Origin of the sequence: Halorussus salinus, from assembly GCF_004765815.2 — an archaeon.
GTDB lineage: Archaea > Halobacteriota > Halobacteria > Halobacteriales > Haladaptataceae > Halorussus > Halorussus salinus.
On record NZ_ML974127.1, the window covers coordinates 648,181 to 1,090,156 of the forward strand.

The following is a 441,976-nucleotide window of genomic DNA, read 5'->3' on the forward strand; positions in this document are numbered from 1 at the left end:
CGGTTGGGGAGGGTGTGGCCCGCGGTCCGGTTGCGGTGCGGTAGACTCCTTTGCTCAAGCCTGAAGCTAGCTTTCCTCTGTTACTTTCGGTTACGAGACCGGTCGAATACTCCCGACAGAGACTACTACTCTCGATAGAAGCGGAAAACCGACAGAAAACCGAAGAACGAGCGATTTTCAGTACGACTTCGCGAAGTACGCCGTCTCGCAGGCCTCGTCGCCGCAGACGCCACACTCGTCGCCGATCGGCTCCTCGTCGCGGTCCATCGGGAGCATCACGATTTCGGCGGCGATCTCCTCTTTGATGACCTGCTCGCAGGCTTGGTCGCCACACCACGGCGTCTTGACGTAGCCGCCGTGCTGGCCGATGGTCCCGAGGATTTGGGAGGTCTCGTAGGCCTCGCGCACGTTCTCCTCCAGATTCTCCTTGGCGGCGTCGTAGAGCTTCGCGTACACTTGGTCGAAGTGACTCCGGATGGTCTCGCCGACGTTCTCGCGGTCCTCCACGGTGTCCTCGCCGTCGGGTCGGTGGACGACGGTCAACTCGTCGTCTTCGACCTCGTTGGGACCGATTTCGACGCGGACGGGGACGCCCTTCAGCTCCCACTCGTTGAACTTGAAGCCGGGATTACGCTCGTCGCGGTCGTCCAACTCGACGCGCACGTCGGCGTCTTCGAGGTCGTCGGCGACCTCCTCGGCGTAGTCGAGTACCTCCTCGCGGTTGTCTTCGTTCCAGATGGGGACGATGACGACCTGCTCGGGCGCGATTTCGGGCGGGCAGACGAACCCTTGGTCGTCGGAGTGGGTCATGATGAGCGCGCCGAGCGCGCGCCACGAGAGGCCCCACGAGGTCGTGTGGGCGACCGCTTCCTCTTCCTCCTCGTCGGTGTAGGTCAGGTCGTAGGCCTCCGCGAAGCCCTGCCCGAGATAGTGGGAGGTACCGCCTTGGACGGACTTGCCGTCGGGCATCAGCGCCTCGACGGTCGTCGTGGTGTCCGCGCCGGGGAACTTGTCGTGGGGCGGCTTGCGGCCGCGCATGACCGGGATGGCCAGCACGTCCTCGTAGAGGTTCTCGTACTGGTCGAGGCGGGTCATCGTCTCGTCCCACGCCTCGTCCTCGCTCTCGTGGGCGGTGTGGCCCTCCTGCCAGAGGAACTCCTTGGTCCGGAAGAACGGCTTGGTCTCGGTGGCCTCCCACCGGATGACGCTACACCACTGGTTCAGGCGCAGGGGCAGGTCGCGGTGGCTCCGCACCCAGTCGCTCATGAACGGCGTGATGATGGACTCGCTGGTGGGTCGGAAGGCGAGGCGCTCTTCCAGTTCGTCGTGGCCGCCGTGCGTGACCCACGCGACCTCGGGGTCGAACCCTTCCACGATGTCACTCTCGCGTTCGAGGAAGCTCTCGGGGATGAGCGCGGGGAAGTAGGCGTTCTGCGCGCCGGTCTGCTTGAACTTCTCGTCCAAGTGGTCCTGAACGCCCTCCCAGAGGGCGTAGCCGCGAGGACGGGTGACGATGAACCCGCCCATCGGCGCGTAGTCGGCGAGTTCGGCCTTCGTGACGACTTCCGCGTACCAGTCTCCGGGATTGTACTCTTTCCGCTCGGTGATGCCGAGTTCTTGCTCGTCGTCGCTCATTGACTACTGGTTTCTTCGATGTGGTCTTAAAGGCGATGAAGCTGTGGGAACAGTTCGAGGGGCGGAAAATCCGGCCGGAGACGAGAGTACTCCGCGGACAGGAACTACTCGCCGCACGCCGGACGGGTAGGCGAACGGCGAGGAGACCGCGAGCGACGGCGACGCTCAGAAGTCGCGGGGCAACGAGTCCCCGAGGAGTCGCCGGGCGTTCTTGTCGAAGACCTTCCGCATGGCGTCCTCGGGCACGTCGAGGGTCAGAATCTCCATGACGGCGACGTTAGGGTGGGAACTCGGGGCACCGCTCCCGAACAGCACGCGGTCGGGATGTTCCATCATCGCCCGTTCCAAGAGGTCCCGATACCGGACGTAGCTCGTGTCGAGATAGCAGTCGTCGTGGTGTTCGAGGAGGTCCACCGCCTCGGCCATCAGGTCCCGGTCGAGCGGGTGGCCGCCGAAGTGAGCCAAGACGACCGGCAACGACCGCGAGAGGAGGGCCTCCTCGGCCGCGGCGGGCGCGAACCCCTCGCCGCCGTGGACGAGAACGGGGAGGCCGACCTCCTCTAACTGGTCTAGGGTCTCGTCGTCGGGCAGGCCGTCCTCGGCGGGGTTCAGCTTGAACCCGTGGAAGCGGTCGTCGTAGGCGTACTGCTCTACGTCCTCCGGCGAGGTGTGGTGGTCCTTCCGACGCGCCGTGAGGTTGCGCAACCGCGACGAGGCCCGGTCGGCGGGGTCGCGCGGGCCGTTGATGCGAGCGAACGCGAGGAACGGTCGGTCCACGCTCCGCCGGGCGACGGCGTTGTTCGCGCTGACGTAACTGCCGCCGTCGCGCGCGCCGGGGAACACCACCGACCGGACGACGCCCGCTTGATGCATCTCTCGTTCTAACCTGTCGGGACTGATGGCCCGCCCGCGGGTCTGGACGCCCCCGGCGTCTGCGTCGAGGCGCGCGTGTACGTCCACCACCCGGAAGCGATGCTCCAACTCCAGCATCGTATCGGGGTTCGGAATTACCCTATTTTTTACTGTCGGTTGGGTGCGTCGCGGACCGAAAGAACAGAAAGCGGTCGGGAGACTATCCGCGGAACGCTCGGGAACTCACTCCAGATCGAAGCGGTCGAGAGTCATCACTTTGTGCCACGCGTCCACGAAGTCCTGCACGAACTTCTCCTCGGCGTCGTCGGCCGCGTAAACGTCTGCGAGGGCGCGGAGTCGGGAGTGGGACCCGAAGATGAGGTCCACGCGCGAGGCCTTCCACTCGACATCGCCCGTCTCGCGGTCGCGGACCTCGAAGACTTCACTGTCTTCCGAGACCGGTTCCCACTCGTAGCTCATGTCCAGCACGTTCGCGAAGAAGTCGTTGGTCAGCGTCTCCGACTCGTCGGTGAAGACGCCGAGGTCGGACTGCTGGTAGTTCGCGCCCAGCGTCCGCATGCCGCCGAGGAGAACCGTCATCTCGGGCGGGGTCAGGTCCAGCAGGTCCGCCTTGTCCACCAGCAGTTCCTCCGCCGGTTCGTCGACGCCGCTCTCGACGTAGTTGCGGAAGCCGTCCGCCTTCGGCTTGAGCGCCTCGAAGGACTCGATGTCGGTCTGCTCGTCGGAGGCGTCCACGCGACCCGGCTCGAAGGGAACCGTCACGTCGTACCCGGCGTCTGCCGCCGCCTGCTCGACGGCCGCGTTGCCGCCCAGCACGATGAGGTCCGCGAGCGAGACCCGCGTGTCGTCGGATTGGGAGTCGTTGAACTCCGCCTGAATCCCTTCGAGGGTCTCCAGCACGGTCTCCAGCTCTGCTGGCTCGTTCACTTCCCAGCTCTTCTGGGGTTCGAGTCGGATGCGGGCACCGTTCACGCCACCGCGCTTGTCGCTGTCGCGGTACGTCGAGGCCGCCGCCCACGCGGTCTTGACCAACTGGGAGACCGAGAGGTCCGAGTCGAGAATCTCCTCTTTGAGGTCGGCGGCGTCGTCCTCGCCAATGAGGTCGTAGTCGGCGTCGGGGAGCGGGTCCTGCCACAGCATCTCCTCGTCGGGGACTTCCGGGCCGACGAGTCGCTCGGGCGGTCCCATGTCGCGGTGAGTCAGCTTGTACCACGCCTTGGCGAAGTTGATGCCGAACTCCATCGGGTTGTCTTGGAAGCGTTCGAGAATCTCCCGGTAGTCCGGGTCGCGCTTCAGCGCAACGTCCGTCGTGAGCATCATCGGCGTCACGGTGTCGTCGTCGTGGGCCGCCTGCGCGGAGTCGCGAAGCTCCTCGTCCACCGGGAGCCACTGCCACGCGCCGCCGGGGCCTTTCTGGGCCGCCCACTCGTAGTCCAGCAGGTTGTCGATGTAGCCCGAGTCCCACTGGGTCGGGGCCTGCGTCCACGGTCCCTCGATACCGCTGGTGATGGTGTCGCCACCTTTGCCCGAACCGTAGTCGCTCTCCCAGCCGAGGCCCTGCTGCTCGATGGGCGCGGCTTCCGGCTCCGGACCGACGTGTTCGTCGGGGTCGGCGGCACCGTGGACCTTGCCGAACGTGTGTCCGCCAGCGATGAGCGCGACGGTCTCCTCGTCGTTCATCGCCATCCGGCCGAACGACTCGCGGATGTTCTCCGCCGACGCCTCGGGGTCGGGATTCCCGTCCGGGCCTTCCGGGTTCACGTAGATGAGGCCCATGACGGTGGCACCGAGACCCTCTTGGAGTTCGCCGTCCTCGAAGCGCTCGGACGCTTCCATCTCGCTCTCGGGACCCCACCAGACGGCCTCGTCGGGCTTGTAGGCGTCCTCGCGGCCGCCGCCGAAGCCGAACGTCTTGCCGCCCATCGACTCGATGGCGACGTTCCCGGCGAGAATCATCAGGTCGGCCCACGAGAGTTTCCGGCCGTACTTCTGCTTGACCGGCCAGAGCAGTCGGCGAGCCTTGTCGAGGTTCGCGTTGTCCGGCCAACTGTTGAGCGGCGGGAGGCGCTGGGCACCCTCGGATGCGCCGCCCCGGCCGTCGCTGGTGCGGTAGGTACCGGCGCTGTGCCACGCCATTCGGATAAAGAGCGGCCCGTAGTGGCCGTAGTCGGCTGGCCACCAGTCTTGGGAGGTCGTCATGACCTCCTCGATGTCGTCTTTCACCGCTTCGAGGTCGAGTTTCTCGAACTCCTCGGCGTAGTCGAACTCCTCGCCCATCGGACCCACTTGCTGGGCGTTCTGGTCGAGTACGTCCAAATCCAACTGATTCGGCCACCAGTCGTGGTTAGACCTTTGCATCGTCCGACGGTTACCACTTTCGCATATTAAGATTTTCTACTTCGATAACGAAGTCTTCGCTACGACCAAAGTATTCTTCGGAATTGATGAACCACCTTTGGGCAGTGGACTCGTGTGGGGTGTTCGGCACGTCCGACGAGACAGGTCCCCGATTTCGGTTTCGAGGGAACAAAGGGGTTTGACTTCGGCCCGTGGTCGTGAGGGTGAAACGTCACTCGCTCTCGGGCGGTCGCGTTAACTTTGGTGCGAATTGTACCAGACGGCGAAGGCTTACAACTACGATTTAGCGGTTCTGGCGACCAGTTCCCCGTGGTATGCAAAACGATTAGGGACACCGCGACGATATGTACGCGGGGCGGAACCTGATGTCAGAAAACGGGGAAAACGGGAGCGACGCGGGCGACGACCGGGACGAGGAGAGCGAGCGCGACGACCGGCGAGACCACGGGGACTCGTCGGCGGACCGACCGGCCGAGAGGGTGACGCTCTCGCTCGACGCGACGCTCGAACTCCTCGCTAACCACGACCGGCGGGCCGTCCTCTCGTATCTGCGCGAGGGGTCCGACCGGACTGCGACGGTCGACGAACTCACCGACTATCTCGTCGAGCGACGCACGGTCCGGACCGGCGAGCGACCGGCCCGAAGTCACGTCCGCTCGACGCTCCACCACATCCACGTCCCGAAACTCGTGGACGCGGGCGTGGTCGATTACGACCCTCGCACCGAGGAGGTCCGATATTGGGGAAGCGAGCGACTCGAAACGTGGCACGACCGTATCGAACGCGACGAGGAGTGACCGGCCGCGACGCGGCGCTGGCGGGCTACTCGGGGACGTTTCTCGCGAGCGCGTCGGCCGACTGGTTCGCGCTGGCCGACGGTAGCGACTCGCTATCGAGTTCCTGCTGGGCGGCGACCGTGAGAAGCGGTTCGAGCGTGTTGACGCCGTCGGCGAGCGACACCGCCTCGTCGGTGCCCGAGTACTCGACTACCTCGGCCTCCGAGAGTTTCGGGAGGTGCGTGTGAACCAGCGAAGCCATCGCGCGCTGTCGGTCCTCGGCGAGACCGACGGCGGTGACGGTGTCCCCGAGTTCGCGGACCGACGCCGGGCCTCCTCGTCGGAGGGCGTAGACGACGTGTCGTCGGTACGCGCTACGAAGGAGTTCGCACGAGCGGTCGATTCGCTCGCTGACAGTTGTCCTGTCCTGTTGTGCCATCGAGCTACGTTTCTCCCATGACGGACTTAAAGCGCGGATTCGTTCCCGTACCGTTTTGCGTCTTCGTTCGCGCTGTTGCAACCGTTTCAGGCGGTTGCTGGCGAACCCCACGGTTAACCATCCCGGCGTCGTAACGCCGCTATGACTCTCATTGCGGACTTCTATCTGGAGACGCCGGTTCTCCGACCGGCGTTGGAAGCCGCTCCGGAGATGGACGTTACTATCGAACAACAGACCTCCAGAGCGTTCAAGCCGTTCGCGCTGGCGTTCTGGGCGTCGAACGGCGACTTCGAGGCGTTCGACGCCGGACTCGCCGACGACCCGACTATCGGTGACGTGACCCTCCTCGCGGAGATGGAAGACCAGCGACTCTATCAGGTCGAGTTGACCGACGAGGGCGACGAGCAGATGACCTACCACTCGTGGGCCGACCAAGGCGGCGTGTTCGTCTCGTCGGAGCGAGCGGGCGACGGGTGGCGCTCGCGCATCCGGTTTCCCGACCGCGACAGCCTCCGGAACTACGCGGACTTCTGCGAGGAACACGGACTGACCTTCGAACTCCGGCAGTTGTACGACGCGGGCGAACCGGACGACGACTCGTTCGGCCTGACCGACCGCCAGTACGAGACGCTCCGAACCGCGACCGAGATGGGGTACTTCGACGTGCCGCGGGCGGTCGAGTTGGAGGACCTCGCCGACCGACTGGGCGTCTCCCGACAGGCGGTCTCCGAACGACTCCGGCGAGCGACCGAGACGCTGGTCCGGGCGACCATCTTCCGCCAAGGAGCGGTGCGCGACCGCGACGAGTAGTTCGCGGTGCGCTCGCCGCGACGGACGAGTCACGGCGCGTCGGCGAGGCGTCGGCGACGAGGCTCCGGCAACGAGTTACTGCTCGGGCTCCTCGACGGCCTCGTCGGGCGTCTCCTGCTCCCGCCAGTCGTACAGTTCGACCGCGCGGTCGGCGCGCGCCGAGAGTCCCGAGGGGTTTCTGGCGTTACTCCGGTCGCGAAGCCGCGACCAGAGGCCGTCTTTGCACCCGACCGCGATGCTCGCCGTCACGCGCTTGCCGCTCCCTATCCACCCCGAGGGCGTCTGGTCGCCCCGAATCACGTCGGCCGCGTTCGACGCGGCGTCGGCGGTGGCGTCCCGGAGCGTCCGCCCGAGGACGCCCGGCCGCGGGCCGTAGTTCTTCACGAGTCGGTACGCCAGTGCGCGGTACTTCCACCCCCAGTCGCGGTCCTCGTCGTCGTCCTCGTCGCCGTCGTCGTGGATGACGCAGACCGACGACGACCACTCCACGTCGTAGTCGTTGGCCGCGAGTCGGTGCGCGCAGTCGCGCGCCCCGCCGGTGACGAGGTACTCGTCGAAGCCGTCCACCGCGTCGATGGTCTCGCGGGTGAACGCGACGTTGCCGCCGTCGAAGTAGGTCACGTCCCGGCCGTCGATGGTCCGGGACTCCTCGGACTCGGTGGTCACGCCCGCCCGGACCGAGCGGTGGACCGGTCCCGTCACCGCGTCGGTGTCGGGGTCGGCGAGCGCCTCGCGGACGCCCTCTGTCCACGAGGGTTCGACCGCGTTGTCCTGTCCGACCAGCGCGACGGCGTCGCCGCTGGCCGCGGAGAGTCCGGCGTTGCGCGCGACGTTGAGTTTCCGGTCCGAGACCTCGACCAGTACGTCCACGTCACCGCGCTCTCGTATCATCCCGGTGGTCCCGTCGGCCGAAGGGCCGTTGACGACGACGACCTCGGCGTCGGGAGCGTGGGCCGCGAGCGCGTCGAGACACGACGCGAGTCGCTCGCGGCCGTTGAGCGTCGGAACCACCACGGATAGCTCCATACCCCCGAATCTCCCGCCCGAGGGTTAAAAACGGTTCGGCCTCTGGCAGCGACCTGTCGAAGAGAGAATAGCTCTGCGGAGGCCGTCCGGGACCTACTCGACGCGGGTGTTCCAGTAGGAGACCGACGCGAAGTAGTCGCCGACCGGCGACTCCCCGATGGACGTGTCGAGGTCCCGAATCGGTCCCGCGATTGCGCCGGGAATCTTCCGGTAGAAGCCGTAGGGCAGAATCCAGTCGTGTTCGGCGTCCACGAGATGGAGGTCGGCCTCGTCCAGCAGTTTGTCCACGTCATCCCGCGAGTAGAGGTGCGACCCCATCGGGAGCAACCAGTTGTAGACGCTCCGGGTACTCCGGGCGTTGAACGTGTCGAAGACGACTCGCTCCTTGGCGACCCGACGCATCTCCGACAGGAAGGTCGCGGGCGTGTCCGCCAGATGGAAGAAACGCATGGCGAACACGGTGTCGAAGTGGTCGTCGGGGAACGGGAGTCGCCCGGCGTCTCCTCGCATGAATTCGAGGTGGTCGGCGACTCCGGCGTCCTGTGCCTTCTGTCGGCCCTGTTGGAGCATCGCGGCCGAGATGTCCAACCCGACGATGTCGGCCCCGCGCTCGGCCAACATGACGGTGAATCTGCCGGTACCGCAGGCTATCTCCAAGACCTTCTGGTCGTCCAGCGGGCCGATGGCGTCGAGGACGGCCTGTTTCTCCCGGCGGTCGATGAGGCGTCCACCACGGGAGAATCGCTTGTCTTCGTACTCCTCGGCGACTTCGTCGGCCTGATACCACTCCGCTCCTTTCACGATTCTCCTTTCGATATAGTCCACGGGGGGACTAAAACGGTATTGGAACCGTCTCGTCGGCGACCACTTCGCGCGGCGAGACGACCCGACTCCTCGCCCGACCGGACGAACTTCTTTGGTCCTCGGGACCGTACCACACGCGACGGAGCGTACGACGATGACCACCTGCAAGGGATGCGGACGCCACCTCGACGCGGCGGACCTCGTTCGCCACGAGCGAGGCCGGTTCGTGGTCGTCCACTGTCCGGACTGCAAGTGCTTGCTCGGGCGATACAACCGTCACGGCGACGACCCGCGGACGGACCGATTGGGAGAGTAGCGCCCCCGGCCGTCACGTTCCGGCGGTCCGCCTACTCGCCGCTCGTGACCACGCGGTCGGGTCGAATCCGGATTATCACTCGCGGGCCGGACTCCTCGCCGTGATGGGGGTACTCCTCGGCGTCCATGTAGCGTCGCGCGAGTTCGTCGATGTGTTCGACCGCGCCCTCCTCGGTGACTTCGACCGCTTCGCCGCGGACCGAGACGTAGCGGTACGGGTTATCGGGGTCCATCACGCAGAGTCCCACCTTGGGGTCGCGCTCGACGTTCTTCTCTTTCTGACGACCGCGGGCAGTGTTGACCAGCAGGTGGTCGTCGTCTCGGTCTATCCAGACCGGCGTCACCTGCGGCGTGCCTTCCGGCATCAGGGTGGCGAAGTTGGCGAACGTCTCGCGCTCGAACAGGTCGTGGAACGACTCGGGAATCGACTCCATACCGAACCAGACGAGTTCGGACGACGTAATAATTGCCGACCCGGCAGGCGCGGAAAATAATTTAAGGTGACATAATATGTCCTTAAGGAGTTTAGAGTGTACTGATAAACATATAGCCAACATTTACCCGTCTCTTCCGGAGTGAGGTTAGGTATGAGTACGACCACGGACGAGTCACCCGTCGCCGAGCAGTTATCAGACGACTTCCGCGAACGCCTGCGCGAACTCCCCCCGAGCGCCAAGTTGGTCGCCAAGGTACTGGAGACTGATGCACCCCTCTCGCAGGGCCAACTCGCCGAGGAGTCCCTGCTTCCGGACCGGACGGTCCGCTACGCCCTGAACCGTCTCGAAGACGAGGACCTCGTGGATTCGCGCTACAGTTTCCAAGACGCCCGCAAGCAGGTCTACTTCCTCGACCGCTGACCTGACCCGGCCCGAGTACACGTACCTACACTTTTCTGCCCGGCGGACTTCGCTCGTGACATGCACGTCCAGCAGGTCTCGGTCCCGACCGAGACGCTCGCGCCGACGGGCGCGACCAACGCCTACCTCCTCGGCGACGACGAGGCGATTCTGGTAGACCCCGCGAACCGCACCGCCGACCTCGACGCCGCGGTCGAGTCGGTCTCGGTCGGGCATCTCCTCGTCACGCACGCTCACCCCGACCACGTGGGCGCGGTCGCCCACTACGCGGAGTCATGCGACGCGACCGTCTGGGCACGCGCAGGACGCAAGGACCGCTTCGAGCGCGCTACCGGAATCGCGCCGGACCGGACGTTCCGCGATGGGACCCGAATCGGCGACGCAACCGTCGTGGAGACGCCGGGCCACGCGCCCGACCACGTCGCACTCGCAACTCCCGACGGTGCGATGCTGACCGGCGACCTCGTGGTCTCGGCCGGGAGCGTCGTCGTCGGCGCGGACGAGGGCGACGTGCGAGCCTACCTCTCCTCGCTTCGGCGACTCTACGCGAAGAATCCCGACAAGCTCTACCCCGGCCACGGGCCAGTCATCGAGAATCCACGAGACCAAATCGAGCGGCTGATTCGCCATCGACTCGACCGCGAGGCCGATGTCCTCGCCGCAGTCCGCGACGGGGCGACCGCGCTGGACGAAATTCTGGACGCCGCCTACGATAAGGACCTCTCGGGCGTCCGGGACCTCGCGCGAAGCACGACCGCCGCGCACCTCGAAAAGCTGGCCGTCGAGGGGAAAGTCGAGTGGGACGGCGAACGAGCGACACCGACGGCCGCCGAGTAACGGCGGCGAGTAGCGGCGGCGACCGGACAGCGGTAGCTCGGTGACACGTTCCACCGGCAGACGCTCGACCGACTAACCGACAGCGCGAACGCTCGCCGCCGCAAACCGCCGGTTTGGGTGGACTGAAAGGGGCCGGTCACGCGAGCGAAGCGAGTGTGACCTCGGAAGTCGCAGCCCGCGCAGCGCAGCGAGCAGGACCGTCTTCCGGTGCCCGCTCGCGTTCATCTCGGCCGTCTGGCCGACCCCTATCCGAGACGAGCCGAGTGAAGCGAGGCGAGTCGCGGATATGTCGGCCAGTGACCGCGAGCGGGCGGGGGCTTTCGGGGAGTTCTCGGTGGTCAGTTTCGTCAAACCGACGGATCTCTCACGCTGGACTTCATCGACGCAACGAACACTCTTTTCCCCACAAACGCCAACCCACACCTGTGCAGAGTCTCGAAGCGGAACTCGAAAACGCCCAAGCCCTCGATACCGACGACCTCGCGGACGCCATCGAGACAATCGGCTTCGAGTGTACGCGGTGTGGCGCGTGTTGTAAAGCCGAGGCTGACGACCCCCACACCGCGACCGTCTTCCCCGACGAAGTGCGGGACCTCCAAGACGCCACGGAGTACGACTGGCGCGACGTGGCCCGGCCGATGCCGTACGGTCTCGACGGCGACGAAGACCGGGACGGTATCACGGGCGAGACCTTCGAGTGGGCGCTCCAGACCGATTCTTGTGGCGACTGCACTTTCTACGAGGAGGCCGACGACGGCACCGGAGCCTGCTCTGTCCACGGCGACCGGCCGCTCATCTGCGAGACCTACCCGTTCTCGGTCGCGCTCGGCGGGACGAGTCAGCCGATGGGCGAAGCCGTGGACGAGGAGGGCGTCGTCCGCGCCCACGAGTGCGAGGGACTGGGTAGAGATATCTCTCGGGATGAGGCCGAGGACCTCGCGGCGGCGCTCAAGGAGCGCGCGGTCCGGGAACTACGGGAGGCCATCGCGGTCCGCGACGAGTACGCGCCCGCCGACCCCGACGAGGGCGTCGTGGTCCACGACTCGGAGGGCGCGAAGCGCCCGGACGGGTCGGTCTACGACGAGTAGTCGCCGCGAGCGCGGTCGCACGCAGGACTACACGGACGACCAGTGGAAGCGCCACCGGGGGTCGGACCGTCACCACGGGAGGTCGGACCGTCACCGCGGGAGATCGGACTGTCGCCACCGAGAGTCGAACCACCGCGGGCGGGCCGGGATTCGTTCGACGTATCGACACGCGAACGGTTCGTCACGGACTGGTATTTCAACCTTCGCGTGAGTCGGCGGGCGCGCCCGACCGCTCGATTAGAACCGCTATCGCTGGCTGTTTCTGCCAGTCGAGGAGGGCACAGCAGTCGCTGTCGGGTTCGCGGACAGCAAAGAATGGTCGGTTTCAGAAGTCCTCTTCGATGATCTCGCCGACCGCGAAGTTGGACTTGACTTCCGTAATCTCGACCTTGACGCGCTCGCCGATTTCGGCGTCGGGGACGATGATGACGTAGCCCCGCTCGACGCGAGCGATGCCGTCGCCCTGCTTGCCGATGTCCTCGACTTCGACGTAGCGTACCTCGCCCTCCTCGACGGGGGGTTGGGGTTCGGACGGTGCGCCGCTGCTCTTGGACTCCGATTGAGACTTCGACTCGGACTGCTGAGACGAGTCCGAATCGTCGGAGATGAGCGCGACCCGGTAGGTTTCGCCCGGTTCGACCGACCCGGTTTCGATTTCTCGGCGCGGTACTTCGACGACGTACTTGTCGTCCTCGATAGTCACGTCAGCACTGAACAGACACAGGAGTTTGTCAGAGATCTCCAAGGTTATATTGCCTCCGTTCGAACCCAAGTAGTCAGCGCGTAAAGAATTTTACTCAACGACCTTTTGCTGCGCTCGGCTCGCGCGAACGCAGTGGCGTTCGCGCGGCCTCGCTGGCAAAAGGTCGATCAAAATCCGTCGTCACCCCCTCAGAAGCGCCTGCGGCGCTTCTTCGAGGGCTCCTCGGACCGCTCGCTCGGTCACTTCGTTCCCTCGCTCGCGGCGGATTGCGGTGTGCGCCCGAATCGCTGGTGCGCTCGCTGTGGACCGCGACTGCACCGCAATAGCCCTCAGTCCGCGCCTTCCGGTCGCTCCGCCGTGGTGAACGCCGTCAGGTCCACGCTCACGTCGGCGTCGAGGTCGGCGGGCGAGTCGTAGGGTCGATTCACGATGACGTTTCCGGCGCGTTGCTTGCCGAGGCCCGGAATCGCGGTGAGTTCGTCCATCGTCGCGCTGTTGAGGTCGAGCGGGTGGACGACGCCCGTCACCGAGCGATAGCCGTGGTCCACGACCGCCACGTCCACCGTCCGGCCGAGTTCGCGCTCGCCCGGAATCCCGACGAGGAGTGGATACGTTCCGAGCTGTCGCCCGAACGTCCGGCCGTCCTCGTGGTATTCGAGGTGGACATCGGGCAGGAGCGTCCCCGCCGGGGCGAGTCGCTGGAGCATCGGGTTGTCTATCTCCTCGCGGACCTCGGTCTTGTATTGCTTGAACAGCTTCTTGTGGTCCTTGGCGATGTCCGCGCCCACGTCGCTCATCTCCGTGCCGTCGAAGGCCATGACCTGCCGGATATTGACTCGGCGGAGCATCAGCCCCTCGTCGTAGACGCGTTCGAGGAACCGTTTGTTGTGGTCGAAGGTCTCCTCGCGCTCGCCCTTCAGCCCGTGGAGGAGGTTGATACCCGGCAGGAGCTTCGGCAGGCGATTCGCGGCAGAGTTTCCATGCGTGGGGGCGTCGGCGGGGTCTTCGCCCGGCCGCCACCCGGCCTCCTCGTTGACGATTTTGACGGCCTCGAAGCACTCCTCGGCGGTGACGTTGAGATTGTTCTCGTCTTGGACTCTGGGGTCGGCCGATTCGAGACCGAACGCCGCGGTGTCGCCCGGCGTGTTGTGTTCGGCGATGACGCGGATGCCCTCCCGCGCCAACTCGGGCCATTCGACCACCGTGATGGGGTTCATGTTGTCGAGGTGGAGCGTGTCGAGGTCGGGCGCGACCTCCCGAATCCCGCCGTAGAGGTTCCGGAGCGCGTCGGGGTTGGGCTTCTCGCCGTCGCCGCCGTAGGCGAGGATGTCGGCCTGTCGGCCGAGTCGGAAGTGTCGCGCGCCGCGGTCGTAGAGCGTCTGGACTTCGCTGACGACGGAGGGCGGTCGCCGGAACGAGGGGTTGCCGTACAGCGGTTCCGTGCAGAACGAACACCGGTAGGGACACCCTCTGCTCGTCTCCATCTCGCAGATAAGGTAGTCGGGGTGATTGGGGTGTTGTTCGATGACGAACGCGCCGTCGGCGGCCCACCGGTCGATTTCGGCGTTGTCGCGCATCCGGTTGTTGAACCCCTCTAGTCCGCTTTCCAGCAGGTCGTAGGCCGCGGCCTCCACGTCGCCTTTCGCCACGAAGTCGAAGTCCAAGTCGTCGCGCTCGGTCTCGGTCGCGCCCGCGTTCTCGTCGCCGACGCCGAACTTGACGGGGCCGCCCATCAGGCTGGTCCCCTGCGCGGTCCACGCCATCTTGCGCACTTCGTCGGGTTCCGCGGGGGTTCCGCCGACGTACTTACCGGGCACCGTCATCCCGCCGATGTAGACGAACAGGTCGGCCTCCTCCACGTCGCGCCACTTGCCGGAGTCGTCGCGCAACTCGTCGATGGTGTGGTACGTGACGTTCTCTTTGGGCACGCCAGCATCCACGATGGCCCCGGCGGTGTACCGCGGATACGTCGAGATATAGGGCGGTACGCCGAAGTGGGCCGGTTCGTCGACGTACCCATCCACGAGGGTCACGTCGAGGTCCGCGAAGTCGGTCATGAAACAGGGTTGCTTCTCGACGGGTAAAACGGTGACTACACGGGTCGAAACTGCTCGGTCCCGCGCGGAACGAGTCCGTACTCGTCAGTGCAGATACGGGTACGACCGAAACGCGCCGAGGAGGGCGCGTCGGTCTTCGACCGCCGAGAGGTCGGCGACGTAGACGGTCGGGTACGGAAGCCCGCGTTTGACCCGGAGCGTGTCCTCCTCGACGGTCACGTCGCGGAGCCGTCGCCACGGAATAGCAGTCCCTCCTCGATTCCCGGTCTGGCGAATCAGCAGATGATCGTCGAGTGCGACCAGTTCGCGGTCGGTCGTTCCGGTGAAGGCGTTTCCGATAGTTATCCCGAGCAACGTTCCGACGAACGAACCCACGGAGAACGAATCGCCCATCACGAGGCCGAGAACCGAGAGGACCGCGGCGGAACTCACGACGCCGAGTCCGAACTCCCATCGCCGAGGCTCGACCGCGGTGACGCTCGCTCGGACGCGCTGGCGTTCTAGTAGCAGTTCTCCTCGATGCGAGGTACCGAGCGTGACCACGACGGCAGTCCCGACGATGAAGACGAGGAGCCGAAGCGATTTGCCGTCGTCGGGCGTCGCCCCGCCGAACAGCGTCGGAGCGGCGACGCCTGCGACTGCGAGGAGACCGACGACGCCGACGAGCCAGTAGGCGCGTGCCTCGACTGCGCGGTCGAGCGCGTCGGGGACCTGTTCGAGCGCGACCCAGACGAGACCGGAGACGAGCGCGCCGAGACCGATACCTAAAACTGGGTCCGTCGGCCACGGCGCTGGCGTCGCCAGAAAGCCAGCGAGACCGACGAGGAGGCCGACCGAGAGGGGGAAGTGCCGACGTTCGGGGCGGCGGAGTTGCACGTTCGACTATCGTGTCACTTCCCACATCAGAGTTGGCATCTCGACGCGACTCTCGGCTTCCGGGGTCGAACGGGACGCGACGAGGCTTCTTCGCGGCGTCTGCGCGGCGCGAGGCGGTGGGTAGGACGCGTTCGTTTCGCCGATAGCTCCCGCGGAAAACACTTCGATAGAGGCCTCCGCGATTCGCTCGTCCGCGGGAAATCCGTGTCCGAAGACCGTTCTCCTCGCGGCGCGTCCGCCTCGAACTGACTGCACCGACGATTCGGGTCCGCTTGCGCGGCAGTTGACACGACGGCCCCGAATCCGGCGACGAGGCCCGACAGAGAATCGCCGAAGCCCTCGTGCTTATGGTCGCCGGGCCGTAAGATTTCAGTATGCCCGCGACGCTCGAAGTGAAGTGTACGAACGACGACTGCGAGATGGACATGTTCGAGATGCATTACACCTACGACATGCCCGACGACGTGGGAGTCTCGGACTTCCAGTGTCCGTACTGCGGCGGAACTGACTGCCTCGACGCTATCGAGCTATGACTCTGCGAGACATCGGCCGGTCGGTCGGAAACGCGGTCCTCCAGCGCGTCGGCCGGGCCGCGAGCAAAGTGCAGGAGTCCAAGCCCCTCCCCGTGGACCTACTGGAGAGCGACGACGCCTACCTCGTGGTGTTCGACGCGCCGGGCGCGACCGGAAGCGACGTGCAGGTCCGGTACGCCGACGGCGCGGTCCACGTCCGCATCGACCGCTTCCGGGACTTCTACGACGGGTTCGAGATGGTGTTCCCCGGCCGGGGCCTCTCGCTCGACGGGACGGCCGACCTGCCCGCCGACGCCGTGGTGGACGCCGAGGAGGCGACCGCCACCCTGACCGAGAGCGGGACGCTCCGCGTTCGAGTCCCCAAACGCACCGAGGAGAAGGGAGAGTCAGATAGCGTATCCGCAGAAGCGTAGGGCGATTCGCTGGCCACTCTTTCTTCCGTCTTGTCCCGTTTCGAGGTTCAACCATCAGTACTGTTACGGAAGTGCGAGGAGAAAGCCTCGCCGTTCAAGGAGGGATGAATCCGACAGACGATGACACAACCTACCGACGATAGCACGGCCTGATATTCCAACAAATACTTAATCCCCTTCGGGGAATGCTCGCGCTTTGGGGCGGGGAGGATGTCAACCCATAAGCAGACGCCGTTTATCCGCCGAGCGACCGCTTGAAAATACTAAACGGGTTTAGCTACCAATGGTGGATCTGAGAGCTGAATTCACTCTGTTCCACTCAGTTTATTGCTTGATACGACAGGGTGTCAATTATTACTGACAACCGAACTGCGTGACGCTGCACGGGGGGATGTAATCCGTGATGGAAATTCCGAACATTAGTTCACCTCCAATGCATGCGAAGAATCCGATTGTACTTATATTTTGCTAGTATTAATATTACATTTTCTACAATAGGTTAGAAATAGACTCGTTGTACCAGAGTAGATCTACTCGACCGACATCCCTTCCGCGATGTCGAACTCCTCGTCGCCGTCGAACCGGGTCGGGTCGAACTCCGGCAGGGGGTTCTCCCCCAGAACCGCCTCGGCGGCCGCCTCGCCGAGCGCCGGAGCGCGCATGAACCCGTGGCCCTGCCACCCGGCCGCGACGTGGAGGCCCTCGCGCAACTCGCCGAGGAGTGGGTCGCGGTCGGGCGTCGCCACGCAGAGTCCGGCCCACGCCTCGCGGACCGCGCCGAACTCCCCGAGGCGACGGCCGAGTCGCTCGCAGGTCATCTCGCAGAACTCGCGGTCGGCCTCGCGCGTCCAGTCGTCGGGGTCGCTCTCTACCTCCTCGGTGCCGTCGCCCGCCAGCAGACCCTCCGGGTGCGGTCGGAGGTAGTAGCCCGCGGTGGCGTCGTAGCACATCGGGAGGTCCTCGCGTCGCCCGGCGTCGAACCCGGCGGTCAGCGCCTGCACGCGGTAGGGCTTGAGCGGGACCGGAATCCCGGCGACCGCGAGGAGTCGCTTGGTGTGGGCACCCGCGGCGACCAGTATCGCGTCGAAGGACTCGGATTCGTCCGAGTCGCCGGTAGCCTCCTCGTCCTCGCCAGCCCTCCCGACGCGCTCGACTGCGAGGGCGTCGGCGTCGAGTCGGACCTCGGTGTCGGTCCGAATCTCCGCGCCAGCGTCTTCGGCCTTCCGAGCGAGGAGGGCGGCGTAGCTCGCGGGGTCGGTGTGGCCCGCGTTCTCCGCGACGGCGGCGACGCCAACGTCCGACCAGTCCACCGCGGGGAACCGCTCGCGGAGGTCCTCGGGGTCTGCGAGTGCGACGTTCCGCCCGGCGTCCTGCATTCGGGGCACCTGCTCGCGGATGGCTTCCGCGCGGCGCTCGTCGCCCTCGTGGGCGAACCAGACGTAGGGCGTCTCGCGGAACTCGAAGTCGCCCTCGCCCGAGAACTCGCGGAACCGCTCGATTGCCCGGTCGCCGACGCGGGCGTCCTCCGGCGCGGCGAAGGCGTCGTAGAGGACACCCGCGGCCCGGCCCGTGCTTCCGCCCGCGATATCGTCTTTCTCGTAGACGACGACCTCCTCGTCCCGCCGCGCGAGGTCGTAGGCCGCAGTGACGCCGACCGCGCCGCCGCCGACGATTGCGACCTTCATCTACTTGTGCCCCCGCGGCCAGAGGTCGGCGAGGTCTTCTCCGGCCAGCCACTCCACGAGCGCGGCGAGGTCGTCGCTCGCGTGGGCCAGCAGTTTCTCGCCGACCTCCCGGCTCCCGTTGGTCGGTTCGCCGACCGCACCGCTCTCGGAGAAGTCGAGGGTGTCGAAGCCGATTTCGGCCCCGTGGACCGACTTGCCCCACGAGTCGCCGCCCTCGTCCTCGGCGGTCTGGAGGGCCTCCTCGCGCACGAACTCGTCGGCGATGGCGAGCATCATGCTGGTCTCCACCGCGTCGGCGTGGCCCAGCGAGGTGTCGAGTTCCTCCTCGATGAGCGCGTCGAGGTTCGACCACCAGTTCCACGGCGCGGCGAAGGCGATTTCGTCGTCGCGCAAGTTGCGGGCCGCGCGCCGGAGCGCGTCGGCGTTCCCGCCGTGACCGTTGACGAGGACCGCCTTCTCGACGCCGTGAGAGGCCGCGCTCGCCACGATGTCGGCGACGTAACTCTCGAAGACTTCGGGGTCGGTCCAGAGCGTCCCGTCGAACTGGCGGTGGTGGGCGCTGACGCCGACCGGAACCGGCGGGAGGAGAACGGTCTCGGGGTGGTTGGCCACGGTCTCGGCGACCGCGCGGGCCGACAGCAGGTCGGTGCCCAGCGGGAGCGCGGGACCGTGCTGTTCGACGCTCCCGGTCGGGAGGACCGCGACCGAGGCCTCCTCGAAGGCGTCGGCCGCCGTGGTCGTCGTGTGTTCGTAGAGATAGGTTCGGCTCACGGTCGGGAGAACGGACAGCGGGCACTTAGAGATATGGCACCCGGAAAGCGCCGAAATCGGGTGGCGATGGCCGCCCCGACTGAACTTCCGTCTGGGTGGACTGAAAGGGGCCGCCCGCTCGCGTGCTTTGTAGTCGTCTCAGCACGGCCACTATGTCGGGCGCGCAGTTCTGCGCGCCCGACATATCCTGCTGAGCGACCGCGAGCGGGCGGGGGCTTTCTACCTCTTCTTCTCGACGTTCCTGCAGATGACTACCACGAACGACTCGGCTACTCTCGGGCGACGACTTCGTTCCGGAGTGTACCGACGCCCTCGTAGGTAATCTCGACCTCGTCGCCGGGTTCGACCAGTCCCGGATTCGCGGGACTGCCGAACGCGATTACGTCGCCGGGCCGGAGCGTGAACCGCTCGGAGAGGTAGGCGACGATTTCGTACGGGTCGAACAGCATCAGTTCGGTGTTGGCCTCTTGGCGGCGCTCGCCGGACACGTCGGTCCACATGTCGAGGTCGGTCGGGTCCACGTCGGTCTCGACCCACGGGCCGAGCGGTCCGGAGGCGTCGAAGGCCTTTCGCGCGGTCCGACCCTGCTGGTCGAGGGCGTCAACGTCGTTCATGACCGTGTAGCCCCGGACGACCTCGGGGACCTCCTCGGGTTCGACGTTCCGGCATCGCTCGCCGACGACGGCGGCCAACTCGCCCGCGTAGGTCAGTTCGTCGGTGAACTCGGGGTAGGGAATCGGTTGCTCGTGGGCCAGCAGGGAGGCTGGCGGTTTGATAAAGAAGTCCGGTTCGTCGGGACGCTCGTACTCCATCTGGTCCAGCGTCTCGGCGTAGTTGCGGCCGACGCAGTAGAGCGCCGAGGGGTCGGCGGGCGGGAGGAGTCGCCCGTCGCGCCCGACCTCGTAGGTGCCGTCGTCGGCGCGGATGACTCCATCGTCGTAGCGGCCGGAGACCGGTCCCTCCGGCGTCAGCAGGCGTGCGAGTCGCATACTCGTCGTTCGGAACTCGGCGGGAAAGAAATATCGACTCCGGCAGGGTGGTTATCGAATCGAGGCTAGCTCACGAACTCGTCGAGTCCGCGAGCGGGGTAGCCCACCACGAGGTCGGCACCGGCCTCCTTCAGGTCGGCGACGCGCTCGCCGACTTTCGCTGGCGACCCGACCAGCGCGTAGTCCCGCGTCGCGGCCGTCAGGACCTCGCGCGCTCGGTCGGTCGCCGTCGCGTCCGTGGGTGCCTCCTCGGGGAGCGCGCTCGCCACGGGACCGCGCCGTGCGGCGTACCCGCCCACCGCGTCCAGCACCGCGTCGTCGTCGTCGGTGAGGACGGTCGGCGCGTACACCGCGAGTTCGCCGTCGAACCCGGCGGCTCGAAGGGCGCGCAGGTCGCGCTCGGTACTGCGCGAGAGGAGTTCGAACTGGGTCGCGCCGGTGGCCAGCGCGAGGCGCTCGACGCCCTCGGTGCCGACCCACGCCGCGGGGTCGCGCTCGACCGCGGCGCGCAGGCGGGGCGCGACCGCCTTCCGGCGCTCGGCCTCCGAGAGGTAGGCGGCGTGACCGGCCACGGCGACACGTTGGACCTCCTCGGGAATCCGGTCGTACCCCGAATCGTCGCCGAGGGGGTCGAATCCCTCGGCGCGGACGGGCGTGGTCAGTCGAACTTCTTTCTCCGTCGCGAGTCCTGCCAGCGTCTCTGCGTCGGGCAGGTGTTCGCGCCCCTCGTAGTCGATAGCCACGGTCTCGAAGGGTAACTCGGCCGCCCGCGACACGTCGCACTCGGCGGGCTTGAGCGCGGCGGCGTCCAATTCGGTCTCGGCGATAGTCTCGCCAGTAGTTAGCATGCGCGAACACCTCCAGTAACAGTCGCTCGTCGTCGTACGGTTCTACTGCTCGTGCGGAACGCGATCCATCGTCTGTGCGACCATGTAGCCACTGGTACCCGCGGGAGGGTCAAAAGCGTATCGGCGCGGTCGAAACTTACCATCGAGTCGAAGTCACTCGATTTACTCGCTCGAAGGCGCTCGATTTGGCGAACCGAGTGCGCTCGACTCGACAACCGACTCCGGCGCGTGCGGGCGCGGCGCTCGTGCGCCGCGCCTTCCCGCGCGAGGGATGAGTAGCACAGCGTAGCGAGCAACGCAATCGGGTGGGGAGGGCGTGGTCTGCGGTTGCGGTGCTGTGCGGTGGCAATGCTGTGCGGTGGCAATGCTGTGCGGCGGCAGTGCTGTGCGGCGGCGCAACTCCTGTTTGTCGGCAGTAGCTAGCTTCTCGCCGCGATGAAACTTCCTCGAAGAACCTCGGGCAATCCAATCTACGAAAAGACAACTCCATCGTTGCGAAAGGCACACGTACACTTTCTAAAGCCGCCAAAACACGTCCAAGGACACCCTCAATCTTGTCGAACGTCGGCGTCGGGGTCCACGACTCTATCGACCCGCTCGGGCGCGCGCCAGTCGGTCGTCAACTCCAACAACTGCACCAAAATTCGGGCCGTCGCGCCCCAGACCGTGTACCCATCGACGTGGAAGAAGTGGACGATGGCCTCGCCGTACTGGGGATGCTCGCGCCGTTCGACCTCGTAGTTGTCGGGGTCGAGCAAGCCCGCGACCGGAAGCACCGCGATTTCGGCCACCTCGCGCTCGTCGGGGACGTACTCGCGGTCCGGCACGCGGGCGACGTAGGGCGTGACGGCGTACCGACTCGTCGTCCGGATGTCGTCGAGGAGACCCACCACGTCCGCCTCGTCGGCGCGGAGACCGATTTCCTCCTCGGCCTCCCGAAGTGCGGTGGCCCGGAGGTCGGCGTCGCTCGGTTCCCGGCCGCCGCCGGGGAAGCTCATCTGGCCCGCGTGTTCCCCGAGGTGGTCGGCCCGCTTGGTGAACAGCAGGTAGTAGTCGTCGCCGCGGGTCACGACCGGCGCTAAGACGGCCGCGTCGTGTTCCTCGTCGGCGACGGTCTGTGGCACGTGGTCGGCCACGCGACCCAACTCCATACCCTGAACGTCGTACCCCGTGGCCTTAATTCGTCCGTCCGCGGACGGACCAGCGGTGGACTGTTCAGTGCTACCACGCCTTGATGGCACCGCTCGCGGCGCTACTCGAACGCCCGGTCCAACCGCTCGCGCACGTCGTCGGCCTCCACCGGTGCCCACGCTTCGAGGTCGTAGCTCACGTCGAGGAGTTCCCGCGCTCGCTCGGCGTCGCCCGCGGCGGCGACGGTCCGGGCCTCCTCGTAGAGTCGGTCGGCGACGGTCTCGCCTAACTCCTCGCGGTCCAACTCGCGGTCGGGCACGTCGAGGATGTGGGGCAGGTCCTCGCCGTTCTCCGGGACCGTGGGGAACGCCGCTGGACCGGCGACGAGAATCGAGTCGGGGGCTTCGGAACCACCGCCGGGGGCGTCGTCGCCCGCGTACTCGGCTTCCGCGAGATAGTAGTCTTCGACCGCGCGCTCGATTTCGACCGCGACCGCCTCGCGTTCGACCTCGTCGCCCTGCTTGAACGCGAGTTCGACCAGCGCCTGTTCGAGTTCGTCGCGGGCGAGGCCGCCGAACAGGTCTACCACCCCGGCGAGTTCGTCTTTGGTGTCGGCCATTCGTTGTCGGGTAGGGTTCTCGCGGGGGCTTAGTTGTTCGGGAACGGCAAGCGAGGAGTCGGCTACTGGCTCGGGTCGGTCGGACCAGCACCGGACCGCGACTGCGACGCGAACCGTCGCCGACTCCTATCGGACCGCACCGTACCGCGACCGCTCGGCACCGCAAACCGCACCGAATCGTGACCGCTCGGCACCGCAAACCGCACCGAACCGTGACCGCTCGGCACCGCAGACCGCACCGCGCCCCGAACCTCCCCGCTTGCGCGCTCGGTCGCGCAGAACCGCGAGCGCGACCGAGCGCACGGCGCGTCCGTATTGAACAGTCGGATAGCTCACGCGAAGGTTGAAATACGAGGCCGGGACGAACCTCGTCCGGACGCTTCGCGCGGTTACACCGAGGGAGGTGGCGAGTTAGTCACCAGCGTCGATGACACTGTAACCGCCAGTCCGACTAATCCGAAAGGACAGCGCAAATCAGAATCCGACAGTCAGCGCCCTACGCGAAGTACGCGGCCAACCGCTCGGCGGCCTCCTCGACCCGCGGACTCACCAGCGCGAACCGGAGCCAATCGTCGCGCGATTCGCCGAACGCCTCGCCGGGCATACCCGCGACGCCCGCCTCGTCCACCAGTCGCTCGACGTTCTCCAGCGTGCCGGGGAACTCGGGGAACCGCGCCATCACGTAGAACGCGCCGTCGGGCGTCGAGTAGTCAGCGCCCGCCGCGTCCAGCGCGTCGGTGAAGGTAGCGACTCGCTCGCGCAGTAGCTCGCGGTTGGCCTCGTAGTACGCCGGGTCGGTGTTCCGGAGCGCGTGGAGAACCGCGTACTGGCCGGGCCGCGTCGTGGCGACGTTGGTCAGCATGTGGCGGGTCTTGGCCACGTCCACCAGCGACTCGGGGAAGACCGCGTACCCGACCCGGAACCCGGTGATGGCGAACGTCTTCGAGTAGGAGTTCGTCACGATTCGGTGGTCTGAATCGAACGACAGCGCCGAGGAGAACTCCCCCGAGAAGTCGAAGTGGTCGTACACCTCGTCGCTGACGAGGAGGGCGTCGAACTCCTCGGCGATAGCGACCAGTTCGCGCATGGTCTCCTCGTCGTAGACCGCTCCCGTGGGGTTGTTCGGCGTGTTGACCACGATTCCGGCGGTCTCGTCGCTGGCGGCCTCGCGCACGTCCGCGGGGTCCAGCGACCCGTCGTCGTCGGTGGCGACGTACCGCGCGCTCGCGCCGAGCATCGTCGTCTTCCCCGGATAGTACGGATACACGGGGTCGGTCAGGACGAACTCCGACCCGCGCTCGCGCTCCAGCGCGCGGGCCATCGCGAGGTAGTTGGCCTCGCCGCCGCCGTTGGTCACGACGACCTGTGATTCGTGGACGTTCCGGCGCTCGGCGATCTCCTCGCGGAGCGCGGCAAGTCCCTCGCTGGGCGGGTACTGGAAGTCCGCGCCGCCCAAATCGGCGTACTCGTGGAGGCCTTCGCTGACGGCGTCGGGCGACCCCCAGTCGGGGTTGCCGCTCACCATGTCCACCACGTCCCGGTCGGCGTCGGCCGCGTACTGCATCACGTGGAAGAACAACGGCGTATCGTAGTCCATACGCCGACACTCGGACGCCGCGTAGGTCTTTCTTTCGACCGGCACGTCTCGACAACCCCCGAAATTAACTTCGGCGAGAGGGTAGCTTCGAGACGTGACTCACGCAGACCCGGACGCGGTCCGCGACTACTACGAACGCATCGACGCCGAGGAGTACGAGGCGGTGTTCGCGCTGTTCGCCGACGACGTGACCTACGAGCGAACCGGCCAGCGACTCGACGGCATGGCCGAGTTCCGCGAGTTCTACCTCGACGACCGGCCGCTCGAAGACGGCGACCACGAGATTCACCGGGTCGTCGCGGACGGCGATACGGTCGCGGTCCGCGGGCGGTTCACCGGCACGCAGGACGGCGAGGAAGTAGCCTTCGGCTTCGCGGATTTCCACCGCTTCGACGACGAGGGCGACATCGCGGAGCGGTGGACCTACACCGACCGCGACGAGGTGTAGCGGCCGCTACGGCCGACGACACGTCCGAGAAGAATCGAACCTCGCGCATCGAACCTCGCGCGGGGTCGGAGTCCGAATCAGCGCGCCTGCGCTCGGTCTATCCACGTCCCGATGCGCTTGTCGGAGAGGCCCGTCTCGTCGGCGAGTTGTCCCGCGTCGGCCTTCGCCAGTTCGGTCACGTCGGCGACCCCCGCCTCGCGGAGTCGTTCGGCGTAGGCCGGGCCGATGCCCTTGACTTCTTCGAGCGGTTCGCCCTCGCCGACCGGTTCGTCGGCGGCTTGGTCGGGGTCGGGTTCCGCGCCGTCGGTCTCCTCGGGCGTCGGTTCGGGTTCGTCGCCAGCGGTCTGTTCCGGCTCGGCCGCGTCGGTCGAGGGACCGACCGCTTCGGCGGGTTCGGCCGCGTCGTCGCGGCCGGTCTCGACGCTCTCGCTTCCTTCGGGTGCCGTCGTCACGTCTTCGGTCGAGATGCCCGCTTCGGCGTCCTCCTCGTCTGCCCCGGTCTCCTCGGCGTCCTCTCCGGTCTCCTCGGGCGTCGGTTCGGGTTCGTCGTCAGCGGTCTCGGTTCCGGTAGCCGCTTCCGTCCTGTCAGTCACCTCGGTCTCGGCGGAGTCGGTTTCGGCAGCATCGGTTTCGTCGGGTTCGGCCTCCTCGATGTCCGGGGCGTCGGCAGACTCGGTTCCGTCGGCGGTCTCGGTCGCGTCGGTGGACTCCTCCGCGCCGGTATCGACGCCTTTGACGGCGCTCTCGGCTTCTACGTTTGGTTCGGCCGACTCGTCGGGTTCGCGCTCGATGGTCACCCCGGACTCCGTCCGGCGCACCTGCGAGCGGTCGTCCTCGAGTCCAAGCAACGACTTCAGCTTAGTGAGCAGTCCCATTTGCGCGACAGTAGACGGCCGCGCCACTTAAAGCCGTGCCCGAAGCGCCTCGTTCATCGCGCTCACGGGTGCGTCTCGGCCGGTCCACAACTCGAACGCCTCGACGCCCTGATACAACAGCATCCACGCGCCGTCGATGGTGGTCGCGCCGCGCTCGCGGGCCTCGCGCAGGAGGCGGGTGTCGAGCGGCCGGTACACCGCGTCCAGTACCGCGAGGTCGCCGTGGAGCGTCTCGGCCGGGACCGGCGACCGGTCCTCCTCCATGCCGACGCTGGTCGCGTTGACCAGCACGTCGGCCTCGGGGACGCGAGTTTCGAGCGAGTCGAGACCGCCAGCGGTCGCCTCCTCGGAGTCGTCGCGGGTCGCATCCTTGCGGGCCGCATCCTTGCGAGTCGCGTCCTTGCGTGTCGGGCCGTCGAGGTCCGCGACGAGTCGCTGGGCGCGCTCGACCGTCCGGTTCGCGACGTGGACGCTCGCACCAGCGTCCGCGAGCGCGAAGACCGCCGCGCGGGCCGCGCCGCCAGCGCCGACGACGACCGCGTTCTGGTTCGCGAGCGTCACGTCGTGGTGCGCGAACGACCGACGGACGCCCGCTACGTCGGTGTTGTGGCCGGTCGGTGGGGCTGTTGTTTCGTCGTCTCCTCGGTCCTCGCCACCGGTCCCGAAGTCGATGGTGTTGACCGCGCCGATGCGAGTCGCGAGGTCGTCGGGTTCGACGTGGGCCAGCGCGTCCTGTTTGAACGGGATGGTGACGTTCAGGCCCGCGACGCCGAGGGTCTGTGCCCCCTCGATTGCCGCGCCGAGGTCGTCCAGTGCGGGTTCGAAGGTGACGTACCGAGCGTCCATCCCGAGGGCGTCGTAGGCCGCCTCGTGCATCGGCGGCGACAGCGAGTGGCCGACGGGGTTGCCGAGGAGTCCGAACACGTTCATGTCGGGGGCGAAGTCGGCGACCGGGTTAACTACTGGGTTCCGAAGCGGTGCTTGCTACCAGTTCTCAGTGGCAATAATTGTCCAAATATTTATCCCGCCACTCGGATTTGCCAGCAATAGAGAACAGATGATACCGCTTCAAATGTCGGCTGAACTATTGCTCTCGGTAGACACGCTGTATCTGCTCGGCGGCATCCTCCTGCTGTATCTGGGCGCGGAGTTGCTCGTAGACAGCGCCTCGTCGCTCGCGGTCGGCTACGGCATCGCGCCCGCGACGGTCGGCGTCACCGTCGTCGCGTTCTCGACGACCGCGCCCGAACTGTTCGTGAGTCTCGTCGGCGGCATCGGGATTTCCAGCGACATCGGACTGGGCAACATCATCGGGTCGAACATCGCTAACCTCGGGTTGGTCCTCGGAACGTCGGCGCTCGTCCAACCGCTGTCGGTCGATTCGAAGCTACTCTGGCGACACGGCCCGTTCATGCTCGCGGCCGCGGTGCTGCTCGTCGTGTTGGGGAGCGACGGGACGCTCGGCCAGTTCGACGGCGCGGGAATGCTCGCCTTGCTGGCGGTGTTCACGGGGTACATGATATACCAGTCCCGGTCGGCCGACGACGAGGTCGTCCCCGACGAGATGCAGGTCGAATCCGAGTCGGGGTCGGTCAGCGCCCGCCAACTCGCGTTGCTGGCTGGCGCTGGGTTGTGTCTGCTCGGCGGTTCCATCGGTCTCGTGCAGGGCGGCACCGGACTCCTCCGGTCGTTCGGCTTCGACGACCTCTTCATCGGCATCACCATCATCGCGTTCGGCACGTCGCTGCCCGAGTTGGCGACCTCGCTGGTGAGTTCGTTCCGCGACGAGGCGGAGTTCTCCATCGGCAACGTCGTCGGGTCGAACATTTACAACGTCCTCGCCGTCATCGGCCTCCTCGCCATCGTCCACCCCTTCTCGGTGAAAGCCACCGTCCAGACGTTCCACTTCCCGGTGATGCTGGCGTTCACCGTTGGCGCGATGGCGCTGATGGCCATCGGGCGAACCGTCTCGCGTCCGGGCGGTATCGCACTCGTCGGAGCCTACGGCGGGTTCGTCTACCTCCTGTTGCCGTGAGGCTCCCGTCCCGCCGACCCGTGGAATAACGCAAGACCTACTTTCCGGGGTAGGCTAACCTCGGACAGAATGTTGAGTCGTTTACGTCATCCTCTCGCCGCAGTCGGTACGACGACGGCGCTCACGCTCCCGTGGGTCTACGTCTGGGCGACGGGTGGCACAGGCGGACTGAGCCACCTCCAGACGGTCGCCATCACCGGGGTGGCGGTACTGGGTGCCTCCTTCATGCTCGCGTGGGCCGCCGAGACGGCCGAGAAGGACGTGCCGCGCGCGTTCGCACTGGCCGTGCTGGCGGTCCTCGCGGTCGCTCCGGAGTACGCGGTGGACGCGCTCTACGCGTGGACCGCCGGAGCGAACGCCGGTACCGAGAGCGGCATGCAAGCCGCGAACCTCGCGGTCGCGAACATGACCGGCGCGAACCGCATCCTCATCGGACTGGGGTGGTCGGGCATCGCGTTGTTCACGGTGTACCGAGCCGGTAGCTCGGCGGACCCCGCAGTGGTCGAGAAGTCCGGATTCCTGAAGAACAAGATTCAGATCGACCGCGACCTCGCCACCGAAATCGCGTTCCTGCTCGCCGCGACCGCCTTCGCGTTCTTCGTGCCGATAGGCGGCGGTATCGGCATGGTGGACACGGTTGTTCTCGTCGGCCTGTACGCCCTCTACATCGGCATCGTCATCCGCGGCGAGGTTGACGAACACGACGAGCAGGTGGGGGTCCCGGCGTACTTCCAAAGCTACTCCAAGCTCCCGCGAATCGCCACCGTCCTCGGCTTGTTTGCGTACTCCGGCGGGATGATTTACACCGCCGTCCACCCGTTCGCGCACGGACTGGAGGAGTTAGGACTCCAACTCGGCATCCCGCCGTTCTTCATGATTCAGTGGCTCGCGCCACTGGCCTCCGAGTCGCCCGAACTCATCGTGGTCGCGTACCTCGTCAACAAGGCGCGCTCGACCGCCGGGTTCAACGCGCTCATCTCCTCGAAGCTCAACCAGTGGACGCTCCTCATCGGGACGCTCGCGGTGGTCTACAGCATCGCCGCCGGGTCCATCGGTGCGCTCCCCTTCGACGAGAAACAGCAGGCCGAAATCTGGATCACCGCGGCCCAGAGCTTCTTCGCGCTCGGCGTGCTGGCGAACTTCGAGATCAGCGTCCGGGAGGCCGTCGTCCTCCTCGTGCTGTTCGTCTCGCAGGTCGCCGCCGAGTTCTGGATCATCCAGACGATGGCCGACGCGCAGGCTCACGAACTCAGCATGCTCATCCTCTACGCCTACACCGCCGTCTACGTGGTCCTCGGCGTGGGCCTGTTCGTCGCCCGGCGCGACGAACTCCGGGGTATCTACGACCGCACCGCCGCGAACGCTCGCAACGCCCTCCCCGGCGGGTCCGAGCAGGTCGAACACGCCGACTGAGACCGTCGCTCGTCTCCGACGGCTCTCTTTCTCTCCCCGTCGTCTCCGACGACGCAACCCGACGCGCTTTTCTTCCGCTCCTCCCGTAGTTCCGGGCGTGATTGCCATCGTCGTCAGCAGAGCCGACTCGGCCTCCGAACACATCGGCGACCACCTGCTGGACCTCGCGGACTGGGAGACCCGCGAGGAGGGCACGCGTCCGGACGCCGAGGGCGGCGGGACCTACTATCGAAACGACGACTTTGAGCTTCGGGAGTTCGACGCGCTCCACCTCGACATCGAGGCGGCCGCCGACCCGTTCGAGGACCCCGACCTGCTGGTGTTCGCGTCCAAGCACTCCGGGGACACCGGGCCGCTCCTCACCGCTCACTTCACGGGGAACTTCGGCCCGGCGGAGTACGGCGGGGTCGCGGGCGGTCTCGCGGAGGCGTGTCCGAACGCCCACGCGAAGCTCCTCGATGCGTTCGAGGAGTACGCCCCTGACCAGTACGAGGTCGGGATGGAGTGTACCCACCACGGTCCCTCGGAGGTCGGCGTCCCCTCGCTGTTCGCGGAGTTGGGAAGCGACGACGAGCAGTGGAACGACCCCGAGGGTGCCCGCGCAGTCGCGCGGGGCATCCTCGATTTGGCGGACGTTTCCCCCCACCGCGAGCGCCAGTTGGTCGGCTTCGGCGGCGGCCACTACGTCCCGCGGTTCGAGCGCATCGAGCGCGAGACAGACTGGGCGGTCGGGCACATCGCGGCCGACTGGGTGCTGGACGCGATGGGGTCGCCCGAGCAGAACCGCGAGGTGCTTCGGCGGGCCTTCGAGGAGAGCCGGGCCGAGCGCGCGGTCGTGGAGGGCGAGTATCCCGACCTGAAGTCGGTCCTCGCGGAGTCGGGCTACGAGGTCGTGGGCGAGACGTGGGTCCGGGAGACGACCGGCGTCGCCCTCGAACTGGTCGAGCGCGCGGAGTCGGACCTCTCGGGAATCGCGGAGGGACTGCGGTTCGGCGACGCCGCGACGACCGTCGAGGGCGACGCCGACTACGAGGTCGTGGACCTGCCGACGGGACTCCTCGGGGAAGCCCAAGGCATCGACGCCGACGAGACCCGCGAGGCGGTCGCCGCGAATCTGCTGGCGTTCGAGACCGAACAGAGCGGGACGCGCGCGGCGGGGCGCGCCGCGGTCCGCGCGCCAGACGACCGCGACGAGCTAATCGACGGGCTGGCCGACCTGCTTCGCCGGAAGTACGAGTCGGTCGCCCGCGAGGAGGGCGCGGTCGTCGCCCGCGAGACCACCTTCGACCCGGAGAAGGCCCGCACCTTGGGCGTCCCCGAGGGACCGGCGTTCGGGAAGCTCTCGTCGGGCCAGTCGGTCACGGTCCGGGGTGACGAAATCGACCCCGAGACGGTCCAGTCCGAACGCGTTCGGCGGTTCGAGTTGTAAGTTTTGTCCGTCGGACGGAGATATGTCACCGAATGTCAGACATTCGTCCGACAAAGAGGGGAAAGATAATTACGCTCCGTTCTCAAGGCAAGTTCAGAATGGACTCGTTAGTCGAAGACGCCATCGAGGAAGCCGAGGGAGGACAGCAGGACTCCCGACAGGCCAGTTCGGGGGCTGGGGCACAGACGCAGGCCGCGAATGCGTCGGGGACGATGACAGACGAAGAGCTGAAGGATGTCCTGCAAGACCTCCAGACCGACATCACGGTCGTCGGCTGTGGCGGTGCCGGTGGCAACACGGTCAACCGCATGGCCGAGGAGGGCATCCACGGCGCGAAGCTCGTGGCGGCCAACACGGACGTACAGCACCTCGTGGAGATAGAGGCCGACACCAAGATTCTGATGGGCGAGCAGAAGACCCAAGGCCGGGGCGCTGGCTCGCTCCCGCAGGTCGGCGAGGAGGCCGCCCTCGAAAGTCAGGAGGAGATATACGACGCCATCCAAGGCTCGGACATGGTGTTCGTCACCGCCGGACTGGGCGGCGGGACGGGGACCGGGTCCGCGCCGGTCGTCGCCAAGGCCGCCCGCGAGTCGGGCGCGCTGACCATCTCCATCGTGACCACGCCGTTCACCGCCGAGGGAGAGGTCCGCCGGACCAACGCCGAGGCCGGACTCGAACGCCTGCGCGACGTGAGCGATACCGTCATCGTCGTGCCGAACGACCGCCTGCTCGACTCCGTGGGCAAACTTCCCGTCCGCCAAGCGTTCAAGGTCGCCGACGAGGTGCTGATGCGCTCGGTCAAGGGCATCACGGAACTCATCACCAAGCCCGGACTCGTCAACCTCGACTTCGCCGACGTTCGGACCGTCATGGAGAAAGGCGGCGTGGCGATGATCGGTCTCGGCGAGAGCGATTCCGACGCCAAAGCCCAAGATTCGGTCAAGTCCGCGATGCGCTCGCCGCTACTGGACGTGGACATCTCGGGCGCGAACTCCGCGCTCGTCAACGTCACGGGCGGCAACGACATGTCCATCGAGGAGGCCGAGGGCGTCGTGGAAGAAATCTACGACCGCATCGACCCCGACGCGCGCATCATCTGGGGGACCTCCATCGACGAGGAGTTGGAAGGCGAGATGCGGACGATGATAGTCGTCACGGGCGTCGAGTCGCCCCAAATCTACGGCCGCAACGAGGCCCAGCAGGCCAAGGCCAACAAGCGACTCCAAGACATCGACTACGTCGAGTAACGAGTCGCGCGACTTCGGGAGTTTGAGGGCCGCCCTGCCCCGTTCTCTCCTCGTTCGCAGTCTCCGGAGCGACTGCTGTGGCGATGGTCGGGGCTTCTCTTCTGCAGTGTACTCGACGCGAGCGAGGACCAACAGGTCTCGATGATTTACAAATAAGCACTGGTAACTGTTAAGTAATATAAAGACTTACACAATTATAGATGGCTTTAGATAGGATTGATATAGAAGACAAATTTGAGGCGCATGGAATTAAAGCAACCATAGCTGGTGGCTTTGTCACTGTGGGCGTATTCACGTCTGCATATCTTCTCCCATTTTCATTTGCTAATACAATCTCAATAATTTCGGGTGGATTCACACTTATAACTGGAGTTCCTAGCATATACTTGACTTATAGAACTAAGAAGTATGAAAGCGATAATGAAAAGTTTGGAGAGGTTGCGAAAGCGGTTGAACAAGAGCGTGAAGCACGCAAAGAACAAGACGAAGTAAAAGACGATCTCCAGAAGTATCAGCGAATTTTACGTATTCTCGAAAACCGCGATGTAGACTTGACGGATCTTATTGACAATCAAACTGAATCAAGCCAAATTGCACTACTTGTATTTCGGGATCAAGACGCGCCAGAGGGGCATGATTACTTCGAAGTTGAAGACGAGGATGACAAGAATAAATTCATTCGAAAGCGTATGATGGAGGAGTACGGTGGAGAAACCATCTCTTCATTTACGTGGATGTTGCCGCCGAGTGTCGTCACTGAAGAAGGGCTTGAAAATGCGAACCGTGACGAACTGAAGCAATGGTTCCATCAGAACGTCTACAATCACTACAACGACGAGGAGTTCCAAGCGAACGTTCTCTTAATGGGTTTGATGGACGTAAGTTCTATCTTTTCAATCACAAAAGAGGAGACAAAACTTGGAAAGTTCGCCGAGAACCTCATTGAATATGACGACGAGTTCACGGAAGAGGACTTTTACGAAGCTTTGGCTGAAGAGCGCGTAAACATGCTAGAAGAGGTGAAATCTGGCCGACTAGTATTCTTCCTTCCTGATAGTCTGAACAAAGACACTGTGGATAAAATTCGAGACCGAAGCGAGGTTGTCAAGTCAGAGCTGACCGAGGGTGGACTACGAGAAATAGCTGACGAAGATAGCGTTGAAGCGCTAAGTGAAGGTTTCAACAAGCTCGGTATTCCGCGACCGGAGAAACTTGCTAGCGAAATCGTTGAGGATGCCCAGATGTGGGAAGCAAAAATTAACGAGGTTTGAGATCTGCGTTTTATGAGGGCTAATAAATACAGCCAGTAATTTACAATCATCCTACTGTGATTGGACCTCCGACATCGAGCCAAGAGCAATAAATAGAAAAAGGACGCTCTCTAAGGGTCGATAACATGGACGTAAAGCTCGATCTCTCGTCGTACGTGCGAGTTCTCAAACTCGCCAGCACGCCATCGTGGGAGGAGTTCTCGAAGATTTCGAAGATCGCGGGTGCGGGAATCATCTTGGTGGGACTCCTCGGCTTTATCATCTTCGCGATCATGAGTTTCCTCCCAGCGTAGGTGATTTAGAATGGCAATGTACGCAGTCAAGACGACCGCGAGTCAGGAGCGCACCGTGGCGGACATGATTATCAACCGCGAGGAGCCAGAGATTCACGCCGCGCTCGCGCCCGACTCGCTGACGAGCTACGTGATGGTCGAGGCCGACAACGACGCGGTCATCAGCCGCGTCCTCGAGGAGATTCCCCACGCTCGGAGCATGGTGCCCGGCGCGAGCGACATCTCCGAGGTCGAACACTTCCTCTCGCCGACCCCCGACGTGGAGGGCATCGCCGAGGGCGACATCGTGGAACTCATCGCCGGGCCGTTCAAGGGCGAGAAAGCGCAGGTCCAGCGCATCGACGAGGGCAAGGACCAAGTGACGGTCGAACTGTACGAAGCGACGGTCCCGATTCCGGTGACCGTGCGGGGTGACCAAATTCGAGTCTTGGACTCCGAAGAGCGATAAATCACTAAACTGCACGAAGGGCGCGCCGTCTGGAGCGGTCGTCCGCGGTCGCTACTCGCTGTTCTCAGTCAACGATAGCAAGGACGTACGTCGCTATCCCCCCAAGCGCCACCGAAGCCGACCATCGCGGCCAGTGTGTATATCGCCACTCCGGTGAGACCGCTCTGTTCGATGCCGAAGTGAAACAGTAGCAGGAGATGTGTCGATATTACGCCAGCACCACCGGCCAGCGGTGACAGAATTTTCGGTCGAAGTGGACGGTTCCAACTGGACCAACTCGTCAGCTTTCCGGCTTCCATTACGCTCGGTTTTAGACTACCGACACAAATGGACTGTGAGTCGTCGGAATTACCGGGGCGTGGGACGGTATCTCAGGCTTCGACCGCCAGCCCCGCCTCGCGGAGCGCGTCCTCCGAGGAGAGACCGTCGTGGACCACGCTCGTCACGGCGCGGGTAATCGCCTCGGGGTCGTCGTGCTGGAAGATGGACCGGCCCATCGAGACCCCCGCCGCGCCCGCGTCCATCGCGCCGCGAACCGCTTCGAGGGTCGCGCGGTCGCCCTCCGGTTCGCCCCCGGCGATGACGACCGGGAGCCGGGTCGATTCGACCACGCGCTCGAAGCTCTCGGCGTCGCCGCTGTAGGCCGTCTTCACCACGTCACAGCCGACCTCCTCGGCGAGGCGGACCGCGTGACCCAGACTCTCGGCGTCGTGTTCGTCCACGCCCGGCCCGCGGGCGTAGGCCATCGCCAGCACCGGCATCCCGAGTCGGGCGGCCTCCTCGGTGAGTTCCGCGAGTTCCTCCAGCTGCTCGCGCTCGTACTCGCTCCCGACGTTGATGTGGAACGACACCGCGTCCGCGCCCGCCCGGACCGCCTCCTCGACGGAGCCGGTCAGGCGCTTGTCGTCGTTGTCCGGGCCGATAGAAGTAGAGGCGTTGAGGTGGACGACGTACCCCGCGCCGTTCTTGTTGTCGTGGACCCGCGGCGCGATGCCTTTCTGGGTCAACACCGCGTCTGCACCCCCGCGAGTCACCGCGTCGATGGTCGATTCGATGTCCACGAGACCGTTCACCGCACCCAGTGTGATGCCGTGGTCCATCGGGATGATTACGTGCGTCCCGTCTGTGCCGATGCGTTCGAGTCGTGCCGCAGTTCCGACGTTCATAGTGTGTGAATATGTGGCAAAGAACGGTTATTTGCTTTCCGGTTCCGGTACTTCTGTCGCGCCGTCGAGCGCGCCCCGCTTGAGTTCGCGGGCCTTGGCTTCGAGGAGGTCGGCGGTCTCCTCCTGCTCGGCAACGATGTCCACGAACGCGCTCCCGACGATGATGCCGTCAGCGCCGCCAGCGACGATTTCGCGGGCGTGGTCGCGCTCGCTGATGCCGAACCCGACCGCCTTCGGCAGGTCGGTCTCGGCGAGTCGGTCGAGGCTCCCGTGGGTGTCGTCGCTCACGTCCGAGCGCGCGCCCGTCGTGCCCAGTCGGCCCTGCACGTAGACGAACCCGCTCGCGCGGTCGAGCATGCGCCCGAGTCGCTCGTCGGTCGTCGTCGGCGCGACGATGAAGATTAAATCGAGACCGTGGGCCTCGCAAGCCTCCTTCAGCGGGTCGCTCTCGTCCACCGGCAGGTCCGGCACGATGATGCCCGAGATGCCCGCCTCGGCGGCGGCCTCGACGAAGGGTTCGGGACCTTCGCTCGCGGTTTCACCGCTCGCATTCGAGGCGCTTTGCGCCTCGCTCCCCTCGTACTGGTAGATGAGGTTGTAGTACGTCATGCAGACCAGCGGCACGTCCACCTCGTCGCGCAACTCCGCCACGAGGTCGAAGTACCGGTCGGGCGTCATCCCGGCGTCCAAGGCGCGGCGGATGGCCTGCTGGATGGTCGGTCCCTCCGCGATGGGTTCCGAGAAAGGGAGTCCGAGTTCCACCACGTCGGTCCCGCCCCGGACCAGCGCCCGGACGTACTCCTTCGTACTCTCGGCGTCCGGGTCGCCCGCCGCGACGTAGGAGACCAGCGCCGGTTCGTCGGCGAAGGCGTCGCGGATTTCACTCCCCATGCTCGAACACCTCCATCGAGGGCGCGGCGTCCAAGTCGCGCTTGTCGCTCTCCTCGATTACCGTGTCGAGGTCCTTGTCGCCCCGGCCCGAGACGTTGACGACCACGAGGTCGCCCAACTCGTCGCGCGTGTCGCCGAGCGCCGCCTCTTCGAGGTACGCCAGCGCGTGGCTGGATTCGAGCGCGGGGATGATGCCCTCGGTCTTCGACAGTCTGTGGAACGCTTCGAGCGCGGCGTCGTCGCCGACGTTGACCGGCGTGACTCGCCCCTCGTCGGCGAGGTAGGCCAGTTCCGGGCCGACGCCCGAGTAGTCGAGTCCCGCGCTCACGCTGTGGGATTCGAGAATCTGACCGTCCGGATTCTGGAGGAGTTTCGTTCTGGCTCCGTGCAACACGCCGTCCTCGCCGGTCGAGAGCGACGCCGAGTGGGGTGCCAGCCCGTTCTCCTCGTCGATGGTGAGGGCGGAGCCACCGGCCTCGACGGCCACGAGGTCCACGCTCTCGTCGCCGACGAACTCGTGGAACGTGCCCATCGTGTTCGACCCGCCGCCGGCGCAGGCGACCACGCTGTCGGGGAGCCGTCCCGCCTTCTCCCGAATCTGCTCGCGGGCCTCCTCGGAGATGACCGACTGGAAGTCCCGGACCATCCGCGGGAAGGGGTGAGGACCCACGATGGAACCGATGACGTAGTGGGTGTCCTCGACGTTGGTCGCCCAGTCGCGCATCGTCTCGTTGATGGCCTCCTTGAGCGTGCCCGACCCGATGTCCACGGGGTTGACCGCGGCGTCGTGGAGGCGCATCCGGAAGACGTTCGGGCGCTGGCGGTTGATGTCGGTCCGGCCCATGTAAATCTCACAATCCACGTCGAGGTACGCGCAGGCCATCGCGGTCGCGGTGCCGTGCTGGCCCGCGCCGGTCTCGGCGACGATGCGCTCTTTGCCCATGTACTTCGCCAGCAGAACTTGGCCGAGCGCGTTGTTCAGCTTGTGCGCACCGCCGTGGAGCAGGTCCTCGCGCTTGAGGTACACCTCGCGGTCGTACCGCTCGCTCAGGCGGTCCGCGCGCTGGAGCGGCGTGGGCCGCCCGCCGAAGTCCCGCAGGCGCTCGCGGAACTCGTCCATGAACCCCTCCTCGTTGTCGAGGACGTATCGCTCGTAGGCGTCTGTCAACTCCTCGATGGCGGGCATCAACGCCTCGGGGACGTACTGACCGCCGTACTCGCCGAACTTGGATTCGCTACTCATGTCTGTGTCTCCTCGGTCGCTGTGTTCTCGGTCCGCGTCTCCTCGGTCGCTCTCTCCTCGGCCGCCGCCCGCGTCAGTTCGCGCGTGTTCTCGGTCACGTTTCCGTCCATAATCGCGCTCCCGACCAGCAGGCCGTCCGCGCCCGCTTCGACCATCCGGCGGGCGTCGTCGGGCGTGGCGATACCGCTCTCGGCGACCAGCGTCACGTCGTCGGGCGCTTGGGGCGCGACGCTCTCGAAGGTTTCGAGGTCCACCTCCAGTCGGGCCAAATCGCGGTTGTTGACGCCGACGATTTCGGCCCCGGCGTCGATGGCCGCCCGCAGTTCCTCCTCGTCGTGGACCTCCACGAGCGGCTGAAAGCCGCGTTCCTTCGCGGCCGCCACGAGGTCCGAGAGGTCGTCGCCGACGAACCGAGCGATGAGCAAGAGTACGTCGGCCTCGACCGTATCGAGTTGGGCCTCGCGCACGAGGAAATCCTTCCGGAGGACCGGCACGTCCACCGCCTCGCGGATGCGCCGCAGGTTCTCGGGCGACCCGCCGAAGTGGTCGGGTTCCGTGAGGACCGAGAGGGCGGCCGCGCCGCCTTCGACCATCTCCTCGGCGAGCGCCACGGGGTCTTCGTCGCGGGTGCCCTCCGTGGTCGGACTCGTCGGCTTCACCTCTGCGATGACTGGCGCGCGCCCGTCGGTCTCGGCGTCGGCCAGCGCCGCGGGGAGCGACCGCGCGTCCACCGAGACCGGCCCCCGCTCGGGGTCGCCGCGGGCCTCGGCAGACCGAAGGATGGCGGCGACTGCGGGCGCGAGTTCGTCGCTATCGTTCATCGTTGTACACCAACGGACGGAATTGTACATAAGACTTGCGCTGGGGTCGCGGTCCGCCCACGGAATCTTCAAGTCCGGACCGCCCGAACCGAGGGGCATGGACGACATTGGCGACGCGGTCGGAGACGACGGCGTCACCGGCATCTTCGCTCGCGAGTCGTCGTATCTCGACCGCTACGTCCAACTCGGCGTAGCGAGCGGTCGGGTCCTCAGCGTCTCGTTCCCCGACACTCCCGACGAGGAGGCCCGCGAGGACCACGACCTCCTCGACCGCATCTTCGACTACCTCGACGGCATCGAGGACGAGGAGTTCTCGGACGTGGATATCGCGCTCACGGTTCCGACCGACCAGCGCCGCGTGTTGGAGCGCGTCCGCGAGATTCCCTACGGCGACCAGATAAACGTCGAGACGCTAGCCCGGATGACCAGCGGCATCGACCACACCGACGACGAGGACCTGAACCTCGTCCGGACCGCGCTGGACGAGAACCCGGCCCCGCTCCTGATTCCGGACCACCGCGTCCGGGACGGACCGAGCGCCGCCCCGGCCCCCGTCGAGCAGAAGCTGCGCTCGCTCGAAGGGCTGTGAGTTCGCGGTCGGTCCGACCGCCTCCCCTCGGCCGATAACAGAACCACTAAACGCGCGCCGTAAGTAGCGAGAGGCATGGAGCGCGAGCCGCAGAACTTCGGGCGCGTCCTCTCGTCGATGTGTACCGTGCCCCACCCCGACGCCCGCGAGGCCGCCGAGCGGTTCCTCGCGGACAACCCCGGCGACCCGACGACGTATCCAGCCGTCGCCGAACTGGAGCGCGAGGCCGTCGGTCTCCTCGGCGAGATGACCGGTTTGGACGACCCGCAGGGCTACGTCGCCAGCGGCGGGACCGAGGCCAACTTACAGGCGGTCCGGGCGGCCCGCAATCTCTCGGACTGCGACGACCCGAACATCGTCGCGCCTGAGAGCGCCCACTTCAGCTTCCAGAAGGCCGCCGACGTGTTGGACGTGGAGTTGCGACTCGCACCCACCGACGACGACCGGCGCGCGGACCTCGGGGCGGTCCGGCGACTCGCCGACGACGAGACCGCGCTGATAGCCGGGGTGGCCGGAACCACCGAGTACGGTCGCGTGGACCCGATTCCGGACCTCGGCGCGGTCGCCCGCGAGGTGGGCGCGCTCTTCCACGTGGACGCCGCGTGGGGCGGGTTCGTCCTCCCGTTCACCGACCACGAGTGGGACTTCGCGGACGCGCCGGTCGATACGATGGCCATCGACCCCCACAAGATGGGGCGCGCGCCGGTCCCCGCGGGCGGCTTTCTCGCCCGCGAGGAGAAGACCCTCGACGCGCTCGCCGTGGACACGCCGTATCTCGAATCGACCTCGCAGGCGACCCTGACCGGCACCCGAAGCGGCGCTGGCGTTGCGGGCGCGCGGGCCGCGATGGACGCTCTCTGGCGCGAGGGCTACCGCGAGAACTACGAGCGCGGGCAGGCCAACGCCGAGTGGGTCGCCGCCGAACTCGAATCGCGGGGCTACGAGGTGGTCGAACCCGTCCTCCCGCTGGTCGCGGCCGATATTCCGCGCGAGGAGATTTCGGCGCTCCAATCGACTGGGTGGCGGGTCTCGCCCACCGCGACCGGCGAGTTGCGAATCGTCTGTATGCCCCACGTCACCCGCGAGATGCTGACGGAGTTCCTCGCGGACCTCGATTCGGTCTGAGCGACCCATCACTTTTCAGTTTCGTCGGTGTCGTTGGAACACCGATGCGCTCGTCTGACTCCGTCGCCGCCGAGTCTCGGTCGTCCGAGCCGCGCTCCTCCGACCCGCCGACGCCCGACCCGCCGGACCCGCCGGAGGGCTACCGGGAACCGGTCGCGTTCTCCTACCCGTCGCTGTGGCTATCTGTCGGGTCGCTCGTCCTGTTCGTCGCCGCGTTCGTCAGCTTCGGGCGACTGATGAGTGCGCTCCGGGCCGACAGCGCGCTGGAGTTCACGGTGGGTCCGGCCGGAATCGCCGTCGTCGCGCTCCTGTCGGTCGGCACTATCGTCGTCCACGAACTCGTTCACGGGGCAGTCTATCGTCTGCTCGGCTATCGAGTCCGGTACGGACTCGCGCTGAACATGGGCGCGGCCTACGCCGCCGCCTTCGGGCAGTTCCAGACGCGCCGGGACAACGTGGTCGTCGCGCTCGCGCCGCTGGTCGTCTTTACCGTCGTCCTGACGCCCCTGCTGGCCGGACCGTTGGTGGTCGCGCTCGGGGCGTTCCTCGTCCTCGTGGTGAACACCTCGGGCGCTATCGGCGACCTCTACCTCTCGTGGCGACTCCTCCGGATGCCCGAGGGTACCCTGCTCTACGACCTAAGCGCGCGCCACTCCTACATTTACTACCCGGAAAACGGAGATGTGGAGTTCTGACGCCGGAGTCTCTTGGGTCAGGACTCGGCGGCCCCGGCGTCGGTTTCGGAGTCGGCGTCGGTACCGGACCCTGCGTCGGTACCGGAGTCCCGCTCGGCGTCGGAACTCGACCGGGCGTCGCGCTCCGACTCGCCGCCGACGCGTTCGACTGCCGCGCCGAGGGCGTTGCGCTTGACGCTCCGAAGTCCCTTCTCGGCGGCCTGCCGCGACGAGTAGCCCTGTCCGGAGTCGGCGATGGTGTTACCGTTGTCGTGGACGAGTCGCCAGCGCCACTTGCCGTCCTTGCCCTCGTAGACCTCGAAGGCGGCTTTTGCGGGCGCTTCGAGTGCTTCGACGGTCGAGCCGTCGAGTTGGCGCATCTCGACCCGGCCGCCGGTCCGCTCGCGGACGACCCGCGCGGCGGCCTCCTTCGTCCGCGAGACGAGCGAGGGCGCGACGGTCTCGACCGCCTCGAACGCGTCGATGGCGTCGCCGACGAGCGACGACGAGAACTCGCGGGCCAGCAGGCACTCGCCGTCACGGTAGAGCGAAATCGAGAGGCCCTGCCACTCGACGCCGCCCGTCTCGGGAGGGTCCGGCGCGGCGACGGCGGCTCCGTCTTCGGTCCACGTCCCGTCGCGTCGGTAGTCGAGACCGACGCTCGCGGCCGTGAGGTCGCCGTCACCGTCGTCGCGCCGGTAGGAGAGCCGAGCGCGCAGTCGCGGGTGTGCGACGAGGAGATACTCGTGGTCGAACATGGCCACCCGTAGCGGTCCGACGCGCTTGAGTCTGTTTGCCGCGGTCGGTCCGAACCTGTCGATTCCCTCACGGAAATTCCGGAGAAACGAAGACAAAAAGCTCATAATCGTGCTACGCTCGTATCCACCTGTGTTCGGCATCCTCGCCCCTGCACTCCTCGACGGCGTCGGGCTCGGCTCGTTCGAGTGGTTAGAACACGTCGTCGAGACCACGACGGGGTGGGCGGGGCTGGCCATCATCTTCGTCTACTCGTTTCTCATCGCGTTCGCGCTCCCCGGCGTGAGCGAGGTGGTGCTGGCCGCGCCGCTGGACCTCGGACTCACGCAGGCCGGGCGACTCGCGCTCATCATCCTCGTCAGCGGCGTCGGCAAGGCCGCCGGGAGCATCCTCGCGTTCCACATCGGCCAAGAGGCCAAGGAGTCCGGTCCCATCATCAGCTTTCTCCGTCGGTCACGCTTCGACGTTATCGAGTGGTCCGAGAACAAGACGGTCCAACTCGCCCAGAAGTGGGGCTACCTCGGGATGGCGCTGGCGCTCTCCGTGCCCTTCTTCCCCGACACCATCTCCATCTACGCCTTCGCGGTCCTCGAAGAGGACTATCTGAAGTTCGCGCTGGCGACGTTCGCCGGGAGCGTGGGTCGGCTCCTCGTGACGCTTCTCCTCTACGGCTCGACGGTCGCGGCGTTCTGAGAAGAGCTGATTTTCCGCTGACCAGCGTTTTCTACCGAACCACCGAGGACGCGCTCGGCCGACCAGACCGCGGTTTGGGTGGACTGAAAGGGGCCGGTCGCTGGCGTTTGCGTGGTCGCCTCAGCGACCTCTCTCCGGAGTGAACGCAGTGAACGGAGGAGATGTCGCTGAGCGACCGCCAGCGACCGGGGGCTTTCGAGGCTACGTTCACGCTGAGTCTCGTTATCGGTTCACGACAGACTTCGACGCGTATCGAGCGAAGGTTTACGGGCAGTCCGGCCCGAACCGGTGGTATGCAGCGCATCGAGGTGAGCGGCCGTGGCGGATAGCTTGCGGGTCGTACAGGGATTGGTCGTCCTCGTCGGCGTCGCCGTGACCGTGGCGCTCGGGTGGGTCCTGTTCGTGGAGGTGCCGGAGGGGAACCTCGCCAGACTCCTCGGTGTCGTGCTGGCCGTGCTGGCGGGGGTCGTCGGGGCGCGAGGAGCCGGGAGTCTCGCCTCGCGGTGGGCCGCCAGCTACGACGTGGCGGAGGTCGCCGTCGAGGGACCCATCACGCGCGACGGCGGCGGCGGTTCGATTCCGCCGCGACCCGGCGGCACGCCCGCCGACGACATCGTCGAGCAGATAGAGAGCGCAGACGAGGACTCCTCGGCGCGGGCGCTCCTCTTGCGCCTGAACACGCCGGGCGGCGAGGTCGTTCCGAGCGACGACATCCGACTCGCGGCCGAGCGCTTCGACGGGCCGACGGTCGCCTACGCGACGGACGTGTGCGCCAGCGGCGGCTACTGGATAGCCAGCGGCTGTGACGCAATCTACGCCCGCGAGGGGAGCATCGTCGGCTCTATCGGCGTCATCGGCTCGCGGGTCAACGCCAAGGGGATGGCCGACAAGCTCGGACTGGAGTACGAGCGCCTCGCGGCGGGCAAGTACAAGGACGCGGGCCAGTCGCTCAAGGAGATGTCCGAGGAGGAACGCGAGTACCTCCAAGGCATCATCGACGGCTACTACGACGAGTTCGTCGAGCGCGTGACCGACGGCCGAGACCTGAGCGACGAGCAGGTCCGGGACACCGAGGCCAGAGTCTATCTGGGCGACGACGCCGCGTCCATCGGACTGGTGGACGAACTCGCCACGAAGAAGCAAATCGAGGACCGCCTCGCCGACGACCTGAACGTCGAGGAGGTCACGGTCGAGGAGTTCACCCCCGAGCGCAACCTGATGGAGCGCCTGCGCGGCGGCTCCCAAGCGGTCGCCTACGCCTTCGGCGCGGGCGTCGCCAGCGCCCTCGGCGGCGACGACCGGGGCGACGTGGACGGCTTCGAGTTCCGACTGCGGTAGGTCGCCGCGAGGGCTTAGAAACCTCTATCGTTTTTACGCACTGTTATAGATTGCTACGAGAAACATTTACATTTCTGGAGTGGCGCGTGCGGGCGCGTCGCCGCGGGCGACGCGCCCATCCGCGCGAGGGACGAGTAGCGCAGTGAAACGAGCAACGCAGTCGGTTGGGGAGGACGTGGTCCGGTGCTGTGCGGTTGCCGTGCGGTTGCGGTATGATTGGCGTCGGCTACAGTGCGGTTCGCGGTGTGGATGCGGTTGCGGTTCGCGGTGTGGATGCGGTTGCGGTTCGCAGTGTGGATGCGGTTGCGGTTCGCAGTGTGGATGCGGTTGCGGTTCGCGGTGTGGATACGGTTGCGGTTCGCGGTGGGGTCGAGATGACAGCCCGCTGTACGGTCTCATCTGCGTCAGCAGTAGCGAACTCGCTTCGACCCCTCGCTCATCCGGCAGAAGCGCCACTGACGCCGTTAAAAACCAGTAACCGACATGAAGACAGCAACCTCTCACGAACTCCGAAAATCGGAGAAAGCGAAAACCTGCGAACCCGACCCGACGCGAACTTACCTCACTTGAACCGGAACGTCTCCAGATTCTTCGGCGCGAACGTCCGCATGTTGTACTCGTGGTACAGCGACGACGAGAGGTCCTGCGTGGAGGACTCGTCGCCGTGGACGCACAGCACCTTCTCGGGGCGCGGATTCATCGTCTTCACGAAGTTCATCAGGCCCTGCCGGTCGGCGTGGCCGGAGAAGCCGTCCACCGTCTCCACGTCGAGTTCGAGCGTGAGGGTGCCGTTGCGGCCGCCGCCGCGGTTCATCGGAATCTCGTCCCAGCCGTTCTGGATGCGTCGGCCCAGCGTCCCCTGTGCCTGATAGCCGACGAACGTCATCGTGTTGTCGGGGTCGCCGCCGAGGTGTTCGAGCCACGACATGATGGGGCCGCCCGTGACCATCCCGGAGGTCGAGAGGATGATACACTGGTCGCCGTCGGCCACGTCTTGGCGTTCCTCCTCGCCGCCGTCGATGTGGTTGAACTCGTCGGCGAGGAAGGGGTTCTCGTCCTCGTGGAAGATACGGTCCCGCAAATCGTCGCGCAGGTACTCGGGGTAGGTCGTGTGGATGGCCGTCGCCTCCCAAATCATGCCGTCGAGGTGGACCGGCATCTCGGGGATGTCGCCGTTGCGCATGGCCTCCTCGATGACGAGCATCATCTCTTGGGAGCGACCGACCGCGAACGCGGGGATGACGACCTTCCCGCCCTTCTCGTAGGTGTCGTTGATGACTTCCTTGAGTCGGCGCTCGGAGTCCTCTTGGTCGGTCTGGTAGTCGTTGCGACCGCCGTAGGTCGATTCCAACACGAGCGTTTCGACTCGCGGGAAGTCGTTGACCGCACCGTTGAACAGGCGCGTGTCGTCGTAGTGGATGTCGCCCGAGAACGCGACGTTGTAGAGGCCGTCGCCGATGTGGAAGTGCGAGACGGCGCTCCCGAGGATGTGGCCCGCGTTGTGGAGCGTGAGCTTCACGTCGGGCGCGATGTCGGTCACGTCGCCGTATTCGAGGGGGATGGTGTGCTTGATAGCCTCCCGGACCATCTCCGAATCGTAAGGCGGCGTGCGGCCTTCCTTGGCGGCCACGTCGAGGTAGTCCAACTGCAGCAAGCCCATCAGGTCACGGGTCGGTTCGGTCGTGTAGATGGGACCGTCGTAGCCGTACTTGAACAGGAGCGGAATCAGCGCCGAGTGGTCGAGGTGGGCGTGGGTCAGCACCACCGCGTCGATGGTGTTGGCCCCGGCACCCAGTGCCTCCTCGACTTGGAGGTAGGGCACTTCGTCCTCCGCGCCGGGCTTGTCGCCGCAGTCGATGAGGACGCGGGTCTCGGGCGTCGAGAGGATGAACGAAGCCCGGCCGACCTCGCGGCAACAGCCGAGCGTCGTGATGCGGACGTACTCGTCGTTGGACATCTCCTCGCGGTGAATCTGGCGACCCACCTTTTCGAGGATGTCGCGGCGCTCGTCGCGCTCCTGTTTCAGGAAGTTCCGGACGTTCGAGACCGTCGAGGACTCGATGGGCGGCGTCCGGACGACTTCGGGCGTCCAGCCGACTTCTTGGGTTATCTCGCGCAGGGTCGAGCCGTGCTTGCCGATGACCATGCCGGGCTTCTCGGCCTCGATGACGACCTCGCCCGTGTCGGCGTGGAAGTCGAGGTCGGTGACTCCGGCCTCCTCGGGGATGACCTCCATCACCTTGTCGCGGGCGTCTTGGGGCCGCGACAACACGTCGGGGTCAGGGCGGACGGTGATGCGCTTGCGAAGTTGGCTGGCCAACTGCCGGATGAGGTCGCCGTTCCGGGCGAACTTCTTGGGGTCGCGGGTGTACACGACCAGTTCCGGGCCTTCGTACTTCACGTCGGACACCGAGATGTCGCTCGGTAGCTCGCTCGTAATCTCTGCTCGCAGGTCCTCTAGCTGCTGGTCTACTTTACTCATAGTGAAAAAGTGGTTCCGTCTGTCCGTACTGTCACTCCGCTCGTCGTCCGACCGACCGGTCGGGTGTCGCCGCCGATGGGTCGCGGGTCACTCCCGGTCGGCCGCGCGTCGCTCCCGACCGGTCGCACGACACCGCGTGCTAACTGCTCGCAGTCGCACGTCGGGCCGGTCGATATGCCGTCAGGACAACGATGCAGAGTACAGCACAGCATAGATTTCGTTCTCCGCGGGATGGGAAACTCGCGCGTCGGCGAGTCGTCCACGTCCCCGGACTACCGGGGAAGACCGGACGCTCACTCGGGGACGCAGGAAAACCCGCTTACGCGGCATTAGTTGCCGATGTTATAAAAGCCTTCTCAATGCGGGCAACGCCGCGGTTCGCGCAGGGCGTGCAAGGCCGCCGAGTGAGCGTCCGATGGTCGTCCGAATCGCCGCACCGAACGCCCGCATCCAAGTATCCAAGTCGGCGGGAGTCGTTCACTCTGTCATGCGACTGACTCCCGAGCGCGTCGCCGACGAGTACGAGTGGGTCCGCGGCCGGGCCGACGTAGTGGTTCCCGTGGTCAACGAGGTCCGCGCGGGCCTCGGCGACCTGTTCGAGACCGACGTAGACGACGTGACCGCCGACGCCTACCGCGAGGAGGTCGCCGTCGTCTTCGCGGACGGCGACCGCGCGGTCAACGTCGCCGCGCTGGTCGCGCTCCTCCGGGACCTCGACGTGGCGCACGATTATCCGGGGTTCGTCGTGGACGAGATTCTGGGCCGGGAACTCGCCGGGACTATCGCCGGGACCCAGCCGCTCCGCCTGCTGGGCGAGGCGACGTTCCACTACGCCGACGTGAGCGTCCACGCCGACGAGGAGGGCGAGGCGCGAAGCGCCTCGGGAGAACGAGCGGGTGACGCCCGCGAGGTCGCGGGCGCGGACGACTTGGACGCCGCCTTGGCGGCCGGGTTCCAGACGCGACTGCCGGGGTGGGACTGGCAGGACGGCGAGAGTCCCTTCGCCGTGACCGACGAGCCTTAGCCCTCCTCGGATACCTCGTCGCCTTCCCACCCCTCGACGTAGACGTTCGCTTCCGGCACGCCCCGTTCGTCCAGATAGTCCTGCGTATCCACGACCATCTGGGGGACGCCACAGACGTAACAGTCCCGACCGTCCAAGTCGTCCAGCGCGTCGGCGAGGTGGTCCTGCACGTGACCCTCGCGGCCCGACCACTCGTCGTCGGCTTCCGAGAGGACGTAGGTCACGTCGAAGTCGGGATTGTCGGCCGCCATCTGGTCCAGCGTCTCGCGGTAGATGATATGCTCCTCGTCCTTCTCGCCGAAGAAAAAGTGGGCGTGACCGGTCCCCTCGCGGACGTACTGCTTGGCCATCGCTATCATCGGCGTGATGCCCGTGCCCGTCGAGACGAACGCCACGTCCGAGTCCAAGTCCCGGAGATAGAGATTTCCGCCTAGCTCCTCGATTTCGATGGTGTCGCCCGGCGTTCGCTCGTGCATCCACGTCGAGGCCGTGCCGTCGGGGTACCGCTTGATGGCGAGCGTGATTCTCTCGCTTCCGGGCATCGCCGTGGCCGTGTAGGGGCGGACGACCTCGCCATCTTCGTCGGCGGACGTGTCGTCTTCGTCGCCGGATTCGTCGTCGGCCGCCGGACTCTCGGACCGGTCGAAGTGGACGTGGGTGTGCTGGCCGGGGTCGAACTCGAAGGTGTAGCCGTCGGCTTCGAGGAGGAACTGCTTGACCGTCGGCGTCATCTGGTGGACTGACGTGACCGTGACCTCGTGTGTGTCGGTCATCGTGGAATCGGCGATGCTACGACGGACGCCCGGATAACTCGGGTGGCCGACAACCCCATCGCGAGCTACTCCAGAACGCCGCTGTCCCGGAGTCGCTGTCGGCCGAGTTTCCGAACGTCCACGGCTCCGGCCCGGACCGACTCGACGGAGACGAAGCGGGCGTCGGCGGCGTCGGACCCGGCCGCCACCTCGCCCTCGGTCGAAGCGCGGTCGATGCGGTAGTTTATCGACCGGTAGGTCGCCCGCGGCCCCGCCGAGAGGACCGTCCCGACGAGGGCCAGCGCCTCGGAGTCTGCGACCAGTCCGGTCTCCTCGCGGAGTTCGCGGGCGGCCGCCTCGCGGGCGGGTTCGTCGTACTCGGGGTGTCCCGCAGGGAGGTCCCAGCGACCGGCGTCCCGGCCACCGTCGCGCTGGATGAGTAACACACGGTCCTCGTCCCGGACGGTCACGCTAGTCGTCGGCACCGACTGGTGCCACCACGTCTGCTCGCAGGACGAACAGTGGTTCCGTTCCCTGCCTTCGAATTCGACAGTCGTGAGTTCCGCGCCGCAGTCCGGGCAGTAGTCGGCCGAGATGGCTATCATCGTCCGGGCGGTCGTACCGGACGCCCTTGAGTTGCCGGTGTTCCGACAGTTCTATCTCGGCCGCGTTCGACCGGGCGACCATGCAGTCCGCGACGCTCTGTTACCTCCTTCGGCCCGACGAGCGCGAGGTCTTGCTCATCCGCAAGAAGCGCGGTCTCGGCGAAGGCAAGTTCGTCGGCCCCGGCGGGAAAGTCGAGGAGGGCGAGACGCCCCGCGAGTGCGTCGTCCGCGAGGTCGAAGAGGAGATTCGCGTGACGCCCAACGACCCCGAGAAGGTCGGCGAGTTCCGGTTCGTCTTCGGCGATGAACCACGGATGTTCGTCCACGTCTTCCGCGCCGAGGAGTTCGCTGGCGAACCGGAATCGACTCCGGAGGCCGACCCGGCGTGGTTCGACTACGAGGCGGTGCCCTACGACGAGATGTGGGAGGACGACCGCCACTGGATGCCTCACCTGTTCGACGGCGAGACCTTCGCCGGGGAGTTCGTCTTCGACTCGGACGGCGACGAACTGCGCGAGTGGACGGTCGAGACCGGCGTGCGCGAGGTGGAGTGACCGAACGCGGCCCCGGACGCCGGGAAAAATTTATATAGAAGTTCAAACATCTTTCGAACGGGGGAATCACCATGAGCGAATCACAACCCGGACAGCGGCGCATGGGCGGCCGACCGATGTTCGTCCTCGCGGAGGACACCGAGCGGACGCAGGGCCGAGACGCCCAGCAGTCGAACATCTCCGCCGGAAAGGCGGTCAGCGAGGCGGTACGCACCACGCTCGGACCGCGCGGGATGGACAAGATGCTGGTCACGGACACCGGCGACGTGACCATCACGAACGACGGCGCGACCATCCTGAACACGATGGACATCGAACACCCCGCGGCCCAGATGATAGTCGAGGTCGCGGAGGCCCAAGAGGACGAGGTCGGCGACGGCACGACCACGGCCGCGGTCCTCGCGGGCGAACTCCTCTCGAAGGCCGAGAGCCTGCTGGACGACGACGTGCATCCGACGACCATCGTGGAGGGCTACGCCGAGGCCCGCGACATCGCGCTCGACGCCATCGACGGTCTCGTGCTGGACGAGGAGCTAACCGACGACCTTCTGAAGCAGGTCGCCGAGTCGAGCATGACCGGCAAGGGGACCGGCGACGTGACCACCGAGAAACTGGCCGAGGAGGTCGTTCGCGCGGTCCGCCACGCCGAGGGCGACGAGGGCGTGGTTCGGGACAACGTTCGGGTCCACACCCAGACCGGCGGGTCGTCGTCGGCCACCGAACTCGTGGAGGGCGTCATCAGCGAGGCGGAACCGGTCCACGCCAACATGCTCCGCGTGGTCGAAGACGCCACCATCGCGGTCGTAGACGAGCAGTTCGGCGTCCGCGAGGCGAACATCGACGCCGAGTACTCCGTCGAGAGCGTGGACCAACTCACCGCCGCGATGGACGCCGAGGACCGCGAACTGCGGGAGTACGCCGACGCGCTCGCGGACGCTGGCGTCGATGTCGTCTTCTCGACGGACTCCATCGACGACCGCCCCGCGGCGTACCTCGCGGACGCGGGCCTTCTCGCGTTCGAGAACGTGGCCGACGACGAGGCCCGCGCTATCGCGTCGGCGACCGGCGCGAGTCGGACGAGCAAGGTCGAAGACATCGAGGAGGCCGACCTCGGACGCGCCGAGACGGTCCGCGTTCGCACCTTCGCAGGCGAGGACCTCGCGTTCGTGGAAGGCGGCGCGGCCGCGCAAGCGGTCACGATGCTCGTCCGCGGCGGCACCGAACACGTCGTGGACGAACTCGAACGCGCCCTCTCGGACGCGCTGGACGTGGTGACCGCGGCGCTGGACTCCGGCGGCGTGGTCGCGGGCGCTGGCGCGACCGAAATCGTCGTCGCCGACCGCGTGCGCGAGGAGGCCGCCAGCATCGAGGGCCGCAAGCAACTCGCGGTCGAGGCGTTCGCCGACGCGGTGGACGTTCTCCCGCGCACCCTCGCGGAGAACACCGGCATGGACCCAATCGACGGACTGGTGGACCTGCGGGCCGAGAACGACGAGCGCGAGGGCCGCGCGGGCATCATCGCCACGGGCCAGCACGGCGAAATCGGCGACCCCGTGGAGTCGGGCGTCCTCGACCCCGCCGCGGTCAAGCGCGAGGCGTTCGAGTCGGCGACCGAGGCCGCGACGATGATAGCGCGCATCGACGACGTTATCGCGGCGGAGTAACCGAATCCGTACTCGACTCTCTAGACATTCTTTCGTCGCAGTCGGTTTCGACCGAAATATATTTATCACTATCTAAACGGCTTAGTCGATATAGTCGTGAAGGATTTCGTCGCCGATGACGTGGCGTTCTCGCGTTCCATCGCTCTTGACGCGAGTACCGTCGATTCCGTCACGGTTACCGTTGCGGTTCCAGCGACTCGTACCGAGGAGTGGGACGTTCTCGACTCGCTCTACGACGCGGGAAAGTCCGATTTTCGGCCGTTTCTCCACAAAGCGAACGACATCCAGTACGGCTCTAACTACGGGTTCTTCGAGACGGTCCTTCGAAACGCTCCGACGCCAATTTTAGCCACGACACATCTCGGCAGAGACGGTTCTAGCCCGGAGCGCGTCGAAGCAGTTCAGTCGGCGCTCCTCGTCTCGGACCTCGCCCACTCGGAATCGCTCGTCCTCGTTGACGGCGGTGAAACAAAGGCCGAGGCGTTCACCAGAGCTATCGACGGTATCGTTTCCGACGTTCCGCCGACGACTCATTGCGTCAGTGCCGAGCAGTACTTCCCAACTGCCTTACTCGCGGACATTTGCGCGAGTCATCTCGCACACCAGATTGCAGACGCCAGTGACTCTACCACCATCACTCCCGCCGCTCCCGAATCGAAGACCGAATACGCGGACAGATGGGGTAAAGCGTACAGTTCGCTCATCGACGCACGAGAGAAGTACGAACGGACACCGGTCTCGGCGAAGCGCGGCCGAACGGTCCGCGAGCGAATCCGGTGTTGGTACGAAGGCCACGTCGCAGTCGGAAACGGGGATTATCCGATGACCGACTCGTTGACTCCGGTGATGAACTCGGCAGAAGAACGGGGATTCTCCCAGCTAGCCGACCAGTTTTCTGAGATATGAACGGTGTCAGTTCCTGCGCCCACGTCCATCGTCTACGTTCTCGGACTTGCGTCCTCGGACTTCCGGGTCATGGTCACACAGGCTCCACGCCGACACCATGCGCTCATTTCCGGATACGTCGTCCGGCTATAAATACTTTAGGTGGAATCGACTATCCCTCACCCTCGCTTTCGCCGCGTTTGCGCCACGGACTCGACGGACCGTCGCCCCTCTGTCTCGCGCTCGCCGGACTTCTCGCCGCGGCGCTTCGACCGCGACCGGGCGTAGAGCGCCAGACCGACCGCCCCGAGACCCGCGAGCGCGAGACCGGTCAGGCTCCGGCGCTGGGAGGCTTCGGTGTACGCGCTCGTCTCCGAGACGTGCCGGTCGATGCCGCCACGCTCTTCGAGGTCCCCGGTCGATTCGTCGAGGTTGTTCGGCGCGTCCCGCCGAGGAGCCTCGTCGTCTTTCTGCATCGGCACGAACAGTTTCTCCATCACGGTGTCGAGGACCCCGGCGGCGTAGTGGCCGAGCGCGGCCATGCCCTTGGCTCCGCCGCCGACATACACGTCGCGCTGGGGGTTCTCCGCGGCGTCGAGGATGGCCCGCGCCACCGTCTCGGGCGCGTAGACCGGCGGCGGGAGCGTGGCCGCCTCGTCCATGTGGTTCTTCGCGTGGTCGGGGTACGGCGTGTCGATGGACGCGGGTTTGACGAGCGTGACCGAGACGGGCGCGCCGTCCTGCTCCAGTTCCATCCGGAGCGCGTCGGTGAACCCCTCGACGGCGTGTTTGCTCGCCGAGTAACTGCCCTGAAGCGGGATGGCGCGGTCCGAGGCGACGCTCCCGACGTTGATTATCGCGCCGCCGCGGTCCTTCAGGAGGTTCGTCGCTTCGAGCGACCCGTAGAGGAGTCCCCAGACGTTCGTGTCGAACTGGTCGCGCATGTCCTCGACCGGCGTCTCCTCCAGTTTGCCGTAGAGGAACGCTCCGGCGACGTTGACCCACGTGTCGAACCCGCCGTAGGCGTCGCGGGCGGTCGCCGCTATCTCCCGCACGTCGTCGCGGTCGCGCACGTCGGCGACGACGTAGGTCGCCTCGCCGCCCGAGTGGCGTATCTCGTCGGTCAACTCGCGCAGGGCCTCCTCGCTCCGGGCCGCGACGACCACCCGCGCGCCGCGGTCGGCGGCCATCCGCGCGGTGGTCAGGCCGATACCCGACGACGCGCCGGTGACGACGACCACCTGCTTTTCGAGCGGTTTCAGGTCGGCGCTCATCGCGGGGCCTCCTCGACGCTCGCGCGTGCGTTCGGGACTGCGCGAGTGGAACCTGCGCGAGTAGAACCGTTCGGATGTCGCTGTACTGTCGTACTGTCGGCGATTTTGACCCGAGTCATGTTGGAAACTCCGACCCCGTGTCGGGGTTCCCTACGAGCGTCAGCACGTCCTTAGTCTCGGTGGCAGACGAGTCAGACCGTCTCGGACGAACGAGCGCCGCGGGTCAGCGCAACTCCGCGCCGTCGGGACAGACCTCCGTCCGGTGCTGTAGGACGCCCTCGACGCCGACCGCGAACACCGTCTCGCCCACCATCGCCATGCTGGCGGCCCCGCCCGCGGCCTCGACTTCCTCGACCGCGCGGCGGACCTCCTCGGTCGGCAGGTCGATGGCCTCGGCGAACGCCCACGAGTCGCGGGTCAGTCTGGCCAGCGAGGGGTCGTCGGGGAGCGCGTCGAGCGTGGCCGACCCCTCGCGGGCGACTCGTCTCATCAGGTCGTCGTCGGCCAGCGCCTCGTCGGTGGCGATGGGTCCGAACGACGAGTACTCGATGGGCGTCTCGCGCTCGAATTTGCGGGGGTCGCCGCCGTCGCCGACGACCAACCCGCCGCGGTTCTGGACGAACACGTCGCCGAGACCGGTCCCGGCCTCGACCTCCGCGCGGTGGGCGAGTTCGACTACCTCTTCGCGGGAGAGTGCGAGGTCGAACTCCCCGTTCGCGGCGATGACCGCGGCGAGGGTCGCGGCACCGCTCGCGCCGAACCCGCTCCCGATGGGAACTTCGGCGGTCAGGTCGGCGCGCGCTGGCACGTCCAACTCGCGGAGCGCGATTTCGACCGGTTCGAAGGCGGTCGGCTCGCCGCCGACCGTGACCACGGGGGCTCCTCGGGCGGCGCTCTCGTCTTCTGCTCGCTGTACGTCCGCGACCACGCCGTCGGCGATGGCGACGCTCGCGCCCTTCGACTGGTCTGCGGTCTCTGCGGGCGCGAAGACGGCGGTGACGCTTCCGGGGGCGAACGCTCGCATACCGGGAAATTGGGCGCGAGTCCCATTTGAACCCTCGGGACGCGGCGACCGGGCGACAACCGAGCGACGACCGGGCGATAACCCAGCGACGACCGGGCGACAACCGAGCGACGACCGGGCGACAACCGAGCGGCGACCGGCCGACGACCGTTTACCGCTCGGGCAGGTAGGTGTCCGGCGTGACCGAGCGCATGCACGCGGTCGCCATCGAGGAGTTCGGCGACCCGACGGTGTTCGAGGACCGCGAGTTCGACCGACCCGACCCCGACGCCGAGGAGGTGCTGGTCCACGTCGAGGCGTCGAGCGTCAACCCCGTCGAGTACAAGATTCGGCGGGGCGACCTGCCGCCGTTCGCGCCCGACTTCCCCGCAATCGTGGGCTGTGACGCGGCGGGCGTCGTCGAGAGCGTCGGCGACGACGTGACGGCCTTCGAGGAGGGCGACGAGGTGTACGGCATGGTCGGCGGCGTCACCGGCGCGCAGGGAGCCTACGCCGAGTACGTTCCCGCTCACGCCGACCTCCTCGCGCCGGTCCCCGAGTCGCTGTCGTTCGCCGAGGCCGCCGCGCTCCCCGTGGTCGCGCTCACCGCGTGGGAGATGCTGGTGGACAAGGCCGACGCGGGCGAGGACGACTCGACGCTCGTCTACGGCGGGGCGGGCGGCGTCGGCCACGTCGGCGTCCAACTGGCCGACTGGCTCGGCGCGGACGTGTCCGCGACCGGTTCGACCGAGCGCAAGCGCGAGTTGGCCGCCGACCTCGGCGCGTCCGCGACCATCGACTACACCGCGACCGACCCCGACGAGTACGTCGCCGAACACACCGACGGCGAGGGGTTCGACGTGGTGTTCGACCCGGTGGGCGACGACCACCTCCAGACCGCCTTCGAGGCGGTCGCGCCGTTCGAGCGCGTCGTCACCACCGAGTCGAGTTCGACGCAGGACCTCTCGGCGATGCACCAGCAGGCGCTCTCGCTCGGCGTCGTCCTCTCGATTCTGCCGGTCCTCCGCGGGACGGGGCGCGAACGCGTCGGCGACCGTCTCCGGCGAATCAACGAGGTCGTGGCCGACGGCGGTCTGGAACCCGTCTTGGACGACGAGCAGTTCGCGCTGACCGCCGAGGGCGTCGCCGACGCCCACCGGTACGCCGAGGAGGGCGACCACGTCGGCAAGATTTCGCTGGTTCGGGAGGCGTAGGTCCCCGACCACGGAGTCGTTCGGCGGGCCGTTCAGTCCGCGTCGATGGCACCCTCCATCGACCCCATCGTCTCGGTGGTCCGGAGGACGTACGGCATCAGGACGCCCTGCACGACGATGCTGAGGACGGCTACCCCGAACACCATCGCGCCGAGTTTGTCGTGGTACGGTAGCGCGTCCGGGACGGAGAGAAAGAGGGCTATCGGGATGACCGTGTGCATCCCGCCCCAGACGAGGACGTGCTGGTAGTCCAGCGGAATCTTCCCGGTACTCGTTCGGTTGACCAGTTTGATGACCGGGTAGACGGAGACGGCCCGGACGAGGAACACCAACAGCGTGGCGACGAGGATGAGCGGCGTGAAGTTGAGCAGGTGGTCTACCGGCACCCGGATACCGACCAGCACGAAGAGGACGGTGGTGGCGAGGAACGCCGCGGTCCGCCAGATTTCTTCGATGAACTCCACGCTCTCGGGGCGAATCACCTTCGCCTTCCCGTAGGTTCCGATCAACAACCCTGCCGAGACGACCGCGAGGACGCCGCTCAAGTGGAGTACCTCCTCGGCGAGGAGGTAGCTCCCGTACGGGAGGATGACGAGGAACAGCAGTTGGGCCATCTCCTCGACGGTGTACCGTAGGACGAGGAGGACGAGACCTCCGGTCACGGCACCGACGACGAGGCCGCCGAGGCTCACCCACGTTATCTGGACGGCGAGGTCGAAGAGTTCCGGGAGAGTGACGAGACCTTCTATCGGCTGGTCGGTCTGGACCTGCTCCCAGACCAGCGCGAGGAGCGTCGAGAACGTCACGATGGCGAACCCCTCGCTCAGGTGGCTCTCGGTCTCGGCGAGGACGCCGAGTCGCGCCGGGGCCTCCGTGTCCCGGAAGATAGCCAGCACGGCGACCGGGTCGATGGGGTAGACGATGACGGCGAACAGCAACGCGATGACGATGGGAACGCCGAACGCGTAGCTCCCTAACAGTCCGAGGAGTAACACGGCGAACGGGAGTCCGAGGACGACCATCAGAATCGCCTCGGGAAGCGTGTCGGCGAAGTGTCCGCGCTTCGTCTCCTCGGCACCCTGAAAGATGATGGTCGGCAACAGCACCTTCATCACGAGGTCCGACGAGAGGTCGAGGCTGACCTGTAACTGGGAGACCGAGATGGCGAATCCGACGACCACGAGGACGACCGTAAACGGGATGCGCACGCGCCGCGCCAAGGTTCGGACGACGGCGGCGATACCCAACACCAGCATGAGTTCGGCGACCAAGACGACGAGTTCGCTCATGGACCGGTCTCCATCCGAGTGTCGGACGCTCTCGGTTCGGCGCTCGGAGACGGGGATTCGGCCCCCGGAGACGCCGGTCCGTACCGGTCGGTCGGCGGGACCGGCGTCCGGCGCTTCGGGACTCCTCGGGGAGGCGTCGGGAAACGAGTCGGGACCATTACCACGGTTTCGGTCCAGAAGCGGAAAAGGCTGCTAGCCGCTGTACTCGAAGCGGCGCGACCCCGGCCCGTCGCGGAGTCGGGAACCGACACCGACTCCGGAATCGACGCCGGGTTCGACACCCTCTCGGCCGAGTAGCAACTTTTGTATCCGCACCCCCAGAATCCGGGAGCAATGACCGCGTTCTTCGACCGACTCACCGACCGCATCGCCGACATCGACAGCATCGTTTCGGTCGGTCTCGACCCCGACACCGACCGCCTGCCCGACGACGTTCGGGACGCCGACCTGCCGCGGTGGGAGTTCAACCGCCGCATCATCGACGCGACCCACGAACACGCCGCCGTGTTCAAGCCCAACGCGGCGTTCTACGAGGACCCCGACGGCTGGCGCGCCTTGGAGAAGACGGTCGAACACGCCCGCGAGAAGGGGGTTCCGGTCCTGCTCGACGCCAAGCGCGCCGACATCGGCAACACCTCCCGGCAGTACGCCGAGGCGCTGGACTCGGTGGACGCCATCACCCTCAACCCCTTCCTCGGGCGGGACTCGCTCGCCCCGTTCCTCGACCGCGAGGAGTCCGGATGTTTCCTCCTCTGTCGGACCTCGAACCCCGGCGGCGCGGACCTACAGGAGTTGGAACTCGCCGACGGCGACCTCGTGTACGAGCGCGTCGCGGACCTCGCCAGCGAGTGGAGCGCGGCGGGCAACCGGAACGTCGGGTTGGTCGTCGGCGCGACGACGCCCGACGAACTCCGGCGCGTCCGCGAGCGCGTCCCGGACTTACCCTTCCTCGTCCCCGGCGTCGGCGCGCAGGGCGGCGACGCCGAGGCCGCCGCGACGTACGCCACCGCGACGAACGGCGCGGGACTGGTCAACTCGACCCGCGGCATCATCTTCGCCGGAGAGGAGTCCGACCAATCCTACGCCGACGCGGCCGAGGAGGCCGCCCGCGACCTGAAAGAGCGCCTGAATCGGTACCGCTGACTCACTCGGACCGACACGGTCGCTTCGCTTCCGTCCAGTACCGACACGCCTAATCGCGGCCGGTCCCAACCGCCGAGCGTGACTACCGACTCGACGATTTCGAGCCGACCCATCTTCGCCGCCGTCTCGGTTATCGTCGTCCTCGTGGCGGGCGGTATCGGCGCTATCGTCGGCGCGTCCGGCCAGAAGCGCGAGGTGGCGATGGACCTGCTGGGCGTGGTGTCGTTCCAGATGACGCCGGTCGTGATGGCCGCGTTCGGGATGGCAGTGACCGCGAGCGTGCTGGCGCTCCTGTTCGGACTGGTCAGCGTCGCTTCCCGGTACGACGACGAGAGTGGCGAGCGCGCCTGAGTTCCCACGGACAGTGGCGAACGTCACCGCGGCGAAACGTCCTTGTCACTCCCCTCCGAGGAGTTCCGCATGCCCGAAACTCGTGTCGAAGAGCTGACTACCGAAGCGGAGTGGACCGCCGCGCTCCCGATTCTGCGTCAACTCTGGACCGACGCCGACGAGGCGTTCGTTCGGTCGTGGGCCGACGAGGACGACTATCGGCTGTTCGGCTTACTGGCCGACGAGGTGCTGGTCGCGGTCGCGGGCGTCTCGATTCAGCGCGTCCTCCACCACGCTCGCCACGCGTGGATTCACGACTTCGTGGTGGACGAGACCCACCGCGGCGAAGGACACGGCGCGGCGCTCCTCGATTTCGTGGAGTCGTGGGCCGAGGACCGAGACTGCGAGTACGTCGCGCTCGCGGTCAGGGGAGGCAACGACGACGCGCTCGACTTCTACGAAGCCGAAGGGATGGACCGGTGGGGCCACGTCGTCGAGACCGGGCTCTGAGGCGGTTCGGTTCGTCGCTCGGCGTTTCCCCTCCGAGAGGGTGCGAAAACTTATAGACGGCTAAAAGATTCAAACGTCTCCTTCCGTTAGACGGGCCGAATGGCTACTGGCGAATCCGAAATCAGGGGCGACGCCGAGGGCGGGGACCTCGGTCTCACCGGGGCGATTTCGATGGCATTGGGTGGGATGATAGGTGGCGGTATCTACGCGGTGCTGGGGGTGGTCGTGAAGGTCACCGGGGCGCTCGCGTGGCTGTCGTTCGTGCTTGCCGGACTGGTCGCGCTCTGTGCCGGGTACTCGTACATCAAACTGAACCAACTGAGCCAGCCCGAGGGCGCGTCGCCGACGTATCTCGAATGGTTCGCCGACAGTTCGACGCTCGCGGGGATGGCTGGCTGGACGCTGTTGTTCGGTTACGTCGGGTCGATGGCGATGTACGCCTACGCGTTCGGGAGCTACGCCGTGGACATGCTCCCGATGGAGCAGGTGTTTGGCCTCCCGTTACGGGCGTTGCTCTCGCTCGCCATCATCGGCGTGTTCGTCGGCCTGAATCTGGTCGGCGTCGAGGAGTCCGGCTGGGTCGAAATCGTGCTGGTGGTACTCAAAATCGCGGTCCTCGTGGGTTTCGTCGCGTTCGGCCTCTGGTTCGCGTTCGCCAACGGCGGCGAGACCGCGACCGGCGGCGGCGTCGAACTCGGCCTCGGCGGACTCGGATTCGAGCCGATTATGGCGGCCGCGATGTCGTTCGTCGCGTTCCAAGGCTGGCAACTGCTGATGTACTCTCAGGGGACGATCAAGGACCACAGCGACACGAACCCGACCGCTATCTACATCTCGATTCCGACCGCGGTGGCCATCTACATCGGGGTCGCAATCGTCACGACCAGCATCGTCGGCGTCGCACTGGTCTCCCAGCGCCCCGAGGTCGCACTGGCAACCGCTGCAAGCGAGTTCGGCGGGTCGATGGGCCACTTCGTCATCGCGCTCTCGGCGCTGTTCTCGACCGCGAGCGCCATCAACGCGACGCTGTTCACCAGCGCGCAGTTCTCCGACCGACTCATCGAGAACGAACTGCTTCCCCAGCAACTCGACCCCAAGTCGCCCGACGAGTTCGAGGAGGGCGACCACCTGCCCAAGCGAATCATCGTTCTCCTCGGCCTGCTGACCGCGGCGTTCACCGTGGTCGGTAGTCTGGAGGGCATCACGTCGTTCGCGTCGCTGACGTTCATCGTCGTGTTCGGCGCGATGAGCTACCTCGCGCTGGGACAGCGCGACCACGAGGACGTGTCGGCGATTCCGCCCGCCGTCGGACTGGTCGGGACGGTCGCCTTCCTGCCGATGATGCTCTGGCACCTCTGGAGCGCCCAGCGGGGCGTCTTCTACACGGTCGCGGCCATCACGGTCGTCGCCGTCGTCGTGGAGTTAGCTTACTTCGAGATAGATTCGCTCGGCGGGAAGACCGACGACGAGACCTCGGTTCGGAGCGACTGACTGGTCTTTTTTACTCGACTCGCACCTCGTTGCCGACGGCAACGCCGAAGGCGTCGTCACCGCGGCCGCGGTTGACCGCCAACTCGACGTTGCCGTGACTCCCGACCGTGACGAGTCGGTCGCCAGCGGGCAGTTGTGCGTAGGCTCGCGCGACCGGTGCCGACTCGCCGTTCACCGACACCGACTCGCGGTCGCCCAGCAGCTCGCCGGGGAGGTTGGTGACGGCGTTGCCAAAGTCGTCCACGACCAGCACCTCGCCGACCGCGATGCCGTCGCCGACCGCGGCCCCGTCCTCGATGTCCGGGTCGGGGAACCGGAGGTCCTCGTACTCGCCGACGGGCACCACGTCCTCGCGCTCGTGGAACCGTTCGACGCCCTCCTCGTGAATCTCGGCGGCGGCGGGCGCGAACACGTCGCGGCCGTGGAACGTGGAACTCGCGGGGTCCAGATACTCGACCTCGAAGACCTCGATTTCGGTCGCGTCGGTGCGGTCGGCCAACTCGCGGGCCGCCGGGAGGAGAACCCCGTTGTCCGGTCCGACGAGCGCGTGGTCGCCCGCTCGAATCGCCAGCGCGGCGCGTTCGGTGCCGACGCCGGGGTCCACGACGGCGAGGTGGACCGCCGAGGGGAAGTAGGGCAAGACCTCTCGAAGCCAGAACGCGGCGGTTCGCACGTCTTGTCGCGGGAAGTCGTGGGCTACGTCCACCAGTCGCGCGTCGGTTCGCTGTAGCATTACGCCCTTCATCGCGGCGGGGTAGGGCGTGCCGAAGTCGGATGCGAGCGTTATCATGGTCTGTCGTTCGGTCGCGTCGGTCTAAAATCATCAGTCTCCGAATCGTCGGGTGGGGCCTCCGGGTCGAACGTTCGGACCGTCTGGGTCGAACGCCCGAACCGTCTCCGGGTCGAACGCTCGGACGGTCCGGCAGTCGGCGCGTGCTGGCGCGGTCCCCGTGACCGCGCCGACACGCGCGAGGGATGAGTAGCGCAGGGAGAAACGACCGGAGGGAGTGCCGACCGAGCAACGCAATCGGTTGGGGAGGAGGTGGCCCGCGGTCGCGGTGCGGCGCGGTGCCGTGCGGCGCGGTGCCGTGCAGTGGACTCCTCTGCTCAAGCCTGAAGCTAGCTCCTTGACGCCCGGCTACCAGCACCGAAACGACCGGCTACCAGCACCGAAACGCCCGGCTACCAGCACCGAAACGCCCGGCTACCAGCACCGAAACGACCGGCTACAGAAAGCACTCTCAACCGACCAGCCACAGAAATCCCACCCGAACTGCTCGGCGAACTACGAGACTCGTCACTTTCCGTTGCTGTCCGAGTCGCTCACGCGCTGAATCCGGTCCAGACCGCCGGTCTCCTCGACGACCTCGACCACGGCGTCCGGAACCAGCGACTCCCAGTCGTCGCCCGCTATCATCCGGTCCCGAACTTCGGTACCCTCCAAGACGTGACGGTCGTACATCGGCGACTGGCGCACCTCGACCCCGGCCTCCTCGAACAGGCGGATAACCAGCGGGTTGTTCGAGTACGCCACGTCGAAGTCCGGACTCATGCTCTGGACGTGGCTGACCCACACCGAGTTGCGGTCCAAGTCCTCGATGGGAACCGCGTAGGTCACGAGGTCCGAGTCCACGAGCGACTTCGTTATCATCATGATGCGCTCGCCCGCCGTGAAGGGGTCGTGTCGAGTGTGGGAGTCGCCCGCACTCCCGATGCCGAGGACGAGTTCGTCTACCTCCTCGGCGATGCGCTGGACCACGTTGTGGTGGCCGTTGTGGTAGGGTTGGAACCGACCGATGTAGAACCCGCGAGTCATACAATAGCGTTCCACGGTGAGGTTTTATAAGCGTGGCGAGTCGCCGCGCTCGGAGGAAAGCCGGTTTTCAGCCGCTGTCGCGGTGAGTTCGACGTAACCGCCTCCGGCGAATCGAGGGAGAAAGTATATCAATTCTCCAGCCCTGCATTCAGACACGTACAGGACAGTTCTATGAGCAAGGACACCGATAACGAGGCTCCGCCGCAGGAGCAAACGTCCGAGCAGGGGGGCTCGGCGTTCGAAGACCTCGGCAGCGATGTCGAACCCGACATCGCGGACGACGAAGCCGTCGAGGAGGACCTGCTGGGCGGGCTTGACATCGAGACCACCGAAGAGATAGACATTCCCGACCGACTGGTGGATCAGGTCATCGGTCAGGACCACGCCCGTGACGTGGTCCAGAAGGCGGCGAAACAGCGCCGCCACGTGATGATGATCGGCACGCCCGGCACGGGGAAGTCGATGCTGGCGAAGGCGATGAGCGAACTCCTCCCCAAGGAGGACTTGCAGGACGTGCTCGTCTACCACAACCCCGACGACGGCAACGAACCCAAGGTTCGGACCGTCCCGGCGGGGAAAGGCGAGCAGATTATCGAGGCCCACAAGGAGGAGGCCCGCAAGCGCAACCAGATGCGCTCGTTCTTGATGTGGGTCATCATCGCCATCGTGGTGGGGTACGCGCTCCTCATCGCCACGCGACCGCTGCTCGGCATCCTCGCGGCGGGCGTCATCTACCTCGCGTTCCGCTACGGGTCGCGGGGCAACGACGCGATGATTCCGAACCTGCTGGTCAACCACGCCGACCAGACCACCGCGCCCTTCGAGGACGCGACCGGTGCCCACGCCGGTGCGCTGCTGGGCGACGTTCGCCACGACCCCTTCCAGTCCGGCGGGATGGAGACCCCGAGCCACGACCGCGTGGAGCCGGGTGCCATCCACAAGGCCAACAAGGGCGTGCTGTTCGTGGACGAGATCAACACTCTCGACATCCGCAGTCAGCAGAAGCTGATGACCGCGATTCAGGAGGGCGAGTTCTCCATCACGGGCCAGTCCGAGCGCTCCTCGGGCGCGATGGTCCAGACTGAACCCGTCCCCTGTGACTTCATCATGATTGCCGCGGGGAACATGGACGCGATGGAGAACATGCACCCCGCGCTCCGGAGCCGTATCAAGGGGTACGGCTACGAGGTGTACATGGACGACACCATCGACGACACCCCGGAGATGCGCCGGAAGTACACTCGGTTCATCGCCCAAGAGGTCGAGAAGGACGGCCGACTCCCGCACTTCGACGAGGAGGCCGTCGAGGAGGTCATCCTCGAAGCCCAGCGCCGGTCGGGCCGTAAGGACCACCTCACGCTCAAACTGCGCGACCTCGGCGGTCTCGTCCGCGTGGCGGGCGACATCGCTCGCGCCGCGAACAAGGACCAGACCGAGCGCGAGGACGTGCTGCAGGCCAAGCGCCGCAGTCGCTCCATCGAGCAACAGGTCGCCGACGACTACATCGAGCGCCGGAAGGACTACGAACTCACCGTCAATCAGGGCGAGGTCGTCGGCCGCGTCAACGGACTCGCGGTCATGGGCGAGGACTCCGGTATCGTCCTCCCCGTGATGGCCGAAGTGACGCCCTCGCAGGGTCCCGGCGAAGTCATCGCCACGGGGCAACTCAAGGAGATGGCTCAGGAGGCGGTCCAGAACGTCTCGGCCATCATCAAGAAGTTCAGCGACGAGGACATCACCGAGAAGGACGTTCACATCCAGTTCGTCCAAGCTGGCCAACAGGGCGTGGACGGCGACTCGGCGTCCATCACGGTCGCCACGGCCGTCATCTCCGCGTTAGAGGACATCCCGGTCGGACAGGACCTCGCGATGACTGGTTCGCTGTCGGTCCGGGGCGACGTGCTGCCGGTCGGCGGCGTCACGCACAAAATCGAGGCCGCCGCGAAGGCGGGTCTCGACCGCGTCATCATCCCGGCGGCCAACGAGGACGACGTGATGATCGAAGAGGAGTACGAGGAGCAGATCGAGATCATCCCCGTCTCCCACATCAGCGAAGTGCTGGAAGTCGCGCTCGAAGGCGAGGCCGAAAAGGACAGCCTCGTGGACCGCCTGAAGAACATCACCGGGTCGGCTCTCGAACGGCAGGTCGGCCGTCAGGGCACCGGCAGTCCGAGTCCGCAGTAACGGTCTCGACGTTTTCTTCGTATTTTCGCGCCGAGAGCGCGAGCCACGGCACTCCTCGGCCGTCGCCCGCGACGCCGCTCGTCGGTCACCCGCGGCGTGTGTGGCCAGTTCTCACTCGTCGGGAGCGATAGACATCTCTTTTAGGCGACCAGTCGTAGCGTGAAACATGGGACTCAAAAAGAGCCTCCTCAGCGGTATCGTCGCGTTCGTACTCGCCACTCTCGTCGTCCGCGCGGGCGGCGGAAACGGAACGAAGTTCGGCCTGCTGACCGGCGGGTCCGTCGCGGTGACGACGTGGCTGTCCGGGCGGGACGACGGCACCGAAATCGAGTTCGAAGACGAAGTCGCCGCCGAGTAGCGCCGCCCACTCCTGTGCGGGCGACCGCCCGAGTTCGCAACCCCGTTTTTTCTTCGAGACCGCTCGTCGGTCGGCGTCAGACCTGCCACATCGGCGACCGGGTGGCACCGAACAGTCTGCGATGGAGTTGCTGGACGAACCGATGGAGCATCGTGAACACGAGCATGATGACGAAGACGCCAGCGGCGAAGTAGACGGTCCGGGCCGCGCCGTCGAGGCCGAGTTGCGAACTGCCCCAGAAGATGGCACCGCCGGTGGCGATGACCGTCGGGGCGCAGACGGCCACGCAGACGACGGCGTAGATGGCTAACGCGGCGAACTCTCGGGCGTAGCGGACGGACTGGTCTCGCAGACGACGGGCGGCCGTCGCGGTCTCCTCGACGAGTGACATTTCAGCGGTAATTCCAGTACGATTGATATAATTGTTTGCGTATCGTTAGCAGTCACACCGACGTTCGGCGGTTCGCCGGACGACCGGAGTGGCACACGAAATCCAATAGCAGGCATTCGACCGACTGCACCCTCCACCCAGCGCGCCGCTTTACCTACCGCACCACTCTACCGATTGCATCGCGCCAGCGACCACGCCGCTCTACCGGCCGCATCGCAAACCGGAGCAGGGGGCGGAGAAAATAAAATTATGTTTATAAAATATCTTTCTACGTCTAAGAGACAGCTAAAGCCACTTCCGTTCGAGAACCGACGCGATTTTTCCGCCCCGCTTCCAACGGCCGAGCATGGACAAGTTGGGCGACCTCGTGACCCGCGAGCGGCGGAGCGACGACACCGCCCTCGTCGCGCCGCGCGAGAACCGGCGCTACGACTACCACCGGTTCTGCACGACTGCGTGGAAGACCGGCAACTTCTGGCGGCGACGAGGAGTCCACGCCGACGCCACCGTCGCGGTCGCAGACGACCCCGAACCAGAGGTCGTCTTCTCGTTTCTCGGGGCGGCGCTACTGGGCGCGCGGACGCGGTTTGGCGTCTCGGACGCTCTCGACGCTCGCGTCGTCGCCGCGCCGTCCGAGGAGGTCGGCGACTACGAGGTCGCGCCGGGGTGCCAGCGCGTGGGCTACGGCGGCCCGCCCGACGACCCCGCCGTCGCGCACTTCGAGCGCGACGTGTGGAGCGAGAACCCGGCGTTCCCGGAGACGCCGGTCGAGAGCGAGGCGGTCGCGCTCGTCGCCGGGGACGAGGCGTTCTCCCACGCGGACCTCCTCGGGGCGGCCCGAGCGGTGGCCGACGACTGGGACCTCGAACCCGGCGACGAGGTGGCGGTCCGGGCACCGCTCGCGCGCCCCGGCGCGGTCGTCGCGGGCGTGGTCGCGCCCTTGCTGGCGGGCGGAGCCGTTCTCCTCCCCGACGGCGACGCGACGGGTGATTTCGCGGTCGCGGACGGCGACGCGCCCGAGGAGACCGTCGTTCGACCCGAGGCAGTCGTCTGACCGACCGGCGTCCGGGGGGACTAACTGTCCCGGCGAGAACGAGACGGTATGAGCGACGACCCGCTGGCGGTGACGCCGAGGCTCGGACTCGGGACGATGGGTATCGAGGAGGCCGACCGCATCGCGTCGGCGATAGACATCGGCTACCGCCACCTCGACACCGCCCAGATATACGACAACGAGGCGGTCGTCGGCCGAGGTATCGAGCGCGCGTCGGTCGAGCGCGGGGACCTCTCGCTGGCGACGAAGGTGTGGGCCGACAGCCTCGCGCCCGAGGAGGTGGCGGCCAGCACGCGCGAGAGCCTCGACAGGCTCGGGGTCGGTTACGTCGATTTGCTCTACGTCCACCGACCCATCGACGCCTACGACTCCGACGAGACCCTGCCAGCGTTTGACCGCCTGCGCGACGAGGGCCGGGTCCGCGCCGTGGGCGTGAGCAACTTCGACGCCGAGCAGGTGGCCGAGGCCCGCGAGATTCTGGACGCCCCGCTCGCGGCGAATCAGGTCGAGATGCACCCTCTCTACCAGCAGGACGACCTGCTGGCCGACGCCCAGAAAAACGACTATACGCTGGTCGCCTACTCGCCGCTCGCGCAGGGCGAGGTGTTCGACGTACCCGAGATACGCTCTGTCGCCGAGAAACACGACGTGACGCCCGCGCAGGTCAGTCTCGCGTGGCTCGCCGGAAAAGACGAGGTCGTTCCGATTCCCCGGTCGGCCAGCGACGCCCACCTCCGAGAGAACCTCGCGGCGCTCGACCTTGAACTCGATTCGGACGACGTGGCCGCCATCGAGTCGATAGACCGCGAGGAGAAGCTGTTCGAGTGAGCTAACAGAAAACTTACTACTCCGTGCCCGCGACCGTACCGGATGACCGACTCGACGTTCTGGAAGGGACTCGCGCTCTGGTTCGCTGGCTTCGCGGCGCTCGCCCTCCTCGGCGGCGCGGTCTTGGGCGTCGTATTCCTCGGCATCGGGCAGGCTCCGCCGCCGCCGATGGACGACCTTCGCGTCTCGAACGGCGACGACCAGAATCACACGGTCCGAATCGAGATTGTTCCCGTGAACGTCTCCGCGACGGGCGAGTCGCCGGATACCTTCACCGAGTCGATAGCGTCGCTCGAACCGGGCGAGTCGGTCGCGTTCGAGGAGGCCACCGCGGCGGGCGAGGAGTACCGACTCGTCGTCGCCGTGGACGACCGCGACCCCGAATCGTTCGCGGTCACGGGGACCGACGACTACTGCACGACCGAGATACGTGTCGAAGCGAACGCGACGGTCGAGGTCGTCACGTCCTGCGCCTGAGGGCGAGAGAAAACGATTTTACCGGGGCCGCGCGTCCGTCGGACCATGCCCGGCGTCACTTTTGCGCGCGGCGAGCGCGTCAGCCTCCACACCGTCGAACGCGACGACGCGGCGTTCTACCAGCGCGGCCGCAACCACCCAGATGTCCGCGGTCCCCTCGGGTTGGCCGACCCGACGAACCTCGCGCAGTCCGAGGAGACCGTCGAGGACTGGGTGGAGCGGGACGACAGCGCCAACCTGTTGGTCTGTCTGCCGCCGGAGGACCCCGACGCCGACCCGACTCCCATCGGCACCGTGAACGCGTGGGAACTCGACCGACCTCGTGGGAAAGTCTCTTACTGGCTCCTGCCGGAGTACCACGGCGAGGGGTACGCGACCGAGGCGATGACGCTCTTTCTCGACCACCTCTTCGACGCGCGGTCGGTCCGGGGGGTCCAAGCCCACGTCTTCGCTCACAACGACTCCTCGCGGGCCTTACTCGACCGCCTCGGCTTCGCGCTCGAAGGGACGCTCCGGCAGAACAACTTCGTGGAAGGCGCGTACCGCGACGAACACGTCTACGGACTGCTCCGCGACGAGTGGGTCGGAGCGGAGTGAGTCGGCGCTACTCCGCGTCCGCCAGTTCGTCCAGCGCCTCGGGGTTCTCGATGGAGGACATGTCGCCCAACTCCTCGCCGGTGTAGGTCGCCTCGATGGCCCGCCGGATGATTTTCCCGCTCTGAGTCTTGGGGAACTCGGAGACGAACAGCACCTCGCGGGGCTTGAACGGCTTGCCGAGTTCTTGGCCGACCTGTTCGCGCAACTCCTCGCGGAGCGCGTCGCCGACCTCGAAGCCGTCTTCGAGGATGACGTAGGCGACCACGGCCTGTCCGGTGGTGTCGTCGGGGACGCCCACCGCGGCGGCCTGATTCACGGCGTCGTGGTCGATGAGCGCACCCTCGACCTCGGCGGGACCGACCTTCCGGCCCGCCACGTTGATGGCGTCGTCCGCCCGGCCGTGGAGGAACCAGAAGCCCTCCTCGTCCTTCTGCGCCCAGTCGCCGTGGTCCCACAGCGGCGGGTCTTCGAAGGACGACCAGTACTCGTTCAGGTAGCGCTCGTCGCCCGACCAGAGGCTCTTGGTCATCGAGGGACAGGAGTCTCTGGCGACGAGGAAACCCCGCTCGTGAGTGTCGGCGATGGACTCGCCCTGCGAATCCACGATGTCGATGTCCATGCCGAGTCCCGGCCCGCCGAGCGTGCAGGGCTTGAGCGACTGGATGGGCATCGGCATCAGGAAACAGCCCATGATTTCGGTGCCGCCGGAGATGTTGATGATGGGCGCTTCGCTCCCGCCGACCTTCTCGTAGAACCACATCCACGACTCGGGGTCCCACGGTTCGCCGGTCGAACCCAGCAGGCGGAGCGTCGAGAGGTCGTGTTTCTCGACGTACTCGTCGCCGTACTTCCGCAAGGCCCGAATCGCGGTCGGCGAGATGCCGAACGTCGAGATACCGTGGCGGTCTATCATCTCCCAGAAGCGGTCGGGTTCGGGGTGGTCGGGCGCGCCCTCGTACATGAAGACGGTGCCGCCGAGGGCGTGGTTGCCGATGAGCGTCCACGGTCCCATCATCCACCCGATGTCGCTCACCCAGAAGAAGCGGTCGCTGGGCTTGTGGTCGAAGCCGAAGTAAATCTCCTTGGCGGCCTGCATCAGCGCGCCAGCGTGGGTGTGGACGATGCCCTTCGGCTTGCCAGTCGTGCCCGACGAGTACAGGAGCATCGACTCGTCGTTCGAGTCCATCGACGCGGTGTCGTACTCGTCCGATTGGGTCTCGACGGCTTCCTCCCACGAATCGTCGCGACTCCGCCACTTCAGGGACTTCTCGTCGCTGGTGATGTAGCCCAGTCGCTCGTAGACGATGGTGTGTTCGACGTGGCCCGCTTGGTCGATGGCCTCGTCGGCGGTGTCCTTGAGGAACACCTCGTCTCCTCGGCGGTAGAAGCCGTCGGCGGTGAACAGCACCTTACACTCGGGGTCCTCGATGCGGGTCGCGGTCGCGTCCACGCCGAACCCGGAGAAGATGGGCACGACGATGGCTCCGACCTTGAGCGCGCCGTAGAGAATCGAGACGACCTCCGGGACCATCGGCATGTAGAGCCCCACCGAGTCGCCCGCTTCGACGCCGCGCTCTTCGAGCGCGTTGGCGACCTTGTTCGACTGGCGAGCGAGTTCGTGGTAGGTGATCTCCCGGACTTCGCCGTCTTCGCCTTCCCAGATGGTGGCGACCTTGTTGCGATTCTCGCTGTCGGGCCGAGCGTGGCGGTCCACGACGTTGTGGGCGATGTTCAACTCGCCGCCCTCGTACCACTCCGAGAACTGGGGTCCTTTGCTGTCGTCCCGAACGGTGTCGTACTCCTCGTAGAAGTCGATACCGAGGTACTCGACCAGTTCGTCCCAGAACCACTCGACGCCCGATTCGCCGACCCCTTCCACCTCCGAGGTCGTCCGTTCTATCAACTCGTCGTAGTCGTCGATGCCGTACTCCTGCATGAACTGGTAGACGTTGGTCGATTCCACGAACTCGTCGCTGGGTTCGTGGACGACCTCGTCTACGTCTTCGAGCGTATCCATCCTCGTAAACCTCCGTACGGCAAACGTTGCGGGGACCTCCCAAGTAACTTGCTCAACGACCGCTCGCGGTGGTCGCTACTCCCGCCGAGGGAGGAACCGGTCAAGCGCGGCCGCGACCTCCTCGGGGTCTTCGACCTCGGTGGCGTCCCGGCGAACGTCGCGCAGGCCCCACGCCGACCACCCCGCCCGCCGAACCACGATTGCGTCGTCGGTCACGTCGTAACTCTCGAAGTTCGACCACGGAACCAGATGCTTGTGAACCGGACTCCCCGAGACGAGTCCGGCCGAGGAGACCCGAATCTCGCGTGCGGTCGTGCTTCCGTAGAACCCCGCCGTCATCGGCGCGACGAGCTGGAACACCAACTGGAGCAGGTCGGACTGGAGCAGTATCCCCGCGACGAGACAGACGACGCTCACTGCGAGGAGACCACCGGCGACCCACTTCGCGCGCCGTCGGTCTCGGGCCGGGGCGCGGGCGCTGAACTCGACCGTCGGCGGCGCGTCCGCCAGCAGCGCCTTCGCGTGGCGGTTGTGCGAGGCCGCGACGAGACCGATGGACGCGAATAACCCCGCCACCGCACCGACGAGCGCGACGCCAGCGGCCGAACCGAGCGGTGCCTCGACTCCAGCGAGGTCCGCGACGAATAGACCGACCAAGTTGGCGAACGGGAGCGCAATCGCGGCCCAAATCCACCGCGTCCCGCCGAGGCGGACCGCCAGCGACTCCCGGCGACCGACCCGGCCGAGGACCCCCGAGACGAGCGTCAGACTTCCCAACAGGGCGAAAAACAGCACACCGGGGTCGGTCGTCCAAACCAGCGCGACGCCGATTGCGACCGCCGGGGCCGCGACCGTCGCCGCGTAGAGTCCGACGACGAACCCGTAGAAGTCGTCCGTGTCGTCGGACGAAACGGCGTGCGATGGCTCGGTCATCGTCGTTCGTCTGTCACGTCTCCGCCTCGTCGCAAAAACCTTCCGTCAGGCCCACTCGATTCCCAGTCCCTCGTGGACGACGAACTCCAAGGCGTTGACGAGGTAGTGGGCGACGACCACGACCAGCAGGCTCCCCGACAGCACGAACGCGGCGGCCAGCGCGAACCCCAGCAGGCCGGTCACGACGACGCCGCCGGGTCCCTGCGCGCCGTGGCCGATGGCGAACGCGACGGTCGAGAAGAGCGCGAGAATCCACGGCGAGACGCCGAACCCGGCGGCGAACGCGCCGACCAGCGCCGCCCTGAACAGTAGCTCCTCGAACCCCGCGATGACGGGGAGGACGACCCCCAACAGGACGACCCACCCGCGGAGCGTGTCGGGGGCGAGCGCCTCGCGCAGGCCCTCGGAGTACTCGACGCCCGTCGCGTCGAGGAGAACCGACGAAAGCTCGTTGGCGACGTAGAGCGCGACGCCGACGACGATGCCGAGACCGACCGCTGGCAGGCCGACGCTCCACGGGTCGCCGACTTCGACGCCGAGCGCGACCGGCGGCACGTCGGCCAACCACGCCGCGCCGAGGATGGCCACGCCGAACAGCCCTTGACTCAGCGCGACGTTCGTCAGTAGCGCGCCCGTCGAGAACTCGAAGTCGGCCCGCGCTCGCCGGGCGTCTACCTCCGACTCGTTTTCGCCCCACGGCGAGTCGGCGTCGCGCTCCTCGTCGTGCCACGGATTCTGGTCGGCGTCCTCCTCGCCGAGAGCGTCGCGGGCGCGGCGCTCGGCCCTCGTCGGGCCGGTGTCGCGGTGGTCCTCGATTCGGGCCGCGCCGGTCGCCGGGACCGCCGATTGGGTCGATTGCGCCGACCGCGGGTCGGAACCGGCGTCCGTCTCGTCCGGGACGGCCTCGTCGGAGGCGGCCCCGTCAGAGGCGGCCTCGTCCGATTTCGACGCCGTGCCCTCCTCGCCCTCGAACATCGCTTGGGAGGCCCGCGCGAGCATGACGAGCAGTCCGAGGACGAGCATCGTGACCGCGGCGAACGACGGGTACTGCGGCGCTGGCGGCATCGCTGTCGAGTACGTACCCCGTGGTCAAAAACGTCGGCCTCCGAGGGCGTGGGTCGCCGTCTCCACCCGCAGTTGGGTGGCTTACGGCGACTCGGCCGCGAACGTCTCGACCAGTTCGTCGGTGAACGCCGCGAGGTCGTCGGGCTTGCGACTCGTCACCAGTCCGTCGTCAGCGACGACCTCCTCGTCCACCCACTCGCCGCCCGCGTTGCGCACGTCGGTTCGGAGGCTCGGGTAGGAGGTCAGCGTCCGCTCGACGGCGTCGGCTTCGACCAGCACCCACGGCCCGTGACAGATGCTAGCGATGGGCTTGTCGTCCGCGAGGAGGTCCCCGACGAGTTCCACCGCCTCGTCGTTCGCGCGGAGGGTGTCCGCGCCCACGGTTCCGCCGGGAATCACGAGCGCGTCGTAGTCGTCGGCCGAGACATCCGCGAACGTCGCGTCTACCTCGTGGGACTCGGACCATTCGAGGTCGTCGTCCACCGTCTTCGCCTCGCCGGAGTCGCTACTGAGGACCTCGACGCTGGCCCCCGCGTCGGCGACGGCCTGCTTCGATTCGGCGAACTCGATTTCCTCTGTGCCTTCCGGTGCCACGAACACGCCGACGGTCAGTCCGTCGAGCGGTCGCTGGTCGGTCTCGCTCATTCGAATCGAAATCGGGGACCGATGCGGAAAAGGCAAGGGGCCGCGTCGTCGGCGCGAGGACGACGGGAGAGCGGTCGGTCAGAACGAGTTCTTGATCTTCTCGAAGAAGCCTTCGTCTACGCTGACCTCCTCGCCGCCAGCCTCGGCGAACTGTTCGAGAGCGTCTTTCTGTTCGTCGTTCAGGCTCTCGGGCGTGACGACCTGCACCTGCACGTAGAGGTCGCCCTGTCCGCGCCGCCGGAGACGGGGCATCCCCTTGTCCTTCAGGCGGAACGTCTCGCCGCTCTGGGTGCCCGCGGGCACGTCCATCTCGACGGTGCCGTCGAGGGTCGGAATCTCCACCGTGTCGCCGAACGTCGCCTGCGGGAACGAGATGGGTTCCTGCCGACGGAGGTCGTCGCCGTCGCGCTCGAAGTCCGGGTGGTCCTCGACTTCGACCTCGATGAGGAGGTCGCCGTTGGGGCCGCCGTTGGGACCCGGCGCGCCCTCGCGCTCCATCTGGAGGCTCTGGCCCGACTGGATGCCAGCGGGGACCTCGACCGACAGCGTGGCCTCCTTGCGGACCGTGCCGTCGCCCCCGCAGGTCGAACACGTCTCCGCGTAGATTTTCCCCTCGCCGCCACACTGGCGACAGGTCTGGGTCTGCTGGACGCGGCCGAGCGGGGTCTGTTGGACCTGCGTGACCTGCCCGCGACCGTTGCACTCCTCGCAGGTGTGGCTGTCGGTGCCCGGCGGGTGGCCCTCGCCGTCGCAGTCGTCACACCGCTCGGGGCGACGGACGCTGACCTGCTTCTGGACGCCCTCGAAGGCGTCTTCGAGGTCGATTGTCAGGCGCGTCCGGAGGTCTTGGCCCTTCTGTGCGCGGTTGGACCGGCCGCCGCCCGACCCGCCGCCGAAGAACTGCTCGAAGATGTCGCCCATGCCACCACCCATTCCGCCTTGGCCGCCCATGCCGCCGCCGAAGGGACCGCCGCCCATCCCGCCGCGACCGCCGCCCGACCCGCCGGGTCCGCCGTCGAACCCGCCGCGCTTCTCGGCCTGCTCGAACCGCTCGTGGCCCATCTGGTCGTAGGCTTGGCGCTTCTCGTCGTCGGTCAGTACCTCCTTGGCCTTCTGGAGCTTCTTGAACTTCTCCTCGGCGTTCGGGTCGTCGCTCACGTCGGGGTGGTAGTCGGTCGCCTTGTCGCGGTAGGCCGCCTTTATCTCGTCCTCGTCGGCGTCCCGACTCACGCCGAGTATGTCGTAGAAGTCCTCGCTCATTCGTTGTGCCTTCGTAATCGGTTCTGCCACTTGAAGGGACCGGGTTCCTACGAACTCGACGCGAACGAGCGAATCACGCGAGTGTCGCGTGTCGGACCTCGTGTCCGTCTCGTCCGTCGTATGAATCTCGGTTTGAATGAATAAAATTTATCAAATTGAGAGGGAAAACACACAACCGGCGATAGACAATGAATGTCAAACGACTCGCTATCACGCTCGTACTCGCACTGTGCCTCGTCACTGCGGGAACCGGTTCGGTCTCGGCCGCCGACGCGGGAACGAATCACTGCCTACCGGTTGAAGACACTTCAGTCATCCACTCGGACGTGGAGCCGGATTGCTGTCTGATTCCCCCATGCCCTACGTCCGGTGACTCGACCGCGAGCGCGTCCGGCGTATAGCTCCACCTAACTGTCGAACGATTTCTTCGGGACGCGGTGACTCGTCCGATGTGACGCCGCCGTCCGATTCCGACGAATCGAGCCCGTCGGTACTCGACAACCGACCGCACGACTGTAAAAATAGCAGACTGTTCAGACGCGATTACTTGTCTTCGTCGTCGTCCACGTCCTCGAAGTCGGCGTCCACGTACTCGTCGTCGTCGCCAGCGTCTGCGCCGCCGGGTCCGGCCTGCCCGCCCATGCCGCCGGGACCCGCCGCACCGCCGGGACCCGCCGCACCGCCGGGACCTGCGCCGCCCGGTCCCGCGCCCGCGCCGCCAGCACCGGCTTGGGCCTGCTGCTGGTACATCTGCTTGCCGATTTCCTGTAGCTCGTCGCTCAGGCTCTCGGTCGCGTCTTCGAGGTCTTCCTTCGTGGCGTCCTCGTCTTGGAGGACCTCGCGGACGTTCTCGATTTCGTCCTCGATGTCGGCCTTCAGGTCGTCGTCCACATTCTCCTCGTTCTCCTCGAGGAGCGTCTCGGCGCGCTGGATGGAACTCTCGGCCTCGTTGCGGGCCTCGATGCGCTCGCGGCGCTGTTGGTCCTCCTCTTGGTGCTTCTCGGCCTCCTCCTGCATCTCCTCGATCTGCTCGTCGGAGAGGCCAGCGCCGCCCTCGATGGTGATCTCCTCGGAGTTACCCGAGCCTTGGTCCTCGGCGGAGACGTTGACGATGCCGTTCTCGTCGATGTTGAACCCGACCTCGATCTGGGGCGTTCCGGCCGGGGCGGGCGGGATGCCCGTCAGCTGGAACTCGCCCAGCAGTTCGTTCTCCTCGGCGATTTCGCGCTCGCCTTGGAAGACTCGGACCTGCACGGAGGTCTGGTTGTCCGCGGCCGTGGTGAAGACCTTGGACTCCTCGGTCGGGATGGTGGTGTTCTTGTCGATGAGTCGCTCGAAGAGACCGCCCTTGACCTCGATACCGAGCGAGAGGGGCGTCACGTCGAGCAGGACGATGTCGTCCACGTCGCCGCTGAGGACGCCGCCCTGAATCGCCGCGCCCAGCGAGACCGCCTCGTCGGGGTTGACGTTCTTCTTCGGCTCTTGGCCGGTCATCTCCTCGACCTGCTCTTGGACTTGGGGCATCCGCGTCGAACCGCCGACGAGGATGACCTCGTCGATGTCCGACTCGTCGTAGCCCGCGTCTTCGAGCGCCTGCTCGGTCGGTCCGACCGTGCGCTCGATGAGGTCGGAGGTGAGACTCTCGAACTTCGCGCGAGTGATGCTCTCTTCGAGGTGGACCGGCCCCTCGTCGGTCGCGGTGATGAAGGGCAGGTTCACGTCGGTCTCCTTGCGCGAGGAGAGTTCGATCTTGGCCTCCTCGGCCGCGTCCTTCAGGCGCTGGAGGGCCTGTCGGTCCTCGCGGAGGTCGATGTTGTGGCTGTTCTGGAACTCGTCGGCCAGATAGTCGATGATGGCCTCGTCCCAGTCGTCGCCGCCGAGGTCGTTGTCGCCGTTCGTGGCGACGACCTCGTAGACGCCGCCGCCCAAGTCGAGGATGGACACGTCGAAGGTGCCGCCACCGAGGTCGTAGACGAGGACCGTCTGGTCGGACTCGTCGTCCAGTCCGTACGCCATCGACGCGGCGGTCGGCTCGTTGACGATGCGCTCGACCTCGAACCCGGCGATTTCACCGGCGTCCTTGGTCGCTTGGCGCTGTTTGTCGTTGAAGTAAGCGGGGACCGTGATGACCGCCTTCTCCACGTCGTCGCCGAGGTACTCCTCGGCGTCGCGCTTGATTTTCTGGAGAATCATCGCCGAAATCTGCTCGGGCGTGTACTCCTCGCCGTCGATTTCGACGGTGTAGTCCTCCTCGCCCATGTGGCGCTTGATGGACTGAATCGTGCGCTCGGGGTTCTGAACCGCCTGATTCTTGGCGGGTTTCCCGACGAGTCGTTCGCCGTCGTCGAAGGCGACGACCGAGGGCGTGGTTCGCTCGCCCTCGCTGTTGACGATGATCTCCGGGTCGCCGCCCTCCATGACCGCGAACGCGCTGTTCGTGGTGCCGAGGTCGATGCCCAGAATCTTGTTGCTCGCCATCTTGTTCGATACGTTGCGGGTTCTTCCGTTTAAGCCTTGCTAGTCTGGCTGTACGGGGTCGTCGCTCTATCCCGTCCCCCTCTTGCGGTTTTTGAATCTCACTGTGCCCGTGAATGACATACTTATATATCGGACCGCAATTCTACTCGTCGGCGAACGCGGTATTCGAAGAACGAAGTGATTCGAAGACCGGCTCCGCGCGGGTCGATTACTCGTCGTCGCTGACCGTCACCTGCGCGGCCCGCAGGACCTTCTCGCCCATCTCGTAGCCCGGTTGGTACACGTCGGCGACGGTGCCCTCCGGCTGGTCGCTCTCGACCTGCATCATCACTTCGTGGCGCTGTGGGTCGGTCTCGGTGCCGGGTTCGGGCGCTATCTCTTCGACCTCCTCGTCTTCGAACACGCGGTCGAGTTCCTTCAGCGTCATCTCGACGCCCTCCTTCAGGCTCTCGACGTTCTCGTGGTCGTCCTCGGCGGCGCGTTTCAGGTTGTCGCGCACGTCCAGCAGGTTCTCCACGAGGTCCTCGGTCGCCCGGTCTTTCATCTGCTCTTGGCGCTTCTTCGCGCGCTTCTTGTAGTTCTGGAAGTCCGCGCGGTTGCGCTTGAGCTTGGATTCGAGGTCGTCGGCGCGCTCCTCGGCGTCCTTCCTCTCGGCTTCGAGTTGCGCGAGATGGCCTTCGAGGTCGGTGGCGAGTTCGGCGTCTCGGGCGGCGACCTCCTCGACGAGTTCGGTACTCTCCGGCCCGAGGAGGTCCGCCTCGGCCTGCTCGTCGGCCTCGGCCTCGTCGGCGTCGGCGCTCTCGGTGGCGTCGGTCTCGTCGGCCTGCTCGCGCACCTGCTCGGTGGTCTCCTCGTCGGTCATACGGGATACAAACGGTTGGGCGCGTTTAAGGATTCAGAAACCGGGCCGGGGTACCGACTTCGCGGGACGAGACGCGCATCTCAGGTCTCTATCACGCCCCTGCGCTCGAACGCCGCCCGGACCTCTTCGCTGATGTCCAACTCTTCCAGTTCCTCGGCCACGTCTATCTCCGCGAACATCTCCTCGCCCTTCGGCGTCTTCTTCAGGTTGTTCACGTGGTAGAGGTACGAGAGTCGTAACAGCCAGATGGCCTGCTCCACGTCGTCGTCGTCCTCCACGTAGCGCGTCGTCCACCCCGATTCGGGGACGACGTGATGCTCCTCGGTCTCGCCCTCCTCGACGAGGGTCTCGCGCAGACGCTTGGTGAACGGCACGTCCACGATGCCCCACCGGTGGACGTGGCCGACTTCCCGCGGCCCGAGGGTGAACTCCCGGCCCTCGAACCGGTGTTCGTTGGTGTTGACGTGGGGCCACGCGGCGACCTCCTCGATGATTCGGTCCACGAGTCGCGCCGCCTGACGCTTGTCTCGGTCCCCCATAGTCTCGCTCGAAGTAACGCCGTCTGGCAACTTAATCTACCCGCCCATCTATCGTAGAACGTATGCGAACGGTCTCGCGGAGTGTCGCCGCGGTTCGATACCGGTTTCGACCGCCGACCGACGGCGCGTCGCTTATGTCGCGTCGGAACCGAGAGTCAGCCAATCGTGGCCGACGCGACGCTCACCTTCGAGGAGGGAACCATCCGAATCGAGGCCGACCCCGACCTCGACCTCCCCCACGCCGAGACCGACGCCCGGTCGAAGACTTCGAGAGCGCCGGGGTTCCGGTACGCCGCGCTCCGCGACGTGCTGGACCGGCGCGGCGTCGCCTACGACGATTCGGTCCTCGACGCCCCCGACCTGCCCGACGTGGCCTCGACCTACGAACTCCGGGCGTACCAGCGCGACGCGCTCGCGGCGTGGCAGGACGCCGACCGACGCGGAGTCCTCGAACTCCCGACCGGGAGCGGGAAGACCGTCATCGGGCTGAAAGCAATCGAAGACCTCCAGACCGCGACGCTCGTCGTCGTGCCGACCATCGACCTGCTGGAGCAGTGGCGCAGCGAGTTAGAATCGGAGTTCGGCGTCCCGGTCGGCCAGTTGGGCGGCGGCGAGCAGACCGTCGAACCGCTGACGGTCTCGACCTACGACTCGGCGTACCTCCGGGCCGACGAGTTGGGCGACCGGTTCGGCCTCGCAATCTTCGACGAGGTTCACCACCTCGGCGGCGAGGGGTACCGGGACATCGCGCGACTGCTGGCCGCGCCCGCCCGGATGGGCCTGACCGCGACGTTCGAGCGCCCGGACGGCGCACACGAGGTCGTCGCCGAGTTGGTCGGCGAGCGCGTCTACGCCATCGACCCCGACGAACTCGCGGGCGACCACCTCGCGCCCTACGACATCAAGCGCCTCGAAGTCGAGTTGACTCCCGAGGAGCGCCAGCGGTACGACGAGGCCAACGAGGTGTTCACGAACTATCTCGCAACCTCGAACATCCGGATGCAGAGCGGGAGCGACTATCAGGAGTTGGTCAAGCGGTCCGGGTCGGACCCCCGAGCGCGCGAGGCCCTGCTGGCCAAACAGCGCGCCCGCGAGGTGATGATGAACAGCGAGGGGAAAGTCCAAGCTCTCGAAGAAATCTTCGCTGACCACCGCGACGACCGCGTCATCGTCTTCACTGCGCACAACGACCTCGTGTACCGCCTCTCGGAGCGGTTTCTCCTGCCCGCCATCACCCACCAGACCGGCGCGGCCGAGCGCCGCGAGATTCTGAGCCGGTTCCGCGAGGGCGACTACTCGCGGGTCGTCACCTCGAACGTGTTAGACGAGGGCGTAGACGTGCCCGACGCGAACGTGGCCGTCCTCCTCTCGGGGAGCGGAAGCGAACGCGAGTTCACCCAGCGCCTCGGCCGCATCCTCCGACCGAACGACGACGGCCGACCGGCACTCCTCTACGAGGTCGTCAGCGCCGAGACCGCCGAGGAGCGCGTCGCCGAACGGCGGAGATGAGTGTTACGAGTCGAAGGTCCGGATGTCCGAGTTGATGGAGCCTTCGCGGAGGAACTGGTCGTAGGTGAACACGAACTCGACGGTGACGGTCTCCGATTCGCCAGCGCCGAGCGTCACCTCGACCTTCTCGCGGGTCGCGTCCGTGGCGACGCTCCCGTCGTCTGCGGTCTCGTTGCCCGAGGCGGATTCGGCCGCGGTGACGGTCAGGTAGAGGGTCCCGGTCCCCTCCGCGTCGCCTCGATTCTCGACCGTGGCGTCCACGACCAGCGCGCCCTCCTCGCCCTCGCGGAACTCGGTGTTCGTCACCGTCAAGTCGGGACTCGGTCCGTCGTCACCGCCCGCGCATCCCGCCAGCGAGGAGAGACCGCCGGTCGCACCGACGAGCGCGCAGTGCCGTAGCGTCTCGCGCCTTCGCATAGCCGGGAGTCCCAGTCCAACGGAATGAGTCTTCTGTTGTCCGACCGTTTTTGTACGCCCCGGCCCTCTCTCCCGGTATGCTGACCAAGGACCTGCTTCGCGTCTCCAGAGCGGGCGGGGGCTACCATCCCCAATTCGCCGGGCGAGAACACCGGCCGCTGGCCGCGCGGGTCCTCGGCACGTTTCAGGGCCACGTCGGCGAGGAGCGGAGCGCCCTCGATTCCGCGCTCGCGGACCTCGAAGGCGAGGCCGACCACTTCAAGCTGGTCCGGGGGTTCGCCAAACTCCTCGACCGCGAGGCCGTCTTCGAGACCCGCGCCGCGGTGCCGCCCGAGCGCGCCCGCAGAGCCGCCTTCGAGGCCGCCGAGGAGGTCGGCGTCGTCTCCGAAGCCGAGCGCGGCGACGCCCTTCGGCGCGCTGGCGACCGCCTCGCGGCGTCTCCCGACCCCCAACAAATCGCCGACTCGCTGTACGCCGACTTGGACGAGCGGCAACTCCTCGCTAACTTCGACGCGCGTTGGGACCCCGACCAACTGCTTGCGCAGTACAACCTCTCGCTGGCCCAGACCGCGCTGTTCGACGCGACCGAGTTGCGAGTCCGCACGTCGGACCCGAAGGCGCTCGTCTCGGCGGTCAAGCGCCTGCGACTGATGTACGAGATTCGGAAGGGGGAGGGCGAGCGGGACCGCGACCGGGAGACGCCACTCTCGGACCGCGAGGTCGTCGTCACCGGTCCGGACGCCCTCTTCCGCTCGACGCGGCGCTACGGGACGAGGTTCGCGCGACTCCTCCGGACCGTCGCCAAGGCCGACTCGTGGACCCTCTCGGCGACCATCGACGACAAGGGCACCGAGCGCACGCTCTCGCTGTCGGACGCCGACCCGGTTCGCGTGCCGGGCGTCGAACCGGTCGCGGACGTGAGCTTCGACAGCGGCGTCGAGGCCGACTTCGCCGCGCGATTCGAGTCGCTGGACTCGGACTGGGACCTCACCAGAGAGCCGGAACCGCTCGAAACCGGCGCGCGGGTGATGATTCCGGACTTCGCGTTCGATTATCGACACGCCGACTTCCGGGTCTTCTTCGAGATTATGGGGTTCTGGACGCCCGAGTACGTCGAGAAGAAGCTGAGTCAGCTCGAAACAGTCGAGGAGGTCGAGCTACTGGTCGCGGTGGACGAGAGTCTTGGCGTCGGCGAGGAGATAGCCGCCCGCGACCACCGCGCGATACCCTACTCCGGGACGATTCGGCTCAAGGACGTGCGCGACGCGCTCCGGCGCTACGAAGACCAGTTGGTCGCCGAGAGCGTTGCCGACCTGCCCGACGAACTCGCCCCGGCGGCCGACGCGATTTCGCTCGAAGCCCTCGCCGACGAGCGCGGCGTCAGCGAGGAGGCAGTCGAGGAGAAGACGTTCCCGGACCACGAGCGCGTCGGGCGGACGCTCGTCCGGCCCGCACTCCTCGATTCGCTCGGCGCCGACATCGAGGCCGGGATGGCGTTCTCGGAGGCCGAGGAGTTGCTGGCCGAGCAGGGAATCGAGGACGCGAGCGCGCTCCTCTCCGAACTTGGCTTCGCCGTCGAGTGGGAGGGACTGAGCGGCGGGACGCTCAGAGAAAAGGAAAGCGCATAGCGGACCAGTCGAATCGAGTGGCGGCGGCCGCGGAACCCGATTCAGAGGTCGCGCTGACGACCCTTCGGCACCAGACTCTTGAGTTCGCCGTGGACGAACAGGCCGACGCCGAGGGGTTCGCGCTCGCCAGCGAGGTCGTGGGTGGCGACCAGATACCCCCAGTCGCCGTCCCAGTCTAGCTCTTGGTCCTCGCCGCGGACGAACCGCCGGGCCTCCTCGCGGGTGAGTTCGACCACGTTCTTGGTCGCCTCGCGGCCGAATCGCTGGACCGCGTTGGTCGTCGGCTTCCAGTGTTCTTGCCGGGTGCGGAGGAACTTCATCCCGAGGGCTTCGATGCGAATCGGCGACGAGACCTCGCCGTGGAGAATCCAAATCTTGCCCTTGCCCTTCTCCCAGAAACTGTACTCCTCGAAGGTCTCGGGCCGGATGGCGAACCGCTGGTCCCACCAGTCCAGCACCTCCTCGCGGGTCGCACGCCCCTCGACCTCGCGGTCGTCGGCCGTCGCGGGCAGGCGGTCGAACTGCTGGCCGTCGTTGGTCGGCGCGTCGCCGGTCGGTCCGCCGTTGGATTGCTCGGTCATCCCGTCACCTCCAGTTTCGCGCAGAAGAACCCGCCGGTGTCGTTGTGGTGGGGGTAGAACCGCTTCGCCTTCCGGACGCTCTCGTCGTAGCTCTCGTCCTCGAACTCGGTGACGCCGGGCCGCGAGTCCAGCGGGAAGTCGAACTCCACGAGTCGGCAGTCCTCCGCGTCGAGCGCGTAGTCGAGGACCGCCTCGTTCTCCTCGGGCGCGAACGTGCAGGTCGAGTAGACGACGGTGCCGCCCTCCTTGGTCGCCTGAATCGCGCGAGTGAGGATGCCCTTCTGGACTCCGGCGACGCTCCGGACGTGGTTTAGCGACCAGTCGTCCAGCGTGGTCGGGTTCTTCCGGATGGTTCCCTCACACGAGCAGGGCACGTCCACGAGCGCCTTGTCGAACGAATCGAAGTCGAACGGTTTGAGCGAGAAGTTCCGCGAGTCGGTGTTCGTGACTGCGGTGTTGGTCACGCCCAGACGCTCGGTGTTGAACCGCAACGCCGAGAGTCGCCCGAGGTTGTTGTCGTTGGCGACGACCAGTCCCTCGTCGTCCATCAACGCGGCGAGTTGGGTCGTCTTACTCCCCGGCGCGGCGCAGGCATCCCAGACGCGCTCGCCGGGTTCCGGCGCGAGAACTTCCGCGGGAATCGCCGAGACCTCCTCTTGGCCGTGAATCCAGCCGTGGTACGACGCCCACGTGCTTCCGGGGTTGTCGGTGTCCAACTCCAGCACGGCGTCGGACCACTCGCGGCCGGTCCAGCCGACGCCCTCGTCGTCCAACGCCGCCCTCGCTCGCTCCGGCGTGGCCTTGATGGTGTTGACCCTGACCACCGAGGGGAGCGGGCGCTGGCACGCGTCGAGGAAAGCGTCGAACTCCTCGACCAACGGTTCGTAACGCTCCAGTTTCTCCATTGCCAGCCGATTGGCGCGAACGGCGTTTGTGGGTTTCGGAAAGAACTGTGGGACTCGCGCGGCCGTAGCCGTTACCCGTCTTTCCCTCGTCATCCGTCGTATGGCAAACGCGAACGCGCCCGACGATGTGGACTGGGACGACGCCGCGCGCATGGAACTCGAACCCGACGCAATACACGAGAGCGACAGCGGGTACTACTTCGACTGCCCGGAGTGTGGCTCCCCGGCGACCGTCGAGAACATCATCGAGGAGGGCCGGTGCAACGGCTATCTGAACGAGCAGGTCGAGGGCATCGACTTCGACGTGGAGAACATCTCCTGTTCGGCCCGCCTCCAACTCGAACTGGCCTACACCTCGGACCCCGAGTCCGAGGCGTAGCACGGACTGCTCGATTTCCGAGAGATAGCCCGCTAGACACGACGACGCGGGAGATTAGCAACTATTTTGAATGCGAATCGTCTCGGGTTGGCCATGAACTCTCCGGGTGACCGACGCGGGATGGCGCGACAGGTGGCTCGCGGGGTCGGACTCCTCGCCGTCGTCGTAGGAATGCTGACCGTCGGGACGCTCGGTCCCGAGGCGTTCACGCTCGAAGCCGTCGCCGCCGCGGCGGAAAAGCTCGTGGACGCGAGTCGGTCGGCGTCGCCAGCGCCCTTCGTCGCGGCCGGACTGTTCGTCGTCGGGGTCCTCGTCGCGGTCCGCGTCGAGTACGGTCCCTTCGGAACCATCGAGGCCGCACAGCGACGGTCAGCAACCTGTCGTATCTGCGAGCATCGCATCGGTGGGTCACGGACCAAATGCCCGTACTGTAACACAGCAGACCCCGTCGAGTCCGACGCCACCGAATCGCAATAAGCAACGGCGATTTCCGCGATACAGTAACGCGAATCGAACAGTGGCGGAAGCTACACTTGCCCGGACCTTTATGCGGTCACTGCCACATTGCCTTCACATGGCATCCGTCACTGTCGTCGCCGAGGACGTGTCGCTCGACGAACCGACGCTGGTCGAGGGGCTACCGGGCGTCGGACTGGTCGGCAAGATAGCGACCGACCACCTCGTGGAGACGTTCGACATGACCTACTACGCCAGCATCGACTGCGACGGTCTCCCCCAAATCTCGGTCTACGAGGAGTCCGGCCGCGACCTCCGGCCGCCGGTCCGGCTCTACGCCGACGAGGAGCGGGACCTCGTGGCCCTCCAGAGCGACGTGCCGGTGTCGGCCTCGGCCTCCTCGGACTTCGCCTCGTGCATCAGCGACTGGCTCGAAGACCACGACGCGACGGCCATCTACATGAGTGGACTCCCGAACCAGAAGGAGGCCGACGAGATTCCGTCGCTCTACGGCGTCGCGAGCGGCGACGCGGGCGACCGACTGGACGAGCAGGACATCGACCTGCCGACCGAGCGCGGCGCGGTCAGCGGTCCCACGGGCGCGCTCCTCCACGAGGCGGGGGCGCGCGACCTCGACGCGCTCGGTCTCATCGTGGAGAGCGACCCCCAGTTCCCCGACCCGGAGGCCGCCCGCATCCTCGTCGAACACGGTATCGCACCGCTGACGGGCATCGACGTGGGCACCGACGACCTCGTGGACCGCGCCGAGGAGATAAGCGAGCAGAAAGAGCAACTCGCCCAGCGCATGCAGGAGGCCGAGACCGACGAGAGTTCCCAAGCCCAGCCGCTCAGGATGTTCCAATGAAACTTTTACTGCGCTCGTAGATTCGCCTCCGGCGAATCTCCTCGCTGGTAAAACTTTCATGAAAAACACGGCGTCACCCTCTCAGTCTCCCCTCGCTTCGCTCGGTGAGGCTTCGAGGGATTCCTTGGTCCGCTCGCTTCGCTCGCGGTCGGACTGCTGGTGTCAAACCGCACCGCAGGGTACGGTCTCCTTCCAGTCGCTCGCTGTAACGTGCGAAAAGCGGACTCGCTACTCCGGATTGGCCTGTTCTCGTAGCTCCTCGACGTGAGCCTCGATTCGGCTGAGGGCGGCGTCGGCGTCCATGTAGCCCTTGTCGTACTCGTCGTACACCGTGTCTGCTTCGCTCAGGAACTCGGAAACTGCGTCTTCGAGGTCGCTCATACCACGTCGAACGCGGGGCATCGAGAAAGGTGTGATGAAATCGTGCGAGTTCGACGGTCGATGTACCCACCGACACCCGCACGAGCGAAGCGAGCGGCGGAACGACTGCCGTGTTTTTGGTCGAGCTTTTGCAAGGGAGGGAATTCGCCGCAGGCGAATTGCCGACCGCTGGAAAAGGTCGTCTTTAGTATTTCGGGTCCGCGCCGGTCGTCTCGTAGATGTCCTCCATCAGCGAGTCGCGCTTCTGTTGCCACGTTTCCAGACCCTGCGGGCGACTCGGGTACTTCTCGTAGTGGTCGATGAGGTCGTCGGCGAGGTTCTTCGTCTCGTAGAGGTCGTAGACGAGGTCCCAGTGGCCGAACGACTTGATGGCCATCTGAATCTTGAGCCACCAGCCGATGTTGGCCGACCCCGAGTAGAGGGCTTCCGCGAGTTTCGTGGCGGGGAGCGCGCCCAGCAGGCCCATCAGGTCGTCTACGTCCACCGCGGTCGAGAAGATGTTGTACACGTCGAGTCCGGCGTAGCGCGCGCCGAAGTGGTCCATCACGTGTTGGTTGTACTCCCAGAGGTTCGCCTCGCTCACGTCGCCCTCCTCGATGGCGTCCATCGCGGCCTCGGCGGCGTACTTGCCCGCGTAGGCCGCGCCAGCGATGCCGCCGCCCGTGGTCGGGTTGACGTGGCCCGCCGCGTCGCCGACCGCCATGAAGCCCGGCGCAGTCGCCGAGTCGTAGGGGCGGCGCGTCGGGAGCGCCGCGCCGAGTTTGTCCTCCACCGTCGCGTTCTGGAACTCCGGCCGGTTCTGGAGGTCCTTGCGCAGGTCGTCCACGAGGTGCATCGGCTCCTCGGTCATCTGGAAGCCCAGTCCCGCGTTGATTTCGGTGTCGGTCCGCGGGAAGTACCAGAGGTAGCCCGCCGCGCGCTCGGTCGGCTTGAACACCAAGGCGTCGTCCCACGGCACCGGCTCCTCGACCTCCACGATTTCGCGGTACGCCGAACAGAACTGCGAGTAGGTGACGTTCGTGTCGAACGTCGGGTCTTCGAGGTCGGCCTTGTCCTGCAGAATCGACAGCGACCCCGCGGCGTCGATGACGATGTCGGCGTCGTACCGCTGGATGTCGCCCTTCTTCTTGCCGCGGACGCCGGTGACACGACCGTCCTCGCGCTGAGTTACGTCCTTGACCACGGTGTCGTAGTGGAACTCGACGCCCGCGCGCTCTGCTCCCTCGATGATGCGGCGGCCGTACTCCCAGCGGTCGATGACCGCCAACTCGCCGGGCACCGGGATTTCGAGGACCGTGTTCTCTTGGGGAATCTCGAACCGGCCGTGGTCTACGTCCGTATTCGTAAAGGATGGCTCCAACTGGGACTTCGGGATGGCCTCGGGGAAGGCGTCTGCACCCTTCAGGGCGTCGCCGCAGGCGATGTGACCAGCTTCCTCCTCGTCCTTGCGCTCGACGATGACGACATCGTAGCCTTCGCGTGCCGCGGTCGCGGCGGCGTAGCAACCCGCCGTCCCCGCTCCGACGACGACGATGTCGCACTCGTGGGTAGTCATGCCTTCGGCTACGTGACGGAGGGGGCAAAACTCTTTATGAGCGAATCGACGTTCTGTCGCTTCGACGCCGACACTCCCGGTAATCTACGGGGCGCGACCCGGCGATAAAGAGTAAAGTAACGGAGTTTCGTACCACGAAGTATGACCGAGTACACCGTCGAGTTCGTCGGCACGGGCGAGAGTATCGAAGTCTCGGACAAAGAGACCATCCTCAGCAAGTGCATCGAGGAGGGTATCGCCCAAGAGTACTCCTGTCGCGTGGGGATGTGTCTGGCCTGCTCGGCGGAAATTCTGGAGGGCGACGTGACCCAGCCCGCGGCCCGCGGCCTCACCGACGAGGAGGCCGAGGACTACGCGCTGACGTGCATGGCGCGCCCCGACAGCGACCTGAAGTTGGACCGCGGGAAGTACCCGCCGAGCATCGAGGCCGACGCGGAGGCGCTGGAGAGCGAACCTGCCGCGGCCGACGACGACTGATTATCGGTCCGTACGAGTCAAAGAAGTAGGAGACGGGCTATTTTCCGATAATCGTAGAGAGAAGGTCACGGAAGCTCTGGGAGTCGGTCATCTCGGAGATGTCTTCTTCGGTGACCGTGTACAGTTCACGCTTCTCTTGCTCGCTGTATTCGACAGTTGTGCATCCGTCAGCGTCGTCGGAGCCGGATTCGAGTTTGGGCATAGATTGGTCACCTCAGCTTACTACGTCACCAACGGCACCGGCGTATTTCATAGTAAGCCTTCGTGCTGGTTCTTCATCAAGTTTTGTCTCACTTATATTTTCGGGACTGTCAATACTTAAGACACCGATTAGTCGCCTCGAAGAATCCAACGCTTCATATTTCATGTCTCAAACAGTACGTTGGTAAAATAGTACCGAAATTCCATACGTGTGACGATACGAGAACGTCCAAGTCCCCCAACTGCCCCCGGCTACGCCCGATTCTTCTCGAACCAGTCGGCGGCGTAGTCCACCGCGGCCCGCTGAGAGACGAGTTTCGCGTCCGCGGGGCCGACCGCGCCTTCCGTCACCGCTTCGGGGTGGGCCTCCTCGAAGTCCGACCCTGCCTCCGCGAAGTCGTCGGCGTCGTACGAGAGGTGTTCGAGCGTGATTCGCTCCGGCTCGCCGTCGTCGCCGACGACGGTCGTCTCGTGGGTCGAGATTTCTTGGTCGCGGTCCGCGCGATGCTCCGCGAGGTGGAACGAGGTGTTGGTGTCGAATTGGGTCCCGAGCATCAGAATCGCCCCGTCGCGGTCGTAGACTTCCGCGAGCGGCGACTTCTCGCCCAGTCCGTTCCGGTAGGCGTGGTCGGCGACGACCTCCTCGGCGTCGGCACCCCACGCCGCGAAGGAGTAGGTCGGGTGGCGACTCCGGTGGACCTCGGGGTAGGACCGAAAACACTCCGGAATCGCGCCAACGTTCCACGTCGGCGTCACGTCGGGGCGGTAGGGCGGGCGCTCGGTTCGAATGGTCTCCTCCCAGTCGTCGGGGACTGCCGGGTTCTGCCAGCCCTCCGGGTCGCTGTACTGGGTCGAGTGGGTCGGCATCACGAGCGTCCCTCCGGGCGTGACCGCCTCCATCAGCGCGTCCACGACCGCGGGTTCGCCGCCCGTGACCCAGCCGAGCGAGGAGAGCGACGAGTGGACCAGCAGGGTGTCGCCCGCCTCGACGCCGAGGTCGGCGAGGTCGCTGGCGATTCTATCGGGCGTTACGGGTTCGTCGGTGCGTTCGATGCGTTCGTCCATGTTTGAGAGGCAAGGGGTCGCTTCGCAGTCGTTCACTCCGAGCAACCGGTCCCGCCGGTAAAACCTTTGTCGGGGTGTGAGCCGTGGTTTCACGACTCTCGGAGCGGACCGGCGGACAGACGGACCGGCAGACCGGCGAACCAGCGGACAGACGGACCGACAGACCGGAGGACCGACAGACCGGCGGACCGGCGGAGGCGCTTCAGGGCGGACGTTCCATCGAGAATCGCTCGTCGGTCGTCGCGTAGAGACTGCCCGAGAGTCGGCCCACGGCGTCCAACTTCTCCACGTCCAACTTCGCGTCGGTCGTCACGTCGTCGTCCAGATGGACCCACTCGACCTCGCCGAGGACCATCGTGGAGTCGCCCACGTCAACCATGTCGTAGCGCGAACACTCGAAGGCGACCGGGGATTCGGCGACGCGCGGCGGCGCGACGAGGTGCGAGTCGGCGCGGGTCACGTCGGCGTGGTCGAACTCGCTCTCGCCCGCGGGCAGGGTCGCGCTGGTCTCGTTCATCGCTTCGGCGACCGACTCGGTGACGACGTTGACGACGAACTCGCCGGTCTCGCGGATGTTTCGGGGCGTGTCTTTCAGGCCGCCGGGCGCGCCGTCGTCGTCCACCGGCGCGAACATCACGACCGGCGGGTCCACCGCGACCACGTTGAAGAAACTGTAGGGCGCGAGGTTGTCCACTCCCTCGGGGCCGGTCGTGCTGACCCACGCGATTGGCCGGGGCACGACCGCGCCCGCGAGGGTCCGGTACAGCGAGGACTCCTCGTCGGGGTCGATTTCCATACCGAGAGATGGGAGTTCGGCGTGGAATGGTTTGCGCTTCCGGCGAGCGACGGGTCTCCTCGGAGTGCGCTCGGCGGCGCGACTCACCGACGAACGCTCCGAGACTCAAGCCACGGGCGAACGCCCTGTTATCAAACCCACTAGCACGCTCGGCCACGCAGACCGCTCGTTTGGGTGGACTGAAAGGGGCCGCCCGGTCGCGGGTCGGAGACCCGTGGTCGCCTCTGTGGGCCACTATCCACGACGAGTCGAGCGAAGCGAAGACGAGTCGGGGATATCCCGCAGAGCGACCGCGACCGGGCGGGGGCTTTCGAAATCGTCGTCGCCCACTCTCGCCAGTCGTTCCGACGGGACTTTCGACGTTCCAACTCGAACGTCTCAATCCATCGCCGCGACCGCGCAGTTGTTCGGCTCGAGTTCCACCTCGAAGGCCGTCTCGTCGTCCAGCGATTCGCGGCCGAGATTCGCCGGGATGATCTCGCCGTAGTTGGCAGGCCGAGGAGGGAGCGACTCCAGAACCCGGTCCACGAACACCCCTTTCTCGTCGGGAATTCGGAGTCGGTCGGCCACCGCGTCGAGTCGCGCGGCGAAGGTGTCGTTCTCGCCGGGGTTCGGCACGGCATCGGGCGTCCGGTGGCCGGGCGCGACCAGCGTCTCATCGGGGAGCGCGAGGAGGTCTTCGGTCAGCGTGTCGTACAGCGTCCCGGCGAGGTCGCGCGCGCCCTCGTCGCCGCGTTCGAGGTCCGGGCGGCCGAAGCTGTCGGTGAAGAGCGCGTCGCCCGAGAAGAGAATACTATCGCTTGGAGAGTCGCCACCAAGTCGGAGCGCGGTCAACTCGGTCGTGTGCCCCGGCGCGTGGAGCGCGGTCAGGGTCGCGTCGCCGACGCGAATCTCGTCGCCGTCTTCGACGAGCCTCGCGTCGAGGGCGTCCGCGAGGCCGCGCTCCCGTGCGCCCGCGGGCAGGACTGCTTGCGCGCCCTCCTCGTCGGCGAGTCGGCGGACGCCCGACACGTGGTCGGCGTGGACGTGCGTGTCGATGGCGTAGCGGAGTTCGGCACCGAACTCCTCGGCGTCGGCGACGTACCGGTCGGCGAACGCACGCAGAGGGTCGATGACCGCGGCCTCGTGGCCGGAGACGACCAGATAGGCCAGACAGCCGCTTGCGGGCCGGTCGTACTGGAGGACGGTCGCGTCGGTCTCCTCGGAAGGGAGTTCGCGCGCCACGTACACCCGCGCCCAGCCCTCCATGCCGGAGTCGAGGTTTCGCGCGTCGACGCCCTCCTCGCGGAGGAGTTCGGCGACCGTCGCGCTGACCTCCCCGCGGGGACAGACCGCCACGACCGGCTCGCGGAGGTCGAGGTCCGCGACGAACTCGCCGACCTCGCCGCGGGCCTTCGCCGCCGCGAACTCGGCGTACGTGACTTGGGTCGCCTCGACGTTCTCGCCGGTGATGCGCCACGCCTCGACCTCGTCGCGGTTGCGCACGTCGAGGAGGTGGACCGCCTCGCCGCGCCGGATTCGGTCGTGTAACTCGTCGGGCGACAGCGACGGGGCATCCACGTCCTCGGCAGATTGGTCGGTGGCGTCGGTGGATTGCTCGTCGTCGGTCGAACGGTTCTCTTCGGTCATGGGAGATGCTACGACCTGCGGAGAAAAAACGATGCGTGGCGTTGCCTCCGAAGACCACCCGGCGCGCGGGAACGACGAGCGAAGCGAGTGAGTGGCTCGCGCGAGGGACGAGCGAGCGACGCGAGCAAGGAGGTTGGGGAGGACGAGGTGCCGTGCGGGCGGGGCGGGAAACTCCCCGTTCGCGCCGATAGTGCGGTTCGCGGCCGCGGTGCGGTCCACGGCCCGGTGCCATGCGGCGGACTCCTCGTTGTCGGCTCCAGTGCGGTCTGCCGTCGCAGTCTCGGCGATGTCGGCACTTGCGTCTTCACAACCCGGAGAGTCACCTCCCCAACGCCACCGCTCGCCAGCGACCGCAGTATCTCCTCGGCGACACAAAAATGAAAATAGCCCCAAAACCATCTACACATTGCTCAAAGAAATACGAAGACGCTCGAATCTCGGCCCCGACCGAGTCCCCACGAACCTTCAAGCGCGCCGACGCCGAACACGGAGGCATGGACGCCGACGCATTCCCGGACGCGGTTCGAGACGCCAAAGCAACCGAACTCGACCGCCTCGGCTCCCAGCAGGCGCTCGTCGCGCTCACGGACGCCGACCTCGGCGTCGAACAGGTCCTCCGGGCCGCCGCCCAGAGCGAACACACCGCCAGCGAGACGTTCACGGCGTGGGCCGAGTCCGCCGCGGAAGCGAGCGAAGCCGCCGACGCCGACGCGACCGACGCCGCCGAGGAGTTCGCCGCGCTGGCCGACGACGAGCGCGACCACTACGACCGCGTGGTGGCGCAACTCGACGGCGAGTTCACCCCCGCCGACGCGGTGGACCCGATGCACGAGTACCTGCGGGGTCTCGACGCCACCGTCGAGCGCGCGGCGGGACTGGTCGGCCGGTCGCTCGCCAGCGACCGCACCCAGTTGCAGGTCGTGAACTTCTTCGTCAACGAGGCCGACGAGCGCCGGGCCGACCTCTTTCGGGACCTGCGCTCGGACACGCAGGCGGGCGTCGAGACCGGTACCGACCTGCTGGCGGCCCACTGTCAGCGCGACGACGACTGGGAGCGCGCCCGCGAAGTCGCCGCGGAGACCGTCCAAATCGCCTACGACGACTACGCCGAGACGTTACAGGGGATGGGACTGGACCCGAAGCCCATCTGCTGAGCGTTCTGCTGGCGTCCGACCACCGGCACCGCAATCTTTCGAGAGGCGTACCAGATTACCTTTAGCCCGCCGACGGTAAGGGCCGACCATGAATCGGCGCGACTACCTACGGACTGCGACAGCGGTGGGAATCGCGGGGGCCGCGGGATGTACGGGGATGCTCGACTCCGACGCGAACCCGAACGTGACGTTGGGCAAACCCGACCGGGACGCCGACATCACGAGCGAGGACCTGCCGTACCCGGCATGGGGCCAGAAAGTCCCGGCCGTCTCCCTCCCGGCACCGCTGGACGACCGGACCGTAGACCTCCGGAGCGTCGGGAAACCGAGCCTGCTGACCTTCTTCTACAGCCACTGCCAGACCGTCTGTCCGGTCCTCGTCTCGGCGATGCGGAACGTCCAGACTCACTCGCTGAACGAGGAGTACGCCGACGACGTTGCCTTCTTCCCGACGACGTTCGACCCGGCGCGCGACGACGCCGAGCGGTTCCGAGCCTACGCCGACAAGATGAACGTCGATACCGACGCCGGAAACTGGCACTTCCTGCGCCCCGAGTCGAAAGACCGCGCGAAGTCGGTCGTCCAAGAGGAGTTCGGCGTGCGCTTCGACCGCACGGAACCGGACGACATGGACAGGTACATGTTCGCCCACAGCGCGCTCACGTTCCTCGTGAACGCCGACGGCTACGTCGAACGCGCCTATCGCTCGAAGTCACCGAATGCCGACACGATTATCTCGGACCTCGAAGAAGTCAGAGCATGAACCGACGCCGCGCCCTCGTCGCACTCGGCGGTCTCGGCCTGACCGGGACGAGCGCGTGGGTCCTCCAAAGCGACGTGGGCGAGAGCGACGACGCGCTCCCGATGCGCGTCGAGACGCTGGACGCGCCGGGGTCGTCCGCCGGAGGAGTCCGTGTCCCGCCCGAGAACGCCGTCACCGTCCTCGACCTGTTCGCCACGTGGTGTGCGCCATGCGAGAAGCAGATGGACGCGCTCACCGCGGTCCGCGAGAGCTACGGCGACGAGGTGGCGATGCTCTCGGTCACGAACGAACGCCTCGGCGGGTCGCTAACGAAGGGGGACCTCCGCGAGTGGTGGCGCGACCACGACGGCGCGTGGACGCTCGGTCTCGACCCGGCCAGCGACCTGATGACCGCGCTCGGCGCGGGGTCCATTCCCCACCTCGCAATCTTCGACGCCTCGGGGGAGGTCCGCTGGCAGGAGGGCGGTCTCACCGACGAGGAGACCCTCCGAACCGAAATCGACCGCGCGCTCCGAGAGGCGTGACCGGCCCGGTGATTCAGGTATGACGGCCACCGAGTTCGCCGGGGCGCTCGCGTTCGCGGCCAGCACGGGCGTCACGACGTTCTTCGCGCCCTGCGCGTTCCCGCTCCTGCCGGGCTACGTCGGCTACTACGTCGAGCGCGGCGACGACTCGTCGGGGGTCGCCTCCGCGCTGGCGGCCGCCGGGGGCGCGCTGGTCGCGCTCGGAGCCGTCGCCCTCCTCGCGTTCGCGCTCGGGCAGACGCTCACGTCCGTCCTGCCGTTTTTCGAACCGCTAGTCGGCGTCGGGTTGGTCGCGTTCGGCGCGCTGGCGCTGACCGGCCGCGCGCCCGACCTCCGGGTCGCGCTCCCCGAGCGCCCCCAGTCGGTCGTCGGCTTCGGCGTCTTCGGCGGAGTGTACGCCGTCGCAGCCGCGGGGTGTGTCGCACCGTTACTCCTCGGCGTCGTCACCCAAGCCCTCGCGTTCTCGCCCGCCCGAGGAGTCGCCGTCGTCGGCGTCTACGCCGCCGGGGTCGCGGCCCCGCTCGTCGGCGTCACCCTGCTGGCCAGCGCGGGCGTCGAGACGTGGCGGGACCTTGGCCACTACGCCGGGTCGCTGGAGCGGGCGGCCGCGGTCGTGATGATTCTGGCGGGCCTCGGACAGCTCTACCTCTCGGTCGTGGTGCTGGACGTTCTCTGAATCCGTGCAGTGAATCGAGGTCTGTCGGGTGCGCCATCCGATTCTAATTTTTCCGGCGCGTGCGAGCGTCTGCGCGAACGGTGCGCGGCGGGAACGCGCCGCGCCCATCCGCGCGAGGGACGAACGACCGAGTAAAACGAGGGAGTGAGGAAGTTAGGGGGTTCGAGGCTCGCGCTCGGCCCAATACTCTACCGACGGACGCTCAATCGGCCAACCGAACCGTTTGGGTGGACTGAAAGGGGCCGCCCGCTCGCGTTCATCTTGGTCGTCTGAGCAGGCTACTATTCGATGCGCCGAACGTCAGTGAGGCGCGAGAATATCCTGCTCAGCGACCGCGAGCGGGCGGGGGCTTTCTACGACTTCTCTGCGGTATTTCAGTCGGCCACTCCATTCATCACAGAAACGTCGAGTCCTAGCCGGTTCCCGCAAACCTAACCGTCTCGACCACCTACGGACGAGTAATGACGACGAACAGTGCGACCCTCGGCGGCGGGTGTTTCTGGTGTACCGAAGCGGCGTTCAAGGAACTCGACGGCGTGACCGCGGTCACGTCGGGCTACGCTGGCGGACACGTCGCAGACCCGACCTACGAGGAGGTCTGTTCGGGCGACACCGGCCACGCCGAGGTCGTGCGGGTCGAGTTCGACCCCGAGGTGCTGAGCTACGAGGACGTGCTGAAGGTCTTCTTCACGGTCCACGACCCGACGCAACTCAACCGGCAAGGACCCGACGTGGGCACCCAGTATCGGTCGGCCATATTCTACCACGACGACGACCAGCGCGAGGTCGCCGAGCGGTTCATCGACGAGTTGGAGGCCGAAGGGGCCTACGACGAGGACGACATCGTGACCGAGGTCGAACCCCTCGATACCTTCTACGAAGCCGAGGAGTACCACCAAGACTACTACGAGAAGAACCCCAACGACCAGTACTGCTCGATTCAGGCCGAACCGAAGGTTCAGAAGGTCCGCGAGAAGTTCGCCGACAAACTCAAACAGTAGGTCCGTCGTCGCCTCGCGCGGAGAGTTACGACCCCGCGCTCACCGGACCGAGGAGACCGGCTATCTCGGCGTCGGCACCATCGTAACGTCCGTGTCGGGTCGCAACGAGATGGAGGGCTTGAACTCGATTTTCTCCAGCGTCGTCTCCAACTCCCAGTTCCGGAGCATCGTGGCCAGAATCGCCTTCACCTCGAACTTCGCGAACCGCGAGGCGATACAGCGGCGCGGGCCGCCGCCGAACGGGAAGTAGGCGAACCCCGGCAGGCGCTCCTCGAACTCGTCGGTCCAGCGTTCGGGGCGGTAGCTCAACGGGTCGTCGTAGAACGTCGAGTCGCGGTGGATGGCCCACTGCTGACACGAGACGGTCGTGCCCTCGGGGATGGCGTAGCCCGCGAGCGTCGTGTCGGCTTTGGTCTCTCGGAGCATCGAGTAGACCGGCGGATAGAGCCGTAGCGACTCGGTGAGCGCCTTGTCGAGGTACGTGAGTCGCGGTATGTCGGCGAACGTGGGCGCGTCGCCGTCCAGCACGTCGTCCAGTTCGGCGTGGACCTTCTCCATCGCGTAGGGGTTCTTGGCGAGCAACTGGAGGGTGTAGGTCGCCGACAGCGTGGTGTTCTCGTGGGCCGCCAGCAGGAGCGTGAACACCTCGTCGCGTATCTGCTGGCGCGAGAGCGGGTCGTCCTTGTCCAGCAGGAGGTCGATGACCGTCTGTTGGTCCGAGTCGCTGGCCTTCGCCTCGTCGATGATGGTGTAGGCCGTCTCGTCTATCAGCGCGAGCGCCTCCCGGTACTCGCGCTTGCCGGGCATGGGCATCCACTCAGGGACTTCGACCGGCCGCCAGAGTCGCCGCGCCACGTAGTCCCGGACCGTCTCCATCGCGGCGGGGATGTCGCCGTCCAGCGGTCGCACGTCGAAGTCGAACAGCACCTTCCCGGCGATTTCGAGGGTGGTGTACATCAGGTCCTCGTAGACGCTTCGCTCCTCGCCGGAGGTCCAGCGGTCCATCCGGCGCTGAGTGTAGTCGGTCATCACCTGACAGTGGCGACTCAGCGTCTCGGGGTCGAACGCGGGTTCGAGGGTCTCGCGCTGGGACTGCCAGAAGTCGCCCTCCGCGAGCAACACGCCGTTCCCGCAGATGGGTCCCATCAGGTCGTCGAACTGCTGGCCCTTGACGTACTCGTCGTCGTTGTTGACCAACACGTCCTTGACGTACTCGGGGGAACTCACCGTCACGAAATCGTTGCCGCCGAGGGTGAAGTACGCGACCGGGCCATACTCGTCGGCGGTCTCGGTGTAAAACTGGAGCGGGTCCTCGAAGAACTCTTTCAGACTTCCGACGAGCGGCAGTTCGTCTGGTCCGGGGGGTTTCGTTGCTACTTCGACATCGTTCGCTGTGGTTTCGGCCATGGGTTGTCTCCTCGTACGTGAGAACCGTCGCGAGTACGTCCCCGGACCGACCGCCGTCGAGTCACCGTCGGGGATTCATACCGGACGACTGTTATATTACTGTAAATTTATTTCTAGATTTAAGTAATTTTGGTATCTACCGAACTTCACGAGGAGAACCGTAATCGAATCGGAAGCGACTCTCTTTTCCGCGGACGGCGGCCGAGAGACGAGGAGCCCCGACGTTCGACGCGGCAAGTCGGTCGTCGCTCGACGGGAGGGCGAGCCTGACAGACGTTATGTATATCAAAACTATTAATTAACCCTATATCAATACTCTGTTCGTGAGTGAATTAATGGCGGGAAAACAGAATAATAAAGTTTCCCGCACCCCTTTGGGCGTCGTCAAAAAGATAGTCGTTCTCGGCCGACCGCGGACGTGGTTCTTCTCGTACTTCGCGTGTCTGGCGGGACTCGCGATGGGGAGTCAGACGCCCTCGCTGTTCGTCACGGTCGTCGCCCTCGCGCTGTTCTCGGTCACGACCGCCGCGACGAACCAACTCAACGCCTACACCGACAGGGACGAGGACGAAGCCAACCTCCCCGGCAGGGTGTCGATGGTCGATTACGTCGGCCCGACCCGACTGCGGAACGTCGCGCTCGGCAGTTTCATGGCCGTCGTCTTCGTCGCTTTCTGGGTCGATATCGTGTTCGGCGTCGTCATGACTGTCGCCGCGCTCGACTGCATCTTCTACTCGATGCCGCCCCTGCGACTCAAGGCGCGACCGCTCGCGAGTCTCGTGGCGTTCTCCGGCGCGTTCGGCTTCCCGCTCGTGGCCGGATACCTGCTGACCTCACCGACCGTCTCGCTCCCGCCCATCGTGGCGATAATGACTTTCTGGTTCTTCACCTACGGCGCGGTCAAGAACCTCCCCGACTACCACGGCGACAAGGAGGCGGGCCTCCGGACCCCGGCGACGATATTCGACACGCGACGCGACGCCGTGGTCTTCGCCGCCGCGTTGCTCCTGACTCCGTTCCCGCTCATCGTCGGTGCCGCCTTGAGCGGTCTCATCGCGACGAAGTACCTCCTGTTGCTCGTGTTCCTGCTGTTCTTGGTCTACCTGCTGAAGAAGACCTTCGACAGCGACACGGCGAAGGAACTGGAAATCGCTCACACCGACGGGTTCTTCTACGCCGTCTCGGTGTCCGCGGTGTTCTTCCTGCTCCAAACCCAGTCGGTTCGGGCGCTCGCGCTCGCCGCTGCGCCGTTCGCCCTCCTCGGCGTCATCGAGAAGGCCGAGTTCGACTCCCGGTAGACCTGAGACGGCGACGCTCGTCCAACTATCGGCGAGCCGACGCCCGAAATCAATCCACAGGTGTTATACCCTTTCTCTCATAGACGTTCGTCATGGGAACAATTACGACCGGTCGCCCGTTGGACGAGAACGGCGACTTCCGCGACGGTCCGGCGCTCGAACTCGACCCGGACGGACCCGCGGCCGAGATGCTGGCGGACTCGCCGTACCCGCTCGCGTCCGGCCCGGCCGCCGACACGTGGTCCGCGATAACGCAACTCCCCGAGCGCGACGGCTCGTCGGAGCCCGCGATGGTCGTGTGGCTCGGCCCCGACGCGACCGAACTGCCGCCACACGTCCACCGTCACGACTCGGAGTACTTCCGCGCGCTGACCGGGGAAGTGACCTTCGTCGTGGACGACGAACCCCACCGACTCGGCCGCGGCGAGGAGATAACCGTCGAACCCGGCCAAAAGCACTACTTCCGGAACGACACGGACGAACACGTCGCGTTCTACGCCGAGGTGCCGTGGACCAAGACCATCGAGACCCAGATGACCACCTTCGGGATGGACCACGAGGGGAAGTTCGGGAGCGACGGGTCGTTCGGCGACCCCGACGCGATACAGGGACTCCTGCTGTCGGAGTACATCAGCGACGGGACGCGAATCACCGCGGCACCGTTCGCGGTCCAGCGGCTCATGTGGGCGACGGTCGGCCGCGTCGCCAAGCTGATGGGCCGGGAGGCGACCGACGACAAGTACATGCGAGACGAGTTCTGGGAGCGTCACGTCGAGCAACCGGAGCTGTAGGGACGTGAGTCTGTCAACCGTAGCGCGATACGACGATGGTCGGCTCGCTCGGACTGACGACGAGGTCGTCGTCGTCGGGGCGAGCATGGCCGGACTCCTCGCCGGGCGCGTCCTCGCCGACTACGCACGGGAGGTCACGATTCTGGACAAGGACCCGCTTCCCGACGAGTCGGTCGCGCGCCGAGGAGTCCGGCAGGCCGAACACGTCCACGTCATGCTGGAGGCCGGACGCGCCACGCTCGAAGACCTCTTTCCGGGGTTCAGCGAGGAGTTGCTCTCGGCGGGCGGTCTCGTCGTGGACGGCGCGAGGGACGTGCGCCAGCATCAGGAAGGCGACTTCCTCGCCGACGGGCGGTCGCGGTTTCCGCTGTACTGTGCGAGTCGGCCGCTGTTCGAGCGGGTCGTCCGTCGCCGGGTCGCCGAGCGACCGAACGTCACGCTCCGGCCCAACTGCACGTTCACCGGCTATCGCCACGACGAGGAGGCCCGGCGGGTCACCGGCGCGACGGTCGCGGACGAGGGCGGGGAGACGACCGCGCTCGACGCCGACCTCGTGGTGGACGCCACCGGTCGGACCTCCCGGACGCCCGACTGGCTCGCGGCCAACGGGTACGAGTCGCCCGCGGCCGAGGAGGTGACCGTCGATTTGGCTTACAGCACGGTCGCCGTCGAGCGTCCGCCGGACGACCGCCGGGCGTTGCTCGTCTCGCCGTCGCCGCCCGTCACCCGCGGCGGAACCGCGGTTCCGGTCGAGGACGACCGCTGGATAGTGACGCTGTTCGGACTCCACGGCGACCACCCGCCCGCCGACCCCGGGGGCGTCGAAACGTTCGCCGAAGGACTCCCGACGCCGGAACTGGCCGCCCTGCTGGCCGACCACGAGTGGGTCTCCGACGAGGTCCACCAGTATCCGTTCCCCGCGAGCGTCCGGCGTCGCTACGACGAGGTGGGCGCGTTTCCCGACGGTCTCGTCGTGTTGGGCGACGCGATAGCGAGCTTCAACCCCATCTACGGGCAGGGGATGTCGGTGGCCGCCCTCGAAGCGGTGCAACTGCACCACGCGCTCGCGGAGGGCGGACGGGCCGACCTCGCACCGCGATTCTTCGAGAAGGCCGACGCCGTGGTCGATTCCGCGTGGAAAATCGCCGCCGGAGCGGACTTCGACTTCCCGCAGACCGAGGGCCCCGAACCCGCCGGAGCCGGGCTACTCAATCGCTACGTCTCGCGGTTGGTCCGGACCGCCCACGACGACCCGAAGGTGGCCGAGCGGTTCGGCCGCGTCATCCGCTTGGAGCGGTCGCCGACGGCGCTGGTGGCCCCGGACGTTCTCCTCCGGGTCCTCGCTCCCGCGTCGGTCAGGCGGTTCTTCTGAGCGGGACTCATCTCTCTCGAACTTCGTCGTTCTCCTCGAATCCGCACTCGTTACTCTAGAATCGAGTGTAAATCTATGCCGTACCGGCAGAGTTATAATAAATCGTTCGTGATGGATTGGTGATACAGTCGCATGTCCGACCTCCTCCCGTTTCTCCTCGACCCGCCGCCCGAGTCGATAGCCGAGTACTACACCTACGCCGCGGAGTACGTCGTCGGCGTGACCGACGGTATGGGCTTCGACCACGACGGCATCGAATCGACGGTCGAACGCGGTGCCGACGCCCTCGCGTCGGAGACTCGGGAGGTCGAACCCGCGACAGCCCGGTCCATCGCGTCGGTCCTGCTGGACGACGCGGCGTGGTACACCGCCTACGCCGAGTGGCGACCGCTCCCGACTCAACTGGCGTTCAAGTTCCGGTTCTTTCCGCTGATTCGCGCGCTCCGCGACGTGGCCGAACCGTACGCCCGCCGCGTCGGGTCGGTCTCGCACCCGCCGTTCAGTCGGCCCGCGGACGTGACCGTCGCCGGGCGACCGGTTTCGAACTTCATCGACGACGCCGAGCGACAGTTCCTCCTCGGGGCCGCCATCCTACAGACCGAGTGGTACGTCGACGCCGCGACCCACCACGGCGTCTCGGTTCCGGACGGTCTCCTCGAACGCTCGACCGAGGAGTTCGCCGCCTACTTCGCGGGCAAGCGAGACTCCTTCTCGCCGCAAGTGCGCAAATTCCAGTCCGAACTGTTCCGCGAGAGCGTCCGGTGGGTCACCCGGTTCGAGCGACGCTTCGGCCGGGCGTCGTTGCTGGACGCGGAGGGAATCAGCGACACGGCCAAGCAGAACATCGACCTGATGGAGACGTTCTTGGAATCGGAACTGCGCGCACAGTGAGTGAGGCTCGGCTGTCGGAAGCGACGGAGGTGAACCCGGTGCGCGTCCGGATCGTGGCCCAGTATGCTAGGGGAATCGTATTACTTCCCTCATTCTCTATATGGTTTCATCGGTTGATTCTACCATGAGTACGGAGAGAAACAGCAATTCGTCCCGGTCACTGACCCGCATCTTAGCCGAGGAGATCGCGGACCAGAGCGACTACGACCTCGGCAACTCCGAGTTCTGCCTCTACGACGAGACCGACGCCGAAGCGTTAGAGACCTTCGTGGAGAACACCGATGGCCCCCTGAGAACCGAAATCCGACTCTTCGAGATGACCGTCACCATCAGAAAGACCCGTGACGGAGCGACCACGGTGTCAATCGAACCGGTAGACGAACCGACGGCCTGCGACTGAAGCGACCGGAAGCGGGCGACCGACGGCGTAGTTCCTGACCGGGTAGAGGTCTCCGAGTGTCTACTTCCCGTTAATTCGGACCGTTCGGAAAACGAGTGGGCGCTACAGGATTTGAACCCGTGGCAGCTTGGTCCGAAGCCAAGTACTCTGTCCAGACTGAGCTAAGCGCCCTCATCCAATCGTAATGCCTCGCTTGTTTTAAACACAGTGGTTTCGACCGGCCGTGGGCTGGCGTACCGAACTCAGTCGGTGACGACGCCGTCCCAGTCGATGCGGTCGATGACGCAACCGTCGCAGTCGGGGCAGGTCTGACGGTCGAGCGAGAACGTCGCGCCGCAGTTCTTGCACTCGTAGCTCTCGTCGGAATCGGTCTGGCAGACCACGCGTGCAAGTTTCTCGGCGAGACTCATGCTGCTACGACCACCTGTTTCTACGAACTGCGTTAAGACAGTTTTCATTTGTCGCGCCGAGAACAGCCAATAGAGTGGCTGAAATAGTATTTTACGGGGCGCTCTAGAGTGCTGTGAAACGGGTGTTGAGTGATGCTACGGCGGCAGTGTCAGCGCGAGGTGGGTCGTGACCGCCTCGTCGGCGCTCGGCCGGGACCCGTCCGCGCGGCGTTCGGCACAGTCGGAATCGAGGCGTTCGCCGTCTCTCGCGAGCGCGGCGAGGTTGCGCCGGACCAGCGCGGCGTCGGACTCGGCGAGGCCATCGAATAGGCCGGGACCGAGCGCGCGCCGGAGGTCGTCGCCAGCGAACCGGTCCCCGCGCTCGCCGTCGCTCGCCTCCGCGTCGGCGCGCAGTCGAATCCATGTCCGGACCGTCGCGGTCAGATATCGGCGAGCGAGTCGTTCGGGGTCGGGCGCGCCGGGAATCGTCGCGAGGTAGGCCGCCGCGTTCGAGTCCGCGACGGCGACGTTCTCGCCGACCCACTCGCGGACCGCCACGGTGGACGCGTCCGGGTCGAGGGCGTCGGCCGCACGCTCGCAGAGTTCCCGCTCCTCGTCGGCGACGCGGTGGAAGGCGTCGCCGACGACCACGGTGTCCGCGCCCGCGGCGAGCATCTCCTCGGCGCGCTCCCGCGAGTCGATGCCGCCGCCGTACCAGAGCCGCGACCACGTCAGTCCGTCCGCGATGGCGTCGAGGGTCCGGACGGCTTCGTCCCCGCCGTACGTCCCCGAGTATTCGAGGTAGACGAGTTCGCTTTCGAGGTGGCGCTCGGCCGCCATCGAACGCTGTTTGGCCTCCCGAGGAGCCAGCAGGTCCGCCTCGCCCACGTTGGCCTCGCGGGCGGCGGCGCTGTCTGGGTTCTGGATGACGTAGGCCTCGAACACCGCGTCCGCGAGGAGCCACGACGTGGCGAAGTCCGCAAGCGCGTCCGCGACGAATCCGGGGCACCACGGCAGTTTCTCGTCCAGCATCTCGGGGACCATCTCGTCGCGCATGTACTCGGCACCCTCGCCCAACTGGCCGACCAGCGACTCCGAGTCGCCGTTCAGTACCTCGGGGATGGCCAGCATGTCGGCCTGCTCGCGGGTCCGAGGCGTGACGTGGCGCGGGCCGCTCGGTTCGTGGAACACCGGGACCGAGGAGGGCGCGAGCAACTCGAAGGTCTCCTCGGTGTTGGTCGCGGTCACGTCGGCCGACCCGCCGACCGACACCGCGCTGGTGTGGCGGAGATAGAGGGGATAGAGGAGTGGCAGTTTCTTGTCGTCCTCGGGGTCTACCTTGGTGACGTGGGTCCAGTCGCCGGGGACCGGGTTGGTATCGACCGGCAGGGCGGTCCGGGCGGCCAGCGAGGCCCCGCGGCCGAGGCGGCCGAGCAGTCGCGCGGTGCCGTCGAGACTCGTCATACAGGCTACGACCCGGCGAGAACGTGATAAATAGCTCGCTTCCGCGAGCGGGGCGGAGACTCCTCGGCGTTTCCCGCCGACCGGGATAACACAACCCTGAAATACCGCGGCGGGCGACTCTCGTCCACATGGGTAGCGTTCGGTCCCGAATCCCGGCGACTGCGCGGGCGCTCGTTGGCCACCTCGCGGAGTCGCGGGACCCGCGGGTCGCGACGATGGTGTTGCTCCGGAACGAGGTCGACTCCGAGATAGCGTCGATGACCGAACGCCTGTTTCTGAGCGTCGAGCGCGACCTCCAGCGGGCGCGCGAGGAGGGCGAGCTAGAGCCCACTCGCGGCGCGGCCGACGAGCAAGCCCGGTTCGACTACGACACGCGGCTCGTGTTGCCCGCGATGTTGACGCTCGGTCGGATTCACGTCGAGGCGGGCGACGTGCCGCTGGCCCGCCTCGGCCGGGACGTGGACCACGAACTCGTCGCTCGCGGGCGCGAGACGACTCGAAACGTGGTGCGTGCGCTGTTGGACGGGGACATGCGCGACGCCATCAACGACGACGAGTACGAGGACTTCGAGACGAACCTCCGGCCGCGCGAGCGCGTCGCCGAGTTGGCCCAATCGAGCCTGCAATCGGGCGTCGAGGAGTGGTTCGCCCGCGACGAGACCCCCGAGGAGGTCCGGGCGGCCTACGAGCGGGCGGTCGCCCTCTCCGAGCGCCACCAAGACGAAGACGAGGCGTTCCGCGAGTTGCTCGACCGGTTCAACGATTCGCCCCCGAACTCCGACGAGCGCGCGGCCGCCGCCGAGGCCATCCGCGACGAGTACAAGTTCGCCGAGAGCGACGGTGCGGACCTCTTCGAGGCGGCGACCGACCTGCCGTACTTCGCGACCCAGTACGCCCGCGTCGGCGTCCTCTACGAGGACATGCTCAACATGTACGAGGCCGACCTCGGGATGTCGCTGGGCGAGGGGTTCAAGCGCGCCATCGTGTTGATGGTCGTCGGCGCGCAGGTCGGACTGGACGACACCGACGACTACCCCGAAGACAAGGGGAGCCAACTCACGCCAGTCACTGCCGAGTTGAACCTCGCCGACAGTCGGGCGGCGGGCAGAGAGCGCGTCCGGAAGATTACGAACGCCTACCTCGACCGGGCCGACGACTGCGCCGACGACGGCGACCACCTCACGCGAATCGCCATCGAGTACATCCGCCAGCAGTCGCTCGACCGCATCGAACGGTTGTAACTGTGGTCTCTCCGGGGGCGTGGTTACACGGGAGAGACAGTAATCAAAAAGAATATAAGCGGGAGAGAATATTTTACTGCCAGACGACGCCGGGGACGGGACTGGCCGCGGCCCCGTCCCGGTCGCGACTCTACCCGAGAAACTGCCATGTACGGATTGGGAGAGGTCTGTCCGGGGGTCGAGGTCGAACCGGGGACGAACCTCCTGGTGGCCGGGCCGCCGATGACGGGCAAACGAACTCTCGCTCTGGAGATTCTCGCGCACGGCAACCGTCGCGGGGACGGAACCATCGTCGTCACGACGAAAGACGGCGGCGAGGACGTGCGTGAGGACCTCCGTGAGAGACTCGGCCGCGACGAAAACGCACCAATCGGTATCGTGGACTGTGTCTCCAAGCAACAAGGCATGAACCCCGCCCAGAGCGAAGACATCGCCTACGCCTCCTCACCCAAGGACATGACCGGTATCGGGATTCAGCTCTCGGAGTTCTTGCAGGGCTTCTACAAGGACCGCAACGTCCAGCGCAACCGCATCCTCCTCCACTCGCTCTCGACGCTGTTGATGTACTCGAACCTCCAGACCGTGTTCCGGTTCCTCCACGTGTTCACGGGCCGAGTCCAGAGTGCCGACGCGCTGGGCATCTTCGTCATCGACTCGACGGCCCACGACCAGCAGACGATGAGTACGCTCCAGCAGTTGTTCGACGGCCAAATCGAGGTCCGCGAGGGCGAGGACAACCGGTCGGAACTCCGGGTGAAGGGCGTCGGCGAGAACACCGACTGGCGGCCGGTGCCGGAGTTCTGAAGCCCGCGGTCCGGTGGGTCTCGACGTTCCCCTACCTCAACCCTTTTGCACGCAGGCGGCGTCACGTCAGGTATGCCCGTAGAGAGCGACGCCGAACTGCGCGAAATCCTCGGGATGACCCGCGTCGCAGTGGTCGGGTGCTCCTCGACGCCCGGTAAGGACGCCCACGAGATTCCGAAGTACCTACTGGAAAACGGTTACGAGGTGATTCCGGTCAACCCGACCGCCGACGAGATATTCGGGCGGACGGCCTACGACTCGCTCGCCGAGGTCGAGGAGAACGTCGAAATCGTGGACGTGTTCCGGCCCAGCGACGAGGTGGCGGGCATCGTGGACGAGGCGCTGGCCCGCGACGACGTGGCGGTCGTCTGGACGCAACTGAACGTCGCCGACAGCGAGGCCGCCGCGCGGGCCGAGGAGGCCGGACTGCGCGTCGTACAGGACAAGTGCATCAAGGTCGAACACCAGCGGCTGGTGTCCTGAAGAGCGGTCTGCGCGCTCGCGGTGTTACCGGAACCGTCGGACCAGTCGCAGGAACAGCGACACGGCGGTCCCGAGACCGGGCACGCGCGACGAGAGCGCCGCGGCCCCGACGAGCAGGAGGCCGCTCTTCTTGCGACCGCGGGCGAACGCCATCGCGGCGTCCACCAGCGTCGAGACGATGCTGAGCGTGTTCATCGAGTTGGAGTTGAAGTTCGCCATCGGAGGCAAACGTACGACCTCCAGACGTAAATAGACCCCCTGCCGGTCCGCGCTCGGAGCGACGACTCGCCGCTACGGAGGCGTTTTGTCCGTGCGGCGCGTATCGCTCGCAATGAGTTCCCCGGACACCTCCACCGTCTTTCTGGACTTGGACGAGACCATCTGCGAGCATCCCCGCTCGACCGCCGACCGACTCGCCGACGCGTTCGACGCGGCGGGCGTCGAACCGTTCTTCGACGTGCCGGACTTCCGGCGGTGGCTGGCGCGAGTGACGGCCGACTCCACGGTCGAACTCCGCGAGGAGTGCTTCACCGGCATCGCCGACGAACAGGGCCGCGATCCTGCGGACGCGCTCGCGGTCGCCCGCGCCTACGAGGACCCGGACCCGACCGCCGTCGAGTTCCTGCCCGGCGCGGAGTCGGCGCTGGACGCGCTCGCGGCGAGCCACGACCTCGCGCTCGTGACCAACGGCGACCGGGAGACCCAGCGGGCGAAACTCGACGCGCTCGGCATCGCCGACCGCTTCGCCGCGCGGACGTACGCGGGTTCGACGGGCGTGGTCAAGCCCGACCCCGAGCCGTTCCACCGGACGCTCTCGGCGCTCGACATCGAGGCGAGCGAGGCGGTCCACATCGGCAACTCCCTGCGGTCGGACGTGGCGGGCGCGCAGGCTGCCGGGCTGGCGGCGGTGTGGCTCGCGCGAGTCGAGGAGGACGGCGACCACGTGCCGGAGTACCGCATCGACTCGATGCACGACCTGCGGACTCCTCCGTGGACGAATTGACGCCCTAGTGGAATATCGGTAAATCTTATACCTCTAGGCGTGACAAGAACGTTCAACGGATGTCCGACGATATCTCGCTAGCACCACTCCGAATCTCCCCGGCGCCGTACGCTCCGGGGAACTCGGGTGAGATTCGAAGTAAACACTCGTACAGTCGCCTCAGTCTTCCCGACAGACTCGAACTCCACTCCCGACTCGTGGACAAACACGGAATCGAAGAAGTACAACGGCTACTGGACCTGCTCGAATGCTGGAAGCAAACGAGCAAACCGCGAAAGGAGACCCAAGACTACGAACGGTTAGTACGCGAAACGCTCGCTCACCCGGTCAAAATTAGGACACTCCCGGAGCAACGAGACCGGAGTGAAACACCCTCAACTCCGATGAAGACCCTATACGGGAAGTACCACGAGCTGAGTCGGGAGTTCTTCGAGCAACAGGACAAGACGACGGTTCGAGTTCACCGCGCCGTCCGAAAGGGTGCAGTCGCCGAACTCTTCGCTCAAGCACTCGACGACCCCGAACGTGACGAGTTCTTCTTCAAAACGACGGTGGTATCTAACCACAGCACGGTCAAGCAAATCGGTGCGGATTATTCGGACGGCGTGGTTCTCCGGTGGGACGCGACGCTCGGCGAGATCGCAACTGCGGTCGATTTTCTCCGTCCGGGCAACGTCCCGAGCGAAGCGGAACTCCACCTCCTCGGCGGAACGAGAACACTCCCCGCTTCCAGCGTTCTCCACACGGGGACTGAGAGCCAGTTCGAAGTCCCGTTGACCGAGACGACGGATCGAATAGGGTCGCCTTCGCAGATGGAACTGGTTGACCATCGAGACGTGGCGAACGCTCTCAAACACATGGTCGAAAGAGAGACGCGCGTCGCGACCGAGGCGGGGTCTCGACGCTTGCGGTCGTGGTGGACGACCGCCGAGCATTCGGGGGCGTTCGACGGGGCTGCGAGCGAACGAGTCGAAAAGATGGTCTCGTACGCGAGCGCGGTCGACCCCGACGCGTACTGGGTGTAGAAGTATTTTTATGGGCAGGTCACAAAGAGATACATAATGACTCACTCCGACCTCGGTGACGAGGAGCCCTCTCGCAACGACCGAGAGTGGCCGGGATGTCTACTCCCGCCAGCGGACGTTCCCGAGGACGCCCCTGTCGTTGACCTCACCGACGAAGCCAACGCCAAGTGGCTCGACGAGCCGGGGCCGTCCTCGACGCCCTTTACCGAGTTGTCCGGAGACGAACTCGACGAATTCGACGAGTTGCTCGAAGAACGCCTCGAAGACATCGAGTGACGCTGGCGACTTCTGCTATCCTTCCCACTCCTCGAACGACCGATAGATGCCCTTCGAGAGGTAGCGCTCGCTGGAGTCGGGGAACACCGTCACTACTGAATCGTGTGGCGCGTCGAGTTCGCCGTCGCGGATGCGCTCGGCGACGTGGCGGGCGGCCGCGCTGGCCGCGCCCGCGCTCGACGCGACGAGGTGGCCTTCCTCCTCGGCGAGACGCTTGAGTTCCTCGTGGGCGCGCCGGTCGGGGACCTGTAGCACCTCGTCCACGAGGTCCGGGTCGAACAGTTCGTTGGTCGCGGGGTCGTGCGTGCCGATGCCCTCGATTTTGTACTCGGCTTCTTCGACCTCCTCGCCCTTCGTCTCCGAGTAGAGCGACCCCTCGGGTTCGACCGCGGTGACGTGGGTGTCGGGGTCCCGTTCGAGCGCGTACTCCGCGATGCCCATCAGCGTGCCCGCGGTGCCACAGCCAGCGACGACCGCGCCGACCTCGCCGTCCAGCGCCTCGAAGATTTCCGGCCCGGTGGTCTCGTAGTGGGCCTCGACGTTGAGGGGGTTCGAGAACTGCTGTGGGACCACGGCGTTCTCCATCTCGTCGGCGAGTTGGTGTGCGCGGTCGATGGCTCCGCCCATGCCCTCCTCGGTCGGGGTGTTGATGACCTCCGCGCCGAGCGCGTCCATCAGTTGCTGTTTCTCGACGCTGAACCGCTCGGGCACGACGAAGACGGCGTTCACGTCGAGTTGCCCCGCCGCGATGGCGAACCCGATGCCGGTGTTCCCGGCGGTCGGTTCGATGACGGTGCCGCCGGGTTCCAACTCGCCCCGGTCGAGCATCTGTTCGACCATGTACTTCCCGATGCGGTCCTTGATGCTCGCGCCGGGGTTGAACGACTCGACTTTGGCGTACACCGGCACTTCCTCGGGCGACGCCTGCACCCGGACGAGCGGCGTCTCGCCGACCGTCTCCAAGACGGAATCGAGCGGCGTCTCGTAGGTCGTCATTGGGTAGGCAAAAGTTGGGAAGGCGGTTAACCTTTTTTGTGTGGCCGTCGCGCCGCTCGCGAAATCCCCGCACTCGTCTCTCGGACGGCAGTTCCGGCGGCTACGCCTCGGCGGCCTGCTCGTCGTCGGACGCGACCGGTTCGGACTCGATGTCGTCCACGTCGATGCCTCGCTCCTCGGCGAGGGCTTCCAGCAGGGCGCGCTGGTGGGCGTTCTCCCGCTCCAGCCGCTCGACGCGCTCGCTGGTCGAATCCAGTTTCTCGCGCATCTCGGCGACCTGCTCGCGGAGTTCGTTGAGTTTGCTGTACAGCTTCTCGGCGGTGTCGGCGAGCTTCTGGACCTTCTTGGCCGTGCTTCCGAATCCCATGCCGTACAGTCGTATCGCCTGATACGTGACTTTTCCGACTCGACCGCTGGCCTTTTGCTCCCGCCACGAAAAGCGTCGGGCATGTCGCAGGAACGGTTGCCCGAGACGCCAGCGCCGACCGTCGGCGTCGTCGCCGCGCTCGCGGTTCTTGCCGCCGTCGTCGCACCGTACTTCCTCATCGACGCCACCGCGGCCGGGGTCTACTACAGCCAACCGACGTTCGTGCCGGTCCACCTCGTCGTCGGCCTGTTCGCCACCGTCTCCATCGTCGTCTTCGCGGCGGGACGCAACGGCCGGACCGACCCGCCGACCGCGGCGGGCGCGGCGGTCGTCCTCGGCGGATTCATGGCCCTCCTCGTCCTCTGGTGGGCTATCGCGGTCGGCGGTCTCGTCGGCAGTCTCACGACGAACGCGACGTTCGACTACCACCGCTGGCTCCTGTTCGCCGCGACGCTCGCGGTCGCGGCCAGCGCCGGATGGTTCGCCCGCGAAGTGCTGTAGCGAGCGGAACCATCCCGATAGGTCGCTTTTCGGCAGTAGCGACCGGTTACTCCGCCACAGGCCGACTGTGAATAGTTGTCAGCCGACGCATAACAAAGCCCCGAGAGACGGTATCCTGCCGCGTGTCCGAGAACGACGCCGGTATCGACGCGTCTCCCGACGGCGGACGAATCGACGCGGCCGGGGGCGGGAGACTTCCCGACGCCCCGACCGAGGAGACCGACGGTCTCGGGGACCTCGCCGACGACCCGGAGGCCCGCGAGAAGTGGATGCTCCGGGACGACGAGTTTCTCCTCGACGAGGACCGCGAGTACGTCCTCCGCGACGAGGGCCGGTCGTGGTGGGGCTACGTCTCGCCGCTCCTGTTCGGCGCGGTCCTCGCCGTGATGGTCGGCGACGTGATCACGACCGGCGTCGGACTGGCGATGGGACTGGACGAGGCCAACCCGGTCGCCGCCGCGGTCATCGCCGAGGCGGGGCTGGGTGGGTTGGTCCTACTGAAGACTGCGGCCGCGATGGTCCTCCTGTTGCTGCCCGGCATCACCAGCGACGCCCGCCAGACGTTCCGGGCCGGGAGCGCGGTCTACCTCCTCGTGGGGCTGGCGGTCGTCGCGGGGAACGCGTGGGCGCTCCTCGCCGCTACGTGATTCGGTCGGGTTCTCGGCCAGAAATAGTCGGCTCCTCGGCCAGAGGTAATCAGTTTCTCGGTCAGGAGTAGTCACCCGTCGTCGTGGAGCGATACCCCGCAGTCGAGCGATTAGCGAAAGGCCCTTAAGTCCGTACCTGCTTACTTCGAGATGGACTAGGTCGGGCAGTTAGGCCCTGCTCGTCACCCGCACTATGGCCTTTAGCGGGGACCGAACCCCGGAGGCGTCCGGTCAGACCGTGCCGGGCCCCGGAAGCCGACTTCGAAGCCTCGTCCTGCGGGGACAGCGGTCTCCGGCGGGCACTCGCAGGAGTGCCGCAGTCGGAGTTAGCCGATGGTAATCCGTCAGGCGCGGAAGCGAGCAGCGGGCCATTGGACATCTGTCGCTCGTAGGGTTGCGGGGTGGAGGACGCGACCGGGATTCCCCGGCACGGAACGCCGGGCAAATCCGGGCGTCCAACCATTCATACGCGACAACCTTTTACTGCACTCAGTCCTTTGGAAGCCGAAGGCTTCCGAACTCCTTCGCTGGCAAAAGGTTGATCAAAAACACCGTCAGAGGCAAGCTCTGACGAGCCGTCGATCACTTCGTTCCCGGCGACACGGCGTCACCGCCTCAGAAGCGCCTGCGGCGCTTCTTCGACGGCTCCTTGGTCCGCTCGCTTCGCTCGCGGTGCAGATGTACTCTACAGCACCGCCGTCGCTTGTACTCCACAGCACCCAGTCGAGTGATAATTTAGAATCGAGTCGGTATCAGTCGTCCGCGGCCTCGACCGTCCCCTCGACGTTCGTCAGTTCGAGACCACCTTCGAGGGTCCGGTTCGGGTACGGGATGTCGATGCCCTCGGCGTCGAATCGCTCTTTCACGCCGGTTACGTACTCGCCGCGGGTCTTCACGTAGTCGCCCCGCGAGGGGTTCGAAATCCAGATGCGGGACTGAAGCCCGACCGAGGAGTCCCCGAGTTCGGTCAGTCGGACCGACGGGGCGGGGTCGTCCATGATGTCGGGGTGGGCCTCGGCCTCCTCGACGATGATTTCGGTCGCCTCGTCGATGTCGTCGTCGTAGCCGATGCCGAACAGGAACTTGAGGCGGAGTCGGTCGCCCTCGACGGGGTTCTTGATGACGCCGTCGGTCAGTTGGGAGTTGGGTACAGTGAGCAGTTCGTTGTCGAACGTTCGGACTCGCGTCACGCGCAGGCCGATGTCTTCCACGACGCCCGAGTAACTGCCGCCGTCCCACTCCACCCAGTCGCCGATTTTGAAGGGTTTGTCCGTGTAGATGAACACGCCAGCGACGAAGTTGGCGATAACGTCCTGCATCGCGAACCCGATGGCGAGGGTGGCCGCCGCGGCGATGGTCGCCAGCGAGGTCAGGAAGTTGCCGTAGTCGGCGGCCCCGAACGCGACCGAGATGGCGACGAACACGACGGCGAACTTCGTGATTTTGAGCAGCGGTTTCTTGGCGTGGCTGTCGAGGTTCCGCCGGTCGAGGAATCTGCTGACTATCGGGATGACCGTCAGCCGACCGACGACGTAGATAGCGACGAACGCGACGACGAAGTATATCGCTTGCGTGATTGCCGTCGCGTATCCCGTGTCGATAACGCGGTCGAGAAACGGAAGCGGATCGACCATCAGTGCAACACCGCGGTGTTCCCCCGCGTCTCCACGAGGTCGGCGTCCACGCGCTCGGCCAACTCCTCGGCGAGTTCGTCGGTCGTGGTGCCGCCGCGGGCCGCCCGGAGGAACTTGACTTTCACGAGCTTTCGGTCACGGAGTTGGTCGCCGAGTTCGTCGGTCACGGAGTCGATTCCGGCCTTGCCGACCCAGACGGTCACGTCGAGGTCGTGGGCCTCTTTGCGTAGGTCTTCGTCTGTCATACCTCCGACTGAGGAGCGAACGGTGATAAAAGGCTTGCACCGGCCCGGTCGGCGGACTTTTCGGATGGTTGGGGTTCGATGCCCGTCCGCGAGGTGAGGTTCAGTTCCCGTTCGAGAGCTGTGCGCGCACCACCGCCGTCACCTCGTCGCTCGACAGGTCCCCGAGTCGGGAGTCCTCGCCGAGCGTCTCCATGATGGTCTCGGGTTGCTCGTTGAAGGTGAACTCGATGAACATCCCCGAGGAGGGACCGTGGCTCTTGCGCTCGGACTCCACGATGGAGTAGGTCGTCAGTTCTTTCATCTTGTTGACGTAGGTCTCTTGGTGGTACTGGTCGGCGTCGAGGGCGTCCGTGAGAAAGCGGTAGACCTGATAGCCGGTCGTACTCCGGGCGGAGCTGTTCCCGGCCTCGTCGGCGACCGCGGCCGTGGCGTAGAGACAGAGTTTCTTCTGGGTGCTGATGCCTCGCGTCACTTCGAGGACGCGGTTGCGTTCCACCTTGTCCTGCGCTTTCCGGACGTGCTGTTCGCCCACCCGGTCGGCACCCTCGCGCTCGGCGAGGTCGCCCGCGACGCGCATCAGGTCGATTGCCTTCCGGGCGTCGCCGTGGTTCTGGGCGGCGAACGCCGCCGCGAGCGGAATCACGTCGTCCTGCAACACGTCGTCGTGGAAGGCGTCTTCCCGGTGGCGGAGGATGGCGCGCAACTGGTTGGCGTCGTAGTCGTCGAAGTGAACGTCCTCGGGCGTGAACGAACTCAGCGCGCGACTGCCGACCGATTCGAGCATCTTCGTGTCGTTCGTGATGGCGGCGATGGAGACCTGCGCGGTGATGTCGTTGCTCGACCCCGCCCGCGAGAGTTGATAGAGGAGTCGCGAGAACGCTGGCTGGTCCTTGTCGCGTCGCCCGACGAGCATGTCGAGTTCGTCGAGGACGAAGACCACGGTGTCGTAGTTCTCGTTGACGAGTCGGTAGAGTTCCCGCCACTTCTCCTTGGTCGAGACGCCGTGCTGTGGCACTTCGACCGAGACGCCCGCCTCGTCGGCGACCTTCATCGCGAGTTCGTAGACGGCCGACCCGAGCGTCCCGATGTCTTGGCAGTTCATCTCGATGACGCCGAACCGAATCCCGCGGCTGTCACAGAGACGACCGATGTTCTCGCAGACCGCGTTGATGATGAGCGACTTCCCGGTTCCCGAAGGGCCGTAGAGAAAGAGGTTCGGCGGGCGGTTGTCGCCGATGGCGACCCGGAGCATCTTCGTGACCTGCGTCAACTGCTCGTCGCGGCCGACGATGCGCTCCTCTTCGACCACCTCGTTGGGGTTGAGTAGCGACCGATTCCGGATGAGCGACTGCTGTTCGTCGAAGTCGAGTAGCATCTCCTCGATGGACTTCGACTCGTCTTCGGGCGTGACCGGGTCGTCGGGTTCGAGCGTTTCCCCCGGTTCCGTCAGCGTTTCCTGCTCGCCCGTGGCCTCCGACTCGACCAACGTTTCTCGGTCTGCCGCCGTCCTCGACTCGCCCTCGTCTCCGGATTCGGCGGTTCCGTTCGACTCGACCGCATCTCCTCGATTGCCGGAGTTCTCGGGGGCGTCGGCGTCTATCACCGCGGCCTGCGAGTCCGTAGAGCGCGAACCGTCGTCGTCGCGAAGAGAAGCGTCCTCCTCGTCAGCATCTGCAACCGAGGCGTCGGAATCCATGCCTCGGGCGTCTCGTTCCTCCCATTAAACGTTGCCGTTATCGATGTGTATTCGCTCCGTAGGTTCCACTACGATACCGGATTTGGAAGTATCGGTGCTACAGTCGCGACGGTTCGGGGAGTGCCGACGAAGTGTTCGGAAGTGTGCCGACGAGATGACGGCGGAAGCCCGACGACAGAGACACACCTCTATCGAAGTGTTCTGGGCGGAGACGAGGGAGGGTGGGTGGTCGGGTTATCGGCGATGTCGCATCCGGGGCGGCATCATCGAGAATTACACCCGTTTCCCGCGCTCGGGAGGTCTGTATAGTCGTGCGTACTCCTCTCTAGAGAGAACTCCCACCCACCTCTATCGAAGTGTTCGATGTGTTTCCTACGACTGTCCTCCTAGCTGAGATTGAAAGAAGAGATAGAGGAACGGGAAGCGGAGGCAACGAAAGCCGAGGAGTAGACGCGGGAAGACAGAAAGGCGAGATAGAGAGACGAAAAGAGGGCACAGAGGGACAGGAAAACGAGATAGAGCGAAAGAAAAGAAACGGAAAGACGAGAAGACGGACGGAGGAGCAGGAGGACGAGAAGACGGACGAAGTAACGGGCGAACGCGAGGTCGAACACGAACTGACTGACGACACCGGACTCCTGCGAGGATTAGACAACTCCTCCGATAACGAAACAGCTCCTCCGACAATGAAACAGCTTCTCCGACAATGAAACAGCTTCTCCGACAATGAAACAGCTTCTCCTACTAACGAAACAGTTTCTCCAACATCAAAACAGCCCCTCCGACGACGAGACAGTTCCTCCAACACCGAAACACCTCTTCCGACGATACACTTCGATAGAGGTGTCTCTCCCTCCACCTTCTCGTCCCGCCACACTTCGATAGACGTGTCCGCCCGCCCGAACCCGCCGAACCCCACCTACCGAAATTCCGATAGAACACTTCGATAGAGGTGTGACACTCCGTCACTTCCGATACCGACAACAAATCGATAGAGGTGTCTCCTCGGTTCGAGTCGCCGGAATAGAGGCATCGTCGGAACGCGAGGGTCACCGAAATGGAGAAGCCAGCGAAACGGAGAAGCCAGCAAAACGGAGAAGCCAGCAAAACGGAGAAATCAGCGAACGCGGCGGAGTCGACGGAACGCGAACACCGGTCCGGCGCTCACTCGTAGGGGTACCGCGCTTGCTCGCCGCAGTCGCAGGTGACGACGACGTGACCGTCTTGCAATCTGACACGGGCGTTCTTTCCCGGTCGAAGGTAGGTGTCGCAGGCGTCGCAGGTAAAGCGTTTGAACTCCTTCGGGAGCGGGATTCTGTTGCGCTCGGCCAGCCTGCGCGCGAGACGGACGTACTCTCTGGCGCGGTCGTCGTGACACTCCGCGGCGGCGTCGCGGGCGAGCGAGGCGAGACGCTCGATGCGCTCTTCGGCTATCGTCATGAAGTATGGGAATGGGGGGTGGGGGTTTCCGGGGCGAGACAGGACAAGGATAGAAGGTTCCTGTGTTGCCCCAAAGGGGTGATTCTCGGTACAGATAATATAGTTTTTGGTTTCGGACGGCTGGAACCGACTGCGTATTGACGTATCGACCCATTCGCCGCCGAGACGCGGTCGCGTTTCGATAGGGAGGTCGCCGCGTTCCGGTGTAGTAGTTACCACATTTCGGTAGGGCAGTCGTCGTGTTCCGGTGGAGTAGTCGCCGTGTTCCGGTAGGGTTTTGTCGCGGCCGACGCATCGCTCGGACAGTGACACGGCTGTACGGCCCCGAAAACGACGCTTTCGAAGCGAGGAGCGACCGACGAGAAAGAAACGGCCGACGGGAAAGAAACGGCCAAGGAGACGGAAATGGCCGACGAGAGACGAGCGACTGCCGAGGAGTTCCGCCACGACGATGAAGGTGAGCCACTACTTCGAGTGGGAGGAGTACATCACGGGCGGGCACGCCCAGTCGGTGGACAACCAGCGCACGATTATGGACCGCGCTGGCATCGAGTACACCCCGAAACCGACCCTCGACGCCGACCTCCTCCACCTCAACAACATGGGGCCGAAGTCGCTGTACTACGCAAAACAGGCCCAGCGCGCCGACGTGCCGGTCCTCGTCCACACCCACCAGACCGCCGAGGACTTCGAGGAGAGCTTCGCGTTCTCGAACCTCCTCGCCAAGCCGATGAAGCCCTACCTTCGCTACGCCTACTCGCTGGCCGACCACCTCGTCTGTCCCTCCGACCACAACCGCCGGGTCATCGAGGAGTACGCCGACGCGCCCAAGACCGTCGTCAGCAACGGGTTCGACCCCGAGAAGGTCGCGGGGTACGACGACGAGTCGCTCCGCGAAACGTACCTCGACCGCTACGACCTCGACCCGCCCGTCGTTTTCAACGTCGGTCACGTCATCAAGCGCAAGGGACTCGAAGCGTTCGTGGAGACCGCCCGCGAGATGCCCGACCTCGATTTCGTCTGGTTCGGCTACCTCAACCCCGCCGGTGGAGAACTCGACCGATTCCTCAAGAGCAGAGACACCAAGCGACTCGTCGAGAGCGCGCCCGACAACTGCCAGTTCACGGGTTACGTCGAAGACATCGAAGGCGCGTTCGCGGCCGGAGACGTGTTCTTCTGGCCGAGCAAGAACGAGAACGAGGGCATCGCCCTGCTGGAAGCGATGTCCTGTGGCAAGCCGCTGGTCATCCGCGACATCCCGACGTACGACTGGCTCGAAGACGGCACTCACTGCCTGAAAGCCAGCGACGAGTCGGCCGACGCCGCGACGGCCGCCGCCGAGTTCGCGGACGAACTCGACCGCCTCCGCGACTCCGACCTGCGCGAGGAGCTAGGAGCCAGCGCCGCCGACAAGAGCGAGGAGTTCGAACTCGACGCCGTCGGCGAGGACCTCGTGTCGCTGTACCAACGGTTGGCGTGACGCCCCGCTTTCGACCGCTCACCCCGGACGCTCGTCCGTGAGCGAACTTCAAAAGGACTTAACTACCGGTTGCCAAAGGGGCCAACAATGGAACGGGTCGCCGCGTTCACCGACACCTACCTGCCGACGGTCAACGGCGTGACGTACACCATCGCGTCGTGGCGCGAGCGGTGGGAACGGGCGGGCGGTCGGATGGACGTGGTCTACCCCAACGCCGACGGCCACCGGCCGAACGACGGCGAACATCCCGTCGGGAGTCTTCCGCTCCCCTTCTACGACGGGTTCCACGTCGGCACGCCGAAGGTGCCGAAAGCCGTCCGAGACGCCGAGGTCGTCCACGCGCACACGCCGTTCAACATCGGCGTCGGCGGTCTGCGCCTCGCCCGGAAGAAGGACGTGCCACTCGTCGCCTCGTATCACACTCCCACCAGCGAGTACGCAGAATACGTCTCCCCGACCGACTCCATCGCGTCGCTGGTCGGCCGGGTCTCCGAGGCCTACGAGCGATGGTTCTACGGCCGAGCGGACGCGGTGCTGGCACCCTCCGAGGCGACCCGCGACCACCTGAAGTCGGCGGTCGGCGTGGACACGCCGGTCGAAGTCGTGCCCAACGGCATCGACACCGAGCGGTTCCGGCCCGTCGAGACCGACGAGTTCCTCGCGCGCCACGACCTCCGAGGAGAACGCCCGCTGATAGGCTACACCGGACGCCACGGGTACGAGAAGCGCCTCTCGGAACTCGTCGCGGCCGCGGCCGACATGGACGTGACGGTCGTCTTCGGCGGCGACGGACCGGCCCGCGAGGACTTAGAGGAACAGGCCGAAAGTCTCGGCGCTGACGCCCGATTTCTCGGCTTTCTCGACCGCGAGGAGATGCCCGCGTTTTACTCGGCGCTCGACGCCTTCGCGTTCCCGAGTCCGGTCGAGACGCAGGGGTTGGTCGCGCTGGAGGCCAACGCCTGCGGGACCCCCGTCGTGGGCGCGAACGCGGGCGCGCTGGCCGACACCATCGACCACGGCGAGACCGGGTATCACTACGAGAGCGGCAACATCGACGACTTCCGCGACGCAGTTCACCGGACGCTGGCCGACCGCGACGACCTCCGGGAGCGGTGTCTCGCCCGGCGCGACGAGGTGAGCGTCGAACACGCCGTCGAGAAGTTGCACGACGTGTACGACCGGATGCGATGATAGCACGGCCGCATCCGGTGAAACCCCGTTCTCAGCGTTGAGACACACCGCTTTTTATAAGTTCCACGAGTGCTAGTTAGAAGCGTGACTATTTCGGACGCCGCCCTCAGCGCGGGATTCGACGCGCTTCCGGGTCAAGCCGCGGTACTGAACCGGTCGGGTCGAATCCTCGCCACTAATCGAGCGTGGCGCGAGTTCGCGGCGGCGGGTAGCGGCGACGCCGACCACATCGGCGTGAACTACTTGCGGGTCTGTGACGAGAGCGACGACGAGCAGGCGGCCCGGACCGGCGTGGCCATCCGGTCGCTGGTCGAGGAGGACCGCGGGAAAGTCTCCGTCGAGTACCCCTGTCACACGCCCGACCGGGAGCGGTGGTTCACGATGCGGGCGCTCCGATTCGCCCACGAGGGCGAGACGTACGTACTGGTCCACCACCACGAGATTACCGAGCGAAAGCGGGCGGAGTTGGACCTCCGCGCGCAGAACGACCGACTCGAAACGGTCGCGGGCGTCCTCAGCCACGACCTCCGCAACCCCCTGAACGTGGCGCTGGGACGCACCGAACTCCTCGACGCCGAGCGCGATACCGACGCCGGGACCGATGCCGACGCCGACGGCGAAAGTGCCGACGAGTCCGACCACCTCGCGGCGCTGACTCGCTCGCTCGAACGCATGGAAGCCATCGTGGAGAACGCGCTGGTGCTGGCGGCCGACGAGGAGGTCACCGACACCCGGCGGGTCGAACTGGACGAGCAGGCCGACGAGGCGTGGCGACAGGTCGAGACCGGCGACGCCACGCTCGTCGTCGCCGAATCGGTCGCGTTCCGGGCCGACCCGGACCTACTGGCCCACGTCTTCGAGAACCTGTTCCGGAACGCGGTCGAACACGGTGCGACCACGGTGACGGTCGGCGGAGACGAGGGCGTCGGCACGGGCGACGGGAACCAGAACGGTAGCACGGGCGAGAGCGGCGACGAGACTACCGGTGTGCCGGGCTTCTACGTCGCCGACGACGGGCCGGGTATCCCGCCGGAAGCCCGCGACCGAGTGTTCGACGCGAACTACTCGACGGCCGCAGACGGGACGGGTCTCGGTCTGGCCATCGTCCGGCAGGTCGTCGAAGCCCACGGCTGGTCGGTCGGCGTCACCGAAAGTGCCGCTGGCGATGTCGGCGTCGCCGAGAGCGCCGCTGGCGGGGTCGGTGGCTCCCGAGAAGTGAAATCGGACGGCGGCCCGGAGGTCCGTGACGACGGCACGGGAATCCCGGACGAAGCGTCCGGGGCGAATCACGGCGCGCGCTTCGAGATATCGTTTTAGCTTTAATCGAGGGCGCTAAGCCCCGTTCCTCAGCGAGCGAAGCGAGCAGGGAGGGGATACAGCGCCCACACGGTTCGCATACACGTTCTCCGCCACGCTTACTATCCCTGCGGTCAAACGAGGTAGTACGATGCTCGCCACGTCTCCGACGGTGTTCAAGCGCGACAACAAGCGCGCACCGTCGATTGTGGCCGAGTGTCCATCTGGTAGGAGTGGGACACTCCAAACCGCCTGTAAAGGGAAGTCGCCTGCGGAGTCTGGAACCGCTGTGTCCACGTCGGATACAAGTGCCGACGCAGAAACAGGAAACCCCACCCTCAACAAGCGAGGGGCGAGTAGCCCCGAGCGCGGTAGGGTGGGGTAGTTCACGTTCGACGCGTTCTCCTCAGCGTTCGACGCGTCTTACAGTTCGACGCGTTCCACGAGGTTGTTGTCGCCGTCGCGGATGTTGACCGCGACGATGCGGATGTCGTCTTCCAATCCGGAATCCCGGAGCTTCGCCTTCAGCAGATTGTCTATCTGATAGACGCCCGCGGCGTTCAGCATCTCTATCTCCACGAGGACCGGCACGGTGTCGCCCTGTCGGAGCGAGACGCGCTGGATGGCCTGACTCGACACGGTGTCGATTCCCCGGCCGCCCTTCTCGTAGGGCATCCGCGAACGGCCCTCCTCCATGTCGAGGGCGTCGGCGACCCGGACGACGCCCGCCTCGGTCGTCAGGGGGTCTTCTTCGGTGTGGTGACAGAGGATGGCGTGGAGGACTTCGCCCTTGACCCGGACGACCTCCTCGGTGCCGTAGAAGTCGAACTGCGGGAGAATGCGGTCGAGGACATCCGCGGCGAGGGGAATAGACCAGTAGGCGTGTTCGTCGCGGTGGACGACGTGGCCGATGTCGTGGATGGTCGCCGCCAGCGCGACGATGACGCTCTCGTCGGCTTCGTCTAAGCCCTGTTGGGACGCGCCGTTGAACTCGACGCCGCCCTTCTTGAGAAGGTTATACAGGCCGAGCGCGCGGTTCCGAACGATGGAGATGTGCTTGCTCCCGTGGTCGTTGTACCCCTTCCGGACGACGGGATTGACGTTCTGGGCGTCGAGGTACGTCTGAATCTCGGGGTCGTTCTGCACGAACTCCAGCACCTCGTTGAGACGTTCGTCGGGGAAGGCGTGGTCGGCGTCGGGGTCGTAGGTACGACTCTCGTCGTCTGACTGCTCGGTCTCAGGTTCGCTCATACCGGATAGTCGTTCTCTAGGGGAAAAAGGTCCCGGCCCGAGGGTTTCCGTCGCCACTATCCGGTCGGGTCGCCTCCGAGAAAAGCACCGACGAGAGCGGTTCGCCTTACTCGGCCGCCGCCTCCGCGGCGTTCGCGGCGTCGGCGACTTCGTCGTAGTCGGGTTCGACGCCGGGGTCGTCGCTGACCCACTCGTAGACGACCTCGCCGTCGCCGTCTATCACGAAGACGGCGCGCTTGGCGACGCCGTAGTACCCCATGTCGGCGAAGTCCATCTCGACGCCGTAGTCGTCGATTATCTCCTTGTTGGAGTCGCTAACGAGGCCGAAACTCAGGTCCTGCTGGTCGCGGAACTCGTTGAGCGAGAACGGCGCGTCCACGCTGACGCCGTAGACGGTCGCCTCCTCGAAGTCGTCGAGGTTCTCCTCGAAGGTGGCCATCTCGGTAGTGCAGACCCCGGTGAACGCGCCGGGGAAGAACGCGAGGATGACGGGCGCGTCGTCCAAGTTCTCCGAGAGGGTGAACTCCTCTACGTCGCCGTTTGCGAGCGGTGCAGTGAAATCCGGTGCGGCGTCTCCGACTTCGACCATGTGCGTCCGAGTTTTGGTGGGTCGGCGAAAAGACAGTTCCGAATCCCGCATCGGCTGTCGAACGCGCCGCCACCTGTCAGGGCCGGGTCTGGTCGGTCGGCTCCGAGTCGGACCCCGGTCGCTCGTCGGTCGCTGCTCTCCGCCGAAATCCAACCTAAAATCCCATTTATCGGGCGCTACGGACGTGTTCGCCCGGTTCTCGGCGTCGCGCAACGAGCAAAAAGCCTATAGTTCAGAATCGGTTACCCTCAGGTAGAGATGGTACAGATGATTCCACTGTTCGGACCCGTGCCCGGCGGGATGGAGATGATGGTCATCCTCCTCATCGCCGTCCTGCTGTTCGGCGCGAACAAGATTCCGAAGCTCGCCCGCTCGACCGGTGAAGCGATGGGCGAATTCAAGAAAGGGCGTCAAGAAGTCGAAGAAGAGCTCCAAGAGATGCAGGAAGGCACTACCGAGTCGCTGAACACCGACAGCGAACCGGTGACCGAGACCGACACCAGCACCAACACCAACACCGGCAGCGACGCTGGTAGCGAATAAGTCTCCTCTTTTGCGGGGCGTGTGGCCTAGTGGATTAGGGCAGGAGGTTCCTAACCTTCTGACCGCGGGTTCGAATCCCGTCACGCCCGCTCGACTTCACTTCGTTCAGTCTCGCGGGCGTGACGACCCTCGCAAACAAACCGCGTTTGCTCGGTCCCGTCACGCCCGCTCTCGTGTCGAGCAACGCGAGACCGAGAAGGAAGCCGTACGGGTTCGAACCCTGCAAGTCGCAGTCCGCGCAGGGAGCGAAGCGACCGAACAGAACCGTCTTGCTCCGGTTCGAATCCCGTCACGCCCGCTCGGCTTCACTTCGTTCAGCCTCGCGGGCGTGACGACCCTCGCAAACAAACCGCGTTTGCTCGGTCCCGTCACGCCCGCTCTCGTGTCGAGTGACACGGGACCGAGAACGAAGCACCCGGTTCGAACCTTACGAGTCGCACGCCCGGAACGTCTTGCTCTGGTTCTTCCTCGTCACGCTCGCTCTCGTGACGACCGACGCCCTGCGCGCCCGTACTGTCTGGTATCGAGCGCCCGCGGACCACGACACCACGTCTCAGCGCTAGTTATCGAACCCCTCCTCGCTGGCGGGTCGTATGAATATACGGACCAGCGTTACACCGACGACCGCGCTACGAAGTAGTGATGACCGTGACTCTCCAACCGAAAGAGGTGGTATCGTGATCTGGCAAGACCTCGTCTTCCTCGCCGGGAGCGTCTTCTCCATCGTCTTCCTCGCGCCGACGCTCACCGACCACACCGCGCGCGTCCCGCTCGGCACGAGTCTGCCGTCGGCCGCGCTCGGCGTCGTCTACGGCGCGAGTTTCTACAGCATGGGCATGGCGTTCTCGGCGTCCGGGTCGTTTCTGACCGGCCTCCTCTGGGCGGGCATCGCCGTGTTGCGCTCGCCGTCGGTGACGACCGGCCTCCGCGACCGCATCTCGGCGCTCGAGTCGTCGCGCTCGGAGTGACTCCTCGGCGGACGGGTCTCCTCGTCGCTCTCACGTACTTCGTCGCTCGAAAAATCGACTGTTATCTCTCCGTCCTTCGAAACGCGTCGAATCGTCGCCGACTACAGGAACGCGAACTGCGTGTCGCGTCGACGGACTCGACCGCGCTTCACGTCGGAGGCTGTGCGTCCAGTTCGAGTCTGAGATACTACGAACATCGTAATTCCTCAAACTGGCCGGGCGAATATTAATCTACTCGGATAATCACACACATACACATACGAGAGGAGTTCTCACCTATCGAACACACGAGAACGCCGCTCTCGTGGCGTCGTCACCGTGCAGTCTAGCGGTCTTCGAATCGGTTGGCCGTCGAGCCCCGAACTGCCGGTCGTGAACGTTCGACAGGCCTGCCAGTTCGTACCAAAACCCGTAGTCAGAATCTCGGCACGGAATGAGACCGGAACACCTGTCGCCGTGTTCGTTGGTGACGACTTCGCCGTCCTGCACGTCCACGTTGACGACAGTACGGCGACTCCTCCTGTCCGAGCGCCGCTGGCGCTCGCTTGCAAAACGTCGATGAAAAAACGGTTCGGTTCGCCAGTCGCCGCTATCCGTCGCCGTGTTCGTCGGTGATGACGACTTCGCCGTCCTGCACGTCCACGTTGATGAGCGTCTTCACGTCGTAGTCGGTGTCGTCCAGTTCGTTCGGTCCTTCCTTTTTGATGACCGCGACCACGTCGGCTACGTCCGCGCCGATGTGTTCGAGCGCCTCCGTGATGGCCTTCATCGTGCCGCCGGTACTGAGAACGTCGTCCAGCAACAGTACGCGGTCGCCCTCGTGGACGTTGTTGACGTACATCTCGTTCTCGCTGTAGCCGGTCTGCTGGGAGAGCGCGACCTCGCCGTCCAGTCCGTACTCGCGCTTGCGGATGACGACCAGCGGGATGTCGGTCATCAGCGAGACCGCGGTCGAGATGTGGATGCCCATCGCCGCGGGCGTGACGATCTTGTCTACGTCTTCCAGTTCGGCCTTGCGGATGATCTGGATGACGATTTCACGGAGGAGTCCCGGTTCGAGGACCGGAATCCCGTCGCTGATGGGGTGGACGAAGTAGTGATAGCCGTCTTTCTCGATGATCGGCGCGTCGAGCAGAGACTGCTTCAGCTTATCCATGTCGGGGGTACTCGACACGGCAATAAAAGGTGACGGTATCTCTCGGCGCTGTGCGGATGATTCTCGATGTACTGTAAGCGTATTTGATATCGTGAGCGTGTTTGAATGCGGAGCCGTTCCTTCCCGACCCCGATTTGAGAACTGTTAAGTCCGGTCCGAAGTCACTCTCGGGTGTGCAACCGACACCGGACCCGGCAGCGTCGGCGGTCCTCGCCGTCGTGTTCCTGCCGTTCGTAGCCGCGGCGTTCGTGCCGCTCGTCTACCGCGCGCTGGGCGAGCGCACCGCGTACTACGCGGCCGCGGTCGCGCTGGCCTGCTTCGGACTCGTGGCCAGCCAGTACGGCACCCACGGCACCGTGAGCTTCCCGTGGATACCCTCGCTCGGGGTCTCGGTGAGCTTCTACGTCGATGGCCTCTCGCTACTGATCGGCTTTCTGGCCAGCGGCGTCGGCGTGCTCATCCTGACCTACTCGGGCGGGTACATGCACGGCGAACCGGGCCAGCCCAAGTACTACGCGGCGCTGCTCGCGTTCATGGGGTCGATGCTCGGCGTGGCGTTCGCCGCCGACCTCATCGCACTGTTCGTGTTCTGGGAACTGACCAGCCTGTCGTCGTTCATCCTCATCGGTCACTACCAGCGCCAGAAGAGTTCGCAGTACGCCGCCCGCAAGTCGATGCTCATCACCGTCTCGGGCGGTCTGTTCATGCTCGTTGGCTTCCTGTTGCTCCACGCGGTCACGGGCGAGTTCAGCATCGTCTACATGCTGGAGAACCCCGAGTTCGTACAGGAGCAACTTCGGGCAGAAGGACTGTTCTTACCCGTCCTCGGTCTCGTCGGGGTCGGCGCGGCCGCCAAGTCCGCGCAGGTCCCGCTCCACATCTGGTTGCCGAACGCGATGGAGGCACCCACGCCGGTCTCGGCGTTCCTCCACTCGGCGACGATGGTCAAGGCGGGCGTCTACCTGCTGGGGCGCTTCCGCCCCGTGCTGGTCAGCCACGAGTGGGAACTCGCGTTCGCCATCTTGGGCCTGACGACGATGACCGTCGCCGCAATCTTGGCGGTCGGCGCGACAGATATCAAGGAACTGCTGGCGTACTCGACGGCCAGCCACCTCGGTCTCATCGTGGCCGGGTTCGGTTTCGTCTCGGAGTTGGGCGGCGAGACCGGCGCGTTCCACATCATCAACCACGCGACGTTCAAGGCCGCGCTGTTCCTCGTCGCCGGTATCGTCGCTCACGAGGCCGGAACGCGGAAGATAGACAACTTGGGCGGGCTGAAAGACGACCTGCCCATCACCGCCGGAATCGCGGTCGTCGCGTCGCTCGGGATGGCAGGGGTGCCGCCGTTCAACGGCTTCTACTCCAAGGAATTGCTGTTCGAGGCGGCGTGGGAGGCCGCGCACGCGGCCGGAGGAGGACTCGCCTACCTCTACCCCGCGGTCGCGGTCTTCGGGAGCGTCTTCACGTTCCTCTACTCCATCAAGTTCCTGATGCTGTTCTTCGGCGAGAAGCCCACGGGCCTCCACAAGGTCCACTCGCCGCCGAAGGCGATGCTCGCGCCGCCGCTCCTGCTCGGGGTGCTGGCGGGACTGGTCAGTATCGGCGGTCTCCTCGGCACGTTCGATATTCACTTCGCGCCGTTCGACGACTTCGTGACCGAAGTCTGGGCCGCCACTGTCCCGCCGGGAGCGGACCTCCACGGCGGGTTCAGCTACTACATCCCGGACCACGTTACCCCCGCACTGGCGATGAGCGCCGTGACCATCGCCCTCGGTGCGGCGGCCTACCCGTTCTACGACCGGCTCCATCGCGGTGTGAACGCGATTACGGACGTGAACTTCCTCCGCGCGAACTGGTACTACGACTCGACGGTCTTCGGCGTGAACGACTTCAGCGACACGACCGCCGCGACCGTCCAGAACGGTCTCCTCCGGACGTACGCGACGTGGGCAATGGCCTCGGTCGCGGCGCTCGCGCTCGCCGGATACGTCGCCTCGGGGGTCGCGCTCCCCGACTTCTCCGGGTTCGCCGTCACGATACCCCTCGCGCTCGTGTTGGGGGTCGCCATCGTCGGCGCGGTCGCGGTGTCCATCGCGCCCTCTCACATCTCGGGCGTGCTGACCCTCTCGATTCTCGGGTTCATGGTCGCGGTGTTCTACGTCCTCGCGTCGGCCCCGGACCTCGCGCTGACTCAGTTGGTCGTCGAGACGCTGCTGCTGGTCATCTTCCTGCTGGTGTTGGACAAGCTTCCGGCGTTCTACGGGAACGCGGGCCGCGGCAAGATGATTCGCGACGGCGTGCTGTCGGCGGTGGTCGGGGCGACGGTGTTCGTCACCGTGCTGGTCTCGACGGCCGCGACGCCCGACGCCCCTCTCGCGGACTACTTCAGAGACCCCGCGTTGACGGTTGACCAAGCGGGCGGTCACAACATCGTCAACGTCATCCTCGTGGACTTCCGGGCGTTCGACACGATGGGCGAAATCGCGGTGGTCGCGATGGCCGCCCTCTCGGTGCTGACGCTGGTCGCCATGCGCGAACGAGGTGAGACCCAATGAGTACAGTCATCGCACGAACGGTCACGCGCACAGTCGTACCGATAATCCTCGTGACCGCCGTCGCCCTGCTGTTGCAGGGTCACAACCTCCCCGGTGGCGGCTTCATCGGCGGAGTCCTGACCGTGACGGCGTTCGCGCTGATATACATCATCTACGGACTCGACTACCTCGAAGAGGAGCTACTCCACCAGAACCGCGAGACCATCATCGAGTCCCTCCAGCACGGCATCGTGGAGAACTACCAGATAGCCTTCGGCGTCGGACTCGCGGTCGCCGCGGTCTCGGGACTGGTACCGCTCCTGTTCGGCGGGAACTTCCTGTTGCAGGACCACTGGTACACTCCCGCGCTTCCCGTCTACGGGGAACTACACGTCGCGAGTGCCCTCGCCTTCGACCTCGGCGTCTACTTCGTCGTGGTCGGGTCGCTCCTCACTATCCTCGCGGTGGTGGGAAGCGAATGACGCAGTTCGTCCTCGCGGGCGTGCTGGGCGTCCTGTTCGCACTGGGAACCTTCCTCGTCCTGCGCCGCGACGTGGTGCGGGTCGTCTGGGGCGTCACCATCATCAGCCAGTCGGCGAACGTCTACCTCGTCACGATGGGCGGCCTCTCGGGGAGCGTCCCCATCCTCGGTGGTCACGGCGGCGGCCACGGCGCGGGCGTCACCGACCCGCTGGTGCAGGCGCTCGTGTTGACCGCCATCGTCATCGGCTTCGGGACGACTGCGTTCGCGCTCGTGTTGACCTACAGAGTCTACGAAGAACACGGAACCATCGACCTGCTGGAACTGGGTGATAAAGCATGAGCGGACAGTTCGTCATCGCGCCGCTGTTGGTCGCGCTCGTCACCGCGATAGCGACCCTGCTGACTCGTCGGTTCAATCGAGTGCAGACGACGCTGAGTCTCCTCGGCGGGGTGGGCTACCTCGGGGCGGTCGCGTGGCTGGTCTCGAAAGTGGACCCGCTCGGCGCGACGAACGTCTTCAGCTACCAGCTGTCGGGCTGGCAGGCACCGTTCGGCATCACGCTGGTCGCCGACTCGCTGTCGGCGTTCATGCTGGCGTTCTCGGCGGTCATCGCGCTCGCCGCGCTGGTGTTCTCGTCGGCCTACGTCGATACGTTCGGCCAGCGCGTCTCGTACCACCCCCTCTATCACTTCATGATGGTCGGGGTCACGGGGTCGTTCCTCACGGGCGACATCTTCAACCTCTTCGTCTGGTTCGAGGTGATGCTCATGTCGAGCTACGTCCTCGTGGTGTTCTACAGCGGTCCGGAACACACTCGCGCGGCGCTCCAGTACGTCGTATTGAATCTCGTCGGGAGCGCGGTCATGCTGTTGGCAATCGGTGGGCTGTACTCGACCACCGGGACGCTCAACATGGCCGACCTCTCCCGGCGCGTGGCGAATCCCGCCGCGTACGGCGACTTCGCCGTCGCCCCGGTCCTCGGTCTCTCGGCGCTGTTGTTCGCGGTGTTCGCGCTGAAGGCCGGACTCGCGCCGTTCCAGTTCTGGGTGCCCGCGGCGTACCGGGCGGCCCCGGCACCGGTGTCGGCGATGCTCGCAGGCGTCGTCAAGAAGGTCGGCGTCTACGCCATCATTCGCGTCTACTTCACCGTGTTCGGCGCGGCCGCGCTCGGCGGCCTCTCGTTCCCCGGTCTCTCGGTCCCCGACGGCGGGAGCGCACTGCTCGCGTTCTACGGGCCGATTCTGTTCGTGATGGCCGCGGCGAGCATTATCGTCGGCGGTCTCGGCGCGGTCGGCCGCGACGACATCGACGGCCTGCTGGCGTACTCCTCGATCGGACAGGTCGGGTTCATCGTCCTGCCGCTGGCCATCGCCGCGACGACGACCGACGAGTCGATTCGCGTGCTGGGTGTCTCGGCCGCGCTGGTCTACGCACTGAACCACGGCTTCGCCAAGGGCCTGCTGTTCATGGCCAGCGGCGCGGTGTACGACGCGGTCGGCACCGAGGAGTTCCCGGACCTCGGCGGTCTCTCCGAGACCGCGCCGTGGCTCTCGGGCGGCTTTTTCGTCGGTGCGCTCGCGCTCATCGGCATCCCGCCGCTGTCGGGCTTCTTCGGGAAGCTCCTCGTCTTCGACGCGGCGGGGCAGGCCAGTTCGACGGCGGGACTCGCGGTCGCGCTGTTCGGCGCGATACTCACTATCGCGTACTTCTCGCGGGCGTGGAACCGCGGCTTCTGGGGCGAGCCATCACTGCTCGTCCAGCACGGCGAGACGAGGTTCACGCTAGTCGCCGTCGTGGTCGCGATGGCCCTCGCTATCGCCCTCCTCGGCGTCGGCTTCGACGTGGTGATGCGGGCCGCCGAGGCTGGCGCGGAGGCCGCGCTCGACCGGCAGGAGTACGTCGAGACCGTCCTCGGAGGCGGTAGCGGTGCCGAAGCCGCTGGCGGTGGCGGAGGTGGTCACTCGTGAGACCCCGCAAGTGGCCGGTCGTCGGCGTCCTACTGGCGGTGCTGTGGCTGTTCGTCCGCGGCGTGGCGCTCGACCCGGCCTCGATTCTGGGCGAGTTCCTCATCGGTCTCGCCTTCGGTCTCCCGGTGGCGTTCGCCTTCCGGCGGTTCTACACCGAGCGGACCGAACTCGGCCGCAACCTCCGGGCGCTTCCCTACGCGGGCGTCTACGTCGCGCTGTTCCTCAAGGAACTGCTGACCGCGAACATCGACGTGGCCTACCGCGTCCTCGCGCCCAGCATGCCTCTCGAACCCGGCGTGGTGGTCGTGCCGCTCCGCGTCGAGACCGACGCCGCCATCACGACGATTGCCAACTCCATCACGCTGACACCCGGAACGCTCACCATGGATTACGACGAGGAGACCAACGCGCTGTACGTCCACGGCATCACCGGTCGGAACCGAGAGGCGGTCGTCGAACCCATCCGCGCGTGGGAGGACTACGCGCTGGTCATCTTCGACGAGGAGCGAAAGCCCGGCGACCCCGTGCCGGAGGTCCCCGGTGCGCCCCGCGTCGGCGAGCGCGCCGACGGCGGGCCGGACGTGACCGAGGGAGGTGAGGCCGATGGCGAGTGAAGCGTCGCTCCTCGAACCGGTCGTGAACGCGACCCTGATACTCGCGGCCGCGCTCACCCTGCTCGCTGGCTACCGGGTCATCAAGGGGCCGACGGTGCCCGACCGAGTGGTCGCGCTCGACACCATCGCCACGAACGTCGTCGCCATCGCGGCGCTGTTCGCGCTCGTGACCGGGGAAGGCCTGTTCGTCACGGTGAGCCTCGTCCTCGCCATCATCGGGTTCATCAGCACCATCGCAGTCAGCCAGTACGTCGTCGAAGGAGACATCATCGAATAATGAACACGATTCACCAACTCGTCGTCGCGGCGCTCGTCGTCGTCGGGGGCTTCTTCCTGCTGGTCGGCACGGTCGGCCTGATTCGGTTCCCCGACGTGTACAACCGGATGCACGCCAGCAGTAAGGCGGCCACGCTCGGGGCCTCCTCGATACTGCTGGCGGGGTTCGTCTACTACGGTCCGCAGGGCGCGGGCCTGACCTCGCTGGTCGGCATCGTCTTCCTGTTCCTGACCGCGCCGACCGGCGCGCACCTCATCTCGCGGTCGGCCCAGAAGATGGGCGTGCCGTTCTTCGGTGACGAGGCGCGCTGGCCGCGGGAAGAGGCGGAAGAGTCGCGCTCGGACTGACTTGGACGTAGGTTTCTTCGTCATCGGTGTGGCGGTGTAAGAGCTGTCTTTTGATTTTTCGTTGATTCCGGCGGTCCATCTCGTGGTCGCAGGACTAAGAGACGGTAGACGAAAACGAGCGACTGCCGACGCCAATCGTACCGCACCGCAACCGCACGGTACCCAGTCCTCCCCGACCGATTGCGCGGTCGGCGCGTCACAGGGCACCGTCGGACGCGGTTCGTCCGACGAGCAGTCGTTCGCATCCGCTCACGACAACCGCGCCAGCGCGCGCCGGGCGACGAGAGAGCAGTTCAGCGCGCGCTGACGTTCGAGACTCGACCGCGCTACAGCTCGTCGGCCAACTGCTCGGCGACCTGCCACCCCAACTCGCCTTTCGTCCCCTCGTACTTGCGCGTGCTGTTCTCGCGGACGAACAGCGTCCGGGTCAGGTCGTCGCCCATCACGCTGGCGTCGTTGGCGACGACGAACGAGAGGGCCGCCCGGCGGAGCGTCTCGCGGGCCTGCGCGACCATCTCCTCGTCGTCGCCGGAGGTTTCGGCCTTGAACCCGACGACGGGGAGGTCTCCGGCCTCGCGCACGCGGTCGATGAGCTTCGTGGTCGGCGTCAGTTCGAGCGTGAGGTCCCGTCCGGACCGAATCTTCTCGTCGGCGGCCTCGACGGTGTAGTCCGAGATGGCCGCGGCCGAGACCACGGCGTCGGCGGCCCCGCCCTCCACGCGGTCGAGGACTTTGTCGGTCATCTCCGCGGCCGTCTCGACCTCGGCGACTTCGGCGTAGGGCACGTCCGGGCCGTCGTGGACCAGCGTCACGTCCGCGCCGAGCGCGTAGCACGCCCGCGCGACCGCACGGCCGGTCTTGCCCGAGGAGCGATTCGAGAGGAGACGAACCGGGTCGATGGGTTCGCTGGTCGCGCCGCTCGTGACGACGACGTTCGCGCCCGCGAACCCGTCGGGCGAACAGGCCCGCGCCACGTCGAGCGCGATGGCCTCCTCGGTGGCTATCTTGGCCTTGCCCTCCTCGATTCGAGGCTCGACGAACTCGACGCCCCACGACTCCACGCGGTCGATGGCGTCCAGCACGCCCGGATGGTCGTACATCGGTTCGTGCATCGCCGGCGCGACGACGACCGGCACGTCCGCGCCGAGCGCGGTCGTCGCGCAGGTGGTCACGGGCGAGTCGTCTATCGCGCCCGCCATCTTCCCGACCGTGTTGGCGGTCGCAGGCGCGACGAGGAGTACGTCGGCCCACCCGTCCCGACCGCACAGTTCGACGTGTTCGACCTGTCCGGTAATCTCGGTGACGACCGAGCGGTCCGTGGCGAACTCGACCGCCCACGGGTGGACGATACCCTGCGCGCTGTCGGTCATCACCGCGCGGACCGACGCGCCGCGACGACGGAGTTCGTGGGCCAACTCGACTACCTTGACCGCCGCGATGCTACCGGTCACCCCGAGCGCGACGTTGACTCCCGCGAGCATTACCTGACGTTCGGTCCCTGATAGGTTAAAGCAGTACGGGTTCTCCTCGCGGGGGCGTCGCGGCCGGTTTCGGAGCCTATATTAAAAGATATAGAGATTACATTGAAACAGTTGCAACGGTCGGAACGCACGCGTCGAAACCGACGGGACCGACGCCCCCGTTAATGTACCCTTGGGACCACGACTTTCTCGTATGACGGAGCAACCCGGAACCGAACCCAACGACGTAAGTGCGGCTTTCGACCTCCTCCGCGACGCCCGACGCCGGGGAGTCATCTACACGGTAAAGCGCAACGGCCGAACCAGCGTCTCCGAACTCGCCCGGCGAATCGCGGCGTGGCAGTCGGCCGACGGCGACGACGCGCCCGACCGTACGTCCGTCGAAACGTCGCTCGTCCACGCCCACCTGCCGAAACTGGCCGCCGCGGGCGTCGTGGAGTACGACCGCGAGGCGGGCACCGTCGAACTTGACGGCGCGACGCGGGACCTCGACCCGCTGCTGGAGCGGACCCGTGACCGCGAACCGACGCTGGTGCGGGCCGCCCGGACGACCAACCTCGAACGCGCCCTCGAAACCTGAGTTGCGGTCGGTCCGTCACGGCGGGTCTCCTCGTCGGGAAGTCGGGTCATCGCGGCGAACAGCCCGATGGCTATCGGCCGTCGGGAAGCAGGAAGTGAGAAGAACTGCGTCGGGGTCTACGCCGCCGCCTCGTCCACTAGCACGTCGTCGTACTCGCCAGCGTCCACCTTCTGCTTGAACTCGCGGGCGTCGTCGCCCTCGATGGTGACGCCGAGCGAGGCGCAGGTACCGACGATTTCCTTCGCGGCGTTCTTGGTGTCGTAGGCGAGCAGGTCCGGGGACTTCTGCTCGGCTATCTTCCGAACTTGGTCGATGGAGAGGTCCGCGACGAAGTCTTCTTGGGGTTCGCCGCTACCGGTGTCGAACCCGGCTTCGTCTTTGATGAGCGCCGCCGTCGGCGGGACGCCCACTTCGATTTCGAAGCCGCCGTCGTCCTCGACCGTGATCGTCACGGGGACTTCGGTGCCGTCGAATGCCTCCGTCTGGTCGTTGATCTCGTTGACGACCTCCTGTACGTTGACCGGCGTCGGTCCGAGTTCGGGACCGAGAGGCGGACCGGGGTCCGCCTGCCCGCCGGGGACGAGTACTTCTATCGTCTCAGCCATACCTAAACGAACACTCCGGAGCGGTTTTAAGACTTGCTAAGTCAGTCGTGGGCGGGTCGGCGGTGCGGGACCGCGAATCGCCACGCCGAGCGAGGAGGTCAGCGCCCGGACGCGGGGACCGCGAGTCGGTCCGTAGGCGACGACTGTGAAGAAAGAAAGGGTTTTTCGGCGCGCGCGGCCGACTCACTCCTAATGGGACTGGAGGAAGAAATCGAGAACCTCCGCGAGGAGATCGCCGAGACGCCGTACAACAAGTCTACGGAGAGCCACATCGGACGGCTGAAGGCCAAACTCGCGGAGAAGAAAGAGAAACTCGAAAACCAGTCCTCCGCCGGTGGCGGCGAAGGATACCACGTCGAGAAGCACGGCGACGCGACCGTCGCGTTCGTCGGATTCCCGAGCGTCGGCAAGTCCACCCTGCTCAACTCGCTGACGGCGGCCGAGAGCGAGACGGGCGACTACGAGTTCACGACGCTCGACGTGAACCCCGGCATGCTCCAGTACAACGGCGCGAACATCCAACTGCTCGACGTGCCGGGTCTCATCGAGGGCGCGGCCCACGGACGCGGGGGCGGCCAAGAGGTACTGTCCGTCGTGCGCGCGGCCGACCTCGTCGTCTTCGTCCTCTCGGTGTTCGAAATCGACCAGTACGAACGCCTGCGGAAGGAACTCTACGAGAACAAAATTCGACTCGACCAAGAGCCGCCGAGCGTCAAGATAGCCAAGAAGGGCAAGGGCGGCATTCGGGTCACGTCGAGCGTCGAGTTGGACCTCTCGGAGGACGTGGTGAAAGAGGTTCTCCGGGAGTACGGCTACGTCAACGCCGACGTGACCATCCGCGAGCAACTGGACGTGGACCGTCTCGTGGACGGCGTGATGGACAACCGCGAGTACATCCCCTCCATCGTGACCGTCAACAAGGTGGACCTCATCGAACCCGACTACATCGACACCGTCAACGAGGACCTGCGCGAGTACGGTATCGACCCCGACGAGGCCATCTTCATCTCCGCCGAGGAGGAGAAGGGACTGGACTCGCTCAAAGACACTATCTGGCGGGAACTCGGGCTAATGAGAATCTACATGGACAAGCCCGGCCGCGGCGTGGACAAAGAAGAACCGCTGGTCCTGAAAAAGGGCTCGACCGTCGGCGACGCCGCCCGGAAGATCGGCGGGAACATGGACGAGCGGTTCCGGTTCGCCCGCGTCAGCGGCCCGAGCGCCAAGCACGACGAGCAACAGGTCGGCAAGGAACACGAACTCGCCGACGAAGACATCCTCCGACTCGTCGTCAGGAAGTGATGGAAGACCGCGACTGGCGGCGACCGCTGACGCTCCTCGCGCTCGCCGCTCTCCCGTGGACCGTTCTCACGTCCGGCGATTTGGTTTTCGCGTGGGGACTGGTCACGACCGACCCGATTCACCTCACGACACTTTCCGACTACCTGCTGGTCTACACCCGCGGTCTTCCGAATCGACTGCTCGCGTGGCCCGTCGCCGTCCTGCTCTACGCGCTGGCGGTCGGCAACGCGACGCTCGGAACGGTCGCCCCCGAGTTGGAGGACCGACGCGTGACGGGGGGTCTCCTCGGGCTGGCGGGCGTCAGCGACCTCTGGTTCGCGCTCGGCCTGCGGACGCCGGGCCTGCTGGCGGTGCCGGTCGGGACCGTCATGCTGTGGACCGCGGCGTGGTGGTTCCACTGGCCGGACCTGCGGACCGCGCTGTGGCGATAATCCGGGTTCCTTCGTGCGTGCGCGGGTCTCCTCTCTTTCTATTTCTTCCGCGAGCGGTACCCTTTTGCGCCGGACCCACCACGTTCGAACCGTCATGAACGCCACGCTCGACCATGTGATGATGCGCGTCGAAGACTTAGAGGAGACCCTCGACTGGTACGGAACCCACCTCGACTACGAGGAGAAGGGCCGCTGGGAGGCCGACACGTTCACCAACGTCTACCTCGGTCCCGAGGAGGTCCACGACGAGGGGGCACTCCTCGAAATCACGTACAACCACGACGACCGGAGCTACGAGATGGGCGACGGCTGGGGACACATCGCCGTGCGCGTAGACGACGTGTACGACGCCTACGAGGGTCTGATAGACGAGGGCGTCGAGGACTACCGCGACCCCGACTCCTGTGGCGGTTCGTACGCGTTCGTCAAAGACCCCGACGGCCACGAGATCGAAATCGTCGAGCGCGACCACGGCGCGCGCTGGAGCCTCGACCACACCATGATTCGCGTCGAGGACGCCGACGAGGCGCTGGGCTGGTACACCCGAAAGCTGGAGTACGAACACACCGGCCGCTGGGAATCGGACACCTTCGCCAACTACTTCATGAAGCCCGCAGGCGCGGCCGACGAGGCGATGGCGGTCGAACTCACGTACAACTACGACGGGCGCACGTACGACCTCGGCGACGCGTGGGGCCACCTCGCTGTTCGCGCCGACGACTTGCAGGACGACTGGGCGACGCTGATGGAGCGCGACGCGGAGGACTACCGCGACCCCGAGTCCTGCGACAACCGCTACGCCTTCACCAAGGACCAAGACGGCCACGAAATCGAAGTCATCGAGCGCGACGAGTAATCGACCCGTTAGTCGCCGCGGACTGGTCGTCACGTGACCTGCTGATGACTAATTTTCCTCCGAGTAAAAATCCGGACGTGCGTCGCGCTATCTCCTCCGAGCGCGGGAAACGGGCGATTTCTTTATAAGGAACTCTCAGGGTGTCCGAGTAATCTCGCGTTGCTGAACCGCCTAGAATGGCCGCTCGCGGCCGTGAGAAGGTTTGACGGACCATGGGCCAGACCACAAAGCACTTATAACCGGCGCTTAACTTTTCATGCGTACCCCTACCCATGGTGGCAGTAGCGAGTACAGGTTGCCCACGCCCGGTGCGGTGTCGGGTTCCCCCGACGGGCAGCGGAAAGATGCTGTCGCCGACCGAATAACCAACCCAAACCAAACATGACAACGACAAACGACAAACTCCGCAGCGTACTTCTGGCTGCGATGCTGGTCACGTCGGTCTTCGCCGGCACGGCCGCGTTCGCAGGTACAGTCGCTGCAAATCACGATACGTCTGGTACTCAGGACATCTCGAGCACGGATGTCGTCTTCCAGGGCCAGACCGCGGCTGCGACCGGCTACGCTAACGATGCAAGTGTAACGCTCTACGACGACGACGGAAACTACGAAGACCAGTACAGTGCTGACGGCTCTGGTCACGTCACCTTCGCTACGAATGGTCTGGAAGGCCAGTACACGCTCGGCGGTACCAACAGCTCGAGCAGCAACGTGTACGACTTCCAGGTCGTTCAACAGACGGTTGCGCTGAACAAGTCGAACGTCTCCGTCTCGACTAACGTTGACGGCGTTCACTTCAACATTGACGACAGCAACCGTGCTGGTGACTTCGACTTCACGGTGAACTCGACAGACAGCGACTTCAACAACCAGACGTTCAACGCTGGTGAAAGTGACTCCTTCAACGTGAGTACTGTCGACCTCGGTGCTGGCAACTACACGCTCACCATGGCGGTTAACGACACCACGACTACTGAGGAAATCCAGCTTACGGTCACCGAAGCTGCAGACCTTGACGCGACGTTCGACCAGAACGTGTTCGGCCAGCAGCGCGGTGACGTCGCTAATATCACCGTCGACCTGACGAGTACGTCGGTCGCCGACGTCTTCGTCGGTTCCTCTGAGGTCAACTACCTGCAGAAAATCGACATTCAGGACAAGAACGACGACGGTAAGGTCCACATCCACTTCAACAGCTACTACACGAACGAGTCTGGCTACGAGTACGTCACGGCGGAAGGAGATGACACTGCCAACATCGACGACAGTTTCGGCGGCCAGACTAACGTTGAGAACGCTCCCGTCGCGTCGGGTAACTACCCCCTGAACGTCACGGAGAACAACAACAAAGACAACGAACTTGACGTCGCTACACTCAACCTCGGCCAGCGTTCGACCGACGCTGCCCAGTCTTGGGTCGCTCCGAGTAACTCCCTCAGTGGGAACAACCTCAACCCGAGCGATGTCACCGACGTTGTCTCCCAGAGTAACACGGTTGCTTCGGGCGACTACGCGGTCGTGCAGGTCAAGGCCTCCGGACTCTACGGTTCATTCAACGACTCGAACACGAACTGGAACCGCAGCGGTCTCGATCTCACGATCCAGCAGGAGGACGCTGGCGTCAACGCCAACCCGATTAGCTTCAACGCATCTAACGAGAGCGTGCGGACGGTTGTTGACAGCCAGAACAACACGTTCTTCGCTCTCGTCCCGACCAACCAGATTGACTACGACGATACTCGGGGCGACACCGAGTCGCTCCCGACCGGCGAGTGGAATGCTACGTTCACCGTTGAGGAACCGTTCGCCGTCGCTAGCGACACCGAGCAAGTCTCTACGACGTTCACCGTCGAAGAGAAGTCGGTTACGCTGAACGAGGGCAACGACATCACCGTCGGCCAGCGCATGACCAACGTCTCCGGTCAGAGCAACCTCGCGCCCGGTACGACGCTGACCGTCGAGGCTCGCTCCAGCGGCCAGTTCCTCAAGACCACGCAGGTCGAAGTCGGCTCCGAAGGGATGTTCACTGCGTCCTTCGACTTCAGTGATGTCTCGAACGGGACCGAGTTCTCGGTCGCGACTCGGAACAACTTCCCCGGCAGCAGTGACGAAATCAGCGGCGTCGTGAACGTCAACGCGGTCGACGAGACCGAGACCACGGAAGGTACCTCGACGACCACGACGACGACCACGACGACGACCACGACCACGACCGAGGAGACCACCACCGAGGAGACCACCACCGAGGAGACCACCACCGAGGCAGGTACCACGGAGACCACCACTGACGGTGGCGACGGTGGCATCCCCGGCTTCGGTGTTAGCGTGGCCCTCGTCGCGCTCGTCGCTGCCGCGCTGCTGGCTCTCCGCCGCAGCAACTAAGCGTAGCTAACTAACCACCGGAGTTCCCGGTTTCGCGGTTTCCATTTTTTCGCGCACTCGACCCGGTAGCGACGGCGCTGTCCGGCGACGAAACGCGTCGTTTCCGTACCCGTAAGCCGACCGTACTTCGAGACGGCTGGAGCCGTCAACTCTTTATTCGGGGACCGCTTTGACACGCTTAACAGTGACTTCTGCGTTGACAGACGGACTCGCGTGGCTCGCAGTCGGGTTGTTCGCCGCGGCGGCCGCGCTCGACTGGTACGACGACGGCCACGGACGTGGCCGGGCGCGCTATCTCGGGTCGGCCGCGTGGGTCGTCTTCGGCGTCTTCTGGCTCGCGCTGTTCCCGCACTTCGCGTTCGAGCAGAAGAGCTTCATCGAGGGCGCGCTCAGTCTCGCGGCGCTTCCCGCCTGTCTCTACGCGGCGTACTTGCTGGTGCAGGGCCGAGAGACGCTGTTCTTGCTCTCGCGGGCCGTCGCGTTCATGGGGCTCATCTACATGCCGTTCACGATGATTCCGCCCGCGAAGACGTGGCTCATCGAGACCGTCGCGTGGCAGGGCGGCTTCGTGATGGAGCAGTTGGGCTACGAGTTCCAGATTGTCCAGCACGGCAGAGGTCTCGACGGGACGTACCGATTCGACAACCCCGTCCACGGCGTGTTCACCGTCAACGTCCTGCTGGCGTGTACCGGCATCGGGAGCATGGCCATCTTCGGTGGTCTCATCGCCGCGGTGCGGGCGCCGCTCCGTCGGAAACTCAAGGGCTTCGCCATCGCCATCCCCGTCATCTGGGCGTTGAACCTCGTCCGCGTCGTGTTCATCACGCTCGCGTTCAGCCAGCAGTGGCTCCAGATATTCGTTGATCCGACAGTCGCGCTGCTAGGATACGAGAATCCCAACATGGTGTCGTACTTCATCTCCGACCGCGTACTCGCCCAGAGCCTCTCGGTGGTCGCGCTGGTCGGAATCGCGTGGGCGGTCGCCCGCGAGGTGCCGGAACTACTGACCGTCGGCGAGGACGTACTCTACATCGTCACCGGCGACGAGTACGACCTCCACGAGGCGGTCGGCACCGAGCGTACGCTGGCTACCGACGGCAAAGGCCAGTAGAAAGACCGAAGTGCGTTTCTCGGTAACTTCGACTTATTCTACCTCGAGGAGGTCCGCCGGAGCGTCCGCGAGTTCGCGGAGCGCGTCGGCCTCGATGTGATGGAGGTCGCCCGGAACGACGAGGAGGTGGAGCGGGTCGCCGAAGTCCCGCGTAGCGAGCGCGGAGAGTCGGCCCGCGGTCACGAGCGGATCCGGACTCCCGGCGCGCGCGACCACGACCGCGAGCAGGTCGGGGTACTCGTCGGCGAGTACGTCCGCGGCGTGGTCGGCGGTCATGTACTCGTCGTTGCGCGCCTTGATGTCGAGGTAGACCAGCGTGTGCAGGCCGCGCTCGCGGTTCTCGTCGATGGCGTCGGTGACGCTCGCCGGGACGCCGTCCGCGCCGTGGGCGTACTCGAAGGGGAGCGTCGTCGCCTTGCCGAACCGGTAGTTTTGGAGACCAGTGAGTCCGCTAGCGGCCGACTCGGCGGTCGGCGCGTGGACGACGCGGGTGTCGATACCGCGCTCCGTGGCCCGGAGTCGCAAATCGACGTGCGTGGTCGAAATCATTGTGTCGCCCGCCGTGAGGAAGACCACGTCGCCCTCCTCGGCCGCACGGAGGATGGCCTCGGGGTCCTGCTCGACGCCCGCGCGGTCCCGAACCTCGATGTCGGTGTCGTGGTACGCTTCGAGGTCCTCGACGGTCGCTCCGAGGAGCTTGCTGGTGTAGAACTCGGCGAAGACGCGGTCGGCGTCGCGGACGGCCTCGCGGCCCTCGACGGTTATCGAGCGCTCGTCGTAGAGACCGAGTCCGACGAATGTGAGCATACCTGCCTATAGGCGGCCGCTGTGGCTATAGCCTTTCGAGTGTAGCTGGCGGCGCTCACGAAAAAGAACGGCGTCGGGAGTCAGTACTGCTGAAGGCTCCCGCCCTGCTGGCCGAACTGCTGGGGCTGGCTCTGCTGACCGAACTGCTGTTGGCCCTGCTGGCCGTGTTGCTGGGACTGCTGGCCCTGTTGTTGCTGCTGGCGCTGCTGGGCGAGCTGCTGGACCGTGTTCAGACTCTGGTCGAGCGTCTGGACCGACTCGCGGACCTGCTGGACTGCCTCCTGCACTTCCGGCTGCTGGGCGTACTGCTGGAGTTCCTGCACGTTCTGCTGGAACGTCTGCTTGACCGCCTCGCCGATGGGTCGGGCGTACGGCGACTGGCGGATGACGAGCTTCTTCTCCAAGTGCGCGATGTCCTGCAGGTCGTCGAAGGCGCGCACGGCTTGGGGCATCTGGTGCTGTGAGACCTTGGTCTTCGCCCATTCGGAGACCGACTCGATTCGGTCGAGCGTCTCGATGGTCTGCTGGACATCCTGCGGGACGCTCCGGTCGAACTGTTGGCCGATCTTCTGGCCGAGCTGGGAGATCTGTCCCATCTGGCCTTGCTGGCCGATTTGGGACTGCTGGCTCGTCTGCGGTTGCTGACTTCGCTGGCTCTGCTGGCCGAACCGCTGTTGGCCGAGCTGGGACTGTTCTTGCTGTTCTCGCTGGGGCTGTTGGTAGAGTTCTGCCATTTTGGGTCACCGACTCCGCCCGTCGCGGAGCCACATCCGGCTACGACGATTTCCGTATTCAATGACGACGCTCGTTCACCATCGTTCTGATTCTCTTTCCGATGATTTCTGTCTGCATCTGTCGAGAGGACCGTACTGTCCGGCGAATCGTGTTCTGTCGTTCAGAACTGTTTACCCCGAGAAGACGGGGGCTGTACGGTGAGTAATGCTATCACGGCGTGTGGTGCGCGCGGCCGAAAAATACCCATTTCCGGACGGTAATCGGGGATATCCGTGCCGCGGAGCGACGGTCGGTCCCTGTAGTTCGGACGGTCCTCGAAGCGTCACGCTTACCGGCCCCTGCGAGAACCGATAGGCATGGAAGTGCCGTGCGTCCGCGTCGAGCGTGATCGAGGCGAGGAGACCCGCCGCCGGTTGGCCGACGCGGGACTCCTCGCCGCCGAGTTCGAAATCGAAGTCGAAGACGGCTACCTCTATCTCCCGGTGACCGACGCCGAGGCGGTCCCCGAGGACGTGACGGTCGTCTCGCGCGCGGTCGGCGAGCGCGACACGCCCGACACCCCGGCGGACCTGCTGGGTTTCGAACCCACGTACGAGCGACTCGGCGACATCGTGATTCTCGACGAGGAGGACCCCGAGACCGCCCGCGAAATCGCCGAGGCCGTGATGGACTCGGACATCCCGGCGAGGACGGTGGTCAACCGCGCCTCGAAGGTGAAAGGCGAGTTGCGCGTCCGCGACTGGGAGGTGTTGGTCGGCGAGGGAACCGAGACCGTCCACCGGGAGTACGGCTGTGAGTACCTGCTGGACGTGGCCGAGGTGTACTTCTCGCCGCGACTCGCCACCGAACGCCACCGCGTCGCCGAGCAGGTGGAGTCGGGCGAGCATGCTTTCGACATGTTCGCCGGAGTCGGACCGTTCGTCGTCCCGTTCGCCGAGCGCGGCGCGGAAGTCGTCGGGGTTGACCTGAACGAGAAGGCCGTCGAGTACCTCCGGGAGAACGCTCGCCGGAACGACGTGGCCGAGCGCGTCACCGCGATTCAGGGAGACGTGAGGGAAGTCGCGCCCGACTACGAGGACTGGGCCGACCGCGTGGTGATGAACCTGCCCCACAGCGCCGATGAGTTCCTCGACGCGGCGGTCGAACTCGCGGGCGACGACTGCCTGCTTCACTACTACGACATCCAGCACGAGGAGGACCCCTTCGGCCCCGGCGAGGAGGCCATTCGCGCGGCGGCCGAACCGGAGTACGAGATCGAAGTCGAGACGCGCCACGTCGTCAGGTCGTACGCGCCCCACGAACTCAACGTCTGTCTCGACGTGCGACTGACTCGCTAACGGCGGGCGATTTCGGAAGTCTTAAGCACATTCTGGTGTCTACATTGGAGTGCGTACCGAAGCGCGCCGGTGTAGCTCAGACTGGCTAGAGCGATTCCTTCGTAAGGAATAGGCCGAGGGTTCAAATCCCTCCACCGGCTCTTTCTGCCGAACGAAGTGAGGCTGAAGAGCCTTCTGTGGCGGATTTGAACTAGACCGGTCGCAGTCCACGCAGGGAGCGAAGCGACCGAGTAGAACCGTCCGGGCGTCGTTCACAATCCCTCCACCGGCTTCCTTTTCGGCGAACTACACGACGAGTACTGAATCTCCTCACCCGGTTCGCGCCGAACGTTTTTATCGACGGTCCGAGAGGAGCGAGTATGCGAGTGTTCGTCTCCGCAGACATGGAGGGCGTCACGGGCGTCGCGGCCGCCGAGGACGTAGTTCGCGGCGAACCCGAGTACGACCGCGGCACGGAACTGCTCCACGGCGACGTGAACGCCGCGATAGAGGGGGCGGTCGCTGGCGGCGCGACCGAGATTCTGGTCAACGACTCGCACTCCTCTATGCGGAATCTGGACCGCGAGCGACTGGACGGCCGAGCGACGCTGATCCGCGGCAACACCAAGCCCCGGTCGATGATGCAGGGACTCGGGGACCACGACTGCGCGCTCTTGGTCGGCTACCACGCGAAGGCCGGGACGCCCGAGGCGGTTCTGAACCACACCTTCTTCGGCCACGAACTCCTCCGGCTTCGGGTCGGCGACGACGAGACCGGGGAACTCGGCTGGAACGCGCGACTCGCGGCCGCGGAGGGCGTGCCCGTCGGACTCGTCACCGGTGACGACGCGACGGTCGCCGAAGCCCGCGACGAACTCGGCGACGCGCCCGAGACCGTCGCCGTGAAGGAGGGTATCGACCGATTCACCGCGGCGTGTCGCCCGGCGAGCGAGACGGCCGACGAGATTCGGTCGGCGGCCCGGCGTGCGGTCGAACGCGCGGCGGAGGACGCGCTCGGGACCGCCGCGCTCGACGTGTCGTCGCCGACGCGAATCGAGGCCGACTGGGCGACGACCAACCTCGCGGCGCGCGCCGCGGGGTCCCCGAGCGTCGAGCGCGCGGGCGGGCGGACCACCGCCGTCGAGGCCGACTCGTACCCCGAGGCGTACGAGGAGACCGTCGCGATGCTCCGGGCGGGCGGCGCGGGCCGCGACGAGTTCTACGGTTAGGACTCGACGCTGACGCCCACGTCGGAGAACTCCGAAACGTCCTCGCGCTCCACGCCGTCGAACTCCAGCGCGAACTCCGGACCGAACGCCGACGCCGGGGTCTGGTAACCCGGTTCGACCTCGCCGGAGACGACGCGCCGGGCCGCTTCGACTGCGGTCTGAGCGGTCAGGTCGTAGGTGTCTGGCGTCCGCATTCTGGCCGCGAACCGGTTTCCGTCGTCGTCCTCGACCTCGCCCCAGACGCGGGCGGAACTCTGAGCGCGCTCCTCGGCGGTCGGTCCGGAGACGGTCGCGTCGATGATAGCCTTCAGGAGGCGCTGGACCGGTTTCGAGCCGAATATCGGAGCTAACGGCTCGGTCTTGGCCATCACGTCCGCGGCGAACTCCGGGACGGTGGCGTAGGTCTCGATGTTCTCGATACCGGTGGTGTAGTACGCCGACGACACGTCGCCCCACGGAATCGTCACCGCGCTCTTCGGTCCTTGCCCGAAGTCGAGGAGCCGCCGCTTCCACGCCGCGGGGACCGTCCGAATCTCGCCGTCCTGCCGGACCGCGCCCGGTCGGGTCAACCCCTCCACGATGGACTTGGCGGTGCCCGGCGAGAACGTCCCCATCCCGTCGATGGCGAGCGTGAGACTCGTCGCAGACGGGAGTTCGGTGGCGAGGTAGCCCGCGAGGCAGTCGGTCGGCACCACGTCGAACCCGACTGCCGGGAGGAGGGTCACGTCGGCCTCCTCGGCGTCGCGGTCGCGCTCGGCGAGTTGCTCCAGCACGTCGATTTCGCCCGTGATGTCGAGGTAGTCGGTCCCCGCCCGCAGACACGCCGAGGAGAGCGGGTCGGCGGTCTGCGAGAACGGTCCGGCGCAGTTCAGCACCGCCTCGAAGTCGGCGAGGGTTCGCTCTATCACTTCGGGGTGTTGGAGACTGAACACCCGATGGTCCAGTCCGAGGTCGGTGGCCTGCCGCTCGACCTTCTCGGCGGTTCGGCCCGCGAGGACCGGCGTCATCCCCTCGTCCACCGCGGTCTGGGCGACGAGCGCGCCGGTGTAGCCGTACGACCCGTAGATGAGTAGTTCGTCGGTCACGTTCGGAGTTGGACGGTGAGGCGTAAAACTCGCGGGGCCGACGCGCGCAAGAGACAGTTCTATCGTCGGTAGAAAAACGAGAATATTTGTCTAGAAAATATCCTCCTTGACAAACGCCGCGCTCCCGACGAGGAGTCGGGGTCGGTACCCGTCCTCAGTCGTCGCCCTCGGCCGCGTTCGCCTCGTCGGCGTCGTCCGCGGTGGCCGCCGCCGAGTCGTCGGTGTCCACGTCCCCGCTCGCGGACTCGTCGTCCGCGTCACTTTGGCTCTCGGCGGCGTCTTCCGCGTCGGTCTCCTCGACGGCGTCGGCCGCGTCGGTCGAGTCGGTCACGTCCCGCTGGTCCACGTCCCCGGTGTCCGTGTCGCGCTGGACCTCCGGAGCGGTGTCGGTCTCCTCGATGTCGGCGTCGGTAGTGTCCACGACCTCCTCGCCCGTGGCGTGGTCGGCGTCGCGTTCGCCCGGTTCGACGGCTTCGCCAACGTCAGGCGACGAGGAGGCGACCGCCGAGAGGTCGGACTCGCCGGGTCCGGTAGCCGTATCGGCTCCGCCGGACTCGTCGGTCCGGCGCTGTGCGAGTGCGACGCCGACCCAGAACAGGCCAGCGACCGCCTGCACGACGCCGCGCTTGCGCTCGCCATTCAGGAACGCCCGTCCGGCGGCGACCAGCGAGACGACGCCCGAAGCGGCCGCGAGGTTGCCCGACTCTGCCTGTCGGGCCAGCCTCGGTCCGGCCTCGTCGGCGAGCGACCCGAGGAGGCCTGCGAATCCGTTGCTACCCGCGTCTCTCGTCTCGGTGGTGGCGTCGGAAGAACTCACGTCCGAGTCGAAGGGAGCGACCCGGATAGGCGTGGTGGCGGGTCGTCGTAGAGATTATCGTAGAACTTCGGAGATTCATCGACCAGAATGAGGGTGCTGTCGCTCGGTTACGCTGGGATTCGTCACGAGAAACGATGACTTGCGACGACAATCCCTCTCAGTTTATCTTCTCCCCACAGCTCTTGCACTGGACCTGCTTCTTGCCGGTCGGCGAGCGCGACACCCGCAACGCTCCGCCGGTGTTGCACTCCGGGCAGACGCTGTTGCCCGTCTCGGCGGCCTGCTGGCGGGCCATCCACGCGACCGTGCGTTCGAGTTGCGCCACTCGGTCGGTCAGTGCCGCGACAGTGGCCCGTAGCTCCTCGACGGTGGCGTCGCTTCCGGCGGACTCCTCTGTCGGGGGTTCGTCGGTCGTGGACGGTTCGTCGGTCGAAGCGGCGTCGTCTGTCGTGTGGGAGTCTGAGTTCGTCATGGAAATCGTCGAGTTCCGGTATCGAGAGGCTTGTTAACACGAAACATTTTCCAACGATAAAAAAGGTCCGCCGACTTCGGTCGGTCACGGAGTTTCCCAACGCCAAGAATTAACTCGGGCGAATCCTTAGACAGGATGCTGCGGGGCCGCTGCTGTTCGGCCGGACTCTGCACAACACAGGAGACAGAATGGTCACCGACCGACAACTCCGACGAAGTAAGACGATTCAGCAGCGAACCGGCAGAACCTTCCACTTCGCGACGCGGCTACTACCGAAGCGAATTCGTCAGCCGACCTACGTCCTCTACGCGTTCTTCCGTGTGGCCGACGAGGTCGTGGACGGCGCGACGGACCTGCCCCCCGACGAACAACGCGAGCGACTCGAACGACTCCGGGCGGAGGCGCTGGGCCGGAAAGAGACCGACGACGACGTTCTCGCCGCCTTCCAAGAAGTCAGCGACGAGCGCGGGATTCCCGACGAGGAGATAGACATCTTCATCGACGCGATGCTCTCGGACATCGAGAAGCGTCGCTGGGAGTCCTACGACGAGCTGGAGGAGTACATGCGCGGGTCGGCCGCCGCGGTCGGTGTGATGATGAACGCCGTAATCGGCGTCGAGGAACCCGAACGAGCGAAACCGCACGCGGTCGCGCTCGGCGAGGCGTTCCAGTTGACGAACTTCCTGCGCGACGTGCGCGAGGACATCGAAGACCACGACCGCATCTACCTGCCCGGCGACACCCGCGAGCGACACGGCGTCACGGAGGCCGACGTTCGGCGTTGCAACCCGACCGACGGCTTCCGGGCCGCGATGGCCGACGAGTTGCGGCGCGCCGAGCGAAAGTACCGCGAGGGCGTCGCGGGCATCGAGTACTTGCCCGAGGACTGCCAGTTCGCGGTGCTGTACGCCGCGGTCCTCTACGCCGAGCATCACCGCCTCATCCGGGCGCTGGACTACGACGTGTTCTCGTCGCCGCCCGAGGTCGGGGCGTTCCGCGCGGCGTGGCTCTGGGCCAAGACGCGGTGGCACTGGCAGAAGTCCAAGGACCCGGTAACGGTGTTCCGGGCGGTCAGCGCCATCCCGGAGGCCGAGAGCGGCCACGCGAACCACCAACACGACTGGACACCGCAGGCCGACTGACTCGGCCGAGGCGTCCCGTTTTCCGACAGAAAGAGACTGCGTAGCGCGCGCTCAGTCGTGCCGGAAACACCGTCAGAGGCAAGCTCTGAAGAGCCTCACCTCGCTTCGCTCGGTGAGACACCGGAAGACAAACCGCGTCTTCCGAACTGTAGACGACTCCTTCGCTTCGCTCAGTCGTGTCTAAAGCACCGTCAGAGGCAAGCTCTGACGAGCTTCAGACGACTCCTTCCCCGACGGTCAGTCGTGTCTGAAGCACCGCTGGCCGGTGAACACCATCGCCATGCCGTGTTCGTCGGCGGCCTCGATTACGTCGTCGTCGTTGACCGACCCGCCGGGCTGAATCACGGCCTCGATGCCCGCCTCGGCGGCCGCCTCGATGGCGTCCGGGAACGGGAAGAAGGCGTCGGAGGCCATCACGGCACCCTCGGCGGACTTGCCCTCGGCGTCCTTCTCGGCTTTCATCTTGGCTATCTCGACGGCGTCCACGCGCGAGACCTGCCCCGCGCCGACGCCGACCGTCTCGGTCCCGTCGGCGAACAGGATGGCGTTGGACTTGACGTGCTTGATGGTCTGCCACGCGAACAGCAGCGAGTCGAGTTGGTCGTCGGTCGGTTCGCGCTCGGTGACGACCTCCAACTCGTCGCGGGTCGGCGCTTGCAGGTCGCGCTCTTGGACGAGTCGGCCCCCGACCAAATCCTTCTCGGTGGTCGTCTCCGAGATGTCCGCGAAGTCCTCCTCGTCGCCGACATCGAGTACGCGTAGATTGTCCTTCTCGCGGAGGGTATCGAGGGCCGCGTCGGTGTAGCCCGGCGCGACGACGACCTCCTTGAACGAGTCGATTACCTGCTCGGCCGTGGCTTCGTCGCACTCGCGGTTCAGCGCGACGATGCCGCCGAACGCGCTCTTGGCGTCGGTCGAGAGGGCGTCGGCGTAGGCGTCCGCGAGCGTGTCGGCCGTGGCACAGCCCGCGGGGTTGGTGTGCTTGATGACCGCGGCGGCGGGCCGGTCGAACTCCTTGACCAGATTCAGCGCGGCGTCGGCGTCGTTGTAGTTGTTGTAGCCCATCCCCTTCGCGCCCTCGTTGCGTTGGGGCGCGTCCACGACGCTGGCCTCGTCGCAGGTCGCGTCGCCGTAGAGCGCGGCGTCCTGATGGGGGTTCTCGCCGTACCGGAGGTCGGCCGCGCGGTCGGCGGATTCGAGCTTCCGGGCCGGGAACTGGGCGTCTTCGTCGCCCTCGACGCGGACCTCGCCCTCCTCGGCGTCCACGTCGAGGAGACCCTCGGCGAACCACTTCACCGCTCGGGGGTAGGCCTTGAACTCGCCCTCGTAGAGGACGCGCTCTTTCAGGTCCTCCTCGTCGTCGCCCGCGTAGACCGGGACCGGCTCTTGGGTGACGATGGGTCCGGCGTCTACTTCGCTCTCCACGACCGCGCCCTCGTCGTCGGTGGCATCGGTGACGACGTGGACCGTGCAACCGGTGGCCTTCACGTTCGCGTCGAGGACCTGCCCGTGAGCGTCCATGCCGGGGAACGACGGGAGGAGCGAGGGGTGAACGTTCAGCGTCGTCGGCATCTCGTCCAAGAACGCGTCCGAGAGGATGCGCATGTAGCCGTCGAGGCACACGAGGTCGAAATCGTGGGGGTCGAGCGCGGCGACGACGCGCTCCTCGTGGTCGCGTCTGCTCTCGCCCTCCTCGCGGGCGACGACTTCGGTCGGAATCCCGCGCTCCTCGGCGTCGTCCAGCACGGGCGCGTCCGGGTCGTTGGTCAGGACGACGCCCAAGTCCGCGCCGCCGGGAGTACGGTCGGCGATGTGGAGCAGGTTTCGGCCGCGATTGCTGGCGAGTCCAGCGATTCGAGTCATGTTCGGACAACTACCTGCCTCGGCAAAAGGAGTTGCGGTCGAAGGCGGGGTAATAATGCACAGACATGGGTAGATATCTAGCATCTGCGCTTTATATCCGTGTATTCGACCACAAACTTGTATATTCTATGTCGTAGTACATCGGCTTCGGGGCCGTATCACTATTATTAGAAAAATTTAGAAAAATTAATCTGATTAGGGCAAGATTATTTCGCGGAGGTGAAACGCATGAGATTAATCAAGGCAGTCCCGTGTGCTGGCACTTGGGAGCCGCTGCTCTGCAGGCTGTAGAAACACAGCGACGCGGGTTCTCACGTCGGCGACCCACAACAGGATTGGGCGGACGAACGACTGGAAAATCGGTACACCGACATTCTTTTAGCGTTCGCTCGGCCACCTCTCGGCATGAACTCGCTCTACGCCGTATCGCCGCTGGACGGCCGGTACGCCGGTCGGACCGAGGCTTTGCGCGAGTACGCTAGCGAGGCCGCGCTGATGCGTGCCCGCGTGCAAGTCGAAGTCGAGTACCTCATCGCGCTGGCGGACCTCGACGCGACGCCGCTCGAAATCCGCGACGACCACCGCGAGTACCTCCGGGTCCTCTACGAGGAGTTCGACGAATCGGACGCCGAACTCGTCAAGCAGATAGAGACCGAGGGGTACGGCGACTACGCGGCGACCAACCACGACGTGAAGGCCGTCGAGTACTTCGTCCGCGAGCGCGTCGGCGACCCGGAGCTGTCCCACGTTATCCCGTGGATTCACTTCGCGCTGACCAGCGAGGACGTGAACAACCTCGCCCACCGACTGCTGGTGAAGGGCGCGGTCGAGAACGTCCTCCTGCCGAAACTCCAGTTGGTTCGGGGCCTCCTCGCGGACCTCGCCCGCGAACACCGGGACGTGCCGATGCTCGCGCGCACCCACGGCCAGCCCGCGACTCCGACCACCTTCGGCAAGGAGATGGCGGTCTTCGCCTCGCGGCTCGGCCGGGCCATCGGTCGCGTGAAGGACGCCCGCGACGGGCTACAGGGCAAACTGGCTGGCGCGTCGGGCACTTACGCGGCCCACGTCGCGGCCTACCCCGACGTGGACTGGCCCGCGTTCGCCCGCGAGTTCGTGGACGGATTGGGACTCGAACAGGCTCCGCTGACCACGCAGGTCAACCCCTGCGACGACCTCGCGGAACTGTTCGACGCCCTGCGAGGAGCGAACAACGTCCTGCTCGACCTCGACCGCGACGCGTGGCGCTACGTCAGCGACCGGTATCTCGGACAGGAGGCGACCGAGGGCGAGACCGGCTCCTCGACCATGCCCCACAAGGTCAACCCCATCGACTTCGAGAACAGCGAGGGCAACCTCTCGAAGGCCAACGCGGACCTCGTGTTTCTGGGCGACTACGTGACCTCCTCGCGGCTCCAGCGGGACCTCTCGGACTCCACCGTCAAGCGGAACATCGGCGCGGCGTTCGCCTACTGCCTGCTGGGCTACGTCAAGCTACAGGCCGGACTCCGCAAGGTCGTGCCCAACGAGGAGGTCATGCGCGACGACCTCGAAGCGACTCCCGAAATCATCGGCGAGGCGGTCCAGACTATCCTCCGGCGCGAGGGCCACTCCGACGCCTACGAGCGCGTCAAGGACCTCACCCGCGGCCGCCGGGTCACCTTGGAGGACTTCCACGACCTCTTCGAGGAGCTAGACGTGGACGAGGACACCCGCGAGGAGTTGCTGGGCCTGACGCCCGCGGGGTACACGGGCGTCGCCAGCGGGATGGTCGCGTCGCTGAACGACGAGTAACGGGCGCAAAACTAATTTATACGAGCCGACACATCGGCGGGGTATGAGCGATACCCTCCACTTCGGGCTGTTCTTCGCGGGCATCTTCCTGTTGACCGCCGCGATGGTCGTCGGCGTCGGCGCGTTCGAGTACGAGGTCGCGTCGCTCGGCACGACCGACGCGATCCCGGAGGACACCGAATCGCTGGTCGCCTACGACGACCTCTCGGTGCGCGACCAGCGGACCGTCGAGCGCGCCATCGCGGGCGAGCAAATCGTCGTCAGAGACCCGAACGAACTGCCGGGACCGCGCAAGACGAAGGGAAAGTTGGCGGTCGAGCGCGGCGGCGAGACGTACCTTCTTACCCGCCGCGTGTTCTTCAACTGGCGGACCGAGTTCGGCGCGAGCGCGGTGGCGATGGCGCTCGCGGGGCTGGCCGCCGTCAGCGAAGGGGTCCGGCGACACCACTTCCCTCACCGGACCGTCGCGTGGACGCGGCGGTGAGCGTGGCGACCGATGGTTGCGCCCCGTGAGGTCGCTCAGTAGTTGACCTTGACGTGGAAGGTGTGCTTGAGCGCGTGGGAGTCGGGAGTCCAGCCGCCCTCGTAGAAGGTACCCTTCGAGATGAGGTCCATCAACTGGTACTGGCCGCTTCCGGTGGCCTCTTGGTCTATCCAGCAGGAGCTACCGGGCTTCATGCCGTTGGTGTACTGGCGGGCGTCGCTGGTGTTGAACTCCTCGTTCCACGTCGCGTAGTTGCCGCTCGGACTCGACTCGTCCGTGGTCGTGACCGCGGGTTGGGTGTAGCTCCAGCCGAGGTTCACGCCGCTCGTACCGACCGAGACGTTGATGCTCTGGCTCCCGTCGTGGGTGCCGAGCGGGTCGTACTCGTTGAGGTCGGCGCTGCCCATGTCGTTTTTGCTCCAGTCGTGTTTCGGTTCGCCCACGTCGTTCTCCCAGCCCGACCCGTACTTCTGCGTGCCGGGTTCCATCACGAAGAAGTGCTTGACGGCGTAGGCGTCCTGCGTCGGGTCGCCGTCGCTGTCCAACTGCTTCAAATCGAGATTGTTCGTGACACAGCCGTAGGGGTCCGAGCAGAAGTCGGCCTCGTCGTGGAGGACGTTGCTCCACGACTTGCTCTGGGTCGTAGCTTCGTCGGTCGTCGCGGCCGACGTGCGGTCGAAGGCCGTCGCGCGCTCGGCGGCCTTCCCGTGGAGTCTCGCGGCCGAACCGGCGTCGCCCGCGATACCGGTGTACTGGCGGGGCACGCCGTTCGCGTCTATCTTGTACGAATACGCGACGATGGTTCCGTCTTCGGGGTCGGGGTCCGAGACCACGGGCGTCACGTCGAGGTCCCCGCCGCGGGCGTTGTACTCCGCGCGGGCCGACCGGCGAATCTCGGCGATGCGGTCGGCCGAGATGCCGTTCGAGAAGTCGGCCTCGGCGACGTGGGCGTCGCTCTCGGGCGGGCCGCGGGCGGCCGCGCCGCTCGCGGTGACTGCCGCGCCGCTCAGCGCGACGCCGGTCGCGCGTAGGAACGTTCGACGGTCGGTGCGGTTCGAGTGAGAGGAGTCGTCTGTCATGCGACGAAATAAATTCCACACCGACTAAACTTATAATTAACTACTAGCGTTGTTGTTAGATTAAGTCGCGCGACGAGCAGTCAGGGGAGGAGAAAACCCAACACGTCGAGGAGCGTCTGTCTCGCGCGTTCGCTCGACAACCGAACTGCGACCGCCGTGACGACGAACGTGACGAGACCGGACGCCAGCGACGACGCGACCCGCGAGGAGGTCGGTTCGGTCAGATACCACGTCGCCGCCGTCGCGGCGGCGAACCCCGTCAGAAACAGCCACTCTCGGCTCGTGTAGCCGACTATTTGGCTCTCGTTTGTCACGTTTCCCCGTCGCGCCCGACTGGGCGTAAACCTTCTCACGTCGTCGCTCGCCGCCCGTCGCTCTACCGACGGCTACGACAGGAGCGCCGCCAGCGTCTCCTCGATGGCCTCGCCCGCGCGCTCGACTTCGGCGACCCGGACGTACTCCCGAGGAGCGTGGGCGACCGCGCCCTCGTCGTCGGCGAGCGAACCCGGTCCAAACACGACCGTCGGCGCGAGGTCCGCGAAGTACGACGCTTCGGTCGCGGCACCGAACGGCCGGACCGTCCCGCCGCTGGCCTCCCGGAGCGTCCGCGCCACCTCGGCGTCGGCGGGCGTCTCGAACGCCGCCAGAAACGGCGTGTCGCGCTCGGCCAGCGCCACCTCGACGGACACCCCGTCCGGCGCCTGCGCCCGGAGGTGGGTTTCCAGCGCCGACCGGAACCCCTCGGCGGTCTCGGGCGGGATACTCCGGCGGTCCACGACGAACGAACACTCGGCGGGCACCTGATTCGTGGCGGTGCCGCCCTCGATTGTCGTCGGCGTCAGCGTCGAGTCGCCGAGCGCGTCGCTCGCGTCCGGGCGGTCCTCGCGGTCGTCGAAGGAGTCGAGCGCCGAGAGCAGATCGCCCGCGGCGCGGACCGCGTTGACGCCCGACTCGGGTTCCGCGGCGTGGGCGTTCGCGCCCCGGACCGTGACCGTCGCCTGAAATCGACCCTTGGCGGCGTTGCACACGTCCAGTTCCGTGGGTTCGCCGACGATGACGGCGTCGGGTTCCGGGTCGAAGTTCAGGGCGGCCGCGCCGGTCGAGGCGGTCTCCTCGTCGGGCGTGACCGCCAACGTCACCCGCCCGCGCTCGACCTCGACGCGCAAGAACGCCGCGACCATCGCCGCGAGCGGTCCCTTCGCGTCGCAGGACCCCCGCCCGCGAATCGTCTCGTCGTCTCGGGAGTACTCGATGTGAGGCGGTACGGTGTCGATGTGGGTGTTCAGGACGACGTGTGGTCCTTCTCGCCCCGAATCGCGGACTGCGAGCGTGTTCCCGGCGTCGTCCACCGAGACATCCACCTCGGGGTCGGTTTCGGAGTCCGGGTCAGCGTCGCCGTCGGAATCGGTATCGGGGTCGGGGTCGCTCCCCGCGGATTCGAGGGTCTCGACCAGTAGGTTTCGCATCTCGGCTACGTCCTCGTGTGAGGGTGTCTGTACTGCCGCTTCGAGGAAGTCGATTGGGTCGAATGTCATGAATCGGGTCGCGTGCTGTCAGGCGTCGGTGGCGCGCCACGGTTCGGGCGTCGAGGAGACCTCTCCCTCGAACTCCCGTTCGACCGGGCCGGTGAGACTGGCGCGCTCGCCGTGGAAGGTGACGCCGAGGCGACCGCCCGGCGGGAAGACCTCGACCGACTCCGCGTCGGCCGCGACGAGTCCGAGTCGTCGCGCGACCGTCGCGATTGCGACCGCGCCGGTGCCGCAGGCGCGGGTCTCGCCCTCGACGCCGCGCTCGTAGGTGCGCTGGTCGAACCCGCCGTCGTCTCGCGGGGACGCGATGTTGACGTTCGCGCCCTCGGGGAAGGCGTCGGCGTGGCGAATCGCCGGTGCGAGTTCGTCGAGGTCAACGTCGTCTACGTCCTCGACGAACGCGACGGCGTGGGGAACGCCGGTGTTCACCGCGGTCACCTCGACGCCTTCGACGGTCTCCTGTACGAGCGGTTCGTCGCGGTCGGCGTCGAGCGGCACCTCGTCGGGCGCGAACGACGGCTCGCCCATCTCGATAGTCACTTCGTCGTCCGAAATCTCGGCCCGGCGGGTCCCGGCCTGCGTGTCGAGCATCACGGTGTCGGCACCGGTCCGCTCGGCGGCCCACTTCGCGGCACAGCGCGCGCCGTTGCCGCACATCGCCGCGGTCGAACCGTCCGGTTGGACCAGCGTCATCACTGCTCGGGGCGGCGAGAATTTGGGTTCGAGCGCCAGAAACAGGGTTCCGTCGGCTCCGACGGCGGGGGCGTTTCCGGTCCGCTCGGCGGACGGACCGCCGTCGGCCCCCTCGCCCTGCTCGGCGGCCACGCCGCCGTCTGTGACGCACACGCCGTCGCGTCGGTCGCACACTTCGCGGGCGAACGCGCCCCGGTCTGGGACGTACTCGTCCGCGTCTACTACTACGAAATCGTTGCCGGTGCCGTGAAACTTCTCGAATTCGATGCTCATCTGTCTCCCTCGGGTTCGACCGCCGTCACGTCCGCAATCGTTTCGCGTCGCCGCGCCAGTCGGGCGTCGTCGCCGTCGAGGACGACCGACGCCGGGCGGGGACGGGAGTTGTACTGACTCGCCATCTCGTAGCCGTAGGCTCCAGCGTTGCCGACCGCCAGCAGGTCGCCGCGCTCGGGGTCCGGGAGCCAATGGTCGCCCAGCGAGTCGCCGCTCTCGCAGACCGGTCCGGCGACCGTCACCTCGCGCGCGGGACGCTCGCTCGCGTCGAGCGCGAGGTTCCGAATCTCGTGGTGGGCGTCGTATATCGCGGGGCGCGCGAGGGTCGTCATCCCCGCGCCGACCCCGACCACGACGCCCGACGGCGTCTCCTTGACCGTGTTGGTCGTGGTCAGCAGGACGCCCGCGTCCGCGACGAGATAGCGGCCGGGTTCGACCGCCAGCGTCGCCCCGGTCTCGCCGAGCGCCTCGCGGGTCGCTTCGGCGACCGCTCGCAGGTCGAGGGGGTCCTCGTCGGGCGAGTAGGGCACGCCGAAGCCACCGCCCACGTCCACGAAGTCGAGGTCGAGACCGCGCTCCTCGATGTCGCGGGCCAACTCGCCCATCCGACCCACGAGGTCCCGATGGGCCGAGAGGTCCTCGCCCGAGATGCCGCTTCCCGCGTGGGCGTGGATGCCGACGACATCGAACTCGGCGGCCGCCGATTCCGCGATATTCGCCGCGCGCTCGTATGGCACCCCGAACTTCGCGTCCCCGCCGGTCGTCACCTTCTCGTGGTGGCCCGCGCCGACGCCGGGATTGACTCGGAGGCAGACCCGGCCGTCGTACCCGCGGTCGGCGAGTCGGTGGAAAGTGTCCTCGGCCCCGACCGTAATCGTCACGCCGGGATGCTCCTCGGCGAGTCGGACCGCCACGTCGAGGTCCCTCGCGGGCGGGTTGACCGCGGTGTAGTGGACGCGCGACCCGTCTACTCCGGCGTCGAGCGCCCGCGCCAACTCGCCCGCCGAGGCGCACTCGATGCCAGCGCCCTCGTCGGCGAGGGCTTGCAGGACCGGCCGGGCGGTGTTGGCCTTCGCGGCGTAGTAGATATGGGCGTCGGGGAACTCCTCGGCCATCCGGCGGTAGTTCTCGCGGGCGCGGTCCACATCGAAGACGTAGAGGGGCGTCTCGTACTCGTCGGCCAGCGCCCGCAGGCGCTGGGCGGACCAGTCGGCGAGGCGTCGTACGGGCGGGTTTCCGGCGGTCGGCTCGCTCTCTCCGCTGGTCGGCCCGCTCTCTCCGCTCATTCTCGCAGTGCCTCCTCGCGCTCGACGGCCTCCATCGTGGTCTCTTCCACGTCCATCGCCACGACCGCGGGCTTGTAGGCCCCGCCGTCGAACAGGTCGTGGTCGCCGACCGACGACTCCACGAACCGAGTGAACGCTCTGCGCTCGGGCGGCAGGTGGCCGTAGACGACTTCCTCCTCGACCAAATCGTAGACCGGAATCCGAGGAGTGAGAAGTGTATTCTCCGCGACCACCGAGTTCTCGCCGACGACGAACCCCGACGTGACCCGACAGCCAGCGCCGAGCGACGCGCCGTCTTCGACCACGACCGGCGCGTCTTCGACCGGTTCCAACACGCCGCCGACGAGCGTGTTCGCGCCCAGCTTCACGTCCGCGCCGATTTGGGCACAGGACCCCACGGTGTCACACGAGTCCACCAAGGTCCCGTCGCCGACGTACGCGCCGATATTCACGAAACTCGGACTCATCAGGATGGCGTCGCTCCCGACGTAGGCCCCGCGCCGGAGGACGGTCCCGTCGGGCGTGTTTCGGGTTCCCCTCTCGGGCAGGTCGTCGGTCTCGCGCAGGGGCAACACGTCGTGGTAGGTCACGTCGCCGTACTCCCGTCCCGCAATCTCGCGCAGGCCGAAGTTGAGCAGGATGCCGCGCTTGACCCACTCGTTCGATTGCCAGTCGCCGTCGCCGTCGGGTTCGGCGGCCCGGACCTCGCCTGTTTCGAGCGCGGTCAGGAACGCGTCGAGGAGGTCCAACTCCTCGCGCCCCGCCGCGTCGGCGGTGAGGTCGCCCTCGTCGTAGCGATGCCACAGGTCGTCGATGTCGGATTCTACACTCATCGGTCGTCTCCTCGGTCGGTTGCTTCTCGGTCGGTCGCGCCGTCGTCCCCGCCCTCTACTACGTCCGCGAAGTCGTACCAGCCCGGTTCGCGGCCAGCCAGCCAGACCGCCGCGTCCAAGGCTCCTTCGGCGAAGACGCCGCGGTCCTCGGCGCGGTGGGTGAGTCGAAGCTCCTCGTGGTTGTTCGCCAGCAGGACCTCGTGTTCGCCCGTGATGGTCCCCGCACGGCGCGCGTGAACGCCGATTTCGCCCGCCTCGCGCGGGGCCTCGCCCTCGCGGCCGTGGACGCGCTCGCCCGACTCTCCGTCCGCCGGACCGCTTGCTTCCCGCGCGTCTTCGATGGTCTCCAGAATCGCGTTGGCGGTCCCGCTCGGGGCGTCGCGCTTCCGGTTGTGGTGGGTCTCGGTCACTTCCGCGTCGTAACCCGGCAGGTCGGCCACCGCCGACTCGACCGCCGAGAGGAGAGCGTGGACGCCTCGCCCGAAGTTCGCGGCCTTCAGGACGGGGGCGTACTCCGCGAGTTCGCGGAGGGCCTGCTCGCCGTCGTCGCCGAATCCGGTGGTGCCGACGACGCTGGCGACTCCCGCTTCCGTGGCGACCGCGACGTAGTTCTGACTGCTCGCCGGGCCGGTGAAGTCCACGAGAACGTCGGGGTCGCGGTCGGCCAGCAGGCGGTCGAACTCGCGGGCCGGTTCGACGGGGACGCCCTCGACCGACGCGTCTTCGTCGGGGTCGCGGTTGACCGCGAACGCGACCGACACCTCCTCGCGGTCCCCGGCCGCGTCGAGGACCGCCCGCCCCATCTCGCCGGTCGCGCCCGTGACTGCAACTGACACGCTCATTGGTGTACCTCAGTCGGTTCGCCCTCTAACTCTCCGAGGATACCCGCAAGTTCTGCGCGGTTCTGCTCGGAGAGCCGATTCAGCGGCGAGCGGAGCCGCGCCGGGCCGTAGTCCCGAATCGCCATCGCCTCCTTGACCGGAATCGGGTTCGTCTCCGAGAAGAGCGCGCGGACGAGCGGGGCCAACTCCTCGTGGACCTCGCGGGCCGCGGCGAACTCGTCCGAGCGCGCGGCCTCGACCAGTTCGACGGTGCGCTCCGGTTCGACGTTCGCCGCGACGCTGATGGTGCCGGTCGCGCCCAGCGAGAGCATCGGCAGGGTGAGGAAGTCGTCGCCCGAGAGGACGGCGAACTCCTCGTCGCGGGTCCGCTCGATTACCTCGCCGATTCGGTTCAGGTCGCCGCTGGCGGCCTTGTAGCCCACGACGTTCTCGTGTTCCGCGAGCGAGACCGCCGTCTCGACGGCGACGTTTCGCCCGGTGCGCGACGGGACGTTGTAGACGATTTGGGGTACGTCCACCTCGTCGGCGACGGTCCGGTAGTGGCGTTCCATCCCCTCGGGTTCGGGCTTGTTGTAGTACGGCGAGATGAGGAGCAAGGCGTCGGCCCCGGCGTCGGCCGAGCGCCGGGAGAGTTCGAGGGCCTCGTGCGTGGAGTTACTGCCCGAGCCTGCGATTACCGGCACGTCCACCGCGTCGGTCACGGCGTCCACGACCTCGACGTGTTCGTCGTGGGTCAGGGTCGCGCTCTCGCCGGTCGAACCGACCGCCAGCAGGCCCTCGACCCCCGCATCCGCGAGGCGTCGGGCGTCCGTTCGGAGCTGTTCGAAGTCGATACTGTCGTCGGAATCGAAGGGGGTCGTCATCGCCGGGTAGACCCCGCTGAGAGGTTCGTCGGTGCGTGTCATGTGGTTCGGGACTGATTGGTTCGCTGGTAACTGGTCGGTGGGTGATGCAGAACGAAGGTGGCCCGCGACGGGTCGCCACGCCGCCGAGGACCTAGCAATAACCGCGTTTTGTGCGTTTCAGCCCCGAAAAACCGACCGACCCACCGCTGGCCGAACGGCCGCGGGCGACAGCGGTGGCGTCGTGGTGCATGTGCGTGTCACTCATCCCCGGCGACTTAACTGTTGTGCCGAGCGCGATACCTGCCACTCATCAGCCAGCCGTTATTTACGCCGAGCGGTGATTTCTACCATGGCCGATTGGGAACTCGTCGCACGCTCCGGCGGCCGCTACTCCGTGGTCTACGGCGGCGGCACCGCCCTCCTCGTCGCGCTGACCGGACGGTCGATGCTCCAACTACTAGCGTTGGTGTCCGGTCTCCTGCTGTTGCTGTTCGTCGCGGGCGGCCTGCTGGTCTTCGACTTCGCCGCGATGGTCGTCGGGAGCATGGTCTGACTCGCTCCCGGAGTTGCCCGCAGCGACGACACGTCAACTCGAATCGGCGTCGTCGGCCACGGACGATTCGGCGAGCGCATCCCCCGCACGCAGGCGAGGGACTAAGCCCCGGTAGGAGGGACGCAAAAGACCCGCTATCGGAACGACGACTTCGTCCGTTATTCCCTCTTCGAGGTGCGAGCGAAAGTCCGCGGACACCGCGTCGTATCCGTCTCGTTTCCACTTGTCGAGAATCGACTCGAACTCCGACTCGTCGCCCTCCACGATTGCGAGGAACTGACACTCGATGGTTCCGGTCGGCTCGTCGGACTCCGCTATCTGGGCCTCGGGGACGTTGCTCTCGTACAGTCGCACTTCGAGTTCGAAGGGCGTCACGAACGCTCCGATTTCGGCTTCGTACCGCGGATTACTCCCGTGGGAGATGCCGAATTTCGTTCGTGCGGGCCGGGTCTGGCCCGGTGAGATTTCCGAGAGAAAGAGGTCCAAGTCCGTGATGTGGTACTCGGTCGGCCTCATCTATCCTCTGCTGTTCAGTCGGGTTCGGTTCTCCGCGACCGACTCGTCTCGCCGCCGCGTCAACACTCTGTCCGAAACCCAACTGGTTTCCGTTCGAGGAGTATCGGTGTCGAACTTCTTCGTATCGAGGACCGCCCGCTCTTTCTCCAACAGGAGGTCGGCCAAGCTTCGAATTTCGGCCTTCCCCACCGCCTCCTCGACGAGATGCGCCGCCGTCGCCTCCCGCGTTCGCTCGGGAAGGTCGAACGGCGACACGTCTTCGTCCGCCCGGAGTCGCTCTTGGACGCCTTCGCGAATCGCTTCGACGTTTCGCCCGCGTCGGACGACGAGGCCCGCTAACTCGTCCAACAACTGTTCGTCGTAGAGCGCGAATCGCTTGTCCACGTCGAGGATGTCGTTGTCGAGCGCTTCGAGATAGTCGTACACCGCTTGCCGGAGCTTCCGTCTCGTGTCGGCTTCGAGCGACTGGTCGTCGCTGTCGATTTCCGAGGAGGGCCGGTTTCGGTTCCGCGCGTACTGCACCCACTCTTCGTCCTCGTCGCTGAGGTCAACCCGAATAGAGAAATTCTTGTCGGACATGAGTGGGTCTCTTGTGGTTATATTCCTCTGCCACAGTCTTATAGGTTTTGTTCAAATCTTGTTCTCCCCGAACTTCGCCGCTACGCCGTCTCTCCAGTCGTTCGGGAGGTCGCTCGTTCGTCCGACGACGTAGTTCACGACCTCCTCGATTGCCTCCGCGAACTCGTACTCGTCCGCGACCAGCGTCCCGTACCAGTCCGCGATTCGGGAGTAGCCGGGGTCGTTCGTGATGCGCTCGCCGTCGGCCGCCAAGTGCCGTATCGCATCGACGTAACAGCGGTGTTCCGCTCTCGTGAACGACGCTTTGTGAGCGAAAAAATCGAACAGCGGCGTTCGGTTTCCGTCCGCGAGGACGTAGATATCGTCGTACGATGCGGACCCGATTTCGTCGCCGAAGACGCGATATTCGGCGTCGCGCTCCGTCGGATTCCCGCCTTCGCGGTACTTGGCGAGGTGGTCGGCGGCGACGGCGACGGCGGTACGCGAGAGGCGGACTCGAAACACGAGCGGACTGTAGTACGACGTGAACGCCTCGGAAGCCGTGAAGTTCTTCAGCACGCTCGCGGGTACCTCGTAGGTCGGTTTCGATTCGGCTCGGAGCGTTCGAGCGATCAGGTGTGGCGCGTGACGGGAGAGTCCGCGGTAGACGGTCACTTCCGGTCCCTCCGTCCGGTCGAGAAACGCCTGCGTGACACAGTAGAGGTCCCTGGCGACCGCTCGGTGGTCGGGGTCCGTTCGGTAGGTCGGTGGGTCCTCGCCCCGAACGTCGCACTCGACGCCGAACGTCTGCTTGAAGAGGAGTTCGTGGCGCTGTGGATACCCGTACTTCGGGTGCGACGAGACCTTCCACCGGTAGTGTGGGTCGAGGACCGCACAGACGTTCTCGGCCCCGTGAACGTCGCCGAGTGCGCCGAGGAGACGACACTCTTGGTCGAACGACAGCGCTCGGTACTCTACCCGTTCGCCGACCTCCGCACAGAATTCCGAACGGTACGACAGAGGCTCCAAGTCGGTGAAGTCGAGACCGTATTCGGCCTCGTAGTCCGTCCGACTCGGACAGTCGAAGCGGGAAGCGAGACCGTCACCGCCGGAGTCGTCTTCTGTGTCTGGCACGGTTCTCTGCGTTCGTCCGTGACTACCTACTCGGCCTATTTATATTACGGTGTCCGCCGGGTGACTTTAGACCGTCCCCGCCCTCGGTAAACGCGGTTTCGGCGGGGTCGTGTTCTCGACGGCGAGTCTCCGAGAGTGGGTTTTATCTTTCCGACGGCCGAAACGAGGATTAATGCTCGTTCTGGGAGACGCCCACGCCGACGACCCCGACAACCGGCGCGCGCTGTTCGCCGCGTATCGGGAGGCCGACGCCGACGTTGCGTTGCAGTTGGGCGACCTACTCTACTACGACCTGCCGATTCCGACCTACTTCATCGCCGGTAACAACGAAGACTTCGACGTTATCGACGCGCTCAGACACGGCCGCGTCGAGAGTTCCGACGTGACGAACGCCCGCCTGTTGGGCGACGAAGCCGTCGAAGTCGAGGGCCTGCGCGTGGCTGGCCTGTCGGGCAACTACGCGCCGACCCAGTACGAACGCCCCCGGCCGAACCTGCAAGGCGAGCGCAGGCGGCACTTCGTCCGCGGGGACGTGGAGACCGTCAAGCGAATCGAAGACGTGGACGTTCTCCTCACCCACGAAGCGCCCCACGGCCTGCCGGTCGCCGAGGAGTACGAGGTCGGCTGTCAGTACATCGACGAACTCCTCGAAGCGGTCCAACCGCGGCTCTGTCTGGTCGGCCACCACCACCAGCACGCCGAGACGACCTACGGCGACACCCGCGTCGTCAGCGTTGCGTCGGTAGACCAGCGGTACTACGAACTCGACCCCGAGACGTTGGAACTCACGTCGCATCCGACGCCGCCGTCCTGAGGCGGCGAAAGAGTCGGGCCCGGACGACCAGCCACAGCCCTTACCACCGCTCGCGTCGATACTCCGGGAATGCTCGTCCTCGGAGACGCCCACGCCGACGACCCCGACAACCGCCGCGCCCTGCTGGCGGCCTACGACGAGAGCGACGCCGCGGTCGCGCTCCAAACCGGCGACCTGCTCTACTATGACCTGCCCGTTCCGACCTACTTTATCGCTGGCAACAACGAGGAGTTCGACGTTATCGACGCGCTCCGTCGCGGCGAGACGGTCGCGGGGCCGACGGTCCGGAACGCGACGCTCCTCGCCAGTTCGGTCGCCGAGGTCGAGGGCCTGCGCGTGGCTGGCCTGTCGGGCAACTACGCGCCGACCAAGTACGACGAGCCCCGCGCGGACCTCTCGGGCGAGCGCCGCCGTCACTTCGTCCGCGAGGAGGTCGAGCGCCTGAAGCGGGTCGAGGACGTGGACGTGCTGGTCACTCACGAGGCTCCTCGCGGCCTGATTTACTACGGCTACGACGCCGGATGCGAGCGAATCGACGAACTGTTGGACGCGCTCGACCCCGACCTCTGTCTGGTCGGCCACCACGAGCGCCACGCCGAAGCGACCTACGACGAGACGCGGGTCGTGAGCCTCGCGCCCGCGTGGAAACGATACTACTACCTGAACCCCGAGACGCTGGAACTCTCGGACCGAGCGACCCCGGTCGAGTGAGCGATTCGGGGCGCACGCCACCGATTCGACCGCGAACGACCGCCCACCAGCCAACCACATTTATACCGTAGGGGGTACCAAACATGCGCTATGACGGAAATTCACCCGCACCAGCGGGTCGCCGTTCTCGCGGACGCTCAAAACCTCTATCATACTGCCCAGAGCGTCTACAGTCGGAACATCGACTACTCCGCGCTGTTAGAGAAGTCGGTGCAGGACCGCGAACTGACGCGGGCTATCGCCTACGTGATTCAGGCCGATAGCCCGGACGAGGAGCGATTCTTCGAGGCGCTGGGCGACATCGGCTTCGAGACGAAAATAAAGGAACTCAAGACGTTCGGCGACGGGTCGAAGAAGGCCGACTGGGACGTGGGAATGAGCTTAGACGCGGTGACGCTGGCCAACCACGTCGATACGGTCATCCTCTGTACCGGCGACGGCGACTTCTCGCGGCTCTGTTCGCACCTCCGCCACGAGGGCGTCCGGACCGAGGTCACGAGTTTCGCTGAGTCCACGTCCGAGGAGCTAACCGAGGCCGCGGACGCCTTTATCGACATGTCCGAGCGGCCAGACACCTTCCTGCTGTGAAATCGTCGTAGAAATCCTGCCGCGCCTCGGTCGAGTTTCGACTGCGCTCAGACCGGGCGACCGTCTTCGTCGGCGGTGCCGCTGAGGAGCGCCCCCGCCGCCATGACGAGGACCGCGACCGACGACAGGAGGTAGGTCGTGAACGTCTGGGTGGTCGCGATGGCGAAGACGAGCGCGCCAGCCACGACGACGAGTGCGAGACCGAGGTTTGCTTTCATGGTAATCGCCGCTAGACGCTCCAAGAATATAAATCAAACCGTAGCCGCCGATAATTAGGATAATAAATCGTTAAATTGACTCTCGGTATCGAGTCACACGGCACCGAGAGACGTGATTCCGTCGCCCCCGAGAACGAAGCCTTTTCGCCGCGGCACGCCAACTCGCGGCCGATGAGTACGACTCAGACCGACGACCTCTCGAAACTCCGGACGACCGCGGACTACCAGTTCGGGGCGGGCGTCGGCGCGGCGCTGTTCCCCGAGGACGAGGACCTCGAAGTCAAACGCTCGTCGTCGGGGCGGCCACAGCAGGTCGTCGCCGACTCGGGACGACTCGTGACCTACGGCACCGACGGCCGGTTCACCCTCGGACTGGAAGGCGGTCGCCGGGTCGCGGCCGCCCTCGACGCTCCGGCGGGCCGGGTCGTCGTCGGCGACGAGAGCGAACCGTTCGTCCGCGAGGGCAAGAACGTCTTCGCGAAGTTCGTCGCCGCGGTCGGTTCCGAGATTCGTCCCGGCGACGAGGTGGCAATCGTCCACGAGGACGGCCCGATTCTGGGAGTCGGTCGCGCCGAACTTTCCGCTGACGCGATGACCGACTTCGACACCGGGATGGCCGTGATGGTCCGCGAGGGCGCGGACGAGTAGCCGAGCGCGCTGGCGGTACTGCCGGTCTCCCCACTGCCCCTGCCATCGACCACGCTCGCGTCACTACCGACGCCACCGACCGCGCTCGCGTTACCGTCCCCGTCACCGACTCCAATTCCGGTCGCCAGCCACGCCTCCTCGTGGACGTTTCCGAGCGAGTCGCGGTAGGTCGCCGTCCCCGAGACGAGGTAGGTGCCGGGCGGGGTCGCGTCGTCGGCCCCCATCGGCACCGTGACCCTCTCGGTCTCGCCGGGTTCGAGCGCCGAGAAGTAGAATCCGACCCGCGCCCGGCGGTCGAGTCGCGTCCCGAGGTACACCGAGCCGTTGTCCGCCGAGAGCGTCAGGCCGACCTCGGTGGCGGTCTCGGTGCCCGCGTTCGTCACCGCGAACGCGACCTCCTCGCTCTCGCCCGGCGCGAGCGACTGGTCGCCGGGCGTCTCGATTCGGAGTCGGGGCGTGGGCCGGACGACCAGCGAGGCGTTCAGCACGTCGGTTCTGGTCCGGAGCGTCGCGGTCTGATTTCCCTCTGCGGTGGCGGCGTACGAGTACGTCACCTCGAAGGGAATCCGGTACGTACCGGGCGCGAGTTGCCCGACCGCGACCCGGAACTCGACGGGGTCCGAGACCCCCGACGGCACCGTCCCCACCGGAACCCGGCCGGTCCGGAAGGCGAGTTCGTCTGCGAGACGGTCGGGGAACCGCTCGGTTCGGGGTCGAACCGAGACGTTGTAGGCCGTCGTCACGCGGGCCTCCTCGCGAGGAGCGCCGCCGCGAACCACGCGGGCGTCGTTGACCAACACCGCCGAGAGCGTCGCCGTCTCGCCGGGCGAGACGCTGTCGTTCGGGACGACGAGGAGGAAGTTCGGCCGCCCGACGACCGTCCCCTCCTGCGCGGGCCGTCCGTCTCGCAGGCCCGCAGACGGGACCGTCGCGAGACCGGCGACGAGACAGACCGCGAGCGCGAGCGCGACCCAAACTCGGGACATACACCCCGTCTCGGCGTCTGCGACCAGAAAGCTGTCGGCGAGTCCTCCTCGGACCTCGATTCCGACTGGCCGACCCGACCGACCCGACCTGCGTCGGTGCCGGTCCGCCAACCTTATTTCTCCACGCTCCGACGAGTCGAGTATGTTTGGAGGAGGAGGCGGCGGCGGTGGACTCGACCCGCGCAAGATGCAACAGATGATGAAGCAGATGGGTATCGACGTGGACGAACTCGACGCCGAGGAGGTCGTCATCACGAAGAGCGACGGCGAACAACTCGTCTTCGACAACCCGGAGATTACCGTGATGGACGCCCGCGGTCAGGAGACCTATCAGGTCGTCGGCGAACCCGAGACCCGCGACGCGAGCAACGCGAGCGCGGTCGAGTCGGGCGACGCCGACGCGGGCGGCGACGCCGGGAGCGCGATTCCCGACGACGACATCGAAATCGTCGCCATGCGGACCGGCGCGAGCGAGGACGAGGCTCGTGAGGCCCTCGAAGCGACCGACGGCGACCTCGCGGCCGCAGTCGAGCGCCTAGAGTGACGGTCCTGCTGGTTCACGGCGACCGGGAGTACCTCCGGGAACCGGGCGAGGAGCTACAGACCGACCTCGGGGTCCTCGACGTACCCGACGACGTGGAACCCGGCCAGACGCTGGAGACCCACCTCGGCGAACCGTTCGAGGTCCGGCGGTTGCGCGGTCCCGATTTGTTCAACCACTTCGAGCGCACCGGCGCGCCGATGATGCCCCGCGACGTGGGACTCATCGTCGGTCACACCGGCGTCGCCGCGGGTGACCGCGTGCTGGACGCCGGGACCGGAACGGGCGTCCTCTCGGCGTACCTCGGCCGAATGGGTGCGGACGTGACCACCTACGAGCGCGACTCCGACTTCGCCGACGTGGCGCGCGAGAACATGAAACTGGCCGACGTGGCCGACTCCGTGGAGGTCCGTACCGGCGACCTGACCGCGGAGCTAGCTGGCACGGGCGACCAATCGACCGACGCGAGCGACGGGTCGGACTCTCCCGCGGCCGATTCGGACCTCGGCGAGTTCGACGTGCTGACCCTCGACACCGAGGACGCGCCCGAGGTCGTCGCTCGCGCGCCCGACCTGCTGGCCCGCGGGGGCTACGTCGCGGTCTACTCGCCGTTCGTGGAGGCGACCCGCGAGGTCGTGGAGGCGGCCCGCGAGGTCGGACTCGCCGACGTGGAGACGTTCGAGACCATCCAGCGCCGGATGGACTTCGACGACCGGGGGTCGCGGCCTTCCACCGCTGGCGTCGGGCACACGGGGTATCTGACCTTCGCGCGGCGGCCGTAACGGAATCGGAACCCGCCCGACGCCCCGTGTTCGGCCGGTTCACACACCACCTATTCTCTCGTAGGCCGGGCCTCGGTCCGCGAAGTCGGGCCATAACAAAGCCGACGGTCGCCCTCCTTGGAGACGACACTCCGCATGTCCGAGACACTATCAGCCGCGCTCCTCGTTCGCGGTCCAGACGTTCCCGCGTGGCAGGCCCGCGCCGTCGAGTCGATGCTCGCCCGGACCGACGCCGAGGTCTCGCTCGTCGTCCGGTGTACCGAAGCGACCGGCGGGAAGGCGGGCGGTCTGAGCCACTACCTCGACCGCTTCCGGGAGTACCCGCTCTGGACGCCGGTCGGCGCGGCGGTCCGACTCGGCGACCCGCCCGCCTACCAGCGACCGCGCGACGTGGCGGCTATCGAGGGACTCGGCGACCCGGAGACGCTGGCGGTCGAACCCCGACCGGCCCCGGACTTCGGCAACGTCCTGCCCGACCGCGCGGTCGAAGCGGTCGGCGAGACGGACGTGGCGATTCGCTTCGGATTCGGCATCCTGAAAGGCGACGTGCTGGACGCGCCCGAACACGGCGTCCTGAGCTTTCACCACGGCGACCTCCGGGAGTACCGCGGGATGCCCTGTGGCTTCTGGGAGTTTCTCCACGACGAGGAGACCGGCGGCGTGACGCTCCAACGACTCACCGAGACGTTGGACGGCGGGGAGGTCGTCGCCTACGAACCGGTGGACCTCGCCGACGCCCGAACGTGGTCGGCGGTCCGCGAGCGCCTGTTCGCGGTCTCCGACGACGTGCTGGTGGAGGGCGTCCGGAACGTCGCGTCGGGCGTCGAACCGGAGTCGCCCGATGAGTTGGGCGACCTCTACTCGCTTCCGGAGGGCGGCGACGTGCTGAAGTACGTCTTCAAGGAAGGGACGGGGCGAGTCCGGCGGGTCGTGGGGTAGTCTCCTCGAATCGCCGACGAACCGCGAGCCAGCGAGCCGGAGGCTCGCGCACCAGCTAATTCTCTCGTACCAGTAGTTCTACCGCGAGTGAGGGAGCGAAGCGACCGAGCGAGCGGCCCTTTTTTGATCCACATTTTTTCGAGGAGGGGTGCCCGCAGGACGCGACCACAGGTCGCGTCCGAGGACACCCGACGAAGAAAAAAGGTGGTCGTTAGTTGTCGTCTTCCCGCCACTTGTGTTCGCACTCGGTACAGATGAAGAAGCGCGTCTCGCTCTCGTCGGCCGCGCGAATCTGTTGCATGTACCAGCGCGCGCGGTCGTTGCCACACTCCGGGCAGTGGGCGTCCGTGGTCGGGAGCGCGCTCTCCTCGTCGCCCTTGCTGGTCTCGATGAGTTCGGTGGCCTCCTGATCTTCGGTCACGACGTAGTTGGCGTCGGGGTCTTTCGGCGTCTTGTTGCCACAGCTCCCACAGACCCACAGCTCGTCCTCTGCCTTCATCATCGAACCGCACTCGTCACAGAACTCCATTGTTGTCACGCCGTAGCCGACCCGGCAAGTTAAGCGACCGGTTTTGGCTTACCCCTCGCCCTCCGACTGGTACGGTTCGCCCACCGCCTCCCGCGGCAGGGCGTTGTTGATCTCCGACTGAAGCTCCTCGTTCGAGTCGAACTCGTTGGCCGGAACGTCGGCGATCAGTTCCCCCAAGTTACGCTCCCCGTCGGCGAGCAGCAGCGTCACGTCCTCGAACTCGCTGGCCGCGGTCTCCCGCGTAGCTGGATACGACAGTTCGCCGAGGACCGACTCGACGCGGCTGAGTTTGACCTCCCGTGCCATGGTCCGGGCTACGACGAGTCGGCCCTTAGGTGTTGTCGGCGATTTCCGTCGCCGCGGAGCAGAGAAAATTTGTTCCGTGCGCCCGAACTGCCCGGCATGACCGAAGTCGTCGTCGCTGGCGGAGGACTGGCCGGACTGGTCGCGGCGCGTCACTTGGCCGACGCGGGCGCGGACGTGCGACTCTACGAGCGCCACCGCGAGTTGGGCGGGCGGGTCCGGAGCCTGCGTCGCGACGGGTTCGTCTTCGACCGCGGGTTTCAGGTGCTGTTCACCGCCTACCCGGCGGTCCGCCGGGAGTTGGACCTCGATTCGCTCGACCTGCGCTACTTCAAGCCCGGTGCCGTAATCGCCCGGCCCGGCGAGCGCGCGACGCTCTCGGACCCCTTCCGGGACGTGGACGCCGCGCTGGAGTCGGCGCTCAACCGCGACGTGACGTGGCGAGACAAGCTGAAGGTCCTTGGACTCCGACGGGAACTCGCCGACAAGCCCGACCGCGAGATTTTCGACGGCCGCGACGCTTCGACCCGCGAGTACCTCCGCGAACGGGGCTTCTCCGAGCAATTCCTCGACAACTTCGCCGGGCCGTTCTACGGCGGCATCACGCTCGACCGGAGTCTGGAGACCTCGAAGAAGGTCTTCGAGTTCACGTTCAAGATGCTCACGGTCGGGCGCATCGCGGTCCCCGCCCGCGGGATGGCCGCGATAAGCGAGCGACTGGCCGAGGCCGCCCGCGAGGAGGGCGTCGAGGTCGTGACCGACGAGACCGTGACCGACCTCCGCGCGAACGGCCGCGACCCGCAACTCGAACTCGGCCGGGACTCGACCACCGCCGACGCCGTGGTGGTCGCCACCGACCCGAAGGAAGCCCGCGAGCTGACCGGCGTCGAGTCGATTCCGACCGACGCGAAGGGCTGTGTCACGCAGTACTACGCCTTCGACGGCCCGGAACTCGACGTGGGTAAGCGACTCCTGCTCAACGCCGAATCCAACGCGCCGAACCAAATCGCCCAACTCTCGTCGGTCGCCCCCGAGTACGCGCCGGACGACCGCAACCTCCTGAGCGCGACGTTCCTCGGCGTCCCCGACGACCCGGACGAGGAGCTAGCCGCCCAGACGGCCCGGACGCTCGACGCGTGGTACCCCGAGCGGCGCGTCGAGTTGGAACCCCTGCACACGAGTCGCGTGGAGTTCGCGCAGTTCGCCCAACCGCCGGGGGTCCACCGGCGTCTGCCCGACGTGGACGCGCCGGAGGGGCCGGTCTACCTCGCGGGCGAGTTCACCGAGGCGTCGTCGCTGAACGCCGCGATGATGAGCGGGCGGAAGGCCGCGAAGACGGTGGCGAGCGACTTCGATTTGGACTCGTGAAACCCGAAGCTACTCCCGGACTCTCGGAACTCGAATCGGACTCCTCCACCCCGGCGCGTGCGGCGCGGCGCTCTCGTGCGCCGCGCCCGTCCGCGCGAGGTCTGCACGAGCGGACGTGAGTGCAGGCTCGGGAGACGCGGTTTGTCTCCCGGTGGCCGAGGACCGCAACGCAGTGAGGACCGCAGGCGGTTGGGGAGGACGAGGAGCGGTGCCGTGCGGTTGCGGTAGACTCCTTGGCGTCGGTAATAGTTCGCTTCTCTCGACAGCGGTCGTCCGTCTCGCAAGTAGCGTCAATACCAACTCGCGTCTCCGTCGCATTCACTGTCTCGCAGACAGCGAAACCCACGGAAGTAACTACTTCACCGATTCAAAGCATCCGTCGAAACTCGCCTAGCGGCGGGAACGACAGCACTTCTTCGCCATCCGAATCCCACACGACCGGCCGAAACGCGTCCGCGTCCCGAACCAGTGGCGACTGGAAGTCCCGCGCCGACATCCCGTTGACCGCGACGCCGGGCGCGAGGCGGTTGAAGGCGGGCACCATCACCACGTCGCCGCCCCGGTAGGCCTCCGGCCCGTACAGCAGACAGGGGTGGCGCGTCCCCTCGATTTCGATGGCCGGGTGGTCGTGGCCGACGACGTACCGGTCGGCCCTCTCGTCGGGCGCGGCGTGGCCGTGGACGACGAGGGTGTCGCCGACGCGGTACTCCTCGGGTGTCGGCACGGACGCCCAGTCGCACGCCGCGCTCGCGGGCGACTCCTCGAGGAGACCGTCGAGCATCGAATCGTGGTTCCCGCGGACGACGACCAGCTCTGCGCCCGCGTCGGCGACGGTCCCGCCGAGCGCGGCCACCGTCTCGGCGACGCCCTCGGGAATCCGGTCGAAGGCGTGGAGGAGGTCGCCCGCGACCACGACCTCGGCGGGCGAGAAGTCGGTCAGCAGGGCGGCCAGCCGGTCGGTCAGGTCGGCGCGCTCGCCCAGCGGGAGTTCGACGGCCGAGGAGGCGTCCCGGCCGACGTGGAGGTCGGCGACCACGAGGGTCTCCTCGGCGGGGAGGTAGACCGCCCGGTCGCGGAACTGCGCGTCCATCGGCGCGGTGTAGGTGGCCGGGTGTCTTCGTGGTTGCGATTGCGACGCTTCGGTGTCGTATTTTCCCGGTCACTGAATCCGTCGAGACGGGCAGTCGGCTCCCGTCGAGGTCCCTATACCGTTCTTAGAGAACGAGAAAAATGTGCTATAAGATTATAGATACGGCTCGAAGGAGCCTAGAGGTGGCCCGCGTCACGGTCGAGGAACGCCTCTCGCGTGCGGACGGCAACGCCCGCGACGCCGTCGCAGTCCCGCAGGTGGTGGTCGTCCGAGACCACGCCGTCCGCGGCGGCCGCGACCGCGCATTCGAGGACGGCATCGTCGTCGGGGTCGGCCGCGGCGTCGATTTCGACCGCGGGTTCGACCACGTGGGCGAACGCGACGACTCGCTCGACCGTCTCGGCGCGCCGGTCGGCCGGGTGCGGCAGGCGGTCGTCGGCGAGGACCGCGGCGAACTCCCGGCAGAGTGACGGCGAGAGGGCGGCCTCCACCGCTCCGTCCTCGGCGAGCGCGACGCAATCGGGGGACTCCTCGGGGAAGGCGAGTTCCGCCACGAGGACGTTCGTGTCGAAGACGACGGTCGGCCGGTTCACGCCGAGGAGTCCGGCCCGACCGACGAAAAGCGTCCCGAACCGCGTTCGGTCCCCACCGAACCGGCCCCCATCACCGACCGCTCGAAACCGCCAACCGCCGGGGATTTATGTCCGTCGTCCCGAAATACGGCAGTATGGCCGACGTTTTGGAGAACAAACGCGCCGCGACGCGGTTTCGCATCCTCACCGAGATCGCCGAGCGCCAACCCGCGGTGAGTCAGGGCGAAATCGCGGACGCGGTCGGGGTGACGAGTCAGGCCGTCAGCGAGTACATCCGGGCGCTGGTCGAAGAGGAGTTAGTCGAGAAGGAGGGCCGGTCGCGCTACACCGTCACCAAGGAGGGCGTCGATTGGCTGTTGCAGGAGGCCGCCGACGTGCGCCGGTACGCCGACCACGTCACCGACGACGTGTTGGGGAGCGTCCAAGAGGAGGCCGCCATCGCCACCGACGACGTGACCGAGGGCGAACCCGTCACGCTCTCGCTCCGGGCGGGACTCCTCCACGCGACGCCCGGCGAGGAGGGACCGGCGACCGGCGTCGCCACCACCGACGCCGAGGCGGGCGCGGACGTGGGCGTCACCGGGTTCGAGGGCATCATCGACTTCGACCCCGGCACGGTGACGGTGTATCAGGTGCCGCCGGTCCGGTCGGGCGGCGCGTCGGCCACCGACACCCCAACGCTCGCCGACGCCTGCGAGGCGGCCGACCTCGTGGCCGCGACGGGCGTCGAGGCCGTGGTGGCGCTCCGGCGGGCCGACTGCGACCCCGCGACGACGTTCGCCGCGGGCGAGGTCGCCGCCGAGGCCGCGGGTCGGGGTCTCGACGTGGTGGTCGTCGCCACCGCCGACATCGTGGGCCGAGTCACCGACGCGCTCCGCGACGGCAACGTCACCTACGAGGTCTCGGAACTCGGCTAATTACGGAGTCGAAAAAGTACGGTTCTCCTCGTCGCTCGATTTCAGTCCTCGTTTTCGTCTTCGTTCTCGTTGAAGTCTCCCTTGAAGACCGTCTGTCCTTCGAAGCTAGGTTTCTCTTCGTCTTCGGTGTGGTCGGTCATAGCGTCTAGCAATATCTTCGGCGTCATATAAATTCGGTTCACGCACCTTGCTCGTCGTCGGGATTCTCGTTCTCGCACTCGGTCTGATTTTTTGCGTCGTCTCGATTCGTCGCTTCGTTCTTCTCGGGTTCTTCACTATCAGTCCCGAACCGTGCCGTCCAATCCCTGAGCCAGCCGAAAAATCGGTCCTGTGGGCTCGTTTCGCAGTACCATCGCTTCGACTGTCCCGGCAGTCCGCTAATCCTTGCAACGACTAAGAACAGCCCGAATACTCCGAGATTCGTATACCATGGCAGTGATGCACGATAGATTTCGACCGCACCGACGAAGAAGTAACAAATTGCCATCACCGTCGTAAGAAGCGTCGTCGTAAACAGGAGCGCATTCTGGACGTTTGACCGGTAGTTAGCTGCAATCCACCTGCTGTACTCTTCGGCCAACCCTTCTTCGACAAGATGGTACTCGTACCGTTCGTTCAAGATACTCTCCGTAACATCGTCCGCATTTACGCCGATTTCTTCACTGGTAGACGTGTACGTGACGGCAGATAGAACCGTCCCAGTGAACAAAAGGACTACTCCGAACTTCGTAAACGGGTTGAGAATGGCCGTGGTAGGAGTTTCGTTCGCTTGCACCGCGATAGAGATACCACTCACGGTAATTCCGGCGAGGACCACGTTCGCCCGGAATATCTGCATCGCTTTCTCGTCAATGTCCGAGAGCGTCGCCGATTGTTTGTCTATCGTCTCTCTTGCCTCTTCGCGAGCCAATTTCGCCCTCCGTATCCGGTCCTCATCGGGCATACGCCGTTGTTCCCATACACGACTTAATAGTCATTCGATACTAATATAGACTATTCAGGTGATTGATACAGTAGACGTATCTCGCTTTACGTCTGCTACTACAGAAAACTCCGATTGTAAGTCACCTGCCTAACTCACGCGATTCTTCGCCGCGGTGTACGCCTCCCGGACCTGCTGGAACTCCTCGCGGTCGCCGCCGTGGTCGGGGTGGACCTCCTTAACTTTCCGCCGGTAGGCGCGCTTGACCTCCGACAGCGACGCGCCGTGGGGCACGCCCAAGATGGCGAACGCGGCCTCGGTGGGGTCCACGCGCTCCTCGTCGTCGTCGTCGGAGATGTCCGGCGTCTCGAACGGCAGGCGGTCGCCCAGATGCATGCCGGGCATCTCGTGTTCCACGAGGACGGCGTAGGTCGGCGACCGCTCGATGCGGAAGTACGCCCGCGCGTCGAAGGTGATGGCCACGTCGCGTTTCGGCAGGTAGAACGCGACGTGCTGGCCCTCCACGAAGTGGTCCTCGGCGAACTCCTCGCCGATGGCCGAGAGGTACTGGCGGATTTCGACGCGGCGGCGACCTTCGCCCGCGGTGTAGGTCGCGTTCGAGGGCTGGTGCGGGTAGAGGCGCGACCCCGCGACGAAGATGACGCCGATGAGGACGCCGACCCCGACCGACAGCCAGAGACCGACGACCAGCCATTCGGGCAACACGCGAGGGCGTACGGGCCGTATCGTAAAGAATCTCTCGCAACCCCCTCTCGCGTATTTCGCTTCGAAATGATGCCAACATTAATGTCCGTCCACTTAGATTGACCGAACGGTATGTCAGGTCGGTGCCGATATTCGAACAAATGACAGTACAGGACCAGACTCCCGACCGCGAGGACGAACTCGACCCCGGCGAGATTCACAACGTCCTCCGGAACGACCGACGCCGACGCGCCCTACAGCGATTGCGAGAGTCCGATGGGCCGATTTCGGTGGACGAACTCGCCGAACACATCGCCTCCGCCGAGACCGGCGAGTCGCCGCCGCCCCGCGATGTCCGAAAGAGCGTCTACGTCTCGCTCCACCAGACCCACCTGCCGAAACTCGACGACCTCGACATCATCGACTACGACCAGCGCGACCAGCAACTCGAACTCCGCGACCGGGCCGAGGAGGTCGAAGTGTACATGGAGGTCGTCTCCGAGGACGACATCTCGTGGTCCACGTACTATCTCGGCGTGAGTTTGCTGGGTCTCCTCACGCTCGTCGCGGTCCGGTTCGACCTGCTTTTCGTCTCGTCGTTCGGCGTCGGGTTCTGGGCGTGGTACTTCCTCGCCCTGTTCGCGGTCTCGGCGGCGTATCACGCCTACTCCGAGCGAAACCGACAGCTGTTCGGGTCCTGAAAACTGTCTCGCGGCGAGGAGTAGCGCCGTTCAGCCGATGTACCGCAGGTTCTCGTCGGTCGGCATGTTCGACTGCTGGTTTTCCATCTCTTGGATCTTGTTGGCCACGTCCTCCATGTCGTCGGCGCGCTCCTCCAGCGAGTCGAAGTCGACCTCGAAGTCGAGGAGTTCTTCCAGCACTTCGAGGACCGCGCGTGCGCTCTTGGGGTCCACGAGGTAGCCGCTGGTCTCGCCCATCAGGCAGGTCGCCCGGAAGCCCCGGCGCTCGCCCAGTCCCAGTAGCAGTCCGCTCGTGCCGACGATGCCGCCCGCGGGTTCGTCCTCGCGGAACTCGACATCGACCGCTTCGAGTTCTTCGACGAACTCCTCGTCGGTGGCCGCGCCCAACACGTCGTACTCGTCCATGAGTTCGCCCGTGGGGACGCCGCCGAGCGCGTAGACCGTCTCGACGCCGAACTCCTCGGCTACGTCCAGAAAGGCGTCGGTCAGTCGGTAGTGGCCGGTGTTGTCGCTGGCTTGGTGCTTGCCGGTCAACACCAGCAGGTCCCGGTCGTCGAGTTCGACCGCGTGAATCTTCGCGCAGGCCAGACCGGTCGTCCCGTCGTCTTCGACGCTGACCTGCGGCGGGAAGTGTTCCGAGTAGACCCGTCGCACCAACTCGCTTTCTTTCTCCTCGAGGAGGTGTTCGGCCGCCAGCTTTCCGACGTGGCCGACGCCCGGCAGGCCCTCGACCAGCACCGGGTCCTGTAGGTCGGGGTCGGCGACTACCTCGATGTCGAGTTCGTCCATGTGGTGTTACTCGCGGGCGCGCCGCTTAAGTGCCCGTCGGTACTCTCCGTGCGGGTCCTCGGGGTTGAACGGCGCGGGCGCGCTGTTGACGGCCTCGGCTCCGCACTCGGGACACGTCGCAGAAAGGGAGTACACCGGCCGCGAGTGTTCGTCGCGCCACGCCGAGCAGACGAGGATGTCGGATTTCATCCGGCTACTGCTCTTCTTCGGTCTGGCGCTCGCGGTGGAACGACCCGGTGCCGCCGACCGACTCGATGGCCTTCTCCGCGCGGGCCGCGCTTTCCTTGAGTTGGTCTTCGGCGGTCTTGTAGTTGGGCGCTTTCACTCGGATGCGGTACTCGGGCGCACCGACGTAGGTCACTTCGAGGTCGATCTCGTCGGGGATGTCGCCGTTCCCCTCGGCGGCCTGAAGCGCCTCCTTGATGTCGTCCACGCCGCCGCTCGACGCGCTTTCGAGGTCCACGTACCCCGTGACCGTGACGTAGGGCACCGAGACGTTCTCGCGGGCGGTGTCCACGATTTGGGTGACCTCGTCGTCGGTGAGGTCGGTGTCGGTGAGCGCCTCGGGACCGTGAATCGCGGCCTGCTCGAAGCCGCCGTAGAGGCCGCCGAACTCCGCGAGGAGTTCGTTGGCGACGTGCGAGTACTTCTCGTCGCCCATATCTTCGCCGAAGGCCAGTTCCATCCAGTTGCCAGCCTTCTGCTCGTTTTTCCACTCCTGAATCTTCTCGGACCGTTGGTGGTCGTTAACGTCTTTGAGCGAGAGGTCGATCTGCTGTGCGCCCGTGTCCACGTCCAGCACCTTGCAGACGACCGTCTGGCCCTCGTTGACGTGGTCGCGGATGTTCTTTATCCATCCGCTCGCGACTTCGCTGACGTGGATGAGACCGCGCTTGTCCTCGTACTCCGAGAGGTCTACGAAGACGCCGAAGTCCTCTATCTCGTCTATCTTGCCGACGACGAGTTCGCCGGTGTCGGGCCAGCCGCTGTATTTCATTGAGCTTCCACTGTCTCGTCGGAGTCGGTCCGACTACTCGCGGAGCGACGCTCCACGGTCTCGATTACTTCGCCTTCGAACTCGGCGTCGCCGCCGGTCGGCCGGGCGAGGGTCGCGCCGCAGACGGCGCAGGCGGCCTCGGTCGCGGCCTTGCCGAAGACGACCTGTTCGTTGTCGCAGTCGGGACACTGAACCTTGTAGAAGTTTCCTGCCATGATTTACTCCTGGAACTCCAGTCGTCCGGCGCGCCATCCCTCGCGGAGGTGGGCCTTGCCACACTCGCTGCAGCGGTACTTGAGGTCGGTCTTCTTGGTCGGCTTGTCGCCACCGGGGACCTTCGAGAAGCGACCGCGGTTCCCGATACCTTTCGAACCCTCGCGCTGCTTGCGCTGGTCCCACTTCATGCCGGTCGAGCGACCGGTTCGTACCTTTTCGACTTCGTGTTCTTCGTGTGCCTTACAGTGCGGGCAGTACGTATTGAACCGTCGTGGCATCTGCATAGATATCTACCTTGCCGTCCAGTAGGGCCACGGGGCTTAAAACCCGTTTGGTTCACGACCGACCCCGAGAGGGCGCGACTCCGAGGAGGCCCGTTCCGCGACGGTCCCTCCTCGACCGGTGCCGGGTCGGTCTCGTCGCCGACTTTTACTTTCGCCCCGCGTGGCACGATTTTAAGTTCGTTCCGTGTGAACTGTTGTGTAACGACCGTCGCAAGGCGGGTGCGTAGTGGTGTGACGACGCCCTCGACGGTCGCCGGAGGATACGATGTTAGGCGCTCACTCGAATCGGTTCGACCGATACGGAATGGACGGGCAGGGGGACGCGACGAGAGCGACGGTGCCGACGGGAACCACGGTACCGACGCGGGCACCGACGGCACCGGCGAGAACGCTGGCACCGCCGCAAACGACATCACGCGTCCGAGGAGGTCTCCGATGACCGACATCGCGCGACTGCTGGCGTCGGTCCCGGCGAGCGCGCCGGTCCAGCGCGTCCGCGACTACCACCTCACCGACCGGGCCGCGAGTCCCCGGCCGCGGGACTTCCTGACCGCGGTCAGGCGGACCGACGGCGAGGTCTGTCTCCGCTGGACCGACGCCGCCGGAGAGCGGTTCGTTCGGTGGGTCGGTCCCGACTGGGAGTGTGCCACGTTCGACCGTCACCGCGGTCGAAAGCGAGTCGAGACCTGCGAGGAGGGCCGCGTGGTGGCCCTCCTCGGCGAGACGCGCCCGGAACTCGTGGCGGCCGACGAGGTTCCCGGCGCGTTCGCGGCGTCGGCGGGGACGGACGCCCCGCCCGAAACGACCGGTGTCGGCGACACGACTCCCGATGTCGGCGAAACCGTCTTCGGCGTCGGTGGCTCCCCGTCGTCGCCGAGCGCCGTCGCCACCGACGGCGGGTCGGAACCGAGCGACGACGGGCGAACCGTCACCGCCGAGCGCGTGCGCGTCGAGCGGCGGACCGACCTGTCGGCCGACCCGGACGTGAACCGACGCGAGGCGGACGCGCTCGCGGCCGCGCTTCCGGCCGGGCCGCGCGAGGTCGTCTTCCGACTCCCGCCGGTGCTGGCCGAGGAGACCGTCCTCGAACCGGTCGCCGGGAGCGACCGGGTGTTCGTCGCCGAACTCGTGGCCGAGCGCGAGACCGACCGGGCCTACTACGTCCGGCAGGAGCGCCGGGCGTGCCGCGTCTCGAAGGCCGCGACGACGATTTACGAACTCGCCGACGGGGCCGTATCGGACCCAGACCGACCGGAGGCGGTCGAGTCCGCATAATGGTCCAGCATCGCTTCGAGTGCGTCCACTGCGGGCATCGGGTCCGCGGGACCGGCGAGGACTGCGAGGCCGCACGGCAGGACGCCCGCGAACGGGGTGCGGTTCACGTCAGCGAGGCCCACGCCGACCGACTCGCTCGGGACCCCGACTGGCCAGACGACCTCTCGCCAGACGACCTGTTGACCGGCGAAGCGGCCTACGGGTCGCTCCGGGGCTTCCTCGGTCCGGCCGACGACCTCCTCGTCTGCGACGACTGTGGCTACTACTTCGGCCACGAGTCCGCCGACGAGGACCGCTCGCCGGTCGGACGGAAGGGACTGGTCTGTAAGACTTGCTACGAGCGTCGCGTCCGCAATCACGACGACTCGGTGTCCGAAGCAATCGACGACTTCTTCCGGTGAATCTCTCTCACCGACATTTCCACCCTCTCGATTTCATTTATAAATTTATTACTATAAAAGTAATAATTAAGTAAACTCGGTTCGAGGATTGATTCGATGACGGTGAATCGACGCACCTTCCTCAAGCGTAGCGCCGTAGCAACGACCGGGGCCGCCGCCCTCGTCGGCTCCTCGGGTTCCGCCGCGGCCTACGACGTGCCGCTCGTCTCGACGCGCGACCACTACAGCGGCACGTCGCTGGTCTCTGGCGAAACCCAGTACAGCTACGACACCAACGGTCTCGTCCCCGGCGTGGACACCGGTTGTGTCGGCGACCTGACCGTGTTCATCCACGGGTGGGACAAGAAGAGTAGCGAGTCCGACGCCGAACAAGCGGCCCGCGACAAAATCCAGCTCGCTCGTGACGAACTCACCGCGGCCGGATACGGCGGCCAAGTCGTCGGCTACACGTGGGACAACGACGTTGGCGGCGGCGTGGACTTCGGCTGGGGCGAGGCCCAGACCGTCGCCCAGAAGAACGGCGTCAAACTCGCGCAGTTCCTCGTGGACTACAAGTACCAGTGTCCGAACTCGACAGTCCGACTCGTCAGTCACTCGCTCGGTGCCCAAGTCCTACTGAGTTCGCTCCGGTCGCTGAACGGTTCGTGGTTCACGGACAACGGCTACGAAGTGTACTCGACGCATCTGCTCGGCGCGGCGCAGGACAACGAAGCGCCGACGCAGGAGTCCATCGACACCTACAACGCCATCCGCGACGTGGTCACTGGCGCGTTCAACTACCACAGCCACGAGGACGACGTTCTCCAGTGGGTCTACAACACCATCGAGTTCGACCAAGCCCTCGGCGAAACGGGCTACGAGGAGGGCAACACGCCCGCGCCGAACTACACCGAGTTCGACGGCACCTCGCAGGTCGGCGACGACCACTCGGGCTACCTGACGAACCTCTCGGATGAGGTCGTCTACCACATGGAGAACGTCAGTTCGTACGTCTGAGTCGGTCTCGCGGCTCCCGCTTTTTTGCAATCGCGCGACGAGGAGACTCCCGAACTCGCCGCCGAGGCCGTCCCGAAGCGCTTAAACGCGCTCCTTCCGAATCGCCGAGCATGAAGCGACTCATCATCCACGGGAACCCCGGCATCCGGAAGAACGCCATCATCGACTACGATGGCGAGGAGGTCGTCTGCTTTTCGGTCAGTCGGCAGGGCGACTGGCACGGCCCGGACGAACCCCAACTGTGGTGCGTCATCGGCACCGAAGACGAACGGGAGGACTTCGCGAAGCGCAACTACGTGCCCCACTGGCTCGACACCGAGTCCGTGGACGCCGACGCCATCGACATCGTCAAGCGCGCCGACGAACTCGCCGTGTCGTAATCCTTCGGTTCGGAGTTCGCGTTTTCAGCCTTCTATGATTTCCGCGGAATCGTCTCGCGGTCGGTAGTCCAGTTTTCGCATCGTCTCGGTCAGCGAGAGGTAGCGGTCGTCGTTCCACGAGATAGCGTGGGCGACGACGGGTGACTCCGGCAGGTCGGCGTCTACCGCGCGCTGGATGACCTCCCGGCAGTCGCCGGGACTCAGCCACATTGCGCGAGCGAACCGCCGGGCCGCGTCGCTCTCGTCGGCCGTCTGTGTCTCGCGCAGTTCCTCCTCGTCCATCAGCCAGCCGATTCGCAGGTTCACGACCTCGATACCGTGACGGTCGGCGTAGAAATCCCCGAGGGCTTCGGCCGCGACCTTGCTGACGCCGTAGTAGGAGTCGGGTCGAGTCGGGTCGTCGGGGCGGACGGCACGGGCCTCCTCGCGCATCGACTCCGGTTCGGCCGGGTCGGCGACGTTGTGCATCTGGACCGCGTGGTTCGAGGAGGCGAAGACCACTCGGTCGAGGTCGTTCCGGCGGGCGGCCTCGTAGGCGTTGTGCGTCCCGCCGATGTTGGATTCGAAGACACCGTCCCAGTCGGCGTCGGGCGAGGCGTTGCCCGCGAGGTGGACCAGCGCGTCCTGTCCGTCGAGCGCGTCGGCGAACGCCTCGCGGTCGGTCACGTCGAGGGTCGGTCCCTCCAACTCGTCGTGGTCGCGGTGGGTGATGGGCGTCACCTCGTGGCCACAGAGCGCCAGCAACGCCTCGCGGCCGACGGTACCGGCGGCTCCCGTGATGGCGACGTTCATGTCGGGGGTACCACGGGCGACCGGAAATAGGTACTTGCACCGGTCGCCCGCGTCGGTCGTCTGCGGGCGCGACGGTCGGCCGTTGACGGGCGGGGCGGTCAGTCGTCGGCGGGCGTAGCGACGTGTTCGGGCGCGGGTTCCATCGTGAACATCGCGGCGAACACGACCGCGGAGACGACGATGAACGCCGCGGCGGTCCAGAACGCGACGAGGACCGAGGTCGCGTCCCAGATAGCTCCGACCATCACCGGGCCGCCGACCTGTCCGACCTTCCACGCGATGGAGCGCAACGAGAGGCTCGACCCCACCGCGTCGAAGTGTTCGCCCTCCTCGACGAACAGCGCCATGCTGGCGGGAAGCCGGAGGCTGTCCGCGATACCGAGAATCGCGTACGCCGCGAACAGGACGAAAAAGGCCCCCGGCAGGGCGAGCGACCCCCCGAACGCCGAGAGCGTCATCGACGGGACGTAGCCCTCGGCGTACTTCGCCAGCGGGATGAGCGCGGTGCCGACCGCGTAGGTCAGCGCGCCCACGAGGATGAACCGATACTTCTCGCCGACACGGTCGGTCAGGTCGCCGACCTTCCCCTGCGTGAGCGACTTGGTGAGCTTGCCGCCCGCCATGATGCCCCCGATGACGAAGGCGTTGATGCCGAACTCGGTCCGCGCGAAGATGGGTAGGAAGATGATGACCGCCATCTTCCCGACGCTGAACGCGCCCCGGAAGAACACGAGCGCCTTGATGGCCCGGCGCTCCATCAGGTCCCGGATGGTCTCGTAGCCGCTGGCCTCCTCGGGGTCGGCCCGGCCGCCGGGGTTGTCCCGGAGGAACGCGAAGACGGCGAAGAACGCGCCGATGGTGATGACCGACAGAATCGCGTAGGTGACTTTGAAGTCGTAGAGAAACAGGAGGAGTCCCCCGAACACGTCGCCGAGCAGACTGGAGAACGCGCCGACTTGATTGTACGTGCCTATCCACAATCCGCGCGACTCGTCGGGGCTGATTTCGCCGACGACGGTGGTCCCGGTCAGCCAGAGGATGCTCGCGGAAAAGCCCTGCACGATTCGCAGGAGGATGACGTGTTCGACGTTGGCGACGAACGCGAACCCGACGAACACGACGACGTTGAGCGCCAAGCCCGCCAAGAGGAACTTTTTGGAGTCGCGCAGGTCCACGTAGCGACCGAGCGGCAGGACGATGAGCAGTTGGACCGCGGCGAACGCCGTACCGAACAGTCCCTCGACGCTGGCGGAGGTCCCGAACATGTCGGCGTACAGCGCCAGCGCGATGAGAATCGTGGAGTAGGCCTGACTTCGGGCGAACGCGGTGCTGGCGAGCGCCACGAACTCGCGGTTCCCGAAGAGGCGGAGCGACCCGCCGCTCGACTCGGACACTGTTACGATTCGAAATAGCTGGACCCGCCGTAATAAGTTCACGGCTCCCGGAAAGACACGAGGGTTCGAGGCGCTCGCTACTCGTTCAAATCGCCCGACAGCGCGATGTTCGACTGCGCTCGGTGAACGTTTGCCTTTCCCCGTCGCTATTCGTCCGTAACGTCACAAAAAACAAAACGCGATTCCCGAAACCGGAGTCCTCAGTCGTCGAGGTCTTCGACCGCGTCGGCGATGCGCTGGAGCTGTCGGGTCGCGTCCCGAACCTCGTCGCGGAGCTGTCGGACCTCGCGGACGAGTTCCTCGTTGCCGCCCGATTCGCTCTCGCCGGGTCGGCCGCCGGGGCCAGCGCCGCCCGGTCCGGCACCGCCGCCGGGGCCGCCGCCCATCATGCCGCTCATCATCTGCGCGAACGGGTTGCCGCCGCCGCCGGGACCGCCGCCCATGCCGCCGGGGCCGCCGCCCATCATCTCTTCCATCTTCTCGCGTCGCTCGTCGTCGCCTTCGCCCTCGCCCTCCTCGGCGCGCTTCTCTCGAATCTCCTCGACGCGCTCGCGGAAGGACTTCTCCTCTCCGTCCTCGCCCTCGGATTCGGTTTCGTCAGGTGCGTTCTCGTTGGATTCGTCGTCTGCCATGACTCGGGATTCGGGGTGGAAGTGGAAAAACGTGGTGTCTCGGGAAGGCGATGACTTCCGGTCGCCGCACCCGACTTCGGAGAGCGACCGACGAGCGTCTGACGCAACGTTTACTTGTTCGCGTGCGATGACCCGTCCATGACAAGCCTCGCGGAGGCCTACGAGGAGAACGTCGGCGAGGTCGGGAACGTCCGACTCCTCTACCTCGGGGTGGGGCTGTTCGCCGCCGGGGCCTTGCTCGTCGTTCTCGGCATCCTCCTCGCCACGACGAGTCTCCACACGGCCCTCGGTCTCGACACGTTCGGTGCCCGAGAAGTCGCGGGCGTCCTCGCGGGACTCGGCGTCCCGGCGGTGTTCGTCGGTATCTTCAGCGTCCTACCCGCAAGCCAGCGCGTCCGAGCGGCGGCCGCAATCGGCGCGGGCGTCTCGATGCTGGGCGTCGCGCTGTTCACCTACGCCTACCCGAGACACTGGGCGGGCTACAACCGACAGTTGACGCTCCCGGTCGTCGCCGTCTACTTCTTCGGCGTGCTGGTCACGTTCGGCTGTCTGTTCGTCGCCGTGGTCAACTTCAAGACGCGCAACGACCCCGGCGGCACCGTCACGCTCGAAGTCGCCCACGAGGGCGAGGTCCGGACCGTCGAGGTCCAGAAGGGCGAACTCGACGAGTTCGAGGACATCGAGAACCTGAACGCGTTCCAGACGGAACTGGCCTCATCGGCCGCTGGCGACCCGGAGAACGACCCCGACCCCGTCTCCGCCGACCCGAGCGAGACGGGACTGGGCGGCGTCGCGTTCATGGGCGACACGCCCGACGGCGAGACCCCGACCCAGACCAACCAGCCGAGCGGTCGGTCGGCCAGCGGGCAATCTACGAGCGGCGGGTCGGTGGGCGGCGGACCGGGTCGCGGCGCGCGCCCGACCAGCGACGGCGGCACCGCCGCGAACGACATCCGGTCGCCGCTGGACGACGCCGACGCGCCGAGTCGGTCGCAGGGCACCACCGACGCCTACTGCGGCAACTGCCAGTACTTCCAGTACGTCCGGACTAACGAGGGGATGAAACCTCACTGCGGCTTCTACGGCCGCGAGATGGACGACATGGACGCCTGCGACGAGTGGCGACCCAACAGCAATTAGAGTTCTCGAAGTGTCTCCTCGACGGACTCCCAGTGGCTCCCCTTCCAGAAGTGTTTTCCGCAGTTCGGACACCGCCAGACATCGACTTCTGACGCGCCCGGCGCGTACTCAGGCGTCGATTCCGCCTCGCCTACGGCGACTAACTCCCCGTTGCACTCCGCACAGCGCGACGGTTCCGTGAGGTCGAGCGCGAACCCGGCCGCGGCTAGTTCCCGCAACTGGTCGGCCACCGGCTTCGCGGTGAGCAGGAGTCCGTCGCTCCGGTCGGCCAGTTGGGCGTCGCGGGTCACGAGCAGGCGGGCCTCCTCGCGGGCCAGTTCGGCCAACTCGTCGTCGGCCTCGATGCCGCGGTCCAGCGCGTAGGCCGCGTCGTAGCCGCACATCCGGAGGTAGGTCGCCAGTTTGCCGAGCATCACGTCGAGGAGAAGAGGCGCGTCGGCGGGACTGCGCTTCGGCGTGGCGTCGTCGGCCATCGGGTCAGTGCAGGAACTCGCGCACGCCCTCGGCGTTGCGCGCGTTCAGCACGTCGTCGGTCTCGGTCCACCCGCGTCGAGCGGTGTGGACGCCGTACCGGACGTTCGCGTACTCGGGCGGGGAGTGAGCGTCGGTGTCGATGGCGATAGTCGCGCCCTCCTCGACGGCCTGCTTGACCGCGCTCCCCCACAAATCGAGGCGGTGTGGGTTGCTGTTGATTTCGAGCGCGGTGTCGTTCTCGGCGGCGACGCGGGCCACTGTGTCCACGTCTAGTTCGAGACCGGGGCGTTGGTGTATCATCCGGCCGCTCGGATGGCCGATGATATCGACGCTCGGGTGTTCGGCGGCCGCGACGAGGCGGTCGGTCCCGTCGCCCTCCAGTTTGCTGTGGGGGGAGGCGACCACGCAGTCGAGGTCCGCCAGCAGGTCGTCGGCGACGCTGATTTCGCCGTCGGCGGCGATGTTGGCCTCGACGCCCGCGAAGACGGTCACGGGGAGGTCCTCGGCGATGGCTCGAATCTCGGCCAGTTGCTCGCGCAACTCCTCGTCGTCCAGTCCGACGCCGCCGACCATCCCCGGTCCGGTCGCGTGGTCCGAGACGCAGATGTAGTCGTGACCGAACTCGGCGGCGGCCTCGGCCATCTCCGCAATCGTGAACCCGCCGTCGGACCAGTGGGTGTGGAGGTGGAGGTCGCCACGAATCTCGCCGTCTTCCACGAGGTCCGGCAGGGCGTCGGCGGCCGCGGCGTCGATTTCGCCTCGGTCCTCGCGCATCTCCGGTTCGACGTAGGGCAGGCCGAGCGCGTCGTACATGCCCTCCTCGGTCTCGCCCGCGACGCGCTCGCCGACGCGCTGGCCCGCGTCCGGGTCGTCTACCCCGCTCACGTCGAAGACGCCGTACTCGTTGACCTTGAACTCGCGCTCGATGGCGTAGTTGCGCAGGCGGATGTTGTGTTCCTTGCTCCCGGTGAAGTACTGGAGCGCGCTCCCGAACTCGTCGGGGACGACGACGCGCAAATCGACGCGCTGGCCGTCCGAGCGTACGCTGGCCTTGTCGGTCCCGGCCTCGATTACCTCGTCGGCGTTCTCCCAGTCGGTGAACGCGTCGATGACAGCCTCCCGGTCGTCGCTTCCGACCAGCACGTCGATGTCGCCGATGGTCGGCTTCCAGCGTCGTAGCGACCCGGCGAGTTCGCACCGGCCCGCCTCCGGAATCGCCTCGAAGAAGTCGAGGGCGGCCTCGCCGACCGGTCGGGCGTCGCCCAGCAGTTCCCGGCCTTGAGACTGGCGGGCGAACTCGATGCCCTCCAAGATGTTCTGCTCGGTCTTCTCGCCGAACCCCGACACGTCTCGAATCTCCTCCTCGCGGGCGGCGCGTTCGAGGTCGTCCAAGTCCCGCACGTCGAGCGCCCGGTAGAGGTCCCCGACCGTCTTCGGGCCGACGCCCTCGACGCTGGTGAGTTCGGCCATCTCGACGGGCATCTCGGCGCGCTTCTCCTCCAGTTGCTCGAAGGTGCCGGTCTCGACGGCCTCCACGACCTTCTCGGAGATGGACTCGCCCACGTCCTGAATCCGCTGGACCGCCTCGGGTCCCTCGGCGGCCAATTCTTCGATATCCTCCGGGGAGTCGCGGATGCTCTCGGCAGCCCGCTCGTACACCTTCGGCTTGTAATCGACGCCTTGGGCGGCCAGCAGGTCGGCGTACGCTTCGAGTAAGTCGGCGATTTCGGCGTTTCGTGACATAGCTCTATAATCGTCCGCGACTGCTGGCGTCTTCCCGGCCGAGCGCCTGCTTGAGGAACGACACCCACCGCTTCTGGTCGGCGGCCTCTTGGGCCTCGCTCTCGCGTTCGAGGTCGGTCGGCCCGAGGCTTTCGAGGGCGTTGAGCGCCCGGTCGATGCCGACGACGGCGGCCACGAGGTCCTCGCCTTCGTCGTAGGTGATGTCGCCCTCCTCCAGTCGCTGCCTGCGCTGGAGGCGTTCCCGGCGGAGGTTCTTCTTGGCCTCGTCAACCCGGTCGCGCTCGCCCGCGGGAATCGTGTCGCGGCGCTTTATCTCGAAGACGAACTCCCGGAGATTTAGCTCCTCGCCCTGCACGTCGATGGTCTCGGGAATCGTCGCGCCGACCGTCGCGCCCTCGCGCTCGACGCGCTCCAGCAGTTGCTTGCGCTCGTACTCCTTCACGGCTACTCCTCGGGTCGCCACCGACAAAAATTCGCCGGGAATCGCGGGTCGAACGTCCCGCGACGCGCCGGACCGGCCGACGCGGGTCGCCTCGAACGCCACTCGATGACGCGCCGTCACAGATACGGGCGACGACTGCCGGGGGATGCACTCGGGAAATAATCGCGGGGTGGCGCTATGATTCGATTCAAAGCATAGGTAGGTGCAGTGTTTACGGGGGTGCATGAAGAAGCCCGGAGAGGTGTTCGCGGACGCGAGCGTCTACGACCCCGGTATCGAGGCCATCGTCCCGCGATACGACGAACTCCACGACACCATCCTCAACGCACCGCCACACGACCGCGACGAACCCGTCAGCGTCCTCGAACTCGGCGCTGGGACCGGCGAACTCACGAGTAAACTCCTCACGCGGTTCCCCGAGAGCGAGGTGCTGGTCGTGGACCACAGCGACCAGATGCTCGCGCAGGCCGAGCGCAAACTGGAGACGTTCGGCGACCGGGTGGCTCTCGAATCGGGAGCCTTCCCCGACGACTACCCGCAGGCCGAGGAGCGATACGATCTCGTGGTCTCCTCGCTCGCGGTCCACCACTTGGACGAGGAGGGCAAACGCGACCTCTTCGACGCCATCTACGACTCGCTCGCGCCCGGCGGGTGGTTCGTCAACGGCGACGTGGTGCGGTTCGACGCGCCCCACCTCGAAACCCTCTCGGAGGAGATGATACAGAACTGGGTCCGCTCGAAAGGCTGGGAGGAGTCCGAGTTCATGGACGAGTGGGAGGCCAGCGACGACTACGACGACCCCTCGACGCTGACCGACCAGTTGGTCTGGCTCCGCGAATCCGGTTTCGAGTCGGTCACGTCAATCTGGCAGTACTACAACTTCGCGGTGTACGGCGGCGGAAAACCTTCTTAATCACTAAATTATTATAAAATAATATATTTGTATAAGGGATTAAGAAAAATACATATTTAACGAGGTTGTCTAACCAAATATGAGGAGAAGACAAATCCTCAAGAAAAGTGGTGTCGGAATTGCAACTGCTATTGTGGGTTCGTCCACTGTGTCAGCAAGAGATGAATCCCCACCCGGAATGGAAGAAACCGGAATAAAGAAGCCCGTAAAAAACTCTTACACAAAGGGAAAATCGAACAAGCACACAACCTCTTGGAGAAACACAACGTCCCGAACTCACGAAAAAAGACGGTCTCATTTCACGCACAGAAGAAAAACGAGTCCTCTGGGGATGTGTCCACAGAAAAGATCTACCTTGACCCGGATGAAAGTTCCTCCGAGATGAGCCAAACTATCTCGAAGGTCAATGATACGGACGATTACTACTCGTTCCTCTATCTGAATTTGGACGTCGCGGGTAATGCAAATCTTGATGGACCCGGTCCCGACGATGGCCTTTCAATCTCGTATAGTGACGTCGCATATCGAACTCTTCCTGATACAGTTGGTTCCTCTCAATACGTCACTACTGGGGACTCCGACACCAACCAGTACGGAGCAAAAGGTCGGTTCAATGATGATACGTTGGGAAGCCGCAACGAGGCGTGGCTTGAGCTTGAGATGGATACTCGGAGTGGTTACAGCGGTGAGACTACCGTGTACGGCGATTACATCCACAATTGGAATCCGGGCGACATCCCTCAGAACCTTGGAGCAACCTACACTCTTAAAGGAGCGGGAACACTCGCAATCTCTGTTACAGGAACGGTCAATAAGTATCGTGCTGAGAGTTATGTATACCAAACTGTGTAATTCGGTCTACTGAGTATTCCTTTTTTAGATTTTGTACTCCACGCTAGATTGCACCGCTGAAGACCCAAATCCCTTTCAGGTCCCGCCCCAAAGACTCCCCCAATGGCGCAGTGCGACGAGTGTGGCGAACACGAGAACATGCCGTACAAGTGCCGACGCTGTGGCGGCACCTACTGTTCGTCCCATCGACTGCCGGAGAGTCACGACTGTCCGGGGCTGAACCAGTGGGACGACCCGGAGGGCGTGTTCGACAGCGGGTTCGACGACAGCGTGAACGACCGCGGTGGGTCCGGAAGCATCTCCGACCGCATCGGCGTGAACACGGGACCGGGCGGCCCGCTGGGCTACTTCCGGAACAACATGACGTTCGTGTTCCTCGGACTGATGTGGGTCACATTCGCTTTACAGTGGCTCGTCTTGCTCACCGCTCCGGGTCTTCACGACACGTTGTTCGTCCTTCAGTCTAATCACATTCCACGAGTCTGGACGTGGCTAACTTCCGTGTTCAGCCATAGTCCAGTCAACTTCTTCCACATTGCCTTCAACTCCATCGTGCTGTACTTCTTCGGCCCGGTGGTCGAGCGCCGCATCGGGACCAAGAAGTTCGTCGCGCTGTTCCTCGTCGCCGGGATGGCGGCGGGACTCGCGCAGGTCGGCGTCTCGGCCATCATGTCGCCGGGCGTCGTGAGCGGCGTGGTCGGCGCGAGCGGTGCCATCGCCGCAATCTTGGGCGTGCTGACCGTCCTGAACCCGAACCTGACCATCTACCTCTACTTCATCCTCCCGATGCCGCTGTGGCTGGCGACGATGCTGTTCGTCGGCTACTCGGTGTTCGTCTCCGCGACCGGCGGCATCGGCGCTGGCGGCGTCGCCCAACTGGCCCACCTCGCGGGCGTCGGCATCGGACTGGCCTACGGCGCGAAACTCAAACGCGAGGGCGAGCGCGCCCCGCAGGAACTCCAACTCGGCGGTGGCGGCGGACCGGGCGGTCCCGGCAGGGGGCCGGGCGGTCCGGGCGGACGATTCTAAACCCTCGCGCTCCTCTCTTCTCTCATGACGCCAGTTCGTCCCGAGTTCACGCCGGACTCCTCGCTCTCGCGCGCCGAGATGGAACAGCTTCAGCGCGACCTCGCCGCGGAGGCCGTCTTCGAAGACGACCTCGGCTTCGACCCGATCGCGATTTCCGCGACCGCGAGCGATTCGACCCAGACGACCCTCGGCGGCTCGGTATCTGAAAACGAGAGCGCCGCGCCCGTCGTCGCGGGCGTGGACCAAGCGTTCGCCGCCGACGGCCAGCAAGCCGTCAGCGCCATCGTCGTCTCGCGGGGCGGCGAGGTTATCGAGCGCGTCCACGCGGTCGAACCGACCGAGATACCCTACATCCCCGGCCTGCTCTCGTTCCGCGAGGGCGGAGCCATCCTCTCGGCGTTCGAGGAGCTAACCGCCGACCCGGACCTCGCGGTCGTGGACGGGAGCGGGCGCATCCACTTCCGGCAGGCCGGAATCGCCACCCACATCGGGGTCATGCTCGATTTGCCCGCAATCGGGGTCGCCAAGAACCTCCTGTGCGGGACTCCTCGGGAATCGCTGGACGGCTACCTGCGGGAAGGCGAGCGCGTCGCCATCGAGGCCGACGACGGCGTGACCGCGCCCGCGGGGACCGTCATCGGCCACGCCTACCAGTCCCGCCAGTACGACACCCCCGAGAAGCGCCACGTCAACCCCCTCTACGTGAGTCCGGGCCACCGCGTGAGCGCCGCCACCGCGACCGACATCGTGGGTCTCCTCTGTGCGGGCTACAAACTCCCGGAGCCGACCCGCCTCGCCGACCAGTTCGCCGACGAGGTGAAGGCGGAGGTCAGCGATTGAGGCCGCGACGCTCGACTCGCTGTCCCGGTCGTGGTAAAACGTAACACTCTCGAAGCCGTCACGACGCCGCGAAGCGGCGAAATTTAACTGTTTGCGCCGCGACAGTGGAAGCGTGACCGAAACCGTTCTCATCACTGGTTGCTCGTCGGGTATCGGGCGCGAGACGGCCCACGCCTTCCTCGAAGACGGGTGGGAAGTGTACGCGACCGCCCGGAACCCCGCCGACGTGGAGGCGCTCGGCGAGGCCGGGGCCAACATCGCCTCGCTCGACGTGACCGACGAAGACGACGTGGAGCGCGTGGTCGAGCGCATGATAGACGAGGAGGGCCGCGTGGACTGCCTCGTGAACAACGCGGGGTACGCCCAACTCGGCCCGGTCGAAGACGTGCCCGTCGAGAGCGTCGAAGACCAGTTCGAAGTGAACGTCTACGGCCCGCACCGACTCGCCCGCGAGGTCCTGCCCCACATGCGCGAGCGACAGACCGGCACCATCGTCAACGTCTCCAGCGTCGCGGGGCGACTCGCCACGCCCGGCATGGGCATCTACAACGGCTCGAAGTTCGCCGTCGAGGGTATCAGCGACGCGCTCCGGCCCGAGGTCTCCGAGTACGGCATCGACGTGGTGCTGGTCGAACCCGGCCCAGTTGACACCGCGTTCGTGGAGCGCGCGAGCGACGAGATAGACGGACTGGAGCGGTCGGGCGCTTACGAGACGCTCTACTCGATTCTGGACGACACCGAAGCCATCGGCGGCGGCGGTCCCGGCGCAGTCGCGCCCCGCGAGGTCGCCGAGACAATTCTCGACGCCGCGAACCTGACCGACCCCGCCGACCGCTACCCCGTCGGCCAAGTGGCGAAGATAGCGATGCTCGGACGGTTCGTGCCCGCGAAGTTGCGCGACAAGTTCTACCGACTCGCGTTCTCGCTGGTGTCGAAAGTGAACTGAGGCGACCGACGACGCGGCTCTACTCGGAACTACTCCGAAAACAGTTCTTTCGCCTGCCGGTAGATGGGCGACCCGAGCCAATCCCTATCGGTAGCGATTTGCTCCAGTTTCCGAGTGGCCTCCTCCCGAGTGTAGACCTCTCGCTTGACGAGTGCTTTTAGCACGAGAGGCGAAATAGCGACGGTTCCGGGAACGAGCGGCTTCAGTTCGGGCAACGCTCGAAAGTCGTCGGTGACGAGAAAGTCCGCGTCTTCCTTCCGAGCGAGCGTGACGCAGGTCCCTTCACCGGCGTCGATTCGGGAGGTCTCGAACTCCGGACTCGAAACCGTACGCACCGTCAACGCTTCTCGCCGAGCGAGTACGGTTTCGGCGGCCTCGCCGGACGGGTCGTCGTAGTCGGCCGTCTCTTTCAGTTCCTCCACGACGACTTCGGTGGTGAATACGTCGAACTCGCCGAGAACGACAGCGAGCGCGTCCGCCGTGGCGAGCGAAACCAACGCGCTCGTATCTGCGACGATCATCTACAGGTCGGCGAGTTCGTCGGCGAGTTCGTCACCGCGGTCGAGGAGGTCCTTGGACGCGCTGACGGCTTCGGCGTCCTGACGCCCGACGAACTCGACTAACGTGTCGAAGCTAATCTGGTCGTCGAGGTAGAGGTTGACGACGGCTTCCTTGAACTTCTCGTCGTCTTCGACCTCTCGAAGGTACTCTCCGAGCGCCTCTTTGACGATCTCGGTCCGGTTCTTGTGGGTGATTTCGGCGGCCACGTCCGCCTTTTCGAGCAAGTCGTCGGGAAGTCGGAAGTTGACGCGAGTCGTCCCCATCGGTCGATTCCTCTGTGTACACGTCGTGTGTACAGAGAGTTAAACTTTTTCAGCGCCCCGCTACTCCAGACAGTTCGCCACGAGCGCCAGCATGCGCTCGCCGCGTACCTCGTCGGCCAGCAGAGGCACGCGCTTCACGTCGTGACCGCGGAAGACCTCCTGTGCTTCCGCCAATGCACCCTGTTGTACGTCCCACCGCCGCTGGCAGAACTCGCAGGTGTCGAGGTTCGGCGAGACGAAGGCGTCGGTGTCGGTGCCTCCACCGCCCGCCACGTCGGTCAGGTCCTCCATCACCTTGTTGACGACGACGGTCCCGACCGGGACGCCGAACTCCGAGAGCTGACCGAGGAGCCGTTTGGACTCGAAGACACTCATCTCCTCGGGGACCATCACGACTCGGAAGTCGGTCTGGCTCGGGTCGCGCAGGGTCGCGCGCAGTCGCTCGATGCGCTCGCTCAGTTCTTCGAGGTCGTCGAGTCCCTGCTCGGGGTCGGCCTCCTCGCCGCCGAACATCCCCTTCATCCCCTCCATCATGCCCTCGAACTTCTGTTTGAGTTGCATGATGCGCCCGACCACCGTGTCCATCAGTTCGGGCAGTTCGAGGAGCCGAAGGGTGTGGCCGGTCGGCGCGGTGTCCACGACCACGCGGTCGAACCGCGGGTCGTCCATGAACTCCAAGAGCTTCTGCATCGCGGCGGTCTCGTCCGCGCCGGGCATCGGCCCGCCGAGCATCGCGTCCATCGGGTTGTCGCCGCCGAGGAGGTCGCCGAGACCGCCCATCGGCCCGGACTGGTCGCCGCTCGTCGGTCCGGACTGGCCGTTCGTCGGTCCCGCGTTCGGCCCGCCGACGCCCGCGTCGGCCTCCTCGCCACCCGCTCCGCCCGCAGCCCCGCCGAGCATCGTCTCGCCCGCCTCCATCGCGGCCTCGGGGTCTATCTCCGCGGCGTAGAGGGGCACGTCCTCCCGGATGCGCTCTGGGTCGGCCGGAATCTCGGTCTCGAAGGTGTCCGACAGCGAGTGGGCGGGGTCGGTCGAGACCACCAGCGTCGCGGTGCCGTCGCGGGCGCTCGCCAGCCCCGTCGCGGCCGCCATCGTGGTCTTACCGACGCCGCCTTTCCCCCCGTAGAGGACGTACTCGGGCGCGTCCACGCCCTCCGGCAGGTCGGCCTCGTCGATGCGTTCGACCGGCTCCACGTCGAGTTCGCTCATTGCCGAGGGGTAGTCAGTCGGGACTTGTGTACTCGTCGGTCCCGAGCGTCGTGAGAATTGAACTGTGGCGACTCCTTGTCGAGGAGCAACGGCGAAGTCGAACGAAAGGGAGCGACTACCGACAGCACGGCAAGCGCCGACAGCACGACGAACAGCACTATCGCCGATGCCTATCAGACCGCCACTGCATAGCACCGTCCCGCACAGCCCTGTCCCGCACCGTCCCGCACAGCCCTGTCCCGCACCGTCCCGCACAGCCCTGTCCCGCACCGTCCCGCACAGCCCTGTCCCGCACCGTCCCGCACAGCCCTGTCCCGCACCGTCCCGCACAGCCCTGTCCCGCACCGTCCCGCACAGCCCTGTCCCGCACCGTCCCGCACAGCCCTGTCCCGCACCGTCCCGCACAGCCCTGTCCCGCACCGTCCCGCACAGCCCTGTCCCGCACCGTCCCGCACAGCCCTGTCCCGCACCGCCCCGCACCGCAGACCGCGCCCCGTGCCTCCCCGCTTCCGCACTCGGCCGCGCAGAACCGCGAGCGCGGCCGAGCGCGCGGCGCATCCCGTGGTCCGTGAAGATTCGCTCGCTCCGTGGTCCGTGAAGACTACTCGCCCCGGAGGTCGGCCACGTCGCGCCGGGAGGCCGCCAGCACCTCGTCGGGAGCCAGTTCCACCTCGCGCCACGCCGGGAGTCGTCGGTCGTCGCCCGGCGGCGCGACCGCCTCGGCGTAGCGGTCCACCTGCTCGCGCTCCTCGGCCCGGTCGTAGTCGAGGCCGTTGAACCCCGCGTCGGCGGCGTACTGGTCGAGGAACTCCTCGGCGGTCTCCCGGTAACGTTCCGGTAGCGTGTCGTAGTCGGGCGCGACGCCGTGGGACTCGACCGCCCGGAGGAGCGCGGTCCCGACGTGGCGGCTCATGTCCGAGAGTCCGGTCGGTCCCGACACCGCCCGGTGGTCGTGTTCGTAGCGCCCGAGGTCTACCTGCGCGGTCTCCTCGAACCCGGCGTGGCCGAACGCCTCGCCCAAGGTACCGACCTCCAGCCCCCAGTGGCGTTCGACCCGGAGCGAGGTCACGAGGTCGTCGGTCGCGGCGAACTCCCCGGCCAGCGCGTACCGGAACGCCCCGAGGTAGTCGAGTATCGCCGCGTCGGGGGTAGCGTCCGCCAGCGCCCGTACCAGCGGCGCGTAGAAGAGCCGACAGAGCCGCCCGTAGAGCTTCCCGTTCTCGACGCGGGCGTAGTAGCCCTTCGCGAACTCGTAGCCCGACGCGAGCGGGTAGAGCAGTCGCGCCACGTCCGCGGCCTCGTAGGTCTTGGCGTCGGCGTCGTGGACCACCACGAACTCCCGGCGCGCGGCGGCGACCCCCAGCGCCAGCCACACGTCCCGCCCCTTCCCGGCCTCGCCGTCGAGGCCCCGGTCGGCCAGCAGGTCGGTCACGCCCGGTCCGTTACACCAGACGACCGACAACGGCAGGTCGAAGCCGTCGAGCCAGTCCAAGAACGGCCCGACCTTCTCGGGGGGCGCGCGGAGGGGCACGACGACTTCGCCGGGGGCGACCGCCTCCAACTCCGAGAGGACGCGCTCGGCGGCGAGTCCGGCGTACTCGCGCTCGGTCATCGGCACGACCACCGCGGCGCGGTCGGTCGGCGCGTCCGGCACGTGTCCCGTCAGGTCGTGGAGGGTAGCGACTCGCTCCTGTCCGTACTCCATCGGCCGGGGGTTAGGACGGAGGGGTTGAAAACCCCCGGAAACGCACGCGGCGTGCCGTCGCCGACCCCCGAATATATAATTCGGCCTACTAGTAGCGAAAATATGATGCGCTCGGGGCGGGTCCAGTCGGTCATGGATTCCGAATCACCGTCTGCTCTCACCGACGGCCTCAGAACCAACGTCGGCGACGGTTTGCGGACCGTCGCCGTCGGGCGGGTTCCCGAAGAGGAGTACGACGTGACGTACATGCGGTCGGACATAGACGACCTGTACACCGACGAGATGCGGGAGAACATTCTCGAAGAGATCGTTCTCGAACACATCGCGGAGGCGCGAAAAGAGGGACTGTTCCCGCCGCTCGGGGCGCTGGAGTACACGATTCGGGTCTTCGAGGAGGGAATCAACCTCGTGGGGTGGACCGACGAGACGGCCGTGTTCGTCGGTCTCGACGCCGACCCGGAACTGATCGCCCCGGCGGTCGCCGCCTGTCGCCGCGAACTCTAATCTCCTCGCGCCACGCTCGGGTCCCGACCACCGGCCGGGAGCGAGTCGGTCGCGTAGAGGACGACCAGCACTGCCAGCACCACGACCAACACGCCGCCGAACGTCCGGAAGATGGTGTCGTAGGCGAACCCCGCGTCCACCAGCGTCCCGACGGCGACGCTCCCGGTCGCCTGCACTATCATCATCGACCCGCTGTACAGCGAGTAGGCGCTCGCGCGGTTCTCGTCGGGGAGCGAGTCGAGCAGGTAGGTGTCGAGCGCGGGAAAGAGGCTGTGGATGACGTAGCCCAGTATCGCCGTGACGACCGCGAGTGCGACCAGTCCCTGCACGACGGTCAGCGCGAACAGGCAGGCGACGAACGCGGCCAGAATCGACAGCATCAGGGGCACGTGGGGCAGTCGGTCGGCGAGTCGTCCCGTGAGCCAGAAGGCGGGCACGCCAGCCGCGAACACGACCGTCAGGAGGGTGTTGGCGGTTGCCGGGTCCACGGCCTTCGTCGCCGTGACGTACTTGATGTAGAAGTTGAACAACCCCTGCCAGACGAATCCGGTCAACCCGAGGATGGCGACGCCGCTGACGATGATGGGCCACTGCTTGCGCGCCGCGTCCAACAGCGCCCGGTCCTCGGACCCCGCGTCGGGCAGGTCGGTCCGCTTGGCGGTCCAGTAGAACACCGCGGTCGCGGTCGCCGCGACGAGGGCGACGACGACGAATACGCCGCGCCACGGCGCGAACGGGACGGTCCCGAACGCCCCGCGCCAGAGGCTCGCGGTCAGGACCGCGCCGACGAACAGCGGCGCGGCGACCGCGGCGAGTTGGCTCGCGGTACCGTGAATCCCGAGCGTCCGGCCGACTCGCTCGGGGTAGAGTTCCGAGATGAGCGGGTTCGCGGCGATGAAGTACGCGCCGCTGGCGACGCCCATCAGGAACGCGCCGACGCCGAGGACGACCACCGAGTTCGCGAACGCGATGAACGTCGCCGCGCCGGTCAGGACCGCTCCGGCCCCGAGGACGACCTTGTGGCGCTCGACGCGGGTCAGCAGGTAGCCGGTCGGGATTCGAGGAGTCGCGCTCCCCAACCACGCCAGCGTCGCTATCAGCCCCGCCGTCGAGGCCGAGAGCGCGAACGCCGCCGACAGCGGTTCCAACAGCGGCGCGAACACCACCCGACCGAGGTTGACGAGAAACACCATCGAACACATCGACAGGAAGACCCGACCACGTGACACACACGAGGCTACTTCGAGGGCACAGTCAAACCTTCCGAATCCGGCGCGTCGGCCCCCAAACTTTTGATTCTTCTCGTCGTAGCTGTCGGGCCATGAAATCAATTCGTCGCGGGCTCTGGGACGGCGAAGTCGGCAAGGACGCCCGCGGCCGGTTCTCGTGTCGCATCTGCCGCGAGTCGCTGACGCCCTCCGAGTCGGCGGTGGCGGGTGAACCGTCGGTGTCGAGTGAATCGGCCGTGTCCGGCGATTCGCCGGACGCGGCCGACGCCGTGGACGCCGGTGAGTCGCCGGAAACCGACGGGGAAATCCGGTCCTGCCCGGAGTGCGGTCGGGCGTGGCGAGCGACCGCGCCGCGCTGGCGGACGACCGGCGGGTAGGCGACGACGGGCCGCCGGCTCACTCGAACACCGCGTCGAAGGCGTCCGCGCCGAGCGGGTCGAACCGACCCGCCTCGACGTTCTCCTCGACGTGTTCCGGGCGGCTCATCCCCACGAGCGAGGAGGTCACGCCGGGCGCGCTCCGGGCGAAGTTGATGGCGCGCTGGACCGTCGTGTCGCCCGCCAGTCGCTCGCTCACGTCGTCGGGAATCTCGCTGGCCAACTCGCCCTGCGCGATGCTGGCGCTGGTGAAGACGTTCAGGCCCGCCTCGTGGGCGAACCAGAGCGCGCTCTGCGGTCCCTCGGGGCCTTCCTGCGCTTCGACGGTGAACGCATCGGCCATGAAGACGTTGAATGGCAACTGAATCGCGCGGAGGTGGGTCGCGGTGTTCTCGGCGGCCTTGGCGGCCTTCCGGGCGCGCGAGACGATTTCGGGGAGCGAGAGGTACTGGTCGTCGGCTTCGGGAACGCGGAAGGCGTTCCACGTCGCCACGCCGTACTTCGAGATGTCGCCCTCGGCGGCGCGCTCTTCGAGGCGCGTGAAGGTGGCTTCGAGTTGGTCGTACACTTCTTCGCGCGAGTTCGCGTGGAGTTGCGTCTCGGGGTTGTGGACGTAGTAGAGGTCGATTTCGTCCACGCCGAGGTTGTCGAGCGACCGGTCTAGCTGGTCGTCGATGAAGTCGGGCGCGATGCAGTGACTTCCGCGGGCTAACTCCTCGCGCTCGATTAGCCCGGAGTCCACGAACTCGCGCTTGACGTACTCGCCGGGGTTCTCCGGGCGGGTCTCCTCGAAGGGGACGAACCCGCCCTTCGTGGCGACGAAGACGGCTTCGCGGTCAACGTCGGCCTCCTCGATTGCTTGCCCGACCGCGCGCTCGCTCCGCTGGCACCGGTAGTTGATGGCCGTGTCCACGACGTTGACGCCGCTTTCCAGCGCAGTGGCGATAGCGTCGCGGTACCGCGAATCCACTGCGTCGGTCGGGTCGCGGAGGTACGTCCCGACTCCGAGCGACGAGATGGCGAGACCATCGAACAGCCGGAAGTAGGTCCGGCCGAAGTCGTCGCCGTGCTGAAGTTTGTACTCGTAGGTGCCGTCGTCGGTGGCCATGTCCGGACGTAGCGGTTCCGTCGGGATAAGAACGGAGGGTTCAAACCCGGAAACCGAACGAGTTCGGCCAGATTTTAGGTGTGCCAAAAACAGAACGTTTTTCTAATTTAGGCGGACCTAAATTCTAGCATGGCGACGAACCGACGCGACCTGTTGAAAGCGGGAAGCGCACTGCTCGCAGGCGTCTCGCTGGCTGGCTGTGGGGGACGGCTCGAAGAAGGTACTAGCACGACGACCTCTCGGGTGACCGTGACGACCGACGCCGAGGAGACGACCACGACCGGCGGTGACCCGCCGAGTGCCGCCGAACTCGCGGTCGCGGCCGAGTGGAACGTCTACCGGGCGATGGCCCACGACGCGCTCGCGCTCGGTCTCGCCGGAGAGTTCGACGCCGCGGCCACCGTCGCGGGCGACACCTTCGAGAAGTTCGAGAAAGCCTCCGGCGAGTGGGGTGCCCACGAAGCCCTCGAATCGACCGGCAAGGAGTACTACGAGGAGTTCGAGGAAGCCCTCGGCCAACTCCGGGAGCGCGCCGGGGGCGAGAACGTCGAGGAGATGCGCGTCGAGACGGGTCTCGTCTCCGAACACCTCTCGGCGGCCCAGACGGCGCGGGCGGGAACGGCGAACGCCCACGCGCTGGACCTGCTGGCGCTCGGGTCGCGGGCCTCGACCGCCGCCGCGCTCGCGGGTGCCGAGAAGTTCGACGCGGCCGCGACGGTGGCCGGTGACGCCTACGCGGCCTTCGAGGAGGCCGACGCCCACGCTGCGCTCGAAGAGGCCGACGGGGAGAGCTACGACGCCTTCGAGACGGCGCTCGAAGACGCGCAGAAAGCGGCGAAGAACGGAAGGCCGAAGCGAGTCCGCGAGCAGGCCAGCGCCGCGCTCGACGCCGCGGCGACCGGAGCCTACGCCGTGGCCGACGGCGAGGAGGCGGCCGGTGCGGGCTACATCGCGGCGATGCAGGCCCGCGGCTACGACGCCGGGGCGCTCTCGTCGCTTGGCGGTCCCTCGACGGACTTCGCCCACGCCGCCGCCCTGAACGTCTACCGGGCGCGAGCCTACGACGCGGCGTGGCTGACCGCCCGCGGGCGGTCCGACCGCGCGAAGGCGGTCGCGCAGGACACCTTCGCGCACTTCGAGGGCGCGAAGTCCCACGAAGCACTCGAGGAGGCCGACGGCGAGGCCTACAAGGGCTTCGAGGCCGGGCTGAAGGACCTCGCCAGCGCGGCCGGGAACGGCGACGCGGAGGCCGCCCGGAAGGCCGCCGATGCCGTCGAAAGGCACCTCCGCGCGGGCATCTCGGCGCTCGCCACCCCGACCGAGGCCGCGATGCTACAGGCCGCCTTCTTCCGCGCGCGGTTCGGCGACGCCCGCGAACTGTACGCGCTCGGCGACGGCGCGGCCGCCGCGAGCGTCGCGCAGGGTCTCTTCGAGCGGTTCGAGAAGGACCACCTCGGTTTCCACGAGGCGCTGGAGAGCGCGAGCGAAGACCTCTACGAGGGCTTCGAACACGAACACCTTCAGAAAGGGTTGATTCCGGCCTTCGAGAGCGGGAACGACGAGGAGGTCGAAACCCACTTCGCTGGCGTGAACGACGCGCTGTTCGAGTTCGAGACGAAGGTTGGTTCGACCGCGCGGGTCAGCGCGGCCGAGAGCGGACTGATGAGCGCCCGCGTGTTCGACGCCGCGGCGCTCTCGGCGCTCGGGCGGTCGAGTCGCGCCCGGTCGGTCGTCCAGTCGGCCTTCCAGCACTTCGAGGAGGGCGCGGGCGGCTTCCACGAAGCACTCGAAGGGGCCGACCGCGAGCTGTACGAGTCCTTCGAGAGCAGACTGAACGCGGTCGGCGGTGCGGCCAGCGGGTCGGGCGACGCCTACGCGAGAGCCAAGGAGTTCGACGCCGACGCGGTGGCCGGAATCTACGCGGTCGTCGCAAACGCGGGCGGGGACTTCGGCGGCGCGGCCGCGAGCGTCGCGCGGGACGCCTTCGCCGGGTTCGAGGAGGCGAGAGTTCACGAGATGCTGGAGGAGGCCGACCGGGAGACCTACGAGAGCTTCGAGAGCAAGCTGAACGAACTCGTCGGCGCGCTGGACGACGGAACCGGCGTCTCGGGCGCGCTCGGAGCGTTCGCCCGCGCGTCGGTCCGCGCGGAGTTCGCCGTGGCCGGAGCGCCCGAGAAGGCCCCGGTCGGCGAGGGCGGCGGGGAGTCCGGGGGCGAGTCCGAGAAGCAACTCGAAGGCGGTCCGAACGTCGTGACGGGCGTGCCTGACGACGCCGACCACGTGGTGGACATGACGGCCGTCGCGTTCGAGCCAGCCGAACTGACCGTGAAGAAGGGCGACACGGTGGCCTTCGAACACGTCGGCGGCGAACCCCACTCCGTCACGGCCGACGACGAGAAGATACCCGACGGCGCGGACTACTGGGCGTCCGGCGGCTTCGACTCCCAAGAGAAGGCCGTGAAGGGCTGGGAGAGTGGGAGAGGCGCGGTCCAGTCCGGCCAGTCGTACGTCCACACCTTCGAGACGAAGGGGACTCACGAGTACTACTGCATCCCCCACGAGGCCGCGGGGATGGTCGGCACAATCGTCGTAGAGTAGCACGCAGAACGGGACTCGCAGAACAGACCCCACAGAACGGAACTCGCGGCATGGAACTGCGGGCTACACGTCGCCGTTGAGCGCGGCGAACACGTCGTCGGCGAGTTCGGCTTGGGACCACATCGCGGCCTCCCCGCCGTTGGCGTAGACCGCGCCGTCTACCGGGACCTGTCCGCCGCCCATGCGAGCGTGGCCGCCCGCGCTCGCGCCGGGAACGTCGTCGGCGACGGTTTCGAGCGCCTTCCCCATGTGGACCCGGTCGTCGCGCGACCGGCCGGAGACGTGGACCGTCTCGTCGCGCCGCCCGTAGACGACCACCGCGGTCACGCCCTCCAACTGGAGGAGTTCGTCGGCGGCCTGCGGGATGGCATCGACGTTGTTCACTCGGCCCACGTCGCTGACCGCGAACGACCCGCGAACGTCGCGCTGGGAGATGGCGCGGGACTTGACTTCCAGCACCTCGGCGCTGACCTGCGGGTTGGCGATGCGGTCCAGCAGGTCCTCGTCCACTCCCTCGTAGAGGTACGCCGCGGCCTCGAACTCCGCGCCGGTACAGCCGTTGGTGAGGTGCTTGGTGTCGCTCTGGACGCCGTAGAGCAGGCCCGTCGAGATTTCCGGGGGAACCGTCATGCCGTCCACGTCGCCGGGGTCGTCGTCGGGAGCGACCGGCGTCCCGCCCACGTCTTCGAGGTATTCGGCGACGATTGTCGCGCAGGCCCCGTAGTCGGTGCGCTGGTCGGTGAACCGCTCGCCGGTCCCGTTTCCGGGGTGGTGGTCAACGACCGCGTAGGGTTCGAGTCGCTCGGCCTCCTCGAAGCCCCGCGGCGTGTTGTGGTCCACCAAGACGACCTCCTCGCAGGCCAGTTCCCGCACGTGGTCTATCTGCTCGAAGTCGAGGTCGAGGACGGTCCGGAACGCGCGGTTCTGCTGGTGGCGAATCTGGCCTGCGAACTGGAGACTCGCGTCGGTGCCGACCTCGCTGGCCAAGTGCGCGACCCCGATGGCGCAGGCCATCGCGTCCGGGTCCGGATTGGGGTGCATCAGGATTGCAACCTCGTCGCGCTTGGCCAGCGCGCGCTTGAGCTTGGCACCCATCGGCCGCCGAATCCAGCGGACGACCAGCCACAGCGACGCGACCAACGCTATCGCTCCGAGCGCGGCGGCCCCCGCGAGTTCGGGCGAACTCAGGCCGTACGTCTCGGCGGCCCGTACGACTTCCCGAACCCGGAGTTCCGGGACGACCGGCAGTTGCATGGCTCGCACTGACAACCCCGACGAACAAGAAATTTTCCCGAGATGTAGAAATTTGAGAGGTCTACACCGATTGGTTCCGGTACGCGTCGATTTCGGCCCGGTAACCCTCCCGATAGGTCGGGTAGCTGAACTCGTAGCCGAGGTCCCGCAACTTCGCGTTGTCGCATCGCTTGCTGGTCAGAATCCGGCGCTCGACGCGCTCGGAGAGGTCGTCGTCGGCCAGTCGCTCGTCGGTGGTCTGCTTTGGCGGGGCGGGTTCGCCGCACTCGTCGGCGAGCCAGTCGGCCAACTCCCACTTCGAGACCGGTTCGTCGTCCACGACCAGCACGACTTCGCCGCGGGCGCGGTCCTCATCCAAGAGGAACCGGACCGCGCCCGCGGCGTCGTCGCGGTGAATCATGTTCAGATACCCCTCCGTGACCGGTCCCTCCAGATACCGCTCCAGTCGGGTCCGGCCCGGCCCGTAGATTCCGGCGAGGCGCGCGACGGTGCCGTCGATGCCGCGGTCCGCGCTCGCTTCGAGGGCCACGCGCTCGGCCTCGGCCAACACTTCGGTCTTGTCGGTCTGGGGGTCCAGCGGAGTCTCCTCGTCCACCCAGTCGCCGCCGTGGTCGCCGTAGACGCCCGTGCTGGACGTGTAGACCAGTCGTTCCGGCGGGTCGTCTCGCTCGCCGAACTCTTCGATAGCGGTGTGTAACCCCTCCACGTACACCTCGCGGGCGGCCGCCGCGTCGCGCCCGCCGGAACTCGCCGCGAAGACGAGGGCGTCGGCGTCGGGCACCGCGGCCAGCGAATCGGCGTCGGTCACGTCGGCCTGCACCGCCTCGAAGCCCGCGTCTTCGATTTCGGCGAGGCCCTCCTCGGAGCGCCGGACGCCCACCGCGCGGTGGCCCGCGGCGGTCAGTTGGCGACCGAGTTCGAGACCGACGTAGCCGCATCCGAGTATCGCTACGTTCATGATTTTGCGTAGGGGTGTGGCCGGGATAACTCCCGCGACGATAGCTGGAGGCATAATTTCATTTGTGAACCGCGCCTATAGAGCTTCTTTAGAACGCTTTGTACTATCTCGGGCACTGACCGGTGGACCTTCCGACTCGGCGCGCGCTGGCGCGGCTTCATGCCGCGCCATCGGCGCGCGAGGGATGAGTAGCGCAGGTCGGAGCGAAGCGGAGACGAGCAACGCAATCGGGTGGGGAGGACGTGGCCGTTTCTGTGCGGGTGCAGTGCCGTGCGGTCGCGGTAGACTCCTTTGCTCAAGTCTGAAACTAGCTTTTCATCTTCGGATGCACCGTTTCGAGCGTCGAGACCGACCCAACCACCGGCAAAACTGAACTCCGAACGAAAATCTATCGCTGACGACTCGCGATGAAGTGGTGGAGCGTCGCGTACTCCGCGAGCGTCATCGGCGAGCGCCCCTCGACCTTCTGGTGAACCTGCTTGCCGTCCATCTCGGCGTCAATTTCGGCCGCGATGGTGTCCACGTCGAGGACCGCCGTCGTCATCCCCATCAGCAGGGTGTCCCGAATTTCCGCGACGATGGCGTCGGCCGGAGGAGCCTCGTCGGCTAGCGCCGAAATGGCGGCCGCGTCCTCCAAGGTCAGTTCGTCGGCGACGCCGGACTCCTCGTCGGCCAGCGCCTCGACGGTGGCGCGGTCCACGCCCGTCTCGTCGGCGACCGATTCGACGCCGTGGGTCTCGACGATGGCCGCGAGGTCGGCGACGTACTCCTCGCGGAGGGTTTCGGGCGACGTGGCATCGGGCTCCTCGATGTCGTCGTAAATCATGGTCGAAGCGAGGAGCCCCGTGGTGAAAGGAGTTTCACTTCGATAGACGTGTGTTTCGGGGCGGTCGTTCGTCCGGGAAGTGGTTCGACTTTCGTCCGATTCCACCACCACCGACTCTCCTCGGAGTGCCACCCTGCGGCACCGCGACCGCACGGCACTGCACCGCAGACTATCGCCGACCCCTATCAGACCGCACCGCGACCGCACGCCACCGCACCGCGTCCTCCCCAACCGCCTGCGTTGCTCGTCTCCGCTTCGCTCCGACGTGCGCTACTCGGCCCTCGCGCGCTGATGGCGCGACCCGCGAGGGGTCGCGCCAGCGCGCGCCGGGTCCTCGGTGTCGTTGGCACGGCCCAGTCGTCGGTGTCGTTGGCGCGGTCCGGTCGTCGGCGAGATTTCGCGTCCCGAATCGAAACTGAGAGCCTCGCGCCGCGACTCACGACCACCCCGGCGAGGTCTCGTCGCGGTTTCCGTCCCGGTCGCCGACGCCCGGCGGACCCGGCGGCACGACCACGACGACGACCGTCTCGGTCTCGAAGGCGACCGGCGTCGTGCGCCCGAGGAGTTCCCGCTCCCCGTCGCCGTCCCAGTCCACCCTCACTTGTCCGGCCTCCCGCACGTAGACCGCCGACTCGCCGGGCGGCCCCTGCGGCGCGGCGACCGCGAAGCGGGCGTACTTCCCGCGCACGTCCACCGACCAGACGTTGAGCGTCGCGTACCAGTAGCCCGGCACGGGTGCGACGGGCAACCCGGCGGGGACCGCACCCAAGACCTCGCCGAACCACCGCTCGCTGGCGAGTTCAGTCGCATTGGCGAGACCGGTCGTCACCGCCTGCTTGAGCGCGGTCTGGGCGACCTGTCGGGTCACGCTCGCGGTCTCGTTCACCGTCTCGCGGGGTATCTCCGCCACCGACCCGCGGGCCGACTCGACCGCCAACTCCGCCCGGAGGCGCACCCAGTCGCGTCGGTCGGGCCGTCCGAGCGCGGGTCGCTCGCGGACCAGCGCCGCCGCGATGGCCCGCCCCGCCGACCCGTTCGCCACCGCGAGCGCCCGCCCGGCAGTGGTGTTCCACCGCGCCAGTCCCGACCGGACCGCGGCCCGGCGCTCGCGCTCGGTCAGGTCGAACCGCGACAGGGCCATCCCGGCGACCACCTCACGGCGAAGGTCTCGCATCGACGCCGCGAGCGCCCCCCGAAGCGCGTCGCGTCGCCGGACGAGGCTTCGATTCGTCTCGTCGGCCACCGACTCGTTCCCCGTCTCCGCGACCGTCCGATTCGCGGCCCGGAGCGCCAGCGCGGCGGTCCGGAGGTCGGTCTCGCCCGCCCCGCCGTCGCCGACCACCGCCGCCGCGACCGACTCCGCGGCGTCGCCGTACGGCACCGCGAAGACGTTCTCGTTCCGCGCCGCGAGGGGATGGGTCTCGCCCTCGGCCGGAATCGCGGCGACCTCCTCGTGGTCGAGACCCGCCAGCGTGAGATAGGGCGGCGCGCCAGCGACGCTCAGATTCAGCGACCGCCCCGGCCCGTCGGCGGGGAGCGGTCGCGGCGGCGGGGACTCGGGCGTCGTCCGAGCGCGCAGAATCTTCCGGGCGCGGTCGAGCGACACGCCAGCGTCGCCGAGCGCACCCGAAAGCCCCTGCCGCGTTTGCGACTCCCGCTCCGCCCGCGCGTCCAACCGCCCGAGGAGTCTCCCGAGATACGCCGCCCGTGCCGCGACCCGCGCCCGGTCGGCCACGCCGTCGTAGCGGGCGGGAGCGTCGAGGAGGTCCGCCCGCTGACTCCGGACTGCGCGAGCGAGGTCGGCGGTCGGCGGCTCCCCGCCGACGGCCCGGTTCCGAGCGACCGTCACCGAGAGGTTCCGGACGCGCTCGCGCAGGGCGGCGAGGTCCCGGTAGACCCACCGCCGGAGACCCGTCGCCCGTCGCCCGACGACCGACTCGGGCCGCGTGTCCAGCGTTCCATCGACCGCCCGCCGCGCCAACGCGTCGAACCCGCCCCGCGTCTCGACCACCGCGTCGGTCGCCCGCCGGGCCAGACTCCGGAAGTTCGGCCCGTCGAGCGCGCCGCCGCGCTCGTGGACGCCCGAGACGGGGCGCGACGGCGCAACCTCGCTGTTCACCCGGTGGCTTCCCGCCACGCCGACGCGCACGACGAACTCGTCGGTCCAACGTTGGACGGTCCGGCGCGTGTCGGCGGCGGTCCCGCGAGTCGTCTCGTTCCCGCGTCTCGTCTCGTTTCGGTCGCGCTCGCGGACCCACTCGGCGACCAGCGCGTGTGTCCGGACGACCCGGCGCGGCTCACTGTCGAGGAGGTGGTACTCCTCGGGCGTGCCGAGCGAGAGGTCGTTCCCGGCCGCGTCGCCCGCCGACCGCTCGACTGCCGTCTCCGTCCGGACCTCAGTACTGCGGAGCGTCCAGTTCGCGCCCGGCGACTCCGGCGCGGGGCGGGTTTCGCTCCTGCCCTCACTCTCGCGGACCGCGGCGACGAGACGTGCCTCCGCGGCGTACGCCGACCGCAGGACGCCAGCGAGGTCGGTCCCGTTCGCGCCGGTCACGAGCGCCGCGAACGCGCGGTCCGCGGTCCGGTTCACGCCGACCCGGAACGTCTTCCGACCGGCGCGCGACCGCTCGCTCAGATTCCTGCTCGTCGCGCCGCCGGGCATCGGATTGCGCTTCTGGTAGTCCTTCGCGGCGGCGAGGAGTTGGTCGGTTCGGGCCGACCCTCTCCGGGCGTTCGCCGCGGTGAGCAGGTCGGTCGCGCCAACGCGGGCGGTCGCCCACGCGACCGCCCGGCGCGCTCGCGGGTCGCTCCGGCCGAACGCCGCCCGCTGTTCGCGCAGGAGCGCGCCGTTCGCGGCGAGTTCGACGTGGCGGTTCGCCAGCACGTTCTCGACGGGCGCGCCGCCGTACTGGGCGTAGCCCCGCGCCCACGTTATCGCGTAGAGTCGCGCGGTGAGTCGCTGGCCGAGACCGGGCGCGAGCGGGCCGCGATTCAGCCGCGACTCGAAACGTTCGGTGCGCTCGTGGAGCGCCAGCGCGGGCGTCGCCACGACCAACTCGGGCGCGAGTCGCTCGCGTGCGACGACGCGACCTCCTCGCGTCGCAGTGACCGAGACGTTCCGGATGCGGACGCGCAACCCGGCGTTCTCGGCGCTCCGGGATTCGTTCTCTCCGCCCGCCGGTTCGATTTCGACGCGGCGCTTGGCCGCCCGGAGGTCCGAGGCGTTGCGTATCGGCGGGAGCGAGACCGCGGCCCGGACTCGCCCGGCGTCGCCACCGCCGGTCCGGACCGAGACCTCGCCCAGCGCCTCGCGCGCCGCCAGATAGATTCGGATTCGGAGCGCGTCGCGGAACGGCGTCGAGGAGTTCAGCGCGCGGCCCGCCGTGGAGTTCGCCGGGAGCGTCACCGGGGCGCTCGCGGCCTCCCGTCCGGCCTCGGCGACCGCGCCGCGGAGCGCGCTGTTCGTCGCGGCCGTCGCGCGCTCGACCGCCACCCCGACCGAATCGTCGGTCCGAGGAGCCGGACCACCCGCCAGCGAGGCGCTGAGGGCCGCGCTCCCGACCAGCAGGAGGACGCCGACGAGCGCGAAGGGGACCCGGCCGCGCCGGTCCTCGGCCAGTCTCACCGCGACCACGTCCTGACCGAGACGGTGACGCCCCGGACCGCGAACGCGGCCGCGGACACGTCGGCGTCCGGGGGCGGCGCAGGACCGGCGGCGACGCGGGCGGGGCGGTCGGTCGGAGTGGAACTCGATGCGAACGCCGGGCGCGCGACGACTCGCGCCCGGATATCGGCTCGGCGGAGCGTTCGACCGACTCGGGTCGTGACCGCCCGGAGGAAGGCAGTCGCGTTTCGACTCGCTTTCGCCCTGACCGCACTCGCTAACAGTCCGGCGAGTGTGTCGTGAACCGTCCGATTTCGATGCTTGGCGGCGCTCGCGGCGGACCGCTCGGCAGACGCCGGGGGCGAGAACGAGGAGGGCGAGCGATAGGTCACGCTCGCGGTACTCGTCGCCAGCAGGGCGGCGGTCCGGTCGGCCTCCTCGGGCGCGACCGCACGTTCGGGTCTTTTCTCCCCCGCTGGCGTCCCGGCCAGCGTCACCGCGCTCGCCGAGACCAACAGCAGGCAGAGCGACACGTCCAGCACCGTGCTGATTGCTCTCACGACCACACCTCCGCGCGGAGGCGGCCGGGCCGGACGCTCCCCGGCGCGACGCGGACGCTCACGGCGCGGCGGGCCGCGTCGGCGCTCGGCGGCGGGGTCGGCCCGGCCTGCCACGACTCGTCGGCCGTCCGGAGGGTCAGATTGACTCGGTATCCCGCCGGACCGGCGCGCAGTCCCGCGGCGAGCGACTGGGGGTCCGCGACGCCGGTCTCGGAAATCGCGCGCGCCGCTCGCTCGACGGCTGGGTCCGCGAGGTTCCGGTCGGGCGTCGGAATCACGTCCCCGAGGAGACCGGCGTACGCCGACAGCGCGACGCCGACCGCGAAGACGGCCGCGAGCGCCGCGAGGGGTTCGACCTGCGCGCGCTCCGGGTGGGGGAAGTCGCTATCCGACCAGCGTGACATCGACGCCCTCCCACGAGACCCGCCGGACGGTCAACTGCTCGCGCGAGCGCCACGTCGGCGTCCGGTCGCGCGCGGCAGCCCCGGCGCGCCGGAACTCGGCGGGAGCGGAGAACGCGTTCTCGGGCGGCGTCCCCTGCAACACGTCCCAGAGCGCGGTGTCGCGCCGGACCGGCGTCACCGGCCCGTAGGCGAACGTCGCGTGGCCAGTCGCGCCGTCGTCCCGGAGCCAGAGGCGGTAGGGACCGACGCGGGTCTCCTCGGCCGCGAGCGGGTGGACCCCGGTCGTCTCGTGGGCGCTCGCCGCGACGGAATCGACGGTGGCGGCGGCGCTCGGGGCGTCCGGCGGCGGTGCCCGCGGGAGCGTCGCCGCGAGACCGACCGCGGTGGTGCTGGCCAGCGCGAGGCCGACCCAGAGATACCACGTCTCGACTGGTGCGTCGAACATGGGCCGGGTTCGTCCCGTCTTCGGGTTTAAAGTCGAGGGTGTACGCGACGCGCCGTCGGAACGACTCGCGCAACCGGAGCGAATTAGGCCCGGCCGGACGACTCACCCCGTATGTCCACCAGCGATTCGGACCGGTACGACGCCATCGTCGTCGGCGTCGGCGGGATGGGAAGCGCCGCGGCGTACCACCTCGCCGACCGCGGGCGGGACGTTCTGGGTTTAGAACGCTACGACGTACCCCACACGCGGGGCTCCTCGCACGGCTACACCCGAATCATCCGACTGGCGTACTATGAGCATCCCTCCTACGTCCCCCTGCTCCGCTCGGCCTACGACGAGTGGGCCGCCCTCGGCGACGAGCGCGGCGAGGAGATCGTCCACGAGACCGGTTCGGTCGCGGTCGGGCCGCCGGACAGCGAGATTTTCGAGGGCGCGCGCCGGGCCTGCCGGGAACACGACCTCGACCACGACGTGCTGTCGGGAGCCGAACTGAACGACCGCTTTCCCGGCTACGACGTGCCCGAGGAGTTCCGCGCGGTGTTCCAACCGCAGGGCGGGTTCGTCGTCCCCGAGGAGTGCATCGTCGCGCACGTCGAGGGCGCGCAGGCCCGCGGAGCCGAAATCCGCGCTCGGACGGCGGTCCGCGACTGGCGCGCGCTCGACGACGGCGGCGTCGAAGTCGAAGCGGCGTCGGCGCTCGACGGCGCGGGCGAGACGACCGACGACGCGACCGCGACCGGCGACACCACAACCGGCGACACCACGACCTACGAAGCCGACTCGCTCGTCTTCGCGGCGGGCGCGTGGACCGGCAAACTCCTGCCCGAACTCGCGCCCGTGCTGGAACCCGAGCGGCAGGTCTTGGGCTGGTTCCAACCCGACGACCCCGACCGATTCGCGCCGGAGTCGTTCCCCGTCTTCTCGATGCGGTGTGACGAGGGGTACTTCTACGGCTTCCCGATTCACGGCGTGCCGGGCGTCAAGGTCGGGAAGTACAACCACCGGCGCGAGACGGTGGACCCCGACGAGATGCACCGCGAACCGACCGCGAGAGACGAGGAGCTTCTGCGCGAGTACGTCGAGGGCTACTTCGCGGACGCCGCGGGACCGACCATGCGCCTCTCGACGTGCCTGTTCACGAACACGCCGGACGAGCGATTCGTCGTGGACACCCACCCCGACCATCCGCAGGTCGCGGTCGCCGCGGGATTCTCGGGCCACGGGTTCAAGTTTTCGAGCGTGATGGGGTCCGTTCTCGCGGATTTGGCAACCGACGGCGAGACCGACCACCCCATCGACCAGTTCGCCATCGACCGCTTCGACCAGTTGACTCTCGGGTAACGTTCGTCACGACGGCGGGTTCTCCTCGGTGAGATACCGTGACTGTCGGTGGCCGAGAGCGAACTGTTGCCGACGCCACGGAGTCACCGCGACCGCACAGCACCGGACCGCCCCGCACCGCGCCCCGAACCTCCCCACGTGCGTCCCCGCTCGCGCAGAACTGCGAGCGCGAGCGGGGACGCGGCGTCTCACCGAGCGTGGCGAGGTGAGGCTCGGAAGACGCGGTTTGTCTTCCGGCGCATCCCGTGGTCTGTGGCGGCAGAGCGGTCCCGTGGACTGGTCGGTCGAGCGCGGTCCCGTAGACCGGTCGGTCGAGCACCACCTGTCGTTCGCCCGAACTCACGCCGCGAACCCCGCGCCGACGAAGCCGACGAGGAGCGACCCGACCGCACACAGGAGCGCCAGTCCGACCCGGTAGCCCACGAGACCGCGGTCGAAGCCCCGCTCCAGTCCGGTCGCCAGCGCGGTCAGCACGGCCGCCATCAGCAGGACGTAGGTCGAGACGGCGACGCCGAGCGCCGCGGTCGGGAGTGGCTCGCCGAGCGTTCCCGTTCCCGCTCCCGCGGCCATCCCGTCGGCGAGCGCGATTGTAGCCCCGCCGACCAGCGGGCCGAAGATTGCGGCAGTGTTCCGGAGCGTCCCGGTCACGCTGGCGAGTTCCCGGCGGGCCTCGCGCTCGACGCGCTGGAGGTCCTCGACGTGGTCTGCCATCGCCACGATTGCCCGCCCGGCGGGTCGGCCCTCCCGCGCCGCGATGGCTAATAGGGAGGCGACGCTCCGGGATTGGGAACTCGGCACGTCGGCGAGCGCGCCGTACTCGCCGAGGAACGCCTCGCGGACGCCGACACGGAGTCGTCGCTGAATCCCTGCGGCGTCGGCCAGCATCTCGCCGGTCCGACCGGCGACCTCCGGCGCGGCCTCGGCGATTGCGGTCTCGACGGCCGCGCCGTCTCGGACCCGCCTGCCGACCAGATAGAGCGCGTCGGTCAGGTTCGCCTCCGCGGCGCGGGCGTCAGCCCGGACCTCCTCGACCGGCCGGAACCACCAGACCAGCGCGGTCCCCAGTCCCGTGCCCCCCATCGCGGGCCAGCGCGTCCAACCGGGAAGCGGCGTGAGGGTGACGAGCGCGAGGAGTCCCGCGCCGACCGCGACTCCCGCGCCGACCGCGGGCCAGCGCCGGTCGGGCACGTCGGGGTGGTCCCGCGACACGTCGGGCGGCGGGAACGCGGCCGGTCGCCGGACCGCGAGCCACCCACCGGCCGCGACCAGCGCGGCGGGCAACAGGAGGTCGTAGACGACCACCAAGACGGGAATCGAGAGCGGGACCCCGGCCACGCGCGCCGCGGGCAGGACCGCGACCAGCGCGAGCGGGAGGAGAACGCCGAACGCGTACAGCGCGGTGGTCGGTCCCCGGACCTCCTCGGCGAAGGCGGCCATCCGGTCGTGAGTCCCGTCGAGAATCGCGGTCATCGCGCGGTCCAGCGCGGTCTCTCGCTCTCCGGCGGGCGCGTCCGCGGCCGACTCCACGAGGAGGACCGCCCGCCGGAGCGGCGGGTTCCAGTCGGCCCACGCCGCGCCGAACGCCGCGAGTCCGGAGCGTGGCGTCCCCTCGGCCCGCCGAACGTGGTCCGCGAGCGCCGCGGCGAGTCGGCCCTCCCCGCGGGCGGCGAACTCGGCCGCGCGCTCGCTCGCGGGTTCGACGCGGGTTCGCAGGACTGCCCGCGCGACGAGCGCGGGGGCGGTCCCGAGCGCGGCGGTTCGGCTGGCGGTCGCCAACGCGACGGGACCGCGACGGGAGAGAGAGACGACGCCGAGCGCGAGTGCGAGTGTGAGTGCGAGTGCGAGCGCCACGACCGAACTCCCGAGCGTACTCGAACCGAGCGGCGCGAATGCGGCGAGTGCGGCGACGACCGTCCCGACCAGCGCGACGAGCGCGGCGGCACCGTTACCCGCCCGGCGGACCGTCTCGGCGTCAACTCCGGCGTCGAGGTAGGCCAGCGCGCGCGGGAGGTCGGCGGTCTCGTCGTCGCCGTCGGTGCCGGTCCCGCCGACTTCGACCGGCCACGGCCAGCACCGCGCGAGGAGTTCTAGCGAGTCGGCGATGCGCTCGGCGCGGGTCACGACGCCCTCCGGTCGGCGTAGGCCGAGACGACTTCCGCCGGGGCGGTCCGATCGCGGCGCGCGAGGTCCGCGAGCAGGGACTCGCGGTCGGCGAGTGCGTCGCGCGCGTCGGCGTACGATTCGTCGGGTGCCGCGAGCGCGGCGACCAGCGCGCTGTTGCCCCGGTCGATGCGGCCGGTCGGGGCGAGTCGGTCCGAGTCGATAGCGTAGAGGGCGTCGAATCGGTCGCCGTCGTCGCCGCCGACCTCCTCGATTGCTTTCACGCGGCGGCGCTTGCCTCCCGGCGTCGAGACGGCTTCGAGCGTCACCACGAGGTCGGTCGTGGCGAACGACGAGGCCGGAACGTCGAGGTCCGAGACGACCCGCTCGCGGACGCCCGCGCCGCCGTCGCCGTGGATGGTGCCCAGCACGGCGTCGCCGTTCGCGCCGACGCGCATGGCCTCGTAGAGGACGGCGGCCTCCTCGCCCCGGACCTCGCCGACGACGAGCGCGCCCTCGCCGAGGCGGAGCGCGGTTCGGAGGGCTTCCGGGGGCGCGAGTCCCGGTCCGTCGTCGGTGTCGGTGCGGAGGGGTTGGATATCGCGGCCGCCGCGCTGGAGCGCCGCCACGGGGAGTTCGGGCGTGTCCTCGATGACGACAGTTCTGGTGGACGCGGGGAGTTCCCAGCAGAGCGCGCCCAGCAGGGTCGTCTTGCCCGCGCCGCGGGGTCCGGCGACGAGTCCGGCCGCGGCGCGCTCGGCCGAGAGCGAGAGGAGGGCCGCGGCGTCGGCCGGGAGCGTGTCGTTGGCCACGAGCGCCGGGAGGGTCCACGGCGTCGCGTCGTGAGCGCGGAAGGCGAACCCCGGCCCGTCGCTCACGGGGTCGGTGACGCCAGCGACGCGGACCGTGCCGCGGTCGGGGGCGGTCGCGTCCCCGCCGACCGCGGCGCTCCCGTCGAGGTCCGCAGTCGCGTCCAGCGTCGGCGCGGCCCGCGAGAACGCCCGACCGCTCTCGCGGCGGAACCGGGAGGCGAGTGTTCGTGCGCCCTCCTCGGTGAGTCGGACGTTGGTCCGCATGCGCTCGCCGCCGACCGTGACACGGAGCGGGTTTCGGCCGACCGGCGCGGTGGCGAACACGTCCGAGACCGCGGGGTCGGCGAAGAAGTCGGCGAGGACGCCGTAACCGCGGGTGTGCTTGGCGAGCGCGGCCGCGATGGCTTCGACCGGTTGGTCGGCGTCGGCGACTCGCCTGACCGCTCTGGCGGGTGCGCGCTCGCTGGCGGTTGCTCCGAGGCCAGACTGGGCGACTGCGCCCTCCGCGAGGAGGCCGTAGGCCTCGGCCAACGCGTCGAGCGCGCCCGCGTCGAAGCCGTGTTCGACCGGTTCGAGGTGGTAGGTCCGGAGCGCGCGCTCGTCGGCGTAGATGCGGACCGTCGCGCCGGTGGCGAGGTCGCGGGTCTCCGCGAGGGTCGCGTCGGGCGGCGGGTCGGCGGCGACGCGCGCTTTGGCGATTGGCGGGCCGACGAAGGGACGGAGCGCGTGAGCGTACTCGTCGCCGTGGTGGGCGTTTTCGTCGGCGTGGTGCGCGGACTCCTCGGCGCGGCGGGCGCACTCCGCGAGTCCGGTCTCGGCCGCGATGTCGCTCACGGGTCCGGCGCGGCCGAGCGCGGCCCGCGCGGCGGCCAACGGGTCGGTCTCGGTGCGCTCGGCGAGGGTCTCGTCGTAGAACGCGACGCGCTCGGCGAACCGCCCGGCCGCCACGAGGAGCCCGGCCGATTCGGCCTCGTAGGCGCGTTCGAGGCGGTCGGTCCGGGTCACGACCGACTCGGCCTCGCGGTCGGCCACGGCGTCGATGGCGGTTCGGCGGCAGGCCGGTTCGGCCGCGAGGTCGCCGCCGCCGGGGCAGTCGCTGGCGTCGAGTAAGAGGCGGGTCTCCTCGAAGCGAGGGACGCAGGCACAGTCCGGGTCCTCGTCGCGGAAGCGCGGGAGCGGGTTTCGCATGGGCCGGGGTCGTCCCCTCCTCGGATTTAAACTCTCGGCGTCGGACGACTCGGATTTTCGAGGCGGTGAGTCGTCGCCCGGTCGTCACTCGGTAGACTGTTGGTCACTGTTGGTACTCGGTGGACTGTTTTACTCGGCGCGCGCTGGCGCGGCCTCGTGCCGCGCCATCAGCGCGCGAGGGACGCGGCCGCGATGCGGCCGCGAGGTTGGGGAGGTGAGAGGCTACTGCTGTGCAGGGCGGTTGTGGTGCTGGCGGTTGCGGTACTGGCGGTTGCGGTACTGGCGGTTGCGGTACTGGCGGTTGCGGTACTGGCGGTTGCGGTGCTGGTGGTTTGATAAGCTCAAGCCTGAAGCTAGTTGCCCTGCTACCGGCGACCTTCGTCTCGTAGCTTCGAACTATCTTAATCTACTCTAAAGAATTACAAATATTGCTGAGGAAATCCTATATGCATCTCTACTCGCGCTCGGCCGAGACGACCACCGTCAGTCGCCCGTCCACCCGACGCAACCGGAGCGTCACCGCGTACGTCTCGCCGCCGCGGAGGACCAGCGCCGCGGCGTCCGACTCGGCAACCGCGCCGTCCCGAACCACGCGCAGGTCGGTTCCGACCCGCCGGACCCGCCGCGGCCCGCCCGCGATGCTGAACGCGAGTACGTCGCGCTCCGGAGAGTCCTCGACTTTCTCACCGCTCGCTACGCCACCGATTGCGAGGAGGACTGCGGCCGCAGTCGGCGACCGAGGAGGGAGCGAGACCGTGACCGTCCGGCGCGCGCCCGGCGACTCCTCGGCGGCGAGCGCCGTCGCGGCCGCGGCCAGCCGGTCCGCGTCGCGCTCGGCGAGGAGTTCGGCCCGAGACACCCGCGCGCGGTCGATTGCGGGCGTCGCGGCCGCGACCAGCGCCACCGCGACCGCGACCGCGAGGAGCAGGCGGAGCGTCACAGCAGGCCCGCGAGTCGGGCACGGAGGCCGCCCGCGTCGTCGGTCTCGGTGGCGTCGGTCTCCTCGTCGGGTCGAGCGTCGGACCCGACCCCGTCTCGCCCGCCAGCGCGCTGGCGGTCCCGGCCGCGGTCGCGGCGCGAGCGAGCGTGGTCGTCGCGTCGCGTGGCCGCCCCGTCGCGTCCCTCCTCGTCGTGCCCGTCGTGTCGCTCTCTCTCACCTCTGTCGCGTCGCTCTCTCTCACCTCCGTCGCGCCGCTCCAGACCGCCTCCGTCGAGCGTCGCTTCCAGCGACTCGGCTTTCGCCAGCGCGGCGTCAGCCCGTCGTTCGACCGACTGATTCACCGTGCGGACGTTGCCGACGTAGCCCCGGAGGGCTTGGGTCGCGGCGTCGAGTTCGTCGAGGCGCTGTTCGGTCGCGTCGAGTCGCGCCGCGAGGCGTTCGACCTCGCGTGTCAACTCCGCGGCATCGCGGAGGTCGGTTAGGTCGCTGTCGTCGTCGGTCAGCGCGCGCTCCACGGCGCTGAGTCGCCGGTCGAGTGCGTCGGCGTCGGACATGGGACGTGCTGGTCGCGCCTTCCGATTTAAAGGTACGTACCGCTCGCTGTGTGAGAAAATACTTCTCTGGGGCTTAATTAATAAAATTTTTATATGGGTGGTGTGTCACGACGTATCACGTGGTGTGTTTCAACGAACCCCACGCTAAACCCAAGCAATCCAAAGATGAACGGAAAAACGTTCGGACTCCTCGTCGGTATCGCTGCGCTCAGCCTCGTCGCCGTCGGTTCGGCGGCTGCGCTCTCGTCAGGTAACTGTGGCATGGACGCCTGTTACGACAACGACGCACTGTCGGAATCGTCTCCGACAGCCGACTCGATAACGACGGCACCGGAGTACATCATGTGTGACGGCGTCGGTTGCTACGATGTCGATTCGATAACGACGACACCGGAGTACATCATGTGTGGCGGCGTCGGCTGCTACGACGTCGACTGACCCTCGAATCGAGCGAACGCCGTCGGTCGATACCTTCGCGGTTTCGACGCCGACTTCGGCGTGGACCGCAAACGTTTCCGTGAGTTCCAGCAGTTCTTCGCCTTCTGTCGAGTTCCCGAGACAGTGACGCCGGAAGGTTGATTAGTCGTCAATTCGACTCACCGCGCATGAAAGTCGTCCTGATTGGTGTCGGACAGGCCGGGGGGAAACTCACCCAACGACTGGCCCAGTACGACCAGAAAATGGGTTTCGGTGCGGTACAGGGAGCGCTCGCGGTCAACTCCGCGAAGACGGACCTCCGAGAGTTGGACCTCGACACGGTTCTCGTGGGACAGGACCGTGTGAAGGGCCACGGCGTCGGCGGTGACAACGAGTTGGGTGCCGAGGTCATGCAGAGCGACGCGACGGAAGTGATGGACGCCTTGGACGGCCGCATCACCGCCCAAGCCGAGGCCATCTTCGTCGTCGCGGGACTCGGCGGCGGCACGGGGTCGGGCGGCGCGCCCGTCCTCGCGCGCGAACTCAACCGCATCTACCAGATTCCGGTGTACGGACTAGGCGTCCTCCCCGGCCGCGGCGAGGGCGCGATGTATCAGGCCAACGCCGGGCGCTCGCTCAAGACGCTCGTCCGGGAAGCCGACGCGACCCTCCTCATCGACAACGACGCGTGGCACACCTCCGGCGAGAGCGTCGGCGAGGCCTTCGACAAGATAAACCAGAACATCGCCCAGCGGGTCGGCCTGCTGTTCGCCTCGGGCGAGGCGGTCGAAGGCGTCGGCGAGAGCGTCGTGGACTCAAGCGAGGTCATCAACACCCTCCGTTCGGGCGGCATCGCGACACTCGGGTTCGCCAGCGCGGAGGCCGCCGAGGAGGCCGAGGAGAACATCAACACCGTGACCTCCATGACCCGGAAGGCCCTCCTGAGCAACCTCAGCCTCCCGAACGCCATCGAAGCCGACTCGGGGCTACTGGTCGTCGCCGGGCAACCGGACGCGATTCCCCGCAAGGGCGTCGAGCGCGCCCGGAAGTGGCTCGAAGAGGAGACCGGCAGTCTCCAAGTCCGGGGCGGGGACTTCCCGCTCGACAGCGGCCGACTCGCCGCGCTGGTCCTGCTGGGCGGGGTCGAACGCTCCGAGCGCATCGAGGAGTTCCTCGAACGCGCCAAGGAGGCGAGCAAGCAGGCCGACGAACCCGACGAGGACGCCGCCGAGATGTTCCACAACGACGAGTTAGAGGACCTAATATAAGTCGCTCCGTGAACGTCCCGGTACACGGCAATTTGGCTAGGAGTTCGGATCTCCAGTAGGATTACATCTTTGTTACGCTGTTGACGACCGATTTGCTGGTGTGGAAGAAGAGAGCTAGCGAGCATCTAACTGTCGGTTTTAGTTAGGTTTTTGACGTATTGTTAATACTCTGTCTATCTCGCCGACTAGTGTCAATAGGACAGATACAGTTTGTGCCGTAGTAGTAATCAAAAAATTTAATTTTGTAGTAATCTAACTAAAGATTGCGATGCAAAACCTCCAGACGCGACGTTCGATCCTCCGAAAAGGTGCGAAAGCAACTGTAGCCGCAGTTGGTGCCGCTGGTCTCACCGGCAACGCTGCGGCGGCCGGTGACTACGGTATCAGTATCACCCACGAGTCCGGTAGCGGAAGCGGCTATTACGAGGTCCGAGTCCCTCTCGGCGGCGACAGTGAAGTGAATGGGAGTAGCAACATCGAGAGTGACGACACCGTGACCATCGACGACGCGAGCAACGAGGCCGTCATCACGGGAAGCGTCAGCAGTACTGATACTGGTGACTACTGGTCGACCAAGAACACCGGCGAGCCCTACGTCGAAGACTCGTCGAACTGCTCGATCACCATCGCCTAACGAAGTAGACATCACGCGGGGAGAATCGGTCGCTCTCCCCACCCCGGAATCGAATCGGTACCAAGTCTCTCTCGAAGACCTTTTTTAGCTCCACGCGAGGACGACGGCAGTCGTAACTTGTCTTCTATCGACAGCCGTTGTTGGCTCGGATGCAGCCGTCACTGCCGCGCCGAGGAGCGGCCGCAAGCGGCCATTAAATATGTGTTCGACTCCCGAAATAGCAGGCGAGTCGAAGCCGCTCAGACCAGACTCTTCCCGTCGAACTCGCCCGCGTCGTACTCCATCTCCATCAGGTCGAGGATGGTCGGCGCGATGTCGTAGAGGTCCACGTCCCGAATCGTCGCGTCGGGGTCGTCCACGAACAGCGAGGCGTTGTCGAAGCTGTGCATCCCGTTGCGGGGGCCGTGCCCGAACACGTCGTCGTGGCCCTTGAACCCGGCCTTGAGGTCGAAGCCGTGGTTCGGGATGGCCACGAGGTCGGGCGCGATGTCCTCGTGGTCGCCGTGGAAGACCTCCTCTTTCTCGACCACGCGGTCACAGACCTTCCGCCCGTTGGGGCCTTCGAGGTTTTCGAGGGCTTCCTTGAGTTGGTCGCGCTTGGCCTCGTACTCGCTCTCGGGGACGCTCCCGCGGGGTTCGCGCCCTTCGAGGTTGATGTAGAATCGGCCGGGGATGAGCGAGTAGGCTTCCGCGTCCTCGCTGATGTCGTTCAGGTCCTCGTGGTCGTCGTCCTCGAAGGAGAGCCAGCCCTCGTCGGCGAGCCACTGGTTGAAGTGGACCTCGTAGTCCAGCGAGGTGAACCCGTGGTCCGAGGCGACCATCATGGTCACGTCGTCCGGGAGGTTCTGGCGAATCTCGCCGAGGTAGCGGTCCACCTTCCGGTAGAAGTCGAGGAACTCGTCTTTGTACTCCATGTCCTCCTCGTAGTGCTTGTAGAGGAAGTGGTTCACCCGGTCGGTCGTCATGAAGACGCCGAAGAAGAGGTCCCAGTCGTCCTGCTTGATGTAGTGTTTGAACGCCTCGTAGCGCGCGTCGAGCGTCTTGTGGGCGTCCTCGATGAAGTCGGACTTGTCCTCGTCGTGTCCGAGCTTCGGGTTCGCGTCGAGTTTGTAGTCGGTGGACTGGAGGTAGTCGCGCAGTTCGTCGGGATAGGCGGCCTTGTCGATGCCGGGCGAGAGGAAGCCCGAGACCATCCGCTGGACGTTGCGCTGGGGCGGGAAGGTGACGGGGACGTTCATCACCGTGGCGTCCCGGCCAGCGTCGTGAACCCGGTCCCAGATGCGGGTCGCCTGCACGTCCCGACCCATCGGGACGTAGGTGTCGTAGGAGCCGACCTCGCGGTCTTGGAAGCCGTAGACGCCCGTCTTGCCGGGGTTGACGCCGGTCGTGAGGGAAGGCCAGCAGGCCGAGGACTCGGGGGGCACGATGCTGTCGATCTCGCCCGACGACCCCTCGTCGGCGAGGGCCGCCAGATGCTCGAACTCGTCGAAGTGGTCTTCGAGGAAACTGTACGGAACGCCGTCGATACCGAAGAACGCCACGCGGGGCTTGTCGTCGCCACGAAGCTTGTCGAAGAGACCCATGTACCCCGATAGAACGAGGAGACACATGAAAATTCTTTTCGTAGGCACCGCCTTCGACGTGAAAGATGATGAAGGATTCGGGTCAGGAACTCTCGAACGCCTCGAACAGCGCCTTCCGGGTGCTGGCGTCGATGAGCATGTCCAGCGTCTCCTCGTGGTCGTCGTCCACCTGCGCGAACAGGCCGAGGGGAACCCGCGCGGTCGCGGCGTCGGTGTTCCCACCGGTCGTCTCGCTGGTGCCGAACGCCGAGTCGAGGATGTCGAAGGCGTTGGTCCGCACGTCCTCCGCGCGACAGGAGACGACGATGGTCTCCTCGTGGATGCCGAAGACGGCGGCCGTCGAGACGCCTTCGAGTCGGAGCATCGTGTCGGCGGCCTCCTCGAGCGCCGAGACGGAGGGGACCGTCCCGACGTTGGTCACCGCGAAACTCGCCCGGCGCTCGCGGTTGGCGATGGCGTCGCTGATAACGTCGAAGGTGTCGCCGCTCATGCCCGGCGACCGGAGGTCCTCGATGCGGCCGAGGTCGGCGTAGGCGTGGAGGAACCCGGCGGCCTCGTAGTCGTGCTGGCCGTTCGCGCGCCGGAACTCGCGGGTCCCGGCTCGGACGCCGTGGAGCAGGGCAGTGGCGACCCGCTGGTCTGGCACGACCGTCTCGGCCTCCAACAGCCGCGTGACCGTGGTCGCGGTCGCACCGTCGTCGGTCGGGGTCACGGTGACGATGTTCTCCTCGGCGGTCGGGCGGTGGCGGACCACCGCGACGACCGGCGGGTTGTTCGAGAGTCGCGGGACGCCACCGCCGCCGCCGACCGCGATGGCGGCGTCCGTCTCGGTTAGTTCGTCGGCCTTGTCGCCGATGACCGACAGTTCGAGGTCGAAGATGTTACAGAACGTCTTGCTGTCCTCGCCGGTGACTGGTCCCTCGGCGAACAGGTGGGCGGTGACGCCCCACTCCGTGCAGAGCGTCTGGAGACCCATCGCGGCCGCGAGCGCGTCGATACTCGGGCCTTCCGGAACCACGAGCGCGACGCGGTTCTGGCCCGCGACCGTCTGCTTCAGCGTATCGACCGGTTCCGCGTCGTCCTCGCGCCGCCAGCCGGTGACCGACTGGGCGGCGTAGAACACTGCGCCGCCAGAGACGAGGAGCGTCGCGGCTACTGCGACCATCTCTACGCCACCGAGAGCGGACCCGAGAGCCATCGACTGTGGTTGTTCAGCCCACACTCAAATAACTTCGGGCAGGTATCTCGTAGCTGAGACTGTCAGAAACCGGAAACGGCCGAAAAAGGAGTGACCGGGCAGTCAGGCGAAGTGTTCCTCGTAGAGGTCCATCGCGTGTTCGATGGCGTCTTTCGCCGACTCCTTGTCCTCCCAGCCGAGGGTCTCGGTCTCTTTGCCTGCTTCGAGATTCTTGTAGGTCTCGAAGAACTCCGAGATTTCGTCTTTCTGCTGGTCGGTGAGGTCGTCAACGTCTTGGACGTTGTCGTAGCGCGGGTCCTCGGAGGGGACGGCGATGACCTTGTCGTCCTGCTCGCCGTCGTCGTCCATCTTCATCAGTGCGACCGGACGGGCCTCGATGACGCAACCGGGGAACGTCTGGTCTTCCACGAGGACCAGCACGTCGAAGGGGTCCTCGTCGTCGTAGTAGGATTGGGGGATGAAGCCGTAGTCGCTCGGGTAGTGGACGTTGCTGTGGAGGACGCGGTCGAGGACGACGCCGGGGATGTCCTTGTCGTACTCGTACTTGTTTCGCTCGCCTTTGAGACACTCCACGACCGCGTAGATCTCCTCGGGCGGGTTCGGTCCGGTCTCCAAGTCTTCCCAGAGATTAGCCATGTTGCAGTCCGGAAATCCGTCCGAAGTCCGGAAAATCCTTTCGGCATCGGGCCACCGGAATCCCCGGAAAGAAGAGGAAAATTCTGTGACAACTACCGGCAATTTTCGGAGGCTACTTCAATTTACGTAACAACTGGTGGTACAACTGCTGGATACGTCGTGGAAACTCCGACCAAGTGAGGAAGGATTAAATACCATCGTGACAAATCGCAGGGTGTCAGAGTCTATGTCAGAGGCACAGACACTCACAGAGACGAGTACAGCACGCAACCTTACCGCCTTCCAGAAGAATATCCTGACCATCCTCTCCGAGGAGCCGATGTACGGACTCGCTATCAAGCGCGAGTTGGAAGACTACTACGGTGAGGAAGTCAACCACGGCCGCCTATACCCCAACCTCGACACGCTGGTCGAGAAGGGCTACGTGGAGAAGAGCGAACTCGACAAGCGGACCAACCAGTACGAGCTGACCGACGAGGGCCTCGCGGTCGTCGTCGACCTGCTCGAGTGGACGCTCTCGAAGTTCGTCACCGACGACGAGCGCGGCGACCAGATTCGGGACCTCGTCGCGGACAACGAGTAGCGACCCCGTCCCCCGAGGGACTACTCGTCGGCGACCTCGAAGACGAGGTCGATGGATTTCTCGACCGACGCGCGCTGTTTTTCGCTCGGCCACGCGTTCCGCGGGAAGTACTCCGAGACGAACTCCTCGACCTCTCCGGCAGTCGCCGACTCGACCGGCCGCGCGTAGTGGTTGCCCATGAAATCGGCGAACGCCGCGGCGTTGTCGCCGTGAACGTCGCCGTGGGCCTCCCGGACGCGCGCGGCGACCTCGCGGTTGTGTTGCTCGACGGACTCCCACTCGTCGGGGTCGCCCGGCCCGGACAGCGCCACCTCGACCGCACGGCCGGTGTCTTCGATGCGCTCTGTCCGAATCACGCCGTCTTCGACCCACTCGTCGGGGTGCAGAACGAGCGTCGCGCCGGTGTCCTCGTCGCGGACGCGCGCCCGAAACTCGTGGTCGTCGAGGAGTTCGCTTCGCTCCTCGCGGTAGGCCTCGGCCTCGGCGTCGTCCACCGCGTCGCGCGCGAGATGCGTCAAGCGTTCGGCGCGCTCGATAGTCTCTCGGGGCAGTTCGTCCGCGGCCGATTCGTCGTCTGCGGTCGATTCGCCGCCCGCGGCCGGTTCGCCGTCGTTCTCGGTGTCGTCAGAAGGGTGAGTCTCAGGCATCGTCGAGGGCCTCGTTGGCCAGTTTGTCGGCGCGCTCGTTTATCTCTCTCGGGACGTGGCTCAACTCCCAGTCGTCGAACGCGGTCAGTAGTTCCCTGACCGTCACGCGTCGCTCGCGCAACTCGGGGTCGTTGGTGTTCCACGCGCCCGTGACCTGCTTGACTATGAGTTCCGAGTCGCCTTTCACCTCGACGGTGTCGAAGCCGTAGTCGCGGGCCGCTTCGAGGACCGCAATTAGCGCCTCGTACTCGGCTTGGTTGTTCGTCGCGCGGCCGATTGTCTCGCTCCCCTCGGCGACGATGCCGTCGCTGGTGACGACGACCCATCCCACGGACGCGGGTCCCGGATTCCCCCTGCTCGCGCCGTCGAAGTAGAGGTAGGCGTGGCCGCCCTCCTCGCGCAGAATCGCTTCGATGTCCTGCGGATTCGCGCCCTGCACGACGACCTTCCCCTCGTAGGCGACCGCGTTGGCGTCGCCGTGCGCCGCGCGCCACTCCTCGTGGTCGGAGTTGCCCGCCGACATCTTCACACCTGCTTCGACCAGTTTCTCGCGAGCGGCGTCCACGTCGCACTCGATGACGGGCATGCTCGTTGGTCCACGATTCCCGCATAAACGCTTTCCGATGGCGATTCGTCGGGTCGGTCTCATCCATCGGCCGGATTCGGAACGAAGGGCGCGCGTGACCGATTCTGACCCCTGAGAAACGAGCCATTACCGGGCGAGGATTTAAGTGTATCGACACTACTACTATAAAAGTGCGATGACACGGTCCACTCGCCAGCGGGAGCGCCAAGCCGAGGCGGAGCAAACGGAGGACGAGTCAGAGGGTGTACGGGAATGTCCCGAATGTAGCTCTGATAACCTCGTGAAGAGTTCCGACAGGGCGGAACTCGTGTGTGACGACTGCGGCCTCGTCGTCGAGGAGGAGCAGATCGACCCCGGTCCTGAGTGGCGCGCGTTCAACCATCAGGAACGCCAAGAGAAATCGCGCGTCGGTGCCCCGACCACCCAGACGATGCACGACAAGGGCCTGACGACGACTATCGACTGGAAGGACAAGGACGCCTACGGCCGGTCGATCTCCTCGAAGAAACGTAGCCAGATGCACCGCCTGCGCAAGTGGCAGGAGCGCATCCGCACGAAGGACGCGGGTGAGCGCAACCTACAGTTCGCACTCTCGGAAATCGACCGCATGGCCTCGGCGCTCGGCGTCCCGCGGTCGGTCCGGGAGGTGGCGAGCGTGATCTATCGACGCGCGCTGAAGGAGGACCTCATCCGGGGGCGTTCCATCGAGGGCGTCGCCACCTCCGCGCTCTACGCCGCCTGTCGAAAGGAGGGCATCCCGCGAAGCCTCGAAGAAATCTCGGAAGTATCGCGCGTCGAACGAAAGGAGATCGGTCGAACCTACCGCTACATCTCCCAAGAACTCGGCTTGGAGATGAAACCGGTGGACCCGAAGAAGTACGTCCCGCGGTTCTGTTCTGAACTCGAACTCAGCGAGGAGGTCCAGACCAAGGCCAACGAAATCATCGAGACGACGGCCGAGGAGGGCCTCCTCTCGGGTAAGTCGCCCACGGGCTACGCCGCCGCGGCCATCTACGCCGCCTCGCTGCTCTGCAACGAGAAGAAGACCCAGCGCGAAGTGGCCGACGTGGCACAGGTGACTGAAGTCACCATCCGCAACCGGTATCAGGAACAGATCGAGGCGATGGGTATCCACAGCTAACGTCTCGGCGTTTGACCGACTCCTCGTGGTTTCGGCGACTGGTGGTGTGCGCTACCAACCGCCTCGACGTTTTCTTCGATAATATTTCTGAATGGTAACAGTAGCTGTAGAGTGTTTAGGAGTGGTTGTAGTCTTAGAAGTGGTTGTAGTCTTAGAAGTGGTTGTAGTCGGGTTAGTTGAAGAAGCGAGCTACGGTCGAAATCGAGCAGAACCGCGACCGTACCCCGCGACCGCGCGGCCCCGCGACCGCACGGCACCGCAACCGCACTACAGACCGCGCCCCGAACCTCCCCGCGTGCGTCCGCGCTCGCGCAGAACTGCGCAAGCGCGAACGCGGCGCATCCTGTCGGACGGTCCACCGGGCGCCCGCTCCCCGGAGATTAAAATACGGGAACGTGACCAACTCCGGCCATGACCTGAGAGTCGCCGCGGGGCGGCCGAGCGAAATCGGCGGTGCGACCGCTCCGCGCCGGACAGCACCACCTGTAAGCCACAGCGCCAGACGACGGTCTGCCGTCGAGCGAGTAAGGTTCAAAGCGTTCGGGTTCCAAGGAGCGACGAATGCGTCTCGACGAGTACATCGAGGGACTCGCCCCGGACGAGGCCGACCGCAAGCGCCGACTCGCCGAGGAGAAGTCCTACGAGATTCTCGACTACGTGGAACAGGTCGAGGACCGCTTCTCCGAGGTGACGCAGGGCGACTCGCTGTTCGGAAGTACCTCGCCCTCGGTGTTCGTCGGCCGGTCGAACTACCCCAACGTCTCGACCGGCATCCTCTCGCCGGTCGGCGAGGAGGAACGCGCGGCCGACTTCGCCACGAGTAGCCAATGGTACGAGCAGGGTCTCGACATCGACAACGTCCTCCAGTATCGGACCGGCCTGCTGAACTCCAACCACGCCGCGGACGTGAACCAAGTGGACGACGTGTGGGACGGGTTCGTCGGCACCCAACGCGAGGTCGCCATCGCCGACCGACCGGTAGACGTGGAGATCGGTCTCTCGAACTCGCTGGAACTGGACTTGGACGTGGACGACGTGACCACGCCGACCGGCCCCTCGGCGCGCGCCACGTCCGCCGACCTCGCGGAGAACCCCCACGTCCCGCGACCGGTGAAGAAGACGCTCGAAGACGACGACTGGCAGGCGCAGGGCGCGATGACGTACCTCTACTGCAGGGGCTTCGATGTCTACGACATCAACGACATCCTCTCGGCGGGCGCGCTCGGCCGCGGCCAGAACCGGCGACTCGTCCCGACACGGTGGTCCATCACCGCGGTCGACGACACCATCGGCCAGTATCTCCGAGGTCAGATTCGGGACCGGCAGAGCATCGACCGGACGCAGGTCTGGGTCAACGAGTACATGGGTAACCGCTACTGGGCGATTCTGACGCCCGGCCAGTGGGAGTACGAACTCGTGGAGATGAAGACGCCCGGCAGCATCTGGAACCAAGACCCGACCGGCGAGACGTGGATGGGGAGCGCCCACGAGGGGTACGAGGGCCGAACCGGCTACGTGGAGGAAACCGCCGGGGCGTACTACGCCTCCCGGCTCGCGGTCCTCGAACATCTCGAATCCATCGGGCGACAGGCCAAGTGTCTCGTCCTCCGGGAAGTCTCGGACGACTACTGGGCACCGGTCGGCGTCTGGCAGATTCGCGAGAGCGTCCGCAACGCCTTCGAGGGCGAGTTCGGCGAGGCCGAGACGTTCCACGGCGCGGTCCGAGAAATCGCGCCCCAGCTTCCGGTCTCGCTCGCGGCCCTCCGGCGCAAGTCCCACATGCTCTCGGGGTTGCAGGCGAACCTCGCTGACTTCTCCTGACCCGCGAGCGAAGATTTATGCCGTCGGTCGAACAACTCTTCGGCCATGTTGCCCCTCCAAGTCGGCTTTCCCGGCGGGATGGAGATTATCGTCATCTTCATCATCGCGATTTTGCTGTTCGGCGTCCCGATACTCCTCGTCGCGGGAGGACTCTATCTCTATCGCCAGTCACAATCGGACCGACCTGCGACCGAGGAGATAGCGTCGCTCCGGCACGAGGTCGAACGACTCCGCGAGGAGATAGACCAGTTGGACGACGACAAGAAGTAGGCCGGACGCCCACTCGTAGTTAGGCGGTGTCGAGATTCGCCCACGCTTCGTCTACGAACTCGCCGGTGTCGGAGACGATATCCTCCCACTCGTCGTCGTCGGGAGCCATCCCGGCGAGTCGCGCGACCTTCATGATGCTGACGTGGTAGACGGTCTGGCGACCGGGGTCTTCCTGCCAGACCACGACGTTACACGGGAACAGCGCGCCGATTCGGTTGTCGCTGGCGTCGAGCGCCCGGTCGGCCATGTTCGGGTTGCACGCGCCCAGCACGTAGTAGTGGTCGCGGTCCGCACCGATTTTCTCGTTCAACATGTCGGAGGCCGAGAACTCGGTGGCGACGCCGAATCCGGCGTCCGTGAACGCCTCGCGGACGTGTTCGACCGCCTCGTCGTGGTCCATTTCGAGCGTCGCGCGCTTCTCGCCGATGTCCTCGCCGTCGAGTGCCGTGGGGTCGATTGGAAGAGTCATGCAAGACTCTCTTGGTCGCCGAGCGTGAAAAGTGCGACCATCGCGGCTATCGACGATCGAGAGACGAGCGCGTCGGGACGCCGAGTCAGAGCGGAATCGGGAGCCACCGGAGCCACCGAACGACGCGCTCGGGAGCTAACAGCGGCGGATGGAGGACGAGCCAGTCCAGCAGGCCCAGCCCGAGGCCGTGGGCGACGACCGACGGGAGGATGGAGTTGCTCTTGTAATCGACCGCGCCGAACAGCACGTCGGTCGGTCCCGACAGCGCGAGTTCGATGGGCGGCTTGTAGAGGTGGTGAAACGCGTACACCACCGGACTGATGAAGACGCTCTTGAAGCCAATCTCCCGCACGCCGACACAGAGCAGGCCCCGGTAGTACGTCTCGGCGGCCAGCGCGACGAGAAACTGCATCGCCGCGTGGGGGAGGAACTGCGCGAGCGCGGGACTCGTCTCCCACATCGGGTAGTAGGCCCGAATCGTCGGGAGCGACGACCCGACGACGTAGAACGGGAGGACGAACAGCGAGAGCAGGACAGTGTTGCGAATCACGGTGCGGTCCACGCGATACCCGAGGTGACGGCCGTGTCGGACCGCCAGCCCGAGCGGGGCGAGAATGTAGACGACGGTGTCCCGGACGAGTCGCTCGTGCAGTCCGCCCACGTCCCAACTCATCCAGACGACGGTCAGCACTGCACCGGCCGCCAGCGCGCGCTGGACCCAACTCAGCCGGGCGACGCCCCGGCGGACCGACCGAGCGACCGACACGCTACTCGCTCGCGGTCGGGACCGGGCCCGTCCCGGTCTCGGCGCGGATTACTTCGAGGAACTCTTGGCGGCTCTGGAAGTAGGTCTCGTCTACGGCGTCGAGCAGTTCCGACAGCTCGCGCGGGCCGTCGGGCGTCCGGACGGTCGCGCCCTCCTCTTTCCGGAGGATTTCGCTCTTCTGGACCGGCCAGTGGAGTCGAGAAGCGACGCGGACGAGCGGCGCACCCTCGACGGGTTCACCCTCGCCGAGTTCGACGGCGGGCTCTGAGTCTTCCTCGTTGTCGTCAGCCATACGCCGAGATTCGAATCCCTCGGGATTAGAGTTTTCGGAACGACCTTTCGTGCTTTCGCGTGGCTCGCGGCGACGGTCGATATCACCGGGCGGAATAGCGCGCTACTCGCGGATGTCGACGTACCCGTCGCTGTAGACGGTAACTTCGTAGTCGAGAAGAGTGAATACGACGTGACCACTGCCGCGGGGCATCCCGTTGTGGCGGTCACTGAAGAGGTTGTCGAGCGCGTCGGGGTCTATCTGGTCGTACAGCGGCGTCCCGAGTTCGGCGGGTTCGCGGTCGGCGGCCTCCGCGACGGCGTCGATGACCGCGGCGCTCAAGGGTTGGTCGCGGTCGTAGGTCGCGCGTTCGGTTATTTCGTGGGCGTCGTTAGGGTTCTCGATAGCGTTCTCACTCATATGTGGTAGTCCTCCGTTCGGCAGACGCTACTCCACTTTGCTGCTGCATCACATAAAAAATCTCCGCAACAAATTTGAAAAAGTTGTTTCGGTGTCAATACTACTCGGTCGCTCTCAGGGTCGCTCGGCCGAAATCGTACGGATTGCTCCCGCCAGTACGTCGATACCGACCGGGAGCGACGCCTCGTCCACGTCGAAGGTCGCGGTGTGGTGGCCGCCGGGGTGGTCGGTGCCGACGCCGACGTAGGCCGCCTTCCCGCCGTTCTGCTGGACGGCCCGCATCAGGTAGGTCGCGTCCTCGCTCCCGCCCAACTCGTCGCGGTGGACCACGTTCTCGACGCCGGAGGTCTCGCCCGCTACGTCGCCGACGATGGAGACCAACTCCTCGTCGCTCTCGGCGCTCGGGGCCTCGCCGTTGGTCGTGATATCGACCTCGCAACCGTGCATCTCGGCCGCGGACTCGATGACGCGCTCGGCGCGCTCTTTCGTGTAATCTTTGAGTTCGGTCGTCTCGCCCCGGACCTCGCCCTCCACGAAGGCCTCCTCGGGGATAATGTTAGTCGCGGTCCCGCCGCCGACCTTGCCCGCGTTGACTCTGGTCGCGCCCTCGTCGTGGCGTGGGATGGCGTAGAGGTTCTGGACCGCGGCCGCCATCGCCTGCACGGCGTTCTCGCCCTCGTTTGGCTCCCCGCCAGCGTGGGCCGGTTCCCCGGAAAACTCGGCGCGGAAGTGGCTCACCGCGAGGAACCCGTCGAGGCCCGCGACGACTTCCCCGGTCGGGTGGTCGAGACCGATGTGGGCCGCCAGCAGGTAATCAACGTCTTCGAGATGGTCGCTCTCGGCCATCGACTTACCGCCCGCTATCATCTCCTCGCCGGGTTGGAAGAAGACCTTGAGCGTCCCCTCGAAATCGCTGTCCTCGACAGCCTCGATGACGCCCAAGCCGATGGTCGCGTGGGCGTCGTGGCCGCAGGCGTGCATCGCGCCCTCGTGTTCCGACCGGAAGCCCTCCGCGGCGGGTTCGTGGTCGTCGTCCTCGGACTCGGCGCGCAGGAGGCCGTCGATGTCCACGCGGAGGCCGACGGTCGGTGCCTCCTCGGGGTTCTCGCCCTGCTCGATTACTGCTACCGCACCCGTGTAGCCGCCCTCCAGTTGCCGGAGGACCTCCTCGTCCGCGCCCGCCTCGCGGGCCTGCTCGTACCACTCGGCCAGTTCCTCGTCGTCCGGGACGGCCATGCGGGCTTCCTCGGCGATGGCGTCCGGGCCGACGTGAAGTTCGTCCACGCCGATACGTTCAAGTTCTTCGACGATTCTGGCGGTCGTGTAAAACTCGCGCCACGCGGGTTCGGGGTGGCGGTGGAGGTCGCGTCGAATCTCGACCAGTCGGTCGCGCTCGGCCTGTTGGCTCATGTGGGTTCGGAGGGGTCCGGGCGGCTTAAGTGCTGGAGGCCCGGCAAGCCGTGACGGGAATCGTCCCGCGGTAGCCGCCCGCTTCGCCCGAAAATCGACCGAAGGCTGACAGAAACCGACTGTCGAAGGGGGTGGCTTCTTGTACCCGGCATGAATAGACCCCCGAGAGAGTATGGCTGACAGGGAAGACGACTCACCAGAAGAGACAGTCGCAGAGGAACTGGCAGACGCCAGACAGGCCCGGACCGGGCCGCGAATCGAGTTCTACGGCGGCCCCGCGGCCAGCGCCATCCCCATCGCGCTGTTCATCGCGTGGGCCATCTTCCAGAGCGGACTCCTCCGAATCGGCGACACGCAGGGCCTCGTCGCCGGGATGTTGGTCTCGCTCATCGTGGGCATGTTCTTCGCTAAGGGAGACTGGAAGACGTACGCAAACACCATCTTCGAAGGGATGACCCAACGAGTCGCCGCGACGGCCATCGTCGCGTGGCTCTGGGCGGGCATGTTCGCCGACACGATTCAGGCGGGCGAGTTCGTCAGCGGCCTCGTCTGGGCGGCGGACGTACTGTCGGTCGGGGCGGCGCTGTTCCCGGCTATCACGTTCGTCCTCGCGGCCCTGCTGGCGACCGGCATCGGCACGGGCTACGGGACGGTCATCGCGTTCACCGGCCTGTTCTTCCCGGCGGGCGTGCTGGTCGGCGCGAACCCGACCCTGCTGTTCGGCGCGATTCTCTCGGGTGCGGTGTTCGGCGACAACCTCGCGCCGGTCTCGGACACGACCATCGTGAGCGCGGTTACGCAGGACGCCGACATCGGCGGCGTCGTCGCCTCGCGGTTCAAGTACGCCATCGTCGCGGCGGTGCTGGCGTTCGTCGCCTACCTCGTCGGCGGGTCGGTGATGCCCGGCGCGGACGTGGCGAGGAGCGCCGACATCCTCGGCGGCCAGACCGAGGCGCTCGGTCTCGTCCACCTCGCGTCCATCGGCGTCGTCATCGCCACGGCCGTGAGCGGTCGGCACATCGTGGAAGCGATTTCGTGGGGTCTCATCGTCGCGTTCGTCGCGAACGTCGTCTTCGACCTCGCGTCGGTCTCGGAGATGTTGCTGTTCACCGCACCGGACAGCACTGCGCTGGCCGAATCGCTGGCGTTCCTGCCGTTCGTCGCCGTCGCTCCGGCGGGGTCGGACGCCGTCGGCGTCTCGGGGACCATCTACTCGGGCGCGGTCGGGTTCTTCCCACTCATCGTCCTGACCCTGCTCATCGTGGCGGGAGCGCGCATCATGATTCAGGGCGGCGGGTTCGAGGCCATCCAGAACTGGTTGCTCACCAACATCGCGACCAACGTCCGGCGCGCCGAGACCACGATGGTCCTCGGTACCGCGTCGGTCAACGCGATGATAACCATCAACACCGCCGCCGAAATCGCCATCGCGCCGTACATCGCTCGCATCGGCGAACGGTTCAACGTCAACGGCTACCGGCGCGCGAACATTCTGGACGCCAACACCTCCGCACTCGGCTACATCTTCCCGTGGGCGGGCGGCGTCCTCGTGGGCTTCACCGAGATGCAGGGACTCGTCGGCGCGAACGGCTTCGACTGGTTCACCCAGTCGCTGGTGGTCAACCCCGCGGAAGTCTGGCCGTTCGTGTTCCACGGCTGGTTCCTGTTCGGCGTGTTCATTATCTCCGCCCTGACCGGGTTCGGCCTCGAATACACGAGTGACCGCGAGTCCGAGGAGGTGGCTCGCGTATGAGCCTCCGCGAGAAGTACTTCGCTGGCTTGGGCTTCCGGACGAACAAACCCAGCTTCGAACCGGGCGAGGAGATTTCGGTGTTCGTGACCTGCTACCACGGAACCACGCCGGTCGCACGGGTCGGCGACAGCGTCCTCCGCATCGAGGGCGCGCCCGACGACGCGCTCGACACCCGCGTCAGACTCCGGGTCGAGGAGTTCGACGACAACGACCACGACGGCACGGCGACGTATCTGGAGACCGTCGGCGAGTCGTCGTTCTGAGCCTCCTCGGTCGCTCGGCTTCGAGGCCAGAGTTTTCGTTTTTTGGAGACACGAAGTAGTACTCGCGCAATCTATACCGGGCAGTCTCCACATTCTCCTCGGCGCGTGCGGAGCGACCGCTCGTGGGTCGCTCCGAGCGCGCGAGGGATGACCGAACGAGTTCCCGGAGGGGACGAGTGACGGAATCGGTTGGGGAGGCGTGAGGCCTGCAGTTGCGGTGCCGTGCGGGACGGTTGCGGTGTAGTGCAGTTCGCGGTCGCGATACGATGCACTCGCGCCCGAAGCCGACGCCTCGTCGTCACTTCGTCAGAGGGAGAACGCACTACAGAAAGCGCGTCCGCAGAACTCCCAGAGAATCAGGCCATCTGCTCTATCTGTTCGAGTTCGACCTCGACGTGGACGCCGTCGGGGAAGTCGAACTCGGTGACCTGCCGGGCCAGTTTGTTGTGGCCCACGATCTCCATCTCGCGGGTGTACACCGTGTAGTCCCACGACCGGAACTGGCGATGCTCCTCGCCCGCGGCCGTCTTGTACTGCGGGACGCTGAGCCGTTCGGGCGGCGCGGAGTGAGGCCCGCGGAGTTCCGCACCCTTTCGTTCCGCTGTCGAGCGAATCTCGTCTACGATTCGGTCCAGAGCGGGGCGATTGCCGCTCTGAAGTCGGAGTTTAGTTACGAAGGTCATGGCTGGGGGTTCGGTGTCGATGTTGTTCAGCATCGAGGTACGTAAAACGTCTGTTCTTCGGGCGCTCCGCGAGAGCCGCGACCCGAGCGACTACTGCGTGACTATTCACCCTCCGGCTCCTCGGCGGTATCCGACGACCTAGCATCGCTCCGGGCGATTCTGATGGTTCGTCACCCGAATCGCTCGAATCGCTCCACGGGCGCGTCGGTCTGACGGCCATTCTCCGACATTCTCTTAACCGACGGCCGTTTATACTCCGGTAAATGACGGTTGAAGCTACGAGCGCGGGTGCGATCCTCTACCGGGATACCCGCGGTCGCCGGGAATACCTCCTCCTCAAGTCCCGTCCGGGCGACTGGGAGTTCCCCAAAGGCGGCGTGGAGGGGGACGAAGAGCTACAGCAAACAGCCATCCGCGAAGTGAAAGAGGAGGCCGGAATCAAGGACTTCCGGCTCCTCGACGGCTTCCGAGACGATTACGATTACGTCTTCGAGGCCAACGGCAACACCATCCACAAGACGGTCCACCTGTTCGTCGCCAAGTCCTACGAGGCGAGCGCGGAGCTGTCCCACGAACACCGCGACCACCAGTGGCGCGACTACGAACAGGCCATCAACACCATCACGCAGGACGGACCGCGGGACATCCTCGAAGACGCCCACGAGTTCCTGAACGAGAAAGAGGAGAACGGCGACGTGTAGGCCGCCCGTCGCGTCTTCTCTCGAACTCCTCGGGTTGACCGACCAGCGCCGCGAGCGTGACCGAACGACTTAGGCCGACCCGCTCCGAACGCCGACCGTGACCGACGCGGACGCCGACCCCGAGTTCGTCTTCGAGTTGCGGACCTGCCGGTGGGCCGAGCGCGAGTGGCCGCCCGCGAGTACCGAGTCTCCCTCCACGCCCGCCATCGTCGCGCGGCAACTCGGCACCAAGCGCAGGCGCTGGGACACCCTCGTCGTGGAGGTGGACCCCGAGGAGTTCCGCCAGCGAGCCAACTTCGGGCGCGAGCGCCTCGACTCGGACTTGCTCGACGTGGTACCCCACGCCCCGGCCGACTGGGAGTACTACCGCGACGCGCTCCCGGACCCCGGCTACCCGTGGCGCTACGTCCGCGAGACCATCCACCGCGCCGACGACCGCGGGATTCTCGACGTGCGAAAGCGGTCCAATCGCATCGAGATTCGCCGCAAGTGGGCCTACCCCGACTGGGTGGAGCGTATCGTCGCCGTCGAGAACAAGCCCGACTTGGATGCCAGCGCGGCCCGCGACCTCGCCGCGCAGATGGAGTACGACGTGGCGCTGTCGCTGGCCGACGAGGTGTGGGTCGCCACGCGCGAGACCGGCCAGCGCGTCGAACCTGCCCTGCTGGAGCGTCTGCCCGTCGAGGTTGGCATCCTGACACTAAATGCGGACTCGCGTGACGCCAGTGTCGAGTGGTTCCCCCGGAGCCTCGACGCCGATGCACCGGGAACCCTGATTCGGGAACGCGGCGAGGAGACCGCCTACGGAAGCGCGGCCTCGCGGTTCGACTACGCCGACCCCGAGTGGAAAGCCCGGAAGCGCCTCGAAATCGCCGAGCGCGCCTACGAGAAAGGGTGGCGCTCGTTCGCCGAGACGATGCGCCCGGACTGTCGGCACTTCCGGTTGCGCCGCGAGGGCCGGACGCTCCTGCCGTACTGCCCGGCGAAAAACTGCCACCAGACGAGTTCGGAGTGTTCCGGCTCTTGCCCCCAATTTTCGCCGGAGCCGCCCCAGTGGCGGACGAAGAACTGGCCAATCGAGGGCGGGCCGGGGAAGGGGATTCGGCGAATTCTGGAGGCCAGACGCGAGCGCAACCGGCCCGGTTGATCGGACACCGAACCTCGACCCGACTACTCCGAGACCGACACCTCGACCGAATCGCGCTCGACGGCCAGCTTGAACGTCGGCACGGTCCGGTAGACGACTTCCACGACGCCCTTGCGCCGCAGGGCCTGCAGGGCGCTCCGGACCTCCTCGGCCTCGGGGTCCACGCCGAACTCCGCGCGCACTTTCTGGAGGACCGAGACCACGCTCTCCGAGTCGTCGTCCGGTCCGGCGACGACCGCGAACACCTGCTGTTGGAGTCGCGGGACTCGAATCGCCGAGGGGACGCCGCTCCCCTCGTCGTCCACGACGCCGGGTTCCACGTCCACCAGTTCCGCGGCCTCCTCGGTCGCCCGAATCAGGCTGTTGTCGTCGCGGTAGTAGTAGTCCTTGAGTTCGTTTTCGAGGTACTGGTGAACCTCGCTCCCGCTTTCGAGACCCCAACGCTCCTGCAGTTCCGCGTTCTTGGTCGGCTGTAGCTCCACGAGGTCGGCGAGTCGCTCGCGGGCCTCCTCAGAGAGAGTCATTGTGCGGCGCTACGGCGCGACGATATTTCCACTTTCCGGAAGGAAGAAAGGGCGACGACGGAGCGAGTGCGAGTGGGGAAGGGGCAACGATGGAGCTAGTTTGAGTGGAGAAAGGCAAGACGAGCTAGCTTCAGGCTTGAGCCAATCATACGGCACCGCAACTGCACCACCCCGCATCAGCCTCACACCTCCCCAACCTCGCGGTCGCTTCGCTCCCGCGTCCCTCGCGCGGATGGGCGCGGCGCGCGACTGCACGCCACGCCCCCACGCGCCGGGGTGATTGGCCAGTCTGTCCGCGCGCACTTGGCGAGGTCGCCGCGAGAACCACCGCGTCGATGTCCGGTCTCGGAAGGATTATTCCCGAGGCGGCCGTCCTGCCGATTATGTCCGACTGGGAGACCATCAGCCTCGACTACGACGAGAACGTGGCGACCCTGACCGTGGACCGACCCGACCGACTCAACGCGCTGAACGTCGATACCCTCGAAGCTATCGAGGAGGCCCTCGCCGAGGCCGAGTCGGAGGGCGTCGGCGCGCTCGTCCTCACGGGCGCGGGCGACGACGCCTTCGTCGCTGGCGCGGACATCGGCTACATGCAGGACCTCTCGACGCCCGAGGCCCAAGCCTACGCCGAGTTGGGCCACCGCGTCGCCGACAAAATCGAGCAGTTCCCTGCCCCCGTCATCGCAGCAATCAACGGCTACGCGTTCGGCGGGGGCTGTGAACTCGCGTTGGCCTGCGACCTCCGCGTCGCGGCCGAGAGCGCCCTCCTCGGCCAGACCGAAATCGACCTTGGCATCATCCCCGGGTGGGGTGGAACCCAACGGCTCCCTCGTCTCGTCGGCGACGAGATGGCTCGCCGTCTCATCTTCTTCGGCGAGCGCATCGACGCCCAAGACGCCCACGAACACGGTCTGGTCGGCGACCTCGTGGCCAGCGACGAACTCGATTCTCACGTTCACGAACTCGCGGCCGACCTCGCGGCCAAGCCGACCTACGCGCTCACCGCCGCGAAGGAGGCGCTGAATCAGTCCCACGAGACCGACCAAGCCGCGGGCCTGCGCTACGAGCGCCGCCTCTGGAGCGGCCTGTTCGGCACCCACGACCAGCGCGAGGGGATGGAGGCGTTCTTGGAGGACCGGGAACCGGACTTCGAGTAGCTTACTACCAGCGAACTCGAAATGAATTTATGTGGAAACGGATTATTTCATTCTAATGTCTGATAACGGAGGTATGTGTGGGTTTGAGCCAGATTTAAGTCAATTGTCTCACCCACCGGGAGATTACTGCTGTTGCAGACCAGTCCCAGACGGATTTAGCCGATGTGTTTGGCACGAAAACAAAGAAAATAAAGATGCTAGTAAACTCCAGAAATATCGAGCAGATGGTCCCGAAGTATTGGATGAAATTATACTCCGAGGAGCAACCATCGGCAAAGGACTGGAGTTCGAAGGTTGTCGAATTTATGCTTCCGATTTAACGGGAGCAAGTCTAAAAGGTACAAATCTCCGAGATTCTGATTTAAGATATTCTAATCTCTCAAACGCAAATCTACGAAATGCGGACGTATCTGAGTCCAACTTACAGGAAGTGAACTTGTCAGACACATCTCTTGGGGGAACAGATTTCGAAGGTTCTCATATGTCCGCAACGGATCTTACTGGTTCGACTGCTTTAAAAACTGATTTTTCTAACACCCACTTCGCAGGTGCGGTGTTGGATAAAGTCGAATACCGAGTTACGGATTTTACTAACTCTCACATGACAGGCGTAAGTTTTGAAGATGCAGAGTTCCATAAACCGATATTTTCCGAAGCAAAACTTCAAAGCACCAATCTGTCCGACGTTCGATTAGGAGCCTCCAATTTCACAAATGCTAGTTTAAAAGATGCAAACCTATCAGGTTGCTTCCTGAAGAGTACAACGATGAACGGTACTACACTTACTGGAGCAAATTTGTCGGATGCTAACTGTGAAGAGGGCAATTTCAAAAATGCCGAGCTTCAGAACTCAAGGCTGGAAGAAACAAATCTCTCTGAAGCAAATCTTAACGGTGCAAACCTTGAAGGAGCTTTTTTACTTCGAACAGATTTACGAGGTGCAGAGCTTACTAATACGAAAATATTCGAATCTGTTTTCGAGAATATAATCACTGATAGCAAAACTAAGTTTGGTGAGTATGTACCGTATGAAGAAGAAGGTGAATATAATAAAGCTGTCCGAGTCTATAGAAGATTATCCGACTTAAAGAAAGAAAATGGAGACGTGAAAAACTCCCAACGGTACTATATCCGTCATAAAGAGTCCCGGCGAAAGTTGGCGAAAAAGAAATTCGCTGAAACCTCATTTCTCAAATCAGTATCACAGGATTGGGGAATACATTGGACCAAATTGCTTTTATCTTCTATTCAAAAAATCGGGTCTCGATGGGTTATGAAGCACGGGGAAAGTCCGTGGAGAGTTATCGGGACTTCACTCACAATCATCGTTCTTTGTAGCTTTATATACCCATTTATTGGCGGAATACGTCCTGCGATTTCTTCTGCTGATCCACATTATCTGCCAATAGACATACCGTTTGTAGACATTCCGGAAGGTCTACAAAACGCATCGGTATATGCCTATTTCAGCTTAGTCACCTTTACGACTCTCGGATACGGCGATTTGCAACCTGCTGGCTTTGTAAGCCGGACACTCGCAGGTCTTGAGGCGTTCGTCGGTGGTCTCCTGATGGCACTTCTAGTGTTCGTTTTGGGCCGTAGGACAACTTGGTAACGACCATCTTGTAAAAAATGGCATTCGAGCCACTTAATCCTGAGCCGCCGGAGTAATAATTCCTTCCGCGTCGGAAACCGTCTCCTCGACCTGCGTGTAGACCAGCACTAGCCCCAGCGCCGCCAACACGCCGCCGAACGCGAAGGGCCAGACGAACCCGAAGGTCACGAGGAATCCGGAGGCCAGCGGCCCGATGGCGGTCCCGAGACCGAACGCCATCGTCAGAATCGAGAGCTTCGTCCCCGACTCGCCCTCCTTGGCCAAGTCGCCCGCCAGCGCGAGCGAGGGCGCGAACACCATCGCCACCGCGACGCCCTGCACGAACCGCGCGGCGACCATCCCGGCGGGCGTCGTCACGAACCCCTGCGCGGCCAGCGAAGGCACCAGCACGACGAACCCCGCGACGAGGAAGGGCCGTCGCCCGTAGGTGTCGCTGGCCCGCCCGATGGGCACCTGAAAGACGACGTTGGCGATGACGACCGCGGCGAACTCCAGTCCGAAGAGGACCGACCCCTGTCGCAGTCGCTCGGAGAGTTGCGGTTCCAAGGTCGCGAAGAGACCGATGCCGATGGCCATGAACAGCGTGGCGAGGCCGAGCGTGAACACGGGGTCCAAACCGCCCGCGTCCGAGTCGCTGACCGACACCGCGAGGTCGTCGCCAGCGCGGGCCTTCGTGGCCTCGGGGTCCGAGACGAACAGCGCGACCAGCGCGAAACTCGTCGCCGCGCCGAGGAGGGCCACCCCGAACGCCGCGGTGAACCCCGAGATAGTTCCCGCGGGCGTCGCGTACGGACCCAACTCTATCAGGAACCCGGCGACCAGCGGACCGAACCCGAACCCTATCAGCCGGAAGGTGTTGAACACGCCGAAGTTGCCGCCGCGGGTCGCGTCGGTCGCCAACTCGTTGACCAGCGCGACGGTCGCCGGGATGGCCAGCGCCGCGCCGACCCCCTGCAACATCCGGAGCGCCAGCACCGCGGCGTAGCTCTCGGCGAAGACGTAGGCACCGCTGGCGACGCCGAGGAGGGCGAGTCCCGCGAGGATGAACGCCTTGCGCTTGCCGGTCCGGTCGGAGAGTCGCCCGGTGAACGGTTGGCCGAAGCTGTTGAGGAAGCCGAACAGCGAGAGCGCGACGCCGATGAGGACCGACTGGGCGACCGCGACGCCCAGAATCTCGGTGCCGCCCGCCGCACCCGCCGCGCCTGCCCCGCCAGCGGCGTCGAGGACGACATCGTCCAGAAACTGCGGGAGGACGACGATGAGAAAGGAGTTGCCCACCGCGTCTATCATCCGAGCGAACGCGAGGGTCAACACTCGCCGGTCGGTGCCGAGCAGTGCCATTCGTCGGACCGACGGCTCCTGCGGGCAATAGGGTTGTGGTGTCGGGTGGCACTGTCGCGGGTCGAGCGCGACCGACCGCCACGGTTTCGGTCGCGGCGGTCGTGGGTAGATTTATCACGCCCGACGACGCATCGGTCCCGATACCCTCGACTACCGAGGATGTCCACCTCCGACCACCGGCACCGCGCTCCAACTATCGACACCACGTTCCAACTACCGGTACCACCCGCCGACCACCGACACCTACTACCGGCCCGCGACCACCGAGACTAGTGACGGATACAACATGCGAAAATTAGAAACTACAGACCGGGGGCGAGTGCGACCGAGATGACGGGACTCGTCTTCTGGGCGCTGGTCGTCCTCGCCACGCTGACGGGCCTGTTCACGGCGTGGGCGCTCGGCGCGAACAGCAACTCCCCGCCGTTCGCTCCGGCCATCGGTGCGAACGCCATCTCCACGATGCGCGCGGCGTTCCTCATCGGAATTTTGGCCGCGCTCGGCGCGCTCACGCAGGGCGGGAGCATCTCGGACACCGTGGGCGCGGGCCTCATCGACGGCGTGGCCATCACCTCGCTGGCGGCGACCGCGGGCCTGCTCACCGCGACGGCGTTCATGGCCTTCGGCGTCTACAGCGGCTATCCGGTCCCGGCGGCGTTCGCCACGACGGGAGCGATGGTCGGCGTGGGCCTGTCGCTGGGCGGTTCGCCCGCGTTCGACACCTACCGGCGAATCGCGACGTTCTGGGCGCTCGTCCCGCCAGTCTCGGGCGGACTGGCGTACCTGACCGCCACGGTCCTCCGGCGCGACGACATCCCCGAGACGGTCAGCGTCCCGCTGTTAGCCGGGGTGGTCGGCGGCATCGTGGCGAACGTCGAGTTGAGCGTCATCCCCTCGCCACCGGGCGAACAGCAGGGCTCTATCGCGGGGTTCGTCGCACAACTCGTCGGGTCGCCGGAGGTCGCGGGCCTCGACTTCGCGGCCGCGCTCGCCACGCTCGCGGTCGCGGCCGCGAGTTTCCTGTTCATTCGTCGCCGGACGCAGGTCTCCGTCGATAAGGGCGTCAAGACGTTTCTGGTCGTCCTCGGGAGCGTCGTCGCGTTCTCCAGCGGCGGGTCGCAGGTCGGGTTGGCGACCGGGCCGCTCGAAAATCTCTACCGGGCGGAACTCGGTCTGCCGGGCATCCTCCTGCTGGCTATCGGCGCGACCGGCATCCTCGCCGGCGCGTGGATGGGCGCGCCGCGACTCCTGCAAGCGACCTCGCGGGAGTACGCCCAACTGGGCATCCGGCGCTCCATCGCCGCGCTGGTGCCGGGGTTCATCATCGCACAGGCCGCCATCGCGCTCGGCATCCCCATCTCGTTCAACAACATCATCATCTCGGGCGTCATCGGCGGCGGACTGGCGGGCGGGTCCGCGGGCGTCTCGCGCCGGAAAATCGGGGTGACGCTCGCGTTCTGGGTCATCACGCTGGTCTCGTCGGTCGCGGTCGGCTACGGCGTCTACTGGGCGTTCGCGCAGGTGCTGGGCGGTGCGGTGTAGTCCGACGGGCAGTCGTCGGCAGGGACCGTTCAGCGCGTCGCGGGGGAAACGATACGTCGCTGGCGGTCGAACCGTCGCGCGTGCAGCGAAGCGTCATCCACGCGCTCGAACCGACCGAACTCGGCGACAACGCGGAAGTCCGGAACCTCTCGGCCGCGCTCGCCGCCACCGACCTCGCAGTAAATCACTACCGAATCCCGCCCGGCGAGGAGTTCCCGAGCGGCCTCCATGCTCACGGCGACCAAGAGGAGGTCTTCGTCGTCCTCGACGGCGCGGCGACCTTCCAGCGACTCGGCTCCGAGAGAGACGAAGCCGCCGAAATCGCGGTCGAGGAGGGCGAGGTCGTCCGCTTCGCGCCCGGCGAGTACCAGTCGGGGCGCAACGCGGGCGACGGACTCCTCGCGGTCCTCGCGCTCGGGGCACCGCCCGACAGCGGGGACGTGCGGATCCCGCTCGATTGCCCCGAGTGCGGCCACGGCTACCTCTCGCCAGACGTTAGCGAAGCGGGCGACGCAGGCGTGACCCTCGACTGCCCGGCCTGCGGCGCGGCGAACGTCCCGCAGGGGTGTCCCGACTGCGGCGCGGAGATGCGGGTCGCGCTCGGCGAAGGGGTCGAAACGGTCGTTCGTTGTCCGGACTGCGGTGGCGCGGCCGAGAGTCCGTTCGAGTCGTAGTCGCCCGCAGAAATCTTCTACAGACTGCTCGCCTCCGCGACTCCCGAGACGCTCGACGCGATGGAACTGCCACCGGTGAGAGACGACTATCGGACGACGGTCACCGTCACTGGTGCCTCGGTGACGACCGTCGTCGCCACCGTCCCGAGGAGTCGCCGGGCGAGTTCGTGGCGCTCGCCGCCGTGGCCGCCCATGACGACGTGGTCCACGTCGTGGGTCTCGGCGTACTCGATGATGGTCTCGGCGGGGTCGCCCGTCTCGACCGCCGTCTCGACGCTCCGGTCCGCCTCGGCGGCGCGCTCCTCGGCGCGGGCCACGAGGTCGTCGGCGCGCTCGCGCGCGCTCGCTCGGCGCTGTTCGCCGGGTTCGAGGACGCCGCTCTCGCTCATCGAGGAGTCCAGCGGCGTCACGACGTTCAGGACCGTGACCCGGCAGTCGAACGTGTCGAGCGCGTGGACCAGCGCGTCGTCGGCGAGCGGCGACCCGTCCAGCGGCACGAGGACGTGTTCGGGAGTCATGCCGGTCGTTTCGGTCCGCGGCGGTAAGTATCCGTGGCCCGATAGAGCAATGTCTACGCTCACTATAGATAACTCTAGCTTTCTTAAAGGTAATAGAAGATTTCTCGAACGCGGCTCGCCCTCGCGTCGCGCGCTACTCGATTTCGGCGAGTTGCTCCCGGACGAACGACCGGTAGGCGCGTTCGACCGCCGCCGGGTCGTCGCAGGCCTCCCAGTCGAGCGCGACCGACATCCACCGCGACCGCTGGACCAGCAGGTAGTAGGGGTAGTTCTTGTTCACGATTTCGTCGGGGTCGATGCCGCGCTTGCGGGCGTAGCTCCGCCGGAGGAGGGCACAGAGTTCCGTCGCCCGGTCGTCGGTCGGCAACTGGACGCGAATCGTCGCGTCCTCCGCGAACGCGAGGTCCAATCGGTAGTCCCCGACGTAGGGGTCGCCGAAGTCAAGCACCGTCCGGACACCGAGGTCGCCGTCGGCGTCCGACCCGAGGAGAAGGTTGTCGAGGTGGAAGTCCCGATGGAGGACCGACGGCCGCTCCGGGGCCGCGATGGCGTCGGCCGCGCCCTCGAAGGCCGCGGCGATGTCGGGCACGAGGTCGGCGAACCGTCCGGGGTCGTCGCCACACTGCACCTGCTCGACCAGCGAGACGGGGTGGTCGGCCAGCGACGCGAACACTTCTCCCCACAAGTCGCCGCCGTCGGTCGTGAACTCGGGCGTCGCTCCCTCATCGGGGCCGGTCATCCGGAGCGGGCCGCACTCCTCGGCGTCGATTCGGGACTCGACCGAGGCGTCCGCCCCGGAGAGTCGGAACTCGTGGAGTCGCGCGAGGTGGCGACCGACCGCCGCCACCAACTGCTCTCGTTCGCTCCACGACAGGCCGTCGAGGTCCCGAATCTGGCGGCCCTCGCAGTGTTCGAGGAGGAAGTGAAAGACGCCGAGCGGACCGCCGTCCTCGACTATCGCCAGCACGTCCGGAACCGGGAGCGCCGTCTCGTCGGCGAGCGTCTGCAGGAGGTACGGCTCCGGCCGGAGTTCCGCCGCGCTGTTGAACGTCGCCGCCTTGAGGACGGCCTCCTCGTCGTCGGCGAAGCGGACTCGATAGATGGCGTTGATGCCTTTCGAAATCGGCGTCACGTCGGCGACGGCGCGGCCGCTGGCGTCCCGCGCGGCCCGAGCGACCGCGTCAGGTCCGGGTTCGTCCAACCGCTCGTCTCGTACCATACTCGTCCATGCGAGACCGACGCCAAGTTATTTTCGACAAGCTGTCACGAGTGGCGTGCAGGGCCTCGAAACGCGAACCGGCTACCGCGAAGGGGCAGGGATTTGTCTCTCGACCCCGAACGCCCCGACATGGAGACCACCGACGCGTTCGTCGGCCTGACGTGTGTCGATTGCGAGGAGACCTTCGACGCCGAGGAGGCCACCCACCGCTGTCCCGACTGCGGTGGAATCTTGGACCCGGACTACGACTACGACGAAATCGACCTGTCGCGCGAGGACCTCGAATCCCGGCGCTTCGATTCGATGTGGCGCTACGAGGAGCTACTGCCGTTCCCGCGGGAGGCCGCCATCTCGATGGACGAGGGCGCAACTCAGCTCGTAGAGTGTCCGGACCTCGCCGACGAGATGGGGGTCGGGCGCGTCCTGCTGAAGGACGAGGGCCGGAACCCGACCGGGACGTTCAAGGACCGCGGCCAGACCGCCGCGATTACGGCGGCCGCTCAGCACGGCGCGACCGACGTGGCGCTCAACTCGGCGGGCAACGCCGGACAGGCCGCCGCGGCCTACGCCGCCCGCGCGGACCTCGACTCGCACGTCTTCCTGCCCTCGCGGTCCGGATTCACCAACAAGGCGATGGTCAACGTCCACGGCGGCGACCTGACCGTCGTGGAGGGGCGCATCGGCGACGCTGGCGAGGCCTACGCCGACGCGATGGAGCAACACGACGACTGGTACTCGGTCAAGACGTTCGTCACGCCCTACCGCCACGAGGGCAAGAAGACGATGCTCTACGAGACCGTCGAGCAGAACGACTGGGAGGTGCCCGACGCCGTGGTCTACCCGACCGGCGGCGGCGTCGGGTTGGTCGGGATGCACAAGGCCGCCAAGGAACTGCGCGACTTGGGCCTCACCGACGAGATTCCGTCGATGTACGCGGCCCAGTCGTCCGGCTGTGCGCCCGTCGTGGAAGCGTTCGACGAGGGCAAAGGCGTTCACGAGGTCTGGGAGACCCCCGACACCATCTGTGGCGGCATCGAGATTCCCGACCCCGGTGCGAGTCCCCTCATCTTGGACGCGCTCCGCGAGAGCGACGGCGGCGCGGTGGCGACCAGCGACGAGGAGATACTCGACAGCGCCGTCGCCGTCGCCCAGAAGGAGGGCTTGGAGATGGGCGCGACCTGCGCGGCGGCCGCCAGCGGGGCGTGGGAACTCGCGCGCCGCGACGAGTTCGGCGAGGACGACACCGTGGTCCTGCTCAACACCGGCGCGGGCAACAAGGACGACGACGTACTCCGCAGTCACCTGATGAGCAAGGGAATTTAGCTACTGTTCGACGCTTACGGGCTCCTCGGCGATTATCCACGCGTCGGGCGACTCTTTCGACCGCAGTTCGAGGCTCCCCTCGTGGAAGTGAGCGGTAATCCGCTCGCTCGTCTCGGACTCGGACATCGTATCGTCCGCTACGCCGGACCGCGACATTACTATTCGGCGTCTACGCGGGAGTACAAGCCGTCTAAGTCGGGATATCGCCAGTCTTCGCACCGATAGCCGCGGGCTACGCACCGATACGCCTCGACTACTCCGGCGAAAGCGCGACCGGACGAAGGGTGCCGGAGTCGGCGGAATGTCGGAGTCGGCGGTACGCGCAGGGGTCTCGTCGCCGAGCGTATCCCTCGTCGGTAAGTCGGCGTCGGGAGAGGCCGGGAGAATCGGGGGACCGACAATCAGTAGAAGTACACTTCGAACTCGTCGCCGCAACTGCTACAGTCCACCGTCGTCCCCGTGAGTCGGTCGGCGTCCCGGAACTGCGGGTCCGACTCGCCGCCGTCGGTGACGAGTTCGACGGACCTGTCCTCGCAGTTCGGGCACCCGATACTCGTTGCTGCTTGCGACATACTTCGGCCCACGGAAGCCGGTCGGTTAGTTATAGAGTTGCTAAACGACCCGTGGAACCGGCGTCTGCCGCGGGCTACCGCCGACTAGCCTCGGTGTACGCTCGGCCCGAAATCGGTTGTCGGCACCTATCGACCGATACAGGGTCCCTACTCGACGGCGACGCTCGTCCGGTCGGGGGCCGGACCGGGGTGAGACAAATATAAGTTTTAGACGACTCTAATCGGGGGTACGTGATGCTGAGCGACGTGATGGAAGACTATCTCAAAGCGATCTACGCCCTCCAGCAGGACGAGGAGGGTCCCGTCGCCACGTCGGCCATCGCCGAGTATCTGGACGTGACGCCCCCGACCGTGACCAGCATGGTCGAGAAACTCGAAGACCGCGGACTGGTCGAGCGCGAGAAGTACAAGGGGGTCGAACTCTCCGCGGAGGGCGAGACCGTCGCGCTCGAAGTCCTGCGCCACCATCGACTCCTCGAATCCTACCTGACCGAACACCTCGACTACTCGTGGAGCGAGGTCCACGACGAGGCCGACACGCTCGAACACCACATCAGCGAGGAGTTCGAGAAGCGCGTCGCCGAGGTGCTGGGCGACCCCGAGGTGGACCCCCACGGCGACCCGATTCCGAGCGCGGACCTCACGCCGCCCGAAGCCGACGACACCGCGCCGCTCTCGGAGTACGGTCCCGGCGACAGGCTGGTCGTCGCGCGCGTCAGCGACCGCGACGAGGAGGAACTGCGCTACCTCGCGGAGGCGGGCATCGCGCCCGAGACCCTCCTCGAAGTCGTGGACGTGGCTCCCTTCGGGATGGTGACGGTCCGGTTCGACGGCGACGGCGACCGCGAGCAGAGCCTCCCGGAGAACGTCGCTCGCTCTATCCGGGTCCGGCCCGCGGACGACGACAACCCCGCGAACGGCGACAGCCCCGCGGACGACGGGACCGGAGACGCCGACGGGACCGAGAACGGCGACGAAGCCGGAAACGGCGGCGACGACGAGATAGAGGCCTGACGGCGACCCGCCGAACCGGTCCGGCGGAGAGACAGCTTTTTCTCGTCCGGGCTATCAGTTCCGACGAATGCTGAACGTCGTCGTCTCGGCGCTCGCGGGCGTCGCGTTGGGCCTCTCGCTGGCGGCCCCGCCGGGGCCGATGAACGCCATCATCGCCGAGGAGAGCGTCCTCCGCGGCTGGGGGTCGGGCTTCCGCGCGGGCCTCGGCGCGCTGTCGGCCGACGCCTGCTTCTTCGTGCTGGCCCTGTTGGGCGTCGTCACCGTGGTCCGGGACGTGCCGGTCGTCCAGCAGGCGCTCTTTGGCTTCGGCGGCCTGCTGATGCTGTACTTCGCCTACGGGACCGCGACTGACGCTAACGCCGCGTTCGGCGGCGACGCGGGGAGCGACGGAGACGACCGGACTGCGACCGACGAGGAGACCGAGACCGCGACCGACGGGGCCGGACCGAAGGAGAGCGAGGACAGCAAGGGGTTCCGGAAGGCGTTCGTGCTGGCGCTGACCAACCCCTACCAGATTCTCTGGTGGCTGACCGCGGGCGTCGGATTGCTCGACCCCGGCACGTTCGCGCTGGACTGGCTCGGCGGCCTGACCGTCTCGACGGGGAGTCCGGTCATCGTCGTCGGCTTCTTCGGCGGCATCGCGCTCTGGATTACCGGCTTCCCGGCCGCGCTGGTCACGGTCGGGCGGCGCGTGGACGCCTTCGCGCCCGTCGTCGCCTACCTGAGTGCCGTCGTGCTGGCGGTGGCCGGACTCTCGTTCCTCTCGAAAGCGACCGGGATTCTGGCGTAGGCGATAGCTCCGACTCCTTCGCGTCCGGCCCGGAGGCGCGACGGGAAGCGATTGACGAGACGCGACTGACGAGACGCGACTGACGAGACACGACTACCGAGACGTAACCGACGAGAGCGCCAGCACCGACTCCTTGAACCGCGAAAACAGCCGCCTCGGAGTCCGTCCGCCAGCTATGGCCGTCGTTGTGTCCGGCGGTCCGACGACTCCTCGTGGTCCATCTCGGGGACCTCGCCTTCGAGCCACTCGCGGAACCACTTGACGCGCTTGAGTCGCTTGTGGGCGATGCCCTCGGCGGTGTCGGTCTGGACGCGACTGGCGGCGTCCTTGCCTCGCTCCATCACCCTATCGACCATCTCGGCGGCGTCCATGTGCGTGCGGGCCTCGTAGCCCATCCGCAGGAGCATCAGCGCGGTGCCGTTCGCGCCCACCTTGTCCAGCAGGTCGGCCTCGATGAGACACTGGGTCTCTTTGGGCAGGTCGGTCAGGTCGCCCTGATAGGAGTGGTTCTCGACGGCCTTGCAGACCTCCTCGATGAACGATTCGGGGAAGTCACCGTGAGTTTCGAGGTACTTCCGGGCGATGCGCGCGCCCTCCTCGGCGTGGACCTCTTGGTCGGCGTCGAGCTTGGCGATGTCGTGGAACAGCGCGGCGACGCGCGCCACGTCCACGTTCGCGCCCTCCTGCTCGGCGATGGTGCCCGCGAGGTCCACCACGTTGAGGATGTGGTTGAACCGGTACTCCGCGGAGTGCCACGGGTACCACCGCATCCGACCGCCGCCCTCCTCGTTCTCGACGCTGGCGGCCAGATACTCGTAGACGAAGTCCTCCATCTCCTCGAACTCGGCCTCGGTGACGGGCGACTCCTTAATTTCGACTCCCACAGAACCACCTCGATTTGCAGATGTCCGTACTCATTCTTACTCGTATAAACGAATGATTGACTCTTTAGACTTACGACGAAGACACCGGGACCGCTCGGACGGTTTCTCCGCGTTCGTCCGGAGCGCGCGAGGTTCGAATCGGGGGCCGGAACGCCGACTGTCGGCAGACACCTGACATCCCGACGGACTTTCGCTCGAAAGCGGGCGACGACGACCGACAGCGCCCGCCGTTCTACGCCGCCAGCACGAACTCGATGCGCTCGGTCTCCTCGCCCTTCGACTCGCGGTTCGTTATCTCGACGCGCCCGACCTCGCCGAGGCTATCGACGTGCGTGCCGCCGCAGGGACAGTAGTCGAACCCTTCCACCTCGACGACCCGGAGCGGGTCCACGTGGTCGGGGATGAGATTCAGGAGCGCGCGCCCCTCGTCGGTTCGGTCTTCGACCTCGTCGCGCGGTCGCTCGGCTTTCGTCACCGCGAGGTCCCGCTCGATGGCCTCGTTCGACAGGCGCTCGATACGGGCGATGTCCTCGTCGGAGAACTCCGCAGGCTCGAAGTCGATGCGCGAGCGGTCGGCGTGAATCTGGTTGCCCGCCGTTTCCGCGCCGTACTCGTCCAGAACGACGCGCGAGACGACGTGCTGGGCGGTGTGCATCCGGCGGTGGGCCTCGCGGCGCTCGGCGTCGATGGACCCCTCGACGGTCTCGCCGACCTCGGGGCGCGCGCCCTCGAACTCCTCGACGTAGTGGCGCACGTCGCCGTGATTCTTCCGGACGTTCGTCACCCTCGCCGACCCGCCGTCCCACGAGAGGTCGCCGCGGTCGGCCGGTTGGCCGCCGCCCTCCGGGTAGAAGTACGTTCCGTCGAGGACGAGGTAGTCGTCGCCGACCTCGCTGACGGTCTCCTCGAACTCGGTCACGTCGTCGGCGTCGGGAAGGTAGCGTTGCTCGGTCACACCCGGCCCAAGGCGGTCCAGCGGCTTAACCGATTGGCTGGCGCGCCGATTGGCCAGTCACACCGGTTGGCCGGACGCGCTCCTCGTCGTCGGCTCCTCGCCCCATCGTTCGGCGCTGTCAGTTCGACCCGGCGCGGTCAATTCGACCCGGCGCGGTCAGTTCAGCCATCCGGCGACTCGCCGTCGGAGTCTCACGAACACCGGCGTTCGCCGCGAGTCGCCGTCGCCGCGATTCCGTCGCCGAGGAGCGCGGCGACCACTCGATTGATGCTTCCCGGACTGGTCGTCGGCCGACCTGCGACTCGCGCCGTCGGTCGCCGACTCGCCGCCGTGCGCGGGCCGGGCCCGTTCGCGCGTCCGGAAGAGGTCGCGGGTCGCGAGCGCGAACAGCGACCCACAGAGGAGCGTCCAATCCACGACCGCCAGTCGCCGAGCGCGACGGACGGCGACGTAGCCGACGCCGACGGCGAGTACCGAAGCCAGTGCCAGCCACGTCAGTTGCATCGCTCTCGGTCGTCGGGACGGACTGGCTGTCGGTCGGTGTGAAGGGAGACCATCGTCGGCAACGTCGGCCCGGAGCGATTTTGTTATACGTCGTCTGCGTAAATTCAGGATGACTATCGTTTCGGCCTCGAAGCGACCGCCGAGCGGTAACGACTCTTTATCGCCGAGTAAGCGCGGTCATCCGACGCTCGCGGCGAGCGTGACGACCCCGACGAGGAGACAGACCACCCCGACCCGGCGCTTGTGAGCGGCGAACTCCTCGGTCGGTTCCGGCGGGGCGTTCAGCAGGTCCGACTGGACCCGGAGGACGGTCCGGGGAAACAGGTAGTCGGCGACGCCCCACGCGACCAACAGGACGCCGAGGGCGAGTCTCACGGGGCGCATGGAGTGTCACTAGTCAACGTGGAACAGGAAATAGGTTACTGCGAATACGACGCATCTCCTCTCGTGGCGGTGACGGTGTAGAGACGTTTCTCAGCGATCTCTCGACTGTTCCCGAACCAAGGTGAATACGCTACCGGGCCGTCTAGTATTTGCTACTTCACACTTATAACTCCGATAAAGTCGGAAATCAGTTATGGTTACTGGGAGTAAGTTACTTATTGCCGATGTGTGAACGGTAGCCATGGCTCTAGTAGAGAACTGCTGTGTCTGTGACGGCGACATCGACACCGGTCCCCTCGGCACCCCGCGCAACTCGTGCGACGACTGCGGCGGACTGTTTCACAGGGACAAGTGCGGTCGAGGAACACTGTACGGGTTCAAGTGCGACGACTGTCTGTGAGCCGCGACGGGTAGACGACGCTGTTTCGTGTCGAAAGCGTCTGTAAAAGGCGTATAGTCCCGGGCGGATTCGAACCGCCGTCATAGGCTGTCTTCCGTAACGATCCGTGAATCGCCACGTCCAAAGGCCCATATGATTGGCCACTACACCACGGGACTTCACTCACTTCGTTCGCTCGCCTCGTGTACCTCGCAGTTCCGAAGGAACTGCTCACCACTACGGGACTTCAGTTCCACGTAATGCAATGACGCACTTGAACGTATCGCAATGGAAAAGCCCCGACAACCACCCACAAACTCAGTCGGCTTCGCCCTCGCCGACCAGTTCGGCGCACATGTCGGCCTCGGCGTCGAAGCAGTCGGGACACTGCGGTTCGCGGTCGATGATGGTGTCGAGTCGCTCCGCGACGGTCTCGTCGATGACGCTTTCGAGGGCCTTGGCCTCGCTCGGGAACTCCTCGACTTCGAGGACGTTGTGGAGGAATCGCTCGATGATGCAGTAGGTCTGGAGTGCCTCGCGGGCCTGCTCGATGCCCTCGTCGGTCAGCGAGACGCCCTTGTACTTCTCGTGGTCGGCGAGACCCCGCTCCTGTAGCTTGCCGATCATCTCGTTGACGCTCGCGGGACTCACGTCGAGGCGGTCGGCGAGCGCGCCGGTCGAGGCCGGACCGTTCTCCATCCGTTGCACGAGGTAGATCGCTTTCAAGTACTGGTCTGCGGTGTTCATGCTCGGTCCTCCATAATTCGTGTCACTTCCTCGACGCCGTCGGCCTCCTCCTCGCGAATCGTCTTCAGGGTCGCCAGCAGTTCCTCTCGGTCGAGCGCGTAGTCGGTGTCGCTGGCCTCGACGGCCTCGATGAGGTCGTCGTAGAACTTGTAGGCGGTCTCCTCGCCGTGGAGTTGGTCGTAGAGAATCCCGTCGAACCCTTCGGGACCGGTCTGGGCGTAGCGGGCCTCGACCAACTGCTGGATCTCCTCGATGGGCACCGCCTCGGCGTCCAGTTGGTCGATGAGGTCCTCCAGTCTCCGGCGGTGGTCCGCGGACTCCTCGCGGGCCCCTTCGAGCAGTTCCTCCACGTCCGCGTCGCGCTCGCCCGGCGAGAGGGTCTCGTAGTGGCGCGCGGCGCGGACCTCGACGACCTCCTCCAGCACGATACCGATCTGGAGGAGGCGCGCGAGTTGGTTGTCGGTCGAGACCCGGTCGTTGACCGTCATCCCGACCACCTGCGGTCGTCCGTCGATACCGCTGTCATGGATAGACAGTGGGGAGTTGGGAGACTTAACAGGTTTGGTCCGACGTTCGACCGCGGACGGCGCTGGCAGGCCGAGTGCGAAAAGAACAGAATCAGAAGAGAACGGGGACGACCGCAGAAACCGCGGAACGACTACTCGTGGAGTCGTTCCTGCACGCGCGTTTCGAGGTCCTCGCGCAGTTCCTCGACTTCGACCTCCTCGAAGACCGGGACGAAGAAGCCCTCGACCAGCATGTTGCGGGCCGACTCGTCGTCCAGCCCGCGGGAGGTCATGTAGAACATGTCCTCCTCGTCTATCTGGCCGACCGTGGCCGAGTGGCTGGCCTCGGTGTCGTGGTTGTTGATGATGAGCTTCGGGGAGGCGTCGGCCTCGCTGTCGTCGCTCAGCATCAGGGTGTTCTCGCGCTGGTAGGAGTTGGTGTCCCACGCGTCTCGCCCAACGTCTTGGACGCCCTCGTAGACCGACCGGGCCTCGTCGTCCAGCACGCCACGGGTCACGAGGTCCGCGGCCGTGTGGGCCGTGTTGTGCCAGACGCGCGCCGCGATGTCGAAGTGCTGGTCGTCGTGACCGAAGAACGCGCCGACGGTCTTGGTCTCGGAGCCCTCGCCGTTCAGTTCGGTCTCGACGGAGGACTTCGTGAGCCGCGAGCCGATGTTGCCCTCAACCCAGTTGACCGTGGCGTAGTCGGCGGCGTCGCCGCGCTTGAGCGTGTAGTTGTAGGTCTCCTCGTCCAAGTCCTGTAGCGAACCGTACTGGACGTGGCTGTTCTCGCCCGCGGCGACCTCCACGATGCCGCTGTAGTAGCGGTCGCCCTCCACGTCGTCACCAGTGTCCTGTCGCTCCAGAATCGTCACGGAACTCGACTGCTCGGTGACGACTAGCGTGTAGTTGAACAGCGACTGGGAGTGCTGAGTCGTCCGGATGGTCACGTCCTCGGCGTCCACGTTCTTCGGGACGTAGACCAGCGTGCCCGTGCTGAACAGCGCGGTCGAGAGCGCGGTCAGGTAGTTCTCCTGCGGGTCGATGACCGACCCGAAGTGTTCCTTCAGGAGGTCCTCGCGCTCCTCGACGGCCTCCGAGAGCGGCAGGACTTCGGCCTCGTCGGGACCGACTTGGTCTTTCTCCTCGGCGGCGTTCAGCGGGTCCACGAAGCTCTCGTAGTCGAGCGCGTCGAGGTTGGTCCAGTCGCGGCCCGGCGTCCGAATCACGTCGGGCATCTCCAACTCGCCGAGCGCGTCGAGCGCGTCGAGGCGAGTTTCGAGGAGCCAGTCGGGTTCGCCGAGGTCCTCCGAAATTTCCCGAACGGTCTCCTCGGAGATGGTCTCGTGTACCTGCGTCGCGGTCATCCGAGACTCCCCTCCATTTCGAGTTCGATGAGTCGATTCAGTTCGACGGCGTACTCGATGGGTAGCTCCTCCGTAATCGGCTCGATGAACCCGGAGACGATCATCTGCTTGGCGTCGTCGTCGTCCAGTCCGCGCGACTGGAGGTAGAACACGTCTTCGTCGCCGATTTTGCCGACGGTCGCCTCGTGGGCCACGTCCACCTTCGACTCGTCGATTTCCATGTACGGCATCGTGTCGGACGTGGACTCGTTGTCGAACATCAGCGCGTCACACTCGACGGCGGTCGAGGAGTGTTCGGCACCCTCCGAGATGTGGACCAGACCGCGGTAGTTGGTCCGGCCGCCGTCCTTCGAGATGGACTTCGATTCGATGGTGGACTTGGTGTGGGGCGCGTTGTGGTAGACCTTCGCGCCGGTGTCGATGTTCTGGCCCTCGCCAGCGAACGCGATGGTGATGTTGTTCGCGGATGCTCCGCGGCCCTTCAGGATGGTACAGGGGTAGAGCATCGTCGCCTTCGACCCCATGGACCCGGAGACCCACTCCATGCGCCCACCCTTCTCCACGATGGCGCGCTTGGTGTTGAGGTTGAACGTGTTCTTCGACCAGTTCTGCACTGTCGAGTACTGGACGTGGGCGTCTTCCTTGACGAAGACTTCCACGCCGCCGCTGTGGAGGTTGTGGCTGCCGTACTTCGGTGCCGAACAGCCCTCGATGTAGTGAACCTCGCTACCGGGTTCCGCGATGATGAGGGTGTGTTCGAACTGGCCCATGCCTTCCGAGTTCATCCGGAAGTACGCCTGCACGGGCATCTCGACGGTCACGTCCTCGGGGATGTAGACGAAGCTCCCGCCACTCCAGACTGCGCCGTGGAGCGCGGCGAACTTGTTGTCGCTCGGGGGCACGCAGGAGGTCATGAAGTACTCCTTCACGAGGTCCTCGTGTTCTTGGACGGCCTCGTCCATGTTGCAGAACACGACGCCTTTCTCCTCCCACTGCTCCTGCATGTTCTGGTAGACGACCTCCGACTCGTACTGGGCACCGACGCCCGACAGCGCCTTGCGCTCGGCTTCCGGGATGCCCAGCTTCTCGAAGGTGTCTTGGATGTCTTCTGGCAGGTCGTCCCAGCTATCCGCGCCCTCGCGCTTGTCCACGTCGGGCCGGATGTAGGGGACGATCTCCTCTACGTCCAACTCGGTCAGGTCGGGCTGGCCGGGCCAGTCGGTCGGCATCGGCATGTTCTGCCAGTGTTCCAGCGCCCGGAGCCGCCGGTCGAGCATCCAGTCGGGTTCGTCCTTGTCCTCGCTGATGAGGCGGACAACCTCCTCGGTCAGTCCCTTGTCCGAGCGGACCGCCGCGCTCTCGTCTTTCTTGAACGCGAATCGCTCCTCGGTGTTGGTCTCTTTCAGTTGGTCTTGTTCCGAACTCATGTTTTCACCTCAGGCCGCCTCGTAGACTTCGTCTCGGACCCAGTCGTACCCCTTGTCTTCCAGCTTCTCGGCGAGTTCCGCGCCGCCGCTCATGGCGATTTCGCCGTCGAGCATGACGTGGACGTGGTCGGGCTCCACGTAGTCGAGGATGCGCTGGTAGTGGGTAATCTGGAGAATCCCGGTGCCCTGCTCGTCGCGCAGGGCGTTGATACCGTTCGACACGTCCTGCAGTCGGTCGATGTCCAGCCCGGAGTCGATCTCGTCCAGCACCGCGATGGACGGTTCGAGGATGGCCGCTTGCAGGACCTCGTTTTGCTTCTTCTCGCCGCCGGAGAAGCCCGCGTTGAGGTACCGCTGGGCGAACTTCTCGTCCATGTCGAGCTGTTCCATCTTCTCGGAGAGGATCTGCTGGAACTCCGCGACGCCGACCTCGCCCTCGTCGGCGGGGCCTTCCATCGGGCTGGTGTCGTAGCCAGCGTCCTCTTCCTCGTCGGCCTCGGCTTCCTCCTCGTCTTCGTCCTCGAACAGCTCCTCGCGCTCGTCGAGCTTGGCGTTGAGCGCCTGCCGGAGGAAGTTGACCATCGTGACGCCCTCGATTTCGGCGGGGTACTGGAAGCCGAGGAAGACGCCGAGCGCCGCGCGCTCGTTCGGTTCGAGGTCCAGCAGGTCCCACGAACGCTTGTCCTCGGGGATCTCCTCGTCGAACTCGTCGTCGTCGAGGGTGAGGACGATTTCGCCCTCGGTTACTTCGTAGGCGGGGTGTCCGGCGACGACCTTCGCCGTCGTGGACTTCCCGCTCCCGTTCGGTCCCATCAGCGCGTGAATCTCGCCGGAGTTGACTTCGAGATCGACGCCGTTGAGAATCTTCTCGTCGGCCTCGACCACCTCAGCGTGTAGATTTTTGAGTTCTAGCGTTGCCATTGTTAGGCTCACCTAAGTCGTTCGGAGAATGGGTTGTGCGACCCATAATGCTTTCGCATTCCCCTGTAAATGGTTTCGCGCCGACGAAAAATATCTTTCCGGAACGAGAAACTACATCACGAGAGACGGCGAGCCGACGCTCGCCGAGGAGTCAGACGAAACTCCCGAGTCCGGTCTGCTCTTGCCCGGATTTCACCTCGTCCCACGAGATGTCGAGGGCTTCGAGAATGCGCTCGATGGGTCCCTGCAACGTCTTGTCGAGCATCTTGTCCCAATCGACTTCGAACTCGTCGGGCACTTGGTCGGCGAACTCGAAGCAGATAACGTCCGGGTCCTTCTTGAACTCCCGGTAGCGGCGGTCCTCCTTCGAGTTTCCGCTCGGGTCGAAGCCCTCCTCGTTCTCCATCCGTTGCCAGAAGTCCGGGTGGACGCCCTCCAAGTAGAGTCGCTTGGGCTTGCTCCCGCGCTGAAAGTTGGTCCCGAGCATGAGGTTGGCGTACTTCGCGCCCCGGACCTGCGCGGTGTCGGTGTCGTAGGCGTCGAGTCGCTTGCCGATACCGCCGGGGATGCCCACGTCGTCCAGATTCACGTTCCCGGCTTGATAGTCCTCGATGACCTCGTGGACGTAGTCTTTCACGTCCGATAGCTCCTCGCCGTGGACGATCATGTCGATGACGTTCTTCTGGACCTCCTTCGTGATGGGTGCGATGTCCGACCGCTTGTACTCGAAGCCCGTGATGTCGATGTCGTCTACGTCCTTGCCCTCCTTCCAGACGATGTGACCCGCGTAGCGTTTCTTCTTGCCCGCTTGGAAGAATCGTCGGTAAAGTTTCTCGAACTCGATCTGGAAGCGGTGGGCCGCCGCGTTGAGTCGTTCGAGGGCGAACTCGTCGTACGACTCGTTGATGGCCTCTTCGACTTCGTACCCCTTCTGAATCGTCGCCGCGAGCGATTCGAGTTCCTTCTCGTCCATCTCGGGATGTGCTTCCCGCATTCCGTCGGTAACTTCGACATCGCCCTCCACGTCTTCCGCACCTATATGACCGACTTCTAACATTACTGAGTCGGTATCTCCGTAGGCAACGTCGTAATCCAGTTCTTCTGCCGTCTCTTGGGTGTGTTCGATGACCTCTCGACCGGTCGCAGTAATCGCGGCCCCCATCGCCTTGTCGTAGAGGCGGAATCGCTCCCAACCGAGGACGCCGTAGAGCGACTGGCCGACGAACTGGAACGTTCCGTTTCGGCCCGCGAGGAGCGTGTGGTTGTCCTCGACGGTCACGCAGTAGACGCCGTCGTCGGCGGTACTCCGGGACGAACTGCGGTGCATTCGGAGCGTGTTCTTGCTCTCCTCGGTGCAGTAGATGCGCCACGCGCCACTGTCCTCGCGGTAGTTCGTCGTCAGTCCGAGGTGGGCACAGAGACGAAGCACGTCGTCGCGGAGTCGCTCGCTCGCCGTGGAGTATCGCCACGAGTTCTTCTGTCTGTCTCCGTCCCCATCGACCAGCGTTTCGAGGAAGCCGCACTTCTGGTCCCGACTCGCCTCGAAGACGAACTCCGGAATCCGCTTCTCGAAACTGTCGTCGCCACAGAGACGTTCGAGGAGTCCGCCGAGGAGTTTCGAGGTGAACTGGTACCCTCGGTCGTCAACGTAGTAGTCGAACCCCATCCTGTCGAGGAGGTCGCCGATGGCGGCGTGGTCGCTCTCGCCGCCGTCGGTCATGACGGCGTCTTGGGCGATCTGGATGCTCGTCGCGGACCCGCGGAAGTTCTCGCCGAACTGCTTCTCCTCCGAGGTGTAGACGTTTCCTTCCGTGACGTACCACGCGAGGAGTTCGAGGAAGTCGTCGCCGTCGTACGTCCGAGGAATCCACTTGCGGCCGGACTCGGCGTGGACGTAGAACTCCGAACAGACCGACTCCAGATACTCGCGGTGTGCCTCGAACTCGTTGGCCGAGAAGACGTACCCTTCTTCACCGATATCGGCCTTCTGCACTTTGTCGGGGTACCAACCGATTTCGGCGGCGAGAGTGTGACCGTGAACGTCGTGGTTCGCCCAGATTTCGTAGTCGTCGGCGAACTCGGTCAGGTCGATTTCTTCGAGGGGCGTCCCGTCCGGCCCGTCCCAGTCGTGGGGAAGTTCGTAGTTCGTCGCGGGGTCTAAGTCTCCGGCCTCCACGAAACTGTACTCGTCTTGGGTGACGCCGTTCGTCTCGTTCTTCCGAACGAGCATGCGGTGGTTCGGCGTTACCCGGAAGTCCATCTTGCTGGTCTCGATGTCAACGAGGTCGCCGCGGTAGTCGGGATACGCGTGGGTCTCCACGACCGGTTTGCGTTCCATCTCCTCGGTGTCGGGGTCGAGCGAGTACACCTCGTCGCCGACTTCGAGGTCCCGAATGTTCCGAACTCCCTCCGGCGTGAGAACGTCGGTGTCCGGCGTGAAGCAGTTCATGATGACCTTCACCGCGGCCTGCTGGCGGTCGAACCGCTCGTACTCCGAGGTTCCGGGGTCGCGCTCGTTGCGGAGCGCCTTCTTCTCCTCGCGCTCGGCGAGCGTCTCGTCGATGATTTCGCGGATGATGCCGTCCGGTTCCTTCTGGAAGTGAGTGCCCGTGGGCGCGGTGTAGGTCTCGCCGTCGTACTCGTCGGGGTCCACCTTCGTCTCGGGCGAGGCGTTGATAGTCGTCATCGACATCGGGTAGAGGCTGGCCAAGTCCAGCACGGTCACGTTCTCCTTGACGCCGGTAATCGGCTCGAACACCGCGCCGCCCTCGTAGTCCTCGCTCTCCTGTTTGCCTTTCGAGGGGAGCGCGAACTCCCCGTGGGCCTTGTGGAGGACGTACATGTCCACCGCGTCGCCGGGCGTCGTGGCGTCTTCGAGCTTACACCCGACGAAAGAGGCGACCTCCTCCCAGAAGGAGACGATGTCCTGCTTGCGGTCGAGTTGGACACACAACTCCACGTCCCTGACGTTGTACTCCAGCAGGCGCTCGGGGTCGTTCTCCCAGAGGTCGCCGATGTCGCCCGCGTAACGCTCCTTGCCGACGCCCAACTCGACTTCGCCCACCGCGTCGAGGCGGTAGGATTCCAGTTCCGAGAACTGGGTGCGCTTGTAGCCGTACAGCAGGTCGAAGACGACGCGGCCCTTGACCGTCGGTCCGCCCCAGTCCGAGTCCCAGACCTCGTTCACGCGCGAGAGGCGGTCCGAGTCGAGGTCGTACTCGTGCGGCCCGTCGAGTTCGTCCAGTCGGTCGATGAGGTAGGGCGCGTCGAAGTCGTCCGCGTTCCACCCAGTTAGGATATCTACGTCTTTTCGGTTGATGTAATCGAGGTACTCCTCCAGCATCTCGCGCTCGTCGCCGAACGTGCGGACTTCGAGGTCTATCTCCTCGATGGGGTCGTAGCCCGGCAGGTCGTCGGGGGCCTCGGCGTCGCCGTCGGGCGCGTCCGCGAGCCACGCGATATACTGGTCGTCGTAGGAGTCGAACGTCGTGAGACAGATGATGGGTTCCTCGCCCTCCTCGGGGAAGCCCGACCGGTCGTCCACCTCGATGTCGAAGTAGTGGACGCGCGGGTCGGCCTCGACCTCGACGGGTTCGAGGGTGTCGAGTCCGTCGTGGAAGTAGAGGTCGCCCTCGTCGTCGCGGCGCTCGGGGATGCGAATCCCGCTCTTGACGTTCTTGTCGATGAGGAATCGGTTCGGGAAGAGGATGTCGGCCTCGTAGTGGTCGAAGTTCTCCCGGACGTTCCCCACGTCCCGAGGAGTCCGGCCGAATATCTTGGTCAGCTTCTCGCCCCGGATGCTCTCGTACGGCTCACCGTCCTCGTCGGTCGTCTCGCTCCCGGTGAGGCTGTCGTAGCTCTCCTCGGGCGGGCCGTCGAGTGAGGCGGTCGGCGCGTAGAAGTAGGGACGGAAGCCGACCACCCGGACGTGTTCGAGGGTGTTGTCCTCCGTGCGCCCGAAGACGTGGACCACCGGTGCTTCGTCGTCGCCCGACCCCTCGACGGTGTAATCGACCTGCATCACCGCGAGTTCGACCTCGCCGTCGGCGTCCGGAAGCCAGTCGTCGTCCTCGACCACCGAGTCGGCCCCCCGAGAGTCGCTTCCGGCGACTGCTCGGGCTTCGGCGGCCACGTCTCGGTCGTCGCCGCCACCGTCGGAGAAGTCCGTGAGTGTCGTAGACCCCGAATCGCTCATGTGAATCGAGTTTGGCGGGTTCGGCTAAAAACCCTCCCTTCTGGGGCCTCGGAGGGGTGTCGAATGGAAAGCTATATAATGTGTTAACACTTACCACGGGACGAGGTGACGCCAATGTCCGACCACGCCAACCCCGGCGACGAATTGGACCGTGCTGAAGCGGCGCTTCCCGAAACCACGGAGACGGAAGCACCCATCGAGGCCTACGAGACGGAGGACGGCGTCGTATTCTATGACGCGGACAATCCGTTGGCGTGGTTGAAGGCGGGACGACCGCTTACACTGAAAGAACAAATCTGACGAGCCCACACCTGACGGGGCGCGACTGGCGACCGACGGCGGCCGGTCGTGACCCGACCGCCGACTGCCGTCGTCGCTCCTCGGCGACGACGGAGAGTACCGGACGACCGACGAGGACGAAGCGTTTTTCCTCGTTCCCTTTCGATTGTCGAACAGTGGCTCCCGACGATTCCACGCCGGACGAAGACGACGACTCGGTAGCCGACATTCTCCCCGAGGACCCGCCCCAAGCAGAGGCCGACCTGCTACCCGAGGACCCCTCGAAGGACCTCGGTCCCGACCCGCCGACCGTTCCCGACACGTCCCAGAACGAGGCCGACGCCGACCTCAAGCGGCGGTTCTGGTCGCTGGTTCTCCTGTTCAACGTCGCGCTGTTCGCCACGAGCCTCGGCCTGATGCTGATCGGCTTCGAGGGACGCTGGCGGTTCGGCGGGGCGATGTTCCTCGTCGGCGCGTTCGCGTTCGTCCGTGGCTGGCGCGGCTACCAAAAAGTCCAGCGGGAAGCCGAGGCGAAGACGGCGGAGTCCGAGACCGACGGCGATGAGTCCGACCCAGAAGACGAACAATCCGATGCCGAAGCCGAGGAGGCCGACGCCGACGACGACCGGTCCGACACGAGAGACGAACGGTCCGGCGACACCGACGCGGAACTCCAGAAGGACTAACCGCGCGTCCCGCCTACGCCCGGCCATGCGAACCGTCCGGGACGAGTCCGGCGACCTGTTGCTGTTACTCACGGAGTCGAGCGACGCCTGCAAGGTCCGGGACCCCGAGACCGGCGAGGAGGGCTACCGCGACCGCGACGACCTCGAAACCATCTCCGGCGAGTCGCCGCTGACGACGGCGGCCCGCGCGGTCCCGGAATCGGCCCGCGCCGTCCTGACCGCGGCCCACGACGAGCGCGCGCTCGGCCTGCTGGTGGACCTCTCCGAGCGCGGTCCTCACTCGGTCCGGTATCTCCTCTCGGCGACGGACCTCTGTGAGAGCGACCTGCTCGGTCTCCTCACGGAGTTTCGCGCCGCCGGACTGGTCGAGGAGACCGACGCGACGGGCGAGCGCGGGTACGCGACGACGGAGACGGCGGACGAGGGCGTGGCACTGCTGACCGGCGAGTGACCATTTCCGGAGGGGTCGTTCTCGACGGCGCTCCGCTCCCGACGGCATTCCGTTCCGGACGGCGCTCCGCTCCCGACGGCATTCCGTTCCGGACGGCGCTCCGTTCCCGACGGCGCTCACTCGACCTGCGCTCGCGCCCGGCGCAGGCACTCGTCGGCGAACTCCGAGAACTGGGTCCCCGACTCCTTCGAGAGCGCGATCGTCACGCCGTTCTCCTCGTCTATCGGCACGAGGAGTACGTGCATCCCGCCGTAGTACGTGAGGTTGCACCGCGGTTCGCCGACTGCCGAGTTGAGTCGGTCGGCCTCGTAGAGCGTCCGGTGGACGGTCCGGACCAACTCGGCGTACTCGTCTATCTCGGTGTCCGAGAACGCCCGCTCTATCTCGTCGCTCCGGTAGAGAATCGAAAACGAGTCCATGTCGTACGCGCCGACGCCGTGTAGCGAGGTGCCGACCCGTTGCTGGACGAACTGTAGCACGCGTTCTCCAGCGGAGAGATGCATATTCCGGCGTGACTGTCGTGGCACAAAAAATCCTCCGGCGGGACGGTCGGGTCGGAACGGTCAGTTTCGGGCGGTCGGTTCGGGATAGTCGATTTGGGGCGGTCGGCCGGACCGCGCTTCGGTCAGTCCGCCGCTTCCAGCACGGTCTCGCGGCGCTCGACCGTCGAGCGGTTCGACACGGAGTCCTTCTCGACCCACACCACGTCGTCGGCCGCCGCGACGAGTTCGTCGTCGTGGCTCACGACGACTATCTGCTCGACGCCCAACTCCCGCATCGACGCGACCAGTTCCGCGAGTTGCGAGACGTGCCCCGAGTCGAGGAAGACGGTCGGTTCGTCCAAAATCAGGGGCGGCATCGGCGCGGTCCCCTCGATGCCCTCCGAGAGGAGTCGGTAGATTGCACACCGCAGGCTCAGGTTGAACAGCGCGCGCTCGCCGCCCGAGAGCTGTTCGGGGTCCAGCGACTCGCCGTCCTTCTGGTAGACGGTCAACTCGTACTCGCCGTCGAGTTCGATGCGGGCGTACGAGTCGTTCTGGTACACGAGGTCGAACACGTCGTTGAGCATCTCCTCTAACTGCTCGACGTTGCGCTGGCGGAGTTCCGCGCGCAGGTCGCCGTACATCTCCTGTAGCTCGGCGGCCTCCTCGCGCAGGGATTCGAGCGACTCGACGCGCTCTTGGAGGTCGTCGCGCCGGTCGCGCAGATTTTCGAGGTCTTCGATTTTCGTCTTCGTACTGTCGATTTGTCCGATGAGCGTGTCCCGCTTCTCACGAAGCTCCCGCAACTTCACCTCGACCTTCTCCAAGTAGTCCTCGGCCTCCTTCTTGTCCTCGCGGGCGCTCTGGACCTTCTGGTCGTCGTAACTCTCCCGGAGGTCGCTCCGACGCTCGCGCTTGTCGGCCAGCCTGTCCCGGCGCAGGTCGTTCTGTTCTTCGAGGTTTCGGCGCTTCTCGCGGTGGCGCTCGATGTCGTCCTCGGCGTCCGCGATTCGCTCGCGGACCGAGCGAATCTCGTCCAGTCGCTCGCGCTTTGTCTCGATTGCCTCGCGCTCGGCTTCCAACTCCTCGACGCGCGCCTCGCGGTCGTCGGCCTTCTCCCGGAGGTTCGCGGCGTCCTCGCGCTTGTCGTCGGCGTCGGCTTCGAGGTCGTCGGCCGCCTCGCGCAACTCGGCGGCCTCCTCGCGCTTCTCGGCGACCGACGCCTCCTTGTTCTCGACCAACTGCTCGACGTTCCGGCGGTTCTCGCGGGTGTTCTCGACAGTCTGCTCGGCTTCGCGGAGTCGCTTCGCTTCTTCGACGCTCTCCTCGGCCTGTCCGCGCCGGTCCCGGACCTCGGCGAGTTCGGCGTCGAGGTCGTCGGCGCGCTCGCGGTCCTCCGCGAGCGTATCGACGTGCGGTGAGTCTTCGACGGGTTGGCCACACTCGGGACACTTGCCCGCTTCGAGGAGTTCTTCGGCTTCCTCGACACTGTCCCGGAGGCTGGTGAGTTCGGCGGTCAGTTCCTGCTCGCGCTCCCGGAGGTCGGATAGCTCCTCGCGGCACTCGTCGAGGTACGACTCGGCCTCGCCGAACTCGACGGGGGCGTCCGAGAAGGCGTCCTTCTCGGCTTCGACCTGCTCGCCGAGCGTCGCTAACTTCTCGCGGTACGATTCGAGGTCGGTATCGGCCTCGTCGGCTTCGGTTTCGAGTTCGTCGGCGCGCTCGCGCTTCTGGTCGGCGCGCGACTGTAGCTCCTCGGCCTTCTCGGCGAGGTTCCCGGCCTGCGTGTCGAACATCTTGGCCTGCGTGTTCGCGTCGCCGAGCTTCTCGGCGAGTTCCTCGTCCTCGGCGTCGAGTTCGTCCAGACGGGCCTCGACGGCCTCGTCGTCCGCGGTATCGAGGTCGGTGTCGGAACGTAAGTCTTCGACCTTCGATTCGAGGTCGTCGATTCGCTCGCGGAGTTCCCGGACGCGCTCGCCGTGTTCGGTCCGCTCTCGCTCGGTCTGGCTGATTTCGGACTCCAACTCGTCGATGTCTTCGGCGAGGGCGTCGAGTTCCTCGCGCTTCTCCTCGTAGCTGTCGAGAATCTCGACCGCCTGTTCGCGGGTCTCCTCGGCGGTCTCCTCGTTCTCCTCGAAGCGGTCGATTTCGCTCTCGGTCTCGTTCAGCGCGGACTTGCGGTCGTTCAGGCGCGAGTGGAGGTCCTTGGCTTCCTTCTGTTCGATTTGGCTCTCCAACTCCGAGAGACTGCCGCGCTTGTCGTCCAGTACCGATTTGACACCGAGGCGGGCGTCGCTGGCGCGCTCGCGGTACTCCTCCAGTTTCCCGAGTTGGAGGAGGTCGTCTATCATGTCCTGCCGTTGGCTCGGCGAGGCGTTGATGAGCTTGTTCACCTCGCCCTGCCGGACGTACGCGCAGTTGACGAACGCCTCCGAGTCCATCCGGAAGAGGGTCGTCACCTCTCGGCGCACGTCGCGCGCACCCTCTATCGTGTCGTCGGGCGTTTCGAGGACGCACTCGGCGGTCGTCGCGCGCTCGCCGGTCGCCCGGATGCGCCGCCGGACGTGGTAGTCGCCGCCGTCGTGGGTGAACCAGAGTTCGATTATCGCTTCCTCCTCGCCGATAGTCACCACGTCTTCGAGCGTGCGGTCCAGCGCCTTCGCGCCGTAGAGCGCGAAGAAGCAGGCTTCCAGCAGGGAGGACTTGCCGCTCCCGTTCAGGCCGTGAATGACCGTGACGCCGGGGTCGAGTTCGAGGTCGGCGTCGGCGTAGCACTTGAAGTTCCGGAGGCGCACGCGGTCGAACTTCATAGGTACTCCTCCAGCGTCCCGTCGGCGTCAGTCGTCTCCGACGACGAATCCGCCTCCGCCGCGCTCTCGCCCTCTGTCGCGGCCTCGGCGACCGCTTCCATCGCTTCGGGGTCGTCGGGGTCGGGCGCTCGCTCCGCGGCTTCGTCGCTCCCGTCGGACTCGGACTCCGTGGTCGCCGACTCCGTGGACTCCGCGTCGTCTGCGTCCGTGTCCGCGTCTGCTTCCGCGGGCGCGGACTCGAAGGCGTCGAGGTCGCCGTCGGCGACGAGTTCGCTCACCCGGTTCTGGACCGACTCGCGGACGTTCGCGTCGGCGACCTTGCTCTCGCGGACGGTCTCGTCGATGCCGCGGGCGGCGTCGCTCAGGCCCAACTCGCGGACGCGCTCGCGCACCGCGTCGTCGGGGTCGGCGAACGACACGTCCAACTCGCCGTCGTCCTCCTCGACCTCGCGGCGGTCCTTGACGCGGACGACCAGCGCCCCGGCGTCGAGTCCGAACTCCTCGACGCGGGCGGGCGTGACCTCCTCGCCGTCGCCCTCTATTTCGACCACGACCACGGCGTCTTCGAGGTCGCGCTCGCGCAGTTTCTCTCGGACGCGCTCGGTGCCCTCGCCCTCCGCGAGGTCGGCCTCTACGAACTCGAAGTCCCGCGTCGCGTCGAGGCCCCGGCGAGCGATGGTCGTCTCGCCGTCGAACTCTACGATGTTGTAGCCCCGGTCCTCGCGCTCGTCGGTGCTACAGCGTTCGGTCGAACCGCAGTAGGTGACCCACGTCTCGGCGACCTCCTTCTTGCCGGGCTTGTGGTTGTCGCCCAACAGCATCGCGTCGAAGTCGAGGTTGGCCTCGGTCAGGACCTCCTCGGCGTCCCAGTCGCCGAGGTCGAACGGTTGGAAGAGGCCGTGGCTCACCAGCGCGGCGTGAGGTCGGTCGTGTGGCGCGAACTGGTAATCGAGGTCGTCGCGCTTGGACTTGGGCACGTGGTCGAGACCGTAGAACGCCGTGTCGCCGACGATTTGGGGTTCGTCGCCGAGTCGCGTGGCCAGCCCCAGCATCTCGAAGAGGTCGAGCCACTGGCGGCCCCGCGTCCCCTCGTGGTTGCCGACGACGGCGAGAAACGGGATGTCGGCGTCCCGGAGTCGCCGGAGAACGGAGATGGTCCCGTGGAGGGCGTTCAAGTCGGGCCGACGGTCGTGGAACAGGTCGCCAGCGTGGACCACGGCGTCGACGTTCTCCTCGATGGCGTCCGTTACGACCTGCTCGAAGGCCCGGAGGAAGTCCTCCCGGCGCTCGGGGGAGTGGTACTGTCGATACCCGAGGTGGGTGTCCCCCGTGTGTATCACCCGTGTCATCGAGTCGTCGTTTGCGTCCGGGGACTAAAGGCGTTCCGCGACGCGCTACCGCTCTCGGCGGTCGATTCCGGTTGGCGCTCCGAGTCGTCGGTCATACCCCCGACTGCTTCGCTCTCGGGTATAAACTTTGTCCGGGCAGGCTGGCGATTTATCTTTCCTTCGAGCGCGCTCGCGCGTGCGATAGCAGCCCCGAGCGACCGCGTACGCAGAACTGCGTGCGCTCGCCTGTACTCACGACCCGGCGCGTGCGGGCGCGACCCTGCGTGGTCGCGCCCACCCGCGCGAGGGCCGAGCATCGCAGGCCGAAGGCCGAGAAGCACAGACGGTTGGGGAGGCGTGAGGCCCGCGGTCACGGTGCGGCGCGGTGCTGTAGACTCCTTTGTTCAAGCCTGAAGCTGGCTTCTTCTCTATAACTACTCCTGCGCGAGAAATCCCGAAATTCACAGACGGTCGAAAACTCTAGCATAGACTACGAATCCCCCTCAAGTCCACTTGTCCAAGCCGGTCTGGACGACCGACTCCTCGATGCGCTCGAAGCCCCGTTCCACTTCCTCCTCCGCGACTCCCCACTCCTCGACCACGTACTCGCGCGCCGCGTCGAGGTCCGGGTCCATCTCGGCGTCGAACTCGTAGTCGTCGGTGACGGTGGGATTCAAGAACAGTTCCCGAATCACGTCCACGTCCTTCTCGATGCTCGCGCCGCGGGCCTCCAAGACGCCCCAGATGTCGCCGTACTCCTTGACCTCCTTCAGGGCCGTCTTCGGGCCGACGCCCGAGACGCCCTCGTTGAAGTCCGTGCCACAGAGGAGGCCGATATCGACCAGTTGCTCCCACGTCACGTCGTGCTTTTCCAGCGTCGCCTCGAAGTCCATTAACTCGGGATTGCCCTTGCTGGTCAACTGGCGGAGCGTCAGCGGCGCGCCGAGCAGGAGCGCGTCGTAGTCCTCGGTCCCGCAGTAGTCCACCGCGCCGGTCCGGTTCATGTGGGCGGCCTGCGATTCGCCCTCCGCGGGGGCCTCGATGTAGGGCACGTCGAGGAGGTCGAACAGCTCGCGGGTCGTCCGCTGGATGGTGTCGGTCAGCCGTTGAGTGTGGGCGTCGAGGCGCGCGACTTCGACGGCGTCGCCCTCCTCGCGGGCCTCCTCCAGTTTCTCCTCGCGCTTGGCGCGCTCCTCGCGGCGCTGTTCGATTTCCGCGGACTTGTGGTCGGTCACCGCGCCGTCGAAGACGAAGACGGGCGTCAGGTCGTTCTCGAAGAACTTCGGCAGGCCCTGCACGACGCCGACGAGGTTGGCGACCTCCGTGCCGTCGTCGGTCGTGTACACCTCGTCGCGGGTCCACTTCACCGTCGTCGTCAGGTACTTGTAGAGCCAGTTGTGGGCGTCTACCGCGACGACGCTCCCCTCCAACTCGTCGAAGGGGACCTCCGAGAGGACCGCCAGTTGGCGCATGTCCGTGTTTCCCATCGTTGGTCGGAGTAGGGAACGGGAGGGTTTGAAAGCTACTCCTCGGGACTGCAGCCGGAGGTCCCGCTCCGGCGCTCACGTCCGGCAGTCTATCGCGCGACTTCACGTGCTGTAGTCGCGGCCGGAGTTTTATATCCATGAACGGACAAGAGTCGAGTATGTCCCTCCGACGAAGCTACCTCGCGGGCGGCCTCCTCGTGGCGCTGTCGGCCGCGATGAGCGCGCTCGCGTTCCCCGAGATGCCCGCCGAGATGGCGACCCACTGGAACGCCGCGGGCGAAATCGACGGCCGGACGCCCAAGACGGTCGCGCTCGCGCTCTTCCCGGCGCTGTCGGCCGCGATGCTCGCGCTGTTCGCCGTCCTGCCGCGCATCGACCCGCTCGGCGAGAACGTCGCGACGTTCCGCGAGGAGTACGACACGTTCGTGGTTCTCCTGCTCGCGTTCCTGACCTACGTCCACGGTCTCGTCCTCGCGGCCAACGCGGGCTACGAGTTCGAGATGATGCAGGCGCTCGCGCCCGCCATCGGCGCGCTGTACTACTACCTCGGCGTCCTCACGGCCCACGCCGAGCAGAACTGGTTCGTCGGCATCCGGACGCCGTGGACCATCTCGAACGAGGAGGTCTGGCACCGGACCCACGAGCGCGCCGCGCCGCTGTTCAAACTCGCGGGCGTCGTGGCCGTGTTGGGCGCGCTGGTCCCGGCCTACGCCGAGTTGCTGGTCGTGGCTCCGATAGCCGCGGTGGCGCTGTACGGCACGGTCTACTCCTACGTGACCTACCGGAGAGTCGGGACGTAGCGCCCTGCCGTTCGCCTGACTACAGTCACCCTTGACAATTCAATATACTTCTAAGGAAACGCTACAGCGTTCCGTCTCCACCGAACACCCACGCTCACCGACACCTTCTTGACCCGAACTGACCTACTGAGAGGCATGGTCGTCCGACTCGCACTACTGGCAATCGGGCTTCTGGAAGCTCTCTACCCGCGGCGCGTGGTCGATTTCTGGATGAACCTCGCCGCGGAGGAGGGCGACGTGGAACTCCGGCCGTGGGTGTACCGCGTCGCGCGCCTCGAAGGGATTAGCATCGTCCTCTGGGTCCTCGCTCGCCGCGTTCGCGGCGGGCGAGCGGAGCAGGACATCGAAGCTACTGCCGCGGAGCAGTAACTCGATTCGAGCGTCCGATTTTTCTCGCCGCGGCCCGTCGTCGTCGGCATGACCGACCCACTCGGCGACACCGCGACCTTCGACCGCGCGGCCCGCTTCTACGACTTGCTTGCGCCGACCCCCGACGCCGAGGAGCTACGCGAAGCACTCTCGTTCGCCGACCGCGAGGTCGAACGGCTCCTCGACGTGGGCGGGGGCACCGGCCGCGGAGCGTCCGCGCTCGGGGTGCGCGAGCGCATCGTCGCCGACGCCGCGGCGGGGATGACCCGCCAAGCCCGGCGGAACGGGCTGGAGGCGGTCCGGGCCGACGCCGCGAGCCTGCCGTTCGCCGACGAGAGCGTCGATGCGGTCCTCGTAGTGGACGCGCTCCACCACTTCGGCGACCCCGAGCGCGCGGTCGAATCGGCCGCGCGCGTCCTCCGGCCCGGCGGTCTCCTCGTCGTCCGCGAAATCGACCCGACCTCGCTGGTCGGCCGCCTCGTGGAGGGCGGCGAACACCTCTACGGCTTCGACTCGAAATTCTTCGCGCCCGACGAGTTGGGCCGACTCGTCGCCGACGCGGGCCTCGACGCCAAGTTTCGGTCGCGGGGCTTCGAGTACACCGTGGTCGGCCGGAAGTCCGACGAGTGAGACGGCGAGGAGCGCCCGCCCCGGCCGTCGGCACCGACCGTCGGACACCGGGAGAAACATTACCGGGCGGGCCAAACTCGCCAGCATGAGCAACGCCGACGGATTCGTTCGCTCGCGGGTCGAACCCTCCTCGGCCACCGCGGGTCTCGCGTTGGGCGACCTGCTGGTACTGGCCGGGTTCCTCACGCTCGGGTCGATGAACCACGGTTTCAGCCCGGTGGCGAATCCGGGACGAATCGCCGGGACCATCGCGCCGTTCCTCGTCGGGTGGGTCGTCGCCGCGCTCGCCTCGGGCGCGTACGCCCCCGACGCGACTCGCACGGTCACGGGCGCGGTCCTGCGCGCGGCCGCGACGTGGATTCCCGCGGCCGCCATCGGCCTGACGCTCCGCTCGACCGGCTTTTTCCACGGCGACTCGCCGGTGACGTTCATTCTGGTCGTGAGTAGCACCGGTCTCCTCGCCTTCTCGGCGTGGCGCGGACTGGTGGCGTATCTGCGGTAGTCCGGCACCAGCGAGTTCTTACAGCGAAGGGCAGTTACCCTCGGCGACCCAACCGCGGCTATGGAGTACGCGGTACTCGGGTGGCCCGAGGAGAACCCCAAACTCCGACTCGACCACCGCGCGTTCAGCTACGCCGGGAAGTTCGTGATGTCCAACACCGGGAAGGCGGTCGTCCGGGACCCGGACGCCGAGCCTCTGACCAGCGACGAAGATACCGAGACACCCACGCCCGAGACCGACGCCCCGGACCGCGACTGGGTGGCCGACGACAACATCGTCGCCGCCGTCGCGTTCAACGAAGACCGGACCGACCCGGCGACCGCGTGGCTTCGCTACGTCACCGTCCGGCAGGACCGCCGCGGGGACGGACTCGGCGCGCTCCTCTGTCGGTTCGCCGCCGACCGACTCCGGGAACGGGGGTACGAGCGCGTCCACATCGCGGTGAACAACCCCTTCGCCTTCCACGCGCTCTACAAGGCCGGATTCGGCTATGCGGGCGAGGAGACCGGCCTCGCGGAGTTACTCCTCGTCGCCCCGAGTGACCGGCCGCGGGAGGGCTACCGGACCGGTCTCGACGCCTACCGCGAGCGCGACCTCTCGGAAGCCGAGCGCGATTTTCTGGCCGCGAAGGCCGACGCCGACCCGCCGGACGTGGTGCCGATTCCCGACTGACGGGGCCGGACGGTCCGAGGCTCCCTCCTCGCAACTCACCGAACCTGCGGAGTATCGACCGCTACAGCCACCGAGGTTAACCGCACCGCGACCGAATCCCGAGGAGATTCGGGGGTTCACGAAATGGCCGAGAGAAACACGCTACCGGGGGAGGACGCATCGCTGTGGCTGGCGACGACCGACCGGACCGACTTCCCGGCGCTCGACCGCGACCGGCACGTCGATACCGCGGTCGTCGGCGGGGGCATCGCGGGCGTCACCGCGGCGCTCCACGCCGCGGAGGCGGGCCAGTCGGTCGTCCTGCTGGAGCGCGACCGCATCGTCGAGGGCGTCACCGGCAAGACGACCGCGAAGGTGACCGCACAGCACGGTCTCATGTACGACGACCTGCTGGACAAGCACGGCCGGGACGCCGCCCGGCAGTACGCTCGCGCCAACGAGGCCGCAATCGAGGAGATAGCCGAACGCGTCGAGGCCCACAACATCGACTGCGGGTTCGAGCGCCTCCCGGCCTACACCTACGCCGCCGACGACGAGCAACGCGCGGCGGTCGGCCGCGAGGCCACCGTCGCGGAGGGACTGGACCTGCCCGCCGAGTTCGTCGCGGACCCGCCGTTCCCCGACGACGCCTCCGGCGCGGTGACGTTCGCCGACCAAGCCCAGTTCCACCCCCGGAAGTACCTGCTCGCCCTCGCCGACGAGATTCCCGGCGAGGAGGCCCACGTCTTCGAGGAGACGAAGGTGACCGCGGTGGACGACGGCGGCCGGAACGACCCCTGCCGCGTCGAGACCGAGCGCGGGACCGTCACCGCCGAGAGCGTCCTGCTGACGACCCACTTCCCCATCGAGGACCCGGCGTTCTATTTCGCGCGCCAGTACCCCAAGCGGTCGTACGTGCTGGCGGTCGAACTCGCAGAGGAGGCTCCTCGGGGGCTGTTCTACCGCGACGAGTCGCCCTACTTCTCGGCGCGTCCCGCTTCGCCGACCGATTCTGGCGGGGACGAATCGAGCGGCGGGGACGAACCGAGCGACAGGTGGGACGCCGACGGGCCGATGATGCTCGTCGGCGGCCAGAACCACAAGACCGGACAGGGCGGTTCGACCGCCGACCGGTACCGGAAACTCGAACGACAGGCCCGCGACCACTTCGACGTGGAGGAGGTCCGCTATCGGTGGTCCACGCAGGACTACGTCTCCATCGACCGGATTCCCTTCGTCGGCGAGTTGGGACCGACGACCCACGGCGTCTACGTCGCCACGGGTTTCGGCGGGTGGGGCATGACCAACGGGACCGCCGCGGGGAAGATGCTCGCCACTTACGCCCGCGGGGAGACGCCTCGCTGGAGCGACGCCTTCGACCCGCAACGCTTCGACCCCGAGGCCGGAGGCAAGGAGTTCCTGAAAGAAAATCTCGACGTGGGCACGGAGTTCACCCGCGACTGGGCGAAGGCCCTCTTTCGGGGCGAGGAGCCCTCGGTCGCGCCGGGCGAGGGCGAGGTCGTCCGGCGCGGCGGCGACCAACTCGCCGTGGCCCGCGACGAGGAGGGCGACCTGCACGTCTCCTCGGCGGTCTGCCCGCATCTGGACTGCATCGTCCACTGGAACGACGCCGAGCAGTCGTGGGACTGCCCGTGTCACGGCTCGCGGTTCGCGCTCGACGGCGAGGTGCTGGACGGGCCTGCGGTCGAGGACCTGCCGACCCGCGGGGAGTGAGTCTACAAATCGGGCGTCCCGATTCTACACCTCCACCAGTCGGCAGGTGGCGCGCGCTGGTGCGGCCCTCGTGGCCGCGCCATCTCGTGCGAGGGACGAGCATCGCAGGCCCACGGCCGAGAAGCGCAGTCGGTTGGGGAGGCGTGAGGTTGTCGCGGTACTGTGCTGTGCGGTGCGGAAACTCCTTGTTGTCGGTGATAGCTAGCTTCCTCTCGTCGTTCGTCTTCCTTCGCTCGCCTCCGACTTTTCACTCGTCGTAGAGGAACCCCCGAAAACGCATCTTCCGCGAACCTTCCGCAAGCACAACGCTGATTGCGGGCCGAAGACAGGAGCCAAACAATGCCAACGTCGTCGCAGTCCGACATCGACCACGCCGCTCGGGCGCGGGACGTGCTGGGGTTCTCGCGGTGGTGGCAGGTCGCCGCCGCCGCGGTGATGATGGGCCTCATCAGCCCGTACCAGTACGTCTGGTCGTCCATCGAGTCGCCCATCGCGCGGTCGCTCGCACTCGACCCGACCGCGCTCGGGTTCGTCTTCACCCTGTTCGTCGTCTTTCAGGCCGGGTCGCAGTTCCCCGTCGGGTGGTACCGGGACCGCCACGGACCGCGAGGACTCACGCTTCTCGCCGGTCTCCTCGCGGGCGGCGGCTACGTGGGACTGGCCTACGCGACCGAGGTCTGGCAGCTCTACCTCCTCTATTCGCTGGGCGCGGTCGGGGTCGGCATCGTCTACACCGTCGCGGTCAACACCGCGCTGAAGTGGTTCCCCGACCGACGGGGGCTGACGACCGGCGTCGGCACGATGGCGTTCGCCGCGGGGTCGGCCCTGTTCATCCCGTACGTCCGGACCAACGCCACCGTGGCGGGCTATCCGGACGTGCTTCGCAACATGGGCCTGCTCATCGGCGTCGGTCTCCTCGTGGGCGCGCTGGTCCTGCGCGACCCGCCGAGCGGGTGGGCCGACGCGAGCGACGAGGGAGACGAGGCCGCCGCGGAGTCTGCCGACGCCGAGGAGACGACCGACCGCGCGGCGGAGGCCGACCGCGCCGAGACCGACGGCGGCGCGACCCTCACCGCGGGCAAGCAGTACACCACCCGCGAGATGCTCCGGACGTGGCAGTTCTGGCTGATGTACGCGATGTTCGTCTTCGTCAGCGGTGCAGGGCTGATGTTGACCGCAAAGAGCGTCTCGTTCGCCCAGAACGTCGGCCTGAACGCCGTAACCGCGACGATATCCGCCACGCTCATCCCCATCGCGGGCGGTATCGGCCGCCTCGTCGTCGGCGACCTCTCGGACAGGGTGGACCGCGAGCGGGCGATGGCGGTTTCGTTCACGCTCTGTGGCATCGGGCTGTTGGCGGTGGTCTGGTTCGGCGTGACCAACACCGTGGTCGGCTTTCTGGCCGCGGTGGCGATTACGGCCTTCTTCTGGAGTCCCCAGTACACGCTCTTTCCGAGCGTCGTCGGCGACTACTACGGGCAGGAACACTCGTCGGCGAACTACGCCCTGCTGTACTCCGGGAAGATGTGGGGCGGCGTCTTCGGCGGCGGCGTGGCTGGCTGGCTCGTGACACAGACCGGTTGGCCCACCGCGTTCGCCATCGGCGGCGGATTCGCGGTGTTGGCGGGGCTTGCGGCGGTTCTCCTCCGCGAACCGAGCGAGTAAGTCACGCGCTCCGGCAGCGTTCGATTCTCCGGCGGCGTTCGACTCTCCGGCGACGGTTCGTTTCTCGACGCCGACGACGTTCGAATCGCGCTCCTCGGCGAAATTACTGACAGGAATTTCCGGACGGGACTGAGAACCGCCCTACCGTTCATTTTGGACACTCTACGGTAGAAAACAGACTGATGGCGTATCCATAAGTTATGAAAATCTCATACAGCGCATAGGATTCGCCTATCGGTATTGAACCGTTCAACTACGGGAAAGAGTTATATACCTATGGGGCATATTTTGTAATAGATTATGACTGGGTACTACGACCTAATCCTCGGATTGATTCCGCTCTCCCTCGTCGGAGTAACTGCCGTGCTGAGCGTCGTCGGTTTCTCGATTACGTCCGCCGTCCCGCTGGCGGCCAGTATCCCCGTCGCGCTCATCGGACACGCACTGTTCGTCAACAGCCCCGTGGACGACCCCCAGTCTTCGTCCGAGACCGTCGAGTCTTCGTCCTCGACCTCCTTCGAGCCCGCCGACTGAACCGACTCTCGATTCCCGACTTCGACTTCCGATTCCGTCGTTGCGGTCTTTCTCTCACTTCTCGCGTTGGTAGTTTCGCTCGGAGCGTCTTCTCAAACCTCGACGCGGACTGTTCAACCACCCGTCAGCTCTCGGGTCGTCCCTCAATCGTTTTCCGACTGGACTGTGTTGCTTGGGCCATGACGGACGCACTGTTCCTGACCAGCGAGGAGGTATCCGGATTGGCGACGCCCGGCGAGTACGTCGAGGCGGTCCGGGAGGGCTACCGCCAGCGCGGCGAGGGCGCTCCGGCCCGACCGCGAGCGAAACTCACCAACGCCGACCCGCCGGGGATGCTCACCGACTACTCGGCGGTCCTGCCCGAGACCGGCGCGATGGGCGGGTACATGTACGCCGCCGGGTTCGGCGAAGAGGACGCGTGGTTCCTCGCGCCCGTCTTCGACGCCGAGTCGGGCGAACCCCTCGCGCTGCTGGACGGCGCGAGCATGAACCCCTTCAAGACCGGCGCGGCGGGCGCGGTCGGTATCGACGCGCTCGCTCGTGAGGACGCCAAAACGTTGGCACTCCTCGGGGCTGGCTCGCAGGCCCGCGGGCAGTTGCGCGCGGCCGCCGCGGTCCGGGACCTCGACAGCGTGTGGGTGTACTCGCCGACCAAGGACTCGCGCGAGTCGTTCGCGGCCGAGATGAACGAGCAGTTAGCGCCGTCGGTCGCGGCGGTCGCCTCCAGCGCGGCCGCGGTCGAGGAGGCCGATGTCGTGGTCACGGCGACGACCGCGAGCGACCCGGTGTTCGACGGCGACCTGCTGGCGGAAGGGACCCACGTCACCGCGATGGGTCAGTACCACCCCAACAAGCGCGAACTCGACGCGACGACCATCGAGCGTGCCAAGTACGTCCCGGACCTCCGCGAGCGCGTGATGGAGGACGCCGGGTCGTTCATCGCCGCGGTCGAGGAGGGCGTCGTCTCCGAGGACCACGTTCACGCGGAGTTGGGCGAGGTCGTCGCCGGGGAAGCGCCGGGCCGCGAGTCCGACGAGGAGATCACCGTCTTCGACAGCGGCGGGACCGGAATCGAGACGGTCGCCGCGGCGCACATGCTCTACGAGAAGGCCCGAGACGAGGGACTCGGCTCCGAAATCTCGTTCGCGCCCGCGAGCGAGGCGCTGACCGGTCGGTAGTCGAGGCGCCGTAGAACTGGACTCTCGTCTCGGGGACTCGGCGATTCAGAGAAAGCGGTGGTCGGTCGCTCGTTGCAAGGCTACCTTACGCCGCGAGCATCATCGCCGCGATGAACGACGAGTCGGTGCCCGCACTGGTCTCTTTTTTCTTGCGCTCAACGTCGGTCTTGTTTCGGGGATGCTGCCATCGCATAGCTCTACAAAATATTTACTCACACTTGAGTATGTCGTCTCGGTTATGGGTTGGCAGAGACTCGCAAATAATTTGTGATAGCATAGCACGACTCTGTCGAAACGGTAGCAATCCGACCCGACTTTCTCGGAATACCGTCCGCAGATTCTATCTAACTATCAAATGCGACCGCTCTCGCTCAGTCCAATATCAATTCTGGAACCGATGCGAGGAGAACGAGAAAGACGACGAGGAGACCGACGGCCAGCGTTCGAAGTACTCCTGCGGAACGTCGTCGGTCCGGAGGTAGCGATTCGGCGAACCCGGAGAGTGCAAACGCGATACCCGAAAAGAGGAACAAGTGGAAACCGTCGAGTACGACACCGGAATACACCCACACGAGAAGGCAGACGGACGACAAAAACGAGAAGAGAAGCCCCTTCCGTCGTCCATCCGGTTCGCGGAACAACGTCCGCTGAAGTACCTCCATACCTCCCAGTAAGAGTTCGACCTGATAAATTATTTGGAGAGTGAGACGTGGGCACTGGTATCTGTCTCGTCTCTCTCTGACGAGCAGAGTGCCGCGTCGATGTCACTACAGTCCAATCGCCTGCATCAGCGAGATACCGCTCGCCAGCGCGCCGACCAGATAGCCGCCGATTGCGCCGCCGTTCAACAGCGGGAGTCCGGCGTGGGCGCGGCCCTTCATCACCATCCAGAGGAGAACCAGCAAGCCCCCAATCGTGCCGACCATCGAGGTCAGCGCCGGGAGGTTCAGCGCCAACCCTGAGACGAGCGGGTCGGCGGGCGCGAAGGAGGCCGCGCTGGCGACCATCACCGTCGGCATCACGGCGTCGCCCAGTCCGATGAAGAACACGTCCCGGTCGGACACCTCCGGGCGCTCGGCCTCGGCGTGGTCGCCCTCGGCGTCCGTCGCTGGCGCGTCGTCTGCGTCCGTCTCCGGGGTCTCGCCGCCGTCCGCGGCGCTGGCTTCCGGTTCGTTCTCCTCGTCAGCCACCCCGTCGTCGTTCAGGAAGGAGTACGAGAGCGTCATCGGAATCACGAGGATGACCGGAATCTTCAGGTCCATCACGCCCGAGGCCAGCGTCAGCATGTGTTCGGTGCCGTAGACCGAAATGGCGTCGTAGACCGCCAGCACGGTCAGCAGCACGATGGCCGGGAGGAGGCTGAAGCTGATGCCGAACAGTCCGGCCGCGCCAGCGCCCATCAGGACGCCCGCGGCGTCGATGACGTACCACTCGGGGTGGACCGCGAGCGCGAGCGAGACGGTCGCGGCCGCGCCCAGCGCGACCACGTTGAGCGGTGCGCCGCCCCACTGCACGACGAGCCACGCCGGAATCACGACCGAGAAGACGTACCACGAGAGGAGTCCGCTGGTGAAGATAATCGCCCCGCGGAGCAACCACTGTACGTCGAGTTTGATGATGGCGAGCATCACGCCGGTCAGTACCAACACCGCCGCGACGTAGACCAGACTGTTCGTCGGGTCGGAGGGGTTCTCGACCTGCTGGTAGCCCGCCTGCTGGAACGGCTCGACGAGCGCCAGCGCGCCGAGTTGGACCAGCAGGAACATGGCCACGGTCAACCCGACGGCCGCGAACACGCGCGTTCGATTCTCCATGCCCGGTCGTTGCCACCCGCCGGTCTTTGTGGTTGTGGTCTCCTCGCGCCGCGGACCCGACTCCCGACCGGTCGCACACGAACGCTGACCGACACGTTTTTCGTCGGGCCGGACCCATGCGATGGCATGTCGAGTCACGGAACGCGAGGCCGCTCGGCGGGGACCGTCCGCCTCCCCGACGCCGTGCCGTTCACCCTGCCAGCCCTGAACCGCCTCAGTTGGGAACTGGGGTCGCGGGTCGTCTCGGACGGGTCGCTCGTCGCCGAGTGGGAACAGGTCTCGTCGGGGCGGCGACTCGGCGTCTACGACGTGACCGAGAACACGGTCGTCTTCGCCGTCCGGACCCCGGTCGGGCGCGAACGCTTCTACGGCGCGGCGAAGGCCGACTTCGAGGAGAAGCGCCGACACTTCGCCGAGGCGGACGACTGGCGACGAGCGTAACGAAAATTCAGCGCGCGTACAGTTTCTGGCCCACCAGCGTCGCCAGCGCCACGCCGTCGTCCGGCGTGACCGCGACGTAGGGCCGCGAGACCGGGCCGAACACGTCCACGACCCGACCCACGACGTTCAGTTGTTCGTCCACCGCCTCGGTGCCCACGTCCGGCGGGTCGTCGTCGGGACACCGGACGACCGCCAGTCCTTGGGCGGTCCGGACGACCTCGCCGAGTTTCTGCATCGCCATCAGTCGCGGAGCGCCGCGACGTACGCCGCGACCGCCTGAATCAGGTCGTTCTTCGAGGAGTCGTCGGCGTTCTGGACCAGCACGCGACCGCGCTCGTCCCAGTTCTCGCGGGAGTAGGCCTTGTCGCGCTCGATTATCGCGTCGTACCCGACCTGCTGGACGGCTTGGGCGATTTCGTCTACCGTCGGCTCGGCGACGGCCATCTCGGCGGCTACCCGTCGGCCCTCGTTGCGGGTCTTCTCCGCGTCGAAGTAGGCGGGCCACAGCACTTTCTCGACCATACGTCAACGTCTCGCTCCGGCCGTTAAACAACTTAGGAAAAGAGAGAGTCGTCTCGGCGGCGTCAGCGACGACGCGCGAGCATCGCCGCACCGGCGAGGGCCGCGAGCGCCGCGGGGACGCCGAAGCCGGGGATGGACCCGGACGACGAGTCGCTCGTCGTAGTCGTCGCGTCCTGCATGGCCTCCTCGTCGGTCATCGTCTCGGTCGCAGAGTCCATCGCAGTGGTCGTCTGCGTCGCCGCCTCCGCGTCCGTCGTCTCCGCGTCCGCCGTCTCCGTACTCTCCATCGTGGTGGCGGCAGTCGTGGTCGCGTTCGCCTCGGCGTACGCTTCGGGGTGGAACGCTTGGGCCATCTCCACGATGGCGTAGACCACGCGCGGTGCGGGCTGGCTGATGTTCTCGCTACTCACCGTGACGAGTTGGTCGTTCTGGACCGCGGCGGTGCCGTTGTACGCCTCGGTCTGGGGGTAGCCGCCGAACGCCCCGATCTGGACTATCCACTCGGGGTTCTGCTGGACGATGACCTCCTCGCTAATCTTGGCGTAGCCGGTGATGTTGGCCGCGGCCGCGAGGTTCGTCCCGCCCGCGAGTTCGACCACGTTCCCGACGAAGGTGCCCTCGCCCGCGGTCCACCCGCCGCCCTGCGAGACGAACACCGTCGGGGACTCCTCGCCCTCGGTGGCCTCTCGCACGGTCGAGATGCGGTCTTTCATCCACGAAACCGTCTCGGTCGCACCGTCGCAGTTGCCGGTGAGTTCGCCCGTGAGATTCGTCTTCGCGTAGATGTCGGCGACCGACTTCGCCTCGGCGAACTTGAAGACGGTGAGTCCGGCCTCCCGGAGTTTCACGACCGTCTCGTTCGAGACGACGTTCGCGGTGAGAACGAGGTCGGGCTCTTGGGCGACGACCTTCTCGACGTTCACGTAGGTCCGGCCCGCGCCCGAGACGTTCGCCCGCGAGTCGGCACCGTCGAGATACGACGAGTACTGCGTGACGCCGACGACTTGGGACTTGCCGCCGATCTCCCACATCGTCTGGGCCGCGCTCGGGCCGAGCGTGACGACGCGCTCGGGGGAGCTATCGACCGTCACCTCGGTCCCCGTCGCGTCCGTCTCGGTGACGGGGAACGAACAGTTCGACTGCGCCGCCGCAGTCGCGCTCTCCACCTGACTCGCGCTCCCTACCTGCCCGACCGCGCTCGCGTCGCTCGGGGCCGCCCCGGAGACCGCTCCGACCGGGGCGACGCCCGCCGCGAGGACGAGCAGTACCGCCAGTAGCGTCGTTGCCTGCTGTCTCATGCGTTCCCATCTCCGACCGTATCCAATAAGTATTTACCTAAAGCAATCAGGCTTTCATACGATGCGTAGCTCCGCGCGAATCGTCGGCACGTCCGCGGTGTTGGCCGCCGTGCTGGCGGTCGTCGTAATAGTGAGCGCCGCGATAGGGCCGGTCGCCCTCGACTACGCGGTGGTCGGCAAGGTCCTCCTGAACGCGCTCGCGGTCCCCGTCGGAGTCGGGACGACCGAGCGGACGCTCCGACTCGCGGGGGTGGCGATTTCGGGTCCGACGCCGACCGTCGAGTTCGCGCCGCTCTTCGACTTCGCGGTGCCCGAGACCGCCCGGACCATCGTCGTGACGCTCCGGTTGCCCCGCATCGTCTTGGGCGCGGTCGTCGGGTTCGCGCTCTCGACGGCGGGGGTCGTGATGCAGGGGTTCTTCCGGAACCCGATGGCCGACCCCTCCATCATCGGCGTCTCGTCGGGCGCGGCGGTGGGCGCGGTGGCGACCATCGCGCTTCCCTTCGCCCTCCCGTTCGCGCCCGGTCTCGCACTTCCAGCGGCGGCGTTCCTCGGCGCTATCGGGGCCGCCTTCGGCGTCTACCTGCTCGCCACCGAGGAGGGCCGAACCCCCGTCGCCACGCTCCTGCTCGCCGGGGTGGCGGTCCAGACGTTCCTCGGCGCGGTGGTTTCGTTTCTGCTCCTCCAGAGCGGCGAGAGCCTCCGCCGGGCGGTCTACTGGCTGATGGGCCACCTCCATCTGGCGTCGTGGGCCGACGTGGCGATGGTCCTGCCGGTGACGCTCGTCGGTTTCGGGGTCCTCCTCGCGTACGCGCGAGACCTGAACGTGCTTCTCCTCGGCGAGGAGGACGCCCACGCGCTCGGCGTCGAGGTCGAGCGCACCAAGCGACTGCTCCTCGGGGTCGCCAGCGTGATGACCGGCGCGGCGGTGGCGGTCACGGGCGTCATCGGCTTCGTCGGGTTGGTCGTGCCCCACGTCGTGCGCCTGTTGGTGGGGCCGAACCACCGCATCCTACTCCCGACCTCCGCGCTCGCGGGCGCGACGTTCCTCGTCGCCACCGACACGCTGGCGCGGTCGGGTCCCGCGGAGCTACCGGTCGGCATCGTGACCGCGTTTCTCGGTGCGCCGTTTTTCCTCTATCTCCTCCGGACACGGGAGGTACACGCGCTATGAACCGGACTTTCGGTACTCGGAGGCCGCGGCTTCCGATTTGGCGCGCTCGATTACTCCTCCGACACGCGAACGCGTGGTCTCGAAAACAACCGTCTGGATGGACGAAAGGGGCCGCCCGCTCGCGGACCGCAGGTCCGTGGTCGCCTGACCGACCCCTATCTGCGCCGGGCGGTGCGGAGAGGCGCGGATATGTCGGTCAGCGACCGCGAGCGGGCGGGGGCTTTCTGAAGCGACGTTCCTCCGATGGTGGAGATGACTGCGACGACTCCAGCGACTCCGAGAGCCGTAACTGCAACGACTGGGACGACTTCGATTCCGACACCGAAGACCGCAACCGCGACAGCACAGACGGCTCCAATTTCGATACCAAAGGTCGCAAAAACAGCACCAAAACACCCAAACTGCCTAAAAACCGATGATAGAGATAGACGACGTGGCGGTCGAACTCGGCGGGAACTCGATACTCGACGGCGTGACCACCGCCGTCGAGGAGGGCCGGTTCGTCGGCTTGGTCGGCCCCAACGGGGCCGGGAAGACGACCCTGCTCCGGGCCATCCACGGCGTCCTCACGCCCGACCGCGGGGAGGTCCGGGTGGGCGGCGACTCGGTGGCGGCGCTCTCCTCGAAGGAGGCGAGTCGCCGGGTCGCGGTCGTTCCGCAGGACACCACCCTCTCGTTCGACTTTCCGGTCGAGGAGGTCGTGGGGATGGGTCGCCACCCCTACCGGTCGCGCTTCTCGGGTCCGCAATCGTCCCGAGAAGGCACCTCCGACGGCGAACGCGTCTCCGACCGCGAACACGTCGAGCGCGCGATGGCCCGCACCGAGGTCGCCGAGTTCGCCGAGCGGTCGATTACCGCGGTGTCGGGCGGCGAGCGCCAGCGCGTCCTGCTGGCCCGCGCGCTGGCACAGGACACGCCCGCGCTCCTGCTGGACGAACCCACCGCGAGCCTCGACATCAACCACCAAGTCCGGACGCTCGAACTCGTCCGCGAGTTGGCCGACGAGGGCAAGACCGTCGTGGCGGCCATCCACGACCTGAATCTGGCGGCCCACTACTGCGACGAGTTGCGCCTGCTGGCGGGCGGCGAGATTCGGGCCAGCGGCGACCCCGAGGAGGTCCTCGCGGAGGACCACCTCGAAGCCGCCTTCGACACGCGGGCGGTCGTCTCCAGCCACCCCGTGACCGGTTCGACCTACGTCACCGCGCTCCCCGAGCGTCCGACCGAGGAGGACCCCGCGGGGCGAGTCCACGTCGTCGGCGGGGGCGGCACCGTCTCGCGACTCCTCTACGTGCTGTCGGCGGCGGGCTACGAGGTCTCGGTCGGCGCGCTCAACGAGGGCGACTCGGACCTCGAAACCGCCCGGTCGCTCGGTCTCGACGCCGTGACCGAGGAGCCGTTCGCGCCGGTCGGCGAGGCGGCCCGCCGGGAGGTAGAAGCCCGTATTCGAGGGGCGGACGCGACGATTCTCGCGGACGTGGAGGTCGGCGCGGGCAACCTCGCCAACCTCCGGGCCGCCCGCGAGGCCGACTCCGTGGTCGTGGTCGAGGAGCGCCCGTTCGCCGAGCGCAACTACGCCGGGAGCGACGCCGCCGCGCTCTACCGGGAGTTGAGCGAGCGCGGACGAGTGGTCGGCCCCGACGAACTCCTCGGGGCGGTCGAGGAGGCGGTCGCCGAGTCCGAGGCGCGGCCGAACGTCGAAGCCGAGTGAGTCGCCGAGACGCGTCTGTGCTTCGAGTACGCGGGAACGACTGGCTTCGACACCGCACCGATGACCGAAGCGACGAGAATCAACTACAAGACGTGTCGGAGAGGTGGTCTTCGCCCCACGTGTCCATCGCTTCGACCACCGGTTCAAGCGAGGCACCCCGCTCGGTCAGCGAGTACTCGACCCGGAACGGTTTCTCGCTCACTATCTCCCGGTTCACGAGATTCTTGTCTTCCAAGTCTTCGAGACTGCTCGACAGCACGGTACTCGAAATCGACTCGATGTCGTCTTCGAGCGCGTTGAACCCGAGCGGACCGCGGGCGAGCAGTCGGTGGACGATGACCGGGTGCCACTTCTTTCCGATGAGGTGGGCGGTACAGGTCACGGCACACCAGTCGTCGCCAGCACACCACGACGCGACGCAGGCCTCCTCTTCGACGTTCGTCATTTGCCGGGAGCGTTCCGGACGCGGACGTATCATTCTACCGCCATTGGGTTACCAACCGAAACTAGGTACGAGACCGAAATCAACTCAGAAAACAGTACTCGGTCAGTGCGAGCTTCGCTGACCGTTAAAATGATAGGACGTTTCTGTGGATGCATGTCCTCCGAAATGGATTCCGCTCGTCCGAAACGGGGCGTCGTTTCGCTCGTGAGAGACGCCCTCAACGTCCGAAACGCCGTGCTACTGCTCGCTGGCCTTCTCGCGGGCTACAGCCTCGGCATCGTCGGCGAAGGCCCCATCGACGTTCCGGTTCTCGGGTCGGTTCCCGCGACGCTCCTCGGTGGCGTCGGACTGGTCGTCGCATTCGTCACGTACCAGCGTCAGAGTTGCTGTGACGACTGCGCTGACGACGCGTGTGGATGCACCGGAGAGTGCGGCGAGAGTTGTTCGTACGAACCCTGACTGAACCGCCACAGAACCGCGGCTCGTCGGTCCGCGGTCGGCCCGCCGGACGTGCGGGACTCCTCGGCCGCGACGGAACGCGCCTTCGGCGTCACCGGGAGACACAAGGGATATGTCAGTCGTGGCGAAATCGCCGGACGATGCCCTCCACTATCTCGCGGCGGCGTCTGCTGGCGGCCGGTAGTGCGGTCGCGCTCGCCGGAACGAGCGGCTGTCTTGACGCGATTCGTGACGCGACCGGAAGCGACAGCGCGATCGGGAGCGAAACCGGGAACGTCTCGGGCGAGCGACGACTCAGACTGTCGCTGTCCCGCCAGTCGGGGACGCTCGCCGACCACTACGTCACCGACTTCGAGGGGCGGCCCCACTGGGACGAGGAGGCCTTCGCGGCCGCGGTCTCGGGCGAGACCTACACCACCCAACTCAGGCAACCGTTCTTCGCCCGTGACGACCCGAAATACGCGAAACACGACGGGACCTACTACCGACTCGGCTCGGTCGTCGTCGGCGAGCGCGAGGAGACCCACCCCGTCCTGCGACTCCGAACGGTCGGGTCGCCCGACGAACTCGACTCGGTGCCCGACCACACGGCTCGTGAGGACCTGCCCGAGGCCGACCAGCATGCGGTCGAAATCGCACACATGGCCGCTCGCGCTCGTGGCAACGTCGGCGGGGTCCCGGTGGGCCTCGTCGAGCGCGGCGGCTACGTCTACCGGAGTGACGAGGGCGTCGAGGAGAGTCGTCTCCTCGGCGACTCGGGACCGAGCCACGTCGAGTACCGCGGGAAAATCTACGCGGTCGAGGTCTCGCGCGAGACGTTCTACGAGCCGATTTACCGGGCCGAGGTCGAACCGGTCGCCGACTCGCCCGCGGAGTTGGAGGCGGTGCTTCGCGCTCGATTCGTGGAGGCACGGTTCGTCCGCGGCGACCTCTCGACCGACGAGCGGTCGCTCCTCCGGGACGCCCGAGGGCGAAAGGGATACGGCGAGAGTCACCCGTATTCGGAGGCGTATCGGTCGGTCCTGAAGCGACTCCGCCGCCGGGCGTACATCGACGGCAACATCCGGAAGGACGCGTTCTCGGAACCGGACCGCCCGTCTGTCGTCCTGTACGACGGCGAGTATTACGAGTACTACCTCCGGTTCGTGACGGACGACGGGTCGTGAGACCGCTCTGCACTCGTTACGCGCGGGTTTTCGTTTTTTAGGGAACGGAGAGTACACTCCTAGTACGGTACACGCTACCGCTTTTCACGAACGCTTTTCCGACAGCCGGATGCGATTTCGGGCATGGGAGACCCCTTCGGCCGCGCCGTCCGCGACCACTCCCGCGGCGAGCGCGACGAACCCCTGATTCAGCGCGACGGCGAGGAGACCCGCGAGCATCCCATCGAACAGTTCTACTTCACGGAGTTCACCGCCGAGAGCGACCCCGGTCGGTGGCTGGAGTCGTACCTCGATGGCCCGCTACTGGACCTCGGCGCGGGCGCGGGTCGTCACGCGCTGTACTTTCAGGAAAAGTTCGAGACGGTCGCACTCGAAGTCAGCGAGAACTTGGTGGCGACGATGCGCGACCGAGGAGTCGCCGACGCCCGCGACGGGGACATGTTCGCGCTCCGCGAGACGTTCGAGCGCGACCGGTTCCGGTCGGCGCTGGCCATCGGCACCCAGTTGGGTCTCGCGGGGTCGATGGACGGTCTCCGGCGATTCCTGAGCGACCTCGCGCACGTGACCGCGCCCGACGGGACCGCGGTGGTGGACTGCTACGACCCCGGCCGAATCGAGGAGGGCGACCTGCTGGGTTACCGGCCGGACCCGACGCCGGGACAGGCCGCGCGGGTGATGACCTTCGAGTACGAGGACGAACTGGGCGAGACCCTGCTGTTCCGCCTGTTCGGTCCCGACAGAATCCGGGAGGCGGCGGTCGGAACCGACTGGCGGGTCGCGGACGTGTACTACGGCGACGAGGGGCCGCACTACCGGGCCGCGCTCGACAAAGCCTAACTGGTCGAATCGCGCTCGAAAAACGCTAACTCGCCGCGCGTTCTCGCTGTTGGGCCAACTCGAACAGCATCAGCGCCGCGAACGTGCTGGCCGCCAGCAGGACCATCCCGGCGACGCCGACTCGGACGTTCGGCGCGGCGAGGCTCCCGGTGCCCAACAGCGCGCCCGAGACCAGCGCCACCAGCGCCCGGCCGGGGAGCGAGAACGTCGCGCACCGCTGGGCGAGCGTCGGGTCCAGCCCCACGATACGGGTCCAGACGACGTAGAGCGACGCGACGAACAGAAACGAGAGCAGGCCGACGCCCAGAAGGAGGGCGAACTTCGCGGGGTTCATCTCCTATTCGGAAGGCATCATGGTTCAGATATAAGTGTATCGGTGATATTTTTCGGAAATTACACGACTGCACGAGGGTTCGCTCGCAGATGTCGGCGAGCGCACGGTCCGTCGATTTATGTGAGTCGCGCCCTCAGAACCGGACATGGAACTCGCCGACCGGTCAGTCGTGGTCGTGGGCAGTGGTTTCGGCGGTCTCTCGACGGCCTGCTATCTCGCCGACGCGGGCGCGGACGTGACCGTCGTGGAGAAGAACGAACAGTTGGGCGGCCGGGCGAGCGTCCTCGAACGCGACGGTTTCAGATTCGATATGGGTCCGTCGTGGTATCTGATGCCCGACGTGTTCGAGCGGTTCTTCGGCCACTTCGGCCGGAGTCCCGACGAGTACTACGAACTCCGCCATCTGGACCCCCACTACCAGATATTCTTCAAGGACGGCGACGACGTGACCGTCACCCCCGACCGCGAGGAGACCAAGGCGACCTTCGAGGAGTACGAACCCGGCGCGGCCGCGGCCCTCGATTCGTACCTCGCCGAGTCCGAGGAGACGTACAACATCGGGATGGAACACTTCGTCTACAAAGATAGGCCGCGGTTCCGCGACTACGTGGACTTGGACGTGGCTCGCCACGCCCGCGGCCTCACCTTCCTCGGGTCGATGCAGGGCCACGTCGAGGAGTACTTCGACCACCCCAAACTCCAGCAAATAATGCAGTACACGCTGGTCTTCCTCGGCGGGTCGCCCAAGAACACGCCCGCGCTCTACAACCTGATGAGCCACGTCGATTTCAACCTCGGCGTCCACTACCCCGTGCGCGCTGACCGCGACGAGCGCGACGGCACCGACCGGAGCGGAGCGGCCGACGGGGAGGACGAGCGCGCGACGCCCGGCGGGATGGGCGTCGTCGTGGACGCGATGGCCGAGTTAGGTCGGGAACTGGGTGTCGAGTACCGGACCGACAGCCCCGTCGAGTCGATTCTCGGGTCGGCGGGCAACTTCCGCGTCGAGACCGAAGACGGGTTCCTGCGCTCGGACCTCGTGGTCAGCGACGCCGACTACGCCCACACCGAGCAGGAACTTCTCCCGCCGCAGAGCCGCCAGTACGACGCCGACTACTGGGAGTCGCGGACCTACGCGCCCTCGGCGTTCCTGCTGTACCTCGGCGTCGAGGGCGACGTGGACGCGCTGGAACACCACACCCTCGTCCTGCCGACCGACTGGAACGAACACTTCGACGAGATATTCGAGGACCCCCAGTGGCCCGAGGACCCCGCGTACTACCTCTGCGTCCCGAGCGAGACCGACGACACGGTGGCACCGGAGGGCCACAGCAATCTGTTCGCGCTGGTCCCCATCGCGCCCGGTCTCGAAGACGGGACCGCGACCCGCGAGTGGTACCGGGACCTCGTGCTGGACGACATCGCCGAGAACACCGGCGTCGAGTTGCGGGACCGCATCGTCGTCGAGGAGTCGTTCTGCGTCTCGGACTTCGCCGACCGGTACAACTCCATCGAGGGAACCGCGCTGGGTCTCGCTCACACGCTCCGCCAGACCGGCCCGCTCCGGCCCGGCCACCGCTCGTCGGAGGTGCCCGGTCTCTACTTCACGGGGTCGTTCACCACGCCCGGCATCGGCGTCCCGATGTGTCTCATCAGCGGCCAGCACACCGCCGACGCGGTGTTGAACGACTGCGGCCAGTAGCCAGCCATGCACGAACGCTCCTCGAACGTCACGCTCGGCTACCTGCTGACGCTCTCGCGGCCCCGGTTCTGGCTCTATCTGGCCGGACCGGTCCTCGTCGGCGTCGCCTACGGCGCGTCGGTCGTCGGCGAGCTGTTCGCCCCGCCAGCGGTCGCGCTGTTCGCGTACTTCCTCGTGCCCGCGAACGTCTACCTCTACGGCGTCAACGACGTGTTCGACGCGGACATCGACGCCGAGAACCCCAAGAAGACCGGCGAACAGGCCCGCGAAGCCCGGTTCCGCGGCGGCGGAACGGTCGCGGCGGTCGTCGCGGTCTGCGGGCTGGCGGGTCTCGCGCTAGTGGGCGCGCTCGTCGCGGTCGCCAGCGCGGGCGCGGCGGTTTGGGTACTGGCGTTTCTCTTCCTCGGCTACGCTTACAGCGCGCCGCCGTTCCGACTCAAGACGGTTCCGCCGCTCGATTCGGTCTCGAACGGTCTCTACGTCCTACCCGGCGCGGCGGCGTACGTCGCGCTGGCGGGTCGCCAACCCCCCGCGCTCGCAATCGCTGGCGGGTGGCTCTGGGCGATGGCGATGCACACCTTCTCGGCGATTCCCGACATCGACCCCGACCGCCGGGCCGGGATTCGGACGACCGCGACCGTGCTGGGCGAGCGCCGGACCTTGGCGTACTGCGGGGCGGTCTGGCTCGTCGCCGCCGGAGCGTTCGGCCTGCTGGACTGGCGGGCCGGGGCACTCCTCGCGGTCTATCCCCTCCTCGCGGCGGGCGTCGCCGAGACCGACGTGGCCGTCTCGCGGGCCTACTGGTGGTTCCCGGCCGTCAACGGACTGGTCGGGATGATGCTGACCTTGGGCGGTCTCTGGGGGGTCGTGCGTGGGTAGCCCGAACTCGGACGGCGCGGCCGGAGGTCCCGCGACCAGAGCCCGAATCGAGGAGGCCCTCTCCCGCCTCGTCCGCGAGAACCGCTTCACCATCGCGGTGGTCTTCCCGCTGGTCGGGGCCGCGCTGTTCGTGTTGAGCTACGAGGAGGTCCTCCTCCCGCCGTGGCTGGCGATGAATCCGGTCCTCATCCTCTTCGGAACCGCCGTGATGCGCCTGCCGCTGGTCGCCGGGCTGGCTCCGCTGGTGAATCGGAAGGCGGGGGCCGGACTCCTGCTGGTCACGGGCTACAGCTACTTTATCGAGTACGTCGGCGTCCACTACGGCGTTCCCTACGGCGAGTTCAGTTATCAGCTCCAGCTCGGGCCGATGGTCGGCGGCGTCCCTATCGGGCTTCCCGTCTTCTTTCTCCCGCTGGTCCTCAACAGCTATCTGCTGGTTCTCCTCCTGCTCCCGCGCGCCTCCCGCGCCAAGCGAACCCTCGCGGCGCTCGCGCTCGTCCTCGTCGTGGACTTCGTGTTGGACCCCGCGGCGGTCGGCCTCGGCTTCTGGCAGTACGACGGCGGCGGATTCTACTACGGCGTCCCACTCTCGAACTTCCAAGGGTGGGTCCTGAGCGGCTTCGTCGCGGTCTCGGTAATCGAGTGGGGCTTCGACACCGAGGAGTTGGCCACCCGCCTCGAAACCTGCGAGTTCGCGCTGGACGACTTCGTGAGCTTCGTCGTGCTGTGGGGCGCGATGAACGCCTACTTCGGCCACTGGATTGCGGTCGCGCTCGCGGTCGGCCTGTCGGCGGGACTGGTCCGGACCGACCGCTTCGACTTCGTTGGGGTGGGTCGGGAGCGCCCCGAGCAGAGCTGAGTCGGACACGAACGACTCGCCCCACCCGAAGGAAAGGTGGACACGAGTCGTTCTCCCGAACGACTCGCCCCACCCGAAGGACGAAATTCAAGTGCGCGCGCCACCAACTCCCGACGATGGGATTGGTAGACGACTCGCGGGTCACGGTGTTTCTGGGCGGATTCTTGCTGTCGCTCCTCGCGCTGGTCGGCGTCACCGCCTTGGGCGCGTTCGCGGTTCTCTCGGCGCTACTCGACCCGGCCGCGGGGACGCCGCTGCTGGTCGCGCTGTTGGAGACGGCCGCGCCCTTCGTCGCCGTCGTCGCCATGCTCGGATTCGTCTCGCTCCTGTTGCTCGTCGGTCTCGTGGTCACCGCCGTCCGAAGCGCCTCGATACCGCGTAGCGACCGACTGGCGCGACTCGCTCGGGTCGTCGAGCGTCACTCCTCGGACGCGCGAGACCTCGGCCTCTCCGAGAAGCTCGAACCGACGACCGACGACCGCATCGACCAGTTGAAACGCCGGTACGTCGAGGGCGAACTTACCGAACTGGAGTACGAGCAACGGCTCCAAGAGTTGATGACCGAGGAGGGCGTGAGCGACGAGCGCGTCCGCCGCGAACGGGAGCGGACGGGTCGAGAACGCGAGTACGAGTGGTGATACGGAGTAGTGGTGCCGAGCGATGACGGGAGCAAAGCTCCCCGTTGCGGCGCAGAGACGACGGTCTGTTTGTTATCCGGTCCAACAGGTTTCGTCGATAAACGTCTTCAGGTCAAAAAGTATGGTCGAGCCGAAATTGTAGCTTTGCGCTACAGGCTCTTACCGGTCGCAGTAGCAGACGCCGTTGTTACAGATACAATCGAGCGGTGAGACGTTGAACAGGAACATTCTTTGTCACCTCCACCCACACCAAGAGTACATTAATTTAAAAATTTTTCTTATATATTTATTAGTATTCCGTCGGGGGTCCGATACTCTAAAGCGCGCCGCGCGAATCTTCCCAGACATGGACTATCACGAGGCGGCGAACTTCCTGTTCGACCTGCGTCGGTTCCGCCCGAAACCGGGCACGGAATCGACCGCGGCGTTGCTCGCCCACCTCGGCGACCCCCACGAGGAGGTCGATTTCGTGCAGGTGGCCGGGTCGAACGGGAAGGGTTCGACGGCCAGAATGACCGAGCGTGCGCTCCGCGAGGCGGACCTCGACGTGGGACTCTACACCTCCCCGCACTTCGACGACGTGCGCGAGCGCGTCCGGGTGAACGGCCGGAAGATTCCGAAGGCGGCGCTCGCGGAGTACGTCGCGTCGGTGAAGGAGTACGTCGAGGACAAGGCCGCCGACGGCGAAGCCCCGACGTTCTTCGAGGTGATGACTGGTCTCGCGCTCTGGTACTTCGGCCGTGAAGAGGTAGACGTGGCACTCCTCGAAGTCGGCATCGGCGGGAAGTACGACGCGACCAGCGTCGTGGACCCCGTCGCCAGCGCGGTCACGAGCGTCACCTTGGAACACACCGGCATCATCGGCGAGACCATCGCGGAAATCGCCCACGACAAAGCCCACGTCGCGCCCGCCGACGCGCCGCTCGTGACCGCGACGACCGGCGAGGCGCTCGAAGCAGTGCGAGAGCAGGCGGGCGAAGTCGTCCGCGTCGGCGACTCTACTGACGCAGACGAAGCCCCGGACGTGCGGGTCGAGTACCGCGGCCGGACCAACCACACCGAGGCGGCCGTCTCGCTCTCCGGCCCGGACTGGACCGTCGAAACCGAGATACCCCTCCTCGGCGAGTATCAGGCCCGAAACGCGGGCGTGGCGGCCGCGCTCGCCCGGCAAGTCGCGACCCACCGCGACCTGCCCGAATCGGCGCTCGACGCCGACGCACTCGGCCGCGGCCTCCGGAAGGCCGACTGGCCCGGCCGGTTCGAGGTGATGGGTCGGGACCCCGTGGTCGTCCTCGACGGGGCGCACAACCCCGGCGCGTGCGAGGCGCTGGCCGAGACCGTGAGCGAGTTCGACGGCGAGTACGACGACCTCCACCTCGTGTTCGGCGCGATGCACGACAAGGACCTCCGCGGGATGGCAGAGGCCCTGCCGACCCCCGACCGGATGGTCGCCTGCCAACCGAACTTGGACCGCGCGGAGGACGAGGAGGTCGTCGCCCGCGCCTTCGACGAGGCCGGTGCTGGCGAGGTCCTGACTCGGAACGCGGTGGAGGGCGCGGTCGAGAACGCGCTGAACGCGGCCGACGAGAACGACCTCGTGTTGGTCGCGGGGTCGCTGTTCGCGGTCGCGGAGGCCCGGACGCGCTGGACCCGCGCCGAGATACCCAAGCGCATCCGGAATCTGGACGACGCCCGCGAGGCGCTCGAAGGCGCGGACGTGACCGACCCCGGCGTCTGGCGGATGCGGGGCAAGGCGGTCCACCGCGTCCTCAAAACGCGGGTACAGGTCCGACAGGCCCGCTACCTCAAAGAGGAGATGCTGAGCCTCGGCGGGGAGTGTGCGGTCTCGGGGACCAACGAGCAGGACGACCAGAACGTGGACGTGGTGCTGATGGGTACCCTCGCGCAGTTCAAGCGCCTCGCCGGGAAGTTGGACGGCCAGCCCTACGGTCTCTCGGTGTTCGCCGACGAACTGCGGGACGCGCTCGGCATCCAGACCGACCGCGAGCGCCGGAGCTACCCGTGGGAGGAGGGCACCGCCGTCATGGGCATCCTGAACGTCACGCCCGACTCGTTCCACGACGGCGGGCGCTACGAGGCCGTCGAGGACGCGGTTTCGCGCGCCGAGGAGATGGTCGAAGCCGGAGCCGACATCATCGACGTGGGCGGCGAATCGACTCGCCCCGGCGCGGACGAGATTCCGGTCGCGGACGAAATCGACCGCGTGGTGCCCGTCATCGAGCGAATCGCCGACGCGGACGCGCTCGTCTCCATCGACACGCGGAAGGCCGAAGTCGCGGAGGCGGCCCTCGACGCTGGCGCGGACATTCTCAACGACGTGTCCGGTCTCGAAGACCCGGAGATGCGCTTCGTCGCGGCCGACCACGACGCGCCCATCGTCGTGATGCACAGCATCGACGCGCCGGTCGTGCCCGAGAAAGATGTTCACTACGACGACGTGGTCGAGGACGTGATAGACGAACTGGAGGAGAAGGTCCTGCTGGCCGAGAAGGCAGGTCTCGACCGCGAGCAGATTATCGTGGACCCCGGACTCGGCTTCGGCAAGGAGAGTGCCGAGAGTTTCGAGCTACTGGGCCGGACCGACGAGTTCCACGCGCTGGAGTGTCCGGTCTTGGTCGGGCACTCCCACAAGTCGATGTTCGGTCTCCTCGGCGAAGACGACGACCGGACCGCGGCGACGGTGGCCGGGACCGCCATCGCGGCCGAGCGCGGCGCGGACATCGTTCGCGTCCACGACGTGGCCGAGAACGTCGCGGCGGTGAACGCGGTGGAGGCGGCCGATACGCCGGAGCGATTCGAGGAGTAACTTTTCTTACCCCCGAGTGTGTCGGGTTCGGTCGTGTTTCGCCCTCCATTAGCCTCTTCGACTCGACGCGACCGATTTCCGGCCGAGTGTCGTCCCGAACCGACGCTCACCGAGCAGTCGTCCAAACGACCCCGACACACCTCCGAGTGAGCTATGCGCCCGGAATCGAAGACGTTCCTCGTGATTCTCGTCGGTCTCGCGCTCCTGTTCAACCCCTTCGTGCCGGGCCTCCACCTCGGCGACGGGTCGGTCTACCGGTACGAAGCCGCGAGCGTCGAGTATCACGACGACGGGAGTCTGTCGGTCACGAGCGTTCGGACCGGTGACGCCATCGAGCAGGTCTCCCTCGACGACGAAATCGCCTGCTTCGACGGGAGTCTGCGCCGCCTCTGCCGGTTCGAGTACCACGTCCTCGACGGTGGCAACGTTTCGGCGTATCCCGAGTCGTTCGGAAGCGCACGGTACGACTTCGTGTATTTGAAACAGCGTCTTTACCGGCCGACCTCCGTCGAGCGCGACGGCGACTGGTACGCCGCCCTCGAACCCGTCAACGAGTCGGACCCGCTCCGGTTCCCGGCGGCAGAGTCGGGTATCTCGTCCGTCGAGCGCCGACTGGTGGAATCGGGGCGCGTGCTGACCTACGAGGAACTCCCGCACGACGACCAGCTAATCGAGGTCGAGGACGAATACTACACACTCTACAAAACTGCGAGTCGGACCTATTCGAGCGGCGGAAGCCGCTGTGTCAGCAGTGGCGCGGGGTTCTGCGAGAAGGCGGGGCGGAAACGGTTAGTCGATTCGGTGCTGACCGTCGCGTCGTGGCTCGCCGGACTCGGGTTCCTCTCACTGGCGCGACGCAGAACGGTCGAGTAGCACGGCGAGCGACCGAAACTCAAAGAAGAACGACCAACAGCGCTACCAGCGCGACGACGACCATCACACCGCCAGCCACCGCGGCCGGTTCGACCCAACTCAGTCGCTCGCTGGCCTCGTCGTAGGCCGCGAGGTACTTGTCTAAGACCTGCTCCTCGTCGTACTCGGCGAAGTTCTCGTTGAAATCCATGCGGTCCATCTCGCTGGCGGCGACGAGCGCGTCGGTCAGTTCCTGCTCGCTGGTGGTCCGGAACGCGCGCTCCTCCTGTTCGACCAGTTCGTGGGCGCTGGACTCGACGTGGTACTCCACGACTCCGGCACAACCGCAGGCCAGCGCCCGGAGGAGGTCGGTCGGGAACGCTTCCCGCCGGGCGGTCTGGGCGTAGACGTGCGCGCCCTTGAACGCCGAGATGCGGTTTTCGAGCGGTTGCTCGCCCGCGAACGAGACTCTGTCCTCGATGCGCAGGTCCCGGACCTGCCGCTCGTACACGTCGCGTTCCGGGCCGTCGCCGATGACCAGCGCCGACCAGTTGTGGTCGCGCAGTTCCGCCAGCGCGAGGAGTAGACTTTCGAGGTTGGCGTCGGCGTCGAGTCGCCGGGAGTAGACGATGTCGGCGACCTCGCGGGGTTCCGCGGCGCGGATGGCGTCCACGTCGATGCCGTTGGGGACGACCCGGACCGCCTCGCCGTCCGCGCCGAGTTCCCGGACGCGAGTCCTGACGGTCTCGGACGGGACGAGAACGAGTTCGGGCGTCGTCGCGGCGAGTCGCCAGATGGGGTCGTCGGCGTCGCCCGCTTGAGGGGACTCGTACCAGTCCACGACGAGCGGTGCCCGCAGGAAGACGCTGGCGGCTTTCGCGGCGAGGACGTGGGTCGGGTCGTCCCCCGTGGCCTGAATCACGTCCGGGTCGGCCGCCCGGAGCGCGGCCGGGAGCGCGAGGGCGAACCGGCCGTCGCCGCGCTCGTCGGTGACCGCCCGGTAGGTCACGTCGTCCTGTTCGAAGGTCGCGTGGTCGCCGTCCCACCACTGGGCACAGCAGACGACCACGTCGTGACCGCGGCCAGCGAGCCCTTCGGCGGTCCGCCGGAGTCGTCGCGTTGCCCCCGTCTGGCGGTGTTGGGCGACCGTCTCCGAGACGAACGCGACGCGCATACGAAGCGCCACGAAGCGGCCCACTAAAAACCCAACTCTTTGCGCTCGCCGGAGAAACGAGAGGAGTCGAAACCACACGAATCCGTCGTCCGCAACTGTCAGTTCCGTCGTCCGCGGCGGTCAGTCGTTCAGTTCGAGGATGAAGTCGGGCGCGGCGTTGTCGGCCCGGCGTCGCCACTGCCGGAGGTCGTGGGTGTGAAACAGCGCCGTCACGCCGAAGACGGCGATGACCACCAGCGCGTACTGGACGCCCGAGAGGAGCGTGAAGGGGTAGAGACCCACCCAGACCGACGCCAGCAAGACGAGGCTCACGGCGGCGAGCGTGAGGTAGAGTCGGTGCCACCGGACCGAAGTCTGGGGGTCGCTGGCCAGTTGTAACTCCAGTCGCTCGGTTCGCTCGGTGGCGTGGACCAGACTCCGGTCGGGGTCGTAGCGAAGCACCCCGGCGGACTCCAACTTCGGGAGGTGGGTCTGGTGGAGCGCGCTGTACACGGACTTGCGCTGGCCCGGCGATACCTCGGCGACGGTCGTGTCGTTCTCCCACGCCGCGACCTGCTCGGCGAGTTCGCCGAGGTCTACCGGCCCGCTGTAGCGTTGGAGATAGTATAGGACGTACCGACGCCGGAGGTTCTTCACGGCGTCGAACACCTCCTCGCGAGACGGACGTGTGGTTTCGGTAGCCATGCGTACCGTAGAAAAGGGACGGCAGAAATCCGGATAAACGGATTTGACTGTTTACCTCTCGGCGGGTATCGTTCAACGGTTCAACCAAAAGTTGCGGGCTGGCCGGGGGAAGAAACTCCCCGTTCTGGCGAACGGCGGCCGGACGGAACCCGCGGCCGAAAGCGTTTTCGCCGAAATCGGGCGACCGCTTCGCTCGAACCCCGACCGAATCGACCGACACTCCGGGTGTGAGGACTGTTCGGCGGGCAGTGGCTCACGTCTCGAACGGAACCGTCCGTTACCGGAATTTCCATCGCGAGTTTCGATTCCGCGGGGACGGTAGTCTCTGTCTACTCGCCGGTCGAACCCGACCATGGCGGCGTTGGCTGTCGATTCGACGCCGGAAGTTACCCGCAGTCGCGGTCTCCTCGGCCGTCCGATTCGCCACCGCTCCGTCGCCTCGAACTCGTCACCCCGCACTCGTCGTCGTCCGGTGCCTCGTCGGTCGTCTTCGCCCGGTCGAGAGTGGTCTCTCGGTCTGGAATGGTCTCTCGGTCTGGAACGGTGGACTGGTCGAGAGCCACCTTCCGCGCGAGAACGGGCGGATTCGTGGCGAAGACCGGAACAATCGGAGCGACGAGTGAGCCGAGGAGTACCGCGACGAACGGCGAAGTTCGAGGAGAACCCCGTCGTCCCCCGCGTCGGCGTTCGCTCGCTCCGGTTTTGTTATCCGCGGGATGAAGTAGCGTAACGAACTGTTTCCGAGGTCTCGGTCGGCGTGAGGTTGGTCGGCGTGAATTCGGTCGTGCGACCACCGGCGGTCTCCTCGGGACGACGCGAGCGGTCCGTGCCCAGTTCGGAGTCGTGGCCGCGTTCGGAGCGGTTCTCCGGGAGTGCGCTGGCTTCCGGAGACCCAAACGATTTGCCCGTCGGCTTGCAATCGACTCCCATGCCGACCTACGATTTCGAACGCTATCTCAACGTCCGAAGCGCGAACTCCCCGTCGTTCGGTCCCGACGGCGAACTCGCGTTTCTGATGGACACGACCGGCGTCCCGCAGGTGTGGCGACTCGACAACCCCCGCGAGTGGCCCCAGCAACTCACGTTCGAGGAGGACGCGGTCGGCTTCGCCGACTGGTCGCCCGAGCGCGACGAACTCGTCTTCGGGATGGACCAAGGCGGCGACGAGCGCACCCAACTGTTCCGACTCGACGCCGACGGCGAGACCGTCACGCCGCTGACCGACACGCCCGAGGCCATCCACTACTGGGGCGGGTGGAACTCGGACGGCTCGGAGTTCGCGTTCGCGTCGAACCGGCGCGACGAGTCGGTCTTCGACATCTACGTGCAGGGCCGCGACGAGCGGGGCGACGACGCCGAGATGGTCTACGAGGGCGACGGCTGGCTCTCGGTCGCGGGGTGGAGTCCCGACGACGAGTACCTCGCGCTGACCGAGATGCACTCTAGTTTCGACTACGACGTGTACCTCCTCGACGTGGAGACCGGCGACCTGAACCACGTGACGCCCCACGAGGGCGACGTGCGCTTCCAGTCGGTCTACTGGGGTCCCGACGGCGACGCGCTCTACCTGATTACCGACGAGGGGGCCGACACGACGTATCTCGCTCGCCTCGACCTCGACACCGAGGAGATAGAGACGGTCGCGACCAGCGACGACCGAGCGAGGGCCGACGACTCCCGAGCGCCACCCTCCGAGGACGGCAATTGGAACGTCGAGAGTCTGACGCTGGACGAGGACACCGGCCGGTTTATCTTCGGGACCAACGTGGACGGCTACACCGAACTCACGGTGGCCGAACTGACCGGCGAGACGGAGTTCGAGACGTTCTCCGCGCCCGACCTCCCGAAGGCTGCCACCGGCGGCGGAACCTTCGACGACGACGCCGAGCGGTTCGCCGTCACCGTCACCGGAAGCACCGAGAACACGAACGTCTACGTCGTGGACGCGGCGTCGGGCGAGGCCGACCGCTGGACCGACGCCGCCACCGCGGGCCTGCCCAAGGAGTCGTTCGTGGAGCCTCGATTGGTCCACTACGAGACGTTCGATGGCCGGGAGATTCCGGCGTTCTTCTCGGTGCCCGAGGAGGCCACGCCGGGCGAGACGCCCGTCATCGTTGACATCCACGGCGGTCCCGAGAGCCAGCGCCGACCCACGTTCCACTCGGTCAAGCAGTACTTCCTGAACAGGGGATACGCCTACCTCGAACCGAACGTTCGCGGTTCGACGGGCTACGGCAAGGCCTACACCCATCTGGACGACGTGCGAAAGCGGATGGACTCGGTGAAAGACGTGGCGGCCGCCGTCGAGTGGCTCCACGACCAGCCCGAGATAGACCCCGATAAGGTCGTCGCGTTCGGCGGCTCCTACGGCGGGTTCATGGTGCTGGCGGCGCTGACGGAGTACCCGGACCTGTGGGCCGCGGGCGTGGACGTGGTGGGCATCGCCAACTTCGTCACGTTCCTCGAAAATACGGGCGACTGGCGGCGCGAACACCGCGAAGCCGAGTACGGGTCGCTCGACGAGGACCGCGAGTTCCTCGAATCCATCAGTCCGACGACCAACGCCGAAAACATCCGAGCGCCCCTGCTGGTCCTCCACGGGGCCAACGACCCCCGCGTCCCGGTCGGCGAGGCCGAGCAGATAGCCGAGACCGTCGCCGAGCAGGGCGTGCCGGTGGAGAAACTGATATTCGAAGACGAGGGCCACGGCTTCTCGAAGTTGGAGAACCGCATCGAGGCGTACACCACCGTCGCGGAGTTCTTGGACGAACACGTCTGAGCGTCCCGCGCGAGTTCCGCCTCAGCCGAGTTCCGCCCCGGCCGCGTCCCGGTCTCAGAGGCTCGGCGGTCGCTCGTCCGCGCCGAGGCGCATCTGCCGGTCGTGGTAGACGTGCGCGACTGCCGACACGACGAGGAGGGCCGCCATCCCGCTGGCGAGCGCGACCCCCGGAACCGCGCTGAAGGGGTAGACCCCGGCCAGCGAGGCCAGCGTCACCGACCCGAAGAACGCGCCGAGCAACAGGTAGTACTGGCTCCACGAGATTTCGTCGCCGGGGACGATTTCGAGGTAGACCTGCAGGTCCGCCAAGTCGTCGGCCGCGACGACGGTACCTCGCGAGGCGTCGAACGCCACGAGGCCCGCGTCGTCCATCTTCGGGAGGTGGGCCTGCTGGAGCGCGTTGTAGACGCGGCGGCGCTCTTGGGAGGTCACGTCGTCGGGTCGTTTGTCGTTCTCCCACGCCGCGACCGCGCGGGCGAGGTCGCGGAGTTCCGCCTCGCGGTCGGCGTCCAGCAGGTAGTGGACGACGTACCGGCGGCGACTGTTGCTGAGCATCTCGAAGACGACTTCCTGCGAGAACTGTTCGGACGGGTCCTCCTCGTCCGTGGCTTCGGTCGTGGCGTCGTCGTGGGCGTCTCGGGCGAGCGTTTCTGCGGCCATCTTGGTTAAGTTCCCCCTGTCGGTCCGCGCCGGTCGGTCAACGACGTGTTAGTAATCCTTTTCTATTATTATTTACCTTCCGACGCGTTACAGATGTAGATTCGGTGAAAGCATCCCCGGTCGATGCAATCCGGTGCAGTCGTGCGATTCTGGGTCCGTATGAGGTCCGATAGGGGCGGCCTAACGACCCGTCTGGCAGTATATGCACGGACTTCTCGTTCTCTTTGTGAGACGTATCGGTGTGTATGAATAATGCGGAATCTCTCCACGGAGTGAAACGAGTCCTCCCGGCGAGAGGGTGTGGAGGACACGGACACTAACCATGAAATCGGACATCGAACTCGACCGGCGGAAGGTACTGGGTACAGTTGGCGGCCTCGCGCTCGCGGGGAGCGGACTCGCGGCGTTCACGGGAAGCGCGGCCGCACAAGTGAGTACGAGTTTCAAGGCGAACAACGCGGGCACGGTCACGACCGCAGACGGGAGCATCCAACAGGTGTTGGTGGACACCTCCGGCACGTTCTCGTGGAGCGGTCTCGACTCCGCGGCCAAGACCGGGATGGTGACCCTCGAAGCCAAGAAGAAAGGCTCGCACCCGAACAACTACAGCCAAGTCACGAGCAAGTCCTACAGCATCAACGGTCTCGACGGCGAGCGCTCGTTCTCGCTCGACCAAGTGGACCTCACCGAGACCTTCGGCGACGACCACTTCGAGTCCGACGCCGACGGCGAGAAGAAGACGACGGGCATCGACCTGCGCATCTCGGTGACGATTACGACGACCGGCGGGAGCGCCCACGACGCGAACGCGGCGGACACGATGTACGTCGGCGCGGACAACGAGGCCGCCGACGCCAACATCAACGGCGAGTCCGACGCCAGCGCGTCGAGTTACGACCAGAAGTACACCTCCGGCGACGGCCAGATTTCGGTCGAAGTCGATTACGAGGGGCCGAACGGCAACCCGCGACTCAACGTCGTGACGCCCAACGCGTTCCCGAAGCCCAGCGGCTACACCGAGACCCACGTCGAACTGTTCCTCGACGCGCCGTCGGCCGACGGCACGTGGGACATCCAAGTCCGGCGCGACTCCGAGGAGGGCTTCAGCTACCAAGTCAACGGCGGGAACTGGAAGACCGACTTCGGCAACGTCCCGCTGTCGGTGTCGGCGACCCAGAACGGGTTCGTCGTCGTCTACACCGGGTCGGCCTCGTCGGGCGACACGTACGGACTCGGCGCACACCAGACCACCGTGGACCAAGACGCCGGGACCAGCGTGACGAGTCTCACCAAGACCGGCTCGGGTCGGCCGTGGGACGCCAACAACCTCATCGAGGACCAAGTGCCGTGACCGGCGCGTAACGACCGCGACCGAAGCGGCGACTCGACGACTGTCATCCGACCCACGACGGCCTCGCGGGGGTTCGACTCCTCCGGTGGGTCCTCCATGAATCTCGACCGACGACGGTTGTTGGGCCTCCTCGGGGGCGTCGCGGTGGGCGGCGCGGGCGCGTCGGCGCTCTCGTCGCGGAGCGGCGCGAGCGCCGGGGTCACCTTCGCGGCCAGCGACCTGACGGTCCGGACCGACGACGGGTCGCTCGACTCGCTCACGGTCGCGCCCGCGGGCACCGTCTCGTGGTCGGGCCTCGAAACCCCCGCCGGAGGAGTCGCGCTAACCCTGTCGGCCGCGTACGGCGGCCGCTCGTTCCGGGACCTCGCCAGCCAGCGTCTCCCGGCCGCGGGCCTCCACGGCGAAGCCGACTACGCCTTCGAGAGCCGGGACCTCCTCGGGGTCGAGGAGTTCGACGCGAGCGACTTCGCCGCCGCCGACGGCGAGCGAGTGACCGAGACCGTCCGGCTCAGACTCACCGTGACGGTGGTCGCCGCCGACGGCGAGACGACGCTGACGACGGGCCGCGCCGACGCTCGATTCGACGTGACCGTCGAGAACCGGCCCGAGGAGGGCGCTGTCGAGGGACGGGCCAACACGGGCGCGACCGATGACGGGACGACGACCGCAGAACCCGAAACGACGACCGAGACCACCGACTCCGGGACGACGACCGCGGAACCCGAAACGACGACCGAGACCACCGACTCCGGGACGACGACCGCCAAAACGACGACGAACGAGACGGCCACCGAATCCACGACGACCACGACCGCGGACTCCGGCACGACGACCACCGAGACTACCACGACGACCACCGATACTACCACGACGACCACCGATACTACCACGACGACCGGCGACACCGCCGCGACGACTGCCGACCAAAGCAACACAGAGACGGTGAAGACAAATACGACTACGGGGAAGAGCAATACGAACGATTTCGACGGCCGTGACGCGAACGGCGAGGAGTGACGACGATGGCCACGAAACGACGCTCGCTGACCGCGCTACTGGTCACGAAGCGCGGCGTCATCCTCCTGCTGGTCGTCTCGGCGGGCGTCCTCGGGGCCGGGTTCGGCGTCCTGCCGGGACTGCTCGGCGGAAGCGACCCGGCGGACTCCTCGGTCGGTCCCACGACCGAGGAGACCCCGCGAACGACCGCGGCCGAAGCGAACTCCGCCACGCCCACTGCGACCGCGACGAGGCAGGCGGGGACGAGCGACGCCGGAGACGACCCCGACGAGACGACGCTCGGTGCGACGACCGCGACCGACGACGAACCGACCGCGACGACCGCCGCGGCGACCGAGACGCCCGACTCGGACGACGACCGCGACCGCCGGGACCGACGTGACCGTAATCGGCGAGACCGCGACGACGACGGCAGTGACGACGGCGACCCGCAGGTCGGCGTGCAGGCCGAGGCGAACGCGACCGCCTCGTCGCTGTCGGCCCCGCCGCGGGTCGCGCTCACCCGACGAGCAGTCGCAGGTTGAACGCGGTCGTGAACCCGCCGAACACCGCCAGCACCGCGGGCGGGCCGTAGACGACCACCGGGTCGTCGGTGTCGCCGATGGCCGCCACTTGGAGACCGAGACAGAGGCCGAAGACGCCGAGTTTCAGGCCGACGAGTCCCGCGAGACCGAACTCCGCGACCGCGACCCGGACCAGCGCATTCGCCTCGCCGACCGACGCGTCGAAGTAGAGCAGGGCCACCGTCGTCACTACGTCGCCGACGCCGTAGGTGGTCGTAGCGATAATCCAGAGCCAGTAGAACTGGTCGGCCCGCCCCTCGAAGGGCGTCCCGTCGAGAGTGGCCCACTGCCGGGAGTCCATCGTTTACTCGCGCACACGCCGCCGCCAAATACGTATCGGTGATTCTAGGTGTTGTCGCGGAGCGACGTTCTCCTCGGCCCGAGCGGACGGTCGCCAGCGCCCACGAGCGCAGTTGCAGAGCCTGCGACTTTGCGGCCGCCTTTATGTTCGTCCTGTCCTTCCTTCCACCCGTGAGACAGACCAAACGTGCGCCCCGCGTTCCCGACACCGCACCGAACCGACTCCGGCGACCGACCGCCGCCCGAGAGTCCGGAACCGACGCCCGACAGCGGGGTGGGTCGTGACCGCGATAGAGACCCGCGGGCTGACCAAGCGGTTCGGCGAGGAGGTGGTCGCGGTCGATTCGCTCGACCTGACCGTCGAGTCCGGCGAGATATTCGGCTTCCTCGGGCCGAACGGCGCGGGCAAGTCCACGACCATCAACCTCCTGCTCGATTTCATCCGGCCGAGCGAGGGGACCGCCGAGGTGCTGGGCCACGACGCCCAGCGCGAGACCCAAGCCATCCGCGAGCGCGTCGGCGTCCTGCCCGAGGGCGCGACCCTCTACGACCGACTCACCGGCCGCGAACACGTCGAGTGGGTCGCCCGGACCAAGGGAGTAGACGCCGACCCCGACGCGATTCTCGACCGGGTGGGACTCGGCCCCGACGACCGACAGCGCCGCACCGGCGGCTACTCGAAGGGGATGAGCCAGCGCCTCGCCTTGGGGATGGCGCTCGTCGGCGACCCCGACCTGCTGATTCTCGACGAACCGTCGTCGGGACTCGACCCGAACGGGATTCAGGAGATGCGCGACCTCCTCCGCGACGAGGCCGAGCGCGGGACGACGGTCTTCTTCTCCAGTCACATCCTGCCGCAGGTCGAGGCGGTCTGCGACCGTGTGGGAATCATGAGCAACGGTCGCCTCGTCGCCGAGGACACCATCGCGGGCCTCCGAGAATCGACCGGCGGGAGTAGCCAAATCACCGCCGTCGTGGACGCGCTCCCCGAGGAGTTCGACCCGGCCGGACTCGCGGACCTCGCGGGCGTCGAGCGCGCCAGCGCCGAGGGAACCGACGTGACCGCGGTCTGCTCGGACCCCGGCGCGAAGATGGAGGTTCTCAAGCGCATCGACGGCGAGACCACGGTCCGAGACATCCACTCCGAGGAGACCTCGCTCGAAGACCTGTTCAACCGCTACACCGCCGCCGACCCCGGCGACGGGACCGGTCGGGCGGGAGGCGAGGCGAGCGGGGGCGATGGGACCGGCGGCGATACCGACGACGCCGAGGAGGTGACGGCATGAGCCTGCGCGCAGTCGTGAGCAAGGACTTCAAGGACGTGCGCCGCGCGAAACTGCTGTGGTTCGTCGGCGGCATCTACACCCTGTTCGCCGCGCTGTTCTTCTACACCGGCAGTACCGGCCAAGACCCCTCCGTCCTGCGACAGCTCTGGAACATGTCGGGGCTGGCCATCCTGTTCATCCCGCTGGTCGCGCTGGTGGCGGCCTACCTCGCGGTCGCTGGCGAGCGCGAGTCGGGGAGCATCAAGTTCCTGCTCTCCATCCCGAACCGCCGCCGCGACGTGGTGTTCGGTAAGTTCCTCTCGCGGGCCGCGCTGGTCTGCGGTGCCATCGCCGTCGCGTTCGCGGTCGGCGCGGCGCTGACCGCGGCGCTCTACCCGGCGGTGAAACTCGCTACCTTTGCCAGAGTCGTCGGACTCGTCCTCTACTTCGCGCTGGCCTACGTCGCGGTCGCCATCGGCATCTCGGCGCTGACCGCCTCCCGGTCGCGGGCGATGGCCGCGTCGGTCGGCTACTTCTTCGTGTTCAACGTCCTCTGGATTCAGGGGTCGGCGTTCTCGGTGGTCGGCGCGCTCCGGTTCGTCTTCGAGGACACGCTCGGCGTCGCGCTCTCGGCGAACACCGAGACGTTCGTCCAGTCGCTGAGTCCCGCGGCGGCGTACCTCCAGTCGCTCCGACTGGCGTTCCCCGACGGCTACCGGGACATCCCGCCCGCGGACCCCTCGACGCCGTTCTACCTCCAAGCCGAGTTCGCGCTCGTGATTCTGGCCGCGTGGATTCTGCTCCCCCTGCTGGTGGGCTATCTGCGCTTCGAGCGGACCGACCTCGGATAGCGAAATCGTCTTCTCCCTCGGGTTCGACCGCGTGATATGACCATCGAGGAGCACTCTCGCCGCCGGGTCGCCGCGGCACTCGACCGCCTCGAACGCGAGTACGCCGACTTCGAGGAGGACGCCCGAGTCGTCGAGAAGACGTGGCACCACTCTCCCGAAGCCTACGAGCGCGTCCGCGACCGCTTCGAGGCCGGAACGGTCGGCGGCGCGGGCGCGTGGACCACCGACGACGAGGGCCGGGTTCTCCTCGTGCGCCACGAGGGCGAGACGGCGTGGAGCGACCCCGGCGGCAAGCAGGAACCGGGCGAACTCCTCGAAGCCGCGGCGCGCCGCGAGACTCGCGAGGAGTCCGGCGTCGAAGTCAAACTGACCGGTGTCCGGCAGGTCCACCGCGTCGAGATTCGGGCCGAGGGAGAGGTCGCGAACGGCGAGAACGACCGCGAGGAGGTCCGACCACCCATCCATCGACTCATCGTCATCTTCGACGGCGAGTACGTCGGCGGCGAGGTCCGGCCCCGCGAGGGCGAGATTGCGGAGGTGAGGTGGTGGCGCGAGCGCCCCGACGAACTACTGTACGACGAGTTGGCCGAGTTTCCGATTCCGGCCGCGGAGTAGCGCCGGGACCGACCGAACCGCGAGAAGTCGCGCCGGTGCGGACCGAGAGACCGGTCGAGTCGAACCGAGACCGAATACCGGCGAGTCCGCGCGCGGCAGACAGAGGTAAGTCGCTCAATCCACTACGCGTTCCCATGTCGCTATTCGGCAGTGAATCGACCGACAGCGTTGCGGAAACTGCACAGGAACTCGAAGACGAAGTGACCGACGAAGACGGACCGAAGACTCACTCCACGTCGTTCAAACTCGCCCGCGTGCTGTTCGGGGGCGTGCTGGCGTTCACCGCGATAGACAACTTCCGGGAGCTAGAGGACATGGTAGCCTACGCCGAGAGCGAGGGCGCGCCGATGGCCGACCGGTCGGTCCCGGCCATCAGCGGAAGCCTGCTGTTCGGCGGACTGGGCGTCGCGGCGTGGAAGCTCCCCCGCCTCGCGGCCGGAGCCATCGCGACCTTCCTCGTCGCCATCACGCCGTTCATGCACGACTTCTGGTCGAAGGAGGACGAACAGGAGAAAGAACAGCAGTTGATTCACTTCCTGAAGAACACCGCGCTGCTGGGCGGCGCGCTCGCGTTCCTCCGCATCGCGCAGGACGACTGAGAAGCGACGACAGAGAAGGACGACGGACGAATCCGAACGGAAGCGCCGTTACGTCGCCGACGTTCCGGCGGCCCACTTCTTTTCGACGCCGTAGACGAACCACGCGAGAGCGAACACCACCGAGAGGCCGAGGACGGCGTTTCCGCCGTCGAACCCCAGTACGGACGCACCGATAGCCAGTGCGTCCCCGAACGCCAACGCCTTGGCGCTCGCGACTCCGTACCGGCGGAGCGACGACTGGTCGTCGTCAGTACTCCATCGGACGACGCCGAGGAGGCCGAATCGGACGACGACGTACGTGACCGCGGCCCCGACCACGCCGAGGAGGGCGGCCCGCGCGAAGAAGACGACCGGTTGGAGGAGTTCGAACAGGGACATGTCGTAGTTCGACGTGTCGGCTACGTGTTGATAAATTTACCAGAATCGGGTCGGGAATCGGTCACCCCGTCTCAGATGATACCGGTCGTCGTGACCGTCTCAGATGGCACCGGTCGTCTCGACCGTCTCAGATGGCACCGGTCGTCTCGACCGTCTCAGATGACGCCGGTCGTCTCGACCGCTTCGTAGGCGGCCGCCTCGCTCATCCCGTTGCCCAGAATCGTGTAGCGGTCCCGAATCTCGTGGGCAGAGGTCAGCGCCCCGACGACCGTCTCCTCGTCGATGCCCAACTCCGCTGCCGTGGTGGGCGCGCCGATGGTCGCCAGCGCGTCGCGGACGCCCTGCCAGTTGCCGCCGTGGAGGTACTCGGCGACGATGGTGCCGACGCCGACCTGATGGCCGTGGAGCGCCGCGTCGGGGACCATTCGGTCCAACTGGTGGCTGAAGAGGTGTTCCGCGCCGGAGGCGGGCCGCGACGAGTCCGCGATAGACATCGCCACGCCCGACGAGACCAGCGCCTTGACGACGGCCCACGCCGACTCTTCGAGGCCCTGCTTGATGGAGTCGGCTCCTTCGACCAGCATCTCGGCGGTCATCTCCGCGAGCGCCGCGGCGTAGTGGTGGTACTCGACGTTCTGGAGTCGGTTGGCCAGCCGCCAGTCCTTGATGGCGGTGTAGTTGCTGATGATATCCGCACACCCGGCAGTCGTCAGTTCCCACGGCGCGTCGGCCAAAATCTCGGTGTCGGCGATGACGGCGAGTGGCGGCTCTGCGGCGACGCTGTGGCGCGTGTCGCCCTCCGGGACCGACCCCCGGCCCGAGACGATGCCGTCGTGGCTCGCGGCGGTCGGGACCGAGACGAACCCCCGCCCGAGGTCGTCGCTGGCCATCTTGGCGATGTCGATGGCCTTCCCGCCGCCGACGCCGACGAGGTAGCCCGCGTCTATCTCCTCGGCCGCGCCGATGACCTCTTGGACCGACTCGAAACTCGCTTCGTCTATCTCGACCACCGCGGGGTCTTCCCCGGCCTCCTCGAAGTCCGCCGCGACGCGGTCGGCCGCTACCCGTCGGGGCGTGGGGCTGGTGACGACCAGCGGCCGCCCGTGGAGGTGGAGTTCCGAGACGGCCTCGACGGTCCGGTCGAGGACGCCGTGGCCGACTACCACGTTGCGCGGCAGGCGAATCCACGTCGATTTGTCGAACATACCCGCTACTCTCTCGCGGGCGGGGAAAACAGTTTACCTCTCTGTCCGGTTTCGCGGGTTTTCGGGAGAGTCAGTTGACGACCGTCTTCTGACGCCGAGAAAGGAGCGACCGTCCTGAGTCCGTGAGGCGAGCAACTGCCGACGCCTATCGGACCGCGACGGCACAGCACGGCAGACCGCACCGCGACCGCGCCCCGAACCTCCCCGCTTGCGTCTGCGCTCGCGCGGAACCGCGCGAGCGCGAGCGCAGACGCGGCGCATCCCGCGATTCTGTCAGTCGAGCGCATCCCGCGGACCGGTCGGCCGAGCGCACTTCGAGACGAACGAGAGTCACTCGTCTACTTCCGAGGAGTCGTCCGAGACGAGCGCCACCCCGGAGTCGAGGCGTTGGGCGGCCGCCGGAGCGCGTGGCGGACCGCCAGCAGGTGGCGAGCGAACACCGCGGCCGCCAGTAGCGCCGCGCCGACCAGCGCGTTCGCCGAGAACCCCGCGACCGGAACCGCGACGAACCACTCGGGGACCGTGACCTGTCCGGTCACGACCAGTAGCCACGCCGTCGCGCCCGCGGCCTGAAGCACCGCGAGTCCGACGGTCGCGCGCCGGACCAGCGACGAGAGCGCGTCTCGCCCGCGAATCACGTTGTCCGTGACGGTGTGGCGGGCGACGAGCGCGGCCGCGAAGACGAGTCCGGCGGTCACGACGCCGACGAGTCCGTCGGCAGTCGCGACCCACCCGAACCACCCGACCCAGAGCGCGGTCTCCGCGAGCGCGAGGCCCGCGAGCGCCCGCGCGGGGACCGCCCGGCCCCACCCGTTGACCGTGACGTGCGCGAGTAACGCCTCCACGAGCATCCCGGCCGAGAGACCGACGACCCCCACCAGCGCCGACGCCGAGACCGGGTCGGTGTCGCTCACCAGTCCCAGCCAGACCGACAGCGCGGTGACTTCGACGACCGTCAGGCAGACCACCCCGACCGCTCTGACGGTCGTCCGAATCGCCTCGCGTATCATCGTCCCGCGAGAGACGGTACCGGTCGGCGACAGCGATGCAGTGACATGAGTTGACAATGGCTACGAAGGGTGTTTGTTATCAGCCACCTGAAACGGGTAGCGTGGTCCTGCGAACGGTCGAAAGTGAGGGTTAACGCCTCGAAAATCGCGTACTCGTTCGTCCGGCTACAGCGTGTCCAGCACGCCGAGGACGCGCTCCTCGGCCTCGCGGCCGGGGTCGTACTCGCTCCCGTCGCGGTCGCTGTCGAGGTGTTCCTCGACGGTGGTCGCCATCGCCTCGGAGAGCGGTGTCGAGTCCCACCCGAGATTCGCCAGTTTGTCGGTGTCCAGCACGTGGGGGTAGTCCCGGTACAGCACGAAGTCGTCGGACGCGAGGTCCGCGGCCGCGAGTTCCCGCTCGCCCGCGTGGACGATTTCGAGGTCGGTGTCCAGCGCGTCGGCGATTAGCTTCAGCATCTCGTCTATCGTCACGACCCGCCGGTCGCCGACGTTGTACGACTCGCCGGGACGGCCCTCCTCGGCGACGACCCGGAGCGCGCTCGCCACGTCCGCGACGTACGCGCGGTGCCAGAGGTTGTCGCCGTCGCCGGGGACGACCACGCGGTCGTAGTTCGCCACCCGAGAAATCCAGTAGTCCAGTCGTTCGGTGTAGTCGTGGGGGCCGTAGACGATGCAGGGACGGACGCTGTAGGCGTTCACGCCGCGGTCGGCGGCCGCCTTGATTGCGCGGTCGCCCTCGGCCTTCCGGTTGCCGTAGGTGTCGCCCGAGTCGTCGGTCGCCTGCTCCATCGTGCAGGGCCGGAGGTCGGTCTCGTCCTCGCGCTTGGGGACTTCTTCGTTGCCGTAGGCGTCGCCCGACGAAATGTAGACGTAGGCGTCGGCGTCGGAGAAAATCTCGGTCGCGGCCCGGACCTCCCGCGGTTTGTAAGCCACGCAGTCGAAGACGGCGTCCGGTTGGACCTCCCGCTTCGCCTGTTCGAGCGCGGTCTCGTTGCTTCGGTCGCCCTCGTAGTGGGTCACGCCGTCGGTCTCCTCGAAGGGGTTGTCGTGGTTCCCGCGGTTGAAGATGGTCACGTCGTAGTCGTGGTCGCGCAGTTCCGAGACGAGGTGGCGGCCGATGAACCGCGTGCCGCCGATGACGAGTGCGGTGTCCATGCCCGCGCTTGGACGGCCGGTCCCAAAGACCTACTGGAGTCGGAAATACGACGACCGACAGATTTTCTGGTAGTTCTCGGACGAGCGTGTCGAAATCCAGAATTTCTCGCGGCACGCGTGTACTTTTCGTCTGATTTGCGCGAATCGGGTAGAACGTTTATCAGTGAGAACGTCGAATACATGGGGCATGGGACAGAGAGAGGCCGATTCCGACGGAATCGAGATTCGCGAAGCCGAATCGAGCGACGTGGACGGGATTCGGGGCGTCGCGCTGGACTCGCTCCACGCGTCCTACGGCGAGGTCCTCGACGAGGAGGTCATCGAAACCGCGGTCGAGAACTGGTACGACGACGACGCGATGGCCGCCGAGTTGGAAGAAGAGGGGATGCTCTACCTCGTCGCGGTCGCGGGCGACACGGTGGTCGGGTTCTCCCAGAGCCTCGTCCTCCCCGAGGACCCCGCGGGAACTATCCTCTGGTTGCACGTGGACCCGGACAACCGCGACAGCGGCGTCGGGACGACCCTCCTGAAACACACCCAAGCGGTCCTCTCCGAGCGGGGCGTCGAACGCGTCGCCGCGGAGGTGCTGGCGGGCAACGAGTCCGGGACCCGATTCTACGAGGAGAACGGCTTCGAGAAGGCCACCGAACGCGAGACGGAGATCGCGGGCGAGACGTTCGTGGAGAACGTCTACGTCCAAGAGGGCAAAGAGCAGTTCGAGGCCCGCGAGTACGACGGCCAGACCCTCTACATCAATTGGGTCGAGAGCGACCGCGGTTCGAAGGCCCCGTTCTTCGCGGCCTACACCGACGAGGCGGGCGAGGACCTCTACGGCTACTTCTGCTCGAACTGCGAGAGTTTCGACACCGCGATGGACTCGATGGAGCGGTTGGAGTGCAACGACTGCGGGAACACGAAGAAGCCGGTTCGGTGGGACGCGTCGTACCTCTGAGCGCGTCGAGTCCCACCCCATCGAGTCGAGACGCTCAGTCCGCCCCGCTCCGGACGACTCGCCCCGACTCCTCGTGGCTCCACGCCTCGGGCGGCGGCGAGTTCCGCACGTCCTCGCGGCCCTCCTCGGTCACGGCGCGCTCGTAGGCCTCGGGCATCACCTTCACGAACGAGGAGACCGCCGCCTCCCAGTCGGCCAGTAGCTCCGCGGCGCGCTCGCTGTCGGTGTACGCCGCGTGGTTCTCCACGAGGCGGCGCAGGACCGTCTCGTCGCGCTCCGAGAGCGACGATTCGAGGTTGACCATCCCTCTGTTCACGCGCTCTTCGAAGTCGCCCTTTTCATCCAGCACGTAGGCCACGCCGCCGCTCATCCCGGCGGCGAAGTTCCGGCCGGTGTCGCCGAGTACGGCGACAACGCCGCCGGTCATGTACTCGCAACCGTGGTCGCCGACGCCCTCCACGACCGCCTTCACCCCGGAGTTACGGACGCCGAAGCGTTCGCCAGCGACGCCGTTGACGTAGGCCTCGCCGCCGGTCGCGCCGTAGAGCGCGACGTTGCCGACGACGACGTTCTCGGTCGGGTCGTAGCCCGCCGAGTCGGGCGTCGAGACGGCGATGCGGCCGCCCGACAGTCCCTTGCCGAGGTAGTCGTTCGCCGCGCCGGTGAGGTGGAAGTCCACGCCCGACTGGAGGAAGGCACCGAAGCTCTGGCCCGCGGTGCCCCGGAAGTCCACCGAGAGCGTGCCGGTCGGCAGGCCGCCCTCGCCGTGGCGTTCGGAGATGCGCCCCGAGAGCATCGCGCCGACCGCGCGGTCCTCGTTGCCGATGTCGGCCGCGACGTGCGCGGGGTCGGCGTCTTCGACCGCCGACTCGGCGGCCGCGAGGAGGTCCCGGTCGAGGTGGTCGTCGATTTCGTGGGTCTGCTCGCGGGTCTTGGTCCGCTGGGGGTCGTCGGGGTCGTAGTCGGCGGGGTCGGCGACGACTCCCGAGAGGTCGAGTTCGCTCGCTTTCGGGTGGTCGGTCTCGCGCTGGTCGAGACACTCGACGCGACCGACCATCTCCTCGACCGTCTCGAAGCCCAACTCGGCCATGATTTCGCGTAGCTCCTCGGCGATGAACAGCATGTAGTTGACAACGTGGTCGGGTTCGCCGGGGAACCGCTTGCGCAGGTCCTCGCGCTGGGTGGCGACGCCGACGGGACACGTATTTTCGTGGCACTGGCGGGCCATCACACAGCCCGAGGTGACGAGGCTCGCGGTCCCGAAGACGTACTCCTCGGCCCCCAGCAGTGCGGCGACGGCCACGTCGCGGCCCGTCTTCAGGCCGCCGTCCACGCTGACGCGAATCCGCGAGCGCAGGCCGGTCTCGCGGAGCATCTGGTTGGCTTCGGCGAGACCCAACTCCCACGGGAGTCCGGCGTGCTTGATGGAGGTCCGGGGACTCGCGCCGGTGCCGCCGGAGTGGCCCGAGACGTGAACCACGTCGGCGTTGGCCTTCGCCACGCCCGCCGCGATGGTGCCGATGCCGTCCTCCGAGACGAGTTTCACGTTCACGTCGGCGTCGGGGTTGGCCGACTTGAGGTCGTAGACCAGTTGTTTCAGGTCTTCGATGGAGTAGATGTCGTGCTGTGGCGGCGGCGAGATGAGGCCGACGCCGGGCGTCGCGTACCGGACGTGGGCTATCATCTCGTTGACCTTGCTCCCCGGAAGGTGGCCGCCCTCGCCGGGCTTCGAACCTTGGGCCATCTTGATCTGAATCTCGTCGGCGTTGGCGAGGTAGGCGCTCGTGACGCCGAACCGCCCCGAGGCAACCTGCTTGACGTTGCACTCGCGCTCGGTGTCGAAGCGTTCGGGCGGTTCGCCGCCCTCTCCCGTGTTCGATTTCGCGCCGAGACGGTTCATGGCGACGGCGTTGTTCTCGTGGGCTTCCGGCGACAGCGACCCGAGGCTCATCGCCGCAGTCGAGAACCGCTTCACGATGGACTCGACCGATTCGACCTCCTCGACCGGGACCGACTCGCGGCCCGACGAGTCGAAATCGAGGAGACCGCGCAGAGTCCGGGGACCGTCGTTGTGGTCGTTGGCGGCCGCGGCGAACTCGGCGTAGGTCTCGGCGTCGCCCTCCCGGACCGCGCGCTGGAGCGTCCCGACCGTCTCGGGGTTCCACTCGTGGCGGCGACCGTTCGACCGATGCTCGAACTCGCCTTGGCGTTCGGGTTCTGGCGCGTCCTCGTTCCCGGCGTCGCTCTCGTCGCCCTTCCTCTCGAACGCCTTCCGGTGGCGCTTTCGCACGGCCTCCTCGACGCCCTCCACGTCGATGCCCTCGGTGCGGGCGGGGGTGCCCTCGAAGTACTCCTCGACGAACTCCGAGTCCAGCCCCACGGCCTCGAATATCTGGGCCCCGCGGTAGCTCTCGACGGTCGAGATGCCCATCTTCGACATCGTCTTCTGAAGCCCGTCTTCCAACGCCGCGACGTAGGCGTCGATGGCTTCCGCTTCGTCCACGCCGTCGGGTCCGGCCACGATGTCCGCGATGGACTCGAACGCGAGGGTCGGGTTGACCGCGCCCGCGCCGTAGCCGACGAGACACGCGAGGTGGTGGACCGTCCGGGGGTCGCCCGACTCCACGACGAGGCCGGTTCGGTTCCGGAGGCCGCGCCGGACGAGGTGGTGGTGGACCGCACCGGTCGCCAGCAGGCTCGGGATAGCGAGCCTGTCCGGTCCCACCTCGCGGTCCGAGAGGACCACGATTTCCGCGCCCGATTCGACCGCTTCGCTGGCCTCCTCGCGGACGCGCCGGAGCGCGGTTTCGAGGTCCGTCTCCGGGGCGTACGTCACGTCCACCGTCGCGGTCGGAATCTCGCCTTGCTCGCGGACCTCGGTCATCTCGGCGTCGGTCAGAACCGGCGAGTCCAGCACCAACTGGCGGGCGTGTTCCGGCGACTCGTCCAGCAGATTGCGCTGGTTGCCGAGCCGACTCTCCAGACTGGTCACGCAGTCCTCCCGCAAGTAGTCGATGGGCGGGTTCGACACCTGCGCGAACAACTGCTTGAAGTACGAGAACAGCGGTCGGTCGAACGACGAGAGGACCGACAGCGGCGTGTCGTCGCCCATCGACCCCACGGGGTCCTTGCCGGACTCCGCCATCGGTTCGAGGAGTTCGTCCAACTCGTCGCGGGTGTAGCCGAACGCGGTCTGGCGCTCGCGCAGGCTGGCGTCGAGGCGCGCGTCGGGGGTCGCCGACGCCCGCGGGTCGGCCTCAGCGTCGGCCGCGGTCGCGGCGTCGAGTTCCACCTGCTCGCTTTCGACCCACTCGCCGTACCGCTCGTCGGTCAAGTCCGCGAAGACCTCCTCGTCGGGGACGACGCGGCCCTCGTCGGGGTCCGCCAGAAAGAGTTGGCCCGGTTCGAGGCGGCCGCGCTCGCGTATCTCGCTCTCGTCTGTGTCGAGCGCGCCCGCCTCACTGGCCATGACGAGTCGGCCGTCGGTGGTCACGTCGTACCGGCAGGGCCGGAGGCCGTTGCGGTCCAAGACCGCGCCGACGCGCTCGCCGTCGGTCGCCGCGACCAGCGCGGGACCGTCCCACGGTTCCAGCAGGGAGGCGTGGAAGTCGTAGAACTCCCTGCGCTCGTCGGCCATCCGGTCGTCCTTGCGCCACGCCTCGGGGACCATCAGTCTGAGCGCGTGGGGCAGGTCGCGCCCGCCCTGCATGAGCAGTTCCAGCGAGTTGTCCACCGCGGCGGTGTCGCTCCCCTCGGGGTCGGCGACGACCGGCGTCACCTTCTCGGCGTCGAAGACCTCGGATTCGAGGTCGTTCTCGCGCGCTCGCATCCAGTTGACGTTGCCCCGGATGGTGTTGAACTCGCCGTTGTGGACGACGTTGCGGTAGGGGTGTGCGAGGTGCCACGCGCCGAGCGTGTTGGTCGAGAACCGGGCGTGGACCATCGCGAACTGCGTCTCGAAGCGGTCGTCGCGCAGGTCCGGGAAGTACGCGGGCAGTTGCTCGCCTTTCAGCAGGCCCTTGTAGACGACGGTCTGGCGGTCGAGCGAGCAGACGTAGAAGCGGTCCGAGCCGGCGAGGTCCACGCCGCCGACCGAGCGTTCGAGGACACGCCGGGCGACGTAGAGGTCGCGGTCGAACGTCTCGGGGTCGAACTCGTCGGCCGGTCGGTCGCCGGTCTCCTCGCGCTCGTCCGCGGGCCGGACGAAACACTGCCAGATGTCGGGTTCGGATTCCAGCGCGGTCCGACCGAGGTCGGCGTCGCCGGTCGGCACGCGACGCCACGCGAACAGGTCCAGTCCCTCGCCCTCCAGCACTGACTCGGCGAGCGATTGGAGGCGCTCCCGCGCGGTGTCGTCTTTCGGGAAGAACAGCGACCCGACCGCGTACTCGTCGGGGTCGGGCAAATCGGCGTCGAGTTCGTCGGCGAAGAAGTCGTGGGGCTTCTGGAGGAGGACGCCCGCGCCGTCGCCGGTGTTCTCCTCCGCGCCGGTCGTGCCGCGGTGTTCGAGGTTTTCCAAGAGGTCGAGACCGTCGGCGAGTACGTCGGCGTCGCCCTCGCCCGCGAGGTCCATCACGACGCCGACCCCGCAGTTCGCGCGGTAGTCGTCGGGGTCCGCGAGGCGGTCGTGGGCGTCGGCGAGTCGGTCGTCGGGACGCGCGCCGCGGTCCCCCGACTGCGGTCGGGGTCGTGACTCGGAAGGTGGGTACTCGGTCATGAATAAATCAAGCGCGAACCCCTACAAGAGGCTACCCCTGAATGGCTAAGGACGTTTTAATACCAAATAAGGGAATTAATATGCTTGAGACGGGCGGAACTCCTCACGCGAGGAGTCGCCGTCCGAACACCACCACGCCCGCCCCGACGACCGCGCCGCCTCCGGCCGCGACGACGACGGGACCGCTCGGGAGCGGCAGTTCGTCGTCCGCGGTCGCGGCGGTCGTGGCCGACCGGTCGGTCTCCGTCGCGTCCGGCGTCTCGTCGGTCTCGGCGGTCGTCTCCGGCGTCGTCGCGTCGGCGGACTCGCCGGTCGTCGGTTCGACGGTCGGGTCGGCCGTCGTCGCGGCGTCCGAGCGCGTCGCGGTCGTTCCGTCGTCTTCGACCGCTCGCTCGGTGGTCGCGGTCGTCGCGGTCGCGGCGGTCGTCGCGGTCGTCGCAGTCGTCGTCGAATCCGCTGTCGTGGTCCCGTCGGCCTCCTCGTCGGGTCGGCGTCGGTCGCCGGTGTCGTCCCGCTCCTCCAGTCCGCTGTCGGGGTCCTCGGTCGTCGTCGCGGTGGTCGTGGTCGTCGTGGTCGTGGTCATTGTCGTCGTAGTCGCAGTCGTCGTGCCGGTCGTCGTCGTTGTCGCAGTCGTCGTTGCGGTCGTGGCACTCGTGGTGGTCGTCGTCCCGGACTTCGCCGTCCCGGTCAGGTCGCGGCGCTCGGACGCGCCCGACTCCCACGTCGTCGTCTCGCCGGTCGAATCGCCGTTGACGGCGAGCGCCAGCGTCTCGTCGGCCGCGTCGCCGTCGGGGTCCTCTACCGTCACGTCGTAGAACCCGCTCTCGTTGGTCGTCGCCGTGGCGACGGTCGTCCCGTCGTAGACGACCTCGACGGTCGCCCCGGCGAGCGCGTCGCCGTCTTGGTCGGTCACGGTCCCGTAGATTCGGTGGGGCGGCTTCGGGACGCCAGCGCCCGGCGCGACGCCGACGACCGCCACGACCACCGCGGCCGCGAGGAGCAAGCCGACCGTGCGCGCCCGTCGTCGCTCGGAGTCGGATTCGAGAGTCATGTTAGTACTTGGTGGTGTTGTACGTCGTGTTCTCCGAGACGTAGACCCAGTACGCCTCGCCCGGCTCGAACGTCGCCGAACCGAGGAGGACCTGCTGGAACTGCCCCGTCGCGCTCTGGCGGGCCTCCACGGCGATGGCGGCGTCGGTCACGTCGCCGAGGGCGGCGTCGGCCGCGCGCTCGCCCTCCTCCCAGTGGCCCGCGAGGTTCCACCCCGCTTCGAGTCGCTCGCTCCGGGGCGTGCCCGCCGCGACGTTGTCCACCGTCACGTCGATGGCGGTCTCCTCGGTCGCCACGAAGACGTAGCCCTTCCCGCCGACGAGCGCCGAGAAGTCGTTCGCGGGCGCGTCGGGGTCGTAGCTCCGCCACGCGTTGTCGTCGTAGGTCCAGACCGTCTCGACGCCCGAGAGGTCGAGTTCGGCCAGCGACACGTCGTCTTCGACCGCCGGAATCGAGACGTAGTTTCTGCCCGGCGACAGCGAGAGTCGGAGCGTGTGAATCGCGGTTCCCGCGTCCGTTCCGCCGCTCCCGTCGCCGACCGCCTCGGTGTAGCTCCCGGCGTCGAACGAGACGTTGGGGGCGTCGCCGGTCGAGACGTTGCCCGAGACGGTGACGTTGACCCGCGTCGTCGCGCTCCCGGTGTCCGCGACGCCGGTCACGCTCTCGCCTTCGACGGACACGTCGTCTGTAGCGAGCGCGCTGGCATCGACCGGTTCGCTGAACGAGACCGTCAGCGTCGTCTCGGTCCCGTCCGCGCCGCGAATCCACGCGCTCGCTGGTTCGGGGTCGGCCCTGTCCACGGCCGCGGTCGCGGTCTGGCCGGTCGCGCCGTCGCCCTGCGGGTCGGTCGCCGCGTCGAGGCTGAAACTGTACTCGCCGTCCGGACCGGGGTCGAAGGTCGCGGCGTACTCGTAGTCGTCGCCCGCCGAACTTCCGTCGAACGCGCCGGTCTCGACGGTCTCGGTCCCGTTCGGTCCGGTCGCGGTCACTCGCACGGTCGATAGCTGGTCGGTCGAGACGAACGAGATGTCTACCCCGTCGCCGGTCGCGGTGGCGTCGAAGTTCCGAATCGTCGGCGGCGTGTCCACCGCGAACGACGAGGTCGCGTTCGCCCGATTGCCCAAAGTGTCGGCGGCGGCCACGGTCACGTTCACCTCGCCGTCCGAGAGGGTGACGCCCGCGGCGGCCGGGTCGAACGCGACGGTCCCTTCCGAGAAGGTCACGCCGGACGCGCCGGTCCCGGCCGCGTCGAGGAGGGTCCCCGACGAGTCTTCGACCGTCACGGCGACCGACGACGGCGAGACCGCGGTCGCGTCCGAGACCGGGACCTCGACGGTGGCCTGCGCGTCGGCGACCGTTCCGCCGGGCGACCCCGAACCGAAGGTCGGCGCGGCGGTGTCCACGTCGAACGAGAACGTCGTTTCGGCGGGGTTGCCGACCGAGTCGGTCGCCGCGACCGTCACCGTCACCTCGCCGTCGGCGAACGCGAGGCCCGCGGCGTCGGTGTCGAGCGCGAGCGTGCCGCCGGAGAAGGTCACTCCGGCCGCGCCCGTCCCGACCGCGTCGAGGAGCCTCCCGGACGAGTCTTCGACCGTGAGTTCGAGGCTGGTCGCGTCCACGCCGTGAATCGTGTCCGAGACACCGACGCTGACGTTCTTTCGGTCGTCGGCGACGGTCGTCCCCGCGGGCGAGGCCGCCGAGAACGTCGGGCCAGTCTCGTCCACGGTCGTCGCGTCCCGCTGGCCGGTCGCGCCGTCGTTGCCCGCGCCGTCGGCCGCGGTGTCGAGTGTGGCCTCGTAGGTGCCGTCTCCGGTCCCGTCGTAGGTCGCCTCGTAGCTGTAGGGGCCGGTTCCCGATTCGGTGAAGTCCGTCCGGTCGAGCGCGACGCTCCCGCCGGGCGTGTCGAGGGTGACGCCGACCGACGCGAGCGACTGGTCGCTCTCGAAGGCGACCCGGACCCGCCGGTCGCTCGGGTTCGTGACCGTGAAGTTCGTGACGACGGGCGCGTCGGTGTCCACCGGGAAGTCGTGGCTGTTTGCCGTGATGGAGTTGCCCACGGGGTCGGTCGCGTCGGCGACCGAGACGGTCGCGGTCGCTTCCTCCTCGTCGTCGGCGACGGTGACCGTGCCGGTCCACGTCTGGCGGTCGTCGAAACTCCCCGTGACCGCGTACGACTGGCTCAGTCCCGAGAGGGTGACGGTCGGCGCGTCAGAACTGTTCATCTCCTCGGCGAACTCGACTGTCACCTGCTGTGGGGACCCGGCGGTCGAGTCAGTGACGCGGCCCTCCGCCAGCGTCACGTCGGCGACGGTCGGCGGGGCGGTGTCCTTCTCGACGGTCGTCGGCTCCACGAACCCCTCGACGTTGCGGTAGCCGTCGTCCAGCGCGGCCGATTCGACGGTTATCTGCCCGTCGTCCAGCGACGACACGTCGATGCCCGAGACGGTGACGGTCGTCTGGCTCGGACCGACGCTCGCGGTCTCGACAACGGAGTCGGTCCCGTCGCTCGCCCGGACTTTCACCTCGTCGGCGTCGGTGCCCGAGACGAGTTCGACCGTCACGTCGTAGTCGGTCGCGTTGCTCGCGGTCACGTTCCCGGCCGTCGTCGCTTCGGGTTTCGCCGGTCCGGTCGTGTTGACCTCGAAGGTGTTGGTCGCGTCGGTCACGAGCGCGTTGCCCTCGGCGTCGGTGGCGTCGGCGACCCGAATCGCGGCTTCGGTCTCCTCGTCGTCGTCCACGATAGTCACGCTCCCGGCCCACGCGGTATCGTTCACGAACTCGCCGCCGGTCACGTCGTAGGACCGCGCCAGCCCCGTGATGGTGACGCTGGGGGCGTCCGAGGTGTCCATCTCCTCGGCGAACTCGACTGTCACGGTCTGTTCGCTCCCTACGTCGTAGGTCCCGATGGGTGCGTTCGTGATGGTGGCGTTCGCGACGGTCGGCGCGTCGGTGTCCTTGGTCGGCGTCGCGACGGTCGCGGTCCGGGCGTTCCCGCCGTAGTCGGTCAGGGTCGCCTCGACGGAGAGTTGTCCGTCGGCGAGCGTCGAGAGGTTCAGGCCGGGAAACGACACGTCGTGGGGGTCCGAATCGCCGTCGGTCCGATTGGCCACGGCGGTCGTCGCTTCGACCGTCGCGCTCCCGTCGGAGACGCGGACCGCGAGCGTGCCCGCCTCGTGGTCGTCACGGAGCGAGACGGCGAGGTCGTACTCCTCGACGTTGCTCTCGTTGACCGGGCGACTCGTCGCGGATTGGGGCTTCGCCGGGGTCTCGGTGTCGGCCAGCGCGGTCGTCGCGGTTCCGGCCGGGTTGTCGTCGGCGTCGAGAATCGCGTCGGCCCGAGGAGCCACCGTGTCGTTGCCGAGGTCGGTCGGCGCGACGGCGGCGTCGAGGGTCAGGACGGCGGTGTCCGAGCCTGCGGTGTGGGCGACGCTCGTGACGCCGGTTGCACCCTGTCCGTTGGCATCGGCGTACGCGAAGTCCCCGGCCGCTAGCGCGTTGCCCGACGAATCCGTGACCGCCTCGCTGAACCGGACTTCGACCGTCTGCGCGCCGACCGCGGTCTCGGTCGCGTCGAGGGTCGGCGGCGTCGTGTCCACCGTCACGGTGTCGGTGAGCGTCTGGTTGTCCGCCGCGTCGTGGCCGAACTCGTCAGTCGCGGCCCGCAACTCCGCGGTGTAGTCGCCGTCGGTGCCGACGGCGTAGGTCGCCTCGTAGGTGTAGGTGTCGCCGTTGTCCGTCTCGGAGAAGTCGGTCCCCGAGAGCGTCGTGCTTTCGGGACCCGAGAGGGTGACCTCGCGGGTCTGGAGTCGCTCGTCGGTCGTCATCGTCACGGTTAGCTCCTCGCCCGAGGAGTTCGTCAGGTCGAACTGGCTGACCCACGGCGGTTCGCCGTCGATGGAGACGGTCGCGGACCCGGCGTTCGTCAGGTCGGTCCCCGACGAGAGCGAACTCGGTCCCTCGTAGACGTAGACCGTGTAGTTGCCGTCGAGGTCGGCGGTGTCGGAGAACGTCAACGAGTCGGCTTTCCCGTCTTTGGAGGCGGTCGTCGCGGTTCGGTCGTCGGCGTCGTACTCGCCGTCACCGTCCACGTCCACGACGACGTGTATCGTCGTTCCGCCGTCTGCGCCATCGTCGAAGTAACTGACGGTGAAGGCGTCGCCCGCCTCGATTTCGGACGTGTCGAGGTTCACGCCCTCGGCGCGTGCCCCCGCGGTGTCGGTCCACACGGCCGTTCCGGCGGTGACGGCCGCGACCGCGACCACGACCGCCACGAGGAGGGAAGCGGTTTCGCGCGTCCGCGACGGACTCATTTTTTCTACCTTTCAAGTTACTACATATAGACCTATCGGTTTTTGAAAATACCTCGTTCGTCCTACCTATTTAGTGTATGTAATAGAATGTGAATGATATAGAACAATTATAAATCTACTAACTGTCACTTGTGGTCGCTCCAACCGAGATGCGCGAAACGACACGACGACGATTCGTCACGGGAGCGAGCGCGGCGGCGGCCGCCGGGTTGAGTGGCTGTGCTGGCATGCTCGGCAGTAGCGACGAGAACACGAACGCGAACGGGAGCGGCGAGACCTACGACGTGGGCTACGGCGACTCCCAGACGACGGTGAACTCCTCGGACTTCCCGGACAAGCTGTTCGTCTACGCGGTCCAGTCCGGCTGGTCGAACTGGCCCGCCATCATGGAGGCCTTCGAGAACGAGTACGGCGTCCCCCTGAACGACGACGACCGGTCGTCGGGCGAGGCGCTGAAGGACCTGCGCGCCCACGCCCAGAACCCGACCCACTCGGCGTACAACGGCGGCTACACGTACGGTATCTTGGCGATGCAGGACGACCTGACCCGAGCCTACAAGCCCGCCAACTGGGACAAGGTGCCGGACAAGCTCAAGTCCGACAACGGCCACATGACCGCGACGCGTCGGATGACCACCGCGGTCACGTACCGGAAGGACATCTACGAGGAGCGCGGCTTGGACGAACCCGAGACATGGGACGACCTCCTGCACCCGGACATCACGAAGGACCTCGCGCTCCAGACGCCGACCGCGGCGGTCGGACTGGCAAGCGCGCTCTCGGTCAACAACGCCCGCGGCGGGTCGATGGACGACGTGAGTCCGGTCGTGGACTACTACGAGCAGATACAAGAGGGCGGCGCGGAGTTCACCGACAACTTCCTCGCGCAGTTCACGAAGGGCGAGTACGCGACGTTCATCCGCTACGACTACTCGGGACTCAATCTCAAGCACAACAACGAGGACATCGCCGAGGAGAAGGTCGGCGTCGCGCTCCTGAAGGGCGAGAACGGAAACAAGGGGGCGTTCAATCAGCCCTACGGCTTCGGGATGCTGAAGGGTGCGCCCAACCCCGGCGCTTGCAAGCTGTTCATGGACTACGTTCTCTCGAAGGAAGGCCAGAAGAAGTTCTTGGACGCCTACGTCCGGCCGATTCGCGCCCCCGAGTTGGAGATGCCCGACGAGTTCCCGTCCCAGCAGACTTACTCGAACACCGAGTTCCAAGTCGATTACCAGCAACTCGTGGACAAGCAGTCGAGCATCATCGACGAAATCGAGAGCAAGGCTGGCCTATAGATGGCGACGAGTGACGCGAGTACCGGCGAGCGACTGGCCAGCGCGGCGGAGACGGTTCGGAACCGTCTGGCCCCCGAGACCGAGCGCGACCGGGAGCGCAGACGCATCGTCGCGCTCTGTCTCCCGTTCCTGACGCTCGCGGGCGTGGCCGGACTCTACCCCCTCTGGGAGATGCTTCGAATCAGCCTCTCGACCTCGAAGTACGTCACGACGTTCGACCCCGCGGGAATCGTGGCCGCGAGCCTCGCGCAGGGCGAGGTGGTCCTGACCGGCGTCTCGACGCGGACCTACGAACTCTTGCTCGAAGGCGGCACCGACGGGTCCTTCCACGAGGCGGCGTTCAACACGCTCTGGTTCGGGGCCGCCACGACCGTCGCCAGCCTCGCGGTCGCGGTGCCGGTCGCACACGCCTTGGAGAAGTACGACCTGCCGGGCGAGCGCCACGTGCTGACCCTGCTGTCGTTCCCCATTAGCCTTCCCGGCATCGTCGCGGCGTTCATGATTATCGTCCTGCTGGGAAACAGCGGCCTGTTGACGAAGTTCGGCGCGGTCGTGACCGGGCAGTCCACGACCTCGCTCGCGCTCTCGACCAGCGTCGTCGGCCTGTTTCTGGCCTACCTATACTCGATGATTCCCCGGTCGCTGTTGCTGTTGCGAGGAGCCTACTCGGAACTGAACACCGACGCCGAGGAGGCCGCCCGCGCGCTCGGGGCCTCGCCCGCGCGAACGTTCTGGTACGTGACCCTGCCCCAAATCAAGCCGGGGCTGGTCGGCGCGGCCATCCTGACGTTCCGAACCGCGCTGGCCATCTTCGGGACGCTCGTCGTGCTGAGCCAAGCCCTCGTGCAACAGCCGTGGACCTACCAGATTAACGACGTGCTGAGTCCCGAGTTCGACATCCAGTTGGCGTCGGCGATGGCGGTCGTCTGGTTCGCGTTCGTCCTCGGGTTCACCGTGTTGGGTCTGCGCTACACGAGCGCGGAGGTGGGCATATGACCGATGCGGAACGCGTCGCCGACTCGGCGACGCGTCGCGGCGGCTTCTCCGCCAAATGGGGCCGGATGCTCGTCACGGGCGTCCTCGCGCTGACGGTCCTGTTCCTCGTCGCGCCCATCGTCGTGACGTTCGTCGCGTCGTTCGCCCGGACGTGGACCGGCGCGCTCCCCTCGGGGTTCGTGACGCTCGAACACTGGCGCTACGTCCTCGGGTTCCAGCAGGTCTCGGACGCCGCGAACTACTCGCTCAATCTGAACGCCGTCATCGACGCCTTCCCGAACGTCGGCGCGATGGTCCGGGCGAGTCCGCTGTTCGCCAGCCTCTTTCTGGCGCTGGGCGGCGTCGCGGTCAACCTCGTCGCTGGCGTCCCCATCGCCTACGCCGTGGCGCGCTACGAGTTCCCCGGCCGGGAGTGGGTCAACGCCTTCGCGGTCCTCCCGCTCGCGCCGGGCATCGTCCTCGGGGTCGCGTTCCTGCGAGCGTACCCCGACCTCGCGGCGACGAACGTCGGACTCATCGTCGGCTACTCCCTGCTCAAGGCACCCTACATGGTGATGGCGGTCCAGAGCAGTTTCGAGTCGATGGACCTCCGGCAAATCGAGGAGTCCGCCCGGTCGCTCGGCGCGTCGTGGCCCCGGACCTTCCTGACGGTCATCGTACCCAACGCCCGGACCGGCATCGTCTCGGGGTCCATCATCTGCTGGACGCTGGCGGCGGCGGAGTTCAACTTCTCGTACGTCGTCGTCTCCGGTGGCAACCGACCGCTCTCGCTGTTTCTGAAGGCGAACATCTCGAACAGTTCCTTCCTGACGACCGCGGCCGCGGTCTCGACGTTCTTTCTCCTCGTGGCGGGCATCACCGCCCTGCTACAGGCCGTCGGGAGCCGCGGGTTCTCCGTGCGAAACTGACCCCCTGACACCAACCATGGCAACGATAACACTCGATTCGGTGACGAAACGCTTCGCAGACACGACCGCGGTCGATTCGGTCTCGCTGACTATCGGAGACGGCGAGGTGCTGGGCGTCGTCGGTCCCTCCGGCTGTGGCAAGACCACGACGCTCCGGACCGTCGCTGGCTTCGAGACGCCCGACGAGGGGAGCGTCCTGTTCGGCGGCGAGGAGGTGACCCACGTCCCGCCCGAGCGCCGGAACGCCGGACTGGTCTTCCAGTCGTACGCGCTGTTCGACAACATGACGGTCCGCGAGAACGTCGAGTTCGGGCCGAAGATGCAGGGCGTCCCGGCCGACGAGCGCCGCGAGCGCGCAACCGACCTGCTGGAGTTGGTCGGCATCGAGGAGTTGGCCGACCGCGACCCCCAAACCCTCTCTGGCGGCCAGCAACAGCGCGTCGGCGTGGCCCGCGCGCTCGCCATCGAACCGCGCGTCCTCCTGCTTGACGAACCGATGACCGGACTGGACGCGCGACTCAAGCGCCGCCTCCGCGACGAGATGGGCGCGCTCTTGGACGACCTCGGCGTGACCGCGCTCTACGTCACTCACGACCAAGAGGAGGCCATGCTGATGTGCGACCGCGTGGCCGTGATGAACGAGGGCGTGGTCGAGCAGGTCGGCACACCGCGGGAAATCTACGAGTCGCCGGAAAACGAGTTCGTCGCTGACTTCGTGTCGTTAGACCCCGTGGACCTCGACTTCGTGACGCACTGATTTCGTCACGTCCGAATCTCCGCTAGTCGCTCGTCCATCTTTGCTTGCACCTCGTCGGCCAACTCGTCGGTCGGCTCGTCGAAGCGGTGTTCCCAGTTCTCGAAGAACCCCGAGGCCCCGAGGAGCGTCACGGCGTCGTAGACCGGCCGCCGGGCCTCGAACCCGTCGGGAAGCGACCCCGCAGTCTCGCGGTAGCCCGCGTGGAACGCCGCGACCAGTCGGTCCGGTCCGACGGACCGGAGCGGCCCGAACTGCAAGCGACAGGTCCGCCGAAGCTCTCTGGCTGGGTCGCCGACGTGGGCGATCTCCCAGTCGAGGAGGCCGACGCGCTCCGCGGTCTCCTCGCCCGCGTCGTCCCCGTTCGCGTCGCGGTCCGCTGGCGCATGAATACAGTTCGGATGCGCGGGGTCGCCGTGGACCAGCGCGGCGGGCGCGTCGTCCAGCAGCTCGCGGTTCTCCTCGACCGCGGCGACGACCCCCTCGAAGTGGTGGGAAAATCGGCCTTCGCCCGCGATGTCGGCCATCCGGTCGATTCGCTCGACCAGCACGTCTGTCCACGGCTTGGCGTCGAGTTCCAGACCATCGGCGTCCCCGCCGACGATGTGGCCGTGGCGCTCGAACCGGAGGTCGTGGAGACGGCCGAGCGTCCGCCCGATTTGCCGGGCGAGGAGGGCGCGGCGCTCGTCGTCGGCCTCGTCGTCGTACCACAGTTCGAGGCGGCGCTGGCCCGCCATCGGGGCCGTGGCGAGGTAGGGGACCGGAGGGTCCGTCTCGCCGTCCCTCTCGGTGTCTTCGGTCGAACCGGTCCCGCTGGCCAGCACGGTCGGCACCGGGACCTCGGCGTGGCGGCCGACGTACTTCATCACGGCCTCCTCGCGGGCGACGCGCGAGGCGTCGCCGTCCGCGGCGATTTTGAGATAGATTCGGTCGCCGCCGGGAGTCCCGCCGCCGCCAGTCCTGCCGCCACCAGTCCCGTCGTCGCCAGCGAACGCGACGCTGACGGTCTCGTTCTTGTCGTTCCACGATGGCTCGGCAGTCTCGACGCGCTCGACCTCGCGGTCGGGGAAAGCCACGTCGAGGACCGACCGAATCCGGTCGTCCATAGCGGAGAGTCGGGAGCGGACGAGAAGGACGTTTCGGTGGTGTGTCAGAAATTCCCGCGACGGAACTCCTCGTCTGGTCGGGCTACCACTCGGTCAGCGCCCGCGCGCCGTAGTTGCGCGAGAGGACCCCGAGGAACGTGAAGATGCCCGAGAACGCCGCGGCCGCGCCGACGAAGAACACCCAGTCGATGTTCGTCGCCATCAGGGCACCGCCGAGCATCGGCGCGAGGACGCTCCCCGGCCGCCAGACCAACTCGCGGATGCCGAAACTCGACGCGACGCTCCCGTCGTCGGTGCCCTCGTCGGCGAACAAGGCCATGCTCGCGGGTTCCCGGATGCTGTCTGCGACCCCCAACAGCGCGTTGCACGCCAACAGCGGCAGGAAGGCGACCGAGAGATTCCCGAAGACGGGGAAGGTGGCGGGGAGACCGAGCGCGCTCCCGATGGCGGGCGTGAAGGGAACGACCAGCGCGACCAGTCCGTAGAGACCGCCGCCGACGAAGACGAACAGCGAGCGACCCACGCGGTCCGAGAGGCGGCCGGTGAACGGTTGCAGGAGCATGTTCGTCACCTTCTCGGCCGCGAGGACGAACCCGACCGCGAACGGCGCGTAGGCCAGTCCGCCCTTCGCCGCGGTGACGCCCGCGAAGATGGGCACCCACGTCCGGACGAGCGTGACCGCGACGGCGTACTGGGCGCGAAAGCTCGTCAGCGTGAGGAGTCGGCGGTTGAAGGCGAGTCCCGCGAATGGGTTGCCCCGGACGCGCGTTTCGTCTTCGTCCAGCAGGTACCAGACGCCGACCATCGCGGGCACGAGGAGTGCGACCAGCAGGGTGTACACCGTGTCGAACCCGCCCCAGCCGACTCGTTCGCCCCACTCGTACAGGCCGCCAGCGGCGAGGCCGCCGAGGATGCCCGCGGCGAGTCGCCACGCGTTCGCCTTGCCGATGTGGTTCGCCCGTCCGTCGGGCGGCGAGAGTTCGCCCACGAGCGCCAGCGACATCAGCCCCGACCCGGTGACGGCGATACCCTGTAGCCCCCGGACGGCGATGAACTGCCACGACCCGGCGGCGGGCGTCGAGACGAGCGCGAACGCCACGTAGCTCACGACGCTCAACCCGAGGACGCCCACGAGGACGAGACGCTTGTCTCCTCGGTCTCCCGCCCACGCCAGCGGAATCGTCGCGAGAGTCTGTGCCCCGGTGAACGCCGTCGTGAACAGACCGACGACGAGGCCGGACGCCCCGAACAGCGTGATGTACTTCGGGAGGAGCGTCAGGAGCGTGACGAACCCGAACCCGGACGCGAACCGCGTCAGATAGAGCGCGTAGAACTGTAGGTTCTCGTCGTTCACACCGGACACGCTCGGGGAGACGGAAAAGATATTTCGAAACGAAGCGTCGCTCGCCGGTCGCCGCGTTCGAGAGCCGCCGGAACGCGGCCAATGCCGCCACAGTAGCCCCAAAGGTCAACTGTCGCCCGCGACGATACAGGCCCATGTCCGAATGTCAGAACTGCGGCGCGTTCGTCACCCGAGAGTTCGAGCGAGTCTTCGGCGGACGCGACGGCGAGGTTCACGGCTGCTTCGAGTGCAAGCAGAAGACTGACATCAAGAACGGCGCGGCCACCCGACGCTGAGGGAGGCGACCTCGTCGGGGTCGCCGCCGGTGGCAGTTTCGGCGCTCGATCCGAAACCTCCGGCAACGACCGTGTGGTGTCTCGAATCGGCCCCAGAAACTTTTCGCACCAGCCTCGTATCCCGGACGGCAATGGCTTCCCAAACCGTACTGATTCCGGTCGAGTTCCCGGACCCCGACCCGCTCCCGTCAACGTTCGTCGAGGGACTGACCGACTGTCGGGTGATTCTCCTCGGCGTGTACGAACTCGACGACGACGTGAGCGACGACGAGCGCCAGCGACGGAGGATAGAGGCCAACCAAGTCCTCTACAACATCGCGGCCGACTTCGTCCACCGCGGGGAACTCGCGGAGGTCGAACTCGTCGTCGGCGAGGAGGTCGCCGACGCGCCGACGAGAGTCGCCGAGGAGCGAGGCGTGGACGCACTGCTGGTTCCCAACCCCATCACGACGCTCGGCCACGTGTTGGTCGCGGTCCGCGACGAGAAGTTCGCGAAACCGGTCGTCGATTTCGTTTGCGCGATGAATCAGGACGTGCTGTTGCACACGAACCTGTTCCACGTCGCCGAATCGGAAGCCGACGTGGACGCTGGCGAGGCACTGCTCTCGGAGGTCACGGACCGACTCGTCGCGGAGGGGTTCTCCCGGACCGGCATCGACACCGAGGTCGCGGTCTCGGACGACCCGGCGTTCGCCATCAGTCAAGCCGCGGCCGACAACGACATCGTCGTCATGGGCGAGACCCAAGAGCCGGGTTTCGAACGCGTCTTCGGCAAGACGTACGACTCCATCGCGGAACGGACCGAACTGCCGATTATCGTCGTTCGAGAGGACTGAGACGGCTCGGAGCGACCGCCGACGCGACCGGCGTTCGCGTCTATCCGCGCCACTCCAGCACGGTCGCGGCCCACGTGTAGCCGGTCCCCGCGGCGAGGAAGCAGACGAGGTCGCCCTCCGCGACCAGTCCGCGCGACAGGCCCTCGTCTAAGGCGAGAATCTGGTCAACGCTCTGGACGTGGCCGTATTCGTCGAGGTAGTAGTTCTCGGCGTCGAGTTTGCTCGTCAGAATATCGTGGAACGACCGCTTCATGTGAGTCAGCGCGACGAAATCGAGGTCGTCGCGGTCGTAGTCCGACCGGTCCAAGGCGTCGTCGGCGACCCGCTCGAAGTTCGGGAGGCTGGCGTCGGCCAGTCGCTCCTTCATGTCGTCGGGGTCGGGCACGTCGAGGGTGTGAAGCCCCTGCTCGACCGTGGTGTGGCTCGCGGGGTTGCGGGACCCTCCCGCGGGCATCACCACGTCCTCCGAGAAACTGCCGTCCGTGACGGCGGCGCTCTCACGAATCGTGGCTCGGGTGCGCGACTCGTCCGGATTCGCCTCCAAGACCATCGCGCAGGCCCCGCTTCCGAAGTTGAACATGAACGACGAGTCCTCGTTGCCGTAGTCCACGAGGTCCTCCTCGCGGCTCGCCGAGACCAGCAGTGCGGCCTCGGGCGCGTCCGCGACGAGTTGGCTCTTGGCCTGCCGGATTGCCAGCGGTGCGCCAGCACAGAGCGCGTAGCTCTCGACGGCGAAGGCGTCGTCGGCCCCCAGTCGTTCGGCGACGTTCGCCGCGGCGCTCCACACCACGAAGTCCTTGAACTCCGAGCCGTGGTAGAGGACCGTATCGACATCTTCGGCCGCGAGGTCGGCGTCCGCGAGCGCCTCCTCGGCCGCACTCACGCACATGTCCGTGGCGTGGTCGTCGTCGGGCGGGCAGACCCGCTTCTCGCGGACGCCCATCTTCTCGACCACGACCTCCTCGGGAATGTCGCTTTGGGCGGCTATCTCCTCGCCCGTGACGACCTCCTCGGGGAGATAGGTGCCGTAGCCGGTCAGTCCGACAGCGGAGTCGTCTTCCACCGACTCTCGCGTCGATTCGCTCGCCGGTTCTCGCTCGCTCATCTGTCGTCACCTCGCAGTCGCGCGGCGACCTGCTTGCCGACCGGGCCGCCGAGGCGGTCCCGGACGGTGCCGAGCAGACCGTTGGGCACGAACAGGACGAACAGCACGAAGATGACGCCGATGTACAACTCGGCGTGGCCGTTCAGGAACGTGTCGATGGCCTGTCCGACCGTCAGCCCGTTCCAGAGTTCGGTCGTCATCGTCGCGTCGCCGAGGTGTTCCCGGAGATAGGGCAGGAGTCCGCCGCCCTCGCCGGTCTTCGACAGGAACTCGGTGACGCTCTCGTCGAACAGCCAGCCGTACAGCGGTCCGGCGAGCGTGCCGAACCCGCCGATGATGGAGGCCAGCAGGGCGTCGCCGGTCACGAGGAAGTAGAAGGTACTCTCGGGCGAGACCGACCGCTGGAAGCCAGCGAACAGGCCGCCAGCGACCGCGGCGAAGAACGCCGAGACCGCGAACGCGCCGAGCTTGTACCAGAAGGTGTTGTAGCCCACGGCTTCGGCGCGCTCCTCGTTCTCGCGGATGGCGACCAGCACGCGCCCGAACGGCGAGTGGATGATGCGCTGCATGGCGAAGTAGCAGACGAGGACGACGAGACCGATCATGTAGTAGGAGACCTCGGTCGTCCCGAAGTTCAGGAAGCCGAGGAGCCCCTCCACGCTGTCGCCCGCGAGCTGGCCGATGGCGAGGTTCAGCGAGTCCACGCCGGGGACGCCGACGCTGAACGGCTCGGTGCGTTCGAGGACCGCGGGACCGTCCCGCGGGTTCGAGGCGGCGTAGTCCCAGCCGCGGACGAACACGTACAGCACCTGCGAGAAGCCGAGCGTAATCATCGCGAAGTAGACGCCCGACAGGCGGAACGACACCGCGCCGATGAGCAGGGCGAGAACGACCGCGACCAGTCCCGCCAGCACCAGCAGGAAGACGAACGAGGTGCCCGTGGCGACGAAGGGTATCTTGCCGTTCGACGCGAGGACGACGAAGTACGCCCCCGCGCCGTAGAAGGCCGCGTGGCCGAACGAGAGATACCCAGTGTAGCCGCTGATGAAGTCGAAGGACATGGCGAACAGCCCGAAGTAGAGGACCGCTATCATGGTCTCCACGTCGGGGAGAATCGCCACCATCTCGGAACTCAGCGGCGAGGTGACGAGCGCCGAGTAGACGGCCGGGTAGGCCGCGAGCAACGCGATGACCACGAGGTGCGCGGTCTGCTCGCGGGCGTAGCGCACCGGCCACGACGCCGTCTCTGTTCCCGTCTCGGGGTCGGTCTCCGCCGCGGTCGCGTCCGCGTCGGAGTCGGCGGTTTCTGCGCTAATGGCCGCCCACCTCCTCGACGCCGAACAGCCCTTGCGGGCGCAAGATGAGCATCACCACGAGGATGAGGAAGATGGTCATCTCGGGCAGGCCCGCGAAGTCGATCTCGTTGACGAACCACCACGTCATCGTGGCGTCGGTCATCCCGACGATGACCGCCGCGACGACGGTGCCCCGGAAGGTGCCGAGACCGCCGATGATGACGACCACGAACGCCGGGAGGAGGGTGTCGGCCGCGAGGGGGACGCTGGCACCCCACGCGGGGTCCCACATCAGGAGCGTCCCGGCCGCGCCAGCCACGCCCGCGCCGAGCGCGAAGACGACGGTGAACACGCGGCGTACGTCGATGCCCAGCGCCTCGGTCATCTCTGCGTCCTCGCTCCCGGCCCGGATTATCATGCCGTACCGGGTCCGGGTGAGGAACGCCCACAGGCCCGCGACCGTCGCGGCCCCGAAGGCGATTTCGAACAGCGAGAGGCCGCTGACCGAGACGATGCCCAAGTCCACCGACGCGGCGAGCGCGTTCGGTTTCGTGCCGAGCGCGGACTGCCAGTCGCTGGTCGGTTGCATCCCGTAGAACAGCACGGCGATGCGGACGAGTTCGTCCAGAATCAGCGTCAACCCGAAGGTGAGCAGAATCTGGTAGACCGGCGGGCGGTCGTAGAGCCGTCGGATGAGACCGACCTCCACGACGCCGCCCAGTCCCGCCAGTAGCGCGAACGTCGCGGCCAGCGCGACGAAGAAGAACAGCAGGTTCGCGCCGAACCCGGTTCCTCCTCCGACGAGACCGATCATTATCAGTCCGCCCAGATACGCGCCGATCATCGTCATCGAACCGTGGGCGAAGTTCAGCACGCCCATCAGCCCGAAGATGAGCGTCAGGCCGCCCGCTATCATCACGTAGATGGCGGCCTTCGCCAGTCCGTCCACGAAGACGGCGGCTAGATTCCCCGGCCGCAGGAACTGTCCGAGCGCGTCCACGAACCCCGCCATCACGACGAGGTTGGCCAGTGTCGATTCTATCATGCGGAGAGATACCTCCTGAGTCGTTCGTCGTCGGCCGAGGTCTCGTCGGCGTTCCCGGACTCGACCACCTGTCCGTTGTCCACGACGTAGAACCGGTCGGCGAGGTCCAGCGCCAGCGGCAGGTTCTGCTCGACCAGCAGGATGGTCGTGTCCTCGGCGGCGTCGTTCAGCGCCTCGGCGACCCGCTCGACGATGAGCGGCGCGAGTCCCTCGCTCGGTTCGTCCACCAACAGGAGGTCGTTGTCGCCGACCAACCCGCGAGAGAGCGCGAGCATCTGCTGTTGGCCGCCCGAGAGGTTCCCGGCGTCGCGGTCGCTGTGTTCGCGCAGGTCGGGGAACGTCTCGAAGGCGCGTTCGACCGCCGCGCGAACGTCGTTGCCTTCGGGCACCGCGACCTTGACGTTCTCCTCGACGGAGAGTTGCGTGAAGATGCGCCGCTCCTCCGGAATCCAGCCGACGCCCCGGTCGGCGACCTCGTGGGTTTCGAGTCCGGTTATCTCCTCGCCGCGGTAGCGGACCGCGCCCTCGCTGGGCGGGGTCAACTGGAGGATGGTCCGGAGCGTCGTCGTCTTGCCGACGCCGTTCCGGCCGACCAGCGCGACGACCTCGCCCTCGCCGACTTCCAGCGAGACGCCTTCGAGGATGTGGCTCTCGCCGTAGTAGGTGTGAGCGTTCTCCACTTCGAGTAGCGTCACGTTTGGGCCTCCTTTATGTTTGTTTGAAAAATATTTATATAGTCCTTAGGCCGGTCTGGATTTCTTCGACCGATGCGAACAGGATGGAGTTTGTTCGGAAAGCCCCCGCCCGCTCGCGGTCGCTGACCGACATATCCTCGCCTTCCCGCACCGCGCGGCGCGGATAGGAGCCGGTCAGACGACCGCGTAAACGCGAGCGGGCGGCCCCTTTCATCCACCCGGACCGTGGTCTGTCGCACCGAGCGCGCGCCGTGGGCGGTCGCCGTCACGCCGTGCCCTCCTCCGGGTCGGTCCCGGCGTCCGGCGCGTCGGCCGCGCTCTCGTCGGTGTCGAGACTTCCGGCCTCGTAGCCGCCGAGGTACGCCTCCTGCACCGTGGGGTCGCCCCGGACCTCGTCGGGGGTGCCCTCCGCGATGACCGCGCCCTGATTCAGGACCACCACGCGGTCCGAGACGTTCATCACGATGTCCATGTTGTGTTCGACCAACAGGACGGCGTGGTCGGTCGCCACGTCCTCGATGAGGTCGATGATGCGGTCCACGCTCTCCGAGGAGACCCCGGCGTTGGGTTCGTCCATGAGCAACACGTCGGGGTCGCCCGCGAGCGCGATGGCGACCTCCAACTGGCGCTTCGCGCCGTGGCTCAGGCTCTCGGCCGCGGTGTCGGCCTCGTCGGCCAGTCCCACGCGGTCGAGGATTCGGTGGGCCTCCTCGCGGTGTTCCTCGAACGCTCCGGCGTTTCGCCAGAGCTTCGCGCCGTCGTTACTGGCGGCTTGGGCGGCCACGCGGACGTTCTCCAGCACCGTGCTGGTCGGAAAGACGTTCGTGATCTGGTACGACCGGTGGAGGCCGATGCTCGCGGTCTCGTAGGGCGTGGCGTCGGTCACGTCCCGCCAGCCTCCGCCCTCGCGCTGGACCTCGACGCTCCCCTCCGTCGGGGTCAGCACGCCCGTCAGCAGGTTGAAGAACGTGGTCTTTCCGGCACCGTTGGGGCCGATGAGCGAACAGAGTTCGCCCTCCTCCAGCGCGAAGTCTACGTCGTCGACGGCCGTGAGACCGCCGAACTCCTTCGTCAATCCCGAGGTTCGCAACATGGCCTACAGCGAGCAGTCCACGCCGCTCTTGGGTATCGTCGATTCCTCCGCGCCGATGGTGGCCAGCGGTTCGCTGGGCATCACGGCGGCGTCCCAGTTGTCGGCCCACTCGTCGGTCGTCGGGACCGGGTCCGCCACGGTCATTGCCGACCGGGCCTGATTGTTGTACTCTTGGAAGGTGTAGGCGTTCTCGCCCTTCGGGGTCTCCGTGACCGTCATCCCGCGGAGTGCTTCGGCGATGTCCGCGCCCTGCGTCGAACCGCTCTCGGTGACCGCTTGGGCGATGGCCGACGCGGCCGTGAACGTGCCCGAGGTGAACAGGTCGGGCACCACGCCGTACGTGCTGGTGTAGGTGTCCACGAACTGGCTGTTGATGTCGTTATCGTACTGGTTCCAGTGGTAGCGCGTCGTGAACGGGCCGAGACCCGTGTTCGAGAGTTTCTCCTTCGTGAGCGGCTTACCCAGCGCCTTCTGGAGCGTCTGGCCGACGACGCTGTTGGTAATCTGGGTGGCGAAGCCGCCGAACACGCGGTAGTCGTAGTCGCCGTTGAGGTACGACGTGAACAGTTTGGGCAGGGTGGCGACGGTGAACCCGCCGACGATGCCCTCTGCACCTGCTTGTTGCGCGTTGTCGAGCAGGCCCTTCCACTCCGAGTAGCCCTGCGGGACGAACTTCTTGCCGAGGATTTCGACGCCCTCGTTCTTGAGGACCTGCTCGTAGTTGTTGACGACCGCCTTGCCGAACGAGTAGTCCGCGCCGAACAGATACACCTTGCTCACGTCCGACTGGTTGGCGACGTACTTCCCGCCCGAACGGGCGTCCATCGCGGTGTTCTCGCTCGCGCGGAAGACCATGTTCCCGCAGGTCTCGGAGCTACTCGTGACGCTGGCCGACGCCGCGGGGCCGACCATGTACGGGACTTGGGCCTGCTTGGCTACCGTCTTGATGACGCGGTTGGCCGCGCCCGAGGAGGCACACCCGAAGAGCATGTCCACCTCGTCGTTCTTCACGAGGTCGGTCGCCAGCGACTGGGCCTTCTTCGCGCTGAACTGGGTGTCCCGGACGACGAGTTCGTACTCCACATCGCCGACCGTGACGCTCTTGGTGCCCGTGCTGGCGTCGCCGATGGGGTCGGTGCCAGCCTTGTGGGCGAGTCCGGAGTAAAAGCCCCAGAGCGCCTGCTGACCGTAGTACTTGAGGTCGCCCGAGGTCGGCTGAAGGACGCCGAGTTTCACTTTACCCGAGACCGATGCCTGCTCCGTCGTCGTCGCCGTAGTTTCGGTCATGCCACTCTCTGTCGTCTCGTCGGTCGCGGACGTAGTCGTAGTTGTCGTACTCTGTCCACCGTCACCGCCGGTACAGCCAGCGAGTCCCGCTGCCCCGGTCGCCCCGAGTGCAGTGAGCCATCGCCGCCGTGAAACGCTGTCATCCACCATAACAGATTGGAGTGATACGTCCTATCCGGCAAATACTGCGGGGTTAACATGTGAACGAGGAGGCCGATTCCCTCGACACGGCCCCTCCGATTCACGGATTAACCCCCGGTTTTTCAGTGACCGCGCGACTGTCTCCACGCATGTCCGACGAAGTGACAGCTCCCGAGTTCGCGCCCGAAGACGCCCTCGTCGTGGACGACGACCGATTCGCCCCCGAGAACGCCGCGCTCGTCACGGGCGCGGCCTCGGGTATCGGACGCGCAACCGCGCTCGTGCTGGCCGAGAACGGACTCACCGTGGTCGGCACCGACGTAGACGAGGAGGGCCTCGCGGAGACCCGCGAACGCGCCACCGACCACGACCTGCCGGGCACCGTCGAGACCGTCGCGGGCGACCTCCGCGAGGACGTGCCCGCCATCGTGGACGCGGCGGCCGACCACGGGAGTATCGCGTTCCTCGCCAACGTCGCGGGGATGCAACACATCGACCCCATCGAGGAGTTCCCGATGGCGGCCTACGACCGGATGCAGGAGGTCATGGTGCGCGCGCCGGTCCAGTTGTCCAAGGAGTGTCTGCCTCACATGCGCGAGACCGGCTTCGGCTGCGTCGGCAACATGGCGTCGGTCCACGGCCACTACGTCACCAGCGACAAGGTGGCCTACAACGTCGCGAAGTTCGGTATCCGAGGCCTCACCCAGTCCATCGCCGCCGAGAGCGAGGAGACCGACGCCGACGTGCGCGCCTTCTCGGTCAGCACGGGGTACGTGAAGACGCCGCTCGTCACCGACCAGATTCCCGACACCGCCGAGCAACGCGGCATCTCCGTGCAGGAAGTGGTCGAAGACGTGATGCTCGGCCAGTCGCGTAGCAAGGAGATGATGACGCCCGTCGAAGTCGCCAACCTGTTCGCGTTCGGCTTCTCGAAGCACGCCAGCCACCTTAACGGCGGGGACCTGCGCTTCGACGACGGAATGACGCTGACCTACGAGTAGTCACTTCCCGCCGGTCTCGGGCAGGACGTGTTCGACTTTCTCGAAGGGAAGCCAGCCGACGTTCCGGCCGTGGCTGTCCTTCAGAATTAGTCCTTCCCGGCCCTCCTCGAAGGCGTCGCAGGTGACGGTCGGCCCGTCGCTACGTTCGACTCGTGGCATACCGGTCACTGGACAAGCAGGCTACAAAAAGCTATCCCGCGATTCATTCGAGTTCGTCCAGCGCCTCCACGACGCGCTGAATCATCTTCTGCTGGCCCCGACGGAGGTTCTTCGACACCGCGGGCTTGGACACGTCGAACTCGTCGGCGAGGTGGCCCAGCGTCGCGCCCCGCGGATTCTCGAAGTAGCCGTCGGAGACCGCTGTCTCCAGCGTCTCGCGCTCCACGTCCGAGAGGTCCCGACACCCCTCGATGAGCGTCATCGCGGCCCCGGCGTTCTGCACGAAATCCTGCATCTCGGGCAGTTCCGTGTTGTTGCGGTCCAACACGTCGTACTCGTTGCCCCGCTCCAACTCCGAGAGGGTGGTGTCGGCCTCCTCGATGCCGTCGAAGCCGACGTGCCAGACCTCGCTTCCCTCCTCGATGTGGAAAGGACCGGTGATGTAGCCGTCGTTGTCCCGAATCGTCGCCATCGCGTCGGTCTCGCCGATGACCGTCCGGATGTGCGCGACGTTGTCCCGGCGGGTCAACAGCGCGTAGTCGTGCATGTTCTCGTGGCCGCGCAGGGCCGAGAGACCGTCCGAGAGCGCCCCGCGGTCGTCGCCCTCGACCATCATCCGGGTCTCCAACTGGTCGTTCACCCTGTCGAAGTCCCACTGGATGGCCGAGAACCCCACCGCGTGGTCGTCGGTAGTGTCGATGAACGGGCAGTCGTACTGCTCCATGTCCATCGTGATATCTATCATAGGCTATCCTTGCTATTGAACCCCATACGGCAGATAGGTTAAAAGACTTTTCTTCGCTTCCGACGGCCTCCTCTCGAAACTGTAGCCCGAGGAGCCTCCGACGAAATTCGCCGAATCGTCGGGCGGCGAATCAGAGATTTCCGACGCCGAAACCACTTTCCTCGCGCTCGTCCAAGTTGGAACTGCTATGGCTCAACGCGAGGAACTCGACGACGCACAGCTACTGGACGGGATGCCCCGACTCGGTCTCGGGACGTGGGAGAACACCGACGCCGGAACCTGCGCCGAGAGCGTTCGGCAGGCGCTCGACATGGGATACCGACACATCGACACCGCCCAAGCGTACGACAACGAGGAGTACGTCGGGGAGGGCATCGCAGACGCCGAGGTGGACCGCGAGGAGGTCTTCCTCGCGACGAAAATCTGGACGAGCAACCTCTCGCACGAGGACGTGATTCACACCTCCAAGGAGAGCCTCGACAAGCTCGGCACCGACTACGCGGACCTGCTGTACGTCCACTGGCCCGCCAACGAGTACGACCCCGAGGACACCCTCTCGGCGTTCGACCAGCTCTACGACGACGGACTTATCGAGAACGTCGGCGTCTCGAACTTCGAGCCGCGACATCTGGACGAAGCGCGGGACGTTCTCGACGCCCCCGTCTTCGCCAATCAGGTCGAGATGCACCCGCTCCTCCCGCAGGACGAGTTGGTCGAGTACGGGCAGGAGAACGACGTGAACATCGTGGCCTACTCGCCGCTGGCCCGCGGGAAGGTCTTCGACGTGCCCGAAATCGAGGAGATAGCCGAGAAACACGACGCCTCTCCGGCGCAGGTCAGTCTGGCGTGGCTCCTCCAGCGCGACGGCGTGGCCGCGATTCCCAAGGCCTCCAGCGAGGCCCACATCCGGGACAACTGGGGCGCGCTCGACCTCGAACTGGACGACGAGGACGTGGCGAAAATCGAGGGTATCGACCGGCGCGAGCGACAGGTCGACCCCGACTTCGGTCCGTGGAACTGACCCGATAGAGTCGCGTCTCCCGAATTTCGTTCTTCTCCGGCAAACAAAACGTTTTACTAACAGGTACTCGATTCGTCGGACGATGAACCAGTCGCCCGACACCTCCGCCTCCACCTCCACGTTTCGCGCGCTCCATCGACTCGTGGAACACTACACGCCCGACGGAACCATCGGCAGGACGCTGCTGGGCGGGACCGCCCTGTTTCTGGCTCCGGTGTTGTTCCTCGGCGGGTCGTCGGTCCTCTTCGGCGGTGCCTTCCTGCCCATCGTGCTGTTCGCTCTCGCCTCGGTCGTCCTCAGCGTCCCGACGCTCTTCGTCGGATTGGTGACTCTCTGGCCGGTGTACCTCTCGCTCATCGGCAACGTCGAGTCGCCCGAACTGTACCCCGACGGTGCGAGCGCGCCGGAGACCGACGGCGAGCGCGAGAGCGCGGAGGCGATTTTGAAACGCCGGTACGCCGCCGGGGAACTCTCCCGCGAGGAGTTCGAGCGCCAACTGAACGCGGTGCTGAGAACGTCGTCGTCCGACGGGCGCGACGGACTCACCGGCGACGGGCGGGGCCGCGACGACGAGCGACGCGAACCCGCGCGGAATCGGTAGCGACGCCGCTCGCAGGTTCGCCGACCGGCCGGGTCGTCTCCGAAGACCCCGGTCGCCTCGGAAGACCTCGGCCTCGTCTGAAGCGTCGAGTCGGAGTTCGGACGGTTCTGTCGCCGCGAACTCGTTGGCCGAGTTTCATCTTTGGGAGCGACCCCCAAAACTTCATATTGGCCGTAACGTATTAAAACGCAGATGCACGGTGGAACGAGCAACACTGGTCTCCTCGGGGCGATTCGGTACGACCTACAGCGACTACACGAGAGTTGGATGGCACTCTTCTTTCCTCGCCAGCGAAGCGACCACGGCGGCGTCCTCGGCAAGTGGGAACCCTCGACGACCACCGGAACGGTCGCCTACCGCGGGTGGAGCGCGGTCGGCACGGCGGTCGTCGCGCTCCTGTACCCCCTGACGCTGTTCGGGTTCGCGGCCCGGTACTACACCCGGAAGATAGACGGCACCGCGACGCGACTCGGCGCGGTCGGCGTCCTCCTGCTGTCGCTTCTGGTCTGGGGCGGCCTGACGGCGCTCGCGCGCGTCAGATTCTCGACGGACGGCTTTATCGCGGTGGGGGCCGCCGGAGGAGTCGCCACGCTCGCGGCCCTCCTCGCGTACCTCACCGGGACGCGGGGCGGGCGCGCCAGCACGGTCCTGCTGGCCTACCCCTTCGCGATGACTGCCGTCTTCCTGCCGCCGGTCGTCGCGGCGCTCTACTCGCCGACGCTCTCGGAGGTAATCTTCCCCAAGAGCTACACGCTCGCGGTCTGGTTGCTCGACAACCCCCTGAACCTGTGGGGCATCAACACCTTCCTGCGCGAGCAGTTCACCCTCGAAGGCGCGAACTACGTGGCGATGTGGGTCGGTCTCTCGGTCCCGACCGGGTGGCTCCTCGGTCTCCTCGTGACGCTGGCCGACGTGGTTCGCCCGAAAAGCGCGTAGAGCAACGTTTTTGCCCCTCTCGTCCCGAGAATCGCGTATGGAGTTCAATCTGCCCGTGACCGCCGCGATACTGGTCGGAATCGTCGCGGTCGGTACGGCCGCGCTCATCGGGATGGGATTCATGGCCACGAGTACCGTGCTGATGATGGTGACGCCCTCGATGCTGGTGTTCGGCGCGATAACACTCGCCGTCGGCGTCAAGCACGGCGAGTACCGCGCGACGCGATAAACTCGACGGAGAGCGATGCGACTGCGCGGTAACGCGAAAAGAGCGACGAGAAATCGACTCGACTCGCTTCTGCGGTCGTCTCGACCCTACCCAGTCGAGTTTAGTTGACGACCGCGACGCGAGCGAAGCGAGCGAGCGGACCGAGGAACCCTCGAACGAGCGCGCCTCAGGCGCGCGAGTGAGGGGGTGACGACGTGTTTTTGGTGGAGCTTTTGCAAGGGCGGCGCGTTCATGCGCCGCCCGCTGGAAAAGGTCCTACATGTAGCCGAGGTCGCGCAGGCGCTCCATCAGGTCCTCTTTGTCTTGGGCGCGGCCCGCGCGCTCGGTCGTGTCTTCGAGGTCCTGCAGCCACGCGGGCTCCTCGTCGGACTTCTCGGTGCTGACCTCGCTACCCAGCGAGCGGAATCCGGCGAAGTACTTGGGGCTGACGGGAATGTCGTCCTGCGTCAGGCCGTTCGGCAGGTCGTCGTCGGCCTCCGGGACGTAGCCGTCGTCGGGGTAATCTTCGACCGTGTCGGGCACGACGTAGTGCCAGAAGGTGTCCCAGACGGCGCGCTCGTCGAACTGGAGAATCGGCTGGACGCGGTCGTGGGGCGGGTAGATGTCGGGGTCGTGGCGCGGGGAGAAGAACGTCTCGTCGGCGCGGGCCTCCTGTTCGTCCCAGCGGACGCCGGAGATGATGCCGTCGATGTCGAGTTCTTCGATGGTGTCGTTGAGCGCCACCGTCTTCAGCAGGTGGTTGCCGACGTAGGTGTCCAGCAGGAAGGGGAACTCGTCCTCCTCGTACTCCAGAATCTCGCGGACGTGGTGCTGGTTGTGGTCGTTCAGCGCGTCGATGGGGATGTCGTCGCCCGGTTCGAGGTCGTTCTCCTCGGCGTACTCGCCCACGTCGTCGTTGCTCGCGTAGACGACATCGAGGTCCCACTCGTCTTCCCACTTGGCGACGAAGTCGTGAATCTCGTCGAAGTGCTGGAAGTGGTCGATGAACACCGCGGTCGGGGTGTCGAGGTCGAACTTCTCGGCGACTTCCTTGATGAAGTAGAGCGTGAGCGTCGAGTCCTTGCCACCGGTCCACATCACGGCCGGGTTCTCGTACTCTTCGAGACCCTGCCGGGTCACGTCGATAGCCTTCTCGATCTTGTGTTCCATCGAGGCGTAGTCCTCGGGGTCTTCGCCTTCGCCGTCGCTGTAGTCTACGTCGACGTAGTTCGGGAAGTCTTCGGGCATCGTTCGTAATTACATCTAATTAGGACCGTAAAGTGCTTTTCGGCTTTTCATTCTCGCAGGCCCCACCATCGAGCGCGAAAGCGCCGTCTACCGGCGTCTCAGACCCGAATTGGTGTGATAGATTGGCGTGGTAAAACGACTCACGAATAGTGAAATCGAACCGCGGATACGAGCGACTGCCTGCTCGATTGCCAGCGACCGAGACCGATTTTCCGGGACCTGCGAGCCGAAGGCTCACGCACCAGCAGTCCTACTACGAGCGAAGGAGCGAAGCGACTGAGCGAGCAGATCTTTTTTGATCCACATTTTTTCGAGGAGTGGTGCCGCAGGGCGCGACCTGCGGTCGCGTCCTGCGGACACCCGACGAAGAAAAAAGGTGGGTTTAGATAAACTCGTTGTCCCGCCAATCGACCCCGTTCGACCCCGAGTTCGAGGAGTCCGGTCCTTCGACCACTTCGATAGAGGCGGGCCGGTCCTCGCCGTCCACGATGCGGGTCGCTTGCAGGTCGCCGTCCTGTTCGGTGATGGCGGTCAGCGTCCCTTTCTCGGCGAGTCGCGCGATGTCACAGAGGACGAGGAACATCGGGTACTGGAGCGCCGTGTTCTGCAACACGGTCTCGCGGTCGCCCTTGAACGCGGCGACTTCGATGAGTTCGCCCATCGGTTCGTCGTCTTCCTCCTCGTCGAGTTCCTCTGCGTCGTCACCCCAGCGCGGCCCCTCGCGTCGCTTCTGCTCTTCTTCGGTGTAGACGCGGGTCTCGGAGATCGAGGCCTTGAGTTGCGCGGTCGGCGTGTACTTGCTGATACTGTCGTCGTCCGCGACGGCGCTGATGATGAGCGTGTTCTTGCGCCGGGTGATGTCCACGCTGACGATGCTCGGGGGAAGGTCGGGGTCCTCCTCGAAGTGGTCGTAGACGTTTTCCAGCGGCAGTTCGAGCGTCGAATGAAGTCGATATACTTGCCCCGTCATTTGTGATTTACATGCAGGTTCCCGGCTGGCGACACGGTACACGGGAGTCTACGGTGTCCGAACATATATGGCCTCCTCTTTAGCTCCTCGGTGTATCGTCCGAAATTACTATTCACGCCGACAACTCGGCTTCGAGTTCGCCGCGCTCGTCTAGTTCCGCCAATACGTCGCTCCCGCCGATAAACTCGCCGTTCACGAACGTCTGGGGAATCGTCTCCCAACCGCTGTGGTCCTCCAGCGCGGCCCGGTGTTCGGCCAGCGCGTCCAGCACGTCCACCGTCTCGTAGTCGTCGCGGTACTGCTGGATGAGTTCGAGCGCCTTCTGGGAGTAGCCACACTGGGGCATCAACTCGTTGCCCTTCATGAAGAGGACGACTTCGTTCTCCTCGATGGCCGCGTCCACGCGGTCCCGAACCTCTTCTTCGGTCATGTCGCTTTCCGGTTGGAAAGTCATACTGCCTGATACGCGGCAGGGCCGCAAAGAAGTTGCGTTAGTCGTCGTTGCCGACCCGGACCACGTTGATGAGCGAGTGGACCGGCACGCCCGCTACTTCTTCGACGCCCTGCTTGTCCACGAGGACGACGCAGGCGACCGGTTCCCCGCCCTGCTCGCGGATGGCCTCGACCGTCTCGGTCATGGTCGTCCCGCTGGTGATGGTGTCGTCTACGACGTAGCACTCCCGGTCGCGAATCTGGGCGAAGTTCCGCGAGAACGTGCCGCCCAAGTCCTCGATGTCGCCCTCCTCCCACTGGTGCTTGCTCGGCGCGTAGGTCCCGAGGTCGGTGTCGAGTTCGCGCGCGACGGCGGTCGCGAGGGGCGCGCCCGCCTTCTCGATGCCGATGGTGAGGTCTACCTCCTCGCCCTGCTTCGCGAGGAGGTCCGCCATCGCGGCCCCGGCGTGGTAGAGTCGGTTGCTGTCCCGGCCGAGCGCCGACCAATCGACGTGGATGTCGTGGGGACCGCCCGCCGGTTCGGTCGTCGTCGTAGTCGTCGGCGCGCCGGTGCCGCTCCGCTCGACCAGCCAACTCGCGGTCTCGCGCGAGACGTTGAGTTCGTCAGCGATTTCGCCCTTCGATAGCCCCTGCTGGGCGAGTTCCGCCGCGCTCTCGATGAGGTCGTCTACGTTCTTCATATCTGGCTAAATTGTACCGCCGTCTTTATTGTCGTTTCGTCCTGTGCAAACGCCGCCTCGTAGTTACCGAGGTCGTGGACGCCCGTCACGAGGTCGTCCAAGAACCACGCGGGGAACTCCCCCAGCGTCTCGACGGCCGCCTCGAAGTGCGAGACGTTGGAGTTGACGCTCCCGACCAGCGCCTTGTTGTTCATCACGAACTCCTTGTGTAGCCGCCCGCCGTCGATTTCGAACTCCCACGGTTCGGGGACCCCGAGGAGTGCGCCGACCCCGCCGGGGGCGAGCGCCTCGATGCACTCGAAGGCGTGGCGCGCGTACCCGGTCGCCTCGTAGACGAAATCCATCGCCTCGTGAGCGTCCGGAATCTCGGTCACCGGCGTCCGGCGCGAATCGACGTACGTCGCGCCCAACTCCTCGATAACGTCGATGGTCGGGTCGGGGCGATCGCGGCGTCCGAGACAGTAGGTGCGCTCGTACCCGCGCTGGTCGAGCATGGCGAGCGTGAGGAGACCCAAACTCCCGTTGCCCAGCACGAGTCCCGCGTCGGGGTCCCAGTCGAACGCCGACCGGGAGGCGGCGGCGTGTTCGATGGCCTTCTCCGAGATGCTGACCGGTTCCACGAGGAAACCCCACTCCGCGAGGTTCTCGGGAACGGGAACCAGTGACTCCGCGGGCGCGGTGAAGTACTCGGACATGAACCCGTGTGCCCCGTCGATGCCGCACTCCCGGCAGTCCTCCGGCGGAGCCATGTCGGGTTCGCCGCGCTCGAAGTACTCGTTGGTGCCCTCGACCGGGGGCCGCCGGACGGTCGGCACCACCACGTCGCCCTCCTCAAAGGGAGTTCCGTCGGCCTCCTCGACGACGCCGACCGCCTCGTGGCCCAACACGAGGAGGTCCTCGCCCTCGGGGAAGCCCCCGTGGTTCCCCTCGATGACTTCGTGGTCGGTTCCGTCGACGCCGACTCGGAGTGTCCGGACTAACACTTCGCCCGGTCCGGGGTCGGGTCGCGGCAGGTCGGCGACTGTCGGCGAGGTCTCGCCTCGCCGGACGACGATAGCGTCCATGACGGATTGTAGAACCGCGGGGGTCAAAAGATTTATTCTATCCCGAGTAAACATCTATCTTGGGTGGGCCGGTCGAACCCAACCTCGCCCACCGCGCACATTCTGCGGTCGCGTCGCTCGACGGAGCAGTCGCGGCTCTCGCCCGCGCGCGAACCGTCATTCCTCGAAGAATCGGCCGTCTCCTACTCCCAGAGGTCGTAGAGGTCGTCGCGGACCGCTTCGCCGACGAACTCACCGTCGAGTTCGACGCCCGCGCTCGCGCTCTCGGCCACCTCCTCGACGGTGCCGATTTCGCTCGCTCGAATCCCCGCCGCGTCGAGGTCGGCAAGAACGCTCCCGACTTCCGACTCGGGCACGGTCGCCAACAGCGCGCCGGACCCGAAGATGCGCAGGGGGTCTACCCCCATCGCCTCGCAGATTTTCGCGGTCTCGTCGCGGACCGGCACCGCGCTCCGGTCCACGTCGAGGAGGACCCCCGAAGCGGTCGCCAACTCGACCATCCCGGTCAGCAGGCCGCCCTCGGTCGGGTCGTGCATCGCGGTGGCCGCCCCGCGGACGACCCGCGACTCCGGGAGGACGCTTATCTCGCCGAAGCACTCCTCGGCGCGCGCCAGCAGGTCCGCAGGCAACTCGTCGGCGAGGTCCTCGCGGAAGTCGGTCGCCAGCACCGCGGTCCCCTCGATGCCCGCGCCCTTCGTCAGAATCACGCGGTCGCCCGGTTCGGCCCCGCCGGTCGGGACGAACTCGTCGGCGAGTCCCATCGCCGTCATCGACACCATCGGACGCTCCAGTGCTGGCGTGTACTCGGAGTGACCGCCGACGATGGCGACGCCCGACTCGCGGGCCGCGGCGTCCATCTGGCTCGTCAGTTCGTCCACGGTCTCCTCGTCGTCGTTCGGCAGGAACAGGACGTTCGTGAGCCACCTCGGCTCTGCTCCGGAGGCGGCCACGTCGTTACAGGCGACGTGGACCGCGAGCGTCCCCAGTCTCTCTTTCGCCAGTGAGAGGGGGTCGGAACTTACCACGAGCAACTGGTCGCCGACTTCCATCGCGGCGGCGTCCTCGCCGTACTTCGGTCCCATTATTACCGAATCGTCGCGTGCGCCCGTCCGCGAGAGGACGCGCGCGAGGAGGTTCGGGTCCAGTTTCCCTATCATGTTCGTCTCTCGGTGGGCCGGGGTCTAATGTTCGGCGACTGGCGAAGCGCCTCGACCTGTAGCAGCGCATACGGAGACAGGATAACACTTATACAGATAACGCATCTATCCACTTACATGGCAACTGACGGGGATTCGACCCGCCAGCCGTCCGACGACGAGATGCTTCCCGACGAGCGGGAGGTCGTCACCGAACGCATCGAGTCGCTAAACGACGATTCGAACGATCTCTCCGTCGAGGAAGTCGCAGACGAGTTGGACATCGACCTGAAATAGGAGGAATGCCGCGCGCACCATCGACGCTCCGGTTTCTCCCCGAAGCACGGGACGATCTATCTATTATTCAAGAACACAATCCCGACCACGCCAAGCGTATCTTACAAAAAATAGATGATTGGAAAGAGAAGATCGAGTGGGGTCGTGTTCCGCAAGACCATCTAACGTATCTCACCGGACCGGGAGTACACAACTTCTATCGAGAGCGAATCGGTAATAGCGGCTATCGGGTAATCTACGAAATCAGTAACGACGAGATGACCGTCGTTGGTATCCTCCCGAAAAGCGACGACACCTACGACTTGGATGAGTTCCAACGTCGAATGGGCCGGGAGTAATCCTCGGTATAATTAGTGGGTCCACGGCCGAACGACATTTCGCGGCTACCCCGACCTTTATTTCCGACTGCGACCCACTCCCGGCATGGAGCGGTACGACCAACTCTATCGACTCTACGACGAGTACGACGCCGCGACCCTCCGGGCACTCCAAAACTTCGTGGACCTCTTTCCCCCGGTGGACTCGCGGGTCGCGCTCGAACACTGGCAGGAGGCCAGCGACGAACTGGACGACCGCAAAGCCGAGGTGCGCGAGGCGTTCCCCGAGACGGGCGAGACGTTCTGCGACCTCGCGGCGCGGGCGACCCGCGACCAAGCGTTCACCGCGCTGGACCTCTACGCGAAGTACGACCGAGGAGTCAACGTCCTCGTCCTCGACGTGGACGAGACCCTGCGCTCGGCGGGCGGCACCGACAACGAGATTCCCCGCGAGACCCTGCACCTCCTGACGGAGTTCCACGAGGAGGGCCTGCCCATCGTCGTCTGTACGGGCCAAACCTTAGAGAACGTCAAGGGGTTCCTGATTCAGGGGCTGGGCAACGAAATCGTCCACTCCGGGAACCTCTCGGTGGTCTACGAGGCCGGAACCGGGGTGTTCACGCCGGGCCACGGCGCGGACACCAAGCGCCTCCTCTACGACGACTTGGACCGCGACGTGCGCGCCATCTTCGACGCGGTGCGCTCGCGGATCCTCTCGGAAGCGCCCGAACGCCTGCGCCGGGGCTGTCACCTGCAGGGCAACGAGTTCAACGTCACGCTCAAGCCCAACTTCGAGACGGGGAGCGACGAGGCCCGCGAGGTCATCGACCGCGCGCTCGTCTACGAACTCGACCTGCTGGGTTCGGCAGTCGCCGAGGAGGTCGAACCGGAGACCGAGGAGGTCGGGGTGCTGGAATCCGGCGAAGGCGACGACGAGGAGGCGACCCCGGACGCCGACGCGGCGAGGGATTGGGCACGGGCCTACTACGCGGCCCAAGACCCCGAAATCCGGGGCGTCCTCGAAAGCGAGGGCGGGACGCCGGACTGCGATGCGGAGGACGTACCCGGCCCGATTCGGGAGACCTTCGAGCGCATCGACGTGGCCTACTACGAGGCCGACGCCGCCGAAATCGGGAGCCTCGAACTCAACAAGGTCGTGGGCGTCGAGTCGGCCTTCGACGTGCTGGGCATCGACGACCCCTTCGCGGCCGTAATGGGCGACAGCAAGAGCGACCTCCGGGTGATGGAGTGGGTCGCCGACGAGGAGGCCGGTATCGCGGCCGCGCCGGAACACTCCTCGCGGGACGTGCTGGACCACGTGATTCGGACCGACGAACTGGTGTTCGACCGCGGGAAGGCGGGCGACGTTCTGCGGACGATTTACGCGCTGAACCGACTGGCGAATTTGGGGTGAATTCGGTTCTCGATTCCGGTTTTCGGTTCCCGTTCTCGATTTCGTTCGTGCTTTCAGGTGTCAGCGATGTGGACCCGTCGTCGTGGAATGAGGGTGGAAGTTATCGAGAAGCTAGCTACTGCCGACAACAATCATACCGCAACCGCACCGCCCCGCAACCGCACCGTGACAGCCACGTCCTCCCCAACCGATTGCGCTTCTCGGTCGTTCCTCCCTGCGATGCTCATCCCTCGCGCGAGAAGGCGCGGCCACTGACGGGCCGCGCCCGCACGCGCCGAGGAGATAGGTGCAGTAGCCTCCCGCAGTTACGTGTCGGAAAATTCAGAGAAAGAGCGCCGGAGAGATGAGAAACGTGTTAGAGTCGCGTCCGGTCGGCTCAGACGTTCAGTCGGAACCGAACCGTGTCGCCGCTCTCCAGCGAGCTGTGAGTCGAGAGCGTCTCCGTCGAGTCGAACGTCTCGCGGACGACCACGGTGTCCGAGCGGAGGCGCTGGCCGTCGAGGACGCCCGCGCGGACCTGCGGGCCGTGCTGTTCCGCGAGTTCGTCCACCACGTCTGCGACCGTCGCGTCGTCGGGCACCGCCACGCGCGCCTCGTGGGTGCCGGTCCGGGCGACGAGGGTTCCGGTAAGTTTTACAGTGACGTTCATACACACACCCTGTAGCGCCACCGACTAAAAGTTTACTCAAACTCGAAAAAGTCCTGCCGAGATGCGACCGCTTAAGGACGCGGCCCTCGTCGCTTCGGACATGACGAACAACGCGCCCGAACCCGGCGCGGACGACCCGCTCGGCGTCCACGGCGTCGTCCCGCCGACCGTCACGGCGTTCCACGAGGACGAATCGGTCGATTACGAAGCGACTGCCGCCCACGCGCGATTCGTCGTGGACCGCGGCGCGCACGGGGTCTTCCCGCTGGGGACCAACGGCGAGTTTCCGCTGTTGAACGCCGACGAGCGCGACGGCGTGGTCGAAGCGGTCGTGGAGGAAATCGGCGACGACGCGCCGGTCATCGCGGGCGTCGGCGCGCCCAGCACGCGCCAGACCGTCGCGCACGCCGAACACGCCGAATCGGTCGGCGCGGACGGCGTGGTCGTCGTGACGCCGTACTACTATCCGGTGGACCACGACGCCGCGGTCGCCCACTACCGGCGCGTCGCCGAGGCGGTGGACCTCCCGGTGTACGTCTACCACATCCCGAGCAAGACGGGTAACTCGCTGTCGCTCGACACGCTCGACGCGCTCGCGGACATCGAGAATCTGGTCGGGCTGAAGGATTCGAGCAAGGACGTGCCGTGGCTCGGACAGGCCATCGACGCCCACCCCGAGTTGACCTTCCTCGCCGGGTCGGACTCCCTGCTCTTTCCCGGACTCGAAGTCGGCTGTGCGGGCATGGTCAGCGCGGTGGCCAACGCCTTCCCCGAGTTGGTCGTTGACCTCTACGAGGCCTACGACGAGGGCGACGAGGAGCGCGCCCGCGAGTTGCAGAGCGAGGTCTACGACGTGCGCGACGCCCTCAAGCGCGGCCCCTACATGGCTGGCGTCAAGACCGCGCTCGGCCTGCGCGATGTCGGCTTCGACCCCGGCCCGCTCCGGAGTCCCCTCCGGACGATGGACGACGAAGACGAGGATGCACTCCGCGACGACCTCGCCGACCTCGGCCTGCTCTGAGCGCCGCCCGTTTTCAATCGCCACCTCGGTTCCGTTCCGTTTCGCGTTCCGCTTTTCTGTTCTCCTAGAACGGTCGGAAGTTTTAACGTCACAGGGACCCTACAAGATTCGATGCGTCGGTCGGGTCGTGGCCCGCGGGCCGACGGCGGGAGGGGGTTCGCCGTAGCGAGGTCGGTCACGCCGCTCGCAGTCACGACTCCCCGACAGTTCAGTCATGCTCTCGAACTCCTCCGACCGCGGTCGCCTACACGCCGCGGTCACGAACCGCGACTGCCCGTCGTTCAACAAGCGGACGCTCCTCGGCGTCCAGTGCTGGCTCGTCGGTGCAATCGGGGCGTTGACGCCCGAGAACGTCCCGCTGGCCGCGTCGCTGGTCGCGGTCGGTGCGTCTCTCGTGTTCGGTCCGTCGTTGGCGCGTGGCCGGGCCACCGGAACCTCCAGATTTTTACTCTGGGCGGAGTAATTGATTTGCATGGTTCGAAACTACGAGTCGCTCCACGACCCGAACGCCGAGTACACGATGCGGGACCTCTCGGCGGAGACGATGGGCTGTGGCGGCCAGCGCGGCGAGGGACGCGACGTAGAGATTACCGACGTGCAGACGACGATGGTGGACGGCAACTTCCCGTGGACGCTCGTGAGAATCTACTCCGACGCCGGGGTCGTGGGGACCGGCGAGGCCTACTGGGGCGCGGGCGTGCCGGAACTCATCGAGCGGATGAAGCCGTTCGTCGTCGGCGAGAACCCGCTGGACATCGACCGCCTGTTCGAGCATCTCGTCCAGAAGATGTCCGGCGAAGGCTCCATCGAGGGCGTCACCGTCAGCGCCATCTCGGGCATCGAGGTCGCGCTCCACGACCTCGCGGGCAAGATTCTCGACGTGCCTGCCTACCAGCTTCTGGGCGGGAAGTACCGCGACCGAGTGCGCGTCTACTGCGACTGTCACGCTGGCGAGGAGGCCGACCCCGAGTCCAACGCCGACGAGGCCGAGCGCGTGGTCGAGGAGTTGGGCTACGACGCCCTGAAGTTCGACCTTGACGTGCCCTCGGGCCACGAGAAGGACCGCGCGAACCGCCACCTCCGGAACCCCGAAATCGGACACAAGGTAGACATCGTGGAGGCCGTCACCGAGCGCGTCGGCGACCGTGCGGACGTGGCCTTCGACTGCCACTGGACGTTCTCGGCGGGGAGCGCCAAGCGACTGGCCAGCGCGCTCGAAGAGTACGACATCTGGTGGCTCGAAGACCCCGTGCCGCCGGAGAACCACGACGTTCAGCGTGAAGTCACGCACTCGACCACCACGCCCATCGCGGCGGGCGAGAACGTCTATCGCAAGCACGGCCAGCGCCGCCTCATCGAGGAGCAGGCCGTGGACATGATAGCGCCGGACATGCCCAAGACCGGCGGCATGCGCGAGACCCGCAAAATCGCCGACCACGCCGACATGTACTACCTGCCGGTCGCGATGCACAACGTCTCCTCGCCGGTCGCCACGATGGCCTCGGCCCACGTCGGCACGGCCATCCCGAACTCGCTCGCGGTCGAGTACCACAGCTATCAGCTCGGCTGGTGGGAGGACCTCGTGGAGGAGGACGTAATCGAGGACGGCTACATCGAGATTCCCGAGGAGCCGGGTCTCGGCGTCACGCTGGACATGGATGTTGTCGAGGAGAACATGGTCGAAGGCGAGACGTTGTTCGACGAAGCTTAGGCCGCCGTCCAACTCGAAAATCTACGATTTTCGGTGTTTGACGAAGCGTAGCGAAGTCTAACCTCAGGGATTCGATCTGCTCCATCGCCGAGAGCGTTGATTACTCAGTCGTCATTGAGTATTTCGCCTTCGTTCAGCAGGTCGGCGTCGTGTTTTCGGGCACGTTCCGCGAACCCTTCAAGCATCTGAAATCGCACTTCCGTGGCGTCCCGTTGGTGTGTCTCCATCGGCCTATCCACCCGAGGAGAAATCTGAAACAGAGCATCAAAGTTCACGGCGAGCAGACTATACTGCTCCGGATTTTCGGAGCTCGGACTGTTTCCGGCACGTAGAAGTTTCATCAACCGTTCTCTTTGGACCCATTTGGATGCGCGCGGGCCGAGTTCAGTCTTAGAGGAATAGCCGGTCGCGGCGTTGTGGAGGTCCTTCATCAGGCTCGGGTCTCGATTCAGTTCCGAGAGGAGTCGCGGCCACTGGAGGCTAATGGCGACGAATTTCGCCAATTTCTGTATCGTCAACTCACCTTCGATGTACTGGTCGTCAGCCATCCAGTCGAACAGTCCATTGTTCCACGCGAAAATCGCTCGAAGTCGGAGGAGGTTGACGAACTTCTTCACCTTACGAGGGTTGTACTTCAGTGCCGGAGCAACAATTCCGACGACTTCTTTCAGAATCTCCGAGTCTTTGTTGAGGAGAACCTTCTCGGGAATATCCGTCTCGTCTGCGGTCGCTTCACCGAGTCCTTCCAGTCGGTTTGTCGACTGGCCGTCGTTTTCGCGCTCCAAGAGTAGTCGGTTCACGTCTTCCGGGGCGGGGCGAGGGACCAAGAACGGAATCTGGACGAATTTCTCCAAATATCGATATCCGAACGCGATGTCGCCCGAGGGCTCAAGATTCGTGTCTCGGTCATCGTTGAGTCGGGACATATCTAAGTACGGCAAGAGGCTCTCATGTTTGGCGCTGATTCCCGCCGCGACCTTCTCGCGGTCCATCCCGACCACGAACACTAAGCGCGGGTCGGTCGCTATCATTAGATTTATCGATTGCATCAACTCGGCGGCTTTCGGAATCTCACACCGATCGAGGTCGTCCACAAATACGTACACGCGCTGGTCGCCGATGTACGAGTCGAGGATACGCCGGAAGTCGGCGTGGAATTGTTCGATGAACGACACTCGTTCCTCGTACTCCGGTTTCTCGACGTACTTCCGGAGATCTGTCTCGATGGGATTGACGACCTGCTCGGTGATTCGAAGCCAGAGCGTAACGAGTCCTGCCAGCGAGAGCGCGACCCCACCGGTCCCGAGAACCGGCCCGACGACGTTCTTGACCGACCCGAGGGCGGGGACAGCTCGGAAGAGTGTGCTGAGAAGAGCAGGGCCAGCGGTCACGAGTACGACCGGCGTGAGGACGGTAACGACCGCGATAGCGACTCCGACCAGCCCTGCACGGATCATCTCTAAACATCCCATCTTCCAACGGAAGCGCCGCACAGACAGCTTGAGGTGTCCGAGCCACCGGCGGTAGAAGGGAATTTGCCCCGAAACCTCTCGAAAGAATTGGAGTGCGAATGCCGCCCACAGGGCATCTTCGCGTTCGTGTCGCCACGGATTGAATTGTACTGTCAGGTTGCCGTGCTCTCTGAGTCGCTCCTCCAACTGTAGCATGAACGATGACTTTCCCATTCCCCACTCGCCTTCGACCGAGAGCGTGAGTGGGGGGTCGGTGTCGTCGTGGGTAAGGAAGGCTTCGAGCGCGGTTACGTACGGGTCGAATCCCAACTCGTCGTCCGTCGTCGGTTGGTCTTTCATCGCGGGGGCGACGTTGGATTCGTCCGTCTCGTCGTCTGACCACGGATTGAACCGCTCGAATATCATCGATCGCTATATCCCACTCCGAAACTAAATCATTTCTGAAATTTTTAAAGTTGATTTCTCCTATTCGGCCGTTCACTCGTTGCTATCCCTCGGTCTTCACTAAGCCTGAGTTCAATCTCTTTCCTAAAGAGAGACCGCCGCATCGGCTTTCAATCGTCAAGGCGGTCGTGAACTTCCGAGAAGTAGGAGATAAAAGAAAGACGCAGATTCGGAACACGATTTCTGGTCCGGATACCGGTGGAGTGACCGTTTCTCTCGTGGGGGCCGTCAGTACGAGTGCAAATGCGATACACGTCGCACGAAAAATACTCGTAGTCAGCCAACGCCGATAAGAGGCACGGCTACTTCCGGAGGACGCTCGTCGTGAGTACCGAAGCCAGCGATTCCACCGCCGTCCCGTGGAGTTCGTCCACGGTCAGAGTCGTCTTCGCGGCGACCGCGCTCGCACCGCTTGGCGTCCCGCTGCTCAGCCCCGCGCTCCCGGTCGTCCGCGAGGAGTTCGCGCTCACGGACGCGACGACCAGTCTCCTCGTCTCCGTGTACTTCCTGACGGGCATCGTCCTCTCGCCGTTCATCGGCCTGCTCGCCGACCGAATCGGGCGCAAGCGCGTCCTCGTCCCCTCGCTGGTCGTCTTCAGCCTCGCTGGCGGCGCAATCGCACTCGCGCCGCCGTTCCGGGTCGTTCTCGCGGTCCGACTCGTGCAGGGCACCGCGGCGGCGGGCATCTTCGTGACCACCGTGACGCTCGTCGGCGACGCCTTCGAGGGCGTCCAGCGCAACGCCGTTCTCGGGGTCAACACCGCGGTTCTCGCGTCCGGCGCGGCGGTCTCCCCGTTACTCGGAGGGTATCTGGTCACCATCTCGTGGAACGCGCCGTTCGCCGCGTACCTCCTCGGACTTCCCGTCGCGCTGTTCGCGTGGGTCGCGCTCGAGGAGACCGCCGTCGAGGAGACCCCGACGAGACGCGGCGCGACCTACCTCCGTGCGGCGGCCAGCAATCTCGCGCGCCGGGCCGCCGTCGTGCCCTACGCGACGGCGCTCGTGACCGAGGTTCTGCTGTTCGGCACGATAATCACCGCGATGCCGTTCCTGCTGGTCGGGACCTACGGCGTCTCGCCCGTCTTCGTCGGCGGCGTCGTCACCGTCGCGGAAGCCGTCTCGGCCGCCGTCGCCGCGGCGAACGGCCGCATCGCTACCTCGTTGTCCGACGAGCGCATCGTCGCGGTCGGCTACGCCTGCTACGGGGTCGGCCTGCTGGTCGCGTGGTGGGCCGCCACGCTTCCGGTACTGGTCGCTGGTGTCGTCGTCTTCGGCGCTGGCGTCGGCCTGACGATGCCCTCGGTGGACGCGCTGTTGAGCGACCTCGTGAGCGCGGAGTACCGCGCCGGAGCCTTGAGCCTCCGCAACAGCGTCACCTTCCTCGGGCGCGCGGTCGGGCCGATTCTGTTCGCCGGAGTCGCGGTCGAGACGGGGTATCGGCCGCTCCTGCTCGCGGCGGGCGTGGTCGGGTTCGCGGGCGTCGCGGCGACGCTCGTCCTGTCCGGCAGTTAGACCAGCGCAGGGTCCACCGTTCGACCGACCCACAGGAGACTCCCGACCAGCAGGACCACCGCGAGGGGAATCAGCCACTGGAAGACGGTCAGCGCCGCGCTCGACGCCTGAATCCCGAAGATGACGAGGACGAGCGGTCCACAGCACGCCGCGCCCGACAACAGCGCCGGAACTCCCGCGAGGAGGCCCGACGACGAGGCGATGCCGCAGGCCGTCGGCTGTCGCCACGCGAGATACGTCACCGCGAGGTTCACCCCGACGAGAAGCGCGATTCCCAACCCGAGGAGGGTGTTCAGCGAGAACAGATACGTGCCGACGCCGAACTCCACGAGCGCGACCGGTTCGAAGGAGAGGGCGCTATTGGCTGGCCGGAAGAAGCGTTCGAGCGGGTTCTCGGCGACGAGTATTCCGACCTCGCCGCTCCCGTCGAACGCGAGGAGGTCGCCCAACCAGAGATACACCACGAGGTAGAGCGCCGTCGCGCCCGCGAACACCGCGAACCCGTCGCGCCGCCCGAGCGCCGCCCGGACCGCGAATCCAGTTCGGGAGACGGTTCGGCCGACCGGGCCGCGCGAGTGCGTTTCGGTCGCCACTACTGGACGACCTCCGTACTCGGGTAGAACCCCGACCACGCGAACCACATCGCGTCGAAGGCGTACGTCCGGTCGAGTGGGAGGTCCGCGGGGTCGTAGCTCCTGCCGTCCGACGAAACTGCCTGCCCGTCCGCGTAGTCGAACGACCGGTCTTCGGGGTTCCGATAGACGTAGCCCGTGTCGAGCCTCGGGTCGTAGACCGCGAGGGACGCGGCGTCGCCGACCGACGCCGACAGCAGTTTCGCCGCTCGGAGCGCGGGCTTCTCGAAGGCGAGCCGCGATTCTTCCCCCGGAAGCCGCGCGCCGAGGACGACCCGCTTGTTCGGCAGGCGGTCGTCGCGCCGGAGCGGCGGGAACAGCGTCGAGTCTCGGACGTAGTATCCCGACGGATTCGGGACGTACGAGCCGTAGGGGTCCTGTCCGTAGTTGCGGACGTAGCCGGTCTCCGTCGAGAGGACCCGCGTCTCCGGATGGGCCGCCTGCCACCGCTTCCACGTGGTCCAGACGAGTCGGAACTCCCGTAGCGACCGACCCTCGAACTCGCCGGAAATCGCGGTGCCGAGGACCTGTGGCCACCGACTGTCGGTCGCCCGGTCGTACATCACGAGGTTGTTGTTCACCAGTTTGCCCGACACGCCGAAGGTGGTCTCGCCCCGTTGGAACCCCATCGCGGTCCCGGTCAGCGGGCAGTAGGTCACGGCGACCGGTTCGCCGCCCACTACGTCGTTCGTTATCTCGTGCTGGACCAGAATCTTCTGGGGGTAGGCTTTCACCTCGCCGTTGCGGACGAGACCGAACACCACGTCCTCGGGTCGCAGCTCCGAGTCCGCTTCTCCGGCGTCCCGGAACTTCGGTTCGTCTATCGACGGGATGCCGTCCTTCGGCGGGCCGCCCGACAGGACCTCCTCGCGGAGCGCGGCGAAGTCGTACTCGACGGGGAGCGCCGACGCGCGGAGCGGAACGCCATCCACGCGCTCGCCGGACGCGGTGGTCGATTGCTCCGCGCGGCCCTCGTTCTCCTCGGCTCCTCCCTCCCCGCCTTCGCTCTCCCCCTCGACTCCCTCCGCGGTGAGTCCCCCGATACACCCCGATAGCCCGGTCAGCGCGACGCCCGCCGCGGCTACGAACCGCCGTCTCGAAGTCCGTTCCATGCCGGTCGGTAGCCCTTGTAGAACGTTAACGCTTCTACGGCTGTGTCGTCGGACTGCACACCCGCCGGTCCGGTCGCGGAAACGGACTCATCTCAGACAGTAGTAATTGTAATTTCCGGCGGGTAGCGTCCGTTCCGCGCCGGTTCGCAGAGACCCTCGCGCCTGTGGTGTCCTCGCGCCTGTGGTGTCCTCGTACCTGTGGTGTCCTCGCGCCTGCGGCGTCCTCACTCCGCGGAGACGATTGCCGACTGGAGTTCGCCGACCGCGGCGATGACCGTCTTCCGGTCGTCTTCGGACACGTCGAACTCGGCCAGCGCCTCGTCGAGGTGGTGGGCGACGATTTTGAAGTCGCGGGCGTCGATTCCGAGGTGGTCGTGAGCGGTTTCGAGGTCCCGGCCGTCGTACTCGACCGGCCCGCCAGCCACCGACGAGAGGAACTGGGTCTGGTGGGCGCGGAGCGCCGACACGTCGGTCTCCTCGAAGTAGTGTTCGACTCGCTCGTCGCCGAGGACGCGATCGTAAAACGAGTCCACGACGGCCGCTATCGCGTCTTCGCCGCCGAGGCGGTCGTAGAGGGTCCCGGACATCTGTCCGTAGCCAGACATGGACTCGCCTTCAATTTATTGGCCGATAGGTGTCATATTTTCGGCTCTCGGGCTTCTGAACCGACTACCATCGGTCGAATTTCCGGTCCGAGGAGTAATGTTTTATGCTATGCACGGTATCGCCTAACTAACGAGTATGATGTCATGAAGACCGGGATTCTCATCGTGGACGACTCGGAGTTCATGCGCCAGCGGGTCAAGAGCGCGCTGGCCGACGACCGGTACCGAATCGTCGCCGAAGCGCCCAACGGCGCGTGGGCCATCCAGAAGTACAAGGAGAACGCCGACGAGGTGGACCTGATTCTGATGGACATCGTGATGCGGAAGGCCAACGGGCTGAAAGCGACCGCGGCCATCAAGAAACTGGACGACGACGTGCGGGTCATCATGTGTACCAGCGTCGGCCAGCGCCAGAAGATACAGTTGGCGGCGCGGGCCGGGGCGGACGCCTACATCACCAAACCCTTCGAAGACGAGGAGCTAACCGAAGCCATCGACGGGGTGGTGACGTGACGAGGCCCGCGGACGCCAGCCAGCGCCGTCGAGACTCCTCGCGGAGGTGCCGGGATGGCACCGACTGACGAGGCGTTCTTCCGCGAGGCCAAGTCCCAGATTCGCGCGCTGAACGACGGTCTGCTGGCGGTCGAGCGCGACGACGCCGCGGTCGCGGTCCCCGAACTCTTCCGGGTCGCCCACTCGCTGAAGGGGTCGTGTCACACGCACGGACTGGACGACGCCGGGGACCTCGCCCACGCCGTCGAGGACGTGCTGGACGCGCTCCGGGCGGGCGAGGTCGAACCCTCTCCCGACCTCGTGGACGCGGCGCTCGACGCCGTGGACCTACTGGAAGCGACGGTCCGGGCGGCCGCGGTCGGCGGGTCGGTCAACGGCGACGCGGACGCGACGCGGGCCGCGCTCCGGGAGGCGCTGGACGCCGCGCGCGCCGAGTCGCCCGGCGGGACGCCCGACGAAGGCTCCTCGGCGGACGCCTCCGAGGAGACCGCGGAGTCCGCGACGCCGGACGCCCCCGCGCCCGACCTCGCCGACCCCGACGAGTGGGACCCCGCGGACGACGACCTGAGCGACGACGTGGTCGCGGCGCTCGAAGAGACCACTGAGTTCGACGACTTGGACGCGCTCCTCGACGGGATGGACGCGCCTGACGACGACGACGAACTCGACGGCTGGGGGATGCTGGACGACGGCGGGGTGGACGGGGCGGAGGACCAAAATGCGCCGGACGGACCTCCCCCCGAACCGGCCGAGAGTCACCAATCTGCCGAGACCCACCGACCGACCGAGACGCCCGACGAACCCTCGTCGTTCTTCGAGGAGACCAAGGCGGCGGTCGAGGAGGACGACATCGAATCGCTACAGGCGGACATCGACGCGGTGGAGTTCGGCGAGTTCGACGACGAGGACGACTACACCATCGAGGAGTTGATGGCGCTCGAACCGGACGACGCCACCGACGACTCGTCGGTCGGGCCAGCGGACGAGGCGTCCGGCGCGGAAGCGGCGGCCGCCGACGACTCGGGAGTCAGCGACGACTCGGACGCTACGGGCGACTCCGATGGGAGCGACGACCCCGTGGACCTGCCGCCGGACCTCCTCGGACTCGACTCGGACGCGGCCGACGACTCCAACGAACAGAGCGCCGACCCGACCGCTGGCATCGAATCGGCCACCGAGACCGACCCGCTCGCTGGCGACGCGGCGGACGCGACCGAGACGGAGGGTATCGGCGATCCGCTCGGACTCGCGGACGCCGACCCGAGTGCCGACGACGCGCCGACCGACGAGACAGTTGGCAGTGACGAGACTACGGAAACCGACAGGACAGACGAGACTCACCGGACAGACGAGAGCGACGAGACCGAGGAGCCGACCGCCGACGAGTCCGGCGACGCAGGACGTTCCGAATCCGTACCCACCGAATCGGACGAAGCGGCCGACGAGGAGACCGAGACCAACACCTTCGTCTTCGGGACCGAGACCGAGGCGGACCCCGGAGCGACCGACGAACCGGCGACCGACGAACCGGAAACCGGCGACCGGACGGCAACCGACGACCCCGCGGACGCCGCATCCGGCGAGGTGTCCGTCGCTGATGGGGCGGACGACGAGTCGGTGCCGGACGCGGATTCGGTGCCGGACGCCGATTCGGTACCGGATGCTGATACGATACCGGACGACGGTGCGATACCGGACGACGGTGCGATACCGGACGACGGTTCGATACCGGACGCCGACTCGACGCCGGACGCCGACTCGATGCCCGAGACCGACCTCGGCGTGGACTTGGACGCCGACCTCGGCGCGGAGTTAGACGCCGACTTCGACGCGGACCTCGGCGACTCGGCCGGGGTCGCGGACGACGCGGCCGGAACCGGGATGGACGTGTCCGTGGACGACGAGATGGCCGCGTTCGAGTCGCGCTTCGGCGACCTCCTCGGCGAGGAGACCGACGACGAACCAGACGAGGGCGCGGTGTTCCGGTCGGCGGTGACGACCATCGAGGAGAGCCGCCTCGACGCCGAGCGGTTCCCGACCGGCGGGCGCTCCGACCGCGGGCGAGCGGGCGACGAGTTCGACCGCTTGCGGGCGATGACCGTGGACGTGGACACCGCCGACGAACTCCTGAACGTCGCCGAGGAGTTGTCGCTGACCCATCTCCGACTGGACGAGGCGGTCGGTCCCGACACCGACGACGCCATCCGCGAGGAGGTCTCGAACCTCCTGCGCGTGCTGACCGACTACCGCCGGACCGTGATGGACGTGCGACTCATGCCCCTCGAAACCGCCGTCGAGACGATTCCGCGGACGGTCCGGGACGTGGCGCGTTCGCAGGGCAAGGAGGTCGAACTGGCGGTCAGCGACGCCGACGTGGAACTCGACCGCTCCATCGTGGACCGCCTGCGCGACCCGCTGGTCCACCTCGCCAGAAACGCGGTGGACCACGGCATCGAGTCGCCCGACGAGCGCGAGGCGGCCGGGAAGCCCCGGACCGGCACGGTCGAGATTTCGGCCGAGCGCGTCGGCGACGAGGTGGTCGTGGAGTTGGCCGACGACGGCCGGGGCGTGGACCCCGAGGCGGTCCGCGAGCGGGCCGTCGAGAACGGCGTGGTCTCGGCGACCGAGGCCGAGCGACTGTCCGACGACGAGACCTACGACCTCCTCTTCGAACCGGGCTTCACGACCGCCGAGGAGGTGACCGACGTGAGCGGTCGCGGCGTCGGGATGGACGTGGTGAACCGGACCGTCGCGGACCTCAACGGCTCGGTTGCCGTCGAGAGCGAACCGGGCTACGGGACCACGGTCCGCCTTCGCGTACCCGTCTCCATCGCGCTCACCGAAGTCCTGTTCGTGGAGGTCGCGGGCCAGACGTTCGGGATTCCGATGGTTTCGGTCGAGCAGATTACCGCCGCGCCGCCGGTCGAGGAGAGCGAGGGCCGCGAGGTGGTCCGCCGGTCGAACCTCGAATTGGTGGGCGGACTGCCGGAGGGCGTCGAGGCCGACGACGCCTACCCGGTCCGGAGCCTCCGGAGCGCGCTCGGACTCGCCGAGACCGCCGGACTGGAGTCCGAAAGCGCCGTCCCGGACCCCCAAATCGTCTGGATTCGCCACGAGTCGGGCCGACTCGCGCTCCGGTGTGACCGCGTGGTCGCCTCCCAAGAGGTCGTGGTCCGGCCCTACGGCGACCTGTTGCGGGACGTGCCCGGCGTCAGCGGCGCGACGACGCTCGGCGACGGCGAGGCGGTCAACGTGCTGGACGTGGGAACGCTATGAAACTCGACGTGGACACCCTCGGCACGTTCTACGAGATGGCCCGCGAGGGGGCCGGACTGGCGGCGAACCGGCTGAGTTCGATGACCGACATTCCGGCGCGGGTCAACGTCACGCACCTCAACTTCACCCGCGACGCCTCCATCGCCCGCGACCTGACCGACACCGGGTGGGTCGGCATCCGGGTCGGTCTCTCGGACGGGTTCGGCGGGACCTCCCTGCTCCTGTTCGACCGGGAGAGCGCCTCTACCATCTCCTCGGCGGTCGTCGAGGACATTCCGACCGTCGAGGAGGGAACGCTACGGGACAGCACCCTGACCGAAATCGCCCAAATCATGAACAACGGGTTCGTGGACGGGTGGGCGAACGTGCTGGACGCGAACATCGACGTGTCGGCCCCGACCTACGTCGCCGCCGACCACCCCGACGAGTTTCTGGACGACGAGACGCTGGCGCTCGGCGGTCGGGAGAGTGGTGGGTCCGGCAGGTCCGGCGAGTCCGGCGGGTTCGGCAGGTCCAGCGAGTCCGGCGGGTTCGGCAGGTCCGGCGGGTCCGAGGCGGACGAGAGCGAGACGGAAGACGACCTCGCGGTCCTGTTCCGGAACAACCTCGAAGCGGTCGGCGAAGAACTGGCGTTCCGCCACTACCTCGTGCCCGACACCGAGACGGTCCAGCGTCTGTTTCGAGCGCGGACCGAGGAGCGCGCCATCGAGTTCGAGAAGTTGGTCGGGTTCGACCGCATCGCCCAGCGCGGCGCGGCGCAGGTGGCGGCCAACCTGACCCAGATGACCGGCATCGAGATGGACGTGGACATCCGGCGCATCAACTTCATCTCGCTCGACGCGATTCCGAGTGAGGTTTCGACCGAGCGGAAGGTCGGCGTCGCGTTCAGTTTCGCCGGGATGCCCAGCGGCTACCTCCTCTTTCTGTTCGGCGAGGAGTCCGCCCGGCGACTGGCGGGCCGGAGCGCGGAGACCGGGACCGCGCCGGGTCTCGGGGAGTTCGAGCGCGACGCGATTCAGGAACTGTCGAACGTGATGGCCAGCGGGATGCTCGACGGGTGGGCGAACCTGCTGGACACGACCATCGACCACTCGACGCCAGCCTACGCCCACGACATGGGCGCGGCGGTAGTGGACCCCCTCGTGGTCGGTCTCGGCGAGTCTCAGGAGTTCGCGTTCGTCTTCGACACCCGAATCGAGGCGGTCGATACCGAGGTGGACCTCGACATCTACGTGATTCCGGACGAGGAGGACCTCCGCGAGGCGCTCGGCGCGTTCGACATGGGCCGGGTGGCCGACACCCAACCCGAGGCCGACACCGACATCTCGGACGCCGAGATGGACTTGGAGTACTGGGAATCGCTCTGAGGGCGATAGCTCGACTCTCCGACTCGGCGCACGCTGACCTCGATTTTCCGACCCGGCGCGTGCGGGCGTCTGCGCGAACGGATGTGAGCGCATGGCTCGTCGGACGCGGTTTGTCCGACGGCGCGGCCTCCGGGCCGCGCCCACCGCGTGAGGGCTTAGCAACGCAGCGAAGTCTTCGGGAGCGAAGCGCCCGAAGGCTCGGGAGTCGCAGCCCGCGCAGCGAAGCGAGCAGGAACGTCTCCCGGTGCGAGTAGCGCAAGCGGTTGGGGAGGACGTGGCCTGCGGTTGCAGTGCTGTGCGGTGCTGGGCGGGAGACTCCTCTGTTCGAGCCTGACGCTAGCTTCTCGACACGTTCTCCAGTCGTCTTCTCCAGTCGTCTCCTTCGGTCGAATTCACCACCGACACACCCCCGGAAACCGCCGAAGTCTCCGATTCACGACCACGAACCCGACACATCCCGCGACGAGAACCGTAGATTCATCGCCCGAACGGCCAGAACAGTTATAGTATCAGTGTGACTCCGATTCGAACATGTATCAGCGTCGGAGGGGTCGGCCGAGCGTCCGAACCCGCCAGCGGGCGGCGGCTCCCGTCCAGCCGACCCGGCCCGCATCGCCTCGAAACCGACTCCTCGGGAAACGGTGGTGTCAGCTTTGCACGGTATCGTGCTGAAAGGACTCAAGGACTTCGTGACGACGGAGTACGACCGCGAGGCGTGGCACGCGATTCAGGACGCCGCCGGAGTCGGCGGGAAAGTCTACGTCCCCGTGACCGAGTACGACGACGCCGACGTGTTGAGTCTGGTCGATGCGGCCTCGGAAGCGACCGGCGAGGAGGTCCCGGCCCTCCTCGATTCGTTCGGGCAGTTTCTGGTCCCGGCGCTGGTCGAGACCTACGGCGTCCACGTCGGGAGCGACTGGACCGGCCTCGAACTGATAGCCAACGTCGAGACGTACATTCACGAGGCCCTGCGCGCCAAGCAACTCTCGACGTACACGCCGCCCGCACTCTCCGCGGAGTGGGTCGGCGACGAGACGGTGAAGGTCACGTACACCTCCGAGCGGGAACTCTGCCCGCTCGCCAAGGGCCTGCTGACCGGTATCGGCGACTACTACGACGAGGAGTTCGCCGTCGAGGAACCGACGTGTATGCGCGACGGCGACGACCGGTGCGAACTCCTCGTCAGCGGTCCGGGCGAGGCGTGACCCGACCGCCCGCCCGCGAACGCCCGTCTCCGCTCCCGGACTCCTCCACGAGAGGCCATCCATGCACGGCATCATCTTCAAATCGCTGAAAGACTTCGTGGTGCGCGACCACGGCCACGAGACGTGGGATACCGTCCGTCACGCGGCGGACCTCGACGGGCGGGTGTACCTGCCCATCGACACCTACGACGACGGCGAGTTGGTTCGACTCGTGGAGGCCATCGGCGACGAGACGGGGACCGCGATTCCCGACCTGCTGGAGGAGTTCGGCCGGTTCGCCGCGGGGCAACTCCTCGCCACCTACGGCAACGTCGTCGCCGACGACTGGACGACGCTGGACGTGGTGGCGAACGCCGAGGAGAACATTCACACCGTCCTTCGGGCGCACAACCCCGACCTCGACCCGCCGGAGTTGGACTGTCGCCGCGAGGAGACCGACGACGGCGAGCGGCAGGTGCGGGTGCGCTACCGGTCGCCGCGTCGCCTCTGCTTCGTGGCGAAGGGCATCGTCCGCGGCGTGGCCGACCACTACGACGAGGAGGTTCGGGTGGCCGAACCGACCTGCACGCACCGCGAGGGCAACCACTGCGAACTGGTCGTCTCCCGATAGGTCCGCGGTTCCGGAGCGCGGACGGCGCTTCCCGCTGGCGAAAATTCGGAGGTGAGAGCCGTCAATTGAATTTTCTTCTCTCCGATATTTTATAACCAATCGTTCATGTTGCGTGAAGATTTATTACGCCCTGCCGAATGGGTTTGCTCAATGTCTAACTTTCCGCGCGCACTCGTCCCTGCGTTCGTCAGGCGGCGGTACTCGCTGAAGTTCGGTCTGACGATGGTGCTGGTCGGCGCGGCCGCGGCCGGTTGCGTGTACGCGACCGGTCAGTTCGACCGGACTGTCGTCGGTGCGACACTCGGCGGCGCGCTCGTCGCGGGCGTCGTCGGAACGACCGTATCGTGGCGCGCGAGTCGGTCGCTCGACCGGCTCGTGGCTAGCGCCGACCGCCGGGCCGACGGCGAGGAGCCGACCTTCGAGTCGGCCCGCATCGACGCCGTGGGTCGGGTCGCCGACTCGATGGCCGACACCCACGAGACGCTCCTCGACCAGCACCGGGCCAGACTCGCCGCGGAGGACGAGGCCGCCCACGTCGAGCAGAAGGCCGACGAGTACGGCGAGGTCATGCGTCGGTGCGCCGACGGCAATCTGGACGAGCGCATGGACCCCAGTTCCGAGAGCGAGGCGATGAACCGCGTCGCCACCGAGTTCAACGAGATGATTTCGGAGTTCGAGGAGACCGTGGACAACCTGACCCGGTTCGCCAACGAGGTGGCGACCTACAGCCAAGAGGTCACGCTGAGTACCGAGGAGGTCAGCGACGGGAGTTCCCGCGTCGTGGAGTCGCTCCGGGACATCTCCGCGGACGCCGAGGCTCAGACCGACGACCTGCGGGCCGCGACCGACCAGATGAACCGCCTCTCGACCGCGGTGCAGGAAGTCGCGGCCTCGACCGACGAAGTGGCCTCCATCGCCGAGCGAACCGCCGAGACGGGACGGGAGGGCCGCGCGGCCGCGACCGACGCCGTGGAGGGGATGAACGACATCGAGAGCGAGTCCGAGGACACGGTGGAGGCCATCGAGAGCCTCGAAGCCGAGGTCCAGCAGGTGGACGAACTCATCGACTTCATCTCCGAAATCGCCGAGCAGACCAACATGCTCGCGCTGAACGCCCACATCGAGGCCTCGCGGGCTGGCGAGCAGGGCGCGGGTTTCGCGGCCGTGGCGAACGAAATCAAGGACCTCGCCGAGCGCACCAAGGAGGCGGCCGCCGACATCGAACAGCGTCTGAACGGGATTCGGGACCAGACCGACCGGACCGTGGACGAGGTTCGGGACACCAGCGAGCGCATCGCCCAGCAGACCGACTCGGTGGAGAACGCCGCCGAGGCGCTCGCGGACATCGCGGGCTACGCCCAAGAGACCAACGCTGGCGTCCAAGAGATTTCGGACGCGACCCGAGAGCAGGCCGACTCCACGAAGGAAGCCCTCGATATGGTCGAGGAGGCCGCGGCGGTCAGCGAGGGCATCACCGACGAGGCGACGACGGTCGCCGCCTCCGCCGAATCCCAGACGATGGCGCTCTCGCAGGTTTCCGAGAGCGCGAGCGACCTCGCCGCGCAGGCGACCCAACTCAGCAACGCGCTCGACTCGTTCGACACCGACGAGGCGAGCGAGGCGGCGTCGCCGTCTCGGAGCGACGAGGGCGGCGGCGCGGGCGAGACGGGCGACATCCCGGACGGTGACCCTCCGGACGGCGACACCGTTCCGGACCCCGCGGACGGCGAGACGCCGGACGCCGCCCACCCCGACGAGCGCGACACCGACTCCGTGGCGGTCTCCTCGACCGCCCCCGAGCGCGACGAGTCCGACCCACCGGTCGGCGACGGCGACGCGGAGCCGCCGACCGACGAGGAGGACCCGGACCCGCTGGCCGACGACGCCGAGACCGACCCGCTGGCCGACGACGCCGAGACCGACCCGCTGGCCGCCGGAGACGAGGAGGTCTGACCGATGTCCGGCGAGAGTCGAGCGGCGGCCGCCGACCCGACCGAGAACAGACGCGAGTGGGTCGAGTTCGTCCGGTTCCCGCTCGGAGACCACGCCTACGGGCTGGAACTCGGCCGCGTCGAGCGAATCGTCGCCGACCCCGACGTGACGCCCGTGCCCCAGACCGGCCCCGCAATCGCTGGCGTGACCAACCTCGGGAGCGAACTCCCGGTCGTCGTGGACGCCCGCGCCCTCCTCGGGCTGACGGCGCGGCCGGACGACGCGGAGACGACGCTCGTCGTGCTGGACCGCGGCGACGCCCGGCCGACCGGCCTGCTGGTCGAGGAGGTGGCGGGCATCGACGCCCACCACGTCGATACCGTCCGAGCGCCCCACGAGGCGGCGTGGGACCCGCCGGTCGGTCGGCGGTGGTTCCGGGCCGTGATCGAGGACTCGGAGCGCGCCGACCGACCGGTCGGGGTGCTGGATTTGGACGTGCTGGTGGACAACGCGAGGGACCAGTCGTGACGCCGGAGAACGGCGACGCCGCGCGAGCGAGCGACGGCGAGCGGACCGACGACCGCGAACGCGGGACCGGAACGGTCGGAGCGGAATCGACCGGCGAACCGGACGCGACCGACGAGGCGGACTCGACCGCCGGACCGGACTCGTCCGCTCGCGGCGGAGGCTCCTCGCTCCCGCTGAAGACGCTCGCGGTGCTGAACTGGCTGGGCGACGAGGGCGTGCGCGGCGTCGAATCGCGGCTCAACGACGTACTCGACGACGACCTCGACGTGACGACCGAGCAGGTCAAAATCGGCTACGCCGAACAGGGCACCGTGGCCTCGCAGTTCCGGGCCGAGGAGCGCGCCGGGGCGCGCGTCCTGTTGAGCGAACCGCTCGTCGGGAACGTGCTGGTCGTGTTCCCGATGGAGAGCGCGAACAAGGCCGCGGCGCTGATGCTCCGGCGCGCGGTCGAAGACCTCTCGGCCGTCTCGACGGAGATGGGACGGGACGCGCTGACCGAACTCTGCAACATGATGGCCAACGGGTTCGTGGACGAGTGGGCGACGCTGTTCGAGACGACCATCGACACCGGGTCGCCGGTCGCGGTCCAAGACCCCGAGAAGACGCTGGTCTCGCGCATCCTCAAGCAGTACGACGTGGGGCTGTTCATCCGGTCGCGGCTCCGGATTCCCCGTCACGACGTGGACGCGACCGTCTACGTGTTCCCCGGTAGAGCGGAGTTCCTGACGAAGCTCTCGGCGGTGGACCTCGGGGTGATAGCGTGAAGACCTACGAGACGACCCCCGACGACCCCGACCGCGAGCGCCGGATGGTCGGCGTCTCGGAGTACGAGGTCGTCGCCGACGGTTCGACGCTGGTCGCCTACGGTCTCGGCGCGTGCGTCGGGTTGGCGGTCTACGACCCCGAGAGCGCGGTCGGCGGGTTGGCTCACGCGATGCTCCCGCGGCAGTCGGAGGGCGACGGCACCAGCGACGGCAAGTACGTGGACGCGGCGGTCGAGACGATGCTCCGCGAGGCGGTGTCGGCGGGCGCGAGTTTCGGTGCCGTGGAGGGGTACGTCGTCGGCGGGAGCGACCTGCTGGACCTCCGGGAACTCCCGCGCGAGGTCAGCGACGACAACGTGGCGACCGCCCGCGAGGAGTTCGCGGCCCTCGACGTGCCGGTCGCGGGCGCGGACGTGGGCGGCGGGCGCGGCCGGACCGTGGAGTTCGACACCGAGACGGGCCGCATCGCGGTCCTGACGGCCTACGACCCCGAACCGGTTCTCCTCCGGACGGGCGACGACGAGGATGGGGACGAGCCGTAGACATGTTTTAGTTGCTTTAGAATATATCTAGATTTCTCTCGCATAACTCCGTGTTTACGTCCGATGGCGCGTGGCCAGTCGGCCGCGCCGCGGCCGACCGGCCGGACGCCCGGTGAAACGGACCGCCAGCGAATGCTCAGCCGAACCGGAGCTTACGATTCGAGAAATCACGACTTCACCCGAATCCGAGAAGTAAACGACGCCTCTTTACCGCACCGAGTGCCAAACACCCCCATGACCCAATCCGACGACGACCTGTTGATGACGCCCGGTCCGACCGCCGTCCCGCCGGACGTGCTGGACGCGATGGGGCGACCCCCGCTCAACCCCGACGTGCAGGCCGAGTTCGGCCCGTTCTACCGGGACCTCTGCGACGAACTCGGGCGGGTCTACGGCACCGACGACGACGTGGTGGTCCTCAGCGGCGAGGGCATCCTTGGATTGGAGACCGCCGTCGCGTCGCTGGTCGAGGAGACCGACGACGTACTCTGTCTGGCCAACGGCATCTACGGCGAGGGGTTCGCGGACTTCGTGGAGACCCACGGCGGCGACTCGCTACTCCACGACGCGCCCTTCGAGTCGGGATTCGACGTGGAGGCGGTCAAAGAGACCGTCGAGAGCAACGACTTCGCCGCCGCGACGATGGTCCACTGCGAGACGCCGACCGGCGTGCTGAACGACTTCGAGGAGATACTGGCGGTCTTGCAGGACGCGGGCGTCCTGACGATAGTCGATGCGGTCTCGTCGCTCGGGGGGACGCCGGTCCCGACCGAGAACATCGACGTGTGCCTCGGGGCCTCCCAGAAGTGCTTCAGTTCGCCCGCGGGCCTGACTACCCTCTCGGTCAGCGACGCGGCGTGGACGAAAGTCGAGGAGACCGAGCAAGACAGCTTCTACACCAGCCTCGAACCGTGGCGCGGCGTGGAGATTCCCGACGACGACGCGCCCCACCTCCCCTACACCCACGCCGTCTCGAACCTCTACGCGCTGGAAGCCTCGCTGGACCGACTGCTGGACGAGGGGCTGGAATCGGTGTACGACCGCCACGAGGAGGTCGCCGCGCAGTGCCGCGAGCGCGGCCGGGACCTCGGTCTCGAACCGTTCGCCGGGGACGACGCGCGCTGCTCGCCGACCGTGACCGCGTTCCGGGTCGAGGAGTCCGCCAGCGACCTGCGAGCGCGCCTCGAATCGGACCACGGCGTCGTCCTCGCCACCGGCCTCGGCGACCTCGCGGACGACGTGCTTCGGGTCGGCCACATGGGTTACAACGCCGACCCCGAGCGCGTCGAGCGCACGATGGACGCGCTGGCGGCCCTCCTCGGGTGAGTTCGGCGACGCGAGCGCGTCGTCCGCACGGAAACGACTCCTCACCTGATGGCAGTCACCGGTTGCTCGAACAGCGCGCCGAGCAGTTTGTCCTCGGCCAGTCGGACGTGCTGGTGAAACGTCGCGTCGGCCACGCCGAGTGACTGGGCGACTTCTTGGGCGCTGCTCTCGCGGGGCCACTCGAAGAACCCGGCGAAGTAGGCGGTCTCCAGCGCGGTCCGCTGGCGGTCGGTGAGTTCGTCGGTCAGCACCTCGTCGAGTCGCCGGAGCGAGTCGTCGGACCGCGAGACCTGCCGCCGGGTCACGACCTCGACGGTGGGGTAGGCGTCTCGGACGCGCTCGACCACGTTCCGCACCTCGACGGTCGGCGGGAAGTGTAAGGTCATCCGATAGTCGCCGTCCTCGACGGTCGCGCTCTCGATGTACCCGCCGCTGGACGCGACCGTCGAGATGACCGGCGGTTCCGAGAGGCGGACCTCGAAGGTGGTCGTGCCGAACTGCTCGCGCAGGACCGACACGTCGGTCCAGTGGGACAACTTCTCGGGGAGCGCGGTCAGCAACTCCATCGCGTCGCCGGTCGCGGTGCCGTACTCGATGTACTCGTCGTCGCCGACCGGGACCGCCCGGTCGAACGAGATTGTGCCCTCGCTCTCGGAGACGCCGACCGCCTCGAACACGTCCCGGATGCGAAACTCCAACTCGACCACCTCGTCGCTGGTCAACGCCTGCTTGCGCTCGATGGCGGCGATGGCGTGGCCGACGACCTCGCCGAGTTGCCGGACCACGCGGCGCTCCTCGCCGTCGAACGCGCCGACTCGACCGGAATAGACGTTCAGCACGCCGTACAGCGACTCCTCGTGGACGACCGGAATCGCGGCCGACGACCGGAAGCCGTGGGCGCGGGCGTGGTCGCGCCACTCGTCGTAGTCGGAGTCCTCGAACACGTCGTCCGTCACCTGTATCTCCTCGGTTTGGACCGCTCGACCGGTGGGTCCCCGCGACGCGTCGTCGTCGGGATTCACCGAAATCTCGATGTCGTCGAGATACCCCTCGACGCCCGCCTCGGCGGCGAGTTCGACGGTCTGGGTGTGGGTGTCCACCACGCCGAACCACGCGAACTCGTAGGACTCGGCGGCCGCGAGCCGGTCGCAGACGACCTGCTGGACCTGCTCGCGGGTGGACTGCTGGACCAGCGCCTCGTTGATGTCGCGGACGACCGCGTTGAGGTTGTTGAGCGCGGTCAACTGCTCGCGGTGGCGCACGAGTTCCGCCTCGCGGGCCACGCGGTCGTAGGCCGCCTCGGCGTTCGCGGCCAGCAGTTCGACCAACTGGCGCGTCCGATGGTCGAACTCGCCGGGTTCGCGCGACCCGACGACGAGGAGACCGTGGTCGCCCATCGGGACGAACGACCCGGCCCGCATCTCGGTGTCCTCGGGGTCAACGTGCAGGTTCGGCACCGCCACGATGTCGTCGTGGTGGACCGGGTCGCCGCCGCCGAACGCGCTTCCGGTGATACTGCTGTCGTCGGCCGGAACCGCGGGGAACTCCTCGCGCATGAACTCCGCTTCGACCGACCGCTCGGCGGGCCGGAGTCGCTCGGCGTCGGCGTCGTGGCGGTAGACGATGACCCCCGGCAGGTCCAAGACTTCGGTGGCGGCGGCCACGACGACTTCGCCGACCTCCTCGGGCGATTCCGCCCCGAGGAGGTCCCGAGTGGAGTCGTGGAGCGACTTCAGGGTCTCCTCGAATCGCTTGCGGTCGGCCACGTCCCGGACCACGCCGGTCCGGGCGTAGCGGTCGTCGGGACCGTACGGCCCGAACCGACTCTCGACCGGAATCGCCTCGCCGCCCTTCGTCAGGAGGTCGAACTCCAAGGTCGCCCCTTCGCGGTCGCCCGCCGACACCGCCGCGCTCAACTCCTCGGCGGTCGCGTTGACCGGTTCGCCGTGGACCAGATCGCTGGGTTCGCCGAGCAACTCGTCGCGGTCGTACCCCGTCATGTCGAGGAATCGCTGGTTGGCCATCACGAACCGCTCGTCGGCGTCGAGGGCGTACACGCCGTCCCAGAGGGTCTCGACCACCGTCTCGTAGCGTTCGAGTTCCCGCTCGCGCTCGCGGCGCTCGCTCACGTCGCGCAGGACTCCGACCCGGCCGGTGCCGTCTTCGAGACCGTACGGGGCGAACCGGGCTTCGACGGGGACGCGTTCGCCCTCGCTCGTCCGAATTTCGGTCGTGACCTTCGCGCTCCGGGTCTCGCCATCGACCATGCGTTCGTGGGCGCGCTCGGCGGTCGTCATCGCCTCGTCGTCGGTGGCGAGCAGTTCGGCCGGTCGGCCGCGCAACTGCTCGCGGGAGTAGCCGGTTAGCTCCTCGTAGGCGGCGTTGACCGTCACGAAGCGCGACTCGTCGTCCAAGACGTAGACGCCGTCGTCTATCGTCTCCACGATGCGCTCGTACTGGACGAGTTCGCGCTCGCGGCGCTTGCGCTCGCGTCGGTCGGTACCGTCGGCCGAGTCGGCGGAATCGGCCGCGTCGGTGGCCGCGTCGTCGGTCGGGGCCGCCGCGTCGGGCGGCCGCCACCAGACCCGGCCGCGAGCGCCGACTTTCTTGGTTTCGAGGTCGCCGCGCTCGACGAGACGTTCGAGTCGGTTGTAGGCGGTCCGGCGAGAGCAGTCGAGTTCGTCCGCGACTTCGCTCGTCGTGTAGGGCATCGAAGGGGAGTCCGCGCAGTCGAAGACCGCGAGGGCGTCTGCAAGTGGGTCCGCGGCGTCCATGCTCGTCTCACAGACGCCCGAGGAGCATAAGTGATTCCGTCAACGGAAAGGGTCGATTCGGGCGGGGCGAGAAGCGACCCTCGGACCCTCCCGCGAGTCGGTCAGGCCTCCTCGATGGTGTCGATGACGCGCTGGGAGAGGTCCACGTCCGAGAGGTCACCCCGGTCGTGGGCCGCCAGCCACTCGCCGTCCGCGCGCCACGTCCCGCGGGGTTCCTCGTCGATGCTCGACACCTCCGCGCGCACGTCCAGCGGTTCCCACCCTTCGTCGAGGAGGTCGAGCAGTCGGTTGAGGACGCGACCGACCTCGCGGTGGGGTACCTCCTCGCCGGGCGAGGCCGTCTCGTAGGCGACGTGGAGGGTCCCGTCGTCGGTCGAGAGGTCCGTGACGTAGACGCCGTGGCTCATCAGTCGCTGTTCGAGTCGTTCGCGCAGGTCAGCGTCGTCCATATCGGGGGAGTGGAGCGCGAGGCGGAAAACGTCTCGCTACCAGAACCCCTGCGAGTCCCGCGGTGCCACGCAGGAACAGGTCACGGTCGGGTCGAGAACGTCGTCTACCGGCAGTGATTCGCCGCACTCGGTACAGATGATTGTCGTGCCCTCGTCGCGCCGGTAGCGGCGCAACACGTGGGCCCCCACGACGGCTCCGGCGGCGAGGCCGACCGCCCCCGCCAACGCCTTGTCTACGAACGCAGTCTCGCGTGCCATGCGCTCCCGAGGTTGGCCCACAGACTTAAACCCATTGACGCCCGGAAACCAACAGAATCCCGTCGTGTAATTTAACGTAGTATTTCACCGCCGACGGCGGTAGCGGACCGCACGGACGACCCGGCGGGCGACCGCGCCGACGAGCGCGCAGGGCGGGCGACCGCGCCGACGAGCGCGCGGAGCGAGCGTCCGTGCCACGTGGTATCGCTTATCTCTCGGCGACCGACAGACGCTACAATTAAAGGGCCAGTCCCAACAGATACGCACACATGGTAGGGTTCCTGAACTTCGTCATCGGCTTCGTCGTGAGCCTCCTCGTCGGAGCGTTCGGCATCTACGTCGGCGCGCGCGTCATCGCCGACCGAGACGACTACGAGTACGCCATCCTGACCGCGCTGGTCGGCGCGTTCGTCTGGTGGCTGGTCGCCGGACTGTTCAGTCTCGTCCCCATCGTCGGCGGACTCGTCGGCTCGGTTCTGGGCCTGCTGGCGTGGGTGTACGTCATCAACGCGCGCTACCCCGGCGGCTGGGGAAGCGCAATCGGCATCGCGCTGGTGGCCTACGTCACCGTCTGGGTCGTGTTGGTCCTGCTCAACACCGTGGACCTCCTCGCGTCCGGCGCGCTCGGCGTCCCCGGACTGTAGTTCGCTCCGTACTGCCAGCTACTTTTCGTACCCCAGTTCCTCGCCCACGAGGTCCGCGGCGTTGCGTATCGCTCCGACCGACGAGAGGTAGCCAGCGCCGACGGTGGTCTTGAGGGCTTTCGCGGCCTTCCCCGTGAGAACGGTCGGTCCGACCTGCGCCACCGCGCCGTCGCCGATGGAGACCAGCCACCCCGGCGAGTCGAACGCGAAGGGGTCGAGTCGCGGCTCGAACATGTCCCCGCCCTCGCGGTCGTACTCCACGAGACTGGCGATGTTGCCCGCCACGGCGCGGGCCTCCCGGACTGCGGCCTGCGCGCTCGCGGGGACCGGTTCGCCGTCGGCGTCCACGACGCGGGCGGCGTCGCCCACGACGAAGGTGCCGTCACCGAGTCGGAGCGTGTTTTTCACCTGCGGGCGCTCGCCGCCGAGCGCGTCCGGGCCGCGGATGCCGCCGGTCCAGACGAACTGGTCGTAGTCCAACTTCTCGCCGGTTTCGAGTTCGATGGCGTCGTCGTCCGCCGACGAGACCGCGGTCCCGGTCCGAATCTCCACGTCGCGGGCCGCCAACTGCTCGCGGACCGCCGACTGGAAGTTCGCGGGGAACGCGGGCGCGACCTCGTCCAACTGTTCGAGGAGGGTGACGGTGACCGACTCCCGCTCGCCTTCCTCGCGGGCGAAGGCGGCCAACTCGCCCGCGACTTGGACCCCCGAGAGGCCCGCGCCGCCGACGACGACGCGGCTCGGCTCCTCGGGTCGCCCCGCGTCGAGCGCGTCGAGGAAGTCCGCGCGAATCCGGTCGGCGTCGTCCAGCGTCTTCAGCGGCGTGGCGCGCTCCTCGACGCCCGGCAGGCCGTAGAAGGCGGTCTCGGCCCCGAGACACACCCCGGCGTAGTCGTACTCGATGGTCGCGCCGGAATCGAGCGAGACGACGTTCGCGTCGGGGTCCACGTCGGTCACTTCGGCCTGCCGGACCTCCGCGCGGTCCAGCACGTCGCCCAACTCGACCACGATGTCGTCGGCGAGCGAGGGCCGCCGAATCGCGCGGTGGACCTCGTGCTGGACGAGGTGGCGGCCGGTCTTCTCCACGACCAGAATTTCCACGTCGTCGGGGACGGTGCGCTCTAACTTTCGGGCGAGAGTCAGTCCGGCGTAGCCAGCGCCGAGGACAGCGAGTCGCATACTGGCGGAGCTTCGGAGCGAGGAGGCTTAGAAGTAGGGTTAGAACAGCGCCTCGCTCTCGTCCAAAATTTGGGCCGGGCCGCCGACCTCCCAGACCATCGTCTCGACGCCGTGGGACTCTGTCCCACGAGCCTCCGAGGTGGTCTCGGAGACGCCACAGTCGGCGACGACCTCCTCGACGCGCTCGACGTACTCGTCGGTCGTGTTGACGTAGACGCTCGCGCCCGTGTCCGTCGAGAAGTAGACCGGGACGCCCTCCTCGCGGAGTTGCCGGACCGCGTTGAAGATGGCGATGGTCTCGGGCTTCCAGTAGACCCACCCGGAGGGGCCGGTCATCGTCGTCGCGGCCAGCGACAGCGAGTCGTGTTCGGCCGTCTCGAAGACGCGCTCGAAGTCGCCCTCGCGGAGCGCGTCGCGCACCTCGGCCAACTGGTCGTGGATGTGGGCGAGTCGCGCCTCGAACATGTGGCTGTCGGCGGCCTCGCGGTGGGCGTGTTCGGTCTCCTTGTACGCCGGGACCAGTCCCGCGACGATGCGCAGGTCGTCTTCGAGGGGACTGTCGAGTCGTTCGGAACGACAGTCCTCGTCGTTGAGTCCGGCGTGGAGGTCCGAGAACCCGCCGGTCACGGCGCGCGCCGCCGACGAGGAGCCCCGTCGCGCGATGGTCGAGACCTCGGGCCGGGAGGCGTCGAGGTCCGCGGCCTCGGCCAGCGCCATCGCCGCGGCGGCGAAGCCGGACGACGACGAGCCGAGACCGACGTTCGAGGGGAAGGAGTTCTCGCTCTCCAGTCGGACCGGGTACTCGGCGTGGTCGGCGTCGGCCCGCGCTCGGACCTCCGCGAGGACCGTCGCCACGCGGTCGGCCTCGTGGGCCTCTAGCTCCTCGCCGCCGACGACGAAGGTGTCCGAATCGAGGTCGGGGTCGAACTCGACGGTGGTCTTGGTGTGGCTCGGCGCGGTGCAGACGCTGATGGAGTCGTGGTAGGGGAGGCGCAACTCCTCGTCGCGCATCCCGTGGTACTTGACGAGTCCTTGGATGGGGTGGGCTTTCGCGGTCGCCTTCATGTGTTGACGGGGGCGGTTCTGGTGGTTAAAACTCTCGGTACTCCGATACTGGTTTCGAGTCGTTGAGATTCGGTGCGTAAGTGACAGCGAGAGGCTAGTTGCTTCCGCAAGTCCGAAATGACTCTCGAAGGTGAGACGGAGCGAGTTACTGCCGACAAACAGGAGCGCCGCGACCGCACCGCTCCGCCCCGCACCGCCCCGCACCGCCTCGCACCGCGTCAGCCTCACGCCTCCCCAGCCTCCTCGCTTCGTTCCCTTCGGTCACTCGCTCGTCCCTTACGCGGAAGGGCGCGGCGCACGTGCGCCGCGCCCGCACGCGCCGAATCGAAAAACGAAGACCGTATGAGTCGAATCCTCCATCTTACACCGACCCGGTAGCGAACCATTCAAACCACGTCGCTCCTACCAGAATCGTATGGGAGAGCCACTCGACACCCGCGAAGCGCAGGCCGAGGAGGTCGTGGACCGCCTCTACGACGAGTACCCCGACACCACCATCTCGCTCGATTTCTCGAACCGCCTCGAACTCCTCATCGCGGTCATGCTCTCGGCGCAGTGTACCGACGAGCGCGTGAACGAGGAGACCGCCCACCTCTTCGAGAAGTACGAGACCGTCGAGGACTACGCGAACGCGGACGTGGACGAACTCTCGGAGGACATTGGCTCCATCACGTACCACAACAGCAAGGCCGACTACATCGTCTCGTCGGCCCAAACGATGATCGACGAGTACGGCGGCGAGGTCCCCGACGAGATGGACGACCTGACCGAACTGAAAGGCGTCGGGCGCAAGACCGCCAACGTCGTCCTCCAGCACGGCCACGACATCGTGGAGGGAATCGTGGTGGACACGCACGTCCAGCGTCTCACGCGGCGACTCGGCATCACCGAGGAGGAACGTCCGGAGGCCATCGAACAGGACCTGATGGGCATCGTCCCCGAGGAGGACTGGCAACAGTTCACCCACCTCTGCATCAGTCACGGCCGGGCGACCTGCACCGCGCGCAACCCCGACTGCGGGGACTGCGTACTGGAGGACATCTGTCCCTCCTCGAAACTCGACCGCGACGTGGACCTCGCCAGCGGCGAGATGTGGAACTGACCGCCCGGCGAGTTCTTTTCACCAGCGAGCTTTCGGTTCCGCAGAATTGATTACCCTCGCCGCTGGCGCTGAACCATGACGATAGACGAGACGGCGTCGATAGCGAACTCGACGCTCGGCGAGGTCGAGATACGCGAGTACGTCACTGTTCACGACTCCGAACTCGCCGACGGCGTGCAGGTCTACGAGCGGACCTCCGTGAAGAAGTCGGTGGTGGATGGACCGACCGACATCAACGCGAACTGTTACGTCGAGAACGCGAAACTCGGCGAGGGCGTACAGGTCGGTCCGAACGCGTCCATCGTCGGCGTCACTCACGACCTGACCGACGCTGGCATGGAGTTCCAGAACGACACCTTCGAGGAGGTCACGGTAGAGGACGGCGCGTTCGTGGGGGCCGGTGCGGTCGTCCTACCCGGCGTCACGGTGGGCGAAAACGCCGTCGTCGGGGCAGGGACGACCGTGACGACCGACGTACCGGCCGAGTGTGTCGTCAGACCGAACTCCGAGACCGTCGTCAGGGAACTCTGACCGCTCGACACGCTCAGTACAGCACGTATTCGAGGACGAACCGAATCATCCCGGCGACCCACGCCAGTATCCAGAACAGGACGTAGCCAGCGACGCCGATGCGGAGGCGGCCGCGCCACGCGCTCATGTTCTCGTGGAGTTCGCCGATGTCCACGTCCCGGTCGGCCGCATCGCTGTCGTACATGTCGTGCTTGCGCTTGACCTGAAAGATGCGGACGATGCCGGTCAGCGCGACCAGTAACATCGCGTAGGCTTGGAGACCGAGGAAGGCGTGGAGGGCGGCGAAGCCGCCGATTTGGTCGAAGAAGCGCGGGAGCATCCACCCGACCATGGGGACCGTCGTCAGCAGGAGGCCGACCGTGATGAACTTGAGGTGGTGCATCAACACGCCCCACGTGACTACCTCTTGGTCGAGGATGTACCACGCGCCGTAGAGGTAAAACGGAAAGCTGGCAGTGACGACGAGGGCGACCCCGGCCGCAACCAACGTCTCGCTGGCCATAGGCGGCGGTTAGGAGTGCTGGCGGTTAAGGCGTGCGGAACCGTCCGACGTTCGCACTCGTCTCGCGACGCCGAACGGTTATCTTCGAGACAGTTCGGAGCAAAGTTAATCAGTTCGACGCACTACGCTCCGGACGAACGAACTTCATGTCCGGACCCACCGTCCTCTGCGTGGACCCCGACGAGGAGGCCCGCGAGGAGACCTGCGACCGACTCCGGGCCGTCGGCGACGACCCGACGCTCGTCGCGGCCGAGTCGCTCGCGGCCGCCGAGGAATCGCTTCACGAACACCCCGTGGACTGCGTCGTGACCGAACACGACCTGCCCGAGGGGACCGGTCTCGAACTCGCCGCGCGGGTCCGGGACCTCCGCCCGAGCGTCGGATGCGTCCTGTTCACCGCGGCCGACCGCGGCGAGTTGGCCACCGACGAGTCCGACGCCGTCGCCGAGTACGTCGCCAAGGACGGCCGGGACGCCGCCGAGCAGTTGTGGCGCGTCGTGGAGTTCACCGCGTCGTTTCGCGCCCAGACGGCCTACCCGCTCCCGCAGGACGAGTCCGACCGACTCGCGGCGCTCGACGCCTACGACTTCGACTCGGAGACGATACGCGAGGACGTAGCGCAGATCACCGACCTCGCGGCCCGACATCTCGACGTGCCGATGGCCTCGATAAACCTCATCAAGGAACACAGCCAAGAGTTTCTGGTCTGTCACGGCGCGGACTGGACGCCGACCCACCGCGAGGACTCGATCTGCACCTACGCCATCGTGGAGGACGGACCGGTTTCGGTCGTCGAAGACGTGACGGAAGACCCCCGGTTCGAAGACAACGATAGCTTGGACGACCTCGGAATTCGCTCGTACGCAGGTGCGGACCTGACGACCGACGAGGGGCTAACCATCGGGACGCTCTGTACCTACGACGAGGAGCCACGCACCTTCTCCGAGGACGAGCAGGCGTTCCTCGCCACGCTGGCCGACGTGACGATTTCCCTCCTCGGTCTCCACCACGAGGTCGCCGAGTTGCGCGACGACCGCGACCGGCAAGCAGCGCGCGCCGAGTCGCCGGAATCGGACGCCGGGGGTGATGGCTCGTGAGTAAACAGCGACCCGCGCCCTACGAGTTCGCCGACGACCTGCCGCTGGGCGGCGTCGAACCCGGCACGAACCTGTTGGTCGCGGGACCGACGATGGGCGGCGCGCGCCGACTCGCGCTCCGTCTGGTCACCGACGGGAGCGACCGCGGCGAGGGACTGTTGCTCGTCTCGACCGACAAGGCGAGTTCGAAGATTCTCTCGGAGTGCGACGGTCTCTGTCCCGACCTCGGGCGGTCTCCTCTCGGCGTCGTGGACTGCGTGGGCAAGGGGTCCGGTCGGGGCCGGTTCGCCGACGGCGTCGAGACCGTATCGAGTCCGGGCGACCTGACCGGCATCGGTATCGAGTTCTCGGGACTCTACCAGAACATCCACCGGTCGGGCACCGAACGGGTCCGAGCGGGCCTCTACTCACTCTCGACGCTGTTGATGTACGCCGACTTCCAGACGGTCTCGCGGTTCGTCCACACGGTCAGCGGCCGCATCGCCGCGACCGACGGCCTCGGCGTGTTCCTCGTCGACCCGGCGACCCAAGACGAGAAGGTCATCAGCACCATGACCCAACTCTGCGACGCGAGGGTGGACGTTCGGGCGCACGACGACGGAGCGAGCGAACTCCGCGTTCGCGGCCTGCGCGACCAACCGCAGGATTGGACCGCGTTCTGAGGCGGCCTCCTCTAACTCCGCCGAGACGACGAGTCCGCCGAACCTACGTCGCGGCGCTTATACCGCTACGGGTCTGAGTTTCGGACAATGACCGACGCCTCGGACGACCCGGCGGGCGAGCGACCGGTCGATTCGCCGAGCGAGGCCGACGCGGGCGAGCGGCCCACGGACGCGGAGCGCGACCGACTCACGCCCGAGGAGATAGAGGAGAAGTACGACTTCGAGGACTTCGGCCCGCGAGACATGGCCGAGATGACCTACGACGAGTGGGAGGCCGCCTTCGACGAGGACTCATGGATTACCGGCCGGGACCTGCTGGACCGGGTGGAGGCCGACCTCAAGAACCGGGTCGCCGACCGCGACGTGTTCGCCGTCGTCGAGCGCATCGAGCGGGAGGGCGAACCTCAACTGCTGGCGTACTCCGACGAGGGGTACGCGGTCGTCTACCCGGACGGGACCGTCGAGGGGAGCGGCACCGTCCTCCGGGACGTGAAACCCTCGGTCGCGCTCGCGTCGATGGAGAGCTACGACGTGCCCGAGATGCCCGAGGGCGAGGTGCTTCCCGACCCCGCGGAGGTGCCGGAAGGCTCCGGGCAACTCGGCAACCAACTGATGCAGATAATCGCGGCGGTCCACGTCCTCGCGGGCGTCGGCCTGTTCGCGGCGTGGATTGCGGTCGGGCTTCCCATCGTGGCCGCGGTGGCCGCGCTCGGCTTCTTCGTCTTTGGCGTGTTCGTCTTCCTGCTGGTGGCCAACGCCAGACTCTCGGACCGCTTCCGAGCCGAGGAGTACCGCAATCGCCTCCGCGCGGTCGGCCTCGAAGACGACGAGCGCCCCGACTTCCTGCCGGGCGAGGGGGACGAGCCGCCGGAATCGCTGGCCGACGCCGCCGAACCGGGCGACGACGGTGAGGCCGAAACCGGGGTCTCCTCGGCGTCCGAGAGCGGAAACTAGGCGACAGTCGGCGCGTCGGGCGTCGAAGCCCCACTCCGGCGGCATCGGTGGGTTTAAGCAAGTCCTGTCCTGACTTTCATCTGTATGAAGAGGCGGGACTTTCTGATGGCAGCCACCGGTGTTGCGGGCGGCGGTGCCACGGCGGCGACGGCCGCTGGGGCCCAAGAGACGACGGAAACGTCGTCCGGCAATACCACTGCCTCTGGAAACGAGACCACGACCGTCGCCAACGGAACGGCGGCCAACGAGACGACGGCCAGCGGAGGCTCGTCCGGCGGCGGCGGTCCGACCGAAGAGGTGATAGTCGGTCCCGGCGGGAGCCTCGTGTTTGAGCCCGCCGAGTTGACCATCGCTCCCGGAACGACGGTGAACTTCGTTTGGGAGTCGGACAACCACAACGTCGTCGTCGAGAGCCAACCCGACGGGGCGAACTGGCAGGGCACTCAAGGCGGCGCGAGTAAGACGTACAACACCGGCCACGAGTACTCTCACACGTTCGAGACGACGGGAACGTACGAGTACTTCTGTCAGCCCCACAAGACCGCGGGCATGGTCGGCACCATCACCGTCCAAGAGGGCGGCGGTGGCGACGGCGGTGGCGGGGGACATCAGGAGGCCGACCCCGAACACATGGGCGTCCCGATTCAGGCCCACTTCGTCGGCTTGGGGGCCCTGTTGATGATAGCGGTTTCGTTCGTCTACACGTTCTTCATGTTGAAGTACGGCGAATCACCGCACGCGAGTGGAGGTAACTAATCATGTCATCCACAGGCTCGACTTACGGCGACATTCATCGCTACGAACCGGCCCGCGAGAGTACGGCCGCGGCAATCGCCATCGTCCTCCTGACGGTGGTCGAAGTCGTGTTCGTCGGACTGTTCACCTACGGGCTCATCAGCGGTTGGGGGTTCAGCGCGGTCGGGAACATGTACCTCGGGAGCGTCCTCGCGGTCATCTTCATCGACCTCGCGTTCATCCTCCTGCTGTACCGCAAGGAGTTCCTCCCCGACGTGATGATCGTGAAGAAGCGCCGTCGCAAGTGGGAGGACCTCTACATCCGCGAAGAACAGCAACACGGCACCGACACGTTCGGTGACGCGTGGGACCAGTTCAAACAGGCAGTGTACCCGTACTACAAACGATAACCATGCCAACAGAAGACGACAAATATCCCGAGAGCACAGGTCGTCGCCGCTTCGTCAAAGGCGTCGTCGGTAGCGCGTCCCTCGCAGGCGTCGGCACGGCCGCCGCGGCAGGCATCAACTCCACGACGGCCCAGACCGGGGAAGGCGGTGGTACCACGCAGTTCATGGCGATGGAGAACACCGCCGGTCCCGCGCCGCGCGGGATGCCCCAGATACCGGTCGAAATCGACTCGGAGGGCTACCTCAAGGGCGTCTGGCCCGAAGTGAAAACCGTCACTCAAGGCGGACAGGAAATCACGGTCGCCGAGACGGAACTCGGCGGAAAGACGTACTCCTCGGAGTGGTTCCAGTACTGCGGCGTCCAGACGTACCCCGGCGTCAAACCCGACGCCGACCAAGACAACTACTTCCGCTACTCCGGCAACTCGAAGTTCGAGTGGCAGAACGAGGAGGTAAGCGAAGGTGCCAAGATTCACGTCGATGACTTCGACGACTACGCGACGTGGGGCAACGGCATCGGCCGGAGCGGCCTCGGCAAGCCCGCACAGGGCACGTGGCGCTCGCAGGACGTACCCCCGAGCGGCAAGATGCCGATTCAGGTCATCCGGAGTACCCGAATCGAGGAGATGGCCAAGGACAACGAGTGGCTGAACGCCAGTACCGAGGAAGGATTTGTCGCGAACCTGAACAAATGCACGCACTTTTGTTGCGTGCCCACGTTCAAGGGTCTACCCGGTTCGAGCGTGGCCAGCGCGGAGAACATGATCTACTGTCAGTGTCACCAGTCGGTGTACGACCCGTTCAACATCATCCAGAAAACGTTCGTCGCGCTTCCGCGGCCGGGAGAATAACGAATGAGTTTAGAACGTAAAGACGACCACGACCACGGCGAGTGGATGCGCGAGCGGAACCTGACGCCGGTAGAGACGACGTTCCTGACGGCGCTCATCTGGATGGACAAGCGGTTCCGAATCGTCGACTACCTCGAAATCTTGGAGACCCTCTACTACAGGGTCAACATGCAGATGCCCAAGAGCCACACCGAGCAGTACAACTTGGACAACAAGTTCTGGTACTGGTATCCCTTGTACGCGCTCGGTAGCTTCTCGACCATCGCGTACGTGGTTGCGGCGATAAGCGGCGCGTTACTCGGGTTCTACTACGCACCTGCGACGACGGGGGACCCGTCGTCGGCGTACAACCAGTTGGCGTTCATCATGACCGAGTTGAACTTCGGGTTCATGCTGCGGTCCATCCACCGGTGGTCGGCACAGGTGATGGTCGCGGCGGTGTTCCTCCACATGCTTCGGGTCTACTTCACCGGGGCGTACAAGGAACCGCGCGAACTCAACTGGATAATCGGCATCGTCCTCATCAGCCTGACGATGGTGTTCGGGTACACCGGCTACCTGCTTCCGTGGGACCAACTGGCGTTCTGGGCGGGACAGATCGGCGTCGAGATGGCCCGGTCGATACCGCTGATAGGCGAGTGGCTCGCGCTACTGGTCTTCGGCGGGTTCAGCCTCGGGCAACCGACGCTCCAGCGGATGTACATCTTCCACGTGTTCCTCCTCCCGTTCGTCGTGACCACGCTCATCGCAGTCCACATCGCTATCGTGTGGATTCAGGGCATCGCGGAACCCCACTAAACCATGACAGACGAACAATCAGAAACCGACGACAAGAACGCACAGACCGACGGGGGCGGGACGGGCATCGTCCCGCCGGACGACGAGACCCCGACGTGGAGCGAGCGCAAACAGCGGACGGAGGGTCTCTCCCGTCTGACCTACGAGTACTTCGAGCGGGCGCGCCGCGAGGACCAAGACCTCCGACAGGAGTCCAGTTACGTCGAGCGTGACGTGCTGGCGTTCCCGGTCTGGCCCCACGAGATGATTCGGAACCTCTCGCTGACGAGTTTCTTCGTCGGCATGATCATCTTCCTCTCGGCGACGCTCCCGCCCCACCTCGGGGCACCGGCCGACCCGAACTCGACGCCAGCGGTCATTCTGCCCGACTGGTACCTCTACTGGTCGTTCGGCCTGCTGAAACTCGGCCCGCTCAACCCCGAGTTGGCCATCTTCGGCGGCGAGAAGCTGCTGTCAGACCGCGCGTACGGCGTCGTCGCCAACATCGTCGTGGTCGGCATCGTCGCCATCGTCCCGTTCCTCAACAAGGGGAGCGCGCGCCGACCGGTCGAACAGCCCTTCTGGGCCGCGGTCGGGATGATGGGCTTCGCGTTCGCGTGGACCATCAGCATCTACTCCGCGAAGAACCTCGTCCCCATCGCGCCCCACCTGCTGTTCGACCTGACGTTCCTCGTGCCGCCCCTCGTGGGCACCATCACCTACGCGGTGCTGAAGGCGATGCGCGAGGGGTACATGTTCGACCTCAACCGGCGGTACTACCGGCTCAGGCCGCCGAAGTGACGCCGTAGCGATTTTTCACTCATGGATTCGAGTACCGACGACACAGAGTCCGACGAGGAGACTGGCGCTCGCGAAGTCGAAGTACCGCTCAGGCTCTACAAGGTCGTGACCGTGTTCTCGACGCTGTTCGCGGTAGCGTTCGTCGTGGGCGGGTTCGTCGTCCTCGACACCGCGACCCAACGGGCGCGACTCTCGCTGGCGGAGATGAATATAGCGCTGGCGCTCCTCGGCGTCGTGATGATCGCCGCGGGCGCGCTGGTCTACGCCTTCGCGACCCGGTTCCGCGCCGAGGGAATGGGAAAACCTAAAGAGCAATCCGACGAACCATCAAACAATGGCTGACGAATTCATCAAGGGGTTCGGTATCCTGACGGCTGGCGGTCTCGCGTGGATGGTGCTGTCGGGATGGTACACGACGCCTTCGTTCGAGGAGACCCAACTCGTCGCCGAGATTCCGGGCAACCTCGACACGTACGGGCAGGCGGCCATCGTCCTCCGGGAGGTACTGTTCTGGTTTACCATCCTCGGCGTGGTGACGTTCTGGATCGTCCTCCCGGCGCTCGAGGAGTTGCGCGAAGCGTCGTCGTAGAACCGATTCGTCTTCTCTCCGCTCGCTACGTCTCCAGCCGACGGCTTCGACTCGGCCCGTAGTGGCCCGTCCCGTCGCTCAACTCTCTATCGCGTCGCTCGGTTCGCCGAGCGGCTTCTCGGCTCGAATCGACCGCGCGTCTACGGTCTGCACGCGCTCTTCAGTGGGCGAGCGTGGAAACTCGCGCGCTTCGGCCCGCGCAGGGGTGCGCCGAGAGCGCGCCACGTCCACGCGAGCAGTCCGGCCACCGCGCCGAGACGACGGCCGTGGAGAGGACTCTCGCCGAGGTCGTCGCCGTGCTGTACGGTTTGGGCGATTTAGTTATCTCCTCGGACAATCGCCCCGGTCTCTCGGACACACGTCCCGTCGCGGCCACGGGTCGCGTCGCGCTCGGCCCTCGGTTCGTCGGGTTTCTCACTCGGTTACGACGCGAACACCCGTGGCTCGCGACGCGGACGAAAAAACGAGACCTCGAAAAAGCCGCCGTCTCAGACGATGGAGTTCCAGAGCGGTTCGACGATGAAGAAGATGCTCAGGTAGCCCGCGTAGAGGAACACGATGACCGAGGCGGTCAGCGACCCCTTCGGACTCGATAGCTCCTCGTCGCTCCGGAGTTCGACTTCGCGGGCCTCGAACTCGAAGAAGTCGGTGATGAACAGGCCGAGGACGAGCGACGAGAGGACCATCCCGGCGTGGTGGTGGAGGCTCAGCAGGTAGAACGACCCGAGGACGAGCGCGACGTTCGACCCCTCGTGGAGCCAGCTACGACTCAGCTCCTCGTCGTGGTCGTCGCTCCGTGCCTGCTTGCGGTAGTCCCGGTAGGCCCACCAGCGAGTCCCCATGTTGACCAACACGAGAGCGAACACCACGTACTCGATCGCTATGACGTTCTCGAAGAACGCGTCGATCGGCCCGAGCAGTGACAGCGGTTGCATACGTGATATTCGGAAAGCCGACGTATTATATCCTTTCCATTGGTGCTACGCCCGGTCGAAGAACGGCGGGCTGGCTGGCACCCGAACCAGTTCGAGCGCGCCGTCTTCGACGACTTCGACGGTCGTGTGGGGAGCGACGCCGCGGACGCGACGGTCGTCCAACAGGAGCGACACCGCGCCCTCGTCGCGCTCGACGGTCAACTCGACGGGCCGCTCGGCGGACACGACCCAGTGGTCCACGTCGACCGCGAACGGCGCGACCGGGACGACGCCGACGACGCCGGTCTCCGGTTGGAGTATCGCCCCGCCCGCGCTCCGGCCGTAGCCGTGGCTCCCGGTCGGCGTCGAGACGACCACGCCGTCGGCGCGGAACCGCGAGACCTCCTCGTCCCGCGACCGGACCGCATATTCGGAGATGCGGGCCGGTTCGGCGGTCACGAGCGTCACGTCGGCCAACGCCCGCCCGACGCGCTCGTCGCCGACCGACACCGATAGCAAGGTCCGCCGGACGGTCTCGAACTCGTCGGCGACGAGTGCTTCGACCGCTTCCGCCGCCACGTCGCGCGTGACGCCGCCGTAGCCCGGTCCGGCGTCGATGGGGAGGACCGGGACCGCGACGCCGCCACGGACCAGCGAGAGGAGCGCCGCCTCGCCGACCGCGACGACCGCCGCGGGGTCGGCCGCGAGGACCTCGCTCGCCGGGCCGCGGACGGTCTCGACCGTCTCGAACACGTCGTCGGCGAGCGCGCCCTCGCCCACGACGCCGAGCGTGGCGGCTCCGACCTCGTCGTCGTTCGCACTACCCATTGGCCGCCACTTGGTCGCCATCCGTGAAAAGGATACGGAGTCTCCGTCGGGGAGTCGGCCGCCGAGGAGCGCGCGTCGCTCGTCGGCGGCAGGGCTACTGGTCGTAGGGCCAGTCGCCGATTATCTTCATGCCCTCGGCTTGGTCCTCGTCCTCTAGCGCCGCGGCGATTGCCTCGGGGTCTTTGCGCGAGACCGCGAACTCGTCGCCAGCGAGGCGGACGACGAGTTCGGTCAGTAGGACCGCCTGCTCGCGGAGGTCCCGTACTTCGAGTTTGTCGAGCGTGTCGGCGTAGGTGTGGCCCCACCCGCGGCCCTCGTCGCCGGTCTCGCTCATGACGTGGTAGCCCGGCACACCCCACTTGACGTAGGGCCAGTGGTCGCTGTGGGGTCCCTGCTCGGGGATGGTCTTCACGGGATGACCGAAGTCCTCGCCTACCCGTTCGGCCGCGGCGTCGAGCGCGTCGAAGCCGTGGGTGTGGAAGGTGAGCGTCCGGCCGCGGACCACGCCGTCGTTGTTCACGATGGCCTCGATAGAGTCGAGGTCGCGCTCGTCGGCGTCCACGCTCGACCCCACGAGGCCGACCTCCTCGGACCCGTAAGCGATGAATCGCACCTTCGTGTCGAGTTCCTCCTCGCGCGCGGCCAGCGCCTTCGCCATCTCCACGACCATCGCGGTGCCAGCGCCGTTGTCCATCGCGCCCTCGGCGATGTCGTGGGCGTCCACGTGGCTGGTGACGAGTATCTCCTCGTCGGTGTCCGGTCCCAACTCGGCGTGGACGTTCTGGCTCGTCGCGTCGTGGATGTCCGCTTCGACGGCCACTTCGACCTCCTCGCCCTCCCAGCGCCGCGAGAGTCGGGAGCCGACTTCCTTCGAGACGCCCACTGCCGGGATGTCGCCGATGGGGTCCTCGCCGGTGCCGACGCTCCCGGTCGGCGGGAGACACCCCTCGACGTGGTTCCGGAAGACGAACGCGGCCGCGCCGCCCTCGACGGCGTAGTAGTACTTCTCTCGCCGATGGATGAACCGGTCGTAGTAGTCGGGGACGTTCGAGGAGACCATCACGACCTTCCCCGCCACGTCGGCCTCCTCGAAGTCGCTCGGGAGCCCGTAGCCGAGGTCCACGAGTTCGCCCGCCGCGGTCGCGTCCGGACTCCGCGGGAGCGCGATGGACGCTTGGGCGGTGTCGCCCGCCCGGACCTCGCTGTCGCCGCGGGTCCAGCCCTGCACGTCGAACTCCTCGAGTCGCGCGTTTCGCGCTCCCACGTCCGAGAGCGCGTCCCGCGTTCGTTCGGCGGCCGCCCGTTCGCCCTCGCTCCCGGCCATCCGGTCGCCGATGTCCACGAGGGTCTCCAAGTGGTTCCATCCGGCGTCGCTGGTGAACGTCTCACCGATCCACTGTGTCATGTTCTCTCATGAATCTCAACCGAGCGTAAGTTTTTCGAATCGAAAACTCCGACGATTCTTCATTTCGCGGGCGGTTTCCGACGAGACTCACGAAACGATCGTAGTCTTGTTTATAAGCCCGTCGGCCGATTTTAGACATTTTGGCCGCCCAACAATACTTTATAACGCTGGACGCTCACTTTCCCATAGATAGTCGGTGATGAATGATATGGCAATACAGGCTCCCGACGTGACCCGCGTCGTCGCTCCGGACGGTACCATCGACGAACGGACCGACCCCGACCTCTCGGAGTCGGCGGTCATCGACCTCTACCGGCTACAGGTACTCGCACGCACGTTCGATCAAAAGGCCGTCAAACTCCACCGGCAGGGGCGTATCGGAACGTACGCGCCCCTTCAGGGCCAAGAGGCCGCACAGGTCGGCGCGGCGTACGCGCTCGCCGAGAACGACTACTGCTTCCCGACGTACCGGGACCACGCGATGTACCTCACTCGCGGCCTCGACCTCGAAGACGTGCTGGTCTACCTGCTGGGCGAGGGCAACTACGTGGACCGCGAGGAGTCCGACGGTCTCCGGACGTTCCCGCCGACCATCCCCATCGCCACCCAGCTTCCCCACGCAGTCGGAACGGGCATGGCGGCCGACTACCGAGGAGACGACTGCGCGACGCTGGTGAGCTTCGGCGACGGCGCGACCTCGGAGGGCGACTTCCACGAGGGGATGAACTTCGCGGGCGTCTTCGACGCACCGACGGTGTTCTTCTGTCAAAACAACCAGTGGGCCATTTCGGTGCCCCGCGAGCGCCAGACCGCCTCCGCGACCATCGCCCAGAAGGCCGACGCCTACGGGTTCGACGGCGTTCGCGTGGACGGCAACGACGTGCTGGCGGTGTACGCCGCCGTCGAGGAGGCCCTCGACGCCGCGAAGTCCGGCGAGGGACCGCGACTCATCGAGGCGGTCACGTACCGACAGGGTGCCCACACCACCACCGACGACCCCTCGAAGTACCGCGACGACGACGAGGTCGAGGAGTGGCGACGGAAGGACCCGGTCGAGCGAACCCGCGAGTACCTCGAAGACGCCCACGGCTGGTCGGACACCGACGAGGAGCAACTCCGAGACTGGGCCGACCAGCGCGTCGTGGAGGCGGTCGCCAACGTCGAAGACCGGACCGGACTCGACGTGGACGCCATCTTCGAACACGTCTACGCCGAGACGCCGGGGAAACTCCGGCGGCAGAGAGAGCGCGTCGTAGACGACCCGGAAGTCGAGCGATAGTCCGGAAGTCGGGCGATAGCGCGACGACGGAGGAACTGATAGTCCGGAAGTCGAGCGATAGCGCGACGACGGAGGAACCGATAGTCCGGAAGTCGCCTCGAATCGCGGACGCGTTCAGGTGCCTTTTTACTATTCGACCCGCAACGCTACTGTATGACAGTAGCGGACGATTCAGGAGAGGAGCACGGCCATCACCTCCCGGCCGTCGAAGACTGGCCTCAGGGCTTCGGAGAGGCGAGTTGGTGGCCCTTCATCACCGCGCTCGGTAGCGCGGGTATCTACGTCGGTGCCGCCCTGTTCCTGCTGGCACAAGGACAACAACCGATAATCGACCCGCTGTTCGGGCCGGTCGTGTTCGTCGGGTCGGTCGGCCTCTTCCTCGCGGGCCTGTACGGCTGGGTCTACCACGCCTTCGTCAAGGCGTTCTGGTCGAGCGACGGCCACGGTAGTAGCGGACTCAGATGGGGAATGGTGCTGTTCCTCGGGTCCGAGATAGCGACGTTCGGTGCCGGGTTCGTCTACTACTTCTTCATCCGCGTCGGCACGTGGGGCACCGAGGAGTTCCCGGAACTCCTCGGGTCGCTGGTACTCATCAACACCGCCCTGCTGGTGCTGTCGAGTTTCACGCTCCACTGGGGCCACGTCGAACTCCGGAAGGGCAACCGCCAGAACTTCCTCGTCGGACTGGCCGCGACGCTCCTGCTGGGCATCGTCTTCATCGGCGGGCAGGTCTACGAGTACTACGAGTTCATCCAGCACGAGGGCTTCAACCTCGGGTCGGGCATCTTCGGGAGCGCGTTCTACGCGCTGACCGGTCTGCACGGTCTCCACGTCTCGATGGGCGCGGTCCTCATCGCCATCGTGTTCGTCCGCGCGCTCTACGGGCAGTACACCGCCGAGCGCCACACGTCGGTCACGACGGTCTCGATGTACTGGCACTTCGTGGACGCGGTCTGGATTTTCCTCGTCGTCGTGCTGTACGTCGGTGCGGAAGTGTCGCTCTAAGCCGTCGCGCGACGACGCGCGGTTTTAGTTTTCAGTCGCTATTTACGGGTCGATTCCCAGTGTCTCGTAGAGGAACGTCCACCGGTCGGTCTGCTCGGCGATGACGGCTTCGACCGACGGGCCGCTGCCGTGGCCAGCGCCGCTCGCCGTCCGCAGGAGGAAGGGTCCGCCCTCGCCCACCGCCTGCATCCGAGCGGCCGTCTTCCGGGCGTGACTCGGGTGGACGCGCGTGTCCTCGTCACCGGTCGTGAACAACACCGGCGGGTACTCGACGCCCTCCTCGACGTTGTGGTACAGCGAGTATGCCCGCAACGTCTCGAAGTCCGACTCATCCGCCGGGTCGCCGTACTCGGCGGTCCACGCCGCGCCCATGCCGAGCCGGTGGAACCGGAGCATGTCGAGCAGGGGGACGGAACAGACTGCCGCGCCCCAGAGGTCCGGCCGCTGAGTCACGACCGCGCCGACCGAGAGGCCGCCGTTCGACCGCCCCGTGACCGCCAGTCTGTCGGCGTTCGTGTATCCGGCCGAACAGAGGTACTCTCCGGCCGCCACGAAGTCGTCGAAGGTGTGCTGTTTGCTCACGCCCATGCCGTCCTCGTGCCACTCCTCGCCGTACTCGTGGCCGCCGCGCGCGCAGACCTGCGCGTACACGCCCCCGTCCGCGAGGAGGCCCGCCCGAAACCGGTCGAAGTTCGGCGGCCTGCTCGACCGAAAGCCGCCGTAGCCGTGGAGGACGGTCGGGTTGTCGCCGTCGCGCTCGATGCCCTCGCGGTGACAGACGAACAGCGGGACCTCGACGCCGCCCGTCGATTCCACGACCGCCTGCCGGACGACCAACTCGTCCAGTGCAGACTCCTCATCTCCTTCTACCTCGACGCGCGTCAGTTCCTGTCGGTCGCCAGACCGGAGGTCGGCCCGGACCAACGTCGGCGGTCTGTCGAACCCCTCGACCAGATAGAAGGCCGTCTCGGTCTCGGGGTCGGTCCGAAGCTTCGACACCGACGAGTTGTCGGGCACCGACAAATCCCGGAGGAGGTCGCCGTCGCGGTCGTACACCGCGAGTCGGGCGCGGGCGTCCTCTGCGTACCGAGCGACGAGGAGGTCCGGCGTCGCGGCGACCGACTGGAGGACCGCCTCGCGCTCGGGCAGGACCGTCTCGCAGTCCGACAGCGAGAGGTCGCCAGCGCGGAACGCCGACAGCGAACACGCCAACAGGCGCTTGCGCGGAGCCTCGTGGTCGGTCTGAAGGAAGACCGTTTCGCCGCAGAACACGGCGAACGTCTCGGCGTCGCTGTCTTTGAGGACCGGTCGGAACTCGCCGTCTGCTCGGACCCACCAGTCGGTGCCCGACGAGTCGTGGAACGCGACCGCGAGCGTCCCCGATTCGGGGTCGGTCCGGACCAGCGGCCAGCCGTCGCGGTCGTCGGGTCGGAGGAGGGTCGCTTCGGTATCGTCCTCGCCGAACCGCCAGTGGCGCAGTTCCGTCTCGATACTCCCCTCCGGCCCCGGACTGGTCGCGACGTAGTAGAGTCCGTCGCCGTCGGCGTTCCACGCGACCGTGCCGGGACTCGTCGGGTCGTAGCCGACGAACGCGCGAGTCACGCGCCCGCAGTCCTCGCGGACGGCGACCTCCTCGGCGTCGGGGACGCTGACGACGTGAATATCGACGCGCTCGTCGCCGCCCGCGACGCCGTAAGCCAGCAGGTCCCCGTCGGGCGCGGGGAGGTGCCACGCAATCGACCGCGAGTGGGTCCGGTCGTCGCCTCTGGCGTCGTCCCAGTCGTCCGGTTCCACGAGGAGCGCACCGTCGTCGCCGGGGGACTCTGCGGCGACGAGGCGGGCGCGGTCGTCGCCGGACTCGCGGATGGTCCGGAAGTAGCGGCCGCCAGCGGCTTCGACGGTGCCGTACTCGGCCACGTCCGCGAGCGCGGCCACTCGCGACCGGAGGGAGTCTCGGGTCGGCGAGTCGAGGAGCGCGTCGGCGTAGTCGTTCTGGGCGGCGGTCCACTCGCGGACGGGTTCGTCGTCGGACTCCAGCCAGCGATACGGGTCGGCGAGTTCGGTGCCGTGGAGCCGTTCGGTGGTCTCGTCGCGTCGCGTCGGTGGCGGGTCCGGCGACGAGTTCCGGGGGAGAGGCATACCGCGAGGTTCCGCGCTCCGTCGGAAAAAGCCGGGGGTCCCGTGAGAGTCGTTCTCAGTCGTCACGTGACGGCTACGCTACAGAGGGTGAGCGGAATGGAAACGCGGAGAATGGGAACGTGGAAGAATCCGAAAGTCGGAGAATCGAGGAGAGCAGAGAGAGAACGGAGAAACTCGAAAGTCGGTCGGAGAACTCAGCTAGCCGTGCCGTTGCCCTGCTGTTCGTCCAGCCAGTCCTGATACTCCTGCTGGGAGACGACTTCGACCTCGCCGAGCATCTTCGAGTGGCCGACGCCGCAGTACTCCGCACAGTAGAGCTGGTAGGTCCCGGTGCTGGTAATCTTGGTCTTCATCATGTTGTGCTGGCCGGGGAGCGCGTCCTGTTTCAGCCCGAGTTCGGGTACGTGGAATGCGTGGAGCCAGTCCGTGGATGTTATATTGAGATACACGTTCTGGCCCTCCGGGAGGACGAGCGTGCCCGTGGTCGAGACGTTCTCGCCTTGGTAGTTGAAGTTCCAGAGGTACTTCTGGCCGACGACTTCGACCTCGACGGCCTCCTCGCTCGGCTCGTACTCGCCTTTCGCGTTCGAGACGTACTCGTTGGCCATCACGCCGTAGGAGGCGTAGCCGACGACCAGCAGGACCAGCGCGGTGGCGATGGTCCACGAGATTTCGAGGCGGCGGTTCTCCTTGGTGGGCTTGGGGTCGTCGTTCTTCCGGTACTTCCAGACGGTGTAGATGAGGATGCCCTCGACCAACACCGTGATGGGAATCGCCATGTACAGCAGTTGCGTGTTCAGCGACCGAATCAGCGACTCGGTCGTCGAGTCGTACCCCTGCGCCAACGCCGGGTCGGCGAACAGGGCGAGCGCCGCGACCCCCAGTAGCGTTGCGAACGCTGTCCGCTTCTGTCTCATGCTGGTCGGGAATTAGGACGAGACTCATAAATACCTACTGACTTCCCCCGTCGGGCGTCGCCTTTCGCGGGTCGGAGTCCGCGCGATTCGGTTCTTCTAAATACGACGAGTCCCGATGTTCGACAAGGAGATTCGCGTGACCGAACACACGTCCCGGCGGTTCGTCTCGATGCTCGCTGGCACCGCGATAGGCGTCTATCTGCTGGTGGTCGTCGGCGCGACCACCGCCCTGACCGACGCGGCGGCCGCCTGTCCGACGTGGCCCGCCTGCAACGGTCAGTGGCTGGTCCCGCTCGACCGACCGAAACTCGCCGTCGCGTGGGGCCACCGCGTCGCCGCGCTCGGCGTCGGCCTCGCGCTGGCGGCGACGACGCTACTGGCGTGGCGAGGAGATACCGACCGTCGCGTCCGCGGCGCGCTCGCCGTGGCCGCGCTACTCTACCCCGCGCAGGTGGGTCTGGGCGCGTTCGCCGCGACGACCGCCAGCGTGGCCCTGCTCTCGGCGGTCCACCTCGTCGTCGGCATGGCCATCTTCGGGGGCGTCCTCCTCGGGCTGACGTGGACGCTCGAACCGGAGACCTTCGACGAGCCGACCGGCGTCGAGGACCCCGACGAGATGCCCGACGCCGAGGAGCCACCCGCGACCCCGGACCCGGCCGCGCGGCCGGACGGTCTCGTCGCTCGCGCGAAACGGACCGGATTCGCGTACTTCCGACTGATGAAACCGCGACTGATGTGGCTGCTCTGTCTGGTCGCCTCGGCCGCGATGGCGCTTGCGGCCGGTCCGGAGGGACTCGGGGTGGACACCATCGTCGCCACGCTGACCGGCGGCGTCCTCTCCATCGGCGCGTCGGGCACGTTCAACCACGTCCTCGAACGCGACGTGGACCGGAAGATGAATCGGACCGCCGACCGCCCCGCCGCGACCGACCAGATTCCGGTCCGGAACGCGGTCGCGTTCGGTCTCGTGCTGGCGGCGCTCTCGCTGGTCGCGTTCCTGACGGTCAACGTGCTGGCCGCCGCGCTCGGCCTGTTCGCCATCCTGTTCTACAGCGTGGTCTACACGCTCCTGCTGAAGCCCAACACGGTCCAGAACACGGTCATCGGCGGATTCGCCGGGGCGCTCCCGGCGCTCATCGGCGGGGCCGCGGTGACGGGCAAAATCGGCCTGCCCGCGCTCGTGCTGGCCGGGGTCATCTTCCTCTGGACGCCCGCGCACTTCTACAACCTCGCGCTGGCGTACAAGGACGACTACGCCCGCGGCGGGTTCCCGATGATGCCCGTCGTCCGAGGAGAAGCCGTCACCCGCAAGCACATCCTGCTGTACCTCGGTGCGACCCTGCTTTCGGCGGGCCTCCTCTCGGCGGTCACGACGCTCGGGTGGCTCTACGCGGTGACGAGTGTCGCGTTCGGAGCCGTCTTCCTCTGGACGGTTATCCGGCTCCACTACGAGCAGACCGAGGAGGCCGCTTTCCGGTCGTTCCACGCCTCGAACGCGTATCTGGGCGCGCTCTTGGTCGCGGTCGTCGCGGACGCGCTCGTCTTCTGACCTTCGGCGACTCCCGGTCGCTCGGGACCGCCCTCGCGAACCGACTCCACGAACCATGACACGGACCATCGACGTTTCGACGGACCGACTCAAGCCCGACCGAGACACCCTCTTGTGGGCCGGACTCGTCGTCAACACCGAACTCATCCTGACGTTCGCGTACCTCCTGCTCGCGGACGTGACCGTCACCGAGTGGCGCTATCTCGTCTTCCCGTTCGTCTGGATAAATCTGAGCGTGTGGGCGCTAGTTCGAACCCGGCCCTCGGCCGACTCGTCCCGGACTCGCTACGTCGGCGCGGCCATCGCGGTCGGCTACTTCCTCCTGCTCGGCTACGTCGGCGGTCTGTTCCAGCCGGGACTGCTCTTCCACAGTCACGGCGGCGGCGCGGGCGCACACACCCACGCGACTGGATTGCGCATCTCGTGGCTCCCGCCCGGCTGGGGTCCGGCGCTGTTGTACACCGGCGACCTCGTGCAGTTGAACCTGATGCCGTACAAGCTGGTCGGCTACCTGACGCTGGCGTACCTCGTCTACGACACGGTGCTGGAGACGGCCGGGTCGGCGGTGTCGGGGCTCCTCGGACTCGTCTCGTGCGTGAGTTGCACGTGGCCGGTAATCGCCACCCTCGCGGCCGGGGTCGCGGGGTCGGGCACCGCAGTCGCGGCCGCGGCCAGCGAGTGGTCCTACACTATCGGCACCGTCGCGTTCGCCGTGACCGTCCTGTTGCTTCGCTGGCGGCCGTCTCTGGGCAGTCTCCGGTGAACTGCGTTCTTCCAAAGGAATATTACGAAGAACGCGAGAAAAGTAACATAGACATGGGAAGGCCGCCACACAAGGTCGTCGACCTCTTTAGCGGCGCGGGTGGTTTCTCACTCGGTTTGGAGATGCCGGAACGACTGAACGGAATCGCGAATCTCGGATACGAGGAAATCGGTTTCGAAGACGACCTCTTCGAGACCGTTCTGGCGGTCGAAGCGGACGACAACACTGCGGAGACGTTTCGTCGGAACTTCGGCGCAGAAGTATTCGAAGGAGATATCCGAGATATCGACTCGTTCGAGCGATGGGACGACGCCGAAGTCGTCGTCGGCGGTCCTCCTTGCCAAGGGTTCTCTAATCTCAACAAGACCCAGACCGAAGAACTGGACGACGAGCGGAACACGCTTTGGCGACAGTTCCTCCGCGCAGTCGAGGAGATAGAGCCGGACGTATTCCTCATCGAGAACGTGCCTCGGTTTCTCAAATCCCGACAAGGCGCTCGGACCGTCGAAATCGCCGAGGAGTTAGGATACACCACCGTGGTCGATACGCTCTGGGCGCACGAATACGGGGTCCCGCAGAAACGCAAGCGAGCGTTCGTGTTGGGTAGCAAACTCGGCGTACCGTTCTTCCCCGCGAAGACCGACGAGGAGACTCGGACGGTTCGGGACGCCATCGGCGATCTGCCGAACGAACCGACCGAGGAGAACTGGCACGTGAGCCGGAAGCACGTCACGGAACTCAGCGAGAAACGCTTCCGAGAGGTCCCTCCGGGCGGGAACCGACACGACCTCCCCGAGGAGTTGATGCCCGAGTGCTGGAAGAACAAGACCCGAGGCGGGACGGACCTGTTCGGTCGTCTGTGGTGGGACCGGCCGTCCGTGACTATCCGAACGGAGTTCTACAAGCCCGAGAAGGGTCGCTACCTCCACCCTGAAGCGAACCGCTCCATTACGATTCGAGAGGGCGCGAGACTACAGACGTTCCCGGACGATTTCGAGTTCTACGGCGCGAGGACCCGCGTCGCGCCCCAAATCGGAAACGCGGTCCCGCCGAAGTTGTCGTACCACATCGGCGACGCCATCGCCGACCATCTCGACGGGAAGACCAGCGATATCGACCCGAAGGTCGATACCGAACATGAAGTTTTCCAGAAGTCGTTCCGCGGTGGAGAGGTCGAACAAGCAAGACTGAGCGTGTTCAACGAGTAGTCCGAACTCGAATCACCTGTCGTCTTCTCGGCCACCTCGTCGCCGATTGGCGACGTTCTCCGACGCGCTCTTGCCGTGATGGCATTCGTTACAGAGGGTTCGGAGATTCGAGGAGTCGTTCACTGCCCGTGGGTCGTCGTAATCCACGAACGATTCGATGTGGTCTACCTCCATATACCGCACGTCGGGGTGGTCTACGGTCCGGCCGCAGATTCGACACGCCTCTTCGCGCTCTAACTGTTCGTAGCGCGTCTGTGCAGTGATTCTGCTCTTCTCATCTACGTCTCGGACCTCTACCACGAAGTAGTCGTTCTGTCCGAGTTCCGCTCTCGTTCTGGTACTGTCGATGACGAATCCCTCCTCGTTTCGGAGTTCACGGACGCGTCGGGCGTACTCGCTTATTCCGCTGATTCGGGCCAAAGTCGCTGATTCGACTGCCTCGCCGATGTTGTCCCTCAGATGCTCCCTAATTCGTCCTTTTCCGCTCGTCTCGTCGAAAATCACGGCGTACAGTTCCGTCTCGTGAGCCTCGAACTCGCTCACCGCTTGCACATATTCGTCGAGTTCCGCCTCCCAATTTTCTCGCGTTACCCCCTCCGGGTCGACCGAATCGAGTGTCTCGACGACCCGCTCCGCTCTCGCCAGTGTCTCTTCGTAAGTTTGCTTAAACTCGTTGTCCATCGACAACGAATTTTTGACATAATTATATTACATTTCGTTGCCTTTCAATACATCTTGTTTCGTATTTTTGCAACGAAGTTTAATTTCGGGTACTATATTACGTCTTTACAATGGAAATTACGCAGATTGGCAAAGCACTGTCAAGCGAAACTCGAATCAAAATCCTTGATATCGTATCGGAGAACGGCCATTCGTCTATCGAGACGTTCGAGAAGTACGGCGAGGAATACGAAGACGACAAGCGCCGGGAGACGATATATCGGGAACTGGAAAACCTCGTGAAGGCCGGACTACTCTCCAAAGAGTACGACGAGACCGACAGTCAGATAGTGTACCGACTCAAGCATCAAGGACTGGTAATCAATATCGACTCCGTAACTGTAGAACCGCGTGACGAATAAAATAATCTGGCTATCCGAGGTAGTAGAAATTATCTTTCGTGATAATTCGAGGCAACTATAATTCGGTCCGCGTCAGACGTACGTCTGACACATGTCGTCCCCCGGTGACGACGCCAGACGATACGCGTCGATGCTCGCCGAACGCGCGGACCACTGGTCGGTGACGACCGAACGACTGGCGGGGACTGCCGACGCAGTCGCCGATCTCTCGAATGCGCTCGTCACTGCGCTCGCCGACGGCGAGCGTCCGAAGTTCTGCTTCGAGGCCGACGAGACCGGCGTCGGGTTCGGCGACCCGGAGGCGACCGTCTCGCCCGAGCGCGGCGGCGTCTACCTGCTGACCGACCGGCGGGTCTACCTCCGCTTGGGCGTCGGCGACGGCGACGACGAGTCACTGAGCCTCCCGTACGCGGACATCGTCGGCGTGCGCAATCGGCACGGACGACGCCGCCACCGCATCGACCTCGCGGTGTCGGGAGCGAGATACTACCTCTGGGTCTCCTCGCGGTTCGACGCCGACGACGTGACCGCCGCCACCGAGTACGTTCACTACCGCCACACCGCTGAGACGCCCGACTCGGGCGGGAGCGGTTCGTCGTCCGGCGAGCCACAGAGCCTCCGCGAGCGACTGGAGCGACTCGGCGACGCGAAGTCGCGGGGACTCATCGACGAAGAGGAGTTCCAGCGCCGAAAGGACGAACTGCTCGACGGGTGACCGCGAGCGCCCGGCTCACTCCCCGAGGCGGTACTCCTCGTCGTCGGCTGACCCGCCGACGTACCCGAGCAACCAGTTCCACTTCTCGGGCACGGCGTCGCCCTTCGGCGCGTCGGCCATCCGCTCGGCGATGAACGTCGGACTCCACTCGACGCTCGCCGACTCTCGGAGTTCGACGGCGGCGTCCGCGACTCGCTCGGCATCGCGTTCGGCACCGAACTCCGCGGCGACCTTGGTCTCGACTTCGGTCCTGAACTCGTCGGGTCCGTCGGTCATACCCGTTTCTATCCGACCTCCGACACAAATAGTTGCTGGCGTCGGAACCGACGGGCTTAGGGCCGGACCGTCGTAAGGTTGCGACATGACCGAGCCACTCGTCGCCGAGGAGCTACGCAAGTCCTACGGCGACACCACGGCGCTCGACGGCGTCTCGCTGTCGGTCGGCGAGGGCGAGGTGTTCGGACTCATCGGCCCCAACGGCGCGGGCAAGACCACGCTCGTCCGGGCGCTGACCGGGACTACCGAGCCGGATTCAGGGTCGGTCTCGGTGTTGGGCACCGACCCCCAATCCGCCGACCGTCAGCGCCTCGGGTTGCTTCCCCAAGCGTTCGACCCGCCCGAGCGACTGACCGCGCGCGAGTTGGTCGCGTACTACGCTGGCCTCTACGACGAGGCGCGCGACCCCGAGACCGTCCTCGCGGAGGTCGGCCTCGACGCCGCCGACGACACGTGGTACGAGAACCTCTCGGGCGGCCAACAGCGTCGGACCTGCGTCGGGACGGCGTTGGTCAACGACCCCGACCTCCTCTTTCTGGACGAACCGACCACCGGCATCGACCCGGCGGGGCGGCGCGCGCTCTGGGAACTGGTCGAAGACCTCGCAGACAGGGGCACTACCGTCTTCCTCACGACGCACTCGATGGAGGAGGCCGAGCGACTCGCCGACCGCGTGGGCCTGCTGGCCGACGGCGAACTCGCGGCGGTCGGTTCGCCCGCGGACCTCGTGGCCGAGTACGGCGGCCGGACGCGAATCGTGGTCGAACTGGACGCCGAGGCGGCGTCCGGGACCGCTTCCCCCGACGCTGGACCCCCGTCCGCCGACGCCGCGGACGCGCTTGCGGACACCGACTTCGAGGTCGAAGCCGAGGACGGCAGGCTCGTCGTGACGGGCGTCCGGCCCGAGGAGATCGGCGAAGTCGTCGCGGCGCTGAACGACGGCGGCGTCGCCTACGACTCGCTGACGTGGACCGAACCCGACCTCGAAGACGCCTTCCTCCAGTTGACCGGGCAGTCGGTCGCGGCGAGCGAGGGCGTCGCGCTCGGCGGAACTGCGGCGACTGGCGGCGGTCACGACGCTAGGGACTCGGACCGCGACGGCGAGGCCGCGCTCGCGGGAGGAGACCGATGACGACGACCGGTCGAGTCCGCGCGGAGGCCAGCGCGGCGTGGCGGTCGTTCACCCGACGGCGGACCGCCGTCTTCTTCACGTTCTTTTTCCCGGTCATCCTCATCCTCATCTTCGCGGTGCTGGTCCAGACGAATCCGGGCGGGGGCGGCCTGTTCGCCGAACCGCCGGGCTACTACTTGCCGGGCTACCTCGCTGTCGTGGTGCTGTTTACGCCCCTCTCGCGGGTCGGCTCGGAGGTCGCGCGCCACCGCGAGGGCAACCGCTTCGAGAAACTGGCGACGACGCCGCTCTCGCGCGCCGAGTGGTTGCTCGCCCACACCCTCGTGAACGTCGCCATCATCGGTATCGCGGGCCTCCTCATCCTCGGGCTGATGGCGCTGGTGACGGGGACCGCAACGCTGTCGCTCGGTCCGACGAATCTGGCGCTCGTGGCGGTCTTCGTCGCGTTCGCCGTCGCGCTGTTCTGCGGTCTCGGTGCGGTTCTTGGCGGACTGGCCGACTCGCAGGACGGGGTTATCGCGGCGAGCAACGCCATCGCGCTTCCCCTCCTCTTTCTGTCAGACACCTTCGTCACGCCCGACCTGCTTCCGGAGTGGTTCCAGCCCGCTGTCAACCTCTCGCCGCTAACGTACTTCGCTCGCGGGGTCCGGGAGCTAACCTACGTGCCAACGGGGAACGAAATCGTCCTTCCGGTCGTCACCTTCGGCGAGTCGTGGGAGTTCAATCTCACCGCCCTCGCAGTGCTGACGCTCGTCTTCTTCGCGGCGGGAACCTACGCGATTCCCCGGACGGACTGACGAGTTCGGCCCGCTGGGTTTCGGAAAACGAACACGCGGTCGGTTCCGAACCCTCCGTCACTTCAGAACGCTACTCCTCTTTTGCGCGAAGTCGCTCGCGGAACCCCTCCGACGCAGGGGTATCCGTGTCCGTCTCGTCGGTCACGCGAACCCCCCGCAACCGCAGGATTTCGGCCGCGTCGTCGGCGTCGCGTCCGGTGGGCGTCTCGATGTCGAGCGAGTCGCGGGTCTCGTCCTCGAACCGAACTCGGAGTTCGTCGTCATCCACGCGCTCGACGACTCGCACGTCGCGCAGTTCGACCGTCTTCGTCCGCGTCGAACGGTAGCCGAGGGCGAGGAGACCGAGACAGACGCAGGCGACCGCGAACTGCGACGGCAGGTCCGCGTTCCCCGAGAGGACGGCCGGAACGTCGCGGAGCGCGCGGACGACGAACCACGCCGACCCGAGCGTCGAGAAGACGAACAGTGCGCGCCGTCCCGCGGCGTTGGTCGTCCAGCGGTCGCGCCAGTTCTCGCGGACCAGTTGGCGTGCGGACCCCGACAGTTCGAGTCGGCCGTCGCTCACCGTCGCCGTCCCGTGTGCGGTGCGGAACGTCCACTCGCCTGTCACGACTGTTCGCTCGACGCCGAGGGTCTTATGTCGATTGGTCGAGTCGAGGAGACCCGACCGAACGGACGCCCGTCAGTAGCCGAGGCCGGTCAGTCGCTCGCGGAGTCCCGCGGCGTAGCGGTCCTCCTCGAAGTACAGCAGGTGTTCGAGAAGTGGAACCAACTGGTACACTGCACACCGCTCGTCCCGAAATCCGGCCTCGATGCCGCGCTCGTCGTCGTAGGTCTCGAAGAAGGCGTCGCCGAACGACCCGCCGAAATCGACGTACGCGAGTTCGACCTCGGCGTGGCCGAAGTAACAGGCGGGGTCGAGGAGCGCCCGAACCGCCCCGTCGGCCGCGAGGACGTTGTTCGCCCACACGTCGCCGTGGAGCAGGGCCGCGGGCGGGTCGTCGGGGAGCAGCGAGTCGAGGTCGCCCGCGAGCGCGTCGAGTCGCTCGGCGAGGGGCGGCGAGAGGAGTCCCTCCTCGCGGGCTTTCGCGGCGAAGTGGTCGAGTCGCCGGTCGCGGAAGAACGCGACCCACGAGTCGGTCCACGGGTTCGGTTGGCGGTAGGGGCCGGTCAGTGTGTCGCGCGGGAAGCCGAATTTTCCCTCCGTCTTCCGCCCGTCTTCGCCCCGCGGATGCTCGCCGTGGAGCGCCGCGAGGAGACCGGCCGCGTCGCGTTCGACCGCCGGAGAAATTTCGCTGTCGCCCGCGACGTACTCCAAGACCAGCAGGTCGTCGTCGCGGTGGAATACCTCGGGCACCGGCAGTCCGCGGTCGGCCAGAAATTCGAGCATGAACGCCTCCACGTCGAGGGGCGTCTCGCCGGTCTTGGCCGCCACGGTCCGGCCGTCCGCGAGGGTCACGCGGACGACCCGGCCGACCTCGCCGCCGTCGAGTTCCGCCACGGACTCGACTCCGGTTCCGAGGGCATCCCGGACGCGCTCGGACAGCGCGCGCAACGGTCGGTCGTCTCCGTCGCTGCTCATCGACGCCCGACGACGAGGGGTGCCAGCGCCACGACGTACTCCTCGACGCCGTAGACGTGGTTGAGCATGAAGTACGTCACGATGCCGAGCGCGAGGCTCAGCCCCCACGCCGCAACCGCGATGCGGCCGACCTTCGCGTGGGCGGTGTCCCGGAGTTCCGAGGGCGTGTGGGTGAGTCCGAGGACGACCGCGTGGACGACGACCGGGACCGACACCGCCGAGAGGACGATGTGGATGGCCAACATCACGAGATAGCCGTAGTAGGCCAGCCCGCTCGCGTCGATGTGCTTCTCGCCGCCGCCGCCGAGTTTGGTCAGGTAGAGAACCAGAAACAGGATGATGAGCGAGAACGCGGTCAGCATCGCGGCCCGGTGCTTGCGGACCTCGCCGCGCTTTATCCACAGCACGCCGAGGAGGATGGCGGTCAGCGCGAACGTGTTCACCACGGCGATACCGTGGCTCAGCAGGTCCACGGTCGCGCGTTCGAGTTCCGGGTAGATGGGTAAGACGCCCGCGAACGTCCCGAGGACGAGGACGTAGCCCAGCACCGAGAGGACCGCGGTCACGGCCCGCGGGTTGTCCTTGACCCGCCGCTTCGCAGTCGAAGTAGCCATGGTCGGGCGTTAGGACTACCGTCTCAAGTGTGTTGCTGTCCGCCCTGACGGGCGCGAGCGAGTTCCGTCGCGCCCGAGAGCGCGAATCGCGCGAACCTTTAAATCCGAAGCCGGGACGAAGGTGGCCCGATGGAGGTAGTCGGCGTCCGAATCGGACTCACCGTCGGTTCGTCAGCGGCGGCGCTCGCGTTCGTCCTCGGCGGTGTGGCTCTGGGAACCCTGAGCGGACTCACGCCCGGCCTGCACGTCAACAACCTCGCGCTCCTGCTGGCGTCGGTCGCGCCCGCGGTGCCCGGTCCGCCGCGACTCGTCGGCGCGGCGATGCTCGCGGCCGGGGTCGTCCACTCGTTTCTCGACGCGGTGCCCGCGCTGGCGCTCGGCGTGCCCGACGCCGCGATGGCCGCGAGCGCCCTGCCAGCCCACCGGCTCGTCATCGCGGGGCGAGGCCGCGAAGCGGTTCGGCTCTCGGCGCTCGGGAGCGGTCTCGCGGTCGCGCTCGCGGTTCCGCTGGCGGTCCCGGTCACGCGAGCGATGACCGTCGCCTACCCGACCGTCCGCGCGCACCTGCCGGTCGTCCTCGGTCTCGTCGTCGCGTTCCTCCTGCTCACGGAGGGGTCGGTCCGCGCGTTCTGCGGCGGCGCGGCCGGGTTCGCGGGGAGCGCGACGCTCGGGCACGCGACGCTGGACCTGTCGCCCGCCGCGCCGCTCGACGCTGGCGGGATGCTCACGCCGCTGTTCGCGGGGCTGTTCGGCGCACCGGTCCTGCTGGAAGCCCTGTCGGGGTCGGGCGTGCCCGAGCAGGACGACGCGACTATCGCGGCCTCCCGGCGGACGGTCGGCCTGACCGCGGCGGCCGGAAGCCTCGCCGGAGCGGTCGTCGGCTACCTGCCGGGCGTCTCGTCGGCCGTCGCCGCGGTGCTGGCGCTCGCGCTCGTGCCGGGTTCGACCGACGCCCGCGGGTTCGTCGTGGCGACCAGCGGCGTCAACACCGCGAACACCATCTTCGCGCTCTTTGCGCTCTCGGCGCTCGGAACTCCTCGGACCGGCGTGATGGTCGCGCTACGGGAAGCGAAGGCTCCGGTCAATCTCCCGCTCCTGCTCGCCGCGGCGGGAATCGCGGGGTTGGCGGGCTTCCTGTTGGTCCTCTCGGTCGGCGACCGCTACCTCCGGACGGTCGGGGCCGTGGACCAGTTCCGGCTCTCGGTCGGCGTCCTCGTCCTGCTGGTCGGCCTGAGTTGGCTGTTCGCGGGGTGGGTCGGTGCGGCGGTGTTCGGCGTCGCCACGCTCGTCGGTCTCGTGCCAGCCCGGTTCGGTGCCCGGCGCGTCCACCTGATGGGGGTGTTGCTCGGGCCGCTGATGCTCGGCGCGTGAGAGCAGTTCGCGCTCGCCGGTCAGCCTTCCAAAATCCGCTTCGTCCGGCGGTGGCGGTCCCGGAACATCGGCTCGAAGCCGACCCACCCGAGCGGGCCGAACAGGTCCCCGACCACCGGAAGCCGGTACTCCACCCGGTCGCGCAGGAGCGTCCGGTCGTCGCCGTCGGCGTAGAAGTAGTGGGTGTGGTGCCACTCGGGGAACGGGCCTCCCTCCATCTGGTCCTCGAAGACCGCCGACCCCTCGCCCTCCTCGCGACGGACGATTCTCGAAGTCCACCGCTGGCGAGGACCCACGTCGAAGGGACGCATCGACATCCGGACCGCCGTGCCGGGGTCCAGCACCGCGTCGTCGCCGAGGAGACCCCCGTCCGGACCGTGGACTCCCTCGACTCGGAGGTGCATCCAGTCGGGCGTGAGCGCCTCCAGCCCGTCGATTCGGGAGTGGAACTCCCACACCTCGCTGAGCGGCGCGTCGACCCGGACTTCGCGCTGGTACGTGGCCATCAGTTCGGCGTAGGGACTGTAGGAACCCAATCCTTGCGGTCGCTCGGCGGGCGGTCGCTCGGCGGGCGGCAGCTCGACGGACGGTCCCCTCGCCGACGCCTACTCGCCGGTCAACAGGACGAAGACGCTCGTCAAGACGGCGGCGACGCCGACGGCTATCGCGGTCGGGTACGCGCCCCGGAGGTAGCCGACGGCCGCGACCCCGGCGAGCGCGACCGCGAGAACGAGCAGTGGCGACGCCGCCGCGCGAATCCGACCGCCGAGTCGGCCGAGCGAGCGCGTCGTGGAGTCGAATCGTGGCGTCATCGTTCGGTCGCCACTCGGTCGGTGGCGTCCGACCGCTGTTCGGCGAAGGTCAGCGACTCGCCGGTCTCGGGGTCGAAGTAGTGAAGCTTCGACCGGTCGAACTCGATTCGTATCTCCTCGCCGACCGCGACCTCCTCGTCGGGTGCGACCGAAGCGTTCATCGACCGGTCGTCGCCGACGGTGAGTTCGAGGACGGTCTTCTCGCCCTGCGGTTCGACCACCTCGACCGTCGCGGGGTAGCCCCGCTGGGCGACCGAGACGTTCTCCGGACGGACCCCGAGCGCGACCCGCTCGCCGACGCGATGCTCGACCTTCGACCGATGGCCTTCCGGAATCTCGTGTTCGAAGCCGCCGTAATCGACGACGAGTCCGCCCTCGCGCTGGCGCAGGTCGCCTTCGAGGAAGTTCATCGACGGACTCCCGAGGAAGTCCGCGACGAACATGTTCCGCGGATTGGCGTAGACGAACGTCGGTTCCCCGACCTGCTGAATCTCCCCGGCGTCCATCACGGCGATCTGGTCGGCGAGGGTCATCGCCTCTATCTGGTCGTGCGTGACGTAGACGGTGGTCGTGTCGAGTTCCTCGTGGAGTTTGTTGAGTTCCGCGCGCATCTGGACCCGCAACTTGGCGTCGAGGTTCGAGAGCGGTTCGTCCATCAGGAACACGTCGGGGTCCCGGACGATGGCCCGGCCCAGCGCGACGCGCTGTTGCTGGCCGCCCGACAGTTCCGATGGCTTGCGGTCGAGTAGCTCCTCTATCTGGAGGAGTTGCGCGGCGTCGGCCACGCGCTCCTCGATGACCTCGTCGTCGGTGCCCTGCTGTTCGAGGCCGAACCGCATGTTCTCCTCGACCGACTTGTGCGGGTACAGCGCGTAGTTCTGGAACACCATCGCGATGTCGCGCTCGTAGGCCCGCCGGTCGTTGACGATCTCCTCGCCGATGGAGATGGTTCCGTCGGTCGCGCGTTCCAGTCCCGCGACGAGTCGTAGGGTCGTCGTCTTGCCACACCCCGACGGTCCCACGAGGACCGTGAAACTCTCGTCGGGGATGTCGAGCGAGACGTGATCGACCGCGACCACGTCCTCGAACTCCTTGACCAGTTCGTCGAGTGTTACTTCAGCCATGTGTAGCTCCTCATTCTTTGACGGCTCCTTGGGTCAGTCCGCTGACGATGTACCGCTGGAAGAACAGTCCGAACAGGATGCCCGGCAGGGCCGCTATCATCCCGCCCGCGGCCAGATGTGCCCAGTCTACGAAGTCGTCGGCGACGAACAGCGAGACGGCGATGGGTAGCGTCTGGGCCTGCTCGGACGAGGTAAGCACGAGCGCGAAGACGAACTCGTTCCACGAGAAGATGAACGCCAGAATCGCGGTGGCCGCGATACCGGGCTTGGCGACCGGGAGGATTATCTTCACGAATCCCTCCCACGTCGAACACCCATCGACCTTCGCCTGCTCGTCCAAGCTCTCGGGCACCCCGTCGAAGTAGTTCTTCATTATCCACACCGCGAACGGCAGATTGAAGAACGTGTACGTCAGGATGAGCGCGACCTTGGTGTCGTAGAGGCTCCCCGTCAGACCACCGACGAGCGGCGGGTCCGACATGATGGCGAAGAACGGGACGATGAGCGCGATGGGCGGAATCATCCGGGCCGCGACGATAGAGAGGAGCAACGCCTTGTTCCCGAGGAAGTCGTACCGCGAGAACGTGTAGCCCGAGACGGTCCCGAGAGAGACGACGACGACGGTCGTGACGCTCGCCACCACGAGGCTGTTGAAGGTGTACAGCTCGAACGGGCGATTGGCGAAGATTTCGACGTAGTTGGAAATCGTCGGTTCGGTCGGGAAAAACGTCACTGGGAGGTTGATGACCGCGCCGGACGGTTTCAGGCTCGTGATGAAGATGTAGTAGATGGGGAACCACACCACGAACACGTACAGCCCCAGCAGTCCGTAGGCGACCAGTCGCTCGCGGACGACGCTGGGCCACTCGTTGTCGGTGTCGAGTCCGAAGCTATCCTGCAGTCGGTCTAGATACGAGGTTTTCGTACTCATGTTTCGTAGGGAGATTCACCGAAGACGCTGTACAGCACGGCGACGATGGCGAACGTGACCGCGAGGAGTACGACGCCGAGCGCCGCGCCCTGTCCGGGCGTGTTGAACACCATCGCGGTCCGGTAGAGCCACGAGGCCCACACCTCGGTCGCTTTCCCCGGACCGCCTTGGGTCATGACCCAGACGAGGTCCAGCGCCCGGATGTCGAAGATGATGCGAATCGTGAGCGCGACCAGAATCGACGGCTTGAGGAACGGGTAGGTGACGTTCCAGAACCGCGACCACCGGCTCGCGCCGTCAACCTCCGCCGCGTCGTACAGTTGTTCGGGCACGTTCTGGAGACCCGCCAGCAGGATGATGATGATGAACGGCGTGAACACCCACACGTCCGCGATGATGAGCGCCATCATCGCCAGCGTCCCGTCCGAGAGGAACGCGATGCGTTCGGCGATAACGTCCAGTCTGAGTAGCACGGCGTTGATGGCACCGTACTGGGTTTGGAACATCCAGCGCCACATCAGCCCGCTCATCACGTACGGGAGTATCCACGGCACGATGACCGCGGTCCGCAACCACCCGCGGCCTTTCAGGTCCTTGTCTAACAGCGTGGCGATACCCAGTCCGAGCAGGAACGAGATGGAGACGCTGAACCCCACGTAGACGATGGTGTTCCACGTGAAGTTGGCGAACTCCGCGTTCAGCACGCCGAACGGCCCGTCGCCCAACAGCAGGTCCGTGAAGTTCGCCAGCCCGACGAAGCTCCGCTGGCCGGTGATGGGGTCCACGAAGAACAGGCTGGACCAGAATAGCTGCAGCGTCGGATAGACGATGATGGCGGCTATCCAGAGCAGTGTAGGTCCGAGCGTGAGCGGGACGAACAGGCGGTCGAGGGTCCGTCGTATCCCTTGGCTACTAGTTGACATGAAATATCGAGTGGCGAGGCGGCGCTATCCGAGGACGCCGATGCGCTCGTAGAGTGCCTGCACCTGCTCTTGGGCGCTCTGGAGCGCGGCCTGTGGCTCCTTCTCGCCGAGGAACGCCTGCGTGGTCTGGTTCGAGAGTATCTCGTCCACCCGCGGTTGGGCGAGGTACGTCTCGCTCCGCGCGTTTTCGAGGTTGTACCGCTGGGCGTCGAGCCAGTCGCTCGGGTACTTCTCCCGAATCTCGGTGTCATCGTAGACCGACGGCACCGGCGCGGGGTTGCCCTCGACCAGCATGTCGGTCTTGCACGACTGGGTCGTACTCATGAACCGCGCGAACTGACGGGCCGCGTCCTTGTTCTGCGAGAACGCCGAGACGCTGACGCCGTTGGTGTCTTGGAACGTCGTGTTGGACGCGGGACCCTGCGGCGGCCGGGCGACGCCGAGGCGGTCGGAACTCCACCCTTCCGAGAGCGCCCGCGGACCCAGCGGCGTCCACGATTCGACCATCGCGAGGTTCCCGCCGACGAACGAGTCGCCGACGCCGCCCTCGCCCATGCTCTGGAGTCCGTCGGGAATCGCGTTCTGCTCGCGGAGCGGCAGGATGAAGTCGGTGAACACCGACTGGCCCGCGTCGCCCGCGAACACCGGTTCGTCGTTGTCGTTGAACAGTTGCCCACCGGCCTGATAGAGGAACTGCTTGAACGTGAACACGTCCTTGTTCCCCCACGTGAACGCGAAGCCGGACTTCTGGTCGTTCGAGAGCTGTGCCGCCATGTCGATGGTCTCCTGCCAGTTGCTCGGCGGCGACTCGATCCCCTGCTCGGACAGGTACTGCTGGTCGTAGAGGAAGGTCCCCCACTTGCCGATCTGCGGTGCCATGTACACCTGCCCGTCGAACGTGACGAGGTTCCGGAGACTCTCCGGGAACTTGCTCATGTGGTCGTCACCCAACTGTAGCGGCGCGACGTACTGGGCGGACACGAAGTCCGACAGCCACCACGTCGGCCCGTTGAACGCGTCCACCTCGCTGCTCTCGTTTCGCCACTGCGTGATGAGCGAGGTCTTGAGGTTCTGCCACGGCACCTCGTTGACGTTGACCGTGATGCCGGTCTCGTCTTCGAACCGACTGATGTTCTCGGCGGTCCCCGGATCGAATTCGAGGCTCCCGGCGTTGTAGTACGTGATCGATTGGTTCTGTGCCAGTGCGGACCCGCTTCCGAGGACACCGGCCACACCCGTTGCTCCAGTCGCTTTCAAGAATCGCCTACGTGTCTGTTTCATGGATTCCCCCAAATCCCGATTCTCGGTTCGTGACCATCGTTGTTAATACTCACGGTCAATGTCAACATCAAACGTGAAAATTTTCCGCGCGAATCGCCCCGGCCGATTAATGCTATTAATTATCATGTTATATTCGACGGTCGGCAAATACTGACTGTCACATCGAAGCTTTATATGCACAGGTCCGTTCTCCACTGCACATGGTATCGGAGCGCGCGACGCGAACGACCCCGTTCGCCGCGATGGACGTTCTCGAACGGGCCAACCGCATGGACGACGTGGTACATCTCGAAGTGGGCGAGCCGGATTTCGACACTCCGGCGGCAGTCACCGATGCGGCAGTCGCGGCGCTCCGAGCAGGCGAAACCGGCTACACCTCCTCGAAGGGGAAACCGGAACTGCGGCGCGCCATCGCCGACTACTACGACCGGCGCTACGGCGTGGACGTGTCGCCCGAGCGCATCGTGGTGACCTCCGGGTCGTCGCCTGCGCTCCTGCTGGCGTTCTCGACGCTGGTGGACCCCGGCGACGAAGTGGTACTGACCGACCCCTACTACGCCTGCTACCCGAACTTCGTCCGCCAGACCGGCGGGCGCATCTCGACGGTCCCGCTGTCGGCCGACGAGGGATTCCGCCCGAGCGTGGACGCGTTCGCGCGCACGGTGACTTCCGAAACGGAAGCACTCCTGCTCAACTCGCCCGCGAACCCGACCGGCGCGGTACTCGACGGTTCGACCCTCGACGAACTCGTCTCCGTCGCCGACCGGGCCGACGCCACGGTGGTCTCCGACGAGGTGTACCACGGCCTGACCTACGAGGGCGAGGACCACACCGTCTTGGAGTACACCGACGACGCCTTCGTCGTAGACGGCTTCTCCAAGCGATTCGCCATGACGGGGTGGCGACTCGGCTGGATGGTCGCGCCCGAGGAGTACGTCGGTCACGTCAACCGTATCGCCCAGAACACGCTCATCTGCGCGCCGAACTTCGTCCAGTCGGGCGGCGTCGCGGCGCTCGAATCCGGCGACGACTTCTTGGACGACGTTCGGGAGACGTATCGGGAGCGCCGGGACCTCCTCGTGAGCGAAGTCGAGGACTGGGGGCTGAGCATGGGGTACACGCCGGGCGGCGCGTACTACCTGCTGGTGGACGTGAGCGACCTGCCGGGCGACGCGTTCGACGCCGCCGACTTCCTCCTCGAAGACGCGGGCGTGGCGATGACGCCCGGTCCGGACTTCGGGACCAACGCCGAGGAGTGCCTGCGAATCTCCTACGCCAACAGCGCCGAGCGACTGGTCGAGGCGTCCGAGCGCGTCCAGCGGGCGCTCGACAGCGTGGAGATTCCGACGGCCGACTGAGCCATCCAGCGGGGCATTTAGGACACGTTCCTATTTTGTAGAAATAGGTAGAGGATTCTTAGAAAATTGTACAGCGATTGTTCGTCTCGGCGCGTGCGGGCGCGACCGCTCGCGGGTCGTGGTGCGGCGCGGGCGGTGCTGTTGGCGGTGTGATCGGCGTCGGCAACCGTGCGGTTCGCGGTAGCTGTGCCGTTTGCTGTACGGTCGTCGTACGTCACGGTGAGTTCGACAAATTCACGCCTCACGTCCTCACCTGCAACTCTGACCGGAGAACGAATCACCACCCGGCCACCGACGAACCGGCTTACTTCAGACGTTCTTGTAGGAACGACGGGTGGGCCGCGGTCACGCCGTCGATGTCCAGCATCTTCTCGCTGATAACGTCGCCCACGGCGTCGCCGTCCGCCGCGCGGACTTCCGCCATGAGCATGTGGTCGCCCGACGAGGAGTACAGCGTCTCCACCTCGTCCAGCGCCTTCAGGTCGCGGGTCGCCTCGACGTACTTCTCGCTGGCCACGTCCATCCCCACGAGCGCGATAGACTTGCTAGAGAGCTTCTTCGGGTCGATTTCCGCAGAGTAGCCGACGATGACGCCCTCGTCTTCGAGTTTCTCGATGTACTTGCGGACCGTGGGCTTCGAGACGTTCGCCCGGTCGGCGATTTCCGCGTAGGACGCTTGGGCGTCCTCTTCGAGGACCGAGAGGATTCGGTCCTCCGTTGACTGTGTACTCATTACCAGTGTATTTCGGATACGGGAAAAAATACCTTCCGAATAGGAAAACGGTTCGCGTGCTGACCCAACAGTCTTTGGAGACGGGAATCGGCGGCGTACCGACGACCGACCGGCGACCGGCCGACCGTACCGGACGGAAACGGCTCGTTACCGACGCTCCTCCCGCGGCGACTCGTCGCGTTGCTCCGTGACGGCCACCCGCCTTTTCCGCGCCGACGGGGTAACGGGTCCATGGCACGACGCTCGCGCAGACGATTCCTACAGGTCTCGGTCGCCGGACTCGCCGCCGGTCTCGCGGGGTGCGGGATGCCCGGCGGTGGCGAAGACGGTGACGGAGGCGGAGAAAATGGCGAAGAAGGCGAAAGCGGAGACGGTGGTGAAGGCGGAGAGGGCGGCGAAGGAGGCGAGAGCGGCGAGGAGGACGAGGAAAGTGACGCGCTCGGCGGCGGGGGCGACGAAGACGGGTAACTCGCCGCGCCGGACTACGGGACCGACGGCTAGTACTGGACCGGGGTAGCGGTAATCGTCGCGAACCGGCCGTCTCGCTCGGAACCGGTGACCTCCTCGACGGTCGGGCCGAGACCCTCCTCGATGGCTGTCAGTGCCTCGGCGGTCAGGTCCTCGGCCGTCTCGAACGCGTAGACCCACGTCGCGGTGTCCGACGACAGACCCTCTCTGGAGAGGCCCCAGAGTTTGATGGCGTCGTCGTCGATTTCTCCGCCGGTCGGCGGGCCGTACTGCCCGGTGACGAGGCCGCGGTCGGGGAGTCGGCGGAACACGCGGGTGAAATCGGGCTCTACCTGTTCGAGTCGCTGTCGCTTCCCCAGTCGCGTGTCTATCCACTTCCGGAGGTCGGACCCGGCGAGGAGGGCGTCGTCGCCGACGGCCACCTCGATGCCGGTCTCGGTTTGTTCCGCGAGGACGTACTCCTCGTACTCGCCGGTCCGCTCGTGGTCGGGGGACTCCTCGATGCGGTCGGTCAGCGACGCGGCGTCGAACGACCCGAGGTGGACGACGTTACCCGACTGAACGAGGTGGCCGTCGAAACTGTCGCGAGAGAGGTCCAGAAACGAGACGCGGCCGCCTTTGACGTACGACTCGGCGTAGCCTCCCACGTAATCGAAGCGATGGTTGCTGTTGGGTATCGTGCTGTAATCGGTGAGCCACTTACGGAACGCCGCGACCTCGTCCCACGCGACCGTCGGCGCGCGGTCCTCGGACTCGGCGGTCGTCCGTTCGGAGTCGGACTCGGTAACCGCGGTCGTCGGGTCGTCGTCCGTCGTCGGGACGCCGGTCGTCGTGGAACTGCCGGAGTCGGCTTCGCGCTCGGAGGTTCCGGTACAGCCAGCGAGGGCGACGGCGACGCTGGCGACGAAACTGCGGCGGGAGCCAATCGAGGGAGCCATGCGTTCGGCGAGTGTTCGCAGAAACAAAGTCTCACCGCTTCGTCGTCGGTCGGTTCGCCACCGACGGGAGTCGCCGTCGAGACGCGGCGCTCACGAATCGGTCTCCAAAAAGCGAAGATCGCAGTCGGCGACGCCGAGGTTACTTGTGGCGGTCGAGCAGGTCGTAGCTACGCTCCCACTCGTAGTCGTCGTCGAAGTACCGCTCGGCCAGCGGCTCCTCGGGCATGTCGCCCGTGGCCTGCTTCTCCTGCTGGTAGGACGGTCGGTCCTCGTCGTGGTAGAAGCGCCCCGTCAGCACCTCACCCTCGTAGAGGGCGTCCTCGGCCTCCTGCATCATCTCCGACGCTTCGCCGCGGTCGGTGATGTCGAAGTCGTAGTCGTCGCTGTCCTGCACGTCGATGTACGGGACGTACTGCTTGGCGTCCTTGTTCCACGTCGGGCACTGCGTGAGGAAGTCCACGTGCGCGAACCCGTCGTGTTCCATCGCCTCCGTCAGAATCTCCTTCGCTTGGTTCGGGTTGACCGCCGCGGTCCGGGCGACGTAGGAGGCCCCGGAGGTCAGCGCGAGCGACAGTGGTCGAATCGGCTGTTTCGCGCTCCCGTGAGGCTGGGTCTTCGACTTGTGGCCCTTCGGACTGGTCGGGGAGGTCTGGCCCTTCGTCAGCCCGAAGATTTCGTTGTCGAAGACGATGTAGGTCATATCGTGGTTCTCGCGGGCGGTGTGCATGAAGTGGTTCCCGCCGATGCCGTAGCCGTCGCCGTCGCCACCCGCGGCGATGACTTCGAGGTCGGGGTTGGCCATCTTCGCCGCGCGAGCGACCGGCAGCGACCGGCCGTGGATGGAGTGGAACCCGTAGCTCTGGAAGTAGCTCGACAGCTTGCCCGAACAGCCGATACCCGTGACCAACAGGGTCTCCTCGGGCGTGCGACCGACTTCGGGCATCGCCTGCTTCAGCGCCTTCAGGACGCCGAAGTCCCCACAGCCCGGACACCACGTCGCCTGCGGTTCGATTTCGGGCGTGAACTCGTCTCGGTCTATCTCTCGTTCTTCACCGATTGCGTTGAATGCACTCATGATTAGTCACCCGTTGCGGATTCGATGCGGACGTTGTACTGGCTCAGGTCGGCGTCCCCGCCGAGTCGGCTCTCGAACCCGGAGACGACCTCCTCGGGCTCGAAGGGGTTGCCGTCGTACTTGAGCAGGCTGTACAGCTTCTCGCCGAAGCGACCGAGCTGACCCTGAACGTGACGGCGGAACTGCGCCGACGCGTTCATCTCCACGACGAGCGACTCGTCTACGTCTTCGAGGAACTGCGTCACCTCGTCCTTCGGGAACGGCATGATGTCGCTGACGTTCATCGCCTTGACCGAGTGACCGTCGTCGTTCAGGCGGTCCACGGCCTCCTCGATGACGCCCTTGGTCGAACCGAAGCTGAGGATGCCGTACTCGGCGTCTTCCGGCCCGTAGACGGGCTGGTGGTCGGCGTTCTCGGCCAACTCGTCGCGGATGGCGTCGAGCTTGCCCATCCGGCGGTTCATCTGGATGGTGCGGTTGTCGGCGTCCTCACTGATGTGGCCGACTTCGTTGTGTTCGTTACCCGACGCGAGGAAGTTCCCGCCCTTCTGGCCGGGAATCGACCGTCGGCTGACGCCGCCGAGGCCGCTCCCTTCTTCGTCGTCGTACATGTACCGCTTGAAGCGACCAGCCTCCTGCACTGCGTCTTCGAGGTCCTGCTCGGTCACGACGCTCCCGATGTCGGGGTTGGGCTCCTCGTCGAAGACCTCCTCGGGGACGGTCTGGTGGCCGCCCGAGAGCTTCTGGTCGTAGAGGACGATGGCCGGAATCTGGTACTCGTAGGCGATTTCGAAGGCCTTGCGAGTCTGCTCGTAACACTCCGCGGGGTCGCCCGGCGCGAAGACGACGCGGTTCGAGTCTCCCTGCGAGGTGTACAGGACGTGTTCGAGGTCGCCCTGCTCGGGCTTGGTCGGCATCCCCGTCGAGGGACCCGCGCGCATCGCTTCCACGAGGACGATGGGCGTCTCGGTAATCTCGGCGAGGCCGAGCGGTTCGGACATCAGCGCGAAGCCACCGCCCGACGAGCCGGACATCGCCTTCGCACCGGCGTGGCTCGCACCGATGGCGAGCGACGCCGCGGCGATTTCGTCCTCGACCTGCTCGGAGATGCCGCCCATGTCCGGCAGGTGCTGGGTCATGATGGTGAACACGTCGGTCCACGGGGTCATCGGATAACCCGAGATGAACCGACAGCCCTCGTCCAGCGAGCCGTAGGCGATGCCGTGCGAACCGGAGACGAGGACCTGCTCTTCGTCCTGCGTTCCCGTCGGAACTCGGATGTCGTGAGTGTGCTCGTAGTCCTCGTTGACCGACTCGTATGCCTCTTCGAGAATTTCGAGGTTGGCTTCCAGTACGTCGCCGCTCATCGCGTCGGACATCAGGCCCTCGATGTGTTCGAGGTCCATGTCCAGCAGCGCCGCGGTCGCGCCCACGCCCGCCGTGTTGCGCATGACCTCCCGGCCGTGTTCCTTGGCGAGACCCCGCAGGTCGAGGTCGTAGACGTGCCAGTCGTTCTCCTCGACGCGCTCGTCGAAGTTCTCGATTTCGCTGGCGTCGAGGAGTCCGGAGTCGTAGACGATGACGCCGCCCTCGCGGAGTTCGTCGAGGTTCTCCGAGAGGGGCTTTATCTCCTCGTTACCGTAGTAGGCTTCGTCCTGCGGGTTCCGAGCGAAGCTGTCGCCCAGCGCCAGCAGGAAGTTGTAGTTGTCTCCTCGGGACTTTACGGGCTCGTCTTTCGCCCGAATCTCTACGTACGTGTGGCCGCCGCGGATGCGCGACGGGTAGTGTCGGTGCGTGAAGACGTTCAGCCCCGAGCGCATCAGCGCCTTAGCGAAGTTCTGGCTCGTCGAGTCGATTCCGTCTCCGGAACCACCTGCGATTCGCCAGATGAGTTCGTCATCAGTCATATCTGTTGCTCACGGCCGTTAGGCCCAGTGGTTGAAAATAAATCGGGGAGTCAGTAAAGCCTTTGCTATAGATTAGCAAGGAATGTTCATGAGGGATTGGCGGTAATGGTGCCTTTCTGACCGATTTTCGTCCGCATGATTCGCAATACCGGTCGCCGGAGTACGCGACGAGAGGCTAATTCTATTCTGAATAGTGATACATAAGTTTATAAGAAAAAGAGAGGCAAACCGACCGCATGTCGAAGCCGACCTTGGTCGCTGTCGCCGTTCTCCTCGTCGTGACGACCACGGCCGCCGGAACGCTCGGTGCGGACGCCGTCTCCGTGACCGAATCGACTCCTTCGAACGAAGCGCCGCTCGCCGACGCGGGTCTCGACCAAGACGTGCGTCGCGGCGCGACCGTTCTCTTGGACGCCACGGGGTCGCGCGACCCCGACGGTCGCATCGAACGCTACGACTGGTCGATTCGAACTCCGTCCGGCGACGCGATTACCCCGGACTGTGCCGACTGCGCCCGGACGCGATTTACACCGACCGAGACCGGCCGCTATCGCGTCACGGTAACCGTCACCGACGACGACGGCGCGACGCGCTCGGACACGCTCTACGTGAACGTATCGCCCGGCGCGGCTCCGACAGTCTCCGTTTCGGGACCGACGAGTTCCACGACGGACTCCTCGGCGACCTACACCGCGACTCTCTCCGCCGGAGCGGCCGCGCTCGATTACGTCGTCTGGCGCGTCGCCGGGAATCGAATCGCCAACCACTCGCTCTCGCCCGGCCAGACGACCGACACCGTGTCGAAGTACTTCCCGACCGACGGGGAGCGTGAAGTAACCGCGACGGTCTACGACGCCGACGACCTGACGGCGACGAGTTCGCTCCCCGTCTCGGTCCAGTCGGAGTCGCCTTCGGAACGACCCGCAGAGCCGCCCTCCTCGAACACGAAGACTGCCGCCCGAAACTCACCGCACATCGTTGGCGACGAACTCCTCACCGGGTCGAGACCGTTCCGCGGTCGGTACGACGTTCGACTCGACGCTCCGAACGGTGCCGTCTCCTCGGTCGAGTGGCGGAGCAGTACTGGTCGGATCGGTAAGGGCCACTCGCTGAATCGGTCGTGGGAGCCGGGCGAACACGAACTCTACGCCGTCGTCACGTACGACGACGGTTCGACCAACGTCGCCACCTTCGCTGGCGGCACGACGACGGTTACCGTCGACTCGGAGCCGAGCGTGTCGTTCGAATCGCTCGACCGATACGGCTCGATTTCGGGGACTGTCGAGGGAATCGACGAGTACGATAACCTGAACGGACTTCGCGTCGAAGTAGATGGCGAAACAGTCGCCGTTGCCAGGGACGATCTGCGCAGCGGCTATCGTCGTGGTTTCGGTCGTCAGCGGACGCTGAAATTCTCTCACACCGAATTCACGCCCGGAGAGAAGTATACCGTCTCTGCCATTGCTACTGACAAACGAGGCCAGACTGCTCGGGTAAGCCGTGAAATCGTTCCGGTTGAGAAACCCGAGATTGTCCGATCCGAGTTCGTTAACGGGCCCGTTGACTCGTATCACGAACGTATTGATCCTAAGCGATACACTGCTCATCACGTCTTGGTGGTCAATTTGAACGGTGTAGACTCTAAAAGACTGGAGATTAATCTTAGACCAGAAGATAGACGTCTAAAAAGAATAAATACTAACGATTATAATTGGATACAGAAGAAAAACGGGGATAGACTCATCGTACATTCCTTTTGGGCAGGAGAAATACCAAGAATGTACGATATACTTATTGATTTGAATATACAAGCAAGTAGTGGAGAGGAATTCACAGGGACAAAAACGTCAAGCTCATTTGCAGCAACCCCGAGTAAACCAGAGCTTCGGCTAAATGTAATGAACGACGGAACGGAAAAGTACATCACTAGAGAACATGGCATCTTGGTGAATGCCTCTAGGTCGTTCGACCCAGACGGGACCGACCTCAAATACATTTGGAAGTACGGTGCAGAGCCGACGAAACCCGACAACACGACTGCCAAATTCCGTTCGTACGAGCGCGCCGCGAGTATCGTTGAGGATGGCTACGACCTGCAATCGAAGCGCAACTTCGATTTCCTCGACTACTTTACGCCGGATATCTCTGAAACGAGAGTTCTAACTGAAAAACCGTACGCGGACAAGGAGACTGTTCGAATCCGCGTCGCGACCGAACCCTATCACTTCTCGAAACAGACGTATTACGCGGACTTCTCGCTTGGAATCGCGGTATCGAACCCCGAAGCGAACGTCGTCGAGTGGAAGAGCGTCGAAGCGGAGCAAAGCGGACACTCGGACGCGACGGAGGACCCGTACCGCTACGTCGGAATAATTGAGATTCCGACCGAGGCACTTACTTCGGCTGCACGTTCCCCGACTGTAGCGGTCTACAACGAGGAGAACACCCGGAAAAGGAGCGAAACGAACCTCCCGACAATCGCTACTTCGGAGAGTAGCAAGTACTGGACCGACGTTACCGTCCGAAACCTCTCGTATCTAGTCGAGAAATCTCGAACGAGGAGAGTGACGGTCGATACGGAAGAGCGGCGAAACACGTATCTGAAAGAGGGATACGAAATCGAACAGACGAACGAAGAAACGAACTACGTTCTCGAAGAGCGGAGCAAAATAGCGGATGCAGAGTACGAAACCAAGACGCAGCGTTTCGACAGTCAGCGTCTTCGAAGGGTGTTCCTTAGTCACTCGAACGAATGGTACGCCTCCGGACGCTACCAGACGACGAAGACAAAGACGCAGAACGTATCGAAGTGGTATCCGGTTTCGGGAACGGGGCTCGAGAAGCAGTGGTCCGATTCGAGTCTGTGGAACGGTGAGCGAACCGGAAGCACCCGTGAGGTAAAGGTCGAACCGGCCGAGTACCGCACGCAGCACAAGTACCAATACGAAAACGAAATCGAGAAGACGAAGACGATAACGGTCTGGCGCACCGGGACTCGGTCGGTGACGAAATCCGGGACGCGAACGGTAGAGCGGTGTAGTCTCAAATTCGGCTGCCGAGAGGTCACCGAGAGGTACACTTACACGACAGAAGAGACCTACACGTACCGGACGAGAAAGACTCACACCTACACGATCACGAAGACCGAAAGCTACTGGGCGACTTCGAGATTCGACCCGGATCACACCTTCACCGGGAAAACACGCCGAACGAAGCTTTCGGACGCGGTCTACGAAACTCAGATCGAAGTCAAATACAGAACTCAGACGACCGAAACCGAGACCCACTACGAAGTAGCCCGTGACGTGAAGGTCCGAGAACCAGTCTACGAGTGGCAAGCGAAAACATCGACGATGGACCTCATGCTCGCGAGGAAGCAGGTTTCCGGCAGACCCGATTGGCGGATGACCGAAGAACGAACGACTACGTGGCTCCTCACTCGACAAGACGGAGCGACGACGCTGTGGACGCCGATTTACGAAACGAGAAGTGATGTCGTCAAGACGAAAGCAGTAGTCAGTGGGACAGTCGTCACTCGGTCTTACGACTCCGAATCGGGCAAGTTCGTTGAAGAAGAACGACCTTCCTCGAACGAGGTCGTATTCGAAGGTGTGAAAAGTAAAAATTACATAATAGATAGCATAACCAACGATGAGGAAACGGTCGACTGGTGTCTGGTAAAAGTCGCCTGCTCGTCATCCGGAGGGAGCAACCGAACATGAGATACGAATATGCCACCGTCGCTTTCGGCGTACTCCTCGTAGTCTGCACGCCGATTTCCGTAGGATTAGCCTCGCCAGAAGCGATAGGGGCCGGAAACGAGAATCGAGAAGTCAAATCCGCATCAAACACTGAGTACACAGTTTCGTTCGACGACGAAGATTCGATGGTTAAAGTCGTGACGGAAAATCCAACTAATGAACAGATTCGACTCGCCGGGTATGTCGTTACAGTTGACGGGAAACAAGTTCACGAAGCGGAATTAAATCTCTCCGAAGACGAGGAGCGGATACAAAATATCAACCTCACTAAAGGTATAAACGTCAATCGAGATAATCACACCGTTGTATTCTCGACATACGGAGCACACACCCAATTCAATTTCACGCGAAAAATCGACTCCGCAGACCCCGGACCGATTCCGACCCCGTACATCGCCGACGTAGAAGTCACAGAAGGAACAATCGAAGGCAAATCGTCCACGGTCGCCAACGTGACGCTCGTGAATCCATCGGAGCAGATCTACAGCACGAAACTCATGGTTCACACAGTCGGGACCGAGGGCAGTCTCTATCCCGCCTCGGTTCGTCCGGGGGATACCCGGACGATTACCGTCGAGTTGCTCGACGACCGAGGAGCGAAGGTCGCAGGCGAGGCGCGACTCTACACGGACAACCTGACCGATGCGGACAGCGGCATCGACCAAGTAGAGTTCGCTGGACAAGTCGGAACCGAGACGAGCGTCTGGAACGCGTCGTACGAACCCGTGCGACCGACGTGGATGCAGAACAACTACGAGTACCACAACGACAGCTACGCTCCCGGTCCCGCGACGAAGCTCAGCCGCGGGTACGAACTCGCCGGAATCCCAGTCATATATGTTCTCGTCGGCGTTGTGTTGGGACTGTTCGCGTTCCGGAAGTTCCGCTGAAGAGCCCTACGACTCTTTCGTGCGGATAATTTCGCGCATGTTCAGATAGATGTCCCGCGGTGTCGTCTCCTCGTCGGGGTCGTAGAGGTCGCTGACCCGGTAGAGGAGCGCGGCGACCATCCTGCTCTCGGAACTCTCGGCGCGGATGTCGTCGGCGATCTCCCGGAGCGTTTCGACGCGCTCCACGTCGCTCGTCGCTTCGTCGTCGGACATGGGTCAGCGTTGTTGGCGTCGTTTGATAACTCCGACGTTGTTGGCCACGTTCTCGGTCAGGACGCGGAAGGCGTCGCCCGTGTCGTCGTCCTCGTCCAACACGATGGGTTTGCCTTCGTCGCCGCCGGTCCGGACCGACGGGTCGATGGGGATGGAACCGAGGAACGGCATGTCGTTCTCCTCGGCGAACGCCGCGCCGCCGCCGCGGCCGAAGATGTCGTGTTCACCGCCACAGTCGGGGCACTTGAACGTGGACATGTTCTCCGCGATACCGAGGACCGACGTGTCGTGCTTACCGAACATGCGCAGGCCCTTGCGGGCGTCGTCGATGGCGACTTCTTGGGGCGTCGTCACGATGACCGCGCCCGTGACGGGGACGCTCTGGAGGAGCGTCAGTTGCGCGTCGCCGGTGCCCGGCGGGAGGTCCACGACCATGTAGTCGAGGTGGCCCCACTCTACGTCCTCCCAGAGTTGGGTGAGGACCTTGTGAACCATCGGACCGCGCCAGATGACGGGGTCGTCTTCGCCGACGAGGAAGGCCATGCTCATGAGTTTCACGCCGAACTGCTCGGGCGGAATCATGGTCTCTTCCTCGGTGGCCTTGGGCACCTCCTTGGCATCTACCATCCGGGGAACGTTCGGGCCGTAGATGTCCGCGTCGAAGAGACCGACGCGGGCACCCAGTTGGGAGAGACCGGCCGCGATGTTGACCGCGACCGTCGATTTGCCGACGCCGCCCTTGCCCGAGGCGACCGCGATGATGTTCTCGACGTTCGGGAGGACCTGCTCGTCGGTGGAGATATCGTCGTCCACGCGGGCCGAGAGGTCGGCGTCGAGACCGTGGTCGCTCAGGACCTCTCGGACCCGGTTTGCGATTTGAGTCTCGTGGGGCGAGTACGGCGCGCCCAGCGCCAGCGAGATGGTTGCGGTGTCTCCTTCGACCGAGAGGTCGTTGACGAGACCGAGCGAGACGATGTCGTCGCCGAGGTCCGGATCTTCGACCTCCCGGAGCAAGTCGCGTACCTCTGATGCGTCCATAGCCGGGGGTACGGTCCGAAGCGTCGATAAGCCTTGTCAACTTTCGAGTCGGACGCGACGCGATTGGTCGAGGGTCGAAACTGTCTCTGGCCCACCGAATACTTAATCCTCAGTGGGTCGTTTCGCGGTGTATGTCAGACCGCGAGACTGCTCCGGTCGGTGTCGGCGAGCGGTATTCGGTCGAAATCGAGGACCTCGGGAGCGAGGGCGACGGCGTGGCTCGCATCGAATCGTTCGTGGTGTTCGTCCCCGGCGCGGACCTCGGGGAACGGGTGGACATCCGAATCGAGGAGGTCGGCGGGAGCCACGCCGTCGCGTCGGTAGTCGACGAGTCGGAGTCCGCGGACGACGAACGAGCGTCTAGCGAGGAACCGTAGCCGGGAGAGAGACCCCGACGGAGGAAAATAGTAACCGAATTTGGTTACGAGACGCGGGGTTTCGACAGCGATTTTAAGGACCCGCACGCGAAAGGTCCGAACTATGTTGGAGGACGATTTCGGGCGCGAGGTCTCCGGGGTGCGGGTCTCGCTCACCGACCGGTGTAACTTCGACTGCGTCTACTGTCACAACGAGGGGCTGGGCGACACACGCGGGCCGATGGACCCGCAAGACGACGAGATGAGCGCAGACGAGGTAGTCCGGTTTCTGGAGGTCGCTCGCGAGTTCGGCGTCGAGAAGGTGAAGTTCACCGGAGGAGAACCGATGCTCCGCCAAGACCTCGAAGAGATAATTCGGCGGACGCCCGACGGGATGGAAGTCTCGATGACGACCAACGGAACCTTTCTACCGGGGCGCGCACCCGACCTCGTGGACGCCGGACTAGAGCGCGTGAACGTCTCCCAAGACGCGCTCGACCCCGAGGCCTTCGCGGAAGTCACCCAGAGCGGAGCCTACGACAAGGTCATCGAGGGCGTCGAGGCGGCGCTCGATGCCGGACTCGACCCGGTGAAGCTCAACATGGTCGTGTTCGAACACACGGCAGGCTACGTCGAGGAGATGGTCGAACACGTCGCCGAGAACGACGGGCTTCAACTCCAACTCATCCAGTACATGCCCGAACTCACGGGCAAGCCCGAGTGGAACATCGACATCCAGCGCGTCCACGACTGGCTGGCCGACATCGCCGACGAGGTCGAGACCCGCGAGATGCACCACCGGAATCGCTACTGGGTCGGCGGGACGGCCGACGACCCCGACGGCGGGATGGTCGAAATCGTGGACCCCGTCGAGAACCCGCAGTTCTGCGCGAACTGCCATCGCGTGCGCGTCACGCACGAAGGATACCTTAAGGGGTGTCTGAACCGAAACGACGACCTCCGGTCGATGGGCGAGATGACCCGCGACGAGATTCGAGCGACGTTCCGCGAGACGGTCGCCAACCGGGTCCCCTACTACGGCGAGTACATGGTTCAGGGCGACGACGGCGAGTGGGAGATCAACGACGAGTACGTCAACAACGTCGAAGTGTAGCCGTCCGCTCGCGTCCGGCCCGCGTCCTCCTCGACCAGTTTTTCTCGCACGGGCCTCCTCGAAGTGCTATCCTCTCGGTAGACTTCAACGTCCGGCCCGCACGCTTAACCGCGATTCCGACGAACCCCGAGACATGACCGAGCGCGAACTGGCCGAGCGACTGGGAGCGGCCGACGTGGGCGACCGCGTGAGAGTTGACCTCGCGGACGGTACCTCTTTCGAGGGACCGGCGAGTCCCATCGACTACGTGCCCGACGAGTCGCTCCGCGTCGAAGTCCGGCCCGAGGGCGGAACGACCGAACGGTACGAGTTGAGCGCCGATTACGACGGAGCGTGGAGTGACCTATCGGTCCGACACGTGGACATCGCCGACGGGGACGCGGAGTGGGAGTCGCTGGGGTCCGTCGAGCGCGTCGAGGTCCGGGGGGACGACGACGAGTGGGAGTGGGGTCCTTCGTAGCGACGGCGGAGCGAGAATCGCACCGCGAGCGTTCCAGCGAGGAGTGAGACGCCGGGACGAGGAGCCCGCGTTTCGTTGTATTTATATATGGCCGCCCAGTACGTTGAGTTGCAAACCTGTAGGGGCGCCGGGTCCCGAGTCCGAGAGGGCGACAGTGAATGCAAGCGTGTCGAGGTAGCCTAGTCTGGCCCACGGCGCAGGGTTGCTAACTCTGTGGCGTCAAGCCTCGAGGGTTCGAATCCCTCCCTCGACGCTTTCCAGTATCCAAACCATGAGTACGGAAGAACCACAGGAGGAAGACGAGGACCTCCGCTATTTCGTCCGCATCGGGCAAACCGACCTCGATGGGACGAAGTCCGTCGAACGATCCCTGAGCGAACTGAACGGGATCGGTCGCCGAGCGGCGCGGATCATCGCCGATAAATCCGGCGTAGACCGTACGGCGACGTTCGGACGCCTCGAAGACGACGAGATCGACTCGGTCGTCGAGGCCGTCGAGAACTTCGCCGACGAGGTCCCTGAATGGCTCGCGAACCACCGCAACGAGTACTTCTCCGGCGAGACGACCCACCAGACGGGCAACGATTTGAACATGACCCGTCGGCAGGACATCAACCGGATGAAGATGATCGACTCGTACAAGGGCGTCCGCCACAAGCGTGGCCAGAAAGTCCGCGGTCAGCGCACCCGTTCGACGGGGCGTACCGAGGGCACCATCGGCGTCAACGTCGAGGAGATCAAAGAAGAGCAGGCCGCCGAGGCCGAAGAAGAGGGTGGTGAAGAATAATGGCGCTCGGACAGAACACCAAGTTCTACGAGACGCCGAACCACCCGTATCAGGGCGAGCGTATCTCCGAGGAGCGCAGTCTCCTCGACCGCTACGGCCTGCAGAACAAAGAAGAACTCTGGCGCGCCCAGTCGAAGCTTCGTGGCTACCGCCGCGAGGCCCGGAACATCCTCGCGCAGCGAGCGCAGGGTGACACCGAGGCGATGGAAGGCGAAGAGTTCGTCACGGCGCTCCAGCGAATCGGCGTCCTCGACGAGGGCGACGAGCTGGACGACGTGCTGCTGCTGGACGTGACCGACGTGCTGGAGCGCCGTCTCCAGACGGTCGCCTACCGCAAGGGTCTGGGCAACACGCCGAATCAGGCCCGGCAGTTCGTCGTCCACGGACACGTCACCGTGGACGGCCAACGCGTGCAGGCTCCCTCGTACAAGGTCGAAGTGGCCGAGGAGTCCACGGTCCAGTTCGAGGAGAACAGTCCGCTGTCGGACGAACTCCACCCCGAACGAGCGGAGGGTAACGAATGAGCGCAAACGACGACGAGAAATGGGGCGTAGCCCACGTTCACGCATCGTTCAACAACACCATCATCACGGTCACCGACCTGACCGGTGCCGAGACCATCGCCAAGAGTAGTGGCGGGACGGTCGTCAAGCAGAACCGCGACGAGTCCTCGCCGTACGCCGCGATGCAGATGGCCGAGACGGTCGCGGAAGAGGTCAAGGCCGCTGGCATCGACGGCGTCCACGTCAACGTGCGCGGTCCCGGTGGCAATCTCCAGCAGAACCCCGGACCGGGCGCGCAGGCGACCATCCGCGCGCTCGCACGCGCCGGACTCGAAATCGGTCGCATCGAAGACGTGACCCCGATTCCCCACGACGGCACCCGTGCCCCCAAGGGCAAGAGTGGATTCTAACCCATGACAGAAGACTACGAGGTTGAGTTCATCGAACGAGGCGACCGCCAGTCGCGGTTCCTCGTTCGAGGCGTGACCCCGGCGTTCGCGAACGGGATTCGCCGCGCCATCGTCGCGGACGTGCCGACGCTGTCTATCGACACGGTCCGGATGGTCGAGAACTCGTCGGTGATGTTCGACGAGCAGATCGGTCTGCGGCTCGGTCTCGTCCCCCTCAGCACGCCGCTCGGCGAGTTCGAGGAGGGCGACACCGTCACGCTCAGCCTCGATGTCTCGGGTCCGGGGACCGCCTATTCGGGCGACCTCGTGAGTTCCGACGGGATGGTCCAACCGGCCGACGACAACGTCCCCATCATCGACCTGAAGGACGACCAACGGCTCGAACTCGAAGCCGACGCCGTCCTCTCGACGGGGAAGGACCACGCCAAACATCAGGGCGGCGTGGCCGTCGGCTACCGACACCTCCAGCGCGTGGAGGTCGTCGGCGACCGCGACGAGTACGACGAGGAGGAACAGACCCGAATCCTCCGCGGCGTCATCGAAGACGACGGCGAACTCGTCTCGACTGCGGAGTTCGACCACGACCTCACGAACCGGTACCCCGGCAAGGAGATCGAGGTCCACGACGTGGACAACGCGTTCGTCTTCCACGTCGAGACCGACGGGTCGCTGTCCATCGACGAACTCGTGACGGAAGCGGCCGCTTCGATTAGCGACCGCGCGGACGAACTCGAAGAAGCTGTACAACTGTAGAACCATGCAAGGCACTTCAGACCACCGTTCGGTGTTCTCCCGTCCCGGCAAGCGACGCAATCGCAAGCCGGGAGCGCGATTCGGAAGTCAGACCGAAAGTGGTTTGAAGGGCCACCCACAACACACTGTTGCCCGCGACGGGCTGCACGTGTGTTCTACGTGCAGGGATAGCCAAGTCAGGCCAACGGCGCAGCGTTCAGGGCGCTGTCTCGTAGGAGTCCGCAGGTTCAAATCCTGCTCCCTGCACTGCAATTTTCATTCCCATCAGGAGGAAGTATTATGAGCAAGACGAATCCGAGGCTCACTAGTCTCATCGCTGATCTGAAGTCGGAGTCCCGCGATTCGGACGCCGACGTGTGGAGTACTGTCGCGGACCGCCTCGAGAAGCCCCGGAGCACTTACGCGGAAGTCAACCTCGGTCGCATCGAGCGATACGCCGAGGAGGACGAGACCGTCATCGTGCCCGGCAAGGTTCTCGGGAGTGGAGTCCTGCAGAAGACCGTCACCGTCGCCGCCGTGGACTTCTCGTCCACCGCGGAGACGAAGATTCAGCAAGCAGACGGTGAGGCTCTCGAACTCGAACAGGCGATAGAACAGAACCCCGAGGGCTCGAACGTACGGGTGATCCGATGAGTCTCGCAGAATTCGACGCAGATGTCGTAGTGGACGCCCGCGACTGCATCCTCGGTCGCGTGGCGAGTCAGGTCGCACAGCGTGCCCTCGACGGCGAGCGCGTCGCGGTGGTCAACGCCGAGGACGCGGTCATCACGGGTAGCGAAGAAGACGTGATGGCGAAGTACGAGAAGCGCGCCGAGTTGGGTTCGGACAGCGGTCCGTACTACCCCAAGCGCCCCGACATGATCTTCAAGCGGACCATCCGCGGGATGGTCCCCTACAAGCAAGACCGCGGTCGGGAAGCCTTCGAGAACGTCCGCGTCTACGTGGGCAACCCCCACGACGATGACGGAGAGGTTCTTGAGGGCACCTCGCTGGACCGACTCTCGAACATTCGATTCGTCCAGTTGGGCGAAATCAGCAAGAATCTGGGTGCTAACGTCACATGGTAACCAACACGAGTGGCAAGAAGAAGACGGCCATCGCCCGCGCCACCGTCACGGAAGGCGAGGGGCGAGTGCGAATCAACTCCCAGCCGGTCGAGCTGGTCGAACCGGAGACGGCGCAACTGAAGATGCTGGAACCGTTCCGCATCGCTGGCGACGAACTGCGCGACGGCGTGGACTTGGAAGTCTCGGTGCAGGGCGGCGGCATCAGCGGACAGGCCGACGCGGTCCGCACCGCCATCGCGCGCGGTCTGGTGCAGTACACCAACGACGCCGAGTTGCGAGACGCGTTCATCGAGTTCGACCGGTCGCTGCTGGTCAACGACTCGCGGCGTTCCGAACCCAAGAAGTGGGGCGGCCCCGGCGCTCGCGCCCGCTACCAGAAATCCTACCGCTAATCACCATGACAGGAAACCCGCGGTCCACGACGGAGACACGTTAACCCATGATGGTACCAGTCCGCTGTTTCACGTGCGGTAAGGTCGTCGGGGAGTACTGGGAGGAGTTCAAAGCACGGTCGGCGACGAAAGAGGGTGACGAGGACCCGGAGAAGGTCCTCGACGAACTCGGCGTCGAGCGACAGTGCTGTCGTCGGATGCTCGTCTCGCACAAGGACCTCGTCGATATCGTCGCTCCCTACCAGTAATGGCTCAGCAACGCTACTCCCGCTACGAGAAGGCTCGCATCATCGGGGCGCGCGCCCTGCAAGTGTCGTACGGCGCGCCCGTGCTGACCGACACCGAGGAGACCGAGCCGATACTCATCGCGGCCGACGAGTACGACGCTGGCGTCCTGCCGTTCACCGTCCGACGAGGTGAGAAATGACGCTCGTCAGCGAGGTCCGTCTGCGACAGATTCTCGACTCCCGAGGTAATCGGACCGTCGAGGCCGATGTCGTCACCGAGAGCGGTGGCTTCGGCCGCGCGGCGGCCCCGAGCGGCGCTTCGACCGGCGAGTACGAGGCCATCGAACTCGACCCGAGCGAAGCCATCGCCAGCGCCCGCGAACACGCCGTTCCGCGGCTGGAGGGCAAGGTCTTCGTCGGCGACCAGCGCGACGTGGACCGCACGCTTCGCGCGGCCGACGGCACGGACGACTTCTCGGAAATCGGTGCGAACAGTGCGGTCGCCATCAGCATGGCCGCCTCGAAGGCCGCGGCCGACGTGACCGGCGCACCGCTCTACCAGCACCTCGGCGGCGCGTTCCGGGGCGAACAGTTCCCGACGCCGCTCGGTAACGTCATCGGCGGTGGCGAACACGCCGCGGACGCGACCGCGATTCAGGAGTTCCTCGCGGCACCCGTCGGCGCGCCCAACGTCCAAGACGCGGTGTTCGCCAACGCGGCGGTCCACCAGGAGGTCCACGACCTGCTGGCCGAGCGCGACATCGCCGCCGGAAAAGGCGACGAAGGCGCGTGGGCACCCTCTATCGAGGACGACGAGGCGTTCGAGCTGATGGCCGAGGCGACCGACGCGGTGTCGGACGAGTTCGGCTTCGACATCAAGTTCGGTCTCGACGTGGCCGGTGCGGAGATGTACGACGACGACGAGGACGAGTACGTCTACCGCGAGACGACTCGCTCGACCGACGAGCAGATCGAGTACATCGCCGACCTCGTGGACGAGTACGACCTCGCGTACGTCGAGGACCCCCTCGACGAGGACGACTACTCGGGCTTCGCCGAACTGACCGAGAAAGTCGGCGACCGGACGCTCGTCTGCGGCGACGACTTGTTCGTCACCAACGTCGAGCGACTGGAGACCGGCATCGAGCAGGACGCTGGCAACTCCATCTTGGTCAAGCCCAACCAGATCGGCACCCTCAGCGACGCCGTGGACGCCGTGGAACTCGCGGTCGAGAACGGCTACCAGCCGGTCATCTCCCACCGGAGCGGAGAGACCGAGGACACGACCATCGCACACCTCGCCGTGGCGACCGGTGCCCCGTACATCAAGACGGGCGCGGTCGGCGGCGAGCGAACCGCCAAGCTCAACGAACTCATTCGTATCGAGCAAAACGTATCACGACTATGAGCGAAAACGACCCCGAACAGGTAGACGACGAAGGCCTCGACGCCGCGGAATCGGAGATCGACCCCGAACCCGAGGGCGAATCCGGTGCGGAACCGTCGGTCGAACCCGACGAGGACGTTGCGGCCGAGGCTGACGACGACGAAACGACCGAAGACGAGGGACCGAACCTCGACGAGAACGTCATGGAGAACCAAGAGGAGGCCGACCTCCTCATCCCCGTTGAGGATTATCTGGGCGCTGGCGTCCACATCGGGACCCAGCAGAAGACCCAAGACATGGAGCGGTTCATCCACCGCGTCCGGACCGACGGACTGTACGTCCTCGACGTGTCGAAGACCGACGGCCGTATCCGCACGGCCGCGGACTTCCTGTCGAACTACAGTCCCGAGCAAATTCTGGTCACCTCCTCGCGCCAGTACGGCCGCTTCCCCGCCGAGAAGTTCGCGGACGCGGTCGGCGCGCGCGCCCGAACCGGCCGGTTCATCCCCGGCACGCTGACCAACCCCAAGTACGACGGCTACATCGAGCCGGACGTGCTGGTCGTCACCGACCCCATCGGCGACGCCCAAGCGGTCAAGGAGGCCATCACGGTGGGCATCCCGGTCATCGCGATGTGCGACTCCAACAACAACACCAGCAACGTGGACCTCGTGGTCCCGACGAACAACAAGGGTCGCAAGGCGCTGTCGGTCGTCTACTGGCTGCTGGCCAACGAGACGCTCGACCGCCGCGGAGCCGAACCCGCCTACTCGCTCGACGACTTCGAGAGCGAGATTTAAGTTCGCTGGATTTTCACGCTTTCCGTTCGCGAGACGGGCTTTTCTGCCGACCATCGTCCCAAGAGCGCCACGCTATCCGTCCTCGCGTTCGGCCAGTGCGCCGCTATCGCTCTCGGGGGTCCATCACGTAGTAGACTACCGTGAGTGCGAAACCGGCTCCAAACGCACCGGCGACTGCGAACTCACCGAGGAGACCGCCGACGAGCATGTACGTGACGAAGGCGACGAGGCCCGTCACGACCGCGTACGTGGCCCGCGAGAGACTCCTCGTCCACCCGTCGAGTCGCCGATACCAGCGTCGTAACCGAGTCACGTGCCGTCGTACGGACGGCGCGTGCTTAGTTCTGCGGTGATGCAATCGACAATCGAACCGGTGGTCGATGCGAGTCTCGGAAAAGAGATTCGACGGAAACGAGGAGAACGACTACTCTTCGAGGCAGTCTTCGAGCGGGTCGATAATATCGTCGGCGACCGAGTAGGGGTCGGTCTCGCGTTCGAGGACCTGCTGGGCGAACGCCTCGATGCCGCCCCGGCGCTCGATTTCGTCCTCCAACAGCGTCCCCACGTCGTCGCGCAGGAGATTGCGAATCTCCTCGGCGTAGCGCATCCGGGCCTTCTCTTCGAGGAGTCCCGACGCGTCGAGGTAGTCGGCGTGGTCCGCGAGCGTCCCGACTAACTCCTCGACGCCCTCGCCGTCCTTGGCGACGGTCTCCACGATTTGAGGTTCCCAGCTCTGGGTCTCCTCGTCGCTCTCGCCATCGTCGTCGGACTCCGCGTCGGTGTCCGCGCCGTGACCGCTGGTCGCGCCAGCGCCGTGGTGGCCGGTCGCGAGGCTGGCGGTGTTGTCCTGTTGCATGTGGACCATCTCGCGCAACTCTTGGACCGTGCGGTCCGCGCCGTCGAGGTCGGCTTTGTTGACGACGAACACGTCGGCGATTTCGAGGATGCCCGCCTTGAGCATCTGCACGTCGTCGCCGCTCCCCGGCGGGACCAGCACCGCGACCGTGTCTGCGGACTTCACGATGTCTATCTCGTTCTGGCCAGCGCCGACCGTCTCGATGATGATCTTGTCCTTGCCGAACGCGTCGAGGGCCTTCACCGCGTCCGTGGTCGCGGTCGAGAGGCCGCCGAGCGTCCCGCGGGCGGACATCGACCGGAAGAACACGTCCATGTCACCGACGTTGCTCGCCATCCTGATGCGGTCTCCGAGGACCGCGCCCCCCGTGAACGGCGACGAGGGGTCGACCGCGATGACGCCGACCGTCTCGCCGCGCTCGCGGTAGTAGTTGGCCATCTTGTCCACGAGCGTCGATTTGCCAGCGCCGGGGCTTCCGGTGATGCCGATTACCTCGGCGTCGCCGGTGTGCTGGTGAAGCCGGGAGACGAGGTTTCGATAGCCCGGCGCGCGGTTCTCGATTTTGGTGATGGTGCGGGCCAGCGCGCGGTGTTTGCCCGCCAGTAACTCCTCGACTAGCTCGGCGTGGTCGGGTTCGGCGCTCATCGCTCGGGAGCGTTCTCGCGGACGAACTCGATGGTCTCCTCCATCGGCGTGCCGGGACCGAACACCTCGGCGACGCCCAACTCCTTGAGTTCCGCTTTGTCGTCGTCGGGCACGACTCCGCCGACGAGGACGAGGGTGTCCTCGAAGGCGTCGTACTCTTTCAGCCCCTCGATAATCTTGGGGACGAGGGTGTTGTGGGCGCCCGAGAGGATGGAGATACCGAGGACGTTCACGTCCTCTTGGACCGCGGCCTGTACGATTTCGTCGGGGGCGTTGTGGAGCCCCGAGTAGATGACCTCGAATCCGGCGTCGCGGAACGCCCGCGCGATGACGTGCGCGCCGCGGTCGTGACCGTCGAGTCCGACTTTGGCGACGAGACAGCGAATCGACTGCTGTTCCGAATCTGCGCTCATGGGTGTCAATTCTTGCCGTCAGACTTTGACCCTTACGGAAACCTCACTGAAAGTTCATTTGGGTTCGTGAAAGCGTGGTTGTCGCCGTGGGCGGAACCGTCGTCCGAAACGGATACGGCGCGAATTCCCATGTCGGTCGCGGTGCCGTGCGGCGACTCCTGTTTGTCGGCGAGAGTCCGCCGTGCGGCCGCAGTGGTGAGTAGTGGCACCCGTTTACGCTTCGGTCGTAGAATCTCGGCGACGTTCGAACTCTTCGAGACCGATACACCGACCGCTACCCGGTCGGACGCGAAAGAAAAATCCAGTGCTGAATCGAGATGCCGATTTAACCGAAGAGTTCGCCGAGGCCTTCGCCGTCTGCCTCGTCGTCGTCGTCGCCGCCTTCGTCTGCGTCGGCCTCTTCCTCTTCGTCGTCGTCGCCGCCTTCCTCGTCGGCGGACTCCTCGTCGGCACCGCCCTCTGCGGCAGCGCCGCCCGCGGCGGCTCCGCCAGCGGGCACGGCCGCGGCCTGCTCGACGGCGTCGTCGATGTCGACATCCTCGAGCGCGGCGACGAGCGCCTTGACGCGGGACTCCTCGACATCGACGCCAGCGGCGTCGAGTACGTTAGTGAGGTTCTCTTCGTTGATCTCTTCGCCCGATTCGTTCAGGATGAGTGCAGCGTAAACGTATTCCATTGTTAGTAGTTTGGTGGTTGGTTATCCGAACATCGCGCCGAGCGCGTCGCCGCCGTCGTCGTCGTCGTCTTCCTCGTCGTCGTCGGCGTCGGCTTCCTCTTCGGCGTCGGTGTCGGATTCGGTTTCTTCGTCGGTCGATTCCTCTTCGGCGGCACCTGCGGCGGGAGCCTCTACGTCAGACAGCTCCTCGGGCAGGGCCTCCTCGTCGTCGATCTGCGCGGCGAGCGCACGAACCTGTCCGTCCGCCTTGCTCACGAGGTCCGGCACGACATCCGGGCTCTCGATTTCGGCTTGGAGACCGAGGCTCTTGGCCTCGCCCTCGGCCTTCTGGACGAGCGTCGGCGTGGTCTGGGCAGTCGGGAAGACCGCGTTGACCGAGAGGTTGCGGGCGCGGGCCGCGGCGGCCTCCACGTCCGCACGGTACTCGTCGATGTCGATGGCCAGTTCGTCGGCCTCGAACAGGACGCCGTCGGAGAACACGCCCTTGAGGTCGAGTCCCACTTCCTTCGGCTCCATGCCGAGTTCCGCGAGGACGTTGGCGACCTCTTCGGACACTTCGTCGCCCTCCTCGGCGACGACGCTGTCCTCGGTGACGTGGATGGACCCTTCCATGATGCGCGCGGCGGCACCGATGGACTGGAGTTCGCCCACGAACGGACCGGGGTCGACGCCCGTGTCGCCCTCGGGGATGAGGATTTCGTTGGGCGCGACCTCGCCCGCGCTGATGGGGGCCGGACTCTTCGAGGCTTCGAGTTCCTGATACAGCCCGAACGGGTTGTCGTTCGTGCCGATGAGTCCGACCTCGCCGGAGACGTACTGTTTCAGCTCTTCGACGCCCTCGTCGACTTCGTCGAGAGCGCGTTCGAGGAGCGTGTTCCGGCTGATGCGCAGTTCGGCGCTCCCGTGGAGGTTGCGCCGCATCGTCTGGAGCTGTCGCGACGGGATGCCCGTCACGTTGACGATGCCGACACTGCTGTACCCCTCGATGAGGTCGACGATGTCGTCGACCTCCTCTTGTTTCCATTCGGGGATGGTCTCGGTCTTGCGCTCTGCTTCGGCCGACATGTTAGGCCACCTCCACGGACGGTCCCATCGTCGTCTTGACGTAGACGTTGTCGATGTTGAGCGGACCCTTCTCCAAGTTGGAGTGGAGTCGGCGGAGAATCACGTCGATGTTGTCCGAGATCTCCTCGGCGTCCATGTCCTCCGCGCCGACGCGCGTGTGGAAGGTCCGCCGGTCGCCGCTCCGAAGCTGGACCGTGTTCTTCATCCGGCTAACCACTTCGACCACGTCGTCGTCGGGTTGAAGCGGTTCCGGCATCTTCCCTCGCGGACCGAGGATGGTACCGAGATACCGACCGATGTCTTGCATCATCGACGCTTCCGCGATGAAGAAGTCGGTCTCGTCGGCGAGGTCCTTGGCTTCGTCGTCGTCGCCACCGAGGTCTTCGAGTTCGTCGCTGTCGAAAACCTCGTCGGCAACGTCTTCGGCGCGGAGGGCGGTCTCGCCCTCCGCGAACACGACGATCTTCGTCTCCTGTCCAGTACCGGCAGGAAGGACGATACTTTCGTCTACGCGGTTCGACGGTTCGTTCAAATCGAGATCGCGCAAGTTGATCGCGAGGTCCACCGTTTCGCGGAAGTTCCGCTCGGGTGCATCCTCGAGTGCGCGAGAGACTGCTTGCTCTATCTCCTGATCTGCCATTGTTCACCTCCGTAGTACGCAGGACGCTCCTACGGGTCAGTGAAACAGGTTACTGTCCGTCGTCGCCGTCGTCGCGGGTCGCCAATACGGCGAATCCGCGACGGAGCGGCAGTAGACAGTAGACGCCTGTCTCACCCGAATCGAAGGCCATGCAAAACTTAAACCCGTCGAAGCAGTGGCGAGTTGGGACGTGACGGCCCGTCGAGACCCGGTTCGCTCCCGACTACGGTCGATTTCTCGGCCAGCCGGAAGTTTTACGCCGCGTTCGTCCTAATTTCACCATCGTGGACAGCGTCGAACTCAGCACCGTCGTCTACGTGCCGCCCGAAGAAGCCTACGACTTCTTGGTCGATTTTCCGGGCTACGCGAACTACTCGAAGCACCTCGAACGAGTCGAGCGCAGCGGCGACGGCGGTCCCGGCACGGAGTACGACATCCACCTCCAGTGGTGGAAACTGAACTACGTCGTCCGCTCGGAGGTGACGGAGTTCGACCGCCCCGAGCGAATCGGTTGGCGCATCACGAAGGACCTCCACGCACACGGAGAGTGGCTGGTCGCCCCCGAACCCGACGCCGCGCCGTCGGACCGCGAGGAGGCCTCGCGGGTCCGACTCGTCATCGAGTTCGACGCCGACTCCGCGAGTTCCGACATGCTCGATTTGCCGCGACTCGTCTCCCTCGACTGGGTCATCGACAAGGTGAAACCGCTGGTCCTGAAAGAAGCCGAGCGCGTCGTCGAGCGCATCGTGGAGGACCTCGAAGGCCAGCGCCGCGAAGTCGAGCTGACGCTCCACGAGTCGCCGGATACGGTGTAGCGCCGAAAAAGCGAAATCGCGACGACCGTTAGTTACTCGACCTGTCCGTAGTCGCCGCCGTATTTCATGAAGAAGTAGGCGAGACCGAGCGTGAACACCAGCGCCGCGGTCGTGGCGATGCCGAGGGTCTTCGCGCTACTCGGGATGGCCGGGCCACCGCCGCCGGACTGCTCCCCGCCCTCTTGGACGGTGATGGAGCCGACCATCCCGGCGGTAGCGTGGGGCTGACAGACGTACTCGTACGTTCCCGTCGTCTCGAAGGTGTGGGAGTACTCGTGGCCCGTGTTGTACGTCTGGCTCGCGCCGCCCTCGGTGCCCCCCCAGTTCGCGCCGTCGGGCTGGCTCTCGACGACGATGTTGTGGTTGTCCGACTCCCAGACCCAGTTCACCGTCGTGCCGGGCGCGATAGTTATCTCGGCGGGCTCGAACACGAGGCTCCCGCCGGGACCGACGACGACTTCTTGACTGCCGCCACCACCGCCGCCCTCTTCCTGCGCCGCCGCGGTTCCGGCCGCGCCCGCGGCCGCCGTGGTACCCGCGGCGGTCCGCATGAATCCGCGCCGCGTGACCGACTCGCTTTCGTCCGTGCTCATACCGGGGGCTAGCGGTGGCGGGTACTCTATACTTTCGATACCGACCCACCTTTTTTCGTCGTCGGGTGGCCTCGGGCACCACTCCTCGAAAAAATGTGGATCAAAAAAGGGCCGCTCGCTCCTCGCGTCGCGCGGCGCGGAGCGCCGCGCTCTCGCTCGTCGCTCGCGGTACAGGTGCTAGGTGGTCGGTGGGAGTAGATGGTCGGTGGAAAGACGCACCGAGCGCGCGAACCCCGAGAGGCAAACTCGTGTGCTACAGGCTGTAGTCGTGGTCGCCCGTCTCGGTGTCGAGGAGGGCCGCCAGCAGGTCGATGGTCGCCTCCACGTCGGCGTGGTGGACGCTCTCGGTGACGGTGTGCAGATAGCGCGTGGGAATCGAAATCGCGCCGACCGGTTTCGCGCCGTGGGTGTTCTGGAAGCCCGAGGTGTCGGTCGCACCGGAGGGAAGCACCTCTAGTTGGTGGTCGATGTCCCGGTCTTCGGCGACCGAGCGCATCCGGCGGTGGACCTTCGGCGTCGTGACGACGCTGGAGTCTTTGAGCTTTATCGCCGCGCCGTCGCCGAGTCTCGTGACGTACTCGCTCTCCTTCTCGACGCCGGGCACGTCGTTGGCGACGGTCACGTCGAGCGCGATAGCGAGGTCCGGGTCGAGGTCCACGCCGAGGGCGGGCGCGCCGCGGACGCCCAACTCCTCTTGGACCGTCGCACAGAAGTGAATCGTCACGTCGGGGTCCTCGATTCGCTTCGCGGCTTCGAGCATGGCGAACAGACACACCCGGTCGTCCAGCGCCTTGCCGGTCACGTTGTCGCCGACTCGCTCGGTGGTCTGGGCCATGCTCACGAGGTCGCCGACCGAGACGCGCTCCTCGACCTCGTCGGCGGGGAGTCCGAGGTCGATGCTCACGTCCTCGACCGAAAAGTCGTCGCCGTCGTCCTTGACGTGGGTCGGAACCGACCCGATGACGCCGGTCAGGTCGTCCTCCTCGGCGTGGACGGTCACGCGCTGGGCGCGGAGAACGTCGGGGTCCCACCCGCCGAGCGTATCGACGCGGAGAAAGCCCTCCTCGGTGACGTGTTTGACCATGAAGCCGATTTCGTCCATGTGCGCCGCGACCGCGACCGAGTAGTCGGCCTCGCCCTCGACCGTTCCGACGACGTTGCCCATCGCGTCGGTACGAACCGAGTCTACGACGCCCTCGAACTCCCGGCGCACGAGGTCCCGAATTCGGTCCTCGTAGCCGGGGACGCCGCTGGTCTCGGTGAGTTCGCGCAGGAGGTCGAAATCGAAGTCCATGGTGGTAGTGCTTCCCCGGCGGGTTTAAAAGCGACTATCGGCCCACGCGCGTCGCGCGCGAGTCGCTGTACTACGACCGCCGAGTCACGTCCCGCGGACGGCCTCCTCGGGCGTAGTCGGGACGCCCGCCGGGACGCGACTCGTGTCCGCGTCGGTCCCCCAGCGCGTGCCCTGCGAGCGAATCCGCGAACCGCCCGAGTCGGGGGCCTGCTCGACTCTCGCGGGCGAACTCCCCACGTCCGAGTCGCGCACCTCGACCGGCCCCCACCACGCCCAGATACCTCGACTCACGGTCGCGCCCGGCGCGGCGCGGCCGACGCCGCAGGGGCGCGTGCGACCGTCCGTCACTACGCAGTTCTCGACGCGGCAGGTCCGGCCGTCGAGCGACCCGAGGCGGACGTTCGCGACGTTGTTGCTGTCGAAGTAACTGTCGAAGACGTTCACCACGCCGCCTCGTCCGCGGTCGAGGACGCCGGGGTCCGAGCCGTGGAGTCCGTTACCGACGAAGCGAGCGACGTGGAGGTTTCGGAACTCTACGGTCCCGCAATGAGTCCGGCCGTCCACTCGGATGGCTCCGTCGCCCGACCGAGGAGTCTGCCCGTCGCCCATGTAGATGTTTTCGACCGTCGCGGTGCCGTCCGCCGAGACCGAGGGCGTGAACAGGTAGTGACCGCCGGGATGCGTGCCCGCGAAGGCGACGTTCCGGACCGTCCAGCCGTCGCCGGTCGCGCGTATCCTCGCCGACGCGCCCGCGGCGGTCATATCGAGGAGGACGTTCTCGAACGTCTGACCGGTCGTGACCTCGAACGTCCGCGTCTCGCCCGCGGGAATCGCAATCGTCCGGTACGCCGTCGCGTCCCCGTCGTCGGTCGCCGCCGCGCCTTCGCCGTCGGTCGCCATCGTGCCTTTGTCGTTAGTCGCCACCGCGTCGTTACCGCGGGTCGCCAACGCGCCGAACGTCCCGAGCGCACCGGCGATACTCACGCCCGTCGCGCCGAGAACGACGCGCCGAGCGACCGCTCGTCCGCGTTCGCGTGCCATCTTGTCGCGTGCCATCGTGTCTCGACGCGAACCCCGCGAGGGTAGAGTCTTTGCGGTTTCGGATTCCCGAGACGAATCGGTTCGTGAGTCGAGCGAGACAAGACGAAGGCGGGACGCGAGCGGGACGAAGCGCGTCGCCGTCACCTCCTCGTGCTATCGGCAACGGGCTACTCTCGGCGTTTTCGAAATTCGATATAGCGGTCGGTCAGTCACGTCGGTCTCGTTACCTGCGCCGACTGCCTCGTTTCGGGGACCGACCGCGTCCGAAGGTAAAAGAAACTGGAAACGAGTTCTGTGTTGTTCCGGAACGTTTTTGCCCGGAACGACACATATCACGGCACATGGCAGACGAAGAAACCGAAGCCGAACTCCGCGAACAGTTCACCGACGCCTTCGAGGGCGCAGACTTCCCCGTCAGCAACCCGATGGACCTCGTCCCCGCGCTCCCGAACGGGCCGGGCACGCGCTTCGAGGCTGGCGACGTGAGCTTCACCGCGATGGAGCTGTCCACGAAGATGTCCGACACGCAGGACTTCCCCTACGACGACGTGGATTCCCTCGTGGACGACCTCATCGAGGGACTGAAGCAGAAGGATATGATTTAACTACTCGTCTTCTTCCTCGTCCTCGTCGGGAAGCGCGACCAGTAGCACTTCCCACACGTCGTACTGCTCGTTGAAGTGACTGTCGAGAACACGGTCCTTCTCGCCGATGGGAATCGGCTGTTGGGGATGGGACACTTCGAGCCACGTCACGGTCGGCTCCGTGATGTCCATCTCCGCGATGTCGTCTGGCTGGTCGGCGGCTTCGACTGATTCGTTCACGTTGCGCTCTCCGGGACCTGTCGGTGTACCTTGTCGTTCCACGTAACTCTCCCCCGACGCCCCGTACCACATCGGCCCATAAAACTGTGCTGGGCCATCCGACTCCCTCGTCGGAATTGCCCCGCCGCTATCGGGATTTCTCCGCCCCGCCCGACCTCGGACGGTCCGGAAGCGACAAGTTCCGACCGTCCCAAGGGCAACCGATGAGACGGTCGAACGTTCGACTCCTCGTGCGCGCCGCGCTCGCGTTCGTCGCGGGGACGCTCTCGGTCGGAACCGCGTTCACCGGGACGGCCCTCGGCCACGGAGGAGGCCTGCGTGCGGCCGCGGGAAGCCTCGCGGTCCCGACGTGGCTGTTCCTGCTGACCGGCGGCGGCGTCGTCGGCGCGTCGTTCCTGCTGGCCAGCTTCGTCACCGATCGGGCGTTCATCCGCGCGGTCCACGGCTGGCGGCGAGTCGCTGGCGCGCCACTCGACGCCGCGGTGACGCTGACCCGCGTCCTCTCGGTCGTCGCCCTGCTGGGCATCGTCGCGGTCGGCTTCCTCGGCCCGGAGACGATGTTTCGCAACGCCGCGATTCTGGTCGTCTGGGTGGGCTGGTGGGCGGGCTACGTCGCCACGGTCTACCTCGTGGGCAACAGTTGGCCCGCGCTGAACCCGTGGCGCGCCGTCGCCGAGTGGGTGCCGACGCTCGACCGCGAGTACCCCGAGCGACTGGGCGCGTGGCCCAGCGTCGTCGGCCTCCTCGGACTGGTCTGGCTCGAAGTCGTCAGCCCGCTGGCCGACGACCCGCGCCTGCTGTCGTGGGTCATCGTCGGCTACTCGGTCGTCACGCTGGCCGGTGCGCTCGTCTTCGGCCCCGATGCGTGGTTCGGAAAAGTGGACCCGATAGCGCGCCTCTTTCGGTACTACGGCCGTGTCGCGCCGATTCAGCGAGCGAGCGACGACGAGGAGGGCTCGACCGACGAGAAGGTCCGCGCGACCGGGCTGGAACTCCGACCGCCGGGCGCGGCGCTGACCGACCCGCTCCCCGACGACGGCCGGGACGGCGTGGCCTTCGTCGTGGCGATTCTCTGGGTCACGACCTACGACGGGTTCGTCGGGACGCCCCTCTGGGTGGACGCGGCGAACTGGGTCGTCGGCGCTGGCCTCCCGCCGGTCGTGCTGTACCCGGCGGCACTCCTCGCTGGCTACGCGCTGTTTCTGGGTGCGTGGCGGCTCGCCTCGCGGTTCGCGCGCCGGACCGCCGACACCTACCTCACGTCCGAGGCCATCGCGCGTCGGTTCGCGGCGTCGTTGTTGCCCATCGCGGCGGGCTACCACCTCGCGCACTTCCTCGGGTTGTTCGTCTCGCTGTCGCCCGCGCTCGTGTCGGCGCTGTCGAACCCGCTGTCTCCGCCCATCAACCCCTCCGTCGTCACTCTGCCGGGGTGGTTCGGGATGCTCGCAGTGGCGTTCGTCCTGTTGGGGCACCTGCTGGCGGTCTGGGTCGCACACGCGAGCGCGTACGAGGTGTTTCCGGGCCGGTTGCAGGCGGTCCGGAGCCAGTATCCCTTCGTCGTCGTGATGGTCCTCTACACCATGACGAGCCTCTGGATAGTCTCCGCACCGAGCGCCGCACCGCCGTTCGTCTGAACTCATGACCGACCGACCGACCCCGACCTACGAGACCGACGTTCCGCCGGGCGAATCGCCAGCCGAGTGTCCCCACTGCGGCCGCCCCCTAGAGAGCGACCGACTCCTCGTCCTCCACGAGGGCATCGACCACTGGGAGCGCCTCGACGACGAGCGCCGCGAACAGTTTCGGGACACCTACCGAGACGAGAACGACGACCTGCGCGTCTTCCGCCTGAAGTTGCTCGGTCTCCTCGTCGTCGTGTACTTCGCGTTCCTCTTCGTCTACTCGTGGCAGAGCAACGACCCCTACAGCGTGCTGACGCTCGTCCCTGTCTGAGTTCCTGTCGCCACGAAGACGTTCGGACGACGGCTTAAACCCCCGCGAACCCGGAGCGGTGCCCTTTAGTCGCTACTCCCCTGAGTCGTGGGTATGGACGAGCAACCCGGACTGAGCGACGAGTACCGCAAGGCGAGTCCGTGGCCGCTGTTCGTCGCCTTCGGTCTCGCCATCTTCGAGGTCGGCATCGTCTGGCCGCTGTTCCCCGTCGCGGTCGGCGGACTCCTGCTGTTCGTCGGGAGCGTCGTCGGCATCCTCCGCGAGTCGGGATACATCGCCGACCCGTGGAAGGGACTGGTCACGGCGTCGGTGCTGTGTCTCGCGTTGGGCGGCGCTATCGCCTACTTCACGACCGGTTCGGTCCACCTCCGAGGAGTCGCCATCCTCGTCGGCGGCGTCATCTTCCTCTTCGGTGGCATCTTCGGGTCGTTCTGGCAACCGAAGGCGGTCTGACGCGACCCGCCGCGCCCGAGGCCGACCAGACGCGGCGTAGCGCGGCCCGCGCGGCCGACTCGAATCGGCAACCTATTTGGGACCCCCGTGAGTAACGTCGCCTATGGCAACCCCCATCTTCGAACGGGAGACGTGGCTCGACATCTCGGTCAACATCATCCCGCTCTTCATCATCGGCTTTTTTATCGTGTTGTTCACGGTCAGCTCCCCGTGGGCCATCGAAGGCTTGACCTCCGCGGTCGCGTTCGCGCTGTTGGTCGTCCCGCTCGTCCTGCTGGCGTACCTGACTTACATCGCGGCCGACCTCATCGAGTCCGCGGAGTCGGGCGAGTAAGTCGGTCGTTTCCTTCGTCGGACACGTCTATTCACGACAGTTCCCCGACTGCTCTCCGCGAAGTTTGTAATTAGTTATCACGAAACTACCCGACGCCCCGGCGGCGTATCCTAACCTTTCTTTACCTTGTAGTCCTGACGGACGCGTATGGTAGAAGCCGGGCAAATCGCACTCACCGTCGTCATGGGGCTGCTCCTGTTCGGGGTCGCCACGTTCCTCTCGCGGATGGAGGACTGGCGCTCCTACAGGCCCCTCGCGGGCGGCGGGTACGTCGGCGAAAAGACTGGGCAGGCTCACAGCGAGAAGCCTGCCGGAATCGTGCGTTGGCTAACGACTGTCGACCACAAGGACATCGGTATCCTCTACGGACTGTACGGTCTCGTCGCGTTCAGTTGGGGCGGCATCGCCGTCCTGCTGATGCGCGCGGAACTGGCGACGGCCGCCGAGAACTTCATCGGGGCGAACTTCTACAACGCCCTGCTGACGACTCACGGCATCACGATGCTGTTCCTGTTCGGGACGCCCATCATCGCGGCGTTCGGCAACTACTTCGTGCCCCTCCTCATCGGCGCGGACGACATGGCGTTCCCCCGCATCAACGCCATCGCGTTCTGGTTGCTCCCGCCCGCGGCCATCCTCATCTGGGCCGGGTTCCCGCTGGCGTCGCTGACCGAGACCATCGACCCCGCCCAGACCTCGTGGACGATGTACACGCCGCTGTCGGTCGAGCAGACCAACCCCGGCGTGGACCTGATGTTGCTGGGACTGCATCTTTCGGGGGTTTCGGCGACGATGGGAGCCATCAACTTCATCGCGACCATCTTCACCGAGCGCGGCGAGGAGGTCGGCTGGGAGAGCCTCGACATCTTCTCGTGGACGATGATCACCCAGTCGGGCCTCATCCTGTTCTCGTTCCCCCTGCTGGGGAGCGCGCTCGTCATGCTCCTGCTGGACCGTAACTTCGGCACGGTGTTCTTCGCGGCCGAAGGCGGCGGTCCCATCCTCTGGCAACACCTGTTCTGGTTCTTCGGCCACCCGGAGGTCTACATCCTCGTCCTCCCGCCGATGGGACTGGTGAGTCTCATCCTTCCGCGGTTCTCCGGCCGGAAGCTGTTCGGGTTCAAGTTCGTCGTCTACTCGACGCTGGCAATCGGCGTCCTCTCGTTCGGCGTGTGGGCACACCACATGTTCTCGACGGGTATCGACCCGCGCATCCGGGCGAGCTTCATGGCGGTCTCCTTAGCAATCGCGGTCCCATCCGCCGTGAAGACGTTCAACTGGATTACGACGATGTGGAACGGGAAGCTCCGTCTGACCGCGCCGATGCTGTTCTGCATCGGGTTCGTCCAGAACTTCATCATCGGCGGCGTGACGGGCGTGTTCCTCGCGTCGATTCCGGTTGACCTCGTGCTGCACGACACCTACTACGTCGTCGGGCACTTCCACTTCATCGTCATGGGCGCTATCGCGGTGGCTGGCTTCGCGGGCATCTACTACTGGTTCCCGCTCTACACCGGTCGGATGTACCAGCGCACCCTCGCGAAGTGGCACTTCTGGCTGACGATGATCGGCAGTAACGTGACGTTCATCGCCATGCTCATCCTCGGCTACGGCGGGATGCCCCGGCGTTACGCGACCTACGTCTTCAGCAACGACGCGTTGGTCTCGATGTTCACCGACCTCCACCTCATCGCGACGGTCGGCGCGTTCATCATGGGCTTCGGTCAGCTCATCTTCGTCTACAACCTGCTGACCTCGTGGCTCGAAGGTCCCCTCGTGGGCAGCGGCGACCCGTGGGACCTCGAGGAGGACGGCATGAAGACCAAGGAGTGGGCGTGGTTCGAGCGCAAGCGCGAGACGGCCCTCACCGACGGCGGCGAGGAGGTCGCCACCGACGGCGGCGAGGCTGTCGAAGACGAATAAGACGAACAATCGACTCCAATCGTTTTTCCGTTATTTTCTGTGGAATAGCGTCCGCTATCCCGAAAACCGCGGTCGTCTACCGCCGGAACTCGTCGGCGTAGTCGGCGACGTACTCTCGGAGCGTCCGGGGGTCTCTGCCCAGTACCCGCGACGCGTCGTCGGTCACGCGGTCGGCGAGACCGAGCCGCGCGGTGGTGTAGATACCGACCATCACGGCGACGTAGGGCCAGTCGAACCCGCGGCGGCGCATGTGCCACGCGAACTCGGGAATCGAGGGGTCGGCGTACTCGATACCGCGGTCGAGGACCGCGCCGAACACCCCGGCGACCTGCCGGTAGGTGAGCGCGGCGGGACCGGTCACGTCGTAGGCGCGGTTGCGGTGGCCCGGTTCGGTCAGCGCGACGGCGGCGACCTCGCCCACGTCGCGGGCGTCCACGAAACTCGTCGCGCCGTCGCCCGCGGGGACGAATATCTCGTCGCGCTCGACTATCTCCTCGCGGTGGACCTCGTTCAGATTCTGCATGAAGAAGGAGGCCCGCAGGAAGGTGTGGGCCACGTCGGCCGATTCGAGGTGGCGCTCCACCTTTCGGTGGGGGAGCAAGGGGTTTTTCTCCGCGCCGACGACCGACAGGTAGACGACGTGTTCGACGCCGGTTCGAATCGCGGCGTCCACGAACGGCGTGATGTGGCGCTTCACGTCAGACACCGCGGGCGGACGCATCAGGAAGAGTCGGTCCGCGCCCGCCAGCGCCTCGCCCCACGTCTCGGGTCGCTCGAAGTCGAACGCCGCGAGTTCGACCTCCTCGGCGAATCGGTCGGCGGCGCTCGCGGGGTCGCGCACGCCTGCGAGAATCGATTCGTCGCGGTCCGCGAGCGCGCTCACGACGTGCGACCCGACGGTCCCGGTCGCGCCCGTTACGAGGAGGCGACCCGTCTCCGAGTTCGAATCGGCTCGGGTCACGTCACCGCCAGTACGATACCCATCGTGAACATCAACACGGCGATGCCGCCGAGGATGTAGGCCAGCATGTCTTTCTCGGTCATACTAGAGGGTAGGGCGTACGGATGAAAAGGCTAATCCTTCCGCCGTTCCGACGTTCGGTCGTGAGCGAGACGTTCCGCGGACGGTCGTTCGTCGTCGGGTTCTACTTCGTCATCGTCGCCATCACCGGCGCTATCGGTGCCGTCCTCGGGGCTATCGGACCGGAGGACCTGACGCCGGTGAAGCTCCTCGGGCTAGTCGAGCTACAGCCGACGCCGCTCGGTCTCGCCGTCTACGGCGTCGTCACGGTCGGTATCGCGCTCGGGATTCCGCTCGGGTTGGTCGTCCTCGTCTCGGAGGTCGCCGACGCCGAGAGCGTCGACGAGACCTGACCGGCGAAAGCGACGCTCGACCCTGTCACAACCTATTGTCGAACCTCCGCACGGAGGCGAACATCTAAGACCACGTTTCCCGTCCATGTGACCATGTACCACGTCGTCATCGCCGTGGACGAGGAGACCGACCGGGCGCGCAGACAGGCCAGCGCAGTCGCCGACCTCCCGAAGGCCGCCGAGGAGGTCCACGTGACGCTACTTCACGTCTTCACGGAGAACCCCGGCGGCGCGTCGGCGACGCAGGTCGGGTCGGTTCGGCGCGCCGAGGAACTCCTCGAAAACGAGGGTATCGAGGTCGAAGTCGCCGAGCGGTCGGGCGACCCCGCCGCGGCGGTGCTGGACTTCGCCGAGGCGGAGGACGCCGACTGCATCTGCGTCGGCGGTCGGAACCGCTCGCCCGCGGGCAAGGCCATCTTCGGGAGCGTCTCCCAGTCCGTAATTCTGCAGGCCGACCGGCCGGTCCTCGTGACCGGTGGCGAGACGGAGTGAGACGTTCGGGGACCTCCTCGCTCGCGGTCGTCGTCAGAGAGCGAGCTACGGCAGGAAGAGGAACACCGCGTAGGCGACCGCGAGCAGGACCGTCGCGTGCTTCGCGCCGTTCCGGACGCTCCCCTCGCCCATCTGTCCGGCGACAAGCCCGGAGCAGACCGCCTGCACCAGCGAGGTGTGGAAGAACAGCAAGGTGTAGGCCTCGGTATCGACCTCCGAGATGCCCGAGAGCGGGCCGGTGCTGGCCGGACCGGTCGCGGGCGCGGCGGCGTCGGTCGGCAGGTTCGGGATGAGGATGCTGTTGAGCGCGCCGACGATGACGAGGAAGACGACGAACGAGAGGTAGATGATGACGAGGTAGGTCAGCATCTCTTGGCGGCGCTTGCGCTTGAGTCGCCGCGTGTCTTGTGCGTCGTCGGCCGCGATGCGGAGGACCCGCGCGATGTCGCCGCTTGCGGCCATCGCGTTGGCGATGAGCGTGACCGTCCGCGTGATGGTCGGCGTGTCGAGGCGGTCCTCGAAGCGGTAGAGCGCGGTCTCGGCGTCCACGCCCCACTCGATGTCGGTCCAGAGCCGCCCGGCCTCGGCGTCCAACGCCCCGAGGTCGCTTCTGGCGACGCGTTCGAGGCTCTCGACCACCGACATCCCGGCCTCGTTCACGCTGGCGAGGCGGTCGAGGAAGTCCGGGACCGCCGCCTCGATGGCGGCGATGCGCCGCCGGTGGAGTTCCTGCACGAGGGCGAACGACCCGACGACGAACAGCGCGGCTTGCACCGCGAAGTCGTCGAAGACCCGGAGCGTGAGCGTCCCGGCCGCGAGGTGGGGCCACGACCGGACGAGAATCGAGAGGAGGCCGACCGGGAGCGTCGCGTAGAGGACCACGTCGGGGTTCTCCCGCAGGGTCCGAACCGGGTCCGACAGCGCCTCCCGGAACCAGCGGACCTCCTCGAAGGCGTCGAGGCGCTCGAAGTTCAGGACCGCCGGGTCGGCGGGCGAATCGGAGTCGGCGGAGTCGCCGACCGTGGCGGTCGGGCCGCCGTCGGACAGCGCTGGAGTCTCGTCCGGCCGCTCGACGCCCGACCGCTCGGCCGTGGGCGCGTCCGTGCGTCGGACGCCCGCGAGCGCCGCGGCCGCGAGGTCGATGTCGCGCTCCTCGCGACTCGCGCGGAGCGATTCGGTGATGCTGTCGAGGTATATCACGAACCCGACGTTCGCCAGCGGGATGGCGAAGTACGCCA

The 441,976-nt window shown here is 66.2% G+C and carries 467 protein-coding genes, 6 tRNA genes, 1 other RNA gene and 2 pseudogenes (1 of these 476 cut by a window edge); 245 read left to right on the plus strand and 231 right to left on the minus strand.

Going from position 1 to position 441,976, the window contains the following annotated elements; genetic code table 11:
* Positions 1–177: 177 nt before the first annotated feature.
* The 3 genes from proS to katG form a co-directional block, all read right to left on the minus strand.
* Positions 178–1,635, minus strand: coding sequence for a proline--tRNA ligase (gene proS, locus EPL00_RS03245; protein ID WP_135851853.1), 1,458 nt, complete (start codon positions 1,633–1,635; stop codon positions 178–180).
* Positions 1,636–1,800: 165 nt separating this feature from the next.
* Positions 1,801–2,625 carry an amidohydrolase family protein gene (locus EPL00_RS03250; RefSeq protein WP_135851852.1) on the minus strand — a complete coding sequence of 275 codons (825 nt, stop codon included), beginning with the start codon at positions 2,623–2,625 and terminating at the stop codon, positions 1,801–1,803.
* A 105-nt stretch (positions 2,626–2,730) separates the two neighbouring features.
* On the minus strand, positions 2,731–4,866 hold the full coding sequence (katG, locus tag EPL00_RS03255) for a catalase/peroxidase HPI (protein ID WP_135851851.1): 2,136 nt from the start codon (positions 4,864–4,866) through the stop codon (positions 2,731–2,733).
* A gap of 365 nt (positions 4,867–5,231) precedes the next feature.
* On the opposite strand from katG, the gene EPL00_RS03260 reads away from it, so the two are divergent.
* Positions 5,232–5,663 (plus strand): DUF7344 domain-containing protein, encoded by a 432-nt coding sequence (locus EPL00_RS03260; RefSeq protein WP_202932535.1) that lies wholly within the window; start codon positions 5,232–5,234, stop codon positions 5,661–5,663.
* A 25-nt stretch (positions 5,664–5,688) separates the two neighbouring features.
* On the opposite strand, the gene EPL00_RS03265 is transcribed toward EPL00_RS03260, so the two are convergent.
* Positions 5,689–6,081 carry a DUF7344 domain-containing protein gene (locus EPL00_RS03265; protein WP_135851850.1) on the minus strand — a complete coding sequence of 131 codons (393 nt, stop codon included), beginning with the start codon at positions 6,079–6,081 and terminating at the stop codon, positions 5,689–5,691.
* 141 nt (positions 6,082–6,222) lie between these two features.
* Here EPL00_RS03265 and EPL00_RS03270 point away from each other — a divergent pair, with 141 nt between their 5' ends.
* Positions 6,223–6,891 carry a helix-turn-helix domain-containing protein gene (locus EPL00_RS03270; RefSeq protein WP_135851849.1) on the plus strand — a complete coding sequence of 223 codons (669 nt, stop codon included), beginning with the start codon at positions 6,223–6,225 and terminating at the stop codon, positions 6,889–6,891.
* Between the two features lie 75 nt (positions 6,892–6,966).
* On the opposite strand, the gene EPL00_RS03275 is transcribed toward EPL00_RS03270, so the two are convergent.
* Both EPL00_RS03275 and EPL00_RS03280 read right to left on the minus strand, forming a co-directional pair.
* Positions 6,967–7,917 (minus strand): glycosyltransferase family 2 protein, encoded by a 951-nt coding sequence (locus EPL00_RS03275; protein ID WP_135851848.1) that lies wholly within the window; start codon positions 7,915–7,917, stop codon positions 6,967–6,969.
* A gap of 93 nt (positions 7,918–8,010) precedes the next feature.
* Positions 8,011–8,718 carry a class I SAM-dependent methyltransferase gene (locus tag EPL00_RS03280; RefSeq protein ID WP_135851847.1) on the minus strand — a complete coding sequence of 236 codons (708 nt, stop codon included), beginning with the start codon at positions 8,716–8,718 and terminating at the stop codon, positions 8,011–8,013.
* 157 nt (positions 8,719–8,875) lie between these two features.
* Here EPL00_RS03280 and EPL00_RS23435 point away from each other — a divergent pair, with 157 nt between their 5' ends.
* Positions 8,876–9,037, plus strand: a complete 162-nt coding sequence (locus EPL00_RS23435) for a hypothetical protein (RefSeq protein WP_202932536.1) — start codon at positions 8,876–8,878, stop codon at positions 9,035–9,037.
* A 31-nt stretch (positions 9,038–9,068) separates the two neighbouring features.
* Here EPL00_RS23435 and EPL00_RS03285 read toward each other — a convergent pair whose 3' ends face one another.
* A complete protein-coding gene (locus EPL00_RS03285) occupies positions 9,069–9,470 on the minus strand; it encodes a PPOX class F420-dependent oxidoreductase (RefSeq protein WP_135851846.1) in 402 nt (133 codons plus the stop codon).
* A 153-nt stretch (positions 9,471–9,623) separates the two neighbouring features.
* Here EPL00_RS03285 and EPL00_RS03290 point away from each other — a divergent pair, with 153 nt between their 5' ends.
* From EPL00_RS03290 to EPL00_RS03300, 3 genes are all read left to right on the plus strand, one after another.
* Complete coding sequence (locus EPL00_RS03290) at positions 9,624–9,893, plus strand: MarR family transcriptional regulator (protein WP_135851845.1); 270 nt, start codon at positions 9,624–9,626, stop codon at positions 9,891–9,893.
* A 60-nt stretch (positions 9,894–9,953) separates the two neighbouring features.
* Positions 9,954–10,730, plus strand: coding sequence for an MBL fold metallo-hydrolase (locus EPL00_RS03295; protein WP_135851844.1), 777 nt, complete (start codon positions 9,954–9,956; stop codon positions 10,728–10,730).
* A gap of 425 nt (positions 10,731–11,155) precedes the next feature.
* Entirely contained in the window at positions 11,156–11,818 is a 663-nt protein-coding gene (locus EPL00_RS03300) for a YkgJ family cysteine cluster protein (RefSeq protein WP_135851843.1), read from the plus strand.
* A 325-nt stretch (positions 11,819–12,143) separates the two neighbouring features.
* On the opposite strand, the gene EPL00_RS03305 is transcribed toward EPL00_RS03300, so the two are convergent.
* The 3 genes from EPL00_RS03305 to EPL00_RS03315 form a co-directional block, all read right to left on the minus strand.
* Complete coding sequence (locus EPL00_RS03305) at positions 12,144–12,563, minus strand: TRAM domain-containing protein (RefSeq protein WP_135851842.1); 420 nt, start codon at positions 12,561–12,563, stop codon at positions 12,144–12,146.
* 287 nt (positions 12,564–12,850) lie between these two features.
* Positions 12,851–14,578 (minus strand): radical SAM protein, encoded by a 1,728-nt coding sequence (locus EPL00_RS03310; protein WP_135851841.1) that lies wholly within the window; start codon positions 14,576–14,578, stop codon positions 12,851–12,853.
* A gap of 84 nt (positions 14,579–14,662) precedes the next feature.
* Positions 14,663–15,454: a hypothetical protein gene (locus EPL00_RS03315; RefSeq protein ID WP_135851840.1), complete on the minus strand. Its 792-nt coding sequence runs from the start codon at positions 15,452–15,454 to the stop codon at positions 14,663–14,665.
* A 374-nt stretch (positions 15,455–15,828) separates the two neighbouring features.
* Here EPL00_RS03315 and EPL00_RS23440 point away from each other — a divergent pair, with 374 nt between their 5' ends.
* Positions 15,829–15,987 (plus strand): DUF7559 family protein, encoded by a 159-nt coding sequence (locus tag EPL00_RS23440; protein ID WP_202932537.1) that lies wholly within the window; start codon positions 15,829–15,831, stop codon positions 15,985–15,987.
* Positions 15,984–16,382: pseudogene (locus tag EPL00_RS03320) on the plus strand (Hsp20/alpha crystallin family protein); the annotation flags it as partial. The gene EPL00_RS23440 and the pseudogene EPL00_RS03320, both read left to right, overlap by 4 nt.
* Before the next feature lie 548 nt (positions 16,383–16,930).
* Here the strand turns inward: EPL00_RS03320 and EPL00_RS03325 are convergent.
* The 7 genes from EPL00_RS03325 to EPL00_RS03355 form a co-directional block, all read right to left on the minus strand.
* A complete protein-coding gene (locus EPL00_RS03325) occupies positions 16,931–18,085 on the minus strand; it encodes an NAD(P)/FAD-dependent oxidoreductase (protein WP_135851838.1) in 1,155 nt (384 codons plus the stop codon).
* The gene (locus EPL00_RS03330; protein ID WP_135851837.1) at positions 18,086–18,856 is read right to left on the minus strand and encodes a creatininase family protein; all 771 of its coding nucleotides are present in this window, start codon (positions 18,854–18,856) and stop codon (positions 18,086–18,088) included.
* A gap of 269 nt (positions 18,857–19,125) precedes the next feature.
* A complete protein-coding gene (locus tag EPL00_RS03335; protein ID WP_135851836.1) occupies positions 19,126–19,845 on the minus strand; it encodes a fumarylacetoacetate hydrolase family protein in 720 nt (239 codons plus the stop codon).
* Between the two features lie 65 nt (positions 19,846–19,910).
* Complete coding sequence (locus tag EPL00_RS03340) at positions 19,911–20,693, minus strand: DUF7388 family protein (RefSeq protein ID WP_135851835.1); 783 nt, start codon at positions 20,691–20,693, stop codon at positions 19,911–19,913.
* 548 nt (positions 20,694–21,241) lie between these two features.
* Positions 21,242–21,844 (minus strand): NUDIX hydrolase, encoded by a 603-nt coding sequence (locus EPL00_RS03345; protein WP_135851834.1) that lies wholly within the window; start codon positions 21,842–21,844, stop codon positions 21,242–21,244.
* 101 nt (positions 21,845–21,945) lie between these two features.
* Positions 21,946–22,443, minus strand: coding sequence for a DUF7109 family protein (locus tag EPL00_RS03350; protein ID WP_135851833.1), 498 nt, complete (start codon positions 22,441–22,443; stop codon positions 21,946–21,948).
* A 496-nt stretch (positions 22,444–22,939) separates the two neighbouring features.
* Positions 22,940–24,040, minus strand: coding sequence for a pyridoxal phosphate-dependent aminotransferase (locus tag EPL00_RS03355; RefSeq protein ID WP_135851832.1), 1,101 nt, complete (start codon positions 24,038–24,040; stop codon positions 22,940–22,942).
* Positions 24,041–24,134: 94 nt separating this feature from the next.
* Between EPL00_RS03355 and EPL00_RS03360 the strand changes: the two genes are divergently transcribed.
* Positions 24,135–24,488 carry an ester cyclase gene (locus tag EPL00_RS03360; protein WP_135851831.1) on the plus strand — a complete coding sequence of 118 codons (354 nt, stop codon included), beginning with the start codon at positions 24,135–24,137 and terminating at the stop codon, positions 24,486–24,488.
* A 77-nt stretch (positions 24,489–24,565) separates the two neighbouring features.
* Here EPL00_RS03360 and EPL00_RS03365 read toward each other — a convergent pair whose 3' ends face one another.
* Entirely contained in the window at positions 24,566–25,363 is a 798-nt protein-coding gene (locus EPL00_RS03365) for a helix-hairpin-helix domain-containing protein (RefSeq protein WP_135851830.1), read from the minus strand.
* 27 nt (positions 25,364–25,390) lie between these two features.
* Positions 25,391–26,293 carry a shikimate dehydrogenase gene (gene aroE, locus EPL00_RS03370; RefSeq protein WP_135851829.1) on the minus strand — a complete coding sequence of 301 codons (903 nt, stop codon included), beginning with the start codon at positions 26,291–26,293 and terminating at the stop codon, positions 25,391–25,393.
* A 142-nt stretch (positions 26,294–26,435) separates the two neighbouring features.
* Here aroE and EPL00_RS03375 point away from each other — a divergent pair, with 142 nt between their 5' ends.
* The 7 genes from EPL00_RS03375 (at position 26,436) to EPL00_RS03405 (ending at position 33,499) form a co-directional block, all read left to right on the plus strand.
* Positions 26,436–27,398 carry a calcium/sodium antiporter gene (locus EPL00_RS03375; RefSeq protein ID WP_135851828.1) on the plus strand — a complete coding sequence of 321 codons (963 nt, stop codon included), beginning with the start codon at positions 26,436–26,438 and terminating at the stop codon, positions 27,396–27,398.
* Positions 27,399–27,467: 69 nt separating this feature from the next.
* Complete coding sequence (locus EPL00_RS03380) at positions 27,468–28,811, plus strand: sodium/calcium exchanger protein (protein WP_135851827.1); 1,344 nt, start codon at positions 27,468–27,470, stop codon at positions 28,809–28,811.
* Positions 28,812–28,908: 97 nt separating this feature from the next.
* Positions 28,909–30,240 carry a D-aminoacyl-tRNA deacylase gene (locus EPL00_RS03385; RefSeq protein ID WP_135851826.1) on the plus strand — a complete coding sequence of 444 codons (1,332 nt, stop codon included), beginning with the start codon at positions 28,909–28,911 and terminating at the stop codon, positions 30,238–30,240.
* Positions 30,241–30,338: 98 nt separating this feature from the next.
* Positions 30,339–31,487 carry a cell division protein FtsZ gene (ftsZ, locus tag EPL00_RS03390; protein ID WP_135851825.1) on the plus strand — a complete coding sequence of 383 codons (1,149 nt, stop codon included), beginning with the start codon at positions 30,339–30,341 and terminating at the stop codon, positions 31,485–31,487.
* A gap of 200 nt (positions 31,488–31,687) precedes the next feature.
* Positions 31,688–32,758: a hypothetical protein gene (locus tag EPL00_RS03395; RefSeq protein ID WP_135851824.1), complete on the plus strand. Its 1,071-nt coding sequence runs from the start codon at positions 31,688–31,690 to the stop codon at positions 32,756–32,758.
* Between the two features lie 125 nt (positions 32,759–32,883).
* Entirely contained in the window at positions 32,884–33,051 is a 168-nt protein-coding gene (locus tag EPL00_RS03400; RefSeq protein WP_135851823.1) for a protein translocase SEC61 complex subunit gamma, read from the plus strand.
* Between the two features lie 10 nt (positions 33,052–33,061).
* Positions 33,062–33,499, plus strand: coding sequence for a transcription elongation factor Spt5 (locus EPL00_RS03405; protein WP_135851822.1), 438 nt, complete (start codon positions 33,062–33,064; stop codon positions 33,497–33,499).
* 371 nt (positions 33,500–33,870) lie between these two features.
* On the opposite strand, the gene EPL00_RS03410 is transcribed toward EPL00_RS03405, so the two are convergent.
* From EPL00_RS03410 to trpC, 4 genes are read right to left on the minus strand one after another with little or no spacing between them, the layout of a single operon-like run.
* Positions 33,871–34,665: a 2-amino-3,7-dideoxy-D-threo-hept-6-ulosonate synthase gene (locus EPL00_RS03410; RefSeq protein ID WP_135851821.1), complete on the minus strand. Its 795-nt coding sequence runs from the start codon at positions 34,663–34,665 to the stop codon at positions 33,871–33,873.
* A 27-nt stretch (positions 34,666–34,692) separates the two neighbouring features.
* On the minus strand, positions 34,693–35,556 hold the full coding sequence (gene trpA / locus EPL00_RS03415) for a tryptophan synthase subunit alpha (RefSeq protein WP_135851820.1): 864 nt from the start codon (positions 35,554–35,556) through the stop codon (positions 34,693–34,695).
* Positions 35,546–36,799: a tryptophan synthase subunit beta gene (gene trpB, locus EPL00_RS03420; RefSeq protein WP_135851819.1), complete on the minus strand. Its 1,254-nt coding sequence runs from the start codon at positions 36,797–36,799 to the stop codon at positions 35,546–35,548. The genes trpA and trpB overlap by 11 nt, the downstream gene beginning before the upstream one ends.
* Positions 36,796–37,620: an indole-3-glycerol phosphate synthase gene (trpC, locus tag EPL00_RS03425; protein WP_135851818.1), complete on the minus strand. Its 825-nt coding sequence runs from the start codon at positions 37,618–37,620 to the stop codon at positions 36,796–36,798. Before trpC ends, trpB begins: the two co-directional genes overlap by 4 nt.
* 97 nt (positions 37,621–37,717) lie before the next feature.
* On the opposite strand from trpC, the gene EPL00_RS03430 reads away from it, so the two are divergent.
* The 3 genes from EPL00_RS03430 to EPL00_RS03440 all read left to right on the plus strand — a co-directional run bounded on the left by EPL00_RS03430 (position 37,718) and on the right by EPL00_RS03440 (position 40,029).
* Positions 37,718–38,209, plus strand: a complete 492-nt coding sequence (locus EPL00_RS03430; protein WP_135851817.1) for an MGMT family protein — start codon at positions 37,718–37,720, stop codon at positions 38,207–38,209.
* Between the two features lie 75 nt (positions 38,210–38,284).
* On the plus strand, positions 38,285–39,334 hold the full coding sequence (gene mfnA / locus EPL00_RS03435) for a tyrosine decarboxylase MfnA (RefSeq protein ID WP_135851816.1): 1,050 nt from the start codon (positions 38,285–38,287) through the stop codon (positions 39,332–39,334).
* Between the two features lie 44 nt (positions 39,335–39,378).
* Positions 39,379–40,029 carry a DUF3267 domain-containing protein gene (locus EPL00_RS03440; protein WP_135851815.1) on the plus strand — a complete coding sequence of 217 codons (651 nt, stop codon included), beginning with the start codon at positions 39,379–39,381 and terminating at the stop codon, positions 40,027–40,029.
* Between the two features lie 17 nt (positions 40,030–40,046).
* On the opposite strand, the gene EPL00_RS03445 is transcribed toward EPL00_RS03440, so the two are convergent.
* A complete protein-coding gene (locus EPL00_RS03445) occupies positions 40,047–40,766 on the minus strand; it encodes an HVO_2922 family protein (RefSeq protein WP_135851814.1) in 720 nt (239 codons plus the stop codon).
* Between the two features lie 139 nt (positions 40,767–40,905).
* On the opposite strand from EPL00_RS03445, the gene EPL00_RS03450 reads away from it, so the two are divergent.
* Complete coding sequence (locus EPL00_RS03450) at positions 40,906–41,457, plus strand: YqaA family protein (protein ID WP_238398151.1); 552 nt, start codon at positions 40,906–40,908, stop codon at positions 41,455–41,457.
* 318 nt (positions 41,458–41,775) lie between these two features.
* Positions 41,776–42,795, plus strand: coding sequence for a signal peptide peptidase SppA (gene sppA, locus EPL00_RS03455; protein ID WP_135851812.1), 1,020 nt, complete (start codon positions 41,776–41,778; stop codon positions 42,793–42,795).
* Positions 42,796–43,357: 562 nt separating this feature from the next.
* Here sppA and EPL00_RS03460 read toward each other — a convergent pair.
* On the minus strand, positions 43,358–45,277 hold the full coding sequence (locus tag EPL00_RS03460; RefSeq protein WP_135851811.1) for a beta-CASP ribonuclease aCPSF1: 1,920 nt from the start codon (positions 45,275–45,277) through the stop codon (positions 43,358–43,360).
* A 487-nt stretch (positions 45,278–45,764) separates the two neighbouring features.
* On the opposite strand from EPL00_RS03460, the gene EPL00_RS03465 reads away from it, so the two are divergent.
* Positions 45,765–46,301: a hypothetical protein gene (locus tag EPL00_RS03465; protein ID WP_135851810.1), complete on the plus strand. Its 537-nt coding sequence runs from the start codon at positions 45,765–45,767 to the stop codon at positions 46,299–46,301.
* Here EPL00_RS03465 and EPL00_RS03470 read toward each other — a convergent pair.
* A complete protein-coding gene (locus tag EPL00_RS03470) occupies positions 46,298–47,074 on the minus strand; it encodes a ferredoxin--NADP reductase (RefSeq protein WP_135851809.1) in 777 nt (258 codons plus the stop codon). The genes EPL00_RS03465 and EPL00_RS03470 overlap by 4 nt on opposite strands.
* 65 nt (positions 47,075–47,139) lie before the next feature.
* Positions 47,140–47,658 (minus strand): NUDIX hydrolase, encoded by a 519-nt coding sequence (locus EPL00_RS03475; RefSeq protein ID WP_135851808.1) that lies wholly within the window; start codon positions 47,656–47,658, stop codon positions 47,140–47,142.
* A gap of 80 nt (positions 47,659–47,738) precedes the next feature.
* On the opposite strand from EPL00_RS03475, the gene EPL00_RS03480 reads away from it, so the two are divergent.
* The 3 genes from EPL00_RS03480 (at position 47,739) to EPL00_RS03490 (ending at position 50,782) form a co-directional block, all read left to right on the plus strand.
* Positions 47,739–48,212: an 8-oxo-dGTP diphosphatase gene (locus EPL00_RS03480; RefSeq protein ID WP_135851807.1), complete on the plus strand. Its 474-nt coding sequence runs from the start codon at positions 47,739–47,741 to the stop codon at positions 48,210–48,212.
* A 101-nt stretch (positions 48,213–48,313) separates the two neighbouring features.
* Positions 48,314–49,876 (plus strand): thermosome subunit alpha, encoded by a 1,563-nt coding sequence (thsA, locus tag EPL00_RS03485; protein ID WP_135852477.1) that lies wholly within the window; start codon positions 48,314–48,316, stop codon positions 49,874–49,876.
* Between the two features lie 96 nt (positions 49,877–49,972).
* Positions 49,973–50,782, plus strand: a complete 810-nt coding sequence (locus EPL00_RS03490; RefSeq protein WP_135851806.1) for a hypothetical protein — start codon at positions 49,973–49,975, stop codon at positions 50,780–50,782.
* 158 nt (positions 50,783–50,940) lie between these two features.
* Here EPL00_RS03490 and EPL00_RS03495 read toward each other — a convergent pair whose 3' ends face one another.
* Both EPL00_RS03495 and EPL00_RS03500 read right to left on the minus strand, forming a co-directional pair.
* Positions 50,941–52,035, minus strand: coding sequence for an SDR family oxidoreductase (locus EPL00_RS03495; protein WP_135851805.1), 1,095 nt, complete (start codon positions 52,033–52,035; stop codon positions 50,941–50,943).
* Positions 52,036–52,258: 223 nt separating this feature from the next.
* Positions 52,259–53,059 carry a GHMP family kinase ATP-binding protein gene (locus EPL00_RS03500; protein WP_135851804.1) on the minus strand — a complete coding sequence of 267 codons (801 nt, stop codon included), beginning with the start codon at positions 53,057–53,059 and terminating at the stop codon, positions 52,259–52,261.
* Positions 53,060–53,238: 179 nt separating this feature from the next.
* On the opposite strand from EPL00_RS03500, the gene EPL00_RS03505 reads away from it, so the two are divergent.
* Positions 53,239–54,252, plus strand: coding sequence for a zinc-binding dehydrogenase (locus tag EPL00_RS03505; protein ID WP_238398111.1), 1,014 nt, complete (start codon positions 53,239–53,241; stop codon positions 54,250–54,252).
* A gap of 32 nt (positions 54,253–54,284) precedes the next feature.
* Here EPL00_RS03505 and EPL00_RS03510 read toward each other — a convergent pair whose 3' ends face one another.
* Complete coding sequence (locus tag EPL00_RS03510) at positions 54,285–55,541, minus strand: cation:proton antiporter (RefSeq protein ID WP_135851803.1); 1,257 nt, start codon at positions 55,539–55,541, stop codon at positions 54,285–54,287.
* Positions 55,542–55,559: 18 nt separating this feature from the next.
* Between EPL00_RS03510 and EPL00_RS03515 the strand changes: the two genes are divergently transcribed.
* The 5 genes from EPL00_RS03515 (at position 55,560) to EPL00_RS03535 (ending at position 59,015) form a co-directional block, all read left to right on the plus strand.
* Entirely contained in the window at positions 55,560–55,838 is a 279-nt protein-coding gene (locus EPL00_RS03515) for a hypothetical protein (protein WP_135851802.1), read from the plus strand.
* 36 nt (positions 55,839–55,874) lie between these two features.
* A complete protein-coding gene (pyrF, locus tag EPL00_RS03520) occupies positions 55,875–56,684 on the plus strand; it encodes an orotidine-5'-phosphate decarboxylase (protein WP_135851801.1) in 810 nt (269 codons plus the stop codon).
* 78 nt (positions 56,685–56,762) lie between these two features.
* Positions 56,763–57,035, plus strand: coding sequence for a DUF7520 family protein (locus EPL00_RS03525; protein WP_135851800.1), 273 nt, complete (start codon positions 56,763–56,765; stop codon positions 57,033–57,035).
* A gap of 69 nt (positions 57,036–57,104) precedes the next feature.
* Positions 57,105–57,524, plus strand: a complete 420-nt coding sequence (locus EPL00_RS03530; RefSeq protein WP_135851799.1) for a GNAT family N-acetyltransferase — start codon at positions 57,105–57,107, stop codon at positions 57,522–57,524.
* 99 nt (positions 57,525–57,623) lie between these two features.
* Positions 57,624–59,015 (plus strand): APC family permease, encoded by a 1,392-nt coding sequence (locus EPL00_RS03535; protein ID WP_135851798.1) that lies wholly within the window; start codon positions 57,624–57,626, stop codon positions 59,013–59,015.
* Positions 59,016–59,025: 10 nt separating this feature from the next.
* Here the strand turns inward: EPL00_RS03535 and EPL00_RS03540 are convergent, their stop codons facing one another.
* Positions 59,026–59,805 carry an SAM hydrolase/SAM-dependent halogenase family protein gene (locus tag EPL00_RS03540; protein ID WP_135851797.1) on the minus strand — a complete coding sequence of 260 codons (780 nt, stop codon included), beginning with the start codon at positions 59,803–59,805 and terminating at the stop codon, positions 59,026–59,028.
* 507 nt (positions 59,806–60,312) lie between these two features.
* Positions 60,313–60,831 carry a nicotinamide-nucleotide adenylyltransferase gene (locus EPL00_RS03545; protein WP_135851796.1) on the minus strand — a complete coding sequence of 173 codons (519 nt, stop codon included), beginning with the start codon at positions 60,829–60,831 and terminating at the stop codon, positions 60,313–60,315.
* Positions 60,832–61,002: 171 nt separating this feature from the next.
* Here EPL00_RS03545 and lonB point away from each other — a divergent pair, with 171 nt between their 5' ends.
* Together lonB and EPL00_RS03555 are read left to right on the plus strand one after the other, a co-directional pair.
* The gene (gene lonB, locus EPL00_RS03550; RefSeq protein WP_135851795.1) at positions 61,003–63,015 is read left to right on the plus strand and encodes an ATP-dependent protease LonB; all 2,013 of its coding nucleotides are present in this window, start codon (positions 61,003–61,005) and stop codon (positions 63,013–63,015) included.
* Positions 63,016–63,181: 166 nt separating this feature from the next.
* Positions 63,182–63,373, plus strand: coding sequence for a hypothetical protein (locus EPL00_RS03555; RefSeq protein WP_135851794.1), 192 nt, complete (start codon positions 63,182–63,184; stop codon positions 63,371–63,373).
* Between the two features lie 76 nt (positions 63,374–63,449).
* On the opposite strand, the gene EPL00_RS03560 is transcribed toward EPL00_RS03555, so the two are convergent.
* The gene (locus EPL00_RS03560) at positions 63,450–63,764 is read right to left on the minus strand and encodes a hypothetical protein (RefSeq protein WP_135851793.1); all 315 of its coding nucleotides are present in this window, start codon (positions 63,762–63,764) and stop codon (positions 63,450–63,452) included.
* Positions 63,765–64,110: 346 nt separating this feature from the next.
* Between EPL00_RS03560 and EPL00_RS03565 the strand changes: the two genes are divergently transcribed.
* From EPL00_RS03565 to EPL00_RS03580, 4 genes are read left to right on the plus strand one after another with little or no spacing between them, the layout of a single operon-like run.
* Positions 64,111–64,818, plus strand: a complete 708-nt coding sequence (locus tag EPL00_RS03565; RefSeq protein WP_135851792.1) for an acyl-CoA synthetase family protein — start codon at positions 64,111–64,113, stop codon at positions 64,816–64,818.
* Positions 64,819–64,866: 48 nt separating this feature from the next.
* Complete coding sequence (locus EPL00_RS03570) at positions 64,867–65,646, plus strand: aldo/keto reductase (RefSeq protein WP_135851791.1); 780 nt, start codon at positions 64,867–64,869, stop codon at positions 65,644–65,646.
* Between the two features lie 42 nt (positions 65,647–65,688).
* A complete protein-coding gene (locus EPL00_RS03575; RefSeq protein ID WP_135851790.1) occupies positions 65,689–66,123 on the plus strand; it encodes a hypothetical protein in 435 nt (144 codons plus the stop codon).
* A gap of 45 nt (positions 66,124–66,168) precedes the next feature.
* Positions 66,169–66,720: a GNAT family N-acetyltransferase gene (locus EPL00_RS03580; protein WP_135851789.1), complete on the plus strand. Its 552-nt coding sequence runs from the start codon at positions 66,169–66,171 to the stop codon at positions 66,718–66,720.
* Between the two features lie 7 nt (positions 66,721–66,727).
* Here the strand turns inward: EPL00_RS03580 and EPL00_RS03585 are convergent, their stop codons facing one another.
* The 8 genes from EPL00_RS03585 to EPL00_RS03620 all read right to left on the minus strand — a co-directional run bounded on the left by EPL00_RS03585 (position 66,728) and on the right by EPL00_RS03620 (position 76,519).
* Positions 66,728–68,737, minus strand: coding sequence for an AMP-binding protein (locus EPL00_RS03585; RefSeq protein WP_135851788.1), 2,010 nt, complete (start codon positions 68,735–68,737; stop codon positions 66,728–66,730).
* 75 nt (positions 68,738–68,812) lie between these two features.
* Entirely contained in the window at positions 68,813–69,670 is an 858-nt protein-coding gene (locus EPL00_RS03590; protein ID WP_135851787.1) for a hypothetical protein, read from the minus strand.
* A 45-nt stretch (positions 69,671–69,715) separates the two neighbouring features.
* The gene (locus EPL00_RS03595; protein ID WP_238398112.1) at positions 69,716–70,735 is read right to left on the minus strand and encodes a CPBP family intramembrane glutamic endopeptidase; all 1,020 of its coding nucleotides are present in this window, start codon (positions 70,733–70,735) and stop codon (positions 69,716–69,718) included.
* Between the two features lie 81 nt (positions 70,736–70,816).
* Entirely contained in the window at positions 70,817–71,380 is a 564-nt protein-coding gene (locus tag EPL00_RS03600) for a type 1 glutamine amidotransferase domain-containing protein (RefSeq protein WP_135851786.1), read from the minus strand.
* A gap of 78 nt (positions 71,381–71,458) precedes the next feature.
* Complete coding sequence (gene dnaJ, locus EPL00_RS03605; RefSeq protein WP_135851785.1) at positions 71,459–72,640, minus strand: molecular chaperone DnaJ; 1,182 nt, start codon at positions 72,638–72,640, stop codon at positions 71,459–71,461.
* A gap of 543 nt (positions 72,641–73,183) precedes the next feature.
* Positions 73,184–75,118, minus strand: coding sequence for a molecular chaperone DnaK (gene dnaK / locus EPL00_RS03610; RefSeq protein ID WP_135851784.1), 1,935 nt, complete (start codon positions 75,116–75,118; stop codon positions 73,184–73,186).
* Positions 75,119–75,326: 208 nt separating this feature from the next.
* Positions 75,327–75,980, minus strand: a complete 654-nt coding sequence (locus tag EPL00_RS03615; RefSeq protein WP_135851783.1) for a nucleotide exchange factor GrpE — start codon at positions 75,978–75,980, stop codon at positions 75,327–75,329.
* 80 nt (positions 75,981–76,060) lie between these two features.
* A complete protein-coding gene (locus tag EPL00_RS03620; protein ID WP_135851782.1) occupies positions 76,061–76,519 on the minus strand; it encodes a luciferase domain-containing protein in 459 nt (152 codons plus the stop codon).
* 165 nt (positions 76,520–76,684) lie between these two features.
* Here EPL00_RS03620 and EPL00_RS03625 point away from each other — a divergent pair, with 165 nt between their 5' ends.
* Positions 76,685–78,028, plus strand: coding sequence for a DEAD/DEAH box helicase (locus tag EPL00_RS03625; protein WP_135851781.1), 1,344 nt, complete (start codon positions 76,685–76,687; stop codon positions 78,026–78,028).
* 3 nt (positions 78,029–78,031) lie between these two features.
* On the opposite strand, the gene EPL00_RS03630 is transcribed toward EPL00_RS03625, so the two are convergent.
* Positions 78,032–78,445: a hypothetical protein gene (locus EPL00_RS03630; protein WP_162224138.1), complete on the minus strand. Its 414-nt coding sequence runs from the start codon at positions 78,443–78,445 to the stop codon at positions 78,032–78,034.
* Positions 78,446–78,522: 77 nt separating this feature from the next.
* Here EPL00_RS03630 and EPL00_RS03635 point away from each other — a divergent pair, with 77 nt between their 5' ends.
* Entirely contained in the window at positions 78,523–80,073 is a 1,551-nt protein-coding gene (locus EPL00_RS03635; RefSeq protein ID WP_135851780.1) for a DUF790 family protein, read from the plus strand.
* A 41-nt stretch (positions 80,074–80,114) separates the two neighbouring features.
* On the opposite strand, the gene EPL00_RS03640 is transcribed toward EPL00_RS03635, so the two are convergent.
* Complete coding sequence (locus tag EPL00_RS03640) at positions 80,115–80,654, minus strand: DUF7122 family protein (protein ID WP_135851779.1); 540 nt, start codon at positions 80,652–80,654, stop codon at positions 80,115–80,117.
* On the minus strand, positions 80,651–81,559 hold the full coding sequence (locus tag EPL00_RS03645) for an RsmB/NOP family class I SAM-dependent RNA methyltransferase (RefSeq protein ID WP_135851778.1): 909 nt from the start codon (positions 81,557–81,559) through the stop codon (positions 80,651–80,653). Before EPL00_RS03645 ends, EPL00_RS03640 begins: the two co-directional genes overlap by 4 nt.
* A gap of 100 nt (positions 81,560–81,659) precedes the next feature.
* Between EPL00_RS03645 and EPL00_RS03650 the strand changes: the two genes are divergently transcribed.
* From EPL00_RS03650 to EPL00_RS03660, 3 genes are all read left to right on the plus strand, one after another.
* Positions 81,660–81,938, plus strand: coding sequence for a hypothetical protein (locus tag EPL00_RS03650; protein WP_202932538.1), 279 nt, complete (start codon positions 81,660–81,662; stop codon positions 81,936–81,938).
* A gap of 93 nt (positions 81,939–82,031) precedes the next feature.
* Positions 82,032–82,415 (plus strand): hypothetical protein, encoded by a 384-nt coding sequence (locus EPL00_RS03655; protein ID WP_135851777.1) that lies wholly within the window; start codon positions 82,032–82,034, stop codon positions 82,413–82,415.
* A 97-nt stretch (positions 82,416–82,512) separates the two neighbouring features.
* The gene (locus tag EPL00_RS03660) at positions 82,513–83,259 is read left to right on the plus strand and encodes a proteasome assembly chaperone family protein (RefSeq protein WP_135851776.1); all 747 of its coding nucleotides are present in this window, start codon (positions 82,513–82,515) and stop codon (positions 83,257–83,259) included.
* Between the two features lie 228 nt (positions 83,260–83,487).
* Here the strand turns inward: EPL00_RS03660 and EPL00_RS23445 are convergent, their stop codons facing one another.
* Together EPL00_RS23445 and EPL00_RS03665 are read right to left on the minus strand one after the other, a co-directional pair.
* Positions 83,488–83,640 carry a hypothetical protein gene (locus EPL00_RS23445; protein ID WP_202932539.1) on the minus strand — a complete coding sequence of 51 codons (153 nt, stop codon included), beginning with the start codon at positions 83,638–83,640 and terminating at the stop codon, positions 83,488–83,490.
* Positions 83,641–83,824: 184 nt separating this feature from the next.
* Positions 83,825–85,195 carry a geranylgeranyl reductase family protein gene (locus EPL00_RS03665; RefSeq protein WP_135851775.1) on the minus strand — a complete coding sequence of 457 codons (1,371 nt, stop codon included), beginning with the start codon at positions 85,193–85,195 and terminating at the stop codon, positions 83,825–83,827.
* A gap of 141 nt (positions 85,196–85,336) precedes the next feature.
* Between EPL00_RS03665 and EPL00_RS03670 the strand changes: the two genes are divergently transcribed.
* A complete protein-coding gene (locus EPL00_RS03670; protein WP_135851774.1) occupies positions 85,337–85,672 on the plus strand; it encodes a 2Fe-2S iron-sulfur cluster-binding protein in 336 nt (111 codons plus the stop codon).
* 37 nt (positions 85,673–85,709) lie between these two features.
* Here EPL00_RS03670 and EPL00_RS03675 read toward each other — a convergent pair whose 3' ends face one another.
* From EPL00_RS03675 to EPL00_RS03690, 4 genes are all read right to left on the minus strand, one after another.
* Positions 85,710–85,874 carry a hypothetical protein gene (locus EPL00_RS03675; RefSeq protein ID WP_162224139.1) on the minus strand — a complete coding sequence of 55 codons (165 nt, stop codon included), beginning with the start codon at positions 85,872–85,874 and terminating at the stop codon, positions 85,710–85,712.
* Between the two features lie 251 nt (positions 85,875–86,125).
* Positions 86,126–86,938 carry an AAC(3) family N-acetyltransferase gene (locus tag EPL00_RS03680; protein WP_135851773.1) on the minus strand — a complete coding sequence of 271 codons (813 nt, stop codon included), beginning with the start codon at positions 86,936–86,938 and terminating at the stop codon, positions 86,126–86,128.
* 202 nt (positions 86,939–87,140) lie between these two features.
* On the minus strand, positions 87,141–87,734 hold the full coding sequence (locus EPL00_RS03685; RefSeq protein WP_135851772.1) for a flavin reductase family protein: 594 nt from the start codon (positions 87,732–87,734) through the stop codon (positions 87,141–87,143).
* 378 nt (positions 87,735–88,112) lie between these two features.
* Positions 88,113–89,279 carry an MBL fold metallo-hydrolase gene (locus EPL00_RS03690; protein WP_368407935.1) on the minus strand — a complete coding sequence of 389 codons (1,167 nt, stop codon included), beginning with the start codon at positions 89,277–89,279 and terminating at the stop codon, positions 88,113–88,115.
* Between the two features lie 578 nt (positions 89,280–89,857).
* On the opposite strand from EPL00_RS03690, the gene EPL00_RS03695 reads away from it, so the two are divergent.
* The 5 genes from EPL00_RS03695 (at position 89,858) to msrA (ending at position 93,481) form a co-directional block, all read left to right on the plus strand.
* A complete protein-coding gene (locus EPL00_RS03695; protein WP_135851770.1) occupies positions 89,858–90,517 on the plus strand; it encodes a rubrerythrin family protein in 660 nt (219 codons plus the stop codon).
* Between the two features lie 88 nt (positions 90,518–90,605).
* Complete coding sequence (locus EPL00_RS03700; RefSeq protein ID WP_135851769.1) at positions 90,606–91,280, plus strand: SCO family protein; 675 nt, start codon at positions 90,606–90,608, stop codon at positions 91,278–91,280.
* Positions 91,277–91,804 carry a TlpA family protein disulfide reductase gene (locus EPL00_RS03705; RefSeq protein WP_135851768.1) on the plus strand — a complete coding sequence of 176 codons (528 nt, stop codon included), beginning with the start codon at positions 91,277–91,279 and terminating at the stop codon, positions 91,802–91,804. The genes EPL00_RS03700 and EPL00_RS03705 overlap by 4 nt, the downstream gene beginning before the upstream one ends.
* A gap of 19 nt (positions 91,805–91,823) precedes the next feature.
* The gene (locus tag EPL00_RS03710; protein ID WP_135851767.1) at positions 91,824–92,480 is read left to right on the plus strand and encodes a cytochrome c biogenesis protein CcdA; all 657 of its coding nucleotides are present in this window, start codon (positions 91,824–91,826) and stop codon (positions 92,478–92,480) included.
* A gap of 461 nt (positions 92,481–92,941) precedes the next feature.
* On the plus strand, positions 92,942–93,481 hold the full coding sequence (gene msrA / locus EPL00_RS03715; RefSeq protein WP_135851766.1) for a peptide-methionine (S)-S-oxide reductase MsrA: 540 nt from the start codon (positions 92,942–92,944) through the stop codon (positions 93,479–93,481).
* A gap of 60 nt (positions 93,482–93,541) precedes the next feature.
* On the opposite strand, the gene EPL00_RS03720 is transcribed toward msrA, so the two are convergent.
* Complete coding sequence (locus tag EPL00_RS03720) at positions 93,542–94,888, minus strand: cytochrome P450 (RefSeq protein WP_135851765.1); 1,347 nt, start codon at positions 94,886–94,888, stop codon at positions 93,542–93,544.
* A gap of 335 nt (positions 94,889–95,223) precedes the next feature.
* On the opposite strand from EPL00_RS03720, the gene EPL00_RS03725 reads away from it, so the two are divergent.
* The 5 genes from EPL00_RS03725 to EPL00_RS03745 all read left to right on the plus strand — a co-directional run bounded on the left by EPL00_RS03725 (position 95,224) and on the right by EPL00_RS03745 (position 99,640).
* Positions 95,224–96,186, plus strand: coding sequence for a UbiA family prenyltransferase (locus EPL00_RS03725; RefSeq protein WP_135851764.1), 963 nt, complete (start codon positions 95,224–95,226; stop codon positions 96,184–96,186).
* A gap of 92 nt (positions 96,187–96,278) precedes the next feature.
* Entirely contained in the window at positions 96,279–96,977 is a 699-nt protein-coding gene (locus EPL00_RS03730; RefSeq protein ID WP_135851763.1) for a cupin domain-containing protein, read from the plus strand.
* Positions 96,978–96,981: 4 nt separating this feature from the next.
* Positions 96,982–98,349, plus strand: coding sequence for an FAD-dependent oxidoreductase (locus tag EPL00_RS03735; protein ID WP_135851762.1), 1,368 nt, complete (start codon positions 96,982–96,984; stop codon positions 98,347–98,349).
* Between the two features lie 132 nt (positions 98,350–98,481).
* Positions 98,482–99,240 carry a hypothetical protein gene (locus tag EPL00_RS03740; RefSeq protein WP_135851761.1) on the plus strand — a complete coding sequence of 253 codons (759 nt, stop codon included), beginning with the start codon at positions 98,482–98,484 and terminating at the stop codon, positions 99,238–99,240.
* A gap of 124 nt (positions 99,241–99,364) precedes the next feature.
* The gene (locus tag EPL00_RS03745; RefSeq protein WP_135851760.1) at positions 99,365–99,640 is read left to right on the plus strand and encodes a hypothetical protein; all 276 of its coding nucleotides are present in this window, start codon (positions 99,365–99,367) and stop codon (positions 99,638–99,640) included.
* 96 nt (positions 99,641–99,736) lie between these two features.
* Here the strand turns inward: EPL00_RS03745 and EPL00_RS03750 are convergent.
* The 3 genes from EPL00_RS03750 to EPL00_RS03760 form a co-directional block, all read right to left on the minus strand.
* Positions 99,737–99,811, minus strand: a tRNA-Arg gene (locus EPL00_RS03750).
* 71 nt (positions 99,812–99,882) lie between these two features.
* Positions 99,883–100,050, minus strand: coding sequence for a hypothetical protein (locus EPL00_RS03755; RefSeq protein ID WP_162224140.1), 168 nt, complete (start codon positions 100,048–100,050; stop codon positions 99,883–99,885).
* A gap of 135 nt (positions 100,051–100,185) precedes the next feature.
* Positions 100,186–101,493, minus strand: a complete 1,308-nt coding sequence (locus tag EPL00_RS03760) for a geranylgeranylglyceryl/heptaprenylglyceryl phosphate synthase (RefSeq protein WP_135851759.1) — start codon at positions 101,491–101,493, stop codon at positions 100,186–100,188.
* Between the two features lie 128 nt (positions 101,494–101,621).
* On the opposite strand from EPL00_RS03760, the gene EPL00_RS03765 reads away from it, so the two are divergent.
* The 3 genes from EPL00_RS03765 to EPL00_RS03775 all read left to right on the plus strand — a co-directional run bounded on the left by EPL00_RS03765 (position 101,622) and on the right by EPL00_RS03775 (position 104,021).
* A complete protein-coding gene (locus tag EPL00_RS03765; protein ID WP_135851758.1) occupies positions 101,622–102,734 on the plus strand; it encodes a hypothetical protein in 1,113 nt (370 codons plus the stop codon).
* 147 nt (positions 102,735–102,881) lie between these two features.
* Complete coding sequence (locus EPL00_RS03770) at positions 102,882–103,538, plus strand: RAD55 family ATPase (RefSeq protein ID WP_135851757.1); 657 nt, start codon at positions 102,882–102,884, stop codon at positions 103,536–103,538.
* 72 nt (positions 103,539–103,610) lie between these two features.
* Positions 103,611–104,021, plus strand: a complete 411-nt coding sequence (locus EPL00_RS03775) for a CoA-binding protein (protein WP_135851756.1) — start codon at positions 103,611–103,613, stop codon at positions 104,019–104,021.
* A gap of 24 nt (positions 104,022–104,045) precedes the next feature.
* On the opposite strand, the gene EPL00_RS03780 is transcribed toward EPL00_RS03775, so the two are convergent.
* Positions 104,046–104,240 carry a hypothetical protein gene (locus EPL00_RS03780; protein WP_135851755.1) on the minus strand — a complete coding sequence of 65 codons (195 nt, stop codon included), beginning with the start codon at positions 104,238–104,240 and terminating at the stop codon, positions 104,046–104,048.
* A 112-nt stretch (positions 104,241–104,352) separates the two neighbouring features.
* Here EPL00_RS03780 and EPL00_RS03785 point away from each other — a divergent pair, with 112 nt between their 5' ends.
* The 3 genes from EPL00_RS03785 to EPL00_RS03795 all read left to right on the plus strand — a co-directional run bounded on the left by EPL00_RS03785 (position 104,353) and on the right by EPL00_RS03795 (position 106,325).
* Complete coding sequence (locus EPL00_RS03785) at positions 104,353–105,024, plus strand: HAD family hydrolase (RefSeq protein ID WP_135851754.1); 672 nt, start codon at positions 104,353–104,355, stop codon at positions 105,022–105,024.
* Between the two features lie 383 nt (positions 105,025–105,407).
* The gene (locus EPL00_RS03790; RefSeq protein ID WP_135851753.1) at positions 105,408–106,049 is read left to right on the plus strand and encodes a hypothetical protein; all 642 of its coding nucleotides are present in this window, start codon (positions 105,408–105,410) and stop codon (positions 106,047–106,049) included.
* A gap of 36 nt (positions 106,050–106,085) precedes the next feature.
* On the plus strand, positions 106,086–106,325 hold the full coding sequence (locus EPL00_RS03795; RefSeq protein WP_135851752.1) for a hypothetical protein: 240 nt from the start codon (positions 106,086–106,088) through the stop codon (positions 106,323–106,325).
* Between the two features lie 15 nt (positions 106,326–106,340).
* Here EPL00_RS03795 and EPL00_RS03800 read toward each other — a convergent pair whose 3' ends face one another.
* Positions 106,341–107,321 (minus strand): PLP-dependent cysteine synthase family protein, encoded by a 981-nt coding sequence (locus tag EPL00_RS03800; protein WP_135851751.1) that lies wholly within the window; start codon positions 107,319–107,321, stop codon positions 106,341–106,343.
* Positions 107,322–107,421: 100 nt separating this feature from the next.
* Positions 107,422–107,688, minus strand: coding sequence for a DUF5798 family protein (locus EPL00_RS03805; protein ID WP_135851750.1), 267 nt, complete (start codon positions 107,686–107,688; stop codon positions 107,422–107,424).
* 81 nt (positions 107,689–107,769) lie between these two features.
* Here EPL00_RS03805 and EPL00_RS03810 point away from each other — a divergent pair, with 81 nt between their 5' ends.
* The 3 genes from EPL00_RS03810 to ffs all read left to right on the plus strand — a co-directional run bounded on the left by EPL00_RS03810 (position 107,770) and on the right by ffs (position 109,297).
* Entirely contained in the window at positions 107,770–108,189 is a 420-nt protein-coding gene (locus tag EPL00_RS03810) for a DUF7548 family protein (protein ID WP_135851749.1), read from the plus strand.
* Positions 108,190–108,311: 122 nt separating this feature from the next.
* Positions 108,312–108,836 (plus strand): DUF5658 family protein, encoded by a 525-nt coding sequence (locus tag EPL00_RS23760; protein ID WP_238398113.1) that lies wholly within the window; start codon positions 108,312–108,314, stop codon positions 108,834–108,836.
* 148 nt (positions 108,837–108,984) lie between these two features.
* An RNA gene (ffs, locus tag EPL00_RS03820) (signal recognition particle sRNA) lies at positions 108,985–109,297 on the plus strand.
* 291 nt (positions 109,298–109,588) lie between these two features.
* Here the strand turns inward: ffs and EPL00_RS03825 are convergent.
* The 3 genes from EPL00_RS03825 to EPL00_RS03835 all read right to left on the minus strand — a co-directional run bounded on the left by EPL00_RS03825 (position 109,589) and on the right by EPL00_RS03835 (position 112,090).
* The gene (locus tag EPL00_RS03825; protein WP_394352076.1) at positions 109,589–110,473 is read right to left on the minus strand and encodes a mechanosensitive ion channel family protein; all 885 of its coding nucleotides are present in this window, start codon (positions 110,471–110,473) and stop codon (positions 109,589–109,591) included.
* The gene (locus EPL00_RS03830) at positions 110,470–110,715 is read right to left on the minus strand and encodes a YhbY family RNA-binding protein (protein WP_135851747.1); all 246 of its coding nucleotides are present in this window, start codon (positions 110,713–110,715) and stop codon (positions 110,470–110,472) included. The genes EPL00_RS03825 and EPL00_RS03830 overlap by 4 nt, the downstream gene beginning before the upstream one ends.
* A 100-nt stretch (positions 110,716–110,815) precedes the next feature.
* The gene (locus tag EPL00_RS03835) at positions 110,816–112,090 is read right to left on the minus strand and encodes an orc1/cdc6 family replication initiation protein (RefSeq protein ID WP_238398152.1); all 1,275 of its coding nucleotides are present in this window, start codon (positions 112,088–112,090) and stop codon (positions 110,816–110,818) included.
* A gap of 686 nt (positions 112,091–112,776) precedes the next feature.
* Here EPL00_RS03835 and EPL00_RS03840 point away from each other — a divergent pair.
* Positions 112,777–113,121, plus strand: coding sequence for a hypothetical protein (locus EPL00_RS03840; protein ID WP_135851745.1), 345 nt, complete (start codon positions 112,777–112,779; stop codon positions 113,119–113,121).
* Positions 113,122–113,575: 454 nt separating this feature from the next.
* On the opposite strand, the gene EPL00_RS03845 is transcribed toward EPL00_RS03840, so the two are convergent.
* Positions 113,576–113,851, minus strand: coding sequence for a ribonuclease P protein component 4 (locus EPL00_RS03845; protein ID WP_135851744.1), 276 nt, complete (start codon positions 113,849–113,851; stop codon positions 113,576–113,578).
* 451 nt (positions 113,852–114,302) lie between these two features.
* On the opposite strand from EPL00_RS03845, the gene EPL00_RS03850 reads away from it, so the two are divergent.
* From EPL00_RS03850 to EPL00_RS03860, 3 genes are all read left to right on the plus strand, one after another.
* Positions 114,303–115,331 carry a glycosyltransferase family 4 protein gene (locus EPL00_RS03850; RefSeq protein WP_135851743.1) on the plus strand — a complete coding sequence of 343 codons (1,029 nt, stop codon included), beginning with the start codon at positions 114,303–114,305 and terminating at the stop codon, positions 115,329–115,331.
* Positions 115,332–115,418: 87 nt separating this feature from the next.
* Positions 115,419–116,522: a glycosyltransferase family 4 protein gene (locus EPL00_RS03855; RefSeq protein ID WP_135851742.1), complete on the plus strand. Its 1,104-nt coding sequence runs from the start codon at positions 115,419–115,421 to the stop codon at positions 116,520–116,522.
* A gap of 84 nt (positions 116,523–116,606) precedes the next feature.
* Complete coding sequence (locus EPL00_RS03860; RefSeq protein WP_135851741.1) at positions 116,607–117,839, plus strand: PAS domain-containing sensor histidine kinase; 1,233 nt, start codon at positions 116,607–116,609, stop codon at positions 117,837–117,839.
* A gap of 402 nt (positions 117,840–118,241) precedes the next feature.
* Here EPL00_RS03860 and EPL00_RS03865 read toward each other — a convergent pair whose 3' ends face one another.
* Together EPL00_RS03865 and EPL00_RS03870 are read right to left on the minus strand one after the other, a co-directional pair.
* A complete protein-coding gene (locus EPL00_RS03865) occupies positions 118,242–119,069 on the minus strand; it encodes an HD domain-containing protein (RefSeq protein ID WP_135851740.1) in 828 nt (275 codons plus the stop codon).
* Between the two features lie 106 nt (positions 119,070–119,175).
* On the minus strand, positions 119,176–119,658 hold the full coding sequence (locus tag EPL00_RS03870) for a redoxin domain-containing protein (RefSeq protein ID WP_135851739.1): 483 nt from the start codon (positions 119,656–119,658) through the stop codon (positions 119,176–119,178).
* Positions 119,659–119,916: 258 nt separating this feature from the next.
* Here EPL00_RS03870 and EPL00_RS03875 point away from each other — a divergent pair, with 258 nt between their 5' ends.
* The 4 genes from EPL00_RS03875 to EPL00_RS03890 all read left to right on the plus strand — a co-directional run bounded on the left by EPL00_RS03875 (position 119,917) and on the right by EPL00_RS03890 (position 121,169).
* Positions 119,917–120,201: a Sec-independent protein translocase subunit TatA/TatB gene (locus EPL00_RS03875; RefSeq protein WP_238398114.1), complete on the plus strand. Its 285-nt coding sequence runs from the start codon at positions 119,917–119,919 to the stop codon at positions 120,199–120,201.
* A gap of 15 nt (positions 120,202–120,216) precedes the next feature.
* Positions 120,217–120,290: transfer RNA gene (locus EPL00_RS03880), tRNA-Arg, on the plus strand.
* Between the two features lie 300 nt (positions 120,291–120,590).
* A complete protein-coding gene (locus tag EPL00_RS03885; RefSeq protein WP_162224141.1) occupies positions 120,591–120,764 on the plus strand; it encodes a hypothetical protein in 174 nt (57 codons plus the stop codon).
* Between the two features lie 114 nt (positions 120,765–120,878).
* The gene (locus tag EPL00_RS03890; RefSeq protein WP_135851738.1) at positions 120,879–121,169 is read left to right on the plus strand and encodes a hypothetical protein; all 291 of its coding nucleotides are present in this window, start codon (positions 120,879–120,881) and stop codon (positions 121,167–121,169) included.
* A 589-nt stretch (positions 121,170–121,758) separates the two neighbouring features.
* Here the strand turns inward: EPL00_RS03890 and hpt are convergent.
* Positions 121,759–122,325, minus strand: coding sequence for a hypoxanthine/guanine phosphoribosyltransferase (hpt, locus tag EPL00_RS03895; RefSeq protein ID WP_135851737.1), 567 nt, complete (start codon positions 122,323–122,325; stop codon positions 121,759–121,761).
* A gap of 173 nt (positions 122,326–122,498) precedes the next feature.
* On the opposite strand from hpt, the gene mbhE reads away from it, so the two are divergent.
* From mbhE to mnhG, 7 genes are read left to right on the plus strand one after another with little or no spacing between them, the layout of a single operon-like run.
* Positions 122,499–124,880 carry a hydrogen gas-evolving membrane-bound hydrogenase subunit E gene (gene mbhE / locus EPL00_RS03900; protein WP_135851736.1) on the plus strand — a complete coding sequence of 794 codons (2,382 nt, stop codon included), beginning with the start codon at positions 122,499–122,501 and terminating at the stop codon, positions 124,878–124,880.
* The gene (locus tag EPL00_RS03905) at positions 124,877–125,341 is read left to right on the plus strand and encodes an MnhB domain-containing protein (RefSeq protein WP_135851735.1); all 465 of its coding nucleotides are present in this window, start codon (positions 124,877–124,879) and stop codon (positions 125,339–125,341) included. The genes mbhE and EPL00_RS03905 overlap by 4 nt, the downstream gene beginning before the upstream one ends.
* On the plus strand, positions 125,338–125,682 hold the full coding sequence (locus EPL00_RS03910; protein WP_135851734.1) for a sodium:proton antiporter: 345 nt from the start codon (positions 125,338–125,340) through the stop codon (positions 125,680–125,682). The genes EPL00_RS03905 and EPL00_RS03910 overlap by 4 nt, the downstream gene beginning before the upstream one ends.
* Positions 125,679–127,310 (plus strand): complex I subunit 5 family protein, encoded by a 1,632-nt coding sequence (locus tag EPL00_RS03915; protein WP_135851733.1) that lies wholly within the window; start codon positions 125,679–125,681, stop codon positions 127,308–127,310. Before EPL00_RS03910 ends, EPL00_RS03915 begins: the two co-directional genes overlap by 4 nt.
* Complete coding sequence (locus EPL00_RS03920; RefSeq protein WP_135851732.1) at positions 127,307–127,924, plus strand: Na+/H+ antiporter subunit E; 618 nt, start codon at positions 127,307–127,309, stop codon at positions 127,922–127,924. The genes EPL00_RS03915 and EPL00_RS03920 overlap by 4 nt, the downstream gene beginning before the upstream one ends.
* Positions 127,914–128,201 (plus strand): MrpF/PhaF family protein, encoded by a 288-nt coding sequence (locus EPL00_RS03925; RefSeq protein WP_135851731.1) that lies wholly within the window; start codon positions 127,914–127,916, stop codon positions 128,199–128,201. Before EPL00_RS03920 ends, EPL00_RS03925 begins: the two co-directional genes overlap by 11 nt.
* On the plus strand, positions 128,201–128,548 hold the full coding sequence (gene mnhG / locus EPL00_RS03930; RefSeq protein ID WP_135851730.1) for a monovalent cation/H(+) antiporter subunit G: 348 nt from the start codon (positions 128,201–128,203) through the stop codon (positions 128,546–128,548). Before EPL00_RS03925 ends, mnhG begins: the two co-directional genes overlap by 1 nt.
* A gap of 326 nt (positions 128,549–128,874) precedes the next feature.
* On the opposite strand, the gene coaBC is transcribed toward mnhG, so the two are convergent.
* Positions 128,875–130,029: a bifunctional phosphopantothenoylcysteine decarboxylase/phosphopantothenate--cysteine ligase CoaBC gene (gene coaBC / locus EPL00_RS03935; protein ID WP_135851729.1), complete on the minus strand. Its 1,155-nt coding sequence runs from the start codon at positions 130,027–130,029 to the stop codon at positions 128,875–128,877.
* 193 nt (positions 130,030–130,222) lie between these two features.
* Between coaBC and EPL00_RS03940 the strand changes: the two genes are divergently transcribed.
* Positions 130,223–130,609: a DUF7344 domain-containing protein gene (locus tag EPL00_RS03940; protein ID WP_135851728.1), complete on the plus strand. Its 387-nt coding sequence runs from the start codon at positions 130,223–130,225 to the stop codon at positions 130,607–130,609.
* A gap of 116 nt (positions 130,610–130,725) precedes the next feature.
* Here EPL00_RS03940 and EPL00_RS03945 read toward each other — a convergent pair whose 3' ends face one another.
* Positions 130,726–131,214: a 50S ribosomal protein L11 gene (locus tag EPL00_RS03945; RefSeq protein WP_135851727.1), complete on the minus strand. Its 489-nt coding sequence runs from the start codon at positions 131,212–131,214 to the stop codon at positions 130,726–130,728.
* 192 nt (positions 131,215–131,406) lie between these two features.
* Here EPL00_RS03945 and EPL00_RS03950 point away from each other — a divergent pair, with 192 nt between their 5' ends.
* From EPL00_RS03950 to artA, 5 genes are all read left to right on the plus strand, one after another.
* Complete coding sequence (locus EPL00_RS03950; RefSeq protein ID WP_135851726.1) at positions 131,407–132,516, plus strand: OBG GTPase family GTP-binding protein; 1,110 nt, start codon at positions 131,407–131,409, stop codon at positions 132,514–132,516.
* The gene (locus EPL00_RS03955) at positions 132,516–132,947 is read left to right on the plus strand and encodes a TIGR04206 family protein (RefSeq protein ID WP_135851725.1); all 432 of its coding nucleotides are present in this window, start codon (positions 132,516–132,518) and stop codon (positions 132,945–132,947) included. The genes EPL00_RS03950 and EPL00_RS03955 overlap by 1 nt, the downstream gene beginning before the upstream one ends.
* A gap of 94 nt (positions 132,948–133,041) precedes the next feature.
* On the plus strand, positions 133,042–133,803 hold the full coding sequence (locus EPL00_RS03960) for a VOC family protein (protein ID WP_135851724.1): 762 nt from the start codon (positions 133,042–133,044) through the stop codon (positions 133,801–133,803).
* A gap of 381 nt (positions 133,804–134,184) precedes the next feature.
* Positions 134,185–136,185, plus strand: coding sequence for a DUF7827 domain-containing protein (locus tag EPL00_RS03965; RefSeq protein WP_135851723.1), 2,001 nt, complete (start codon positions 134,185–134,187; stop codon positions 136,183–136,185).
* Positions 136,186–136,369: 184 nt separating this feature from the next.
* On the plus strand, positions 136,370–137,296 hold the full coding sequence (gene artA / locus EPL00_RS03970; RefSeq protein WP_135851722.1) for an archaeosortase A: 927 nt from the start codon (positions 136,370–136,372) through the stop codon (positions 137,294–137,296).
* A gap of 33 nt (positions 137,297–137,329) precedes the next feature.
* Here the strand turns inward: artA and dph5 are convergent, their stop codons facing one another.
* Positions 137,330–138,103: a diphthine synthase gene (dph5, locus tag EPL00_RS03975; protein WP_135851721.1), complete on the minus strand. Its 774-nt coding sequence runs from the start codon at positions 138,101–138,103 to the stop codon at positions 137,330–137,332.
* Between the two features lie 80 nt (positions 138,104–138,183).
* Complete coding sequence (locus EPL00_RS03980) at positions 138,184–138,837, minus strand: hypothetical protein (protein WP_135851720.1); 654 nt, start codon at positions 138,835–138,837, stop codon at positions 138,184–138,186.
* A gap of 357 nt (positions 138,838–139,194) precedes the next feature.
* Between EPL00_RS03980 and EPL00_RS03985 the strand changes: the two genes are divergently transcribed.
* The 3 genes from EPL00_RS03985 to EPL00_RS03995 all read left to right on the plus strand — a co-directional run bounded on the left by EPL00_RS03985 (position 139,195) and on the right by EPL00_RS03995 (position 141,383).
* Positions 139,195–140,175, plus strand: coding sequence for a class I SAM-dependent methyltransferase (locus EPL00_RS03985; RefSeq protein ID WP_135851719.1), 981 nt, complete (start codon positions 139,195–139,197; stop codon positions 140,173–140,175).
* A 65-nt stretch (positions 140,176–140,240) separates the two neighbouring features.
* Positions 140,241–140,315 (plus strand) — tRNA-Thr (locus tag EPL00_RS03990).
* Positions 140,316–140,534: 219 nt separating this feature from the next.
* Entirely contained in the window at positions 140,535–141,383 is an 849-nt protein-coding gene (locus EPL00_RS03995; protein ID WP_135851718.1) for a M55 family metallopeptidase, read from the plus strand.
* Here the strand turns inward: EPL00_RS03995 and EPL00_RS04000 are convergent.
* The 3 genes from EPL00_RS04000 to EPL00_RS04010 form a co-directional block, all read right to left on the minus strand.
* A complete protein-coding gene (locus tag EPL00_RS04000) occupies positions 141,380–142,468 on the minus strand; it encodes a saccharopine dehydrogenase family protein (protein WP_135851717.1) in 1,089 nt (362 codons plus the stop codon). The genes EPL00_RS03995 and EPL00_RS04000 overlap by 4 nt on opposite strands.
* A gap of 154 nt (positions 142,469–142,622) precedes the next feature.
* Positions 142,623–143,285, minus strand: coding sequence for a hypothetical protein (locus tag EPL00_RS04005; protein WP_162224142.1), 663 nt, complete (start codon positions 143,283–143,285; stop codon positions 142,623–142,625).
* Between the two features lie 157 nt (positions 143,286–143,442).
* Entirely contained in the window at positions 143,443–143,757 is a 315-nt protein-coding gene (locus tag EPL00_RS04010) for a zinc ribbon domain-containing protein (RefSeq protein WP_135851716.1), read from the minus strand.
* Positions 143,758–143,945: 188 nt separating this feature from the next.
* Here EPL00_RS04010 and EPL00_RS04015 point away from each other — a divergent pair, with 188 nt between their 5' ends.
* Complete coding sequence (locus EPL00_RS04015; protein ID WP_135851715.1) at positions 143,946–144,899, plus strand: phytoene/squalene synthase family protein; 954 nt, start codon at positions 143,946–143,948, stop codon at positions 144,897–144,899.
* 237 nt (positions 144,900–145,136) lie between these two features.
* On the opposite strand, the gene purH is transcribed toward EPL00_RS04015, so the two are convergent.
* Positions 145,137–146,762 (minus strand): bifunctional phosphoribosylaminoimidazolecarboxamide formyltransferase/IMP cyclohydrolase, encoded by a 1,626-nt coding sequence (purH, locus tag EPL00_RS04020; RefSeq protein WP_135851714.1) that lies wholly within the window; start codon positions 146,760–146,762, stop codon positions 145,137–145,139.
* Positions 146,763–147,167: 405 nt separating this feature from the next.
* Here purH and purB point away from each other — a divergent pair, with 405 nt between their 5' ends.
* Both purB and EPL00_RS04030 read left to right on the plus strand, forming a co-directional pair.
* The gene (gene purB / locus EPL00_RS04025) at positions 147,168–148,556 is read left to right on the plus strand and encodes an adenylosuccinate lyase (RefSeq protein ID WP_135851713.1); all 1,389 of its coding nucleotides are present in this window, start codon (positions 147,168–147,170) and stop codon (positions 148,554–148,556) included.
* Positions 148,557–148,599: 43 nt separating this feature from the next.
* The gene (locus tag EPL00_RS04030) at positions 148,600–149,040 is read left to right on the plus strand and encodes a hypothetical protein (protein ID WP_135851712.1); all 441 of its coding nucleotides are present in this window, start codon (positions 148,600–148,602) and stop codon (positions 149,038–149,040) included.
* 35 nt (positions 149,041–149,075) lie between these two features.
* Here the strand turns inward: EPL00_RS04030 and EPL00_RS04035 are convergent, their stop codons facing one another.
* The 8 genes from EPL00_RS04035 to dapA all read right to left on the minus strand — a co-directional run bounded on the left by EPL00_RS04035 (position 149,076) and on the right by dapA (position 156,480).
* Positions 149,076–150,119 carry a hypothetical protein gene (locus EPL00_RS04035; RefSeq protein WP_135851711.1) on the minus strand — a complete coding sequence of 348 codons (1,044 nt, stop codon included), beginning with the start codon at positions 150,117–150,119 and terminating at the stop codon, positions 149,076–149,078.
* A gap of 80 nt (positions 150,120–150,199) precedes the next feature.
* On the minus strand, positions 150,200–150,433 hold the full coding sequence (locus EPL00_RS04040) for a hypothetical protein (protein WP_135851710.1): 234 nt from the start codon (positions 150,431–150,433) through the stop codon (positions 150,200–150,202).
* Between the two features lie 72 nt (positions 150,434–150,505).
* A complete protein-coding gene (locus EPL00_RS04045; RefSeq protein WP_135851709.1) occupies positions 150,506–151,654 on the minus strand; it encodes a M20 family metallopeptidase in 1,149 nt (382 codons plus the stop codon).
* Between the two features lie 18 nt (positions 151,655–151,672).
* Positions 151,673–152,614 carry a diaminopimelate epimerase gene (gene dapF, locus EPL00_RS04050; RefSeq protein WP_135851708.1) on the minus strand — a complete coding sequence of 314 codons (942 nt, stop codon included), beginning with the start codon at positions 152,612–152,614 and terminating at the stop codon, positions 151,673–151,675.
* On the minus strand, positions 152,611–153,900 hold the full coding sequence (gene lysA, locus EPL00_RS04055) for a diaminopimelate decarboxylase (RefSeq protein ID WP_135851707.1): 1,290 nt from the start codon (positions 153,898–153,900) through the stop codon (positions 152,611–152,613). Before lysA ends, dapF begins: the two co-directional genes overlap by 4 nt.
* Positions 153,897–154,733, minus strand: a complete 837-nt coding sequence (locus EPL00_RS04060) for a 2,3,4,5-tetrahydropyridine-2,6-dicarboxylate N-succinyltransferase (protein ID WP_135851706.1) — start codon at positions 154,731–154,733, stop codon at positions 153,897–153,899. Before EPL00_RS04060 ends, lysA begins: the two co-directional genes overlap by 4 nt.
* On the minus strand, positions 154,730–155,575 hold the full coding sequence (gene dapB / locus EPL00_RS04065) for a 4-hydroxy-tetrahydrodipicolinate reductase (protein WP_135851705.1): 846 nt from the start codon (positions 155,573–155,575) through the stop codon (positions 154,730–154,732). Before dapB ends, EPL00_RS04060 begins: the two co-directional genes overlap by 4 nt.
* A complete protein-coding gene (gene dapA / locus EPL00_RS04070; protein ID WP_135851704.1) occupies positions 155,572–156,480 on the minus strand; it encodes a 4-hydroxy-tetrahydrodipicolinate synthase in 909 nt (302 codons plus the stop codon). The genes dapB and dapA overlap by 4 nt, the downstream gene beginning before the upstream one ends.
* 289 nt (positions 156,481–156,769) lie before the next feature.
* Here dapA and EPL00_RS04075 point away from each other — a divergent pair, with 289 nt between their 5' ends.
* Complete coding sequence (locus EPL00_RS04075; RefSeq protein WP_135851703.1) at positions 156,770–156,973, plus strand: hypothetical protein; 204 nt, start codon at positions 156,770–156,772, stop codon at positions 156,971–156,973.
* Positions 156,974–157,006: 33 nt separating this feature from the next.
* Here EPL00_RS04075 and EPL00_RS04080 read toward each other — a convergent pair whose 3' ends face one another.
* The 3 genes from EPL00_RS04080 to EPL00_RS04090 are packed head-to-tail and all read right to left on the minus strand — an operon-like array spanning position 157,007 to position 159,181.
* A complete protein-coding gene (locus EPL00_RS04080) occupies positions 157,007–157,489 on the minus strand; it encodes a hypothetical protein (RefSeq protein WP_135851702.1) in 483 nt (160 codons plus the stop codon).
* Positions 157,490–158,068 carry a hypothetical protein gene (locus tag EPL00_RS04085; RefSeq protein WP_135851701.1) on the minus strand — a complete coding sequence of 193 codons (579 nt, stop codon included), beginning with the start codon at positions 158,066–158,068 and terminating at the stop codon, positions 157,490–157,492. It abuts the gene before it with no gap.
* 51 nt (positions 158,069–158,119) lie between these two features.
* Positions 158,120–159,181 carry a hypothetical protein gene (locus tag EPL00_RS04090; RefSeq protein ID WP_135851700.1) on the minus strand — a complete coding sequence of 354 codons (1,062 nt, stop codon included), beginning with the start codon at positions 159,179–159,181 and terminating at the stop codon, positions 158,120–158,122.
* A 109-nt stretch (positions 159,182–159,290) separates the two neighbouring features.
* On the opposite strand from EPL00_RS04090, the gene EPL00_RS04095 reads away from it, so the two are divergent.
* The 3 genes from EPL00_RS04095 (at position 159,291) to EPL00_RS04105 (ending at position 161,294) form a co-directional block, all read left to right on the plus strand.
* Positions 159,291–159,995 carry a metallophosphoesterase family protein gene (locus EPL00_RS04095; protein ID WP_135851699.1) on the plus strand — a complete coding sequence of 235 codons (705 nt, stop codon included), beginning with the start codon at positions 159,291–159,293 and terminating at the stop codon, positions 159,993–159,995.
* 69 nt (positions 159,996–160,064) lie between these two features.
* Positions 160,065–160,706 carry a metallophosphoesterase family protein gene (locus EPL00_RS04100; RefSeq protein WP_135851698.1) on the plus strand — a complete coding sequence of 214 codons (642 nt, stop codon included), beginning with the start codon at positions 160,065–160,067 and terminating at the stop codon, positions 160,704–160,706.
* A gap of 90 nt (positions 160,707–160,796) precedes the next feature.
* The gene (locus tag EPL00_RS04105) at positions 160,797–161,294 is read left to right on the plus strand and encodes a LabA-like NYN domain-containing protein (protein WP_135851697.1); all 498 of its coding nucleotides are present in this window, start codon (positions 160,797–160,799) and stop codon (positions 161,292–161,294) included.
* 47 nt (positions 161,295–161,341) lie between these two features.
* On the opposite strand, the gene EPL00_RS04110 is transcribed toward EPL00_RS04105, so the two are convergent.
* On the minus strand, positions 161,342–161,512 hold the full coding sequence (locus EPL00_RS04110) for a hypothetical protein (protein ID WP_162224143.1): 171 nt from the start codon (positions 161,510–161,512) through the stop codon (positions 161,342–161,344).
* A 171-nt stretch (positions 161,513–161,683) separates the two neighbouring features.
* On the opposite strand from EPL00_RS04110, the gene EPL00_RS04115 reads away from it, so the two are divergent.
* The 4 genes from EPL00_RS04115 (at position 161,684) to EPL00_RS04130 (ending at position 165,408) form a co-directional block, all read left to right on the plus strand.
* The gene (locus tag EPL00_RS04115; RefSeq protein WP_135851696.1) at positions 161,684–162,160 is read left to right on the plus strand and encodes a PUA domain-containing protein; all 477 of its coding nucleotides are present in this window, start codon (positions 161,684–161,686) and stop codon (positions 162,158–162,160) included.
* A gap of 1,128 nt (positions 162,161–163,288) precedes the next feature.
* Positions 163,289–163,690 carry a nascent polypeptide-associated complex protein gene (locus EPL00_RS04120; RefSeq protein WP_135851695.1) on the plus strand — a complete coding sequence of 134 codons (402 nt, stop codon included), beginning with the start codon at positions 163,289–163,291 and terminating at the stop codon, positions 163,688–163,690.
* Positions 163,687–164,469: a tRNA (adenine-N1)-methyltransferase gene (locus EPL00_RS04125; RefSeq protein WP_135851694.1), complete on the plus strand. Its 783-nt coding sequence runs from the start codon at positions 163,687–163,689 to the stop codon at positions 164,467–164,469. The genes EPL00_RS04120 and EPL00_RS04125 overlap by 4 nt, the downstream gene beginning before the upstream one ends.
* A gap of 135 nt (positions 164,470–164,604) precedes the next feature.
* Positions 164,605–165,408 carry a formyltransferase family protein gene (locus EPL00_RS04130; RefSeq protein WP_135851693.1) on the plus strand — a complete coding sequence of 268 codons (804 nt, stop codon included), beginning with the start codon at positions 164,605–164,607 and terminating at the stop codon, positions 165,406–165,408.
* 211 nt (positions 165,409–165,619) lie between these two features.
* Here the strand turns inward: EPL00_RS04130 and EPL00_RS04135 are convergent, their stop codons facing one another.
* Both EPL00_RS04135 and EPL00_RS04140 read right to left on the minus strand, forming a co-directional pair.
* Entirely contained in the window at positions 165,620–165,937 is a 318-nt protein-coding gene (locus EPL00_RS04135) for a transcription factor S (RefSeq protein ID WP_135851692.1), read from the minus strand.
* Between the two features lie 48 nt (positions 165,938–165,985).
* A complete protein-coding gene (locus EPL00_RS04140; RefSeq protein ID WP_135851691.1) occupies positions 165,986–166,243 on the minus strand; it encodes a DUF5789 family protein in 258 nt (85 codons plus the stop codon).
* 96 nt (positions 166,244–166,339) lie between these two features.
* Here EPL00_RS04140 and EPL00_RS04145 point away from each other — a divergent pair, with 96 nt between their 5' ends.
* Positions 166,340–167,608: an NAD(P)/FAD-dependent oxidoreductase gene (locus EPL00_RS04145; RefSeq protein WP_135851690.1), complete on the plus strand. Its 1,269-nt coding sequence runs from the start codon at positions 166,340–166,342 to the stop codon at positions 167,606–167,608.
* A gap of 367 nt (positions 167,609–167,975) precedes the next feature.
* Here EPL00_RS04145 and EPL00_RS04150 read toward each other — a convergent pair whose 3' ends face one another.
* On the minus strand, positions 167,976–168,698 hold the full coding sequence (locus EPL00_RS04150; RefSeq protein ID WP_135851689.1) for a metallophosphoesterase: 723 nt from the start codon (positions 168,696–168,698) through the stop codon (positions 167,976–167,978).
* A 176-nt stretch (positions 168,699–168,874) separates the two neighbouring features.
* Positions 168,875–169,291, minus strand: a complete 417-nt coding sequence (locus EPL00_RS04155) for a putative toxin-antitoxin system toxin component, PIN family (RefSeq protein WP_162224144.1) — start codon at positions 169,289–169,291, stop codon at positions 168,875–168,877.
* A 134-nt stretch (positions 169,292–169,425) separates the two neighbouring features.
* Between EPL00_RS04155 and EPL00_RS04160 the strand changes: the two genes are divergently transcribed.
* Complete coding sequence (locus EPL00_RS04160; RefSeq protein ID WP_135851687.1) at positions 169,426–170,208, plus strand: DUF7839 domain-containing protein; 783 nt, start codon at positions 169,426–169,428, stop codon at positions 170,206–170,208.
* A 178-nt stretch (positions 170,209–170,386) separates the two neighbouring features.
* On the opposite strand, the gene EPL00_RS04165 is transcribed toward EPL00_RS04160, so the two are convergent.
* Together EPL00_RS04165 and EPL00_RS04170 are read right to left on the minus strand one after the other, a co-directional pair.
* Positions 170,387–171,151, minus strand: coding sequence for a hypothetical protein (locus EPL00_RS04165; RefSeq protein ID WP_135851686.1), 765 nt, complete (start codon positions 171,149–171,151; stop codon positions 170,387–170,389).
* Positions 171,152–171,280: 129 nt separating this feature from the next.
* Entirely contained in the window at positions 171,281–171,853 is a 573-nt protein-coding gene (locus EPL00_RS04170) for a J domain-containing protein (RefSeq protein WP_135852471.1), read from the minus strand.
* Between the two features lie 143 nt (positions 171,854–171,996).
* Here EPL00_RS04170 and EPL00_RS04175 point away from each other — a divergent pair, with 143 nt between their 5' ends.
* Positions 171,997–172,536 carry a DUF7344 domain-containing protein gene (locus tag EPL00_RS04175; protein WP_135851685.1) on the plus strand — a complete coding sequence of 180 codons (540 nt, stop codon included), beginning with the start codon at positions 171,997–171,999 and terminating at the stop codon, positions 172,534–172,536.
* Between the two features lie 30 nt (positions 172,537–172,566).
* On the opposite strand, the gene EPL00_RS04180 is transcribed toward EPL00_RS04175, so the two are convergent.
* The 5 genes from EPL00_RS04180 to EPL00_RS04200 are packed head-to-tail and all read right to left on the minus strand — an operon-like array spanning position 172,567 to position 174,822.
* Positions 172,567–173,325 (minus strand): proteasome assembly chaperone family protein, encoded by a 759-nt coding sequence (locus EPL00_RS04180; RefSeq protein ID WP_135851684.1) that lies wholly within the window; start codon positions 173,323–173,325, stop codon positions 172,567–172,569.
* A 6-nt stretch (positions 173,326–173,331) separates the two neighbouring features.
* Positions 173,332–173,514, minus strand: coding sequence for an RNA-protein complex protein Nop10 (locus EPL00_RS04185; protein WP_135851683.1), 183 nt, complete (start codon positions 173,512–173,514; stop codon positions 173,332–173,334).
* A 4-nt stretch (positions 173,515–173,518) separates the two neighbouring features.
* Positions 173,519–174,322, minus strand: a complete 804-nt coding sequence (locus EPL00_RS04190; protein WP_135851682.1) for a translation initiation factor IF-2 subunit alpha — start codon at positions 174,320–174,322, stop codon at positions 173,519–173,521.
* Positions 174,319–174,537 (minus strand): 30S ribosomal protein S27e, encoded by a 219-nt coding sequence (locus EPL00_RS04195; protein WP_135851681.1) that lies wholly within the window; start codon positions 174,535–174,537, stop codon positions 174,319–174,321. Before EPL00_RS04195 ends, EPL00_RS04190 begins: the two co-directional genes overlap by 4 nt.
* A 3-nt stretch (positions 174,538–174,540) precedes the next feature.
* A complete protein-coding gene (locus EPL00_RS04200) occupies positions 174,541–174,822 on the minus strand; it encodes a 50S ribosomal protein L44e (protein ID WP_135851680.1) in 282 nt (93 codons plus the stop codon).
* A gap of 435 nt (positions 174,823–175,257) precedes the next feature.
* Here EPL00_RS04200 and EPL00_RS04205 point away from each other — a divergent pair, with 435 nt between their 5' ends.
* The 4 genes from EPL00_RS04205 (at position 175,258) to EPL00_RS04220 (ending at position 177,874) form a co-directional block, all read left to right on the plus strand.
* A complete protein-coding gene (locus tag EPL00_RS04205; protein WP_135851679.1) occupies positions 175,258–176,097 on the plus strand; it encodes a hypothetical protein in 840 nt (279 codons plus the stop codon).
* Positions 176,097–176,498, plus strand: coding sequence for a hypothetical protein (locus tag EPL00_RS04210; RefSeq protein ID WP_135851678.1), 402 nt, complete (start codon positions 176,097–176,099; stop codon positions 176,496–176,498). Before EPL00_RS04205 ends, EPL00_RS04210 begins: the two co-directional genes overlap by 1 nt.
* 96 nt (positions 176,499–176,594) lie before the next feature.
* Positions 176,595–177,494, plus strand: coding sequence for a twin-arginine translocation signal domain-containing protein (locus tag EPL00_RS04215; RefSeq protein ID WP_135851677.1), 900 nt, complete (start codon positions 176,595–176,597; stop codon positions 177,492–177,494).
* A 110-nt stretch (positions 177,495–177,604) separates the two neighbouring features.
* Positions 177,605–177,874: an HAH_0734 family protein gene (locus EPL00_RS04220; RefSeq protein ID WP_135851676.1), complete on the plus strand. Its 270-nt coding sequence runs from the start codon at positions 177,605–177,607 to the stop codon at positions 177,872–177,874.
* A 24-nt stretch (positions 177,875–177,898) separates the two neighbouring features.
* Here EPL00_RS04220 and EPL00_RS04225 read toward each other — a convergent pair whose 3' ends face one another.
* The 3 genes from EPL00_RS04225 to EPL00_RS04235 form a co-directional block, all read right to left on the minus strand.
* On the minus strand, positions 177,899–178,666 hold the full coding sequence (locus EPL00_RS04225; protein WP_135851675.1) for an NAD-dependent epimerase/dehydratase family protein: 768 nt from the start codon (positions 178,664–178,666) through the stop codon (positions 177,899–177,901).
* 98 nt (positions 178,667–178,764) lie between these two features.
* Positions 178,765–180,060 (minus strand): MFS transporter, encoded by a 1,296-nt coding sequence (locus EPL00_RS04230; protein WP_135851674.1) that lies wholly within the window; start codon positions 180,058–180,060, stop codon positions 178,765–178,767.
* 200 nt (positions 180,061–180,260) lie between these two features.
* Positions 180,261–180,692, minus strand: coding sequence for a hypothetical protein (locus EPL00_RS04235; RefSeq protein WP_135851673.1), 432 nt, complete (start codon positions 180,690–180,692; stop codon positions 180,261–180,263).
* A 138-nt stretch (positions 180,693–180,830) separates the two neighbouring features.
* Between EPL00_RS04235 and EPL00_RS04240 the strand changes: the two genes are divergently transcribed.
* A complete protein-coding gene (locus tag EPL00_RS04240) occupies positions 180,831–181,832 on the plus strand; it encodes a cell division protein CdpA domain-containing protein (RefSeq protein WP_135851672.1) in 1,002 nt (333 codons plus the stop codon).
* Here EPL00_RS04240 and EPL00_RS04245 read toward each other — a convergent pair.
* The 3 genes from EPL00_RS04245 to EPL00_RS04255 are packed head-to-tail and all read right to left on the minus strand — an operon-like array spanning position 181,829 to position 184,491.
* A complete protein-coding gene (locus EPL00_RS04245) occupies positions 181,829–182,305 on the minus strand; it encodes a Mut7-C RNAse domain-containing protein (RefSeq protein WP_135851671.1) in 477 nt (158 codons plus the stop codon). The genes EPL00_RS04240 and EPL00_RS04245 overlap by 4 nt on opposite strands.
* A 4-nt stretch (positions 182,306–182,309) precedes the next feature.
* Positions 182,310–184,049, minus strand: a complete 1,740-nt coding sequence (gene polX, locus EPL00_RS04250) for a DNA polymerase/3'-5' exonuclease PolX (RefSeq protein ID WP_135851670.1) — start codon at positions 184,047–184,049, stop codon at positions 182,310–182,312.
* A 4-nt stretch (positions 184,050–184,053) separates the two neighbouring features.
* A complete protein-coding gene (locus EPL00_RS04255) occupies positions 184,054–184,491 on the minus strand; it encodes a DUF5788 family protein (RefSeq protein WP_135851669.1) in 438 nt (145 codons plus the stop codon).
* 223 nt (positions 184,492–184,714) lie between these two features.
* Between EPL00_RS04255 and EPL00_RS04260 the strand changes: the two genes are divergently transcribed.
* The 5 genes from EPL00_RS04260 to EPL00_RS04280 all read left to right on the plus strand — a co-directional run bounded on the left by EPL00_RS04260 (position 184,715) and on the right by EPL00_RS04280 (position 189,071).
* Entirely contained in the window at positions 184,715–185,404 is a 690-nt protein-coding gene (locus EPL00_RS04260; RefSeq protein WP_135851668.1) for a class I SAM-dependent methyltransferase, read from the plus strand.
* A 252-nt stretch (positions 185,405–185,656) separates the two neighbouring features.
* The gene (locus EPL00_RS04265) at positions 185,657–186,256 is read left to right on the plus strand and encodes a hypothetical protein (RefSeq protein ID WP_135851667.1); all 600 of its coding nucleotides are present in this window, start codon (positions 185,657–185,659) and stop codon (positions 186,254–186,256) included.
* A 102-nt stretch (positions 186,257–186,358) separates the two neighbouring features.
* The gene (locus EPL00_RS04270) at positions 186,359–187,285 is read left to right on the plus strand and encodes a rhomboid family intramembrane serine protease (RefSeq protein ID WP_135851666.1); all 927 of its coding nucleotides are present in this window, start codon (positions 186,359–186,361) and stop codon (positions 187,283–187,285) included.
* Between the two features lie 24 nt (positions 187,286–187,309).
* Positions 187,310–188,125: an endonuclease V gene (locus tag EPL00_RS04275; protein ID WP_135851665.1), complete on the plus strand. Its 816-nt coding sequence runs from the start codon at positions 187,310–187,312 to the stop codon at positions 188,123–188,125.
* Between the two features lie 112 nt (positions 188,126–188,237).
* Entirely contained in the window at positions 188,238–189,071 is an 834-nt protein-coding gene (locus EPL00_RS04280; protein WP_135851664.1) for an SDR family oxidoreductase, read from the plus strand.
* Positions 189,072–189,100: 29 nt separating this feature from the next.
* Here EPL00_RS04280 and EPL00_RS04285 read toward each other — a convergent pair whose 3' ends face one another.
* From EPL00_RS04285 to EPL00_RS04300, 4 genes are all read right to left on the minus strand, one after another.
* Positions 189,101–189,592: a hypothetical protein gene (locus tag EPL00_RS04285; protein ID WP_135851663.1), complete on the minus strand. Its 492-nt coding sequence runs from the start codon at positions 189,590–189,592 to the stop codon at positions 189,101–189,103.
* Positions 189,593–189,895, minus strand: a complete 303-nt coding sequence (locus EPL00_RS04290; RefSeq protein ID WP_135851662.1) for a CopG family ribbon-helix-helix protein — start codon at positions 189,893–189,895, stop codon at positions 189,593–189,595.
* A gap of 60 nt (positions 189,896–189,955) precedes the next feature.
* On the minus strand, positions 189,956–191,104 hold the full coding sequence (locus tag EPL00_RS04295) for an ArsA family ATPase (RefSeq protein WP_135851661.1): 1,149 nt from the start codon (positions 191,102–191,104) through the stop codon (positions 189,956–189,958).
* A gap of 601 nt (positions 191,105–191,705) precedes the next feature.
* Positions 191,706–192,809 carry a glycosyltransferase family protein gene (locus tag EPL00_RS04300; protein ID WP_135851660.1) on the minus strand — a complete coding sequence of 368 codons (1,104 nt, stop codon included), beginning with the start codon at positions 192,807–192,809 and terminating at the stop codon, positions 191,706–191,708.
* Between the two features lie 132 nt (positions 192,810–192,941).
* Here EPL00_RS04300 and EPL00_RS04305 point away from each other — a divergent pair, with 132 nt between their 5' ends.
* Positions 192,942–193,313 (plus strand): DUF7522 family protein, encoded by a 372-nt coding sequence (locus EPL00_RS04305; RefSeq protein ID WP_135851659.1) that lies wholly within the window; start codon positions 192,942–192,944, stop codon positions 193,311–193,313.
* Here EPL00_RS04305 and EPL00_RS04310 read toward each other — a convergent pair.
* A complete protein-coding gene (locus tag EPL00_RS04310; protein WP_135852470.1) occupies positions 193,310–194,506 on the minus strand; it encodes an MFS transporter in 1,197 nt (398 codons plus the stop codon). The genes EPL00_RS04305 and EPL00_RS04310 overlap by 4 nt on opposite strands.
* 128 nt (positions 194,507–194,634) lie before the next feature.
* Here EPL00_RS04310 and EPL00_RS04315 point away from each other — a divergent pair, with 128 nt between their 5' ends.
* On the plus strand, positions 194,635–194,919 hold the full coding sequence (locus EPL00_RS04315; RefSeq protein WP_135851658.1) for a hypothetical protein: 285 nt from the start codon (positions 194,635–194,637) through the stop codon (positions 194,917–194,919).
* A gap of 19 nt (positions 194,920–194,938) precedes the next feature.
* Here the strand turns inward: EPL00_RS04315 and EPL00_RS04320 are convergent, their stop codons facing one another.
* Positions 194,939–196,027 carry an aldo/keto reductase gene (locus tag EPL00_RS04320; protein ID WP_135851657.1) on the minus strand — a complete coding sequence of 363 codons (1,089 nt, stop codon included), beginning with the start codon at positions 196,025–196,027 and terminating at the stop codon, positions 194,939–194,941.
* 129 nt (positions 196,028–196,156) lie between these two features.
* Between EPL00_RS04320 and EPL00_RS04325 the strand changes: the two genes are divergently transcribed.
* Positions 196,157–198,625 carry a DUF5059 domain-containing protein gene (locus EPL00_RS04325; protein WP_135851656.1) on the plus strand — a complete coding sequence of 823 codons (2,469 nt, stop codon included), beginning with the start codon at positions 196,157–196,159 and terminating at the stop codon, positions 198,623–198,625.
* A 63-nt stretch (positions 198,626–198,688) separates the two neighbouring features.
* Here EPL00_RS04325 and EPL00_RS04330 read toward each other — a convergent pair whose 3' ends face one another.
* The 7 genes from EPL00_RS04330 to EPL00_RS04360 all read right to left on the minus strand — a co-directional run bounded on the left by EPL00_RS04330 (position 198,689) and on the right by EPL00_RS04360 (position 206,676).
* A complete protein-coding gene (locus EPL00_RS04330; RefSeq protein WP_135851655.1) occupies positions 198,689–199,879 on the minus strand; it encodes a DHH family phosphoesterase in 1,191 nt (396 codons plus the stop codon).
* A gap of 61 nt (positions 199,880–199,940) precedes the next feature.
* Positions 199,941–200,837: an SDR family oxidoreductase gene (locus EPL00_RS04335; protein ID WP_135851654.1), complete on the minus strand. Its 897-nt coding sequence runs from the start codon at positions 200,835–200,837 to the stop codon at positions 199,941–199,943.
* A 388-nt stretch (positions 200,838–201,225) separates the two neighbouring features.
* Positions 201,226–201,663, minus strand: a complete 438-nt coding sequence (locus tag EPL00_RS04340) for a DUF5791 family protein (protein ID WP_135851653.1) — start codon at positions 201,661–201,663, stop codon at positions 201,226–201,228.
* A 436-nt stretch (positions 201,664–202,099) separates the two neighbouring features.
* Complete coding sequence (locus EPL00_RS04345) at positions 202,100–205,288, minus strand: DUF7286 family protein (protein ID WP_135851652.1); 3,189 nt, start codon at positions 205,286–205,288, stop codon at positions 202,100–202,102.
* Positions 205,285–205,827 carry a DUF7284 family protein gene (locus tag EPL00_RS04350; RefSeq protein ID WP_135851651.1) on the minus strand — a complete coding sequence of 181 codons (543 nt, stop codon included), beginning with the start codon at positions 205,825–205,827 and terminating at the stop codon, positions 205,285–205,287. The genes EPL00_RS04345 and EPL00_RS04350 overlap by 4 nt, the downstream gene beginning before the upstream one ends.
* Positions 205,824–206,231 (minus strand): DUF7285 family protein, encoded by a 408-nt coding sequence (locus tag EPL00_RS04355; RefSeq protein WP_135851650.1) that lies wholly within the window; start codon positions 206,229–206,231, stop codon positions 205,824–205,826. The genes EPL00_RS04350 and EPL00_RS04355 overlap by 4 nt, the downstream gene beginning before the upstream one ends.
* Positions 206,212–206,676, minus strand: a complete 465-nt coding sequence (locus EPL00_RS04360) for a DUF7283 family protein (protein ID WP_135851649.1) — start codon at positions 206,674–206,676, stop codon at positions 206,212–206,214. The genes EPL00_RS04355 and EPL00_RS04360 overlap by 20 nt, the downstream gene beginning before the upstream one ends.
* A 111-nt stretch (positions 206,677–206,787) precedes the next feature.
* On the opposite strand from EPL00_RS04360, the gene EPL00_RS04365 reads away from it, so the two are divergent.
* A complete protein-coding gene (locus EPL00_RS04365; RefSeq protein ID WP_135851648.1) occupies positions 206,788–208,017 on the plus strand; it encodes an N-methyl-L-tryptophan oxidase in 1,230 nt (409 codons plus the stop codon).
* Positions 208,018–208,356: 339 nt separating this feature from the next.
* Here EPL00_RS04365 and EPL00_RS04370 read toward each other — a convergent pair whose 3' ends face one another.
* From EPL00_RS04370 to EPL00_RS04385, 5 genes are all read right to left on the minus strand, one after another.
* On the minus strand, positions 208,357–210,138 hold the full coding sequence (locus tag EPL00_RS04370; RefSeq protein WP_135851647.1) for a type II secretion system protein: 1,782 nt from the start codon (positions 210,136–210,138) through the stop codon (positions 208,357–208,359).
* A complete protein-coding gene (locus EPL00_RS04375; protein ID WP_135851646.1) occupies positions 210,135–212,117 on the minus strand; it encodes an ATPase, T2SS/T4P/T4SS family in 1,983 nt (660 codons plus the stop codon). Before EPL00_RS04375 ends, EPL00_RS04370 begins: the two co-directional genes overlap by 4 nt.
* A 222-nt stretch (positions 212,118–212,339) precedes the next feature.
* Positions 212,340–212,462 carry a hypothetical protein gene (locus tag EPL00_RS23990; RefSeq protein WP_274380982.1) on the minus strand — a complete coding sequence of 41 codons (123 nt, stop codon included), beginning with the start codon at positions 212,460–212,462 and terminating at the stop codon, positions 212,340–212,342.
* Positions 212,463–212,571: 109 nt separating this feature from the next.
* The gene (locus EPL00_RS04380) at positions 212,572–213,057 is read right to left on the minus strand and encodes a DUF7311 family protein (protein ID WP_135851645.1); all 486 of its coding nucleotides are present in this window, start codon (positions 213,055–213,057) and stop codon (positions 212,572–212,574) included.
* A complete protein-coding gene (locus tag EPL00_RS04385) occupies positions 213,054–213,611 on the minus strand; it encodes a DUF7310 family coiled-coil domain-containing protein (protein ID WP_135851644.1) in 558 nt (185 codons plus the stop codon). The genes EPL00_RS04380 and EPL00_RS04385 overlap by 4 nt, the downstream gene beginning before the upstream one ends.
* Positions 213,612–213,713: 102 nt before the next feature.
* Between EPL00_RS04385 and EPL00_RS04390 the strand changes: the two genes are divergently transcribed.
* From EPL00_RS04390 to EPL00_RS04400, 3 genes are all read left to right on the plus strand, one after another.
* On the plus strand, positions 213,714–214,049 hold the full coding sequence (locus EPL00_RS04390; RefSeq protein ID WP_135851643.1) for a hypothetical protein: 336 nt from the start codon (positions 213,714–213,716) through the stop codon (positions 214,047–214,049).
* Between the two features lie 167 nt (positions 214,050–214,216).
* Entirely contained in the window at positions 214,217–215,296 is a 1,080-nt protein-coding gene (locus tag EPL00_RS04395; protein ID WP_135851642.1) for a tubulin/FtsZ family protein, read from the plus strand.
* Positions 215,297–215,564: 268 nt separating this feature from the next.
* Positions 215,565–215,930 carry a hypothetical protein gene (locus tag EPL00_RS04400; protein ID WP_135851641.1) on the plus strand — a complete coding sequence of 122 codons (366 nt, stop codon included), beginning with the start codon at positions 215,565–215,567 and terminating at the stop codon, positions 215,928–215,930.
* A 239-nt stretch (positions 215,931–216,169) separates the two neighbouring features.
* On the opposite strand, the gene EPL00_RS04405 is transcribed toward EPL00_RS04400, so the two are convergent.
* The 3 genes from EPL00_RS04405 to EPL00_RS04415 all read right to left on the minus strand — a co-directional run bounded on the left by EPL00_RS04405 (position 216,170) and on the right by EPL00_RS04415 (position 219,347).
* Positions 216,170–217,513: an alkaline phosphatase family protein gene (locus tag EPL00_RS04405; protein WP_135851640.1), complete on the minus strand. Its 1,344-nt coding sequence runs from the start codon at positions 217,511–217,513 to the stop codon at positions 216,170–216,172.
* Positions 217,514–217,595: 82 nt separating this feature from the next.
* The gene (locus tag EPL00_RS04410) at positions 217,596–218,711 is read right to left on the minus strand and encodes a DHH family phosphoesterase (protein ID WP_135851639.1); all 1,116 of its coding nucleotides are present in this window, start codon (positions 218,709–218,711) and stop codon (positions 217,596–217,598) included.
* A gap of 102 nt (positions 218,712–218,813) precedes the next feature.
* Positions 218,814–219,347, minus strand: a complete 534-nt coding sequence (locus EPL00_RS04415; protein ID WP_135851638.1) for an inorganic diphosphatase — start codon at positions 219,345–219,347, stop codon at positions 218,814–218,816.
* Positions 219,348–219,573: 226 nt separating this feature from the next.
* Here EPL00_RS04415 and EPL00_RS04420 point away from each other — a divergent pair, with 226 nt between their 5' ends.
* Positions 219,574–219,930, plus strand: coding sequence for a PadR family transcriptional regulator (locus EPL00_RS04420; protein ID WP_135851637.1), 357 nt, complete (start codon positions 219,574–219,576; stop codon positions 219,928–219,930).
* A gap of 20 nt (positions 219,931–219,950) precedes the next feature.
* Here EPL00_RS04420 and EPL00_RS04425 read toward each other — a convergent pair whose 3' ends face one another.
* Positions 219,951–220,577, minus strand: a complete 627-nt coding sequence (locus tag EPL00_RS04425) for a DUF7108 family protein (protein ID WP_238398116.1) — start codon at positions 220,575–220,577, stop codon at positions 219,951–219,953.
* Positions 220,570–221,163 carry a ribonuclease HI gene (gene rnhA, locus EPL00_RS04430; protein ID WP_135851636.1) on the minus strand — a complete coding sequence of 198 codons (594 nt, stop codon included), beginning with the start codon at positions 221,161–221,163 and terminating at the stop codon, positions 220,570–220,572. Before rnhA ends, EPL00_RS04425 begins: the two co-directional genes overlap by 8 nt.
* Positions 221,164–221,338: 175 nt before the next feature.
* Here rnhA and EPL00_RS04435 point away from each other — a divergent pair, with 175 nt between their 5' ends.
* From EPL00_RS04435 to EPL00_RS04445, 3 genes are all read left to right on the plus strand, one after another.
* Positions 221,339–222,304 carry a transcription initiation factor IIB gene (locus tag EPL00_RS04435; RefSeq protein WP_135851635.1) on the plus strand — a complete coding sequence of 322 codons (966 nt, stop codon included), beginning with the start codon at positions 221,339–221,341 and terminating at the stop codon, positions 222,302–222,304.
* Between the two features lie 561 nt (positions 222,305–222,865).
* The gene (gene nreA / locus EPL00_RS04440; RefSeq protein ID WP_135851634.1) at positions 222,866–224,125 is read left to right on the plus strand and encodes a DNA repair protein NreA; all 1,260 of its coding nucleotides are present in this window, start codon (positions 222,866–222,868) and stop codon (positions 224,123–224,125) included.
* 45 nt (positions 224,126–224,170) lie between these two features.
* Positions 224,171–224,395 carry a hypothetical protein gene (locus EPL00_RS04445; RefSeq protein ID WP_135851633.1) on the plus strand — a complete coding sequence of 75 codons (225 nt, stop codon included), beginning with the start codon at positions 224,171–224,173 and terminating at the stop codon, positions 224,393–224,395.
* A gap of 19 nt (positions 224,396–224,414) precedes the next feature.
* Here EPL00_RS04445 and EPL00_RS04450 read toward each other — a convergent pair whose 3' ends face one another.
* The 5 genes from EPL00_RS04450 to EPL00_RS04470 all read right to left on the minus strand — a co-directional run bounded on the left by EPL00_RS04450 (position 224,415) and on the right by EPL00_RS04470 (position 227,731).
* Entirely contained in the window at positions 224,415–224,864 is a 450-nt protein-coding gene (locus tag EPL00_RS04450) for a DUF302 domain-containing protein (RefSeq protein ID WP_135851632.1), read from the minus strand.
* Between the two features lie 85 nt (positions 224,865–224,949).
* On the minus strand, positions 224,950–225,537 hold the full coding sequence (locus EPL00_RS04455; RefSeq protein ID WP_135852468.1) for a CPBP family intramembrane glutamic endopeptidase: 588 nt from the start codon (positions 225,535–225,537) through the stop codon (positions 224,950–224,952).
* Between the two features lie 94 nt (positions 225,538–225,631).
* Positions 225,632–225,922, minus strand: a complete 291-nt coding sequence (locus EPL00_RS04460) for a DUF5789 family protein (RefSeq protein ID WP_135851631.1) — start codon at positions 225,920–225,922, stop codon at positions 225,632–225,634.
* Between the two features lie 102 nt (positions 225,923–226,024).
* A complete protein-coding gene (locus tag EPL00_RS04465; RefSeq protein ID WP_135851630.1) occupies positions 226,025–226,321 on the minus strand; it encodes a HalOD1 output domain-containing protein in 297 nt (98 codons plus the stop codon).
* A 114-nt stretch (positions 226,322–226,435) separates the two neighbouring features.
* Positions 226,436–227,731 carry an amidohydrolase gene (locus EPL00_RS04470; RefSeq protein ID WP_135851629.1) on the minus strand — a complete coding sequence of 432 codons (1,296 nt, stop codon included), beginning with the start codon at positions 227,729–227,731 and terminating at the stop codon, positions 226,436–226,438.
* Positions 227,732–227,903: 172 nt separating this feature from the next.
* On the opposite strand from EPL00_RS04470, the gene EPL00_RS04475 reads away from it, so the two are divergent.
* Both EPL00_RS04475 and EPL00_RS04480 read left to right on the plus strand, forming a co-directional pair.
* A complete protein-coding gene (locus EPL00_RS04475) occupies positions 227,904–229,484 on the plus strand; it encodes a Na+/H+ antiporter NhaC family protein (RefSeq protein ID WP_135851628.1) in 1,581 nt (526 codons plus the stop codon).
* Complete coding sequence (locus EPL00_RS04480; protein WP_135851627.1) at positions 229,481–229,747, plus strand: DUF7513 family protein; 267 nt, start codon at positions 229,481–229,483, stop codon at positions 229,745–229,747. Before EPL00_RS04475 ends, EPL00_RS04480 begins: the two co-directional genes overlap by 4 nt.
* A 356-nt stretch (positions 229,748–230,103) precedes the next feature.
* Here the strand turns inward: EPL00_RS04480 and EPL00_RS04485 are convergent, their stop codons facing one another.
* The gene (locus EPL00_RS04485) at positions 230,104–230,430 is read right to left on the minus strand and encodes an uS10/mL48 family ribosomal protein (protein ID WP_135851626.1); all 327 of its coding nucleotides are present in this window, start codon (positions 230,428–230,430) and stop codon (positions 230,104–230,106) included.
* A 263-nt stretch (positions 230,431–230,693) separates the two neighbouring features.
* Here EPL00_RS04485 and EPL00_RS04490 point away from each other — a divergent pair, with 263 nt between their 5' ends.
* Positions 230,694–231,131 carry a bis(5'-nucleosyl)-tetraphosphatase gene (locus EPL00_RS04490; protein ID WP_135851625.1) on the plus strand — a complete coding sequence of 146 codons (438 nt, stop codon included), beginning with the start codon at positions 230,694–230,696 and terminating at the stop codon, positions 231,129–231,131.
* A gap of 97 nt (positions 231,132–231,228) precedes the next feature.
* Positions 231,229–232,278 carry a DUF5787 family protein gene (locus tag EPL00_RS04495; protein WP_135851624.1) on the plus strand — a complete coding sequence of 350 codons (1,050 nt, stop codon included), beginning with the start codon at positions 231,229–231,231 and terminating at the stop codon, positions 232,276–232,278.
* A 23-nt stretch (positions 232,279–232,301) separates the two neighbouring features.
* Here EPL00_RS04495 and EPL00_RS04500 read toward each other — a convergent pair whose 3' ends face one another.
* Positions 232,302–232,802 carry a DUF5797 family protein gene (locus EPL00_RS04500; protein WP_135851623.1) on the minus strand — a complete coding sequence of 167 codons (501 nt, stop codon included), beginning with the start codon at positions 232,800–232,802 and terminating at the stop codon, positions 232,302–232,304.
* A gap of 383 nt (positions 232,803–233,185) precedes the next feature.
* Between EPL00_RS04500 and EPL00_RS04505 the strand changes: the two genes are divergently transcribed.
* A complete protein-coding gene (locus tag EPL00_RS04505) occupies positions 233,186–233,962 on the plus strand; it encodes an enoyl-CoA hydratase/isomerase family protein (RefSeq protein WP_135851622.1) in 777 nt (258 codons plus the stop codon).
* Positions 233,963–234,017: 55 nt separating this feature from the next.
* Positions 234,018–235,577, plus strand: coding sequence for a pentapeptide repeat-containing protein (locus EPL00_RS04510; RefSeq protein ID WP_135851621.1), 1,560 nt, complete (start codon positions 234,018–234,020; stop codon positions 235,575–235,577).
* A gap of 33 nt (positions 235,578–235,610) precedes the next feature.
* Here EPL00_RS04510 and EPL00_RS04515 read toward each other — a convergent pair whose 3' ends face one another.
* A complete protein-coding gene (locus tag EPL00_RS04515) occupies positions 235,611–236,918 on the minus strand; it encodes an MFS transporter (RefSeq protein WP_135851620.1) in 1,308 nt (435 codons plus the stop codon).
* A 330-nt stretch (positions 236,919–237,248) separates the two neighbouring features.
* Between EPL00_RS04515 and EPL00_RS04520 the strand changes: the two genes are divergently transcribed.
* Positions 237,249–238,460, plus strand: a complete 1,212-nt coding sequence (locus tag EPL00_RS04520; RefSeq protein ID WP_135851619.1) for an inorganic phosphate transporter — start codon at positions 237,249–237,251, stop codon at positions 238,458–238,460.
* An 80-nt stretch (positions 238,461–238,540) separates the two neighbouring features.
* Complete coding sequence (locus tag EPL00_RS04525) at positions 238,541–239,134, plus strand: cupin domain-containing protein (protein ID WP_135851618.1); 594 nt, start codon at positions 238,541–238,543, stop codon at positions 239,132–239,134.
* 86 nt (positions 239,135–239,220) lie between these two features.
* Here the strand turns inward: EPL00_RS04525 and EPL00_RS04530 are convergent, their stop codons facing one another.
* Together EPL00_RS04530 and EPL00_RS04535 are read right to left on the minus strand one after the other, a co-directional pair.
* Positions 239,221–239,652 carry a universal stress protein gene (locus EPL00_RS04530; protein WP_135851617.1) on the minus strand — a complete coding sequence of 144 codons (432 nt, stop codon included), beginning with the start codon at positions 239,650–239,652 and terminating at the stop codon, positions 239,221–239,223.
* A 133-nt stretch (positions 239,653–239,785) separates the two neighbouring features.
* The gene (locus EPL00_RS04535) at positions 239,786–240,871 is read right to left on the minus strand and encodes a phosphotransferase family protein (protein WP_135851616.1); all 1,086 of its coding nucleotides are present in this window, start codon (positions 240,869–240,871) and stop codon (positions 239,786–239,788) included.
* 129 nt (positions 240,872–241,000) lie between these two features.
* Here EPL00_RS04535 and EPL00_RS04540 point away from each other — a divergent pair, with 129 nt between their 5' ends.
* The gene (locus EPL00_RS04540) at positions 241,001–242,194 is read left to right on the plus strand and encodes a threonine synthase (protein WP_135851615.1); all 1,194 of its coding nucleotides are present in this window, start codon (positions 241,001–241,003) and stop codon (positions 242,192–242,194) included.
* On the opposite strand, the gene EPL00_RS23995 is transcribed toward EPL00_RS04540, so the two are convergent.
* Positions 242,195–242,320: a hypothetical protein gene (locus tag EPL00_RS23995; RefSeq protein ID WP_274380984.1), complete on the minus strand. Its 126-nt coding sequence runs from the start codon at positions 242,318–242,320 to the stop codon at positions 242,195–242,197.
* 275 nt (positions 242,321–242,595) lie between these two features.
* Complete coding sequence (locus tag EPL00_RS04545; RefSeq protein WP_162224145.1) at positions 242,596–242,766, minus strand: hypothetical protein; 171 nt, start codon at positions 242,764–242,766, stop codon at positions 242,596–242,598.
* Positions 242,767–243,000: 234 nt separating this feature from the next.
* Between EPL00_RS04545 and EPL00_RS04550 the strand changes: the two genes are divergently transcribed.
* Both EPL00_RS04550 and EPL00_RS04555 read left to right on the plus strand, forming a co-directional pair.
* Positions 243,001–243,780 (plus strand): metal-dependent transcriptional regulator, encoded by a 780-nt coding sequence (locus EPL00_RS04550; protein ID WP_135851614.1) that lies wholly within the window; start codon positions 243,001–243,003, stop codon positions 243,778–243,780.
* Positions 243,781–243,847: 67 nt separating this feature from the next.
* Positions 243,848–244,570 carry a LysE family translocator gene (locus tag EPL00_RS04555; protein WP_135851613.1) on the plus strand — a complete coding sequence of 241 codons (723 nt, stop codon included), beginning with the start codon at positions 243,848–243,850 and terminating at the stop codon, positions 244,568–244,570.
* A gap of 173 nt (positions 244,571–244,743) precedes the next feature.
* On the opposite strand, the gene EPL00_RS04560 is transcribed toward EPL00_RS04555, so the two are convergent.
* From EPL00_RS04560 to EPL00_RS04575, 4 genes are all read right to left on the minus strand, one after another.
* Positions 244,744–245,454 carry an HD domain-containing protein gene (locus tag EPL00_RS04560; RefSeq protein WP_135851612.1) on the minus strand — a complete coding sequence of 237 codons (711 nt, stop codon included), beginning with the start codon at positions 245,452–245,454 and terminating at the stop codon, positions 244,744–244,746.
* Positions 245,455–245,686: 232 nt separating this feature from the next.
* Entirely contained in the window at positions 245,687–246,409 is a 723-nt protein-coding gene (locus EPL00_RS04565; protein WP_135851611.1) for an alanyl-tRNA editing protein, read from the minus strand.
* 156 nt (positions 246,410–246,565) lie between these two features.
* Positions 246,566–246,913 carry a hypothetical protein gene (locus EPL00_RS04570; protein WP_135851610.1) on the minus strand — a complete coding sequence of 116 codons (348 nt, stop codon included), beginning with the start codon at positions 246,911–246,913 and terminating at the stop codon, positions 246,566–246,568.
* A gap of 177 nt (positions 246,914–247,090) precedes the next feature.
* Positions 247,091–247,297, minus strand: coding sequence for a hypothetical protein (locus EPL00_RS04575; RefSeq protein ID WP_135851609.1), 207 nt, complete (start codon positions 247,295–247,297; stop codon positions 247,091–247,093).
* Positions 247,298–247,538: 241 nt separating this feature from the next.
* Here EPL00_RS04575 and EPL00_RS04580 point away from each other — a divergent pair, with 241 nt between their 5' ends.
* Positions 247,539–247,697, plus strand: a complete 159-nt coding sequence (locus EPL00_RS04580; RefSeq protein WP_162224146.1) for a hypothetical protein — start codon at positions 247,539–247,541, stop codon at positions 247,695–247,697.
* A gap of 54 nt (positions 247,698–247,751) precedes the next feature.
* Here the strand turns inward: EPL00_RS04580 and EPL00_RS04585 are convergent.
* The 7 genes from EPL00_RS04585 to EPL00_RS04615 all read right to left on the minus strand — a co-directional run bounded on the left by EPL00_RS04585 (position 247,752) and on the right by EPL00_RS04615 (position 256,839).
* A tRNA-Gln gene (locus EPL00_RS04585) sits at positions 247,752–247,855 on the minus strand.
* Positions 247,856–247,994: 139 nt separating this feature from the next.
* Complete coding sequence (locus EPL00_RS04590) at positions 247,995–248,423, minus strand: metal-dependent transcriptional regulator (protein WP_135851608.1); 429 nt, start codon at positions 248,421–248,423, stop codon at positions 247,995–247,997.
* Positions 248,420–248,911, minus strand: a complete 492-nt coding sequence (locus tag EPL00_RS04595) for a ferritin-like domain-containing protein (protein ID WP_135851607.1) — start codon at positions 248,909–248,911, stop codon at positions 248,420–248,422. The genes EPL00_RS04590 and EPL00_RS04595 overlap by 4 nt, the downstream gene beginning before the upstream one ends.
* A gap of 170 nt (positions 248,912–249,081) precedes the next feature.
* Entirely contained in the window at positions 249,082–250,296 is a 1,215-nt protein-coding gene (gene sufD / locus EPL00_RS04600) for a Fe-S cluster assembly protein SufD (RefSeq protein WP_135851606.1), read from the minus strand.
* Positions 250,293–251,723 (minus strand): Fe-S cluster assembly protein SufB, encoded by a 1,431-nt coding sequence (sufB, locus tag EPL00_RS04605; RefSeq protein ID WP_135851605.1) that lies wholly within the window; start codon positions 251,721–251,723, stop codon positions 250,293–250,295. Before sufB ends, sufD begins: the two co-directional genes overlap by 4 nt.
* Positions 251,724–251,732: 9 nt before the next feature.
* Entirely contained in the window at positions 251,733–252,644 is a 912-nt protein-coding gene (locus EPL00_RS04610; RefSeq protein WP_135851604.1) for an ABC transporter ATP-binding protein, read from the minus strand.
* A gap of 151 nt (positions 252,645–252,795) precedes the next feature.
* On the minus strand, positions 252,796–256,839 hold the full coding sequence (locus EPL00_RS04615) for a DNA polymerase domain-containing protein (RefSeq protein WP_135851603.1): 4,044 nt from the start codon (positions 256,837–256,839) through the stop codon (positions 252,796–252,798).
* Between the two features lie 114 nt (positions 256,840–256,953).
* Between EPL00_RS04615 and EPL00_RS04620 the strand changes: the two genes are divergently transcribed.
* From EPL00_RS04620 to EPL00_RS04630, 3 genes are all read left to right on the plus strand, one after another.
* On the plus strand, positions 256,954–257,139 hold the full coding sequence (locus tag EPL00_RS04620) for a DUF7331 family protein (protein ID WP_135851602.1): 186 nt from the start codon (positions 256,954–256,956) through the stop codon (positions 257,137–257,139).
* Positions 257,140–257,294: 155 nt separating this feature from the next.
* Positions 257,295–257,804 carry a DUF7322 domain-containing protein gene (locus EPL00_RS23450; RefSeq protein ID WP_202932541.1) on the plus strand — a complete coding sequence of 170 codons (510 nt, stop codon included), beginning with the start codon at positions 257,295–257,297 and terminating at the stop codon, positions 257,802–257,804.
* A gap of 25 nt (positions 257,805–257,829) precedes the next feature.
* The gene (locus tag EPL00_RS04630; RefSeq protein ID WP_135851601.1) at positions 257,830–258,255 is read left to right on the plus strand and encodes a DUF7346 family protein; all 426 of its coding nucleotides are present in this window, start codon (positions 257,830–257,832) and stop codon (positions 258,253–258,255) included.
* Between the two features lie 116 nt (positions 258,256–258,371).
* Here EPL00_RS04630 and EPL00_RS04635 read toward each other — a convergent pair whose 3' ends face one another.
* The 4 genes from EPL00_RS04635 to fen form a co-directional block, all read right to left on the minus strand.
* The gene (locus EPL00_RS04635) at positions 258,372–258,758 is read right to left on the minus strand and encodes a hypothetical protein (RefSeq protein WP_135851600.1); all 387 of its coding nucleotides are present in this window, start codon (positions 258,756–258,758) and stop codon (positions 258,372–258,374) included.
* A gap of 122 nt (positions 258,759–258,880) precedes the next feature.
* Positions 258,881–261,547 (minus strand): DNA double-strand break repair ATPase Rad50, encoded by a 2,667-nt coding sequence (gene rad50 / locus EPL00_RS04640; protein ID WP_135851599.1) that lies wholly within the window; start codon positions 261,545–261,547, stop codon positions 258,881–258,883.
* A complete protein-coding gene (gene mre11, locus EPL00_RS04645) occupies positions 261,544–262,896 on the minus strand; it encodes a DNA double-strand break repair protein Mre11 (protein ID WP_135851598.1) in 1,353 nt (450 codons plus the stop codon). The genes rad50 and mre11 overlap by 4 nt, the downstream gene beginning before the upstream one ends.
* A 482-nt stretch (positions 262,897–263,378) precedes the next feature.
* Positions 263,379–264,362, minus strand: coding sequence for a flap endonuclease-1 (gene fen, locus EPL00_RS04650; protein ID WP_135851597.1), 984 nt, complete (start codon positions 264,360–264,362; stop codon positions 263,379–263,381).
* A 158-nt stretch (positions 264,363–264,520) separates the two neighbouring features.
* Between fen and EPL00_RS04655 the strand changes: the two genes are divergently transcribed.
* From EPL00_RS04655 to EPL00_RS04695, 9 genes are all read left to right on the plus strand, one after another.
* Positions 264,521–265,162, plus strand: coding sequence for an SdpI family protein (locus EPL00_RS04655; RefSeq protein ID WP_135851596.1), 642 nt, complete (start codon positions 264,521–264,523; stop codon positions 265,160–265,162).
* A gap of 135 nt (positions 265,163–265,297) precedes the next feature.
* Positions 265,298–265,531 carry a hypothetical protein gene (locus EPL00_RS04660; protein ID WP_135851595.1) on the plus strand — a complete coding sequence of 78 codons (234 nt, stop codon included), beginning with the start codon at positions 265,298–265,300 and terminating at the stop codon, positions 265,529–265,531.
* Between the two features lie 48 nt (positions 265,532–265,579).
* Entirely contained in the window at positions 265,580–266,161 is a 582-nt protein-coding gene (locus tag EPL00_RS04665; protein WP_135851594.1) for a class I SAM-dependent methyltransferase, read from the plus strand.
* Between the two features lie 85 nt (positions 266,162–266,246).
* The gene (locus EPL00_RS04670; protein ID WP_135851593.1) at positions 266,247–266,663 is read left to right on the plus strand and encodes a DUF3054 domain-containing protein; all 417 of its coding nucleotides are present in this window, start codon (positions 266,247–266,249) and stop codon (positions 266,661–266,663) included.
* Positions 266,664–266,723: 60 nt separating this feature from the next.
* Entirely contained in the window at positions 266,724–267,335 is a 612-nt protein-coding gene (locus tag EPL00_RS04675) for a GNAT family N-acetyltransferase (protein WP_135851592.1), read from the plus strand.
* Between the two features lie 123 nt (positions 267,336–267,458).
* A complete protein-coding gene (locus EPL00_RS04680; RefSeq protein ID WP_135851591.1) occupies positions 267,459–269,048 on the plus strand; it encodes an FAD-dependent oxidoreductase in 1,590 nt (529 codons plus the stop codon).
* Positions 269,049–269,387: 339 nt separating this feature from the next.
* Positions 269,388–270,713: an OFA family MFS transporter gene (locus EPL00_RS04685; protein WP_135851590.1), complete on the plus strand. Its 1,326-nt coding sequence runs from the start codon at positions 269,388–269,390 to the stop codon at positions 270,711–270,713.
* A gap of 300 nt (positions 270,714–271,013) precedes the next feature.
* Complete coding sequence (locus EPL00_RS04690) at positions 271,014–271,247, plus strand: hypothetical protein (protein WP_135851589.1); 234 nt, start codon at positions 271,014–271,016, stop codon at positions 271,245–271,247.
* Positions 271,248–271,426: 179 nt separating this feature from the next.
* Positions 271,427–272,425: an ornithine cyclodeaminase family protein gene (locus EPL00_RS04695; RefSeq protein ID WP_135851588.1), complete on the plus strand. Its 999-nt coding sequence runs from the start codon at positions 271,427–271,429 to the stop codon at positions 272,423–272,425.
* 371 nt (positions 272,426–272,796) lie between these two features.
* On the opposite strand, the gene EPL00_RS04700 is transcribed toward EPL00_RS04695, so the two are convergent.
* On the minus strand, positions 272,797–273,087 hold the full coding sequence (locus tag EPL00_RS04700) for a hypothetical protein (RefSeq protein WP_135851587.1): 291 nt from the start codon (positions 273,085–273,087) through the stop codon (positions 272,797–272,799).
* A gap of 105 nt (positions 273,088–273,192) precedes the next feature.
* Entirely contained in the window at positions 273,193–274,239 is a 1,047-nt protein-coding gene (locus EPL00_RS04705; protein WP_135851586.1) for a presenilin family intramembrane aspartyl protease PSH, read from the minus strand.
* Between the two features lie 126 nt (positions 274,240–274,365).
* Between EPL00_RS04705 and EPL00_RS04710 the strand changes: the two genes are divergently transcribed.
* Positions 274,366–274,680, plus strand: a complete 315-nt coding sequence (locus EPL00_RS04710; RefSeq protein WP_135851585.1) for a hypothetical protein — start codon at positions 274,366–274,368, stop codon at positions 274,678–274,680.
* Between the two features lie 7 nt (positions 274,681–274,687).
* On the opposite strand, the gene EPL00_RS04715 is transcribed toward EPL00_RS04710, so the two are convergent.
* From EPL00_RS04715 to EPL00_RS04725, 3 genes are all read right to left on the minus strand, one after another.
* Positions 274,688–274,915, minus strand: coding sequence for an H/ACA ribonucleoprotein complex subunit GAR1 (locus EPL00_RS04715; protein WP_135852467.1), 228 nt, complete (start codon positions 274,913–274,915; stop codon positions 274,688–274,690).
* Between the two features lie 5 nt (positions 274,916–274,920).
* Positions 274,921–275,202, minus strand: coding sequence for a signal recognition particle subunit SRP19 (gene srp19 / locus EPL00_RS04720; protein ID WP_135851584.1), 282 nt, complete (start codon positions 275,200–275,202; stop codon positions 274,921–274,923).
* Positions 275,203–275,264: 62 nt separating this feature from the next.
* On the minus strand, positions 275,265–276,500 hold the full coding sequence (locus EPL00_RS04725; protein ID WP_135851583.1) for a PGF-CTERM-anchored ABC transporter substrate-binding protein: 1,236 nt from the start codon (positions 276,498–276,500) through the stop codon (positions 275,265–275,267).
* A gap of 61 nt (positions 276,501–276,561) precedes the next feature.
* Between EPL00_RS04725 and btuC the strand changes: the two genes are divergently transcribed.
* Both btuC and EPL00_RS04735 read left to right on the plus strand, forming a co-directional pair.
* A complete protein-coding gene (btuC, locus tag EPL00_RS04730) occupies positions 276,562–277,674 on the plus strand; it encodes a vitamin B12 ABC transporter permease BtuC (protein WP_135851582.1) in 1,113 nt (370 codons plus the stop codon).
* A gap of 415 nt (positions 277,675–278,089) precedes the next feature.
* The gene (locus EPL00_RS04735) at positions 278,090–279,385 is read left to right on the plus strand and encodes a heme ABC transporter ATP-binding protein (RefSeq protein ID WP_135851581.1); all 1,296 of its coding nucleotides are present in this window, start codon (positions 278,090–278,092) and stop codon (positions 279,383–279,385) included.
* 79 nt (positions 279,386–279,464) lie between these two features.
* On the opposite strand, the gene EPL00_RS04740 is transcribed toward EPL00_RS04735, so the two are convergent.
* Positions 279,465–279,830 (minus strand): winged helix-turn-helix transcriptional regulator, encoded by a 366-nt coding sequence (locus EPL00_RS04740; RefSeq protein ID WP_135851580.1) that lies wholly within the window; start codon positions 279,828–279,830, stop codon positions 279,465–279,467.
* Between the two features lie 153 nt (positions 279,831–279,983).
* Here EPL00_RS04740 and EPL00_RS04745 point away from each other — a divergent pair, with 153 nt between their 5' ends.
* From EPL00_RS04745 to EPL00_RS04755, 3 genes are all read left to right on the plus strand, one after another.
* Positions 279,984–280,289: a hypothetical protein gene (locus tag EPL00_RS04745; RefSeq protein ID WP_135851579.1), complete on the plus strand. Its 306-nt coding sequence runs from the start codon at positions 279,984–279,986 to the stop codon at positions 280,287–280,289.
* 140 nt (positions 280,290–280,429) lie between these two features.
* Positions 280,430–281,455, plus strand: a complete 1,026-nt coding sequence (locus EPL00_RS04750) for a hypothetical protein (protein ID WP_135851578.1) — start codon at positions 280,430–280,432, stop codon at positions 281,453–281,455.
* A 123-nt stretch (positions 281,456–281,578) separates the two neighbouring features.
* Positions 281,579–282,292 carry a methyltransferase domain-containing protein gene (locus EPL00_RS04755; protein WP_135851577.1) on the plus strand — a complete coding sequence of 238 codons (714 nt, stop codon included), beginning with the start codon at positions 281,579–281,581 and terminating at the stop codon, positions 282,290–282,292.
* Between the two features lie 25 nt (positions 282,293–282,317).
* Here the strand turns inward: EPL00_RS04755 and EPL00_RS04760 are convergent, their stop codons facing one another.
* On the minus strand, positions 282,318–282,626 hold the full coding sequence (locus EPL00_RS04760; RefSeq protein WP_135851576.1) for a hypothetical protein: 309 nt from the start codon (positions 282,624–282,626) through the stop codon (positions 282,318–282,320).
* A gap of 145 nt (positions 282,627–282,771) precedes the next feature.
* Between EPL00_RS04760 and EPL00_RS04765 the strand changes: the two genes are divergently transcribed.
* The 6 genes from EPL00_RS04765 to EPL00_RS04790 all read left to right on the plus strand — a co-directional run bounded on the left by EPL00_RS04765 (position 282,772) and on the right by EPL00_RS04790 (position 290,404).
* Positions 282,772–284,328 carry a phytoene desaturase family protein gene (locus tag EPL00_RS04765; protein WP_135851575.1) on the plus strand — a complete coding sequence of 519 codons (1,557 nt, stop codon included), beginning with the start codon at positions 282,772–282,774 and terminating at the stop codon, positions 284,326–284,328.
* 6 nt (positions 284,329–284,334) lie between these two features.
* A complete protein-coding gene (locus tag EPL00_RS04770) occupies positions 284,335–285,207 on the plus strand; it encodes a prenyltransferase (RefSeq protein WP_135851574.1) in 873 nt (290 codons plus the stop codon).
* Entirely contained in the window at positions 285,200–286,066 is an 867-nt protein-coding gene (gene cruF, locus EPL00_RS04775) for a bisanhydrobacterioruberin hydratase (RefSeq protein ID WP_135851573.1), read from the plus strand. Before EPL00_RS04770 ends, cruF begins: the two co-directional genes overlap by 8 nt.
* 116 nt (positions 286,067–286,182) lie before the next feature.
* Positions 286,183–286,704 (plus strand): SHOCT domain-containing protein, encoded by a 522-nt coding sequence (locus tag EPL00_RS04780; protein ID WP_135851572.1) that lies wholly within the window; start codon positions 286,183–286,185, stop codon positions 286,702–286,704.
* 346 nt (positions 286,705–287,050) lie between these two features.
* The gene (folP, locus tag EPL00_RS04785) at positions 287,051–289,531 is read left to right on the plus strand and encodes a dihydropteroate synthase (protein WP_135851571.1); all 2,481 of its coding nucleotides are present in this window, start codon (positions 287,051–287,053) and stop codon (positions 289,529–289,531) included.
* A 153-nt stretch (positions 289,532–289,684) separates the two neighbouring features.
* Entirely contained in the window at positions 289,685–290,404 is a 720-nt protein-coding gene (locus EPL00_RS04790; RefSeq protein WP_135851570.1) for a hypothetical protein, read from the plus strand.
* Between the two features lie 19 nt (positions 290,405–290,423).
* Here EPL00_RS04790 and EPL00_RS04795 read toward each other — a convergent pair whose 3' ends face one another.
* Both EPL00_RS04795 and EPL00_RS04800 read right to left on the minus strand, forming a co-directional pair.
* On the minus strand, positions 290,424–291,557 hold the full coding sequence (locus EPL00_RS04795; RefSeq protein ID WP_135851569.1) for a glycosyltransferase family 4 protein: 1,134 nt from the start codon (positions 291,555–291,557) through the stop codon (positions 290,424–290,426).
* A gap of 120 nt (positions 291,558–291,677) precedes the next feature.
* A complete protein-coding gene (locus tag EPL00_RS04800; RefSeq protein WP_135851568.1) occupies positions 291,678–292,241 on the minus strand; it encodes a DUF7344 domain-containing protein in 564 nt (187 codons plus the stop codon).
* A gap of 928 nt (positions 292,242–293,169) precedes the next feature.
* Between EPL00_RS04800 and EPL00_RS04805 the strand changes: the two genes are divergently transcribed.
* The gene (locus tag EPL00_RS04805; protein WP_135851567.1) at positions 293,170–295,020 is read left to right on the plus strand and encodes a S9 family peptidase; all 1,851 of its coding nucleotides are present in this window, start codon (positions 293,170–293,172) and stop codon (positions 295,018–295,020) included.
* A 54-nt stretch (positions 295,021–295,074) separates the two neighbouring features.
* Here the strand turns inward: EPL00_RS04805 and EPL00_RS04810 are convergent, their stop codons facing one another.
* Complete coding sequence (locus tag EPL00_RS04810) at positions 295,075–295,680, minus strand: DUF7344 domain-containing protein (protein ID WP_202932542.1); 606 nt, start codon at positions 295,678–295,680, stop codon at positions 295,075–295,077.
* Between the two features lie 322 nt (positions 295,681–296,002).
* On the opposite strand from EPL00_RS04810, the gene EPL00_RS04815 reads away from it, so the two are divergent.
* The 3 genes from EPL00_RS04815 to EPL00_RS04825 all read left to right on the plus strand — a co-directional run bounded on the left by EPL00_RS04815 (position 296,003) and on the right by EPL00_RS04825 (position 298,572).
* Entirely contained in the window at positions 296,003–297,031 is a 1,029-nt protein-coding gene (locus EPL00_RS04815; RefSeq protein WP_135851566.1) for a hypothetical protein, read from the plus strand.
* A gap of 96 nt (positions 297,032–297,127) precedes the next feature.
* A complete protein-coding gene (locus tag EPL00_RS04820; protein ID WP_162224147.1) occupies positions 297,128–298,048 on the plus strand; it encodes a hypothetical protein in 921 nt (306 codons plus the stop codon).
* A 5-nt stretch (positions 298,049–298,053) separates the two neighbouring features.
* A complete protein-coding gene (locus tag EPL00_RS04825; RefSeq protein WP_135851565.1) occupies positions 298,054–298,572 on the plus strand; it encodes a hypothetical protein in 519 nt (172 codons plus the stop codon).
* On the opposite strand, the gene EPL00_RS04830 is transcribed toward EPL00_RS04825, so the two are convergent.
* On the minus strand, positions 298,547–298,912 hold the full coding sequence (locus EPL00_RS04830; protein WP_135851564.1) for a hypothetical protein: 366 nt from the start codon (positions 298,910–298,912) through the stop codon (positions 298,547–298,549). The genes EPL00_RS04825 and EPL00_RS04830 overlap by 26 nt on opposite strands.
* Positions 298,913–299,192: 280 nt before the next feature.
* On the opposite strand from EPL00_RS04830, the gene EPL00_RS04835 reads away from it, so the two are divergent.
* The 4 genes from EPL00_RS04835 (at position 299,193) to EPL00_RS04850 (ending at position 302,241) form a co-directional block, all read left to right on the plus strand.
* On the plus strand, positions 299,193–300,197 hold the full coding sequence (locus EPL00_RS04835; RefSeq protein WP_135851563.1) for an ABC transporter ATP-binding protein: 1,005 nt from the start codon (positions 299,193–299,195) through the stop codon (positions 300,195–300,197).
* Positions 300,194–301,027, plus strand: coding sequence for an ABC transporter permease subunit (locus tag EPL00_RS04840; RefSeq protein ID WP_135851562.1), 834 nt, complete (start codon positions 300,194–300,196; stop codon positions 301,025–301,027). The genes EPL00_RS04835 and EPL00_RS04840 overlap by 4 nt, the downstream gene beginning before the upstream one ends.
* A gap of 36 nt (positions 301,028–301,063) precedes the next feature.
* A complete protein-coding gene (locus tag EPL00_RS04845; RefSeq protein ID WP_135851561.1) occupies positions 301,064–301,642 on the plus strand; it encodes an NUDIX domain-containing protein in 579 nt (192 codons plus the stop codon).
* 134 nt (positions 301,643–301,776) lie between these two features.
* A complete protein-coding gene (locus tag EPL00_RS04850) occupies positions 301,777–302,241 on the plus strand; it encodes a DoxX family protein (protein WP_135851560.1) in 465 nt (154 codons plus the stop codon).
* A 48-nt stretch (positions 302,242–302,289) separates the two neighbouring features.
* Here the strand turns inward: EPL00_RS04850 and EPL00_RS04855 are convergent, their stop codons facing one another.
* From EPL00_RS04855 to EPL00_RS04870, 4 genes are all read right to left on the minus strand, one after another.
* A complete protein-coding gene (locus EPL00_RS04855; protein ID WP_135851559.1) occupies positions 302,290–302,619 on the minus strand; it encodes a hypothetical protein in 330 nt (109 codons plus the stop codon).
* 155 nt (positions 302,620–302,774) lie between these two features.
* The gene (locus tag EPL00_RS04860) at positions 302,775–303,824 is read right to left on the minus strand and encodes an NAD(P)-dependent glycerol-1-phosphate dehydrogenase (RefSeq protein ID WP_135851558.1); all 1,050 of its coding nucleotides are present in this window, start codon (positions 303,822–303,824) and stop codon (positions 302,775–302,777) included.
* Between the two features lie 338 nt (positions 303,825–304,162).
* On the minus strand, positions 304,163–304,834 hold the full coding sequence (locus tag EPL00_RS04865) for a hypothetical protein (protein ID WP_135851557.1): 672 nt from the start codon (positions 304,832–304,834) through the stop codon (positions 304,163–304,165).
* 165 nt (positions 304,835–304,999) lie between these two features.
* On the minus strand, positions 305,000–305,989 hold the full coding sequence (locus EPL00_RS04870; protein WP_135851556.1) for an NAD-dependent epimerase/dehydratase family protein: 990 nt from the start codon (positions 305,987–305,989) through the stop codon (positions 305,000–305,002).
* 187 nt (positions 305,990–306,176) lie between these two features.
* Here EPL00_RS04870 and EPL00_RS04875 point away from each other — a divergent pair, with 187 nt between their 5' ends.
* Positions 306,177–306,941, plus strand: coding sequence for a GNAT family N-acetyltransferase (locus tag EPL00_RS04875; RefSeq protein ID WP_238398118.1), 765 nt, complete (start codon positions 306,177–306,179; stop codon positions 306,939–306,941).
* Positions 306,942–306,975: 34 nt separating this feature from the next.
* Here EPL00_RS04875 and gltB read toward each other — a convergent pair whose 3' ends face one another.
* The 3 genes from gltB to EPL00_RS04890 all read right to left on the minus strand — a co-directional run bounded on the left by gltB (position 306,976) and on the right by EPL00_RS04890 (position 317,018).
* Entirely contained in the window at positions 306,976–311,658 is a 4,683-nt protein-coding gene (gene gltB / locus EPL00_RS04880; protein WP_135851555.1) for a glutamate synthase large subunit, read from the minus strand.
* Between the two features lie 103 nt (positions 311,659–311,761).
* Complete coding sequence (locus EPL00_RS04885) at positions 311,762–312,709, minus strand: carboxypeptidase-like regulatory domain-containing protein (RefSeq protein WP_162224148.1); 948 nt, start codon at positions 312,707–312,709, stop codon at positions 311,762–311,764.
* Position 312,710: 1 nt separating this feature from the next.
* Positions 312,711–317,018, minus strand: coding sequence for a beta strand repeat-containing protein (locus tag EPL00_RS04890; protein ID WP_135851554.1), 4,308 nt, complete (start codon positions 317,016–317,018; stop codon positions 312,711–312,713).
* A 149-nt stretch (positions 317,019–317,167) separates the two neighbouring features.
* Between EPL00_RS04890 and EPL00_RS04895 the strand changes: the two genes are divergently transcribed.
* The 4 genes from EPL00_RS04895 to EPL00_RS04910 all read left to right on the plus strand — a co-directional run bounded on the left by EPL00_RS04895 (position 317,168) and on the right by EPL00_RS04910 (position 320,974).
* Positions 317,168–318,313 carry an extracellular solute-binding protein gene (locus EPL00_RS04895; RefSeq protein ID WP_135851553.1) on the plus strand — a complete coding sequence of 382 codons (1,146 nt, stop codon included), beginning with the start codon at positions 317,168–317,170 and terminating at the stop codon, positions 318,311–318,313.
* Positions 318,314–319,309, plus strand: a complete 996-nt coding sequence (locus EPL00_RS04900; protein ID WP_135851552.1) for an ABC transporter permease — start codon at positions 318,314–318,316, stop codon at positions 319,307–319,309.
* 65 nt (positions 319,310–319,374) lie between these two features.
* Complete coding sequence (locus tag EPL00_RS04905; RefSeq protein WP_135852465.1) at positions 319,375–320,217, plus strand: ABC transporter permease; 843 nt, start codon at positions 319,375–319,377, stop codon at positions 320,215–320,217.
* Between the two features lie 16 nt (positions 320,218–320,233).
* Positions 320,234–320,974, plus strand: a complete 741-nt coding sequence (locus EPL00_RS04910; RefSeq protein WP_135851551.1) for an ABC transporter ATP-binding protein — start codon at positions 320,234–320,236, stop codon at positions 320,972–320,974.
* A 5-nt stretch (positions 320,975–320,979) separates the two neighbouring features.
* Here EPL00_RS04910 and EPL00_RS04915 read toward each other — a convergent pair whose 3' ends face one another.
* Complete coding sequence (locus EPL00_RS04915; protein WP_135851550.1) at positions 320,980–322,077, minus strand: phosphotransferase family protein; 1,098 nt, start codon at positions 322,075–322,077, stop codon at positions 320,980–320,982.
* 82 nt (positions 322,078–322,159) lie between these two features.
* Entirely contained in the window at positions 322,160–323,431 is a 1,272-nt protein-coding gene (locus EPL00_RS04920; RefSeq protein WP_135851549.1) for an MFS transporter, read from the minus strand.
* A 143-nt stretch (positions 323,432–323,574) separates the two neighbouring features.
* Here EPL00_RS04920 and EPL00_RS23455 point away from each other — a divergent pair, with 143 nt between their 5' ends.
* Together EPL00_RS23455 and EPL00_RS04925 are read left to right on the plus strand one after the other, a co-directional pair.
* On the plus strand, positions 323,575–323,715 hold the full coding sequence (locus tag EPL00_RS23455; protein ID WP_202932543.1) for a DUF7563 family protein: 141 nt from the start codon (positions 323,575–323,577) through the stop codon (positions 323,713–323,715).
* A 131-nt stretch (positions 323,716–323,846) separates the two neighbouring features.
* Positions 323,847–324,551, plus strand: coding sequence for a universal stress protein (locus EPL00_RS04925; protein ID WP_135851548.1), 705 nt, complete (start codon positions 323,847–323,849; stop codon positions 324,549–324,551).
* A gap of 40 nt (positions 324,552–324,591) precedes the next feature.
* On the opposite strand, the gene EPL00_RS04930 is transcribed toward EPL00_RS04925, so the two are convergent.
* The 6 genes from EPL00_RS04930 to EPL00_RS04955 all read right to left on the minus strand — a co-directional run bounded on the left by EPL00_RS04930 (position 324,592) and on the right by EPL00_RS04955 (position 331,218).
* Positions 324,592–325,656 carry a 3-oxoacyl-ACP synthase gene (locus EPL00_RS04930; protein ID WP_135851547.1) on the minus strand — a complete coding sequence of 355 codons (1,065 nt, stop codon included), beginning with the start codon at positions 325,654–325,656 and terminating at the stop codon, positions 324,592–324,594.
* The gene (locus EPL00_RS04935; protein WP_135852464.1) at positions 325,653–326,780 is read right to left on the minus strand and encodes a branched-chain amino acid ABC transporter permease; all 1,128 of its coding nucleotides are present in this window, start codon (positions 326,778–326,780) and stop codon (positions 325,653–325,655) included. Before EPL00_RS04935 ends, EPL00_RS04930 begins: the two co-directional genes overlap by 4 nt.
* A 187-nt stretch (positions 326,781–326,967) precedes the next feature.
* Entirely contained in the window at positions 326,968–327,996 is a 1,029-nt protein-coding gene (locus EPL00_RS04940; RefSeq protein ID WP_135851546.1) for a branched-chain amino acid ABC transporter permease, read from the minus strand.
* Complete coding sequence (locus tag EPL00_RS04945) at positions 327,993–328,691, minus strand: ABC transporter ATP-binding protein (protein ID WP_135851545.1); 699 nt, start codon at positions 328,689–328,691, stop codon at positions 327,993–327,995. Before EPL00_RS04945 ends, EPL00_RS04940 begins: the two co-directional genes overlap by 4 nt.
* 265 nt (positions 328,692–328,956) lie before the next feature.
* Positions 328,957–329,784, minus strand: a complete 828-nt coding sequence (locus EPL00_RS04950) for an ABC transporter ATP-binding protein (protein ID WP_135851544.1) — start codon at positions 329,782–329,784, stop codon at positions 328,957–328,959.
* Between the two features lie 3 nt (positions 329,785–329,787).
* A complete protein-coding gene (locus tag EPL00_RS04955) occupies positions 329,788–331,218 on the minus strand; it encodes an ABC transporter substrate-binding protein (RefSeq protein ID WP_202932573.1) in 1,431 nt (476 codons plus the stop codon).
* 143 nt (positions 331,219–331,361) lie between these two features.
* On the opposite strand from EPL00_RS04955, the gene EPL00_RS04960 reads away from it, so the two are divergent.
* On the plus strand, positions 331,362–332,213 hold the full coding sequence (locus EPL00_RS04960; RefSeq protein WP_135851542.1) for an SDR family NAD(P)-dependent oxidoreductase: 852 nt from the start codon (positions 331,362–331,364) through the stop codon (positions 332,211–332,213).
* On the opposite strand, the gene EPL00_RS04965 is transcribed toward EPL00_RS04960, so the two are convergent.
* Complete coding sequence (locus EPL00_RS04965) at positions 332,214–332,372, minus strand: hypothetical protein (RefSeq protein ID WP_162224149.1); 159 nt, start codon at positions 332,370–332,372, stop codon at positions 332,214–332,216. It abuts the gene before it with no gap.
* Positions 332,373–332,415: 43 nt separating this feature from the next.
* The gene (locus EPL00_RS04970; protein ID WP_135851541.1) at positions 332,416–333,117 is read right to left on the minus strand and encodes a helix-turn-helix domain-containing protein; all 702 of its coding nucleotides are present in this window, start codon (positions 333,115–333,117) and stop codon (positions 332,416–332,418) included.
* 187 nt (positions 333,118–333,304) lie between these two features.
* Between EPL00_RS04970 and EPL00_RS04975 the strand changes: the two genes are divergently transcribed.
* The 4 genes from EPL00_RS04975 to EPL00_RS04990 all read left to right on the plus strand — a co-directional run bounded on the left by EPL00_RS04975 (position 333,305) and on the right by EPL00_RS04990 (position 335,904).
* A complete protein-coding gene (locus EPL00_RS04975; RefSeq protein WP_238398120.1) occupies positions 333,305–334,138 on the plus strand; it encodes an aldo/keto reductase in 834 nt (277 codons plus the stop codon).
* 82 nt (positions 334,139–334,220) lie between these two features.
* Positions 334,221–334,739, plus strand: a complete 519-nt coding sequence (locus tag EPL00_RS04980; protein WP_135851540.1) for an SHOCT domain-containing protein — start codon at positions 334,221–334,223, stop codon at positions 334,737–334,739.
* Between the two features lie 192 nt (positions 334,740–334,931).
* Positions 334,932–335,675, plus strand: a complete 744-nt coding sequence (locus EPL00_RS04985; RefSeq protein WP_135851539.1) for a hypothetical protein — start codon at positions 334,932–334,934, stop codon at positions 335,673–335,675.
* Positions 335,676–335,712: 37 nt separating this feature from the next.
* Positions 335,713–335,904 (plus strand): DUF7333 family protein, encoded by a 192-nt coding sequence (locus EPL00_RS04990; protein WP_135851538.1) that lies wholly within the window; start codon positions 335,713–335,715, stop codon positions 335,902–335,904.
* A gap of 255 nt (positions 335,905–336,159) precedes the next feature.
* Here the strand turns inward: EPL00_RS04990 and EPL00_RS04995 are convergent, their stop codons facing one another.
* The 6 genes from EPL00_RS04995 to EPL00_RS05020 form a co-directional block, all read right to left on the minus strand.
* Positions 336,160–337,131 carry a phosphoadenosine phosphosulfate reductase family protein gene (locus EPL00_RS04995; RefSeq protein WP_135851537.1) on the minus strand — a complete coding sequence of 324 codons (972 nt, stop codon included), beginning with the start codon at positions 337,129–337,131 and terminating at the stop codon, positions 336,160–336,162.
* Between the two features lie 382 nt (positions 337,132–337,513).
* On the minus strand, positions 337,514–338,101 hold the full coding sequence (locus tag EPL00_RS05000) for a DUF7110 family protein (RefSeq protein WP_135851536.1): 588 nt from the start codon (positions 338,099–338,101) through the stop codon (positions 337,514–337,516).
* 112 nt (positions 338,102–338,213) lie between these two features.
* Positions 338,214–338,555 carry a glutaredoxin family protein gene (locus tag EPL00_RS05005; RefSeq protein ID WP_135851535.1) on the minus strand — a complete coding sequence of 114 codons (342 nt, stop codon included), beginning with the start codon at positions 338,553–338,555 and terminating at the stop codon, positions 338,214–338,216.
* Between the two features lie 37 nt (positions 338,556–338,592).
* Complete coding sequence (gfcR, locus tag EPL00_RS05010) at positions 338,593–339,234, minus strand: transcriptional regulator GfcR (protein WP_135851534.1); 642 nt, start codon at positions 339,232–339,234, stop codon at positions 338,593–338,595.
* Positions 339,231–340,298, minus strand: a complete 1,068-nt coding sequence (locus EPL00_RS05015; RefSeq protein WP_135851533.1) for a glucose 1-dehydrogenase — start codon at positions 340,296–340,298, stop codon at positions 339,231–339,233. The genes gfcR and EPL00_RS05015 overlap by 4 nt, the downstream gene beginning before the upstream one ends.
* Positions 340,299–340,480: 182 nt before the next feature.
* Positions 340,481–341,455 (minus strand): AIR synthase family protein, encoded by a 975-nt coding sequence (locus EPL00_RS05020; RefSeq protein WP_135851532.1) that lies wholly within the window; start codon positions 341,453–341,455, stop codon positions 340,481–340,483.
* 117 nt (positions 341,456–341,572) lie between these two features.
* Between EPL00_RS05020 and EPL00_RS05025 the strand changes: the two genes are divergently transcribed.
* The 3 genes from EPL00_RS05025 to EPL00_RS05035 all read left to right on the plus strand — a co-directional run bounded on the left by EPL00_RS05025 (position 341,573) and on the right by EPL00_RS05035 (position 343,462).
* Positions 341,573–341,731: a hypothetical protein gene (locus EPL00_RS05025; RefSeq protein WP_162224150.1), complete on the plus strand. Its 159-nt coding sequence runs from the start codon at positions 341,573–341,575 to the stop codon at positions 341,729–341,731.
* A 5-nt stretch (positions 341,732–341,736) separates the two neighbouring features.
* The gene (locus EPL00_RS24145; RefSeq protein WP_135851531.1) at positions 341,737–342,069 is read left to right on the plus strand and encodes a type II toxin-antitoxin system RelE family toxin; all 333 of its coding nucleotides are present in this window, start codon (positions 341,737–341,739) and stop codon (positions 342,067–342,069) included.
* A gap of 85 nt (positions 342,070–342,154) precedes the next feature.
* Positions 342,155–343,462 carry an HAD family hydrolase gene (locus EPL00_RS05035; protein WP_135851530.1) on the plus strand — a complete coding sequence of 436 codons (1,308 nt, stop codon included), beginning with the start codon at positions 342,155–342,157 and terminating at the stop codon, positions 343,460–343,462.
* A gap of 376 nt (positions 343,463–343,838) precedes the next feature.
* On the opposite strand, the gene EPL00_RS05040 is transcribed toward EPL00_RS05035, so the two are convergent.
* Entirely contained in the window at positions 343,839–344,111 is a 273-nt protein-coding gene (locus EPL00_RS05040) for a MoaD/ThiS family protein (protein ID WP_135851529.1), read from the minus strand.
* Positions 344,112–344,211: 100 nt separating this feature from the next.
* Between EPL00_RS05040 and EPL00_RS05045 the strand changes: the two genes are divergently transcribed.
* A complete protein-coding gene (locus tag EPL00_RS05045; RefSeq protein WP_135852462.1) occupies positions 344,212–345,132 on the plus strand; it encodes a dihydrodipicolinate synthase family protein in 921 nt (306 codons plus the stop codon).
* Positions 345,133–345,231: 99 nt separating this feature from the next.
* Here EPL00_RS05045 and EPL00_RS05050 read toward each other — a convergent pair whose 3' ends face one another.
* Positions 345,232–345,561, minus strand: a complete 330-nt coding sequence (locus tag EPL00_RS05050; protein WP_162224151.1) for a hypothetical protein — start codon at positions 345,559–345,561, stop codon at positions 345,232–345,234.
* A gap of 43 nt (positions 345,562–345,604) precedes the next feature.
* On the opposite strand from EPL00_RS05050, the gene EPL00_RS05055 reads away from it, so the two are divergent.
* Complete coding sequence (locus EPL00_RS05055; RefSeq protein ID WP_135851527.1) at positions 345,605–346,843, plus strand: mandelate racemase/muconate lactonizing enzyme family protein; 1,239 nt, start codon at positions 345,605–345,607, stop codon at positions 346,841–346,843.
* 104 nt (positions 346,844–346,947) lie between these two features.
* Here the strand turns inward: EPL00_RS05055 and EPL00_RS05060 are convergent, their stop codons facing one another.
* Entirely contained in the window at positions 346,948–348,720 is a 1,773-nt protein-coding gene (locus EPL00_RS05060) for a KAP family P-loop NTPase fold protein (protein WP_135851526.1), read from the minus strand.
* Positions 348,721–349,083: 363 nt separating this feature from the next.
* On the opposite strand from EPL00_RS05060, the gene EPL00_RS05065 reads away from it, so the two are divergent.
* On the plus strand, positions 349,084–350,271 hold the full coding sequence (locus EPL00_RS05065; RefSeq protein ID WP_135851525.1) for an MFS transporter: 1,188 nt from the start codon (positions 349,084–349,086) through the stop codon (positions 350,269–350,271).
* Here EPL00_RS05065 and EPL00_RS05070 read toward each other — a convergent pair.
* The 3 genes from EPL00_RS05070 to EPL00_RS05080 form a co-directional block, all read right to left on the minus strand.
* Positions 350,268–350,864: a hypothetical protein gene (locus EPL00_RS05070; RefSeq protein ID WP_135851524.1), complete on the minus strand. Its 597-nt coding sequence runs from the start codon at positions 350,862–350,864 to the stop codon at positions 350,268–350,270. The genes EPL00_RS05065 and EPL00_RS05070 overlap by 4 nt on opposite strands.
* Entirely contained in the window at positions 350,864–352,015 is a 1,152-nt protein-coding gene (locus EPL00_RS05075) for a DUF3179 domain-containing protein (protein ID WP_135851523.1), read from the minus strand. Before EPL00_RS05075 ends, EPL00_RS05070 begins: the two co-directional genes overlap by 1 nt.
* Positions 352,016–352,239: 224 nt before the next feature.
* Positions 352,240–352,602: a group I truncated hemoglobin gene (locus tag EPL00_RS05080; protein WP_135852461.1), complete on the minus strand. Its 363-nt coding sequence runs from the start codon at positions 352,600–352,602 to the stop codon at positions 352,240–352,242.
* A gap of 162 nt (positions 352,603–352,764) precedes the next feature.
* On the opposite strand from EPL00_RS05080, the gene EPL00_RS05085 reads away from it, so the two are divergent.
* From EPL00_RS05085 to EPL00_RS05130, 10 genes are all read left to right on the plus strand, one after another.
* Positions 352,765–353,133 carry a response regulator gene (locus EPL00_RS05085; protein ID WP_135851522.1) on the plus strand — a complete coding sequence of 123 codons (369 nt, stop codon included), beginning with the start codon at positions 352,765–352,767 and terminating at the stop codon, positions 353,131–353,133.
* 54 nt (positions 353,134–353,187) lie between these two features.
* The gene (locus EPL00_RS05090; RefSeq protein ID WP_135851521.1) at positions 353,188–356,409 is read left to right on the plus strand and encodes an ATP-binding protein; all 3,222 of its coding nucleotides are present in this window, start codon (positions 353,188–353,190) and stop codon (positions 356,407–356,409) included.
* Positions 356,406–357,776, plus strand: coding sequence for a chemotaxis protein CheC (locus tag EPL00_RS05095; RefSeq protein WP_135851520.1), 1,371 nt, complete (start codon positions 356,406–356,408; stop codon positions 357,774–357,776). The genes EPL00_RS05090 and EPL00_RS05095 overlap by 4 nt, the downstream gene beginning before the upstream one ends.
* Positions 357,777–358,420: 644 nt before the next feature.
* Positions 358,421–358,981 (plus strand): heme NO-binding domain-containing protein, encoded by a 561-nt coding sequence (locus tag EPL00_RS05100; protein WP_162224152.1) that lies wholly within the window; start codon positions 358,421–358,423, stop codon positions 358,979–358,981.
* A 61-nt stretch (positions 358,982–359,042) separates the two neighbouring features.
* A complete protein-coding gene (locus EPL00_RS05105; RefSeq protein WP_135851518.1) occupies positions 359,043–359,591 on the plus strand; it encodes a heme NO-binding domain-containing protein in 549 nt (182 codons plus the stop codon).
* A gap of 150 nt (positions 359,592–359,741) precedes the next feature.
* The gene (locus tag EPL00_RS05110; RefSeq protein ID WP_135851517.1) at positions 359,742–361,544 is read left to right on the plus strand and encodes a methyl-accepting chemotaxis protein; all 1,803 of its coding nucleotides are present in this window, start codon (positions 359,742–359,744) and stop codon (positions 361,542–361,544) included.
* A gap of 3 nt (positions 361,545–361,547) precedes the next feature.
* Positions 361,548–362,051: a chemotaxis protein CheW gene (locus tag EPL00_RS05115; protein WP_135851516.1), complete on the plus strand. Its 504-nt coding sequence runs from the start codon at positions 361,548–361,550 to the stop codon at positions 362,049–362,051.
* Positions 362,048–362,815, plus strand: coding sequence for a chemotaxis protein CheC (locus EPL00_RS05120; protein WP_135851515.1), 768 nt, complete (start codon positions 362,048–362,050; stop codon positions 362,813–362,815). The genes EPL00_RS05115 and EPL00_RS05120 overlap by 4 nt, the downstream gene beginning before the upstream one ends.
* A complete protein-coding gene (locus tag EPL00_RS05125) occupies positions 362,812–363,357 on the plus strand; it encodes a chemotaxis protein CheD (protein ID WP_135851514.1) in 546 nt (181 codons plus the stop codon). The genes EPL00_RS05120 and EPL00_RS05125 overlap by 4 nt, the downstream gene beginning before the upstream one ends.
* Before the next feature lie 234 nt (positions 363,358–363,591).
* Positions 363,592–364,683 (plus strand): pyridoxal-phosphate-dependent aminotransferase family protein, encoded by a 1,092-nt coding sequence (locus EPL00_RS05130; RefSeq protein WP_135851513.1) that lies wholly within the window; start codon positions 363,592–363,594, stop codon positions 364,681–364,683.
* A gap of 41 nt (positions 364,684–364,724) precedes the next feature.
* On the opposite strand, the gene EPL00_RS05135 is transcribed toward EPL00_RS05130, so the two are convergent.
* From EPL00_RS05135 to EPL00_RS05145, 3 genes are all read right to left on the minus strand, one after another.
* Positions 364,725–367,457, minus strand: a complete 2,733-nt coding sequence (locus tag EPL00_RS05135) for a bacterio-opsin activator domain-containing protein (protein ID WP_135851512.1) — start codon at positions 367,455–367,457, stop codon at positions 364,725–364,727.
* A gap of 101 nt (positions 367,458–367,558) precedes the next feature.
* Complete coding sequence (locus EPL00_RS05140; protein WP_135851511.1) at positions 367,559–367,906, minus strand: hypothetical protein; 348 nt, start codon at positions 367,904–367,906, stop codon at positions 367,559–367,561.
* Positions 367,907–367,942: 36 nt separating this feature from the next.
* Positions 367,943–368,164 (minus strand): hypothetical protein, encoded by a 222-nt coding sequence (locus EPL00_RS05145; RefSeq protein WP_135851510.1) that lies wholly within the window; start codon positions 368,162–368,164, stop codon positions 367,943–367,945.
* Between the two features lie 269 nt (positions 368,165–368,433).
* Between EPL00_RS05145 and EPL00_RS05150 the strand changes: the two genes are divergently transcribed.
* Positions 368,434–368,808 carry a hypothetical protein gene (locus EPL00_RS05150; RefSeq protein WP_135851509.1) on the plus strand — a complete coding sequence of 125 codons (375 nt, stop codon included), beginning with the start codon at positions 368,434–368,436 and terminating at the stop codon, positions 368,806–368,808.
* A gap of 18 nt (positions 368,809–368,826) precedes the next feature.
* On the opposite strand, the gene EPL00_RS05155 is transcribed toward EPL00_RS05150, so the two are convergent.
* A complete protein-coding gene (locus tag EPL00_RS05155; RefSeq protein WP_135851508.1) occupies positions 368,827–369,987 on the minus strand; it encodes an NAD(P)/FAD-dependent oxidoreductase in 1,161 nt (386 codons plus the stop codon).
* 39 nt (positions 369,988–370,026) lie between these two features.
* Positions 370,027–371,052, minus strand: a complete 1,026-nt coding sequence (gene mvaD / locus EPL00_RS05160; protein ID WP_135851507.1) for a phosphomevalonate decarboxylase MvaD — start codon at positions 371,050–371,052, stop codon at positions 370,027–370,029.
* Between the two features lie 415 nt (positions 371,053–371,467).
* On the opposite strand from mvaD, the gene nth reads away from it, so the two are divergent.
* Together nth and EPL00_RS05170 are read left to right on the plus strand one after the other, a co-directional pair.
* Positions 371,468–372,154, plus strand: coding sequence for an endonuclease III (nth, locus tag EPL00_RS05165; RefSeq protein WP_135851506.1), 687 nt, complete (start codon positions 371,468–371,470; stop codon positions 372,152–372,154).
* 75 nt (positions 372,155–372,229) lie between these two features.
* Positions 372,230–372,685: an acyltransferase gene (locus EPL00_RS05170; RefSeq protein WP_135851505.1), complete on the plus strand. Its 456-nt coding sequence runs from the start codon at positions 372,230–372,232 to the stop codon at positions 372,683–372,685.
* Positions 372,686–372,698: 13 nt separating this feature from the next.
* Here the strand turns inward: EPL00_RS05170 and EPL00_RS05175 are convergent, their stop codons facing one another.
* Complete coding sequence (locus tag EPL00_RS05175) at positions 372,699–373,187, minus strand: DUF7321 family protein (protein WP_135851504.1); 489 nt, start codon at positions 373,185–373,187, stop codon at positions 372,699–372,701.
* A gap of 146 nt (positions 373,188–373,333) precedes the next feature.
* On the opposite strand from EPL00_RS05175, the gene EPL00_RS05180 reads away from it, so the two are divergent.
* The 10 genes from EPL00_RS05180 to EPL00_RS05225 all read left to right on the plus strand — a co-directional run bounded on the left by EPL00_RS05180 (position 373,334) and on the right by EPL00_RS05225 (position 380,063).
* Positions 373,334–374,284 (plus strand): GAF domain-containing protein, encoded by a 951-nt coding sequence (locus tag EPL00_RS05180; protein WP_135851503.1) that lies wholly within the window; start codon positions 373,334–373,336, stop codon positions 374,282–374,284.
* Complete coding sequence (locus tag EPL00_RS05185) at positions 374,281–374,946, plus strand: DUF7504 family protein (RefSeq protein WP_135851502.1); 666 nt, start codon at positions 374,281–374,283, stop codon at positions 374,944–374,946. The genes EPL00_RS05180 and EPL00_RS05185 overlap by 4 nt, the downstream gene beginning before the upstream one ends.
* Positions 374,947–375,033: 87 nt before the next feature.
* Complete coding sequence (locus tag EPL00_RS05190) at positions 375,034–375,900, plus strand: DUF7319 domain-containing protein (protein WP_135851501.1); 867 nt, start codon at positions 375,034–375,036, stop codon at positions 375,898–375,900.
* 84 nt (positions 375,901–375,984) lie between these two features.
* Entirely contained in the window at positions 375,985–376,656 is a 672-nt protein-coding gene (locus tag EPL00_RS05195; protein WP_135851500.1) for a plastocyanin/azurin family copper-binding protein, read from the plus strand.
* Positions 376,657–376,658: 2 nt separating this feature from the next.
* Positions 376,659–377,045, plus strand: a complete 387-nt coding sequence (locus EPL00_RS05200; protein ID WP_135851499.1) for a DUF7318 family protein — start codon at positions 376,659–376,661, stop codon at positions 377,043–377,045.
* A gap of 2 nt (positions 377,046–377,047) precedes the next feature.
* Positions 377,048–377,896: a ubiquinol-cytochrome c reductase iron-sulfur subunit gene (locus EPL00_RS05205; protein ID WP_135851498.1), complete on the plus strand. Its 849-nt coding sequence runs from the start codon at positions 377,048–377,050 to the stop codon at positions 377,894–377,896.
* Positions 377,897–377,899: 3 nt separating this feature from the next.
* Positions 377,900–378,694, plus strand: coding sequence for a cytochrome b (locus EPL00_RS05210; RefSeq protein WP_135851497.1), 795 nt, complete (start codon positions 377,900–377,902; stop codon positions 378,692–378,694).
* Between the two features lie 3 nt (positions 378,695–378,697).
* Positions 378,698–379,474 (plus strand): cytochrome b family protein, encoded by a 777-nt coding sequence (locus EPL00_RS05215; protein WP_135851496.1) that lies wholly within the window; start codon positions 378,698–378,700, stop codon positions 379,472–379,474.
* A gap of 21 nt (positions 379,475–379,495) precedes the next feature.
* Positions 379,496–379,816, plus strand: coding sequence for a DUF7315 family membrane protein (locus EPL00_RS05220; protein ID WP_135851495.1), 321 nt, complete (start codon positions 379,496–379,498; stop codon positions 379,814–379,816).
* The gene (locus EPL00_RS05225) at positions 379,809–380,063 is read left to right on the plus strand and encodes a DUF7314 family protein (RefSeq protein WP_135851494.1); all 255 of its coding nucleotides are present in this window, start codon (positions 379,809–379,811) and stop codon (positions 380,061–380,063) included. Before EPL00_RS05220 ends, EPL00_RS05225 begins: the two co-directional genes overlap by 8 nt.
* Before the next feature lie 488 nt (positions 380,064–380,551).
* On the opposite strand, the gene EPL00_RS05230 is transcribed toward EPL00_RS05225, so the two are convergent.
* The 3 genes from EPL00_RS05230 to EPL00_RS05240 form a co-directional block, all read right to left on the minus strand.
* A complete protein-coding gene (locus EPL00_RS05230) occupies positions 380,552–380,998 on the minus strand; it encodes a DUF7313 family protein (RefSeq protein WP_135851493.1) in 447 nt (148 codons plus the stop codon).
* 45 nt (positions 380,999–381,043) lie between these two features.
* A complete protein-coding gene (locus EPL00_RS05235; RefSeq protein ID WP_162224153.1) occupies positions 381,044–381,805 on the minus strand; it encodes an NAD(+)/NADH kinase in 762 nt (253 codons plus the stop codon).
* Positions 381,806–381,899: 94 nt separating this feature from the next.
* The gene (locus EPL00_RS05240; RefSeq protein ID WP_135851491.1) at positions 381,900–383,210 is read right to left on the minus strand and encodes a M28 family peptidase; all 1,311 of its coding nucleotides are present in this window, start codon (positions 383,208–383,210) and stop codon (positions 381,900–381,902) included.
* A gap of 199 nt (positions 383,211–383,409) precedes the next feature.
* Between EPL00_RS05240 and pdhA the strand changes: the two genes are divergently transcribed.
* Together pdhA and EPL00_RS05250 are read left to right on the plus strand one after the other, a co-directional pair.
* Positions 383,410–384,489 (plus strand): pyruvate dehydrogenase (acetyl-transferring) E1 component subunit alpha, encoded by a 1,080-nt coding sequence (gene pdhA / locus EPL00_RS05245; protein ID WP_202932544.1) that lies wholly within the window; start codon positions 383,410–383,412, stop codon positions 384,487–384,489.
* A 153-nt stretch (positions 384,490–384,642) separates the two neighbouring features.
* A complete protein-coding gene (locus EPL00_RS05250; protein WP_135851490.1) occupies positions 384,643–385,494 on the plus strand; it encodes a cytochrome c oxidase subunit 3 in 852 nt (283 codons plus the stop codon).
* A 42-nt stretch (positions 385,495–385,536) separates the two neighbouring features.
* On the opposite strand, the gene EPL00_RS05255 is transcribed toward EPL00_RS05250, so the two are convergent.
* Positions 385,537–387,633, minus strand: a complete 2,097-nt coding sequence (locus EPL00_RS05255) for a prolyl oligopeptidase family serine peptidase (protein ID WP_135851489.1) — start codon at positions 387,631–387,633, stop codon at positions 385,537–385,539.
* Positions 387,634–387,827: 194 nt separating this feature from the next.
* Positions 387,828–388,550, minus strand: a complete 723-nt coding sequence (gene coxB, locus EPL00_RS05260) for a cytochrome c oxidase subunit II (protein ID WP_135851488.1) — start codon at positions 388,548–388,550, stop codon at positions 387,828–387,830.
* Between the two features lie 115 nt (positions 388,551–388,665).
* Between coxB and cyoE the strand changes: the two genes are divergently transcribed.
* From cyoE to EPL00_RS05275, 3 genes are read left to right on the plus strand one after another with little or no spacing between them, the layout of a single operon-like run.
* Positions 388,666–390,099, plus strand: coding sequence for a heme o synthase (cyoE, locus tag EPL00_RS05265; RefSeq protein ID WP_135851487.1), 1,434 nt, complete (start codon positions 388,666–388,668; stop codon positions 390,097–390,099).
* A gap of 55 nt (positions 390,100–390,154) precedes the next feature.
* Entirely contained in the window at positions 390,155–390,862 is a 708-nt protein-coding gene (locus EPL00_RS05270) for a DUF7546 family protein (RefSeq protein WP_135851486.1), read from the plus strand.
* 53 nt (positions 390,863–390,915) lie between these two features.
* The gene (locus EPL00_RS05275) at positions 390,916–392,070 is read left to right on the plus strand and encodes a DNA cytosine methyltransferase (RefSeq protein WP_135851485.1); all 1,155 of its coding nucleotides are present in this window, start codon (positions 390,916–390,918) and stop codon (positions 392,068–392,070) included.
* A 12-nt stretch (positions 392,071–392,082) separates the two neighbouring features.
* Here the strand turns inward: EPL00_RS05275 and EPL00_RS05280 are convergent, their stop codons facing one another.
* Positions 392,083–392,622: an HNH endonuclease gene (locus tag EPL00_RS05280; protein WP_162224154.1), complete on the minus strand. Its 540-nt coding sequence runs from the start codon at positions 392,620–392,622 to the stop codon at positions 392,083–392,085.
* A gap of 239 nt (positions 392,623–392,861) precedes the next feature.
* Between EPL00_RS05280 and EPL00_RS05285 the strand changes: the two genes are divergently transcribed.
* Together EPL00_RS05285 and EPL00_RS05290 are read left to right on the plus strand one after the other, a co-directional pair.
* Complete coding sequence (locus EPL00_RS05285) at positions 392,862–393,152, plus strand: helix-turn-helix domain-containing protein (RefSeq protein WP_135851483.1); 291 nt, start codon at positions 392,862–392,864, stop codon at positions 393,150–393,152.
* Between the two features lie 91 nt (positions 393,153–393,243).
* Positions 393,244–393,867, plus strand: coding sequence for an SHOCT domain-containing protein (locus tag EPL00_RS05290; protein WP_135851482.1), 624 nt, complete (start codon positions 393,244–393,246; stop codon positions 393,865–393,867).
* A 15-nt stretch (positions 393,868–393,882) separates the two neighbouring features.
* Here the strand turns inward: EPL00_RS05290 and EPL00_RS05295 are convergent, their stop codons facing one another.
* Positions 393,883–394,143: a hypothetical protein gene (locus EPL00_RS05295; RefSeq protein ID WP_135851481.1), complete on the minus strand. Its 261-nt coding sequence runs from the start codon at positions 394,141–394,143 to the stop codon at positions 393,883–393,885.
* Between the two features lie 85 nt (positions 394,144–394,228).
* On the opposite strand from EPL00_RS05295, the gene EPL00_RS05300 reads away from it, so the two are divergent.
* Positions 394,229–395,275, plus strand: coding sequence for an ABC transporter ATP-binding protein (locus tag EPL00_RS05300; protein ID WP_135851480.1), 1,047 nt, complete (start codon positions 394,229–394,231; stop codon positions 395,273–395,275).
* Positions 395,272–396,072 carry an ABC transporter permease gene (locus tag EPL00_RS05305; RefSeq protein WP_135851479.1) on the plus strand — a complete coding sequence of 267 codons (801 nt, stop codon included), beginning with the start codon at positions 395,272–395,274 and terminating at the stop codon, positions 396,070–396,072. The genes EPL00_RS05300 and EPL00_RS05305 overlap by 4 nt, the downstream gene beginning before the upstream one ends.
* Positions 396,073–396,142: 70 nt before the next feature.
* Here EPL00_RS05305 and EPL00_RS05310 read toward each other — a convergent pair whose 3' ends face one another.
* The 3 genes from EPL00_RS05310 to EPL00_RS05320 form a co-directional block, all read right to left on the minus strand.
* Positions 396,143–396,682 carry a hypothetical protein gene (locus EPL00_RS05310; RefSeq protein ID WP_135851478.1) on the minus strand — a complete coding sequence of 180 codons (540 nt, stop codon included), beginning with the start codon at positions 396,680–396,682 and terminating at the stop codon, positions 396,143–396,145.
* 72 nt (positions 396,683–396,754) lie between these two features.
* Complete coding sequence (locus EPL00_RS05315; protein ID WP_135851477.1) at positions 396,755–397,654, minus strand: fructosamine kinase family protein; 900 nt, start codon at positions 397,652–397,654, stop codon at positions 396,755–396,757.
* Positions 397,651–398,268 (minus strand): DUF420 domain-containing protein, encoded by a 618-nt coding sequence (locus EPL00_RS05320; protein ID WP_135851476.1) that lies wholly within the window; start codon positions 398,266–398,268, stop codon positions 397,651–397,653. Before EPL00_RS05320 ends, EPL00_RS05315 begins: the two co-directional genes overlap by 4 nt.
* 129 nt (positions 398,269–398,397) lie before the next feature.
* Here EPL00_RS05320 and EPL00_RS05325 point away from each other — a divergent pair, with 129 nt between their 5' ends.
* The gene (locus tag EPL00_RS05325) at positions 398,398–399,639 is read left to right on the plus strand and encodes a tripartite tricarboxylate transporter permease (protein WP_135851475.1); all 1,242 of its coding nucleotides are present in this window, start codon (positions 398,398–398,400) and stop codon (positions 399,637–399,639) included.
* A gap of 20 nt (positions 399,640–399,659) precedes the next feature.
* Here EPL00_RS05325 and EPL00_RS05330 read toward each other — a convergent pair whose 3' ends face one another.
* The 6 genes from EPL00_RS05330 to EPL00_RS05355 all read right to left on the minus strand — a co-directional run bounded on the left by EPL00_RS05330 (position 399,660) and on the right by EPL00_RS05355 (position 404,710).
* Positions 399,660–400,145 (minus strand): SRPBCC family protein, encoded by a 486-nt coding sequence (locus tag EPL00_RS05330; RefSeq protein WP_135851474.1) that lies wholly within the window; start codon positions 400,143–400,145, stop codon positions 399,660–399,662.
* 99 nt (positions 400,146–400,244) lie between these two features.
* Positions 400,245–400,451: a hypothetical protein gene (locus EPL00_RS05335; RefSeq protein ID WP_135851473.1), complete on the minus strand. Its 207-nt coding sequence runs from the start codon at positions 400,449–400,451 to the stop codon at positions 400,245–400,247.
* Positions 400,448–401,575, minus strand: coding sequence for an ABC transporter ATP-binding protein (locus EPL00_RS05340; RefSeq protein WP_135851472.1), 1,128 nt, complete (start codon positions 401,573–401,575; stop codon positions 400,448–400,450). Before EPL00_RS05340 ends, EPL00_RS05335 begins: the two co-directional genes overlap by 4 nt.
* Before the next feature lie 10 nt (positions 401,576–401,585).
* The gene (locus tag EPL00_RS05345) at positions 401,586–402,506 is read right to left on the minus strand and encodes a carbohydrate ABC transporter permease (protein WP_135851471.1); all 921 of its coding nucleotides are present in this window, start codon (positions 402,504–402,506) and stop codon (positions 401,586–401,588) included.
* Positions 402,503–403,429, minus strand: coding sequence for a carbohydrate ABC transporter permease (locus EPL00_RS05350; RefSeq protein ID WP_135851470.1), 927 nt, complete (start codon positions 403,427–403,429; stop codon positions 402,503–402,505). Before EPL00_RS05350 ends, EPL00_RS05345 begins: the two co-directional genes overlap by 4 nt.
* Positions 403,430–403,453: 24 nt before the next feature.
* Positions 403,454–404,710 (minus strand): sugar ABC transporter substrate-binding protein, encoded by a 1,257-nt coding sequence (locus tag EPL00_RS05355; RefSeq protein ID WP_238398123.1) that lies wholly within the window; start codon positions 404,708–404,710, stop codon positions 403,454–403,456.
* Between the two features lie 200 nt (positions 404,711–404,910).
* On the opposite strand from EPL00_RS05355, the gene EPL00_RS05360 reads away from it, so the two are divergent.
* Positions 404,911–406,068 carry a pyridoxal phosphate-dependent aminotransferase gene (locus EPL00_RS05360; protein WP_135851468.1) on the plus strand — a complete coding sequence of 386 codons (1,158 nt, stop codon included), beginning with the start codon at positions 404,911–404,913 and terminating at the stop codon, positions 406,066–406,068.
* Between the two features lie 304 nt (positions 406,069–406,372).
* Here the strand turns inward: EPL00_RS05360 and lrpA1 are convergent, their stop codons facing one another.
* Positions 406,373–406,801: an HTH-type transcriptional regulator LrpA1 gene (lrpA1, locus tag EPL00_RS05365; RefSeq protein ID WP_135851467.1), complete on the minus strand. Its 429-nt coding sequence runs from the start codon at positions 406,799–406,801 to the stop codon at positions 406,373–406,375.
* A gap of 231 nt (positions 406,802–407,032) precedes the next feature.
* Between lrpA1 and EPL00_RS05370 the strand changes: the two genes are divergently transcribed.
* A complete protein-coding gene (locus EPL00_RS05370; protein ID WP_135851466.1) occupies positions 407,033–407,269 on the plus strand; it encodes a hypothetical protein in 237 nt (78 codons plus the stop codon).
* Positions 407,270–407,298: 29 nt separating this feature from the next.
* On the opposite strand, the gene EPL00_RS05375 is transcribed toward EPL00_RS05370, so the two are convergent.
* The 3 genes from EPL00_RS05375 to EPL00_RS05385 form a co-directional block, all read right to left on the minus strand.
* Positions 407,299–408,207 carry a hypothetical protein gene (locus EPL00_RS05375; RefSeq protein WP_135851465.1) on the minus strand — a complete coding sequence of 303 codons (909 nt, stop codon included), beginning with the start codon at positions 408,205–408,207 and terminating at the stop codon, positions 407,299–407,301.
* A 139-nt stretch (positions 408,208–408,346) separates the two neighbouring features.
* A complete protein-coding gene (locus tag EPL00_RS05380; RefSeq protein WP_135851464.1) occupies positions 408,347–409,282 on the minus strand; it encodes a thiamine pyrophosphate-dependent enzyme in 936 nt (311 codons plus the stop codon).
* A gap of 2 nt (positions 409,283–409,284) precedes the next feature.
* Positions 409,285–411,189 (minus strand): 2-oxoacid:acceptor oxidoreductase subunit alpha, encoded by a 1,905-nt coding sequence (locus EPL00_RS05385; protein WP_135851463.1) that lies wholly within the window; start codon positions 411,187–411,189, stop codon positions 409,285–409,287.
* A 236-nt stretch (positions 411,190–411,425) separates the two neighbouring features.
* On the opposite strand from EPL00_RS05385, the gene EPL00_RS05390 reads away from it, so the two are divergent.
* Both EPL00_RS05390 and EPL00_RS23765 read left to right on the plus strand, forming a co-directional pair.
* Positions 411,426–414,911 carry a PKD domain-containing protein gene (locus EPL00_RS05390; RefSeq protein WP_135851462.1) on the plus strand — a complete coding sequence of 1,162 codons (3,486 nt, stop codon included), beginning with the start codon at positions 411,426–411,428 and terminating at the stop codon, positions 414,909–414,911.
* Positions 414,908–415,840 (plus strand): hypothetical protein, encoded by a 933-nt coding sequence (locus tag EPL00_RS23765; RefSeq protein WP_238398124.1) that lies wholly within the window; start codon positions 414,908–414,910, stop codon positions 415,838–415,840. The genes EPL00_RS05390 and EPL00_RS23765 overlap by 4 nt, the downstream gene beginning before the upstream one ends.
* Positions 415,841–415,846: 6 nt before the next feature.
* On the opposite strand, the pseudogene EPL00_RS05400 reads toward EPL00_RS23765, so the two are convergent.
* Both EPL00_RS05400 and EPL00_RS05405 read right to left on the minus strand, forming a co-directional pair.
* Positions 415,847–416,029: pseudogene (locus EPL00_RS05400) on the minus strand (hypothetical protein); the annotation flags it as partial.
* A gap of 27 nt (positions 416,030–416,056) precedes the next feature.
* Complete coding sequence (locus EPL00_RS05405; RefSeq protein WP_135851460.1) at positions 416,057–417,091, minus strand: Mrp/NBP35 family ATP-binding protein; 1,035 nt, start codon at positions 417,089–417,091, stop codon at positions 416,057–416,059.
* Between the two features lie 131 nt (positions 417,092–417,222).
* Here EPL00_RS05405 and EPL00_RS05410 point away from each other — a divergent pair, with 131 nt between their 5' ends.
* From EPL00_RS05410 to rpsB, 16 genes are all read left to right on the plus strand, one after another.
* Positions 417,223–417,468 (plus strand): TRAM domain-containing protein, encoded by a 246-nt coding sequence (locus EPL00_RS05410; RefSeq protein WP_135851459.1) that lies wholly within the window; start codon positions 417,223–417,225, stop codon positions 417,466–417,468.
* A gap of 103 nt (positions 417,469–417,571) precedes the next feature.
* Positions 417,572–418,561, plus strand: a complete 990-nt coding sequence (moaA, locus tag EPL00_RS05415) for a GTP 3',8-cyclase MoaA (protein ID WP_135851458.1) — start codon at positions 417,572–417,574, stop codon at positions 418,559–418,561.
* 133 nt (positions 418,562–418,694) lie between these two features.
* A complete protein-coding gene (locus tag EPL00_RS05420; protein WP_135851457.1) occupies positions 418,695–419,021 on the plus strand; it encodes a hypothetical protein in 327 nt (108 codons plus the stop codon).
* 168 nt (positions 419,022–419,189) lie between these two features.
* A tRNA-Ser gene (locus EPL00_RS05425) sits at positions 419,190–419,274 on the plus strand.
* A gap of 18 nt (positions 419,275–419,292) precedes the next feature.
* Complete coding sequence (locus EPL00_RS05430) at positions 419,293–419,808, plus strand: 30S ribosomal protein S13 (protein ID WP_135851456.1); 516 nt, start codon at positions 419,293–419,295, stop codon at positions 419,806–419,808.
* Positions 419,808–420,332 (plus strand): 30S ribosomal protein S4, encoded by a 525-nt coding sequence (locus tag EPL00_RS05435; RefSeq protein ID WP_135851455.1) that lies wholly within the window; start codon positions 419,808–419,810, stop codon positions 420,330–420,332. The genes EPL00_RS05430 and EPL00_RS05435 overlap by 1 nt, the downstream gene beginning before the upstream one ends.
* Positions 420,329–420,721, plus strand: coding sequence for a 30S ribosomal protein S11 (locus EPL00_RS05440; RefSeq protein WP_128477869.1), 393 nt, complete (start codon positions 420,329–420,331; stop codon positions 420,719–420,721). Before EPL00_RS05435 ends, EPL00_RS05440 begins: the two co-directional genes overlap by 4 nt.
* A gap of 3 nt (positions 420,722–420,724) precedes the next feature.
* The gene (locus EPL00_RS05445) at positions 420,725–421,474 is read left to right on the plus strand and encodes a DNA-directed RNA polymerase subunit D (protein ID WP_135851454.1); all 750 of its coding nucleotides are present in this window, start codon (positions 420,725–420,727) and stop codon (positions 421,472–421,474) included.
* 161 nt (positions 421,475–421,635) lie between these two features.
* Positions 421,636–421,720: transfer RNA gene (locus EPL00_RS05450), tRNA-Leu, on the plus strand.
* Between the two features lie 33 nt (positions 421,721–421,753).
* Positions 421,754–422,107 carry a 50S ribosomal protein L18e gene (locus EPL00_RS05455; protein ID WP_135851453.1) on the plus strand — a complete coding sequence of 118 codons (354 nt, stop codon included), beginning with the start codon at positions 421,754–421,756 and terminating at the stop codon, positions 422,105–422,107.
* A complete protein-coding gene (locus EPL00_RS05460) occupies positions 422,104–422,541 on the plus strand; it encodes a 50S ribosomal protein L13 (protein ID WP_135851452.1) in 438 nt (145 codons plus the stop codon). The genes EPL00_RS05455 and EPL00_RS05460 overlap by 4 nt, the downstream gene beginning before the upstream one ends.
* A complete protein-coding gene (locus EPL00_RS05465; protein ID WP_135851451.1) occupies positions 422,535–422,933 on the plus strand; it encodes a 30S ribosomal protein S9 in 399 nt (132 codons plus the stop codon). The genes EPL00_RS05460 and EPL00_RS05465 overlap by 7 nt, the downstream gene beginning before the upstream one ends.
* 47 nt (positions 422,934–422,980) lie before the next feature.
* The gene (locus EPL00_RS05470; RefSeq protein WP_115795493.1) at positions 422,981–423,181 is read left to right on the plus strand and encodes a DNA-directed RNA polymerase subunit N; all 201 of its coding nucleotides are present in this window, start codon (positions 422,981–422,983) and stop codon (positions 423,179–423,181) included.
* Positions 423,181–423,360, plus strand: coding sequence for a DNA-directed RNA polymerase subunit K (locus tag EPL00_RS05475; RefSeq protein ID WP_128477864.1), 180 nt, complete (start codon positions 423,181–423,183; stop codon positions 423,358–423,360). The genes EPL00_RS05470 and EPL00_RS05475 overlap by 1 nt, the downstream gene beginning before the upstream one ends.
* A complete protein-coding gene (gene eno, locus EPL00_RS05480; RefSeq protein ID WP_135851450.1) occupies positions 423,357–424,568 on the plus strand; it encodes a phosphopyruvate hydratase in 1,212 nt (403 codons plus the stop codon). Before EPL00_RS05475 ends, eno begins: the two co-directional genes overlap by 4 nt.
* Positions 424,565–425,347, plus strand: a complete 783-nt coding sequence (gene rpsB / locus EPL00_RS05485) for a 30S ribosomal protein S2 (protein WP_135851449.1) — start codon at positions 424,565–424,567, stop codon at positions 425,345–425,347. Before eno ends, rpsB begins: the two co-directional genes overlap by 4 nt.
* 103 nt (positions 425,348–425,450) lie before the next feature.
* Here the strand turns inward: rpsB and EPL00_RS05490 are convergent, their stop codons facing one another.
* The 6 genes from EPL00_RS05490 to EPL00_RS05515 form a co-directional block, all read right to left on the minus strand.
* Positions 425,451–425,660: a translin family protein gene (locus EPL00_RS05490; RefSeq protein WP_135851448.1), complete on the minus strand. Its 210-nt coding sequence runs from the start codon at positions 425,658–425,660 to the stop codon at positions 425,451–425,453.
* 111 nt (positions 425,661–425,771) lie between these two features.
* On the minus strand, positions 425,772–426,848 hold the full coding sequence (gene meaB / locus EPL00_RS05495; protein ID WP_135851447.1) for a methylmalonyl Co-A mutase-associated GTPase MeaB: 1,077 nt from the start codon (positions 426,846–426,848) through the stop codon (positions 425,772–425,774).
* Positions 426,845–427,261, minus strand: coding sequence for a cobalamin B12-binding domain-containing protein (locus EPL00_RS05500; RefSeq protein ID WP_135851446.1), 417 nt, complete (start codon positions 427,259–427,261; stop codon positions 426,845–426,847). Before EPL00_RS05500 ends, meaB begins: the two co-directional genes overlap by 4 nt.
* A 325-nt stretch (positions 427,262–427,586) precedes the next feature.
* A complete protein-coding gene (gene rpl12p / locus EPL00_RS05505) occupies positions 427,587–427,937 on the minus strand; it encodes a 50S ribosomal protein P1 (RefSeq protein ID WP_135851445.1) in 351 nt (116 codons plus the stop codon).
* 21 nt (positions 427,938–427,958) lie between these two features.
* Complete coding sequence (locus tag EPL00_RS05510) at positions 427,959–429,002, minus strand: 50S ribosomal protein L10 (RefSeq protein ID WP_135851444.1); 1,044 nt, start codon at positions 429,000–429,002, stop codon at positions 427,959–427,961.
* Between the two features lies 1 nt (position 429,003).
* A complete protein-coding gene (locus EPL00_RS05515; RefSeq protein WP_135851443.1) occupies positions 429,004–429,642 on the minus strand; it encodes a 50S ribosomal protein L1 in 639 nt (212 codons plus the stop codon).
* A gap of 284 nt (positions 429,643–429,926) precedes the next feature.
* Between EPL00_RS05515 and EPL00_RS05520 the strand changes: the two genes are divergently transcribed.
* Positions 429,927–430,457 (plus strand): SRPBCC family protein, encoded by a 531-nt coding sequence (locus EPL00_RS05520; RefSeq protein ID WP_135851442.1) that lies wholly within the window; start codon positions 429,927–429,929, stop codon positions 430,455–430,457.
* 32 nt (positions 430,458–430,489) lie between these two features.
* On the opposite strand, the gene EPL00_RS05525 is transcribed toward EPL00_RS05520, so the two are convergent.
* The 3 genes from EPL00_RS05525 to EPL00_RS05535 all read right to left on the minus strand — a co-directional run bounded on the left by EPL00_RS05525 (position 430,490) and on the right by EPL00_RS05535 (position 433,400).
* A complete protein-coding gene (locus EPL00_RS05525) occupies positions 430,490–431,050 on the minus strand; it encodes a plastocyanin/azurin family copper-binding protein (RefSeq protein WP_135851441.1) in 561 nt (186 codons plus the stop codon).
* A 253-nt stretch (positions 431,051–431,303) separates the two neighbouring features.
* Entirely contained in the window at positions 431,304–432,344 is a 1,041-nt protein-coding gene (locus EPL00_RS05530; RefSeq protein WP_135851440.1) for a M42 family metallopeptidase, read from the minus strand.
* Between the two features lie 84 nt (positions 432,345–432,428).
* Positions 432,429–433,400 (minus strand): hypothetical protein, encoded by a 972-nt coding sequence (locus tag EPL00_RS05535; protein ID WP_135851439.1) that lies wholly within the window; start codon positions 433,398–433,400, stop codon positions 432,429–432,431.
* A 326-nt stretch (positions 433,401–433,726) separates the two neighbouring features.
* On the opposite strand from EPL00_RS05535, the gene EPL00_RS05540 reads away from it, so the two are divergent.
* Positions 433,727–433,990, plus strand: coding sequence for an MTH865 family protein (locus EPL00_RS05540; RefSeq protein ID WP_135851438.1), 264 nt, complete (start codon positions 433,727–433,729; stop codon positions 433,988–433,990).
* On the opposite strand, the gene EPL00_RS05545 is transcribed toward EPL00_RS05540, so the two are convergent.
* Complete coding sequence (locus EPL00_RS05545; protein WP_135851437.1) at positions 433,991–434,209, minus strand: hypothetical protein; 219 nt, start codon at positions 434,207–434,209, stop codon at positions 433,991–433,993.
* Positions 434,210–434,412: 203 nt separating this feature from the next.
* Here EPL00_RS05545 and EPL00_RS05550 point away from each other — a divergent pair, with 203 nt between their 5' ends.
* The 5 genes from EPL00_RS05550 to EPL00_RS05570 all read left to right on the plus strand — a co-directional run bounded on the left by EPL00_RS05550 (position 434,413) and on the right by EPL00_RS05570 (position 438,872).
* On the plus strand, positions 434,413–435,843 hold the full coding sequence (locus EPL00_RS05550; protein WP_238398125.1) for a hypothetical protein: 1,431 nt from the start codon (positions 434,413–434,415) through the stop codon (positions 435,841–435,843).
* 4 nt (positions 435,844–435,847) lie between these two features.
* Entirely contained in the window at positions 435,848–436,162 is a 315-nt protein-coding gene (locus EPL00_RS05555) for a C2H2-type zinc finger protein (protein ID WP_135851436.1), read from the plus strand.
* Positions 436,163–436,255: 93 nt separating this feature from the next.
* Entirely contained in the window at positions 436,256–436,615 is a 360-nt protein-coding gene (locus EPL00_RS05560; RefSeq protein ID WP_135851435.1) for a DUF7541 family protein, read from the plus strand.
* A 103-nt stretch (positions 436,616–436,718) separates the two neighbouring features.
* Positions 436,719–436,949 (plus strand): DUF6684 family protein, encoded by a 231-nt coding sequence (locus EPL00_RS05565; RefSeq protein WP_135851434.1) that lies wholly within the window; start codon positions 436,719–436,721, stop codon positions 436,947–436,949.
* 183 nt (positions 436,950–437,132) lie between these two features.
* Entirely contained in the window at positions 437,133–438,872 is a 1,740-nt protein-coding gene (locus tag EPL00_RS05570) for a cbb3-type cytochrome c oxidase subunit I (RefSeq protein WP_135852457.1), read from the plus strand.
* 76 nt (positions 438,873–438,948) lie between these two features.
* On the opposite strand, the gene EPL00_RS05575 is transcribed toward EPL00_RS05570, so the two are convergent.
* Positions 438,949–439,833, minus strand: coding sequence for an SDR family oxidoreductase (locus tag EPL00_RS05575; RefSeq protein ID WP_135851433.1), 885 nt, complete (start codon positions 439,831–439,833; stop codon positions 438,949–438,951).
* 143 nt (positions 439,834–439,976) lie between these two features.
* Here EPL00_RS05575 and EPL00_RS05580 point away from each other — a divergent pair, with 143 nt between their 5' ends.
* Together EPL00_RS05580 and EPL00_RS05585 are read left to right on the plus strand one after the other, a co-directional pair.
* Complete coding sequence (locus EPL00_RS05580; RefSeq protein ID WP_135851432.1) at positions 439,977–440,246, plus strand: DUF7520 family protein; 270 nt, start codon at positions 439,977–439,979, stop codon at positions 440,244–440,246.
* A gap of 93 nt (positions 440,247–440,339) precedes the next feature.
* On the plus strand, positions 440,340–440,738 hold the full coding sequence (locus tag EPL00_RS05585) for a universal stress protein (protein ID WP_135851431.1): 399 nt from the start codon (positions 440,340–440,342) through the stop codon (positions 440,736–440,738).
* A gap of 45 nt (positions 440,739–440,783) precedes the next feature.
* Here EPL00_RS05585 and EPL00_RS05590 read toward each other — a convergent pair whose 3' ends face one another.
* Positions 440,784–441,976: the 3' portion of a type II secretion system F family protein gene (locus tag EPL00_RS05590; RefSeq protein WP_135851430.1), read on the minus strand. It continues 967 nt past the right edge of the window; 1,193 of the gene's 2,160 nt are visible here — the last part of the coding sequence; the start codon falls outside the window, past its right edge; the stop codon is at positions 440,784–440,786.

Bases quoted from the DNA above. Each gene is read 5' to 3' on its own strand.
- proS (WP_135851853.1), bottom strand. From the start codon at position 1,635: ATGAGCGACGACGAGCAAGAACTCGGCATCACCGAGCGGAAAGAGTAC.
- EPL00_RS03250 (WP_135851852.1), bottom strand. From the start codon at position 2,625: ATGCTGGAGTTGGAGCATCGCTTCCGGGTGGTGGACGTACACGCGCGC.
- katG (WP_135851851.1), bottom strand. From the start codon at position 4,866: ATGCAAAGGTCTAACCACGACTGGTGGCCGAATCAGTTGGATTTGGAC.
- EPL00_RS03260 (WP_202932535.1), top strand. From the start codon at position 5,232: ATGTCAGAAAACGGGGAAAACGGGAGCGACGCGGGCGACGACCGGGAC.
- EPL00_RS03265 (WP_135851850.1), bottom strand. From the start codon at position 6,081: ATGGCACAACAGGACAGGACAACTGTCAGCGAGCGAATCGACCGCTCG.
- EPL00_RS03270 (WP_135851849.1), top strand. From the start codon at position 6,223: ATGACTCTCATTGCGGACTTCTATCTGGAGACGCCGGTTCTCCGACCG.
- EPL00_RS03275 (WP_135851848.1), bottom strand. From the start codon at position 7,917: ATGGAGCTATCCGTGGTGGTTCCGACGCTCAACGGCCGCGAGCGACTC.
- EPL00_RS23435 (WP_202932536.1), top strand. From the start codon at position 8,876: ATGACCACCTGCAAGGGATGCGGACGCCACCTCGACGCGGCGGACCTC.
- EPL00_RS03285 (WP_135851846.1), bottom strand. From the start codon at position 9,470: ATGGAGTCGATTCCCGAGTCGTTCCACGACCTGTTCGAGCGCGAGACG.
- EPL00_RS03290 (WP_135851845.1), top strand. From the start codon at position 9,624: ATGAGTACGACCACGGACGAGTCACCCGTCGCCGAGCAGTTATCAGAC.
- EPL00_RS03295 (WP_135851844.1), top strand. From the start codon at position 9,954: ATGCACGTCCAGCAGGTCTCGGTCCCGACCGAGACGCTCGCGCCGACG.
- EPL00_RS03310 (WP_135851841.1), bottom strand. From the start codon at position 14,578: ATGACCGACTTCGCGGACCTCGACGTGACCCTCGTGGATGGGTACGTC.
- EPL00_RS23440 (WP_202932537.1), top strand. From the start codon at position 15,829: ATGCCCGCGACGCTCGAAGTGAAGTGTACGAACGACGACTGCGAGATG.
- EPL00_RS03325 (WP_135851838.1), bottom strand. From the start codon at position 18,085: ATGAAGGTCGCAATCGTCGGCGGCGGCGCGGTCGGCGTCACTGCGGCC.
- EPL00_RS03335 (WP_135851836.1), bottom strand. From the start codon at position 19,845: ATGCGACTCGCACGCCTGCTGACGCCGGAGGGACCGGTCTCCGGCCGC.
- EPL00_RS03340 (WP_135851835.1), bottom strand. From the start codon at position 20,693: ATGCTAACTACTGGCGAGACTATCGCCGAGACCGAATTGGACGCCGCC.
- EPL00_RS03345 (WP_135851834.1), bottom strand. From the start codon at position 21,844: ATGGAGTTGGGTCGCGTGGCCGACCACGTGCCACAGACCGTCGCCGAC.
- EPL00_RS03350 (WP_135851833.1), bottom strand. From the start codon at position 22,443: ATGGCCGACACCAAAGACGAACTCGCCGGGGTGGTAGACCTGTTCGGC.
- EPL00_RS03355 (WP_135851832.1), bottom strand. From the start codon at position 24,040: ATGGACTACGATACGCCGTTGTTCTTCCACGTGATGCAGTACGCGGCC.
- EPL00_RS03365 (WP_135851830.1), bottom strand. From the start codon at position 25,363: ATGGGACTGCTCACTAAGCTGAAGTCGTTGCTTGGACTCGAGGACGAC.
- aroE (WP_135851829.1), bottom strand. From the start codon at position 26,293: ATGAACGTGTTCGGACTCCTCGGCAACCCCGTCGGCCACTCGCTGTCG.
- EPL00_RS03375 (WP_135851828.1), top strand. From the start codon at position 26,436: ATGTCGGCTGAACTATTGCTCTCGGTAGACACGCTGTATCTGCTCGGC.
- EPL00_RS03380 (WP_135851827.1), top strand. From the start codon at position 27,468: ATGTTGAGTCGTTTACGTCATCCTCTCGCCGCAGTCGGTACGACGACG.
- ftsZ (WP_135851825.1), top strand. From the start codon at position 30,339: ATGGACTCGTTAGTCGAAGACGCCATCGAGGAAGCCGAGGGAGGACAG.
- EPL00_RS03395 (WP_135851824.1), top strand. From the start codon at position 31,688: ATGGCTTTAGATAGGATTGATATAGAAGACAAATTTGAGGCGCATGGA.
- EPL00_RS03400 (WP_135851823.1), top strand. From the start codon at position 32,884: ATGGACGTAAAGCTCGATCTCTCGTCGTACGTGCGAGTTCTCAAACTC.
- EPL00_RS03405 (WP_135851822.1), top strand. From the start codon at position 33,062: ATGGCAATGTACGCAGTCAAGACGACCGCGAGTCAGGAGCGCACCGTG.
- EPL00_RS03410 (WP_135851821.1), bottom strand. From the start codon at position 34,665: ATGAACGTCGGAACTGCGGCACGACTCGAACGCATCGGCACAGACGGG.
- trpA (WP_135851820.1), bottom strand. From the start codon at position 35,556: ATGGGGAGTGAAATCCGCGACGCCTTCGCCGACGAACCGGCGCTGGTC.
- trpB (WP_135851819.1), bottom strand. From the start codon at position 36,799: ATGAGTAGCGAATCCAAGTTCGGCGAGTACGGCGGTCAGTACGTCCCC.
- trpC (WP_135851818.1), bottom strand. From the start codon at position 37,620: ATGAACGATAGCGACGAACTCGCGCCCGCAGTCGCCGCCATCCTTCGG.
- EPL00_RS03430 (WP_135851817.1), top strand. From the start codon at position 37,718: ATGGACGACATTGGCGACGCGGTCGGAGACGACGGCGTCACCGGCATC.
- mfnA (WP_135851816.1), top strand. From the start codon at position 38,285: ATGGAGCGCGAGCCGCAGAACTTCGGGCGCGTCCTCTCGTCGATGTGT.
- EPL00_RS03440 (WP_135851815.1), top strand. From the start codon at position 39,379: ATGCGCTCGTCTGACTCCGTCGCCGCCGAGTCTCGGTCGTCCGAGCCG.
- EPL00_RS03445 (WP_135851814.1), bottom strand. From the start codon at position 40,766: ATGTTCGACCACGAGTATCTCCTCGTCGCACACCCGCGACTGCGCGCT.
- EPL00_RS03460 (WP_135851811.1), bottom strand. From the start codon at position 45,277: ATGAGTAAAGTAGACCAGCAGCTAGAGGACCTGCGAGCAGAGATTACG.
- EPL00_RS03465 (WP_135851810.1), top strand. From the start codon at position 45,765: ATGCGACTGACTCCCGAGCGCGTCGCCGACGAGTACGAGTGGGTCCGC.
- EPL00_RS03470 (WP_135851809.1), bottom strand. From the start codon at position 47,074: ATGACCGACACACACGAGGTCACGGTCACGTCAGTCCACCAGATGACG.
- EPL00_RS03475 (WP_135851808.1), bottom strand. From the start codon at position 47,658: ATGATAGCCATCTCGGCCGACTACTGCCCGGACTGCGGCGCGGAACTC.
- EPL00_RS03480 (WP_135851807.1), top strand. From the start codon at position 47,739: ATGCAGTCCGCGACGCTCTGTTACCTCCTTCGGCCCGACGAGCGCGAG.
- thsA (WP_135852477.1), top strand. From the start codon at position 48,314: ATGGGCGGCCGACCGATGTTCGTCCTCGCGGAGGACACCGAGCGGACG.
- EPL00_RS03495 (WP_135851805.1), bottom strand. From the start codon at position 52,035: ATGAGCGCCGACCTGAAACCGCTCGAAAAGCAGGTGGTCGTCGTCACC.
- EPL00_RS03500 (WP_135851804.1), bottom strand. From the start codon at position 53,059: ATGCGAGCGTTCGCCCCCGGAAGCGTCACCGCCGTCTTCGCGCCCGCA.
- EPL00_RS03510 (WP_135851803.1), bottom strand. From the start codon at position 55,541: ATGAGCGAACTCGTCGTCTTGGTCGCCGAACTCATGCTGGTGTTGGGT.
- pyrF (WP_135851801.1), top strand. From the start codon at position 55,875: ATGACCGCGTTCTTCGACCGACTCACCGACCGCATCGCCGACATCGAC.
- EPL00_RS03530 (WP_135851799.1), top strand. From the start codon at position 57,105: ATGCCCGAAACTCGTGTCGAAGAGCTGACTACCGAAGCGGAGTGGACC.
- EPL00_RS03535 (WP_135851798.1), top strand. From the start codon at position 57,624: ATGGCTACTGGCGAATCCGAAATCAGGGGCGACGCCGAGGGCGGGGAC.
- EPL00_RS03540 (WP_135851797.1), bottom strand. From the start codon at position 59,805: ATGATAACGCTCGCATCCGACTTCGGCACGCCCTACCCCGCCGCGATG.
- EPL00_RS03545 (WP_135851796.1), bottom strand. From the start codon at position 60,831: ATGACTCGCGGGTTCTACATCGGTCGGTTCCAACCCTACCACAACGGC.
- lonB (WP_135851795.1), top strand. From the start codon at position 61,003: ATGAGCAAGGACACCGATAACGAGGCTCCGCCGCAGGAGCAAACGTCC.
- EPL00_RS03555 (WP_135851794.1), top strand. From the start codon at position 63,182: ATGGGACTCAAAAAGAGCCTCCTCAGCGGTATCGTCGCGTTCGTACTC.
- EPL00_RS03560 (WP_135851793.1), bottom strand. From the start codon at position 63,764: ATGTCACTCGTCGAGGAGACCGCGACGGCCGCCCGTCGTCTGCGAGAC.
- EPL00_RS03565 (WP_135851792.1), top strand. From the start codon at position 64,111: ATGGACAAGTTGGGCGACCTCGTGACCCGCGAGCGGCGGAGCGACGAC.
- EPL00_RS03570 (WP_135851791.1), top strand. From the start codon at position 64,867: ATGAGCGACGACCCGCTGGCGGTGACGCCGAGGCTCGGACTCGGGACG.
- EPL00_RS03575 (WP_135851790.1), top strand. From the start codon at position 65,689: ATGACCGACTCGACGTTCTGGAAGGGACTCGCGCTCTGGTTCGCTGGC.
- EPL00_RS03580 (WP_135851789.1), top strand. From the start codon at position 66,169: ATGCCCGGCGTCACTTTTGCGCGCGGCGAGCGCGTCAGCCTCCACACC.
- EPL00_RS03585 (WP_135851788.1), bottom strand. From the start codon at position 68,737: ATGGATACGCTCGAAGACGTAGACGAGGTCGTCCACGAACCCAGCGAC.
- EPL00_RS03590 (WP_135851787.1), bottom strand. From the start codon at position 69,670: ATGACCGAGCCATCGCACGCCGTTTCGTCCGACGACACGGACGACTTC.
- EPL00_RS03595 (WP_238398112.1), bottom strand. From the start codon at position 70,735: ATGCCGCCAGCGCCGCAGTACCCGTCGTTCGCCGCGGTCACGATGCTC.
- EPL00_RS03600 (WP_135851786.1), bottom strand. From the start codon at position 71,380: ATGAGCGAGACCGACCAGCGACCGCTCGACGGACTGACCGTCGGCGTG.
- dnaJ (WP_135851785.1), bottom strand. From the start codon at position 72,640: ATGAGCGAGGACTTCTACGACATACTCGGCGTGAGTCGGGACGCCGAC.
- dnaK (WP_135851784.1), bottom strand. From the start codon at position 75,118: ATGGCGAGCAACAAGATTCTGGGCATCGACCTCGGCACCACGAACAGC.
- EPL00_RS03615 (WP_135851783.1), bottom strand. From the start codon at position 75,980: ATGACCGACGAGGAGACCACCGAGCAGGTGCGCGAGCAGGCCGACGAG.
- EPL00_RS03620 (WP_135851782.1), bottom strand. From the start codon at position 76,519: ATGGGGGACCGAGACAAGCGTCAGGCGGCGCGACTCGTGGACCGAATC.
- EPL00_RS03630 (WP_162224138.1), bottom strand. From the start codon at position 78,445: ATGCGAAGGCGCGAGACGCTACGGCACTGCGCGCTCGTCGGTGCGACC.
- EPL00_RS03635 (WP_135851780.1), top strand. From the start codon at position 78,523: ATGCTGACCAAGGACCTGCTTCGCGTCTCCAGAGCGGGCGGGGGCTAC.
- EPL00_RS03640 (WP_135851779.1), bottom strand. From the start codon at position 80,654: ATGACCGAGCAATCCAACGGCGGACCGACCGGCGACGCGCCGACCAAC.
- EPL00_RS03645 (WP_135851778.1), bottom strand. From the start codon at position 81,559: ATGGAGAAACTGGAGCGTTACGAACCGTTGGTCGAGGAGTTCGACGCT.
- EPL00_RS03650 (WP_202932538.1), top strand. From the start codon at position 81,660: ATGGCAAACGCGAACGCGCCCGACGATGTGGACTGGGACGACGCCGCG.
- EPL00_RS03655 (WP_135851777.1), top strand. From the start codon at position 82,032: ATGAACTCTCCGGGTGACCGACGCGGGATGGCGCGACAGGTGGCTCGC.
- EPL00_RS03660 (WP_135851776.1), top strand. From the start codon at position 82,513: ATGGCATCCGTCACTGTCGTCGCCGAGGACGTGTCGCTCGACGAACCG.
- EPL00_RS23445 (WP_202932539.1), bottom strand. From the start codon at position 83,640: ATGAGCGACCTCGAAGACGCAGTTTCCGAGTTCCTGAGCGAAGCAGAC.
- EPL00_RS03665 (WP_135851775.1), bottom strand. From the start codon at position 85,195: ATGACTACCCACGAGTGCGACATCGTCGTCGTCGGAGCGGGGACGGCG.
- EPL00_RS03670 (WP_135851774.1), top strand. From the start codon at position 85,337: ATGACCGAGTACACCGTCGAGTTCGTCGGCACGGGCGAGAGTATCGAA.
- EPL00_RS03675 (WP_162224139.1), bottom strand. From the start codon at position 85,874: ATGCCCAAACTCGAATCCGGCTCCGACGACGCTGACGGATGCACAACT.
- EPL00_RS03680 (WP_135851773.1), bottom strand. From the start codon at position 86,938: ATGGACGAACGCATCGAACGCACCGACGAACCCGTAACGCCCGATAGA.
- EPL00_RS03685 (WP_135851772.1), bottom strand. From the start codon at position 87,734: ATGGAAATCGACCCCGACGAGGAGTCCTCGCTGTACCGGACCCTCGCG.
- EPL00_RS03695 (WP_135851770.1), top strand. From the start codon at position 89,858: ATGGACGCCGACGCATTCCCGGACGCGGTTCGAGACGCCAAAGCAACC.
- EPL00_RS03700 (WP_135851769.1), top strand. From the start codon at position 90,606: ATGAATCGGCGCGACTACCTACGGACTGCGACAGCGGTGGGAATCGCG.
- EPL00_RS03705 (WP_135851768.1), top strand. From the start codon at position 91,277: ATGAACCGACGCCGCGCCCTCGTCGCACTCGGCGGTCTCGGCCTGACC.
- EPL00_RS03710 (WP_135851767.1), top strand. From the start codon at position 91,824: ATGACGGCCACCGAGTTCGCCGGGGCGCTCGCGTTCGCGGCCAGCACG.
- msrA (WP_135851766.1), top strand. From the start codon at position 92,942: ATGACGACGAACAGTGCGACCCTCGGCGGCGGGTGTTTCTGGTGTACC.
- EPL00_RS03720 (WP_135851765.1), bottom strand. From the start codon at position 94,888: ATGGCCGAAACCACAGCGAACGATGTCGAAGTAGCAACGAAACCCCCC.
- EPL00_RS03725 (WP_135851764.1), top strand. From the start codon at position 95,224: ATGGCGGGAAAACAGAATAATAAAGTTTCCCGCACCCCTTTGGGCGTC.
- EPL00_RS03730 (WP_135851763.1), top strand. From the start codon at position 96,279: ATGGGAACAATTACGACCGGTCGCCCGTTGGACGAGAACGGCGACTTC.
- EPL00_RS03740 (WP_135851761.1), top strand. From the start codon at position 98,482: ATGTCCGACCTCCTCCCGTTTCTCCTCGACCCGCCGCCCGAGTCGATA.
- EPL00_RS03745 (WP_135851760.1), top strand. From the start codon at position 99,365: ATGAGTACGGAGAGAAACAGCAATTCGTCCCGGTCACTGACCCGCATC.
- EPL00_RS03755 (WP_162224140.1), bottom strand. From the start codon at position 100,050: ATGAGTCTCGCCGAGAAACTTGCACGCGTGGTCTGCCAGACCGATTCC.
- EPL00_RS03760 (WP_135851759.1), bottom strand. From the start codon at position 101,493: ATGACGAGTCTCGACGGCACCGCGCGACTGCTCGGCCGCCTCGGCCGC.
- EPL00_RS03765 (WP_135851758.1), top strand. From the start codon at position 101,622: ATGGGTAGCGTTCGGTCCCGAATCCCGGCGACTGCGCGGGCGCTCGTT.
- EPL00_RS03770 (WP_135851757.1), top strand. From the start codon at position 102,882: ATGTACGGATTGGGAGAGGTCTGTCCGGGGGTCGAGGTCGAACCGGGG.
- EPL00_RS03775 (WP_135851756.1), top strand. From the start codon at position 103,611: ATGCCCGTAGAGAGCGACGCCGAACTGCGCGAAATCCTCGGGATGACC.
- EPL00_RS03780 (WP_135851755.1), bottom strand. From the start codon at position 104,240: ATGGCGAACTTCAACTCCAACTCGATGAACACGCTCAGCATCGTCTCG.
- EPL00_RS03785 (WP_135851754.1), top strand. From the start codon at position 104,353: ATGAGTTCCCCGGACACCTCCACCGTCTTTCTGGACTTGGACGAGACC.
- EPL00_RS03790 (WP_135851753.1), top strand. From the start codon at position 105,408: ATGAAGACCCTATACGGGAAGTACCACGAGCTGAGTCGGGAGTTCTTC.
- EPL00_RS03795 (WP_135851752.1), top strand. From the start codon at position 106,086: ATGACTCACTCCGACCTCGGTGACGAGGAGCCCTCTCGCAACGACCGA.
- EPL00_RS03800 (WP_135851751.1), bottom strand. From the start codon at position 107,321: ATGACGACCTACGAGACGCCGCTCGATTCCGTCTTGGAGACGGTCGGC.
- EPL00_RS03805 (WP_135851750.1), bottom strand. From the start codon at position 107,688: ATGGGATTCGGAAGCACGGCCAAGAAGGTCCAGAAGCTCGCCGACACC.
- EPL00_RS03810 (WP_135851749.1), top strand. From the start codon at position 107,770: ATGTCGCAGGAACGGTTGCCCGAGACGCCAGCGCCGACCGTCGGCGTC.
- EPL00_RS03830 (WP_135851747.1), bottom strand. From the start codon at position 110,715: ATGACAGACGAAGACCTACGCAAAGAGGCCCACGACCTCGACGTGACC.
- EPL00_RS03835 (WP_238398152.1), bottom strand. From the start codon at position 112,090: ATGCTACTCGACTTCGACGAACAGCAGTCGCTCATCCGGAATCGGTCG.
- EPL00_RS03845 (WP_135851744.1), bottom strand. From the start codon at position 113,851: ATGACGATAGCCGAAGAGCGCATCGAGCGTCTCGCCTCGCTCGCCCGC.
- EPL00_RS03850 (WP_135851743.1), top strand. From the start codon at position 114,303: ATGAAGGTGAGCCACTACTTCGAGTGGGAGGAGTACATCACGGGCGGG.
- EPL00_RS03855 (WP_135851742.1), top strand. From the start codon at position 115,419: ATGGAACGGGTCGCCGCGTTCACCGACACCTACCTGCCGACGGTCAAC.
- EPL00_RS03865 (WP_135851740.1), bottom strand. From the start codon at position 119,069: ATGAGCGAACCTGAGACCGAGCAGTCAGACGACGAGAGTCGTACCTAC.
- EPL00_RS03870 (WP_135851739.1), bottom strand. From the start codon at position 119,658: ATGGTCGAAGTCGGAGACGCCGCACCGGATTTCACTGCACCGCTCGCA.
- EPL00_RS03875 (WP_238398114.1), top strand. From the start codon at position 119,917: ATGGTACAGATGATTCCACTGTTCGGACCCGTGCCCGGCGGGATGGAG.
- hpt (WP_135851737.1), bottom strand. From the start codon at position 122,325: ATGGATAAGCTGAAGCAGTCTCTGCTCGACGCGCCGATCATCGAGAAA.
- EPL00_RS03905 (WP_135851735.1), top strand. From the start codon at position 124,877: ATGAGTACAGTCATCGCACGAACGGTCACGCGCACAGTCGTACCGATA.
- EPL00_RS03910 (WP_135851734.1), top strand. From the start codon at position 125,338: ATGACGCAGTTCGTCCTCGCGGGCGTGCTGGGCGTCCTGTTCGCACTG.
- EPL00_RS03915 (WP_135851733.1), top strand. From the start codon at position 125,679: ATGAGCGGACAGTTCGTCATCGCGCCGCTGTTGGTCGCGCTCGTCACC.
- EPL00_RS03925 (WP_135851731.1), top strand. From the start codon at position 127,914: ATGGCGAGTGAAGCGTCGCTCCTCGAACCGGTCGTGAACGCGACCCTG.
- mnhG (WP_135851730.1), top strand. From the start codon at position 128,201: ATGAACACGATTCACCAACTCGTCGTCGCGGCGCTCGTCGTCGTCGGG.
- coaBC (WP_135851729.1), bottom strand. From the start codon at position 130,029: ATGCTCGCGGGAGTCAACGTCGCGCTCGGGGTGACCGGTAGCATCGCG.
- EPL00_RS03940 (WP_135851728.1), top strand. From the start codon at position 130,223: ATGACGGAGCAACCCGGAACCGAACCCAACGACGTAAGTGCGGCTTTC.
- EPL00_RS03945 (WP_135851727.1), bottom strand. From the start codon at position 131,214: ATGGCTGAGACGATAGAAGTACTCGTCCCCGGCGGGCAGGCGGACCCC.
- EPL00_RS03950 (WP_135851726.1), top strand. From the start codon at position 131,407: ATGGGACTGGAGGAAGAAATCGAGAACCTCCGCGAGGAGATCGCCGAG.
- EPL00_RS03955 (WP_135851725.1), top strand. From the start codon at position 132,516: ATGGAAGACCGCGACTGGCGGCGACCGCTGACGCTCCTCGCGCTCGCC.
- EPL00_RS03960 (WP_135851724.1), top strand. From the start codon at position 133,042: ATGAACGCCACGCTCGACCATGTGATGATGCGCGTCGAAGACTTAGAG.
- EPL00_RS03965 (WP_135851723.1), top strand. From the start codon at position 134,185: ATGACAACGACAAACGACAAACTCCGCAGCGTACTTCTGGCTGCGATG.
- dph5 (WP_135851721.1), bottom strand. From the start codon at position 138,103: ATGCTCACATTCGTCGGACTCGGTCTCTACGACGAGCGCTCGATAACC.
- EPL00_RS03980 (WP_135851720.1), bottom strand. From the start codon at position 138,837: ATGGCAGAACTCTACCAACAGCCCCAGCGAGAACAGCAAGAACAGTCC.
- EPL00_RS03985 (WP_135851719.1), top strand. From the start codon at position 139,195: ATGGAAGTGCCGTGCGTCCGCGTCGAGCGTGATCGAGGCGAGGAGACC.
- EPL00_RS03995 (WP_135851718.1), top strand. From the start codon at position 140,535: ATGCGAGTGTTCGTCTCCGCAGACATGGAGGGCGTCACGGGCGTCGCG.
- EPL00_RS04010 (WP_135851716.1), bottom strand. From the start codon at position 143,757: ATGACGAACTCAGACTCCCACACGACAGACGACGCCGCTTCGACCGAC.
- EPL00_RS04015 (WP_135851715.1), top strand. From the start codon at position 143,946: ATGGTCACCGACCGACAACTCCGACGAAGTAAGACGATTCAGCAGCGA.
- purH (WP_135851714.1), bottom strand. From the start codon at position 146,762: ATGACTCGAATCGCTGGACTCGCCAGCAATCGCGGCCGAAACCTGCTC.
- purB (WP_135851713.1), top strand. From the start codon at position 147,168: ATGAACTCGCTCTACGCCGTATCGCCGCTGGACGGCCGGTACGCCGGT.
- EPL00_RS04030 (WP_135851712.1), top strand. From the start codon at position 148,600: ATGAGCGATACCCTCCACTTCGGGCTGTTCTTCGCGGGCATCTTCCTG.
- EPL00_RS04035 (WP_135851711.1), bottom strand. From the start codon at position 150,119: ATGACAGACGACTCCTCTCACTCGAACCGCACCGACCGTCGAACGTTC.
- EPL00_RS04045 (WP_135851709.1), bottom strand. From the start codon at position 151,654: ATGACATTCGACCCAATCGACTTCCTCGAAGCGGCAGTACAGACACCC.
- dapF (WP_135851708.1), bottom strand. From the start codon at position 152,614: ATGAGCATCGAATTCGAGAAGTTTCACGGCACCGGCAACGATTTCGTA.
- lysA (WP_135851707.1), bottom strand. From the start codon at position 153,900: ATGAGCGGAGAGAGCGGGCCGACCAGCGGAGAGAGCGAGCCGACCGCC.
- EPL00_RS04060 (WP_135851706.1), bottom strand. From the start codon at position 154,733: ATGAGTGTAGAATCCGACATCGACGACCTGTGGCATCGCTACGACGAG.
- dapB (WP_135851705.1), bottom strand. From the start codon at position 155,575: ATGAGCGTGTCAGTTGCAGTCACGGGCGCGACCGGCGAGATGGGGCGG.
- dapA (WP_135851704.1), bottom strand. From the start codon at position 156,480: ATGACACGCACCGACGAACCTCTCAGCGGGGTCTACCCGGCGATGACG.
- EPL00_RS04075 (WP_135851703.1), top strand. From the start codon at position 156,770: ATGGCCGATTGGGAACTCGTCGCACGCTCCGGCGGCCGCTACTCCGTG.
- EPL00_RS04080 (WP_135851702.1), bottom strand. From the start codon at position 157,489: ATGAGGCCGACCGAGTACCACATCACGGACTTGGACCTCTTTCTCTCG.
- EPL00_RS04085 (WP_135851701.1), bottom strand. From the start codon at position 158,068: ATGTCCGACAAGAATTTCTCTATTCGGGTTGACCTCAGCGACGAGGAC.
- EPL00_RS04100 (WP_135851698.1), top strand. From the start codon at position 160,065: ATGCTCGTCCTCGGAGACGCCCACGCCGACGACCCCGACAACCGCCGC.
- EPL00_RS04105 (WP_135851697.1), top strand. From the start codon at position 160,797: ATGACGGAAATTCACCCGCACCAGCGGGTCGCCGTTCTCGCGGACGCT.
- EPL00_RS04110 (WP_162224143.1), bottom strand. From the start codon at position 161,512: ATGAAAGCAAACCTCGGTCTCGCACTCGTCGTCGTGGCTGGCGCGCTC.
- EPL00_RS04115 (WP_135851696.1), top strand. From the start codon at position 161,684: ATGAGTACGACTCAGACCGACGACCTCTCGAAACTCCGGACGACCGCG.
- EPL00_RS04120 (WP_135851695.1), top strand. From the start codon at position 163,289: ATGTTTGGAGGAGGAGGCGGCGGCGGTGGACTCGACCCGCGCAAGATG.
- EPL00_RS04130 (WP_135851693.1), top strand. From the start codon at position 164,605: ATGTCCGAGACACTATCAGCCGCGCTCCTCGTTCGCGGTCCAGACGTT.
- EPL00_RS04135 (WP_135851692.1), bottom strand. From the start codon at position 165,937: ATGGAGTTCTGTGACGAGTGCGGTTCGATGATGAAGGCAGAGGACGAG.
- EPL00_RS04140 (WP_135851691.1), bottom strand. From the start codon at position 166,243: ATGGCACGGGAGGTCAAACTCAGCCGCGTCGAGTCGGTCCTCGGCGAA.
- EPL00_RS04145 (WP_135851690.1), top strand. From the start codon at position 166,340: ATGACCGAAGTCGTCGTCGCTGGCGGAGGACTGGCCGGACTGGTCGCG.
- EPL00_RS04150 (WP_135851689.1), bottom strand. From the start codon at position 168,698: ATGGACGCGCAGTTCCGCGACCGGGCGGTCTACCTCCCCGCCGAGGAG.
- EPL00_RS04160 (WP_135851687.1), top strand. From the start codon at position 169,426: ATGGCCGACGTTTTGGAGAACAAACGCGCCGCGACGCGGTTTCGCATC.
- EPL00_RS04165 (WP_135851686.1), bottom strand. From the start codon at position 171,151: ATGCCCGATGAGGACCGGATACGGAGGGCGAAATTGGCTCGCGAAGAG.
- EPL00_RS04175 (WP_135851685.1), top strand. From the start codon at position 171,997: ATGACAGTACAGGACCAGACTCCCGACCGCGAGGACGAACTCGACCCC.
- EPL00_RS04180 (WP_135851684.1), bottom strand. From the start codon at position 173,325: ATGGACGAACTCGACATCGAGGTAGTCGCCGACCCCGACCTACAGGAC.
- EPL00_RS04185 (WP_135851683.1), bottom strand. From the start codon at position 173,514: ATGAAATCCGACATCCTCGTCTGCTCGGCGTGGCGCGACGAACACTCG.
- EPL00_RS04190 (WP_135851682.1), bottom strand. From the start codon at position 174,322: ATGAAATACAGCGGCTGGCCCGACACCGGCGAACTCGTCGTCGGCAAG.
- EPL00_RS04195 (WP_135851681.1), bottom strand. From the start codon at position 174,537: ATGGCAGGAAACTTCTACAAGGTTCAGTGTCCCGACTGCGACAACGAA.
- EPL00_RS04200 (WP_135851680.1), bottom strand. From the start codon at position 174,822: ATGCAGATGCCACGACGGTTCAATACGTACTGCCCGCACTGTAAGGCA.
- EPL00_RS04205 (WP_135851679.1), top strand. From the start codon at position 175,258: ATGACCGACATCGCGCGACTGCTGGCGTCGGTCCCGGCGAGCGCGCCG.
- EPL00_RS04210 (WP_135851678.1), top strand. From the start codon at position 176,097: ATGGTCCAGCATCGCTTCGAGTGCGTCCACTGCGGGCATCGGGTCCGC.
- EPL00_RS04215 (WP_135851677.1), top strand. From the start codon at position 176,595: ATGACGGTGAATCGACGCACCTTCCTCAAGCGTAGCGCCGTAGCAACG.
- EPL00_RS04220 (WP_135851676.1), top strand. From the start codon at position 177,605: ATGAAGCGACTCATCATCCACGGGAACCCCGGCATCCGGAAGAACGCC.
- EPL00_RS04225 (WP_135851675.1), bottom strand. From the start codon at position 178,666: ATGAACGTCGCCATCACGGGAGCCGCCGGTACCGTCGGCCGCGAGGCG.
- EPL00_RS04235 (WP_135851673.1), bottom strand. From the start codon at position 180,692: ATGGCAGACGACGAATCCAACGAGAACGCACCTGACGAAACCGAATCC.
- EPL00_RS04240 (WP_135851672.1), top strand. From the start codon at position 180,831: ATGACAAGCCTCGCGGAGGCCTACGAGGAGAACGTCGGCGAGGTCGGG.
- EPL00_RS04245 (WP_135851671.1), bottom strand. From the start codon at position 182,305: ATGGCCGACGACGCCACGCCGAAGCGCAGTCCCGCCGACGCGCCTCTT.
- polX (WP_135851670.1), bottom strand. From the start codon at position 184,049: ATGTCACGAAACGCCGAAATCGCCGACTTACTCGAAGCGTACGCCGAC.
- EPL00_RS04260 (WP_135851668.1), top strand. From the start codon at position 184,715: ATGAAGAAGCCCGGAGAGGTGTTCGCGGACGCGAGCGTCTACGACCCC.
- EPL00_RS04270 (WP_135851666.1), top strand. From the start codon at position 186,359: ATGGCGCAGTGCGACGAGTGTGGCGAACACGAGAACATGCCGTACAAG.
- EPL00_RS04275 (WP_135851665.1), top strand. From the start codon at position 187,310: ATGACGCCAGTTCGTCCCGAGTTCACGCCGGACTCCTCGCTCTCGCGC.
- EPL00_RS04285 (WP_135851663.1), bottom strand. From the start codon at position 189,592: ATGATCGTCGCAGATACGAGCGCGTTGGTTTCGCTCGCCACGGCGGAC.
- EPL00_RS04290 (WP_135851662.1), bottom strand. From the start codon at position 189,895: ATGGGGACGACTCGCGTCAACTTCCGACTTCCCGACGACTTGCTCGAA.
- EPL00_RS04295 (WP_135851661.1), bottom strand. From the start codon at position 191,104: ATGAGCGAACTCGACGTGGAGCCGGTCGAACGCATCGACGAGGCCGAC.
- EPL00_RS04300 (WP_135851660.1), bottom strand. From the start codon at position 192,809: ATGGAGTACGGACAGGAGCGAGTCGCTACCCTCCACGACCTGACGGGA.
- EPL00_RS04305 (WP_135851659.1), top strand. From the start codon at position 192,942: ATGGATTCCGAATCACCGTCTGCTCTCACCGACGGCCTCAGAACCAAC.
- EPL00_RS04310 (WP_135852470.1), bottom strand. From the start codon at position 194,506: ATGGTGTTTCTCGTCAACCTCGGTCGGGTGGTGTTCGCGCCGCTGTTG.
- EPL00_RS04315 (WP_135851658.1), top strand. From the start codon at position 194,635: ATGAAATCAATTCGTCGCGGGCTCTGGGACGGCGAAGTCGGCAAGGAC.
- EPL00_RS04320 (WP_135851657.1), bottom strand. From the start codon at position 196,027: ATGGCCACCGACGACGGCACCTACGAGTACAAACTTCAGCACGGCGAC.
- EPL00_RS04325 (WP_135851656.1), top strand. From the start codon at position 196,157: ATGGCGACGAACCGACGCGACCTGTTGAAAGCGGGAAGCGCACTGCTC.
- EPL00_RS04330 (WP_135851655.1), bottom strand. From the start codon at position 199,879: ATGCAACTGCCGGTCGTCCCGGAACTCCGGGTTCGGGAAGTCGTACGG.
- EPL00_RS04335 (WP_135851654.1), bottom strand. From the start codon at position 200,837: ATGAACGTAGCGATACTCGGATGCGGCTACGTCGGTCTCGAACTCGGT.
- EPL00_RS04340 (WP_135851653.1), bottom strand. From the start codon at position 201,663: ATGATTTACGACGACATCGAGGAGCCCGATGCCACGTCGCCCGAAACC.
- EPL00_RS04355 (WP_135851650.1), bottom strand. From the start codon at position 206,231: ATGTCACGCTGGTCGGATAGCGACTTCCCCCACCCGGAGCGCGCGCAG.
- EPL00_RS04360 (WP_135851649.1), bottom strand. From the start codon at position 206,676: ATGTTCGACGCACCAGTCGAGACGTGGTATCTCTGGGTCGGCCTCGCG.
- EPL00_RS04365 (WP_135851648.1), top strand. From the start codon at position 206,788: ATGTCCACCAGCGATTCGGACCGGTACGACGCCATCGTCGTCGGCGTC.
- EPL00_RS04375 (WP_135851646.1), bottom strand. From the start codon at position 212,117: ATGCGAAACCCGCTCCCGCGCTTCCGCGACGAGGACCCGGACTGTGCC.
- EPL00_RS04385 (WP_135851644.1), bottom strand. From the start codon at position 213,611: ATGTCCGACGCCGACGCACTCGACCGGCGACTCAGCGCCGTGGAGCGC.
- EPL00_RS04395 (WP_135851642.1), top strand. From the start codon at position 214,217: ATGAAAGTCGTCCTGATTGGTGTCGGACAGGCCGGGGGGAAACTCACC.
- EPL00_RS04400 (WP_135851641.1), top strand. From the start codon at position 215,565: ATGCAAAACCTCCAGACGCGACGTTCGATCCTCCGAAAAGGTGCGAAA.
- EPL00_RS04405 (WP_135851640.1), bottom strand. From the start codon at position 217,513: ATGGGTCTCTTCGACAAGCTTCGTGGCGACGACAAGCCCCGCGTGGCG.
- EPL00_RS04410 (WP_135851639.1), bottom strand. From the start codon at position 218,711: ATGGCTCTCGGGTCCGCTCTCGGTGGCGTAGAGATGGTCGCAGTAGCC.
- EPL00_RS04415 (WP_135851638.1), bottom strand. From the start codon at position 219,347: ATGGCTAATCTCTGGGAAGACTTGGAGACCGGACCGAACCCGCCCGAG.
- EPL00_RS04420 (WP_135851637.1), top strand. From the start codon at position 219,574: ATGTCAGAGGCACAGACACTCACAGAGACGAGTACAGCACGCAACCTT.
- EPL00_RS04425 (WP_238398116.1), bottom strand. From the start codon at position 220,577: ATGCCTGAGACTCACCCTTCTGACGACACCGAGAACGACGGCGAACCG.
- rnhA (WP_135851636.1), bottom strand. From the start codon at position 221,163: ATGCCCGTCATCGAGTGCGACGTGGACGCCGCTCGCGAGAAACTGGTC.
- EPL00_RS04435 (WP_135851635.1), top strand. From the start codon at position 221,339: ATGACACGGTCCACTCGCCAGCGGGAGCGCCAAGCCGAGGCGGAGCAA.
- nreA (WP_135851634.1), top strand. From the start codon at position 222,866: ATGCGTCTCGACGAGTACATCGAGGGACTCGCCCCGGACGAGGCCGAC.
- EPL00_RS04445 (WP_135851633.1), top strand. From the start codon at position 224,171: ATGTTGCCCCTCCAAGTCGGCTTTCCCGGCGGGATGGAGATTATCGTC.
- EPL00_RS04450 (WP_135851632.1), bottom strand. From the start codon at position 224,864: ATGACTCTTCCAATCGACCCCACGGCACTCGACGGCGAGGACATCGGC.
- EPL00_RS04455 (WP_135852468.1), bottom strand. From the start codon at position 225,537: ATGAGTTGGGACGTGGGCGGACTGCACGAGCGACTCGTCCGGGACACC.
- EPL00_RS04460 (WP_135851631.1), bottom strand. From the start codon at position 225,922: ATGGCTGACGACAACGAGGAAGACTCAGAGCCCGCCGTCGAACTCGGC.
- EPL00_RS04465 (WP_135851630.1), bottom strand. From the start codon at position 226,321: ATGAGTGAGAACGCTATCGAGAACCCTAACGACGCCCACGAAATAACC.
- EPL00_RS04470 (WP_135851629.1), bottom strand. From the start codon at position 227,731: ATGAGCCAACAGGCCGAGCGCGACCGACTGGTCGAGATTCGACGCGAC.
- EPL00_RS04475 (WP_135851628.1), top strand. From the start codon at position 227,904: ATGGCTGACAGGGAAGACGACTCACCAGAAGAGACAGTCGCAGAGGAA.
- EPL00_RS04480 (WP_135851627.1), top strand. From the start codon at position 229,481: ATGAGCCTCCGCGAGAAGTACTTCGCTGGCTTGGGCTTCCGGACGAAC.
- EPL00_RS04485 (WP_135851626.1), bottom strand. From the start codon at position 230,430: ATGACCTTCGTAACTAAACTCCGACTTCAGAGCGGCAATCGCCCCGCT.
- EPL00_RS04490 (WP_135851625.1), top strand. From the start codon at position 230,694: ATGACGGTTGAAGCTACGAGCGCGGGTGCGATCCTCTACCGGGATACC.
- EPL00_RS04500 (WP_135851623.1), bottom strand. From the start codon at position 232,802: ATGACTCTCTCTGAGGAGGCCCGCGAGCGACTCGCCGACCTCGTGGAG.
- EPL00_RS04505 (WP_135851622.1), top strand. From the start codon at position 233,186: ATGTCCGACTGGGAGACCATCAGCCTCGACTACGACGAGAACGTGGCG.
- EPL00_RS04510 (WP_135851621.1), top strand. From the start codon at position 234,018: ATGTCTGATAACGGAGGTATGTGTGGGTTTGAGCCAGATTTAAGTCAA.
- EPL00_RS04515 (WP_135851620.1), bottom strand. From the start codon at position 236,918: ATGGCACTGCTCGGCACCGACCGGCGAGTGTTGACCCTCGCGTTCGCT.
- EPL00_RS04520 (WP_135851619.1), top strand. From the start codon at position 237,249: ATGACGGGACTCGTCTTCTGGGCGCTGGTCGTCCTCGCCACGCTGACG.
- EPL00_RS04530 (WP_135851617.1), bottom strand. From the start codon at position 239,652: ATGACTCCCGAACACGTCCTCGTGCCGCTGGACGGGTCGCCGCTCGCC.
- EPL00_RS04535 (WP_135851616.1), bottom strand. From the start codon at position 240,871: ATGGTACGAGACGAGCGGTTGGACGAACCCGGACCTGACGCGGTCGCT.
- EPL00_RS04540 (WP_135851615.1), top strand. From the start codon at position 241,001: ATGGAGACCACCGACGCGTTCGTCGGCCTGACGTGTGTCGATTGCGAG.
- EPL00_RS23995 (WP_274380984.1), bottom strand. From the start codon at position 242,320: ATGTCCGAGTCCGAGACGAGCGAGCGGATTACCGCTCACTTCCACGAG.
- EPL00_RS04545 (WP_162224145.1), bottom strand. From the start codon at position 242,766: ATGTCGCAAGCAGCAACGAGTATCGGGTGCCCGAACTGCGAGGACAGG.
- EPL00_RS04550 (WP_135851614.1), top strand. From the start codon at position 243,001: ATGCTGAGCGACGTGATGGAAGACTATCTCAAAGCGATCTACGCCCTC.
- EPL00_RS04555 (WP_135851613.1), top strand. From the start codon at position 243,848: ATGCTGAACGTCGTCGTCTCGGCGCTCGCGGGCGTCGCGTTGGGCCTC.
- EPL00_RS04570 (WP_135851610.1), bottom strand. From the start codon at position 246,913: ATGCAACTGACGTGGCTGGCACTGGCTTCGGTACTCGCCGTCGGCGTC.
- EPL00_RS04575 (WP_135851609.1), bottom strand. From the start codon at position 247,297: ATGCGCCCCGTGAGACTCGCCCTCGGCGTCCTGTTGGTCGCGTGGGGC.
- EPL00_RS04580 (WP_162224146.1), top strand. From the start codon at position 247,539: ATGGCTCTAGTAGAGAACTGCTGTGTCTGTGACGGCGACATCGACACC.
- EPL00_RS04590 (WP_135851608.1), bottom strand. From the start codon at position 248,423: ATGAACACCGCAGACCAGTACTTGAAAGCGATCTACCTCGTGCAACGG.
- EPL00_RS04595 (WP_135851607.1), bottom strand. From the start codon at position 248,911: ATGACGGTCAACGACCGGGTCTCGACCGACAACCAACTCGCGCGCCTC.
- sufD (WP_135851606.1), bottom strand. From the start codon at position 250,296: ATGACCGCGACGCAGGTACACGAGACCATCTCCGAGGAGACCGTTCGG.
- sufB (WP_135851605.1), bottom strand. From the start codon at position 251,723: ATGAGTTCGGAACAAGACCAACTGAAAGAGACCAACACCGAGGAGCGA.
- EPL00_RS04610 (WP_135851604.1), bottom strand. From the start codon at position 252,644: ATGGCAACGCTAGAACTCAAAAATCTACACGCTGAGGTGGTCGAGGCC.
- EPL00_RS04615 (WP_135851603.1), bottom strand. From the start codon at position 256,839: ATGAGCGATTCGGGGTCTACGACACTCACGGACTTCTCCGACGGTGGC.
- EPL00_RS04620 (WP_135851602.1), top strand. From the start codon at position 256,954: ATGTCCGACCACGCCAACCCCGGCGACGAATTGGACCGTGCTGAAGCG.
- EPL00_RS04630 (WP_135851601.1), top strand. From the start codon at position 257,830: ATGCGAACCGTCCGGGACGAGTCCGGCGACCTGTTGCTGTTACTCACG.
- EPL00_RS04635 (WP_135851600.1), bottom strand. From the start codon at position 258,758: ATGCATCTCTCCGCTGGAGAACGCGTGCTACAGTTCGTCCAGCAACGG.
- rad50 (WP_135851599.1), bottom strand. From the start codon at position 261,547: ATGAAGTTCGACCGCGTGCGCCTCCGGAACTTCAAGTGCTACGCCGAC.
- mre11 (WP_135851598.1), bottom strand. From the start codon at position 262,896: ATGACACGGGTGATACACACGGGGGACACCCACCTCGGGTATCGACAG.
- fen (WP_135851597.1), bottom strand. From the start codon at position 264,362: ATGGGAAACACGGACATGCGCCAACTGGCGGTCCTCTCGGAGGTCCCC.
- EPL00_RS04655 (WP_135851596.1), top strand. From the start codon at position 264,521: ATGTCCCTCCGACGAAGCTACCTCGCGGGCGGCCTCCTCGTGGCGCTG.
- EPL00_RS04660 (WP_135851595.1), top strand. From the start codon at position 265,298: ATGGTCGTCCGACTCGCACTACTGGCAATCGGGCTTCTGGAAGCTCTC.
- EPL00_RS04665 (WP_135851594.1), top strand. From the start codon at position 265,580: ATGACCGACCCACTCGGCGACACCGCGACCTTCGACCGCGCGGCCCGC.
- EPL00_RS04670 (WP_135851593.1), top strand. From the start codon at position 266,247: ATGAGCAACGCCGACGGATTCGTTCGCTCGCGGGTCGAACCCTCCTCG.
- EPL00_RS04675 (WP_135851592.1), top strand. From the start codon at position 266,724: ATGGAGTACGCGGTACTCGGGTGGCCCGAGGAGAACCCCAAACTCCGA.
- EPL00_RS04680 (WP_135851591.1), top strand. From the start codon at position 267,459: ATGGCCGAGAGAAACACGCTACCGGGGGAGGACGCATCGCTGTGGCTG.
- EPL00_RS04685 (WP_135851590.1), top strand. From the start codon at position 269,388: ATGCCAACGTCGTCGCAGTCCGACATCGACCACGCCGCTCGGGCGCGG.
- EPL00_RS04690 (WP_135851589.1), top strand. From the start codon at position 271,014: ATGACTGGGTACTACGACCTAATCCTCGGATTGATTCCGCTCTCCCTC.
- EPL00_RS04695 (WP_135851588.1), top strand. From the start codon at position 271,427: ATGACGGACGCACTGTTCCTGACCAGCGAGGAGGTATCCGGATTGGCG.
- EPL00_RS04700 (WP_135851587.1), bottom strand. From the start codon at position 273,087: ATGGAGGTACTTCAGCGGACGTTGTTCCGCGAACCGGATGGACGACGG.
- EPL00_RS04705 (WP_135851586.1), bottom strand. From the start codon at position 274,239: ATGGAGAATCGAACGCGCGTGTTCGCGGCCGTCGGGTTGACCGTGGCC.
- EPL00_RS04710 (WP_135851585.1), top strand. From the start codon at position 274,366: ATGTCGAGTCACGGAACGCGAGGCCGCTCGGCGGGGACCGTCCGCCTC.
- EPL00_RS04715 (WP_135852467.1), bottom strand. From the start codon at position 274,915: ATGCAGAAACTCGGCGAGGTCGTCCGGACCGCCCAAGGACTGGCGGTC.
- srp19 (WP_135851584.1), bottom strand. From the start codon at position 275,202: ATGGTCGAGAAAGTGCTGTGGCCCGCCTACTTCGACGCGGAGAAGACC.
- EPL00_RS04725 (WP_135851583.1), bottom strand. From the start codon at position 276,500: ATGAGACAGCAGGCAACGACGCTACTGGCGGTACTGCTCGTCCTCGCG.
- btuC (WP_135851582.1), top strand. From the start codon at position 276,562: ATGCGTAGCTCCGCGCGAATCGTCGGCACGTCCGCGGTGTTGGCCGCC.
- EPL00_RS04735 (WP_135851581.1), top strand. From the start codon at position 278,090: ATGATAGAGATAGACGACGTGGCGGTCGAACTCGGCGGGAACTCGATA.
- EPL00_RS04740 (WP_135851580.1), bottom strand. From the start codon at position 279,830: ATGACGAACGTCGAAGAGGAGGCCTGCGTCGCGTCGTGGTGTGCTGGC.
- EPL00_RS04745 (WP_135851579.1), top strand. From the start codon at position 279,984: ATGTCCTCCGAAATGGATTCCGCTCGTCCGAAACGGGGCGTCGTTTCG.
- EPL00_RS04750 (WP_135851578.1), top strand. From the start codon at position 280,430: ATGCCCTCCACTATCTCGCGGCGGCGTCTGCTGGCGGCCGGTAGTGCG.
- EPL00_RS04755 (WP_135851577.1), top strand. From the start codon at position 281,579: ATGGGAGACCCCTTCGGCCGCGCCGTCCGCGACCACTCCCGCGGCGAG.
- EPL00_RS04760 (WP_135851576.1), bottom strand. From the start codon at position 282,626: ATGAACCCCGCGAAGTTCGCCCTCCTTCTGGGCGTCGGCCTGCTCTCG.
- EPL00_RS04765 (WP_135851575.1), top strand. From the start codon at position 282,772: ATGGAACTCGCCGACCGGTCAGTCGTGGTCGTGGGCAGTGGTTTCGGC.
- EPL00_RS04770 (WP_135851574.1), top strand. From the start codon at position 284,335: ATGCACGAACGCTCCTCGAACGTCACGCTCGGCTACCTGCTGACGCTC.
- EPL00_RS04780 (WP_135851572.1), top strand. From the start codon at position 286,183: ATGGGATTGGTAGACGACTCGCGGGTCACGGTGTTTCTGGGCGGATTC.
- folP (WP_135851571.1), top strand. From the start codon at position 287,051: ATGGACTATCACGAGGCGGCGAACTTCCTGTTCGACCTGCGTCGGTTC.
- EPL00_RS04790 (WP_135851570.1), top strand. From the start codon at position 289,685: ATGCGCCCGGAATCGAAGACGTTCCTCGTGATTCTCGTCGGTCTCGCG.
- EPL00_RS04795 (WP_135851569.1), bottom strand. From the start codon at position 291,557: ATGCGCGTCGCGTTCGTCTCGGAGACGGTCGCCCAACACCGCCAGACG.
- EPL00_RS04800 (WP_135851568.1), bottom strand. From the start codon at position 292,241: ATGGCTACCGAAACCACACGTCCGTCTCGCGAGGAGGTGTTCGACGCC.
- EPL00_RS04805 (WP_135851567.1), top strand. From the start codon at position 293,170: ATGCCGACCTACGATTTCGAACGCTATCTCAACGTCCGAAGCGCGAAC.
- EPL00_RS04810 (WP_202932542.1), bottom strand. From the start codon at position 295,680: ATGGCCGCAGAAACGCTCGCCCGAGACGCCCACGACGACGCCACGACC.
- EPL00_RS04815 (WP_135851566.1), top strand. From the start codon at position 296,003: ATGAAATCGGACATCGAACTCGACCGGCGGAAGGTACTGGGTACAGTT.
- EPL00_RS04820 (WP_162224147.1), top strand. From the start codon at position 297,128: ATGAATCTCGACCGACGACGGTTGTTGGGCCTCCTCGGGGGCGTCGCG.
- EPL00_RS04825 (WP_135851565.1), top strand. From the start codon at position 298,054: ATGGCCACGAAACGACGCTCGCTGACCGCGCTACTGGTCACGAAGCGC.
- EPL00_RS04830 (WP_135851564.1), bottom strand. From the start codon at position 298,912: ATGGACTCCCGGCAGTGGGCCACTCTCGACGGGACGCCCTTCGAGGGG.
- EPL00_RS04840 (WP_135851562.1), top strand. From the start codon at position 300,194: ATGAGCCTGCGCGCAGTCGTGAGCAAGGACTTCAAGGACGTGCGCCGC.
- EPL00_RS04845 (WP_135851561.1), top strand. From the start codon at position 301,064: ATGACCATCGAGGAGCACTCTCGCCGCCGGGTCGCCGCGGCACTCGAC.
- EPL00_RS04850 (WP_135851560.1), top strand. From the start codon at position 301,777: ATGTCGCTATTCGGCAGTGAATCGACCGACAGCGTTGCGGAAACTGCA.
- EPL00_RS04855 (WP_135851559.1), bottom strand. From the start codon at position 302,619: ATGTCCCTGTTCGAACTCCTCCAACCGGTCGTCTTCTTCGCGCGGGCC.
- EPL00_RS04860 (WP_135851558.1), bottom strand. From the start codon at position 303,824: ATGTTCGACAAATCGACGTGGATTCGCCTGCCGCGCAACGTGGTAGTC.
- EPL00_RS04865 (WP_135851557.1), bottom strand. From the start codon at position 304,834: ATGATACGCGAGGCGATTCGGACGACCGTCAGAGCGGTCGGGGTGGTC.
- EPL00_RS04870 (WP_135851556.1), bottom strand. From the start codon at position 305,989: ATGGACACCGCACTCGTCATCGGCGGCACGCGGTTCATCGGCCGCCAC.
- EPL00_RS04875 (WP_238398118.1), top strand. From the start codon at position 306,177: ATGGGACAGAGAGAGGCCGATTCCGACGGAATCGAGATTCGCGAAGCC.
- gltB (WP_135851555.1), bottom strand. From the start codon at position 311,658: ATGACCGAGTACCCACCTTCCGAGTCACGACCCCGACCGCAGTCGGGG.
- EPL00_RS04885 (WP_162224148.1), bottom strand. From the start codon at position 312,709: ATGACTCTCGAATCCGACTCCGAGCGACGACGGGCGCGCACGGTCGGC.
- EPL00_RS04890 (WP_135851554.1), bottom strand. From the start codon at position 317,018: ATGAGTCCGTCGCGGACGCGCGAAACCGCTTCCCTCCTCGTGGCGGTC.
- EPL00_RS04895 (WP_135851553.1), top strand. From the start codon at position 317,168: ATGCGCGAAACGACACGACGACGATTCGTCACGGGAGCGAGCGCGGCG.
- EPL00_RS04900 (WP_135851552.1), top strand. From the start codon at position 318,314: ATGGCGACGAGTGACGCGAGTACCGGCGAGCGACTGGCCAGCGCGGCG.
- EPL00_RS04905 (WP_135852465.1), top strand. From the start codon at position 319,375: ATGCTCGTCACGGGCGTCCTCGCGCTGACGGTCCTGTTCCTCGTCGCG.
- EPL00_RS04910 (WP_135851551.1), top strand. From the start codon at position 320,234: ATGGCAACGATAACACTCGATTCGGTGACGAAACGCTTCGCAGACACG.
- EPL00_RS04915 (WP_135851550.1), bottom strand. From the start codon at position 322,077: ATGGACGACCGGATTCGGTCGGTCCTCGACGTGGCTTTCCCCGACCGC.
- EPL00_RS23455 (WP_202932543.1), top strand. From the start codon at position 323,575: ATGTCCGAATGTCAGAACTGCGGCGCGTTCGTCACCCGAGAGTTCGAG.
- EPL00_RS04925 (WP_135851548.1), top strand. From the start codon at position 323,847: ATGGCTTCCCAAACCGTACTGATTCCGGTCGAGTTCCCGGACCCCGAC.
- EPL00_RS04930 (WP_135851547.1), bottom strand. From the start codon at position 325,656: ATGAGCGAGCGAGAACCGGCGAGCGAATCGACGCGAGAGTCGGTGGAA.
- EPL00_RS04935 (WP_135852464.1), bottom strand. From the start codon at position 326,780: ATGGTGGCGATTCTCCCCGACGTGGAGACCATGATAGCGGTCCTCTAC.
- EPL00_RS04940 (WP_135851546.1), bottom strand. From the start codon at position 327,996: ATGATAGAATCGACACTGGCCAACCTCGTCGTGATGGCGGGGTTCGTG.
- EPL00_RS04950 (WP_135851544.1), bottom strand. From the start codon at position 329,784: ATGTTGCGAACCTCGGGATTGACGAAGGAGTTCGGCGGTCTCACGGCC.
- EPL00_RS04960 (WP_135851542.1), top strand. From the start codon at position 331,362: ATGTCCGACGAAGTGACAGCTCCCGAGTTCGCGCCCGAAGACGCCCTC.
- EPL00_RS04965 (WP_162224149.1), bottom strand. From the start codon at position 332,372: ATGCCACGAGTCGAACGTAGCGACGGGCCGACCGTCACCTGCGACGCC.
- EPL00_RS04970 (WP_135851541.1), bottom strand. From the start codon at position 333,117: ATGATAGATATCACGATGGACATGGAGCAGTACGACTGCCCGTTCATC.
- EPL00_RS04975 (WP_238398120.1), top strand. From the start codon at position 333,305: ATGGCTCAACGCGAGGAACTCGACGACGCACAGCTACTGGACGGGATG.
- EPL00_RS04980 (WP_135851540.1), top strand. From the start codon at position 334,221: ATGAACCAGTCGCCCGACACCTCCGCCTCCACCTCCACGTTTCGCGCG.
- EPL00_RS04985 (WP_135851539.1), top strand. From the start codon at position 334,932: ATGCACGGTGGAACGAGCAACACTGGTCTCCTCGGGGCGATTCGGTAC.
- EPL00_RS04990 (WP_135851538.1), top strand. From the start codon at position 335,713: ATGGAGTTCAATCTGCCCGTGACCGCCGCGATACTGGTCGGAATCGTC.
- EPL00_RS04995 (WP_135851537.1), bottom strand. From the start codon at position 337,131: ATGCCCGAAGACTTCCCGAACTACGTCGACGTAGACTACAGCGACGGC.
- EPL00_RS05000 (WP_135851536.1), bottom strand. From the start codon at position 338,101: ATGACGGGGCAAGTATATCGACTTCATTCGACGCTCGAACTGCCGCTG.
- EPL00_RS05005 (WP_135851535.1), bottom strand. From the start codon at position 338,555: ATGACTTTCCAACCGGAAAGCGACATGACCGAAGAAGAGGTTCGGGAC.
- gfcR (WP_135851534.1), bottom strand. From the start codon at position 339,234: ATGAAGAACGTAGACGACCTCATCGAGAGCGCGGCGGAACTCGCCCAG.
- EPL00_RS05015 (WP_135851533.1), bottom strand. From the start codon at position 340,298: ATGGACGCTATCGTCGTCCGGCGAGGCGAGACCTCGCCGACAGTCGCC.
- EPL00_RS05020 (WP_135851532.1), bottom strand. From the start codon at position 341,455: ATGATAGGGAAACTGGACCCGAACCTCCTCGCGCGCGTCCTCTCGCGG.
- EPL00_RS05025 (WP_162224150.1), top strand. From the start codon at position 341,573: ATGGCAACTGACGGGGATTCGACCCGCCAGCCGTCCGACGACGAGATG.
- EPL00_RS24145 (WP_135851531.1), top strand. From the start codon at position 341,737: ATGCCGCGCGCACCATCGACGCTCCGGTTTCTCCCCGAAGCACGGGAC.
- EPL00_RS05035 (WP_135851530.1), top strand. From the start codon at position 342,155: ATGGAGCGGTACGACCAACTCTATCGACTCTACGACGAGTACGACGCC.
- EPL00_RS05040 (WP_135851529.1), bottom strand. From the start codon at position 344,111: ATGAACGTCACTGTAAAACTTACCGGAACCCTCGTCGCCCGGACCGGC.
- EPL00_RS05045 (WP_135852462.1), top strand. From the start codon at position 344,212: ATGACGAACAACGCGCCCGAACCCGGCGCGGACGACCCGCTCGGCGTC.
- EPL00_RS05055 (WP_135851527.1), top strand. From the start codon at position 345,605: ATGGTTCGAAACTACGAGTCGCTCCACGACCCGAACGCCGAGTACACG.
- EPL00_RS05060 (WP_135851526.1), bottom strand. From the start codon at position 348,720: ATGATATTCGAGCGGTTCAATCCGTGGTCAGACGACGAGACGGACGAA.
- EPL00_RS05075 (WP_135851523.1), bottom strand. From the start codon at position 352,015: ATGGAACGGACTTCGAGACGGCGGTTCGTAGCCGCGGCGGGCGTCGCG.
- EPL00_RS05080 (WP_135852461.1), bottom strand. From the start codon at position 352,602: ATGTCCGGGACCCTCTACGACCGCCTCGGCGGCGAAGACGCGATAGCG.
- EPL00_RS05085 (WP_135851522.1), top strand. From the start codon at position 352,765: ATGAAGACCGGGATTCTCATCGTGGACGACTCGGAGTTCATGCGCCAG.
- EPL00_RS05090 (WP_135851521.1), top strand. From the start codon at position 353,188: ATGGCACCGACTGACGAGGCGTTCTTCCGCGAGGCCAAGTCCCAGATT.
- EPL00_RS05095 (WP_135851520.1), top strand. From the start codon at position 356,406: ATGAAACTCGACGTGGACACCCTCGGCACGTTCTACGAGATGGCCCGC.
- EPL00_RS05105 (WP_135851518.1), top strand. From the start codon at position 359,043: ATGCACGGCATCATCTTCAAATCGCTGAAAGACTTCGTGGTGCGCGAC.
- EPL00_RS05110 (WP_135851517.1), top strand. From the start codon at position 359,742: ATGTCTAACTTTCCGCGCGCACTCGTCCCTGCGTTCGTCAGGCGGCGG.
- EPL00_RS05115 (WP_135851516.1), top strand. From the start codon at position 361,548: ATGTCCGGCGAGAGTCGAGCGGCGGCCGCCGACCCGACCGAGAACAGA.
- EPL00_RS05130 (WP_135851513.1), top strand. From the start codon at position 363,592: ATGACCCAATCCGACGACGACCTGTTGATGACGCCCGGTCCGACCGCC.
- EPL00_RS05135 (WP_135851512.1), bottom strand. From the start codon at position 367,457: ATGGACGCCGCGGACCCACTTGCAGACGCCCTCGCGGTCTTCGACTGC.
- EPL00_RS05140 (WP_135851511.1), bottom strand. From the start codon at position 367,906: ATGGACGACGCTGACCTGCGCGAACGACTCGAACAGCGACTGATGAGC.
- EPL00_RS05145 (WP_135851510.1), bottom strand. From the start codon at position 368,164: ATGGCACGCGAGACTGCGTTCGTAGACAAGGCGTTGGCGGGGGCGGTC.
- EPL00_RS05150 (WP_135851509.1), top strand. From the start codon at position 368,434: ATGGTAGGGTTCCTGAACTTCGTCATCGGCTTCGTCGTGAGCCTCCTC.
- EPL00_RS05155 (WP_135851508.1), bottom strand. From the start codon at position 369,987: ATGCGACTCGCTGTCCTCGGCGCTGGCTACGCCGGACTGACTCTCGCC.
- mvaD (WP_135851507.1), bottom strand. From the start codon at position 371,052: ATGAAGGCGACCGCGAAAGCCCACCCCATCCAAGGACTCGTCAAGTAC.
- nth (WP_135851506.1), top strand. From the start codon at position 371,468: ATGGGAGAGCCACTCGACACCCGCGAAGCGCAGGCCGAGGAGGTCGTG.
- EPL00_RS05170 (WP_135851505.1), top strand. From the start codon at position 372,230: ATGACGATAGACGAGACGGCGTCGATAGCGAACTCGACGCTCGGCGAG.
- EPL00_RS05175 (WP_135851504.1), bottom strand. From the start codon at position 373,187: ATGGCCAGCGAGACGTTGGTTGCGGCCGGGGTCGCCCTCGTCGTCACT.
- EPL00_RS05180 (WP_135851503.1), top strand. From the start codon at position 373,334: ATGTCCGGACCCACCGTCCTCTGCGTGGACCCCGACGAGGAGGCCCGC.
- EPL00_RS05190 (WP_135851501.1), top strand. From the start codon at position 375,034: ATGACCGACGCCTCGGACGACCCGGCGGGCGAGCGACCGGTCGATTCG.
- EPL00_RS05195 (WP_135851500.1), top strand. From the start codon at position 375,985: ATGAAGAGGCGGGACTTTCTGATGGCAGCCACCGGTGTTGCGGGCGGC.
- EPL00_RS05200 (WP_135851499.1), top strand. From the start codon at position 376,659: ATGTCATCCACAGGCTCGACTTACGGCGACATTCATCGCTACGAACCG.
- EPL00_RS05205 (WP_135851498.1), top strand. From the start codon at position 377,048: ATGCCAACAGAAGACGACAAATATCCCGAGAGCACAGGTCGTCGCCGC.
- EPL00_RS05210 (WP_135851497.1), top strand. From the start codon at position 377,900: ATGAGTTTAGAACGTAAAGACGACCACGACCACGGCGAGTGGATGCGC.
- EPL00_RS05215 (WP_135851496.1), top strand. From the start codon at position 378,698: ATGACAGACGAACAATCAGAAACCGACGACAAGAACGCACAGACCGAC.
- EPL00_RS05220 (WP_135851495.1), top strand. From the start codon at position 379,496: ATGGATTCGAGTACCGACGACACAGAGTCCGACGAGGAGACTGGCGCT.
- EPL00_RS05225 (WP_135851494.1), top strand. From the start codon at position 379,809: ATGGCTGACGAATTCATCAAGGGGTTCGGTATCCTGACGGCTGGCGGT.
- EPL00_RS05230 (WP_135851493.1), bottom strand. From the start codon at position 380,998: ATGCAACCGCTGTCACTGCTCGGGCCGATCGACGCGTTCTTCGAGAAC.
- EPL00_RS05235 (WP_162224153.1), bottom strand. From the start codon at position 381,805: ATGGGTAGTGCGAACGACGACGAGGTCGGAGCCGCCACGCTCGGCGTC.
- EPL00_RS05240 (WP_135851491.1), bottom strand. From the start codon at position 383,210: ATGACACAGTGGATCGGTGAGACGTTCACCAGCGACGCCGGATGGAAC.
- pdhA (WP_202932544.1), top strand. From the start codon at position 383,410: ATGAATGATATGGCAATACAGGCTCCCGACGTGACCCGCGTCGTCGCT.
- EPL00_RS05250 (WP_135851490.1), top strand. From the start codon at position 384,643: ATGACAGTAGCGGACGATTCAGGAGAGGAGCACGGCCATCACCTCCCG.
- EPL00_RS05255 (WP_135851489.1), bottom strand. From the start codon at position 387,633: ATGCCTCTCCCCCGGAACTCGTCGCCGGACCCGCCACCGACGCGACGC.
- coxB (WP_135851488.1), bottom strand. From the start codon at position 388,550: ATGAGACAGAAGCGGACAGCGTTCGCAACGCTACTGGGGGTCGCGGCG.
- cyoE (WP_135851487.1), top strand. From the start codon at position 388,666: ATGTTCGACAAGGAGATTCGCGTGACCGAACACACGTCCCGGCGGTTC.
- EPL00_RS05270 (WP_135851486.1), top strand. From the start codon at position 390,155: ATGACACGGACCATCGACGTTTCGACGGACCGACTCAAGCCCGACCGA.
- EPL00_RS05275 (WP_135851485.1), top strand. From the start codon at position 390,916: ATGGGAAGGCCGCCACACAAGGTCGTCGACCTCTTTAGCGGCGCGGGT.
- EPL00_RS05285 (WP_135851483.1), top strand. From the start codon at position 392,862: ATGGAAATTACGCAGATTGGCAAAGCACTGTCAAGCGAAACTCGAATC.
- EPL00_RS05290 (WP_135851482.1), top strand. From the start codon at position 393,244: ATGTCGTCCCCCGGTGACGACGCCAGACGATACGCGTCGATGCTCGCC.
- EPL00_RS05295 (WP_135851481.1), bottom strand. From the start codon at position 394,143: ATGACCGACGGACCCGACGAGTTCAGGACCGAAGTCGAGACCAAGGTC.
- EPL00_RS05300 (WP_135851480.1), top strand. From the start codon at position 394,229: ATGACCGAGCCACTCGTCGCCGAGGAGCTACGCAAGTCCTACGGCGAC.
- EPL00_RS05305 (WP_135851479.1), top strand. From the start codon at position 395,272: ATGACGACGACCGGTCGAGTCCGCGCGGAGGCCAGCGCGGCGTGGCGG.
- EPL00_RS05315 (WP_135851477.1), bottom strand. From the start codon at position 397,654: ATGAGCAGCGACGGAGACGACCGACCGTTGCGCGCGCTGTCCGAGCGC.
- EPL00_RS05320 (WP_135851476.1), bottom strand. From the start codon at position 398,268: ATGGCTACTTCGACTGCGAAGCGGCGGGTCAAGGACAACCCGCGGGCC.
- EPL00_RS05325 (WP_135851475.1), top strand. From the start codon at position 398,398: ATGGAGGTAGTCGGCGTCCGAATCGGACTCACCGTCGGTTCGTCAGCG.
- EPL00_RS05330 (WP_135851474.1), bottom strand. From the start codon at position 400,145: ATGGCCACGTACCAGCGCGAAGTCCGGGTCGACGCGCCGCTCAGCGAG.
- EPL00_RS05335 (WP_135851473.1), bottom strand. From the start codon at position 400,451: ATGACGCCACGATTCGACTCCACGACGCGCTCGCTCGGCCGACTCGGC.
- EPL00_RS05340 (WP_135851472.1), bottom strand. From the start codon at position 401,575: ATGGCTGAAGTAACACTCGACGAACTGGTCAAGGAGTTCGAGGACGTG.
- EPL00_RS05345 (WP_135851471.1), bottom strand. From the start codon at position 402,506: ATGAGTACGAAAACCTCGTATCTAGACCGACTGCAGGATAGCTTCGGA.
- EPL00_RS05350 (WP_135851470.1), bottom strand. From the start codon at position 403,429: ATGTCAACTAGTAGCCAAGGGATACGACGGACCCTCGACCGCCTGTTC.
- EPL00_RS05355 (WP_238398123.1), bottom strand. From the start codon at position 404,710: ATGAAACAGACACGTAGGCGATTCTTGAAAGCGACTGGAGCAACGGGT.
- EPL00_RS05360 (WP_135851468.1), top strand. From the start codon at position 404,911: ATGGTATCGGAGCGCGCGACGCGAACGACCCCGTTCGCCGCGATGGAC.
- lrpA1 (WP_135851467.1), bottom strand. From the start codon at position 406,801: ATGAGTACACAGTCAACGGAGGACCGAATCCTCTCGGTCCTCGAAGAG.
- EPL00_RS05370 (WP_135851466.1), top strand. From the start codon at position 407,033: ATGGCACGACGCTCGCGCAGACGATTCCTACAGGTCTCGGTCGCCGGA.
- EPL00_RS05375 (WP_135851465.1), bottom strand. From the start codon at position 408,207: ATGGCTCCCTCGATTGGCTCCCGCCGCAGTTTCGTCGCCAGCGTCGCC.
- EPL00_RS05380 (WP_135851464.1), bottom strand. From the start codon at position 409,282: ATGAGTGCATTCAACGCAATCGGTGAAGAACGAGAGATAGACCGAGAC.
- EPL00_RS05385 (WP_135851463.1), bottom strand. From the start codon at position 411,189: ATGACTGATGACGAACTCATCTGGCGAATCGCAGGTGGTTCCGGAGAC.
- EPL00_RS05390 (WP_135851462.1), top strand. From the start codon at position 411,426: ATGTCGAAGCCGACCTTGGTCGCTGTCGCCGTTCTCCTCGTCGTGACG.
- EPL00_RS23765 (WP_238398124.1), top strand. From the start codon at position 414,908: ATGAGATACGAATATGCCACCGTCGCTTTCGGCGTACTCCTCGTAGTC.
- EPL00_RS05405 (WP_135851460.1), bottom strand. From the start codon at position 417,091: ATGGACGCATCAGAGGTACGCGACTTGCTCCGGGAGGTCGAAGATCCG.
- EPL00_RS05410 (WP_135851459.1), top strand. From the start codon at position 417,223: ATGTCAGACCGCGAGACTGCTCCGGTCGGTGTCGGCGAGCGGTATTCG.
- moaA (WP_135851458.1), top strand. From the start codon at position 417,572: ATGTTGGAGGACGATTTCGGGCGCGAGGTCTCCGGGGTGCGGGTCTCG.
- EPL00_RS05420 (WP_135851457.1), top strand. From the start codon at position 418,695: ATGACCGAGCGCGAACTGGCCGAGCGACTGGGAGCGGCCGACGTGGGC.
- EPL00_RS05430 (WP_135851456.1), top strand. From the start codon at position 419,293: ATGAGTACGGAAGAACCACAGGAGGAAGACGAGGACCTCCGCTATTTC.
- EPL00_RS05435 (WP_135851455.1), top strand. From the start codon at position 419,808: ATGGCGCTCGGACAGAACACCAAGTTCTACGAGACGCCGAACCACCCG.
- EPL00_RS05440 (WP_128477869.1), top strand. From the start codon at position 420,329: ATGAGCGCAAACGACGACGAGAAATGGGGCGTAGCCCACGTTCACGCA.
- EPL00_RS05445 (WP_135851454.1), top strand. From the start codon at position 420,725: ATGACAGAAGACTACGAGGTTGAGTTCATCGAACGAGGCGACCGCCAG.
- EPL00_RS05455 (WP_135851453.1), top strand. From the start codon at position 421,754: ATGAGCAAGACGAATCCGAGGCTCACTAGTCTCATCGCTGATCTGAAG.
- EPL00_RS05460 (WP_135851452.1), top strand. From the start codon at position 422,104: ATGAGTCTCGCAGAATTCGACGCAGATGTCGTAGTGGACGCCCGCGAC.
- EPL00_RS05465 (WP_135851451.1), top strand. From the start codon at position 422,535: ATGGTAACCAACACGAGTGGCAAGAAGAAGACGGCCATCGCCCGCGCC.
- EPL00_RS05470 (WP_115795493.1), top strand. From the start codon at position 422,981: ATGATGGTACCAGTCCGCTGTTTCACGTGCGGTAAGGTCGTCGGGGAG.
- EPL00_RS05475 (WP_128477864.1), top strand. From the start codon at position 423,181: ATGGCTCAGCAACGCTACTCCCGCTACGAGAAGGCTCGCATCATCGGG.
- eno (WP_135851450.1), top strand. From the start codon at position 423,357: ATGACGCTCGTCAGCGAGGTCCGTCTGCGACAGATTCTCGACTCCCGA.
- rpsB (WP_135851449.1), top strand. From the start codon at position 424,565: ATGAGCGAAAACGACCCCGAACAGGTAGACGACGAAGGCCTCGACGCC.
- meaB (WP_135851447.1), bottom strand. From the start codon at position 426,848: ATGAGCGCCGAACCCGACCACGCCGAGCTAGTCGAGGAGTTACTGGCG.
- EPL00_RS05500 (WP_135851446.1), bottom strand. From the start codon at position 427,261: ATGAGCGCAGATTCGGAACAGCAGTCGATTCGCTGTCTCGTCGCCAAA.
- rpl12p (WP_135851445.1), bottom strand. From the start codon at position 427,937: ATGGAATACGTTTACGCTGCACTCATCCTGAACGAATCGGGCGAAGAG.
- EPL00_RS05510 (WP_135851444.1), bottom strand. From the start codon at position 429,002: ATGTCGGCCGAAGCAGAGCGCAAGACCGAGACCATCCCCGAATGGAAA.
- EPL00_RS05515 (WP_135851443.1), bottom strand. From the start codon at position 429,642: ATGGCAGATCAGGAGATAGAGCAAGCAGTCTCTCGCGCACTCGAGGAT.
- EPL00_RS05525 (WP_135851441.1), bottom strand. From the start codon at position 431,050: ATGAGCACGGACGAAAGCGAGTCGGTCACGCGGCGCGGATTCATGCGG.
- EPL00_RS05530 (WP_135851440.1), bottom strand. From the start codon at position 432,344: ATGGACTTCGATTTCGACCTCCTGCGCGAACTCACCGAGACCAGCGGC.
- EPL00_RS05535 (WP_135851439.1), bottom strand. From the start codon at position 433,400: ATGGCACGCGACAAGATGGCACGCGAACGCGGACGAGCGGTCGCTCGG.
- EPL00_RS05540 (WP_135851438.1), top strand. From the start codon at position 433,727: ATGGCAGACGAAGAAACCGAAGCCGAACTCCGCGAACAGTTCACCGAC.
- EPL00_RS05550 (WP_238398125.1), top strand. From the start codon at position 434,413: ATGAGACGGTCGAACGTTCGACTCCTCGTGCGCGCCGCGCTCGCGTTC.
- EPL00_RS05555 (WP_135851436.1), top strand. From the start codon at position 435,848: ATGACCGACCGACCGACCCCGACCTACGAGACCGACGTTCCGCCGGGC.
- EPL00_RS05560 (WP_135851435.1), top strand. From the start codon at position 436,256: ATGGACGAGCAACCCGGACTGAGCGACGAGTACCGCAAGGCGAGTCCG.
- EPL00_RS05565 (WP_135851434.1), top strand. From the start codon at position 436,719: ATGGCAACCCCCATCTTCGAACGGGAGACGTGGCTCGACATCTCGGTC.
- EPL00_RS05570 (WP_135852457.1), top strand. From the start codon at position 437,133: ATGGGGCTGCTCCTGTTCGGGGTCGCCACGTTCCTCTCGCGGATGGAG.
- EPL00_RS05585 (WP_135851431.1), top strand. From the start codon at position 440,340: ATGTACCACGTCGTCATCGCCGTGGACGAGGAGACCGACCGGGCGCGC.